This is a genomic window from Pseudomonas sp. DR48, from assembly GCF_019823085.1.
In the GTDB taxonomy this organism is placed as follows: domain Bacteria; phylum Pseudomonadota; class Gammaproteobacteria; order Pseudomonadales; family Pseudomonadaceae; genus Aquipseudomonas.
The window spans coordinates 2,836,499-3,297,871 of sequence record NZ_CP081946.1 but is presented as its reverse complement, the minus strand read 5'-3'; the positions used below and the strand labels follow the sequence as shown (position 1 = coordinate 3,297,871).

Sequence of the window (461,373 nt, the reverse complement as noted above, 5' to 3'; positions counted from 1 at the left end):
GGTCAGGACGATGTGCACACCGACTCGTCACTGGCGGTCAGCAGCGGCTTGCGCGGCAAGTTGCTCGAAGCCCACGGGTTGATTTACGACGACCTGGAAGACGACGAAGTGAGTCAGTGGGTGCACCGGGTCAAACGCCTGTCGGACCTGGGTCTGGAAGAAGAAGCCAGCGAGCTGGAACAAAGCCTGATCGAACTGACTCGCAACGATCCCGAGTTGCAGACCGAATTCCTCAAGTCTTTGACCAAGGATGGCGGGCGTCTGGTGGCGGATCCGGGACCGAATTAAAAGCAAAAAGCTTCGCGAGCAAGCCCGCTCCCACAGTTGACCGAGTTGTTCAGATGAATGCGGTCTAATGTGGGAGCGGGCTTGCTCGCGAAAGCGGCCCGACATTCACAACAGCACCAAAACCTTGCCACTACCGCTCAAACAACTCCATCTGCTCAAACCCGCCCCGCAAATCCTCCAGCCTCACCCCAACGCCCAGCAATCGAACCGGTTTGCCGCCACGATTGAACGCCTGCGTCAGCAGCAACTGATAACTCCCCAAGGTCCGCCCTGCCCCGGCCTGCTCCAGCGTCGTCTGGGTAAAATCATGGAATTTCACTTTGACGAACGGCTTGCCGGGCCGATAGCTGCTATCGATTCGCGCCATACGACCCGCCAGGGTTTCCAGCAGCTCGGGCAGCTTGTCCAGGCAACTCACCAGATCCGGCAAGTCCACGTCATAGGTGTTTTCAACACTGATCGACTGTCGACGACTGTCGTTGTGCACCAGCCGGTCATCGATCCCACGGGCCAGGCTCCAGAGTCGTTCGCCGAAGCTTCCGAATTCACGCACCAGCGCCAACTTGTCCCATTCCCGAAGGTGCGAACAATCGACAATGCCGAGTCGACCCAGCTTGTCGGCAGTCACTTTGCCGACGCCGTGCAGCTTGCTGACTGGCAAACCGCTGACAAAGTCCTCGACCTGATCCGGCGTAATGACGAACAAACCATTGGGCTTCTTCCAGTCACTGGCGATTTTGGCGAGAAACTTGTTCGGCGCCACGCCCGCCGAAACGGTGATATGCAGTTGATTAGAGACGCGACGGCGAATGTCCTGAGCAATACGTGTGGCACTGCCGCCGAAATGCGCACTGTCCGACACGTCAAGGTAGGCTTCATCGAGGGAAAGCGGCTCGATCAGGTCGGTGTAATCGCGAAAAATCGTGTGAATTTCCTTCGATGCTTCTCTATAAGCCTCCATGCGCGGCTTGACGATGGTCAGGTCCGGGCACAGCTTCAAGGCATGCCCGGAGGACATCGCCGAACGCACGCCGTAGGCCCGCGCTTCGTAGTTGCAGGTGGCGATAACCCCACGTCTATCCGCCGAGCCACCCACTGCCAGCGGTTTACCCGCCAGGCGCGGGTCGTCACGCATCTCGATGGCGGCGTAGAAGCAATCACAATCGACGTGGATGATTTTTCGCTGCGTCATATAAAAGCGGTGTTCATGTGAAGAAATGGAGTGTTGCCGAGTCAGACCGGCAGTATCTCACTGGCACCTGTATATAGCACCAGTAGTCTGAATGTTCTTTTCCACACGTAGGAAAAGTGCCGATGAATTTATTTTCTCAATCGAAAAGCATCACCCAATAGAGCTGAAAGCCTTGTGATACCTGCCTTGCGGGCTGATCCAACTGGCCGTTTCAACCGCTAAGCGATTGAACATGCACAGGTTTTTTCCAGATTGAGGTTGACACCCCGGCGTTCCTCTGTAGAATGCCGACACACAGACGCGGGATGGAGCAGTCTGGTAGCTCGTCGGGCTCATAACCCGAAGGTCGTCGGTTCAAATCCGGCTCCCGCAACCAAACATCAAGAAAGGCTACTCGAAAGAGTGGCCTTTTTTGTGCGCGTCTATTTTGTGAATTGAGCGCTTAAATGAACAGAACCTCCTTTCGCGGGTGAAACCAGGAAATCGTTCTGATTCCGAAACTTAAGGCTTGCCAGCGACCGTTCGCCGCTCATTTACGCTTATTTGACCCTTCTGGGGATTAACGGTTGACACCCACGCGTTCGCCTGTAGAATGCCGCCACACAGACGCGGGATGGAGCAGTCTGGTAGCTCGTCGGGCTCATAACCCGAAGGTCGTCGGTTCAAATCCGGCTCCCGCAACCAAACATCAAAAAAGGCTGCTCGAAAGAGTGGCCTTTTTTGTATCTATTGAAAAAGTCCTTTCGCAACAATGACCTGTCACTGTGTAGTGAAGCGTTCCGGATCAACGAAGCTCTGAGACCAGACTATGCTGAATCGCACACAGAACCCTCTACCACTGATGACATGCCATCACCGCTACCCGGTGAGAGGCGTTAATATTTGTGATTATTTTTTTCTACAGGGATTGGTAACTTGGCTCGATACCTCCATCCTGTCGCGCACAATCCAAGAGGTGATTGATGCGCGCCAACTCGTCTGATCCACAAGACACCGTCACAGCGACACAACCGATCAAGGCCGAGCGTTTGCGCTTGCTGGATCTGGTCAGCAAATATCGTCAGCCCATTGGTCTGGCGGTCACTCTGCTGTTGTTCGCTATCGCGCTGATTGCCTGTCGTCATCTGCTGAGCGAGCTCGACCTGTACGCTTTGCACGACTCGATCCTTGAAGTTCCCAAGCCTGCACTGCTTGGGGCACTGGGTGCGACCGTGGCGGGCTTCATTATTCTGCTGGGATATGAATGGTCGGCCAGTCGCTACGCCGGTGTGAAATTGGCGCCGCGCATCCTCGCGCTCGGCGGCTTTACCGCGTTCGCCATCGGCAATGCCATCGGCCTGTCCATGCTCTCGGGTGGCTCGGTGCGCTACCGTTTATATGCGCGTCATGGTCTGGGGGCATCTGACGTCGCTCACATGACCTTGTTCGCCAGCCTCTCGCTGGGTTGCGCCCTGCCACCGCTGGCCGCCCTGGCGACTCTGAGCAACCTTCCTGCCGCTTCTACCGCCCTGGGTCTGTCCGAACTGTTACTGGGGACAATTGCCGCTGCGGTGCTGCTGCTCTTTTCGGTGTTGGCCATCGGCATATACCGCCGTCGACTGCCGGAACAACCCTATCCGGACAACTTGTTGGTCAAGGTCGGCCGGCGCACCTTGCGCCTTCCCGGCCGTCGCCTGACGTTCCTGCAACTGGTCATTACCGCCCTGGACGTGGCTGCCGCCGCCACCGTGCTGTATCTGTTGCTGCCGGAAGCCCCACCGTTCGGCGCCTTCATGCTGGTGTACCTGCTGGCCCTGGCCGCCGGTGTGCTCAGTCATGTACCCGGTGGGGTCGGCGTGTTCGAAGCGATTCTGCTGGCAGCCTTCGCCGACAAACTCGGCGCGGCGCCACTGGCGGCCGCACTGCTGCTGTATCGCTTGATCTACGTGATTCTGCCGCTGCTGGTGGCTTGCCTGATGCTGCTGATCAATGAAGGTCAGCGCCTGTTCCAGACGCGTCAATCATTGCGGGCAGCCTCCGGCCTGGCCGCGCCGATCCTGTCAGTGCTGGTGTTCCTGTCGGGCGTTGTGCTGCTGTTCTCCGGCGTGACTCCGGAAATCGACACCCGCCTGGAACATATCGGCTTTCTGATTCCGCACCGATTGGTCGACGCCTCGCACTTCGGCGCCAGCCTGGTCGGTGTTCTCTGCCTGTTGCTGGCGCAAGGCCTGCGCCGCCGACTGTCGGCTGCATGGATGCTGACCACCATACTTTTGCTGGTGGGCGCCCTGCTCTCCCTGCTTAAAGGCTTCGACTGGGAAGAAGCTTGCCTAATGACCCTCATCGCGAGCCTGCTCGGGGTCTTTCGCCGCTCGTTCTATCGCCCAAGCCGTCTGACCGAACTGCCGTTCTCGCCGCTGTACCTGGTGTCCAGCCTGTGCGTGCTGGGTGCATCGATCTGGCTGCTGCTGTTTGCCTATCAGGACGTTCCGTACAGCCATCAACTCTGGTGGCAGTTCACCCTCGACGCCGACGCCCCGCGCGGCCTGCGCTCGTTGCTCGGCGCGGCGGTGCTGCTGGTGGTGGTGTCCCTGACCTGGCTGCTGCGCACCGCGCGTCCGGTGATCCATCTGCCGACACCGGATGAACTGGACCGCGCGGTAAAAATCCTCATGGCTTCCTCACAACCGGACGGCGGCCTGGCCCTGACCGGTGACAAGGCGCTGCTGTTCCACCCTAACGACCAGGCGTTCCTGATGTACGCCCGCCGTGGGCGCAGCCTGGTGGCCTTGTACGACCCGATCGGCCCGACCCAGCAACGGGCGGAGATGATCTGGCAGTTCCGCGACCTGTGCGACCTCCACCATGCGCGCCCAGTGTTCTATCAAGTGCGCGCCGAGAACCTGCCGTACTACATGGACATCGGCCTGACCGCGATCAAACTGGGCGAAGAAGCCCGGGTCGATCTCAAGCGCTTTGATCTCGAAGCCAAGGGCAAAGAGATGAAAGACCTGCGCTACACCTGGAACCGGGGCACCCGTGATGGCCTGTCGCTGGAGATCTTCGAGCCGGGGCAAGCGCCGATGGACGAGCTCAAAGTGATTTCCGACGCCTGGCTGACCGGCAAGAACGTGCGCGAGAAAGGTTTCTCGCTTGGCCGCTTCAGCGATGACTATCTGAAGCATTTCCGGGTGGCCGTGATTCGTTTCGAAGGGCGCCCGGTGGCGTTCGCCAACCTGCTCGAGACATTCGGCCATGAACTGGCCAGCCTCGACCTGATGCGCGCGCACCCGGACGCCCCCAAGCTGACCATGGAATTCATGATGATCGGCTTGATCCAACATTATAAAAATCATGGATACGCGCGTTTCAGCCTGGGCATGGTGCCGCTTTCGGGGTTGCAACCCCGACGTGGCGCACCTCTGACCCAGCGCCTGGGCTCGATGGTATTCCGCCGTGGTGAGCAGCTCTACAACTTCCAAGGCTTGCGCCGCTTCAAAGACAAATTCCAGCCTGACTGGGAACCCCGTTATATGGCCGTGCCCGCCGGACTCGATCCGCTGGTTGCCTTGGCCGATACTGCTGCCCTGATTGCGGGCGGCTTGACTGGATTGGTGAAACGCTGATGATTCGACGCTCCTTGCGGTACGTACTGGCCACACTGGTAGTGCTGGCCCTGATTCTGGGTGGCGGTTACTGGTACCTCAAACGTCCGGCGCCGGAACCGACCCTCGAACGGCTGGCGCCCGCCGATGGCGCCGCGATCACGCGCGTCATTCCCGGGAAAACGCCACGCGCCCAGGTGTTGGTAGCGGTCAACGACGAACAAAAGCTCAGCGACCAGCAATTGCTGACCTTGAGCCGCACCGCGTCGGCACAGATTGTTCAGGTCATTTTGCCCAAGGACTGCTTGCTGCAAAGTCGCGCATTGCAATCGGGCCTTAGAGAACTCAAAGGCCCGGCGACCCTGGTCAGTGGTATCGGTCCTGGTGCCGTGCTGGCCTGGCGCTGGTTGTCCGAACAGAAGAATGACAAGGCCCAGGCCGTTTCGGTGGACCTGGCCCTGGAAAAACCGGGCTGCACGCACCTGCTCCCTAAAAGTGCTGCTCATGGCCACTGGCTGGTAGCGTGGAACGACAACCCGGATGACACCAGTGCGGGCTTCGTGCGCGACCAACCCAATGCCGAAACCAGCATCAGCGACTACGACATCAACCTGCCACAAGTGCTGAACAACGAACTGCGCAAGATTCTCGTCGGTGGCGACAAAGCCGCTGGCGGCTTGCAGATTCCAGTGGTTGAAGTGCCGGCAGGGCAGGCCAAGGACACCGTCACCCTGTTCCTCTCCGGTGACGGCGGCTGGCGCGACCTGGACCGCGACGTCGCGGGCGAAATGGCCAAGATCGGCTATCCGGTCGTCGGCATCGACACCCTGCGCTACTACTGGCAGCACAAGAGCCCGGAGCAAAGCGCGCTGGACCTCGCCGAACTGATGCAGCACTACCGGCAGAAATGGGGCACCAAGCGCTTCATCCTGACCGGTTATTCGTTTGGCGCCGACGTCCTGCCGGCGATCTACAACCGCTTGGCCGAATCGGAACAGCAGCGCGTCGACGCAATCATCCTGCTCGCCTTCGCCCGCACCGGCAGCTTCGAGATCGAAGTCGAAGGCTGGCTCGGCAACGCCGGCAAAGAAGCCGCAACCGGCCCGGAAATGGCCAAGCTGCCTCCAGAGAAAGTGGTGTGCATCTACGGTGCAGAAGAAGTCGACGAAAGCGGCTGCACCGACAAGACCGCCGTGGGCGAAGCGATGAAACTGCCTGGAGGCCATCACTTCGACGAGAACTACCCGGCGCTGGCACAGCGGTTGGTGGACATCATCGTCAAGCGTCAGGCCAAGGACGGAGCAACGGCTCAGGAGTGATCTGAACCGTCCACAAAAAGCCCCCGCTACCTCAAAGTAACGGGGGCTTTTTCATTCCAGCCAACTCAGCATAATCCTTGTGGGAGCGAGCCTGCTCTTAGTCTTTACTGGCGTACAGTGTCCGCAGGTCGTCGTGACTAACTAACCTGCCCTGATCAAAATCGGTCAAACGCTCCGCTGCCGCCGCTTCAACGCGAAGATCCCCAAGTTCGTTGAGCATTTCCTGATAGGCATCGACATTGATAATGACCGCTGCTGGCTGATTATTTTTGAAAATGACCAAACGCTCAGTGGCACGACTGGAGATCTCCTTGAGTCGAGCTCTGAAGCCCCTGACCATTGCAGCCGACGATATTGCCTGGTCTGCACACGCTAGTGATGTCTTCATATTCATCCCTCTTCCCTCTTCACAATCGTGCAAATTTGAGCACACAGCTCAACGTATCGTTTACTTCTGGTCTCGCAATATCGGATGACGCCCGCAGACCTTGTAGGCAAACTCCGAATCTCGTGTTTGGGCACTTTGCCGCCTTGTTGCGCGTTTCTTCGACGGGATAGTCTCCGGACGTCGCTGACCATTCAGCGATCGGGCTTGGAAACCCGGCGAGCGATTAGCAACAACGTGCCCAACATGACTGCAGACCTTTACGGCTGCGATCTTGTGTCATGGTGGCTGTGCGCGGGACGTCTTCGGACGTGCCGGTTTCCTAGGCTCCCGGTTTCCAACCTGCGCACAGCTGCCACCCTTCGCTTGGAAACGAATGTGGCAGTTCCTCAAGCTTAGGGAATAGACATGACTAAAATTGATGCTTCCGCGATTTCAGAACTGAAAACCATCGGCTTCACCCCACTCATCTACTGCCAGGATGAGGCGTTGTTCAACGTCCGCGCCGGCGTCCCCATCGTCGATGCCTTATCACAAGCCTCCGACCTGCTGTTCCTCGCCAAATCATTTACCGAGGACGCCGCCTATGCAAAAGACACCGACCGCCACGCCTGGGCTGCGCATTACTTGACGGCGATGGGCAAGGCCGTGATTGATGACGTGGTGAAGGTACTGACGCCGCGACCGGCGCGGACGAAGACTGAATCAGAAGAAGAAATGCCCGATAGCAAATAACACCGAAAATCCCCTGTGGGAGCGGGCTTGCTCGCGAAAGCGGTTTCACATTCAACATCGATGCCGCCTGAAAGGTTGCATTCGCGAGCAAGCCCGCTCCCACATTGGTTCTCCCTGCTATCAAGGTTTGCACTCGAGCACAAAAAAGCCCCCGCAACCTTCACGGCAACGGGGGCTTTTTGATGTCGCTTACATCTCGACCTGTGTACCCAGCTCAATCACCCGGTTCAGCGGCAGATTGAAGAAACGCAGGTTGCCGTTGGCGTTCTTGAGCATGAACGCGAACAACGCCTCGCGCCAGCGGGCCATGCCTTCGAGCTTGGAGGCGATGACCGTTTCGCGGCTGAGGAAGTAGGTGGTGCGCATCGGGCTGAAATCCAGGTCTTCGAGGTGACACAGTTTCAGCGCTTGCGGCACGTCCGGTTCGTCGACGAAACCGAAGTGCAGGATCACCCGGAAGAAGCCTTCGCCGTAGGAGTCGACCTCGAAACGCCGCGATGCCGGCACCCGCGGGATGTCTTCGTACACCACCGTCAGCAGCACCACTTGCTCGTGCAGCACCTGGTTATGCAGCAGGTTGTGCAACAACGCGTGGGGTACGGCGTCCGGGCGCGCGGTCAGGAACACGGCGGTGCCCTGGACGCGGTGCGGCGGTTGCACGGCGATACTGCTGATGAAGATTGGCAGCGGCAATCCGCCCTCGTCGAGACGCTCGACCAGCAGTTGCTTGCCGCGCTTCCAGGTGGTCATCAGCACGAACAGCGCAATACCGGCGATCACCGGAAAGGCACCACCCTGAACGATTTTCGGCACGTTGGCGGCGAAGTACAGGCCGTCGACCAACAGGAAACCGATCGACAGCGGCACCGCGAGGATCGGCGGCCACTTCCACAGCAGCAACATCACCGCCGACACCAGCACGGTGGTCATCAGCATCGTACCGGTCACCGCCACGCCGTAGGCCGAGGCCAGGGCGCCGGAAGATTCGAAACCAAGCACCAGCAGGATCACCCCGATCATCAGCGCCCAGTTCACCGCGCCAATGTAGATCTGACCTTGTTCGGCACTGGAGGTGTGCTGGATGTGCATGCGCGGAATGTAACCGAGCTGGATCGCCTGACGGGTCAGGGAGAACGCACCGGAAATCACCGCCTGGGAGGCAATCACCGTGGCCAGGGTCGACAAACCGACCAGCGGAATCAACGCCCAGCTCGGTGCCAACAGGTAGAACGGGTTGCGAGCGGCTTCCGGATCACCCAGCAGCAACGCGCCTTGGCCGAAGTAGTTCAGCACCAGCGCCGGCAATACCAGGATGAACCAGGCACGGGCAATCGGCTTGCGGCCGAAGTGGCCCATGTCGGCGTACAGGGCCTCGGCGCCGGTCAGCGCCAGTACTACTGCGCCAAGAATTGCCACGCCCATGCCCGGGTGATCGAAGAAGAAGCGCACTCCCCAGACCGGGTTTATCGCTTGCAACACTTCCGGGTGCTGGAAGATGCCGTGGACACCCAGGGCACCCAGGACCACAAACCACGTCACCATGATCGGCCCGAACAGAATGCCGATGCGCGCGGTGCCGTGACTCTGGATCAAAAACAGCGCTACGAGCACAATCAACGACAGCGGCACCACCCAATGGTCGATGCCATCGAACGCCAGGCCCAGGCCTTCAATGGCCGAGAGCACGGAAATCGCCGGGGTGATCATGCTGTCGCCATAAAACAGCGCCGCGCCGATCAGTCCGCAGACCACCAGCAAGGTGCGCAGTCTCGGATACCCCGACGCCGCCCGCCGCGCCAGCGCGGTCAAGGCCATGATCCCGCCTTCGCCCTGGTTGTCGGCGCGCAGCACGAACATCATGTACTTGAACGACACAACCCAGATCAGTGACCAGAAAATCAGCGCCAGGATGCCCAGCACGCCGTCATGGTTGACGGGTACGCCATAGCCGCCGGAGAACACTTCCTTGAGGGTGTACAGCGGGCTTGTGCCGATATCGCCGTAAACCACACCCACCGCCGCGACCAGCATGCCGATCGGCTTTGCCGCCGAATGCTCAGCGCTTGCAGCCTGACTACTTGCCTGCCCCATCCAAAACTCCTACTACTCAGACCCGGACTTCTTATAAGAAGCACTATGCTTTGCCGTGCAGCATGCGCTGTTTTACTTAAGGTTACAGACGATTTATTGACTGTAAAAATTCGGTAAAGCGTAACGGCGCGAAGCATAGCGCAGCACTCGTCGTATTTCCCTGCATAAAGCTGGTCAAGTGCGCCTCTCATCGCTAGAATTGCGCACTTTTTGACCAGAGGCGCAACATAGCGCCCGTCTGTCGCCTTGCCGTCTTCGGCTGGAGGCGTCCCAAATACCGAGGTTAGACATGTCCACCACTCCCGCGCCGGCCAATCCAAAAGTTGGCTTCGTATCCCTGGGTTGCCCCAAAGCACTGGTCGACTCCGAGCGCATCCTTACCCAGCTGCGCATGGAAGGCTATGACGTCGTGTCCACCTACGAGGACGCCGATGTCGTGGTGGTCAACACTTGCGGTTTCATCGACTCGGCCAAGGCTGAGTCCCTGGAAGTGATCGGCGAAGCCATCAAGGAAAACGGCAAGGTCATCGTGACCGGCTGCATGGGCGTCGAAGAAGGCAATATTCGCAAGGTACACCCAAGCGTGCTGGCCGTAACCGGTCCGCAGCAGTACGAGCAAGTGGTCAACGCGGTGCATGACGCCGTGCCGCCGCGCCAGGATCACAACCCGCTGATCGACCTGGTGCCGCCGCAAGGGATCAAACTGACCCCGCGCCACTACGCCTACCTGAAGATTTCCGAAGGCTGCAACCACAGCTGCAGCTTCTGCATCATTCCTTCGATGCGCGGCAAACTGGTCAGCCGTCCGGTCGGTGACGTGCTCGACGAAGCCCAGCGCTTGGTCAAGGCTGGCGTCAAAGAGCTGTTGGTGATCTCGCAAGACACCAGCGCCTACGGTGTCGATGTGAAATACCGCACCGGTTTCTGGAACGGCGCGCCGGTGAAAACCCGCATGACCGAACTCTGCGAAGCCCTGAGCACACTCGGCGTCTGGGTTCGCCTGCACTACGTTTACCCGTACCCGCACGTCGACGAGCTGATCCCGCTGATGGCCGCCGGTAAAATCCTGCCGTACCTGGACATCCCGTTCCAGCATGCCAGCCCGAAAGTCCTGAAGGCGATGAAACGCCCGGCCTTCGAAGACAAGACCCTGGCGCGCATCAAGAACTGGCGCGAGATCTGCCCGGACCTGATCATCCGTTCGACCTTCATCGTCGGCTTCCCCGGCGAAACCGAAGAAGACTTCCAGTACCTGCTGGACTGGCTGACCGAAGCGCAGCTGGACCGCGTCGGCTGCTTCCAGTACTCGCCAGTCGAAGGCGCCCCGGCCAACCTGCTGGACGCGGCCATCGTGCCGGACGACGTCAAGCAAGACCGTTGGGACCGCTTCATGGCGCACCAGCAAGCCATCAGCTCGGCGCGCCTGCAACTGCGCATCGGCCGCGAGATCGAAGTGCTGGTCGATGAAGTCGACGAGCAAGGCGCGGTCGGCCGCTGCTTCTTCGATGCCCCGGAAATCGACGGCAACGTGTTCATCGACAACGGCAGCAACCTCAAGCCGGGTGACAAGGTCTGGTGCAAAGTGACCGACGCCGACGAATACGACCTGTGGGCTGAACAGATCTAAACGTAAAAAATACACAGAGCCCCGCTCTTTTCACGAGATGCGGGGCTTTTTTACGTCTATCGTTTTGTGGGAGAAAGGACTCGCACAATCAACGGTAAAAGGGGCAGCCGGCCATGCGCCAACACTCGGTCATCCACACGCCGAAACAGAGCGACTACGAAGAACTCACGCGCGTCTGGGAAGCCTCGGTGCGCGCCACCCATGACTTCCTGCCGAACAGCTACATCGAACTGCTGAGGAACCTGGTGCTGACCCGCTACCTCGACGCAGTGATGCTGATCTGCACCAGGGACACGCGCCAGCGCATCACCGGGTTTGCCGGGGTCGCAGCGGGCAAGATCGAAATGCTCTTCATTGACCCGGCCCATCGCGGCCAGGGTTTGGGCAAGCAGTTGCTGCGCTATGCCATGGAACATTTGAACGCCGATGAGCTGGACGTCAACGAACAGAACCCGCAGGCGCTGGGGTTTTACTTCAAGCAAGGCTTTGAGGTGATCGGTCGTTCGGAACTCGATGGCATGGGCCAGCCCTATCCGTTGTTGCATATGCGCTTGCGCCAGGCGCACCCATTGACGCGCAATGGCTGACACAACATTAAAAGCACATGCGGCAAATGGAGCCGGGATTAACCGGCGCCACGCAGGTACAATGCCCACCCCTTTTTTGTTACGGCCCTGTCATGACTGACCCGATTCGTCTCTCCAAACGCCTCATCGAACTCGTCGGCTGTTCCCGTCGGGAGGCTGAGCTGTTCATCGAGGGCGGCTGGGTCACCGTGGACGGCGAAGTCATCGACGAGCCGCAGTTCAAGGTCGACACCCAGAAAGTCGAGCTCGACCCGGAAGCCAAGGCCACCGCGCCAGAGCCGGTGACTATCCTGTTCAACGTGCCGGCCGGGATGGACGCGGAAACGGCGATGGCCAGCATCAGCGCCGAGACCCTGAGCGAAGAACACCGCTTCAGCAAACGTCCGCTCAAGGGCCACTTCCTGCGGCTGACCGCCAGCACCGACCTGCAAGCCAACGCCAGCGGTCTGCTGGTGTTCACTCAGGACTGGAAGATCTTGCGCAAACTCACTGCCGATTCCGCCAAGATCGAGCAAGAGTATGTGGTCGAGGTTGAAGGCGACATGGTGGCTCACGGCCTCAACCGCCTGAACCACGGTCTGACTTACAAGGGCAAGGAACTGCCGCCGGTCAAGGCCAGCTGGCAGAACGAAAATCGCCTGCGCTTTGCGATGAAGAACCCACAACCGGGCGTGATCGCCCTGTTTTGCCAGGCCGTCGGCCTGAAGGTCGTCGCCATCCGCCGCATCCGCATTGGCGGAGTGTCCATCGGCAAAGTGCCGCTGGGGCAATGGCGCTACCTGTCCGGCAAAGAGAAGTTCTAAGACTTTTCACGCCGCCATACATTTCGGCGCCGCTGTTTATGCGGCGCCCACTGCTGAATATCAGGACTGCACACCATGATCCATAACGACGTACTGCGCAGCGTGCGCTACATGCTCGACATCAGCGACAAGAAAGTCATCGAGATCATCAAGCTCGGCGGCATGGACGTCACCTTGGCAGACCTGCTGACGTACCTGGACAAGAAAGAGGAAGACGAGGAAGGCTTCGTACGCTGCCCGGACGAAGTCATGGCGCATTTCCTCGACGGCCTGGTGATCTTCAAGCGCGGCAAGGACGAAAGCCGTCCGCCGCAACCGATTGAAGTGCCGGTGACCAACAACATCATCCTGAAAAAGCTGCGCGTGGCCTTCGAACTCAAAGAAGACGATATGCACGCCATCCTCAAGGCTTCGGAGTTTCCGGTGTCCAAGCCCGAGCTGAGCGCGCTGTTCCGCAAGGTCGGCCACAGCAATTACCGGGCATGCGGCGACCAGTTGCTGCGCAACTTCCTCAAGGGGCTCACTCTTCGAGTGAGAGCGTAAAGGCAGCCGCAAGCTATAAGCTGCAAGCGGATCGTGTCTGCTTGCAGCTTGCAGCTTGAAACGTGCAGCTGGGCCGAATGGCCCCCCATTCCTCGCAAAAATAGTGGCTCCGCTTCCGGCGGCTGACGACTAGGGTGTAATGACCCTCAGCTCTCAGGACTCGCCATGCACCCGTACTTTTCCCTGCAAGGCCGCACCGCTCTGGTGACCGGCGGCACCCGCGGTATCGGCAAAATGATCGCCAAGGCCTATGTCGAGGCCGGCGCCAGCGTTTATGTGTGCGCCCGTGATGCCGAGGCCTGCCGGCAAACCGCCGATGAGCTGAGCGCCTTCGGGGTGTGTCATGCGATAGCTGCCAATCTGGCTCATGAGGAAGGCGTCCAGCAATTGGCCGCGCACCTGAGTGAGCAGATCGGTCAGCTGGACATTCTGGTGAACAACGCCGGCACCACATGGGGCGCGCCGCTTGAGAGTTACCCGGTCAAGGGCTGGGAGAAAGTCATGCAGCTCAACGTGACGTCGGTGTTCAACTGCATCCAGCAGTTTTTGCCGCTGCTGCGAAAGGCCGGTTCGCCAGCGAATCCGGCACGGATCATCAATATCGGCTCGGTCGCCGGGATCTCGTCCTTTGGTGAAGAGGCGTATGCCTACGGCCCGAGTAAAGCGGCCCTGCATCAACTGTCTCGAATCCTGGCCCGGGAACTGGTGAGCCAGCACATCAACGTCAACGTCATTGCCCCGGGGCGTTTCCCGAGCAAGATGACCCAGCACATTGGCAATGACGAGCAGGCGCTGGCGGACGATACGGCACTGATACCGATGAAGCGCTGGGGCCGGGAGGAAGAAATGGCGGCGCTGGCGATCAGCCTGGCGAGCACGGCAGGGGCGTATATGACCGGGAATATCATTCCGCTGGATGGTGGGTTTAGTCTCTAAATCGGCGGCGCGGCCATCGCGGGCAAGCCACGCTCCCACAGGATTTATGCCGTACACAACATATGTGTTCGCCCCGAACCCTGTGGGAGCGTGGCTTGCCCGCGATGGCGGACTGACAGGCACCACCGATCCTTTGGCCGCTCGGGTTATCATGCCTGCCTCTTACCCGCTTCGACCCCAGACCATGACCTACAGCGTTTCCCCCATCGGCTTCGTGCGCTCCTGTTTCAAGGAGAAATTCGCCATACCGCGCCAGCCGCAACTGGCCCCGGCCGCTCGCGGCGTGCTGGAGCTGGTGGCGCCGTTCGATCAAGGTGACGCGGTGCAAGGTCTTGAGCAGGTCAGCCATGTCTGGCTGTTGTTCCTGTTTCATCAAGCCCTTGAAGAAAAACCACGCCTGAAAGTCCGCCCGCCTCGCCTGGGCGGTAACAAATCCATGGGCGTGTTTGCCACCCGCGCGACACACCGGCCCAATGGCATCGGTCAATCCGTGGTGAAGCTGGACAAGGTGGAAGCCAATCGGCTGTGGATATCGGGAATCGACCTGCTCGACGGCACGCCGATTCTCGACATCAAACCGTATGTGCCTTACGCGGACATTATCGACACGGCCTCCAATAGCATCGCCAGCGCTGCGCCATCGTTGATTCCCGTGCAGTGGACGGACTCAGCGCTGCAACAGGCTCATAGCCATGCTCAGCGCCTTGAAGAGCCTTTGGTGGCACTGATCGAGCAATGCCTGGCGCAAGACCCACGGCCGGCGTACCAGATTCCTGCGCCGGAGCGCGAATATGGGGCGCAATTCTGGGATCTGGATGTGCGCTGGCATTATCCCGAAGCCGGCGTGATCCGCGTCCTGGAAGTCATTCCCGCAAAAACCTGAATGCCAGAAACCACTGTGGGAGCGAGCCTGCTCGCGATAGCGGTGTGTCAGTCGACAGTAATGCTGACTGAGACACCGCTATCGCGAGCAGGCTCGCTCCCACAGGGAAAGCAAAGCCGTCAGGCGTTGTGCTTACTTCTCGACGAACGCACGCTCGATCAGGTAGTCACCCGGCTCGCGCATCCGTGGCGAAACCTTCAAACCGAAGCTGTTCAGCACTTCGCTGGTCTCGTCGAGCATGCTCGGGCTGCCGCACAGCATGGCGCGGTCGTCCTGCGGGTTGATCGGTGGCAGACCGATGTCGCTGAACAGCTTGCCGCTGCGCATCAGGTCGGTCAGGCGACCTTCGTTCTCGAACGGCTCGCGGGTCACGGTCGGGTAGTAGATCAACTTGTCACGCAGCGCTTCGCCGAAGAACTCGTTCTGCGGCAGGTGCTCGGTGATGAACTCGCGGTAAGCGACTTCATTGACGTACCGTACGCCGTGGCACAGGATCACTTTTTCGAAACGCTCGTAGGTTTCCGGGTCCTGGATGACGCTCATGAACGGCGCCAGACCGGTACCGGTGCTGAGCAGGTACAAATGTTTGCCAGGCTTCAAGTCATCCAGCACCAGGGTGCCGGTAGGCTTCTTGCTGATGATGATCTCGTCGCCTTCCTTCAGATGCTGCAACTGGGAAGTCAGCGGGCCATCAGGCACCTTGATGCTGAAGAACTCGAGATGCTCTTCCCAGTTCGGGCTGGCAATCGAGTACGCGCGCATGAGTGGCCGGCCGTTGGGCTGCTGCAGGCCGATCATCACGAACTGACCGTTCTCGAAGCGCAGGCCCGGATCGCGGGTGCACTTGAAGCTGAACAGAGTGTCGTTCCAGTGGTGAACACTGAGGACACGCTCGTGGTTCATGTTGCTCATGTACGTGGGACTCCTGGAGATTTGCCTGCGCCGATGATGTGCGCAATTGCATCGCATTCTAATGGCAGCGACAATATCTGTTAAATGGATTATTAAGATAAGGGTTATCGGTTATATAGATATGCGATTTACTCTCCGTCAACTTCAAGTATTCGTCGCTGTCGCCCAGCAGGAAAGCGTATCCCGTGCCGCGGGCTTGCTCAACCTCTCGCAATCGGCGGCGAGCACCTCGATCACCGAGCTAGAGCGCCAGTCCAGCTGCCAGCTGTTCGACCGCGCCGGCAAACGGCTGAGCCTTAACGCCTTGGGCAAGCAGCTATTGCCACAAGCCGTGGCGCTGCTCGACCAGGCCAAGGAAATCGAAGACTTGCTCAACGGCAAGTCCGGTTTCGGCTCCCTGGCGGTCGGCGCGACCCTGACCATTGGCAATTACCTGGCGACCTTGCTGATCGGCAGCTTCATGCAACGCCATCCCGAAAGCCAGGTGAAGCTACATGTACAAAACACAGCCAATATCGTGCAACAAGTCGCTCACTACGAAATTGATCTGGGTCTAATCGAAGGCGACTGCAGCCACCCGGACATCGAAGTGCAAAGTTGGGTCGAAGATGAGCTGGTGGTGTTTTGTGCGCCTCAGCATCCACTGGCCAAGCGCGGCAAGGCGAGCATGGAGGAGCTGACCCACGAAGCGTGGATCCTGCGCGAGCAAGGCTCTGGCACACGGCTGACCTTCGACCAGGCGATGCGTCACCATCGCAGCACACTCAATATCCGACTCGAGCTGGAACACACCGAAGCGATCAAACGCGCGGTAGAGTCGGGATTGGGGATTGGCTGTATTTCCAGACTGGCACTGCGCGATGCCTTCCGCCGCGGCAGCCTGGTGCCGGTGGAAACGCCAGATCTGGACCTGGCGCGGCAGTTCTACTTCATCTGGCACAAACAGAAATATCAGACCTCGGCGATGCGCGAGTTTCTCGACCTGTGCCGCGCGTTCACCGCCGGGGTGCAACGCAGCGACGAGATCGTCCTGCCTACCATCGCTTAAAGCAGAATCACCGCCCACACCAGCGCGATCATGCTCAACGCCACGAGCTGAGCGGCGCTGCCCATGTCCTTGGCGTTCTTGGACAGCGGGTGCAACTCAAGGGAAATGCGGTCGATGGCCGCTTCCACCGCCGAATTGAGCAATTCGACAATCAACGCCAACAGGCAGACCGCGATCAGCAACGCCTGTTCGACACGGCTGACGTTCAGAAAGAACGAAAGCGGGATCAGGATGGCATTCAGCAGCACCAGTTGCCGAAAAGCCGCTTCGCCGGTGAAGGCTGCGCGCAAACCGTCCAGCGAGTAACCGGAGGCGTTAAGGATACGTTTTAGGCCGGTTTGGCCTTTGAAAGGTGACATAGGGTGGGCAACTGACCAAAAAAAGAGTGGGGAAACTAGATCAACCAAAGTCAAAAAAGCGTGAATAAGCCAATACTCAGTGGCTCGAAATTGACTCAAGTTGTTGCAGAAGCAGCGCGGCCTGGGTGCGGGTACGCACATTCAGCTTACGAAAAATCGCCGTGACATGCGCCTTGATCGTCGCTTCGGAAACGCTCAGCTCGTAAGCAATCTGCTTGTTCAGCAAGCCCTCACAGACCATGGTCAACACCCGGAACTGCTGGGGCGTCAGGCTGGCGAGGCCTTCACTGGCGGCCTTGGCTTCTGCGGAAACACTCACCGCTTCGAACGCTTGAGGCGGCCAGAACACATCGCCGTCGAGCACCGCGCGAACGGCTTTCTGGATGACGCTCAGGTCACTGGACTTGGGAATGAAGCCACTGGCGCCAAATTCGCGGGATTTCACCATGATCGAGGCTTCTTCCTGGGCCGAGACCATGACCACCGGAATCTGCGGGTACTGGCCGCGCAACAACACCAGCCCGGAAAAACCGTAAGCCCCCGGCATGTTGAGGTCCAGCAACACCAGATCCCAATCGGCCTTTTCATCCAGACGGGTTTCCAGCTCGGCAATGCTCGCCACTTCCACCAGACGGACATCCGGGCCTAGGCCAAGGGTCAACGCTTGATGCAGCGCGCTACGAAAAAGAGGATGGTCATCGGCAATCAGGATTTCGTATGTGGCCATTTTTCAAATGATCCTGTTTTTCAAACAACTCCAGGTGCAGCCACGCAGATGCACCAACAGGGCACGTTCAACGCCAATCACATGGCTATTCACGTAAAAATACGGCGTATCAAACGATGGCCGCGCCCCAATCGGCGCCAAGCATGCCCAGCGAAACCGGGGTGGTCAAGATGCATAACCGGTACAGTTCTTTGCAGTATGGGCGACAATCAGGACATGACGGGGACGTCGTTATGAATAAACGGCATCAGCTCGGCGTGGGCCGGTGTGGCAAGGTTCATGTCCAGCTGGTTTTTCGCATCCAGATAATGCTGGCTGAACACGTCGAAATAAGCGTCCAGCGCTGACGCGGCCTCGGTATCACCGGCCAGATCGAGACACAGTGCAGCCACTTCAGCGGTGCACAAATGTTCGCTGCGGGTGGAACGGCGCAGTCGATAGCGTGACAGCTTCTCGGGCAGCAGGCTCAAGATCGGCAAGCGATCAAAATACGGGCTCTTGCGAAAAATCTTGCGGGCTTCGGTCCAGGTGGCGTCCAGCAGAATGAACAGCGGACGCTTGGTGCTATCGGTCTCGACGCTGTTGGTGACGCGTTCGGGTTCAACGTATTCCCCCGGAAAGACCAGATACGGCTGCCATTGCGGATCGGACAACAGCGCCAACAGTTGCTGATCGACTTCCGTACGCGACCAGATGAACGCATGGTTATCGCGCACCACATCGGCAATCAGCCAACCGGTGTTGCTTGGCTTGAACACTTCTTTGTTGGTCATGATCAGGCACACGCCCGAGCGGGCTTCGACCAACGGGCGCCAGGCACACAGGCAATGACTTTCAATCACGCGGCAATCACGGCATCGCGGCGCCCTCCAGCCACGGGCCTGAATCGGCTTGATGCCCTCCTCCTCTCGCTGATCGCGCAAGCGGGCGACGGCGTTTGCGGCAAAGCGCAGGGTGACAGGGTTCATCGCAGGCAACACCGCAGGGGATGGAAAATCGACACGAAAAACACTCGCAAGGGCAAAAAGTCGCGGCAGTTTATCAGAGCAGCCGGTGCAAGCCTGTACCGCCCAGGCCTCCTCCCCTATAATTCTGCGCCACTGAACGCACAGTCATGTGACGGGTCGAATCACCAGTCACTGAACCAGGAGAGTTTCATGCTGCGCCTTATCGTTCCCACCGCTGCCATTTTGCTGGCGTCGTCCTTTAGCGCTCAGGCTGCATCCTTGAGTGAGCAGAATCTCAACAGAGAGCTGCAAAATGTCGCCGTACAAAGCAGTGTTGGCACTCCACGGGCGATCAACGAAGACATTCTTGATCAGGGCTACACCGTTGAAGGCAAGACGCTGATCAATCACTTGAGCGTGCAAAGCAGCCACGCCGAAAAGATGCGTGCAGACCCAAAAGCGGTGTATTTCCAGCTTGGCGCCTCTGTGTGCAACAACCCCTCGTACCGCAAGCTGATGGCCAAGGGCGCAGTCATGCGTTACGACTTCACCGAGGTGAAGACCAACCGCGCCATCGGCTCTGCCAGTTATCAGGAATCGGATTGCCCGAAAGCGACCCCGGCCAAGAAGAAGTAATCATCGGGAATTGGCGCGCCGTTGTTCATCCTCGGCGCGCAGTTCTGCCAACAGCGCTTGCAGATAACGTGAGCGCCGGTCGGCCCCCTCCAGACGCCGACAGCACTCTTCCTCGAGACTCAAATGATTGGTCTCGGCGGATGCCTTCAACAATCGATACAGTTGCGTATCGATCTCCAGAATGACTCTGGCCATCGCTTCCAGCCTCCCTGCACCTCGCCCCTTCGAGCGAAAAATTCCTTGAACTGCATCAACCGATGCGTCGCGCCTTTGACGCAAAGCTGTCGTGTCACGCCTGTAATTTAGTAAATCAGAGCGCCAGACGCTTGGCTTGCGTTCAGACGAACGGTGAAATCACTTTGCAAATCGTCAATAAGCGGTTGCCAGGAAAGACTTTGCGGCGCAATCATCAAGCCAGCGAGAATCTCTGCAAGGGTCTAGATTCAGAGTATTAACGATCATCTTTTGTGGCAGAAAAGGGGCTGCCCGACCTGCGTCTAAATTGTGCGAATGTTTCTTTCTCCAAGGGAACAACAAAGCCTGTATGGAAGGAGAAGTTGAATGCCTTACCAACCGAATGACCTCCTGAGCCGTCATTTTGAAGAAAGCGGCCACGACCTCATCAGCAAGGTCGAAGAACAACTCAACCTGGTTTCACCCAACAGCCCCAACACCCCGATTTACCGCGACATGATCCTGACCGTGCTGCGCATGGCCCAGGAAGATCACAACCGCTGGAATGCCAAGATCACCCTGCAAACCCTGCGCGAACTGGAACATGCTTTTCGGGTGCTCGAGCAGTTTCGGGGACGGCGCAAGGTCACCGTTTTTGGCTCGGCCCGTACACCGATCGAACATCCACTGTATGCCTTGGCCCGAGAACTCGGCGCGGCACTCGCTCGCTCGGACCTGATGGTCATTACCGGTGCAGGAGGCGGCATCATGGCCGCCGCCCACGAAGGTGCGGGCCTTGAACACAGTCTGGGATTCAATATCACCCTGCCCTTCGAGCAGCACGCCAATCCCACTGTCCAGGGCACTGCCAACCTGCTGCCGTTCCACTTTTTCTTTACCCGCAAGTTGTTCTTCGTCAAAGAGGCCGATGCGCTGGTTCTATGCCCCGGTGGTTTTGGCACCCTGGATGAAGCGCTCGAAGTGTTGACGCTGATTCAGACCGGTAAAAGCCCGCTGGTGCCTGTGGTACTGCTGGACTCGCCGGGCGGCACCTTCTGGCAAGGCGCGCTGGACTTCATTCACCATCAACTGGAGGAAAATCGCTACATCCTGCCAACCGATATGAAGCTGGTGAGCCTGGTCTACAGCGCCGAAGAAGCGGTGGAGCAGATCAACCAGTTCTACAGCAACTTCCACTCCAGCCGCTGGCTCAAGCATCAGTTCGTGATTCGCATGAACCATAAGCTCAGCGACCGGGCGCTCGAACACATGCAAGAAGCCTTTGCCGACCTGTGCCTGAGCGATCATTTCCATCAGCACGCTTATAGCGGCGAGGAGCATGACGAACCGCAGTTCAGTCATCTGGCGCGACTGGCCTTCAACTTCAACGCTCGGGATCATGGCCGCCTAAGGGCACTGGTGGATTACATCAACCTGCCGGAAAACTGGGCCCATTCAAAACCCCAGCCGCAACAGCGCACGCGCGAACCATCCAAGGTGACGTGAGGCAAAAAAAACGGCCCGCTATCGAAATAGCGGGCCGTTTTTATTAATCATCCATTCCTCGACCACTGAATAAGCGGCTGATCATTTCCATGGAGTATCCCCGATAACTGAGGAAACGCCCTTGCTTGGCACGTTCCCGGGCGTCTATCGGCAGATGCCCGGCAAATTTGCGCCGCCAGGTATCTTCCAGTTGCTCCTGCCAGCTGATACCGCTTTCGCGCAAAGCGAGTTCAATATCTGCACGCTGCAGGCCGCGTTGGCTGAGTTCTTCACGAATACGCAAAGGGCCATAGCCGGAGCGGGCGCGGTAGGAAACGAAACTTTCGAGGTAACGGGATTCGGAGAGTAGACCCTCTTCCGTCAAACGATCGAGTGCGGTGTCGATCATTTCAGGGAGAGCGCCGCGCTGACGCAACTTACGCGTCAGCTCGACTCGACCGTGCTCGCGTCGCGCGAGCAGGTCCATTGCGGTTCGCCGCACCGCGACGAGTGTATCGAGTACGGCGGTCATCGGATCAATCAGATATCAGCGTCAGCCAGGTCATCAGCAGTCTCTTTGACTGGCGATGCTTTGACGTCCGGCGCAGGGGTCAGCAACTTGTCACGCAGTTGCTTCTCGAGCTTGGCGGCGATTTCCGGATTGTCTGCCAGGAACTTGGCCGAGTTGGCCTTGCCCTGACCGATCTTGGTGCCTTCATAGGCATACCAGGCGCCGGACTTCTCAACGAAACCGTGCAGCACGCCCAGGTCGATCATCTCGCCATTGAGGTAGATGCCCTTGCCGTAGAGAATCTGGAACTCGGCCTGACGGAACGGCGAAGCTACCTTGTTCTTCACGACTTTGACGCGGGTTTCGCTACCGACGACTTCATCACCTTCTTTCACCGCGCCAGTACGACGGATGTCCAGACGTACCGAGGCGTAGAACTTCAGCGCGTTACCACCGGTGGTGGTTTCCGGGCTGCCGAACATCACGCCGATCTTCATACGGATCTGGTTGATGAAGATCACCAGGCAGTTGGCGTTCTTGATGTTACCGGTGATTTTACGCAGCGCCTGGGACATCAGACGGGCTTGCAGGCCCACGTGCATGTCGCCCATTTCGCCTTCGATTTCAGCCTTCGGAACCAGTGCGGCCACGGAGTCGACGATGATCACGTCAACCGCGTTGGAACGCACCAGCATGTCGGTGATTTCCAGGGCCTGCTCGCCGGTGTCCGGTTGGGAGACCAGCAGGTCGTCGACGTTGACGCCCAGTTTGCCGGCGTATTCAGGATCGAGTGCGTGTTCGGCGTCGACGAATGCGCAGGTCGCGCCGGCTTTTTGAGCCTGGGCGATCACCGACAGCGTCAGCGTGGTTTTACCGGAGGATTCAGGACCGTAGATTTCAACGATACGACCTTTTGGCAGACCGCCAATGCCGAGCGCGATGTCCAGCCCCAGAGAGCCAGTGGAGATAGCCGGGATCGCCTGACGGTCCTGATCGCCCATACGCATTACGGCACCCTTGCCGAATTGACGTTCGATCTGACCCAGGGCCGCAGCCAAGGCTTTCTTCTTGTTGTCGTCCATTAAAGTCCTCACGTAATCAATAAGGCCTGACGGCCAACACCTGTATAAGTAGCCAGTATTATTCCACAGCGTTTCAGGATCGCCTACCCCTGATTTGAGATTTCTCCCGCGGCATGGCGCAGCAGCCCCTCTAGCGCGGCCTTAACCGTTTGTCGGCGGACCTCATCGCGGTTACCGGCGAAGTGCTGCTCCTCGCTGAAGACCCGCTCACCAACGCCCCAGGCCAGCCACACGGTGCCCACCGGTTTACTTGGAGAACCGCCATCCGGCCCTGCCACGCCGCTGACCGCCACGGCAAAATGCGCCTGGCTTTTGTCCTGTGCACCGCGGACCATCGCCTCAACCACCTCGCGACTGACCGCACCGACCGTATTGAACAACTCGGTCGGCACATTCAACTGCTGGGTTTTCTGGCGATTGGAGTACGTCACATAGCCGGCCTCGAACCACGCCGAGCTCCCCGGGATACGGGTGATCGCCTCGGCGATGCCGCCGCCGGTGCAGGACTCGGCGGTGGTGACGTGGGCATTGAGAACCTGCATGCGCCTGCCAAGCTCAGCGGCCAGCTGGGTGATTTCTTTCACGGGCTTCTCCTGATCGAGCGGAATGGGAACTACCGTACACGAGCAGATCGCGCTTGCAAGGCGCAGGGTTGATCAAAATGTTAGCGAGTGACGGCTCTGATATAAGCCTGACACGCTTGCAGGGCAATCAATCCGCTGTCACCGGCGTCGGTGATGGCGATAATTCGTTGAGCATGCGCCGGGTCAAGTCGGGCTCGCGCACCTCCATGATCCATGCCGCCGGCGCGGGAGGTGGCTGGCATTGAACAGCCTGAGGCGGCGTCATCGGCATCGAGGAGGACTGACAAGCGCACATCAGCAGTGGCAAGACGATCGCGCAAGCGACCTTGATCACGTTGGGCATCGCTAAGCGCTCGAAAATGGGTTTGTTCACTGTTTGAAAGACGCTGTTCAAGCGCCAGACGCTTGTCCTGCTCGGCCTGTTGCTGCGTTGCCGCAGCCTGCGCCAGCCGATTCAACGCCTCGGCGTGCACGCGAGCCTGTACCGCCAGTTGCCGGCCATACCGCCAATCCTGGAAGTGCCAGGCCAGCGCCGCCGAGCTTGCGGCCAACACAGCCAGAAACACAACAAGCCCAATTGCCCGGCAGGAAACCGGCGTCAGACCGAAGACTGGCATAGCACCGCCCTCGCCCGCGCCCACAACAACAGACGATCCTGCAGGCCGTTAAGCCCACCGTTGATGCGACGAGTGATGCTGTTGAACTGATCGCGGTCGGCCAGTTCGTTGAGGCCATTTTTTTGCCAGAACCACGCGGCGGATTCGGCGGCCCATTGGGGTTTTTCCAGGAGTTCTGGCAGAAACAGCAAACGGTCGTCGCCAAACAGTCCGAGGCTGCATTCACGGTAATTGTCGCGGCCGGTAATCTGGATCAGGCCCCTGCCGCGGTACTTTTGACCGTCACCGTCGGGTGCAGGCGTATTGCCCAAACGGGCGGCCAACGCGCCGGTATCGTATTTGCTCAGATATTGCTCGCTGCCAAGCTCGCGCACGTACTGTAACTGCCCGGATTCATGGCCGACTTGCGCGAGGAAAGCGGCAATGCGTTTCGGGGTGTTGATGTTGAAGCGAGCCATTGCGTTGTTGAGTGCGCAAATGAAAACGCCCGCTTGGGGGCGGCCGTTGGGCATGATGGTTTCCAGCAGTTGTTGCGTAACAGTCATGGTGACCTCCATGGAAAGGATGAAAAGTTGCTCGGCCGCCACCGGCAAAAATCACTTAATGTCCTTAGGACCGAGCGTCCAGGCAGGTCGCCTCGATTGAACAGCGATAGCTGTTCTGACGACTGCCACTGGCCGTAACTTTGTCGATCGACCAACGACCGCGCATGAAATCGGGCCACGTACTGTCCAGCAGCACCAGACCTTCGGCGGACAAACCTGGATTGCCGGGACAGTCGATCTTCACCTTCAATGCTTCACGCATCATCCGGCGCACCTCGCCCTCAGCGGCGGCCCGGGCGTCGTTTGCACTTTGATAGCGTTGACGAAGGGTCTTGAACGGCGCGATGCCGCTTTCCTCGACACGCACTTTCCCGGCGGCTGCATCCCACCAACTGGTCTTGCAGCCCTGGTATTTCGCCCGAGCGGTTTCTTCGAGGGTTGCCGCGATAAAAGCCTCCTCGCCCGGACGATTGTCAGTCGTCACGGAGAGCTTTATGTCCGGCATGACATTGCCCGACAGCGACTTCGCCTGCCCACGTCGCGCCAGCACATACAAATCATTGATCGGCTTGGCGACACCGTCATGGAGAGTGGCCAGGCGGGTCAGAAACCCCATGTCCGTCTCGTTGGACTGGTCGATGTGTTCAATCTGGATCTGCGCCAGTTCAGGGGCGACGCGCGGTGAAAATCCGTGCCTGGACGTCAACTGGCGAAACAGCGTCCCCACGGTGGTCGGACCATGGCTGACGGATCGCCGTTGCTTGAAGCCGGTTTCATCCGCAGCACTGAACGGTGCCGCCGTGGCCACCAGCGTCATACGCAAGGGAAACAGCGTCGGCGTGCGCCGGGTGATCACGAATTCGCCTTTATCAACCAGACCCGATTCCACATAGCCCACTCGCAAGCCGATTTTTCCGCCCAGGCTCGGCAATCCTTCGAGTCCATCCAGATTAATGGTCAGCGTCAGTTGATCGGACTCTATCCCCGCCGCATCGATGTGCTGCCATGAAATCAATCGCTCGTTGAGCAGCGCAGCATTCGCGCCGTAAATCTCCACCGAGGGTGTGAAACCAAGTGACATGCCGCCTCCTTAATCCCAGGCCGAAGCCGGCTTGGGTGCAATGGGTTTTGAGTCCAGCTCGGGCAGGAGCACCCGCACACCCGCCGGCAATACCGGACCATATTCGGCAAGCCCCGGATTGAGGCGCCAAAGCGACTCCTCTGCGGCATCGTCACAGCGCTGAAGCGCCCGGTAGAGCAACAGATTCACCGAATCACCGGCGATACTTCGAACATTACGCATTGGCGAACTCCAACAAATCGATGAACCAATCGACCACCATCGCGGTGCCGTCATCAATCACGTTCGACTGGGTTTCGGACACCGTGATGATCTGCCATAGCCCCCAATTGCGACCGATGCCGTCAACCAACGGCACAGGGACACGCAGCGCCTGCAATGCACGCAACTCATCAAGCCGATCCATGGCCGTCGTGTACATCGATTTGCCCGTTATCTTCAGGGTTTGCAGGCCTTGGCCGGTCTGACTGGAGATGGGTTTGCCGGTGGCAGCGTCGACGCTCTGCCAGCCACCGTCCGCTCCGCGCATCAAGTTGTGGTAAGCGAAGTTTCTGGACAGGCCGAAAATGAAAGTGCCCAACACCATTTGCTGACGCATCAGCTACCTCCATCGGTCAGGGCCGCGTCACTTCGCATGGCGAGTGAGTTGGGCAGGGTCATAAGTCCGAATTGGCCCGTGATCTGTTGCACAACCAGATTCGCCAACTGACTGGCGCTGGCCTGATCCTGGCCATTGATGTAAATGTTCGCCGTCATCGAGTTCTGCTGACTGCTCGTTTGGGCACTAGTCAGGTCTTTGCTGACCTGGTCCGGTGCGGCGAGTTGGTCGGCAGGTGCGGCAAGTTTTTCGCCCAGCCATTCCCCTCCCCAACTGCCTGCCATGCCGCCCAACAAACCACCAATCACTCCACCGACTGCCGTGCCCAGAATGGGCACGACGCTGCCGATCATTGCACCGGCAGCGGCACCGGCATACGTCCCCGCTAGCCCGCCACCTGCGGAGCCCAGCGCCCCGCTGACAGCTTTGGTGTTTCCCTCCTCCAGGCCTTTGACGACATCGTAGCCAGCGCTGAGCAGCCTCAGTGGTGCGATCCGTTTAGTGACCGCCGAACCCATTTTAGCGGCGCTCAGCAAGCGACTTCTTGTCGACATGCGTGGCAGTTTTGGCGCAGGTTTGCTCGAGCTTTTACCCGGAGTTGCGCCTTTTTCTTGACTGGCTCCCAGATTCTTCCTTTTGCCCTTGCGAGCTCGCTCCTTCACGTCAACCGTTGCGTCAGACACCTCGGGAATCGGTCGCGCACCGGCCAGAACCAAAAGCCTGGTCGCCGCGGCGGTGATGGCGGAGGCCATTGCGACCTTGATTTCTGCGCCGCGCGCCACTGCGAGTACTCCGGCTAGCACAAGCAATCCTGCTGTGGTTTTAGGCTGTGCTTCAGCAACGCTACTCAAGCCATCGGCCAAGGCGCCTAGCGATACCATCAAGCCGTCGGTCAACGGTGCGAGAGCATTGCCTCCCGCCGCCAACATCCGGTTGTTACTCGCATCGAGTGCGTTCCACCGCCCTTGAGAGGTTTCTCCCAGCGCTTCGGCGGTTTTCGCGACGGAGCCTGTGAACGTTGGCAGTGCCCCGTCTTTGGTTCTCTCGGACACCAGCAAAAGAGCATTCCGGGCATCTTCCGGCTTCTTCAACAGCTCAAGAATCCCCGTGTTATCGTCGAACAGTGTTTTAGTCAGCGACTGCTGTTCTTTTGGGGATTTGCTGCTCAGAGCTTCAAGTACCTGATTGATCGTTCCGAGGGCGTCAGTGCGCAGGCCGTCCGCTATCATTGCGGGACTGAATTTTGGGTTAAGTTCCGCCCAGGCCTTACGTTGCTCCGGTGAAGCCGTGTCCCCTTTGGCCAACCCGGTGGTGAAGCTCTTCAAAGCCACACCGGCGCCGGCCTTGTCCACACCGCTATTCAAGAACGCTGCAGCGAGGGCCGCTACTTGTTCAGGCAACAAGCCCGAAGCAATGCCAGCTTCACCACTCTGTTGCACGACTGAGCCGATATCGGCTGCATTGACATTCAAACCACTGTTGCCAAGGTGGTTGGTCGCATCTGCCAGATTCTGGCTTTGGACCCGATCCAGCTTCATCGAAGAGCGCCAACCCAGCAGCATCTCGCTGGCGGCCTTGATATCGAGGTTGAATGCCGACGCCATCACCGCGCTATCGCGAGTGAAATTCAGTAATGCCTCCTGTTTTTGGGATGGCTCAAGCCCACGCCCGACCCCCGACTTCGCCGCCGCCAATTCGACCTGAGCCAGTTGAACCACCGTTGCCCCACTCGGGGCGACCTGCTTGTCAGTGGCCATATCTTGAGTGGCTTTCGACAAATTCTGTAACTGGGCATCGTCCAGTTTCAGTACCTGATTAAGCTCGACCATCGCGAACTCTGTCGCCATCGCAGACTTGAGCATGGCTGGCGGGGCTCGCTGGTCGACCTCGGCCTTGAGCTTCGACTTCGCCTCGCTGGGTGACGCAGGGGCCGATGCGTTCGTTTTGAGCAGCGACTGCTGCGACGAAAGGGTGCTGTTCAACGATGCCAAGGTTTCGCGCAGCTTTTCCTGCGCGTCTACCAACAGATGGATGTCGAGGCTCGCTGTGGTGAGTGCCAGGTTCAGGCCTGACAAAGGATCTGCGCTACCAGCAAGCCCCGACATTTTTGATGCACTGCCGAGTTGCGGCAGCTCAATTCGATTTATTTCCGCACCGGGCGGCGAATATTTGCTCTCGGCCATCCCGTTCTACTCCTTTTTCACGCCAAGGCGAGTGATCGCTATGTCGTATCGGCGCAATGCCTTGCCGGCGTCCCATTCCAGAATTTCCGCCTCACTTATCGAGTAAATGAGCGGCACGACATCGAGGATTACTTCGATGTCGCGCTCCGAAAGAAGTCCGCCGGTTTGTTTAAAAAATCGTCGATGCGTACCTGAAGCTGTGTCCAGTCGGGCACGGTCAACAGGTCCAGGTCGGGAAGCATCAAGCCGGTGCAATGGGCGGTGATGAACTCGGCGCGTTCCTTGGCCGTTTTCAGTTTTTTCATCGCCTTGGTGGCGCGCAGGACCGGCATTTCCAGGGTGAGCGAAGTCAGGCTGCGTCCCGCTGCATTGAGCGGTTGCAGCAGTTGCACTTGATCGGGATCGTCCACGGCTACGGCTTCGATATCCGGCTGTAAAAAATATGACGCCGGACGGGTCGACATCTCATGCACGTACTGCGCGATGCTCACGTAGTCCGGGCGTTTGAGCTGGTCGAGTTCCTTGACCGAAAGACCGGTGGCTAATTTGGCCAGTTCGAAAAACTGGTCGTCCTCATCGTCGCCGGCACGGGCCAGGGCCTCTTTCTGTGCGGCGTAGTACAACGGTTTGAGTTGAATCTGTTCGATGGCCGACTGATCGTCGCCGGTGATCGGCGACAACAGGGCATGAACGGGAGGTGTCCAGGACATGAAATGAATTCCTTGGGTGTGCAACCTGTGGGAGCCGGCTCGCTCTCCACAGGGACTGCGTTTAGCTGAGTTGTATTGAGGTAGTGCGAGGGGTTATGTGATCAGCACTGCGCGACGGGCATCACCGATAATATCCACGCCGTTGAGCATGAACTTCTGGGTACGCACGTCGATGTCGATCACCGGAATGCCGTTTTCGAGACGGTTGTAGGTGCGGCAGGAAAGTTCGAGGGTGCTCTTGGGTTTATCGCCCATTTTGAGGACGGCTTCCTCAAGGGATTTCAACTTGCCGCCAACGGTGTGATAGGTGAACCAGGTGTTACCGTCCTGATCCTGGCCAGCTTCACGCACGTTCAGCAGAATGTCGTCGCCCAGCTTCACGCCCAGGGCGAGCATGATCTCTGGTCCGGCACCTTGCAGGATCAACTTGGAGGTCAGCACTTTGCCGCTCTTGGCCATTTCCTCGGCGATGAAGCGTCCGCCGGTCATCGGTTCCATATCGAACTCGATCTTCGGCGGGGTGAACTCTTCCACGGTCGCCGACAACGGCAGGCCTTGCAGGGTGGCCGCGATGGCCTGTCTTACACGGTTGGTAAACATTAGAGAACATCCTCCAGGAACTGCTCGATGATTTCATCGCGGGCGTTGAGTTGATAAACCATGTGTTCGTTTGGCGCGTAACGGCCGAAGTCGATGACGATGAACCATGTGCCGTTTTTGTACTTCTCGACGCTGTTCAATTCCGGGTGCAGGTACACGCTGCCGCCAGGGATGGTTTCGTCGGCGACCAGGGTTTGCAGCCAGTCATTGATGCGCTTGACCTCCTGATCCATGAACGACTTGGTCAGGTTCTTGGCCATGGCTTTCTGGCCGGCCTTCACCAGCTTGCGGCTAATCGCATCTTCAAGGCCGACGTAGCTGATGAACTTGCCGGTGATGGAGCGGTTACCCAGCAGCGAGAAGCCACCGAGGACAGTGCGGGCGTAGTAGCTGATGCCGTAGCGGTTGAGCAGATCGCCTTCGGTGGAGGTGTCGAGAATGTTGTATTCCACGACTCGCGACACGTCTTCGGCGTAGGTCACCTGGTTGCCCGGGCTCTCCCACTGCTTGACCTTGGCAAGCGCGGCAATGGCCAGGCTCGATGGCGACAGGAAGACGTTTTTCTTCGCCGCCTTGGAGTAAACGGCCGGCATGTTGTGCACGACCAGGCAGCGGTCGAAACCGAGGTCTGCACCGCCCAGTTCCTGGCTGTAAGTCACTTGATCAGCGACCGAGGCGTCCTTGCCGTCGAGCACCACCCGCGCCTTGATGCGCTTGCCGAACGAGGCGAACTCGCTGGCCACGGCTTTGGTGCCGGTGAAGCCTGGTGCGCCGATGATGGTCAGGTCTTCCGGCACACCGCTCAGTGCGGCCAGGCCGAGTTTGCGACCGGTCACTGGCTCGATGCCGCCAATCACGTTGTTGATGGTGTCAGCCGGGGCCGCGCCCTCTTCGACGATGACCACGTAGACCGGCACCTTGACCACTTTCAGAATCTGGAACACCGCGTGGAACAAGGTGCCCGATTCAGTGCCGGTCGGATCGAGCAGCGCCTGGGTGGTGAAGCTGTTAATGCGGAACGGGGAGTTACGCGGAATCAGCGGATCGGCCTTCGGCGCGGTGCCGATCAAGCCAATGACGTTGTCACCGAGACCACCCATGGCCTCGGGGGATTCGGAAGCATTGACGGTAATGCCGTTGTGCTCGAAGTTCAAAACCTCAGCCATGGTTATTCAGCCTTCTTGGCAGCGGCCGGTTCGGCCTGGGTGGATGTGGATTTCAGCTCCAGGCGACCGGCACTTAGCAGCGCATTGGCTTCGACGTCGAGCAGGTCGAGCTCCTGGCCAGCGGTCGACCAGTGACCACGCCCGACAGGGAATGGGACGAGGACGGTGTAGGTTTGGCGTTCTGCCATTTTGGGTTTCTCCATAAACGAAAAAGCCCCTTGGTTTTAAGAAGGGGCTGTTGGGTGTAAATAGCGGATAAGAAAACGCCCCGACGGTGCGGGGCGTTTATTCGGTTGCTTCAGCGGCGGACGCCACCCACGGGAATTCTTGCTGGATTTCATTAAACCGCCGCACTCCATTAGCACGGATTACTTCCCAGCCAGGCTCTCCCATCGTCTCCATTCGCTGCGCCTGGGCGAAGAATCGATCCGAACCGGTGATCGGGTTGCCATAAGCCCGAAGGCGCAGAGCTTCGACTTCCTCGCTGGTGTACTCAGGGTGCTGCAACGCGGGAAATGGATCCTTCGAAATTACACCGTCATAACCCTGCTTCCACACACCATCTAACTCTTGGGTAATCCGCATCCAAAGGCTTTCATCAACCTCCACAGCATCCTCAGGAATATCATTCACTCCAAGAATCAGACGGGATTTGAGAACACCCGCCGTATCAAATGTTACGAACTTCATGCCGTATCCCTCAGTACCCAATTGAAAACCAGTAAAAATTGGTAGCTGTTTGCGCAGGCGACCCCGTTACCCCGGAACTAACACCAACAGCCGTGAATCCGGTCTTAGTCGGGAGCGCTGTATACTCGATAACATCAGCTGCGCCACTAACGTTGAACGGCGTAGCTTGAATACCAAAGCAAGCATTCGGGTAGCTCAATGGAAACGGAACAACCGTTGCCCCCAATGGGATCGTGGAATAACCCCATTGAATAATGAAACCTCCCAACCATGTCGGGAAAACCACGTAACCATTTGCGGCCTTGAGAATCTGGAATCCCCAACAAAGTTTTTTCGGCGTCACGATTGTGTTGTCATCGGCACCGGCATCGGTAAACGCTTGAGTTGCGATCTTGGCCGTACCACGATTGATTTCAGTAGCTTGCACAGCCAGCGCCTGCAACGCTGCGACATCGATGTTTCCCTGATTGATCGGCGCGTTCCAGGCCTTGATGCACCACAAGACGGCCAGGTTACGGGGACGCGTTTCTACGGAGGTGCGCGCCACTTTAGAAGCATCAAAATTCACGCCGTGGTAGGCGCCTTTCTGGTTGAGCGGATTTGTGGACGCGCTAAAGTTGCTTAACGTGAACGCGCCACCTGCCGTGGTGATATCGAGAAAGCCGTCAAACGTACCGGTGATGTTCTGTAAGGTATCAACCTGATAACTACCGATTGTTCGACCGCCATCAATACCGCGGCCATGATCCCAGCCGCGCAGAAACTCGCCACGTGACTCAGGCAAACGGAAGTTGCTGGCGCCCTCGCCGCCCGTATTGAAGGTAGGGCCCAGATACGCGTACAAATCCGGGTAAGTCGCGATGCTCTGTACGCTGCCATCAATTTCAAGGAAGCCCGGTGGCACGGTGGTCTTTGGAAAGGCGACCACAGCGCCCACTGGAAGAGCCGAAGCCTGCGCAATCATCGCCTCAATTTCAGCCTTGGTGTACGTGTCCTTGATGCCAAACCCCGCCAAAGTTTCCGGATTCGTCCCCGCCGTGGCACGCCCATACTTATCGACCGTCAGACTCTTGTAAGTACCAGCCTGAATTCCCGTCCTGCCGGCGAGCATTTCAAAGCTCAGCGAAGTAGTGCCCAGCGTTATCGGGCCATTCGTGACCAAGTGCCAAAGAGAATCCGCGTTAGCAGTGCCCTCTTCGACCATTACCGTCAGGCCCGGCGTTACCTTGGCGCTGGTGTTGGCGTCGACCGAACGTACCCACGCGCCGTTAGCCGCGACATAAATACCGTTATCTTTCGCCGCCGTTTGCGCCACCGCCAGCACACGCTGTCCAGACAGCACCGCGACGCCGTCGATTTGCTGCGCACCACTCAATACAATGTTTTCCGTGGTTGCCACACGAACCGATTGCTTGCCGTCGAGCTTGGCCAACTCATCGGCGAGATAACCCATCACCCACGCACGCGTCGCCCTAACAACCGTATCGTCAATCAACAACGTCACCAACGACGCATTACTGGTCTCGAAAATCGAGCGAATGTAAAACTCTTTCCCCGAACCCGACGTCGCCAAAACCGGTTTGAACGATTCCGGGTATTTGACGATGGCGTACAGAATCCCAGTATCTGTCCAGATCCCGGCCTCGCGCACATACCAGCCGCCAACATCCGGTGGGATGGTCACTTCAGCCAGCAACCAGCTCGGATTTTTCTCATCCTGGAACAGTGCATTGAGCGGCCCGCGCCAGACTTCGCGCTTGAGCGCGGTGTCGGTTGCCGCCGGGTTGTAAACTGCACCACCGCCGTCACCGACGGAAATCTGCGACAGCTTGATCGGTGTGCCCGCCGCCTTGCAGGCAGTTTCGTAGGCAATCCCCGCATTGGTAAGCAGGGTGTAATAGTCGGCCATTTAGGACCCCTGAGGATAAATAGTGGAGGTTTCGACGGCGTAGAGCCCGGCCGCCATAAAGACCTGACCTGAGGCTTCGAGCCCTTCGATGACAATCGGATAAATCGTGGCCAGCTCGCCGCACACAGTGGCGGCACCGATGACGTGATGACCGAAGGCGCTCAGGCCTACGGAGATTTTCAAGGTGTCGCGTTCGCTTTTGGCGTCCGCCAGGCGTCGATCAAGACGCGCATCGATTTCTTCGCTGTAAGGCTGTTCGGTAAAAGCCCTGACGGAAAAGCTGTAAGGCTGACCGGGTGGCGATTGCTCGTACCAGGCACGCACGTCGGGTTGCAGCTGCAAACCTTTGGCGGCGTTTTCCAGTGCTTTGCGAGTACCTGCCTGCCGCGCGGTTGCCCAGGCGAGCTCTACCGTTAAACGCTTTTCCGCTTCGGGTGCTTCGGAGCTCCACTCGCTGACACCGCGATCCGCGCCGAGGTACGGCAAGAACGCCAATGGTGTTTCGCCGGGGTTCATCAACGCTGGAAACGGCGGCGTTATGCGCTCAAGTAGTTTGCCGAACGCGAGATCCAGCGCCCTCTCCAGCGGTGAACTGTTGGCCGGGAGCAGACTCGGCCCAGGTGTGTCGTCACTCATAACGTATCCACCTCGACCTCGACCCCCGTGCAAAAGGGCGCCTGGAAAGCTGTCGTCACAATTGGCGCCAGCGGTTCAAGGATTTGCAACTGAACCGCACCGGCGTTGTGCAGCGTGTAGTCGATCCAGCTCGGATCGACTCGCCCTTCGAGGCGATGACAGGAATCGGCATAGGCCTGCAACTGTTGCTGCACGGCGACCTTGGTCAGCCCGGAATCGGGACCGGCGTTGATTTTCGCCACCACACGAATTTTGTAGGTCTTGATTTGCGCGCCCTGGACGGTCACCAGGTCTGTTTCGGGCCGCACATCAGGCCGGGCGAAATGCTGGCGAACGCCGTTGAGCAGATCGCCGGACGGCGTGCCATCGCCCTCACGCGCCAACACAGTGACCATCACTTCGCCAGGCGCGGTGCGACGCCCGTTGCCATCCTTGACCTGCGCGGCATAGCCGTCCGGGTTGAAGGTGTACGTGACCGTCACCACGCCCGCCGCCGCCGTTTCGACCTTCACCGCAGGCCGTTCACCCAGGGTGAAAACTTCCCGGCGATACTGCATCCGTGAACCGGCCGCCGGGGCATGGGGTGCCAGGTAATAACGCAACCGGGCGTCGTCATCGCTTTCAAAAACCGCGGGAACGGGCGGGAACGCCGCCGGATCGCCCGGGTCCAGCAATTGACGCTCAAGCCCCATGTCCGCCAAGCGTGCATCGAGGTTGCTGCCGGTGGCCCACCACGCCAGCATTTGCTTGATCCGGGCGTTGTATTTGCGCTCGTGGGTCTGCAGCCGCACACAAAAGGCCTCGAGGGCCAGTGTCAGCAATTCGCTTTCATTTTCCAGACTGTCCTTGAGCTTCGCCGCGCTCTCGGGAGAACGGGCGCCGACGTATTCAACGACGAAGGTCTTGAACTCTGCGAGCAGGTCCTCAAACGCCTCGACGGTGACGATGGCCGGCTCGGCCAACTGATTCTGGCCGGGGATCAACATACTCATGTCACCACCTCGAAGGTTTGTTGACGGTTTTTCCAGGTGCCGGCGAAGCGCAGCAACAATCCCGCCCCCTGCCGGCTGGCCACAATGACTTGCGGTTGAAAATCGCCGATGCCGTTCTGCTTGTTGTAAAACGCTTGCGCCGCATGGCTCTGGGCAAGCATCAGCACGTCGTCGCCGAGGTTTTGGCCCAAGAGATTCGGGATCAACGAGCCGTACAAAGGACGCTTCTGCCGAGTGCCCAAAGGCGTGGTCAGCGCTCGGGTCGCGCGCTGCACAAATTGCGGCCAGTCATCGACTGATGCGCCGGTGTTTCTATCGATTCCTATCATGGAAAACTCTTTAGGCAGTGCTAATGACTCGACCCTGGTGATCCACCAAGGGGCCGCTCAGGTGCACACCGGATGCGTCGAGCAGTAAACCGCTCGCGCCCAGTTGCAGTTGGATCGCCTCAGGCGTCATGACCAACCGGGCCGGGCCGATGCTCAGTTCGAGCGATTCGCGAGAACCGGTGAAGGTTGTCGGGCCGTTTTGCCAGTGCAGAGCATGACTGGCGTCGTCGTAGCCACTTTCGGTGCCGTCCTGATAGCGGCGTCGCGTCAGCGAAGCCTGCGTTGAGGCCGGCGGAAACTGACCACCATTGAGACCGAACAGTGCAACGGACTGACCGCTGCTATCGCCGCCGCCATGGTTCAGCAGCACGCACTGTTCACCGATGGAGGGAATGCGTGACTCGCTTTGTGCGCCGGCGCTCGGGTTAAAGAATCTGATAGCGGGGCTCAGTAGCTCACCGTGGCGAACCCTGCACGTGTTGCTGGCCGCATCGACTTCCTCGCACACGCCAATCCGGCAGAGACTGTCGGTACGCCGATTCAGGTCTTCAATCTCGGTTTGCATCTGCGCCAGACGTTCGATGATCGGGCCCAAGTGCTGACTGATAAGGACATCGAACATGGATTACCCCTCCAGTGCCTGGTATTGGTCTGGATCGTCGATGTTCGACACCTCCCAGGTACGGGCAAATTTAGGCGTGCCCACGGGGTCGTCCTGCAGCAATGGCCCGAGGTACAAAGTCTGGGTAAATGAAACGGTCCAGGTGTTGTATTCCCGGGCGCCGCTGATGAACGTCGAGGCAATGCCATCAATGTTCAACGGCAGATCGCACTGATCGCCGGGCAGTTTCCAGCGGTTATCAGTGACCAGGTTTTTCAATTCGCTGCCCAGATCGCAGGCTGCCAGGCCGGAAACGGGCGACACGACTTGCAGCGAAACCGTCAGCGCATGAGCAATGCGCCCGTCATTGGCCCGACTGCCCGGCGCATCGTGCTGGAGTACAATCAAAACCCAAGCGAGATTATCTGTGCTGTCGAAATCTTGAGGACTCCCGACATTCAAGCCGGGAAGGGCTATGCGCAACGCCTCGGCAATGGCCGAAAATAGCTGTGAAGGTTTTTCGATGACGACCGGCATTAATGGCCTCCTGTCAGAGTTGAATGTGAGGGTTCGAGATGTCGCCTCACTGTTGATCAGGGCGAGATTCGCGCGGCGGTACTTCGCAAACACCAATCCGCTTGGCCGCCCAGCGCTCATAAAGGCCAATCGCAACGTCCGCCCCGGCCATCGCCGTCAGGCAACCAAACGCGCAGGCAGCCCAGATCGACACGCCGGCGGCGTACAGCAGCATGATTGCCGAGACCCCGCAGATGACGCAGGCCCCGGAACGCAGGGCCAGGCGCCGCAGCAGCGCCCAGCCTCGGGCGCCGTCCTTGTCGGCGCGCCACATTTCGCCGGACACCCCGCCCACCAGGGCGAGGACGATGACAAGCCAGATCGGCATGTCCAGCAACGCTTGTTGCTCGTTTGTCATGTCACGCCTCCTGGGGTGATTGATGAGTGATGTGTTTGTGTTTGAACCGGTGCCGATTGAGAAATCGGCGACAGGTAGGCATTCCAAAAAGCCCGGTATTACTCCGGGCTTTTCAGTAATGCGGTCCTGCTGACCTTTCGGCGCTACTGGCGCGGTACGAGTCCATTCGAATTGTTTTTCCGACCGCGGTCCCTGCCCGCCGGATAACTGCTTCTGGTGCTTTACGCTGCACACCCGGGTCAGTTGCCAACCCTCTGAACCGTTGAGGCCGGTTCATCGCTGCCTTTTTGGTGGAACTAAAGAGCTTCGTTTCGAGCTGCTTTGTTGAGCGGCTTGAGGCAAAGAATATGCATGGATGCATATACAGTCAATGCACAAATGCATTTATTTATGCATTTGAATTGCGCTGATGCATGATAAGCCTGCAAACAAAGGCGCTGATGGCTTTCGGAAGGCGAAAAAAAACCCGCTCGATGGCGGGTTTTATCTGACAGTGATGAGGTTAACGGGCGTACATGCCCCACCAGAAGACGTGACCGAGGATGACGATTTGCTCTTCCTGGATTTCCTGGAAGGTGTAGTCCTCGTCCGGGTGTTCATCGCGATTGAAGCTGCGCAGGCGAATGCCGGTCGGCAGGCGATACAGCTGCTTAACCCGCAACTGGCCGTTGTGGTTGATGGCATAAAGATCGCCGTCGACGATGTCGCCAATCGCGCACTTGCCGGCATTCACCCCGACAGTGGCACCATCGCGCAACACCGGCAGCATACTGTTGCCACGCACCGTCACGCATTTGGCCTGGTCGAACTGCACACCGTTGTGACGCAGACTGCGCTTGCCGAAGCGCAGGCTAGAGCGCTCGCTCTCTTCGATGACGAATCTTCCTGATCCAGCAGCCAATTCAACCTCGCGAAGAAAGGGGACGGACACTTCGTCGTCATCGACGGGCGTATCGTCGTCCCACAGACTTATGTCCTTGAGTTCGGAATGCAATTGATCGCGCCCGGCATTGGCGGTGGTCGCGACATCCGCGCGCCCGCGCAACTGATCGGTGCTCACGGCGAAGTACTCGGCGATTTTCGAGATGTGTTTATCCGAAGGATCGACGATCTTCCCGCTGAGGATCCGCGAGAGCGTGGATTGAGGCACGCCGGTGCGACGGTGAAGCTCCGTGGGGGAGATCCCGTGCTGATCGAGCAGCGCTCTTAAGACGGTAGAAACATTGCGTTTTTGCATAACGCGCATAGTGCTTGATCTTTTTTACGAAGACAAATGCTGTTTTGCATAAATCATGCATAGACAACCGAAAAGACCGGCGAGGCGTTCATGCCTGCGTCGAGCGGACTGCCCATGTTAATCTTGCGCCCATTGCGCAAAAGCCGGCCGATGCCTCTTCCTTTGCCCTACACCTTTGAACGAGTTTTCCTGAATTCCCGATGAATAAAGCCCTCTCCGACCTGTCCTCCCACACGCCAATGATGCAGCAATACTGGCGCCTGAAGAACCAGCACCCCGATCAGCTGATGTTCTATCGCATGGGCGACTTCTACGAGATCTTCTACGAAGACGCGAAGAAGGCCGCCAAGTTGCTGGACATCACCCTGACGGCCCGTGGGCAATCGGCGGGGCAGGCGATTCCGATGTGTGGGATTCCTTACCACGCGGCTGAAGGTTACCTGGCGAAACTGGTCAAGCTGGGCGAATCGGTGGTGATCTGTGAGCAGGTCGGCGACCCGGCCACCAGCAAAGGGCCGGTGGATCGTCAGGTGGTGCGGATCATCACGCCGGGTACGGTCAGTGATGAAGCGCTGCTCGATGAGCGCCGGGACAACCTGATCGCGGCGGTACTGGGTGACGAGCGTCTGTTCGGCCTGGCTGTGCTCGATATCACCAGCGGCAACTTCACCGTGCTGGAGATCAAAGGCTGGGAAAACCTGCTGGCAGAGTTGGAGCGGGTCAATCCGGTGGAGCTGATGATCCCGGATGACTGGCCGAAAGATTTGCCGGCGGAAAAACGTCGTGGGGTTCGTCGCCGTGCGCCGTGGGATTTCGAGCGCGACTCGGCGTTGAAAAGTCTTTGCCAACAGTTCTCCACCCAGGACCTGAAAGGTTTCGGCTGCGAGAACCTGACCCTGGCCATCGGCGCGGCCGGTTGCTTGCTCAGTTACGCCAAGGAAACCCAGCGCACCGCCCTGCCCCACCTTCGTAGCCTGCGCCATGAACGCCTGGATGACACCGTGGTGTTGGACGGCGCGAGCCGCCGCAATCTGGAGCTGGACACCAACCTGGCCGGTGGTCGAGACAATACGCTGCAATCGGTGGTCGATCGCTGCCAGACGGCCATGGGCAGTCGTTTGCTGACTCGCTGGCTGAACCGTCCTCTGCGCGATCTCACTGTATTGCTGGCGCGCCAGACGTCGATCACTTGCCTGCTCGACGGTTACCGTTTCGAAAAACTGCAACCGCAGCTCAAGGAAATCGGCGACATCGAGCGGATTCTGGCGCGGATCGGTTTGCGTAACGCCCGTCCTCGGGACTTGGCGCGTCTGCGCGATGCACTCGGCGCACTGCCAGAGCTGCAAGCGGCGATGACCGAGCTCGAAGCGCCGCACATCATTCAACTGGCGAAGACCACCAGCACCTACCCGGAACTCGCGGCGCTGCTGGAAAAAGCCATCATCGACAATCCACCTGCGGTCATCCGTGACGGCGGTGTGTTGAAAACCGGTTACGACAGCGAACTCGACGATCTGCAATCGCTCAGCGAGAACGCCGGGCAGTTCCTGATTGATCTGGAGGCACGCGAGAAAGCTCGCACCGGTCTGTCGCACTTGAAGGTCGGGTACAACCGCATTCACGGCTACTTCATCGAACTGCCGAGCAAGCAGGCCGAGTCGGCACCGGCCGATTACATTCGCCGCCAGACGCTCAAAGGTGCCGAGCGCTTCATTACGCCGGAACTCAAAGCGTTCGAAGACAAGGCATTGTCGGCAAAAAGCCGTGCGCTGGCCCGCGAGAAGATGCTGTACGAAGCGCTGCTCGAAGACCTTATCGCCCAACTGCCACCGTTGCAGGACACTGCCGCGGCACTGGCCGAACTGGACGTGCTGAGCAACCTGGCTGAGCGCGCGCTGAACCTGGACCTGAACTGCCCGCGCTTCGTTGATGAGCCGTGCATGCGTATCACCCAGGGTCGTCACCCGGTGGTCGAGCAAGTGCTGACCACGCCGTTCGTGGCCAACGACCTGAGCCTCGACGACAACACGCGCATGCTGGTGATTACCGGTCCGAACATGGGCGGTAAATCCACTTACATGCGCCAGACCGCGTTGATCGTGTTGCTGGCGCATATCGGCAGTTTCGTGCCGGCAGCCAGTTGCGAATTGTCCCTGGTGGACCGGATCTTTACCCGGATCGGCTCCAGCGATGACCTGGCCGGTGGACGGTCGACTTTCATGGTCGAAATGAGCGAAACCGCGAACATTCTGCACAACGCCACCGAACGCAGCCTGGTGCTGATGGACGAAGTCGGTCGCGGCACCAGCACCTTCGACGGCCTTTCGCTGGCCTGGGCGGCGGCGGAACGTCTGGCGCATCTGCGCGCTTACACACTGTTCGCCACCCACTACTTCGAGCTGACGGTGCTACCAGAGGCGCAACCACTGGTGGCCAACGTTCACCTCAATGCCACCGAGCACAACGAGCGCATCGTGTTCCTGCACCACGTTCTGCCCGGCCCTGCCAGCCAGAGCTACGGCCTGGCGGTTGCGCAGCTGGCAGGCGTGCCAAGTGAAGTGATTGTGCGCGCTCGTGAGCATTTGGGCCGCCTGGAAGCCACCGCACTGCCCCACGAAGTGCCCAAGCCCGCCAAAGGCAAACCGGCCGCGCCGCAGCAAAGCGATATGTTCGCCAGTCTGCCGCATCCGGTGCTCGATGAACTGGCTAAACTTGATCTGGACGACATGACGCCGCGTCGCGCACTAGAAATGCTCTATACACTAAAGACACGGGTCTAACGCACTTGCCTGCAAGCTGTTAGAATCTCGCGCGGTTTGGGATGCTGCTGGCTAATAGCCTGGCCTGCAGATTATCGCTCCCAAACCTGGCGACCCCAACGTGAAGGGGCTCCGCTGCCGCCGCCTGAGGAGAAAATTAGAATGACCTTCGTCGTCACCGACAACTGCATCAAGTGCAAGTACACCGACTGCGTAGAAGTCTGTCCGGTGGACTGCTTTTACGAAGGCCCGAACTTCCTGGTGATTCACCCGGATGAGTGCATCGACTGCGCACTGTGCGAACCAGAGTGCCCTGCCGTGGCCATCTTCTCTGAAGATGAAGTCCCGGAAGATATGCAGCAATTCATTCAGCTGAACGTTGAGTTGGCCGAAATCTGGCCCAACATCACCGAGAAGAAAGATCCGCTGCCAGACGCTGAAGAGTGGGATGGCAAGAAAGACAAGATTAAAGAACTCGAACGCTGATTTTCCTGCGCGTTCTGGAAAAGGCCCCTCGTGGGCCTTTTTGCTTTTCTGCACGCAAAAAAAGGGGCGGTTTGACCCGCCCACATTTTTTCCCTATTCCCTGTATTCCTTTTCATCGTCCTGATGAATCGCTTCCTGCGATGTCCATTCCCCCCTTCCTTGAAGGGCGTGTCGATCCGTCGACACAATTCAGATACTAGAGAAATCCCTGCCAAGCGCAATTGACCCAGATCGCTAAAATCGACTGTCACATGCTGTTAACACAATAAAATATATATACAAATCAATCAGATAACTTTACTCACGTAGGAATAGAGGCGACTTCCAACCTGTAAAAATAGTGAACACTTACGAAAGAGTAAGCAAAAACTTACAGCGCGATACTACAAAGCAGAGGCGATCACCCTCATCTTCCAGGCAATAAAAAACCCCGAGCCAGTCGGGGCCTTTTATGACCATATAAGCCAATTGCTTATTGAAACAGCGACTCGCTCGACAAGCCGTTCTTCTCAAGAATCTCACGAAGACGCTTGAGGCCTTCCACCTGAATCTGTCTGACCCGTTCCCGGGTCAGGCCAATCTCCAGGCCTACATCTTCAAGTGTGCTGCTCTCGTGGCCACGCAAGCCGAAGCGACGTACCACCACTTCGCGTTGCTTGTCGGTAAGCTCCGAAAGCCATTGATCGATGCTCTGAGACAGGTCGTCGTCCTGCAGCAGTTCACATGGATCGGTTGGACGATCATCGGTAAGGGTGTCCAGCAGGGTTTTATCCGAATCCGGACCCAGCGAGACGTCGACCGAAGAAACCCGCTCGTTCAAGCCGAGCATGCGCTTGACCTCTGCCACTGGTTTTTCCAGCAGGTTGGCGATTTCTTCGGGTGAGGGTTCATGGTCGAGTTTTTGAGTCAGCTCCCGTGCGGCCCGCAGGTACACGTTAAGCTCTTTGACCACATGGATCGGCAACCGGATGGTCCGGGTCTGATTCATGATCGCGCGCTCGATGGTCTGACGAATCCACCAGGTTGCGTAGGTCGAAAAGCGGAAGCCTCGTTCGGGATCGAACTTCTCCACTGCGCGGATCAGACCGAGGTTGCCCTCTTCGATCAGGTCCAGCAGTGAAAGCCCACGATTGACGTAGCGCCGGGCGATTTTCACCACCAGCCGCAGGTTGCTTTCAATCATGCGCTTGCGCCCGGCCGGATCGCCACTTTGCGACAAGCGCGCAAAATGAACTTCTTCTTCCGGAGAGAGCAATGGGGAAAAGCCGATTTCGTTGAGGTACAGCTGCGTGGCATCGAGTGCCCGAGTGTAATCGATGTACTTGTGTTGCTTTAACGAAGCGGAGTGTTTGGATTTGGCACGAACGGAAGGTGGAGCAGCCCCTTCATCATTCGACATCGAATCCGTACCGATGCCGGTCTCCATAAGGAGAACCTCATCGTCGATGTCAAACTCCGGCACTTCTTTACTGAGAGCCATTGTTATAGTCCTTTGGTGAGTTCGACCCCAAGCTCAAGCGGCGCCTTTATCCTTGGCAACGCTGGAGCCTGTCCCCTCTACGTGACGGAACAGGCTGGCAACAAATCAACGGCGTGGCAGGAACTGCAGCGGATCTACAGGTTTACCTTGTCGGCGAATCTCAAAATGCAGCTTCACCCGGTCTGTACCCGTTGACCCCATTTCGGCAATTGTCTGTCCGACTTTGACCTGCTGCCCCTCCCGAACCAACAGCCTGCGGTTATGTCCGTAGGCACTGACGTAGGTGTCGCTGTGTTTGATGATGACTAATTCGCCGTAGCCCCTTAAGCCACTCCCGGCGTATACCACCGTCCCATCAGACGCAGCTAAAACAGGCTGTCCCAAATCTCCGGCGATATCAATTCCTTTATTCAAACTACCGTTTGAGGAGAACTTTCCAATCAGAATGCCATTAGATGGCCATCCCCAGCCGGTCGGGGCCGGGCCGGCTGGAGGCAACGGAGCGGGGGCCGGCTTGGTGGCGACGGACGGTGCAACCACCGCAGAACTGGTCGTCGTGCCGTTAGCCTGACGTCGGATAACCGTGGTTTTCAACGACGACGAAGGCGTTGAATCGGTTGCACTCTCCACCGGGGTCGGGGTTGAACCGGTACGACCATCAAAGCGAATTGTCTGACCCGGATGGATCGTATACGGCGTAGGAATATTGTTCCGTGCGGCGAGGGCTTTGTAGTCCCAGCCGTAGCGAAAAGCGATCGAGAACAGCGTGTCTTTCGGTCGAACGACGTACTGCCCCGTGGTCACTGCCGGACGCTGAGGAACGGCGTTGTTGCGATCGACCACGCGAACATCACTCGTTTTGGAACTGGAGCAACCGACCAGCAAGGTGCTCAAGACGAGGCCAGTCACCAGGCGCTGAAAGCTCTTTGTACCCATACGCTGCGCAATGACTGTGAGACTCACCCGCCGCTCCCTTTGTGGTGGCTGAAAATGTGGATTGCCGTGTTCCGGCACGAAATATCGCAAGTATAACGGGCCCGACAGGCTTTACCTTTAATGAAGCGAAATGGCTTCGCGCACACGTTTGCTGCCTGCCGTTGAATTCCGTTTAACATTTCGATGCCGCTGTAAGACCCGGGCAATCGAAGAGAATTCAGCGCTCCTGAATAAATGCTCAGGCCAGTGGCCCATTGAGCAATGGTACGAAGCGCACCGACCCTAAAACGCGTCGGGAAAAGCCGTTTTCTTCACGAATGATCAGCATCAATTGCTGCACCTCGCCCGAACCGACCGGTATGACCAGTCTTCCGCCCGGCGCCAATTGATCGAGCAATGCCTGTGGCACATCAGTGGCTACCGCCGTGACGATAATGCCGTTATACGGCGCCAGCGCCGGCCAGCCTTCCCAACCGTCACCCCAGCGAAAAACCACGTTGCGCAGGTTCAGCTCGACCAGGCGTTCCTTGGCCCGGTCCTGCAAAACCTTGATGCGCTCCACGGAGAACACCCGCTCGACCAACTGCGACAGTACCGCTGTCTGGTAGCCGGAGCCGGTGCCGATTTCCATCACCTTGTCGAGCGGCCCCGCCTCAAGCAGCAGCTCGCTCATGCGCGCCACCATATAAGGCTGGGAGATGGTCTGGTTGTGTCCGATCGGCAGTGCAGTGTCTTCATAAGCGCGGTGAGCCAGCGCCTCGTCGACGAACAGATGACGCGGTGTACGGCGGATGACTTCGAGCACCTTGGCGTTGGAAACGCCCTCTTCATACAGGCGCTGAATAAGGCGTTCGCGAGTGCGTTGAGAGGTCATCCCGATGCCGCGACGCAAAATATCGTCTTGTTCACGAGCCATTAGCGCAACCCCTCCAGCCAGCCATCGATACTTCTAAAGGCATCATTGAAGGTGCGATCCAGTTGCAACGGCGTGATGGATACATAGCCTTGCATCACCGCATGGAAATCAGTCCCCGGGCCGCCGTCTTCAGCGTCGCCCGCTGCGGCGATCCAGTAACCGGATTTGCCACGCGGATCGACCACCTTCATCGGCGCCGCAGCGCGAGCGCGGTGTCCAAGGCGGGTCAGCTGAATGCCGCGAATGTGATCCAGCGGCAGATTGGGAATGTTCACGTTCAATACCGTGCGCGGCGGCAGATCGAGGTCAGCATGGGCTTCGACCAGTTTGCGCGCAAAGTAAGCGGCTGTGGGAAGGTTCTCCACTTGCCGTGAGACCAACGAAAAGGCGAACGAGGGGCGCTCAAGGAATCGTCCCTCGAGGGCTGCCGCGACGGTGCCGGAATACAACACGTCGTCCCCCAGGTTGGCGCCCAGGTTGATACCGGAAACCACCATGTCCGGCTCGGACTCCAGCAAGCCGTTAAGGCCCAGGTGCACGCAATCGGTAGGTGTGCCGTTCAGGCTGATAAAGCCGTTGGCCAGGGTTTGCGGGTGCAACGGACGGTCGAGCGTCAGCGAGCTGCTGGCGCCGCTTTTGTCCTGGTCCGGGGCGATAACCACGCATTCGGTGTAATTCGCCAACGCAGCATAAAGCGCGGCGAGACCGGGTGCGGCTACCCCATCGTCGTTAGAAATCAGAATACGCATGGGCTGTCCGTCTGCCCCACCGGCACCAGATCAACAAGCTCGCGCACCAATACGGTGGCAAAGCATCCGGCCGGGAGGACGAATTCCAGTTGCAGAATGTCAGGCTCGGGATAATGCCACGTCAACCCACCAATGGGCAGCCGCAGGATGCGACGTTCGTGGCTCATTCCGGCGTTAATCAACCAATCGCGCAGATCCGCTTCGCGCTCGGCGATTGCCTGCTCCAGTACATGGACAGCGCCGGTCGCCGGCGAGTCACCTTCGCCCCATTGAGGACCGGTCGGGTGCAGGTCGAGAATCGCAAGGCGCGGATCGCTGCATTCAGCTTCACCTGCCGGGAAAAAGCTGCGGCTGTCAGTGAAGGCCAACAGATCGCCGACCTGGGCACGCTGCCAACTGCCATCGGCCACGCGCGCCGCCAACACTTGGTTGAACAGAAAACTGCGCGCGGTGGACAACAGGCGCGAGCGCACATTGCGCTGCTCCGGCAAGGCCTTACGAGCAGCCCAGGCGCGGGCATCGACGACGTTACCGCCATCAAAGCCAAAACGCTGGGTGCCGAAATAATTGGGAACGCCTTGTTTGGCGATCAGTTGCAGCCGCGCGTCGATCGCGTCTTTATCACCCGCGAATTGCGTCAGGCGCAAGGTGAAGCCGTTGGCCGAGTGAGCACCGCGTTGCAACTTGCGCTTGTGTCGACCGATCTTGAGGATTTTCAGTGTGTCGTTTTCCGCCGCCGACAGATCAGGATCGGCCTTGCCCGGCAGCTGCACGCTGAACCACTGGCGAGTCAGCGCCTGACGATCCTTCAAGCCCGCGTAGCTGACGGTGCGCAATGGCACACCCGCGGCCTTGGCAATCCGTCGTGCCGCTTCTTCGGTATTCAGGCCACGTTTTTCCACCCAGATCCACAGGTGTTCGCCATCGCCGCTGAGGGGGATGTTGAGCACCTCATCGACCTGGAAATCTTCTGCCGTGGCTTTCAATACCGCGGTGCCGAGGGCATCACCGTAAGCCCGTGGGCCGAGCAATTGCACCTCGTTCATGCGCGCAGCAACAAGGCAACGGAATGCACGGCGATGCCTTCTTCGCGACCGACAAAGCCGAGCTTTTCGGTGGTGGTAGCTTTCACGTTCACTTGATCCAACTCAACTTGAAGATCGGCGGCAATCAGCGCGCGCATCGATTCGATATGCGGGGCCATTTTCGGCGCCTGGGCAACAATGGTGTTATCGACATTGCCGACCTTCCAGCCCTTGGCATGGATCAGTGCGACGACGTGACGCAACAGCACCCGGCTGTCGGCGCCCTTGTACGTCGGGTCGGTGTCCGGGAAGTGCTTGCCGATATCACCCAGCGCAGCCGCGCCAAGCAAGGCATCGCTCAAGGCGTGCAGCAAGACGTCACCGTCGGAGTGAGCGAGCAGCCCGAAGCCGTGTGCAATACGCACACCGCCCAGAGTAATGAAATCGCCTTCAGCGAAACGATGCACATCATAGCCGTGGCCAATACGCATAAAAAAACGCCCCGATTTTTGTCAGGGCGTGATTCTACCTGCTTTGTCAGACATTAGGCGCTTAGCGCACGCCCATGATGCTGCAAGTGGTCGTCAATGAAGCTGGCAATGAAGAAATAGCTGTGGTCGTAGCCCGGTTGCAGGCGCAACGTCAGCGGATGACCGGCCAGCTTGGCCGCCTGCTGCAACGCCTCAGGCTTGAGCTGGGTAGCGAGAAAATCATCACGATCACCTTGGTCGACCAGCAGCGGCAACTTCTCATCGGCCTCGGCGATCAATGCGCAGGCATCCCATTCGCGCCATTTCGAACGGTCTTCGCCCAGATACCGGGAAAAGGCCTTCTGGCCCCACGGGCAATCCATCGGATTGTTGATCGGCGAGAACGCCGATACCGACTGATAGCGCCCCGGGTTGCGCAAGGCGCAGACCAGCGCCCCATGGCCACCCATTGAGTGGCCGCTGATGCCGCGTTTGTCCGAAGCAGGGAAATGAGCTTCGACCAATGCCGGCAATTCCTGCACGACATAGTCATGCATCCGATAGTGCCGCGACCACGGTTCCTGCGTGGCATTCAGGTAAAACCCGGCACCGAGGCCGAAGTCCCAGGCACCCTCCGGATCACCCGGCACATCAGGACCGCGAGGGCTGGTGTCCGGTGCGACAATGATCAGCCCCAGCTCGGCGGCCATGCGCATGGCGCCGGCCTTTTGCATGAAGTTTTCATCGGTGCAGGTCAGGCCGGACAACCAATACAGCACTGGCAGCTTGCCGCCCTGCTCCGCTTGCGGCGGCAGGTACACGGCGAACACCATGTCGCAGCCGAGCACATCGGAGCGGTGCTTATAGCGTTTGTGCCAGCCGCCGAAGCTTTTCTGACAGGAGATATTTTCCAGGCTCATGAGCGACCTCAGAAATGAATGACGCTGCGGATGCTTTTGCCTTCATGCATCAAGTCGAAAGCCTTGTTGATATCTTCCAGGCCCATGGTGTGGGTGATGAAGGTATCCAGCGGGATCTCGCCGGTTTCGGCCATTTCGACGTAGCTTGGCAACTCGGTGCGGCCACGTACGCCACCGAACGCCGAACCGCGCCAGACGCGACCGGTGACCAACTGGAACGGACGGGTCGAAATTTCCTGGCCGGCACCGGCGACGCCGATGATGACCGACTCGCCCCAGCCCTTGTGGCAGCACTCAAGCGCGGCACGCATCAACTGGACGTTGCCGATGCACTCGAAGGAAAAGTCGACACCGCCGTCAGTCATGTCGACGATGACTTCCTGGATTGGACGATCAAAATCTTTCGGGTTCACGCAGTCGGTTGCACCCAGCTGCTTGGCGATTTCGAATTTGGCCGGGTTGATGTCGATGGCGATGATGCGACCGGCCTTGGCCTTGGCCGCACCGATGATGGCTGACAAACCAATGCCGCCGAGGCCGAAAATGGCCACGGTATCACCTGGTTTTACCTTGGCGGTATTGAGGACTGCACCGATGCCGGTGGTGACACCGCAGCCCAGCAGGCAGACTTTTTCCAGTGGCGCTTCTTTAGGAATTTTCGCAACGGAGATTTCCGGCAACACGGTGTACTCGGAAAAGGTCGAGGTGCCCATGTAGTGGAAAATCGGCTGGCCCTTGTAGGAAAAACGCGTGGTGCCATCCGGCATCAGGCCTTTGCCTTGCGTCGCGCGAATCGCCTGGCACAGGTTGGTTTTACCCGACAGGCAGAATTTGCACTGGCGGCATTCCGGGGTGTACAGCGGAATCACATGGTCGCCGACGGCGACAGAGGTCACGCCTTCGCCGATCGCTTCGACCACAGCACCGCCTTCGTGACCGAGGATCGACGGGAAGATGCCTTCCGGGTCAGCGCCCGACAGTGTGTAGGCATCCGTATGACAGACACCGGAGGCCACCACTCGCAACAACACTTCACCGGCCTTGGGCATGGCGACATCGACTTCAACGATCTCAAGGGGTTTCTTGGCCTCGAAGGCTACGGCAGCGCGCGACTTGATCATGTGGATTCTCCAGTGAATAAAAACGAGACAGGGAGTGTAATACACCGCTTGACGGTGAATAATCCGGACAAAAGCAAAACATTATTGCTGTACAGGGATAATCATCGATGTCCGAGAACCGCTGGGAAGGGATAGACGAGTTCGTCGCCGTCGCCGAATGCAGCCAATTCACCGCCGCCGCAGAACGACTCGGGGTCTCGTCCTCACATATCAGTAGACAAATCGTACGCCTCGAAGAGCGACTTCAGACGCGGCTGCTGTACCGCAGCACCCGCCGGGTCACGCTGACCGAAGCCGGGCAAACCTTTCTGCAACATTGCCAGCGTTTGCAGGATGGCCGCGAAGAAGCCTTGCGTGCGGTGGGCGACCTGACCAGCGAACCCAAAGGCATGTTGCGCATGACCTGCGCCGTGGCCTATGGCGAACGCTTCATTGTGCCGCTGGTTACGCGGTACATGGGGCTCTATCCGCAACTCAGTATAGACATTGAACTGAGTAACCGCCCGCTGGACCTGGTGCATGAAGGCCTGGATCTGGCGATCCGTCTCGGTCGCTTGCAGGATTCAAGGTTGGTCGCCACACGCCTGGCACCACGGCGCATGTATCTGTGTGCATCTCCGTCCTACATCGAACGGTATGGTCGCCCACACAGTTTGTCGGAGCTGAGTCGCCACAACTGCCTCATCGGCAGTTCGGACATGTGGCAACTGGAACAGAACGGGCGGGAATTTTCCCAGCGGGTCCAGGGAAACTGGCGCTGCAACAGTGGGCAAGCGGTGCTGGACGCGGCGCTGCAAGGTGTCGGTTTATGCCAGCTGCCCGACTACTACGTGCTGGAGCACTTGAAAAACGGTGAGCTGATTTCGTTGCTGGAAGCCCATCAACCGCCGAACACGGCCGTTTGGGCGCTTTATCCACAGCAGCGGCATCTGTCGCCCAAGGTGCGCAAGCTGGTGGACTATTTGAAAGAGGGGTTGGCGTTGAGGCCGGAGTACCTTGGTTGAAGATCAAAAGATCGCAGCCTCGTTTCACTCGACAGCTCCTACATCGGCAGTAGTTTGTAGGAGCTGTCGAGTGAAACGAGGCTGCGATCTTTTAGCGGCGGTTAACCCAACGCTGACGAAGCCATTCCAGATCTTCAGGGCGCGTGACTTTAAGGTTATCGGACCGGCCTTCAATCAGGCGTGGCGCAAGACCTGCCCACTCCATCGCCGATGCTTCGTCAGTGATGACGGCGTCAGCCACCAGACTGTCAGCCAGTGCCCGATGCAGCGCGCCAAGGCGAAACATCTGCGGTGTATAGGCCTGCCAGATCACGCTGCGATCCACTGTTTCGACGACACGACCGTGCATGTCGACCCGCTTGAGCGTATCGCGGGCAGGCACTGCCAGCAGTCCGCCAACAGGATCGTCTGCTAACTCATGCAGCAATTTATCCAGATCATCACGCGAAAGATTCGGCCGCGCCGCATCGTGCACCAGCACCCAATCGTCATCGTCAGCGCCCAAGGCGTTCAAATGCAGCAACGCATTGAGTACCGACCCGGAACGCTCGTCGCCACCGTCGACACGCTGAATGCGCGAATCGGAGGCACACGCCAGGTTCGGCCAGTAAGGATCATCGACAGCAAGACTGACCACCAGGCCCTTGAGGCAAGGATGATCAAGGAAACAGCCAAGGCTGTGTTCGAGAATAGTGCGCCCGCCCAGTTGCAAGTATTGCTTGGGACGGTCCGCGGCCATACGGGCACCAACGCCCGCGGCAGGAATCACGGCCCAGAAGGCCGGTAACGAGTTGTTCATTGGGCCAACTGGTAAAGGGTTTCGCCGTCCTTGACCATGCCCAACTCATGGCGAGCCCGCTCTTCAACGGTCTCCATGCCTTTTTTCAACTCACTGACTTCGGCGTCCATGACCCGATTGCGCTCCAGCAAGCCTTCGTTCTCAGCGTGTTGATCCGCGATCTGCTGAGTCAGCTCGGCCACTTGCGCCAGACTGCCATTACCCACCCACAGGCGGTATTGCAGGCCAGCCAGCAGCAGGAGCAAGACGAGGAACAACCAATTGGGACTGCGCATCGAATATCGGGTATCCAGTGAAAAAAGACAGCCATGCCAAAACTTTGAAGCATCTGATAGCACGAAGCCTGGAAGAACCAGGCTTGTGCTCTTAAGGCATCAGATTAGTGGCAAATCCATCGCTGTCGCGATATTTCCGACACAATCCTTTGTCTTTTTACCATGTAGCAATTAACCGCGGAACTCGCTGCGGCCGTTGTACTTGGCTTTACCCTGCAACTGCTCTTCGATACGCAGCAGTTGGTTGTACTTGGAAACGCGGTCGGAACGGCACAGGGAGCCGGTCTTGATCTGGCCAGCCGAGGTGCCCACGGCGAGGTCGGCAATGGTCGAATCTTCGGTTTCGCCGGAGCGGTGCGAGATGACGGCAGTGTAACCAGCAGCCTTGGCCATCTGGATGGCTTCCAGGGTTTCGGTCAGGGTGCCGATCTGGTTGAACTTGATCAGGATCGAGTTGGCGATCTTTTTATCGATGCCTTCTTTCAGGATCTTGGTGTTGGTCACGAACAGGTCGTCGCCCACCAGCTGGGTTTTCTCGCCGATCTTGTCGGTGAGGATTTTCCAGCCAGCCCAATCGGACTCGTCCAGGCCATCTTCGATGGAGATGATCGGGTAACGCTCGGTCAGGCCTTTGAGGTAGTCGGCGAAACCTTCAGCGGTGAACACCTGACCTTCGCCGGACAGATTGTATTTACCGTCTTCGTAGAACTCGCTCGCCGCGCAGTCCAGCGCCAGGGTCACGTCGGTGCCCAGCTTGTAACCAGCGTTTGCCACCGCCTCCGAAATCACTTTCAAAGCGTCTTCGTTGGAAGCCAGGTTCGGTGCGAAACCGCCTTCGTCGCCAACTGCAGTGCTCAGGCCACGGGCCTTCAGCACAGCCTTGAGGTGATGGAAAATCTCGGTGCCCATGCGCAGACCTTCCGAGAAAGACTTGGCGCCAACCGGCTGAACCATGAATTCCTGGATGTCGACGTTGTTATCGGCGTGCTCGCCACCGTTGATGATGTTCATCATCGGAACCGGCATCGAGTAGACACCCGGGGTGCCGTTCAGGTTGGCGATGTGCGCGTACAGCGGCAGGTCCTGGTCCTGTGCTGCTGCCTTGGCCGCGGCCAGGGAAACGGCGAGGATCGCGTTGGCGCCCAGGGAGCCTTTGTTTTCAGTACCGTCGAGCTTGATCATCGCGTGATCCAGCGCTTTCTGGTCGCTTGGGTCTGTACCTTTCAACAGGTCGCGGATCGGACCGTTGATGTTGGCGACGGCTTTGAGCACGCCTTTGCCCAGGTAACGGCTCTTGTCGCCATCACGCAGCTCGAGCGCTTCACGCGAGCCAGTGGAAGCACCGGACGGCGCGCAAGCGCTACCGATGATGCCGTTATCGAGAAGCACGTCCGCTTCCACGGTGGGATTGCCACGGGAGTCGAGAACTTCACGACCTTTGATGTCGACGATTTTTGCCATTGTTGTAAACACTCCAAAGTTGACGAAAACGACGCAGCTAGAGGAAATCTTTTACCGTCGGCAAGTGATGTGCAGCGGGCAGACTTGCGGACGATAAGGCTCAGGCCCGAGGGCCTGAGCAACAAATCGTGCGGTACTTTACCGGAGAAATGAGGTTTACGCGGTCTCTACCGTCGGAAAACTCTTCACCAGTTCGTCCAGAGCTTTGAGCTGGGCCAGGAATGGCTCCAGTTTGTCCAGGCGCAAGGCACAAGGGCCATCGCATTTGGCGTTATCCGGATCCGGGTGCGCTTCGAGGAACAGACCGGCCAGGGACTGGCTCATGCCAGCCTTGGCCAGATCGAGGACCTGGGCGCGACGACCGCCAGCGGAATCGGAGCGACCGCCGGGCATTTGCAGCGCGTGGGTCACGTCGAAGAATACCGGGTATTCGAACTGCTTCATGATGCCGAAGCCAAGCATGTCGACGACCAGGTTGTTGTAGCCGAAGCTCGAACCGCGTTCGCAGAGGATCAACTGATCGTTACCCGCTTCCACGCACTTGTTCAGGATGTGTTTCATTTCCTGAGGCGCGAGGAACTGGGCTTTCTTGATGTTGATCACCGCGCCAGTCTTGGCCATCGCGACCACGAGGTCGGTCTGGCGCGACAGGAAGGCCGGCAGCTGGATGATGTCGCAGACTTCAGCGACGACCGCTGCCTGGTAAGGCTCGTGGACGTCGGTGATGATCGGCACGCCGAAGGCTTGCTTGATGTCCTGGAAGATCCGCATGCCCTCTTCCAGGCCGGGGCCACGGTAAGAGGTCACGGAGGAACGGTTGGCCTTGTCGAAGCTGGCCTTGAACACATAAGGGATACCGAGTTTCTCGGTAACCTTTACGTACTCTTCGCAGACCTGCATCGCCATGTCGCGGCTTTCCAGCACGTTCATGCCACCGAACAGCACCATTGGCTTGTCGTTGGCAATCTCGATATCGCCTACACGGATGATCTTCTGCGCCATCGTATTTACGCCTTCTTCTGGTGTTGAACCAAAGCTGCTTTAACGAAACCGCTGAACAACGGGTGACCGTCACGAGGTGTCGAAGTGAACTCAGGGTGGAACTGGCAAGCGACGAACCATGGATGATCCGGTGCTTCAACCACTTCAACCAACGCACCATCGCCGGAACGACCGGAGATTTTCAGACCGGCAGCCATGATCTGCGGCAGCAGGTTGTTGTTCACTTCGTAGCGGTGACGGTGACGCTCGACGATCACGTCCTTGGCGTAGCAATCGTGCACCAGAGAGCCCTTCTCAAGCAGGCAATCCTGTGCGCCAAGGCGCATGGTGCCGCCCAGGTCGGACGATTCGGTACGGGTCTCGACGGCGCCGGTGGCATCTTCCCACTCGGTGATCAGACCCACGACCGGGTGACCGCTGGCACGATCGAACTCGGTGGAGTTCGCGTCTTTCCAGCCCAGCACGTTACGAGCGAACTCGATCACGGCCACTTGCATGCCCAGGCAGATGCCCAGGTACGGAACCTTGTTTTCGCGAGCGTATTGAACGGCAGTGATCTTGCCTTCAACGCCACGCAGACCGAAGCCGCCCGGTACGAGGATCGCGTCAACACCTTCCAGCAGCGCGGTGCCCTGGTTTTCGATGTCTTCGGAATCGATGTAGCGCAGGTTGACCTTGGTACGGTTGCTGATGCCGGCGTGACTCATCGCTTCGATCAGCGACTTGTAGGCGTCCAGCAGCTCCATGTACTTGCCGACCATCGCGATGGTGACTTCGTGTTCCGGGTTCAGCTTGGCGTCAACCACAGCTTCCCACTCGGACAGATCGGCGCTGCCGCATTGCAGGCCGAAACGCTCGACGACGAAATCATCCAGGCCCTGGGAATGCAGGATGCCCGGGATCTTGTAGATGGTGTCGGCGTCTTCCAGCGCGATCACCGCACGTTCTTCAACGTTGGTGAATTGCGCGATCTTGCGACGCGACGAGATGTCGATCGGGTGATCGGAACGGCACACCAGCACGTCTGGCTGCAGGCCGATGGAACGCAGTTCCTTGACCGAATGCTGGGTCGGCTTGGTCTTGGTTTCGCCGGCAGTGGCGATGTACGGCACCAGCGTCAGGTGCATCAGCATCGCGCGCTTGGCACCAACTTCGAAACGCAATTGGCGGATGGCTTCGAGGAACGGTTGAGACTCGATGTCACCTACGGTGCCACCGATTTCGACCATGGCCACGTCGGCATCGCCGGCGCCCTTGATGATCCGGCGCTTGATTTCATCGGTAATGTGCGGGATCACCTGAATGGTGGCGCCCAGATAATCACCACGGCGCTCTTTGCGCAGGACGTGTTCGTAGACACGGCCAGTGGTGAAGTTGTTGTTCTGGGTCATGGTCGTGCGGATGAACCGCTCGTAGTGGCCCAGGTCCAGGTCGGTCTCGGCGCCGTCGTGGGTGACGAACACTTCACCGTGCTGGAACGGGCTCATGGTGCCCGGGTCAACGTTGATGTACGGGTCCAGCTTCAGCATGGTGACCTTAAGTCCCCGCGCCTCCAGGATGGCCGCCAATGAAGCCGAGGCAATGCCTTTCCCCAATGAAGAAACAACACCGCCCGTGACGAATATGTAGCGCGTCATGAAAAACCCTAGAAGTCTGCGTTAAAGCGGTCCGAGCCGCCGGGGAAAGCGAAGGAAGGCCGAAGCCCCCGATCACCTGCATTAATCACAGTGCACCTTTCAAAAAAACCGCCGCGTTGGGACAGACCGGCAGATGAAACACCGGTACGTTGCTCGCTACACATTTTTTGGAATCGCCCAGCAAAGACTGCTTGGTAATCGGCAACTCCTGCAATTCAGGCGAATCCACAGAAGTTGTATCAAGAAGGGAGCGTAGTCTACCGGAAAGCCCCTTTCAGCTCAAACCTTGATCTTCGTGCGGTGGCTGCCAATGCAAATCCCAGCCGTCTTGCACGCTGCCATTCAAGCCCGGCACGCCGGCCACCGCCAGCAATTGCCCGGCGCGAAAGACCAGCGGCAATCTGCCACGGACGAAGGCCGGAACACCTCGTTCGTTGAGCAAACGCTTGAGATCCCGGTGCCCACGTTCGGGCAGGTGCATGACCTCACCTCCTTTACGATAGCGGATTTGCAGCGGGCCATCGGGGCTCAGACCGGTGAACATCACCGTGCCGTTATTCGGCAAATCCAGTGCGGCTGAAGGATCAGTCCACTCGACCGCAGAGGACGGATGGCCAAGCCAGCAGCCCGACAGCCACCAGATCCGCCCGCCGGACCGATGCAGCTCACCCTGCCCCAGCCGCCAGATCGGACACGCATCGCCGGTCGCATCGCGCAAATTTTCCCAACCCGACCAATGGTCGCTATCCGGCATCGGCGTGAGCGCGGCGAGCCAGTGACTCAGGGCATTGCGTTGGCGCGCCGCGGAAAGTGCAGCAAGCGGCGCCAGCTCCAGAGACGGTAAACCCAGCCAATCGAAATCGCTGACAGTGCTGGCGCTGGCCAGGTCGATATTTGCCAGCTCATCGAGCAAGCCCTGTGCTTCGCTCAAGTGCGCAGCGCTGCGCGCCATCGTCGTCACCGCTTGCGGCCAGCGCTCGGTCAGCACCGGAAACACCTGATGCCGCAGGTAATTGCGCGAGAAATGCCGATCCTGATTCGAAGGGTCCTCGATCCAGCTCAGTCGATGCTCGGTCGCGTAAGCCTCAAGCTCGGCGCGCGCCACATCCAGCAATGGACGAACAAGGTGCCCGCGGCCCAGCACGCGCTCGCGAGGCATCCCCGACAAACCTCTCACCCCTGCCCCGCGTAACAACCGGAACAACAGGGTTTCCGCCTGATCGTCACGATGCTGAGCGGTCAGCATCACCTCATTGGCTTGAGTACCCCCCAGGAACGCGCCATATCGCGCATCCCGCGCGACACGCTCGAGACTGGCGCCGTGTTGCACCTGAACATGAACCACCTGTAACGGCACCCCCAGGGCATCACAGACGGATTGGCAATGTTGCGGCCACGCATCAGCCGCAGCCTGAAGGCCGTGATGAACATGGAGGGCGCTCAGCGCCGGCAGGGATTGAGATTTTGCGAGATGGGCGAGCAGGTGCAGCAGGACGGTGGAGTCGAGGCCGCCGGAGAAGGCGATGTGCCAGGCCAGGGCGTTGCGCCAAGGGGCTAGATTCAGCAGCAGCCGGGAAGGCAAATCATTTGAGGGCTGATCCATATCTATCCCTTTGCACAAATCAAATGTGGGAGCGAGCCTGCTCGCGATTGCGGTTTAACGGCCAACTGATTCGTTGAATGTTAAACCCTCATCGCGAGCAGGCTCGCTCCCACATGGGTATTGCGCGCGCGGCTTAGAGACCGTAGCTCATCAGACGCTCGTAACGACGGGCCAGCAGCGCCTCGTTGTCGAACTTCTTCAGCATCGCCAGTTGCGAGCTCAGCTCGGCACGGATCGATGCAGCGGCGGCGGCCGGGTCGCGGTGCGCGCCACCCAGAGGTTCACCGATCACTTTGTCCACGATACCCAGGCCTTTCAGGCGCTCGGCGGTGATGCCCATCGCTTCCGCTGCATCCGGCGCCTTCTCCGCGGTTTTCCACAGAATGGAGGCGCAACCTTCCGGCGAGATCACCGCGTAGGTCGAATACTGCAGCATGTTCAACTGATCGCAAACGCCGATCGCCAGAGCGCCACCGGAACCACCCTCACCGATCACGGTGGCGATGATTGGGGTTTTCAGGCGAGCCATGACGCGCAGGTTCCAGGCAATCGCTTCGCTCTGGTTGCGTTCTTCAGCGTCAATACCTGGATAGGCACCCGGGGTGTCGATGAAGGTCAGGATCGGCATTTTGAAGCGTTCAGCCATTTCCATCAGGCGGCACGCCTTGCGGTAGCCTTCCGGACGCGGCATGCCGAAGTTGCGGCGAACCTTCTCGCGCACTTCACGGCCTTTCTGGTGACCGATGATCATCACCGGCTGATCGTCCAGACGGGCAATGCCGCCCACGATTGCAGCGTCGTCGGAGAAGTGACGGTCGCCGTGCAATTCGTCGAACTCGGTGAAGATGTGTTCGATGTAGTCCAGGGTATATGGACGTTTCGGGTGACGCGCCAGACGTGCGATCTGCCAGCTGGTCAGCTTGCCGAAAATGTCTTCGGTCAGCGTGCTGCTTTTGTCCTGCAGGCGGGAGATCTCATCGCCGATATTCAGCGAATTGTCGTTACCGACCAAGCGCAACTCTTCGATCTTGGCTTGCAGGTCGGCGATCGGCTGTTCGAAATCTAGAAAATTCGGGTTCATAGGCGTCCGTCTTGGGTCGACGTCCAAGTGAGCTTGGGCCGGCCGGTTGTCTATTCGCGCCCTACCTTAAGGGACAGGCGCGTTCAGGTCGAGATTAAAAATTGGGTCGAGATCAGAGCGGCTCCTTTTCGGGAGAGCGGCACCTGACCGTCAACGGTATTGGAGGAAGACGTTGTCTCGCCCGAACTGGTCACGCAGGGCTTGAATCAACGCATCCGCCGGATCGATTCGCCAGGTCTCGCCGAACTGCAGCAAGGCCTTCGCTTCGGGGCTCGTGTACTCCATGGTGATCGGGCACGCACCGCGGTGACGCTTGAACAGCTCACCCAGCCAGCGTAGCTGATCGCCCTTCAAATCCTTGGTCTGCAGCTTCAGGCGCAGGCTTTCAGCAAGATTGGTGCGCGCATCTTCCATGCTCATCACCCGCTTGACCCGCAGGCGCAAGCCGCCGGAAAAGTCGTCGTTGCTGACCTCGCCCTCGACCACCACCATCGCATCGGTCTGCAACAGCGATTGCGCCGAATGGAACGCGTCGGCGAACAGCGAAGCTTCGATTCGTCCGGAGCGATCATCAAGGGTGATGAAGCCCATCTTGTCGCCCTTTTTGTTCTTCATCACCCGCAGGGCGATGATCATCCCCGCGACAGTCTGCGTATCGCGAGCCGGCTTCAGGTCAATGATGCGCTGACGGGCGAAACGGCGGATTTCACCTTCGTATTCGTCGATCGGGTGACCGGTCAGGTACAGGCCCAGGGTGTCTTTCTCCCCTTTCAGGCGTTCCTTGAGCGTCAACTCCTTGGCCTTGCGGTGACTGGCGTAGACGTCGGCGTCTGCCTCGACAAACAGCCCGCCAAACAAGTCGGCATGGCCGCTGTCGTGGGTGCGAGCGGTTTGTTCGGCAGCCTTGATCGCCCCTTCCATCGCGTTCAGCAGGATCGCGCGGTTCTGGTCAATGCTGGCTTGATAGGCTTTGGGTTCGTCGTGGAAGCATGGGCCCAGACGATCCAGTGCACCGCTGCGGATCAAACCGTCCAGGGTGCGCTTGTTGATCCGCTTGAGGTCGACACGGGCGCAGAAATCGAACAGGTCCTTGAACGGCCCGTCCTGACGCGCCTCGGTGATCGCCTCGACCGGCCCTTCACCCACACCCTTGATCGCGCCGAGGCCGTAAATGATGCGGCCTTCGTCGTTCACCGTGAACTTGAACTCCGAGGTATTCACATCCGGCGCGTCGAGACGCAGCTTCATGGTGCGAATTTCTTCGATCAAGGTCACGACCTTGTCGGTGTTGTGCATATCCGCAGAAAGCACCGCGGCCATGAATGGCGCCGGATAGTGCGTTTTCAGCCATGCCGTCTGGTACGACACCAGGCCGTAAGCGGCGGAGTGGGATTTGTTGAAGCCGTAACCGGCGAATTTCTCTACCAGGTCGAAAATGTTACCGGCAAGGTCGGCGTCGATATTGTTGGTCTTGCAACCTTCAATGAAACCGCCGCGCTGCTTGGCCATTTCTTCCGGTTTTTTCTTACCCATGGCTCGACGCAGCATGTCCGCGCCGCCGAGGGTGTAGCCGGCCATGACCTGGGCAATCTGCATCACCTGTTCCTGATACAGGATGATGCCGTAAGTCGGTGCCAGAACCGGCTTGAGGCCTTCGTACTGGTAGTCCGAGTGCGGGTACGCAAGTTCGGCGCGACCGTGCTTACGGTTGATGAAGTCGTCCACCATGCCCGATTGCAACGGGCCCGGACGGAACAGGGCCACCAGTGCGATCAAGTCTTCCAGGCAGTCGGGCTTGAGCTTTTTGATCAGCTCTTTCATGCCGCGCGACTCGAGCTGGAACACCGCAGTGGTTTCAGCTTTTTGCAGCAGTTGATAAGTCGGTTTGTCATCCAGCGGGATGAACGCGATGTCCAGTGGCGGCTCATCCACCTTGGCGCGATCGCGGTTGATGGTTTTGAGTGCCCAGTCGATAACCGTCAGGGTCCGCAGACCCAGGAAGTCGAACTTCACCAGACCGGCAGCCTCAACGTCGTCCTTGTCGAACTGGGTCACCAGGCCGTCACCGGCCTCATCGCAATAAATCGGCGAGAAGTCCGTCAGCTTGGTCGGCGCGATAACCACGCCACCGGCGTGTTTACCGACGTTACGCACCACGCCTTCCAGCTTGCGCGCCATTTCCCAGATTTCGGCGGCTTCTTCATCGACCTTGATGAAGTCACGCAGGATCTCTTCCTGCTCGTAGGCTTTTTCCAGGGTCATGCCGACTTCGAACGGAATCATCTTCGACAGACGATCCGCCAGCCCGTAGGACTTGCCCTGTACCCGCGCCACGTCACGGACCACAGCCTTGGCGGCCATGGAACCGAAGGTGATGATCTGGCTTACCGCGTTGCGACCGTATTTTTCGGCCACGTAATCGATCACCCGGTCACGCCCGTCCATGCAGAAGTCGACGTCGAAGTCGGGCATGGATACCCGTTCCGGGTTAAGGAAACGTTCGAAGAGCAGGTCATATTCAAGCGGGTCGAGGTCGGTAATCTTCTGCACATAGGCCACCAGCGAGCCGGCACCCGACCCCCGGCCAGGACCCACCGGCACGCCATTGCTCTTGGCCCACTGGATGAAGTCCATCACGATCAGGAAGTAACCGGGGAAGCCCATCTGGATGATGATATCCAGTTCGAAATTCAGCCGGTCAACGTAGACCTGACGCTTGGCTTCGTAGTCTTCGGTGGTGTCTTTGGGCAGCAGAACACTGAGGCGTTCTTCCAGACCATCGAACGAAACCTTGCGGAAATACTCGTCGATGGTCATGCCATCAGGGATCGGGAAGTTGGGCAGGAAGTGAGTGCCCAGCTTCACTTCAATGTTGCAGCGCTTGGCGATCTCAACGGTGTTTTCCAGCGCCTCGGGAATGTCGCTGAACAACTCCGCCATTTCTTCGGCGCTTTTGAGGTATTGCTGATCGCTGTAGTTCTTCGAACGCCGCGGATCGTCGAGGGCACGGCCCTCACCGATGCATACGCGGGTTTCGTGAGCGGCAAAGTCTTCCTGCTTGATGAAGCGCACATCGTTGGTCGCCACCAGCGGCGCACCAATCTTCGCGGCCAGGGCTACGGCGCCGTGCAACTGCTCTTCATCGTTGGGGCGATTGGTGCGCTGGATCTCCAGGTAGAAACGATCCGGGAACACCTCCATCCATTCACGCGCCAGTTTTTCTGCTTCAGCGGGGTTGCCACTGAGCATGGCCAGACCGATCTCGCCTTCTTTTGCCGCCGACAGCATGATCAAGCCTTCACTGGCTTCAGCCACCCACTCGCGCTCAATGATGACCGAGCCATTGCGCTGGCCATCGATGAAACCACGGGAGATCAGTTCGGTGAGATTGCGGTAGCCGACGGCGTTCATCGCCAACAGGCTGATCCGGCTCAGGGCATTGTCCGGATCCTTGTTCGACAGCCACAGGTCGGCGCCGCAAATCGGCTTGATGCCGGCGCCCATGGCTGCTTTGTAGAATTTGACCAGGGAACACATGTTGTTCTGGTCGGTAACTGCCACGGCAGGCATGTTCATGCCGACCAGGGTCTTGACCAGCGGTTTGATCCGCACCAGACCGTCGACCAGGGAGTATTCAGTGTGCAGGCGTAGGTGAACGAATGAAGCCGGCATAGTGATCCTGTCCAGTAACGTGAAAACAACAAGGCCCGGATTGTACCGGGCCTTGGCAAAAACATCAGCCTTGCGACTAACTCTCGATCAGGTTTTCACGGGCTTCGTAAGCCAGGCGTACCGGGGCGAACGAGCGACGGTGAATCGGCGTCGGCCCCAATCGGGCCAGCGCTTCCAGATGAACGGGCGTCGGGTAGCCTTTGTGGCCGCCGATCCCGTAACCCGGGTAAATCAGTTCGAACGCCGCCATTTCACGGTCGCGGCTGACCTTGGCCAGAATCGATGCCGCCGCGATGGCCGGCACCTTGCCGTCGCCCTGCACCACCGCTTCGGCGCGCATGGACAGTTTCGGGCAACGGTTGCCATCAATCATCGCCAGCTTCGGCTGAATGTGCAGGCCTTCGATGGCGCGCTGCATGGCCAGCATCGTGGCGTGGAGGATATTCAACTGGTCAATTTCTTCGACTTCGGCCCGGGCGATGCACCAGCTCAGGGCTTTTTCGCAGATCTCGTCGTAGAGCTTTTCGCGACGGGCTTCGGTGAGCTTCTTCGAATCGTTCAAGCCGAGAATCGGCCGATTCGGATCAAGAATCACCGCAGCCGTGACCACGGCACCGCAGAGCGGACCGCGACCGACTTCGTCGACACCGGCAACCAAATCTTCCACTTCAGCGACCAAGTTGAAATCCAGCCCCATCTGCATGCTTGTCTTACTCATTGTACTTGGCCAATCAGTTTCAGCACTGCATCCGCAGCCTGGTTGGAGGCATCCAGACGCAAGGTCCGGTGAATTTCGTCGAAGCCACGCGTCTGCTCTTCGCCGCCGTCGATCAATGGCGAAAGGGTCTTGGCCAACGCTTCGACCGTCGCATCGTCCTGCAACAACTCGGGCACCAACAGACGCTGGGCCAGCAAGTTCGGCAGGGAAACGTAAGGGCTTTTCACCATGCGCTTGAGAATCCAGAACGTCAGCGGCGCCAGTCGATAGGCAACCACCATCGGACGCTTGTACAACAACGCTTCAAGGGTCGCGGTTCCGGAAGCGATCAACACCGCATCGCACGCAGCCAGGGCCAGATGGGATTTGCCGTCAAGCAAGGTCAACGGCAGATCGCGGCCAACCAGCAACGCTTCCAGCTGCGCGCGGCGCTCAGGACTGGCGCACGGCATGACGAACCGAACGCCGGGACGCATCGCACGCAGGCGCTGGGCGGTATCGAGGAACAACGCACCGAGACGGCCGACCTCACCGCCACGGCTGCCCGGCATCAACGCGACCAGCGGCCCGTCCGGCAGACCGAGTTCTGCCCGTGCGGCGGCGCGATCGGCTTGCAGCGGGATGGCGTCGGCGAGCGAATGCCCGACAAATCGCACCGGTACGCCCTTCTCTTCGTAGAATTTGGCTTCGAACGGGAACAGCGTCAGCATCAGGTCGCAACCTTCGCGAATCTTCAGCACCCGCTTCTGCCGCCAGGCCCAGACCGACGGGCTGACGTAATGCACGGTCTTGATCCCGGCCTGACGCAGCTTGAGTTCGATATTGAGGTTGAAATCCGGGGCATCGATACCGATGAACACGTCCGGTTTCTCGGCGATCAGGTCGGCGATCAGCTGCTTGCGACGCTTGAGCAATTCGCGAAGCCGGCCGAGCACTTCCACCAACCCCATGACCGAAAGCCGTTCCATCGGGAAATACGAGACCAGGCCTTCGGCCTGCATCAGCGGACCACCGACACCGATGAATTCCACGGCCGGATGCTGAGCTTTGAGTGCGCGCATGAGACCGGCGCCCAGAATGTCACCGGAAGCCTCACCCGCCACCAGTGCAATACGCAGATTGGCCATGATTAACGAGTGATGCCGCGGGTCGAAGACTGGATGGAATCACGGAACACCGCGACTTCCGGGAACTGATCCGAAGGCTCGGCCAGCTCGGCGAGCGCCTGCTCGACCGTCAGGCCCTGGCGGTAAACCACCTTATAGGCACGACGCAGGGCATGGATCGCGTCTTCGCTGAAACCACGACGGCGCATGCCTTCAAAGTTCATGCTGCGGGCTTCGGCGGGGTTGCCAAACACCGTGACATAGGCGGGAACGTCCTTGCCGATGGCGGTGCCCATGCCGGAAAAGCTGTGGGCGCCAATGTGGCAATACTGGTGAACCAGGGTAAAACCGGACAGGATCGCCCAGTCTTCGACGTGCACATGACCTGCCAACGCGGTGTTGTTGACCAGGATGCAGTGATTGCCAATAACGCTGTCATGACCGATGTGGGCATAGGCCATGATCAGGTTGTGATCACCCAGTGTCGTTTCCGAGCGGTCTTGAATGGTCCCGCGGTGAATCGTCACGCCTTCACGGATGACGTTGTGGTCACCGATGACCAGGCGGGTTTCTTCACCTTTGTATTTCAAATCGGGCGTGTCCTCACCTACCGAAGAAAACTGGTAGATGCGGTTATGCTTACCGATTCGGGTCGGGCCCTTGAGAATTACATGCGGCCCGATCACCGTACCCTCGCCGATTTCCACACCTGCGCCGACGATCGACCAAGGGCCGACCTCAACGTCGTCGGCCAGAATGGCCGTCGGATCGATGATTGCGCGAGGGTCAATCAAACTCATAGTTTGCGTTCCGCGCAGATGATTTCAGCGGAGCAGACTGGCTTGCCATCGACCGAAGCCTGGCACTCGAACTTCCAGATCTGACGCTTGCAGCTGATGAAGCGGGCTTCGAGGATCAACTGATCGCCTGGGGTGACGGGCTGGCGAAAACGCAGCTTGTCGGAACCGACGAAGTAGTAAAGCGTACCGTCGGCGGGCTTCACGTCGAGCATTTTGAAGCCAAGGATACCGGCAGCCTGAGCCATCGCTTCGATGATCAACACGCCTGGCATGATTGGATGCGCAGGAAAGTGACCATTGAAGAACGGTTCGTTGATGCTGACATTCTTGTAGGCGCGAATGCGCTTGCCTTCCACATCCAGTTCCACGACTCGGTCCACCAGCAGGAACGGGTAACGGTGGGGCAGGTATTCGCGAATCTCGTTGATGTCCATCATTTCGGGGGGAAGCCTATGTAAAGATTGGAAGCGCGCGACTGACGCGCGCCCCTCTAGCAAATCAAGGAGGCAGTCTAGCGGCTGTGCACACTTGATATGGAAATGGTATCAGCCATCTGATGAAGCATTACCGTCAGGGGTCACTTCCCCCACACGCTTTTCCAGCTGTCGCAAACGTCGCGCGATGTCGTCGAGCTGACGGATACGGGCCGCGCTTTTGCGCCATTCGGCCGCTGGTTGCATCGCCGTACCGGAAGAGTAGGATCCCTTTTCGGTAATCGAGTGGGTCACCATGGTCATCCCGGTGATAAAAACGTTGTCGCAAATTTCGATATGCCCCACCAGCCCGACACCACCGGCGAGCATGCAGTGCTTGCCGATTTTGGTGCTGCCGGAAATCCCGACGCACGCTGCCATTGCAGTGTGATCACCGACCTGCACGTTGTGGGCGATCTGAATCTGGTTGTCGAGCTTCACGCCATTACCCAGAACGGTATCGGCCAGTGCGCCGCGGTCGATAGCGGTATTCACGCCAATCTCCACGTCATCACCGACCAGAACGCCGCCAATCTGAGCGATTTTCTGCCAGACACCTTTTTCGTTGGCAAAGCCGAAGCCTTCGCCACCGAGCACGGCACCGGACTGAATCACGACCCGTTTGCCGATACGAACGTCGTGGTACAGCGTGACCCGCGGAGCCAGCCAGCCGCCTTCGCCAATTTCGCAACGGGCACCAATGAAGCAATGCGCTCCGATGGTCACACCCGCAGCGATACGCGCCTGGCTTTCGATTACGGCAAAAGCACCGATGCTCGCCGCCGGATCAACCACTGCGTCCGTGGCCACGACGGCTGTCGGGTGAATACCGGCAGGCGCCTTGGGCTTGGGATCGAACAGATGGGAAATTCGCGCGTAGGCCAGATACGGATCAGGCACCACCAGGGCATCACCGACAAAACCTTCTGCGTCAGCGGCCTTCAGCAACAGGGCTGCGGCCCGGCAGTCCACCAGGTATTTACGGTATTGGGGATTTGCGAGAAAGCTCAACTGAGCTGGGCCAGCCTCTTGCAAAGTGGCTAGCCCAGTAATTTCTTTCTCCGGGTCGCCACGTAGCGTGGCGCCAAGGAACTCGGCCAACTGGCCGAGCTTTATAGTCGCTGTCATGGATTACTTCAGCTGATTCATGCGCTCGATAACCTGGCGAGTGATGTCGTACTGAGGTTTGACATCAATCACTGCGCCACGCTCGAAGACCAGGTCAAAAGCACCTTTCTTGATGACTTCTTCCACAGCGCTGTCCAGTTTCGGCTTGAGCTGCTTCAGCATTTCACGGTCGGCAACGGCTTTGGCTTCGTTCAGTTCCTTGGACTGGAACTGGAAGTCACGGGCCTTTTGCTTGAACTCGAGTTCAAGGCGTTCACGCTCGCCTTGCTGCATCTTGTCGCCACCGGCCATCAGACGGTCCTGAATGCCTTTGGCACTGCTTTCCAGCGTCTTGAGCTTGGTCAGTTGCGGGCCAAACTTCTTCTCGGCATCCACAGCGTATTTCTTGGCCGCATCGGATTCCAGCAGCGCCATCTGATAGTTCAGAACGGCGATTTTCATGTCGGCAAAAGCCGGACCTGCTACCAATAAGGTTGCCAGGAGAACCAATTGAGTCAACTTACGCACGATGCACTCCTACAAAATCCATTGTCGTTATCTTGGGTCAGACGCTTAGAACGTCTGGCCGAGGGAGAATTGGAACACTTGAGTCTCGGCATTGCTGTCCGGCTTCTTGACTGGCATCGCCAAGGCGAAGCTCAACGGACCAAGGGCGGTAACCCATGTCACACCGACACCCACCGAACTGGCCATATTGCTCAAGCTGACGTCATTACACTGAGTGTTGGACTTCGAGCCATCGGCGTTAGTGCTCTGCTTGCAAGTCGAATCGAACACGTTACCTACGTCCCAGAATACCGAAGTGCGCAAGGAACGCTGATCTTTCACGAACGGCATCGGGAACAGAACTTCTACCCCACCTTGAATCAGAACGTTACCACCAAACGGCAGTGGCTTCTGGTCCGGGTCGACTGCGGTGCCCGGGTTCACGCCCCGGCTCGGCGTACTACGAGGCCCAAGGGTACTGTCCTTGAAACCACGAACCGAGTTGAAACCACCAGCATAGTAGTTTTCATAGAACGGCAAGCCATCGGTATCACCATAACCATCGCCATAACCCAGCTCGGTATGGAGGCGCATGGTGTAGTTTTCAGACAGCGGCTGGAACAACTGACCACGGTAATCGAGTTTGAAGAACGACAAATCGCTGCCCGGCGTCGTGGCTTCCGCGGTCAAGCTCTGGGAGTGACCACGGGTTGCCAGTACACCTTTGTTCAAGGTGGATTCAGACCAACCGGCCGATGCCTTGAAGTTGAGGTACTGATCACCTTGCTGGTTAACGAAGTCGAAGATTTCGTCGACGGTGTAGAGACCGGTCTTGATCTTGTCTTGTTGCGCAGACAAACCAAACGTCAGACGCGACGTCTCGCTGATCGGATAACCAACGCTGACACCTGCACCCAGGCTGTCTACGGCGTAGCTCGCTACGTTGACATCAAGGTCTTTGTAGTCGGTGGTGCGATAGAACGCGTTGTAACCCAGGCTGACGCCATCGGCAGTCCAGTACGGGTCGACATAACCGAAGTTATAACGGCTTTGGTATTGGCTGCGGGTCAAGCCGATACTGACCTTGTTACCCGTACCCAGGAAGTTGTTCTGGGTGATCGAACCGCCGAGGATCAGACCGGCGCTCTGGGCAAAGCCGACGCTGGCAGTGATCGAACCGGAAGCTTGTTCTTCAACGCTGTAGTTCACGTCAACCTGGTCATCGACGCCCGGTACAGCCGGGGTTTCGACGTTGACTTCCTTGAAGAAGCCCAGGCGTTCAAGACGGGTCTTGGATTGGTCGATCAGGTAGGTCGAAGCCCAGCCGCCTTCCATCTGACGCATTTCGCGGCGCAGCACTTCGTCTTCGGACTTGGTGTTGCCACGGAAGTTGATACGGTTGACGTAAGCACGCTTGCCCGGATCGACAGCGAAAGTGATGTCAACTGTGTGGTCTTCATCGTGAGGCTGAGGCACGCCGCTGACGTTGGCGAAGGTGTAGCCCTCGTTACCCAGACGACGGGTGATCAGTTCGGACGTGGTGGTCATCAGCTTGCGCGAGAACACCTGGCCTTTCTGAACCAGCAACAGCGACTTGACCTGGTCTTCAGGGACTTTCAGGTCGCCGCTCAGCTTGACGTCACGAACGGTGTATTTCTCGCCTTCGTTGACGTTGACAGTGATGTAGACGTGTTTCTTGTCCGGGGTGATGGACACCTGGGTCGAAGCGATATCCATGTTGATATAGCCACGGTCCAGATAGTAGGAGCGCAGACGCTCCAGGTCACCGGAGAGCTTTTCACGAGCGTACTTGTCGTCGTTCTTGAAGAACGACAACCAGTTGGTGGTCTTGAGTTCGAACAGGTCGATCAGGTCCTCATCAGGGAAGACCGTGTTACCCACCACGTTGATGTGCTGGATAGCAGCAACGGTGCCTTCGTTGATATTGACCTTCAGGGCAACGCGGTTACGCGGCTGCGGCACCACTTCGGTGTCGACGGTAGCCGAGTAGCGACCCTGGGCGACATATTGGCGCTGCAGCTCGTTACGAACACCTTCGAGGGTGGCTCGCTGGAAGATCTCGCCTTCGGCCAGGCCGGATTGTTTGAGGCCCTTCATCAGGTCTTCAGTGGAGATCGCCTTGTTACCCTCGATCTCGATACTGGCGACCGATGGACGCTCGACTACAGTGATGACCAGGACGTTGCCTTCACGGCCCAGCTGGATATCTTGAAAGAACCCGGTTTTGAACAGCGCACGAGTGGATTCCACCAGGCGACGATCATCCGCCTGTTCACCGACGTTTAACGGCAAAGCACCAAAGACGCTACCCGCGGAGACCCGCTGGAGGCCATTGACGCGAATATCAGAGATAGTGAAGGACTCGGCGTGAACTTCGGCGATCATCAATACGGTGAGAACCGCAGTTAGCAGCAGACGTTTCATGAAGTCCTTTCTTATTCCAACTGGCAATAAACAAACTGCCGCAAAATGCGGCAGATTCGCAATTCAGCGAAGTGTTACAGACGGCCCAAATCATTGACCAGAGCAAGCAACATCACCCCGACCACTAAACTGATACCGATCTGTATCCCCCAACCCTGCACCCGATCCGACAAGGGACGACCACGCGTCCACTCGATCAGATAAAACAACAAATGCCCCCCATCCAGTACAGGAATAGGCAACAAATTCAGAACCCCCAGGCTAATACTCAGATAAGCAAGGAAATTCAGGAAATCAGCGACGCCCGACTGGGCAGAAGCGCCCGCCACTTTAGCAATGGTTATCGGTCCACTCAAGTTTTTTACCGAGAGCTCACCGAACAACATTTTCTTGAGTGAATCGAGGGTCAGTACGCTCATGGTCCAGGTACGCCGAGCGCCCTCCCCAATCGCGGCCACAGGACCGAAACTGACTTCGCGGATCATCTCTGGTGGCCAATCGACTGCTTTGACCCCGGCGCCCATATAACCGGTGGGTGCCTTGCTCTCGCCGCGAGCGGCCAGAGTCACTGGGACGTCGATTTGAGCACCATCACGGTCGACGCGCAGCATGATTTTGGTATCAGGATGCATACGCACCGTATCCACCACTTGCTGCCAGTCATCGAGGGCCTTGCCATCAAGGCTCAGCAGCCGATCACCGGTTTTCAGGCCCGCTGCCTGCGCCGGTCCTTTCGGATCCAGCTCGGCCAACACCGGCGGCAACGCCGGACGCCAAGGACGAATACCCAACGAGCGGATGGGATCCGGCTCGTCTGCACCCTTGAGCCATTTGTTCAGCATCAGCTCACGAGGCGAATCCGCCGTGGAGCCCTGCTCGTGCACCAACAATTGAAGAGAGCCGCTTTCGCCCAGGCGCCGAACCAGTTGCAGATTCACCGCAGCCCAGCCGGAAGTCGGCTCGCCGTCGATGGCAATGATTTCCTGACCCGCGCTCAAACCGGCCTGCGCGGCAATGCTACCCGACTCGACCGCGCCAATGACCGGACGCACCTGCTGGCTGCCGAGCATGGCCAGCACCCAGAAAAACACCATTGCCAACAGAAAGTTGGCAATCGGGCCAGCCGCCACGATGGCAATGCGCTGCCGGACGGATTTGCGATTGAAAGCTTGATCGAGCTGATCAGCCGGCACTTCGCCTTCGCGCTCGTCGAGCATCTTGACGTAGCCGCCCAGAGGAATGGCAGCCACCACGAACTCGGTGCCTTTCTTGTCGTGCCAGCGCAGCAGTGGAAGGCCAAAACCCACGGAGAAACGCAGCACTTTGACCCCACAGCGACGCGCGACCCAGAAATGGCCGAACTCGTGGAAGGTGACCAGCACGCCCAAGGCTACCAGGGTGCCGACAATCATATAGAGCGCGCTCATCTACTTTCTCCGCAATCCTATCCAGTGCTGCATGGGGCAACGTATTTCAGCACTTATCGCCCGTGACGACTCAACCATTGCCCGGCGAGCTCTCGCGCTTTCGCGTCCGCCGTGAACACTGCCTCGAGATCATTCACCGCCACAACAGGTTCGAGGTTTAACACTTCTTCGATGATACTCGCGATTTCCGGATAGCGAACCCGTCCGTCGAGAAACGCCGCCACAGCCACTTCATTGGCTGCATTAAGCATCGCCGGAGCGCTGTTGCCAGCCTCGGCCGCCTGACGCGCAAGGCGCAGGCAAGGGAAACGCACTTCATCGGGGGCCTGGAAGTCCAGGCGAGCGATGGCGAACAGATCCAGCGGCGCTACACCCGAATCGATCCGCTCAGGCCAGGCCAGGGCATTGGCAATCGGTGTGCGCATGTCGGGGTTGCCCAACTGCGCCAGCACCGAACCATCGATATAGTCGACCAGCGAATGAATCACGCTTTGAGGGTGAATGACGACCTCGACCTGGGATGGCCTGGCATCAAACAACCAGCAGGCTTCGATCAGTTCGAGCCCTTTGTTCATCATGCTGGCCGAATCGACCGAAATCTTGCGCCCCATGGACCAGTTCGGGTGGGCGCACGCTTGCTCAGGGGAAACATGCGCCAGTTCGGCCAACGGCGTCTGTCGGAACGGACCGCCAGAGGCTGTCAGCAGAATCCGACGCACACCGACTGCGCCAAGCCCACGGGCGAAATCCTGCGGCATGCACTGGAAAATCGCGTTGTGTTCACTGTCGATCGGCAGCAGCACCGAACCGCTTTTGCGCACGGCCTGCATGAACAGAGCACCGGACATCACCAGCGCTTCTTTGTTGGCCAGCAGGATCTTCTTGCCAGCCTCGACCGCCGCCAGGGTCGGACGCAAGCCCGCCGCACCGACGATGGCCGCCATGACCGCATCGACCTCGGGATCGGCAGCGACCTGACACAGGCCTTCCTCCCCCACCAGCACGCGGGTCGAAAGACCGGCAGCGCGCAAGTCGTCCTGCAGGGTTCGGGCAGCGTCCGCTTGCGGCACGACGGCAAATCGCGGCGTATGACGCACGCACAAGGCCAGCAACTCACTCAGGCGGGAGAACCCGCTCAAGGCGAAAACCTGATAGCGCTCCGGATGGCGAGCGATCACATCAAGCGTGCTCAGACCAATCGAGCCCGTGGCCCCCAGAACGGTAATCTGCTGTGGGCGGCTCACGGTGCGGCCATCCACAACAGCACGGCGAATACCGGGATCGCGGCCGTCAGGCTGTCGATTCGATCCAGCACGCCGCCGTGCCCTGGCAGCAGATTACTGCTGTCCTTGATCCCCGACTGACGCTTGAACATGCTCTCGGTGAGGTCGCCCACCACCGAGATGAACACAATTACCGCCGCACCCAAAAGACCCAGCAGTATCTGTACGAAACTCCAATCCCGCGCTATGCCAACGATCGCTGCCAACACCAGACTCAGCAGCAAGCCACCGTACACACCTTCCCAGCTCTTGCCGGGACTGACCTGCGGCGCCAGCTTGCGCTTGCCGAAGGCCCGACCGGAGAAATACGCGCCGATATCGGCCCCCCAGACGAGCACCATCACCGCCATGATCAACCAGTTACCCAAAGGCTCCTGCTTGATCTGGACCAGACCTTGCCAGGCCGGCAACAGGATCAACAAACCGATCACCAGTTTGCAGGCGGCACTGGCCCAATGCTCGCTGGAATGCGGGTAAGTCAGCACCAGATACGTCGCAACACCCCACCAAAGCACCGAAGCGCCCAGGACCCAGGGCGCGAGCCCCGGCAGGATGTGCATGATGAACAGGATGAAAGCGACCACGACCGCGTAGGCGATGCGCATCGGCTGGGCGGTGAAGCCTGCCAGGCGAGCCCACTCCCACGCGCCGAGGGTCACGACCAGCCCGATGAACAGCGCAAAGCCTGTGCCTTCGAGCAGGAAAAACCCGCACAAAGCGATCGGCAGCAGGATCAGCGCGGTGATGATTCGTTGTTTAAGCATTAAACGCGGGCCCCAGCCTCGATCTGCTCGCTCGTTTTACCGAAGCGGCGCTGACGAGAAGCGTAATCGGCCAGTGCGTTACGCATGGCTTCGTGTTTGAAGTCCGGCCAGAACAGGTCGGAGAAATACAACTCGGCGTAGGCCAGTTGCCACAGCAGGAAGTTACTGATGCGGTGCTCGCCCCCGGTACGGATGCACAAGTCCGGCAACGGCAAGTCGCCGGTGGCCAGACAGGTCTGCAACAACTCGGGAGTGATGTCCTCCGGACGCAGATGTCCGGCCTGAACCTCGCGCGCCAGACGCTGCGCAGCTTGCGCAATATCCCACTGACCGCCGTAGTTGGCGGCGATCTGCAAGACAAAGCGGTTGGTTCCGGCGGTCATCGCTTCAGCTTCACGCATGGCAGCCTGAAGCTCTGGATGGAAACGCGAGCGATCACCGATGATGCGCAGACTGATGTTGTTGTCGTTGAGGCGCTTGGCCTCGCGACGCAACGCCTTGAAGAACAGATCCATCAAGGCACTGACTTCATCGGCGGGGCGCTGCCAGTTCTCGCTGGAGAACGCGAACAGCGTCAACACCTCGACCTTGGCCTCGGCGCACACCTCAATCACCGCACGAACGGCATCCACGCCCGCTTTATGACCGGCAACACCAGGCATAAAGCGTTTTTTCGCCCAGCGATTGTTCCCATCCATGATGATCGCGACATGGCGCGGCACCGCGGACGGTGCAGTCTGCTTAGTCTTTTCCATGAAAACGAGACCCTTATACGGCCATCAGGTCTTTTTCTTTCTGCGCCAGATTCGCATCGATTTCAGCCACATACTTCTTGGTCAAATCGTCGATCTCGCCAGCTGCACGACGCTCTTCGTCTTCGCTGATTTCCTTTTCCTTGACCAGATCCTTCAACGAGCTGTTTGCATCGCGACGGATGTTGCGCACAGCAACACGGGCATCTTCTGCAACATCACGCGCCTGCTTGGTGAAGCCCTTGCGGGTTTCTTCAGTCAGGGCCGGCATGGAGATCAGCAACAACTCGCCCAGGTTGGTCGGGTTGAGGTTCAGACCAGCGCTACCGATGGCCTTGTCGACGGCGCCCAGCATGTTGCGCTCAAAGGCAACGACTTGCAGGGTACGGGCGTCCTTGACGGTGATGTTCGCCACTTGCTTGATCGGGGTGTCGGAACCGTAATATGGCACCATCACGCCTTCAAGAATGCTTGGGTGCGCCTGGCCGGTACGAATGCGGCCGAAGTTGTGCAGCAGCGACTCGACGGATTTCTTCATACGCTCTTGAGCGTCTTTCTTGATTTCATTGATCATTGTTGGCCTTCCTCGATCAGGGTCCCTTCAGCGCCGCCATGCACGATGTTCAGCAGGGCGCCGGGCTTGTTCATGTTAAAGACGCGCAACGGCATCTTGTGGTCGCGGCACAGGCAAATGGCCGTCAGATCCATCACGCCCAGCTTGCGATCCAGCACTTCATCGTAAGTCAGATGATCGAACTTCTCGGCATGCGGGTCTTTGAATGGATCTGCAGTGTAAACGCCATCGACCTTGGTCGCCTTGAGCACAACGTCGGCGTCGATTTCGATTGCACGCAGGCAGGCTGCCGAATCCGTAGTGAAGAACGGGTTGCCGGTACCGGCCGCGAAAATAACAACTTCCTTGGCGTTCAGGTGACGCATCGCTTTGCGGCGATCATAGTGATCGGTCACACCCACCATGGAAATGGCCGACATCACGATAGCCGAGATATTGGCACGTTCCAGCGCGTCGCGCATGGCCAAGGCGTTCATCACAGTGGCCAGCATGCCCATGTGGTCGCCAGTCACCCGATCCATGCCGGCCGCGCTCAGCGCTGCACCGCGAAACAGGTTGCCGCCGCCAATCACCAGGCCGACCTGAACACCGATACCGACCAGTTGGCCGACTTCAAGTGCCATGCGATCCAGCACCTTGGGATCGATCCCGAACTCTTCGGACCCCATCAGGGCCTCGCCGCTAAGCTTGAGTAGAATGCGTTTATAGCGAGCCTGATAACCACTGCCCTGCTGAGCCATTGCGAATCTCTCCTGCGGCGTATTTTAAAAATTCTTTGCGAGCTGTTTACAGCTGGCGTTCACTCTAGCTTGGCGCTGCTTCAGCGCCATCGGAACATGGCTTTGTAAGCCAGTTCCAAACGGAAACCAATTAAAAATTGGTGCCCCATCTGAAAAGAGGCTGCGCGCGTAAGCGGGCAGCCTCTTCAGGGCGACAGTTGAAAACTGTCTTATTGCTTGGCGGCAGCCAGCTGGGCAGCAACTTCTTCAGCGAAGTTGTCGACCGGCTTCTCGATGCCTTCGCCTACTTTGAAGTAGGTGAAAGAAACGATTTCTGCACCGGCTTTCTTGGCCAGTTCGCCAACCTTGATTTCAGGGTTCTTGACGAACGCCTGCTCAACCAGGCTTGCTTCGGCCAGGAACTTGCTGATACGGCCTTTGACCATGTTCTCAACAATGTTTTCTGGCTTGCCTTTGATTTTTTCTTCGTTCAGCTGCAGGAACACAGCTTTTTCACGCTCGATCGCTTCAGCCGAAACTTCCGAAGGCAGCAGGAACTCAGGGTTGCTGGCCGCTACATGCATGGCGATGTCTTTGGCCAGCTCTACGTTGCCGCCTTTCAGAACAACCGCTACACCGATTTTGTTGCCGTGCAGGTAACCACCAACAACATCACCTTCAACGCGAACCAGGCGACGGATGTTGACGTTTTCGCCAACCTTGCCGACCAGTACCAAGCGAGCAGCTTCTTGAGCTTCGATCAGAGGCTCAACGGTAGTCAGCTTGTCAGCGAATGCTTTTTCAACGCTGGCAGCAACGAATGCCTTGAAGTCATCCTGCAGAGCCAGGAAGTCGGTCTGCGAGTTCACTTCCAGCAGAACAGCGGACTTACCGTCTTCTTTCAGAGCGATAGCGCCTTCAGCAGCAACGTTGCCTGCTTTCTTGGCGGCCTTGATGGCGCCCGAAGCACGCATGTCATCAATGGCTTTCTCGATGTCGCCGCCAGCCTTGGTCAAGGCCTTTTTGCAGTCCATCATGCCTTCGCCAGTACGCTCGCGCAGTTCTTTGACCAACGCTGCAGTAATCTCTGCCATTTCAAAATTCCTCTTGGATAGGTTTTCAACCATTCCACCCGATCGAACGGGCGATCAATTCTTCCCGAAACACCTTTGTAAGTCGCTGCACGTTACAGAAGCTGTAGCTGCGCTACCGACAAACGGTTTTCGAGGTGGCAAAAAGGGGGCCAAGCCCCCTTTTTGCTTACTGAGTCAACGCCTAGGCGCTAATTACTCAGCTGCAGCTGCCGGAGCTTCTTCAGCGAACTGCTCGGTGCCGCCAGCAACGTGGTTGCGACCGCGGATAACAGCGTCAGCCATCGAACCCATGTACAGCTGGATAGCGCGGATTGCGTCATCGTTGCCTGGGATGATGTAGTCAACGCCTTCCGGGCTGCTGTTGGTATCGACTACGCCGATAACCGGGATACCCAGCTTGTTGGCTTCGGTGATCGCGATGCGCTCGTGATCAACGTCGATAACGAACAGTGCGTCTGGCAGACCGCCCATATCCTTGATACCACCCAGGGAACGATCGAGCTTCTCAAGATCGCGAGTGCGCATCAGCGCTTCTTTCTTGGTCAGCTTGGCGAAAGTACCGTCTTCGGCTTGCACTTCAAGGTCACGCAGACGCTTGATGGAAGCACGGATGGTTTTGAAGTTGGTCAGCATGCCGCCCAACCAGCGGTGATCGACGTACGGCGAACCGCAACGTGCTGCTTCTTCAGCAACGATCTTGCCAGCGGAACGCTTGGTGCCGACGAACAGAATCTTGTTTTTGCCCTGGGCCAGGCGTTCTACGAAAGTCAGAGCTTCGTTGAACATTGGCAGGGTTTTTTCAAGGTTGATGATGTGAATCTTGTTACGAGCGCCGAAAATGTACTTACCCATTTTCGGGTTCCAGTAACGGGTCTGGTGACCGAAGTGCACACCGGCCTTCAGCATATCGCGCATGTTGACTTGGGACATGATAGTTCCTTAATAAGTCGGGTTTGGCCTCCACGTATCCCAATGACCAACCAGCAGCATCAGCTGAAGGCACCCAGGTCATCGTGTCGACACGTGTGTGGATTTAAGCCTTTCGGGGTATCCCCGGAAAGCGGCGCATTTTATATCACAGGGCAGCAAAAAACGGAACCCGGATTCTCAATTCGTGACGCGCAGCTTCATGCGCGCCCTTGGAATCGCTCAAGATTGCACCAAACTATAGAGAGAAGCGACGTACAGAGGCTCAGATTTGCACTGATCGTCTGTTAGAATTGCGTTTTTAAGGGTCGCGAAGATCGATCGCGCATTGCCCATTTCGTTTTAACGAGCGCCATCGAGCGCAGAGAGAGCCTGTATGACCGTCACCCTCAAAACTCCCGAGGACATCGCAAAGATGCGTGTCGCCGGCAAACTGGCCGCCGATGTGCTGGAAATGATTGCCGAATACGTCAAGCCGGGCATCACCACTGATGAACTGGACCGCATCTGCCACGACTACATCGTCAACGAGCAGAAAGCCATCCCTGCCCCGCTCAATTACAAAGGCTTCCCCAAGTCGATCTGCACCTCGATCAACCACGTGGTCTGCCACGGCATCCCCAACGACAAGCCGCTCAAGGATGGCGACACGCTGAACATCGATGTCACCGTTATCAAAGACGGCTACCACGGTGACACCAGCCGCATGTTCCACGTCGGCAACGTGCCGGTCTGGGCCGAGCGCCTGTCGCAGGTCACCCAGGAATGCATGTACAAGGCGATCGAACTGGTCAAGCCTGGCTGCCGCCTGGGCGACATCGGCGAAGTCATCCAGAAACACGCTGAAAAGAACGGTTTCTCGGTGGTTCGCGAGTTCTGCGGCCACGGCATCGGCAAAGTTTTCCACGAAGAGCCGCAGATCCTGCACTACGGCCGCGCCGGTACCGGCATGGAGCTCAAGGCGGGCATGACCTTCACCATCGAGCCGATGATCAACCAGGGCAAGGCGGACACCAAGGTACTGGGCGACGGCTGGACCGCGATCACCAAGGACCGCAAGCTCTCCGCGCAGTGGGAACACACCCTGCTGGTAACCGAAACCGGTTACGAGATCTTCACCCTGCGCGCCGACGACACCATCCCGCGCGTTTCGGCCTGATCCGAACCGCGCAGCTTTCAGCTTTATAGACAGGAATGCCAATCGATGCCGCAGGTGGATCCCGAACTCTTCGACCGCGGCCAGTTCCAGGCTGAACTGGCCCTGAAGGCAAGCCCGATCGCGGCCTTCAAGAAGGCGATCCGTCAGGCCCGCGAGGTGCTCGACGGGCGCTTTCGCAGCGGCCGCGACATTCGCCGGTTGATCGAGGATCGCGCCTGGTTCATCGACAACATCCTGCAAAAGGCTTGGGAACAGTTCAACTGGAGCGAAGACGCCGACATCGCGCTGGTCGCGGTCGGCGGCTACGGTCGCGGCGAGTTGCACCCTTATTCCGACATCGACCTGCTGATCCTGCTCGACAGCGCCGATCACGAAATCTTCCGTGATTCCATCGAGCGTTTCCTGACGCTGTTGTGGGACATCGGCCTGGAAGTCGGTCAGAGCGTTCGCTCCGTGGACGAATGCGCCGTTGAGGCCCGCGCCGACCTGACCGTCGTCACCAACCTGATGGAAAGCCGCACCATCTGCGGTCCCGAGCGTTTGCGCCAGCGCATGCTCGACGTCACCAGCACGGCGCACATGTGGCCGAGCAAGGACTTCTTCCTGGCAAAACGCGCCGAGCAAAAGGCTCGTCACCACAAATACAACGACACCGAATACAACCTGGAACCCAACGTCAAAGGCTCGCCCGGCGGCCTGCGCGATATCCAGACGATTCTGTGGGTGGCCCGTCGCGAGTACGGCACTCTGAACCTGCGAGCCCTGGCGGGCGAAGGCTTCCTGGTGGAGAGCGAAAACGCCCTGCTGGCCTCGTCCCAGGAGTTCTTGTGGAAGGTTCGCTACGCGCTGCACATGCTCGCAGGCCGCTCGGAAGACCGCTTGCTGTTCGACCACCAGCGCTCGATCGCCGGGCTGTTGGGGTTCGAGGGCGATGACGCCAAGCACGCCATCGAAAACTTCATGCAACAGTATTACCGGGTGGTCATGAGCATTGCCCAGCTCAGCGACCTGATCATCCAGCACTTCGAAGAAGTCATTCTTGCCCCGGAAGATCAAACGCCACCGCAGCCGATCAACTCGCGATTCCAGCTGCACGACGGTTACATCGAGGCACGCAACGAAAACGTATTCCGCCGCACGCCGTTCGCCATGCTCGAGATTTTCGTGCTGATGGCCCAGCAGCCGGAAATCAAAGGAGTGCGCGCTGACACCATTCGTCTGCTGCGCGAGCATCGTTACCTGATCGACGACGATTTCCGCAACGACATACGCAATACCAGCCTGTTCATCGAGCTGTTCAAGTGCAAGATCGGCATCCACCGCAACCTGCGCCGGATGAACCGTTACGGCATTCTCGGCCGTTATCTGCCGGAGTTCGGCTTCATTGTCGGGCAGATGCAACACGACCTGTTCCACATCTATACGGTCGACGCTCACACCCTGAATCTGATCAAGCACCTGCGTAAATTGCAGTACACGCAGGTGTCGGAAAAATTCCCGCTGGCCAGCAAGCTCATGGGCAAACTGCCCAAGCCCGAGCTGATTTACCTCGCTGGTCTTTACCACGACATCGGCAAAGGCCGGCATGGCGATCACTCGGAAATCGGCGCGGTTGATGCCGAAGCCTTTTGCCAACGCCACCAGCTGCCAGTGTGGGACAGCCGCCTGATCGTCTGGCTGGTGCAGAACCACCTGGTGATGTCGACCACCGCTCAGCGCAAGGATTTGTCCGACCCGCAGGTCATCCATGACTTCGCCCAGATTGTTGGCGACGAAACCCGTCTTGATTACCTGTATGTGCTGACCGTCGCCGACATCAATGCTACCAACCCGACCTTGTGGAATTCCTGGCGTGCCAGCCTGTTGCGCCAGCTCTACACCGAAACCAAGCGTGCCTTGCGCCGTGGCCTGGAAAACCCGGTGGATCGGGAAATGCAGATCCGCCAGACCCAGAGCGCGGCCCTGGACATCCTGGTACGTGGCGGGACCGACCCGGACGATGTCGAACAGCTGTGGTCGCAACTGGGCGACGACTACTTCCTGCGTCATACCGCCGGCGACGTGGCCTGGCACACCGATGCGATCCTCCAGCAACCCGCCGGTGGTGGGCCGTTGGTGCTGATCAAGGAAACCACCCAGCGCGAATTCGAGGGCGGTACGCAGATCTTCATTTATGCCCCCGATCAACACGACTTCTTCGCCGTGACCGTGGCCGCGATGGACCAGCTCAACCTGAACATTCACGACGCCCGGGTCATCACGTCCAGCAGCCAGTTCACCCTCGACACCTACATCGTGCTCGATACCGACGGCGACTCGATCGGCGACAACCCGGCGCGGGTCAAACAGATCCGTGAAGGCCTGACTGAAGCCCTGCGCAACCCCGACGATTACCCGACGATCATCCAGCGCCGCGTACCGCGCCAGCTCAAGCATTTCGCGTTCGCGCCACAGGTGACCATCCACAATGACGCCCAGCGTCCGGTGACCGTGCTGGAACTTAGTGCGCCGGACCGCCCGGGCTTGCTGGCGCGCATTGGCACGATCTTCCTGGAGTTCGATCTGTCGCTGCAAAACGCCAAGATTGCGACCCTTGGCGAGCGCGTGGAAGACGTGTTCTTTATTACCGATGCAAACAACCAGCCGTTGTCCGACCCGCTGCTGTGCACCCGTTTGCAGGATGCAATCGTCGAACAGCTGACCGTCAGTAACGAACCCGAGATCAAGCTGTCACGACTCAGTATCTGAATTAACAAATTTCCCCCTGTGGGAACGCGCCCCTGTGGGAGCTGGCTTGCCTGCGATAGCATCACCTCGGTGCATCTGACACACCGAGGCGCCTGAATCGCGGGCAAGCCCGACTCCCACATAAAGCTCGCTCCCACATTGAACGAGGCCCCGCATGAACAACGCTTTGAACCAGTTGCAGCCCTACCCGTTCGAAAAGCTCCGCGCCCTGCTCGGCAGCGTCACGCCAAACCCGGACAAGCGCGCCATCGCGCTGTCCATTGGCGAGCCGAAGCACCGTTCGCCGAGCTTTGTCGCCGAAGCCCTGGCCAGCAATCTGGATCAGATGGCCGTGTACCCGACCACCCTTGGTATTCCTGCCCTGCGTGAAGCCATTGCTGCCTGGTGCGAACGCCGTTTCAGCGTTCCGAGCGGCTGGCTCGACCCGGCGCGCAACGTGCTGCCGGTCAATGGCACCCGTGAAGCGCTGTTCGCCTTCACCCAGACCGTGGTCAACCGTGGCGACGACGCCCTTGTGGTCAGCCCGAATCCGTTCTATCAGATTTATGAAGGCGCGGCGTTCCTCGCCGGGGCCAAGCCGCACTACCTGCCGTGCCTGGACGAAAACGGTTTCAACCCGGATTTCGATGCCGTATCGCCAGACATCTGGAAACGCTGCCAGATCCTGTTCCTGTGTTCCCCGGGCAACCCGACCGGCGCACTGATTCCGGTCGACACCTTGAAGAAGCTGATCGCCCTGGCCGACGAATACGATTTCGTCATCGCGGCGGACGAGTGCTACAGCGAACTGTACTTCGACGAGCAAACGCCGCCAGCCGGCTTGCTCAGCGCCTGTGTCGAGCTGGGCCGCAAGGATTTCAAGCGTTGCGTGGTGTTTCATAGCCTCTCCAAGCGCTCCAACCTGCCGGGCCTGCGTTCGGGCTTCGTGGCCGGTGATGCCGAGATCCTCAAGGGCTTCCTGCTCTATCGCACCTATCATGGCTGCGCCATGCCGGTTCAGACCCAGTTGGCCAGCGTTGCCGCGTGGAACGACGAAGTGCATGTACGCGCCAATCGTGCGCTGTATCGCGAGAAATACGATGCGGTACTGGAAATCCTCGGTCCGGTGATGGATGTGCAGCGCCCGGATGGCGGCTTCTACCTGTGGCCGAACGTTGAAGGCGACGATGAAGCGTTTTGCCGTGATCTGTTTGTAGAGGAACACGTGACCGTGGTGCCGGGTTCTTACCTGTCTCGCGAAGTTGATGGCCTCAATCCGGGCGCCGGGCGCGTACGCATGGCATTGGTTGCGCCGCTTGCGGAATGTGTGGAAGCGGCCGAGCGGATTCGCGCTTTCATCCAGCGTCACAAGTGATTTAACCCTGCGCCAGCGCTGTTATTTCACCTGGCCCAGGTTCGCTTCGCTTAGATCCAGCTCCCCCAGCACTTCGCGCAATACATCATCACCAATCTGGTGATGACGGCTCAAGCTGTACAGTTCAAGGCGCTGCGCCCGCAGCGCCTTCAAGCGCAATCGTCGCTCCAGCAAGTCCATCTGAAACGCCAGCGCCTGGGCTTCCGCCGAATCGTTGAACACTTCCAGCTGATGCCGATACTCGGACATGATCCGCGCTTTCAGTTCCGCCGCCAGCGCCGCTTCTGCCGCATCCACAGGCTTGGCTTCCTCGATTTCCAGCGCATGGATCGCCGCTTCGGCAGTCTTGCGCCAGGCGTCACGCACTTCGTTACGGCGCTTGTCGTCGGGACTTTTCTCGATGCCGCGCAGCAACAGAGGCAAGGCGATGCACGCGGAGATCAACGACAGCAGAATCACGCTGGCGGCGATGAAGATCAGCAGATCGCGCTCGGGAAACGCATTGCCTTCCAGCAGCAACGGTACCGACAGTATGCCCGCCAGCGTCACGGCTCCGCGTACCCCACCGACCGTCAGCAACCAGCAGGAACGCGCGGTCGGCACTTGTGTCATCTCGCCCCTTCCGCGCCAGCGTCGCAGCAGAACGGACAGGCGCCAGATGCTCTGCACCCAGACGAAGCGCAACACCAGCAGCACCAGAAATATGGCGACCACGTCCAGGCAACGGTAAAGCAGCGTCGGCCACAATGACGTTTCATGGCTGGCCACGGCCTTGATGATGTCCGGCAGTTGCAAGCCCAGCAGCAGGAAGATCAAACCGTTGAAGGCAAACTCCAGCAGCGACCAGACACTGCGATTGAGCAATCGGGTGCTGGTCTGGCGCGGCAGCAGATCGAGCCAGCTCTGCATCATCCCCGCCGCCACGGCGGACAAAATGCCGGATGCGCCGAGACGTTCCGCCACCACATAAGCGGTGAACGGCAGCAGCAACATGAACACCACATGAGTCGCTGGATCATCCCAGCCGCGAGCGATCATCCATGTACGCAATCGTCCCACCAGCCAGCTCAATGCGACGCCAACGGCCAGGCCGCCAACCGCCACCAACACGAAGGTCACGCCGGCGTTGGTCAGCGAGAACACGCCTGTCACCGCTGCCGCCAACGCAAATTTGAACGTCACCAGGCCCGAGGCATCGTTCATCAACGCCTCGCCCTGCAGCATGTGCATCAACGGCGTGGGCAGACGATCCCGGGAGATGGCCGAGACGGCCACGGCATCCGTGGGCGACAGCACCGCCGCCAAGGCAAACGCCACCGGCAATGGAATGCTGGGTAACAACCAGTGAATGAAATAGCCTGCACCGACCACGGTGAACAACACCAACCCCACCGCCAGTGTCAGGATCGGCCCGCGCAGGCGCCAAAGTTCACGCTTGGGCATCCGCCAGCCATCGGAAAACAACAGCGGCGGCAGAAACAGGAAGAGGAACAACTCGGGATCCAGGGCCACATGCAAACCCAGCGTCGGCCAGGCCAGCAACGCACCCGCGCCAATCTGTACCAGTGGCAATGGCAGCGGGATTACCCGTCCGATCAGGCGTGAAACGCTAACCAGCATCAACAGGATCAGGACGGTGTAGGCGGTTTGCATAAAGCGTGGGTTCCCAGGCAATCGACAGCATCGAAGTGCCATATTAGCCGCTTAGACTGCGGGCTGACCGTTGCACTAATGTCGCACGTTCTCATGATCGACATGACATCCCTGTGGGAGCAGGCTCGTGCCCACAGGGTTTTGGGTTTTAACTCAAGGGTCATGGCATAATCCGTCACCTTCAATTTCCAGCACCTGCAAGGGGGGCAATTCCTTGACCGTTTCAAGCAAAACGTTGCACCTTTTCGGCATCAAAGCCTGCGACACCATGAAAAAGGCGCGCACCTGGCTCGATGAACACGCTGTCAGCTATGACTTTCATGATTACAAGACGGTCGGAATCGACCGTGAACACCTGACCCAATGGTGCGACGAGCACGGTTGGCAAGTGGTGTTGAACCGTGCAGGCACGACCTTTCGCAAGCTCGACGACGAACGCAAAGCCGATCTCGACCAGCGCAAGGCCATCGAACTGATGCTCGCACAACCCTCGATGATCAAGCGCCCGGTGCTTGATCTCGGTGACCGAACCCTGATTGGCTTCAAGCCAGATATCTACGCGGCCGCGCTCAAGTAAGCAGCCCGTTCCATTTTGTTAGAGGTATCAACATGTCCACTACTCCGTTCAGCCTGGCCTTTGGTGTCGGCACTCAAAACCGTCAAGGCGCATGGCTGGAAGTGTTTTACGCGCAGCCGCTGCTCAATCCATCGACTGAACTGGTTGCTGCCATCGCGCCGGTCCTGGGTTACACCGAAGGCAATCAGGCCATCGCATTCAGCACAGCCCAGGCTTCGCAACTGGCTGAAGCGCTGAAGAGCGTCGACGCTGCACAAGCCGCGCTGCTGACCCGCCTGGCCGAAAGCCACAAGCCGCTGGTCGCCACGATCCTGGCCGAAGACGCGCAACTGACCTCCACGCCTGAGGCTTACCTCAAGCTGCACCTGCTGTCCCATCGTCTGGTCAAGCCGCATGGCCTGAACCTGGCCGGTGTGTTCCCGCTGCTGCCGAACGTGGCCTGGACCAGCCAGGGCGCGATCGATTTGGCCGAACTGGCCGAGCATCAACTGGAAGCCCGCCTGCGCGGCGAGCTGCTGGAAGTGTTCTCGGTAGACAAGTTCCCGAAAATGACCGACTACGTGGTACCGGCCGGCGTGCGTATCGCTGACGCGGCGCGTATTCGTCTGGGCGCTTACGTGGGTGAAGGCACCACCGTGATGCACGAAGGTTTCGTCAACTTCAACGCCGGCACCGAAGGCCCAGGCATGATCGAAGGCCGTGTGTCGGCTGGCGTGTTCGTTGGCAAGGGTTCGGACTTGGGCGGCGGTTGCTCGACCATGGGCACCCTGTCGGGCGGCGGAAACATCGTGATCAAGGTCGGCGAAGGCTGCCTGATCGGCGCCAACGCCGGTATCGGTATCCCGTTGGGCGACCGCAATACCGTTGAGTCGGGCCTGTACGTGACCGCTGGCACCAAAGTGGCGCTGCTGGACGAAAAAAATCAGCTGGTCAAGGTCGTGAAGGCCCGTGAACTGGCCGGTCAACCTGACCTGCTGTTCCGCCGTAATTCGGAAACCGGCGCTGTGGAATGCAAAACCCACAAATCGGCGATCGAACTGAACGAAGCGCTGCACGCTCACAACTAAGCGTCGAATGACCCACTGTGGGAGCGAGACGACTCGCTCCCACAGGGTTTGGCGTACATCCGCCCATGTTTAACAGGGCCCGATAGCATGTTGATTCGCTCCCCCTGGCGCGCCGATTTCCCGGCCATCGCCGCTCTGCAACGGCAAGACCAGACGTATCTGGACAACGCCGCCACCACGCAAAAACCTCAAGCCCTGCTGGATGCCCTGGCGCATTACTACGCCAATGGCGCGGCCAACGTGCATCGGGCGCAACATTTGCCCGGCGCCCACGCCACCCAGGCGTTCGAGGCCAGCCGCAGCAAGGTCGCCCACTGGTTGAATGCCGGCGACTGCGGGCAAATCATCTTCACCCACGGCGCGACTTCCGCGCTGAACCTCCTGGCTTATGGCCTCGAGCACTTATTCAATCCAGGCGATGAAATTGTCATCAGCGCCCTGGAGCATCACGCCAACCTGCTGCCGTGGCAGCAACTGGCGCACCGTCGCGATTTGAAACTGGTGATTCTGCCTCTGGACGGCGACGGTTTGATTGACCTCGATGCCGCCACGCACTTGATCAATCCACGTACCCGCTTGCTCGCAGTCAGTCAGCTGTCGAACGTGCTCGGCGCCTGGCAACCGTTGCCGGCGTTGCTGGCGATGGCCAAGGCGCATGACGCCTTGACCGTGGTCGACGGTGCTCAAGGCGTGGTTCATGGCCGCCATGACGTGCAGGCGCTGGGTTGCGACTTCTATGTGTTTTCCAGCCACAAGCTGTATGGCCCTGACGGTTTGGGCGTGTTGTTCGGGCGCAATGAAGCGCTGAAACAACTGCGTCACTGGCAGTTCGGCGGCGAAATGGTGATGGATGCGGATTACCAAAGCGCACGCTTTCGCCCTGCCCCGCTGGGTTTCGAGGCCGGTACGCCGCCGATTGCCAGTGTGATTGGCCTGGGGGCGACGCTGGATTATCTGGCGGGGCTCGATCAGGACGCGGTGAGCGCCCATGAAGCGGCGCTGCATGACTATTTATTGAAAGGTCTTGAAGCCCGCAAAGGCATTCGGCTGCTCGGCAAACCGCAGCTGGCACTGGCCAGTTTTGTCGTCGAGGGTGTGCATAACTCTGATCTGGCGCATATGCTCACCGAACAGGGGATCGCCGTTCGTGCCGGTCATCACTGTGCCATGCCGCTGCTGAAAAGCTTTGAACTGGCCGGAGCGATCCGGGTGTCGTTGGCGCTGTACAACGATTCCGAAGACCTGGAACGCTTCTTCGAGGCGCTGGATCAGGCCCTGGAGTTGCTGCGATGAGCCTACCCGCCGAGGCCGTTACAGCGCTGGAAACCTTTCAGAGTGCCGCCAGCTGGGAGCAACGCGCACGATTGCTGATGCAATGGGGCGAGCGCCTGCCGGCGTTGAGCGCTGTGGATAAAGTCGACACCAACCGTGTGCACGGCTGTGAAAGCCAGGTGTGGCTGGTGGGCTCGCTGGAGGACGGTCACTGGCAGTTCGCGGCGAGCAGCGATGCGCGGCTGATTCGCGGGTTGGTGGCGTTGCTGCTGGCGCGGGTCAACGGGTTGTCGGCGGCTGAGCTGCGAGAAGTGGATTTGCCGGAGTGGTTCAATCAGCTGGGGCTTTCGCGGCAACTGTCGCCTTCGCGCAGTAATGGCCTCAATGCGGTGCTACAGCGAATGCGAGAACTCGCCGCCTGACCGATGATCGTTCCCACGTCGAGGCGTCGAACCGTCCGCGTGGGAATGCCTCAACGGACGCTCCGCGTTCGGCTGTTAAAGGGACGCGGAGCGTCCCGGGCTGCATTCCCACGCGGAGCGTGGGAACGATCGATCAAGCCGGTTTCACGCGATCCGAAGGGCGCCGCACACCCGCCACAATCTTATCCACAGCCTTGGTCGCCGCGACCATGCCAAACGTCGCCGTGACCATCATCACCGCGCCAAACCCGCCCGCGCAGTCGAGCTTCACGCCGTCTCCGACAAAACTCTTCTGCAAACAGATGCTGCCGTCAGGTTTCGGGTAGCGCAGTTGTTCGGTGGAAAACACGCACGGCACGCTGTAATGGCGCGTCACGGTGCGGGAGAAGTTGTAGTCGCGGCGCAACGTCGAGCGCACTTTCGAGGCCAGCGGATCGTTGAACGTGCGGTTCAGGTCGCAGACCTGGATCAGCGTCGGGTCGATCTGACCGCCCGCGCCACCGGTGGTGATGATTTGAATCTTGCGGCGCTTGCACCAGGCAATCAGCGCGGCCTTGGCATTCACACTGTCGATGCAGTCGATCACGCAATCGATGTTCGGCGTGATGTACTCGGCCATGGTCTCGCGGGTGACGAAATCGGCCACCGCGTGCACCGTGCAGTCCGGGTTGATCCCGCGCAGACGCTCGGCCATCACCTCGACCTTGGGCTTGCCGACGGTGCTGTCCAGCGCGTGCAACTGACGGTTGGCGTTGCTGACGCAGACGTCGTCCAAGTCAAACAGCGAAATTTCGCCAACGCCGCACCGCGCAACCGCTTCCGCCGCCCAGGAACCGACGCCACCGACGCCGACAATCGCCACATGGGCGGCGCGCAGGCGCTCAAGGCCCTCGATGCCATACAAGCGGGCGATGCCGGCAAACCGCGGATCTTCTGTACTCATGACCATTACCCCAAAAACCGGCGCGCATTATAGGGCTACGCAGCCACAAGTTCTAAGCAACAAGCGACAAGTGTAAGAACTTATGTGAAAGCTGATTGCCCAACGTCAGGCTTTTCCTTGCTTGCTGTACGGTAAGTGAAAGCACGGTGTAGGATGCGCGCCCCTTGGCCAACAGCCGACCGTTCCTTCGTTCCACTGCCTTTGGAACCTGAAATAGCTATGTCATCGCGTAAATTTGGACTCAACCTGGTCGTGGTGCTCGCCATCGCAGCCTTGTTTACTGGCTTCTGGGCGCTGATCAACCGCCCGGTCACCGCCCCCAACTGGCCCGAACAGATCTCCGGTTTTTCGTACTCGCCGTTCCAACAAGGCCAGTACCCACAGAAAGACCAATACCCGACCGACGATGAAATGCGTCGTGACCTGGAGATCATGAGCAAGCTGACGGACAACATCCGTACGTACTCGGTCGACGGCACCCTGCAAGACATTCCCAAACTGGCCGAAGAGTTCGGCTTGCGCGTAACGCTGGGGATCTGGATCAGTCCGGACCAGGAGCGCAACGAACGCGAGATCACCCGCGCGATCGAAATTGCCAACTCGTCTCGCAGCGTGGTTCGCGTGGTAGTCGGTAACGAGGCGATCTTCCGTAAGGAAATCACCGCCAAGGACCTGAGCGTGATCCTCGATCGCGTCCGCGCAGCCGTGAAGGTGCCGGTAACCACGTCCGAGCAGTGGCACGTCTGGGAAGAACACCCGGAACTGGCCAAGCACGTCGACCTGATCGCCGCCCACGTACTGCCCTACTGGGAATTTATCCCGGTGGACAAGGCCGGCCAATTCGTCCTCGACCGCGCCCGCGACCTGAAAAAGATGTTCCCGAAAAAACCGCTGCTGCTCTCGGAGGTTGGCTGGCCGAGCAACGGCCGCATGCGTGGCGGCACCGATGCAAGCCCGGCGGATCAGGCGATCTACCTGCGCACATTGGTTAACAAACTCAATCGCCAGGGCTTCAACTACTTCGTGATCGAAGCGTTTGACCAGCCGTGGAAAGCCAGCGACGAAGGTTCTGTGGGCGCTTATTGGGGCGTGTTCAACGCGGCCCGCCAGCAGAAATTCAACTTCGAAGGCCCGGTGGTCGCGATCCCGCAATGGCGCGTGCTGGCCATCGGTTCGGCGGTGTTGGCCTTGCTGTCCCTGACGCTGCTGATGATCGACGGCTCGGCCCTGCGTCAACGCGGTCGCACCTTCCTGACCTTTATCGCGTTCCTTTGCGGTTCGGTATTGGTGTGGATCGGTTACGACTACAGCCAGCAATACAGCACCTGGTTCAGCCTGACGGTGGGTTTCCTGCTCGCCCTGGGCGCACTCGGGGTCTTTATCGTCCTGCTGACCGAGGCGCATGAACTGGCCGAAGCGGTCTGGACTCACAAGCGTCGGCGCGAATTCCTGCCGGTGGTCGGCGAGTCGAACTACCGACCGAAAGTCTCGATTCACGTGCCGTGCTACAACGAGCCGCCGGAGATGGTCAAACAGACCCTCAACGCCCTGGCCAATCTCGACTATCCGGACTTCGAAGTCCTGATCATCGACAACAACACCAAGGACCCGGCGGTCTGGGAACCTGTTCGCGATTACTGCGAAACCCTCGGCCCGCGCTTCAAGTTCTTCCACGTTGCACCGCTGGCCGGTTTCAAGGGCGGCGCGCTCAACTACCTGATTCCGCACACCGCCAAGGATGCCGAAGTCATCGCGGTGATCGACTCGGACTACTGCGTCGACCCGAACTGGCTCAAGCACATGGTGCCGCACTTCGCCGACCCGAAAATCGCCGTGGTGCAGTCGCCACAGGATTATCGCGACCAGAACGAAAGCACCTTCAAGAAGCTCTGCTACGCGGAATACAAAGGCTTCTTCCACATTGGCATGGTCACCCGCAACGACCGTGACGCGATCATCCAGCACGGCACCATGACCATGACCCGGCGCTCGGTGCTCGAAGAACTCGGCTGGGCCGACTGGTGCATCTGTGAAGATGCCGAGTTGGGTCTGCGCGTGTTCGAGAAAGGTCTGTCGGCGGCGTATTACCACACCAGCTACGGCAAAGGCCTGATGCCCGATACCTTTATCGACTTCAAGAAACAGCGTTTCCGCTGGGCCTATGGTGCGATTCAGATCATCAAGCGTCACACCGCCAGCTTGCTGCGCGGCAAGGGCACCGAGCTGACCCGTGGCCAGCGTTACCACTTCCTCGCGGGCTGGTTGCCGTGGGTCGCGGACGGCATGAACATCTTCTTCACTGTCGGCGCATTGTTGTGGTCGGCGGCGATGATCATCGTGCCGCAGCGGGTCGATCCGCCGTTGCTGATTTTCGCGATCCCGCCATTGGCGCTGTTCGTGTTCAAGGTTGGCAAGATCATCTTCCTCTACCGTCGCGCGGTCGGGGTCAACCTCAAGGATGCATTCTGCGCGGCACTGGCCGGGCTGGCGTTGTCGCACACCATCGCCAAAGCGGTGCTGTACGGCTTCTTCACCAGCAGCATTCCGTTCTTCCGCACACCGAAAAACGCCGATAACCACGGTTTCTGGGTGGCGATTTCGGAAGCGCGTGAAGAGGTGTTCATCATGCTGCTGTTGTGGGGCGCGGCGCTGGGGATCTTCCTGGTGAACGGGTTGCCGAGCAACGACATGCGTTTCTGGGTGACCATGTTGCTGGTGCAATCGCTGCCGTACCTGGCGGCGCTGATCATGGCGTTCCTGTCTTCGCTGCCCAAACCGGCGGTCGAAACAGAGACGGCGCCAGCGGTCTAAATCTTTGCAGATGCACTAAACGGCGGCCAATGGCCGCCGTTTTGCTTTAAGATAACCGCCATTTTGCGGGGCTTGGCGTGATCTCCATCCCTGTGGGAGCCAGCCTGCTGGCGATGGCAATGTAACAATCACAGTTTATGTTGACTGCCACACCGCCATCGCCAGCAGGCTGGCTCCCACATTTAGTCCGCGCCCACATTCATGATCTCCGGAGTTTTCCATGACGGCCCACGCCGACCTTTCGCCGACCCTTCAACTCGCCATCGACCTGATCCGCCGTCCGTCCGTGACCCCGGTCGACGCCGATTGCCAGAAGCAGATGATGCAGCGCCTGGGCGATGCCGGTTTCAAGCTGGAACCGATGCGCATCGAAGATGTGGATAACTTCTGGGCGACCCACGGCAAACACGACGGCCCGGTGCTGTGCTTCGCCGGTCACACCGACGTGGTGCCGACCGGTCCGGTGACCGCCTGGCAGATCGATCCGTTCAATGCGCTGATCGATGAACATGGCATGCTCTGCGGACGTGGCGCCGCGGACATGAAAGGCAGCCTGGCCTCGATGACCGTGGCCGCCGAGCGCTTTGTCGCCGACTACCCGGATCACAAGGGCAAGGTCGCGTTCCTGATCACCAGCGACGAAGAAGGCCCGGCGCACCACGGCACCAAGGCTGTGGTCGAGCGCCTCGCGGCGCGCAAGGAACGTCTGGACTGGTGCATCGTCGGCGAACCGTCGAGCACCACGCTGGTGGGCGATGTGGTCAAGAACGGCCGTCGTGGCTCCCTCGGCGCCAAGCTGACCGTACGCGGTGTGCAAGGTCACGTGGCGTACCCACACCTCGCCAAGAACCCGATCCACCTGGCAGCTCCGGCGCTGGCCGAACTGGCTGCCGAGCACTGGGATCATGGCAACGATTTCTTCCCGCCGACCAGCTTCCAGATCTCCAATGTCAATTCCGGCACCGGCGCGACCAACGTCATCCCGGGCGATCTGGTGGCAGTGTTCAACTTCCGCTTCTCCACCGAATCCACCGTTGAAGGCCTGCAAAAGCGCGTGGCCGACATCCTCGACAAGCATGGCCTGGACTGGCACATCGACTGGGCGCTGTCCGGCCTGCCGTTCCTGACCGAGCCGGGCGCGCTGCTCGATGCCGTGGCCTCGAGCATCAAGGACGTCACCGGTCGCGAAACCAAGGCGTCCACCAGCGGTGGCACCTCCGACGGTCGCTTCATCGCGACCATGGGCACACAAGTGGTTGAACTGGGCCCGGTCAACGCGACCATCCACCAGGTCAACGAACGTGTACTGGCCGCCGACCTCGACGTGCTGACCGAAATCTATTACCAGACCCTGATCAAGTTGCTCGCCTGATGCTCGCCTGCCCGATCTGCAGCGAACCGCTGAACGCGGTGGACAACGGCGTGGCCTGCCCCGCCGGGCACCGTTTCGACCGTGCGCGCCAGGGTTACCTGAACCTGTTGCCGGTGCAGCACAAAAACAGCCGCGATCCTGGGGATAACCTGGCGATGGTCGAAGCGCGCCGCGACTTCTTGAATGCCGGCCATTACGCGCCGGTGGCCAAGCGTCTGGCGGAACTGGCGGCGCAGTACGCGCCGCAGCGCTGGCTCGACATCGGATGTGGCGAGGGTTACTACACCGCGCAAATTGCCGAGGCCTTGCCCAACGCTGACGGTTACGCGCTGGACATCTCCCGGGAAGCAGTCAAACGCGCCTGCAAGCGCAATCCGCAGCTGACCTGGTTGATCGCCAGCATGGCGCGGGTGCCATTGGCGTCCGGCAGTTGCCAGTTCCTGGCCAGCGTCTTCAGCCCGTTGGACTGGGAAGAAGCCAAGCGCTTGCTAAGCCCGGGGGGCGGCTTGATGAAAGTCGGGCCTACCAGCGGTCATCTGATGGAGTTGCGCGAGCGGCTTTACGACGAAGTCCGCGAGTACACCGACGACAAGCACCTGGCCTTGGTGCCCGAAGGCATGACGCTGCAACACAGCGAAACCCTGGCGTTCAAACTGACGCTGGAAAAGGGTCAGGACCGGGCGAACCTTTTGGCTATGACGCCTCACGGCTGGCGCGCCAGTGCCGAACGCCGGGCGGCGGTGATCGAACAGGCCGAGCCGTTCGAGGTCACTGTTTCGATGCGCTACGATTATTTCGTACTTCAATAATTTTTGGTGTCGAGCAAACGCTCGAGGCCGGCTAAATCCGCGAATGGATTTTTCAAGACCGCAGTGAGGACATCCATGCGCCAACCCGATATCGAGATTTACCTTAAAGACGCCGACGTCGACTACAAGGCCATTGCCGCCTGGCTCGGCCAAGCGTTGGGCCCGTGCACCGACTGGGTCCAGAAAGGTCAGACTTACAAGTGCAAGGCCGGCAACGTGCCGGTGACCTGGCTGCCGAAAGCCGTGGGCAAATGGAACAGCCTGTTCCTGGACAGCGATCAAACGCCGTGGGACGACGACATCGCCTGTGCCCGCGCCGCCTTTGCCGCATTGAACGTTGAAGTGCGCTGCGCGCCGGGGACGTGGATCGAGGAAGAAGGTGAAGAAACGGCGGACCGCTGGATGCGCATCAGCGCCGACGGCGAAGAAGAAATCACCTGGAAAACCACTTAAAACCAGCACCGATCTACCAATGTGGGAGCGGGCTTGCTCGCGAATGCGGTGTATCAGTCGACATTTGCGTTGACTGATACACCGCATTCGCGAGCAAGCCCGCTCCCACAGTGGTTTTGGGTGATCTGAGGAATGGGTTTACAACCCCACCACATCCTCAGCCTGCAAGCCCTTCTCGCCGGTCACCACGCCGTATTCAACCTGCTGACCTTCAGCCAGCGAACGATGCCCCTCACCGCGGATCGCGCGGTAATGCACGAACACGTCCACACCGTCCTCGCGTTGAATAAAGCCGTAGCCCTTGGCGTCGTTGAACCACTTCACATTGCCGGTTTCGCGCGTTGCCATGTCAGTACCCCCTTGTTTTTATTTTGATCGGGCGAGTATATGACAGCCGCCGAAACTCTCAACTCAAGTTTACTTAGGCGCTTTTTTGCCGATTTTAAGCGAATACGGCACACTATCGGCCGCCCGAGCAATTGCTCGGTTTTACTCACTCAAGCAGAAGCCGTATGACCCGCTCCCCGTTCCGCCGTCTTGTGTTTGGCACCCTGCGCCGACTGCTGTACCTCTGGGTTCGCTCGGAAACGATCAATCAGTCGTCGTTCACCCTCAACCTCGACCGCAGCCGTCCGGTGTTTTACGTCCTGCAAAACCCTTCGCTGACCGACCTGGCCGTGGTCGACACCGAATGCACCAAGGCAGGCTTGCCTCGCCCGGTACTGCCGGTCTCGGTGGGCAACCTGCTGGAACCCGCCGCGTTCTTTTACCTGACACCGGAGCCCGATTGGCTCGGCCGTCAGGACAAACGCGGCGCGCCTCCGACCTTGACCCGACTGGTCAGCGCCCTGAGCCAGAACGCTGCCGAGGACGCACAGATCATTCCGGTCAGCGTCTTCTGGGGCCAATCGCCGGACAGCGAATCGAGCCCGTGGAAACTGCTGTTCGCCGACAGTTGGGCGGTGACCGGGCGCCTGCGCCGTTTGCTGAGCATCATTGTCCTGGGGCGCAAGACCCGCGTGCAGTTCTCCGCGCCGATTAATCTGCGTGAGCTGATCGATCACAACAAAGGCCACGAGCGCACCGTGCGCATGGCCCAGCGGATCCTGCGGGTCCACTTCCGCAATCTCAAAGCCGCAGTGATCGGGCCGGACATTTCCCACCGTCGCAACCTGGTCAAAGGCCTGCTCAACCAACCGTTGGTCAAACAGGCGATCCTCGAAGAAGCCGAGCGCGAAAACATCTCCCTGGACAAAGCCAAGGCCCAAGCCTTGCGCTATGGCAACGAGATCGCCTCGGACTACACCTACACCGCAATCCGCTTCCTCGAAGTGGTGCTGAGCTGGTTCTGGAACAAGATCTACGACGGCATCAAGGTCAACCACATCGAAGGCGTGCAGAACGTCGCCCAAGGTCACGAAGTGATCTACGTGCCGTGTCACCGCAGCCACATTGACTACTTGCTGCTCTCATACCTGCTGTTCCGCAACGGCCTGACCCCACCGCACGTCGCCGCCGGGATCAACCTCAACATGCCGGTGATCGGCAGCCTGCTGCGTCGCGGCGGTGCGTTCTTCATGCGCCGCACATTCAAGGGCAATCCGCTGTACACCTCGGTGTTCAACGAATACCTGCACACCTTGTTCACCAAGGGTTTCCCGGTCGAATATTTCGTCGAGGGCGGCCGTTCGCGAACCGGGCGCATGCTGCAACCGAAAACCGGGATGCTGGCGATCACCCTGCGCAGCTTCCTGCGTTCGTCGCGCATGCCGATCGTGTTCATTCCGGTGTACATCGGCTACGAACGAGTACTCGAAGGCCGGACTTACCTCGGCGAACTGCGCGGGGCGACCAAGAAGAAAGAATCGATCTTCGACATCTTCAAAGTCATCGGCGCCCTCAAGCAGCGCTTCGGCCAAGTGGCGGTGAACTTCGGTGAGCCGATCAAACTGGCGGAATTCCTCGACAGCGAACAGCCAGACTGGCGCCAACAGGAACTGGGTCCGCAGTTCAAACCGGCGTGGCTCAACGAAACCACCAACCGCCTCGGCGAGAAAGTCGCGCAGCATCTGAACGAAGCGGCGGCGATCAACCCGGTCAACCTCGTGGCGCTGGCCTTGCTGTCCACCAGCCGCCTGGCGCTGGATGATCGCGCCATGGCGCGAGTGCTCGACCTTTATCTGGCGCTGTTGCGCAAAGTCCCTTATTCGCCGCACACCACGTTGCCGGAAGGTGACGGGCGCGCGCTGATCGAGCATGTGAAGGACATGGACCTGCTGTCGGAACAGAGTGATGCCCTGGGCAAAATCCTGTACCTGGGCGAGCAGAACGCCGTCCTCATGACCTACTACCGCAACAACGTGCTACACATCTTCGCCCTGCCGTCGCTATTGGCGAGTTTCTTCCAGAGCGCGTCGCGCATGAGCCGCGAGCAAATCCTGCGCTACGCCCGCGCGCTGTATCCGTATCTGCAATCGGAACTGTTCATTCGTTGGTCGCTGGACGAACTGGATGGCGTGATCGATCAATGGCTGGAAGCGTTCGTCGAACAGGGCCTGCTGCGTTTCGAGAAAGACGTCTACCTGCGTCCGGCGCCAAGCTCGCGACATTTCGTGTTGCTGACCTTACTGTCGAAAAGCATCGCCCAGACCCTGCAGCGCTTCTACATGACGGTTTCGTTGTTGCTCAACAGCGGTCAGAACAGTATCAGCGCCGAAGAACTGGAAGACTTGTGCACCGTCATGGCCCAGCGCCTGTCGATCCTGCATGGCTTGAACGCCCCGGAGTTCTTCGACAAGAGCCTGTTCAGACACTTCATTCAAACGATGCTGGACCTCGATGTGCTCAAGCGTGACGAAGCCGGCAAGTTGAGCTATCACGAACTGCTGGGTGAACTGGCAGAAGGCGCGGCCAAACGGGTGCTGCCAGCGGAGATCCAGCTGTCGATCCGTCAAGTGGCGTTGCACCGCAGTGAAGATGCGGCGGATCAGGCTTAGTTAATCTGCCTGTCACTTCCAGACAACAACTAAAAGAACAACCTTGTTCTTTTAGTTGTGCAGATATGAACTAATACAGCCCCACTTAAACAATCACGATAAGGACATCGCGATGAACACTGCCCAAAATACCGATCAATATGTCACGCTGACGTTTAGTTTACCCGATGACTATTTCCCCCCTGAAGGTGGCGAAGGCGAAACCCGGATAAGCGTCTATACCGCAAACACCAAGCTCCCCATCCGTGTGGCAAAATCAAGCATTCCCGCCTTGCGCAGTGGACGCTGGAATTTCTCTTTTGCACATAAGTATTCCGATATCAGCGTTAAATACCTCATTACAGTAAACATGACTCACAACGGTATTCCACTGCTGATTGACCTGGACTACTTCGTGATCGTCCATGCTGCGCCGCACCGACAAACCGTGCATCTGAGTCCTGTCGGGCGCCTCTACATTCAGGCGCAAACGCCACAGGAAGTTAAGCCTGAACAAGCGGTGACCATTGTGGCGCATGAGCACGACGACACGAATGCGCAACTGACCCGAATACACATCAGCGAACAGATGGCTGAGGCGTTTTATCTGGAATACGATCCGGACACTGTCATCCCCGGAAAACGCTATACCCTGACCGGCATTGAAAACCACTATCTCAATACGATCGAAGTCTATCCTCGTGCCGTAGTATTAAAACCCTTCATGCCGTACTGCTTGACGACAGCGACCCGTGACCACTGATAATTCGCATCGACGCCGTCCGCTAATTTCCTCTTTCGTACAAGGAAGCTGCCATGCTCCGCCCTACCCTTCGCTTTGCCGGCCTCTGCGCAGGCTTGATGATCTCCGCCAGCGCCCTGGCGCTGTCGCTCACTGACCTGTCGCAAAAAGACGCCACCGGTGGCCTCAAGGATGCCCTGACCCAAGGCGCGCAATTGGCCGTCAAACAACTCGGTAAGCCGGGCGGATTCAGCAACAATCCGGACGTGAAAATCGAACTGCCGGGCAAGCTGGGCAAAGTCGCCAGCAAAATGAAGCAATTCGGCATGGGCGATCAGGTCACTGAGCTTGAAACCAGCATGAACAAAGCGGCTGAAACCGCTGTGACCCAGGCGCAGCCGATCCTGGTGGACGCGGTCAAGAAAATGAGCGTCGAGGATGCCAAAGGCATTCTCAGTGGTGGCAACGACTCTGCAACTCAGTACCTGAGCAAGACCAGCCGCGAACAGATCCGCCTGAAATTCCTGCCGATCGTGAAACAAGCCACCGACCAGGTCGGCCTGGCCAAGCAATACAACACGTTTGCCGGCCAGGCAGCGACCATGGGCGTGCTGGATACCAAGAACGCCAATATCGAGGGCTACGTTACCGAGCAGGCGCTGAATGGTTTGTTCAAGATGATCGGCAAACAGGAACAAACCATCCGAGAGAACCCGGCTGCTGCGGCGACGAGTTTGGCGAAGAAGGTGTTTGGTACGCTGTAATCTTCAAACCTGATTTCTGTGGGAACGAGCCTGTTCCCACAGAAGTCAGGTCGTCGACGCAGCCCGTAGAAAGAATACCCATTCACGCCCCATCTTCCTTTTCTCAAACACGTTCAACTCAACCAGTCCGTTTAACGTGGCTGACGCGGCGCCATACGAGCAGTCCAGATTTTCCTTCACGTTGAAGGCCGTAAACTCCTTCGCCATCCCGCTCTTGGCTACGTGGTAAATAGCGCGCTGCTTTTCGGTCAATCGATCGAAAAATCCGGATTCGGTCAGCCAGCGATCAAAAAGCTCCGTATACGCCAGACTTTTCCGATAGGCCTCAGTAAAACCACTGACCGCGCGCAGAATCACTGAACACTGAAAGTCGATGAAATACGTCAGGTCTAAATCATCAGCCTCGGTATTAAGATAAGACCGGCCATACTTCACCGGCGCATTCCTGAGCAAAATGCTGATCGCTATGTAGCGAAACGCCGAAAAATCATTCTTGAACATGAACCAGTAGAACAGCGCTCGCGCGACTCGGCCGTTGCCATCACGAAAAGGATGCTCATAACCCAGAGCGAAATGCAGTGCGATGCCTTTGATCAAAGGATGGACGTAACCCTCGCGTTCGGGATCGTCGTGCGACTGGTTGAGCCAGTTCGCCAGCACTTGTAATCGCGCCTCCAGCCCAGCCGCAGGTGGCGGCGTATGAACGGTGTTGCCTTCACCGTCCTGCACGACCACATCGTCATTGTTTCTGAACGCCCCCGGCGAGTACTGCGCATCGTCGATACCCTCGACACCGACCCGGTGCATTGCCGTCATCAGTTCAGCACTTAACGGCTCGTAGCGCTTTTCCCAAGCGAAGTTCATCATTTTGTAGTTGCCCACGACCATTCGCTCATCCGGAGTGCGCGGCAGGCGTTTGCGCTTGAGCATGTCCTTGGCCACCCGGGTGGTGGTTGCCGCGCCTTCCAGCTGACTGCTGCTGATGGCTTCGTCTTCGATCAGGTCGTTGAGCAGATAACTGAAATGCGCGTGCTCACCAATCTGGCTGGTCATGTACTCCAGCGAAGCCGTGGTGGCTTGTCGGTCGACGGCCGAAATGGTTTTTTGCGCCAAGGGCGTCAGCACAAAGTTGCACCACTGTACTGGCTCGCCAAGTGGAAGAAGACTTGAATACTGTGCGGTCCGGGCCTTCTTCACCAGCGCCCAGCACAGACCCGAATCCATTCCTGGCGCCCAGCGATAGCGTAACTCGTCGAATGGAAGATACCGTCCCTGATCATCCAGCGGTTTGAGCAAGGCGAGGTAGTCAGAGAGGCGCTCTCTATGGGGTGTTTGTGCCAACAGGTCGAATACCCGGTCCGACCTCCCAGTCAGCACCGGTGGCTTTTTCATCATTGATGTCTCAAACACTCATAAAACCGAGTCTTGAGTACAGCACTCAGACCTCGCTGACTCAATATCAGAGAGGTCCGAGATTATCGTAGGAAATCAGACCGGCTCTTTCTTGACCCTGAACCAGGCCGCATACAACGCCGGCAAAAACAGCAGCGTCAGCGCCGTCGCCACGATCAACCCGCCCATGATCGCCACCGCCATCGGCCCGAAGAACACACTGCGCGACAGCGGGATCATTGCCAGCACCGCCGCGAGTGCCGTCAGCACAATGGGCCGGAAGCGCCGCACGGTGGCTTCGATGATTGCCTGCCACGGCTTGAGCCCGGCCGCGATGTCCTGCTCGATCTGGTCGACCAGAATCACCGAGTTGCGCATGATCATGCCGGACAACGCGATGGTCCCAAGCATCGCCACGAAACCGAACGGCTGACGAAACACCATCAGGAACAGCGTCACGCCGATCAAGCCCAGCGGCGCGGTCAGAAACACCATCACCGTGCGTGAGAAACTACGCAGTTGCAGCATCAGCAAGGTCAGCACTACCACGATGAACAACGGCACGCCGGCCTTCACCGAGTTCTGCCCGCGGGCCGAATCTTCCACGGTGCCGCCGACTTCCAGCAAGTAGCCATCAGGCAATTCAGCACGCACCGGATCGAGGGTCGGCAGGATTTGTTGCACCAGGGTCGCCGGTTGTTCCTTGCCATAGATGTCGGCGCGAACGGTCACGTTCGGCAGGCGATTTCGGTGCCAGATGATGCCTTCCTCGAAACCGTACTCAAGGGTCGCAATCTGCGACAGCGCCACGCTGCGGCCGTTGTCGGTCGGCACCGCCAGGCTTGGCAGCAAGGACAGCTCGGTGCGTTCATGCACGGTGCCCCGCAACAGAATCTCGATCAATTCGTTGTCTTCGCGATACTGACTGACGCTGGAACCGGTAAGGGAGCTTTGCAGGAACTTCGACAGGTTCGCCGTGCTCACGCCCAGCGCCCGGGCGCGGTCCTGATCGACGTTCAGATAAACGACTTTGCTCGGCTCTTCCCAGTCCAGATGGACGTTGGCCACGTGCGGATTCTCACGGACCTTGGCCGCGACTTTACGAGCCAATGCCCGGACTTCCTCGATGTGTTCACCGGTCACCCGGAACTGCACCGGATAGCCAACCGGCGGGCCGTTTTCAAGACGCGTGACCCGTGAACGCAGGGCCGGAAATTGTTCGTTGAGGGTTTCGATCAGCCAGGTGCGCAGGGTTTCGCGTTCCTCAATGGTCTTGGCCAGGACCACAAACTGGGCAAAGCTCGCCGCTGGCAGTTGCTGATCCAGCGGCAGGTAAAAGCGTGGCGATCCGGTGCCGACGTAGGCCACGTAGTTATCGATGCCGGCGTGATCCTTCAACAAACCTTCAAGGCGTTTAACCTCGTCGGCGGTGTTGCTCAGTGACGCGCCTTCCGCCAGTTTCAGGTCGACCATCAATTCCAGTCGGCCCGATGCAGGGAAAAACTGTTGCGGCACAAAACGGAACAGCACCACCGACGCGATAAACATCACCACGGTCAGGACGATCACTGTTTTGCGCCGCCGTACGCACCACTCCACCAGGCGCCTGACACGCTGATAGAACGGCGTGCCGTACGGATCGGGTTGATCGGTGCCATGTTTGGCGGCATGAATCTTCGCCAGGTCCGGCAGGAGTTTTTCCCCCAGGTACGGTACAAAAACCACCGCGGCAATCCACGAGGCCAACAGCGCAATGGTCACCACCTGAAAGATCGATCGGGTGTATTCGCCGGTGCCCGATTGCGCGGTGGCAATCGGCAAGAACCCGGCGGCGGTGATCAGCGTGCCGGTGAGCATCGGGAACGCGGTGCTGGTCCAGGCATAACTGGCCGCCTTGATGCGGTCGAAGCCCTGCTCCATTTTGATCGCCATCATTTCCACAGCGATGATCGCATCGTCTACCAGCAAGCCCAACGCCAGCACCAACGCGCCGAGGGATATCTTGTGCAGGCCGATCCCCAGGTAATACATGCAGGCGAAGGTCATCGCCAACACCAGCGGAATCGCCAGCGCCACTACCATACCGGTGCGCACGCCGAGAGAGAAAAAGCTCACCAGCAACACGATCGCCAAGGCTTCCACCAGCACCTGAACGAACTCGCCAACCCCGGTTTTCACCGCGGCAGGCTGATCGGACACCTTGCGTAGCTGCATGCCGGCCGGGAGGTTTTTCTGGATACGGTCGAACTCGGTTTCCAGCGCCTTGCCCAGCACCAGAATATCGCCGCCGTCCTTCATCGCCACGGCCAGACCGATGGCGTTTTCCGCCATGAAACGCATGCGCGGTGCCGGCGGATCGTTGAACCCGCGACGCACGTCAGCGACATCGGAAATGCGGAAGGTGCGATCTCCTACGCGGATAGGGAAGTTCTTGATCTCGTCGACTGTCTGAAAATTCCCCGAAACCCGTAGCTGCAATCGCTCGCTGGTGGTTTCAAAGAACCCGGCCGTGGACACCGCATTCTGCTCTTCGAGCGCTTGCTGTACCGCAGCCAATGGCAATCCGAGGGTCGCGAGCTTGACGTTGGAAAGCTCGATCCAGATCTTCTCATCCTGCAAACCGAGCAGGTCGACCTTGCCGACATCCTTGACCCGTTGCAGCTGGATCTGGATGCGGTCGGCGTAATCCTTGAGCACCGCGTAATCAAAGCCGTCGCCGGTCAGCGCGTAGATATTGCCGAAGGTGGTGCCGAACTCATCGTTGAAAAACGGCCCTTGAATACCGGGCGGCAGGGTCTGGCGAATATCGCTGATCTTCTTGCGAACCTGATACCAGAGGTCCGGTATTTCCACCGAGTGCATGGAGTCACGAGCAACGAAAGTGACCTGGGATTCACCCGGACGGGAGAACGAGACGATGCGTTCGTACTCACCGGTTTCCATCAGCTTCTTTTCAATGCGCTCGGTGACCTGGCGCGAGACTTCCTGCGCGGTGGCGCCTGGCCAGTTGGTCCGAATGACCATGGCTTTGAAGGTGAACGGCGGGTCTTCGCTTTGGCCGAGCTTGGTGTAGGAAAGTGCGCCAACGACCGCCAGCAGGATCATCAGGAACAGTACGATCTGGCGATTACGCAGCGCCCATTCGGAAAGATTGAAACCCATCGGGGATTACTCCTTGTCCGCCAGTTTGACCACGCGGTTGGAGCGATCCACCGGGCGCACCTGCTGCCCGTCATGAAGCACATGGACACCGGCGGCCACCACCCAATCGCTGGCGTTCAGGCCTTCGAGGACCGGCACGGTTTTCTCACCGAATGCGCCAACCCGGACCAGGGCTTTTTTCAGGGTATTGTTGGCGCCGAGCACCCAGACGTAGGTCGCACCGTTTTCTGCGGTGACGGCTGACAGCGGGACCGACAGCGACACCGCCTCGGCGGCCTGGATATACACCCGGGCACTCTGGCCAAGTTCGGCCGGAACCTTGCCGGCGGTAAAGGCAATGCGCGCGGCGAAAGTGCGCGATTTCGGGTCGGCCGCTGGCGACAATTCACGGATGCGCCCGGCGAAACGCTGATCAGGCTGGGTCCAGAGCTCAACCGATACCGGTTGACCGACCTTGAAGCGTCCAAAGCTCTGCTCCGGCAGGCTGATCAACACGTCCCGCTCGCCATCGGTAGCGAGGGTAAACACGGTTTGCCCGGCGGCCACCACTTGCCCGACTTCCACCGCGCGCTTGGCCACCACGCCATCCTGAGGCGCACGCAACACCGCGTAACTGGCCTGATTGGTCGACACGTTGAATTCGGCTTTGATTTGTTTGAGACGCGCTTCACCGGATCGGTAAAGGTTTTCGGCATTGTCGTACTGCGAGCGACTGACCATCTGGCGGTCCATCAGCGTTTTGTAGCGATCACGCTCGGCACGCACCATATTCAGATTGGCCTCGGCGGCGGCGACCTGGGCACGGGTGGCTTCCAGCTGCAGGCGTACGTCCTGTGGATCGAGTTCCGCCAACGGCTGGTCGGCCTTGACCCGCTGCCCCTCTTCGACCAGTCGTCGGCTGACTTTGCCGCCAATGCGAAACGCCAGGTCCGGCTCGTAACGAGCCCGCACTTCCCCCGGATAACTTTCCATTGCCTGGGCCGAAGGCTCCGGCTGCACCACCATTGCCGGGCGAGTGGTGACTTGAGGCGCCTCTTCATGGCCACACGCAGACAATAAAAACGCCAGAGCGACTGGCAACGCGAGGGGCAAGGCATAGCGGAACATGGTGAAGGACCTTTCGCTAATGGTGCTTGGAATAATTATACTTGCCAGTATGTTATTAATAGCAAACTCACCAGTCCAGTATTAAAGCGAAGAATGTCGAACAATCTTTCAGCACCCAATGGTCCGGGCCGCCCCAAGGATCTGGCCAAACGCCAGGCCATCCTCGACGCGGCGAAAACTCTGTTTCTGAGCAAGGGCTACGCCAATACCAGCATGGACGCCGTGGCGGCTGAGGCCGGCGTGTCCAAACTGACGGTCTACAGCCATTTCAACGATAAGGAGACGTTGTTCTCCGCCGCCGTGATGGCCAAGTGCGAAGAGCAGCTGCCGACGCTGTTTTTCGAATTGCCGGATGGCATCGCCGTGGAAACGGTGCTGTTGAATATCGCGCGCGGTTTTCATCAACTGATCAACAGCGATGAATCGGTGAACCTGCATCGGCTGATGATGGCCCTGGGCAGCCAGGACCCGAAACTCTCGCTGATCTTTTTCGAAGCCGGGCCGCAACGCATGCTGCATGGCATGGAGCGGTTGCTGAGCAAGGTTGATCAGAGCGGCGCATTACGCATCGATAAACCGCGCAATGCGGCAGAGCACTTTTTCTGCCTGCTCAAGGGCGCGGCGAATTTTCGCTTGTTGTATGGCTGCGGCGAGCGGTTGACCGGAGATGCGGCCGAGGAACATGTGCGGGAAGTGGTGGGTTTGTTTATGCGGGCTTATCGACCCTAGCGATGATCGTTCCCACGCTCTGCGTGGGAATGCAGCCCGGGACGCTCCGCGTCCCTTCAACAGCAGAACGCGGAGCGTCCGTTGAGGCATTCCCACGCAGAGCGTGGGAACGATCAGTGTTGAATCAGGGCTTGAGCGCTTTCTTCGGGTAAATGTCATACCGGCTCGATTTGCCATCCAGCGCATGGCTCGGTTTCGGCCCTTCAATGCACGGCGCCTTGCGCGGACGCTTGACCACCACCCGATGGCTGGCCAGTGCCAATGCGGCTTCCAGCAGTGCCGGCGCATCCGGGTCATCACCCACCAACGGTCGGAACAGGCGCATTTCCTTCTTCACCAACGCCGTTTTCTCACGGTGCGGAAACATCGGGTCGAGGTAGATCACCTGGGGCGGCTCCCCTTCCCAATTGCGCATCACCTCGATCGAATTGCCCTTGAGCAACTTCATCCGCGCCACGATCGGTGCCACGTCGAAATCTTCCGCGCCACGGGCCAGACCGTCTTCGAGCAACGCACCAATCAGCGGTTGGCGCTCGATCAGGCTCATCTCGCAGCCCAGGCTCGCCAGCACAAACGCATCCTTGCCCAGCCCCGCCGTGGCATCCAGCACCCGTGGACGCACGCCCTGCGCGATGCCAACCGCCTTGGCGATCATCTGCCCGGTGCCTCCGCCGAATAACCGCCGATGCGCGGCGCCACCTTCGACGAAGTCCACCCGCACCGGCCCCGGCGCGTCCGGCCCGAGCTGTTGCAGCTGCAATCCCTGCTCGCCCACCTGCAAGGCAAACTCGCCGTCATCCACTTGCAAAGGCAAGCCCAGGCGTTCGGCCCATTGCTCGGCTTGTGGCTGAAATGCCGGGGCCGAGGCCTCGACATGGATGCGGCAGGCCGCAGGTTGCTCAATCATGGGAAAACACGCTCAAAAAATTAATGATCGGCAAAAACGGCCGATAACAAAACTAACGAGCATTTTGCCAGAGCTGAGCGTCGACCGAGAAAAATGTCAGGCATTCAATCCACATCCGTAGGCTACATCTCGCGTCATGGCGATTATGGTCTGCGAAACTCTCAAGCACTGAGCGGCGTCAGTCACCTGTGGCAGGATTTTTTTGCCCAGGCCCTGGCCGATCAGTCGAGTGATGTGGTGCCGGTTGATCTCGAAAGCCCGGTCGAGCCGACCGTCGGCAGCGAACTGCTGGCGCACATCGTCAGCCAGCGCGAATGCGATGTGAAAGAAACCGAGGTCAAGCCGCCCGAGCCGCTGTTCCTGCCGATTGCCGAGTTCGAAATGGACCTGGCCGAGCCTTTCCCACCGTTTCCACCGGAAGAAATCGTCGCCCAGCAAAAACAGCAAGACTTCGAAAGCGGCTGGGTTCGTCCGATCGTGCTCACCGCCGGCCAGCAAGCCCCGGAAGCCGGCCCGGCGCCACAACCGCGTCCGCTGCACTTGCCAATCGCCGAATTCGAGATGGACCTGCTGGACAAGCCATTCCCGCCGTTCTCGCCCGAAGAACTGGTCGAGCAACAAAAAAACTTCGATTTCGATATCGGCTGGGCTCGCCCGATCGTGCTGCAGAACCTGCGCATCGCCGCCTGACTTTCAATGGCAAGCCGTTAGGCGATGGGCGGCGTTGCAGTCCAGGCTCAACACCACGCTGAGCAGGTCACCACCGAAACAGCACCGTCAGCCTTTGAACAATTGATTGGCCTTCGCATACGGCATGGACCTCGACGTGAACCCGAACGTACCCGACGTCTTGATCTCTTCAGCTGCGCGGAAAAACTCGCCATAGGCAGCCAACGCCAGCGCCGAGCCGACGCTGATGCGTTTTACGCCCATCTCGCGCAACTGCTCGACTGTCAGCTTGAGCCCGCCGGACATCAACACGTTGACCGGTTTCGGTGCCACGGCGCGAACCACCGCCAACACATCCTCAGCACTGCGCAAACCCGGCGCGTACAACACGTCGGCACCGGCCTCGGCGAAGGCCTGCAAGCGGCGAATGGTGTCGGCGAGGTCAGGATTGCCGTGCAGGAAGTTCTCCGCACGAGCGGTCAGCATGAACGGGAAAGACAAGCTGCGCGCCGCGGCCACAGCCGCTTCGATACGCGCCACGGCATGTTCGAAGCAGTAGATCGGCGCCTCTTCGCGACCCGTAGCGTCTTCGATCGAGCCACCGACGGCACCGGCCTCGGCTGCCCGCAAAATGCTCTGTGCGCATTCGGCCGGGTCGTCCGCGAAGCCGTTTTCCAGGTCCACCGCTACTGGCAGATCCGTCGCCGCGACAATCGCCCGAACGTTCGCCAGGGTGTCCTCCAGCGATAATCCGCCATCGGGGCGTGCATTGGAAAAGGCATAACCGGCACTGGTGGTCGCCAGCGCCTCGAAACCCAGGCTGGCGAGCATTTTCGCCGAGCCGGCGTCCCACGGGTTGGGAATGACAAAAGCGCCCTCGCGTTCGTGCAGTGCTTTGAACGCCTGGGCTCGAAGGGTTTGCGCATCCATTGGCAGGCTCCTGAAAAGGGGAACGAATCCGCCTCAGAGCAGGCCAAGTTGCTCGGCGGCGGGTTCTCTGTATAGCTCAGGCAGCGGCGCCAAGCCAGGCAAACGCAGCATCAGTTGTGCGTGGAAACGTTGCGCCAGCCTGGCCGCCAGCAGGTTATCTGCGGTGTGCAGGAAGATGTAGGGCGTACGGCCCTCTTCGATCCACAGGGCGATTTTCTCGACCCACGGCACCAGAAACGGATCGTTGGCTTCAAGCTGCGGATGGCCGATGAAGCGCACCTGCGGGAATTGGGTGAACGCTGCCGGGCGCGGCGGCACGTTGGGCTTTTTCGATTGCGCGTGCAGCACCGAGGGATCGGTTGAGGTGCAACTGAACAACGCGCGCGGATCAAGGCAAATTCGCTCGACGCCACGGTCGCGCAACAGGCGGTTGAGCATTCGCTCGCTGTCCCCTTTGGCGAAAAACTCGCTGTGGCGCACTTCCACGGCCAACGGTCGCTCCACGGCATCGATGAAGGCGGCGAGTTCGGGCAATCGTTGTGGCGTGAAGCTTTTCGATAATTGCAGCCACAACGGCGAAACCCGCTCGCCCAGCGGGCTGAGCAATTGCAGGAAGGTTTCGCTGGCGGTCAGTTGTTCGCGCAGGTCACCGCCGTGGCTGATGTCGCCGGGGAACTTGGCGGTGAAGCGAAAGTGTTCGGGCAGAATCTCGGCCCAACGCTGCACGGTGGTGGCAGCCGGGCTCGCGTAGAAGGTCGTGTTGCCCTCTACGGCGTTAAATACTTGGGAATAAAGATTCAGAAACTCGGCGGGTTTGGCGTCGGGCGGATAAAGAGAGTCGCGCCAGGCGTTTTCACTCCAGGACGGGCAGCCGAGGTAGTAAGGCAGCAGCATCAGATGTAAAGGTCGAGGCCCAGCACACCTGAATCCCAATCGACGAACCCGGCAGTGCTCAGGTAGCTGGCGAGTGCCGTGGCGACGCTTTTGCTCATGGCGCGATGGTAGATCATGTCTTGTTGACGAGCCGGCAGATTGCTCAGGCGTTGCGCGGAAGCTTTGGCAGCACGGGCGGCCAGTTGCTCTTCGGACGGAATCTCCAGCTCGCCGTCGATATCGACGTTGTCGTCATCCGCCACTGGCCCTTTGCGGGGTTTGCGCTTGATGGGGTACGACTGGGAGGAAAGGCCGTCTATACGCATGAGTACATGTCCGGTATCAGTGATGGCAGTTTAGTGGCGCATGACCCACTTCGCAAACCGCCGAGTGATAACTAGAACACATAAAGACAAAAAGGTTTAAAGGCCGAACGATAAATCGACGATTGGCTGAATTGAAACGCTGATTGTAGGCAGAACACTGACCTGTGGGAGCGGGCTTGCTCGCGAAGGCGGTGGGTCAGCCAACATTGATATTGGCTGACCCACCGCCTTCGCGAGCAAGCCCGCTCCCACACGGACCGCGTGGATCAACGCGCCTTGGGCGTCGCCACTTTATCGCGCAGATAAACCGGCTGCGCCTCATCTGCCACAATCGCTTCACCGCGTTCCCAGGCAAACCGCGCCAGCGTCAGCAGGTCTTCGGCGTGAGGCAGCATGCCCGCGTCCTGCCCGGTGAGGTTGACGGCGATGCGCTCGGCATAACCCCAACCAGTGCCCGCGCCAAACCAATCGCCGCTGGCGTCGGCAGGCAAGGCCGCCGCTTCCGGCGCCAGTACCGCTTCCTTGCCGACCAGGCGCATCTCCCCGGCCGTTTCGCGGTAGCAACCCCAATACACCTCATCCATCCGCGCATCGATGGCGGCCGCGACCTGGCTCACGCCGTGTTCGCGGTACGCCCGCTGTGCCAGCACCGCCAGGTTGGACACCGGCAGCACCGGGCGATCCAGCGCAAACGCCAGGCCTTGCACCACGCCAATGGCGATCCGCACGCCGGTGAACGCGCCTGGCCCGCGACCGAATGCAATGGCATCGACCGCTTGCAGCGTGGTCCCGGCATCGGCCAGCAGTTGCTGGATCATCGGCAGCAGCTTCTGCGCATGCAGGCGCGGGATCACCTCGTAATGGCTCGTGACTTTGCCTTCATGCAGCAAGGCAACGGAGCAAGCTTCAGTCGCGGTGTCCAGGGCCAGCAAGGTGCTCATCGATGTATCCGTAAGAGAGGTCAGAAAAAGTGCGCCAGTATAAACAACTACGGCCCGCAAGCGGGCCGTAGAAGATGAAGCGATTCAGACTTTTCAGCTCAGCGCTTCAAGCACCTTGCCGGTGATCGCTTCTACCGAGCCAACGCCTTCGACGTGGCTGTACTTCGGTTTGCCTTGAGCGGCGGACAGCTCCTGGTAAAACTTCACCAGAGGCTCGGTCTGGGCGTGGTAGACCGACAGACGATGACGCACGGTTTCTTCGGTGTCGTCTTTGCGCTGCACCAGCTCGTCACCGGTGATGTCGTCTTTACCGGCAATTTTCGGCGGGTTGTAGACGATGTGGTACACGCGACCGCTGGCCTCGTGAACACGACGGCCAGCGATACGCTGAACGATGTCTTCGTCTTTAACGTCGATTTCCAACACGTGGTCCAGCTCGACGCCGGCTTTCACCAGGGCTTCAGCCTGGGGAATGGTGCGCGGGAAACCGTCGAACAGGAAACCGTTGGCGCAATCGGCCTGGCTAATCCGTTCCTTGACCAGATTGATGATCAGGTCATCGGAAACCAGACCACCGCTGTCCATGACGCTCTTGGCGATCAGGCCCAGCTCGGTGCCGGCCTTGACCGCTGCACGCAGCATGTCGCCAGTGGAGATTTGCGGAATGCCGAATTTCTCGGTGATGAACTTAGCCTGAGTACCTTTACCGGCCCCGGGAGCTCCCAGCAGAATGACGCGCATCGATGTGCTCCTCAATTTTTATATGGATAACGTCAGATTCGCCTCGTGGGGCCAATCTCAAAAATAGGGTCGTGGCCGCCCAAACGGCCAAAGGCTGATCAAGATACACAGCAGGCCCGGACCACACAAGCCGCCGAAAGTCGGAGAAACCCCCGCCCAACGAGACCCTGGGACGGGGTGCCCCAAGTCGCAACCCCATCACTAACTGTCGCCTGGCCGCACGTTTTTGCCCCTCGCCCACAGGCCCTCGACGCTCGCGCCGAGGACCTCGCCCCACGACGAAAACCTTAGCCGGTATTTCGCAAACCGGCGGCAATCCCTGCCACAGACACCAGCAGCGCCTGTTCTACCGGGCTGCCCTGGGCCACGTCCTGTTGCCGCGAGCGCGCCAACAGTTCGGCCTGCAATAGATGAAGCGGGTCGAGGTAGGTGTTGCGCAAGCGGATGAATTCCAGGGTGTCTGGGCTATGTGCCAGTAGCTGAGACTGACCGGTCAACCCAAGGACAACAGCGCATGCCTGCGACAATAGGTCGCGTAAATGCGCACCCAACGGGAGCAAATCCGGCTCGACCAGACGCTCATCGTAGGATCGGGCGATGTCGGCATCGGCTTTGGCCAGGACCATTTCCAACATATCGATGCGCGTGCGAAAGAACGGCCATTGTTCGCGCATCTGCCCCAGCAATTCGCCCTCGCCGCGCTCCAGCGCCTTGCTCAGCGCCGCTTCCCAGCCCAGCCAGGCCGGCAACATCAGGCGCGTCTGCGTCCAGCCGAAGATCCACGGAATGGCGCGCAGGCTTTCGATACCGCCCGCGCGGCGCTTGGCCGGGCGGCTGCCCAGCGGCAAACGGCCCAACTCCTGCTCCGGGGTGGACTGGCGGAAGTACTCGACGAACTGGGGATTTTCCCGCACCACGGCGCGGTAGGCCTTGACCCCGTCCGCAGCCAGTTCGTCCATCAGATGGCGCCAGGCCGGTTCCGGGGGTGGCGGCGGCAACAACGTCGCTTCCAGCACCGCCGCCAGGTACAGATTGAGGTTTTGCTCGGCGATGTCCGGCAGGCCGAATTTGAAACGAATCATTTCCCCCTGCTCGGTGGTGCGGAAACGCCCCGCCACCGAACCCGGTGGTTGCGACAGGATCGCCGCGTGTGCCGGGCCGCCGCCGCGACCCACGGTGCCACCGCGACCGTGGAACAGCAGCAGTTCCACTTGCTGCTCGCGGCAGATATCGACCAGGCGTTCCTGCGCCCGATATTGCGCCCAGGCCGCGGCGGTGGTGCCGGCGTCCTTGGCCGAGTCGGAATAACCGATCATCACTTCCTGCGGCCCTTGCAGGCGCGAGCGATAGCCCGGCAGCAGCAACAGCTTTTCGATCACCGGCCCGGCGTTGTCCAGGTCGGCGAGGGTTTCGAACAGCGGCACCACACGCATCGGCCGCAGCACGCCGGACTCTTTGAGCAGTAGTTGCACTGCCAGTACATCGGAAGCGGCGCCGGCCATGGAGATCACATAAGAGCCGAGGGAAGCGGCCGGTGCGGCAGCGATTTCCCGACAGGTCGCGAGTACTTCTGCGGTGTCGGCCGACGGTTTGAAGTACGCCGGCAGCAGCGGCCGACGGTTATTCAACTCATTCATCAGGAAGGTGATGCGCTCTTCCTCGCTCCAGTCTTCGTAACGACCAAGCCCCAGGTAATCGGTGATTTCCGTCATGGCGGCGGTGTGCCGCGACGAGTCCTGACGCACATCCAGGCGCACCAGGAACAACCCGAACGTCACCGCCCGGCGCAAGCAATCGAGCAAGGGACCGTCAGCAATCACACCCATGCCGCACTCATGCAGCGAGTGGTAGCAAAGCTCCAGCGGATCGAGCAGGTCGCGGTTGTTTTGCAATACATCGGCGGGAGCAGGCGTCGTCGCGGTCAAGGAGGCGTGAGCCCAGTTGCGCGTCGCGCGCAGACGTTCGCGCAATTGTTTGAGTACCGCACGGTAAGGTTCGGCACTGTCGCCGGCCTTGGCTTTCAACGCATCGCTGGCCTGCTGCATCGACAATTCCGCAGCAAGATGATCGACATCGCGCACGTACAAATCGGCCGCCATCCAGCGTGCCAGCAGCAAGACTTCACGGGTCACGGCGGCCGTCACATTCGGGTTGCCGTCGCGGTCGCCGCCCATCCAGGAGGCGAAGCGAATCGGTGCGCCTTCCAGCGGCAGATGCAGGCCGGTGGCGTCATGCAGGGCTTTATCGGCCTTGCGCAAATAGTTGGGAATCGCCTGCCACAGCGAATGCTCGATCACCGCGAAACCCCATTTGGCCTCGTCCACGGGCGTCGGCCGGGTGCGGCGGATTTCTTCGGTGTGCCAGGCCTCGGCGATCAGGCGCTGCAATTTCGACTTGATCTGCTCGCGCTCGGCGGAGGTCAGGTCGCGGTGGTCCTGGGCAGCCAGTTGCGCGGCAATGGCGTCGTATTTCTGGATCAGCGTGCGCCGCGCCACTTCGGTCGGGTGCGCGGTGAGGACCAGTTCGATTTCCAGCCGTCCCAACTGACGGGCCAGGGATTCGGCGCTGTGGCCTTCGGCGCGCAGACGAGCGAGCAATTCCGGCAACACGCGCGCTTCGAACGGTGCGGGTTGCGACTCTTCGCGGCGATGAATCAGCTGATATTGCTCGGCGATATTGGCGAGGTTGAGAAACTGGTTGAACGCTCGGGCTACAGGCAGCAACTCTGCTTCGCTCAATTGGTTGAGACTGGCGCTCAGTTCAGCGTCCATCGAGCCGCGACGGTCAGCTTTGGCGCCTTTGCGAATCTGCTCGATCTTGTCGAGAAAGCCGTCCCCGTACTGGTCACGAATGGTGTTGCCCAACAGCTCACCCAGCAGGTGAACGTCCTCGCGCAAGCGTGCATCAATATCGGTCATCAGCAGTTCTCCAGCAAAAATTCCGGGCGGCCTAGAGCCTAAAGAGTGCCGCTCTAAAGCGGTTCTTACAAGCAATCGACGAAGGGACTTTAAACCTTGGGCGCAGAAGCTAGTCTCAAGTGTAAGCCGCACAACGGCTTCGGCCGGCCTTTGCCGGACACTGACACCGCCTGCCACGAGCAGGAGCGCAATGAGGTTTTTATGAAAATCCGTGAATTGGCTCAGCATTGGGAAGAAAACGCCAAGGGTCGACTGACCGATACCGGTTACAGAATTCATCTGGATGTGGAGGCTGCCGCACGGCTGGCGGCCATTATCGAGATGTACCCCAAACGCCAACCCGAAGAACTGCTTGGCGAGCTGATCGGCGCCGCGCTGGAAGAGCTGGAAAAGAGCTTTCCCTACGTGAAAGGCTCGACCGTGGTAGCCACTGACGAAGAGGGTGATCCGCTGTACGAAGACATTGGTCCGACCCCGCGTTTCCTCGCGCTGTCACGTCGGCACCTGCACGATTTATCGGCCGGTAGCGAGAAGCAGAAACATTGAGTTTTGCGCCGAACATGTGGGAGCACATTTGCTCCCACATGAGTTGTAATCCCCTTCATAAATTGAGTATTCCCAGCCTTGCAAAGGGTCGGGGATACCTCTGCATCTCGCCAAAGTTCCCGACCTAGAGCCTTGTCCGATCGGTCAAAGTTTTTTTCGGCTATTGGCCATCTTTTCTGAACTTTAAAAAAACCACTCGGGTCACACCCATTAACCACGCCTGGGACGGCCGTTTCAAAACACCCCGGAAATTGACGGTTACGGCTCCTTGCCCAGCATGGATTTTTCAGTTTTTCAGGAGTTTTACCAATGGAGTTGAAGACCATGAAGATCAGCACTGCCAAGTCCTCGTTCAATCATTTGCGCAGTCTGAAACTGGCTGCCCTGGCAATCGGCACCAGCTTCGTTCTGGCTGGCTGCGCCGGCAATCCACCGACCGAGCAATTCGCCGTGACGCAATCCGCTGTGAATAGCGCGGTCAGCGCCGGCGGCACCGAGTTCGCGGCTGTGGAAATGAAATCCGCGCAAGACAAGCTCAAACAATCCGAAATCGCCATGCACGACAAAAAGTATGACGAAGCCAGAATTCTGGCTGAACAGGCTGAGTGGGACGCTCGCGTAGCCGAACGCAAAGCCCAGGCGATCAAAGCCGATCAAGCTGTGAAGGACTCTCAGAAAGGCGTTCAGGAACTGCGTCAGGAAAGTCAGCGCACTGTGCAATAAGCGCGCATCCGGACCAAAGACTGAAGCTCTTATCGATAGAAAAGGACGAATGATTATGCGTAAGCAACTGATGATCCCCGCACTCCTGGCCGCAAGTGTTGCACTGGCTGCCTGCTCCACCCCGCCTAACCCGAACCTGGAACAGGCCCGCACCAACTACAGCGGCCTGCAGGCCAATCCGCAGGCGAGCAAAGTGGCGGCACTGGAAACCAAAGACGCCAGCGATTACCTGGACAAGGCCGACAAGGCTTATCAGGACAAGCAAGACCAGGCCAAGGTTGACCAACTGGCTTACCTGACCAATCAGCGTGTTGAAGTGGCCAAGCAGACCATCGCCCTGCGCACCGCTGAAGCCAACCTGAAAAACGCATCGGCCCAACGTGCCCAGGCTCGCCTGGATGCCCGCGATGCGCAGATCAAGCAGTTGCAGGACAGCCTGAACGCCAAGCAAACCGATCGCGGCACCGTGGTGACCTTCGGTGACGTGCTGTTTGCCACCGACCGTGCTGACCTGAAATCCAGCGGTCTGGTGAACATCAACAAACTGGCGCAGTTCCTCTCGGAAAACCCTGATCGCAAAGTGATCGTCGAGGGTTACACCGACAGCACCGGCACCGCTGACCACAACCAGTCGCTGTCCGAACGTCGTGCCGGTTCCGTGCGCATGGCCCTGGTGAAAATGGGCGTTGATCCAGCGCGCATCGTTGCCCAGGGTTATGGCAAGGAATACCCGGTTGCTGAAAATACCAGCACCTCGGGTCGTGCGATGAACCGTCGGGTGGAAGTGACCATTTCCAACGACAACCAGCCAGTGATCCCGCGTTCGGCAGTCAGCTCGAACTAAGCGTCACCCGCTGAAACACAAAAGCCCCGCCTGAGTCGATCAGGCGGGGCTTTTTATGTCTGGCGATCACCAAATCCTGTGGGAGCGGCTTGCTCGCGAAAGCGGTGTGTCAGTCAATGATGATGTCGACTGACCCACCGCTTTCGCGAGCAAGCCCGCTCCCACATTGATCTCTGTTGCAGTCAGACTGGTTACTGCTCAAGTTGCTGAGGCTTTTCCTGGCCCATGCAGCGCACGGCTTTTTTCTGATTGTTGACCAGTACGCCGGTCAGGCCTTTCTGTTCGGTATCAAACATCACCAGCACGCCATCGATGCACTGGGCCACTTGCGCCGCCGGTTCCAGGGAGACCTTGTAGTCTTCGCCGGGCACGGTCTTGAGCATGGTGAAATCGCTGAGCAGCAACGCGTCTTCGGGTTTGGCGAAGTGCAAATAACCGTAGAACCACAAGGCCCCGACGGTGCCGAGGATGCTGCAGATGCCGGTGATGATCAGCGGGATGGCGTTACGTTCTTCACTCATTGCGGACTCTCTGGTGGTTCATCTTCTGAATTCGGGGTGGCCGGGTAATTGGGAACTTCACCCAGGCGGCGCAGGCCGTTGAAATGCTGCGGGTCGTCAAGATAGCGCAGCATGACTTTGCGCCAGACCGGATCGGCGAACGTCTGCACATGACCGCCACGGGTCAGCTGCAGCACTCGCGGCGGCGGCGCAGCTTGATACAGACGGATGCCGTTTGAAAGGGGCACGATCGGATCGTCGATGCTGTGGTAGATCAGTTTTGGCACGCCGTTGAGCTGCGCCGCCGAGTTGATCGCGCTGTCGCCGTCCGGCACCAGCCAGGACAACGGCACCTGGAAAGCCCAGGTCAGCCAGGAGTGGCTCAGGGCGAACTGGCCGATATCGCGATAACTGGCGGGAACGCCGTCCAGGACCAGCGCCTTGAGTTGTTTCTGGCGTTCGGGGTGCTGGACCAGATAGTGCACCGCCATCGAGCCTCCGAGGCTCTGGCCAAGCAGGATCACCGGCTTGCCTTTGACCTCCGGCGCCTGATCGAGCCATTTGAACGCGGCATCGATGTCCTGATAGATCGCCGGCAAGCTCGGCTTCCCTTCGGACAAACCGTAGCCGCGATAGTCCACCAGCAGCACTTGATAGCCTTGTTTGGGCAACCACCAACTCCCACCGAGGTGCATCGGCAGATTGCCGCCGTTGCCGTGCAGATGCAGCACGGTGCCCTTGACCTCGACACCTTTTTTCGCCGGCAGCCACCAAGCGTTCAGCTTGAGGCCATCAGCCGTGGTCAGGGTCACTTCGCGGTAGTCGAGCTTGGCTTTTTCCGGTGTGAACAGCTGGCCGGGTTCGGGGTAGAACAGCAAGGAGCTGCAACCGCTCAAGGTCAGGAGAAGGCAAAGGATGCCGAGGATTCTCATCCGATGAAACCTCGCGAAAATGGAGTGGGAATACATCCCTCTTGTGGGAGCGAGCCTGCTCGCGATAGCGGTGCATCAGGCAACATCAATGTTGAATGATTAGGCGCCATCGCGAGCAGGCTCGCTCCCACAGGGGATCTCGTCATCGTTACAAAATGTTCGAGTAATCCGCTTCGATCCGGTCCAGGCTCAGGTGGTTGAGGAAGTTGGAGAAGCACATCCACGCCGACAGCGCGTTCATATCGCGGAACTGCTCCGGCAAATACTTGGGCGGCACTACCAGCCCTTCATCCACCAACTGACGCAAGGTGCGCATGTCTTCCAGCGTAGTCTTGCCGCAAAACAGCAACGGTATCTGCTCAAGCTTGCCTTTACGCACGGCCAACTGAATGTAGTTGTAAACCATGATAAAGCCCTTGAGGTAGGACAAGTCTTTGGTAAATGGCAGCCCATTGGGCACCGAACCACGGAAAACCCGGCTGGCGTTGCCGTAGCTTTCGGGCATTTCGAAGCCTTGCTCGCGGAAGAATTCGAAGACCTGCAGGAAGTCTGCGCCCTCCTCCACCATGTGAATGGCGCGGGTGCGGTTGGTCAGTTTGCGCAGGCGGCTCGGGTAGGAAGCGAAGGTGATGATTTCCATCAGGATCGCCAGCCCTTCCTGGGTCACCGTCGACGAGGGCGGGCCCTTGGACAGGAACGTGCAGATCGGCTGGTTCAGTCCGTTGAGCGTCGTGCCGACATGCACCAGCCCCTCGTGAACCTCCAGGGCGCGCACGTCTCGTTCGTTGAACATCGCGTCGGTGCGGATCTTGATGTAGTCGGCGCCGGCCGCCGCGTCGGCAACAATGCCATCGGACTCGAACACCCGAATGGTTTCCTCGGCCTCGCCAAACACCTTGCTCAACCGGGTTTGCAGTAATTGCACGGCGTCCTTGGCGGTGAGGATTTTCGGCTCGTCCTTCAGGTCACCCCGGCCATCAATGTTGTTCAGGTAGTCGGAGAGCATCAGGCCAAGGTCGGACAGCGTCGGGTCACCGGCGTGGAACGCGTCGGACGCAGCGCCGTACAACTCTTGTGAAATCAGGCCGAAATCCTCAGTGCCGCGCGCTTCGAGCATGCGCACCACCATCCGGTATTCCTTGCACATGCGACGCATGATCTGGCCGACCGGGTTGAACTGGCCAAGCTGGCGGGTGATGTCGCGTTCGATGTTCTGGAATTCCAGTTTCACTTTGCTGGAATCGAACGACAGCGGCCGGTTGAGGTAATAGTCGCGATCCACGGCCGGCATTTCCTTGCCCTTGGCCTTGAGGAAACCCTTGCGGATGCTGTCATCCCACTTCACCGCATCGAGGACACGAATCGGTGTCTGCGCCAGCACAATGCGATCGGACAAAATGCGTATCGTCTGCTGGTAATCGTCCACCCGAAACTCCTGTAGAAAAACCGTTACGTGCTGGTTTTATTTAACTTTAGCTTTGGCCAGGCGCTGATAGCGCACGGCCTCGACGAACACATCGGAATTGGCCGGATCATCGAGGTAAGCAAAGACCTGGTCCATGCTGTTGTCGATCAATACGCCGTCGCCGTCGTCGGTCTGGAAGCCTTCGCCACTCAGGACTTTTTGTCCGAGGGCCTGGTTGATCTGCTCGAGGTCGAGGTTATAGACCACCAGTTCGTGCTTATCGTTGAGCTCGAAACCCGCAATCGTGAAATGACCGCCGAACTGCGCCGGGACCTTCGCCGACAGGTACCAGCGGCTGCCATGGCGAGTCACGGTGAAGGGATAGGCTTCGCGCTCACTGGGTTTGGCCTTGAAATAGCTGACAGCCTGATAGCGATTGTCGCCCAGGCGCGTCAGCTCCAGATTCATCGGCTCGCCCCAGGCGTTGGTGCTTGTCCATTTGCCGAGCAGACCTTTGGGCGCGGGGTCGCTCGTGGACAGAGGCTCCTTGAAGGTCACCAGACAGCCACTGAGCAGCAGGAACGACAAGGCGATCACTACGACGCGCCAGGCTTTCATTCAACACTCCCTATGAACACACATCGCCCTCAAGTGACCACCAACCTTGTGGGAGCGAGCCTGCTCGCGATGGCGGAGTGTCAGGCAACAGAGATGTTGAATGTCAGACCGTAATCGCGAGCAGGCTCGCTCCCACAGGGATTCGCCTCCACTCAGGAATTACACCGACGCCAACACCAGATGCATGTAGCGGGTCAGGATACCGAGCATTTCGGCTTCGGCCACAGGCTCGGCGTCGTTGAGCAGGCCCTGATATTCCATCCGTCCGATAATGGCCGTCAACACTTTGGCATCCTGTTGTGGCTCACGGGACCCCAATACCTCGAAAAGCTGACACGTTCCCTGCAGCAGAATTTGCTGATGCGAGCGCACCAACAGCGCCAGGCGCGGGTTCAACAGCGCTTCCTGGCGGAAAGCCTGTTCGGCCATCAAGTGTTCGCGTCGGTTGATCAGTTGCCGGTGAACATAGTCCGCCATCAACCGGGCGATGTCGTCCGCCAATTGCGAGCGAGACTCGGGGCTGCCGTCGCCGCTGACCACCATCTCACGCAGCAGGCCTTCATTGTTCACCCACAGCTTGGCCATGAACGCGGCGCTGCGTTCCACGTATTGCGCGAAGGTATCGGTGAGCAAGTCATCGATATCCTTGAAGTAGTAAGTGGTGGCCGACAACGGCACATTGGCCTCGGCCGCCACCGCGCGGTGACGCACAGCCCGCACGCCATCGCGCACGACAATGCGCATTGCCGCATCGAGAATCTCCTGTCGACGCTGCTCGCTGCCCTGTCGGCTGGCCTTGCGGCCTTGGTACTGAACACTTTCGGCGACTGCAGTGGCGACATCCGCTGCACCCTCTTGAGCCATTGCACGGTTCACGACAGGTCTTCCTCACTTATTTCAAAAGTAACCATTTGATACGTTTGTACCAGACAGGCAATAAAAAGCCGCCTGTTTTAGGCGGCTTTTTAAATGAAACGTTTACGCTTGCGGCCGCATGTGCGGGAACAGGATCACGTCGCGGATCGACGGTGAGTTGGTCAACAACATCACCAGGCGGTCGATGCCGATCCCTTCACCGGCCGTTGGCGGCATGCCGTACTCCAGCGCGCGAACGAAGTCGGCGTCGTAGTGCATGGCTTCGTCGTCGCCAGCGTCCTTGTCCGCCACCTGCGCCATGAAGCGCTCGGCCTGGTCTTCCGCGTCGTTCAACTCGGAATAGGCGTTGGCGATTTCACGGCCACCGATGAACAGTTCGAAACGGTCAGTGACGCTTGGGTTTTCGTCGTTACGACGGGCCAGCGGCGAGACTTCGAACGGATACTGGGTAATGAAGTGCGGCTGTTCCAGCTTGTGCTCGACCAGCTCTTCGAAAATCATCACCTGCAACTTGCCCAGGCCTTCGAAGCCCAGCACCTTGGCGCCGGCCTTCTTGGCGATGGCACGAGCCTTCTCGATGTCGGTCAGGTCGTCAGCGGTCAGCTCGGGGTTGTACTTGAGGATCGAGTCGAACACCGACAGACGCACGAACGGTTCGCCGAAATGGAACACCTTGTCGCCGTAAGGCACGTCGGTGCTGCCCAGAACCAGCTGCGCCAACTCGCGGAACAGTTCTTCGGTCAGGTCCATGTTGTCTTCGTAGTCGGCGTAAGCCTGGTAGAACTCCAACATGGTGAATTCAGGGTTGTGACGCGTCGAGACGCCTTCGTTACGGAAGTTGCGGTTGATCTCGAACACTTTCTCGAAGCCGCCGACAACCAGACGCTTGAGGTACAGCTCAGGCGCGATCCGCAGGAACATTTCCATGTCCAGCGCGTTGTGGTGAGTTTCGAATGGCTTGGCCGCAGCGCCGCCAGGAATGGTTTGCAGCATCGGCGTTTCGACTTCGAGGAAGTCGCGCTTCATCAGGAAGCTGCGAATGTGCGCAATCACTTGCGAACGCACGCGGAACGTCTGGCGCACGTCTTCGTTGACGATCAGGTCAACGTAGCGCTGACGGTAGCGTTGTTCGGTGTCGGTCAGGCCGTGGTGCTTGTCCGGCAGCGGGCGCAGCGACTTGGTCAGCAGGCGCACTTCGGTCATTTCAACGTACAGGTCGCCCTTGCCGGAACGGGCCAGGGTGCCAACGGCTGCAATGATGTCGCCCATGTCCCAGGTTTTTACCGCGGCCAGGGTTTCTTCGGACAGGGTTTTACGGTTGACGTAGACCTGGATGCGACCGGTCATGTCCTGGATCACCATGAACGAGCCACGGTTGAGCATGATGCGACCGGCAACCTTGACCGGGATCGCAGCCTCTGCCAGCTCTTCCTTGGTCTTGTCCGCGTACTGTTTCTGCAAGTCTTGGCAGTAGTTGTCGCGGCGGAAGTCGTTGGGGAAGGCATTGCCCTTGGCGCGCTCGGCAGCAAGCTTTTCCTTGCGCAGGGCGATCAGGGAGTTTTCTTCCTGTTGCAGGGCTTGCGGGTCGAGTTCTAGGTCGCTCATGTCTTTAAAAATTCCATCACAGGTTCGTTGCCCCCACCGATGGCGGGGGACTTAGGGTCTTGACTGACGGTTTACAGCCCTTGTTTGAGGCTCGCCACCAGGTATTCGTCGATATCGCCGTCGAGCACCTTGTCGCAGTCACTGCGTTCGATGTTAGTGCGCAAATCCTTGATTCGCGACGCATCGAGCACGTAAGAGCGAATCTGGTGACCCCAGCCGATGTCCGACTTGGTGTCTTCCAGGGCCTGGGAGGCGGCATTGCGTTTCTGCACTTCCTGCTCGTACAAGCGCGCCCGCAACATTTTCATCGCGGTGTCTTTGTTGGCGTGCTGGGAGCGTTCGTTCTGGCAGCTGACCACGGTGTTGGTCGGTACGTGGGTAATCCGTACGGCCGAGTCGGTGGTGTTTACGTGCTGACCACCGGCACCGGAGGAGCGGTAGGTGTCGATGCGCAGGTCCGACGGGTTGATGTCGATTTCGATGTTGTCATCGATTTCCGGCGACACGAACACGGCCGAGAACGAGGTGTGGCGGCGGTTGCCGGAGTCGAACGGGCTCTTGCGCACCAGACGGTGCACGCCGATCTCGGTGCGCAACCAGCCAAAGGCGTATTCGCCCTTGATATGCACCGTGGCGCCCTTGATCCCGGCGACTTCACCGGCCGACAGTTCCATGATGGTGGCGTCGAAACCGCGTTTGTCGGCCCAGCGCAGGTACATGCGCAGCAGGATGTTGGCCCAGTCCTGGGCCTCGGTGCCGCCGGAGCCGGCCTGGATGTCCAGGTAGGCGTTGTTGGCGTCCATTTCACCGCTGAACATGCGACGGAATTCGAGCTTTTCCAGCGACTCGCGCAGGCGCTCGACTTCGGCAGCGACGTCATCGACGGCGGCCTGGTCTTCTTCTTCGGCGGACATCAGCAGCAGGTCTTTGGCGTCGGCCAGGCCTGAATGCATTTCGTCGAGGGTTTCGACGATCTGGGCCAGCAGCGATCGCTCGCGGCCCAGTTCCTGAGCGTACGACGGGTTGTTCCAGACAGACGGATCTTCAAGCTCGCGATTGACTTCAGTCAGACGCTCATGCTTTTGATCGTAGTCAAAGATACCCCCGAATAGTTTCGGAGCGCTCGGACAGGTCCTTGATACTGTTAAGGATCGGGTTGATTTCCATGGCGGGCAGCACTCGTTGGCGAACTTTTTAAAGCCGGCGAGTATAACGTAATCAGGTTGTAACAGCAGCCCGCCTGGCGGCTTTAGGGGCGAATGGTTTGTACCGCACAACCCTGTGGGAGCGAGCCTGCTCGCGAAGGCGGTGTGTCAGGCAACAAAAATGTTGAATGTTGATCCGCCATTGCGAGCAGGCTCGCTCCCACAATTCGAACCAAGTCGATCCTTATTCGATCCCCACCTGATTACGCCCATTGTTCTTGGCCCGATACAGCCCCTTGTCCGCCGCCGAAATCAGTTGCCGGCAATCGCTGCCCGGCTGCGGGATCATGGTCGACAAGCCGATGCTGATCGTCAGGCTTGAGCCTTCGGTGGGGGCAATGTGTGGAATCTTCAGCCCGGCCACGGTCAGGCGCAGTTTTTCCGCCACCAGTCGTGCACCGCCCGGCGTGGTATTGGGCAGCACCAGGGCGAACTCTTCACCCCCATAACGCGCCGGCAGGTCCGAAGGTCGCGCACTGGCATCGCGGATCGCCGTGGCGACTTTGCGCAAGGCTTCGTCGCCTTCCAGGTGGCCAAAGCTATCGTTGTAGGATTTGAAATAGTCAACGTCGATCATCAGTAACGACAGTTGCGTCTGGTCGCGCAACGAACGGCGCCATTCCAGTTCCAGGTATTCATCGAAGTGCCGGCGGTTCGACAGTCCGGTCAAGCCGTCGGAGTTCATCAACCGCTGCAACACCAGATTGGTGTCGAGCAACTGCTGCTGGCTGACCCGCAGCGCGCGGTAAGCCGCGTCGCGCTGCAACAACATCATGTAGGAGCGCGAGTGATAGCGGATACGCGCCACCAGCTCGATGTTGTCCGGCAGCTTGACCAGGTAATCATTAGCCCCGGCGGCAAACGCCGCGCTTTTGATCAGCGGGTCTTCCTTGGTCGACAGGACAATGATCGGAATGTCCTTGGTCGCCGGGTGATTGCGGTACTCGCGCACCAGGCTCAGGCCGTCGAGGCCCGGCATCACCAGGTCCTGCAGAATCACCGTCGGCTTGATGCGGACCGCCTGCGAGATGGCTTGATGCGGGTCGGCGCAGAAGTGGAAGTCGATATTGTCCTCGCTCGACAACCCTCGGCGCACCGCCTCACCGATCATCGCCTGGTCGTCTACCAACAGCACCATGGCGGCGTTTTCGTCGGTTTTGAAGTCGTCGAGCTGTAAGTCAGTCATGTGCAGTCACCTGATTACTACTTGGGCCAGGATCGCTGTGAAAAGCCGTCATTTCGAGAAAACCTCCAGCAATCGGGGCGCTATCTTTTCCAGTGGGCGAATTTCCATCGCCGCCTCGATGGCCGCTGCCGCCTTCGGCATCCCGTACACCGCACTGCTGTTCTGGTCCTGAGCAATTGTCAGGTAACCCTGTTGGCGCATGAGTTTAAGCCCTTGTGCGCCGTCGCGCCCCATTCCGGTGAGCAAAACGCCTACGGCGTCACCGTTCCAGTAATTGGCCACACTCTCGAAAAACACATCGATCGAGGGGCGATAGATCTCGTTGACCGGCTCGGCGGTGTAGGCCAGCGTGCCGTTTTTCAACAAGCGGATATGGTGGTTGGTGCCGGCCAGCAGTACGGTGCCGGCCTGCGGCGGCTCACCTTCCTGGGCCAGGCGGACGTTCAGGCCGCTGGAACGGGCGAGCCACTCGGCCATGCCGGCGGCAAACACCTGGTCGACGTGCTGGACCAGGACAATCGCCGCCGGAAAATCGCGCGGCAAGCCCTTAAGCAACACTTCCAACGCCGCCGGCCCACCAGCGGATGAGCCGATAGCAATCAAGCGCTGACGGGTGGCGGAACCGCGCAGCGGGCCAGGAGCCGATCGCTCCCGATTGCCCTTGTCACCGATAAGCCAGCCAATATTCATGATCTTGCGCAACAACGGGGCCGCCGCCTCTTGCGCATTGCCGGCGCCGAGGGCCGGGGTGTCGACCACGTCCAGCGCGCCATGGCCCATGGCCTCGAACACCCGGTGCACGTTCTGCTGGCGGTCGACCGTGACGATGACGATGGCGCACGGGGTCTGCGCCATGATTTGCCGTGTGGCCTCGACGCCGTCCATGACCGGCATGATCAGGTCCATCAGAATCAGGTCGGGGGTATTCTCGGCGCAACGCTGCACCGCTTCCGCCCCGTTGCTGGCGACCCACACCACCTCGTGCGCCGGTTCAAACGCCAAGGCCCGGCGCAAGGCCTCTACGGCCATGGGCATGTCGTTGACGATGGCTATCTTCATGCCCGCGCTCCTCCGATGAGCTCAACCACCGCATCAAGCAGGGCGTCATCATGAAAACTGGCTTTGGCTAGATAATAGTCAGCTCCGGCGTCCAGACCACGACGCCGGTCTTCTTCTCGGTCCTTATAGGACACCACCATCACCGGCAGAGATTGCAGACGGTTATCCCGGCGCAACAAAGACACCAGTTCGATGCCGTCCATGCGTGGCATGTCAATGTCGGTGATCAGCAGATCGAAATCCTCCGAACGCAAGGCGTTCCAGCCATCCATACCGTCGACCGCAACGGCCACGTCGTATCCACGATTGAGCAACAGCTTGCGCTGCAATTCGCGAACGGTCAGCGAATCGTCAACCACCAGGATCCGTTTGCGCGCCGCCTCGACAGCTTGACTGCCGTGACGGGCAATACGCTCCAGACGCCCGGTGTTGAGCAGTTTGTCCACCGAACGCAACATGTCCTCGACATCGACGATCAGCACCACCGACCCGTCATCCAGCAAGGCGCCGGCGGAAATGTCCTGCACCTTGCCCAGACGCTCATCCAGCGGCAGTACAACCAACGTCCGCTCGCCAATGAACCTTTCGACCGCCACCCCGTAAATCGCATCGCGCTCGCGGATCACCACCACTTTGAGAGTCTGCTGACTGTTTTGGTTCGCCGGTCGCTGCAGCAGTTGACTGGCCGCGACCAGCCCGACGTGCCGACCGTCATGCCAAAAATGCTGGCGCCCCTCGATCTGAACAATGTCCGAAGGCTCCAGGTCGCACATGCGCTCGATGTGCGCCAGCGGAAATGCGTAGGCCTCGTCGCCGACCTCCACCACCAGACTGCGCACCACCGACAACGTCAACGGCACTTCAAGGTGAAAACGGCTGCCCTCGCCCGCCGTCTGCTCCAGCACCACTGCTCCGCGCAACTGACGGACCATGTGCTGAACCGCGTCCAGGCCAACGCCGCGCCCGGACACTTCGGTGACCGTGTCGCGCAGGCTGAAACCCGGCAGGAAGAGGAACGTCAGCAGCTCTTCCTCGCTCAACTGCGCGGCGGTTTCAGCGGGAGATAGCTGACGCTCGATGATGCTGCGCCGGACCTTCTCCAGATCGACGCCGTGACCGTCGTCGCTCAATTCCAGCACCAACAAGCCGGCTTGATGGGAGGCGCGCAGACGAATCAAACCTTCTGGCGGCTTACCGGCCAGCAAGCGTTGCTCGGGAGATTCGATGCCGTGGTCGACGGCGTTGCGCAGCAGATGCGTCAGCGGCGCTTCAAGTTTTTCCAGCACGTCACGGTCGACCTGGGTTTTCTCGCCCTCGATCTCCAGTCGTACCTGCTTGCCAAGACTGCGACCGAGGTCGCGGACCATGCGCGCTTGTCCGCCCAATACGTCAGCGAATGGCCGCATGCGACAGGCCAGCGCGGTGTCGTACAGCACCTGCGCACGCTGACTGGCCTGCCAGGCGAATTCATCCAGCTCGGCGTTTTTTTCCACCAGCAGTTGCTGGGACTCGGCCAGCAGTCGACGGGCATCATCCAAGGCTTCCTGGGCCTGGAGGCTCAAGGAATGCTCCTTGAGGTGGACATTCAGGCTTTCCAGGGCGCGCAGGCCGTTGTTCTGCAGGCGTTTGAGGCGCTGCATCGTGGCCAGGTGCGGCTTGAGACGCTGGGTTTCGACCAGGGATTTGCTCGACAGGTCGAGCAGGCTGTTCAACCGTTCCGCGGTGACCCGCAGCACGCGCTCGCCATTGTCAGTGGTACGTCTGTTCTTGCGCGGCGGATCGACGGGGGCAACAGATGCAGGCTCGACGACCGGAACGAACACCTCGACGGCGGCCGCTTGCGGTTCAGGCGCGGTCATGAACGGTGCGATCGGCGTGCTCATGGGCGCGGCCAGCGCCAGCGGATCCAGCAATGCCGCCATCAGCGCCACGTACACGTCGATTTCCGCCGGGGTGGGCGCCTGGGCCGGCGTCGCAATCCGCATCAGTAAATCGGTGCCTTGCAGCAAGGCGTCAATGTGCTCGGGACGCAGGTACAGGCGCCCTTCCTGCGCACTGACCAGACAATCCTCCATCACATGGGCGACGCTGACCCCGGCATCGACGCCGACAATCCGTGCCGCGCCTTTGAGCGAGTGGGCGGCGCGCATGCACGATTCCAGGTGAGCGGCCTGGGTCGGATCGCGTTCAAGCGCCAGCAGGCCCGCGCTCAACACCTGGGTCTGGGCCTCAGCTTCGAGGCTGAACAATTCCAGCAAAGAGGAATCACGCATTTGCTCGGGGGTCATGCGAGGCTCCGGGTCACGGCGGACAACAGCTGTTCTTCATCCAGCCATCGCAGGCTGCGCCCCTTGAATGGCAACACGCCTCGCGTGTATTTGCCGCTGGCCTGGGTGCCGGACTCCGACGCGGCATCAAGGATGCGCTCGTCGATGGCGTGAATCCCGTCCACTTCATCCACCGGCACCACAACGGGCCCGCCGTGAGCGGCAATGATCAGCATCCTCGGCATCACCCGCGTGCCAGCCGCCACATTGACGATGCCGGTGCCGTCGAGCCCCAGCAATTCCACCAGCGACAAGCACGCGACCAACGCGCCGCGCACGTTCGCCACGCCGAGCAAGGCTCGGGAGCGCTGGTGCGGCAAGGAGTGAATCGCTTGCAGCGGCGCGACTTCCACCAGCGTGCGCGTGGTCAGGCCCAGCCATTCTTCGCCGAGACGAAACATCAACAGCGAGCGGGTTTTCACGTCAGTTTCGACCACTGCCCTGACCTGCTCGAGGTCGTTCTGCTGCAAGGCGTAGCGATCCAGCAAGCGGGTGGCCGCAGCGGAATACACTGCGCAATTGCGGCAGTGAATGTGTTCGATCAGTAGCGGGCAGGACTTGTCACCGTGGATACCGATGCGGTTCCAGCAGTCGTCGATGGCCTGGGCATCTTCGTGGGTGAGGCTCAAGGTGTCGGAGGCGCTCATCGATTACGCTCACTGTCGGCGCGTCCGTTTCTGGCGGCGCGGTCCTGCAATCGTCGGGCACCCGCCGTGTCGCCCAATGACTGCAGCAAGGCAGCCAGGTGCATCAACGCGTCGGGATGTTGCGGTTCGAGGTACAACGCTTTGCGATAAAACCCTTGGGCCTGCAGGACATGACCGGCGACATCGCTGAGCAGCCCCAGCCAGTAAAACACCTGGGCCACGGGTTCATGTTGATCCAGATAGTGTTCACAGGCATCACGTGCTTCGGCACTTTTACCTTCGTTGGCCAGGGCGGCGATGTTCGCCAGCAACGCGGCAGCGTCCGAGGCTTTCGGGGTGACGGTCGGCGGTGTGAGGGTGGTGAACGGACGATTGCGCACCGGCGCGGGTGTCACGCTGCGCACGGGTTGGCGCACCGGCAACGGCGTCGGAACGAAAACAGGCAGCGTCTCCGGCGCCGGCGTGTTTTGGCGACTGAAGGCAAACGACTGCGCAATGCCAATCGAGCGCATGCCAAAACGCCCCAGCAAACTGCCTTCGGCCGGTCCGATAAACAGCACGCCATCGACATGGGTCAGGCGCTTGAGGACTTCAAAGACTTGCTGCTGGGTCGGCTGGTCGAAATAGATCAGCAGGTTTCGGCAAAACACAAAATCATAAGGCGGCTCGCTGGTCAGCAACGCCGGATCGAGCAGGTTGCCGACTTGCAGACGCACCTGTTCCAGCACTCGCTCGCTGAGGCGATAACCGTCGCTTTCCACGGTGAAATGCCGCTCGCGAAACGCGAGGTCATGACCACGAAATGAATTTTTACCGTACAGCGCGCGCTTGGCTTTTTCCACCGACAGCGGACTGACGTCCATGCCTTCGACTTTGAACTGATGCGGCTTTAGCCCGGCATCGAGCAAGGCCATGGCGATCGAATACGGTTCTTCGCCGGTGGAACACGGCAGGCTGAGAATCCGCAGCGCGCGCATGTGATTGATCTCGGCCAACCGCTTGATCGCGAGTTTCGCCAAGGTGGCGAAGGATTCCGGGTAACGGAAAAACCAGGTCTCGGGGACGATCACGGCCTCGATCAACGCCTGCTGCTCGTCTTGCGAACCTTGCAGCGTGTGCCAGTAATCGTCGGCCGTCAGCGCCTGGGACGCGGTGCAGCGCTGGCGCACCGCGCGCTCGATGATCGCCGGGCCCACCGACGTCACGTCCAGGCCAATTCGTTCTTTGAGGAAGTCGAAAAAGCGCTTGTCGCTACTCATGGCCGCTCCTCAAGCAACGCCAGGTCCAGCGGTGGCGAGGGAAATAGCAGCGCACGCACCTGTTCATCAAGCAAATCGGCCACCCGCACCCACTGCATCAAACCCTGCGCGTCTTCACGCACCGGCCCCAGATAAGGTGCCTGGCGATTGTCCAGGCCGTAGGGCTTAAAGTCCGCCGGGTTGCAGCGCAAGGTATCGGTGGCCTGCTCCAGGATCAGCCCGAGCAAGGTCGAAGGCGTCACATCGTCCGGCCGATAGTGCACCAGCACCAAACGCGTGCTGGTGCGGGGCTGCGCCGGTTGGCCGAACGTCAGCGCACTGAGGTCGATCACTGGCACCACTGCGCCGCGATAGGCAAAGACCCCGGCGACCCAGGCGGGCGCTTTGGCAATCGGTTTCAATGGCAGGCGCGGCAACACTTCAGCCACCTCGATCGCCTGCAAGGCAAAACGCTCGCTGGCGATGCGAAACACCAGGAACAACACCTGCTTCGCGGGCATCACCGCGCCACGCTTGAGCGCCAGTTCGCTCATCAGACTTTGAATCGCGAAACGCCGCCACGCAGCCCAATGGCGACCTGGCTCAATTCATCGATCGCGAAACTGGCCTGGCGCAAGGACTCGACGGTCTGGCTGCTGGCATCGCCCAACTGCACCAGCGCGTGGTTGATCTGTTCGGCACCGGTGGCCTGCGCCTGCATGCCTTCGTTGACCATCAACACCCGCGGCGCCAGCGCCTGGACCTGATGGATGATCTGCGACAGCTGCTCGCCGACCTGCTGCACTTCGGACATGCCGCGCCGCACCTCCTCGGAGAACTTGTCCATGCCCATGACCCCGGCCGACACCGCCGACTGAATCTCACGCACCATCTGTTCAATGTCGTACGTGGCGACGGCGGTCTGGTCCGCCAGTCGCCGTACTTCAGTGGCGACCACGGCAAACCCTCGACCGTATTCACCGGCCTTCTCGGCTTCGATGGCGGCGTTCAGGGACAACAGATTGGTCTGGTCAGCGACCTTGACGATGGTCACGACCACCTGATTGATGTTGCCGGCCTTCTCATTGAGGATCGCCAGTTTGGCGTTGACCAGATCCGCCGCCCCCATCACCGCGTGCATGGTCTCTTCCATGCGCGCCAACCCTTGCTGCCCGGAACCGGCCGCCACCGAGGCCTGATCGGCGGCGGTGGAGACTTCGGTCATGGTGCGCACCAGGTCACGGGACGTGGCCGCGATTTCACGGGACGTCGCACCGATTTCAGTGGTGGTGGCGGCGGTTTCCGTGGCGGTGGCTTGCTGTTGTTTCGAGGTGGCGGCGATTTCCGTCACCGAGGTGGTGACTTGTACAGACGAGCGCTGGGCCTGGGACACGAGCGAGGTGAGCTCGGTCATCATGTCGTTGAAGCCGGTTTCCACCGCACCGAATTCGTCTTTGCGTTCCAGGTTGAGGCGGCCACTGAGGTCGCCGGTGCGCATGATTTCAAGGATCTGCACGATCCGGTTCATCGGCGCCATGATCGCGCGCATCAACAGCAATCCGCAGAAGCCCGCCGCCAGAACCGCGACCAACAGGGAAATGCCCATGATGACTTTCGCGGTGACGACGGCGGCATCGATGTTGGCGATGTCCTGGTCGGCCACCACTTTGTTTTCCCGAATGATGTCATTGAGTTTCATGCGACCTGCGGTCCAGGCCGGGGTCAATTGCTCGTTGAACATCTTAATGGCGTCAGCGTCCTGATTACGCTTGCGCAAGTCGAGCACCGCGGCCAGGACCTTGTTGTAATTGTCATAGAGCTTTTCAAATTCGGCGTACTCGACCTTGTCTTCATCCGTGGTGATGGTGCCGCGATAGTTACTCATCTGCTCGTGCAGACGCGCCTCAAAGGTTTTGAAGTCTGCGGCATCTTGAGTGCTGATGCCCTGCCCTTCCCTGAAACCAAGCATTTCCTGGGTCTGGATGAAACTGTCGACCCAGGCACCACGAATCATGGCGCTGTAATACACCCCGGGCAGCGCGTCCTCACGAACACTGGCTTCGCTGGTCTCGATCTTCAGCAACCGGGAATACGAGACGACGACCATCAACAGCATGATGGCGATGATTACCGCAAAGCTCGCCAAGATGCGTTGGCGCAACGTCCAGTTCTTCACAGTCAGTCCTCGGAACAATTCAAATGCTGCGCAGTATAGCCGAGGGCTGTGTTTCATTGATAAGACGGGTGTACACCACGTCTCAACCCGGTGCAAATCGCTGAAAAACCTGTGTGGCCGGGGTCCTTTTCCGCTTACACCCAATTGATTGAATGCACGTTAGAAGAGAGGTTCGACTCGTAGTCAAGCACGTGATGATGGTAATAGCTGCGACTATGCCAATTGGCGAGTTGAGTCCAGGTTGTATGGTTTGCCGGAATGTGGAATACGTAACCACCGCCAACATGAGTGGTCAGAAATAGTGCTCGTAAATATGGGCGAGCATCACATGTCCCGAAGAACGTCACCCAAGTACCTGCCGTCACGTTGCCACCTGAAGGTGCGTAGTTTCCGTTCCATAGGACGTAGGAAATGGTGGGAGCCTTCAACTCAGATAGCACCGTAAAATTAAATGCAGCTGACTCTGGCTGAGGACCAAAAAGAGTCTTGGCAACAAGACGATGTCCTGTCAAACCGAGTCCCACAAGAGTATGAGTCGATATGCCTTTATCGTCAGCAAACTTTGTGCTTACAGCTGAGTTTCCATTCAGAATCTGCACTTCCAGTCCCGGGCTTGAAGTGACAATCACCGTAACGCGAGTATCGGTGGTGTAGCCTCGTTCTTTTATCTCACCTTTGCTGTCCCTCACCGAAGTAATAGCAGGCACCAACAGCGGCAGGGTCGTGACCCTATAACTTTGCAGCGGGAAAGTCACAATCGTCTGTTCGTTTTCGTTGGGATGCAGGTCTACTTTTGCCCGGACCGTCAGTTCGCTGCTGTTTCTGAGCGTCAATAGGTCTTGACGCAGGAGGGGTTTTTTCAATCCTTTTTCAACTTCCGCCTGTGTCAATTCTTTTCCGCTGGCAATCAGGATCGTGACGGAGTTGCCATTGGCGTCAGTTCCACTCGCGTCCAACGTATACGGCTGGCCCTCATCGATAAACGGCCAGCGTGGAACAGCGAGACGGGCATCCCCGATGAACGAACGAGTATCCAGGTCTCGCCCGTTCGCCTCTAGAACTTCAGGTGCCGGAAAGTTCGGGTCCTGCTCGCTGTAGCTTTCTACTGCGATAAGCAATGACTCGGAGAGGGTCTCTTTGCCGTCGCGCAACAGGATCCATGAAAATTCAACTTTAAGTCCAATATTAGCCCTGATGAATCTCGTGTCGAGTTTGAAATTAGCCCGCGAGTTGGTATTGAACGATTTGAATCCGAAGGTCGGTGAACCTGCCCCTGATGCGCCCTTCACTACTAGCTTGGCCAAATCCCCGGGAAGAAAACCGATGAGTTCAACTCGCGCGTTTGCGCCTTCGAGATTTTTCCCGGGACGCAGAACGCCGCCTTCAACCACTTGCACGGTGGGTGCAGGTAAAACGCCCTCTCCACTTTTAAGTACCCGGGCAACAGCTCTATATGAACTGGCAATGACCATGCCTTTTCTGATCAGGTCGCAAGTCATCTTCACTTGGCCGCCCGGGACGACCTTGTTTGCCGATATTTTCAACACATAGGTCGATGGAATTCGATTAACGGGGACCTCGGAGGTATCTGTCACAGGCTGACCGCTGATGGGTGTGCAGATGTAATTTCCACGAATGAAATCGCCTGATTCAAAGAGGCCCTTGAAGGCGTGCACCCGCGCGTGGAGATACCCGGTTTTATTCACTTTGACCGGATCAATGGTCTCGGCATCATCATCCTCATCGTTAGGGTCTTCGATCAGGTCGGGGGCAGCGAACTGCTTTTCTGTTGTATCTACATCAATCTCGTGCGCAATCGACCAGAGCGATCGTTCGGTGTAATTTTCCAACTGATCCTTGACCGTATACAAAATCAAAGACTTTGGATTGTTACCGGCCTCTTCTATCACTTCCTTAGTGACGAATATCTTGATTGGACTGCCGACGACATCAGGCTCATTCGGGTCATCGCTCACCCCGACAACACGCGTGACATCCACTCCATTCCACTTGAGCGTGATGACATCGTGGAGCTTCATAAAGAAGTAAAACACGGTGACCCACACACCAGCTTTCGCTTCTATCGGACCCACTCCGTTGTCGATGATCTCTTTCTGCAGTTCGATACTCAGACCGTCGTGGTAGTTATCGCGCGGGTCGACATCTTTGCCGCCGGGACGATGCAAGCTGTATTCCCCAAAGAGCACAGCCGATTCGCTGACGTTTCCGCTGAGACGTTGCACCTTGTAAGTGAAACGCTGAAGCCCCTCGCGTAACAGGGTTCTGGGCACTAAGTAACTGCGGCGTAACTGGTCATCAATGATAGCCGCGACATCGACCTTCACCCCATCTATGAAGAGTGTTACGTCTGTCACAGGGTTGCCTGGCTGATCAACCGGTGGGTCAACGACAACACGTAGCCTGCCGCTTTCGGTGAGCCTGAGGGGTATGCCGACAAGAGGCTGTCCGGCACCGGGATTTTCGCTTTTAACATCGGATATTGAACCGGGAATCTGCGGAGGAAAATCTTGTAATACGCCGTTATCAATAGTCATCACACGCTCCCTTTTGATAGAAGCCGCTATAGAGCGGCGTTGACAGGGAATATCAGGCCTTAAGGCTGCATGAATGACTACTGTCAGAAATAACAGGTAGGCAGGCGTTTTAGACGAACGGTCGCCGTCGAATGCGCGCCAGGATTGCCCCAGAAATAACAAAACCCGCCACCTTCACGAAAGGCTGGCGGGTTTTGCTATTTCAATAGCGCGAGTCAGGCTGAAGCCTGACGCACCTGCTTCTCCAGTTCAACCTTCAACCCCGGCTCCAGCTTCAGCTGCCGCGCCAGCTCATCGAGATAGGACTTCTCCATGAAGCTCTCTTCATCCACCAGCATCACACTGGCGATGTACATCTCGGCGGCCATTTCCGGCGTGCTGGCAGCGCGGGCGACTTCGGCCGGGTCGAGTGGCTTGCTGAGTTCGGCATGCAGCCACTGCTGTAATTGCTGATCGTTGTCGAGTTTGGTGAATTCGCCTTCGATCAACGCACGTTCGCGGTCATCGACATGGCCGTCGGCTTTGGCGGCGGCCACCAACGCTTTGAGAATTGCCTGACTGTGCAGTTCGACTTGTGCCGCCGGCAAACGATCAAGCGTTTGCGGTTCGGTTTGAGGGGCTGTGCCCTGCTGGGCCTGCCAGTTGCCATACGCCTTGTAGGCAATCACGCCCAATGCCGCGAGGCCGCCGTAAATGGCAACTTTGCCGCCGACTTTGCGGACCTTGTTGTTACCCAGCAAAAGCCCCATGGCGCCTGCCGCCAATGCCCCGCCGCCTGCGCCCGAAAGCAAGCTGCCGAGGCCGCCCGAACCACCGTTGCCACCGAGCAATCCGCCCAGGCCGCCGTTGGACGCCTTGTTCTGTGCGCCGCCAGCCTTGTTCTGCAACAGGTCCTGACCGGACTTTAGGAGTTGATCGAGCAATCCACGCGTATTCATTTTGCCGCCTCCACGAAACGGGTTAACCGGACACTTGAGGCCATCAGCCTAGATCGAAAGTGCCCCGCCTCTCCCGGCGAGAGTGCTTCTGGATGTTGCCTTGTCAAAACTGGCTATCGATTAAAAAGATATACACTCGATTAAATCTATAAAAACCGCCCACCGGGTATTGCCCATGATGACCCTGCGTCAAATCCGCCATTTCATCGCTGTGGCCGAGACCGGCTCGATCTCTGCCGCTGCGCAAACCGCATTCATTTCCCAGTCGACATTGACGTTGGCGATCCAGCAACTGGAAGAGGAGATCGGCGTCAGCCTGTTTAACCGACACGCCAAAGGCATGAGCCTGACCCACCAAGGGCATCAGTTCCTGCGCCAGGCACACCTGATTCTGGCCACCGTGGACAACGCCAAACGCAGCCTGCAACAGAGCACCGATCAGGTCGCGGGCCAATTGATCATCGGCGTGACCAGCCTGGTGGCCGGTTATTACCTCGCGGATTTGCTCACCCGCTTCCAGCGCGCCTACCCCAACGTCGAAATCCGCGTGATGGAAGACGAGCGGCCATACATCGAGCATTTGCTGGTCAGCGGTGAGATCGATGTTGGTGTGTTGATCCTCTCCAACCTCGAAGACCGTCATGCCTTGCAGACTGAAGTGCTCACCCACTCACCTCATCGGCTATGGCTGCCGGCCCAGCATCCATTGCTGGAACACGACAGCATCAACCTCGCCGATGTGGCCCGCGAGCCGCTGATTCAGCTGAACGTCGATGAAATGGACCGCAATGCCCAACGCATGTGGTCCGCCGCCTCGCTGCAGCCACGCATCACCCTGAGAACCGCCTCGACGGAGGCCGTGCGAAGTCTGGTGGCAGCCGGCCTGGGTGTGTCGATCCAGCCCGACATGACCTACCGCCCCTGGTCGCTGGAGGGCGACATCATCGAAGCGCGGCCGATTGCCGACCTGAGCCAGACCCTTGACGTCGGTCTGGCGTGGCGTCGCGGCACCGCGCGGCCGGCGTTGGTAGACCCGTTCCTGACGGTCGCCCGCGAGCAGCCCCACGGCGGACGCAAGCCATCTATTTAATCGAACGCCACCTTCAGTATTTAGAATTTGTCGACCTCGGGCCCGCGCACTAGTCTTGATACATCTATAAGACGGCCGCGCCCCAGTCACAGGGAGCAGCATGGCCACACAAGAAAAGAGAACCCGAAAAATGGCTGGCGCGCAGACCCCGTTGTTCACCGCGTTGTTGATCGATGGCGAATTGGTCGCAGGCCAGGGTTTTGTCGAGCCGATCCTCAACCCGGCCACCGGTGAAGTGCTGACGCACATTGCCGAAGCCAGCACCGAGCAAGTCGAAGCCGCGATCCTTGCCGCCCATCGTGCATTTGCCGGTTGGTCGCGGACTACACCGCAGCAGCGTTCGAACCTGTTGCTGGACATTGCCAACGCCATCGAAAAACAAGCCGACCTCCTCGCCCGCCTCGAATCCCTGAACTGTGGCAAGCCGTTGCACCTGGCCCGTCAGGATGATTTGAGCGCGACGGTCGACGTGTTCCGCTTCTTCGCCGGTGCCGTGCGCTGCCAGACCGGCCAGCTCAGCGGCGAGTATCTGCCGGGCTACACCAGCATGGTCCGTCGCGATCCGATTGGTGTGGTCGCATCGATTGCGCCATGGAACTACCCGATCATGATGGCCGCGTGGAAAATCGCCCCGGCCCTCGCCGCTGGCAACACGCTGGTGTTCAAACCTTCGGAACACACGCCGCTGTCGATTCTGGCCCTGGCGCCCGCGCTGGCCGAAATCCTGCCGCGCGGGGTGATCAACATTGTCTGCGGCGGCGGTGAAGGTGTTGGCAGCCATTTGGTCAGTCATCCCAAAGTACGCATGGTCTCCTTGACCGGCGATATCGTCACCGGGCAGAAAATCCTCCAGGCCGCTGCAAAAACCCTTAAACGCACCCACCTTGAACTCGGCGGCAAAGCGCCGGTGATCGTCTGCAACGATGCGGACATTCAGGCAGTGGTCGAAGGCGTGCGCACTTACGGCTATTACAACGCCGGCCAGGATTGCACTGCCGCGTGCCGGATTTATGCACAAGCCGGGATTCACGACCGCCTGGTGGCCGAACTCGGCGCGGCGGTCAGCAGCCTGCGCTTTGCCGGCAAACGCGATGCCGACAACGAGATCGGTCCGCTGATCAGCACCCGCCAGCGCGACCGCGTGGCCAGTTTTGTCGAACGCGCCCTCGGCCAACCGCACATTGAACGGGTGACCGGCGCGGCGGTGCATTCCGGTGCCGGCTTCTATTACCAGCCCACCCTGCTCGCCGGTTGCAAACAGAGCGATGAAATCGTCCAGCGCGAGGTGTTCGGGCCGGTGGTCACCGTGACCCGTTTCGACGAACTCGAACAAGCGGTGGACTGGGCCAACGACTCCGAATACGGCCTCGCCTCCTCCATCTGGACCCAGAACCTGGACAAGGCGATGCAGGTCGCGGCGCGCTTGCAGTACGGCTGCACCTGGATCAACAGCCATTTCATGCTGGTCAGCGAAATGCCCCACGGCGGCCTGAAGCGTTCGGGCTACGGCAAAGACTTATCCAGCGATTCGCTCCAGGACTACAGCGTGGTGCGGCACATCATGGCGCGCCACGGACAGCATCTCTGACTACGCTAATAACAAGCCGCTAACGGCACGCTTCACCACGTTCACAACTGCCCCGACCATAATTAAAGAAGAGGGAAATCCCATGTTCGTGCACAAGACCGCACTGTTCAGTGCAATCACCACCGCGCTGCTGGCCAGCGCCAGTCTGCAGGCCGCCGAACCGCTGAAGGCGGTCGGTGCCGGCGAAGGTCAGCTGGATATCGTGGCATGGCCCGGCTACATCGAACGTGGCGAAAGCGACAAGGCTTACGACTGGGTGACCGGTTTCGAGAAAGAAACCGGCTGCAAGGTCAATGTGAAAACCGCGGCGACTTCCGATGAGATGGTCAGCCTGATGGCCAAGGGTGGCTACGACCTGGTGACCGCCTCGGGCGACGCCTCGTTGCGGTTGATCGTCGGCAAGCGTGTGCAGCCGATCAATACGGCGTTGATTCCGAACTGGAAGAACATCGATCCGCGTCTGAAAGATGCGCCTTGGTACGTGGTTAATAAGCAGACCTATGGCACCCCTTACCAGTGGGGCCCGAACGTGTTGATGTACAACACCAATGTGTTCAAGACCGCGCCGGACAGCTGGAGCGTGGTGTTCGAAGAGCAAACCCTGCCTGACGGCAAGTCCAACAAGGGACGCGTGCAAGCCTACGACGGCCCGATCTACATCGCCGATGCGGCGCTCTATCTCAAATCGAAACGTCCGGAACTGGGCATCAAAAACCCGTACGAGTTGAACGAAGAACAGTACAAGGCCGCGCTGGATCTGCTTCGCAAACAACAACCCTTGATCCACCGCTACTGGCACGACGCAACCGTCCAGATGAGTGACGTAAAAAACGAAGGCGTGGTGGCGTCCAGTACCTGGGGCTACATGGTCAATGGCCTGGTTGCAGACAAGCAACCGGTTGCCTCTGTCATTCCCAAGGAAGGTGCGACGGGCTGGGTGGACACCACCATGATGCACGTCGAAGCCAAGCATCCGAATTGCGCTTACAAGTGGATGGACTGGTCGCTGCAACCAAAAGTGCAAGGCGATGTATCGGCGTGGTTCGGCGCGCTGCCAGCCGTGCCTGAAGGCTGCAAAGCCAGTGAACTGCTGGGCGCAGAGGGCTGTGCATCCAACGGTTACGCTCAGTTCAACAACCTGGCCTTCTGGAAAACCCCGCAGGCCGAAGGCGGCAAGTTCGTACCGTACAGCCGCTGGACCCAGGACTACATCGCGATCATGGGCGGCCGCTAAGCCCTCATCGCGAGCAGGCTCACTCCCACATGTAAACGCATTCCAATGTGGGAGCGAGCCTGCTCGCGATGCTTTTAAAGATTCAGATTTTCGGAGTTCCGCAACATGACACTTGCAGTCCAGTTCACCAACGTTTCCCGTCTATTCGGCGAAGTGAAAGCCGTAGACCGGGTTTCCATCGACATCCAGGACGGCGAGTTTTTTTCCATGCTGGGCCCTTCCGGCTCCGGCAAAACCACCTGCTTGCGCCTGATCGCCGGGTTTGAACAACCGAGCGCAGGTTCCATCCGAATCCACGGCGAAGAGGCCGCTGGATTGCCGCCGTATGAGCGTGACGTCAACACGGTGTTTCAGGATTACGCCCTGTTCCCGCACATGAACGTGCTCGACAACGTCGCCTACGGTTTGAAAGTCAAAGGCGTTGGCAAAGCCGAACGCCAGAAACGCGCCGAGGAAGCCCTCGACATGGTTGCCCTCGGCGGCTACGGCGAGCGTAAACCGGTGCAACTGTCCGGCGGTCAGCGCCAGCGTGTGGCACTGGCCCGCGCCCTGGTCAATCGCCCCCGCGTGCTGCTGCTCGATGAGCCATTGGGCGCGCTCGATTTGAAGTTGCGCGAACAAATGCAGAGCGAACTGAAAAAGCTGCAACGCCAACTGGGCATCACCTTCATCTTCGTCACCCACGACCAGACCGAAGCGCTGTCGATGTCAGACCGCGTGGCCGTGTTCAACAAGGGCCGCATTGAACAGGTCGACACACCGCGCAACCTGTACATGAAGCCGGCGACCACCTTCGTCGCGGAATTCGTCGGCACCTCGAACGTGATTCGCGGTGATCTGGCGAAGCAATTGAGCGGCAATCCACAGCCGTTTTCGATTCGCCCGGAACACGTGCGTTTCGCCGAAGGGCCGCTGGCCAGTCACGAGATCGAAGTCAGCGGCGTGCTGCATGACATTCAGTACCAAGGCAGCGCCACGCGCTATGAACTGAAGCTGGAAAACGGCCAGACCCTCAATATCAGTCAGGCCAACGTGCAGTGGCTGGACGTCAGCGCCCAGCACCAGACCGGGCAGCGCATCAATGCTCGCTGGGCGCGCGAAGCGATGATCCCACTGCACGACACCGTTGTCGGCGGGGTGTGAGATGACCAGCGTGGCTATCCCTCAAACCCCGGCCAGCGGCTCGCCGTTGCGCAGGTTTTCCAACCTGCTGTATCGCCGGCCGAACTTTTACCTGTCGCTGCTGCTGGTGCCGCCGCTGCTATGGTTCGGCGCGATCTACCTCGGTTCGCTTTTGGTGCTGCTGTGGCAGGGTTTCTATACCTTCGATGACTTCACCATGACGGTCTCGCCAGAACTGACCCTGGCGAATTTCACCGCACTGTTCCAGCCGTCAAACTTCGACATCATTCTGCGCACCTTGAGCATGGCGATTGTCGTGTCCATCGCCAGCGCCATCGTCGCGTTCCCGATCGCCTATTACATGGCGCGTTACACCACGGGCAAGACCAAAGCGTTTTTCTACATCGCGGTCATGATGCCGATGTGGGCCAGTTACATCGTCAAGGCGTATGCCTGGACGTTGCTGCTGGCCAAGGGTGGCGTGGCGCAGTGGTTCGTTCAACACCTCGGACTGGAGCCGGTATTGCAGTTCGTGCTGGGCATACCGGGCGTGGGCGGTAGCACCTTGTCGACCTCGCACCTGGGTCGTTTCATGGTGTTCGTCTACATCTGGCTACCGTTCATGATCCTGCCAATCCAGGCGTCGCTGGAACGCTTGCCGCCGTCGCTGCTGCAAGCGTCTGCCGACCTCGGCGCGAAACCGCGCCAGACCTTCATGCAGGTGATTCTGCCGTTGTCGATTCCGGGCATTGCCGCCGGTTCGATCTTTACCTTTTCCTTGACCCTGGGCGACTTCATCGTGCCGCAACTGGTGGGCCCGCCGGGTTACTTCGTCGGCAGCATGGTGTATGCCCAGCAAGGCGCGATCGGCAACATGCCGATGGCCGCGGCCTTCACGTTGGTGCCGATCGTGTTGATCGCCATCTACCTGACCATCGTCAAACGACTGGGGGCCTTCGATGCGCTCTGATGTGAAAAAACAAAAACCTGAAAAGCAGGGGGAGCAAGCTTCGCTGGGCCTGCGGATCGCAGCATGGGGCGGGTTGGTGTTTCTGCACTTTCCGATCCTGATCATCTTCATGTACGCCTTCAACACCGAAGACGCGGCCTTCAGTTTTCCGCCCAAGGGTTTCACCCTGAAGTGGATCGGCGTGGCGTTCGCGCGGCCGGACGTACTGGAAGCAATCAAGTTGTCGCTGCAGATCGCCTCTGTCGCAACCTTGATTGCCCTGGTGCTCGGCACCCTCGCCTCGGCTGCGTTGTACCGGCGTGATTTCTTCGGCAAGCAAGGCATCTCGCTGATGCTGATCCTGCCGATTGCGTTGCCCGGGATCATTACCGGGATCGCGTTGCTGGCGACCTTCAAGACATTGGGCATCGAGCCCGGGATGTTCACCATCATCGTCGGTCACGCGACCTTCTGCGTGGTGATCGTCTACAACAACGTCATCGCCCGCCTGCGCCGCACGTCCCACAGTCTGATCGAAGCATCGATGGACCTCGGCGCCGATGGCTGGCAGACCTTTCGCTACATCGTCCTGCCGAACCTCGGCTCGGCGCTGCTGGCCGGGGGCATGCTCGCGTTTGCGCTGTCGTTCGACGAAATCATCGTCACCACCTTCACTGCCGGCCATGAACGCACCCTGCCGCTGTGGCTGCTCAACCAGCTCAGCCGCCCAAGGGATGTGCCGGTAACCAACGTCGTCGCGATGCTGGTGATGATGGTGACCATGCTGCCGATTCTCGGCGCCTATTACCTGACCCGTGGCGGTGAAAGCGTGGCGGGCAGTGGCGGTAAGTAAACAACTCACAGACAACAATTATCCCTGTGGGAGCGGGCTTGCCCGCGATGACTGACTGACATTCGACACATGTGTCGACTGTAAAACCGCTATCGCGGGCAAGCCCGCTCCCACAGGGCCTGGTTTCCACAGAAGAACAACAACAGTTTTGAAGAGGACAATGCCATGCAAACCAAACTCTTGATCAACGGCCAACTGATCGACGGCGAAGGCCCCGCCCAACCCGTCTTCAACCCGGCGCTGGGCCGTGTGCTGGTGGAAATCAACGAAGCCAGCGAAGCCCAGGTCGATGCCGCCGTGCGCGCCGCCGACAGCGCCTTCGAAAGTTGGTCGCAAACCACCCCGAAAGAGCGCTCGCTGCTGCTGCTCAAACTCGCCGACGCCATCGAAGCCCACGGTGAAGAGCTGGCCAAGCTGGAGTCGGACAACTGCGGCAAGCCTTACAGCGCAGCGCTCAATGACGAGATCCCGGCGATTGCCGACGTGTTCCGTTTCTTCGCCGGGGCCAGTCGCTGCATGAGCGGTTCGGCAGGCGGCGAATACCTGCCGGGCCACACCTCGATGATCCGCCGCGACCCGGTCGGGGTGATCGCCTCGATTGCGCCGTGGAACTACCCGCTGATGATGGTCGCGTGGAAAATCGCCCCAGCCTTGGCCGCCGGTAATACCGTGGTGCTCAAGCCGTCGGAACAAACCCCGCTGACCGCGTTGCGCCTGGCCGAACTGGCGTCGGAAATTTTCCCGGCCGGCGTGCTTAACCTGGTGCTTGGTCGTGGTCCTACCGTCGGTAGCCCACTGGTCACCCATCCGAAGGTGCGCATGGTCTCGCTCACCGGCTCGATTGCCACGGGTTCGAACATCATTTCCAGCACCGCCGACAGCGTCAAACGCATGCACATGGAACTGGGCGGCAAGGCTCCGGTGATCATCTTCGACGACGCCGACATCGACGCCGCCGTGGAAGGCATACGCACCTTCGGCTTCTACAACGCCGGCCAGGACTGCACCGCCGCCTGCCGCATCTACGCGCAGAAAGGCATCTACGACAAGTTCGTCGAGAAGCTTGGCGCGGCGGTCAGCAGCATCAAGTACGGTTTGCAGGATGATCCGTCGACCGAGTTGGGTCCGCTGATCACTGCGCAACATCGCGACCGCGTGGCCGGCTTCGTCGAGCGCGCCGTGGCTCAGCCGCATATTCGTTTGATCACTGGCGGCAAGGCTGTCGACGGCAACGGTTTTTTCTTCGAGCCGACAGTGCTGGCCGACGCGCAGCAGGACGACGAGATCGTACGCCGCGAAGTATTCGGGCCCGTGGTTTCGGTGACCAAATTTACCGATGAAGCGCAGGTATTGGGTTGGGCCAACGATTCGGACTACGGCTTGGCGTCGTCGGTCTGGACCTCGGATGTCGGCCGCGCACATCGCCTCTCGGCACGCCTGCAATACGGCTGCACCTGGGTGAATACGCACTTCATGCTGGTCAGTGAAATGCCCCATGGCGGTCAGAAACTGTCCGGTTACGGGAAGGACATGTCGATGTACGGGCTGGAGGACTACACCGTCGTTCGGCATGTGATGTTCAAGCACTAAACGCATCGCGGGCAGGGTCACTACCGTACCTGTGGGAGCGAGCCTGCTCGCGATGGCAACACCGCAATATCAAGGAAGAAACCGGCACAAGCAGCACCAGGTTCCACGCCAAAGAAGCCAAAACAATAACCACCGATCCGGGCAGCGCCTTACGGCCCCGCCACGGTTTCGGACATCCGAAATCTGCCGATTTTCCGGAGCTTACACACCATGAGTGCACTACCCGAACTCTCCGCAGCCGTCGCCGACAGCGATGCCGAGCAGCTACGCAAACTGGGTTACACCTCCAACTTCAATCGCAGCATGAGCCTGTGGGAAAACTTCGCACTGGGCTTCACTTACCTCTCCCCGGTCGTCGGGGTGTATACCCTCTTCGGCCTGTGCCTGGCCGCCGGTGGGCCACCGATGTTCTGGGCCTATTTGCTGGTCGGTTGCGGCCAATTGCTGGTGTGCCTGATCTTCGGTGAAGTGGTTTCGCAATTCCCGATTTCCGGTGGCGTCTACCCATGGGCTCGCCGTTTAGTGGGCAAACGCTGGGCGTGGATGGTCGGCTGGATCTACTCCATCGCCCTGTGCGTGACCATTGCCGCCGTTGCCGTCGGTGCCGGTCCTTACCTGGCCGCGATGATGGGCTTTGAGCCAAGCAACAACACCAACATCGTCATCGCGCTGTTCCTGACGTTGTTCGCCACCCTGGTCAACCTCAGCGGCACCAAAGTACTCGCGCGAATCGCCATGTTCGGCTTCATCTGCGAGCTGGTTGGCGCAGTGATCGTTGGCGTTTACCTGCTGATCTTTGAGCGTCACCAGTCGATCAGCGTGCTGTTCAACACTTTCGATATCAGCGTTGATGGCTCGTATCTGCCAGCCTTCCTCACCGCCTCGCTGGCGGGGATGTTCCTGTACTACGGCTTCGAGGCCTGCGGCGATGTCGCCGAAGAAACCCCGAATCCGAGCAAGCAGATTCCAGTGGCCATGCGCATGACCATCTACATCGGCGGCATCGCGGCGATGTTCGCCTGCCTGGCGCTGATCCTCGCCGTACCGGACATGCAAGCTGTGATCAACGGCACCGACAAGGACCCGGTCACCACCATCCTCAACAATGCGTTCGGCCCGGTCGGTTCGAAAGTGGTGATGGGCGTGGTGATGATTTCGTTTATCTCCTGCGTTATTAGCCTGCAAGCGGCGGCGAGTCGTCTGCTCTACTCCTACGCTCGCGACGAAATGGTCATCGGCAGTTCACTGCTCAAGAAGATTTCTCCTACGACCCAGGTTCCGGTGGCGGCACTGTTCGTCTCCGGCGTCCTGCCGGCGCTGATCATTATCCTGGGCTTCTTCCTGCAAGATGCCGTGGCAACCATCGTCAGCTTCGCAGCCATCGGCATCTACCTGGCATTCCAGATGATCGTTCTCGCGGCGCTGTATGCGCGCCTGAAAGGCTGGAAACCCAGCGGCAAATTCACCCTCGGCGCCTGGGGCTGGGTGGTCAACATCGGCGCGCTGGTCTATGGCGTCGGCGCGATCATCAACATGGCCTGGCCGCGCACGCCGGATGCTGCGTGGTACATCAACTACGCGATGGTGTTGAGTACCGCGATCGTTATCGGGTTGGGGTTGATCTACATGTGGATTGCCAAACCGTATGACCACGGGAAGGCGCCTGCGGGGGATGCATGGAAGGTTAGTCGGTAATTGAGTTTCGCCCTGGTGTTGGTTGCAGCACCGGGGCGAGCTGTGGGGACGTTAAATCGACTGAGGTACTGAAAGGGCTTCGAACTCATTCATTAGCAGATGAATTTCAGTACTGGGATTGGGCTCGCCGCTCTTAGCAGCATCGCTGAGCACTCGAGGGGCAAGTGTTCTTGCTGTATTGAAAGGCGCTCCCTTTAACAGATCAAAATGACTGACATTTTCACCCTTCTCATACCCTTCCATCAGAAGCTGAGACCTAAGACTCTTGGCCACGAGTTCACCCGGTGATTTTCCACCCACAGCAGCGAACGGTTTCCTGTTATAGCCAAAGTGCAGCAGTAACCAAAATTCGAAACAGGGAAAAGACGCTATCACTTTTATCTTGGGATGTGGCTTCGCCAAGTCGATCGCCCGATTGAAGCAAAAGTGAGTATCGCGGTCCAAGGCGCAAAAAACCTTGTCGAAAGCCTTTTGCCGTGCAATGGCTCTTTCAACAATTCCGCTTGGATGAGTCACGCCACAATGGGCAACTTCAACCTGAGCATTGGCTCGAAAGTGAAATGCCGCATCCTCCAGGTATCGCTTTCCTGACTTGCTGTCCTCACAAAGAACGAGCACCTTGGGTTGCTGCTTAAATCGCGATTTTTTTCGATCAAATAACCGTACCGAGCGCCCCATGATCACCTCCTCTTGATCAGCGGCAAACCACGATAACGGCCTTCGAAGTAGCGCCTTTCAACATCCTCGCCCTCGCGCCCTTCAAAGTCGTGAACGGAGAAAAGGCACGTTGCGCCGTTGGTATCACGTTCAGTGATCCAGAACTGATCGCGCCGTAGTGTTCGAGCGTTCATTAGATGCGTATCGTGAGTCGTAAAGATCAGCTGAGTGTTCAGCCCGCTGTCCAAATGTTTTTCAATCAAATCGGCGACTATGGTTGGGTGAAGGCTACTGTCCAGTTCATCGACAGACAGTATTCCGCTACCGTCGGTGTGATTGATCATGAACCAGGGCAGCCAAAATCCGATCAGGTTTTTCGTACCCCCGGACTCCTCTGAAAAATCAAACTCCGCTCGCCCCAAATGACTCGTGTGAGTCAGGGTTATCTTGTCTTTTTGCGCTGCGGCAAAGAACTCTTTAAGCGTCAGTTTTTTACTGACCGGTAAAACGTCCGCATCCGTATTGAGCTGAATTTGCGAGACTGGAATATCAACGGCCTTCAGAAAGTCTCTCAAGTCGCTCGTGTAGTCGGATGCCATTTGAAGAAACCTGATCGATGCCGCCGACAACCCCATCAAATTGTTCTGCTCAATAACGAGAAGACCGGACTGAAACCAGGCAAATGGCTGTCGCAGTTGCGTCAGCTCTTCGCTGCTGTTCGCGATGGCTTGCGCAATGAACAACATCTTGGGGCTGGTTAAACGCCTCCAGGCATTGTGAACCTCTTTGCCTCCCTCAAGGTTTGAGCCAAATACATACTCCTCGCCTTCCTTACTCAAAAAACGCCGATATAACAGTGTTTCCTTCCCTTTCGGGTATGAAACGAGGTGCTCCTCAAGTATTCGTTGTGCCGTCATGCGCAACACAAACCGATATCGAAGTGAGCCTTGAATAAAGTTGTATTCGAAACAGCTCGGCTCGTCATGAAGTTGCGGATCAAACCGAAACGGTGAGACAGGTAGCGGTTCATCATTTGACGTTGGCGGTGAAGCCAGCAGCGTCCCCATGACGCCCATCGCCCTGATCAGCGAAGATTTACCCGATGCATTCGGCCCATATATCGCAGCCACCTTCAGCAAATCCGGCAGCTTCTCTCCATTTGCCACCGACTTGAAAATGTTGCGCTTTTTGCTCAAGCGCGGTGTAGCAGCCATTGACAGGGTTTGCCTGTCACGGAAGGAGCGATAATTGGAAACTGAAAACTCAATCAACATGTAGCAAACCTGCAGTTCGTTCCTGAATACGGAAAAAACTATAGGAAAAACCAAGGCTGCAACGCTGCTTCACTGCACTTCAAGCAAAAACAGGAAATTCCTACAGATCGAGCCTTCCTATAAAGGCTCCAATTCCTACAACACGCGGCGCCAGAGTAGACTTGGCGCCGCGAGCGCCTGAACGATAGGCTTTACCTCGTCGTTGCCAAATCAGCGACCCGGGGTCGAAGCCGGAAAAAATCAAAACGGTGCTTACTCGCGCCCCCATAGAACTGAAGCTGTTTACGCATTCAGTTCTGCTTTATGGCGGGCCGTGTGGCGCGGGCCTTTCGGCTTCCGTTTTGATTGGAAGTGTCCCGACTTCGAACGCCACTCGGTCCGCCACCCAACCTGTCGAAGGGTTGGTGGCGACTTTCTCAATCAAAACGGAAGTCAGCCTCATGCATAAGTACGTTCAAAACACCTTCTCATTAAGCCGTCTCCTCGGAGGCAGGCCATGACCCATCCTCATTTCACCCCTACCGTCTTCACCCGCCACAACCGCTTCCTACACGCTTTCATGCAAGACAACCAAGCCTGGTTCTGTGTCCAGGATCTCGGTCGCCTCATAGGCCGTCCGCTGGACCAACGCCTCACCCTGAAACTCGATCCCGATCAACGACGATACGTCTGGTTGCTGAAGGACGGCAAAACCGGCGAATCGCTGATGGTCAGCGAATCGGGAATGTATGCCCTGTTGGTCCACCATTTCGTCCCGGAAAACCGAAATCTGCGTCAGTGGCTGAGCAATGAAGTCATACCCACGCTGCGCGAGGCGAAAGCGACGCCTGTGGATAACATTCCAAGCCTGAGTTCATTGCAGTGGGCCGGCATATCGGTGCCGCTGCTGCATTGGCAGCATCAGGCCTGGATCAAGTGGCGGGACATGCCTGATCTGATGCAGGCACAGCGACCGTTCACGATCGTGGGCACCTGTATGTGAACGCATTGAAAAAATGAAAAAGGGGCGGACTTCACAGTCCGCCCCTTTGGCTTGGCGCTCAAAACCGCGAAACAGTCCGCATCGCATCCACCAGATACCGCATCGCAATTCGGTCGCTCTCCGACAGCTCCCGATACCTTTCCAACAATTTCATTTCGTCCGTGCTGAGCCGGCGCCTTCGCCGCTCGGTCGTCAGGCAAGGAAAAATTCCCAGCAATTGGGTGATGCCTTGTACTTTCGTCATGGACGATGTCCTTCTATAAGCCCGAGAAAACTTCAAAAACCGCATCGCCCTCTCCTTTTTGTTTGTCGCCGGCCTGAAGGGCAGAAACCGGTCATGAACACAGAATAGGAACATTCGCGGCGCTGAAAAGCGGTTTTTAGAGTAATTAGTCAAAAAAAGCAGAAATGCCCTATGAATCAGAAAGTACTGTGGGAAAACTTCACCGACATCTCTTGTTTCATTGCCGTGTGTCCAAAGTGCTACCAATCATTTTTTCTCGGTAACCGAACCGTTTAAGCTATTTGTTATCTGTGTAGAGTCCGTTGCGTTTGGCCGAAGGCATGTCCGAACCGATATTTTTGATCCAGCACGTGCCAGGAACGGCGCGGGATTGTTCACGACAGGTTGTACTTATGCATCGCAGGAATTTGCTCAAAGCGTCCATGGCCATTGCGGCTTACACCGGTTTATCGGCCTCTGGCCTGATGGCCGCGCGTGCCTGGGCAAGCAATGGCACCGCTGATGGCGACGCCCAGGCGTTCGATTTCGAGGCGCTGAAGATCCAGGCCAAGCAACTCGCCGGCAACCGCTATCAGGACACCAAGCAAGTTCTGCCGCCGACACTGGCGACCATGACGCCACAGAATTTCAATGCGATCCGCTACGACGGCAACCACTCGTTGTGGAAAGACTTGAACGGTCAGCTGGACGTGCAGTTTTTCCACGTCGGCATGGGTTTCAAGCAACCGGTGCGCATGTACAGCGTCGATCCCAAGACGCGGCAGGCCCGTGAAGTGCATTTCCGCCCTTCCCTGTTCAACTACGAAAAAACCACGGTCGACACCAAGCAGCTCACGGGCGATCTGGGGTTTTCCGGGTTCAAGTTGTTCAAGGCACCGGAACTGGACCGCCACGATGTGCTGTCCTTCCTCGGCGCCAGCTATTTCCGTGCGGTAGATGCCACGGGCCAGTACGGTCTGTCGGCCCGCGGGCTGGCGGTCGATACCTACGCCAAGAAGCGTGAGGAATTCCCGGACTTCACCAAGTTCTGGTTCGAGACGCCGGACAAGGACAGCACCCGCTTCGTGGTCTATGCCCTGCTGGATTCGCCGAGTGCCACCGGCGCGTACCGTTTTGACATTGATTGCCAGGCCAGCCAGGTGGTCATGGGCATCGACGCGCACATCAATGCGCGGACCGCCATCGAACAATTGGGCATCGCACCGATGACCAGTATGTTCAGCTGCGGCACCCACGAGCGCCGCATGTGCGACACCATTCACCCGCAGATCCACGATTCGGATCGCCTGGCGATGTGGCGTGGCAACGGCGAGTGGATCTGCCGTCCGCTGAACAACCCGGCGACCCTGCAATTCAACGCCTTCGCCGACACCGACCCGAAAGGTTTCGGCCTGGTGCAGACCGATCACGAGTTCGCCAGCTACCAAGACACCGTCGACTGGTACAGCAAGCGTCCGAGCCTGTGGGTAGAACCTACGACGGCGTGGGGCGAAGGCTCTATCGATCTGTTGGAAATTCCTACAACCGGCGAAACCCTGGACAACATCGTCGCGTTCTGGACCCCGAAAAAACCGGTCGCAGCCGGTGACTCCCTGAACTACGGCTACAAGCTCTACTGGAGCGCGTTGCCGCCGGTCGGCACACCGCTGGCGCGGGTCAATGCGACTCGTTCGGGCATGGGCGGCTTCATCGAGGGCTGGGCGCCGGGCGAGCATTACCCAGAGGTCTGGGCGCGCCGGTTTGCCGTGGACTTCACAGGCGGCGGTCTGGACCGCTTGCCGGAGGGCGCGGGGATCGAGCCGGTGGTGACGTGCTCCAACGGCGAGGTCAAGGACTTCAATGTGCTGCAGCTCGATGACATCAAGGGTTACCGGATCACTTTCGACTGGTACCCGACCAATGACAGCGTGGCGCCGGTGGAACTGCGGTTGTTCATCCGCACCAATGACCGCACGTTGAGTGAGACCTGGTTGTACCAGTACTTCCCGCCGGCACCGGATAAGCGTAAGTACAGCTGATAGTAAAAGGTTGTCTGGGCTGGCCCTTTCGCGAGCAAGCCCGCTCCCACAGGTGATCTTCGTTGGATACAAAATCTGTGTCTTATGAAAATCCAGTGTGGGAGCGAGCCTGCTCGCGATGAGGCCAGCCCTAGCGCTGAATATCCCTTTCGCAAAAAAAAAGCCCCGATCAACTCGATCGGGGCTTTTTTGCTTTTTACGGCATCACCTCAGTCACGCAAATCAGACTCATGAATCGGCTGATCGCGATGCGTCGCCCGCTGATACTGCGCCGGCCAGGTGGCCTTGCGGCCACCCAGGTCATCATCGGCATGCAGCGGCCAGTACGGGTCGCGCAGCAGCTCACGCGCGAGGAAGATGATGTCGGCCTGACAGGTGCGCAGAATGTGCTCGGCCTGCGCAGGCTCGGTAATCATTCCTACCGTGCCGGTGGCAATGCCTGACTCCTTGCGCACCCGTTCGGCGAAGCGGGTCTGATAACCAGGTCCTGTAGGAATCTCGGCATTGGCCGCTGTGCCACCGGACGACACATCGATCAAGTCCACGCCCAGATCCTTGAGACGACGCGCCAGCTCGACGGTCTCATCCGGATTCCAGCCGTCTTCCACCCAGTCGGTGGCCGACACCCGCACGAACAACGGCAGTTCTTCAGGCCACACCGCACGCACTGCTTCGGTAACTTGCAGCACCAGACGGATCCGGTTCTCGAACGAGCCGCCATACTGGTCGCGCCGCTGATTGCTCAGCGGCGAAAGAAACTGATGCAACAGGTAACCGTGGGCAGCGTGGATTTCGACAACTTTGAAACCGGCGGTCAACGCCCGCTTGGCCGAGGCGACAAAGGCCTGGATGACCTCAGCAATCTGGCTGTCATCAAGTTGTTTGGGCGGTGTGTGCTGCGGGTCGAAAGCAATCGGTGAAGGACCGACCGGGACCCAGCCACCGTCGTCGGGTTTGACGCTGCCATGCTTGCCGAGCCACGGCCGATGGGTGCTGGCCTTGCGTCCGGCGTGCGCCAATTGAATACCGGCCACCGCGCCTTGAGCGGTGATGAAGCGGGTGATGCGTTGCAACGGTTCGATTTGATCATCGTTCCATAGACCGAGGTCTTCGGCGGTGATGCGCCCGTCGGCCGTGACCGCCGTGGCTTCGGTGAATACCAGCCCGGCACCGCCGACAGCGCGGCTGCCGAGGTGGACCAGGTGCCAGTCATTGGCCAGTCCATCGACGCTGGAGTACTGGCACATTGGCGATACCGCGATGCGGTTGAGCAGGGTCAATTGACGAAGGGTATAGGGTTCAAGCAGCAGACTCATGGGGCACCTCTCGAATCAGTGGGCAGGCTCCAGGGTTCTGTTTGAAAAGTCGACGAGTGACAGGAAAAAGGTAGAGCACCCGCCCCCGCGGGCAAAAAATTCGACAAGACGTCACAAGGATTATCAAGCAGTGCTTAGAGCCTAGTCGACATCGCGGGATGAGGGAGGGTTCCGGGGATATTTGGCGTCAGGTAGATCGCTATCGCGGGTAACCCCGCTTCCACAGGGTTTGCCCGCGACGAACTCAACGAGGTTCAATATGGGCAATCATCAATTGCACCGTCTCGTTCCCACGAAACTCGTTAAGGTCGAGTTTGTACGCCAGCTCTACCCACTTGATGGTCGGATTCGGCCAGATATCACGGTCGATACCGAACGCAATGCCATCCAGTTTCACCGAGCCGCATTCGCTTTTCAGCACCACTTTGAGGTGCCGCTCGCCGACAACGCGCTGCTCGACCAACTGAAACACGCCATGAAACAACGGTTCCGGAAAGTGCTGCCCCCAAGGCCCGGCATGGCGCAAGGCGCGGGCCAGTTCGAGGTGGAATTCTTCGACCGCCAACACCCCGTCCGACAGCAGCCGTCCGGTCAGGTCTTCTTCGCGCAATTGCCTGCGCACTTCGGCGTCGAAGGCCTCGGCGAACAACGGAAAATTCGCTTCCGGCAACGTCAAGCCGGCCGCCATCGCATGGCCGCCGTATTTGCTGATCAGGTTTGGATGCTGCGCCGCCACCACGCTCAGGGCGTCGCGAATATGGAAACCCTGGACCGAACGTCCCGAGCCCTTGAGCAAGCCATCGCCTGCATCGGCAAAGGCAATCGTCGGACGGAAATAGCGTTCTTTCATACGCGAGGCGAGGATTCCGATGACACCTTGGTGCCACTCTGGATCGAACAGGCACAAGCCGAACGGCATCGACTCGACCGGCAGGTCCTTGAGCTGAGCCAGCGCTTCACGCTGCATGCCCTGCTCGATGGATTTGCGGTCCTGGTTCATGCCGTCGAGCTGCACGGCCATTTCCCGGGCCAATCCTGCGTCGTCGGTGAGCAGGCATTCGATGCCAAGGCTCATGTCATCCAGGCGCCCCGCCGCATTCAGGCGCGGGCCGACAATGAAGCCCAGATCAGTCGAGGTGATCCGCGCAGGCTCACGCTTGGCGACTTCGAGGATCGCTTTGATCCCCGGACGCGCTCGCCCGGCACGAATGCGCTCCAGGCCCTGGTGCACCAGAATCCGGTTGTTGGCATCCAGCGGCACCACGTCGGCGACGCTGCCGAGCGCCACCAGGTCCAGCAATTCTCCGATGTTCGGCTGCGGCTTGCTGTCGTACCAGCCGAGGCTGCGTAAACGCGCGCGCAGCGCCATCAACACATAGAAAATCACCCCGACGCCGGCCAGTGCCTTGCTTGGGAACCCGCAACCCGGCTGGTTCGGATTGACGATGGCATCGGCCAGCGGCAGCTCATCGCCCGGTAAGTGGTGGTCGGTGACCAAGACTTTGAGCCCGGCCTTTTTCGCCGCCGCGACGCCTTCAACACTGGAAATGCCGTTGTCCACGGTGATGAGCAACTGTGGCGTGCGCGTCAGCGCGACTTCGACGATTTCCGGGGTCAGGCCGTAGCCGTATTCGAACCGGTTCGGCACCAGGTAGTCGACATGCGCCGCGCCCAGCAGGCGCAACCCCAACACGCCCACGGTGCTGGCGGTGGCGCCATCGGCGTCAAAGTCGCCGACGATCAGAATTCGCTGACGCTGTTCCAGCGCCACGACCAGCAAATCCACCGCTGCATCGATGCCTTTAAGCTGCTGGAACGGGATCAGACGCGCCAGGCTCTTGTCCAGTTCAGCCTCCGACTGCACGCCACGCGCCGCGTACAAGCGGGTCAGCAGCGGCGGCAGATCACCGAGGAATGGCAGGGTGTCGGGCAACAGGCGAGGTTCGATGCGCATGGGGTGACAGGTGCTTCTCTTGAATACGTAGGATAAAACCGGACAAAGCGGTCCAGCGACGAATAATCAGCCGCGTTCGCCGCTCAGCCATTGCAATTGGACTTCGTGCTGACCACGGTCGTCGGTGACGAAAATAGTCCCTTCGCTGATCATCACGTCCCACTTGATAACGCGCGGCATGTCTTTAGCCAGGGTTACCAGCACGTCTTGCGGCACGGCGGCGATGTGCACGTTTTTCAGGTTCTTGATCGCCGGGATCACTTTGGTTTCCCAGACACGCAAGCTGCCGTAGGCCAGCAGGCTGGTGCGCTCGGTGCGGCGCGAGCACCAGGTCAGGCGATCGGCGTCTGGCTGACCGACTTCGATCCAGTGCAGGACACGGTCATCCAGGCTTTTTTCCCACAGGGCTGGTTCATCCACGTCTGACAGACCGCGACCGAACGACAGCTGCTCGTTGTACCAGAAGGCGTAGGCCAGCAGCCGCACGGTCATGCGCTCTTCGGTTTCCGAAGGGTGACGGGCAATGGTCTGCTTCACAGACTCGTAAATGCTGCGGTCGAGGTCGGTGAGGTTCAGTTCAAACTTGTAGGTCGTGGACGGCTGGGCCATGAACGGGCTTCTTGATACGAGGAAAGGCGGCAAGTCTAACCGATGCGGTAGGCAATCAACGAATTGAAGGCGATCAACCTTGCTTGTCTGACGTTGGGCTATGTTAAAAGGCTATATCCCTTTACCGTTTGTCCTACAGGTTCCAGCATGCCGTTCACCGCCAAACCGCTTTCAGGTCTTAAAGTCATCGAATTGGGCACCTTGATCGCCGGGCCTTTTGCCTCGCGCATCTGCGGTGAGTTTGGCGCCGAGGTGATCAAGATCGAGTCTCCCGACGGCGGTGATCCGTTGCGCAAATGGCGCAAGCTGTATGAAGGCACCTCGTTGTGGTGGTTTGTCCAGGCACGCAACAAGAAGTCGCTGACGCTGAACCTGAAACACCCGGACGGTCTGGCGATTCTGAAAAAGCTGCTGAGCGAAGCGGACATCCTCATCGAGAATTTTCGCCCTGGCGTCTTGGAAAAACTCGGCCTGGGCTGGGAAGTCTTGCACGCGCTGAACCCGAAACTGGTGATGGTGCGGCTCTCGGGCTTCGGCCAGACCGGGCCGATGAAAGACCAGCCGGGTTTTGGCGCCGTCGGCGAATCCATGGGCGGTCTGCGCTACATCACCGGTTTCGAAGACCGGCCACCGGTGCGCACCGGGATTTCCATCGGTGACTCGATTGCCGCGCTGTGGGGCGTCATTGGCGCGCTGATGGCGCTGCGTCATCGCGAGGTTAACGGTGGCGAGGGCCAAGTGGTCGACGTTGCGCTGTATGAAGCGATCTTTGCCATGATGGAAAGCATGGTCCCGGAGTTTGACGTCTTCGGTTTTATCCGTGAGCGCACCGGCAACATCATGCCGGGCATCACGCCCTCCTCGATCCACACCAGCGCCGACGGCAAACATGTGCAGATCGGCGCCAATGGCGATGCAATCTTCAAGCGTTTCATGCTGATCATCGGTCGCGAAGACCTGGCCAATGACCCGGTGCTGGCCAGCAATGACGGGCGCGACAGTCGTCGTGACGAGATTTATGGCGTGATCGATCGCTGGGTCAATTCGCTGCCGCTGGACACGGTACTTGCCCAGTTGAATCAGGCCGATGTGCCGGCGAGCCGGATCTTCAGCGCCGAAGACATGTTCAGCGATCCGCAATACCTGGCCCGGGAAATGTTCCTCCAGGCCAAGCTGCCGGATGGCAAAGACTTCAAGATGCCGGGAATCGTGCCGAAACTCTCAGAGACACCCGGCACATCGGAATGGGTCGGGCCGCAGTTGGGCGAACACAATGCGCAGGTACTGAACGATCTTGGTTATGACAAGGAACAGATCGCAAAGCTGCGTGAAGACGGGGCGATCTAAGCTGAAGCGCCTGCTTTCATCAGCCAGTCACAACACCCGCCACTGGTGCGCAGTGGCGGCTGTGGGGCTATCGGCCGGGTTGGCATCTCCGGTCTGGGCACAGCCTAAAGAGACGCTGATCTGGTTGCTGCGCGATTTGCCGCCAACGATGATCCTTGAAGGACCAAAAAAAGGTCAGGGGATTATCGATCACATGTTGCCGCTGTTGATCGCCGGCTTGCCGCAATACGAGCACACGCTGATGCGGGTCAATCGCGCCCGGGCCATGCAAATGCTCCACGAAGAATCGTTTACCTGCGACCCCTCCCTGGTCTGGACCAAGGAGCGGGAACAGTGGATTACGTTCTCGATTCCGGCCTTCCGTGCCGTGAGCAACGGGCTTGTCGTGCGCATGGAAGATCGATCGGTGCTTGAGCCGTTCTTGATCGACGGAGAAGTCGATCTGGCGGCGCTGCTGGTCAATGGGCAAAAGAAAGTCGGCGTGGTGGCCGAGCGCAGTTACGGTGAGGTGCTCGACACATTGCTCAAACAGGCACCGGACGGTGCCCTGACGCCTCACTACGGCAACGATGCCCTGAGCAGTCTGTTGCAGATGCAGCGTCTGGGACGATTGCAGGTGGTGCTGGGTTACTGGCCAGAAATCCGCTACCTGGCCCAACAAGCGAACATCGCCGATGACGAGCTGGCGTTTTATCCGATCAAGGGTACGGGCAAGTACCTGTCCGGGCACATCGGTTGCTCCAGTACACCCCAGGGCCGACAGGCTATCAGCGAAATAAATCAGCTGTTGCGCACCTTGCCTCACGAGGGACTGGACCGGTTGTATGCCGACTGGCTCGATCCGCCAAGGCGTAAGGATTACCTGGAAGAAACCAAGGCGTTTTTCGAGCATCAAGCCGGGCAGTGACAAATCGCAGGCAAAAGAAACCCCGAGAAGTGGGGAGACGACTCGGGGTTAAACGTGGCCTACATAAAGACCAGTGGCAGCAAGCTACAAGCACCGGAGCACAATGCTTGATCCTGCTGTTACATGCTCTGACTGACGTGGGCGCAGGAAGGTTCCCACAAAAACGCAATTCAATTGCGGCGGGCCAGGATCTTGTCCTGAGCCGCATTGCGCAACGCCGCAATCACACAGGGCTCCAGCCGCCCTTCGGCAATCAGCAGATCGCGGTGCAAACCATCGACCACATCGGTCAGCTGGCGTTTATCGGCCAGCTGGGCCTGGTTGAACAGCCGTTCGACCATGATCGCGCCGGTCGTACTCTTCAGCGTCACCAGGCATTCGCCATGCGCGCCCGAGGGAGTCAGCGTGACCTGATACGGGCTCAGCGCCTCACCAAGCAATAGACTGATACTTTCCATCTCGATCACCACTCAATAGTCCGAAAACAAAGTGCCTGGGGCCTGTCTACAATAAGTGACCACTGGCCCGAGAAGAAAGTTCTGAATTCCAGCTCCAGGCGCAACAGCGTCTCTGGTCGAAAGAGCATGCACGCCAAAGATGACAGAGCAAAAACAGCGCGTCACATTGATGTTGTGCGCCGACCGATATCGGTCCATCCCCCGAGCAACCCGCGCAATTGGCCGTCGGCACCATAGAACGGCACCGTCCATTGGTAAATATCCCGGACCCCGTTGTTGAACATCAATTGACGCTCACTGAAGCGCGGCTTTCGCGTCTCAAGCTGAGCCATGAACTCGGCGTGCAACAGCGCTGCGGTTGCCTTGGGCAAGACATCGAGTTCAATCAGCTGCCTTCCCTGAATCTGATCGAAACGGGTACCGAGCCCCTCCTCGTAACTCTTGTTGCACATGATCAAACGTCCTTCCAGATCACGCACGAACATCGGATCGGGCATGGCGTCCATCAAGGCATGCTGGAAAGACAGTTGATCACCGAGGCTTTTTTCCGCGTCGGCACGCTGGTTGATCAACGCCGCGAGTCGGCGATTCCAGAGCAAGGAAAGCAGGCCGAACAGGCTGATGACGAACATGCCCCAACAGAACCATTGAGATATCTGCGGCCAGCGAGAGGTCGGCTCGACGGGGGCTACCCCTCTAAGCCATTTCAGGCGAATGGCACGCAGTTCTGCCGCAGGAAAAGCCTCAAGCGCCTTGTTGAGAATACTCAACAACAGCGGCTGACCTTGGCGTACCGCAAGGTGATCAGCCTCCCACTTACCCTCCACCGCACGCCCGACCTTCAGTTGCCCCAAGGGATAGAGCTGCGCACCGATTTCATTTTCGATGGTGGCGTAGGCGTCACCGCTTTCAACCAGCGCCCTGGCTTCGGCGTAGGTTTTGACCGCGCGCAATTCGATCGTCGGGTAGTCGCGGCGAATAGTGCTTTCGAGTGCGTGACGAGTGGGTAACACCAGCACTTTTTCCGCCAACTGATCCAGGGAACGCACAACAGGCGCATCAGCCCGCCCGACAAATACCCACCCGGCGCCACCGAAGGCATGGCTGAAATCCAGAAACGTCTTGCGATCGTCATTCATTGCAAGCGTGGTACTCATGTCCGCTTCGCCACTCTCCAGACGCCCGAGCAATTGATCGGTGGAAAACGACTCTTCGTGTACAAACTGCAAGCCTGTCATGGCCGTGATGTGATTGAGCAAATCGTTGTTCAGACCACTCCATCGACCGTGCTCATCCTTGAACAGATACAACGGATACTGCACCGATGCGACAACGACTCGCGGGTGCTCGGCGAGCCATGCCAATTCATCGGCATCCAGCTCGATGGTTGCACCGACTCTCGCGCCCTTGGGCTCGGCAGTCGTCAGTTGCGCTGCCGCCGCCCCATGAGCAACGCCCAGGACAGCGATCAAAAACATCCAGCACGCGGCTGGTTTGAACCCTCTGAAAAACAGCATTGCCACTTCCTTCGCGATCAGATCGCCCGTCCTTCCTGGGGCGAAAACCCGACAAGTGTGGCATGCAGAAATGAGAAAGCCCGTCAGGAGACGGGCTTCAAAATGTGACAGCGTTTGCCGGTTACAGAGGCTTGCCGCGGTTGCCATGCTGACTGACAAAGGCCTGCACGGCTTTCAGATCGTTCGGCAACACGGTGCAACGCTCATCTCGCTCAAACAAATCAGAAAGATGTGCAGGTAGCTCAAGCGCTTTTCCTACACCGGCTTTCTCCACTGCATCCGGGAATTTGACCGGATGGGCGGTGCCCAGGATCACCATCGGAATATCCAGGCTGCGGCGGCATTCGCGCGCTGCTTTCACGCCGATGGCGGTGTGCGGATCCAGCAACTCACCGGTTTGCTCGTAGACTTCGGCGATGGTTTCGCAGGTTTGCGCGTCGTCCACGGCCAGCGAGTCGAACAACTTGCGAGCTTCAGTCCAGCGTTCCTGTTCGACGCTGAAACCGCCACCCTGTTTGAAAGTATCCATCAGGCCGGCAATGGCTGCGCCGTTGCGACCGTGCAGGTCGAACAGCAGGCGTTCGAAGTTCGACGACACCATGATGTCCATCGACGGCGACAGCGTGGCGTGCAGGGTTTCCTTGACGTACTGGTTGCCGCTCATGAAGCGGTGCAGGATGTCGTTGCGGTTGGTGGCGACGATCAACTGGTTGATCGGCAGGCCCATGTTGCGCGCCAGGTAACCGGCGAAGATGTCGCCGAAGTTGCCGGTCGGCACCGAGAACGACACCGAGCGCGCCGGGCCGCCCAACTGCAGGGCTGCGTGGAAGTAGTAAACGATCTGGGCCATGATTCGCGCCCAGTTGATCGAGTTCACCGCCACCAGACGCGTGCCTTTGAGGAAGCTCTGGTCGGCGAAGCTGTTCTTGACCATTTCCTGGCAGTCATCGAAGTTGCCTTCGATGGCGATGTTGTGGATGTTCTCGCCGAAGATGGTGGTCATCTGGCGACGCTGCACTTCGGACACGCGGTTGTGCGGGTGCAGGATGAAAATGTCGACGTTTTCGCAGTGCTTGCAGCCTTCGATGGCGGCCGAACCGGTATCGCCGGAGGTAGCGCCAACGATCACTACGCGCTCGCCGCGTTTAGCCAGCACGTAGTCGAGCAAGCGACCGAGCAGTTGCAGGGCGAAGTCCTTGAACGCGAGGGTCGGGCCGTGGAACAGCTCCAGCACCCATTCATTGCCGTTCAGCTGACGCAGCGGTGCGATGGCGTTGTGCGAGAACACGCCGTAGGTTTCTTCAAGAATCTTTTTGAAATCGGCATCGGGAATGCTGCCGGTCACGAACGGGCGCATCACCCGGAAGGCCAGCTCGTGATACGGGAGGCCGGCCCAGGAAGCGATTTCTTCCTGGGTGAAGCGTGGCAGGTTTTCCGGCACGTACAGGCCGCCGTCGGTGGCCAGACCGGCCAGCAGGACGTCTTCGAAATTCAGGGCCGGTGCCTGGCCGCGGGTACTGATATAGCGCATAAGAGCAAACCTTCGGTTTTGGCTTCAAGCCGCAAGCTAAAAACTACAAGTGAACAGCGCTTTGCTCTCACTTGCAGCTTAAAGCCTGAAGCTTGCAGCTGCTGTTAATTCAGGTGTTCGACGCGGATCCGTACAACCGGACCGACCACACCCGTCAGGGCTTCCAGAGCGGCGATCGCATCGTTCATGCGCTGTTCCAGCACACGGTGCGTCAGCAGGATCATCGGCACCAATCCGTCATGCTCTTCGACTTCTTTCTGCATGATCGATTCGATGTTGATGCCGCGCTCCGACAGGATGCTCGCCACTTGGGCCAATACGCCCGGATGGTCCTTGGCCTGGATGCGCAGGTAGTACGAGCTTTCGCAGGCTTCGATCGGCAGAATCGGGTGCGCGGACAGCGAATCCGGCTGGAAGGCCAGGTGCGGCACGCGGTTTTCCGGGTCGGAGGTCATGGCGCGAACCACGTCCACCAGGTCGGCGATCACCGACGAAGCCGTTGGCTCCATGCCAGCGCCAGCGCCGTAGAACAGCGTCGAACCGGCGGCGTCACCGTTGACCATCACCGCGTTCATCACGCCGTTGACGTTGGCGATCAGGCGATCAGCCGGGATCAGCGTCGGGTGTACGCGCAGTTCGATGCCCGCTGCCGTGCTGCGAGCGACACCGAGGTGCTTGATGCGATAGCCCAGCGCTTCGGCGTAGTTCACGTCAGCGGTGGTCAGCTTGGTGATGCCTTCGGTGTAAGCCTTGTCGAACTGCAGCGGGATGCCAAAGGCGATGGACGCCAGGATCGTCAGCTTGTGGGCTGCATCGATGCCTTCAACGTCGAAAGTCGGATCGGCTTCGGCGTAACCCAGGGCCTGCGCCTCGGCGAGTACGTCTTCGAAGGTGCGACCCTTCTCGCGCATCTCGGTGAGGATGAAGTTGCCGGTGCCGTTGATGATCCCGGCGACCCAGTTGATACGGTTGGCGGACAGGCCTTCACGGATCGCCTTGATCACCGGAATGCCGCCAGCAACAGCCGCTTCGAACGCCACGATCACGCCTTTCTCGCGAGCCTTGGCGAAAATTTCATTACCGTGAACGGCGATCAGTGCCTTGTTCGCGGTGACCACATGCTTGCCATTCTCGATGGCCTTGAGTACCAGCTCGCGGGCAACGGTGTAGCCGCCCATCAGCTCTATGACGATGTCGATCTCAGGGTTCGTGGCCACTTCGAAGACATCGTTGGTAATCGCAATACCGGTCGTTTGGAACTGAGGCTTTGGCGTGCGCATGGCAATTTGTGCCACTTCGATCCCACGCCCGGCACGACGAGCAATTTCCTCGGCGTTACGCTGAAGTACGTTGAAGGTACCGCCACCGACGGTCCCTAACCCACAGATGCCTACTTTGACCGGTTTCACTGTGAACTCCCCATAAAACGGCCGACTCAAGGCCGGCCGTGAAAACAGCCGCACGTTCGCGACTCTCTATTAATGACCCGGTAAATGTTGCTGCCGGGCCATGATCGTCAAGGGCTGGCCATGACGATGCGAATTTACTTCGCGCCCAGCGCCAGTTTGGCGACTTGTGGCGCAGGCTGGTAGCCCGGAATGACCTGACCGTCAGCCAAAACGATGGCCGGTGTGCCGTTCACGCCAATCGACTGACCGAGGGCAAACTGCTTGGAAACCGGGTTATCGCACTTGGCGGCCTTGATTTCCTTGCCATCGACCATTTTGTCCATGGCGGCTTTCTTGTCTTTCGAGCACCAGACCGCTTGCAGCTGTTCGTCACCCGGCGAGCCCAGGCCCTGGCGCGGGAACGCGACGTAACGCACTTCGATGCCGCGCTTGTTCAGCTCGGGCACTTCGGCGTGCAGTTTGTGGCAATACGGGCACGTGGTGTCGGTGAACACGGTGATATGCGATTTGGTTTCGCCGATCGCCGGGTAGACCACGGTTTCAGCGACCGGAATCTCATTGATCAGTTTCGAGACGCCCAGGCGTTCGGTCTTCTCGGTCAGGTTGACCGGCTTGCCGTCCTTGAGCTGGAACATATAGCCCTGAACCACATATTGGCCGTCGGCGCTGGCGTAAAGCACGCGGCTGCCTTTGAGTTTGACTTCATACAGACCTGGTAGCGGACTGGCGGTGATGGTTTCGACAGGCACATCGAGCTGGAGGTTTTCCAGGCTCTTACGGATGGCTTTGTCGGCCGCGTCATCGGCGACGGCAAAGGTACTGACCAACGCAATGGCTGCGGCGGCGAAAATATGGGTCAGACGCATGAGAACTCCTGAAGGCGGACAAATGGGACGATCAGAACGCCCGTGCCGAAACACCGGGTCATAATCGCCCATCGTGCAAACCGGCAAAGCCTACCACATAAGGCCCGCGTGGCCGAATGCGCCTGACGCAAGACATAGAGGGAGACTTAGACCCTTGTGGGAGCGGGCTTGCCCGCGAAGAGGCCGTAACATTCGAAGAAGATGTTGACTGTTACATCGCCTTCGCGGGCAAGCCCGCTCCCACAGGGATGACATTCAGCCGCGCGGGTGGTGCTTGGCGTGCAGGTCTTGCAGGCGTGCGCGGGCAACGTGAGTGTAGATCTGGGTGGTCGACAGATCGCTGTGGCCGAGCAGCATTTGCACCACGCGCAGGTCGGCGCCGTGGTTGAGCAAGTGCGTGGCGAAAGCGTGACGCAGGGTATGCGGCGACAGCGACTTGCCGATCCCGGCGACCTTGGCCTGGTGCTTGATGCGATGCCAGAAGGTCTGGCGGGTCATCTGCTCACCCCGCAGGCTGGGGAACAGCACATCACTTGGCCGCCCACCGAGCAACTCACCACGGGCATCGCGCATGTAACGCTCGACCCAGACAATCGCCTCCTCACCCATCGGCACCAGTCGTTCCTTGCTGCCCTTGCCCATCACGCGCAATACGCCCTGGCGCAGGTTGACCTGTTCCAGTGTCAGGCTGATCAGCTCCGTCACCCGCAAGCCGCAGGCGTAAAGCACCTCAAGCATGGCGCGATCACGCTGGCCGATGGCTTCGCTCAAGTCCGGCGCCTTCAACAGCGCTTCCACATCCGCTTCCGACAACGATTTGGGCAACGGCCTACCGAGTTGCGGCATGTCGACACGCAACGTCGGGTCAACTGCGATCAGCTTTTCCCGCAGCAGATAGCGATAGAAGCCACGCACGCCGGAGAGAAAACGCGCGGTGGATCGGGGTTTGTAGTTTTGCTCCAGACGCCAGGCCAGGTGATCGAGGATCAGTTCGCGACCGGCGTTGATCAGCTCGAGGCCTTTTTCCTGCAACCAGCCATTGAACAAAGCCAGGTCGCTGCGATAGGCATCGCGGGTATTGTCGGAAAGACCTTTTTCCAGCCAGAGGACATCAAGGAATTGGTCTATCAGAGGGTGATCGATGGCGGGCATAAAGGCTCAGGCAAGACAAGTAACGATGGGACAGTCTTTCATAGCCCGCCCAGCTGCGGAACCATTGCACGCATAAATCGCAGGCAACAAAAAAGCAGCCCGTAGGCTGCTTTTTTCTGCATCGGAAGCTGGACTTAAGCCAGTTTTTCCTTGATGCGAGCTGCTTTACCGGACAGGTCACGCAGGTAGTACAGCTTGGCTTTACGTACGTCACCGCGACGTTTAACGGCCATGCTGTCGATTTGCGGGCTGTAGGTCTGGAAAGTACGCTCTACGCCAACACCGTTGGAGATTTTACGAACGGTGAAAGCACTGTTTACGCCGCGGTTACGCTTGGCGATAACAACACCTTCGAACGCTTGCAGACGCGAACGGTCGCCTTCCTTCACTTTCACCTGAACGACAATAGTGTCGCCCGGGGCAAAGGTAGGGATCTCTTTGGTCATCTGCTCTGCTTCGAGTGCAAGGATGATTTTGTTAGTCATGCTGTGCTCCTAAGGTAAATCGTCGGATCTACCATCGATACGTTGTTAACTATCGTCCCGCTCGCGGATGTATTCCTCGAGCAGCTTCTTCTCTTCTCCAGAAAGCGAGCGGCTTTCCAGAAGATCGGCGCGTCGTTCAAAGGTCCTACCAAGGGACTGCTGTAAACGCCAACGCCGGATATGCGCGTGATTGCCACTTAGCAATACGTCGGGAACACGCTGATCCGCATACACCTCCGGTCGGGTGTAGTGCGGGCAATCCAGCAAACCATCCGTAAAGGAATCTTCCTCGGCGGAGTCCGCATGCCCTAAAGCTCCAGGCAGCAGTCGTGTAACCGCATCGATCAGGACCATCGCCGGCAGCTCGCCGCCAGACAGTACATAGTCGCCAATCGACCACTCTTCATCGACATGAGCTTCAATAAAACGCTCGTCAATGCCTTCATAACGACCGGCAATCAGGATCAATGCATCCAGATTCGCCAACTCGCGTACCGCCGACTGATTCAGTTGACGGCCTTGGGGGGACAGGTAAATCACCTTCGCCGCCTCCCCGGCTGCTGCCTTGGCCTGAACCAGAGCGTCTTCCAGGGGCTTGATCTTCATCACCATGCCCGGGCCACCGCCAAATGGGCGATCGTCCACAGTGTGATGTCGATCCGTCGTGTAGTCTCGCGGATTCCAACAGGTGAGCTGCAAGAGCCCCTGTTTCACCGCACGACTGGTGATGCCGTACTCGCTGATGGCGGAGAACATCTCGGGAAACAAACTGATCACTTCTACGCGCAAGTTAGCCACGCTTAGAAGTCCGCGTCCCAATCCACCTTCATCTCGCCTGCGGCAAGGTCGACGGCCAACACGCATTGCTCCGTATAGGGCAACAGGCGTTCGCGATCATCCAGGCTGCCAGCGCAAGGCTTGACCACCATTACATCATTGGCGCCGGTTTCCAGAAGGTGGTCGATTTTCCCGAGCAGTTGCCCGAGTTGATCAATAACCTTCAGACCTTCCAGCTGGTACCAGTAGTACTCGCCGTCGGTCAATTCAGGGAACAGGTTGCGCGGCACGCAGATCTCATAACCGGCCAGAAGACGAGCTTCTTCACGATCATCAAGACCCTTGAGCTTTGCGACCAGGAACTTGTCGTTCCCACGTCCGCTGACCAGCTCGACCTGTTTGACATTGCCTTCGCGCTTGAGCGTCCAGGTTTTGTACTGCAACAGGTTTTCAGTCGGATCAGTAAAGGAATAAACCTTCACTTCGCCGCGAACGCCATGAACAGAATAAATCTTGCCGATAACGATCAAATCATCAGCAACAGCTGGCGTCGCGTTCATATTGCTCAGGCCGCAGCCTTAGAAGCGTCCTTCAACAACTGAGCAACGCGCTCAGAAGGCTGTGCACCAACGCTCAGCCAGTAGGCTACGCGCTCTTGGTTCACGGACAGACGGACTTCTTGACCACGAGCAACAGGGTTGAAGAAACCAACCTGTTCCTTGTGCGAACCGTCGCGCGGGTTGCGGCTGTCGGTTACGGTCAAGTGGTAAAACGGGCGCTTTTTGGAGCCGCCAAGGGCAAGACGGATTGTTAGCATGTGAACATCGTTCCTGTAGTCGGTGCTGCAAATCTAAAGGCACAGCGGGCATAGGTGCCCGAAAGGCCGCATATTCTAAGGAATATCCGGACTTTTGCAAATGACTTTTTCCGGCGGCCTATCGGACGCCATCCAGATTTGCTATAGAGCCGTCGTTGAAAACGGCCAGTCAGCTCCCGCCAAGTGCGGGTTTGCTGGAGATCCCACTTCCGTGTGGGGTGCGCAAGAGCAAGCCCTTGCGCGAATTCTTTACATTTTCGGCATGCCGCCGCCGGGCAACATACCGCCCATGCCGCGCATCATTTTGGCCATCCCGCCTTTGGCGGAGAATTTCTTCATCATCTTCTGCATCTGCTTGTGTTGCTTGATCAAGCGACCGATGTCCTGCACCTGAGTGCCCGAACCCATGGCGATCCGGCGCTTGCGCGAACCGCTGATCAGCTCAGGGTCGCGGCGCTCGGCCGGGGTCATGGAGTTGATGATGGCTTCCATCTGTTTGAATTGTTTCTCTGCCGCGCCCTGGGCGTTGCCCATTTGCGCCAGGTTCACACCGCCGATGTTCGGCAGCTTGTCCATGAGGCCGCCAAGGCCGCCCATGTTCTTCATCTGTTGCAGCTGATCGCGGAAGTCTTCGAGGTCGAAGCCCTTGCCCTTCTTCAGCTTCTTGGCCAGTTTGTCGGCCTTGTCCTTGTCGAGAGTCGCTTCGGCCTGTTCGATCAGGCTGAGCACGTCGCCCATGCCGAGGATGCGCGAAGCAATACGCTCAGGGTGGAACGGCTCGAGCGCTTCGCTCTTCTCGCCCATACCGATGAACTTGATCGGCTTGCCGGTAATGGCACGAACCGACAATGCGGCACCACCACGGGCGTCGCCGTCGACCTTGGTCAGAATCACACCGGTCAGTGGCAGCGCATCGCCAAAGGCCTTGGCCGTGTTGGCGGCGTCCTGGCCGGTCATGGCGTCGACCACGAACAGCGTTTCGACCGGGTTGATCGCGGCGTGCAGCGCCTTGATTTCGCCCATCATCTCTTCGTCGATGTGCAGACGACCGGCGGTATCGACGATGACCACATCAATAAACTTAAGCTTTGCTTCTTTTATAGCCGCTTGCGCGATGTCGACCGGCTTCTGGCTCAGGTCGGACGGGAAGAAGGTAACGCCGACTTCACCCGCGAGCATTTCCAGCTGTTTGATCGCCGCCGGACGGTAAACGTCCGCCGACACGACCATGACCGACTTCTTCTTGCGCTCTTTAAGGAAGCGCGCGAGTTTGCCGGCGGTGGTGGTTTTACCCGCGCCCTGCAAACCGGCCATCAGCACGACGGCAGGCGGAACGGCGCTCAGGTTCAAATCTTCGTTGGCCGCGCCCATCAGGCTTTCGAGTTCGGCCTGGACGATCTTTACGAAGGCCTGGCCCGGCGTCAGGCTGCGCGACACCTCGGTGCCGACGGCACGTTCCTTGACCGAATTGACGAAGTCTTTGACCACCGGCAAGGCGACATCGGCCTCGAGCAACGCCATGCGCACTTCACGCAGGGTGTCTTTGATGTTGTCCTCGGTCAGCTTGGCTTTGCCGGTGACATGGCGCAGCGTCTGCGAGAGACGGTCGGTTAAGTTTTCAAACATTGCGCGATCCTTTCAGGCCCTGTGTAGACCGGGATAATGGCGGCCCAGACCGGAATAAACATGTGCTCGGCGAGCCTGCGGCGTGGGCAGGTCGCGGATTATAGCGAAGACTGCGTCTGGCGGACACCTCGCACTTTCGTGCTGCGGGGGTTCTATGCCAAACTCAGCGCCTTTCGGGCTTGCCTAACAGGATTTATGCTCCCCTTGTCACCCAGTTTGCTCACTACCCTCGCCGCCGCCTGCTTATATGCCGCTGCGACCCTCTATCAAGGCACTCGCCTGGCCACTGGCGCCAAGGCGAACAAGCGTCTGCTGGTCACGCTCGGCGTTCTGGCCGTGCTGGCTCACAGCGCCAGCCTGTTTACCCACCTGTTGACGCCAATTGGCCTGGGCCTGGACTTTTTCAGTGCCGCCAGCCTGATTGCCGCGGCGGTCATCGCCTTGACCCTGCTGGCCTGCTCGCGAATCCCGGTGGAAAACCTGCTTGTATTGCTGTTCCCGCTCGGTGCCGCCACGGCACTGCTGGCACAGTTCGCCCCTGCGGGCACGGTGCAGATCATCGACGAAGAGCCCGGCATTCTTGCGCATATCCTCTTGTCGATCCTCGCTTACGGCATGTTCACCATCGCCGTCTTCCAGGCGTTGCTGTTGCTGGTGCAAGATCACCAGCTCAAACATAAGCATCCGTCCGGCCTGATCAAGAACTTCCCGCCGCTGCAAACCATGGAAAGCCTGCTGTTCGGTTTCCTCTGGGCTGGCTGGACCCTGCTGTCGCTGTCGCTGATTTCAGGCTGGCTGTTCGTCGAGAACCTGTTCGCCCAGCATCTGGTGCACAAGACCTTGCTGGCCTGCCTGGCCTGGATCGTCTTCAGTGTTCTACTGTGGGGCCGTAACCGTCTCGGCTGGCGCGGACACAAGGCCATTCGCTGGACCCTCGCCGGTTTCTGCCTGCTAATGCTGGCGTATTTCGGTAGCAAACTGGTCCGTGAATACATTTTGCACATCTGACGGGCGGCAATAATGGACGACTTGCCCATAGGGCCGATGCTCGCGGTATTGGCCCTGCTGATTTTGTGGTCTGGGTTGTTTACCGCCATCGAAACAGCACAACAACACTTGCTGGCCCAGCGCACCGCCTCGCGCTCGAGCGACAAACCGGTGGCGAAGCTGAGCTTCCCGATCAATAGCCTGATTTTGTGCAATACGCTGTGCCGTGCGCTAGTCATGGTCATCAGTACATTGCTGGCGATCTTCACCTGGGCGCAAAACGGCCCCTGGATTGCCTGCGCGGTCGCCGGTGCCGTGCTTCTGGTGTTCGCCGACTACCTGCCGCGCACCCTGGCCGTGCGCTATCCGGACGCCATCCTCGCCTTGGGCAACACGTTGCTCGGCGCGCCGTTGAAAATCATCTACCCGGCCGCCTGGCTGCTAAATGCCCTCGCCCAGTTGCTGATGCGGCCGTTTGCCCGCAAACCCAAAGTCGTGCAGCAGAGCGAAGACGAGTCGCCGAACGAACGGCACGACAACCACGAGCAGCCCGTCTGCCGCCCACACCCGCTCGCGGGCATCCACGCGCTCGACAACATCACGGTCAACGACATCCTGGTGCCGCGCAGTGACGTCGACGGGATCAACCTCGACGACCCGATTGAAGAAATCATCGAACAGCTGCGCAATAACAAGCGCACGCGCCTTCCGGTGTTCCACAGCGACATCAACCAGGTCGAAGCGGTGCTGAACACCCGACAGATCCGGCACTTGCTACCCGATGGCAGCCTGACATTCGAGGCGCTGCTGGCCGCCAGTCACGAACCGTACTTCGTGCCTGAAAGCACGCCGCTGCAACTGCAACTGCTGAATTTCCACAAGCAGCAGCGGCGCCTGGGCATGGTGGTCGACGAATACGGCGAAGTGCTGGGCATCGTGACGCTTGAAGACATCCTTGAAGAAATCGTCGGTGAGTTCGAGAGCCAGCACAGCCTGGACAACCCGCACATCCATCCGCAGCCTGACGGGCGACTAGTGATCGAAGGCGCGGCGTCGATTCGCGAACTGAACAAGACCCTGGGCTGGCACCTGCCCAGCGACGGCCCGAAAACCCTCAACGGTTTGGTCACCGAAGCGCTGGAGACGATTCCCGACAGTGCGGTATGCCTGAAAATCGGGCGCTATCGCCTCGAGATTCTTGAGACCGAGGACAACCGCGTCACGCGCGTACTCATCTGGCATACCAGTTCGGTTCCGGCACTCCCTCAGGTCTGACGCAATCCCGTTGTTCAAGGCCCGGAACCTGTGGCAGCGCCCTTGCACCCCAAGCCCCTTGTTGAATCGTTAGCCGCCTTCCTATAATCGAGCCGCTTACCCAAGCCTCGCCCTACCCCCGTGCTACCCGCACACCGCTCCAAACCCACATCCCTGGGTGTTCGACCATAATAATTCGCTCCACTGGAGCATGACTGTCAGGGATCATCGCATGACGACCAGCACCGTTTTCAGCGACACCACGCCTGCGCAACCGACCAACTCCGCCACCCGCGTAGCGACGGCGAGTTTTATCGGCACTGCCATCGAGTTTTACGACTTCTACGTCTACGCCACAGCCGCCGCGCTGGTGATCGGTCCGGTGTTCTTTCCGCAGACTTCCGGCACCGCGCAGATGCTCTCGGCGTTCCTCACCTTTGGTATCGCTTTTCTGGCCCGACCGCTGGGTTCGGCCCTGTTCGGTCACTTCGGCGACCGTATCGGGCGCAAATCGACACTGGTTGCCTCCCTCCTGTTAATGGGCGTGTGCACCACATTAATCGGCGTATTGCCGGGTTACGACAGCATTGGCGCCTGGGCGCCGATCCTGTTGTGTGTCCTGCGTTTTGGCCAAGGCCTTGGGCTCGGTGGCGAATGGGGTGGCGCAGCGTTGCTGGCGACGGAGAACGCGCCCAAGGGCAAACGTGCCTGGTTCGGCATGTTTCCGCAGCTCGGCCCTTCCATCGGCTTTCTGGCCGCCAACGGCCTGTTCCTGACATTGGCCATGACCTTGAATGACGAGCAGTTCCGCTCGTGGGGCTGGCGGATTCCGTTCCTGCTCAGCGCCGTGCTGGTGATGGTTGGCTTGTACGTACGCCTCAAGCTCCACGAGACGCCGGTGTTCGCCAACGCCATGGCCCGTCAGGAACGAGTGAAGATCCCGCTGATCGAGCTGTTCAGCCAATACTGGGCACCGATGCTGTTGGGTGCCGGTTCGATGGTGGTGTGCTACGCGCTGTTCTACATCTCGACGGTGTTTTCGTTGAGTTATGGCGTGTCGACGCTGGGTTACACGCGCGAAACCTTCCTTGCCCTGCTGTGCTTCGCCGTCCTGTTCATGGCGGCGGCAACACCGTTATCGGCCTGGGCCAGTGATCGTTACGGGCGCAAGCCGGTACTGATCATAGGCGGCGTGCTGGCGATTCTGTCCGGATTTCTGATGGAACCGCTGCTGACTCAGGGGGCGACCTGGGGCGTTGCGCTGTTCCTGTGCATCGAGCTGTTTCTGATGGGCGTGACGTTCGCGCCAATGGGCGCGCTGCTGCCGGAGCTGTTTCCAACCCACGTTCGCTACACCGGCGCATCGGCGGCCTACAACCTGGGCGGCATCGTTGGAGCCTCGGCGGCGCCGTTCTTCGCACAGAAACTGGTGGCAATGGGCGGTTTGAGTTATGTCGGCGGGTATGTGTCGGGGGCGGCGGTGCTGAGTTTGATTGCTGTGCTGTGCCTGAAGGAAACGCGAAATAACGACCTGAATCGGGTGGCCTAAAGCAAAAGCAAAAGCAAAAGCTTCGCGAGCAAGCCCGCTCCCACATGGGACCTGGGGTGTACACACAATATGTGGACAACCAAGAACCCTGTGGGAGCGGGCTTGCCCGCGAAAGGCGCGCCTCGTTTACAGCTCGACGACGACAGCCTGAGCAGCACGGGTCGCTTTGGCACGAGCGGCCTCAATCGACTCATCCCGCGCCAACGCCACGCCCATCCGGCGCTGACCGTTCACTTCAGGCTTGCCGAACAGGCGCAACGCCGTATCCGGCTCGCTCAATGCAGCCCCCAGATTGGCAAAAGCTGTCTGGGTCGATTGCCCCTCCACCAGAATCACCGCCGAAGCCGAAGGCCCGAACTGACGGACCAATGGAATCGGCAGGCCGAGTATTGCCCGTGCGTGCAGCGCGAACTGCGACAGATCCTGAGAAATCAACGTCACCAGACCGGTGTCATGCGGACGCGGCGATACTTCGCTGAACCACACCTGATCGCCTTTTATGAACAGCTCGACACCAAACAGACCGCGACCGCCCAAGGCTTCGGTGACCGCTTTGGCAACGCGCTCGGATTCTGCCAGGGCAATCGGGCTCATGGCTTGTGGCTGCCAGGATTCCTGATAGTCGCCCTTCTCCTGACGATGGCCGACTGGCGCACAGAACGTCGTGCCGCCAATGTGACGCACGGTCAGCAGCGTAATTTCGTAATCAAAATCGATGAAGCCTTCGATGATCACGCGGCCTTTCCCGGCACGACCGCCTTCCTGCGCGTAATCCCAAGCGGTTTTCACGTCATCGGCGCTGCGCAGCAGGCTTTGGCCTTTACCCGACGAACTCATCACCGGCTTGACCACGCACGGGAAGCCCAGGTCCTCGACGGCCTTGCTGTAATCCTCGAAGGTGTCGGCGAAGTGATAAGGCGAGGTCGGCAGGTCCAGCTCTTCGGCGGCCAGGCGACGGATGCCTTCGCGGTTCATGGTCAGCTGTGCGGCACGCGCGGTCGGGATCACGGTGAAGCCTTCGGCTTCCAGTTCCACGAGGGTCGCGGTGGCGATGGCTTCGATTTCCGGCACGATGAAGTGCGGCTTCTCGGCTTCGATGACCGCACGCAGGGCGGCGCCGTCGAGCATGTTGATCACGTGGCTGCGATGCGCAACCTGCATGGCCGGCGCATTGGCGTAGCGATCCACGGCGATCACTTCAACGCCCAGGCGTTGCAGCTCGATCACCACTTCCTTGCCCAACTCACCACAGCCACACAGCAATACGCGGGTCGCAGTTGGCGACAATGGAGTTCCGATACGGGTCATCTCAGGTCCTCAAGAAGCGGATCATCGAGGGATGCAGCAACGTGCGCGCGTCCCCAAAGCGCGGCATTTTACATGAACCGCAGGGTTTGGCTTCAGCTGACGACGGCCTGTTTGCGCAGGCGCCAGGCCATGATCAGCCACACGGCGGTGACACCGGCGAACTTGGAGCCCATGGCGGTGAGGATCACGCCCGGTGTGAACGCGTCGATCATGCCGAAGAAGATGAAGGTATCGAGGGGAATGCTCAGGGCCGAACTTATCCACAGGCGATCGTGCAAGGGCCGCTTGGTGACGCTGAATACCAGCCAGTCAATGCACTCGGACACCGCGAACGCCGTGGCGCTGGCCAAGGCAATGGACGGATCGGACGTGACGTAGGACAGGACCAGGGCAGCGAGCATTGCGGCGATGGCGCCGTGGCCGAAGCGTGTTTGCACCATATCGCGCAAGACAAACACCAACCCGCCCCAGGCCGACCAGATGATGTCCAGGTGCGGGGCGGTGGAAAAGGCGTAGTTGATCAGCACAACGCTGCTGATGTAGGCGATCAGGAAGAACATGGGGACGTGGGATACCTGTCAATTTGGCGCACAGAGTAGCGTAGGAGCTGAGGAGTGCAACGAGGCTGCGATCTTTTGATCTTGTCTTTTAAGAAACCAAGTCAAAAGATCGCAGCCTCGTTGCACTCGACAGCTCCTACACAGCTGCTACACAGCGCCTACAGGTCAGGCGTTTTGCCCAGCATCCAGAGCAGGCCGCTGGATTTGGCCCGCTCATGACACAACCCCAGCACCTTGCGGCGCTCTTCATTATCCATCCGGCTCCAACGGGTGATTTCCTCCACCGTGCGCTGGCACCCGGTGCAAATATCATCCTCGTCCAGCGCACAAATATTCACGCAGGGCGACAGGACCGGTCGTTCAGTGGCGCTCATTCGTCCTGCTCGACCAGATCGCGGGCATAACGCTGCGAGTTGTGCACATAGTGCGCGGCACTGGCCTCCAGCATCTTTTTCTGCGGCTCGGTCAGTTCTCGAACCACCTTGCCCGGCGAGCCCATGACCAGCGAGCCGTCCGGAATCTCCTTGCCCTCTCCGATCAGCGAGTTGGCGCCGATGATGCAGTTCTTGCCGATCTTCGCGCCGTTGAGAATCACCGCGTTGATGCCGATCAGGCTGTAGTCGCCCACGGTGCAGCCGTGAAGCATGGCGTTGTGGCCGATGGTCACGCCGGTACCGATGGTCAGCGGGTAGCCCATGTCGGTGTGCATCACCGTGCCGTCCTGGACGTTGCTGTTCTTGCCGATCAGGATCAGCTCGTTGTCGCCACGCAGCACGGCGTTGAACCAGACGTTGGCACCCTCTTCCAGTTTGACCTTGCCCACCAGCACGGCATTGGGCGCAACCCAACTCAGCGGATGGGTTTCGACGCGGGCATCGCCCAGGCGGTATTTCATCTTGTTTTCCTCAAGGCTCAGGCAGCCGCGTTTCTCGCCATACGAACGATGGCTTCAACTATTGATAAAACTTTTGGGTGGGTGGTGCAGGCTGATGTCAGCGTCATAAAGCAGGTTGATCAACTCGACGATCATGATCGCGGTCAGGCCCCAGATCTTGTACTCGCCGTAACGATAACTCGGCACGTACCAACTGCGCCCCTGGTAATCGATGCGGTGAGTGTGTTCCCGGGGATCTTCGCGGAAGAACTCCAGAGGCACACTGAACACCGCTGCGATTTCGGCATCGTTGGCCAGGTATTCGACAAAGTCCGGAATGACGCCGACATACGGTGTGACCTTGATGCCATGCAGGGAAATCAACGGGCTTAACGGGCCAATGACTTCGACCAGCCCTGGCGGTAGACCGATTTCTTCTTCGGCTTCGCGCAGCGCGGTGAAAATCAGGTCGGGATCTTCGGGATCGCGACGACCACCGGGAAAGGCCACTTCACCGCCATGGGTCGAGAGCCCGCTGGCGCGCAGGGTCAGAACCAGTTCCGGTTCGTCACTGCGAGTGATGGGCACCAATACCGCGGCCTCGGGGAAACGCTTGTCGGTTTCCAGTGTGCGTGGGATGTGGTTGCTTACTCGATGCAGTAGCTCGTCCAGCATGAGACTTCTCGACTTGTTAGCTACCTTGCATCATGCACCAATCGAACCTGTCGCCCAACCCCATAACCGCTGCATGTCGCTAAACGACAACTTGCCGACAGACACCGACGCACGCCAAGATAGGCGCAGCATTCAGGAACCCAAGCATGAAATTTTGCAGTCAGTGCGGCAACCCGGTCACCCAGCGCATTCCCGAAGGCGATTCGCGCCTGCGTTTTGTCTGCGACAACTGTCAGACGATTCACTATCAAAACCCCAACATCGTCGCCGGATGTGTGGCGACCTGGGGCTCGAAAGTGTTGCTGTGCCGACGCGCCATCGAGCCTCGGCTCGGTTACTGGACCCTGCCCGCCGGGTTCATGGAGAACGGTGAAACCATCGAGCAGGCGGCTATTCGCGAAACGGCCGAAGAGGCCTGCGCCCGGGTGCGCAACCTGAGCATCTATACGTTGATCGATGTACCGCACATCAGTCAGGTGCATGTATTCTTTCGCGCCGAACTGGTGGACCTGGATTTTTCCGCGGGTCCCGAGAGCCTGGAGGTGCAGCTTTTCGACGAAGCCGACATCCCGTGGTCCGAGCTGGCTTTCCGCACGGTGGGCCGTACCCTAGAATGCTTCTTCGCTGACCGGCGGACCGAGGTCTACCCTGTGCGGTCCGAATCGATCCCGCCGCTTGCTCAGCCTGCCAACACCTAAAGCTCCTGGCTCCAAAATCACCTATAACTAACTAAATAGTCGCGACACCTTTCAGGGATATCGTTTCAATGCGCTGGTTGCTTGCCGTGTTTTGTTTGACTTTCGTTGCCCTGTCACAGGCTTCCGTAGCGGAGACCCTGAACGGCAGAGTCATCGAGAAAGTTCTGGTTTTGAAATCCGCCCATCAATTGCAGCTGATCAACGACGGCAAGCCGATCAAGACCTATCGCATCTCCCTGGGCAAAAGCCCCAGGGGGCCGAAGCTGATGGAAGGCGACAAGCGCACGCCTGAAGGTTTCTATTGGCTGGACTGGCGCAAGGTCAGCGACAAATTCAATCTGGCGATGCACATTTCCTACCCGAACATCAGCGACTCTGCCCGCGCCCGGCGTGAAGGCGTCGCGCCGGGGAGCATGATCATGATCCATGGCACACCAGACACCGAAGACACCCCCGAAGACCTGTTCCACACGCTGGACTGGACCGACGGCTGCATCGCCATGCGCAACATGGACATGCGCGAAGTCTGGGGCCTGGTGCCCGATGGCACGATGATCGAGATTCGCCCGTAACGACGACCTTCCGTCGCCCCTCGAAAAAAAAAAAAAAAAATTCAAAAGATCGCAGCCCGCATCAGCGCCTGACGGGGAGGATACCAATTCTCCCTCCAGGCGCTGCCGTAGGCTGCGATCTTTGCATTCAAAATCCCCACCGCTAATACCACTTAAAACCTCACCGCCTCCAGCTTGTCCGGCAGGCCATGCTTTGCGGTGCCTGCAGCAAAGTACTGGCATTGACATGGTATTCAAGTGGTATTAATTTTCGGCCATTCGCGGGAAACAACACTCCAATATCCGCATCGGACATCCCAACATGAATGACCTCCAGGCCTTACGCCCCGACGACACACAGCCAACGCCGCTGTACTTGCAACTGGCGCGCAATCTGGAAATGGCGATCCACGCTGGCCAGTGGAAAGCCGAACAGGCCATGCCGTCAGAGCGCAATCTCAGCGAAGTGCTGGGCATTTCGCGGGTCACCGCGCGCAAAGCGCTGGAAGTGCTGTTCGAGCAAGGCCTGATCCGCCGCAATCAAGGCTCCGGCACGTTCATCACGCCACGCCTCGAACAACCGCTGTCGCGCCTTTCCGGGTTCAGCGAGATGCTGCGCCTCAAGGGCTTCGTCCCCGGTTCGCAATGGCTGGAGCGCGAAATCACCCCGCCGACCCACGAAGAACTGATCCGCCTCGGTCTTTCACCGAACGACAAGGTCGCGCGGCTCAAACGCCTGCGCAAAGCCGACGACACCGTCATGGCGATCGAGATGAGCACCCTGCCCGCCTCGATCATTCCCAAACCACAAGCGGTGGGCGACTCCCTTTACGAATACCTCGACGGCATCGGCAAGCCGATCGTCCGCGCCCTGCAACATATCCAGGCGATCAACGCCTCGGACGAATTCGCCGCCCTGGTCGGCATCGCCCCCGGCACCGCCATGCTGCTGATGACCCGGGTCGGCTACCTGGAGGACAACACGCCAATTGAAGTCACCGACACCTATTGCCGCAACGACTACTACGACTTTGTCGCAGAGCTTCGCAGATAAAGAGCTTCGTAGATAAAAGGCTGCGCCACCAAAAGGCTTTGCCGCTCATCGAGCAACGAGAACCGATCATGTCCGAAGACAACATCCTCACCGCCCACGGCTGGGTTCGCGGCCGGCTGATTCACGAACAGGGCAAGGTCGTGTCCATTGAAGGCGTGCCGTGCGATCCGGCCGACAACGACTTGCCCTACCTGCTGCCCGGTTTCATCGACCTGCACGTTCACGGCGGTGGCGGAAAAGACATCATGGAAGGCGCCAGCGCCTTCGAAACCATCAGCAAAACCCACGTACGTTTCGGCACCACCGCGCTGCTGGCCACCACCATGACCGCGCCAAGCGAAGAGATTTCCAGCGTGCTCAAGGCCATCGGCGAGTTTTCCGAGCAACGGCCCAAAGGCTGCGCCCGCGTGCTTGGCGTGCACCTGGAAGGTCCCTACATCAACCCCGGAAAACTCGGCGCCCAACCGAATTTCGCCCACACCGCGCTGATGGCCGAAGTCGAAGAATATTTGGCCCTGGCACCGATCCGGGTGATCACCATTGCCCCGGAAATCGCCGGCCACGACGCCTTGATCCGCGACCTCAGTGCGCGCGGTATCCGCATGCAAATCGGCCACACCCTCGGCAGTTATGAGGAAGGCGTTGCCGCGCTGGCGGCCGGCGCCAGCAGTTTCACCCACCTCTACAACGCCATGAGTCCGTTGCACCACCGCGAGCCGGGCATCGTCGGCGCCGCACTGGCTCACGCCAAGTACGCCGAACTGATCCCGGACTTGCTGCACGTGCATCCCGGCGCCATCCGCGTCGCCCTGCGCGCCATTCCCTGCCTGTATTGCGTCACCGACTCCACCGCCGCCGCCGGCATGCCGGACGGTGAATACAAGCTCGGCAGCCACACGGTCACCAAGTGCCTGGGTGGCGTGCGCTTGCCCGATGGCACGCTGGCCGGCAGCACGCTGACCATGGATCAGGCGCTGCGCAATCTGGTGAAAGTCGGGTTATCGGTCGCCGAAGCCTCGCAACGTCTTTCGCAATTCCCCGCCGACTACCTCGGCCTCCAGGAACGTGGCCGCCTTGCGCCAGGCAGCTGGGCCGACAGCGTGCGGCTGGATCGCTCACTCACACTGACCGCCGTCATGGTCGAAGGAGAAGACATTGACTTCAAAAATGCTTGAAGAGGCGCTGTCCTCGTTCGAGGCCGTGCAAGCCCAACTGGAACAACTCGACCCGCAGATGATCGAGATCGCCGCACGCCTGCGTCGCCAGCCACCACAAGTGGTGATGACGGTCGCTCGCGGGAGCTCCGATCATGCCGCCAGTTACTTCGCCTACCTGACCATGCAGCAATTGGGATTTCCGGTGGCGTCGTTGCCGATGTCGGTGGTAACCATGCTGCAAGCGCCGTTGAAGGTCAGCGGCCAGGTGGCCTTCGCCTTTTCGCAATCCGGGCAAAGCCCCGATCTGGTGAACAGCCTGCGTTTGCTGCGCAAGCGTGGCGCCCTGAGCATCTCGATGGTCAACGCCGAGAGTTCACCGCTGGAAGCCGCCTGTGAATTCAGCTTGCCGCTGCTGGCCGGCACCGAAAGCAGCGTCGCCGCCACCAAGAGTTTTATCGCCACCCTCAGCGCCAGTGCCCGGTTGATCGCTCATTGGAAAGACGACATGGAGTTGCTGGAGGCCGGCAATGCCTTGCCCGAAGGTTTGCGCGAGGCGGCGAAACAGGACTGGAGCCTGGCCATCGACGCCCTGCGCGATTGCCAACGCTTGATGGTCATCGGTCGCGGCGCCGGTTTCGCCATCGCCCAGGAGGCAGCACTGAAGTTCAAGGAAACCTCGGCGATTCAGGCCGAAGCCTTCAGCAGCGCCGAGGTCCGTCACGGGCCGATGGCATTGATCGATGAAAACTACCCGTTGCTGATCTTCGCCCCACGCGGTGCCGAGCAGGCTGGTTTGCTGAGCCTCGCCGCCGACATGCGCCAGCGCGGCGCTCGGGTTCTGCTCGCTGCACCGGATGACATTGCCGAACGCGACCTCACCCTGACCCGCGCAGAACACCCGGCCCTTGATCCGATTCTGGCGATCCAGAGTTTCTACGTCATGGCCGCCGGTTTAGCGGTGGCCCGCGGCCTGGACCCGGACCAGCCGCGTCATTTGAGCAAAGTGACGCGCACGCACTAACTCGAAGGCCGAACGAGCAACCCTGTAGGAGCTGTCGAGTGAAACGAGGCTGCGATCTTTTGATTTTAGATTTTAAAAAACAAGATCCAAAGATCGCAGCCTCGTTTCACTCGACAGCTCCTACAGGGGCGAGTTGATCCGAACCGTAGTTTTTCTGATGAGACCGAGCCATGCACAACAATAATAAAGAGCTGACCCTCAGCGCCCCGCTCAGCGGCCCGGTGCTGACGCTCGCCAAAGTTCCGGACCCGGTGTTCGCCAGCGGCGCCATGGGCGACGGGATCGCCATCGACCCGCTCAACGACACGCTTCATGCACCGTGCGCGGGAGTGGTGGTGCATGTTGCTCGTACCGGACACGCCGTCACCTTGCGCGCCGACAACGGTGCCGAATTGCTGCTGCACCTGGGCCTGGACACGGTCGAATTGCAAGGTGAAGGGTTCTCGATGCTGGTCAAGGAAGGCGCGCGCGTCAGCAATGGTCAGCCGCTGTTGCGCTACGACCTGGACAAGGTGGCGCAGCAGTGTAAAAGCCTGGTCAGCCTGATGATCCTGACCAACAGCCAGGACTTTCAGGCGCGGCCCATTACGCTGAAGTCGGTAAAGGTCGGCGAGCCGTTGCTGCACATCATTCGTCGCCAGGGCTCGGGGGCGCAGGCCGAAGTGGAGCTTTTAGGGGAAGAACATGTCGGCCACGTTCGCGTCGCCCACCGTGGTGGCCTGCACGCTCGGCCCGCAGCACTGATTCGCCAGACCGCTCAAGGCTTCAAAAGCACATCGCAGCTGCATTTCGCTGGCAAATCGGCGACCTGTAACAGCCTGATCGGGCTAATGGGCCTGGCCATCGGCGAGCAGGACGACGTTCAGGTCAGTTGCCAGGGCCCGGATGCCGAAGCGGCGCTGCAAGCATTGCTGATCGCGTTATCCACCGCGCTGGCCGAGGACAACCACGCCGCCGCGCCAGCCCCTATGACCCGCCACCATCGAACGGCCGAAGCGGGCGTACTGCACGGTGTTTGTGCAGCACCCGGTCTGGTGGCCGGGCCGTTGTTTCGCTTGAGCGCCATCAGCCTGCCGGTGGATGCCGGGCACCACGATCCGGCGCAACAACTGCAGGCGCTCGATGCCGCGCTGAACGTGGTGCGCAGCGAAATCGACCACACCCTCTCTCAAGCCAAAAAGCACAGGAACACGGACGAAGAAGCGATCTTCGCCGCGCACCTTGCCTTGCTTGAAGACCCGGCGCTGCTGGACACGGCGCAAGCTTCCATCGAACAGGGCACAGCGGCGACCCACGCCTGGAGCCAATCGATCGACACTCAATGCGAGGTTCTCCAGCGACTCGGCAGCCCGTTACTGGCCGAACGCGCCAACGATCTGCGCGACCTCAAGCAACGCGCGTTGCGCGCCTTGCTCGGCGAAGCCTGGCACTACGATGTACCGGCCGGCGCCATCGTCGCCGCCCATGAGCTGACGCCGTCGGACTTGCTGCAACTGAGCCAGCAAGGCGTCGCCGGGTTGTGCATGGCCGAGGGTGGCGCGACGTCTCACGTGGCGATTCTTGCGCGGGGCAAAGGCCTGCCGTGTCTGGTTGCGCTGGGGTCGGCGCTGCTGGATCAGGAACAAAGCCAAGCAGTGGTGCTGGATGCCGATGGCGGGCGACTCGAACTGATGCCAACCACCGAACGCCTGACCGAAGTGCACCAAGCGCAACTCGAGCATCAGCAACGCCGCGCGCTCCAGCAGTCTCAAGCGCACACCCCGGCACTGACGCGCGATGGCGTGCACATCGAAGTCGCCGCCAATGTCGCCTCCAGCGCCGAAGCGGCCGATGCGCTGGCCAATGGCGCCGATGGCGTGGGCCTGCTGCGCACCGAATTTCTTTTTGTGGACCGCCACACCGCGCCGGATGAACAGGAGCAATGCCTCGCCTATCAAGCCGTCCTCGACGCCATGGGCGACAAGTCGGTGATCATCCGCACCATCGACGTTGGCGGCGACAAGCAACTCGATTACCTGCCATTGCCGGTCGAGGCCAACCCGGTGCTCGGCCTGCGCGGTATTCGCCTGGCTCAGCTGCGTCCGGAAATTCTCGACCAGCAACTGCGCGCACTGCTGCACACCCGCCCGCTGTCGCGTTGCCGAATCCTGCTGCCGATGGTCACTGAGGTCGATGAATTGCTGCACATCCGTCAGCGTCTCGATGCCCTGTGCATTGAACTCGGCATCAGTGATCGCCCGGAACTGGGCGTGATGATCGAAGTCCCGGCCGCCGCATTGCTCGCCGAGCAACTGGCAGAGCATGCGGACTTCCTGTCCATCGGCACCAACGATTTATCCCAGTACACCCTGGCCATGGACCGCGACCACGCCGGCCTCGCCTCCCGCGTCGATGCGATGCACCCGGCCCTGTTGCGGCTGATTGCCCAGACCTGTGCCGGTGCGGCGGTGCATGACCGTTGGGTCGGCGTCTGCGGCGCGCTGGCCTCCGATCCGCTGGCCACGCCGGTACTGATCGGCCTGGGCGTCAGCGAACTGTCGGTAAGCCCGGTGCAGATCGGCGAAATCAAAGACCGTGTACGCCACCTCGACGCCGCGCAATGCCGGCGTATCAGCCACGACCTGCTCAAGCTGAGCAGCGCCGGCGCGGTGCGTCACGCCTGTCACCAGCATTGGCCTCTGAGCTGAACAACTACAACAGCTCTAAAACAAAAAGAACGCAGGGAGAACCGCCATGTACCAATACTTCATCGAAGGCCTGCAACGCCTCGGCCGCGCACTGATGCTACCCATCGCGATCCTGCCGATTGCAGGGTTACTGCTGCGCCTGGGCGACACTGACCTGCTGAACATCGCGATCATCCACGACGCCGGCCAGGTCATCTTTGCCAACCTGGCGATGATCTTCGCCATCGGCATCGCAGTCGGCTTCGCCAAGGACAACAACGGCACCGCAGGCCTCGCGGGCGTGATTGGTTACCTGGTAATGATCTCCACCCTCAAGGTGCTGGATGCAAGCATCAACATGGGCATGCTCGCCGGGATCGTCAGCGGCTTGATGGCCGGCGCGCTGTACAACCGCTTCAAGGACATCAAGTTGCCGGAGTACCTGGCCTTCTTCGGCGGCCGGCGCTTCGTGCCGATCGTCACCGGATTCGCCGCCGTCGGCCTGGGCGTGGTGTTCGGTTTCATCTGGCCGCCGATCCAGCACGGGATCAACGACTTCGGTACGTTGATGATGGAGAGCGGCAGTTTTGGCGCCTTCGTCTTCGGCGTGTTCAACCGCCTGTTGATCGTCACCGGCCTGCACCACATCCTCAACAACATGGCGTGGTTCGTCTTCGGCAACTTCACCGACCCGACCACAGGCGCCATCGTCACCGGCGACCTCTCGCGCTACTTCGCCGGCGACCCGAAGGGCGGCCAGTTCATGACCGGGATGTTCCCGATGATGATCTTCGGCCTCCCCGCCGCTTGCCTAGCGATGTACCGCAACGCCCTGCCGGAACGGCGCAAGGTCATGGGCGGGATCTTCCTGTCGATGGCATTGACCTCCTTCTTGACCGGCGTCACCGAGCCCATCGAATTCGCCTTCATGTTCCTCGCACCGCTGCTGTATCTGGTGCATGCGCTGTTGACGGGATTGTCGATGGCAATCACCAACGCGCTGAACATCCATTTGGGCTTCACCTTTTCCGGCGGCTTCATCGACATGATTCTCGGCTGGGGCAAATCCACCAACGGCTGGTTGGTCGTGCCAGTCGGATTGGCGTATGCGGTGATCTACTACGCGGTGTTCGATTTCTGCATTCGCCGCTTCAACCTCAGGACACCGGGACGCGAAGAAGTGCCCACAGGTGACAAAGTCGTGATCGCCGAAAACGAACGCGCCGGGGCTTACATCAAGGCGCTGGGCGGCGCGCAAAACCTAATAACCGTAGGGGCATGCACGACACGGTTGCGACTGGACATGGTGGATCGCAACAAGGCAAACGATGCGGAACTGAAAGCCCTGGGGGCGATGGCGGTTGTGCGTCCAGGCAAGGGCGGAAGCCTGCAAGTAGTGGTCGGGCCGATGGCGGACAGCATCGCCGATGAAATTCGACTGGCGATGCCTGCGTTGGGACGCGCACTCGTCTCCTCCCCTCCTGCCGTTATCGACGCGCCAGAACCAGAAACAGTGACGCATTCAGAAACGCAGAAATGGCTGAAGGCATTGGGTGGCGGCGAAAACGTATTACAAATGGATTGCATCGCCATGACCCGGATCCGGCTGCAACTGGCGGATGGCAAGGCATTGTCGGAATGTGATTTGAAGGCTCTGGGGTGCCAGGGCGTCAGCCAGCTCGACGGAGGGGTTTGGCATTTATTGATTGGTGAAAAGGCACAGAGTTTGAGTGAAGCGCTGGAAGTGCTGGTCAATCGCAGTGAAGTGAGTGCCAAGGTATAGAGGTTTGGCGACTGGGGGGCAGTCATCGCGAGCAAGCTCGCTCCCACAAGGGAATGGGGTGAATCTGAGAGAGATTGGTCGGCTGGCGGGCCGCCATCGCTGGCAGGCCAGCTCCCACAATGGACCGGTGTCTACCCCGACCGCTCTACACCACTCAATTAGGCCGAGCGGTAGCTCGCCTGCTTTTGATCTTGATCCACCCGCCCCTTCGGCAGGCTGAGTGGAGGCGTTCATCTGGGGGGCAGGCGCGCAGCGCCGTTCGACGAAGTCGAACACATCGAGAGGAGGTCGTCGCGAAGCAGACCGGAGGCGATGCCCCCAGATGAATGCCGGAGCGAAGGAACACCGAGCCCTAGCGAGGGGCCGGACGCTCGGGGCGAGCGTTTTTTTGCTTACTTTTTTTAGGCGCTTGTAAAAAAAGTGAGTCGCCGTAAGGGCGAAACCCTAGGTAGCCGTTACCGCAGCAACGGATATGTACACCTGATGGATATGTACACCTGAAAGAAAATGGTCGGCTGCCAGGCCGCTTTCGCGAGCAAGCCCGCTCCCACAGTTTTGATCTCCAAACCAACATCAAATCCCAGCCAATAAAAAACCCGCTGAACGCAAATTCAGCGGGTTTCTCATTTCAGCAGCAGGCAGATCAAAAATCCTCCAACCGCCACACCTCATAAGCCGGCGTCTCATAGGGATGGCTCTGCTTCAGAGCCATTACCACAGAACGAATCAACTCATCCGCCACCACAAGCTCAACCTTCCATTCCTCAACCCGCTCGACCTGCCCCGCCTCCCCAATGAACGGCTGACTGCCATCCAACGGCCGAAACTGACCCAGACCCAACACCTGCCAAGCGCAATGATCATAAGCCCCGATCCGCCCACCACCCGCAGCGAACACAGCACTCTTGACCTGCTCCACATGACTGGCCGGAACAAAAAAACCGAGCTTGTACACAGCGCTTAGTTCACCCAGACGCGAGCATTACGGAACATACGCATCCAAGGAGCGTCCTCGTTCCAGTCTTCCGAACGCCACGAGTTCTGCACCGCGCGGAACACACGCTCCGGGTGCGGCATCATGATCGTCACGCGACCGTCGCGACTGGTCAAACCGGTGATCCCGCGCGGCGAACCGTTCGGGTTGGCCGGATACTTTTCGGTGACCTTGCCGTGGTTGTCGACAAAACGCATCGCCACACAACCCGACAGATCAGCTTCCAGCAACGCTTCTTCACTGGCGAACTCGGCATGACCTTCACCGTGAGCGATAGCGATCGGCATGCGCGAACCGGCCATGCCCTGCAGGAAGATCGAATTCGACTCCTGAACCTGAACCATCGCCACGCGCGCTTCGAACTGCTCGGAACGGTTGCGCACGAAGTGCGGCCAGAACTCGCTGCCCGGGATCAGCTCGTGCAGGTTGGACATCATCTGGCAACCGTTGCACACGCCGAGGGTGAAGCTGTCGTTACGTTCGAAGAAACCCTGGAACGCATCGCGAGCACGGCTGTTGAACAGCGCCGACTTGGCCCAGCCCTCACCGGCACCGAGTACGTCGCCGTAGGAGAAACCACCGCAAGCGACCAGACCCTTGAACTCGTTCAGGTCGACACGGCCAGCCAGAATGTCACTCATGTGCACGTCGATTGCGTTGAAACCGGCACGGTCGAACGCAGCCGCCATTTCCACCTGACCGTTGACGCCCTGCTCACGCAGCACGGCAACCTGTGGACGGATGCCTTTCTTGATGTAAGGCGCAGCGACGTCCTGGTTGACATCGAAGCTGAGTTTGACGCTCAGGCCCGGATTGTCTTCTTCCAGCAACACGTCGAACTCTTGTTCGGCGCAGTCGGCGTTGTCACGCAGACGCTGAATCTGGTAGCTGGTTTCAGCCCACTGACGTTGCAGCAGACGACGCTGACCTTCAAACACGGTTTCGCCGTTGAAGGTGATGTTGATCTGGCCATTATTGATTGGCTGACCGATCACCGACACGCACTCGCCCAAACCGGCAGCGCTGAACTGCGCGAGGATGTCCGGGGTCGCGTCCTGACGAACCTGGATCACGGCGCCCAGCTCTTCGTTGAACAGGATCGCGGCGATATCGGCGGAAGTTTCTGCCAGACCGTCGAGGTTCAGGCTCAGGCCGCAATGGCCGGCGAAGGCCATTTCCACGGTTGTGGTCAGCAGACCACCGTCGGAACGGTCGTGGTACGCCAGCAGGTGACCGTCGGCGTTGAGGCCCTGGATCACCGCGAAGAACGCCTTGAGGTCTTCGGCATCATCGACGTCCGGCGCTTGCGAGCCGAGCTTGCCGTGAACCTGAGCAAGGATCGAGGCGCCCATGCGGTTCTGGCCACGGCCCAGATCGATCAGGATCAGGTCGGTGGTGCCCTTGTCCATGCGCAGTTCCGGGGTCAGGGTCTGACGGATGTCAGCCACTGGCGCGAAACCGGTCACGATCAGGGACATCGGCGAGGTTACGGTCTTGTCGACGCCTTCGTCGTTCCAGCGCGTGGCCATGGACATCGAGTCCTTGCCCACCGGAATGGTGATGCCCAAGTCAGGGCACAGTTCCATGCCGACCGCTTTCACGGTGTCGTACAGACGCGCGTCTTCACCCGGGTGACCGGCTGCGGACATCCAGTTCGCCGACAGTTTGATGTCGGAGATCTTGTTGATGCGCGAGGCGGCAATGTTGGTCAGGGTTTCGCCGATGGCCATGCGGCCCGACGCCGGAGCGTCCAGCAGTGCCAGCGGAGTACGCTCGCCCATCGCCATGGCTTCACCGGTGTAGACGTCGAAGCTGGTGGCGGTGACGGCAACGTCGGCCACCGGAACCTGCCACGGGCCGACCATTTGGTCACGGGCCACGAGGCCGGTGATGGTGCGGTCGCCGATGGTGATCAGGAAGCTTTTGCTCGCGACGGCCGGGTGATGCAGAACGCGCTCGACGCAGTTTGCAATGTCCAGAGTCGATGGATCGAAATCGTCGCCCAGTTCGTTTTCGCGAACGGCCGAACGGTGCATGCGCGGGGCTTTGCCCAGCAGCACTTCGAGCGGCATGTCCACCGGGCTGTTGCCGAAGTGACTGTCGGTGACCGTCAGTTGCGGCTCGGCAGTGGCTTCGCCGACCACGGCAAACGGGCAACGCTCACGTTCGCAGATGGCCTGGAAGCGTTCGAAGTCGGCCGGGCCGACCGCCAGAACGTAGCGTTCCTGGGATTCGTTACTCCAGATTTCGTGCGGAGCCATGCCCGGCTCGTCGTTTGGAATGTTGCGCAGTTCGAAGCGACCGCCGCGGTTGCCATCGTTGACCAGTTCCGGGAAGGCGTTGGACAGACCGCCCGCGCCGACGTCGTGGATGAAGCTGATCGGGTTCTTGTCACCCAATTGCCAGCAACGGTCGATGACTTCCTGGCAACGGCGTTCCATCTCAGGGTTTTCACGCTGAACCGAAGCGAAGTCCAGGTCTGCCGAACTGGTGCCGGTGGCCATGGAGGAAGCCGCGCCGCCGCCCAGACCGATCAGCATCGCCGGGCCGCCGAGGACGATCAGCTTGGAGCCGACGGTGATCTCGCCTTTCTGCACGTGTTCGGCACGGATGTTACCCATGCCGCCAGCCAGCATGATCGGCTTGTGGTAACCGCGAACCTCGTCGCCACGCGGGGTGGTGATCGACTGTTCGAAGGTACGGAAGTAACCGGTCAGCGCCGGACGACCAAATTCATTGTTGAACGCGGCGCCACCCAGTGGGCCTTCGATCATGATGTCCAGCGCGGTAACGATGCGCTCAGGCTTGCCGTACGGCACTTCCCACGGCTGTTCAAAGCCCGGGATCTGCAGGTTGGACACAGTGAAACCGGTCAGGCCGGCTTTCGGCTTGGCACCGCGACCGGTCGCGCCTTCGTCACGGATCTCGCCACCGGAACCGGTGGATGCGCCCGGGAACGGGGCAATCGCGGTCGGGTGGTTGTGGGTTTCGACTTTCATCAGGATGTGCACCGGTTCCTGCACCGCGCCGTACTGGCGGGTTTCAGGGTCCGGGAAGAAACGGCCGGCGACGTTACCGACGATCACCGAAGCGTTGTCCTTGTAAGCCGACAGAACGCCTTCGCTGTGCATCACGTAGGTGTTCTTGATCATGCCGAACAGGCTTTTTTCCTGGCTCTGACCGTCGATATCCCAACTGGCGTTGAAGATCTTGTGGCGGCAGTGCTCGGAGTTCGCCTGGGCGAACATCATCAGTTCGATGTCATGCGGATTGCGCTTCAAGCCAATGAAGGCGTTGACCAGGTAATCGATCTCGTCTTCGGCCAGGGCCAGGCCCAGCTCGGTGTTGGCTTTTTCCAGCGCGGCGCGGCCGCCACCGAGCACGTCGATCGCGGTCAGCGGCTTCGGCGTGGCGTGGCTGAAGAGGCCGGCGGCCTGCTCGAGGTTGCCAAGGACGATCTGGGTCATGCGGTCATGCAGCGCATCCGAGATCAGCTGCGCCTGGGCGTCGCTGAACTGACCGGCAACGTAGAACGCGATGCCGCGCTCCAGGCGCTGGATCTTGGTCAGGCCGCAATTGCGAGCGATGTCGCTGGCCTTGCTGGACCACGGCGAAATGGTGCCGAAACGCGGCAACACCAGGAACAGACGACCGGTTGGCTCTTGTACCGGAACACTTGGGCCGTACTTCAGAAGGCGCGCGAGCACCTGCTGTTCGTCGCCGGTCAGGACGCCGGTAACTTCGGCGAAGTGAGCGAATTCAGCATACAAGCCGCTGACAGCCGGGACCTTCTGGCTCAGTTGCTCAAGGAGTTTGCTGTGGCGAAAGGCAGAAAGGGCAGGAGCGCCGCGCAGGATCAACATCTTCGGGACAGCCTCGGGAAGGGGTGTGCTTTGAGGCCGTGCATTCTAGCCTAAACCGCCCGCGACATCACCCGAAACGGTACGCACGGCTGCACCCGAACGTCGGGCCGGGTATTCAGACCTGAATTCGGAGGCTGGCAACGGATATTTTTGCTGTCACAAAAAACGCTTCAAGCCCATTCCTGTGGGCTCCAAGCAGGTTTTTCACCCCCTATCAGACAAGCCCTTCGCTGTCGAGATATGGCGCTCGTGGTCCTTTGCGTATACTGCGCAAATGTTTTCCCCAACGGCTTTGCGTCCGCGGTACGCCAAATGGCTGATCGCAACCGGACTCTTCCTGATGCTCAGTGGCTGTGTTGATAAACCCAACACGCTGGAGCGCGTAAAGGAGGATGGCGTGCTGCGGGTCATTACCCGAAACAGCCCCGCCACCTACTTTCAGGATCGCAACGGTGAAACCGGCTTCGAATACGAGCTGGTGAAGCGCTTCGCCGACGATCTGGGGGTGAAACTCAAGATCGAGACCGCCGACAATCTCGACGACCTGTTCAGCCAGGTGGGCAAGCCCAACGGCCCGGTGCTCGCTGCTGCCGGCCTGGTCAGCAGCGAAGAACGTAAAAAGCAGGTGCGGTTTTCACACCCTTATCTGGAAGTCACCCCACAGGTCATCTACCGCAACGGCCAATCGCGGCCGACCGACGCGGGCGACCTGGTCGGCAAGAAGATCATGGTGCTCAAGGGCAGCACCCACGCCGAGCAACTGGCCGAGCTGAAAAAGAAATTCCCCGGCATTGAATACGAAGAGTCCGACGCGGTTGAAGTCGTCGACCTGCTGCGCATGGTGGACGAAGGTCAGATCGACCTGACCCTGGTCGACTCCAACGAAGTGGCGATGAACCAGGTCTACTTCCCCAATGTGCGCGTGGCCTTCGACCTCGGTGACGCCAGCAATCAGAGCTGGGCCGTGGCCGTCGGCGATGACAACAGCCTGCTCAACGAAATCAACGCCTACCTCGACAAGGTGAAGGAAAACGGCACCCTGCAACGTCTCAAGGACCGTTACTACGGACATGTCGACGTTCTTGGCTACATGGGCGCCACCACCTTCGCCCAGCACTTGCAGCAGCGGTTGCCCAAATACGAGCAGCACTTCAAGGCTTATGCCAAGAAAGAGAAAGTCGACTGGCGTCTGCTGGCGGCAATCGGTTATCAGGAATCCTTATGGCAAGCGGCGGTCACGTCCAAGACCGGCGTGCGCGGGCTGATGATGCTGACCCAGAACACGGCGCAAGCCATGGGCGTGTCCAATCGCCTCGACCCCAAACAAAGCATCATGGGTGGCGCAAAATACCTGAGTTACATGAAGGATCAGCTGGATGATTCGATCCAGGAACCGGATCGCACCTGGTTCGCGCTAGCGGCCTACAACGTCGGCAGCGGTCACCTGGATGACGCCCGCAAACTGGCGGCCAAGGAAGGACTGAATCCGGACAAGTGGCTGGACGTGAAGAAGATCCTGCCGCGCCTGTCTGAGAAAAAGTGGTACAGCAAGACGCGTTACGGCTACGCCCGGGGCGGCGAACCGGTGCACTTCGTGGCGAACATCCGTCGCTACTACGACATCCTGACGTGGGTCACGCAGCCGCAGCTTGAAGGCAATCAGGTGGCCGAGGGCAACCTGCACGTGCCTGGGGTCGACAAGACCAAGCCAAATGTGGAAAACCCACCGCTTTAAAGCCTCACACCCATCAAAACTGTGGGAGCGGGCTTGCTCGCGAAGGCGGTGCATCAGTCAACATTGATGTCGATTGACACACCGCCTTCGCGAGCAAGCCCGCTCCCACATTTGGTTTTGTGTTTGGCTTTTAGGCTTTTGCGGCAGCCAGGATCAGAGCTTTCATTTCCGATACTGCCGACTTGAAGCCAACAAACAACGCATGAGCCACCAGCGCATGGCCGATGTTCAATTCGTTGATGCCCTTGATCGCGGCCACCGCTTCAACGTTGTGATAGTGCAGGCCGTGACCGGCGTTGACGATCAAACCCTGGGCCAAACCAAAGGCCACACCGTCAGCGACCCGCTTGAGCTCTTCAGCCACTTCGGTGGGCGTCTCGGCATCGGCGTAACGGCCGGTGTGCAATTCGATGGCAGGCGCGCCGACCCGACGTGACGCTTCGATCTGCCGCTCGTCCGCGTCGATGAACAGCGACACTTCACAACCGATCTTCGCCAACCGATCCACCGCCGCCTTGATCCGCGCTTCCTGCCCGGCGACGTCCAGACCACCTTCGGTGGTCAGTTCCTGACGGGTTTCCGGGACCAGGCAAATGTGCGCCGGGCGAATACGCTCGGCGAACGCCATCATTTCCTCGGTGACGCCCATTTCGAAATTCATGCGGGTTTGCAGCACGTCCTTGAGCAGCAACACATCGCGCTCCTGGATATGTCGACGATCTTCACGCAAATGCACGGTGATGCCGTCAGCGCCCGCCTCTTCCGCGTCCAGTGCGGCCTTGACCGGGTCCGGATAGCGAGTGCCCCGGGCCTGACGCAGGGTGGCAACGTGGTCGATGTTCACGCCAAGAAGAATGCGATTGCTGTTGGTCACGGAAGCGCTCCTGAAGAGGGGAAAGTTCGGTGCACAGCATACAGGGAGAATTTACGGCTTTCGAAACAACTCTCTGGAAACCAGCGGTCGACCGCCCAGATGCACGGCAAGGGCCTGACGCATCAGGCGCTTGGCAGCGGATAACGCACCCGGTGCCGACCAGTCGGCGTCGGCCATGGCCAACAGCTCGGTGCCGTTGAACAGACCGGGCTGGAGCAAGTAGACCTGCTCCAGGCCGGCGTCCACTTGCAGACGGTAGAGGCCGTCCGGGGCGATGGACTCGCCGTGGATGTCAGTGTTCAGCGCAAAGCCGTAACCGAGGTCATCCAACAGGCGCCATTCGAAGGAGCGCAGCAACGGCTCCAGCGGACGTCCTTCGGCCAGGGCCAGCAGAGTCGCGGCGTAGTGATCGAACACCGCGGGATGCGGGTCTTCGGAGGGCAACAGGCGAATCAACAGCTCATTAAGATAGAGACCGCTGAACAGCGCCTCGCCATTGAGCCAGGTGGAAACACCGGCACTTTCCATGCGCCCGACATTCTTCAACTCACCACGACCGCGGAATTCGACTTCCAGTGGCACGAACGGCCGCGCCAACGTTCCAGCCTTGCCCCGCGCGCTACGCAACACCGCCCGCAGCCGACCTTGCGGCGTGAGGAAGTCCACCAGTGCACTGGTTTCGCGGTAGGCGCGGGAGTGGAGGACGTAGGCCGGCTGGCCGAGGGGCTGGGACATAGAGTTCTCAATGACAGAGCACAGTTTTACAAACACCCTGAAACCAATGTGGGAGCGGGCTTGCTCGCGAATACGGTGTGACAGTCAACATTAATGCTGAATGTTACATCGTCTTCGCGGGCAAGCCCGCTCCCACAGGTTTTCCGGTGTATCTGGAACCGGGTGTTACAGGTCGCCATAACCCAGCGAACGCAAGGCTCGCTCGTCGTCGGACCAGCCGCCTTTCACTTTGACCCAAAGGTTGAGCATGATCTTGGAGTCGAACAGCAGCTCCATGTCCTTGCGCGCCTCGGTGCCGATGCGCTTGATGCGCTCGCCCTTGTCGCCAATGATGATTTTCTTCTGGCCGTCACGTTCGACGAGGATCAGCGCATGGATGTGCAGGGTTTTGCCCTGCTGCTTGAACTCTTCGATTTCCACGGTGATCTGGTACGGCAGCTCGGCGCCCATCTGGCGCATGATTTTCTCGCGCACCAGTTCAGCGGCGAGGAAGCGGCTGCTACGGTCGGTGATCTGATCTTCCGGGAAGAAGTGATCGTTTTCCGGCAAGTAACCGGCAATCACGCGTTCCAGGGTTTCCAGGTTATGCCCGTGCTGGGCCGAAATCGGCATGATCTGCGCGTTCGGCAGCTGTTCCTGCAACCAGGTCAGGTGCGGCATCAGCTCGGCTTTGTCTTCGATACGGTCGGTCTTGTTCAGCGCCACGATCAGCGGGCCGGTCACGTACTGGACGCGTTCGAGGACCATCTGGTCTTCATCGGTCCACTTGGTGCGATCAACCACGAAGATCACCACGTCGACGTCTTTCAACGCCGCCGAAGCGGTCTTGTTCATGTAGCGGTTCAGGGCCTTTTCGCCGCCCTTGTGCATGCCCGGGGTGTCGACGTAGATCGCCTGCACGGCGCCTTCGGTCTTGATGCCCAGCATGTTGTGGCGGGTGGTTTGCGGCTTGCGCGAGGTGATCGCCAGCTTCTGACCCAGAATGTGGTTCAGCAGCGTGGACTTGCCCACGTTCGGACGGCCGACGATGGCAACATAGCCACAGCGTGTTGCGGTTGAATCAGTCATGGCCATTCTCCACGCCCAGGGCAATCAGTGCTGCAGCGGCCGCTACCTGTTCGGCAATACGACGACTCACACCCTGACCTCGGCTTTTTTCATTCAGTAAGGTGATTTCACATTCGACGAAGAACGTCCTGCAATGCGGCTCACCCTGGATATCTACCACTTCGTAACGCGGCAGCTCACAACCACGCGATTGCAGGAATTCCTGCAGGCGGGTCTTTGGATCTTTGTTGGTGTCGACCAGCGTCAGGCCTTCGAACTCACCGGCCAGCCAGGCGAGAACGCGCTCGCGCGCCATGTCCATGCCGGCGTCCAGGTAGATCGCACCAATCAAGGCTTCCAGGGCATCAGCCAGAATTGACTCGCGACGGAAACCGCCGCTTTTCAACTCACCCGAGCCCAGGCGCAGGTAGTCGCCGAGGTCGAAACCGCGGGCCAGTACGGCCAGCGTCTCACCTTTCACCAGGCGGGCGCGCAACCGCGACAACTGGCCTTCGCGGGCCAGCGGGAAGCGATCGAACAGCGCCTCGCCGGCAACGAAGTTGAGGATGGCATCACCGAGGAATTCCAGGCGTTCGTTGTTGCGCCCGGCAAAGCTGCGGTGGGTCAGGGCCAGGACCATCAGTTCCTGATCCTTGAAGGTGTAGCCGAGCTGACGCTCTAGACGGCTTAAAGAAACGCTCACGGTTTACCCACGCTGAGTTCGTGGCTGGATTCCACTGCCTTGGCTGAAAGACGGCGCAGGCTTGGGACAATTAACGCTGTGTTCAAAAATAACGTCCTGAATATCATTGTTTTCATGCTTCTGCCGCCGATTGTGCCGACTCCAGAAATGCATTCGGCGCTGTGTTCAACAGCGCCGTTGTGATTACTTGATCAGGCCAACCCGCGAAAAATTCGGCAGGTGACTGAGTTTGGGTTCCGGCCAGCTCATCCAGACTGCGAAGGCCTTGCCGACGATATTCTTGTCGGGAACCATGCCCAGCAGATCCTTGGGAATGCTCGGATCATCCCAATAGCGACTGTCGTTTGAGTTGTCGCGGTTGTCGCCCATCATGAAGTAGTGCCCGGCAGGCACGGTCCAGGTATGGTCCGGCGTCGCGCGATAGCGGCTCATTTCCTTGCGGATCAGGTGCTCGGCGGCGCCGAGTTTTTCCTTGTAGAGCTCGGCACTGCCCAGCGTGCCCGGCTCGGAGCCGACCAGTTGCTCGGCGATCGATTCACCGTTGACGAACAGATGCTTGTCGGCGGTGTAGCGAATCTGGTCACCCGGCAGGCCGACTACACGCTTGATGTAGTTGACGTTCGGATCGCTCGGATAGCGGAACACCATCACATCGCCACGCTGCGGATTACCCACTTCGATGACTTTCGTGTCGATCACCGGCAGGCGGATACCGTACGAAAACTTGCTCACCAAAATGAAGTCGCCGACGTCCAGGGTCGGTTTCATCGAGCCGGACGGAATCTGGAACGGTTCCACCAGGAACGAACGCAGCACCAGCACGATGAACAGCACCGGAAAGAACGACTTGCCGTATTCGACCAGCAGCGGCTCTTTGTTCAGTTTCTCGACGACCACCCCATCAGGCTGGCTGACGCTGCCCTGATAGGAGGCAATGGCGGCACGCCGACGCGGCGCCAGGAAAAGCAGATCGAGCAACGCCAACAGGCCGCAGACGAACACGGCGATGACCAGCAACAGCGGGAAATTTAGTGACATAGGACCTAACTATCCAACCTGAGCACTGCAAGGAAGGCTTCTTGTGGAATTTCCACGTTGCCGACTTGCTTCATGCGTTTCTTACCGGCCTTTTGCTTTTCCAACAGCTTGCGCTTGCGGCTGACGTCGCCGCCGTAGCATTTGGCCAATACGTTCTTTCTGAGTGCCTTGACAGAGGTTCGCGCAATGATCTGCCCGCCAATGGCGGCCTGGATCGCGACGTCGAACATCTGGCGCGGAATCAGTTCTTTCATCTTCTCGGTCAACTGGCGACCTTTGTAGTGCGCATTGTCACGGTGCACGATCAGCGCCAGGGCGTCGACCTTGTCACCGTTGATCAGCACATCCAGTTTCACCAGACTAGCCGATTGGTAACGATCAAAATGGTAGTCCAGCGAAGCATAGCCGCGACTGGTGGACTTCAGACGGTCGAAGAAGTCCAGGACCACTTCGTTCATCGGAATATCGTAGGTCACCTGGACCTGGGAGCCGAGGAACAGCATGTCGTGCTGCACGCCACGCTTCTCGATGCACAGGGTAATGACGTTGCCCAAGTGCTCTTGCGGCACAAGAATATTGGCCCGCACGATCGGTTCACGCATGTCTTCGATCGAAGACACGTCCGGGAGCTTCGACGGGTTATCGACGTAAATCGTTTCACCGGTTTTCAGCAACAGCTCGAAAATTACCGTCGGCGCCGTGGTGATCAGGTCCAGGTCGTACTCGCGCTCAAGGCGCTCCTGGATGATTTCCATGTGCAGCATGCCGAGGAACCCGCAACGGAAGCCGAAGCCCAGGGCGTCGGAGCTTTCCGGGGTGTACTGCAGGGACGAGTCGTTGAGCGTGAGCTTTTGCAGGGCTTCACGGAAATCTTCGAAGTCGTCGGAACTGACCGGAAACAGACCGGCGTAAACCTGCGGCTGAATGCGTTTGAAGCCTGGCAGCACGTCTACATCAGGCGTCGAGCTCAAGGTCAGGGTGTCACCGACCGGCGCACCGTGAATGTCCTTGATGCCGGCGATGATGAAGCCCACTTCGCCGGCTTTCAGGTCAACGGTGGCAGTGTGTTTCGGGTTGAAGACACCGACGCTGTCCACCAGGTGGATCTTACCGGTGGACTTCACCAGGATCTTGTCGCCCTTCTTCACCCGACCGTGACGCACGCGAACCAGGGAAACAACGCCCAGGTAGTTGTCGAACCAGGAGTCGATGATCAACGCTTGGAGCGGATCTTCGTAGTTGCCGGTCGGCGCAGGAATGGTGTGAACCAGGCGCTCGAGCACTTCGTCGACGCCCAGGCCGGTCTTGGCACTGCACTCGACCGCGTCGGTGGCGTCGATGCCGATGATTTTTTCGATTTCTTCTTTTACGCGGTCCGGATCGGCCTGAGGCAGGTCGATCTTGTTCAGCACCGGCATGACTTCAAGGCCCTGCTCGATGGCCGTGTAGCAGTTGGCAACGGACTGAGCTTCAACACCCTGGCCGGCGTCAACTACCAGCAACGCACCTTCACACGCCGCCAGCGACCGGCTGACTTCGTAGGTAAAGTCAACGTGGCCGGGGGTGTCAATGAAGTTCAGCTGGTATTTGATGCCATCACGGGCGGTGTAATAAAGGGTGACGCTATGGGCCTTGATGGTGATCCCGCGTTCACGTTCCAGGTCCATGGAGTCCAGTACCTGGGCTTCCATTTCGCGCTCGGCAAGGCCGCCGCACATCTGGATGAAGCGATCGGCCAGCGTCGACTTGCCATGGTCAATGTGGGCGATGATGGAGAAATTGCGGATATGACTCAAATCACTCACGGATCAACACTCAAAAAGGCTGCAGGCATAGCCCGCCGAAAAATAGCCGGGAATTGTACCTGATCCTCGGCGCAAGCGTCACGTTCGCAGGTCAGACGGCGCTTACAAAAACGCCCCGGTCTTGCGACCGAGGCGTTTTTCTTGCCTGCAGGATCAGGAAAAACCCCGGATCAGCCAGCCCGACGCAACAAAAAGATACCGGCCAGGGCACAGATACCCGTAGGGACCAGCACCGCGAGCAGCGGTGAGAAACCGAACACCAGGCTTGAAGGCCCCAGCAAGTCCTGAGCGATGCGGAAGCTAAAGCCCACCAGCACGCCCGTGAAGACTCGCTGACCGAGGGTCACCGAACGCAGCGGACCAAAGATAAAGGAAATGGCCATCAGTACCAGCGCGGCGGTCACCAATGGCTGCAACACCTTGACCCAAAACGCCAGCCAGTAACGACCGTTGCTCAACCCCTGGTCAGCCAGGTAATGGATATAACCCCACAACCCGGAAATCGACAGCGCTTCGGGCACCATCACCACCGTGCTCAACAATTGCGGGCTCAGAGCAATTTCCCAGCGCTCTACCGGCACTGTGACCACTTCGGTGCTCTTGTCATGGAACAGCGTGGTGGTGACATCGGTAAGCTGCCAGTGATCCTTGTCGAACTCTGCACGCTTGGCGAAGCTTGAAGACAGCATGTGGCGTTGATCGTCGAAACGATAACGGGTCACGCCATACAGCAGGCCATTGGGCTGTACGGAGTTGACGTGAATGAACTCCTCCCCCTGGCGGTGCCACAGGCCATGCTTGGCGCTTTGCGCATCACCACTGCCCTGGGCCAACGAGCGATTGGCCTGCGCGGTCACTTCAGTAGCCGGCGCGATGTATTCGCCGATCAGCACACCCACCACCATCAAGACCAGCATCGGCTTCATGACTGCCCAGACGATCCGGCCGGTCGACACACCGGCGGCGCGCATGATGGTCAGCTCACTGTGGCTGGCCAGGCTGCCAAGGCCGATCAGACAGCCGATCAGCGCCGCCATCGGCAGCATGTCGTAAAGACGCCGAGGTGCCGTCAGCAAGACGTAGCTGAGCACGTCCATCAAGGTGTAAGTGTCGCTGACCTCACTCATCTCATCGATGAAGGCAAACAGCGTCGCCAGCCCGAGAATGATCCCCAGTACCGCGAGGATGGCTACGAATACGCTGCTACCGATGTAGCGATCGAGCTTAACCACGGGCCACCTCCAGCGCGCTGCGGCGACTTGCCATCTTCAAGCGCAGCGGCTCCCAGTAGAGCAGACCCAGGCCAATGATCAGGAAAAGCCCGTGAACCCACCACAACCCCAGCGCAGCCGGGGTCTTGCCCTTGTCGAGGGCACCGCGAGCGGCAATCAGGATACTCAGGTAAGCCATATAAAGAAGAATCGCCGGCAGCAGCTTGAGGAAACGGCCCTGACGCGGGTTGACCCGCGACAGCGGCACCGCCATCAGGCTCACGATGAATACCAGTAGCGGCAGGGACAGACGCCACTGCAGTTCGGCACGAAGGCGCAGGTCGTCGCTGCCGATCAGGGAACTGGTGGTCATGGCGTCACGGTCAGTGACTTCGTCGCTGACGTCCGGCTTGGGCAGCAAGACGCCGTACTCGTCGTACTTGATGGCCCGATAGTCAGCCTGCCCCGGGTTACCGTCGTAGCGATAGCCGTTGTCGAGAATCAGGTAGCGGTTGCCGTCAGGGCGGATTTCCTGGCGGCCTTTTTCGGCCACCAGCACGGTAATCCCGCGATCCTTCTCATCGGAACTGGCGTTCTTTTGCGAAATGAATACCCCACCCAGATTGATGCGGTCATCCGACAGCTGCTCGGTGTAGGTCACCCGGGTGCCGTCGCGCAGAGCCTGGAATCGCCCGGGCTCCAGGGTATCGAACTCGGTCAGCGCGTCCTGCTTGTTCAACAGCAACTGGAACTGATTGGCACCTTGTGGCGCCAGGCTCAGACTCAGCCAGGCCACGACCAGCGCCACCAGCGTTGCCGGAAACAGGGTCATGACCAACAGACGCTGCTGGCTCATGCCGGTGGCCGCCAACACGGTCATTTCGCTTTCGAGGTACAGGCGACCGTAGGCCAGCAGGATCCCGAGAAAAAGGCCCAGCGGCAGGATCAGCTGCAGAAAGCCAGGCAGGCGAAAACCCATGATCAGGAACAGCGAGCCCGGATCCAGGAGGCCGGAAGCCGCCTGGGCAAGGTATTTGATGAAGCGACCGCTCATGATGATGACCAACAGCACGGCGCTGACGGCGCTCAAGGTCAACAGGACTTCGCGGGACAGATAACGGAAGACAATCAAACCAGACACTCCAGGGTTGTCAGGCTAAGGCGGCCAAACAAGCAAACGTATCAGACAGCCCGCAAGGCTGGGCCGCCGAAAAAGTTGGCGCATTATCCTGTGATTGGGTGCGCCTGTCACTGCGCACGCTCAAGCAGGCGGTTAATGCGTTGAAGATCGTACGGCCGAGGGTTGTCAGGCGCAGGGAGCGAGGTTCAAACTGCGGCCTTTGTCGCGGGCCGTGACCTGCGTCTTTCTATTTATAAGCAAGCGTCTGTGCGCCGCCATTTTGCCCGCGCACGTTGACCATTAATTCAGGGACCCGGACATGGAACTGGTTGTAAAAAGCGTTAGCCCAGAAACGTTGAAGACCGCCACTCTGGTGGTCGCCGTCGGCGAAGACCGCAAGCTCGGCGCCGTTGCAAAACAACTCGACGACCTGAGCGGCGGCGCCATCAGCGCTGTACTCAAGCGTGGCGATCTGGCTGGCAAAGTTGGCCAGAGCCTGTTGCTGCACAGCTTGCCCAACCTGAAAGCCGAGCGCGTTTTGCTGGTGGGCGTGGGCAAGGACGAAGAACTGGGCGACCGCCCGTTCCGTAAAATCGTCGCAGGCCTCCTTAATACCCTCAAAGGCCTGGGCGGCAGCGATGCGGTGCTGGCCCTGGACGAAATCGTGGTCAAAGGCCGCGACAGCTACGGCAAGACCCGCCTGCTGGCCGAAACCCTGGTGGACGGCGAATACACCTTCGATCAGTTCAAGAGCCAGAAAGCCGAGCCGCGCGCCCTGAAGAAAATCACCTTGGTGACCATCAAGGCAGCACAGGCTGAAGTCGAACGCGCCGTGGCACACGCTACCGCCATCGCCAACGGCATGGCCTTCACCCGCAACCTTGGCAACCTGCCACCGAACATCTGCCACCCGACGTTCCTCGGCGAACAGGCCAAGAGCCTGGGCAAAGAGTTCAAAGGCCTGAAAGTCGAAGTCCTCGATGAGAAGAAGATCAAGGACCTGGGCATGGGCTCGTTCTACGCCGTCGGCCAGGGCAGCGCCCAGCCACCGCGCTTGATCGTCATGCAATACAACGGCGGCAAGAAATCCGAGCAGCCATACGCACTGGTCGGCAAGGGCATCACCTTTGACACTGGCGGCATCAGCCTGAAACCGGGCGCCGGCATGGATGAGATGAAGTACGACATGGGCGGCGCAGCCAGCGTGTTCGGCACCCTGCGTGCCGTGCTCGAACTGAAACTGCCGATCAACCTGGTCTGCATCCTGGCGTGCGCCGAGAACATGCCGAGCGGCAACGCTTCGCGCCCGGGCGACATCGTCACCACCATGAGCGGCCAGACCGTGGAGATCCTCAACACTGACGCCGAAGGCCGCCTGGTGCTGTGCGACGCCCTGACCTACTCCGAGCGCTTCAAGCCGCAAGCCGTGATCGACATCGCGACCCTGACCGGCGCTTGCGTCGTCGCGCTGGGCGCTCACACGTCCGGCCTGCTGGGCAACAACGACGAACTGATCGGCCAACTGCTGAGCGCCGGCAAGACTGCCGACGACCGCGCCTGGCAATTGCCGCTGTTCGATGAGTATCAAGAACAGCTGGACAGCCCGTTCGCCGACATCGCCAACATTGGCGGCCCGAAAGCCGGCACCATCACCGCAGCCTGCTTCCTGTCACGTTTCACCAAGAACCTGAACTGGGCACACCTGGACATCGCCGGCACCGCATGGACCAGCGGCGGCAAGGACAAGGGCGCCACTGGCCGTCCGGTTCCCCTGCTGACCCAATACCTGCTGGACCGCGCCAAAGCCTGAAACCGATGACCCTGGGCGGCGTCACTTTCCGGTGACGCCGCCTGAGGCTCAGGAACCGCAATGACCAAAGTCGACTTTTATATCCTGCCCAGCGCCGACCCGTCGGCGCGGCTGGATTTCGCCTGCAAGCTCACCGAAAAGGCCTGGCGCATGGGCCACCGCATCTACCTGCATTGCAGCGATGCCGCCCAGCGTGATGACCTCGATGCACGGTTGTGGGCCTTCAAGGGCGAAAGCTTTGTGCCCCACGGCCCCGCCGAAAGCGAACCGGATAGCTCTATTGTCCTGGGCCTGGGCGATGACTGCGGTCCGCATCAGGACCTGCTGGTCAACCTTGACCTGAAAGTGCCGGCCTTTGCCAACAAATTCGCCCGTGTGGCGGAAGTGGTGGTGGAAGATCCGACGATTCGAGCAGCTGCGCGGGAGAGTTTCCGTTTCTACCGTGAACAGGGCTATCCTCTGCAAGATCACCGTTTACAGCGACTCTGAGCATTCCGATGGACACTCCGAAACCGCAACAAAAGTCCACGCACCTGTTGGACGACCTTGAGTCGATCCGCCAACTGCTTGGCGACGACAACCTGCAACCACCGCTGCTGACCGACACGGTCATCGACGGCGACCAGGAACAGATTCCCATGTTGTTCGAGCCTGCCGGCCCTGCGCCGCAGCCGGTCGCACCGACACCACCGCCGGCCCCGGCCGCAGCACCGCCGACGGCTGCCAGCAAAGGCCCTGACGCATTGCTGCACCTGGACAGCGAACTGCGTGCCGCTGCGCTATTGATCATGCAAGACGTGATCGACGACTTCGCCCCGCACATCGAAACCGAGATCAAGCGTCGGCTTGATGCGCGGATGGAACGGCTGCTCGCCGCAGCTACAAGCGGCAAGCTTTAAGCCGCAAGCAAGGCAAAAGCCAAGCCAGCCACACCCTTCTTGCAGCTTGTGGCTGGTAGCTTGCCGCTGCCCCCGAGGCTATACTTCCCGGCTTTTCCTGAATAAATGCCAATAGGGTCCCGCCGCGCATGGATAAGACCTACCAGCCGCACGCCATTGAAACTTCCTGGTACAACACCTGGGAGTCTGAGAACTACTTCGCCCCGCAAGGCGCGGGCGAGTCCTACACCATCATGATCCCGCCGCCGAACGTCACCGGCAGCCTGCACATGGGTCACGGCTTCAACAACGCGATCATGGACGCACTGATCCGTTTCCGTCGCATGCAGGGTCGCAACACCCTGTGGCAGCCGGGCACCGACCACGCCGGTATCGCCACGCAGATGCTGGTGGAGCGTCAACTTGAAGCCCAGGGCCAGAATCGTCACGACCTGGGCCGCGAGAAATTCCTTGAGAAGGTCTGGGAATGGAAGGATCAGTCCGGCGGCAATATCAGCCGTCAGATCCGTCGCCTCGGCTCATCCGTGGACTGGAGCCGTGAGCGCTTCACCATGGACGACGGCCTCTCGGAAGCCGTGAAAGAAGCCTTCGTTCGTTTGCACGAAGATGGCCTGATCTACCGCGGCAAGCGCCTGGTCAACTGGGACACCAAGTTGCACACGGCGATTTCCGACCTCGAAGTGGAAAACCACGACGAGAAAGGTTTCCTGTGGAACCTGAAATACCCGCTGGCCGACGGCGCCAAGACCGCTGAAGGCAAGGATTACCTGATCGTCGCGACCACTCGCCCGGAAACCATGCTCGGCGACGCCGCCGTTGCCGTGAACCCGAACGATGAACGCTACAAAGCCCTGATCGGCAAGTTTGTCGAGCTGCCGCTGGTCGGCCGCCGCATCCCGATCATCGCCGACGATTACTGCGATCCCGAGTTCGGCACCGGCTGCGTGAAAATCACCCCGGCCCACGATTTCAACGACTACGAAGTCGGCAAGCGCCATAACCTGCCGCTGCTGAACATCTTCGACAAGAACGCCCACGTCCTGCCGGCCGCCCAGGTGTTCAACCTCGACGGTAAGCTGAACGAAAGCATCGACGGCAAGCTGCCGGCCGAATTCGCCGGCCTGGACCGCTTCGAAGCCCGCAAGCAGATCGTTGCGGCGTTCGACGCCGCCGGCCTGCTGGTCAGCGTCGACGATCACGCCCTGAAAGTCCCGAAAGGCGACCGTTCCGGCACCATCATCGAGCCTTGGCTGACCGACCAGTGGTACGTGTCGACCAAGCCATTGGCCGAGCCTGCAATTGCGGCCGTTGAGGACGGACGCATCCAGTTCGTGCCAAAGCAGTACGAAAACATGTACTTCTCGTGGATGCGCGACATCCAGGACTGGTGCATCAGCCGTCAGCTGTGGTGGGGCCACCGGATCCCGGCCTGGTACGACGAGTCGGGCAAAGTCTACGTCGGTCGCGACGAAGCCGAAGTACGCGCGAAGAACAACCTTGGCCCGGACGTCGCGCTGCAACAGGACAACGACGTTCTCGACACCTGGTTCAGTTCGGGGCTGTGGACGTTCTCCACGCTTGGCTGGCCGGAGCAGACTGAATTCCTGAAAAAATTCCACTCCACCGACGTGCTGGTCACCGGCTTCGACATCATCTTCTTCTGGGTCGCCCGGATGATCATGCTCACCATGCATTTGGTGAAAAACGAAGACGGCATGCCTCAGGTTCCGTTCAAGACCGTTTATGTTCACGGTCTGGTGCGTGATGGCCAAGGCCAGAAAATGTCCAAGTCCAAGGGCAACGTCCTGGACCCGCTGGATATCATCGACGGCATCGAGCTGGAAGAGCTGGTGCAGAAACGCACCTCCGGCATGATGCAGCCGAAACTGGCGAAGAAGATCGAGAAGCAGACCCGCGACGAGTTCGCCGACGGCATCGCCAGCTATGGCACCGACGCCCTGCGTTTCACCTTCTGCTCGCTGGCCTCCACCGGCCGCGACATCAAGTTCGACATGGGCCGCGTCGAAGGCTATCGCAACTTCTGCAACAAGATCTGGAACGCCGCGCGTTATGTTCTGGACAAGGGCGAAGACTGCGGCCAGAACGGCGAGGCGTATGAGCTGTCCCTGGCGGATCGCTGGATCATTTCGCAGCTGCAACGCACCGAAGCCGAAGTGACCCGTCAACTCGACCAGTTCCGCTTCGACCTGGCGGCGCAAGCCTTGTACGAGTTCATCTGGAACCAGTATTGCGACTGGTACCTGGAGCTCTCCAAGCCTGTGCTGTGGGACGAAAACGCCCCGGTAGAGCGTCAGCGTGGCACTCGTCGCACGCTGGTTCGGGTGCTGGAAGTCGCGTTGCGCCTTGCGCACCCGTTCATGCCATTCATCACCGAAGAAATCTGGCAGCGCCTCGCGCCGCTGGCTGGTATCGAAGGCAAGACGATCATGCTGCAACCTTGGCCTGTGGCCAATGAAGCGCGCATCGACCCGGCGGCCGAAGACGACATCGAATGGCTCAAGGGCCTGATGCTCGGCACACGTAACATTCGTGGCGAAATGAACATCGGCCCGGGCAAGCCCCTGACCCTGTTCCTGAGAAACGTCAGTGCCGAAGATCAGCGTCGCCTCACCGAGAACGATGCCCTGCTGAAGAAACTGGCCAAGCTCGAATCGATCACTGTACTGGCTGCCGGCGAAGAAGCACCGTTGTCCGCCACCGCACTGGTTGGCGAGATGGAAGTGCTGGTGCCGATGGCCGGCCTGATCGACAAAGACGCCGAACTGGCACGCCTGGACAAGGAAATCCTGCGTCTGCAAGGCGAAGTGCAACGCGTGGGCGGCAAGCTGTCCAACGCCGCGTTCGTTGACAAGGCCCCGGCCGAAGTCATCGACAAGGAACGCGCCAAACTGGCTGAAGCCGAACAGGCCTTGGGCAAGTTGGCCGAGCAACATGCGCGGATTGCCAGCCTGTAACGGCACATCGCGATAAAAAAGGGAGGCCAAGTGGCCTCCCTTTTTCATGCCCGCCACATTATCCCAAACACCATAAATCCCTTGTGGGAGCGGGCTTGCCCGCGATGGCAAACGCTCAGTCAACGTTGATGTCGACTGACACACCGCCTTCGCGAGCAAGCCCGCTCCCACACTTGATCGGCGCTGCCCGCACTTTTGTCATCAATACTGAGCCGATGTGGGACAATACCCGCCACTTTTAGCCATACCCGAATCGACCACGCCCATGAACGCCCCCCGCACACCAAAACCTGCGCGCAAGAAGCCTGTCACCGCCACACCGGCCAAAGCCGTGGAACCGCGTGAAAAGGCCAGCCTGCACCCGCGCAATCGCCACCAGGGTCGCTATGACTTCCCGGCGCTGATCAAAACCACGCCGGAACTGGCGAAGTTCGTGATCATCAACCCGTACGGCAAGGAAAGCATCGACTTCGCCAGCCCAGACGCGGTGCGTGTGTTCAACCGGGCGTTGCTCAAGTCGTTTTATGGCATCGCCCATTGGGACATCCCGGCCGATTACCTGTGCCCACCGGTTCCAGGCCGTGCCGACTATGTGCACTTCCTTGCCGACTTGCTGGCCAGTGTCAACGACGGCGAAATCCCTCGCGGCGCGCCGGTCAAGGTCCTGGACATCGGCATGGGCGCTAACTGCGTCTATCCGCTGATCGGCTACAGCGACTACCGCTGGCACTTCCTCGGCTCGGAGATCGACCCGACAGCCGTCGCCGCCGCCAAAGCCATCGTGCAATCCAACGGTTTGAACAAAGCCATCCAGTTGCGCCAGCAAAGTAATCCCAAGCACATTTTGCTGGGCCTGCTTGAACCCGGCGAACGCTTTGACCTGACCATGTGCAACCCGCCGTTCCACGCCTCGATGGACGAAGCGACCAAAGGCAGCGAGCGTAAATGGCGCGCGCTGGGCCGCGCCGACCCGAAACGCAAACTGCCGGTGCTGAATTTTGGTGGCCAATCGGCAGAACTGTGGTGTGAGGGTGGCGAAGCACGCTTTGTTACGCAGTTGATCGCCGAAAGCGCGCACTTCCAGCACAAAGTGCTGTGGTTCAGCACCCTGGTGTCGAAGGCCTCAAACCTACCAGCCATCCAGACTGCGCTGAAGAAGGCCGGCGTGCTGGAAAGCCAGGTTGTGGAAATGTCCCAGGGCCAGAAGCAAAGCCGCTTTGTCGCGTGGACGTTCCAGACCAAGTCCGAGCAGCAAGTGTGGCGTGAGCGCTGGGTTAAAAAAAGCTGAGTAACTGACCGCAGCAGATCAACCGTGGGAGCGGGCTTGCTCGCGAATGCGGTGTGTCAGTCGACATCAATGATGACTGACACACCGCATTCGCGAGCAAGCCCGCTCCCACATTGGTTTACGTGTTTCGGGCCAATCGCCGAATTTCAGACACAAAAAAACCGTGCCCGGATTGCTCCGGAGCACGGTTTTTTTTAACAAGTCTTACTTGTTAACAGCGTCGGTCAGGCCTTTGGCCACAACCAGCTTGATAACTTTTTTTGCAGCGATTTCGATGGCAGCGCCAGTCGAAGGGTTACGGCCGGTACGGGCAGGACGCTCAGTCACTTTCAGTTTGCCGATACCTGGCAAAGTGATTTCGCCGCCGTTTTCCAGCTGATCGGCAACGATTTGGCCCAGTTGGTCCAGAGCGTTACGCGCGGTGGTTTTTGGCGCGTCGATAGCTTCAGCGATGTCGGCGATCAGTTGGTCTTTAGTAAGAGCCATGTAGTGTTCCTTCCCTATCAAATTCATATGGATTGCAGAGTGCAGTGTCAGCCATCGAGCCCGATCTTCTGGATCTGGCACCCTCGGCCAATAACCACGGGATCGGGGTTATAGATACCGAAATCAGGGTTTGGTTCGACCTGACAAATGCTGAATGCACGCTTAACGCAGTGACTTCGCGTAAGACGGGGCAAAACTAGCACAGAGACGGGGAAATATCCGCCTCTAGCTACCCATTTGGTCAGCTTTATTGCTCTAAAACAGTAAAAAACTGCATAAGCGCCGCTGGACACCCGGGAATTGCCCTTCGCGCCGCGCCAAAACCAGTGGTTGCGGTACACTTGGCACTTTTTGGGGAGCACGCCCTCCTCTCTTCAATCAGCCGAGAAGCCCATGCCGATCCGTCATTGCATCGTCCACCTGATCGACAAAAAACCCGACGGCACACCTGCAGTTCTCCATGCTCGCGATTCGGAGCTGGCCGAGTCGAGCGCCATCGAGAACATGCTTGCCGACCTCAACGAAAGCTATAACGCCAAACAAGGCAAGGCCTGGGGTTTCTTCCACGCCGAATCCGGCGCGCACCCGTTCAGCGGCTGGCTGAAGGAATACTTCGAGGGCGGCAAGGATTTCACCGCCTTCAGTCGGGTGGCGGTCGAGCATCTGCAAAAGCTGATGGAAGAGTCGAACCTCTCTGTGGGCGGCCACGTGCTGTTTGCGCACTACCAACAGGGCATGACCGACTATCTGGCGATCGCCCTGCTGCACCACAGTGAAGGCGTTGCAGTGACCGATCAGCTGGACGTGACGCCGTCCCGGCACCTCGACCTGGGCCAGTTGCACCTGGCGGCACGGATCAACGTGTCCGAGTGGCAGAACAACAAGCAGTCCAAGCAGTACATTTCGTTCATCAAAGGCAAGAACGGGAAAAAGGTTTCAGAGTATTTCCGGGACTTTATCGGGTGCCAGGAAGGGGTCGACGGCCCCGGTGAAACCCGCACACTGCTCAAGGCGTTCAGCGATTTCGTCGAAAGCGAAGATTTGCCCGAAGAGTCGGCTCGCGAAAAGACCAAGACCCTGGTCGATTACGCCAGCAGCCAGGCCAAGCTCGGCGAGCCCATGGGCCTGGAAGAGCTCTCGGAATTGATCGATGAAGAACGTCCGAAGGCCTTCTACGATCACATCCGCAACAAGGATTACGGCCTGTCCCCGGAGATCCCGGCGGATAAGCGCACCCTGAACCAGTTCCGTCGCTTCACCGGGCGCGCTGAAGGCTTGTCTATCAGCTTCGAAGCGCACTTGCTGGGCTCGAAGATCGAATACGACGAAGAAGCCGGCACGCTGATCATCAAAGGCTTGCCGACGCAGTTGACCGACCAGCTCAAGCGACGCAACTGATGTTGGGCGGCGTGCTGAAGAAGTTCCTGCTGATCCTGCTGGTGGTCGTGGTCTATCAGAACTGGGGCAAGATCGAGCGGGTGTTCCATCCTTCGCAGGTGGTGTCCGAGCAGACCCAGGCCAAGGCCAACATCGTGCTCTACGCCACCGACTGGTGTGGCTACTGCAAATTGACCCGGCGTTTTCTCGATCAGAAAGGCATTCCGTACAAGGAATTCGACATCGAGAAGGACGCCGAGGCACGCAAGGCCTATGAAGCGCTCGGCGGGCGCGGGATTCCGCTGATCGATGTGAATGGCACGTTGATTCGCGGCTATGACCCGGACGAAATTCTCGCCGCACTGAAATAAACACAAAACCCTGTGGGAGCGGGCTTGCTCGCGAAAGCGGTCTATCAATCAACATCAATGTTGAATGTAATGGCCTCTTCGCGAGCAAGCCCGCTCCCACATTGATTCGTCAGTGTTTTTCGATGCGGAAGCCAAAACGCGGAAAGTGCACATGCACCACGCCGCAGCGCTCGTCTTCACGGCGCACAATCAATTCCTCGCGGCCCGCAAACAATAGCTCTCCCGCCACCGGGTCAACGCCGTAATCGGTTGCGGCGATCACTACGTGTTGCCCCACCTCAAAACCATTCGGCTCATCAAATTGCTCATCCGGCAACGCAGCTGGCGTGGCATCGCGCGCCACGGCCAATGCTTCCTCGGAAGTCATCTCGCTAAACGCGCCGTGCCCGAACCCCATCACACGTCCGAACCACGCCGACACCGCTGGATACGCATCAACCAAGGGTGCTGTCACGTGCGTGGCTTTGAGGAACCACAATGGATGAGCGAGGGCAAAGTCAGCAATCGACGGCTCGCCAAACAGGAAGTCGCCTTCCTCGCGCTGAAGTTGCTGCTCCAGACGCCCCATGAGGGTTGGCCATTGGTGTCTGGCTTGCTCAGCGGACAACCGTGTGGCGCTACCGCCGCTGAACAGTCCGGCGCGATCGGCAATGAACGCCTTGATTGCCTCCGGCGGTAAATGGCCGAAGCGCACGGCGACCGATTCCGGCTGAAACACCAGGCTGACTGCGTGCTGGAAGATCACCGAATCGGCCCAAGCAGCGAAGCTCGCGGCAATCATTTCCTGGCCTTCGGGAAAGAACGCCGGCAAGGCTTTTTGCTGCTCCAGTCGACGGGCGATCAACGAAGTGTCGCAATAAATATCCGCGCCAACCTGTAGCACCGGCGTCTTGCGGTAGCCACCGGTCAGTGCGGTCAGATCGGGTTTCGGCATCACCGGCGAGATCTTTACCGACCGCCAGGACAGGCCTTTGAAGCCCAGCAACAAGCGCGCCTTTTCAGCAAAAGGGGACGTCGGGTAATTGTGAAGAATCAGCTCGGACATGCTCGGCTCCGCCGCACGGATAGGGAATCCGCAGCTTAGCGCGCAATCGGCAGGCAGCCTACAGATCTGCCTGATGGGAACTTATCAGTCAGGTTGATAAGCCCGCTGCAGCGCTCGCGACCAGGCATTCCTTGGCGCTTTTCTTGAGCTTTTTGATCAAGCGCTCCTGACGCAGCGCTTCGCTTTTGTCGCGGCAGACCTCGGTGTAAACCAGGGCCACGGCAGGGCTGGAGAGGAAGAATCGTGCCCCTTTGCCACGTTGATGGGTCGCGAATCGACGCACGGGATCATCGCTGATCCCGCAGTAGAGCGAACCATTGGCGGCGCGAACGAGGTAGACGAACCAGGGTTTGTTCACCGGCGCATCGGCATCGACAGGGATTTCGCTGAGGGTGTTCACGTGACGATCAAGGCTTGAAGGGAATAAGGCGCAATCTTATCAGCGACTGGCCTGAAATGCCTTCAGCCCCTTCAAGGCTTGAGCGCGAACGGCGTTTCTCACCGCAGGCGTCCAGCCCAGCAGCAACCCCTTGAACCCCAGCGCTTGCCGGGACCAGGCCCACATATCGAAGCTGTCGTGGTGTTCGCAGATCTTGCCGTCGCGAAAAACGAAGCGTGCCTGAATGTCGTTGACCACGATGTTGCCGGTCTGGCTGAACAGGTACGTCGCCACCCAATGCGCGCCGCCGGTGCGTTCATCGGCGCGCACGTTATCAAAGGTCAGCGAAAAATCTTTCGCCCGGGTGGTGAGCATGCGCCACATGTCACCGGCATCACGACCGCGAAGCTCGCCGAACGCCGGATCACTGAACACCACGTCATCGGTATAGCAGGCGCTCATGGCCTCGGCATCCAGCCGCTGGAAGGCTTGGTAGAAACGGGTGATCAGTGCGCTGTGGGCATCACTCATGGGCAAGCTCCGAACGTTTGCGGGATTGCCTGCACGATAATCAACAAATGCGCAGAACACTATCGGCATTCGTGGGCCGAATACCGACAGTGCACGCAGGTCAGACTCTTTCGCTTTCGACCTGAACGTACAACGAGCGCCCGGCACCGAGGCCGGCGACGATTGCGCCGAGGCCGATGACGCCGAAGATCCAGCCCAACGCCGTCCAGCCGCCAGTCCAGTCATGCACGATACCGACCGCGAATGGGCCCATCGATGCCAAGGTGTAGCCGAAGCCCTGAGCCATGCTCGACAGGTTGGCCGCGACGTGAGAATCCCGTGAGCGCAGCACAATCAGGGTCAGCGCCAGGCTGAACGTACCGCCCTGCCCCAGACCGAGCAGAATCGCCCAGCCCCACAGGCCTTCGATCGGTGCGTAGAGACAACCGAACAGACCACCGAGCGTCAGCAGCATGACCACCACAATCGCCAGCCGTTGATCTTTTCCGCGTGTCGCCAGCCAAGGCGCCGCCAGTGAACTGGCCAGCTGGATGATGACCGAACCCGACAACACCAGGCCCGCCTGCGTCGGAGTCAGGCCGCGACCGATCAGGATCGACGGTAACCAGCCGAACACGATGTAGGCCAGTGACGATTGCAGGCCCATGTAAAGCGTCACTTGCCAGGCCAACGGATCACGCAACAGCCCGCGGACCCGATACGCAACGTTGTGTGAACCGTGTTTTTGACCCACTTGCGGCAGCCAGAAAATCGCCGCGACCAACGCGGGCACCACCCAGAATCCGAGACCCAAGGCCCAGCTCTTGTCGAAATGCTCACTCAACGGCACCGTCGCGCCTGCCGCCATTGCAGCGCCCAGGCACAGCGCCATGGTGTAGACACCGGTCATGGTCCCGGCCTGTTTCGGGAAATCGCGCTTGACGATGCCCGGCAACAAAACGCCAATGACACCGATGCTGGCGCCCGCTAAGACACTGCCGGCAAACAGGCCGATTTCACCGAACGAACTGCGCAGGATGATCCCGCCGGCCAGCATCAACAGAATCCCCAACACCACTCGTTCGGCGCCAAAACGCCGCGCGAGCACGGGTGCCAGTGGTGCAAACAAGCCAAGACACAGCACAGGCAACGTCGTCAGCAAACCGGCCTGGGCCGCCGATAGACCGAGGGTCTTAGAGACCTCGCTGAGCATCGGCGCCATGCTCGACAGCGCCGGACGCAGGTTCAGCGCCACCAGAATCAACCCCAGCAGCAACAGCCACGGACGACGCAGGATCGGGTGACTTTGCTGGACCGCTTCGTCATCGGCCTCGCAGTCGATCAGCAGCTCTTCGAGCTCCGCGGTGCGCTTGGGCGCAGGAATGTTGCTGTTGCGGCTGGACATGGGATTCTCGGTTTCAAGGTTCATTGATCAACTGCCTCGACAAGGCTTTGGCCCGTTCCGGGTCGCGTTGTTCGACCGCATCAAGCAGTTCGATATGAAGGTCGAACACCTCTTGGCGTCGAGGCGTGATGTTCAGTGTCTGGCGCAACTGCGCGCCGATGATGCTGGAGAAATAGCGATACAGCTCGCTGAGGGCCGGGTTGTGCGCGGCGTCCACCAGGAGGCGGTGAAACACCAGGTCGCAGACGATGTAGCTGTCGAGATCGCCGTGGTAGTGGCTGCCACTGACGCCCAATGCTTCACGCAACGCCACCAGGTCTTCGTCGGTTCTGCGTAGCGCTGCGAGCCCGATGGCTTCGACTTCGAGGATGTGCCGAGTTTCACGGGCCTGTTCATGGGAGCAGCGGGACAAGGCTTTCAGGGTATCGAGTGGATCGACCACTGCCCGCAGGTAGCTGCCGTCGCCTTGGCGGATTTCGATCAAACCGGAAAACGCCAACACGCGCATGGCTTCCCGCACGGTGTTGCGGCTGATGCCCAATTCGGCGGATAGCTCTGGCTCGGTGGGCAAGCGTTGGCCGACCTGCCAAATGCCTTCATTGATGCGTCGGCGCAGTAGGTCGAGCGCTTGATCGACCAGGGATCGCTTAACTAATGGTGAAATGTCTGACATGGGATTCGCCCTTTCATCCAATCATAGGATGAATTTTTTGACATGTTAGTCAGCTTCGTTTGGGACGGCAACCGACTGTGGTCAAAAAGCGGAATTGGGGTGTGATGCTGTTGGGGTTGGGGACATATCCGTTTTTGGGGTAACGGCGGCTATTGGTTCCGCCCTGACGGCGGGTTACTTGGAAGAGCGCCAAGTAACCAAGCGCTTGCGCCCCTGACGTACGGTGCCTCGCTGTGGCTCGGCATTCCCTCACTCCGGTCCTGCTCCGTGGGCCCGCCGCCATCGGCCATCCATGGCCGGGGGCGGCTAACCCGGCATCCATGCCGGGTTGCCCACTACGCAGAACCTGCGTTCGGCCTTCCGACGGAGCAGATCAAGATCAAGATCAAAAGCGGAAGGCGAGCTAACGCTCGACCTGATGAGTGGTGAGGAGCAACAGCGGTACGCCGATTTGCTTTATGTGGGAGTGAGCCTGCTCGCGATGCCGTTGATCTTGCTGTTTTGATCGTTCCCACGCTCCGCGTGGGAATGCCGCCGGGGACGCTCTGCGTTCCGCTGTCGACACCAGACTTGAGTCTTGCGCAAGGTGACGCGGAGCGTCACGGGATGCATTCCCACGCAGAGCGTGGGAACGATCAGGGTCAGGACGCGCAAGCGTTGAGCAAACAGGTCGGCCCGCAGGCCGCCTCGTTTTGCTTTGGCGGTGCACGCCCCATCGAGAGGCCGAGCGCAGGTTCTGCGCAGTGGGCACCGCGGCAGGGATGCCGCGGTAGCCGCCCCCGGCCATGGATGGCCGATGGCGGCGGGCCCACGGAGCAGGACCGGAGCAAGGGTATGCCGAGCCCTAGCGAGGCACCGAACGTCAGGGGCAAGAGCCCTTGGTTACTTGGGGCTTTTCCAAGTGACCCGCCGTCAGGGCGGAACCAATAGCCGCCGTTACCCCAAAAACGGATATGTACCCAACAACCCGTAAAAAACCCGGCGCGAAGCCGGGTTTGTTTAACCAGTCAACTGAGCATCAATGCAGAATCTGGCTCAAGAACAACTTAGTCCGCTCATTCTGCGGATTGTCGAAGAAGTCGTTCGGCGCAGCCTGTTCAACGATTTCGCCCTTGTCCATGAAGATCACGCGGTTAGCCACGGTGCGGGCAAAGCCCATTTCGTGGGTCACGCAGAGCATGGTCATGCCGTCTTCGGCCAGGCCGATCATGGTGTCGAGCACCTCTTTCACCATTTCGGGGTCGAGTGCCGAAGTCGGTTCATCGAACAGCATGATTTTCGGCTTCATGCACAGCGCACGGGCAATCGCCACACGCTGTTGCTGACCACCGGACAGTTGCCCCGGGAATTTATGCGCCTGCTCCGGAATGCGTACGCGCTCCAGGTAATGCATGGCGATTTCTTCGGCCTGACGCTTGGGCATCTTGCGCACCCACATCGGCGCCAGGGTGCAGTTTTGCAGGATGGTCAGGTGCGGAAACAGGTTGAAATGCTGGAACACCATGCCGACTTCACGGCGGATCGCTTCGATCTGCTTGAGGTCGTTGGTCAGCTCCACACCATCGACCACGATGCGGCCCTGCTGGTGTTCTTCCAGACGATTGAGGCAACGAATGGTCGTGGACTTGCCCGAACCCGAAGGGCCGCACAACACGATACGCTCGCCCTGCTTGACGTTCAGGTTGATGTCTTTCAACACGTGGAACTGGCCGTACCACTTGTTCACGCCCTGCATCTGGATAATGCCTTCAGGGCTCACAGGCTTTTTGATCGCTTCACTCATGACAAAACTCCTAACGCTTGTGGCCAGTGTCCAGCTTGCGTTCCAAATGCATGGAATAGCGGGACATACCAAAACAGAAAATCCAGAACACCAGGGCCGCGAACACATAGCCTTCAGTGGCCATGCCCAACCATTTCGGGTCGGCGGCGGCTTGTTTGACGCTGTTGAGCAGGTCGAACAGGCCGATGATGATCACCAGGCTTGTGTCCTTGAACAGCGCAATGAAGGTGTTGACGATGCCCGGGATCACCAGCTTCAGGGCTTGCGGCAGAATCACCAGGCCCATGCTGCGCCAGTAACCGAGGCCCATCGCTGCAGCCGCTTCGTACTGACCTTTGGGAATCGCTTGCAGGCCACCACGCACCACTTCGGCGACGTAGGCCGACTGGAACAGGATCACGCCGATCAGCGCCCGCAGCAGTTTGTCGAAGTTCATGCCTTCGGGCAGGAACAGCGGCAGCATCACCGAGGACATGAACAGCACCGTGATCAACGGCACGCCGCGCCAGAACTCGATGAAGGTCACGCAGACCACTCGAATCGCCGGCATGTTCGAACGACGGCCAAGGGCCAGGACGATCCCCAGTGGCAAAGCACCGGCAATACCGACGGTGGCGATCACCAGAGTCAGCATCAAGCCGCCCCATTGGCTGGTCGCGACGTTGGTCAAACCAAAGATGCCGCCATGCAACAGGAAGTAGGCAATGATCGGGTACAGCACCAGGAAGCTCAGCCCGTACACCGCTTTACGGTGAAAACGCGAGATGAACAGGGGTGCGATGCCGATGACCGCCAGCCACACGGTCAGGTCCACGCGCCAGCGCAGTTCCGGCGGGTAATAGCCGTACATGAACTGGCCGAAGCGCTGCTCGATGAACACCCAGCAGGCGCCCTCCTTCGTGCAGTCGGCGCGAGTGGTGCCGACCCAGTTGGCATCCAGGATCGCCCAATGCAGGATCGGCGGAACCACCAGGTAAATCAGATAGAACGCGAACAGGGTCAGCAGCGTGTTGAGCCAGCTGGAGAACATGTTCGCGCGCATCCACGCCACCGGCCCGAAGACTTTGCTCGGTGGCGGCATATCAGGCTTGAAAGTATGAGTACTCATGCGCTTTTCCTTACCGCTCGATCAGCGCAATGCGCTTGTTGTACCAGTTCATCAGCAGGGAAATGCTGATACTGATCGCCAGGTACACGCTCATGGTGATGGCAATGACTTCGATCGCCTGCCCGGTCTGGTTCAGCACCGTGCCGGCAAACAACGACACCATCTCCGGGTAACCGATACCGGCCGCCAGCGAAGAGTTCTTCGCCAGGTTCAGGTATTGGCTGGTCAGCGGCGGGATGATCACGCGCAGGGCTTGCGGGATGATCACCTTGCGCAGGGTCGGGCCGTTGCGCAAACCCAGTGAGTGCGCCGCTTCAGTCTGGCCGTGGCTGACCGACTTGATGCCCGAACGCACGATCTCGGCGATGAACGCCGCGGTGTACACCGTCAGGGCCAGGGTCAGCGCCAGCAGTTCCGGGATCAACACCCAGCCACCGACAAAGTTGAAGCCTTGCAGCTTGGGCATTTCCCAGTGCAGTGGCGCGCCGAAGATCAGCGCGCACAGCGTCGGGATCGCCAGAAACAGCGCCAGACCGACCCAGAATTTATGGAACGGTACGCCGGTTGCTTCGAAGCGCTTGGTGGCCCAGCGGCTCATCAGCACGATGGCGACAATGGCCACGACGACGCTGGCCACAAACGGCCAGAAACCGTCCGCCACCAACGCCGCGGGCATGTTCAGGCCACGGCTGCTGACGAAGAAGGTGTCACCGAAGTTGTGGCTGTTGCGCGGCCCCGGCATGGTCAGGAACACCGCGAAGTACCAGAACAGGATTTGCAGCAGCGGCGGAATATTGCGGAAGACTTCCACATAGACCGTCGCCAGCTTGTTTATGATCCAGTTCTTCGACAACCGTGAAACGCCAACGATGAACCCGAGGATCGTCGCCAGGATCACGCCGATAAAGGTCACCAGCAGCGTGTTGAGCAGGCCGATGACAAACACTCGGGCATAGGTGTCCGATTCGGTGTAGTCGATCAGGTGTTGAGCGATGCCGAAACCGGCACTGCGCTCCAAAAAGCTGAAACCGGAAGTAATGCCCCGGTGTTGAAGGTTGGTCTGCGTGTTGTCGAACAGATACCAGCCCATCGAGACCACCGCCACAACGGTGATGATCTGAAACAGCCACGCACGCACTTTGGGATCGCTGAGGCTGAGCCTCTGCTTTGGTGCGCCGATTGAATTTTGCATGAAGTGCCCCGGATGTAATGGAACAGAACATCACCCGGTGGTTGGCCCACCGGGTGATAGAACCATCAGCGCACTGGTGGTGCGTATTGAATGCCGCCGTTGTTCCACAGAGCGTTCAGCCCGCGGTCGATTTCCAGCGGAGTGCTCTTGCCCAGGTTTCTGTCGAACACTTCGCCGTAGTTACCGACTTGCTTGACGATTTGCACGACCCAGTCTTTCTTCACTTTCAGGTCTTTGCCGTATTCGCCGTCAGTGCCCAGCAGACGAGCAACGTCAGGGTTTTTAGTGGCTTTGGCTTCGGCTTCGACGTTCTTCGAAGTGATGCCGGCTTCTTCAGCGTTGAGCATGGCGTAGCCAGTCCAGCGCACGATGGCCAGCCACTCGTCGTCGCCATTACGCACGACCGGGCCCAGTGGTTCCTTGGAAATGGTTTCCGGCAGAACGACGTAGTCCTTCGGCGACGCCAGCTTGCTGCGCTGGGCGAACAGTTGGGATTTGTCGGAGGTCAGTACGTCGCAACGACCGGATTCCAGCGACTTGGCGCTTTCGTCGGAGGTGTCGAAGGTGATCGGGGTGTACTTCAGACCGTTACCACGGAAGTAGTCGGAAACGTTCAGCTCAGTGGTGGTACCGGCCTGGATGCAGATGGTTGCACCGTCCAGTTCCTTGGCACTTTTGACGCCCAGTTTGTTGTTTACCAGGAAGCCGATGCCGTCATAGTAAGTGATGAAGCCTGGAAACTTCAGGCCCATACCCGCATCACGGGAGCTGGTCATGGTGGTGTTGCGCGACAGGATGTCGATTTCGCCAGACTGCAGCGCGGTGAAGCGCTCCTTGGCGTTCAACTGACTGAACTTGACCTTGGTCGCGTCGCCGAAAACGGCAGCGGCCACAGCGCGGCAGAAGTCTGCGTCGATCCCCAGAATCTTGCCGGTAGCGTCTGGAACGGAGAAGCCCGGCAGACCATCACTGACACCGCACTGTACGAAGCCTTTTTTCTGCACTGCATCCAGGGTTGCACCCGCCTGAGCGAACCCACTGACACCAAGCACTGCAGCAGCAGTCACGATAGCCAGGGTGGATTTCAACATCTTCATTCAAACCTCCAGTTTTGCTCTTGTTGTGTCGGAGCTTGAGTCCAGTCGCACCCTTATGAGGCGTAATTGACCCGTGTTGGTTTTTTTTGGGGTCAACCGACGTAGGACCTGCGCTATGAGTCTAGTAGGAGAAAATCCACATAATGGACCACTCACTTCTCACCAATCGGCCGAACGGGCGGTAGCCCTTTCACGTTCGCGAAGCCCGTAGCGGCCACTGGCGAACATCCATCACCGGATTTTTTGCTATCCCACCACTAACAATGGCCTGATAGTGTTACCGACAGGCGTGGGATTTTTAGTACAGGCTTCCCATAGCAAAGCCCGTACCAGACCGCTCGCTTAAGCGATTCAGCGACAGGTCAATAGCAAAACTTGTAGCCTTGCGACATCTTCGTAACTGATCAACCCAACGCGCACTCACATCTCGCACTCAATGAGAGCGCATGCACACTATTGGAGCAGCCATGACCGAGCCCTTGATTCTTCAACCCGTCAAGCCCGCAGACGCCTGCGTAATCTGGCTGCACGGCCTGGGCGCCGACCGCTACGACTTCCTGCCGGTGGCCGAAGCGCTGCAGGAAAACTTGCTGAGCACCCGTTTTGTTCTGCCTCAGGCACCGACCCGCGCGGTCACCATTAATGGTGGCTACGAAATGCCCAGCTGGTACGACATATTGGCCATGAGCCCGGCACGCGCGATCAGTCGCGAGCAGCTGGAGGAGTCTGCGCAACGGGTCATCGATTTGATTGAAGAGCAGAAGGCCAGCGGAATAGACGCTTCGCGGATCTTTCTCGCCGGTTTTTCCCAGGGCGGTGCAGTGGCATTTCACGCAGCCTTCCTGAAATGGCAGGGACCGTTGGGCGGCGTACTGGCGCTCTCGACGTATGCGCCGACCTTCAGCGATGAACTGGAGCTTTCGGCCAGCCAGCAGCGCATTCCCGTGCTGTCCTTGCACGGCCAGTACGATGACGTGGTGCAAAACTCCATGGGTCGCACCGCCTACGAGTATTTAAAGCAGCATGGTGTCACCGTGACATGGCAGGAATACCCAATGGGTCACGAAGTGTTACCCGAAGAAATTCGCGACATAGGCGTCTGGCTTGCCGAGCGCTTGCGTTAACCCTTGACGTTAAAAACCGCCCATTGATCATCCCACTACGCCGCGCCCGATTCTTGCATTACACTGGCCGGCGTACATTCCTTAACCAATTGATGAGATGACCGTGCTCAAAGCACTCAAAAAAATGTTCGGTAAGAGCGAGGCTGAGCAGCTCGCGCCAGTCTCCAGCGCTCCGTCTCACATCCCCAGCCACCGCACCGACGGTATTCAGCCTGGCCGGACCGCAACCGTAGCGGCACCGAAAAACGAGCCGATGACCACACCGGCCACCCCATCCGCCCCGGCCATTGCCTCTGAACAGCCGGGCAGCGAAGCCCAGAAACCTGCGAAACCACGTCGCGAACCCAAGCCAAAGGCGCCGGTTATCCCGTGGAAACTCGAAGACTTCGCCGTCGAACCCCTGGAAGGTAAAACCCGCTTCCACGATTTCAAACTCGCCCCGGAACTGATGCACGCCATCCAGGACCTGGGCTTCCCGTACTGCACGCCGATCCAGGCGCAGGTGCTCGGCTTTACCCTCGCGGGCAAAGACGCCATCGGTCGCGCCCAGACCGGCACCGGCAAAACCGCTGCGTTCCTGATCTCGATCATCACTCAGTTGCTGGAAACCCCGCCACCCAAAGAACGCTACATGGGTGAGCCCCGCGCGTTGATCATCGCGCCCACCCGGGAACTGGTGGTGCAGATTGCCAAGGACGCCGCCGACCTGACCAAGTACACCGGCCTCAACGTCATGACGTTTGTTGGTGGCATGGACTTCGACAAGCAGCTCAAGCACCTCGAAGCCCGCCATTGCGACATCCTCGTGGCCACGCCGGGCCGTCTGCTCGACTTCAACCAGCGCGGCGACGTGCATCTGGACATGGTCGAAGTGATGGTGCTGGACGAAGCGGACCGGATGCTCGACATGGGTTTCATCCCGCAAGTGCGTCAGATCATTCGCCAGACGCCACCGAAGAACGAGCGTCAGACGCTGCTGTTCTCCGCGACGTTCACCGAAGACGTGATGAACCTGGCCAAGCAATGGACCACCGATCCGTCGATCGTCGAGATCGAGTCGCAGAACGTGGCCAGCGAAAACGTCGAGCAACATATCTACGCCGTGGCCGGCGCCGACAAATACAAACTCCTCTACAACCTGGTCAACGACAACGGTTGGGAGCGGGTGATGGTCTTCGCCAACCGCAAGGATGAAGTGCGGCGCATCGAAGAACGCCTGGTACGTGACGGCGTCAACGCCGCGCAACTGTCTGGCGATGTGCCGCAGCACAAGCGCATCAAGACCCTGGAAGGTTTCCGCGAAGGCAAGATCCGCGTCCTGGTCGCCACCGATGTCGCCGGTCGCGGCATCCATATCGATGGCATCAGCCACGTGATCAACTTCACGCTGCCGGAAGTCCCGGACGATTACGTGCACCGCATCGGTCGTACCGGTCGCGCAGGTGCTGATGGCGTGTCCATCAGTTTTGCCGGTGAAGATGACTCCTACCAGCTACCGTCCATCGAGGCGTTGCTGGGTCGCAAAATCAGCTGTGAAACGCCGCCGACGCATCTACTGCGGGCGGTTGAGCGTAAGCGCCCATAACACGGGCCTTTACCGAAAGAGGCGCAGCCGGAAACGGACTGCGCTTTTTTTTCGCCTCGATGTTGCTCAAGACAACTAAAAGTCCATAATGGACAAATTAGTTTACTTTAGCCCGGAGCCGACCATGTCCAGTACGCCCTACGTGATCAACCAATCCCAGGCCCGCGAGCTGTTGGCGCAGGTGGACGTGCCGAAGATCCTGCGCAAACTGTTTCGCGACCTGGCCGCCGGGCAAGCCGTGCAACCAGCTCAGCAACTGGTGGAATTTCCCCAAGGCGCCGGTGATTTCATCAACTACCTGGGCGTGTTGGCCGAAGACGGCGTTTATGGGGTCAAGACTTCGCCTTACATCGTCCGCGAGCAGGGCCCGCTGGTGACTGCATGGACGTTGTTGATGTCGATGCAGACCGGTCAACCGCTGCTACTGTGCGATGCCGGCGAGCTGACCACCGCTCGCACAGCCGCAACGACCGCCGTCGCCATCGACGCACTCGCCCCACCGCAAGCACAACGCCTGGCGATTATCGGCAGCGGCAAAGTGGCTCAGGCACACCTGCATTACGTCAAGGATCTGCGCGAATGGCAGAGCATCAGCCTCTATTCGCCAGGCTTGAGCGAACTGGATTGCGAGGCACTGGCACAGCTCAAAAACCTCGATCCACGCCTCACGCTTGTCGACAGTCGTGAAGCCGCCATTCATGACGCCGATGTGATCATGCTCTGCACCTCGTCCGCAGGTCCGGTGATCGACCCGGCAAGCCTGAGCAAACCGGCGCTGATCACGTCCATCAGCACCAATGCACCGCGCGCCCATGAAGTGCCGCCGCAGAGCCTCAATGACATGCATGTGTTCTGCGACTATCGCCTGACCACCCCAGGCTCGGCGGGTGAAATGCTGATCGCAGGCGAACAGCATGGCTGGGACAAACGCTCGATCATCGGCGACTTGCCCGATCTGCTCAGTGAAAAAGTGCAACGGCCTGACTACGATCGCCATGTGTTCTTCCGCTCCATCGGCCTGGGCCTGGAAGACATCGCGCTGGCGAATGCCATTTACCGTTTGCAGCCTTAACACCCTCCCTGTGGGAGCGGGCTTGCCCGCGATTCAGGCGCCGCGGGCTGTCAGGCACAACGGCGGTGATGCAATCGCGGGCAAGCCCGGCTCCCACAGGGTTCCTCTTTATCATTGGCATTTACGCCCCACAGGAGACGTTCATGAGCCAGGCAGACTTCATCATCATCGGCGGCGGGATTGCCGGTGCTTCCACCGGTTTCTGGTTGTCGCAGCACGCCCGCGTCATTGTGCTCGAACGCGAATCCCATCCGGCCTATCACTCCACCGGACGCTCTGCCGCGCTGTACACCGCAGCCTATGGCACGCCGCAGGTGCGGGCGCTGACCCAGGCCAGTCGCGAGTTTTTCGACGCCCCGCCGACCGGCTTCTGCGAACACCCGCTGCTGACCCCGCGCGGCGAAATGACCGTGGACTTCACCGGCGATCCGGCCGAACTGAACAATCAATATCTGAGCGCCAAAGCCACGGTGCCGGAGATGCAACTGCTCAACGCCGACGAAGCCTGCGCTCGCCTGCCGATCCTGCGCCGGGAAAAAGTCCACGGTGCCATTTACGACCCGACCGCCAGCGACATCGATACCGATGCCCTGCACCAGGGGTATCTGCGCGGCATCCGTCGCAACAAAGGCGAAGTCCACACCGACAGCGAAGTGCTGGGTCTGAGCCGTGATGCCGCAGGCCTGTGGCAGGTTCAAACCAACGGCGCGACCTTCAGCGCGCCGATTATCATCAATGCCGCAGGTGCGTGGGCCGACAAGATCGGTGAACTGGCCGGCGCCAAACCGCTGGGCCTGCAACCGAAACGGCGCGCGGCGTTCATTTTCGCCGGTCCCGAGGGCGTGGACATCCACCATTGGCCGATGCTGGTCAGCCTCGATGAATCCTTCTACATGAAGCCCGACGCCGGGATGTTCCTCGGCTCGCCGGCCAATGCCGACCCGGTCGAACCCCACGACGTGCAGCCTGAAGAGCTGGACATCGCCATGGGCATCTATCAGATCGAAGAAGCCACCACCTTGACCATCCGCCGCCCGACCCGCACCTGGGCCGGCCTGCGAAGCTTCGTCAGCGATGGCGATCTGATCAGCGGCTTCGATCCGCAAGTACCGGGGCTGTTCTGGGTCGCGGCACAAGGCGGTTATGGCATCCAGACTTCACCGGCCATGGGCCAGGCCAGCGCGGCGCTGGTACGCGGCGAAGCCTTGCCCGAGCAGCTCGCTCGTTTCGGCCTGAATGCCCAGATGCTATCCCCCGCTCGCCTGGGCTGATCTGGTCCTCAGGTGACGTGTCGACATGATTACGGCACACTTCCAGCGCCCTTTTTATAGGGCGCTGACGCTGCCTGGAGCTCCACTGTATGAATGCACCTGAAAAAGACCCGGCCCTGGACAACTACCGCGCGATCGCCGACGCCATCGCCACCCTGTTCTTTCCCCATGCCGAGGTGGTGCTGCACGACCTGCGCACGCAAAAGATCGACTACATCGCCAACAACCTGTCCAAGCGGGAAGTCGGCGATGACGCGGCGCTGGAAGACATGCTCAGCGACGATATCAGCGAACGAAACATCGGGCCGTACGAGAAGCTCAATTGGGATGGTCAGAAGATTCGCAGCCTGAGCAGCGTGCTGCGCGACAGCGAAGGTCATCCGCTGGCGGTGCTGTGCATCAATCTGAATATTTCGCTGTTCGAAAACGCGAAGGCGGCGCTGGATTTGTTCCTGTCGCCAAGCAAGCTGATCCCGCAACCGGACTCACTGTTTCGCGATGACTGGCAGGAGCGGATCAATACGTTCCTGCACGCCTGGCTGCGCGAACGTCAGCTGAGCCTGAACCTGCTGACACGCGACCACAAACGCGAACTGGTGCTGGCACTGCACGCCGAAGGGGCCTTCAAGGGGAAAAGCGCATCGAACTATGTGGCCAATGTGCTGAACATGGGGCGGGCGACTGTTTACAAGCATTTGAAGGAATTGAAGGGCTGAGATTTTTGTTCGCTGATCGGGCCCCATCGCGAGCAAGCTCGCTCCCACATTAGTCCTGCTACACCGGTCCATTGTGGGAGCGAGCTTGCTCGCGATAGCTATCGATCAGTCGCCGTAGATGTCGGACTTGAAGTACTTCTCGGAAATCTTCTGGTATTCACCACTCGCGCGGATGCCATCGATGGCAGTGTTCAGCTCACTGACCAACTCGGTATTGCCCTTGCGCACCGCAATCCCGGCGCCCTCGCCCACATACTTCGGATCCTTGAGCTCCGGGCCGACAAAGGCATAGCCCTTGCCACGCGGCATCGACAGAAAGTCGCTCAACGGAATGGTGTCGGCAAAAATGGCGTCGAGGCGACCCGCTGCCAGGTCCATGTAGATTTCTTCGTTGTTACCGTAGCGCTTGACGTTGATGCCCTTCGGTTCGAAAACCTCGGTCGCGTAACGGTCGGTGGTGGTTGCGCGCTGAACGCCTACAGTCTTGCCTTTGAGGCTGGCGTATTGGTCATCGACAACCGCGCCGTCCTTCATCACCAGGCGCGATGAAGTGAAGTAGTACTTGTGGGTGAAATCCACCGACTTCTTGCGGTCTTCGTTGATGGTCATGGACGACAGCGCCATGTCGATTTTCTTCACTTTCAGCGAGGGAATCAGGCCGTCGAACTCGCCTTCGACCCACACGCATTTGACCTTCATCTGCGCGCACAGCGCGTTACCGATGTCATAGTCGAAACCCACGATCTCGCCTTTGTCGGTTTTGGAGGCAAATGGCGGATAGGCGGCTTCGATGCCGATGCGCAGGGTTTTGTCAGCGGCGAACACAGAGCTGCACGCCAACAGACTCAGCGCCAGACCGGTGATGAGGGGGAATTTCTTCATGTTCGTTCTCTCGCGGGTTGTTGTTGGTTTGGCAAGACAGAAGAAAGAGCAGAAACGGGAAACGCCTTTTTTGTACTTATAATTCCATACTGGACTTTTATGTATATTCCGTCAATCAGCCGAACAGGATTGACCTTGGCCGATGGTCGGGTGGTGAATCCGCGAGGAATGGGGTGTCGGATGGCCTCTTCGCGGGCAAGCCCGCTCCCACAGGTTACTTCTGTGAATACAGTCATTGTGTACAACAGGGATCATTGTGGGAGCGGGCTTGCCCGCGAAGACTTACTCAAGAACACCGCGGGAATTAAGGCTTCCAGCGATCCGCTGCCGCATGATCGCTGTCACGCCCCTCAACCCAACGCGGGCCATCGCTGGTGTTTTCTTTCTTCCAGAACGGCGCGCGGGTTTTCAGGTAGTCCATGACAAAGGCGCAGGCATCGAACGCGGCCTGGCGGTGGGCGCTGGCGGCGCCGACGAAGACGATTGGCTCGCCCGGCTCCAGGGCGCCGATCCGGTGCAGCACTTCAAGCTTGAGCAACGGCCAACGCTGCTCGGCCTCAAGGGCAATCTTGGCGAGTGCCTTTTCGGTCATGCCCGGGTAGTGCTCAAGGAACATCCCGGCCACGTCGAGCCCGTCATTGAAGTCGCGCACGTAACCGACAAAACTCACCACCGCGCCGACGCCGACATTGGCGGCGTGCATCGCGTTGACTTCAACACCCGGATCGAATGCCGTGGACTGCACGCGAATTGCCATGATCAGCCCCCGGTCACGGTCGGAAAGAACGCCACTTCATCACCGTCAGCCACCGGTTCATCAAGCTGACAGAGGTCCTCGTTACGGGCGCACATCAGGTTCTGCTCGCTCAGCACCTCGGCACCGTCACGCTGGGCCAGCAATGCGCGCACATCGTCGACCGTGGCGAAATCGCCTTCAACGCTCAACGAATCCACGCCGAGCGCTTCGCGGTAACGGGCAAAAAACTTCACGGTGAGGTTCATGGCTGATCCGCCTGAAAATGGCCGCTCTTGCCGCCGAGTTTTTCCAGCAGTCGCACGCTCTCGATGGTCATGCCCCGGTCGACGGCCTTGCACATGTCGTAGATCGTCAGTGCGGCGATGCTGGCAGCGGTCAGCGCTTCCATCTCGACGCCGGTCTGCCCGGACAACTTGCAGCGCGCGACGATGCGCACAGTGTCGTCGCCTTCGGCACTGAGCTCGACTTTGACGCCGGTCAGCATCAGGGGATGGCACAAGGGAATCAGATCGCTGGTTTTCTTCGCGGCCTGGATGCCGGCGATGCGCGCCACGGCGAACACATCGCCCTTGGGATGACCGCCGCTGACGATCATTTTCAGGGTTGCGGGCAGCATGCGCACCAGCGCTTGGGCCGTCGCTTCACGGAACGTCACGGCTTTTTCAGTGACGTCGACCATGTTGGCGCGACCTTGGGAATCGAGATGAGTCAGCACTAGGCCTCCTTGAGGCAGCAGCAAGCGGCAAGCAACAAGCGGCAAGTTAAAAGCGCGTTAGCTGCGGGTATGGAATGAAGCATTTAAGCAGCCAAAAGCCGCAGGCTTCAAGCGCTAAGTGAGGTTCACTTGGTTCGCTTGAAACTTGCGGCTTACAGCTTAAAGCTTGCAGCTCAGAGGTGTGACTCTGCGTATTCGGCCAGAATCGAACGAGGCACCCCTTGCAGGGTGATGTGGACACCGTTGGGGAAGTCTTTGAAGCGTTCGGTCAGGTACGTCAGCCCGGAACTGGTCGCGGACAGGTAAGGGGTGTCGATTTGCGCCAGGTTGCCCAGGCACACCACTTTGGAACCGGCGCCAGCACGGGTGATGATGGTTTTCATCTGGTGCGGCGTCAGGTTCTGGCATTCATCGATCAATATCAGGCTTTGCTGGAAGCTGCGACCTCGAATGTAGTTGAGGGATTTGAACTGCAACGGCACTTTGCTGAGGATGTAATCGACGCTGCCATGGGTGTTTTCATCGTCCATGTGCAAGGCTTCGAGGTTATCGGTGATGGCGCCCAGCCAGGGCTCCATTTTTTCCGCTTCGGTGCCGGGCAGGAAACCGATCTCCTGGTCCAGGCCCTGCACGCTACGGGTCGCGATGATCCGGCGGTAGCGCTTGCTGACCATGGTCTGCTCGATCGCCGCCGCCAGGGCCAGGATGGTTTTACCGGAACCTGCTGCGCCGGTCAGGTTGACCAAGTGGATATCCGGATCCAGCAAGGCATACAGCGCCAGGCTTTGATAGATGTCACGCGGTTTCAGCCCCCAGGCTTCCTGGTGCAACAGGGGTTCCTGATGCAGGTCGAGAATCAGCAGGCGGTCTTCCTCGATCTCCTTGATCCAGCCGACAAACCCCTGTTCGTCGATGATGAATTCATTGACATGCACGGCCGGCAGGTTGTCGATCAGTTGCACCTGATGCCAGGTGCGACCGTGGTCCTGACGGGTTTCGACATTCTTCACACGATCCCAGAAGGAGCCGTCCATGGTGTGATAACCATTGGGCAGCAGCGATACGTCATCGACCAATTGGTCAGTGCTGTAGTCCTCGGCCGCGATCCCGCACGCGCGGGCCTTGAGGCGCATGTTGATGTCTTTGGTGACCAGCACCACGGGCAGCTTGGGCTCGCGTGCATGCAGGTCAATCAACTGGTTGATGATGATGTTGTCGTTCAGGTGTTCCGGAAGAATGATATTTGGCTCTGCACGCTTGCTCATCAGAATTGACAGCAAACCCTTGGGCCCACTTTTTCCACGCTGGATCGGCACACCCAGTTCGACGTCTTCAGGGCTGGCATCGCCCAGCGTCTTGTCGATCAGGCGAATCGCCTGACGGCATTCCGCAGCCACGCTGTGATGCCCGCTCTTGAGCTTGTCCAGCTCTTCAAGCACGGTCATCGGGATGGCAACGTGGTGTTCTTCGAAGTTAAGCAGGGCGTTTGGATCGTGAATCAATACGTTGGTATCGAGTACATAAAGGATTGGCTGGTTGGAGGAAGAACTACGTCCGTGATCATCCATACTCGGTCACCTTTGTGGGAGCCATTCGACGCAATACCTTGACAGTGCTGCGCCTCGAAGTGACTGCCGAATTCACCTGCGAGGACTCAAGTGAACTGCACACAAATGGGGGTCTTGGAAGACGCCACCTGTCTGCAGGTTTCGGCGGTCTGTCTTCGTAATACTCCAAAACCCATGACAGAAAAAAGTACTTTGACGTTTTTTTGAAGTTTATTTTTCAGAGTGACCAATAGCACTAGGCGGATGGCCATCACCCCGTTAAAGTCGGAAGTCCGCCTGCACCGAAATCCGCTGAAAAATCACCCCTCCCAACCTTCACCCTCAATGATTACGGGCTTTTTCGCGTTCAGCGAAAGGCGTCCTGACAGTCCTCCCAACCGATCCCGCTTTGCGCCGTTTGCGTGATGAGCCAGGGCATCGCCGTTTTCACCGCATCCTGCTTCACATTGAAATTAATCACGCCGTGTCGCCACAACAGCATCAGCGTCAACACGCGTTGCGCGCTCGCGCTGCCCTTGAGCTTGCCAGCGCCGTCCTGGGCATCGATGTCCCATAAGGCCACCTGCAAGCCCTGAGCCTTGAAGAAGCTTTCCGCGTCAGAGCGTCGCTGTCCGTCGGGTGGGCGGAACAGCGGCACATAGTTTTCCGGCAGCTTGCTTTTGACCAGTTCGACGCTGCGACGCACGGAATCCTGCCAGTCCTGCCAATGGCTGTGGGAGCGAAACTCCCAACCTTGCACACCGATGCACTGCGTGGAGTACGTCGCTTGCAGACTGGCCACCGAGCGCTCGGCCAGACGCGCCTGAATATCCTTGCCCAGCACGAAGAACGTACCGGTCATGTTCGCCTTGCGCAGGTATTGCGCCACCCAGTCGGTATTGTCTGGCGTGGCATTGGCGGCACTGTCGAACGTCAGCAAAAACAGGCGGTCATGCATCTCGTCGCCATTGCGCTCATAGTCGCCAAAACGATCGACTTCGCTGCTGACCTGTGGGAACAGCGCGGCCTTGCGCAACTGTTCGTCAAGGTACTGGGCATGGAACAACCGGCTCGGCTCGGACCACTTGATGTAATAGCTGTCATCGCTGACCTGAAATTTCGCCGCTTGCTGGCGCAGGGTGTCCAGGTCTTCGACCAGGAAACAGAACGAGGCATCCTGATCGCAACTGCGCTGGGCAAAGTTGTAGTTGGCGAGCAGGCGCTGCCACAGGCGTTCGCGCAGGTTATTGACCGATTCGAGGTTGATCTTGCGCAGCCCCAGGCGCTGGGCCAGCGCTGGCTCATCCAGCGATTCACTGGCCAACAGTACGCGCGCAAACATGAGGATCTCAGCCCGCGAAGCGACATCGAACAGCGTCGGGTTATTGAGCTGTTCAGGCCAGGTACTGCGATCAAGTGTCGCCACGTCGCCCGGTGCCGCCATGGCGCCGAAACTCAAGAGCCAGGCCGAGAATAGAAAAACGATACGCAATGGGATGTCTCCATAACAAAACCCGCGCGGCACTATAGCTGATCCGGCCCACATTCCCGCAGCAGCACCGAACCACTGTGGGAGCGGGCTTGCTCGCGAAAGCGGTGTGTCAGTTAACATCAATGGTGAATATTCAATCGCATTCGCGAGCAAGCCCGCTCCCACAGGTATTGTGGATACTCGCCGATCATCACCTATGGACGTGATAGCTGGAGTCAACCGGCCCAACCCCCTAGAATCGCCCCCACGATTAAAGGAGACGACTTCATGCTGATGGTGATTTCCCCCGCCAAGACCCTCGATTACGAAACACCGCCGGCCACCCAGCGTTTCACCCAACCGCAATACCTCGATCACTCCCAGGAGCTGATTTTGCAATTGCGCGACCTGACGCCCGCGCAGATCAGCGAGTTGATGCACGTCTCCGACAAGATCGGTGGGCTCAACGCAGCGCGTTTCGGCAGCTGGACCCCGGCCTTCACCCCGGACAACGCCAAACAGGCATTGCTGGCCTTCAAGGGTGACGTTTACACCGGGTTGAACGCACAAACCTTCAGCGAAGCCGATTTCGATTACGCGCAACAGCATTTGCGCATGCTGTCCGGCCTCTACGGCCTCCTGCGTCCGCTGGACCTGATGCAACCGTATCGCCTGGAAATGGGCACCAAACTGGCGAATGCCCGTGGCAAGGACTTGTATGCCTTCTGGGGCACGCGGATCAGCGAATGGCTGAACGAAGCCCTGGCCGATCAGGGCGATGACGTGCTGCTCAACCTGGCCTCCAACGAGTACTTCTCGGCGGTCAAGCGCAGCGCCCTGAGCGCGCGCATCGTCAATACCGAGTTCAAGGACTGGAAGAACGGCCAATACAAGATCATCAGCTTCTACGCGAAGAAGGCGCGCGGCATGATGAGCCGTTTCGTTATCGAAGAGCGGATCAACGATCCAGCAGACCTGAAAGAGTTTGATATTGAAGGTTATCGGTACAGCGCCGAACAGTCTAAACCGGACAATCTGGTATTCCTGCGTAACCACACTTCAGAGTAAGTTCTTGATCGGTGTGCGACTTACCAAACAGTCGCGCACCGATGCTTGATCGTCTAACAATCCCCCGCCTATTCGTCGACCTCTTGACGCCAAAAAAACAACACTTCCTTTTCTAACTTTTGTTTCACTCGACTTCCGTGATTTTTTTCAGTAGTGGCACTGAAATTTTTTTTCAGTAGTGGCACAAAACTACCAATGCAAGAAATAGCCAATATATAAAGGGCCAAACCGCCAGTGCTATCAGTGTGAAAGCAGTGCCATCTTTATCAATATTTCAAGAAATTTCAAAAATCGCGATGCTCGGACAGGAACTATGTCCAAATGCGTAGCTCATACCACCGGTACAGATTATCTCAATGTGTGTACGAGATAACTTACACAGGGAACAGACCCACGCAGCAAAAGTTGTCACATTAACTTCTGCAGGCTGATCTCTGATTTGAGCAACCTATTTAAGGACAGGAGATACGCCTATGACTATCCCCTTTCAAGGCCAAGGCTGAGCCCCTATAAACGTGCTCGCCTGAGCACTCAAACGCTTGATCTACGGGCCTCACAGCCTGGCATTGAGCGCGCAAGACCTTTGCATATTGTCTTCTGACTGGAAGACCTGCTGCATAACAGGGCACATCAAAATAATAAGGCCTAGTTGCGCACATTTTGAGTGCTCTTATTTAGACACTCGGAACTTTGTATGCCTGCACGCGGCATTGTGGCGCCTATAAGCCGCACTTGCGCGTGCACTATGACCGCTGAACACCATTAACTCCGGCCATGTAATGGCTTGATAAAACACTGAGGTAATTGCGATGCGCATCAGCATATTTGGTTTGGGTTACGTCGGCGCAGTCTGTGCCGGTTGCCTGTCTGCACGGGGCCATGACGTCATTGGCGTCGATGTTGCCAAAGACAAAATCGATATGATCAACGCTGGCAAATCGCCAATCGTTGAACCGGGTCTGGGCGAACTTCTGCAGAAGGGTATCGCGACAGGCAAACTGCGTGGCACGACCAACTTCGCCGAAGCGATTCGTGACACCGACCTGTCGATGATCTGCGTCGGTACGCCGAGCAAGAAGAACGGCGACCTGGAACTGAACTACATCGAAGCCGTGTGCCGCGAGATCGGTTTTGTCCTGCGTGACAAGACCACCCGCCACACCATCGTGGTTCGCAGCACCGTTCTGCCGGGCACTGTCGCAAACGTTGTCATCCCGATCCTCGAAGACTGCTCCGGCAAGAAAGCCGGTGTCGATTTCGGTGTCGCCGTGAACCCTGAGTTCCTGCGTGAAAGCACCGCGATCGCCGACTACGACCTGCCGCCAATGACCGTTATCGGCGAGTTCGACAAAGCGTCGGGCGACGTTCTGCAATCGCTGTACGAAGAGCTCGACGCACCGATCATCCGCAAGGACATCGCTGTCGCCGAGATGATCAAGTACACCTGCAACGTGTGGCACGCCACCAAGGTGACCTTCGCCAACGAGATCGGCAACATCGCCAAGGCGTGTGGCGTCGACGGTCGCGAAGTGATGGAAGTGGTCTGCCAGGACAAAACCCTGAACCTGTCGCAGTACTACATGCGCCCAGGCTTCGCGTTCGGGGGCTCGTGCCTGCCAAAAGACGTTCGCGCCCTGACCTACCGCGCCGGTGCCCTGGACGTGGAATCGCCGCTGCTCAACTCGCTGATGCGCAGTAACGAGTCCCAGGTGCAGAACGCCTTCGACATCGTTTCCAGCCACGACAAACGCAAAGTCGCCCTGCTCGGCTTGAGCTTCAAGGCCGGCACCGATGACCTGCGCGAAAGCCCGCTGGTCGATCTGGCGGAAATGCTGATCGGCAAGGGTTACGACCTGAGCATCTACGACAGCAACGTCGAATACGCCCGTGTCCACGGCGCGAACAAGGACTACATCGAGTCGAAGATCCCTCACGTCTCGTCCTTGCTCAACTCGGACTTCGACGACGTGATCGCCAACTCCGACGTGATCATCCTTGGTAACCGTGACGAGAAATTCCGCGCCCTGGCGCAGGAAGCTCCAGCCGGCAAGCAAGTGGTCGACCTGGTCGGTTTCATGTCCAAAGCCACCAGCGTGAGTGGCCGGACTGAAGGCATCTGCTGGTAACAAGCGGTATCGGGAGGGTTTGCGGCGCTCGACGAGACTGCAAACCCTCCCGGCTTTTTCGCCTGCCTTAACCCCATCGGGCCACCCCACAGGCTCGCCCGAGATAGAGACGGATGCAGATTATGCACAGGCTAAAGCACGGCCTACTTCAGGCCGCCGGTTGGCTGTTTTACCTAAGTTTACTGATGGGCATCGCCATGGTGTTGCCTACGTCCACGTTCGACTCCGAGTCGAAGGACTTCATCTTCCTGATCGGCTTCATCGGGATCTGGCGTTACTCGATGGGTGCCACGCACTTTTTGCGCGGGATGCTGTTTCTGTACGTGGTTTACCCGCACCTGCGGCGCAAAGTGCGCAAGCTGGGCGCAGCGGCAAACCCGTCTCATGTCTATTTGATGGTGACCAGTTTTCGCATCGACGCGCTGACCACGGCGCAGGTGTACAGCTCGGTGATCCGCGAAGCGATTGACTGCGGCCTGCCCGCCACCATGGTCTGCTCCATCGTCGAAATGTCCGATGAGCTGTTGGTGAAAAGCCTTTGGGCCCGGATGAATCCACCGGCTCGGGTCAAGCTCGATTTCGTGCGCATTCCCGGCACCGGCAAACGCGATGGCCTGGCCTACGGTTTCCGCGCCATCTCCCGCCACTTGCCGGACGACCGCGCTGTAGTGGCCGTGATCGATGGCGACACCGTGCTCGCCCCCGGCGTCGTACTCAAGACCGTGCCGTGGTTCCAGCTGTTCGGCAACGTCGGCGGCCTGACCACCAACGAGTTCTGCGAAGTGCGTGGCGGCTACGTCATGGCCGAATGGCACAAACTGCGATTCGCCCAGCGCCACATCAACATGTGCTCGATGGCCCTGTCCAAACGCGTACTGACGATGACCGGCCGGATGTCGGTATTTCGCGCGACGGTCGTTACCGACCCGGACTTCATCGCCGACGTGGAAAGCGACTCGCTGCAACACTGGCGCCTGGGCCGCTTCAAGTTCTTGACCGGTGATGACAAGTCGAGCTGGTTCAGCTTGATGCGTCTGGGCTACGACACGTTCTACGTGCCGGATGCCGCGATCCACACCGTGGAACACCCGCCGGAAAAAAGCTTCATCAAGGCCAGTCGCAAATTGATGTTCCGCTGGTACGGCAACAACCTGCGCCAGAACTCCCGCGCCTTGGGCCTGGGTATGAAACGTCTCGGCCTGTTCACCTCGGTGGTGCTGTTCGATCAGCGCGTGTCGATGTGGACCTCGCTGCTGGGCCTGACGGTGGCGATCATTGCCAGCTTCAAGTACGGCACCGCGTTCATCCTCGTTTACCTGCTGTGGATCGGCATTACGCGCCTGATCCTGACCCTGCTGCTGTCCTGCTCCGGTCACCGGATCGGCCCGGCCTACCCGGCCATTCTCTATTACAACCAGATCGTCGGCGCACTGGTGAAGATCTACGTGTTCTTCCGCCTCGACCAACAATCCTGGACCCGCCAGGACACCAAATTGACCCGTGATCTCGCCAGCTTTCAACGTTGGTTCAACACCTGGTCGTCTCGGACCATGACCTTCTCCGCCGGCAGCATTTTTGTTGCCGTGCTGCTGATGATGGTCTGACCGCCCCCTTATTGAATTAACCAGGAAATCGCCCCTATGAATACCGCCGTCAACGCCAACGTAGTGCATGAGTCAGAAGCCCAGCGCCAACACGCCCGAGTGAAAATTCCGGCCAAGCTGCGCTTCTTCGGTCCTGACCGGACCCCGATGGAAGCTCGAGTGATCGACCTCTCCGCTGGCGGCCTGGCCTTCAACGCCGGTCAGCTGCCACTGAAGATCGGCGACGTGTACAAGGCTCGCCTGCAATTCGTCATCGACAACCTCGGCCTGGCCATGGACGTGGAGCTGCAAGTGCGCTCCATCGACCGCCCGACCGGTCGTGTCGGTTGCCAGTTCCAGAACCTGGAACCGCAAGACATCTCGACCCTGCGCCACCTGATCACCTCTCACCTGGCCGGCGACATCGTCAGCATGGGTGAAGTGCTGGCGACCCTGCAGCGCGATAACTTCACCAAGGCGCGCAAGGTCAAGGATGGCGGCCACGGCATGACCGCGTTCGGTCGTCTGCGTGCAGTGACCTTCAGCCTGGCGATTTTCCTCGTCGGTCTGGCAGCGTTCGGTTTCATCTTCAAGTCGGTGTATGGCATGTACTTCATCAGCCACGCACAGGCAGGCCTTGTCAGCGTGCAGGGCATGAACATCACCATGCCGCGTGACGGCACTGTGCAAAGCCTGATCAAGGCTGACGGCGTTGCTGCCAAAGGCGCGCCACTGGCGACCTTCAGCACCAGCATGCTCGACGTACTCAAAGGCCATCTGGACGAAGACCAGCTGCAACCGGCCAAGGTTGAAGAGCTGTTCGGCAAGCAAATGACCGGCACCCTGACCTCGCCGTGCGATTGCACCGTGGCGCAACAAATGGTCGCCAACGGTCAGTACGCCAGCAAAGGCGACGTGATCTTCCAACTGGTGCCGCGTAACAGCGAAGCCAACGTAGAAGCCCGCTTCTCCTATCGCCAGTTCGGCGACGTGCTGCCAGGCAGCTCGGTGCGCTTCCAGATCGCCGGCGAAAACAAGTCCCGCACCGGCAAGATCGTCAGCAGCACCAGCCTGAAAAGCGCCGACCTGTCGTCCGACATTCGCGTCCTGATTCAGCCTGACGAGCCGCTGGACAGCAAGTTCGCCGGTCGCCCGGTTGAAGTGAACAGCGATCGTGGCCCGAACCTGAACTGGCTGATCGACAAAGCCATGGCTTCCGGTCTTTAAGCAGAGGACATGCCCGTGACTAGCCCACTCAGAATCCTGCCGGTCCCGCTGACCCTGGCCATGGCAATTGCCCTGGCCGGTTGCGCCGGCCTGCCCGACCAGCGTCTGGCCAATGAAGCCCTCAAGCGCGGCGACACCGCGCTGGCGCAGCAGAACTACAAGCAACTGGCAGACCTGGGCTATAGCGAAGCACAGGTTGGCCTCGCCGATATTCAGGTCGACAGCCATGACCCGGCGCAGATCAAGTTGGCCGAGGCGACTTATCGCGCCGCGGCCGATGTCTCGCCGCGGGCCCAGGCTCGCCTCGGCCGCCTGCTGGTGGCCAAACCCGGTTCCACCGAAGCCGAACAGCACGAAGCCGAAGGCCTGTTGAAAAAAGCTTCGGCCAATGGCGAAGGCAATACGCTGATCCCGCTGGCCATGCTGTACCTGCAATACCCGCACAGTTTCCCGAACGTCAACGCACAAAAGCAGATCAGCCAATGGCGCGCCGAAGGCAAGCCGGAAGCGGGTCTGGCCCAAGTGCTGCTCTATCGCACCCAAGGCACTTACGACCAGCACCTGGCCGAAGTCGAAAGCATCTGCAAAGCCGCGTTGAACACCACTGACATCTGCTACGTCGAACTGGCCACCGTTTACCAGAAACAGGCCAAGCCAGAGAAGCAAGCCGAGCTGATCAAGCAGATGCAAGCGGCTCATGCCCACGGCACCGTTTCCGCTCAGCGCGTCGACAGCGTCGCTCGCGTGCTCGGCGATGCAACCCTGGGCAAGACCGATGAAAAAACCGCTCAGTCGCTACTCGAAGGCATCGCTCCGGGCTACCCCGCTTCCTGGGTCAGTCTCGCGCAATTGCTTTACGACTTCCCGGAACTGGGCGACGTCGACACGATGATGAAGTACCTGAACAACGGCCGCGCGGCCGACCAGCCGCGTGCCGAATTGCTGCTCGGCAAATTGTATTACGAAGGCAAATGGGTCCCGGCCGACGCCAAAGTCGCCGAAGACCATTTCCAGAAAGCCGTCGGCAAAGAAGTGGCCGCCGATTACTACCTCGGCCAGATCTACCGTCGTGGCTACCTGGGCAAGGTCTATTCGCAAAAAGCGCTGGACCACCTGCTCAAGGCTGCGCGTAACGGCCAGAACAGCGCCGATTTCGCCATTGCCCAATTGTTCTCCCAAGGCCGAGGCACCAAGCCTAACCCGCTTAACGCCTATGTCTTCAGCCAATTGGCCAAGGCTCAGGACACCCCGCAAGCCACCGAGCTTGCAACAACACTTGAAGCCCAACTGCCGCCTGCCCAGCTCGCCGAGGCCCAACGCCTGTTGAAACAAGAACAGGCCGTTCGGGGTTCCTTGAGTCAGAACACGCTGGAAATGCATGCCCTGCAAGAAGAAGACGGCGAGGAATCCCTATGAAGTTGAATCCATTCATGAAGGCCGGCATCGGCCTCACGTTCGCGCTGATCTGGTCTTGCCCGACACTGGCCGCGATCACTGAAACCAAAAACTTCGGTCTCGAAGTGAAAGTTACCGGTCAGTCCGAAGCCGACAGCGACCTCGGCACCCAGAGCGGCGGCGACGTCAACGGCGTCGGCCTCGACCTTCGTCCATGGATCTATGGCGAGAGCGGCGCGTGGAGCGCCTATGCCATGGGCCAGGCCGTGACCGCCACCGACATCATCGAGACGGACACCTTGCAAGGGACCGCCAGCGACGGCACCACGCCGACCACTAGCGATGATCGGAAAACCAAGAAAAACTACTTGGCGATGCGTGAATTCTGGGTCGGCTACAGCGGCCTCACGCCGTATCCCGGCGAGATGCTCAAGCTCGGCCGTCAACGCCTGCACAACGCCGACGGCGAATGGCGCGACACCAACATCGAAGCCCTGAACTGGACCTTCGACACCACCCTGTTGCGCGCCAACATGGGTGTCGCCGAACGCTTCAGCGAGTACCGCACCGACCTCACGGAGCTGGCTCCAAAAGACAAGGATCGCCTGCACGTCTACGCCGATGCCGAGTATCAATGGACACCGGGCAACTGGGCGGGCGTTCGCGCTCATCACACCCACGATGACGGCAAGCTCGACTACCCGCAGCCGGGCGTTCCCACCGATTCGCTGGACAAGAAACAGAACGGTGATATCACCTGGCTGGGCCTCACCGCTGACAGTGACGCCTACAACTGGCGCAACACCAACACTGTCAATTACTGGGGCAGCATCACCGGCATGAGCGGCGACACCGACACGGTCAACCCGCTGAACGCCAACGGCACGCCTCCGACCGAAGCCAAACGCGGTCAAGACCTCAATGGCTGGGCCACGGATGTCGGCGTGCGTCTGCGCCTCGATCCGCAATGGCAAGTCGGTGCCGCCTATGCCCGCGCCAGCGCCGAGTACGAACAGAACGGCCTGGAAAGCAACCGCTCGAACTACACCGGTACCCGCTCGCGGGTTCACCGTTTCGGCGAAGCCTTCCGTGGCGAGATGCAGAACATGCAGACCGCAACCCTGTTTGGTTCGTGGATGCTCAACGACGAATACGACGCCAGCTTGATCTACCACAAATTCTGGCGCGTCGACGGCAACAAGCCGGTTGGCAGCAACGGCATCAATGCGGTCGAGAACAACACCGACGACCCGACCGGCGCGATTCTTTCCACCACGTCCCTGCCACTGAACGATGGTGAAAAAGACCTCGGTCAGGAGATGGACCTGGTCGTCACCAAGTACTTCAAGCAAGGCCTGCTGCCTGCCGCGTTGAGCCAGTCGATCGATGAGCCGTCGGCCCTCGTGCGCTTCCGTGGCGGCGTGTTCAAGCCGGGCGATGCCTATGGCAAAGAAGTCGATTCGTACATGCACCGCGCATTCATCGACGTGATCTGGCGCTTCTGATGCAAACCGCGAAGGGAGTGCCCGACATGAACAGTGCAAAGCGAGGTTCGCTGACGCTACTGGCCGGCGCAATGCTGCTGGCCAGCGCCGCAGCCTTCGCCACCGTCGAACCGGTGGTGAAACCGGCCACAACGGCCAAAGGTCTGCAACAGGCCAGGACCTACACCGTCACCAGCGCGCCGACCGCGCCGCTGGAGCTGGCCAAACCGACACTGCCGGACACTTCCGGCTACACCGCCGAAGCGATTGCCAAGAAAATCGTGCGCACCAAGGCCGGCAAGATCAGCGTGCGCCGGATGATGCAGGAAGACAGCCTCAAGGACTTCATCGGTGGCGACAACAAGATGGCCGAGTGGGTGGTGCGTCAGCACGGCATCCCGCAGGCGATCTTTATCGACGACGGCTACATGAACCTCAAGGACCTGGCGAAGAAGCTGCCTAAACAGTACTTCAACGAAACGTCGCCGGGCGTGTTCCTGGCGAAATTGCCGATCGTGGTTGGCCGTCATGGCATCCTCGAAATCGACAAACAGACCCAGGAGTTGCGCCTGTCCCAAGAGGCCGGTTCGTTCCTGGTCAACGACGGCCAGCTGTTTGTGCGCGACACCAAAATCACTGGGTGGCGCGAGAAGGACAATGGTCCGGCGACGTTCAATTCGCCCAAGGAATTCCGTCCGTTCCTGCTGTCCTGGGGCGGCACCGAGACCTACATCGCCAACAGCAAGATCGCCAGTTTCGGTTACGCCAACAGTAAGTCCTACGGCGTGAGTATTTCCCAGTACACGCCGAACATGGCCAAGGTGCTCAAGCGTCCCGAGCCGACTGGCTGGATCGTCGGTTCCGAGTTCTCGGACATGTGGTACGGCTTCTACTGCTATGAAACCCGCGACTTCGTGGTCAAGGGCAACACGTACAAGGACAACATCGTCTACGGCATTGACCCGCATGACCGTTCCCACGGTCTGATCATTGCCGACAACACGGTGTACGGCACGAAGAAGAAGCACGGGATCATCATTTCCCGTGAGGTCAACGACAGCTTCATCTTCAACAACCGCAGCTACGACAACAAGCTCTCGGGCCTGGTGATCGACCGTAACAGCGTCAACAACCTGATCGCCTACAACGAGATCTACAAGAACCACACAGACGGCATCACCCTCTACGAGAGTGCCGACAATCTGCTGTGGGGCAACAAGGTGATCAGCAACCGTCGCCACGGCATCCGGGTTCGTAACAGCGTGAACATCCGCCTCTACGAAAACCTGTCGATGGCCAACGGCCTGACCGGTGTCTACGGCCACATCAAAGACCTGAGCGACACCGACCGCGACATCAAGCTCGATCCGTTCGACGCCCAGGTGTCGCTGATCGTGGTCGGCGGCGAACTGGCCGGCAACGGCAGTGGCCCGCTGTCCATCGACTCGCCGCTGAGCGTCGAGTTGTATCGCGTGTCCATGCTCGCACCGACCAAAACCAGCGGCATCAGCTTCAGCGGGATTCTCGGCGAGCGTCAGGATGAAATTCTCGACCTGCTGGTGCGCCAGCAGAAAGCCGTGCTGATCGACCCTGTCGAACGCCAGACTGAAATGCGGGACTGAGGATAATTTTATGCACCCACACTTGATCAAATTACTCAGCCTGTCGGCCCTGACCGCCGGCATTCTCGCGGCCAGCGGCGGTGTTCGCGCCGACGACGCCCAGGCACCGAAATTCAGCGCCGAACCGTGCTGCAACCTGTGCCCTGAAGCTCACGACGCCAAGAACTACACCACGCGTTACCAGCAGAACTTCACCACGCTGGTGCAGGCGCAGGGCGATTGGTTGTTTCGTACGCAAGAAGACTTGCGCACCGAATTCGACACCTCCCCCGCTGGCTACAAACGCATGAAAGAACTGCACGATGCGTTCAAGAGCAAAGGCGTGGAGCTCGTTGTTGTTTATCAACCCACTCGTGGCTTGGTGAACCGCAACAAACTGAACCCGGAAGAAAAAGCCAAATACGATTTCGACAAGGCGCTGAAAAACTACAAGACCATGCTGGGGCGTTTCGCCGCCATGGGCTACGTGGTGCCGGACCTGTCGCCGCTGACCAACGAATCGCTGCCTGACACCCTGCCCGCCCACGACTTCTACTTCCGCGGCGACCAGCACTGGACGCCGTATGGCGCTCAGCGCACGGCAAAAATCGTCGGCGAGAAAATCAAGCAAATGCCTGAATTTGCGGGCATTCCAAAACGCGAATTCGAGAGCCACAGGTCGGGTCGCATGGGCAAGACCGGAACGTTACACAACATGGCCGGTCAACTCTGTGGCACTAGCTACGCGATCCAGTACATGGATCAATTCACCACCGAGCCAAAGGGTGAAGCAGCGGATGGCGACCTGTTCGGCGACTCCGGAAATCCGGAGATCACCCTGGTCGGCACCAGCCACAGTGGCAAGAACTACAACTTCGCCGGTTTCCTCGAAGAGGCCATCGGCGCCGACATCCTCAACGTCGCGTTCCCCGGCGGAGGCCTGGAAGGTTCGATGCTGCAGTACCTGGGCAGCGAAGAGTTCCAGACCAAGCCACCGAAGATTCTGATCTGGGAATTCTCGCCGCTCTATCGCCTCGACCAGGAAACCATCTACCGCCAGATGATGGCGCTGCTGGACAACGGTTGCGAAGGAAAGGATGCACAGATGACCGCCAGCACCACATTGAAACCAGGCAAGAACGAATTGTTGGTCAACAGCACGAACCTGAACCTGCAAAACAGTGGTCACCAGGTCGATATCCGTTTCGCCGATACATCGGTGAAAAAGCTGCAAGCCACCCTCTGGTACATGAACGGTCGCCACGAGGACATCAAGATCGAAAAACCGGAAACCTCCGACACCGACGGGCGTTTCGCCTTTGAGTTGCGCACGGACGATGACTGGGCCTCGCAGAATCTGCTGGCCATCGAAGTCCAGGGCCCTGAAGCAGGTACCGCGCCACAGAAAGTCGAAACGAAAATCTGCAAACGCAACGTGTTCCCTGGCACTGGGCAGCGTACCGCTCAGGTTGGGCAATGAGGTCCATATGCAAACCCGAACTTTGAAAAAATTACTCGCGCCGTCCCTGCTGACACTGGCGATGTTTGCCGGCGCCACTCAGGCCGCCGCGCCGCTGCGTCCGCCACAGGGTTACTTCGCGCCGATTGAAAAAGTCAAAACCGGCGACAAGAGCGAAGGTTGTGATGCCATGCCGACGCCGTACACCGGCTCGCTGCAATTTCGCAGCAAGTACGAAGGCTCCGACAAGGCTCGTTCGACCCTGAACGAGGTCTCGGAAAAAGCCTTCCGCGACAGCACCGCCGACATCACCAAACTGGAGCGCGGCACCAGCAAGCGCGTGATGCAGTTCATGCGTGACGGTCGCCCGGAACAGCTCGAATGCACCCTGAATTGGCTGACGTCCTGGGCCAAGGCCGACGCGTTGATGTCCAAGGACTTCAACCACACCGGCAAATCCATGCGCAAGTGGGCGTTGGGCAGCATGGCGTCTGCGTACATTCGCCTGAAGTTCTCCGACTCGCATCCGTTGGAGACTCATCAGCAAGAGTCGCAGTTGATCGAGGCCTGGTTCAGCAAAATGGCCGATCAAGTGGTCAGCGACTGGGACAACCTGCCGCTGGAACAAACCAACAATCACTCGTACTGGGCTGCCTGGTCGGTGATGGCAACTTCGGTCGCCACCAACCGCCGCGACCTGTTCGACTGGGCGGTGAAGGAATACAAGGTCGGCGCCAATCAAGTCGACGCCCAGGGTTTCCTGCCCAACGAACTCAAGCGCCAGCAACGCGCCCTCGCCTACCACAACTACGCCTTGCCGCCGCTGGCGATGATCGCCAGTTTCGCCCAGGTCAACGGTGTGGACTTGCGTCAGGAAAACAACGGCGCATTGAAACGACTGGGTGATCAAGTGCTGGCCGGGGTTAAAGACCCGGAGATCTTCGAGAAGAAGAACGGCAAGGAACAGGACATGACCGATCTCAAGATCGACTCGAAATTTGCCTGGCTCGAACCGTTCTGCACGCTCTACACCTGCCCGGCCGATGTGCTGGAACAGAAGCACAAAATGCAGCCGTTCAAGACCTTCCGCCTTGGGGGTGACCTGACCAAGGTCTTCGACCCGGCCAACGAAAAAGGCAACAAGGGCTCCTAGAGCCGAACGCAAATCCCCTGTGGGAGCGAGCTTGCTCGCGAATGCGGTCTGACATTCAACATTGTTGTCGACTGACACACCGCATTCGCGAGCAATCCCGCTCCCACAGGGTCAGTGCAAGACATGAATTTTGTTTGATGTGTCCCCCAGGTTTTCACTGGGGGGTTTGGGGGGGCTGCGGCCCTTGACTGTTGGTTAAACACGGAGAGACCGGGATGGTATTTTCATCCAACGTATTCCTGTTTTTGTTCTTGCCGATCTTTCTCGGCTTGTACTATTTGAGCGGAATACGCTATCGCAACCTGCTGCTGCTGATCGCCAGCTATGTGTTCTATGCCTGGTGGCGCGTGGACTTTCTTGCGCTGTTCGCCGCCGTCACGCTGTGGAACTACTGGATCGGCCTCAAAGTCGGTGCCGCGGGCGTTCGGACCAAACCGGCCCAACGCTGGCTGCTGCTCGGCGTGGCAGTCGACTTGTGCATCCTGGGCTACTTCAAGTACGCCAACTTCGGCGTCGACAGCATCAACGCGATGATGACTTCGGTCGGTCTGTCGCCTTTCATCCTGACCCACGTGCTGTTGCCGATCGGGATCTCGTTCTACATCTTCGAGTCCATCAGCTACATCATCGACGTTTACCGTGGCGACACTCCGGCCACTCGCAACCTGATCGACTTTGCCGCCTTCGTGGCGATCTTCCCGCACCTGATCGCCGGCCCGGTCTTGCGTTTCCGCGACCTCGCCGACCAGTTCAACAACCGCACGCACACCCTCGACAAGTTCTCCGAGGGTTGCACGCGGTTCATGCAGGGTTTCATCAAGAAGGTCTTCATCGCCGACACCCTCGCGGTGGTGGCTGACCATTGCTTCGCCTTGCAACACCCGACCACGGGCGATGCCTGGCTCGGCGCGCTGGCTTACACCGCGCAGCTGTATTTCGACTTCTCCGGTTACAGCGACATGGCCATCGGCCTGGGCTTGATGATGGGTTTCCGCTTCATGGAAAACTTCAAGCAGCCGTACATCAGCCAGTCGATCACCGAATTCTGGCGTCGCTGGCACATCAGCCTGTCCACCTGGCTGCGTGACTACCTGTACATCACGCTGGGCGGCAATCGCAAAGGCACGCTGATGACCTATCGCAACCTGTTCCTGACCATGCTGCTTGGTGGTCTGTGGCACGGCGCGAACATCACCTACATCGTCTGGGGTGCGTGGCACGGCATGTGGCTGGCGATCGAGAAGGCCCTGGGCCTGAACACTTCGCCGCGCAGCATCAACCCGATCCGCTGGGCGCTGACCTTCCTGCTCGTGGTGATGGGCTGGGTGATCTTCCGCTCGGAAAACCTGCACGTTGCCGGTCGCATGTACGGCGCAATGTTCAGCTTCGGCGAATGGTCGCTGTCGGAACTCAACCAGGCCAGCCTCACCGGCCTGCAAGTCGCAACCCTGGTGGTGGCGTACGTGACCCTGGCGTTCTTCGGCATCCGTGATTTCTACACCAACCGGCCGCCAGAGAAGACCAAACCTGTTGTGAACGTCGAGGCCGACGGCCCGGCCACCGCAACACCTGGAATGATCAAAGCGGCACCGGGCGAGAACCCGGCGAGCATCCACGAGCCTGGCTACACCGTCGGTGTTGAAGCGACTGTGCAACCGGCCTACTGGACCGCGGACTGGTCACGCTACGTGATGCGCACGCTGGTACTGGTGCTGTTCATCGCTTCGATTTTCAAACTCTCGGCGCAAAGCTTCTCGCCGTTCCTTTACTTCCAGTTCTGAGGGATCTGACCATGACCCGCTCATTACGCATCCTCTACATCGCCCTGTTCCTGCTGATTCTGCTGGTGCTGGGCGTGTGGTCCACGCGCAGCTTCTTCGGCTTCAATACGTCGGCCGAAACCACAGTGCTCAACGGTCGCTGGACCAAAGCCGTCGAGACTCACTACGACGCCGAATTCCCGATCAAGCGTCTTGGCACCAACCTCTGGGCCGCACTGGATTTCAAACTGTTCAACGAAGGTCGTCCGGGTGTTGTGCTCGGCCGCGATCAGTGGTTGTACAGCGATGAAGAATTCAACCCGATCGTCAACGAAGAGTTGAACCTGCAAGGCAACTACGCACTCGTAGAAGGCGTGCGCCAGGAACTGAAAGCCAAGGGCGTGAAACTGGTGATGGCGATTGTGCCAGCCAAGACTCGCCTGTACCCGGAACACCTGGGTGAAGTGAAGCCTTCGAGCATTCACGCCAACCTCTATGAAGACTTCCACGCTCGCGTGGCAGCCGACAAGATCCTGGCGCCCGACCTCTATGGCCCGATGCTCAAGGCCAAGCTGGACGGTCAGCAAGTGTTCCTGCGCACCGACACCCACTGGACCCCGCAAGGCGCGCAAATCGCCGCCGAGGCGCTGGCCAAAACGATTACCGAAAAAGCCCCGCTCAGCGGCGAGCCGCAAGACTTCGTGACGACACCTGCGGAGAACGTGACACACAAGGGCGACCTGCGCTTGTTCCTGCCACTGGACCCGTTGTTCGAAAACATGATGCCGGCGCAAGAACCGCTGCAAAAGCGCAACACCGTTGCGGTTGATGCTCAGCCTGCCGGCGACGACGCGTTGTTTGCCAACACCGACGTGCCGGTGGCCCTGATCGGCACCAGCTACAGCGCCAACCCTAACTGGAACTTCGTCGGTGCGCTGAAACAAGCGCTGCACAGCGACGTGGTCAATTACGCCGAAGACGGCCACGGCCCGATTCTGCCGATGCTCAGCTATCTGAAAAGCGACGCTTTCAAGAACAGCCCGCCTCAGGTGCTGATCTGGGAGTTTCCTGAACGTTATCTGCCTGTGAACAACGAAATTGGTGACGCCGACCCGCAGTGGGTCGCAGAGCTCAAAGAAGCTGGCGTTCGCCAACAAAACGTAGCTGCAAACACTAAATCCGAGACGCCCGACCGGGCGCAAAACTGAAAGAGAGGTACACCATGACTTTCACTACTACTCCTCGCCGTCTCGCCAAGACCTTCGCACTTGTGGCTGGCATGAGCGTGTTGTCGATGTCCGCCTTCGCTGGTGACGCCGCACTCTACGGCCCGACTGCACCGAAAGGTTCGAGCTTCGTACGTGTCTATAACGCCGGTAATGCTGAAGTCAGCGCCACCGTCGGCACCACCAACCTGAGCGATGTTGCGCCGCTGTCCAGCAGCGACTTCAGCTTCATGCCGGGCGGCGACTACAGCGCCAAGGTCGGCAGCCAGACCCTGCCGGTGAAACTGGCCGGCGATCACTATTACACCCTGGTCAACAACGCCAGCGGCGCACCACAACTGATCGAAGAACCGCCGTTCAAGAACAAGCAGAAATCCCTGGTTCGCGTGCAGAACCTGAGCGACAAGGCCCTGACCCTGAAAACTGCCGACGGCAAGACCGAAGTGGTTCCCTCCGTTGCGGCCAAGAGCCGTGGCGAGCGTGAAATCAACCCGGTGAAAGTCAGCCTGGCGCTGTATGACGGCGCGACCAAAGTCGGCGACGTGAAGCCGGTTGCCCTGGAACGCGGTGAAGCCGCCGTGCTGTACGTCACCGGCAGCGGCAGCAGCCTGTCGCCAGTCTGGGTAAAACGCCCGGTCTCGACGCGCTGATTAATTTTCTGACTTGACGCTCCCCCTGTAGGAGCCGGGCTTGCCCGCGATGCAGACACCTCGGTTCAACAGATACACCGAGGCGATGCCATCGCAGGCAAGCCAGCTCCCACAAGGACCGAGGAGTCAATTCGGACACGGAATAAGAACAAGAGTGAAACGACAGAACGCAGTAGCTCTGACCCATACGATTTTCAAGGAGTAACAACATGATTCCAGTGATCTTGTCCGGTGGTAGTGGCTCACGTCTTTGGCCGCTTTCCCGTAAACAGTTCCCCAAGCAATTTCTGGCCCTGACCGGCGAGCACACGCTGTTCCAGCAAACCCTGGAACGCCTGGTATTCGAAGGCATGGACACCCCGATCGTGGTCTGCAACAAGGACCACCGCTTCATCGTCAACGAGCAACTGGCCAACCGCAAGCTGGAAACCCAGCGCATCCTGATGGAACCGTTTGGTCGCAACACTGCGCCGGCCGTGGCCCTGACCGCGATGATGCTGATCAATGAAGGCCGTGACGAGTTGATGCTGGTGCTGCCGGCCGACCACGTGCTGGAAGACCAGAAAGCCCTGCAACGCGCCCTGGCCCTGGCCACTGTCGCTGCCGAAAACGGCGAAATGGTGCTGTTCGGCGTACCGGCCACCAAACCGGAAACCGGTTACGGCTACATCAAGTCGACCAATGATTCGCTGCTGCCGGAAGGCGTCAGCCGTGTCTCGCATTTCGTCGAAAAACCAGACGTCAAACGCGCCACTGAATTCGTCCAGTCCGGCGGCTACTTCTGGAACAGCGGCATGTTCCTGTTCCGCGCCAGCCGCTTCCTGGAAGAATTGAAAAAACACGATCCGGACATCTACGACACCTGCCTGCTGACCCTTGAGCGCAGCGAACAGGATGCCGACACCATCACCATCGACGAAGCCACCTTCGCCTGCTGCCCGGACAATTCCATCGACTACTCGGTGATGGAAAAAACCCAGCGCGCCTGCGTCGTGCCACTGACCGCTGGCTGGAGCGATGTCGGTTGCTGGGCGTCGCTGTGGGAAGTGAATGAAAAAGATGCCAACGGCAACGTCACCAAAGGCGACGTGGTCATCCAGGACAGCAAAAACTGCATGATCCACGGCAATGGCAAACTGGTGTCGGTGATCGGCCTGGACAACATCGTCGTCGTCGAAACCAAGGACGCCATGATGATCGCCCACAAGGACTCGGTCCAAGGCGTGAAACAAATGGTCAACACCCTCAACGCGCAGGGCCGTAGCGAAACCCAGAACCACTGCGAAGTCTATCGTCCGTGGGGCTCCTACGATTCGGTGGACATGGGCGGCCGCTTCCAGGTCAAGCACATTTCGGTGAAACCGGGCGCATGCCTGTCGCTGCAAATGCACCACCACCGCGCCGAACACTGGATCGTGGTCAGCGGCACGGCTGAAGTGACCTGCGACGACAACGTGTTCCTGCTTTGCGAAAACCAGTCGACCTACATCCCGATCGCTTCGGTTCACCGTCTGCGCAACCCGGGCAAGATTCCACTCGAGATCATCGAAGTGCAATCGGGCAGCTATCTGGGTGAAGACGATATCGAGCGCTTTGAAGATATCTACGGTCGTTCCACCCCGGTCGAACGCGGCGTGTCGGTGAAAACCATCGCGCAGTAAACACCAGGCAAATTAAAAGCCCCCGTCCAGTCCGCTGCGAATCCCCATCCGCAGCGGGTTGGTCGGGGGCTTTTTTTATCCCGTCCATCTAGCGCCTGATCTCGAGGCAATCGCGGCTGACCTTGGGTTAACTGCCCGAGTGGTGATTTTTACTACCTTGCTGGTCTTGTTTATCGTATTCAACGATTTGAGGGTCAGAAAGTTGCCCACGCCTCGTACACTCGAGACATCTTTGGACACGACCCCGGCGTCCGCGGCTATTTTGAGTTCGTTTGCCTTCAGCTGGGAGGCAGGGTTTGCCACCAAAAACTCCACCTTGGCCTCCGTGTCATTACTGGCAGCCCCCTTGTCCATCGTTGTGGAAATCGCCGCGATTGCGTAAATATGCCGGGCTCCCGGTGCCTTGAGCTTGTCTTCTTTCCTCAAAATCGCAAAGAACCTGTTCTCGACAACTTTTTGCGGGTTGGCACTTCCAGGGGCCGACTCGATGATCCGGGTTTTCTGAAAACCCGACTCCGCCCACGCCACCATCTCTGACGATATTGTTTCTCCTAGCTCAAAATTCATTTGGGGCTCTCCGGACTTGGCGTCCGTAAACATCCTCGATGCATGTTTGAACCCCCGTTTGTACTCCTTCAAGCTGCGTATAAGCTCATCCTTGCCAACGGAGTATTCAACGTCGACACCCACTTCCACGGCTTTAAATCCGGAGCTGGGTTTAAACGTTTCGGTTTTACTGTCAAAGACCGCGACTTTTGCCGACATCGCCTTGGCCTTCAATCCCAGTCGCTGAAACCTGCCAATGTCGATCTCGTAGTCCCCCACTACGTCATGTTGCAGGCCGGATGAATCAATGAACGTCATTGGGTTGTTAATGACCATCGCATAAAAATTCAGACCATCGACATCACCGGCAGGATCGGGATTGAGCCAGCGCTGCAACCACGGGATGTAATAACGCAGGCCGTAGTAATAAAGCCCCGTCGCATCCCGCTCCTTACCCGAATAACGAATGGTCTTATAGTCGACGGCCGAACCGGTAAACCATGCAGTTTCGCCAAAGGGATAGAACACTTCCTGGCTGATGATGCGTGCGTCGTCGGCCAATTCCACCGTGCAAGACTTCAGGTGATCGACCAGGCTGTACCGGTATTGATCGTTGACCCCGGACGGTGGGTCGCTTTCCCAGTGCAATACCCGAACCGTATTGAGTCCGGCCAGCGCGGTGATGACGTGGAGCACTTCTCCAGTGCCACTGTCAGTGCGCATTTCCAGCTCCGGCAGGTAACGCACTTCGGATTTCACGGTTCGGGCATTGGTCTGCCATGAACGAATCTTGCGCACTCGCTGGCCGCCGGTATCGTAGAAATAACATTCACAGTCATTACGTCCGGATTCACGTTCCACGGGGTTGACCGAGTGCAATTGATTGCGCAGGTCCCACGTCAACAACCGTCCCTGATCCAGCTCCAGCAAGTTGCCCTTGGCATCGAATGCCGCGGCGATTTCATTTTCGGTCGGCGGCACCCCGTTGCGGTATGGCAAGCAACGATTGCTGTACCGGGCAGCTCTTAGCTGGCGCCCCGGGCTTTGTGCGCCGACGTGTTTTACCTCCAGCAAGTTGCCGCCGTCGTCATAGCTGTAGGTCTGGCGGTAGGTACTGAGCGCCGCGGGATCGTTGCGCCCCACCGAGGCCGGCCCTTGATTGGCGGCGCCCGCCTCCCAGCCAATCGCAACGATTAATTGATACAAACTGTCATACCAGTATCGACTAACGGGTTCGATGCGTTGATTGTTGAAATAACGCACCGGCAACGCTTTGTCTTCGATACTCAACACATTGCCCATGCGGTCATAGGCGTAGAGCAGATGTTGCAACTCACCGGTACGCTCGCTGTGCGCCCGCCGGGTCATCAAGCGACCACTCTTGGCGCAGTACGTCAGCGTTGTTTGTACGCCGTTGCCTGCCACTTCTCCTGTGATCTGCCCCTCGGCGTTGTACTCGATTTCACTGACCAGTGTGTGCCCGGTCGGTTTGCCTGAGTGCTTAAGGACGCTGTGGTGCAATCGCCCATCAAGGGTGAAGCCAAAGGTCTGACGGTTCTGCCTGGCATCGACTGATTCCAGTACATTACCCAGCGGATCGAACCGCCACGTGGAAACGGCACCATCGCCGGGCTCCAACACACTGTTGCGATCAGCAATCGGCTCCGGCCAATCAGGGGCAGCGGCCGCTAAAGTGAAGTGTTGAGCCTGCCTTGTGCACTGGCCAGTGATTGCGAACGACTCAAACAGCACGGTCCCGCCCGGGCTATCCTGGCGAATCAATTCCCCGCATTGGTTATGATCCTGAGCCCCCGGTTCGGCACGCCCATACTCCATGCGTTCAGCACAACGTCGTGGTTCGGTCGCCAGGTGTTCGAACACCGCCACGGGCCGAAGCAGGTCGTCATATTCAACCTCGCGTCGTATCCCGCGACTGTCCCAGCTGAACAGCACCTGATCGGCCAGGCCAAACAGACTGACTGTGGAGCCGGCATCGACACTGTTCGTGCAAACGGGATGGCCGAGCAGCGAATGCACTGTGGTGATGTTGGCGGGGACTGCGGGGTCGTCTTCGTGCAACGCCCACAGCCGAGGGTCCCACTGCCTTATCGGGAAACCCGCGGCATCGTGGAGCGTGCGATTAAATCGCGCCTGAGCGGCGATGCCTTCAACCTCACGCCAATATTCAACCGAACAGACGGGCAATCCTCGCGGATCGAAGACAAACACTTTGGGTGTGTTGTAGTGCATTCCCATCGTCATGGCCGGCATGCCCTGAATGTCCTTTTTTGCCAATGGCCATCTAATCGTGGCGGTGACTGCCTGGCTACTGTCAGTAAATTACAGTGGCCACCAATGATGATCGCGGCTGCCCTTGAATGTCTTTTCCCGCAGTTAGTTGGGCGGGGGTCTTTTTTGTCCCGCCGAATTACTGCCTGGCGGTGACTACCTTTTTGTTCATGGTGTTTCTGACCTTGGTACGCTCGAACACATTTACAGAAGACTTTGTCGCGCCAAAAAAACCTCGCCGGGTCGGGGCATACTTTCCGATGGTCGCTGCACCTTGAAGAGTTTGATAATGAATGTCCCACGCCTTTGTTTTTCGGTCGTACCTCATAAAGGCGAACCCGGTTGTCTCTGTGATCACACTGTTATTTTCATCAACATCAAATCCATAATCGGGAAATTCCATCGATGCGCTGAGCCCCAGTCCGTGCTCAGCGGAAGGTAACGTGTTGTATTGCGCATCTTCTTTTGAACCCTCTACGTGCCTCACCCGCAATACATTGTCATTGAGCTGATCGACCGTCAGCGAACAACCACTGAAACCCGGTGTAAAAACAAATTCAGGGTCCGTGCCTTGGGGATGGACAGGTATGTCTACATACCCTCCCTGCGCAGCCCAAAAGCCGGAGACTGCGCTGGACTGTTCAGGAATTTCACCGGCAGCGATATCGACAACCTTGAGGGCATTGAACTCACCCACCGCCGCGCCGGAATACGTCATCCGCTGCATTGAAAATATAAAACTGGCGCCACCTTCTTTATTCGCCAGTTGCGAACTGACCTGCGGTGAATAAGCGACTTTCGTTGACATCAGCAAGTCTGTGTTAACCCCCACATGGCTAAATTCAGGAATCGACAATGCCTTGAGGATATCCGCTGACTGCCCCGTGAATGGCACCATGTGGATAGGTTTTCCCGCATCAACGGGCTTGGCACCCGGCACTTCGCGCTCATTACCCGCGGCGATGACCGGTGCCCGTAAGCCGTTACTCAAGGGCTTTTTCGAAATGGCTCCACTGTCATCAATCAAGCTGACCGGGTTGTTTCGGGTCATCCAATACAGATTCAGTCCATCCACATTCCCCGCGGGGTCCGGATTCAGCCAACGGAACAACCACGGCACGTAGTACCGAAAACCGTAGTAACAAAGCCCCGTCGCATCCCGCTCCTTACCCGAATAGCGGATGGTTTTATAGTCGACGCCGATGACGTCCGAACGGGCAAACCATGCCGTTTCACCGAAGGGATAGAACACTTCCTGGCTGATGATGCGTGCGTCGTCGGCCAGTTCCAGGGTGCAGGACTTCAGGTGATCGACCAGGTTGTACCGGTATTGATCATTGACCCCGGACGGTGGGTCGGTTTCCCAGTGCAATACCCGAACCGTATTGAGTCCGGCCTGCGCGGTGATGACGTGCAGCACTTCTCCAGTACCACTGTCAGTGCGCAGTTCCAGCTCCGGCAGGTAACGCACCTCGGCTTTCACGGTTCGGGCATTGGTCTGCAATGAACGAATCTTGCGCACTCGCTGGCCGCCGGTATCGTAGAAATAACATTCACAGTCATTACGCCCGGATCTACGTTCCACAGGGCTGACCGACTGCAATTGATTGCGCAGGTCCCACGTCAAGAACCGCCCCTGATCCAGCTCCAGCAAGTTGCCCTTGGCATCGAATGCCGCGGCGATTTCATTTTCGGTCGGCGGCACCCCGTTGCGGTATGGCAAGCAACGATTGCTGTACCGGGCAGCCTTAAGTTCGCGCCCAGGACTTTGGGCCCCCACATGCGTTAACTTCAGCAAATTGCCGCTTTCGTCATGGCTGAAGGTTTGGTGGTAGTTACCGAGCGCTGCAGGATCGTTACGGTCGACTGAGGCCGGCCCTTGATTGGCGGCGCCCGCCTCCCAGCCAATCGCCGCGATCAATTGATACAAACTGTCATACCAGTATCGACTAACGGGTTCGATGCGTTGATTGTTGAAATAACGCACCGGCAACGCCTTGTCTTCGATACTCAGCACATTGCCCATGCAGTCATAGTCATAGAGCAGATGTTGCAACTCATCGGTACGCTCGCTGTGCGCCCGCCGCGTCATCAAGTGACCACTCTCGGCGCAATACGTAAGTGTTGTTTGTACGTCGTTGCCCGCCACTTCTCGCGTGACTTGTCCGTCGGCGTTGTACTCGATCTCGCGGACCAGCGTTTGCCACGTGAGCTTGCCGGCCAGTTTGAGTTCGCTCTGACGCAACCGACCATCACGGGTGAAGTCAAACCTCTGGGTGTTCTGCCGGGCATCGACCCTTTCCAGCACCTCACCGTGCGGCCCGTAACGCCACGTCGAGATTGCGCCCTCACCTGGTTCCAATAACGCCTCACGCTCGGCAATCGGCTCGGGCCAATCAGGGGCAACGGCCGCTAAAGTGAAGTGTTGAGCCTGCCTTGTGCACTGGCCAGTGATTGCGAACGACTCAAACAGCACGGTCCCGCCCGGGCTATCCTGGCGAATCAATTCCCCGCATTGGTTATGATCCTGAGCCCCCGGTTCGGCACGCCCATACTCCATGCGTTCAGCACAACGTCGTGGTTCGGTCGCCAGGTGTTCGAACACCGCCACGGGCCGAATCAGGTCGTCGTATTCAACCTCGCGTCGTATCCCGCGGCTGTCCCAGCTGAACAGCACCTGATCGGCCAGGCCAAACAGACTGACTGTGGAGCCGGCATCGACACTGTTCGTGCAAACGGGATGGCCGAGCAGCGAATGCACTGTGGTGATGTTGGCGGGGACTGCGGGGTCGTCTTCGTGCAACGCCCACAGCCGAGGGTCCCACTGTTTTATCGGGAAACCCGCGGCATCGTGGAGCGTGCGATTAAATCGCGCCTGAGCGGCGATGCCTTCAACCTCACGCCAATATTCAACCGAACAGACGGGCAATCCTCGCGGATCGAAGACAAACACTTTGGGTGTGTTGTAGTGCATTCCCATCGTCGTGGCCGGCATGCCCTGAATGTCCTTTTTTGCCAATGGCCATCTAATCGTCGCGGTGATGGCCTGGCTACTGTCAGAAATTACAGTAGCGACCAGCGGTACACGCCCTTGAACCGCGAATGTCCATTCCCGCGGCCCTTCGGTAGGATGGTGGTCATGAGTTCAAGGAGCGTTAAAACATGTTCATCGGCGTCTTGCTGGTCATTACCTGGCTGATCCTGTTGCTGCGCTATCCGGCCAAAGCGTTGCCGGTCTCTGTGGCGGCCGCCATTGGCCTGGGCCTGGTGGCTACGTGGGTAATCTGGATGGACAACCGCGAGGTCAAGCAACTGGCGCGTCTTGAACTGCGCATTACCTACTCCCCCGAGCAATGCCCGGCCGACCGCCCCCTGCTACTGAAAATGAACAACGGCAACGACGTGCCGCTCACCGAGTTGCGCTGGCGCATCGCCGCGTACGCGCCGGGCGATACGGTCAACCTGGCCGACAATCAATACGCCGCCCCACGCTATCGCGGCCCTGGCGAACTGCAGGCTGGCGCCAATTGGGAAGACTGTTTGCCATTGCCGCCACTGCGTCCCGGTTATCGCCCGCAAACCCTGGAGTTTCGCGCCGAACATCTGCAAGGTAGTTTCTCAGACTAATCTTCCCTTTTTTCTATTGCACAAGGACCGCGCCATGCCTGTTGCGTTGATTACCGGTTGTTCCAGCGGCATTGGCCGCGCCCTGGCCGATGTGTTCAAGAGTGCCGGATATGAAGTCTGGGCCAGTGCGCGCAAGGCTGATGACGTCGCGGCGCTGGCCGCCGCGGGTTTCACGGCGGTGCAACTGGACGTCAACGACGCCGCCGCGCTTGAACAATTGAGCGAGCAGATCAATCAGCAACGTGGCGGCCTTGACGTGCTGATCAACAACGCCGGTTACGGCGCCATGGGCCCCTTGCTCGACGGCGGTGTGCCGGCGATGCAGCGGCAGTTCGAAACCAACGTCTTTGCCATTGTCGGCGTAACCCGTGCGATGTTCCCGGTGCTGCGCCGCGCCAAAGGCCTGGTGGTAAACATCGGCAGCGTTTCCGGGGTGTTGGTCACGCCGTTCGCCGGCGCGTATTGCGCCTCGAAAGCGGCGGTGCATGCATTGAGCGATGCGTTGCGCATGGAACTGGCGCCGTTCGGGGTTCGCGTGATGGAGGTCCAGCCGGGCGCCATCGAATCCAGTTTCGCCAAGAATGCCGGCCATGAAGCGGAACAATTGATCACCGAACAATCGCCGTGGTTTCCACTGCGTGAAGGCATTCGCGCACGCGCCAAGGCCTCTCAGGACAAGCCGACGCCGGCCAGGGAATTTGCCGAGGGTCTGCTCAAGGCCGTGCAACAAAGCAACCCGCCGCGCCTGATTCGCCTGGGCAATGGCAGCCGGGCGTTGCCGCTGTTGGCCGGGTTGTTGCCCAAAGGGTTGTTGCAGGCGGGGTTGATGAAGCGGTTTGGGTTGAAGGGGCAACTTTAAATCGGGTCGACGCTATCGCGGGCAAGCCCGCTCCCACAGGTTTCGCGGCGCTCTCCGTGGGAGGGCTGGCCCGCGAAGACGTCAAACCAGACGCAGCAAAATGACTGGAAAAAACATGACCGACTACAGCGAATATTTTGACGAAGTCATCCAGGCCCACATCGCTATCGAAAAATGGTTGGCCCTGGAACTGGACGAGTCTGTGCTTGAACAACTGCTGGCGCGTTTTTCGCCGCAATTTTCCATGGTCTCGCCGTTGGGCCGGGTGCTGGATTTCGAGGCATTGAGCGAGTTGTTCATGCTGGCGGGCGGCAGGAAACTCGGGTTCAGGATTGAGCTCGGCGAACTGCGCGGCATTGCGCTTTATGACGGTGGCGCGGTGGTGAGTTATCGCGAGCAGCAGACCGATGCAACCGGCCTGCATTCTGATCGACGCTCGACGGTGGTGTTCGAGAAACAGGCCGACGGCAAAGTGCTTTGGCGGCATTTGCATGAGACGTTTTGCAAGGGCTAAGTCCGCGTCGCGCCCATCGCGAGCAGGCTCGCTCCCACAGGGGATTTGTGGTGTTCGCAGAATCCACGTCCGGCTCGATCAATGTGGGAGCGAGCCTGCTCGCGATTGCGGCGACGCGGTCCAACGTCTAGTTAACCACCACCGTGCACGTAATCCCGGCCGCCAACAGCACCCCTTCAGGCACTTCATCAATGTGAATCCGCACCGGCACTCGCTGCGCCAGGCGCACCCAGTTGAACGTCGGATTCACATCGGCAATCAGCTCGCGACTTTCCGGGTTATCGCGGTCATAAATACCGCGCGAAATGCTCTCCACATGCCCCTTCAACACTTCGCCGCTCATCAACTGCATGTCGGCCTTGTCGCCCACCCGCACATGCGGCAGTTTGGTTTCTTCGAAGAAGCCATACACCCAGAACGAGTTCATATCGACCACGGCCATTTTCGCTTCGCCGATGCGCGCGTAATCGCCGCGATGCACGTTCAGGTTGGTGACGTAACCGTCCACCGCCGCGCGGACTTCGGTGCGTTTGAGGTTCAGTTCGGCCGCTTCAAGTTGTGCCTGGGCTTGCTGGTAATCGGCCAGCGCCGAGTCGGCGATGTTGCTGGCGTCGTCGCGGTTTTCCTTGGAAATCACCAAGGCGTCCATGTCGGCGCGGCGATGGGCGTTGACCTTGCGCATCTCCCACGTCGACTTGCGTGAGGCCACCAGCGCCTGCGCTTGTTTGACTGCGATGCGGTAATGCTCGGGGTCGATCTGCATCAGCAAATCACCCTTCTTCACCTGTTGGTTGTCGCGCACCGGCACGTCCACGACTTCACCGGTGACGTCGGCGGCAACGTTGATGATGTCGGCGCGCACCCGACCGTCGCGGGTCCACGGCGTGTTCATGTAATGCACCCACAGGGTCCGGCCGATCCATAGCGCGAGGGCCAGTACCAGCAGGGTGGCGAGCAGGCTGAAAAGCTTTTTCATCAGGGCCTTCTTCAATGATAAAAAGTCAGTGATAGACAGTCAGCGCCAGGGCGCCGAACAGACAGGTAAACAAACTCAGGCGCAACAGCGCCGGGTGCCAGAAGAAGCGGTACAGGTCGAACCCGGACAGGAACCGGTCCAGCGCCCAGGCCAGCGCCGCGGCGATGAAAAACATCAACGTCATGGTCGGCATGTACACGCCGTGGAAGGCGATTTCACGAGGCATGTTCAAGTCCTTGGAGCTTGGCGACGGCGCTGGCCTTCAGGTAGCCGGCGAGCGGTGATTGCGGGTCGAGCAGCGAGGTGCGGATGAAGTGCAGATAGCTCTTCACCCGACGCAAGGCCGAGGTGTCGAAGTGCGGGGCGAACGGCTCATCGGTGGTTTGCACGCGGTTGATCGCATGGTCGACCGCGATCAATCCGCGCTCCAGATTGCTCTGGCTCGGTTGCAGAAACAGCCGCACCAGCGAGCGTCCCATCACGCGGATCGCCTGACGCCACGGCTGGGATTCGGCATAGGCCGGGTGCACCGGCAGAATCGCCTGCTCCTTGCGCAACTCGATGATCGCGTGACCGACCTCCAGCACCACGAACATCCAGCGCAGCAGGTTTCGTTGCACCTGCGGTTGTCCCGCCGCGAAACCGTAGGCCTGGTGCAACAAGTCCCGCGTACCGCTTTCAAAACCCGACGCCAAACCCTTGAGTTTGCCGCTGATGGCGTACACCACTTGCCCGCGCAGGTCCTGCTCCAGGCGCCGCCACAACCAGCGGCTGTTGGGCGGAAGGATGATCGCCCCGGCCGCCGCGCACACCAGCATGCCCATCACCATGGCGATGTAGTCGTTGATGAACGCGTAAGGGTTGTAGACCGTGAGATTGTCCGGCACCGAACCAGTGCTGAAGAAGATCAGCAAACCGAGACCGACACCAACGTATTGCGGCCGTGAAGTGAGGAACGCCCCGAGCACGATCACCGGCGCGAGCATCACGCATAGCAGTGGAAAACCATCGATCAACGGGAAGATGAAAAACATCTCGAAGAAGCCGATCAGCGCCCCGAGAAATGTTCCGCACGCCATTTGAAACGCCATGCGCTTGGGGTTCGGCGTGGCCGCAGACAGGCCCACGGTGGCCGCGGCGATCAGGGTCATGGTCGCCCCGCTCGGCCACGCCGTCGCCACCCAATAGCTGCCCAGCACCACCAGAATGAACGCCGCGCGAATGCCCGCCGCGGCCGAGGCCATCCAGTTGGTTTTCGGAGTGAACGGCTCGTCCCATTGCTCCCGCGCATGGCTGTGATCGGCCAGCGAGGCGTGGGTCTGTGCATAACTGTGCAACTCATCGACGAAGCGATAGAGCAGCTCATACGCGGTGTGGAAATCGAGTTGCTCGGCGTCGCTCGGCTTGCTCTCCTGAAACGTCGCCCGCAGGCGGCGAACCCGGGCCGGCAGGTTTTCCTTGTAGGTCGCCAAGGCGTTCGTCAAACGTGCGGCATCGGGGCTGGTCAAGGCGCGACCGCTAAAGCCATCGAGCAACTCGGCCAGGTCCTGCAGTCCCGGTTTGATCGCCGCGACCACATGATCCGCGTCACTGCTGCGCAAGCGTTCGAGCAACTGATGCAAGGCGTTGAACCGCGTGGTGATGCCCATGAATTCGCTGTTCAGGCGACTGAGCCGGCCGTTGCGCCGACGCATGTGCGGGTCCTCGAACACGGTGACGCTGCGCAGCCCTTCAAGCCCGACGGCCTCGGCGATAAAGCGCACGTTGCTCGCCTCAAAAGCCTCCGGTTTGCTGCGACCGCGCAAGCCGTCGGTGACGAACAAGGCGAACACACCGAAGCGTTGATACAAGGCGTTGCGCATCGCCGCGCTGGCGGTTTGCGGCAGGATCGCGGCGCTGACCACAGTGGCGCAGAGAATCCCCAGAGAGATTTCCAGCACCCGCCAGACCGCTGCCATGAACGCGCCATCCGGGTGCGCCAATGCCGGCAGACCGACCATTGCGGCGGTGTACCCGGCCAGCACAAAACCATAGGCGCGAAAGTTGCGATACCGCGCAGCGCCGGCCGTGCAGATGCCGACCCAGATCGCCAGCGAGCCGAGGAACAGTTCAGTGTTCTGCGCAAACAGGGCAATCAGCGCAACCATCACCGCCGACCCGATCAGGGTGCCAAGGAAGCGATAGAAACTCTTGGCGAACACCTGACCGCTTTGCGGCTGCATGACGATGAACACGGTGATCATCGCCGTGCGCGGCTGCGGCAATTCCAGGCGCATGGCCAGCCACAGCGTCAGGAATGCGGCGAACAACACCTTGAAAATGTACACCCAGGTCACGCCGTCGCTGCGTGCCCAGTCGAACAAACCCCGGCGCCATTCAAGGGAGTACAGCCAGCGCAAAGGTGCGGGCAAGGGAGTCATGAAATCCTGCTCACTGTAATTCAGTCAGGTAGAGAACCTGTGGGAGCCAGCCTGCTGGCGATGGCGGTGCGTCAGTCAATGCTGATGTCACCTGACACACCGCCATCGCCAGCAGGCTGGCTCCCACAGGTTTTGTGTTCACTTGAGAAGCTTCGGGGTTTTGGGAGCAACGGTCTGGCTGTCTTTGGGTACATCGTCGCCCGCACCAAGCCCTCCACCCAGCGCCGTCACCAGTTCAGCATGGGCGCTCAGCCGCGCGGCCTGCACCTGCTGCTGGACTTGCTGCTGCTTGAACAACAAGGTCTGGGCGTTGAGCACGTTGAGGTAATCGGTGAGCCCGCGTTGATAGGCGATCATCGCGATGTCGTAGGTCTTCTGCGCCATCGCCACCGACTCGGCGGCGAAGGCTTGCTGTTTGTCCATGGATTCGCGACGGATCAACTGGTCCGAGATGTTTTTTAGCGCATTGACCAGGGTCTGGTTGTACTTGGCGACGGCGATGTCAAACCCCGCCGAGGCTTCACCCAGTTCCGAACGCAAGCGGCCGCCATCAAAAATCGGCAGCGAGATCGCCGGGCCGACGCTGTAGCTGAGTTTCTTGCCGGTCAAAAACTCCAGCGCCCCGCCACCGGTGGCCATGTAGCCAAGGCTGCCGACCAGATCGACGTTGGGATAAAAACCGGCGTGAGCGACGTCAATTCCACGCGCCTGAGCCGCCACTTGCCAGCGACTGGCGACCACGTCCGGGCGTTGCCCGAGCAATTGCGCGGGCAATGACGACGGCAGTTTCAGCGGCGCGGCCAACGACAGCGTCGGGCGTTGCAACTGCGCGCCCTCCCCCGGCCCCTTGCCCGCCAGCGCGGCGAGTTGATTGCGACTCAGGGCGATTTCTTCCTCCAGGGCGTCAATCTGGCGGTGGGTTTCCGGCAGCGGCGCCTGCGCCTGACTCACCTCGAAATGAGTGCCAATGCCGCCATTCAAGCGTTTCTGCGCCAGGTCGAGGATTTGCTCTTGCTGTTTCAGGGTGGCCTCGACGATGTCCCGCTGCGCGTAGTGCAACGAGAGTTCGATGTAGGCGCGCACGATGTTGTTCTGCAATTCAAGCTGGGCCAGGCGCGCTTCGGCGGCGCTCATGTGCGCCATGTCCACCGCGCGCTCGGTGGTGTTGCTTTCGCGACCCCAGAGGTCAAGGGCATAGCTGAAGCCCAGCGCGGCGTTGTTGTCCCAGGTCGTGGTGTCGGCCAACTCGCCCGGCCCGTAGAACTGATCGGTGGGCCAGTGGTGGCGCTTGAGCGTCGAGTCGCCATTGATCTGCAATGATTTGGCAGACTCGGCGACACCCGCCATGGCCTTGGCCTGACGCACACGAGCGGCGGCCATGGCCATGCTCGGGCTGCCTTGCACGGCGAGGTCGATCCAGCGGTTGAGTTGCGAGTCGCCATAGGCCTGCCACCATCGGGCAGTGGGCCAGTGAGCGTCCTGCGCGGCGCTCTGGATAGCTTCGTCGGTGGCCAGTGAATTGGCCTCCAGTGCCTTGCCCTGTGGGGCAATACCTCCGGTTCCGATGCAGCCGCTGATGGTCAGGGTTAAAGCCAAAACACTGAGCGTCTGAAGCGCTCTGCTGATGCGACGCGGCACTGCTGCGATTTCCTGAGGTGAGATTTGATCCCCTGTAGGAGCTGTCGAGTGCAACGAGGCTGCGATCTTTTGATCCTGTCTTTAAAAAACAAAGTCAAAAGATCGCAGCCTCGTTGCACTCGACAGCTCCTACAGAGGTAGCGCAATTCTAGGGGTGGGCTTTGTTGGCGATAAGCTGGGAATCCTGTGAATCTTTGTTACCGTTAACGCGATAATCCGTTGGTCGGGGTCACCGCCCCAGTAACTTCGTGTCACAATTTGCCATCGCACCCGAGAGCACCCCATGGACACTTTGCAAAACATGCGCGCCTTCAGTTACGTGGCCGAGGCCGGCAGCTTCACCGCCGCGGCCGTGCAACTGGACACCACCACGGCCAACGTTTCGCGCGCGGTCTCCAATCTGGAAGCCCATCTGCAAACCCGCCTGCTCAACCGCACCACCCGCCGCATCGCGCTGACCGAGGCCGGCAAGCGCTACCTGTTGCGCTGCGAGCAGATCCTGGCCTACGTCGAAGAAGCCGAAGCCGAAGCCAGCGACGCCCACGCCCGCCCGGCCGGGCAGCTCAAAGTGCACACCATGACCGGCATCGGCCAGCACTTCGTGATCGACGCCATCGCCCGCTACCGCAAGACCCATCCCGACGTGACCTTCGACTTGACCATGGCCAACCGCGTGCCGGATTTGCTCGACGAAGGCTACGACGTGTCCATCGTGCTCGCCAGCGAACTGCCCGACTCGGGTTTCGTGTCCCAGCGCCTGGGCATCACCTACAGCATCGTCTGCGCCTCACCGGCGTACGTGAAAGCCAACGGCTGCGCACAAAAGCCCAGCGACTTGCTCAATCACATGTGCTTGCGACTGGTGAGCCCGGTGATCCCGCTGGAGAAATGGACCTTCGACGGACCTGAAGGCCAGGAGATGGTCACGATTAACAGCTCACCGTTTCTGGTGAACTCGGCCGACGCCATGAAAACGGCCATCACCAGCGGCATGGGGGTTGGCGTGTTGCCGGTGTATGCGGCGATTGAAGGCCTGCGCAACGGCACACTGGTGCGGGTGATGCCGAACTACCGGTCACAGGAATTGAATCTGTACGCGATCTACCCATCGCGGCAGTACCTGGATGCGAAGATCAAAACCTGGGTCGAATATCTGCGGGGTTCGTTGCCGGAAATCCTGGCGGCACATCAAGCGGAACTGTCGGCGTATGAATTGAGTGGGACGCTGGGTGGGGCCCGGCTGGCGAACTGATCTCACGGTCCTACAGACGCGGTGAATTTGCGGGATGTTTCCGACGAACTCTGTCGGTTGTTGGGTCAGACGGGAAATCGGTAGGCTTTGCGGGTCGCTGGCTTTTCAGCGATCGGGTCTGGAAAACCCGAATAAGGATCACGGCACATGACATAATGCGGCGCTTTTTCAGCTCCGCAATTTGAGTTATGGCGGCTGTGCGTGGGAGACCTTCGGGTCTGCCGGGTTTGATCCTTTCTCGGTTTTTCCAGTCCGCGTACAGCTGCCACCTCTTCGTCTGGAAAACGAAAAAGTGGCAGCTCCTCGACTCTAAGGATCTTTGCCAATGATTAAAGAAACTCCAAATCCCCCGGAAGCCGACGACGTCTCCCCCTACGAATCCGCCGACTCCAAAAAATTCAACGACGCCGCCGAACGCGCACTGGATCACTACCTCAAACCCGCCGCCCTCAAATCACCGGCCAACCGCAAACCAAGCACCATGTTCCTGATTGCGCCGGAGATCAAAGACGAAGACCTGTTGGCCCACACCTGTGAATCGTTGGCCCAGGCCAGCGTGATGGCGAGTGATTTTGCGGGGTATCTGGAAGGCCCGCATCGACATACAGCGATGGCGATTCAGCAGATAGTGATGCTGGCCGAGCTGGCGGTGAACCGGATGCTGGATAACGTGGCCGTACCAAAATCTACGCCACACAGCTGATCCCCTGTGGGAGCGAGCCTGCTCGCGATGGCGGTCCGACATTCAGCATTGATGCTGGCCGACACACCGCCATCGCTGGCAGGCCAGCTCCCACAATAGATCGGCATATACGCTTCGCTCCTCACCACTCAACAGGCCGAGCGGTAGCTCGCCTGCAGCTTTTGATATTGATCCGCCCGCCCCATCGGAACGCGGAGCGTCCCTGGCTGCATTCCCACGCGGAGCGTAGGGAACGATCAGCGAGGTAGCAGCAGGAGGCTGGTCGGCTGTCAGGCCGCCATCGCCGGCAGGCCAGCTCCCACAATAGATCGGCATATACGCTTCGCTCCTCACCACTTAACAGGCCGAGCGGTAGCTCGCCTGCAGCTTTTGATATTGATCCGCCCGCCCCATCGGAACGCGGAGCGTCCCTGGCTGCATTCCCACGCGGAGCGTAGGGAACGATCAGTGAGGTAGCAGCAGGAGGCTGGTCGGCTGTCAGGCCGCCATCGCTGCGATGCGGCGGCCCGACAGGCCAGCTCCCACAATACATCGGCGTACCCGCTTCGCTCCCCACCACTCAACAGGCCGAGCGGTAGCTCGCCTGCAGCTCTTGATCTTGATCCACTCGCCCCATCGGAACGCGGAGCGTCCCTGGCTGCATTCCCACGCGGAGCGTAGGGAACGATCAGTGAGGTAGCAGCAAGAGACTGGTCGGCTGTCAGGCCGCCATCGCCGGCAGGCCAGCTCCCACAATAGATCGGCGTACCCGCTTCGCTCTACACCACTCAACAGGCCGAGCGGTAGCTCGCCTGCAGCTCTTGATCTTGATCTGGCTTTTGATCTACCCGCCCCTTCGGCAGGCTGAGTGGAGGCGTTCATCTGGGGGGCAGGCGCGTAGCGCCGTTCGACGAAGTCGAACACATCGAGAGGAGGTCGAAGCGAAGCCGACCGGAGGCGATGCCCCCAGATGAATGCCGGAGCGAAGGAACACCGAGCCTAAGCGAGGGGCCGAACGCCGGGGCGAGCGTTTTTTTGCTTACTTTTTTTAGGCGCTTGTAAAAAAAGTGAGTCGCCGTCAGGGCGAAACCCTAGGTGGCCGTTACCGCAGAAATGGATATGTACACCTGAAAGAAAATGGTCAGCTGTCAGGCCGCCATCGCTGGCAGGCCAGCTCCCACAGGGTTCGGTATACACCTGAAAGAAAATGGTCGGCTGCCAGGCCACCATCGCGAGCAAGCCCGCTCCCACAGTTGGGCCGGGTACATCCAAGAGAACATGGTCGGCCCAAAGGCCGCCACGTAACCAAGCCCAACCACTCGCACAAAAGCGAAGAACAATGCTAGCGTGCCAGGCATTCAAAAAGCCCCGACGAGCCCCCTCATGAAAAAGACCGTCCTAGCCTTCAGCCGCGTCACCCCCGAAATGGTCGAGCGCCTAAAACAAGACTTCAACGTCATCGTCCCCAACCCGAAAGACGGCGACATCAACGCCCAATTCAACGAAGCCCTGCCCCACGCCCATGGCCTGATCGGCGTCGGCCGCAAACTCGGACGCGAACAACTCCAAAACGCCGCCAAACTCGAAGTCGTCTCCAGCGTCTCCGTCGGCTACGACAACTACGACGTCGCCTACTTCAACGAACGCGGCATCATGCTCACCAACACCCCCGACGTCCTCACCGAAAGCACCGCCGACCTCGCCTTCGCCCTGCTCATGAGCAGCGCCCGCCGCGTCGCCGAACTGGACGCCTGGACCAAGGCCGGCCAATGGCAAGCCACCGTCGGCGCGCCGTTGTTCGGCACCGATGTACACGGCAAAACCCTCGGCATCGTCGGCATGGGCAACATCGGCGCCGCCATCGCCCGTCGCGGTCGACTGGGCTTCAACATGCCGATTATCTACAGCGGCAACAGCCGCAAGACCGAACTGGAACAAGAACTCGGCGCCCAATTCCGCACACTCGACCAACTCCTGGCCGAAGCCGATTTCGTCTGCCTGGTCGTCCCGCTCAGCGAAAAAACCCGGCACTTGATCAGCCACCGCGAACTGGCACTGATGAAACCCAGCGCCATCCTGGTCAACATCGCCCGCGGCCCGGTCGTGGATGAACCCGCCCTGATCGAAGCGCTGCAAAATAACCGGATTCGCGGTGCCGGCCTCGACGTCTACGAAAAAGAACCATTGGCCGAGTCGCCATTGTTCCAACTGAAAAACGCCGTGACATTGCCGCACATCGGCTCCGCCACCCACGAAACCCGCGAAGCCATGGCCAACCGCGCCCTGGACAACCTGCGCAGCGCCTTGCTGGGCGAGCGACCGCAAGATCTGGTCAACCCGCAAGTCTGGAAAGGCTGATTAAAACGGGCAGACGTTTTCAAGCGTCTGCCCATCAAATCAAGCCAACTTGCCATTCCCCTGCACCATCGGCGCCTTGGGTTTACGAAACACCAGCACGTTGCCCAACATCACTAGCACCAGCCCTACCAATGCCGGCGCGGTCCATTGATAGCCTTCGGCAAACGCTGACACATTCAGCGCCACGATAGGGAAAAGCACGGTGCAATACGCCGCACGCTCCGGCCCCATGCGCCCGACCAGTGTCAGGTAAGCGGTGAAACCGATCACCGAGCCCGGGATCACCAGGTACAGCAGCGAACCGACATACCGCGCGCTCCATTCGATGTCGAACGGGATACCTTTGACCAGACACCATATCGACAACATCGCCGCGCCATAGGCCATGCCCCAGGCGTTGGTGGTCAGCGGTTTCAGACCGGCCTTCTGCTGCAAACTCGACAGCATGTTGCCGGCCGAGAAACACAGGGTTCCGAGCAATGCCAGGCCCAGCCCGAGCAAAGTTTCCGGGCTGGCGGTATGTCCGGCCAGCTCAGGCCAGAACAACAGCCCCAACCCGAACAACCCCAGCGCCCCGCCCATCAATACGTTACGGGCGATTTTCTGACCGAAAAACACCCGCGCATTCAAGGCGTTCCACAGGGTGGCGGTGGAAAAAACCACGGCGACCAGGCCGCTGGGAATCCACTGGCTGGCGGTCAGGAAGCACATGAAGTTGACGCAGAACAGGCACAAGCCCTGCGCCAGGCAGATCAGGTGTCCGCGACGGTTCATCACTTGCAGGCGACGACTGAGCAGCAACATCACGAACAGCACCAGCGCCGCAAGGCCAAAGCGATAGACGATCGACACCGGAATCGCCACCACCCCCAGCTGCCATTTCAAGGCAATCCAGGTGGTGCCCCAGATCAGCACGGTCAGCAAGTACAACGACAGGTTCATGGCAAACACTCCTCAATTGGCGTTCAGTGTCCTGCGCCACACCTTTTCGCACTTGCATAAACTTGCGCTTTTGTCGGCCCGGAGGCTGGCACGGCAAGGCCTACGGAGTAGGATGCAAGGCGTTGGAGAGAAGCGATCATGCCCGCATTGGAATCCCTGCAAGTCTTTCAAGCTCTTAACCGCTCGCCCAATGCTCGCCTTGAGCACAGCGCCGAGCTCGGTGACGGCATGGCTGCAGCCTTGTGGAGCAACCATCACGATGCCCAGGACTATGAGGCGCCGAGCCATCACACCTTGTCCTGTTACATCGCCGGCGGCACCGGTACGTTTCGCCGCGACCAGCCCGGCACTAAAGGCGGCCCGGACAAGCTGTGCATTCTGCCGGCCGAGCATCAATCGGGCTGGGTGATCAATGGCGACATTCGCCTGGCCCACGTGTATTTCAGCCCCGAACAATTCGCCCTCGGCTGCGTCACGCTGCTGGACCGCGAACCGCGCGAACTGCAATTGCGCGAAGCCACTTTCCTCGACGATCCGCTGCAAGCCCGGCGTTTTCGGCACATGCTCACCCTCAACTGGGACGAACCCGGCGAACGCCTGCTCACCAGCAGCCTGGCCCATGAAATGCTCAGCCACGTCTTGCTCGGTCAGGTCGGCATGCGCGAGGGGTTGCGGCTCAAGGGTGGATTGGCGGCGCATCAGCGGCGGCAGTTGGTGGAGTTCATCGACACTCAATTGGCCGAGGCCATCAGCCTGGGACAATTGGCGGCGTTGTGCGCGTTGTCCGAATACCACTTTGCGCGGATGTTCCGAGAGAGCTTTGGCTTGCCGCCGCATCAGTATGTATTGGCGCGCAGGCTGAGCCGGGCGCGGGAGTTGTTGCGTTCAACGTCGCAGCCGCTGGGGGAGATTGCACTGGCGTGCGGGTTTGCCAGTGCGAGTCATTTCACCAATCGGTTTCGGCAGGCTCTGGGCGGGACGCCTGGGGAGTACCGGCAGGCGTTTTTGCGGTAATCCTGAAATTTGCAGTGAATGTCAGGCCGCCATCGCGGGCAAGCCCGCTCCCACATGGGATCTGTGGCGCTCATAAATCCTGTGGGAGCGAGCCTGCTCGCGATGAACGATGACGCGGTCTTCGATCAGAACTCCAGCGTGCTGGACAGTGAGATCTGCCGCGAATCCCCCATCGACACAAAGAACCGGCTCGCCGCAGACGTGTAGTAAGTGCGATCAAACAGGTTCTTCACGTTGAGCTGAAACTTGACCTTCTGCCCTTCGACCTTGGTGTCGTAGGTGGCGAACGCGTCGGCCACGGTGTAGCTCGGCAGGTCGAAATCGTTGACTGCGTTACCCGCTCGCTCGCCGACATAACGCGCACCCGCGCCGACCCGCAACTGATCACCGCCCACAATCGTTCCGAAGTCATAGACCGCCGACAGCGAGCCGCTGTTCTTGGCGACGTTTTGCAATTGCTTGCCCTTGTAGAGCGGGTCTTCAGTGACTTCGGCGTCGGTGTAGGCATAGCTGCCGATCATGCTCCAGCGATCACTGAGCTGGCCGCTCACATCCACTTCCAGGCCACGGGAACGCACTTCACCGGCGGCGCTGTAAATCGTCACCGGGCCTTCGGAGTTGGCCACCAGCACGTTGCGTTTCTTGATATCGAACAGCGCGATGTCGCCGGTGATGCGCCCTGGCATGTCGAGCTTGGCCCCGATTTCCCAGGACTTGGCTTCTTCCGGCGCGATGCTGCCATCGAGCACGGTGCTGCTGCCGCTCAACGGTGCGATGGTCGAGTTGGGTTTGAACGATTCGGTGTAGCTGCCGTAGAACGACAGTTCATCGGTGAAGCGATAGACCAGGCCGGCACGCGGCACCCACTTCTGCCCGTTGCCGTCGGTGTTGGCCTGGAACGGCACGCCTTTGCCGGCGTACTGGTCGTATTCCTGGAAGCGCCCGCCAGCCACCAGAATCCATTGATCCGTCAGGTGGATCGAGTCCTGCAGCAAGATCGAGTCGCTGCGCAGTTGATCGGTCTGCGCGCTGTCGGCCGGGCTGACAGTGGTCCCGGCGACTTCGCGGCCATAGACCGGGTTGACGTAGCTGAAGGTGCTCAGGCTTTTCTGGCGGATCAGGTCTTCGCGGTAGATCTTGCGGTATTCGTCATCGATGCCGACCACCACGTCATGTCGCAAGCCCAGCACATTGACGTTGCCTTCAAGGCTGGCGGTGGTGAAACGGTCGGTGCTGATCGCATTCTGCGTGCCGTCCATGCTGCGGGTCAGCGTGCCTTTGTTGGTGTCGATGGCCGTGATGCGCACCTGGCTGGCGTCGTAGGTTTCACGGTTCCAGCTGTAACCGAAGTGGGCCTTCCAGTTGTCATTGAGTTCGTGGTCGGCTTCGAAGTGGTACAAGTCCGAACGGCCTTCCATGTTGTTGAACGGCTCGTCCAGGCGCTCGTTGCGCGAGATGTCCAACGGGTGGTTGGTGCGCGGATCGATGACGGTGCCACGGTCGAACGGGGTCAGGAACTCGCGGTGTTCGTAGGCGAACAACAGCGTGGTGCTCTCGCCGAACCAGGCCAGTGACGGCGCCACCAGCGTCTCGCGGTGGGTGCCGAAATTGCGCCAGTAGTCTTCGTCTTCATGGTCCAGCACCATGCGGTAAGCAAGGCCGGAAGTGCCGAGTGCGCCGGTGCTGTCGAGGCCGCCACCGCTGCCGTTCTTGCCATCGCCGTAGGTCGAACCGCGCAAGTTCAGGGCGTTGTATTGCTCAAGCTCGGGTTTCTTGCTGACCATGTTGACCACGCCGCCCGGGTCTTGAATGCCATACAGCAGCGAGGCCGGGCCCTTGAGTACTTCGACGCGGTCGACGCTCGCGTTCATGCCACGGCCCTGCACGATCGGCATGCCGTCGCGCATGATCGAGCCGTTGCGGTTGTCGCCGAAACCGCGGGTCATCACAGAATCCTGGGTACTCGCCAGCGTGTTGCCCTGGGTGATGCCGCTGACGTTGGCCAGGGCATCATCGAGATTGCGTGGCGCCTGATCACGAATGACCTGGGCCGGGATCACGTTGACGGTCTGGGGGATTTCCTGGAGCAAGGCCGATGAGCGCATCACCGAACTGGTCGGCGGCGGTTGGTAGCTGGTGGATTGATCGGCCACCGAGGTGATGGTCGTCGCGCCCAGATTCAACGTGCCAGCGGTGGGCAGCGGTTCCAGTACGAAGGTGTGGGCATCGGTACGGCGAAAGGTCAAACCCGAACCGCTGAGCAAACGCTGCATGGCCTGCTCGGCGCTCAAAGGGCCATTGATCGCCGGAGCGGTGAGACCGTAAGGCGCTTCATCGGTATAGACGACGCTGATGCCGGTGAGGCGGCTGAAATCGCTCAGGGCCTGAGGCAGCGGTTTGGCGGCGATGGCGAAGCTGAACGGCGTGCGCTGCGGCGAGCCGGTAGCCTCAGCGGCCGACGCGATGCTCAACGGCAGCAACGCCAACGCCGAAAAGCTCAGTGCGGAGGCACCCAACCATTGTTTGACCGAACCCGATTTTGCCCTGGACTTCATTGCTCAATGACCTGTGTAGAACCTACGGAATGCGAATGACTCGCAGTTTCAGTCACTACACGGATGGGGCTCGGGTTTACCTCATCAAAATGTTGAAAATAATTTTTTGCCTGGGAAGAAGTGGTGTCTGGTCTGCCGTCATCGCGGGCAAGCCCGCTCCCACAGGAGATCAGAGTTGAGCCACATTTTTTGTGATCACCACACATCTCTGTGGGAGCCGGGCTTGCCCGCGATGAGGCCAGCCGCCTCAGCGCAAAATAATCAGATGCCCCATCAACTTGGTCTGCTCAAACCCCACTACCCCCTGCAACGAACTCAACACCGCTTGCGGGTCCTTGCTCGGAAAACTGCCACTGACCCGCCGCGCCGCCAGCTCATCGTTGAGCAACACGATCTGCCCCGGGTAATAACGCTGCAGATCCTGCACCACCTCGGCCAGCGTGGCCTTGTAATAATTGAGCCAGCCCTGACGCCAGGCCAGCTGCGCTTCGCTGTCGACGGCGTGCAGTTTTTCCGCCGAGCCCTCGCCGTACGCCACTTGCTGGCCGGCGGTCAGGATTTGCTGCTCGGCTTGTTTGTCCGCAGTCACGCCGACCCGCCCAGACAGCACTGTGACCCGCGCGCCGTGCGGTTGCAGGCGCACTTCAAACTGCGTGCCCAACACCCGCGCCTGACCCTTTTCGGCGTCGACCACAAACGGATCGCCGGTGTGCGTCACGCTGAAAAACCCGGCACCGCGGCGCAATTGAACGTGGCGCTCACCGCGACTGAAATCCACCGCGATGGCGCTGTCGGCATCCAGCGTGACTTGCGACTGATCGGCTAATGTCACGGTTTTGATTTGCCCCGGTGCCGAGACATAGTCGGCGCCCAGATCATCGATCCATCGCAACGGCTGCCATCCAACGCCGAAACCGATCATCAGCAACAGACACGCCGCCACGGCCAGCGCCCCCGACCAACGCAGCACGCTGTGGCGGCGAGAAGAATTGATGGCATTGAGGTAACCCTGCAAGGCGAACGCTTCTTCATCGGCCAGGGTTCGTGCCGGCCCCTCACTGAGTTCCCACAGCACTTGCGCCTGAGCATAGGCCTCGGCATGCGCAGGATCGGCCTGCAGCCAATGACTGAACGTGAGCTGGTCGCCGCTGCTGGGCTGGTCGTGCAACAGGCGCAGCCAGGCCAGCGCGGCCTGCTCTTGCGCGGGCGTCGGGGTGACGCGGTCGAATGGGTTCACGGTGCTTTCCCTGGCGTGCGCGTTGGCGGTTCCCTCAGGCTGGCCTTGCAGGCCTCGAGGGCGCGCATCATGTGTTTTTCCACGGCGCTTTGGGACAGGCCCATGGCCGTGGCGATCTCGGCGTATTTACGACCGTGGATGCGGTTGAGCAGAAAGATGTGCCGGGTGCGCTCAGGCAGCGCGCGCAACGCTGCTTCGACATGACGCAAATCGTTGCCCGCCTCCAGGGCGGCTTGCGGCTCACTGCCCTGGCTGTCTGGCGGGTCCGGCGCCCAGCCTTCGTTGACCCTTACGCGCGTGCCTTCGCTGCGCAAATGATCGATAGCGATGTTGCCGGCACAACGCAGCAGGTAAGTGCTGAGCTCCTCGACTTGCACCAAAGGTCGACGCCAGAAGCGCAGGAACAAGTCCTGCACCAGATCAGCGGCAGTCGCCTGGCAGCCGACACGCCGGTTCACCAGTGCTTCCATTTGCGAGCGCTGGGACAGGAACACCTGAAGAAAATGCGCGCGGGCACCCCGGTGTTCATCGTCGCGCAATTCCGGGGGGCTGGTGATCATCGGCTTGGCAACTGCGTCAGCGCCGCAACGCCACAGCCGCCCAGCATCCGGCAAGTGACAGCCAGTCGGTAGGAAACGGAGAGCGTGCTGATGTTGCCTTTCATGCGTCGACCTGGAAACGGTGAGGCCGCGTGAACGTCACACGGTCAACAAGGCCGCAATACTAATGATAAAAATTCTCATACGCAAAAACTGATTCAGTTGCCGGATGCCGTCCTGCGTCGCCAGGTGTTGAGCAGCCTCTCTGATCGTTCTCGGACACAAACAAAAACGGGCCTGCATAAGCAGACCCGTTTGTCAGTGGAAAGGTAGAAAGTGACTCAGAACTCAGCCGTTTTGTGCAGCCTGTTCGTTTTCGAGAAACTCATCTTCCAGCAGCGCATCGGCTGTGGTTTTCTCGAATGGCACAACAGCGGCACGTGGTTTGCCCCGCAGTTTGCCGAACAGGTGATCCAGTGCATGTTCAAGTTTTTCGGCCGCACCGTCGATTGCTTGCTCCAGGGTGTCGGCTTTATGAGTGACAGAAATCGGTTGGTGGCCTTTTGGCCGCGCTTCCAGCTGGCAGCGCAAATCGTGTGGACCGGGCTTGTCGCCGTTCTCGTCCCGCAGATGAACCTCGACGCGGGTCAGGTTCTCTTCATATCGTTCGAGCGTGCTCTCAATGGTAGTACGTACCCACTCCTCCAGTCGGATGCTGCTTTGAATATGGTTATCACTGTTGACTTGGATTTGCATAGTTCATCCCTTATTTCAGCTAGCTCGCGAGAGGCCGTTCGGCTAGCCCTTGGGCGTCATCACCGTGACCTCTTGGTTACACAATCGGTCTGCTCGCCGAACATTTCAACCCCTAAAAAAAGATAAATCCGGATTCGCAGAAAAAGCCGGACAAGGAGCAAAAGCGCTGTTAAGGTCGGGAGTTGGCTCGCACCGCTCGTTTGTCATAATTGCTCACATCTGCCGCTCCGCCAGTGGATGCAAGCTGCGAAAAACCGCCGCCTCTTCTACCAGCCAGTCATGTACCGCACGCACGCCCGGATGGCTCAGCGCCCCCGGCGCATAGAGCAACACGTAGCGCTTGTGATTGGGCACCGCCAGGCCAAACGGCACAATCAATGTCCCCCGCTCCAGCTCATCGTTGAGCAAAGTTCTTCGCGCAATCGCCACGCCCATGCCGGCAATCGCCGCTTCGATGGTCAGGTGATTGCGATTGAAGGTGTGGCCGCGCCGCACGTCCGCGCCCTCGAAACCGATGGCGTTGAGGTAAAACTCCCATTCCGCGTACTCGTAACTGCCGCGCCAGGCGGTGATGTCGTGCAACAGCGGAAAGTGCACCAGATCCGCCGGACCGTGCAGCGGCGGCCGGCCACGCAACAGGCTCGGGGCACAGACCGGAAAGATCTGCTCGTCGAGCAAGGTTGTGGATAACAAGCCCGGGTAGCTGCCGTCATTCAGATCGATGGCCAGGTCGAAATCCCCCTCGTGCAGCGGCACGCTGCTGTCCTCGGCCACCAGGCGCAATTGAATGTCCGGAAAGCGCTGCTGCAAGCGCGGCAATCGCGGTGTCAGCCATTTGCTCAGGAACGACGGAATCGAACGCAGCCGCAGAATTCCGCTGATCATTCCCGCGTCCAGTCGTCGCAATTCCGCATCGATGCTGCCGTAAGCCTCATTGACCGTGATGGCCAGTCGCTGGCCTTCTGCGCTCAACTCCACACCCCGAGCGCGACGGTGAAACAGTCGAAATCCCAGCCGCTCTTCCAGTTGGCGAATTTGCTGACTGACCGCACCCGGCGTGATGTGCAGCTCTTCGGCGCAACGGGTGAACGACAAGTGCCGCGCGGCACAGGAAAACACGTGCAGCCAGACGTAAGTCTGGGCGTGCAATTGGCGACTCATTGTTTAGTCCTGCTAAAGGCTGTCTTAGGAAGTTTCGTTGGTCACGTCGGACCGAGGGAGGCAGTATCGCCGACATTGCGCTTGTCCTACAAAACATGGCAGCGATTCCTCTTCCATTGCTTGTATAGGCTTTAGCATGGCTATCAGTGTTTTCGATCTCTTCAAAGTCGGCATAGGTCCGTCCAGCTCCCACACCGTCGGCCCGATGCGTGCCGCGGCGACCTTCGCCCAGGCACTGATTGACCAGCATTTGCTGGACGCCGTACGTCGGGTAGAAATCCGCCTCTACGGTTCGTTGTCGGCCACAGGCGTCGGTCACGCCACCGACCGCGCCTGCATCATGGGCCTGATGGGCGAATGGCCGGACAGCATCGATCCGACCACCATCGAAAGCCGAGTCCAGGCCCTGCGCGAAACCGGCGAACTGTCTCTGGCCGGCAAAACCACCATTGCCTTCAACTGGCAACGCGATCTGCTGCTGCTCGACGAGAGCCTGCCTTATCACCCCAACGCCATGTCCCTGACAGCCTTCGGTGAAAACGGCGAGTTGTCGGAGCAAACGTACTACTCGATTGGTGGCGGTTTCATCATTGAAGCGGCTGAAGCCGAGTCCGGTATCGCGCCGACCAGCGACGTGGTGCTGCCATACGATTTTTCCAGTGCCGCCGAACTGCTCAAGCTCTGCAATCAGCACGGGCTGCGGGTTTCAGAACTGATGATGGCCAACGAACTGGCCTGGCGCAGCGAAACGGAAATTCGTCAGGGCCTGCTGCACATCTGGTCGGTGATGCGCGAGTGCGTCGAGCAAGGCCTGCGTCACGAAGGCATCCTGCCCGGCGGTCTGAATGTTCCGCGCCGCGCGGCGAAATTGCACCGCAGCCTGCTGGAAATCGGCAAGCCCAATGTCATCACCTCCACCCTGTCGGCCATGGAATGGGTCAACCTGTTTGCCCTCGCCGTGAACGAAGAAAACGCGGCCGGCGGACGAATGGTGACTGCACCTACCAACGGTGCGGCCGGGATCATTCCGGCGGTGCTGCACTACTACATGAAATTCAACCCGGATGCGTCGGACGACGACGTCGTGGCGTTCTTTTTGGGCGCGGCGGCCGTCGGCATTCTCTGCAAGAAAAACGCATCCATCTCCGGCGCCGAAGTCGGCTGTCAGGGCGAGGTCGGTTCCGCCTGCGCGATGGCCGCCGCCGGTCTGGCCGATGTGCTCGGCGCCACGCCGGAACAACTGGAAAACGCCGCCGAAATCGGCCTGGAACACAACCTCGGCCTGACCTGCGATCCGGTCGGCGGGCTGGTCCAGGTGCCGTGCATCGAGCGCAACGCGATTGCCGCCGTGAAAGCCATCAACGCCACGCAAATGGCCCTGCGCGGCGACGGCAAACACTTCATTTCCCTGGACCGGGTCATCCGCACCATGCGCGATACCGGCGCCGACATGCATGACAAATACAAAGAGACTTCACGGGGCGGCCTGGCGGTGAGCTGGGTGGAGTGCTGAGGAGCATTCCCTGCCGCAACACGTGAGCCCGAGCAAGAATAATAACGAGGCCAATACCGATGACCGATGTACGTACACCTGCTGCCGATAATCCCGCTGTAGACCTGACACGCCATACCGAAATTGCCCACAAGGGCTGGAGTAAACACGACACCACCTGGATGCTCGGCCTCTACGGCACGGCGATTGGTGCAGGCACGCTGTTCCTGCCGATCAACGCCGGCGTGGGCGGTTTCTGGCCGCTGCTGATTCTGGCCGTGCTGGCATTTCCGATGACCTACTTTGCTCACCGAGGCCTGACCCGCTTCGTGCTGTCTGGTCGCTCCGGTGACATCACCGAAGTGGTGGAAGAACACTTCGGCATCGGCGCCGGAAAACTGATCACGCTCCTGTATTTCTTCGCGATCTTCCCGATCCTGCTGGTGTACAGCGTGGCGCTGACCAACACCCTGAGCAGCTTCATGGAGCATCAGTTGCACATTGCCCCGCCACCCCGGGCGATCCTGTCGCTGGTGCTGATTCTCGGCCTGATGGCTATCGTCCGTTGCGGCCAGGGCGTGATCGTCAAATGCATGAGCGTGCTGGTTTACCCGTTCGTCGCGGCGTTGCTGCTGCTCGGCCTCAGCCTGATTCCGAACTGGAACGGGGCATTCTTCGCCACCGCCAGCGAAGGCATGCCGCTACCGCTGTTCTTCAAGACGCTGTGGCTGGCGATCCCGGTGATGGTGTTCTCGTTCAATCATTCGCCGATCATCTCTGCCTTCGCCGTCGATCAGAAACAGCGATATGGCGAGCAGGCTGAGCGCAAGAGCAGCGGCATCCTCGCCATCGCCCACGCGATGATGGTGGTGACGGTGATGTTCTTCTGCTTCAGCTGCGTGCTGGCGCTGTCCCCGGCGGACCTCGCGGCGGCCAAGGCGCAGAACATTTCGATCCTGTCGTACCTGGCCAACCACTTCCAGACCCCGGTCATCGCTTATGCCGCGCCGTTGATTGCGCTGGTGGCGATCACCAAATCCTTCCTCGGCCATTACATCGGCGCCAGCGAAGGCTTTCAGGGCCTGATCGTGAAAAGCCTGCGCGGCCGTGGCCGGGTGATGTCATCCAGTTGGCTGAACCGCATCACCGCGCTGTTCATGATCCTCAGCTGCTGGGCCGTGGCCACGTTCAACCCGAGCATCCTGGGCATGATCGAAACCCTCGGCGGGCCAATCATCGCGTGCCTGCTGTTCCTGATGCCGATGTACGCCATCCGCCGCGTGCCGGCCTTGCGCCAGTACTCGGGGCAGGCATCGAATGTGTTCGTGGTGCTGATCGGTTTGATTGCACTGTCAGCGATCATCTACTCGTTCATGCCCTGAAACGGGCAGGCAAAAAGAAGGCGGGCCTCAGTGCCCGCCTGTTTTTTGCCGGGTTTATTGTTCGACAATTTTTCCGGCATGCCCCTTGCTACATCACCTGCGAGGCAAAAGGATTTTTGAAACCTCGGCGAGCAATCTGCCAATGGTCTGGTGGGGCGAACCAACCCGATCATGGCCGGTCAACTACTGCACGTTCAATCAGGCGGTGACGCATCATGGACAACCCCTTTCAGCTCATTACCGATGCCTTTGCGCCGGACTATCAGATCAATCTGAGCATTCAAGGTCTGGACGGCAGCATCATGCTGACCCTTTCCAATAGCGGTCGTGTGGTCGCCAAACGGATGATCAGCGCCGAACAACGCAATGATCCCAAGCGCCTCAAGCGCCTGGTGCAAAGCATTCAGTTCGGCATCGCTATCGAACAGGGTCACAGCGCCATGACCATCCTCGAAGCCATGACCGACGGCGACAATCGCAACCTGCCGCCGCCCTCGGTTAAAGGCCAGGCTCGCCCGGCCAGCAGGCTTTAGAGCTCGCCCTTCTCGACTTCGGGATGTTCACTGGACCCCGCACCAATCTTGCGCTGCGGGTGTTCGATCTTCACTGAAGGGAACTGCGACGACGCGTAGCGCACCACCAGAATCGAGAACGCCAGCAGCAAAATTCCGCCACACAGGTAGATGATGCCGATGTCCGGCGGATTGTGGTGTGAGACGTTGGAGATCAACAGTCGCGTGAGCGCCGTGATCGCCACGTAGATCAGGAAACGCACCGGCATGTGGTTGGTCTTGAAGTAAATCCCGACCATCGCCCCCAGTTCCAGGTAGATGAACAGCAGCAAGATGTCATCGATCTTGATGTGCCCTGCCTCGATCATCCCCAAAAATTCCATCACCGCCGCCCATGCGGTCACGGCACCAATGGCGAACAGCGCCATGTAATGGAAGGTCTCGACGAACAGGTTGCCCAGCGACTCGGCAAGTTGATGCACGTTCTGCCGCAGGTTCTCGGCCCAGTTGATTTTCACGATGATGCTTCCTTAGGTCGGTTCGACCGGATAATGCAAGTTGGACGTGACGGTTGTTCTGCATGCAGAAAAAAGGCCAGGGGCACCTGCGACATGATGGCGATGTGCTCCGGCACGCGCTCCGTGGCGTTTGGTCGCACCCGCTCCCTGATTTCGGTCTACATTAAAAAGCCACTACCCAAAGCGCAGGGATTCGCTTATCCTTTTCGCTGTATATAAATACAGTGGTCGAAACAGACAACTAATGTGAAGGCATGTGAGGTGGTGAATGGCCGTCGAAGTGGTATACCGCAGCAGCCGAGATCTGGAGCGCTTGTTCATGGATAAAGCCGAAGCTGACCGTCATGACAAAATGCTCGAACTGGCCGAATTGCTGGCTGAAGTGTTGCAAAAAGCCGTTCCGTCCCTGAGCGAGCAGCAAGTGGAAGAAGCCGGCATCTACATGGCGAAGAATCGCGATGTGTTTGCCAAAGCGTTCAAGAGCCAGCCGGACGCCCTGTCCGAACTGCTGAACGCACCGGCTGAAGTGGTTGAAAAGGCTGCACCGGTTGAAGCGCCTGCACCGGTTGAAGCAGAGGAAGCTGCCCCCGCCAAGCCCGCCAAAGCGGCCAAAGCAACGAAGTAAGCAACGCCCGAATTGAATAGGCCCTGAGTCAAATGGCTCAGGGCCTTTTTCATGTCCGCAAAAAATCAGGCCTCGGGTTGCTCCAGGGCATCGACCAACGCCTTGAAGAACCGCGCCGCCTCACCGCCGGTCACCACGCGATGATCGAAGGTCAGCGACAGCGGCAGCACCGGATGCACCACTACCGCGCCATCGACGGCTACCGGCTCGTCGCGAATCGCGCCAGCGGCGAGGATTGCCACTTGGGGCGGCACCACCACCGGGTTGGCATAGCGGCCGAACAAAGTGCCGAAATTCGACAGGGTCAGGGTGGCGCCCATCATTTCCTTGGGCGGAATCGAGCGTGCCTGCACGTCGGCGCGCAAACGCATGACACCTTCTTTCAAGTCCGCCGCCGAGCGTTGGCCAACATCGCGTAGCACCGGCACAAACAAACCGTCCGGGGTGTCGACGGCGATGCCCAGGTCAAGCCGTTCGTGTTGTTTAAGCGACAGGGTCTTGCCGTCGAACGCGCTGTTGAGCACCGGTTCCACCGCGCAAGCTACCGCCATGGCCTTGGCCAGTCGAATCAACGGCTCTCGCGCCTGGCCCCAACGATGCAGGTCTGCGTCACCAAAAATCGTCACCGGCACCACTTCGGCGTGGGAGCGGGCCATGTTCAGTGCCATGCTGCGACGTACGCCGCGCAGTTTCTCGCCGCCGAACCGTTCACGATCGTTCTGGGCTGCGCTTTCCACGTCGCTGCGGATGATCAGCCCATCGTTGCCGGAACCTTTCAACCCGCTCAGTTCCACGCCCAGTTGTTGGGCCAGTTGACGCACGGCCGGTGTGGCACGAATCGCCAAGTGCTCTCGGGTCGAAGGTGCCGCGCCGATAAAAAAAGAATCCTCCTGACTGCTGCCGCCGCCCTCGAGCCGCCCGACCACGGTGCCCGCGTCCGCCTCGCCTTCGTAACCGAGCAGCGGTTCACCGACGTGAATGATGTCGCCCTCGCCCCCATAAAGTTTCGCCACCACGCCGTCATAGGGCGCAGGAATTTCCACAAGGGCCTTGGCGGTTTCCACCGACACCAGCAGTTGATCGGTCTTGACGGTGTCGCCAACGCTGACATGCCAGCGGACAATCTCCGCTTCCTGCAAGCCTTCGCCCAGATCCGGCAGTTTGAAATATTTCATCGCGGCCTCCTAGGGTCAGGCGTCTCTTTAGAAGTGGTGCAGCAGGACGTTGTCGCAGGCCAGTAGAACGTCGTCGACGTTGGGCATGTACAGCGACTCCAGCCGGTACAACGGCGGCGGAATGTCCGGCGCGGTGACGCGCTGGATCGGTGCCTGCAATTCAAGCAACGCGCGCTCATACAGGCTCGCGGCGATTTCCGCGCCGACGCCACAGGAGCGCGGTGCTTCGTGGACGATCACGCAACGACCGGTCTTGCGCACCGAGGCTTCCAGGGTGTCGAGGTCCAGCGGTTTGATGCTGGCAACGTCAATTACCTCCGCCGAGACGCCCCGCTCGGCCAGTGCCGTCGCGGCTTGCAGGGTTTCCATGACGCTGGCGCCCCAGCTGATGAGGGTGATGTCGCTGCCTTCACGCAGGGTGAAACAGCTGTCCAGCGGCAAGCGTTTGCCATCGTCCACCAGGGTTTGCGGGTTCATCCGATAGAGCCGGGTCGGCTCCAGAAACACCACCGGGTCCGGGTTGTCGATGGCCGCCAGCAGCAAGCCATAGGCCCGGGCCGGTGACGAGGGAATGACCACCCGCAGCCCCGGAATGTGCGCGAACAATGCTTCGGTGCTTTCGCTGTGATGCTCCGGCGCGCGAATCCCGGCGCCCATCGGTGTGCGCATGACCATCGGGCAGGTGATCCGCCCGCGCGTGCGATTGCGCATGCGGCTGGCGTGGGACACCAGGTGCTCCATGGCGGCGTAGATGAAGCCCATGAACTGAATTTCCACCACCGGTTTCAAGCCTTGCGCCGCCATGCCGATCACCAGTCCACCGAGCATGGTTTCGGCCAGCGGTGAGTCGATCACCCGCTTGAAACCGAAGCTGTCGCGCAGCCCTTGGGTGGCGCGAAACACGCCACCGTTGACCCCGACGTCCTCGCCCAGAACGATGACGTTTTCGTCTTCGCTCATGGCCTGGTGCAGGGCCAGATTCACCGCTTCCAGCAACGTGAACTTGCCGTTACTCATGGCCCGGACCTCCTGCCCGACGCGCCGCCCGCTCCAGCAGCCAGTCACGCTGCTCGGCCAAGGCATCAGGCCAGGTTGCGTAGACGTGATCCAGTATCGATTCAGGGGCCTGAATACCCGCCGCTTCAAAGTTATCTACAGCGCGCTGCACCCGCTCCTGGCATTCGCTGATCAATGCCTGCTCCCGGCTTTCGTCCCACACACCTTGCCCGACCATGAAACGCTGCAGGCGTTTGACCGGTTCTTCGAGCCAGGCGTGCCTGACCTCGTCCGCCGACCGGTAGCGCGTGGCATCGTCCGCGGTGGTGTGATCGCCCAGGCGATAACTCACGCATTCGAGCAACACCGGGCCTTTGCCGTGGCGCGCGCGTTCGAGGGCCGCTTGCACCCGGTCGTAAACGGCGAGCAAGTCATTGCCGTCGACCTGTTCACCGTGGAACCCGGCACCGATGGCTTTCTGCGCCAGGGTCGGGGCGCCGCATTGAATCCGTCGCGGAACCGAGATCGCCCATTGATTGTTGTTGACCACGAACACCACGGGCAACTGCCAGGCGCCAGCGACATTGAGGGCTTCGAGAAAATCGCCTTTGCTGGTCGCGCCGTCGCCGCACGTGGTGACCGCGACCCGATGCTCGCCACGGATCTTGAAAGCGCTGGCGACGCCGCAGGCATGCAGGGCTTGCGTGGCGATGGGCACACAAATCGGAAAGTCCTCGGCCACTGCCGGTTCAGCGAAATCGCTGCCGCGTTCATCGCCGCCCCAGTACAGCAGGATTTCTTCCATGCGCACCCCGCGCATCAATTGCACGGCGGTGTCGCGGTAGTACGGCACCAGCACGTCTTCGGCGTGCATCACGCTGCCGATCGCCACGCCGATGGCTTCCTGGCCCAAGGTCGGCGCATAGGTGCCGATGCGCCCGGTGCGTTGCAGGGCGACGGCTTTCTGATCGAAGAGGCGGGTCAGGACCATTTGCCGATAGAGGCGCGTCAGCAAATTGAAATCGTCGGCCCAGGCTGGAAGTTCGCCGAGCAACTGGCCGTCAGGGGATAAAAACCGGGTGTAGGGCAGCTCAACCTTGTGAAGCATCACAGGGCTCCTGGCACGCGGGGTCGGCGTGCGGTTAACCGGCCCGACGCTTGTGGCGCCGGGCCTGTGGAGCAAGTTTGCCGGGTAGGCTCTCGCCCCTTTATCGATACAAGACTTTCTCCGCCAACTCGTCCGCCACCCGCGCTGGTGAGCGTTTTTCCGCCTGCGCATGGGCGAAGACTTCGGTGAGCCGTGAGGCGATTTTCGACAGGTGCGCGGTAATGGTCGTGAGCTGCTCACCCCGGTGCTTGAGCGACACGTAGATCAGCCCGCCGGAATTGATCACGTAATCCGGGGCATACAAAATGCCGCGCCGCTCCAGTTGATCGGCAACCTCCAGATGCGTCAGCTGATTGTTTGCCGAACCTGCCACCGCCGAGCAGCGCAGTTGCGTCACGCTGTGACTGTTAAGCACGCCGCCCAGGCCGCAGGGCGCAAGAATGTCGCAGGGTGTGCTGAGCAGCGCGTCGTTGGCGATCGGGTGCGCGCCCAATTGCTCCATCGCCAGTTGCACCTTGCCGTGATCGATGTCGCTGACCAACAGTTCGGCGCCGGCGGCGTGCAGTTGTTCCGCCAGGGCATAACCGACGTTGCCCAAGCCCTGGATGGCCACGCGCAAGCCTTCGAGGTTGTCGCTGCCCAGGCGGGCCATCGCGGTGGCACGAATACCGGTGAATACGCCCATCGCAGCGTGAGGCGCAGGGTCGCCCGCCGAGGTGGTGCTGGTGACGTGTTGGGTCTGTTGAGCGATGCAATCCATGTCCGCCACCGAGGTGCCGCTGTCGATGGCGGTGATATAGCGACCATCGAGTTCATTGACGCAACGTCCAAACGCTTCGAACAACGCAGCGCGGCTTTCCACATGGGCGGGGCGAATGATGACGGCTACCCCGCCGCCCTGAGCCAGGCCAGCCAGCGCGGCCTTGTAACTCATGCCTTGGGCAAGGCGAATGGCATCCTCGACCGCTGACTCGTCGCTGGGATAGGCAAGGTAACGACATCCGCCCAGGGCAGGCCCCAGACGTCTGTTATGAATGGCAATGACCGCCTTCAACCCGGTGACCGGGTCGACGCTCAGATGCAGCGATTCAAGGCGAGTGCTTTGCATGAGAGCGAACATCGTAAGGCTCCCGAATCACTTCTTGTAGTCGCCCCAGTATAGGCTTGCGCCCAAAAATTGCAGAAGCGCACCGGAATAAGCAGCGCTGCGATACAGCGCTTTCAGACATAACTTCAAGCTGCCTGTGTACAGCACTGGACGAATGCCGGAGACGGGGCTAAAACGAGGCATTGCCCGGAGATTTAGATGACGCCCCGCCAATGTTTCTTTGCTTGTCTGCAACGATCACCGCCCGCGCTGTTCGAGGCGGCGCTGTGGATGGCGGCCGAGCACGACAAGGCGCTGAACCCGGAAAAGGTCCTGGCAGACTTCAACGACCTGCAGCAGCGGGTCAGCTATGGCTTGCCGATGTTACCTGTGAGCGAACTGGCCCAGCCGCTGCTTCGGCGGATGAATGACCTGGGGTTCGCCCAAGACGACTTCACGCCGCTACGCCCGCAGGTGGCGTTGATTCATAAGGTGCTGGAATTGCGGCGCGGCCAGCCGTTGTCTTTGGGACTGATCGCCCTGGAATTGGCCAGACGCCTGGAGATTCCTTTGGTCGGGGTCAATTTCCCCGGGCATTTCCTGTTGCGGGTGCCGGGCGCCGATCATTTGCTGGACCCGTGTGGCGGGCGTCGGTTGTACCCCAACGATTGCCGTGAACTGCTGCAACGCCAGTACGGACCGAACATGCAACTCGGCGCCGACCACTTGCTCACCGCCGACCCGGTGCAGATGCTGCAGCGCCTGTCGCGTAACTTGCGCCAGTTGCACCTCTCCCACGATGACTACATCGGCGCCTTGATCGACGCCGAGCGAGTGCTCGAACTGGGCAACGCCAACGCCTCCGATTACCTGGCCCGGGCCAGCCTCTACCAACGCCTGGATTGTCCGAACGCCGAGCGCTTTGACCTGGAGCATGCGTTGCTGCTCAGTGATGACCCGATCCAGCGGCTTCGCCTGACTGAACGGCTGGGGCATCTACCGCCCAACGCAATCGTCCATTAAACGCAGATCCATTGTGGGAGCGAGCTTGCTCGCGATGGCGGTAGTAAATCCAACATCAATGTGTGAGTCAGACCGCTATCGCGAGCAAGCTCGCTCCCACATCGTAATGCTGTTCACTTAAGAACGTTTTGGGGTTGCGGGTTGCGGGTTGCGGGTTGGGTACATATCCGTTGCTGCGGTAACGGATATGCCCCCCAACCCAAACCCAAAAACGGTCTTAAGTGAACAGCATTAGCTCCCACATCGGGGCTTTAAGGGGTATCCGGCTGGTTGGCCGGGTGAGCTTTCATGAACGCCGGATGCGTCGCCGCCAGCGCCGCCACTCGGCGAATCCGTGGATAAGCTTCAAGTGAAATATTGAAGCGCTCGGCCGCATACAGTTGCGGGATCAGGTAAACGTCCGCCAGCCCCGGCTGATCGCCAAGGCAAAACCCCGCGTCCCCAATCAATTGCTCCACCGCCGCCAGCCCCTGGCTGATCCAATGGCCGATCCACTCCACCACCTGCGGCTCATCGTGTCCCAATTGCCGCAGCTTATTGAGCACGCTGACGTTGTGCAGCGGATGCACGTCGCAACCGATCAACGCCGCCACACCGCGCTCATGAGCGCGGGCAGCGAGGTCTTTGGACAGCAGCGGCACCTGTGGATAACGTTCCTCCAGGTATTCGATGATGGCGGGTGACTGGATCAGCAGTTCGCCCTCATCCGTGCGCAAGGCCGGCACGCGGCCTTGCGGGTTGATGGCCAGGTACGGCGGCTGACGATGCTCGCCGCCTGGCGGTGCGATCAGGTTGATCGGCAGCGCCTGATAGTCCAGGCCCTTGAGCGCCAACGCAATGCGCACCCGGTAAGACGAGGTCGAACGGTAGTAGGTATAGAGTTCCATGACCCGATCCTCTCAGCGCGCCGCCACGACTTTGCCACGGCATTCGCCGAAGCCGATGGACGCAAAACCGTCGCGGCTGCAACGGGCGCGCAGGATGATTTCGTCACCGTCTTCAAGGAATTTACGTACCTCGCCCGAGGCCAGCTCGATCGGCTTCTTCCCGCCTTCGGTGATTTCCAGCAGGCTGCCGAACTGACCGTTCTGCGGCCCCGACAACGTGCCCGAACCGAACAGGTCACCGGCCTGCAACTGGCAGCCATTGACGCTGTGGTGCGCGACCATTTGCGCCACGGTCCAGTACATGTGTTGGGTGTTACTCAAGGTCAGGCGATGGGCGGGCAGTTTTTGCTCGCGCAGGCCTTCGGTCAGCAGCAGCACTTCCAGTTCGATATCGAATGCGCCCGTGGCTTGATCACGCTTGTCGAACAGATACGGCAGCGGCTGCGGGTCGCCTTCAGGGCGCGCAGGCTGAGCGCGGCGGAATGGCTCCAGCGCTTCGGCCGTCACGACCCAAGGCGAGATGCTGGTGATGAAACTCTTCGACAGGAACGGGCCCAGCGGCTGGTATTCCCAGGCCTGGATGTCGCGCGCCGACCAGTCGTTGAGCAGGCAGAAACCGGCGATATGGTCAGCGGCATCACCGATGGCGATCGACTCGCCCATCTCGTTGCCCGGGCCGATCCAGATGCCCAGTTCCAGTTCGTAGTCCAGGCGTGCGCACGGGCCAAACGTCGGCTCGGTCTGACCGGCTGGCAAGGTCTGGCCCTTCGGACGGCGAACGTCGGTGCCGGACGGGCGAATGGTCGAGGCACGGCCGTGATAACCGATCGGCACGTATTTGTAGTTGGGCAGCAACGGATTGTCGGGGCGGAACAGCTTGCCGACGTTTTGCGCGTGCTCGATACCGACGTAGAAGTCGGTGTAGTCATTGATCTTCGCCGGCAGGTGCATCGTGCAATTCGCCGCCAGAGGCAAGAGTTTGACACCCTGGGCTTCGATCTTGCCCCGCAGCGTACTGCCCTCGGCGAACAGTTCCAGCAGACGTTCGCGCAGCGCGACGCGAGCCTCGCGGCCAAGTTCGAAAAACCCATTGAGCTGACCGCCACGGGTGGCTTCGACAGCGGTACGAGCGGCGCCATCGAACAGGCCCGCGTCCAGTGCCGCTTCCAGATCAAGGATATGCTCGCCAATGGCCACGCCGCTGCGCGGTGCCGAACCGTTCACGCTGAACACACCCAACGGCAGGTTTTGCAGCGGGAAATCGGTGTGGCCGTTGGCGGAGGCAACCCAGCTACGAGTGATGGAAGTCTGAGTCATGGGTTATCTCCGGGTCGGGTCGAAAGTGGCGGGCAGCGAAGCCCAGCAGGCATCGTAATTAGGTTGCAGTTGCGGACACTCAAGGGCGAACCGGCTCGGGCGCAGCACTTGGCTGGTCTCGAACATGAAGGCCATGGTGTTGTCGATTTTTGTGGGTGCAAGTTCAGCGTTGACCGCTTTGGTGCAGGTCTCACCGTCCGGGCCGTGCGCGCTCATGCAGCTGTGCAACGACGCGCCGCCGGGCACGAAACCTTCGGCCTTGGCGTCGTATTCGCCTTTGATCAGGCCCATGAATTCGTTCATCAGGTTGCGGTGGAACCATGGTGGACGGAAGGTTTTCTCGGCGACCATCCAGCGCGGCGGGAAGATCACGAAGTCCAGATTGGCCAGGCCGTGGACGCTGGTCGGCGAAGTCAGGACGGTGAAAATCGACGGGTCCGGGTGATCGAAGCTGACCGTGCCGATGGTGTTGAAACGACGCAGGTCATATTTGTACGGCACGTTGTTGCCGTGCCAGGCGACCACGTTCAGCGGTGAATGATCAAGCTCGCAGTCCCACAACTGGCCGAGGAATTTCTGCACCAGGGTGGTCGGTTGCTTGAGGTTTTCGTAATGCGCGACCGGCGTCAGGAAGTCCCGGGCATTGGCCAGGCCGTTGCTGCCGATGGGTCCCAGGTCCGGCAGGCGCAGCGGCGCGCCGTGGTTTTCGGCGATGTAACCGCGAGCCTGCGGGTCGAGCAGCTCCACGCGAAATTTCAACCCGCGCGGCAGCACGGCGATTTCTAGTGGCTCCAGTTCCAGCACGCCCAGTTCGGTGGCGATGCGCAGGCGTCCCAGTTCCGGCACCAGCAGCAGTTCGCCGTCAGCGTTGAAAAACACCCGCTCCATCGAACGGTTAGCGCGGTAGTTATAGATGCTGATCCCGGCCGGTTTGTCCGCGCCCGAGTTGGCGGCCATGCTCACCAGCCCATCGATGAAATCGGTCGGCTCGCTCGGGATGTCCAACGGGTTCCAGCGCAGGCGATTGGGGGTTACTTCACCCAACGGGCCGCCGGCCAGTTGCCGATCCAGTTTGACGAATGCCGGGTGATTGGCCGACGGCTGAATCCGATACATCCACGTGCGCCGCGCTTCGCTGCGAGCCATGGTGAACGCTGTGCCGGAGAACAGCTCGGTGTAGAGGCCGTAAGGGGCTTTTTGCGGGGAGTTCTGGCCGACAGGCAGTGCGCCGGGCAATGCTTCACTGCTGAATTCGTTGCCAAAGCCTGACTGGTAAGCCAGCGCTGGCGCCGTTGAATCGAGGTTCATGGAGCCTCCTGAACAGGGAGTAGGCAATGGCCTGTCACTCTGTTGCAGAGGTCTCGGCACGCCCGGGTTATTTTTATCGTAATTCGATTACGCATAACGTAATTTGATTGGTATTGACCGTCAAGCTATAAAGACGCCCATTCATCCCCGGATCAGACCGCCTTCATGGAAACGCCGCGCAACAACGATAAACAGAAAGTCCGCTCGGCCGAGGTCGGTACCGACATCCTCAAGGCGCTGGCCGAGTTGTCACCTTCGACCTCGTTGTCGCGTCTGGCCGAACACGTGCAGATGCCGGCAAGTAAGGTTCATCGTTACTTGCAGGCCTTGATTGCCAGCGGTTTTGCCGAGCAGAACACGGCCACCAACCATTACGGACTCGGCCGTGAAGCACTGCGCGTAGGCCTTGCCGCACTCAACAGTATGGACGTGCTGAAAGTCGGCGCCCTGCCCCTGGCCGAGTTGCGCGATGAACTGAACGAAACCTGTTTTTTGGCGGTGTGGGGCAATCAGGGTGCGACCGTAGTGCACATCGAACCGGCCGTGCGCGCGGTGACGGTAGTGACGCAATTGGGCTCGGTGCTGCCGCTGCTTAGCTCATCCACTGGCCTGGTGTTTGGCGCTTATCTGCCGAAACGGGAAACCGTGGACTTGCGTGACCAGGAACTGCGCAACGCCACCGACCATGCCCTGGCGGACGATCAGATCTATGCGGCGTTATGCGAACAGATCCGCAAACGCGGCCTGCATCATGTGCATGGTTTGCTCATGCCGGGGGTCGATGCGTTGTCGGCACCGGTGTTCAATGCTGTCGGGAATGTGGCGGCGGTCATGACTATTGTCGGCCCGGCGTCGTTGTTTCACGCCGATGAAAACGGCCCGGCGGCGCAGCGATTGCTGGCGGCGACGCGGGCCGTTAGTTGGCGGATGGGGTTCGAGCCCCCTCCCGCAGCGAGTCCATTCAAGGATTGACCGGCAGTCAGATCAACTTACCGTGGTTTTGCTGCTCGATAAGCCGACCTCGGACAGGACGTCCTCAACAATCTCTTTTAGCACTTCGTGAGGGACGTCTCGGCCCATGGCCTGGGAAACCAAGCCTGCAACTGTCTTCGCATCCCCGGCAAGACTGATCAGTGTTTTCTGGGTGGCGGTGACTGCTTGCTTGCCAAACTCCTTGTATTTGCCATAGCCCAATGAAGCCAGATCAATCAGTGCATCCTTGAAATGAGTGACGGCCTTGTCTTTGTTTCCATCGTGATAAGCCTGTGCACCCTCCAAGATGTTCTTAGTGATTTGAATCGCGGCAACCGCCAGCCCAAGGGGAGGAATAACCAGGCTGATGACTTGCGCGGCCTGGATCACGGCATTGTAGGCCAGGCCTGTAATGATCTCGGCAAGACTGGTGGTTTGCGCACCCACATCCCTGATAACGCGCCGTACGCTGTCATCGTAAGACCTGGCGAAATCCCGGACGCGGCTGTTGTGTTCCAAATCAGGCGGCGGCACGCTGCGAGTCGACGCTTCCAATTCGTCGAAGTATTTGCTGACGGCGAGTCGATCAGTGTAGTGGACTCGCGTTACGTAATACTCCCTCAAGCCCTTGATACGCACCGATGAAACAAAATGGCCTAGCGGGCGAAACCACGTTCCGTCTGGCGCTTGCGGCGTATACAACCAATCCTCGTTTGTTTTCCCGTTCATAAGCCGGAATACATAGACCCCTTCCACCGGACGTCGTCGACCAAGGTGAAACTGGTAAACACTGTTTTCCATCGCTGGGTAATCGCCCAATGGATCGCGCGTTTGCGAATGCTTGAGGGAACTGATGGAGTTCTGCAAGCCATTGAGTTGTTCAAAGGTCATTCGCTGTTGAAAGTATTCAGACAACGCAGCCCGGTTCATTTCCGCGAACTGACGCTGGCGATGGACATCGCGCCTGAACGTGTAGCTCAACTCGGTGGGATCAAGATAAACCGAGTTCAGCATTGCAATGTACTTCTCACCTGGACGCAACGTCCGGGACCACTGGGCAAGGTGCACGATAGTGAGTTTTTTGAGCGAGGGATGCCCAGGTTCAAGTCGATACCTTGGGTAAAGATCGGGTGACGCATTTTCTCTTTCAACTGGATAAAAGACTTTTTCACTGGCAACAACAGAAGTGAGTGTGGCTTTTTCCGAAGGACTGAACTCAATCATAATGAGATCGGGATCAACGGATGCGTGCTCGCCTTGGGACTTTAATGCCTGCTCGAGGGTGTATTTTATTAAGTCATAAGCAAACTGCTGATACGAAATGAACGTATGATCTCGAGCTTCGACGGTATAAAGCGCCTTCAGTTCGGTATTGAGCCGAGCAAACTGCTCACGCCAAAAGACAGGCGCATTACGATAGTTTGCCGGGGCCAACTCAGCTGCCTCGATGGTGTCCCAGCGAATCTGTTCAGACACTACACCGAATAGAGGCTGCCCCGGTTTTGGAGATATAAACTCGCGTAACTTTACATCGTCGTCTTTCCAGAAGCGCTTATTCACCGCAAGCTCACGGAAAAACAGATGAGCGGAGTCTCGATAGCGGACACTCACCTGATCATCAATAAACGCTGGAGACTTGCTTGCCCAATCGCCTACGGCATTTCCCATTGCGACGACGTTATCGAAACTGTGCCAGACCTTTCCACCGGGAGCGCCGGGCGCATATAGAATATTTCGACCTTGCGGATTCCCCCGCTCACTGATAACAAACAGGTCTTTCATCGTGGCTGCCGAGCCCGGTAAAATCACTCCGCGTAAAAACAGCGCCGGATCGCCTTGCAGGTATCGCAGAATCCAACGATCATCCAGACGTTCGAAATAGCGTTCGACGTTGGCGCAAAAAAGCGTGAACTCTATCTGTCGAGCCAAATGCTCTTGCATCGCCTCATTGATTGCTGCGGATGCACCGGAAGCCATCATGATCGTAAAGTCAGAACGAATATCTGTCGAAGAGAGCCAGCGTTGAAGGCCGGAACTTGTCAGCCCCGGAAAGACAGTTCCCGAGAAATCCAATTGTTGCAGCGTTGAGACTTGCAATCCAAAAATAGCAAATTCGGTCAACGTCCTCTTGTCTTCTTGCGCAATCTCCCGACCACCCACGCTGAACTTATGCAGGGACGTCACTACAGTCTGATCAGGCTCACACTCGACACCCGCCGAACTTTGTGCCCATGAACGAATACGATGACGTGCATAAGCTTTCAATGAAACTCGTGGCCCCATCGTTTCATTCAACTTGCTTTCACTTTCTACCAAGGCTGACTCAAGGCCCAGAAAACGCTGAACATTTTGTTCACCATAATTTTCACGCCAATAGTCCAGTCGCAACTGCCTCTGACTTGGTAATTCCTTACTTACACTCATCAAAACAATCCTTGTTGATAACGATAATGGCAACACGCCAATTATTCGACCAACAAAAACTAACTTTATTTTCTAAAATTCAAAACCCACAACATCATTCTTGTTATGTAAGTTACGACTCTTCACCCACACGAAAAGACCCGGTTATTTTTAAAAACAATAAAAAGCAAATCCGCACTACAACCAGCCAACCTCCTTTTCAATCAAGCACCCCCAGCTTCTTGGCCTTTGCAACTGCCTGAGTCCTACGCTCCACACCTAACTTTCCATGAATACGCCGAGAATGAGTTTTGACTGTATGTAACGAAATAAACAGCTGCTCTGCAATCTGCTGATTGGAATTGCCCATGGCAATCAACTTGAGCACTTCAACTTCACGCTGACTGAGTGGGTTTACTTCACTAGCGAGCACTGTGTTTTCAAGACAGAAGCCGGAAACGCCCAACGTTGATAGAAGGTCGGGCTGACGCAGTTGCAACTCGCAGAACGCTTGTCGGAGACCGCAACGATCAACCAGGTTCAAGCCCCTTTGCAAAAACTCTCTGGCCCTGACGCAATCACCGCTCAGCCATGCAACTTCAGCCCCCGCGAACAGCAATTCGACTTCCAGCGCCAACATGGCCGACCGTTGCGACTGTTCAAGCAGCGGGGCGAGTTGACTCATCGGGTCCTTGGCCTGGTGCAGATAAACCTGCGCCAATACCAGCAAGTATTCATTCCGTGCAATCAACATTAATGTTGCCGGTGGAGCCTGTCGCGCCAACGGACTACGGTAGTGGCGTAGCACCCGGCTAAGCGCTTCATGGGCCAGTTCGGGGCGCCCCTGCTGTAGCCAGAGTTGACTGCTGACCTGCAACAGCGCACCGCGATAAACGGTGTCGGGAATCTGCCGTTGCTGCATCAAGCGTTCGGCATCGCGCAGATGAACAAACGCTTGAGCATAGTCACGCTTATTGGCTGCTAACTGCGCCAATCCAAGGAAGCCATAAAGCACCCGTTTGTCATGGTTGCGCAGGCAGATCTGCAGCCCTGTTTCGAAATACTCCGAAGCCACGGCATCCAGGCCCTGAGTCAAACTCAACCGGCCACGATGCAAGGCAATCCGCCCCAGTAAAGGCTCGGCTCTTCGATGCTGCCGGGTGAGCAGGCCATGGATGTTGGCGAGCACACTTTCGGCACGTTGAGGGGCCCCGCGTTGCTCCAGCAATTGCGCGTGATCGAGTTCCAGCAGCCCTTCGAATACCAGCGAGCCTTGTGCTCGCGCCAGGCACAACGCATCGCGGTTGATGGCCTGCGCGACATCGAGCTCACCGCGCAGCAAGGCCTGTTGCGTCAAACCCGACAGGCACATCAAGCGCACGGGCCATAGGTCAGGACCGAGTACGCTCAGTGCATCGACAAAGTGCGCTCGCGATCCCTCCATATGCCCCTGCAAATGCAGTAGCCAGCCTTGCTGGGCCTGCCAGCGCGCAATCAATTGCCGCTGAAGGAATGCCGAAGGCTGAGGAGTGAATCGAGACAGATGCTCGATGCAATCAGCGGCTTGCCCGAATCGACCGGCAAACAACAAGGCAGCGGTGATCAGCCCGACCAGTTGCGATGACCCGAGCATCAGCTCTTCGCCCTGTTGTTCATGCAAATGCAACAGCAGCACGACCGTCTGTTCCTCGAACAGGTGCTCGAAACTGAAATGCTGCAACAGGCTGACCGCGACCTCGAACTCTTCAGCCAGCAAGGCATGTTCGAAGGCCGCTTTCCAATCGAGTTCGGCCGCAAACCACTGGCAGGCACGACGATGCCATGAGCGCCCTGCCGGCCATTGTTCAGCGCGCATCAATTGCGTGAGCGGTGGGAAAATCTGCAACCAGTCGTCCGTATCCCTCCAGGGCTCGATAAAACACCCTAACTCTTGCAACGTTTTCAAAAACTGCGCACCTTCACCCGCCCCAAACAGGTGATCGCACAGGCGTGCATTGAATCGCGGAAAATGCGCGAGCACCCGCCAGACTTCCGCCAGCTCCGGGGTCAGGCTGGTGAACAGTTCGTGTTCGAGGTAATCGAGTAACGTGTCCGGTCGGCTGTGCTGCGGATCGTTGCGCGACCAGTCGCATTTTTGCAGCAGCGCAACACGCACACCGGCGCACCAGCCGCCACTGCGCTGGATGATTTTGCTGGCAGCGGTGCTGGCATCGACCGGTGTCAGGTGACGCAACAGCGAAGCGATTTCCGTTTGATTGAAGGCCAGCGTGGCGCGCTCGCATTCGTACAACTCGTCATCGAGCAGCAATCGTGGCCAGTTGCATTGCGGGCGACGTCGACCGCCCAGCCACCAGGTCAGCATCGGACTGCTGACGGCCAGCATGCGGTCCAACAGGTGATCGAGTTCCGGGTTCGGAACGCGGCAATAGTCATCGACAAACAGCCAGGTCGGCGCCTGCAATCGAGCCAACGCACCGAGCACGTCCGACTCTTGCGCAGACGCCAGCCCCAATGTCTGCGCCAGACGCTGGCAAAATTCCGCGGTACTCAATGCCACGCCTGACAGCGGCAGCCAACACACCCGACACTGGGGCGGGGCCTGTAGCAGGCAATCAGTGAGCAGCGCGGTCTTGCCGCTGCCGGCGGGCGCGCAGAGTAATTTCACTCGTGCTGCCGAAGTCAGCAAAGGCTCGGTCAATCGATCACGCGACAGGTGATGCGAAGACAGACGGGGCAGAAATCCAGGACGGTCCAGACACGGGGTCATGGCGGTCATTGCGGCGTGCCTATTTATAATTGTCCGACAACCCTAGCCCTCTGAAGCCCGCTTGTTGAGAAGTATTCAGGGCGCTGATTGGCAGCCATAAAAAAGGCGACCCATGGGTCGCCTTTTGCATTGCCAGTGAATCAAGTCACTTACCGGACGCCCTCCGCCCTTAGTGCCGATGGCGTGTAATCGGCAGACTTGGCCTCAAAGCCGAACTCGAAACTGTGTTTCTCTTCGTTCTTCATCCCCAGCGCAATGTAGCGACCGGCGATGATGTCGTAGAGCGCTTCGAGCGTGTAGGCCGGAGTCTGGTGATCGTAGTAATACTGGGCGTGACCTTCGGCCACTCGCCACAGCTGGCCACGACCGTCGTAGTGGTCGGCCAGCGCGACTTGCCAGCTGTCTTCGTCGAGGTACATGTGGCGCTTGGCGTAGATGTGTCGCTCGCTCGGCTTCACTGTGCCGATCACTTCCCAGACACGGTGCAATTCATAGCGGGTCAGGTCCTGGTTGATGTGGCCAGCCTTGACGATGTCGTCGTACTTGAGGCTCGGCGAGTCGAGTTTGTAACTGTTGTACGGGATGTACATTTCCTTCTTGCCGACCAGTTTCCAGTCGTAACGATCCGGTGCGCCAGAGAACATGTCGAAGTTATCGGAGGTGCGCAGACCATCGGCGGCGGTGCCCGGCCCGTCGTAGGCCACTTGCGGCGCGCGACGCACACGACGTTGTCCGGCGTTGTAGATCCAGGCCAGCCGCGGCTCTTTCACCTGATCGAGGGTTTCGTGCACCAGCAGCACGTTACCGGCCAGACGCGCCGGCGCGGTCACCGACTGCTTGAAGAAGGTCAGCACGTTCGCGGCCTTTTCCGGGTCCAGGTCTTTCATCAGTTGCGGAACGGCGATCTCTTCTTCGAAGCGGATCGGCGTGTAGCTGCCGTTGGTCTGCGGCGTCACCTGAGTGATGATGCGGCGCAGGTTGCCACCGTGATAACGGGTGATGTGGTTCCACAACACTTCCACGCCAGTCTTCGGAATCGGAAACGCGTAGTAGCGGTTTCCGGTGAAATTGGCCAGGCCGTTACCGTCGTTGATGCTGTTCACGTTCAGCGCACTGCGTTTGGCCGATTCGTAGATTTCCGGCGGCACGGCCACGGTGCGGTGAGTCGGGTAGACCGGGATCTTGTAGGTTTCCGGGTAGCGCTTGAACATCGCCACCTGACCTTCCGAAAGTTTGTCCTTGTACTTGTCGACGTTGGCTGGAGTGATCACGAACAGCGGTTTTTCGCTGGCGAAAGGGTCAGCCAGGAAGCCCTTGCTGTCGACAGCGCCCGCGTTTTTCGGGATACCACCGGTCCACGCCGGGATCGAGCCATCAGCGTTACCAGCCTTCTCGGCACCCAGCGGGGTGAGCGTGGCGCCGAGTTTGTTCGCTTCTTCGGGCGATACCGCCGCCATCACGTTGGCAGCCAGCAGGCTCAAGGCCAGGGCGCCGCATTGCAGAATCATCTTGCGCATTGAATTCATCCTTCTCAGCCAAATCAGAAGTTCACGCCGAAGCTCAGTGCCAGGAAGTCACGGTCTTCCAGGGTGTTGTAGTTACCGCCGAAGAAATCGGTGTAACTCAGGCTCGCGGTATAGGTGTTGCGGTAGTCGGCATCGACGCCGACGCTGACCGCCTTGGCGCCTTCGTTGAACAGTCCGTTGGGGCCATAGCCCGCGACGTCATGCGACCAGGACAGGTTGGGTTTGAGGTTGACGCCGGCAAAGACGTCGGCATAGTCGAGAATCGCCCGGGCGCGGTAGCCCCAGGAGGTCGAGGTAACGAAGCCTTCGGTATCGCCGCCAAAACCGTACTGGCCGTAGACCGAGTCGCGGCCGTAACGCAGACGGCTACGCGGTTCCAGACCACCGACGTGAACCACTGCCGCCTCGCCCACCAGCGTCAAGCGCTGAGCGCCCAATACCTGATCGAAGAACTGAGTGAGGGTGCTCTGGATCTGCGTGACTTCCTTGCGGCGATAGCCTTTGTTGTCAGCGCCAGGAGTAGTGGCAATCGGTGAAGCGGCTCCGCCAGCAATCGGGTTAACCATGGCCAGGGTCAGGTCGTTGGTGTTGACCTGCACCGGAGCATTCGGGCGATAGCTGATCTCGCCGCTCCACGCTGTGCCGGTAGGCAAGGTGGTGGAGAAACTCGCGCCGTAGAGACGAATGTCTTCCGGGTATTCGAGGTAGTACTGACCGCGTCCGAGCATCACGCTTTGCGCCAGCCCCGCACCGCTGCCCGGCGCCAGACGGTTGGCCACACTCACCATGCCCGGCAGGCTGGCCAGCGTCGACAGGCCGGCGGTGGTGGTGCCGACAGTCGGTGTGCGGCTGTGGTAGTTCATGAAGTACAGGCCGTACTCGGTGTCATCACCGAGCCAGCGCAACGCCGTGCCCCACTGCCCGGAATCCCGCGCATCGCGGTCGCCACCACGGGGAACGACCACGCCTTCGCGGGTTACCTGGATCGGTTGACCGAAGGCCGATGCCAAAGGCGCCAACGGGGCAATCGCCGGACTGCCGACGGTGTAGTTGTTGTTGCAACCGTCCGCCACTACGTCGTTGCCGAAGAAGGTGCCGCAGTTGTCGACGACGGTCTGGTCCCACTCCAGTTGATAGAAACCTTCCACCGAGAGCTGATCGGTCAGACCCTGGGAGGCGAACAGCATGTTGACCGGAATCAGCCCTTCCTTGATCTCGGCGCCCGGGCGACGGAACGCGGAGACGTCGATCGGGTTGATGCTGTTGATCGAGTTGCCGATGAAGGTACTTTCACCCCAACTGACCACCTGCTTGCCCGCGCGCACGGTGCCCGGCAAATCGGCGATGGAATAGTTGTGATAAACGAAGGCATCGAGAAGCTCCGCCCCGGAAGACTTGGCGCCTTCCTTGCGGCCACTGTCACTGATCTGCTTGAACTCGCGGTCTTCATCCTTGAGCTCGAAGTCGTACCAATACTTGCCACGGACGAACACGCCGGTATCGCCATATTTCAGTTCGAGGTCGTGCAGGCCCTTGAAGATCTTGGAGAAGGTTTCGCCCTTCTTGAAGTTCAGCCGGCCGTCGTCACCGGTCGAAGACTGACCGGTCCCGCCGTTGACAGTGCCCACCAACGACTTATCAGCATCGCGCATGCCCCAACTCGCGCCGACGGACAGCGAGGAGTCAAACGATCCCTCGATTTCGCCAATGTTGAATGAAACAGCCTGCGCCTGGGCACAGCAACCCAAGGCAACCGCAGCAGCCAGCGCTTGCGGCGTGAAGATGGCGCGCATTGTTGTTTTTGTCATGCGTCTTCCCCGGTGAGTGACAGAAGGCCCCACCCTACTGCCGCACGTTGGGAGCGATAAGCGCACCAAGGAGGTATTCGCGGTGTACCTCTTAAGTATGAATGCCCGGATGGAGCGCGGGTTTGCGCGGTGTATGGATGGGCTGGATGGAGGGTTATCAGCCAGATGCATGAACGAGGGCTGATGCTGGCTATTGCCGACGGTTGCGCTCGACTGCGACTACAGGGGGAATGGCGTGGCGGGAACCGGGACTGTTGCTCAGGCTGCAACACTGCATGTCGCGAATCGCTATTTTTCCTTAGGGCTCAACGGCTTATTCTTGCCGGGCTTTCAAGGTGAACCGCCAGAAAGCACAAAGCGATGAGGTGTGATCAATCCACATCATCGCTGACAGAATCCAGATGAATCGATGCTTATCGATTGATCGCCCTGAGTACACTGACGTTGATTTGTAGCTCCTTGATCCAACGTCTTGCTTTGGCCGCTGCGTTTGCAGCGGCCTTTTTTATGGGCGATGGTTTTGTAGCGAGGGGAACAAGCGGGGGCATGGCAGGGCTCTGAAAAGCCCTGCGCAACACATCAACGTCAGATCGAATACTTCTGCAAATTCGCCATCATTTCCTTCAGCGCCTCGATGTTGTCCTTCGGATGCGCGGCGCCTTCGAAATCACAAATCTGCTGCCAATGCGCCGCCACATCCTCCGGCGAGAACCCCTCCCGTGGATCAAACCCGGCGCCCAGGCTCCGCTCCCAACGCACTTTGCCCATCCAGCCGCCGCCGACTTCAAACAGCCCGGAAGTCTCCTGGCAGGTTTCGCTGGCCAGGTACACCACCAACGGGCTCACCAGTTCCGGTTTGAGTTGCTCGAACACTTGCGGCGGAATCAGGCCTTCGGTCATGCGCGTGCCGCCGGTTGGCGCGATGGCGTTGACCAGGATGTTGTTCTTGCGACCTTCGATGGCGAGTGTGCGAGTCAGGCCGTAGAGGCCGAGTTTGGCCATGCCGTAGTTGGACTGGCCGAAGTTGCCATAGATGCCCGAGGTCGAGGCGGTGAAGATCACGCGGCCATAGTTTTGCTCGCGCATGTGCGGCCAGGCGGCGCGGGTGACTTTGTAGGCGCCTTCGACGTGGACGCGGTAAACCAGGTCCCAATCGGCGTCGTCCATTTTGTGGAAGGTCTTGTCGCGCAGGATCCCGGCGTTGTTGACCACCACATCGATGCGGCCGAAGGCGTCGAGGGCGTGCTGGACGATTTTGTCACCATCGGTGACGGAGTCGTGGTTGGCCTCGGCGATGCCGCCAGCCTCGCGAATTTCTGCCACGACGCGGTCTGCTGCCGAAGCGTTGGCGCCTTCACCTTGCGCCGAGCCGCCGAGATCGTTGACCAGCACTCTGGCGCCGTGTTTGGCAAACAGCAGGGCGTGCGCACGGCCCAGGCCGCCGCCTGCACCGGTGACGATCACGACTTTATCTTCGAAGCGCACAGACTCATTCATGGGGAAAACTCCAGCAGGCCAAGGACAATAAGCCCGAGTGTCAGGCACGGCGCTGCTGGTCACAATGAACAAGGGTGGGGCTGAATGGTGCTCGATAAGGCTGGGGGATAATCAGGAACAAGCCACCTTGAGCGGCGGTGAAACCAGCCGATCACGAAACTCGAGGTAATGTTTGAGCACCAGTGCCGGGGCCTCGGATTGCGGGTAATGGCCAATGTCAGGCAACAGGACGGTGTCCGGGTCGGGGATCAGTTCCCGATAGCGCTTGACCATGTGCGCACCGGAAATGGGATCGACCTCACCGTCAATCACTCGCAGCGGCACTTCACCGCGCTGCATGGCGCCGACCCAGCGCTCGCGCTGGACCCGCCGTTCGGGAATGTAGGCGATGAGTTTGTGCATGATCCGTGGGCCGTGATTGCTGTCAATCAAGCTCCAGAAGTCATCCATTTCACTTTCGCTGGGGGATGTTCTCGGACCGAATATCTGCCGGAAATTCTTCACCAGTCCGTCGCGGGTAAAGGCTCGTCCGATCATCCAGCCCAAGGGGCTGAGCAAGAGTTTTTGCATCAACACCGGACGATGGGTTTCAGGAAACAGGCCACCGTTGAGGAACACACAACTGGCGATCTCCACGCGGGTCTCGTAATGCCGCGCCAACAACTCCTGGGCCACGCTGTCGCCATAATCATGGGCCAACAGGTGCACCGGCCGTTCGACATTCAAGTGCGCGAGCAAGGCCTGCTGCAGATCGGCCTGCTCCAGCAAACTGTATTCATGGTTGGTCGGTTTGGCGGAGTCACCGAAGCCGAGCATGTCGCAGGCAATCACTCGATAGCGCTGCGCCAGAGGCTGCCACAGGTAATGCCAGTCCCAACTGGCTGTCGGGAAGCCATGAATGAGCAACAGCGGCTCACCCTGCCCGGCTGTCCAGTAACGAATGGTCTGCCCACGAAACACAAACGTCTGGCCGCGTTTACGCCAGACACACAGGGGGATCTCGGCGAGTTGCATTAGAGTTTATAACCCGGGTCTTGTTGATCGAGTTTGCGCAGCAGCGCCGGCCAGGCCAGCGCGCCGCCCATCCCTTGAGCACTTTTGGTAACGCCGGCGATCATCGCCTTGGCGCCCGCCAGAATCTGCGGTTCGATGGCGATCAGTTCAGCGCCACCGCCCTGCGCCAAAACCTGGATATCGCAGGCGCGCTGGAAGGTGAACATCATCAGGAATGTATCGGCGATGGTGCTGCCACAGGTCAGCAGACCGTGGTTATGCAGCATCAGGAAGTTGTTTTGGCCAAGGTCGGCTTGCAGGCGCGCCTTCTCTTCATGGTTCAGCGCAACGCCTTCGTAAGCGTGGTACGCCAGGCTGGACAGCACAAACAACGACTGCTGACTGATCGGCAGAATGCCCTGTTTTTGCGCCGATACCGCAACGCCCGACGCCGTGTGGGTGTGCAGCACGCAGACCACATCGTGACGCACTTCATGCACGGCGCTGTGAATGGTGTAACCGGCCGGGTTGATTTCGTAAGGGCTGTCCATCAGCTTGTTCCCGGCCTGATCGACCTTGACCAGGCTTGAGGCGGTGATCTCGTGAAACATCAGCCCGAACGGGTTGATCAGGAAATCTTCGGTCCCCGGCACCTTGGCCGAGATGTGCGTAAAGATCAGATCATCCCAGCCATGCGCGGCAACCAGACGGTAGCAGGCAGCCAGATCCACGCGGGTCTGCCATTCGGCGGCACTGACCTGGTTTTTCACATTGTTGGGTGATTGGACGGGGGCAACATTCAAGGCAAGGACTCCTGTTCTTATTGTTCTACTGTCGTCTCAAGAGTCTAGTCAGCCCTTGGACCTCGCGTAGTTGCATTGGCAGCCAGCTTGATGGCCTAACGAGTCAGTTCAGGCCAACATCTGGATCCATGTCAAAGGACCGCCGCCAGTAACGGGGCGCAAAACAAATTCAGCAGCCCCGTCAGCACCATCACAAGTCCCGCCACCGAGCCTTCTTCACCGCCGACTTCATGGGCCCGGCTGACGCCAGCGCCGTGGGCGCCAACGCCAAACAGCGCGCCCCGTGCCAAGGCACTGCGCAGCGGCAGCCACTTGAGCAATATGCCGCCAAGCATCGCTCCGAACACGCCGGTGAACATCACGAATACCGCCGTCAGTTCAGGAACACCGCCGAGCTCATGAGCCAGGGGCATGGCAAACGGCGTGGTGATTGAGCGTGGCACCAGTGACAGGGTCACGGAACTGTCCAGCGCCAGCGCCTTGGCCAGACCGAACGAGGTGCCGATGGACGCCGCACTGCCCGCCAGCATGCCAAGCAGCAACGCCGACCAATGCCGCATCAGCATTTGCCGCTGCTGCCAGATCGGCACGGCAAACGCGACAGTCACCGGTCCCAGCACCCACATCAGCCAATGGGTGTCGCTCGAATATTCGGCATACGCGGTGTGCAGCGGCACCGCGAGCGCCAACAGCAGCGCAGGCACCAGAATCAGCGGCGACAACAGATATCGACCGGTGCGCCGATAGATCCAGCGGCTGAACACATAGGCCAGCAGCGTGAAGGCCAGCCAGAACATCGGCATCAGCTCAAGCTTCATGGGGCCTCCTCAACCGCACCACCGCTTCCACGGTAAACGCCGTCACGAGCATCACCATCAGCGTACTCATGCCGATCACCAGCAGAATCCGCCAGCCGTCATCGCGCATCAGGCCGCCATAATCGAGCAGGCTCATCAGCGCCGGAATAAAGAACAACAGCATCTCCGCCATTAATAAACCTGCGCCCATTTGCAACGTCGCCGGCTTGACCCAGCCAATGGCGAAGGCCAGCAACAGCAATGCCATGCCAATGACGCCACCCGGGATCGGCCAGGTAAACCATGTGGCGATTGCGCAGCCGAGCAGATAAATGCCGAGCAGCACGGCCAGTTCAGTCACCAGTCGGGCCAGTTTTTTCAGGGTTGATGCATGCATGATGTGGTTCCTCTCAAGGGCTCATTTTACGGAGCGCGCTTCCATCACCGAAACGAATTGTTAGACTCGACATCATTCCAATCTGGAATCAGGCCCATGGAATTCAAACAGCTACGCAGCTTCGTCGAAGTGATGCGCCAAGGGGGGTTCACGCAAGCCGCCAAAACCCTGCACCTCAGCCAGTCCGCGGTGAGCAAGCAAGTCGCGCAACTGGAACAGAGCCTGGGCACCCCGCTGCTCGAGCGGCTGGGTTCGCAGTTGCGCCTGACCGCCGCCGGCAGCGTGGTCCTGCAACGGGCCGAAGGCATGCTTCGGCTGCGCAACGAATTGCTCAGCGAACTGGATGATTTAAGCCAACTGGCCCGTGGGGAGCTGCGTCTGGGTCTGCCGCTACTGGGCAGCGACGCGCTGTTTGCCGAGTTGTTTGCCGAGTACCGGCGGCGCTACCCGAATATCAGCATTCAGCTGCTTGAGGGCGGCAGCCTGAACATCGAACAGGCGGTATTGAGCGGTGAGCTGGAGCTCGGCGGCAGTCTTTTGCCGAAGGATCCGCAGTTTGCCTTCCAACCCTTCTGCGATGAACCGCTGGACGCATTGCTACCGGCCGATCATCCGCTTGCGGCAAAGAACGTGATTGGATTGGAGGAACTGGCCGACACCCCGTTTCTGTTGTATCAGCGCAGCTTCGTGCTCAACGACCGATTGCTCCAGGCCTGCCATCAATTGGGGTTTACGCCCAAGGAAGGCGGGCGCAGCGGTCAGGCGGATTTTCTGGCGGCGTTGGTGGCCGCAGGTCAAGGCGTGGTGTTGTTGCCCAGCGTGGTGGCGCGCGGGCTGGTGCGGCCAGGCGTGGTGCGCCTGACCTTGAAAGCCCCGAGCTATCTGCGCTGGGACATCGCCTTTATCTGGCGTCAGGGTGCGTACCTGTCCAAAGCCGCGCAAGCCTGGCTCGCCCTGTTGCGCGAGCGGCCGGTCAGCCCCGCAGCGCGCTGACGAAATCAGCCAGCCAAGGCTCGGCGTCGGTTTCCGGGGTGACGCTTTCACTGGCGTCCAGACGCAGCATCGGCAGCACTTCGCGTAGGCCAAGCTCACTGAACAATTCGCGCATCTGCTCGCCGCCACCGCAGAAAGTATCGCCATAACTCGCATCGCCCAGGCCGATGACTGCACCGGGCAAACCGCGCCAGGCGGCAGGCAACTGGTCACGGATCATTGAGTACAAGGGTTGCAGGTTGTCCGGCAACTCGCCCATGCCGGTGGTCGAGGTCACCGCCAAAAACGCCTGTGGGCCGAAAGCCTGGACATCGGCGAGCGTTGCACGCGGGTTGTGCCAAGTCTCGAAACCCGCGGCATTCAAAATAGTCGCGGCATGGCGGGCAACCTCTTCAGCCGTGCCGTACACCGAGCCGGAAATGATGGCAACTTTCATCAATCGATCCTGAAGCAGAGTAAAAACACAGATATTAACAGCACAGGCTCGTTTGATCTTTTAGAATGCAAATCCATATCAATACGGAAAGGACTCTCCGATGATCAACGCTCATCTGCTGCAAATGGTGATCAACGCCTCCAATGACGGCATCGTGATTGCCGAAAAGGAAGGCGACCAGGACACCATCCTGATTTACGTGAACCCTGCGTTCGAACGCCTTACGGGTTACACAAGCGAAGAAATCCTCTACCAGGATTGCCGCTTCCTGCAGTCGGGTGACCGGGATCAAGACGCCCTGGCAACGATTCGCGAGGCACTGAGCAGTGGCGGATCCTGCCGGGTGACTCTGAGAAACTACCGCAAGGACGGCACGCCGTTCTGGAACGAACTGTCCCTTTCTACAATGAAAAATCCGGGCGACGGACAGACTTACTTTGTCGGCGTGCAGAAAGATGTCACCACTCAGGTCAAGGCACAGCAACGGGTTACGCAGTTGGAAGCGCAAGTGGCACAGTTGCAGGCCGAACTTGCCGCGCTAAAAAGCGACGAACGGTAAAAACAAAACGGCGAATTAAGTGTCATTAACTACAATCACCGATGAATTTGTATCTTTTTCTTTCGAGCAAGCCATGCAGCGCGACGCACTCCTGACCCAGGATGAGCTGGATTTTATCCAGACCATGCAACACAACCCGCAGCTCAATGTGCGGGATGCGACGTCGAGTCTGCTCGTTAATGGTGGTTCGCAAATCCGTGATTTGCTCACGCGCCTCGCGGCACATGAGCAGGTCACCATCCAGGCCAACTTCGAAAACCAGCAAATGACCTTTCCACTGCACTTGGTGGAAGACGAGTTTCATGCGCTGCATTTACGCCTGGGAGTGCCGAGTATTTATGAGGACGGGCCGATGGTCCGACCTTGGCGCCTTTCACTCGAAGAGCCTGTAGCGCTTGAAAATGCCAAGGGCCAACCCGGAACAATGTGGGTGCACGAAATATCGTTCAAAGGGGTGTTGCTGGAGGTCCGCAACAAGACCAAGCCGCCCAAGCACTTTGCATTGTGGTTCAGCCCTTCAGGTTATGAGCGCATCGCGTTGCGTGGCACCTTCGAACGTGAAACCGAACAAGGGTTTTACGCTTTCGAACTAAGCCAGACCGACAAGGACGAGACCGAGCGCCTGCGCCAGTACATCCTTCAACAGCATCGTCTGACACACCCTGCGCTGCACATCTGAAACTCAGGTATCCAGGTTTCCTGCCAGGAACTGTTTCAAGCGCTGGCGCATCACCGTCCCCTCATTCCCCAGACATCCAATCGACGACCCGGCCAGGCTTTCCTGTGCCAGGTCCGACGCATCGCCAGCCAGCAATAGCTGACAGTCCAGACTGATAGCCAGCCGGTTCAAACGTCGAGGCAACTCGGCTGCCGGCGCATGATTGGACACCAGTACCAGTGCCTTGGGTTTGATCCGCTGGCAAACCAGGGCCAACTCGTCGAATGGCTGGCCGATAGCCAACAACTGAATCGCCGAATCGACACTGCACAGGTACAACGCAGTGATCAGAACTTCCAGCTCACGGGCTTGATCAGCCAAGGCACAGACAATGATCTGCCGCGGTTGCATCACACGCACCAGCAGCAATCGTTGCAACACTCTGGAGCGCAGAAACCCGTCGAGAAAAAGCCATTCACTGGCTTGCCCGAACGTTTCATGGCGTTGAAGCAAATGTTTCCAGACCACCAGCAAAATGTCCTGGAATACGACCGTCAGGGGATAGCTGGAAAAAATCTGCCCATAGACATGCTCCAGTTGCACCTCGTCAAAGGCTGTGACCGCTGCCTGGACTTGCTGCTGCCACTGGATGTAGTCGGCCTGAACAAGATCGCTGGGGATAAGGTGCGACAAGACCTGAAGAGGCTCGCTCTTGGCCAATATCTTGCCAACCTTGCTGACAGCAACGCCGCGATCGATCCAGCCAAGGATGCTGCGGACCTTCTCGATATCGGCCATCGAGTACAGCCGATGCCCGCTTTCGGTGCGCGTGGGCTGGATCAAGCCGTACCGTCGCTCCCATGCGCGCAACGTGACCGGGTTTATCCCCGTCAGGCGCGCCACCTCACGAATAGGAAAGAGATCTTCCCGCTGAAGGGAAAGATCCGCCTGTGAGGCAGAGCCAACGTCAGTCAGTACAGGCATTGATAGGCGACGTCCGTGTTTAAATTGGATCCCATTCTAACTCTCCTGCCCTGTCACTATTCAACTCATTAATAAACGACGAATGCCGTTGGTGTCATCCACACAATCAGGAATAATCCTTGCTTGTCTCAAGACGCAGCCCATCACCCCGGCGCTGCGCCTGGCGAAACTCCTATCCGGAGGGCCGCATTGTCATACGGAGATACACAATGTCTACTTCCCCCGTCACCTTGATGGTTGCACGCCGCGTCGCCGAGGGACGTTATCAGGACCTGATGGTCTGGTTGCGCGAAGGCGAACAACTGGCGACTGACTTTCCCGGTTACCTCGGTTCTGGCGTGCTCGCTCCGCCACCCGACGATAACGAATTCCAGATCATTTTCCGCTTTGCCAACGAACACACCCTGCACGCCTGGGAGCATTCTGCTTCGCGCACTGCATGGCTGGCCCGAGGCAGCGATCTGTTTGCGCACCCTAAAGAGCATCGCGTCAGCGGCATCGAAGGCTGGTTCGGCGCAGTCGGCCAACGCCCGCCTCGCTGGAAACAGGCGGTGGCGATCTGGCTGGCGTTCTTCCCGGTGTCATTGCTGTTCAACTTTGTGCTGGGGCCATTGCTTGGCGAACTGAGCCTGCTGCCTCGGGTGCTGATCAGCACCTTGTGCCTGACGCCGCTGATGGTCTACTTCTTCATTCCACTGTCCACCCGACTGCTGGCCAACTGGCTGAACAGCACACCGGCACGTCCATTGCCGGCCAAGCTGCCCGCCACTCAAAACCCCTGACCGCCTGCTCCTGCAAAGGCACGTAGGTGTACAACTCCCGTCGCTGGTATAGTTTTGCTCTCACCGCGACGCGAGCCGTTCATGACCTCTTCCGCAGCTCCGATCCTCATCACCGGTGCCGGCCAGCGTGTCGGCCTGCACTGCGCACAGCGGTTGCTCGAAGATGGCCATCCGGTAATCTTCAGCTACCGCAGCGAACGCCCCGGCGTGCAGGCACTACGCGACTTGGGCGCGATCGCGGTGTTCGCCGACTTTTCCAGCACTGTGGGAATCCACGCGTTCATCAGCGAATTGAAAACCCACACCGACGTCCTTCGCGCGATCGTTCATAACGCTTCCGAATGGCTCGCCGAAACCCCGGACACCGAAGCAGAAGCATTCACCCGCATGTTCAGCGTGCACATGCTGGCGCCTTACCTGATCAATCTGCACTGTGCTGACTTGCTTCATCGCTCAAGCCCGGCCGACATCGTGCACATCAGCGATGACGTGACCCGCAAGGGCAGCAGCAAACATATCGGCTACTGCGCCAGCAAAGCCGGCCTCGATAGCCTCACCTTGTCCTTCGCCGCGAAATACGCGCCGACAATCAAGGTCAACGGCATTGCGCCAGCCCTGCTAATGTTCAATCCCGACGATGACGCGGCGTACCGCGCCAAGGCGCTGGCCAAATCCGCGCTGGGCATCGAGCCCGGCGGCGAGGTGATCTACCAGAGCCTGCGATATTTGCTCGACAACCCTTATGTCACCGGCACGACCCTGACCGTCAACGGCGGGCGGCACATCAAATAAGCGGCCCCGCGAGGATGTTCCATGACGTTATCCCTGCACCACAATGCCCTGTCTCAGAGCTATCGCGAGATTCTCATCGGCCTCGGTGAAAACCCCGACCGCGAAGGACTGCAAGACACCCCGGCTCGCGCGGCCAAGGCCATGCAGTACCTCTGCCATGGCTATGAGCAAAGTGTCGAAGAGATCGTCAACGGCGCGCTGTTCGCGTCCGACAACGATGAAATGATCATCGTCGACAACATCGAGTTGTACTCGCTCTGCGAACATCACATGCTGCCCTTCATCGGCAAGGCGCATGTGGCTTATATTCCGACCGGCAAGGTGCTGGGCCTGTCGAAGATTGCGCGACTGGTGGACATGTTCGCCCGTCGCCTGCAAATCCAGGAAAACCTCACCCGGCAAATCGCCGAAGCGGTGCAACAAGTGACCGGCGCGGCAGGCGTCGCGGTGGTCATCGAAGCCAAGCACATGTGCATGATGATGCGCGGCGTCGAGAAGCAGAATTCGACCATGAACACCTCGGTGATGCTCGGCGCCTTCCGCGAGTCGAGCAACACCCGCCAGGAGTTCCTGCAATTGATTGGACGGAGCAAGTAGCAATGCCACAACTTCAACCAGGAACGGCACGCATCCGGGTCAAGGACCTGTGCCTGCGGACCTTCATCGGCATCAACGAAGACGAAATCCTCAACAAGCAGGATGTGCTGATCAACCTGACCATTCTTTACGCCGCTCAGGAAGCGGTACGTGACAACGACATCGATCACGCGCTCAATTACCGGACCATCACCAAGGCGATCATCGCCCATGTGGAGGGTAATCGCTTTGCGCTGCTCGAACGCCTGACCCAGGAAATCCTCGATCTGGTCATGGTCAACGAATCGGTGCTGTATGCCGAGGTCGAAGTCGACAAGCCGCACGCCTTGCGATTCGCCGAATCGGTGTCGATCACGCTGGCGGCGAGCCGCTAAGCTTCAAGCGGTAAGCTTCAAGCGGTAAGCTAACAGCCAACGCAATCCACTTGCAGCTTGGAGCCTGCCGCTCAAAGCTGTCTCGCAGAGACCCCCATGAACGATCAACAACGCCTGGAACTTGAAGCCGCCGCCTTTCGCCGGCTGGTCGCGCACCTGGACAGCCGCAAGGATGTGCAGAACATCGACCTGATGAACCTTTCCGGTTTTTGCCGCAACTGCCTCTCCAAGTGGTACAAGGCGGCCGCCGACGAACGGCAGATCGAGGTCAGCCTCGATGACGCCCGCGAAGTCGTTTACGGCATGCCGTACGCAGAATGGAAAGCCAAATACCAGCAAGAAGCCAGCGCCGACCAACAGGCGGCGTTTGCCAAAGGAAAACCCAATGAGTGATTTGAACACCCTGCGCGCCAGCCTCAAGAGCGGCGAACACGCTTTCGCCGACACCCTGGCGTTCATCGCCGCCGGCTACGATTACCAGCCACAGGCGTTCAACAACGGCGGCGTGGAAAACGCTGCCGGGCAGAACGAAGGTTCGTGCAAGACCCTGGGTTTGGCGCTGCTGGAAGGCTTGAGCGATGAAGAAGCGCTGTTGGCGTTTGGCGAGCATTACCGTTCGGTGGTGGCCACGCCTGAAGGCAGCGACCACGGCAATATCCGCGCGTTGATTGCCCATGGATTGGCCGGTGTGAAGTTTGCGCAGCAACCACTGACTCGCCGCTGATTGAAAAAAACAAAAGATCGCAGCCTCGTTTCACTCGACAGCTCCTACACGGAAACACGATCCCAGTAGGAGCTGTCGAGTGAAACGAGGCTGCGATCTTTTGATCTTCCCCACTACATCCCGACTTTTAATATTGACCCGGCGACTTTATTTCGTTTGCCGGGCACCACTGCTCGCGGCTTAGATAAAAAGAAGCATCCCTTCTTCTGAGTCAGGTATCCATGAGCAGCGAAACCATCAGCCAGTCGATCAACGTCGTTCACCCCGTCACGCTCAGCCACGGCAAAAACGCCGAAGTCTGGGACACCGATGGCAAACGCTACATCGACTTCGTCGGCGGCATCGGCGTACTCAACCTCGGCCATTGCCACCCGCGTATCGTCGAGGCCATCCGCGAACAAGCCACGCGTCTGACCCACTACGCGTTCAACGCCGCCCCCCATGTGCCCTACCTCGAATTGATGGATCGTCTGACGGCGTTCATTCCTGTGGACTACGCTGTCAGTGGCATGCTCACCAACAGCGGCGCAGAAGCGGCGGAGAACGCCCTGAAGATCGTCCGCGGTGCGACCGGTCGCACAGCCGTCATTGCCTTCGATGGCGCCTTTCACGGCCGCACGCTCGCTACCCTCAACCTCAATGGCAAAGTCGCACCGTACAAACAGAAAGTCGGCGTGCTGCCAGGCCCGGTGTATCACCTGCCCTTCCCGAGCAAGGACAACGGCGTAACCTGCGCCGAAACGTTGAAGGCCATGGATCGATTGTTCAGCGTCGAAATCGACGTCGAAGATGTGGCCTGTTTCATCGTCGAACCGGTTCAGGGCGAGGCGGGTTTCCTGGCGATGGACGTGGAATTCGCTCAAGCGCTGCGCAGGTTCTGCGATGAAAAAAATATTCTGTTGATCGCCGATGAAATCCAGTCTGGCTTCGGCCGCACCGGCGAGCGTTTTGCGTTTTCGCGATTGGGCATCGAGCCGGACCTGATCCTGCTGGGCAAAAGCATCGCCGGCGGCGTTCCACTGGGTGCCGTGGTCGGGCGCAAGGCGCTGCTGGACACCTTGCCCAAAGGCGGACTCGGCGGCACCTATTCAGGCAACCCCATCGCCTGCGCCGCCGGGTTGGCGACGCTGGATGAAATGACGGATGCGAACCTGCAAGCATGGGGTACGCAACAGGAAGAAGCGATTGTCAGTCGCTACGAAGCCTGGCGTGCCAGCAAGCTGTCGCCGTACCTGGGCCGCTTGACCGGCGTCGGTGCGATGCGTGGTATCGAGCTGATCAACACCGACGGCAAACCGGCCTCGGCGCAGCTCACCCAGTTGCTGGCGTTGGCGCGCGATGCGGGTCTGCTGCTGATGCCGAGCGGCAAGTCGCGACACATCATTCGCCTGCTGGCGCCGTTGACCACCGAGGCCGCCGTGCTGGAGGAAGGGCTGGACATTCTCGAGGCCTGCCTGGCGAAACTCTCCTGAACAATGCGATTTCCGGGACTGACGTAGCGAATTATGTTCGCTTGTTGTCCCGGAATCGGCGTCGTAATACTGACCAAAGACCTGAATCCGAACAGTAACAAAGCACTTCGCCTGACCCTTCGGATTAGCCAAACACCCCTTTACCTAGCGAGAACATCACCACCGACAAGCTGAGGCAGACATGTATCACGACAATATAATTTATAAGAAAAAGTCCAACGATCCTCAATTCCTGCTCGGCGTAGCCGTGGTGCTGTTCCTCGGCTCCTACCTGATGAACCTGGGCAACAGCGCCCTTAGCCATTTTCTGCAACCGCTGCTGGGCAATGCGCCCGACAGCCTGACCGCACGCAACATCGCCATCGGGCTGGGCATCGCCGCACTGGGCACACTGAATTTCCACGTCCTCGGACGCCTGAAGTTCAAGGTGCAGACGACGGTGGTGTGGATCGAGCTGCTGATCCTGTTCCTGGCCTTCTTCGACACCTTCGACCTCTCCTACAGTTTCATCCTCGACAAGATCGGTTTCCTGATCATTCAGGGTGCCGCGACCACGCTTTACATTTCCGCCATCGCGATTGTGCTGGCCTTCGTGCTGGCGCTGATCGGCGCGGTGGCCAAGCTGTCGAACAACGGCCTGGCCAACGCCCTCGCCTCGTTCTACACCTCGTTCTTTCGCGGCGTTCCGCTGCTCATCCAGATCTACCTGATCTATCTCGGTCTGCCGCAACTGGGCTACGTGGTCGACGCGGTGCCGGCCGGCATCCTCGCGCTGTCCCTGTGCTACGGCGCCTACATGACCGAGATTTTCCGTGCCGGTATCCAGAGCATTCCAGTCGGCCAGTGGGAGGCCTCTCGGGCGTTGAACATAAGCCCGTTCAAGACCCTGAGCCGGGTCATCATGCCGCAGGCCTTGCGCGTGATCATTCCACCCACCGGCAACCAGTTCATCGCCATGCTCAAGGACAGTTCGCTGGTGTCGGTTATCGGTGTCTGGGAGCTGATGTACCTGGCCAAGACCCAGGGCCGCGCGGACTTCCGTCACCTGGAAATGCTGATCACCGCCGCGATGATTTACTGGGCCCTGTCATTCATTCTGGAACGGGTTCAGGCGCGAATCGAAAAACGGGTCAACCGATCCGTGGCAAGGGGTTGATGCGTGATGACTCGAACCAATACCGCTGAACAACTCGACCTGGCGCCTGTTGCTCAGGTCAGCCCTTCTATGATTTCCATCACCGGCCTGAACAAGTGGTACGGCAACTTTCACGCCCTGCGCGACGTCGACCTGAATGTCGCCACCGGTGAAATCCTGGTGGTGTGCGGCCCGTCGGGCTCGGGCAAATCGACGATGATTCGCTGCATCAACCACCTGGAGAATTTTCAGAAAGGCCACATACAGGTCAACGGCATCACCCTCACCAGCGAAGCCGAAAGCGTCAGCGCCGTGCGCAGCGAAATCGGCATGGTTTTCCAGAGCTTCAACCTGTTCCCGCACTTGAGCGTAATGGACAACCTGACACTGGCCCCGCAGCTGGTTCAGGGCGTGTCTTCGGTCGAGGCGAAAAAACGGGCGCAGGTCTATCTGGAACGCGTGCGGATTGCCGAGCACGCCCACAAATATCCGTCACAACTGTCCGGCGGTCAGCAGCAGCGCGTGGCGATTGCCCGTGCGCTGTGCATGAATCCAAAAGTGATGCTGTTCGATGAGCCGACCTCCGCGCTGGACCCGGAGATGGTCCACGAAGTGCTGGACGTGATGGGCGAACTGGCCACCGATGGCATGACCATGATTTGCGTGACCCACGAGATGGGTTTTGCCAGCAAGGTCGCCGACCGCGTGCTGTTCATGGACCAGGGGCAGGTGATCGAACAAGCCACCCCGGCCGAGTTTTTCAACAACCCGCAGACCGAACGCGCGCAGAAATTCCTGTCGCAAATCATCGGTCACTGAGAAGCGCTTTACCCCGTATAACAATAACGAGAAGTGGAGATGGACATGCTCAGTAAAAAACCCGCAATCACCCTCGCAGCTGCCCTGTCACTGTTGTTCGTCGGCGCCGCGAACGCCGGAGCCGTTCTGGACAAGATCGAAAGCAGCAAGACGTTGACCGTCGCCACCTCGGCGACCTGGCCTCCGCAGGGGTTCATCAACGACAAGAATGAAATCGACGGATTTGATATCGACGTGTCCAAGGAGATCGCCAAGCGTCTGGGCGTCGAAGCCAAGTTCATCACACCCGATTGGGACGTGATTACCGCAGGCAAGTGGAACGGTCGCTGGGACGTGTCGGTCGGCTCGATGACCGCGACCAAAAGTCGTGCGCGGATTCTCGACTTCCCGGGCACCTATTACTACGTGCCCTATGTGTTCGCCGTGCACAACAAATCCACGGTCACCGATCACAAAGCGCTGAATGGCAAAACCATCGGCGTCGAAGGCGGCACAACCTCAGAGGACTACTTCAGTCAGGCGCTGGCCATCGAAACCACCGACGTGCCGCCGGTCGTTTACGACGTAAAAACCGAAAAAATGAAGACCTACGCCGGTTCGGTCGGACCGCTGGACGATCTGCGTCTGGGCGACGGCGCCCGACTGGACGCCATCCTCACGCAACGCAGCACGCTGGATGCGGCCGTCAAGAAAGGCTACCCGCTGCGGGCCGTCGACAATGCCGTGGTGTTCTACGAACCACTGGCCGTTGCCACCGACAAGGGTGACCCGGAGCTGAAGGCGAAGCTGAGTCAAATCATCGGCGAAATGCACAAGGACGGTACGCTGACCAAGCTCTCGGACAAGTGGTACGGCGTCGACTACTCGACTATCAAGTAACGCCTGAACCCTGTGGGAGTGAGCCTGCTCGCGAAGATGCCGGGTCAGCTTGCATTGATGTTGTATGTGCCGGCGCTTTCGCGAGCAGGCTCGCTCCCACAATGGCAACTTATCAAGGATCGACCATGTCCTTCCCCAACACCTGGTATTCCCAAACCTCGCTGCCCCGCGCAGCCAGGTCCGAGTTGAACACTGACAAAACCTGCGACGTCTGCATCATTGGCGCTGGCATCGCCGGCCTTACCGCGGCCCTTGAACTGACCCGGCGCGGCAAGCGCGTGATCATTCTCGAAGCCCATCAGGTGGCTTGGGGAGCGTCCGGTCGCAATGGCGGCGTGGTCTCGCCGGGTTGGGCCGAAGGGTCTGGAGCGATCCGCAAGAAACTGGGCCTTGCGCACGCCAAAGCGTTGTTTCAAATGTCGGTCGAAGGCGTAGAGATTGTTCGCCGAAACATCAGCGAACTGTCCTTGAGCGGCTGCGCGCCGTCCGCCGGCACGATCCGGGTCAAGCGCTACGACGACAGTGCGGGTGTGAAAAATCATATCGACACGATGCGCCGTGACTTCGGCTACGAACTCAACTTCCTCGACACCGCTCAGGTGCGAGAACGGGCACACACCCTGCGCTACTTCCAGGGTGTCGAAGACCCGAACGCCATGCACTTTCATCCGTTGAATTATTGCCTGGGCCTGGCCCTTGCGATTGAAACCGCGGGGGGGCGTATTTTTGAACATTCAAAAATGCTCGCCTGGCGTCGCGAAGGGGCCAATAAAATCGTCCAGACCGCCCACGGCAGTGTGCGCTGTCAGGACCTGGTGTTCTGCGCTGGCGGCTACGGCGGTCCGGAACTGCAAAAACTCAGCCGCGCCTACCTGCCGATCGCCACTTACGTGGTGTTGACTGAGCACTTGGGCGATTCGATCAAAGACGTGCTCGATTGCGCTGCGGCATTCTCCGATGACCGTCGCGCATCGGATTATTACCGCATCGTAGAAGGCGATCGCCTACTGTGGGGCGGACGCATCACCACCCGCAATGAACAGAATGAAAAAGCCCTGGCCGCGATGCTGAAGGCGGATATGGTCTCGGTTTATCCGCAACTGGCCGCGGTCAATATCGAACTGGCCTGGTCGGGTCTGATGGGTTATTCCACCAACAAAATGCCCAACCTGGGACTGCTGGAACCCGGTGTGTGGGCCTGTACCTCATTCGGTGGTCACGGGCTGAATACCGGCTCGATTGGCGGTCGGGTGATCGCTGAGGCCGTGTGCGGGGAAAGCGTGCGATATGAGTTGTTCAAGCCGTACTTGCTGGACTGGAACGGCGGGCCGTTCGGGCGGGTTGCGGCCAATGCGATCTATCAGTCGTTGAAGGTCATGGACTTCGTGCAAGAGCGGTTTCGCGGCTGATCGCAATTTCCGCAACCCCTGTTAACCCTGTGGGAGCTAGCCTGCTAGCGATGGTGTGTCAGCTACATCGATGTGACTGACACACCATCGCTAGCAGGCTAGCTCCCACAAGGGTTTATGTTGACCGCTCTTTCTGTGGGCACAAAAAAACCGGCCGAAGCCGGTTTTTTCATTTCAACGATTTCAGAACTTGACGTTCTGCAGATCGTCCAGGTAACGCTCGGCGTCCAGTGCCGCCATGCAACCGGCACCAGCGGAGGTGATGGCCTGGCGGTAAACGTGGTCAGCCACGTCACCGGCGGCGAAGATACCTTCGAGGTTGGTTGCGGTAGCGTTGCCGTCACGGCCGCCCTGCACTACCAGATAGCCGTCTTTCAACGTCAGCTGACCTTCAAACAACGAGGTGTTCGGGGTGTGGCCGATGGCGATGAACACGCCGTCGACTTTCAGCTCGTCGAAGCTGCCGTCGTTGTTCTTCAGGCGGGCACCGGTCACGCCCATGTTGTCGCCCAGCACTTCGTCCAGGTTGGAGTTGAGCTTGAGGATGATCTTGCCTTCGGCCACTCGTGCGTTCAGCTTGTCGATCAGGATCTTCTCGGCGCGGAAGGTTTCGCGGCGGTGGATCAGGGTCACGGTGCTGGCGATGTTGGCCAGGTACAGCGCCTCTTCGACAGCGGTGTTGCCGCCACCGACCACAGCCACCGGTTTGTTGCGGTAGAAGAAACCGTCGCACGTTGCGCAGGCCGAAACGCCTTTGCCCATGAACGCTTCTTCCGACGGCAGGCCCAGGTAACGGGCGCTGGCGCCGGTCGCGATGATCAGGGCGTCGCAGGTGTACGTCGCGCTGTCGCCGATAAGGGTGTACGGCTTGGAGGCGAAGTCCACGGCATTGATGTGATCGAACACGATCTCGGTTTCAAAGCGCTCGGCGTGCTCTTTCATGCGTTCCATCAGCGCCGGGCCGGTCAGGCCGTGGACATCGCCCGGCCAGTTGTCGACTTCGGTGGTGGTGGTCAGTTGACCGCCGGCTTGCATGCCAGTGATCAGCAATGGCTTGAGGTTGGCACGGGCGGCATAGACCGCGGCGCTGTAACCGGCAGGGCCGGAACCGAGAATAATCACTCGCGAATGACGGACTTCAGACATGACCTGCTCCTGTTGACCGGCCCGAAACACCTGGCGCGGAACGCCGGATTGCCGGCGGGAATAAAAAAGGACCGTTGAAAGCACTTGGGGAAGGCTTGAACTCGACAGTCCTGTAAAAAGAATGGGTGCAGCGTATCGAGGGGGCGAAGATTAAGGAAATACGGTTTAACAATCCAGCTCATAGGCGGTCTCTATCCGGTCACGATGGATTTATAGGCGCCTTTGTTACAGTTAATGTCGATGTCGCTGCCGCGCTTTCGCCCGTCAGGCAAAGCCGGTAAGGTCGGCGCGTTTACCCCTTGCTCGGAGCCCGTTATGCCCGCCCCCGTTCTGTCCGGCCCGCAATACCTGCGCGAAGGCCTCAAGCTGGTCCTGAGCCCCAGCCTGCGTTTGTTCGTTTTGTTGCCCCTGGCAATCAACCTGGTGCTGTTCGTCGGATTGATCTATCTGGCCGGCCACCAATTCAGCCTGTGGGTCGATACGCTGATGCCGTCGCTGCCCGACTGGCTGAGTTTTCTCAGTTACATCCTCTGGCCGATTTTTGTCGTGCTGGTGGTGCTGATGGTGTTCTTTACCTTCACGATGCTCGCCAACGTCATCGCCGCGCCGTTCAACGGCTTCCTGGCGGAAAAAGTCGAAGTGGTGGTGCGCGGCACCGACGACTTCCCGACCTTCAGCTGGGGCGAACTGATTGCCATGATCCCCCGCACCCTGTCCCGGGAAATGCGCAAGCTCGGCTATTTCCTGCCACGAGCGATCGGGCTGTTCATCCTCTCCTTCATCCCCGTGGTGAACATCATCGCCGCGCCGCTGTGGCTGCTGTTCGGGGTATGGATGATGGCGATCCAGTACATCGACTACCCGGCGGATAACCACAAACTGGGCTGGAACGAGATGCTCGCCTGGCTGCGGCAGAAACGCTGGCAGAGCATGAGTTTCGGCGGGATCGTTTATCTGGTGCTGCTGATTCCGGTGGTCAACATTTTGATGATGCCGGCAGCTGTGGCCGGAGCGACCCTGTTTTGGGTGCGTGAGCGTGGCGCTGACGCGCTGGAAAAAAGCGTCGCCTGAACATCTCTAGCGTTCGCGGTTTTGTATAACCGGCTATTGCTGACAGTAGCCAATATCAGGAATGACATCTCCAATAGATGATGAGGTCCACCTGCATGAATTCTCATGCGTTCAAGGAAGAGACGTGACCTCATTTCATGGAGATGTTGTTCAATGCGATCCCCCGCCAGCCCACCCCTCTCATCTGCCGCGAAGGCAATCCCCCCGAATGCAAACACGCCAAGCGAACGCTTTGCATGGACTGGCCTGAGTCCGGCGGTACGGCATGCCCAGCCTGTTGCCGGCGCCGCCTGCACCCTTAACGACAGCACACGTATTCTCATCGACGATGAGCGCATCCGCCCATTGGCAACACGATTGGCATTCGGGGTTGCCGTTGCCGCCGGTCTCAGCCAACCACCCGCTGTAATGCTCGCGTCAGGCAGTCCGCAACAGAGTCGCGGTGATGTCCTGTTGAATCTGTCTGCGCCAGATACTGCGCAAGTGCCAATACCCGCCAAAGGTCTGAACGAGGCCTACCGCATCGATATTGCCGATGCCATTCGCGTCACCGCGAAAACCCTGGAAGCCATGGCCCGGGCGTTGACGACCTTGCATAAAGCGGTACGGGTTTGCGCCACACTTGCCCCCGGCGTGGTCATTGACGCCCCCGCTTATGCCGAGCGCTCTGTTCTGCTGGATGTCGGGCGCAAGTATTACAGCCCGGAATGGATCAAAAACCTGCTGCGCGAGATGGCGTGGAACCAGCTCAATACGCTGTATCTTCACCTCACTGACAATGAGGGTGTGCGGATCGTCTTTCCTTCTCACCCAGACCTGTCCAGTGCGGATGCCTGGAGCACAGCGGAGCTCAAAGAGATACTCGACACCGCCGCTTCGTACCACATCAACGTCATTCCCGGGATTGAATCGCCTGGGCATATGAAATTCATACTGCGCAACAAGCCCGAATTTCAACTGCAGCTGAGCGATGGCACCGTTGTGCCCAAAGCGCTGGATTTCAGCATTCCGGCCGCACGCCGCTTCGTCAAAGAACTCCTCAAGGACGTGTTCGACCTGTTTCCAGACTGCACCCATGTCAATCTGGAAGCCGACGAGTATTTCCTCGCTCCGATCAGCTCCGACAACACGCCACAACTGGCTGAGTACGCACGGCAGGCCTCGGGAAAGCCCGGCGCCCGATCGCGCGATGGCGTCCGACAATTCGTCAATGAGCTGGCGGGTTTCCTGCGCGAGCACGGCAAGACTGCACGTATGTGGAACGACGCTGTCGTTCAGGACAATCAACTGATCCAGGTCGATACAGCCGTTGAAATACTTTGCTGGAGTATCTGGGGCAGTGTTCGCAGTGAGAAAAACGTACAAGCGCTGATCGACGCCGGGTACAGCGTGCTCAATGCCCACGGCGACTTTTACTTTGTCATCCGATCCGGCTGGAGCAATCTGGTGGATCGCAAGCATTCGCCTTATGGACTTTACGATTTCTGGCGCCCCAACCATTTCATGGACAACGCCGGGCAAAGCGTGACGATCATCGATTCAAACCACCCGGCGATGAAGGGCGCAGGCATACAAGTCTGGGCCGATGAGCCCGATCACCTGTCAGCCGAGAAAATTTGGTCGCATCTGATTCCATGGATGCAACCGACGGGGCAGCGCTTGTGGGGATTACTGCACGCGGCCAACACGATGAAGGAGGTAAAACCGATAACCCGTTCGGTTGCCTTCGCTCCCCCGGAACGGTAATGACTGGCGCTATCTGCCGCCCCTAATGACTTCATCGTCATAAATCCATCATCAAAGCGCCACAATGACGACATGGCCTCAGCCGACACTGAGGTCATGACGACAGCTCTGCATATCACTCTGATCACCGAAACCTTCCCACCGGAAATCAACGGCGTGGCCAATACCCTTGGCCGCTTGTGCGATGGTTTGCGCGCGCGCGGCCATCAAGTGGAGCTGGTGCGACCTCGTCAGGGTGGCGACCTGCTGGCGGCCAGCGACGACGGGTTGCTGCTGTGTCGGGGCTGGCCGCTGCCGGGTTATCCCGGATTGCAATGGGGTCAGTCGTCGATGCACAAGTTGCTCAGGCGCTGGAAGCGGCATCGCCCGGACGTGCTCTACATCGCCACGGAAGGACCGCTGGGATTGTCGGCGTTGCGTGCGGCGCGGCGCTTGGGGATCTCCGTGGTCAGCGGCTTTCACACCAATTTCCAGCAGTACTCCAGCCAGTATGGGCTCGGCTTGCTCACTCGCCTGCTGACCCATTACCTGCGCTGGTTTCACAATCGCTCGACACTGACACTGGTGCCGAGTGTCAGCCAGCGACTGGAACTGGAACGCCGGCATTTCGAGCGCCTGGCGCTGCTCTCTCGTGGGGTCGACAGCCAACTGTTTCATCCCTCCAAAAGACTGACGTCACTGCGCGAACAGTGGGGATTGGGCGAGGATGATATTGCCGTCGTTCACGTAGGACGTTTGGCCCAGGAGAAAAACCTAGGCCTGCTCAAGCGCTGTTTCGACGCGCTGAAAGCCACTTATCCACAGCGCACGTTGAAAATGATTGTGGTCGGCGACGGACCACAGCGAGCGATTCTGGAGCAGGAACTGCCTGAAGCGATTTTCTGCGGCTCACAACGCGGTGAAGCGTTGGCCAGCCATTACGCATCGGGAGACGTGTTCCTGTTTCCGAGCATGACCGAAACTTTCGGCAACGTGGTGCTTGAGGCCCTGGCCTCGGGATTGGGTGTGGTGGCTTACGATCAGGCGGCCGCGGCACAGCATATTCGTCATGGCTACAACGGCGTGCTGGCGATGCCCGGGGATGAGGAGGCGTTCTGCGATGCGCTGTGCTGGTTGCTGGAAGAAAGGGAAACCTTGCGCTGCGTGCGCCTGAATGCGCGCCAGCATGCAAGTCGCCAGGGTTGGGCGGCGATTATCGATCAGTTCGAGGGGCAGTTGCGGGGGGCTTGTGTGCGGGAGTTGGTGGTGCCGAATGCATCGACTGTCCCCTGAGCTTTCGTTGACTTTAAGTCAGTCATCGCGAGCAAGCTCGCTCCCACAGGTTTTGTGATCGACACAGAACCACTGTGGGAGCGAGCTTGCTCGCGAAGGGGCCCTTCCAGTCGCCGCTTAAACCAAGGTCATCAACGCCTCACGGCTGAAGGGCAGGATGTCTTCCTCACGCCCGTCACGTACTTTCTGTGCCCAGTCCGGGTCCACCAGCAGCGCACGCCCTACCGCCACCAGGTCGAACTCGTCGTTGTTCAGGCGCTCCAGGAGTTTTTCCAGGCTGGCCGGCTGCGCGATCTTGTCGGTGTTGACCATGAACTGCAGGAACTCGCCATCCAGGCCCACGCTGCCCACGGTGATGGTCGGCTTGCCAGTGAGTTTACGCGTCCAGCCGGCCAGGTTCAGCTCGGAGCCATCGAACTCCGGCTCCCAGAAACGGCGCGTCGAGCAGTGGAAAATATCCACGCCGGCGTCGGACAACGGCTTGAGGAACTCGCCCAACGCTTCCGGGGTTTGTACCAGGCGCGCGGTGTAATCCTGCTGCTTCCACTGCGAAAAACGGAAGATGATCGGGAAGCCTTCGCCGACTGCGGCACGCACCGCCTGGATCAGCTCAATGGCAAAACGCGAACGGCCAGCCAGGTCGCCGCCGTATTCGTCGGTGCGCTGGTTGCTGCCTTCCCAGAAGAACTGGTCCACGAGGTAGCCGTGGGCACCGTGGATCTCAATGCCGTCCATGCCAATGCTCTGGGCATCTTTGGCGGCCTGGGCGAATGCGGCGATCACGTCCTGGATATCTTGCTTGGTCATGCCGTGAACCACGACCTGACCGTCCTTCAATTTTTCCGACGGGCCGTAACCCGGCACGCTGGCGTCCGGCTCGGTGCCGATGCGACGCACGCTGCCGACATGCCACAGCTGTGGAACGATCTTGCCGCCCTCGGCGTGGACCGCATCGACCACTTTCTTCCAGCCGGCCAGTGCAGCGTCACCATAGAAATGCGGCACGTTCGGGTAGCCATTGGATGCCTTGTGGCCGACGGTGGTGCCTTCGGTGATGATCAGGCCTACGCCGGCAGCGGCGCGACGACGGTAGTATTCGATGACTTTGGAGTTGGGCACGCCGCCCGGCGAAAACGAGCGGGTCATCGGCGCCATAACGACGCGGGTCGGCAATTCGAGGGTGCCGAGATGGAACGGTTTGAACAGGGCTTTGACTGGCATGGGGCACTCCACGAAAACACTATCGACGGGACATGAATTTTATGACGGCGATAATATGCGTAGATGCAGGCGATGCACAGCACTATTGATCTGGGTGATTAAGGGTCAAAAGGCAGGCATAAAAAAATCGCAGCTCGAAGGCTGCGATTTCTTTTTGCGACTCAGCTCAGCGCTTTTTCAATCGCATGAACGATCGTCGGATCATCCGGCGCCGTGCGTGGCGAGAAGCGGGCCAACACACGCCCGTCCTTGCCCAGCAGGAATTTCTCGAAGTTCCAGGTGATGTCTCCCGGAAACTCCGCGCCCTCACCCGCCAACAGACGGTACAGCTGATGACGATCGTGCCCGTTGACTTCCAGCTTGCTGGACAACGGAAAGGTCACGCCATAGTTGAGGCTGCAGAATTCCTGAATCTCCTGCTCAGTGCCCGGTTCCTGCCCGGCAAACTGGTTGCACGGCAGGCCCAGCACACTGAAACCCTTGTCCTTGAATTGCTGGTAGAGGTTTTCCAGTGCCGCGTACTGTGGGGTCAAACCACATTTGGAGGCAACGTTGACCACCAGCACGACACGCCCCTTGAAAGGCGCCAGAGGTAGCTCCTGACCATCCAGGGCTGTCAATTTAAGGTCGTGAAAAGCACTCATGACGAACTCCAAATTCCCGTGTTCTACTCGAAACAGCCACTTGGCGATGTCACCAAGGACAGCCGCGGACTAAAAAGGCGCCCTCGGGCGCCTCTCCAGTTCTCTGAGCTTAGCGCAGAAAATCAGTGGTGATGGCCACCTTCGCCATGGACGTGACCATGCGCGATTTCTTCCTGGCTGGCATCACGGATGTCGATGATCTTGACCTGGAAATTCAGGCGCTGACCGGCCAACGGATGGTTGCCGTCGACGGTGACTTCGTCGCCGTCCAGATCACGGATGGTAACAATCTGCATCTGGCCATCTGGAGCGGAAGCGTGGAACTGCATGCCCACTTCCAGTTCGTCGACACCTTCGAACATGCTGCGGCTCAGGGTGCTGACCAGTTCGGCAGCGTATTCGCCGTAGGCATCTTCAGGTTCAACGGCAACTTTAAGCTCGTCGCCGACTGCTTTGCCTTCCAGAGCCTTTTCCAGGCCCGGAATGATGTTACCTGCGCCTTGCAGGTAAACCAGCGGCGCGCCGCCGGCGGAGCTGTCGATGACCTCACCAGCGTCGTTGGTCAGGGTATAGTCGATGGAGACAGCCTTATTGGCGGCGATCAGCATGGGGCGAGACCTTTTGCATAAGAATGAAGAAAGACCAAGTTTAGCGAAGCAATCGCCCGAAAGCGAACACAACCCGGACAGACGGAACGCGGCGAAAGGTTCAAAGGTCACAGGCTTTCATCAGGATGAGGACGGACATTGGGTTGCCGAGCTTTCCTGCGGCCACACTCAACACTTGCGTCACCAGCCACCGTGGCAATCTCGCGCCTGGGTCCTGGACCCCGCGCAACGTATTGAAAAAATAGGCCAGCCCTTTGATTGTGGTTGGTGCGCACAAGGCTCGGTTAGCGATAACCTTGACCACTGAATTTCGGTAGATCGTCAGCCATAGATGATCACCTTTGCCATGCTCCCTCAGAGAATTCGCATGCAAACTTTTTTTATCGCGCCCACCGATTTTGGTGTGGGTCTGACCTCCATCAGCCTCGGGCTGGTGCGCACCCTTGAGCGCGCCGGCCTCAAGGTCGGTTTTTTCAAACCGATTGCCCAGCCCCACCCGGGCGACACCGGACCTGAGCGTTCCACCGAACTGGTGGCGCGCACGCACGGTTTGAAGCCGCCTCAACCGCTGGGCCTGGCCCACGTCGAGCGCATGCTGGGCGACGGTCAACTGGATGAGTTGCTCGAAGAAATCATCACCCTTTATCAGCAAGCGGCCATTGGCAAGGATGTGCTGGTCGTCGAAGGCATGGTGCCGACCCGCAGCGCCAGTTATGCCGCCCGGGTCAATCTGCACCTGGCCAAGAGCCTCGATGCCGACGTGATTCTGGTCTCCGCGCCGGAAAGCGAAGCCCTGACCGAACTCTCCGGCCGCGTGGAGTTGCAGGCGCAATTGTTTGGCGGGCCGAAAGACCCGAAAGTCCTCGGAGTGATCCTCAACAAGGTCAAGACCGACGAAAGCATGGAGGCCTTCGCCTCGCGCCTCAAGGAACACTCGCCGTTGCTGCGCAGCGGTGATTTCCGCCTGCTCGGCTGCATCCCGTTCCAGCCGGAACTGAACGCACCGCGCACCCGCGACGTCGCTGACCTGATGGGCGCGCAAATCCTCAATGCCGGCGATTACGAAACCCGGCGCATGACCAAAATCATTATCTGTGCGCGCACCATGCGCAACACTGTGGAGCTGCTCAAGCCCGGCGTGCTGGTGGTGACTCCTGGCGATCGTGACGACATTATCCTTGCGGTCAGCCTCGCGGCGATGAACGGCGTGCCCTTGGCCGGCCTGTTGCTGACCAGCGACACCCTGCCCGACCCACGCATCATGGACCTGTGCCGTGGCGCGCTGCAGGCTGGCCTGCCGGTGCTGTCGGTGAGCACGGGCTCCTACGACACCGCCAACCAGTTGAACGGCTTGAACAAGGAAATCCCGATCGACGACCGCGAGCGCGCGGAAATCATCACCGATTTCGTCGCCAGCCACCTCGACGCCAACTGGCTGCACCAACGTTGCGGCACGCCACGGGAAATGCGCCTGTCGCCCGCGGTGTTCCGTTATCAATTGATCCAGCGCGCCCAGGCCGCCAACAAACGCATCGTCCTGCCCGAAGGCAGCGAGCCGCTGACCGTGCAAGCGGCGGCGATCTGTCAGGCGCGCGGCATTGCCCGTTGTGTGTTGCTGGCCAAACCGGAAGACGTCGAGGCTGTGGCTCGCGCACAAGGCATCGAGTTGCCGCCGGGACTCGAGATTCTCGACCCGGACCTGATCCGCGAACGCTACGTCGAGCCGATGGTGGCGCTGCGCAAAAGCAAAAGCCTCAACGCGCCGATGGCCGAGCAGCAACTTGAAGACACCGTGGTGATTGGCACCATGATGCTGGCGCTGGATGAAGTCGATGGCCTGGTGTCCGGGGTCATTCACTCCACCGCCAACACCATACGCCCGGCCCTGCAGCTGATTAAAACGGCGCCGGGCTGCACGCTGGTGTCTTCGGTGTTCTTCATGCTGTTTCCCGAAGAAGTGCTGGTCTACGGCGACTGCGTGATGAACCCGCACCCGAGCGCCAGCGAACTGGCCGAGATTGCCTTGCAAAGCGCTGACTCGGCGGCAGCGTTCGGCATCACGCCGCGCGTGGCGATGATCAGCTACTCCAGCGGAGAATCGGCCAGCGGTGAAGAAGTCGAGAAAGTTCGTGAAGCCACGCTGCTCGCCCACGAGCAACAAAACTCGCTGCTGATCGACGGCCCATTGCAATACGACGCCGCCGCCAACGAAACCGTGGCCCGGCAACTGGCGCCGAACAGCCAGGTCGCCGGTCGCGCCACGGTGTTCGTGTTCCCGGACCTGAACACCGGCAACACCACGCACAAAGCCGTGCAACGTAGCGCTGACTGCGTGAGCCTGGGGCCGATGCTGCAAGGCCTGCGCAAACCGGTGAACGATCTGCCGCGCGGCGCGCAAGTCGACGACATCGTCTACACCATCGCGTTGACCGCGATTCAAGCTGCCAACCGACCTTTGGATCTTTAAATGCTGGATTTTCTACCTGCACCCGTGCGCGGCGTGATTGCCTCGCTGCTGTTGGCTTTGAACACGATTCTGCTTTGCTCGTTTCTGTTCCTCGTGGCGATTTTCAAAGTGCTGCCGTTTGCCCTCACCCAGCGGTTCACCCGCTGGCTGATGAGCCATACCCATGAAGCCTGGATCAGCAACAACAAAGCCTGGATGAACCTGGTCTGCCGCACCCGCTGGCACCTCAGCGGCCTGCAAGGCCTGGACTATCAGCACTCCTACCTGATCACCAGCAACCACCAGAGCTGGGTCGACATCATGGTCCTGCAATACGTGCTCAACCGGCGTATCCAGCCGCTGAAGTTCTTTCTCAAACAAGAGCTGATCTGGGTGCCGGTGATTGGCCTGGCCTGGTGGACCCTGGGCTTTCCGTTCATGAAGCGCTACTCCAAGGCCTACCTGGAAAAGCACCCGGAGAAGAAAGGCAAAGACCTGGAAACCACCCGCAAGACCTGCGACAAGTTCCGCAGCAATCCGGTGGGGATTTTCAACTTCGTCGAAGGCACGCGCTTCACCAAGGGCAAACATGCCCAACAGAAGTCGCCGTTCAAATACCTGCTAAAACCCAAGGCCGGTGGCATTGCGTTTGTGCTGGATGCGATGGGTGAGCAACTGGAATCGATCGTCAACGTGACGATTCACTACCCGGGCGGGCGTCCGGGGTATTGGGATTTGCTCTGCGGGAACGTGAAAGATGTGGTGGTGCACTTTCAGGAATTGAAGATTCCGCCGCAGTTCATCGGTAAGAACTACGACCAGGATGGCGAGTACCGGTTGCAGTTTCAGGGGTGGATCAATCAGATGTGGGATGACAAGGACGCGTTGCTGGAGCAGATGCACCGCGAGTATCCCGCCAAACACTGATCCCCTGTGGGAGCGGGCTCGCTCGCGAAAGCGGTCTGGCATTCAACATTGATGTCGACTGATACACCGCTTTCGCGAGCAAGCCCGCTCCCACGTTTGGAAATCACCAGACACAAAAAACCCGCCGAGGATTGCTCATCGGCGGGTTTTTTATTGGAGCGGCGAAGGCTTAGATCGCGCCGCGTTTACGCAGCAGATCCAGCACTTGCTTGACGCTTTCTTCCAGCGACAGCGACTGGGTGTCGACCACGAGGTCGGCGTCCAGCGGCACGTCGTACGGGAAGGAATCGCCCGGGATGTTATCCCCGGCCGCCGCGTACAGGCCCTGCGGGTCACGCTCGGCACAGACTGTCGGCGAGGCCTGGACGTAGACCGTCAGCAGACGCTCCTTGCCGATCAGCTCCCTGGCTTGCTCACGACCTTCGGCACTCGGTGCAACGAACGCTGCCAGCGTCAGCAGACCGGCTTCGTTGAACTGACGCGCAACGTGCGCCGCACGACGCCAGTTCTCGGTACGACCGGCGCGATCCTGTGGCAGACCTTTGTTCAGGTCGTGACGCAGGTTCTGGCCATCGAGTACGAACACTGCACGGCCCATGTCGAACAGCTTGCGTTCAACCGCATAGGCCAGGGTGCTTTTGCCCGCGCCCGACAAGCCGCTGAACAGCACGGTGGCCGGTTGCTGGCCGAAGCGCTGGGCGCGTTCTTCGGTGGCGACGTGGGCCAGTTTGCCGTGGTGCGTGCTGCTGCCATGCGCCGACGGCTGGGCGATGATCATGCCGGCCGCGACGGTGCCATTGGTCAAGCGATCGATAACGATGAACGAACCGGTGGTGCGGTTGCTCGCGTAACCGTCCAGCGCGATGGCGGCGTCGAGGCTGACCTTGACCCGGCCGATCTCGTTCAGGTTCAGCGAACTGGCCGGACCTTCTTCCAACGTGTTCACGTCAACGCGGTTGACGATGCTGGTGATCGAACCCGGCACGTAGGACGTGGCGCGCTTGATGTCGTATTTCTTGCCCGGCAGCATCGGTTCTTCAGCCATCCACACCAGCATGGCGTCGAAGGCGTCAGTCACTTGCGGCTGGTTGTCGGCGTGCACCAGCAAGTCGCCGCGAGAGATGTCGATCTCGTCTTCCATGGTCAGCGTTACCGCTTGGCCAGGACCGGCGTGTTCCAGTTCACCTTCGAAGGTGACGATGGATTTTACGCGACTGCTCTTGCCCGACGGCAGCACAACGACTTCGTCGCCCTTGTGCACGACGCCGCTGGCCAGGGTGCCGGCGAAACCACGGAAGTTCAGGTTTGGACGGTTAACGTACTGCACCGGGAAACGCAGGTCGGTGTAGTTGCGGTCGTTGGCGATCTCGACGGTCTCGAGAATTTCCATCAGCGACTGGCCGGTGTACCACGGCGAGCGCTCGGACTTGTTCACCACGTTGTCGCCCTTGAGCGCCGACATCGGCACGAAGGCCATGGTGGTCGGCTTGAAGGCGATGCCTTCGGCGAACTTCAGATAATCGGCCTTGATCGACTCGAAGACGGTTTCGTCGAAGCCGTTCAGGTCCATCTTGTTGATGGCGACCACGATGTGCTTGATGCCCAGCAACGAGGCAATGAAGCTGTGGCGACGGGTCTGGGTCTGCACGCCGTAACGGGCGTCGACCAGGATGATCGCCAGGTCACAGGTAGACGCACCGGTGGCCATGTTGCGGGTGTACTGCTCATGGCCCGGGGTGTCGGCGATGATGAATTTGCGCTTGGCGGTGGAGAAGTAGCGGTAAGCGACATCGATGGTGATGCCCTGCTCACGCTCGGCCTGCAGGCCGTCGACCAGCAACGCCAGGTCGATGTCTTCGCCGGTGGTACCGACTTTTTTCGAGTCGCGGGTGATGGCTTCCAGGTGATCTTCGTAGATCATCTTGGAGTCGTGCAGCAGGCGCCCGATCAGGGTGCTCTTGCCGTCGTCGACGTTGCCACAGGTCAGAAAGCGCAGCATTTCCTTGCGTTCGTGCTGGCCCAGGTAGGCGAGGATGTCCTCGCTGATCAAATCAGATACGTGACTCATTGCATTCGAGCTCCAAGCTGTAAGCTTCAAGCGGCAAGCTTGTCGGCGTACAGCTACTCAGAAATTTTGTTGATCAAGCCGCATAGCATTCTTGAAAGCTCGCGGGTTTCTTTAATCCAATCGTCAGCCAGAGGATCAGCGATGTAGGCAATATCACGGCCGATGAGGATCTGAGTCCGTAACTCACCACATGAAGCTTTTGCCACCCAAAGAAAATGTATTTTTTCCTTGGCACCACAACGCTCCATCCCTTCAGCAATGTTAGAGGGCACCGAAAGTGCAGAACGGGTAATTTGATCCTTGAAACCAAAGTCGCCGCATCCCGCAAACTCTCTATAGATCCTTACCGCCAAACATTTGCTTCTCTGCCAGACAATCAGCTTCTCGAAATCCATTGCGAGTCATCCGTCACGGCTCGCAGCAACCGGCCACAAGCGCCAAACCACAACGTTACGCATACCGCCCTTAACTTGCAGCTTGCCGCTTGTAACTCAAAGCTTAGAAATACCCCTGACGTTTCTTTTCTTCCATCGAGCCGGCGCCATCGTGATCGATGACCCGGCCCTGGCGTTCGGAAGTTCGCGTCAGGAGCATTTCCTGAATGATGTCGGTCAGGCTGGTGGCCTCGGACTCGACCGCACCGGTCAGCGGGTAGTCGCCGAGCGTACGGAAGCGGACCTTCTTCTTGACGATGCGCGCCTTGTCTTCATCGCTCAGGTGATTGAGCAGGCGTTCGTCGTCGATCATGATCCAGGTGCCATTCATCTCGATGACGTCGCGCTCGGCGGCGAAATACAGCGGCACGATCGGGATGCCTTCGAGGTAGATGTACTGCCAGATGTCCAGTTCGGTCCAGTTCGACAACGGGAACACACGAATGGATTCGCCCTTGTTGACGTTGCCGTTGTAGACGTTCCACAGCTCCGGGCGCTGGTTTTTCGGATCCCAGCGGTGCTTGGTGTCGCGGAAGGAATACACGCGCTCTTTGGCACGGGATTTCTCTTCGTCGCGACGGGCACCGCCGAAAGCGGCATCGAAACCATACTTGTCGAGGGCTTGTTTCAGGCCTTCGGTTTTCATGATATCGGTGTGCTTGGCACTGCCGTGGGTCAGCGGGTTGATGCCCTGCGCGACGCCATCGGGGTTCACGTGCACGATCAGGTCCAGGCCGAGTTCTTCGACCATGCGGTCGCGGAACGCGTACATTTCCTTGAACTTCCACCGGGTGTCGACGTGCATCACCGGGAACGGCAGTTTGCCCGGGAAAAATGCCTTGCGCGCAAGGTGCAGCATCACGGCGGAATCTTTACCGACGGAGTACAGCATCACCGGGTTATCGAACTCGGCGGCGACCTCGCGGATGATGTGGATGCTTTCGGCCTCCAGCTGTTTCAGATGCGTCAGTTTGTCGACCATGGCTACTCACGAAAACGATCTTATGGACGGCCAGCGGGCCGTGTTCGAGCGGGGAATCCTAGCACAGCGACCTCTTCTAATCAGGACGCCGACTAGATCGAAAGGGTATATGAATATACCCCCTCGTTTGGGCACTGAAGACCAATGTGGTGTTGATCAGATCGGATTCGGGCAATCGATGAAGATGTGCTCCAGCGCAAAGCGTCGCGCCAGGTATTCACCCAGGGCCTGAACGCCGTAGCGCTCGGTCGCATGGTGGCCGGCGGCGATGAAGCTGATGTCGTTCTCCCGGGCGCTGTGGAAAGTTTGCTCGGACGCTTCACCACTGAGGTACAGATCGACGCCGGCCAAAACCGCCTGGTCGATGTAACCCTGACCACCACCGGTGCACCAGCCAACCCGACGGATCATCTCGCTGCCTTCAATCAACAGCGGCTCGCGCCCCATGACTTCCTGCACACGGCGGGCGAAATCCCGGGGTGTCATCGGTTCGCTCAACGAGCCGACCAGGCCGACGACTTTGAGGTTGTCCGGATCCAGCGGACCTTCGACCGTGATGTCGAGCTGACGCGCCAGTTGCACGTTGTTGCCGACGTCCGGATGCAGATCCAGTGGCAAGTGATAGGACAACAGGCTGATGTCGTGCTTGAGCAGGGTTTTCAACCGACGCTGCTTCATCCCGGTGATGCACGGGTTCTCGCCTTTCCAGAAATAGCCGTGATGCACCAGCACCAGATCGGCGTGCGCCTCGACGGCAGCATCCAGCAATGCCTGGCTGGCGGTGACGCCACTGACAATGCGCATCACTTGCGGCCGGCCTTCGACCTGCAACCCGTTGGGGCAGTAATCGGCGATCCTGGCACTGTTAAGGTAACGGTCGGCTTCTTCGACCAGGGTGCTCAGAGCGACGGCCATAAAAGACTCCTAAATATCCCGTTCAGAGGCGCGCTGCGCCTCGTATAATGCGCAACATTATGGGCGGTCTCATACCGCCTGCAACCTTTCAGGACGTGCTTAATGCTCAAGGCGCTGCGTTTTTTCGGCTGGCCGCTGTTGGCCGGCGTGCTTATCGCTCTGTTGATAATTCAGCGTTACCCGCAGTGGGTCGGGCTTCCAAGCCTCGACGTGAACTTGCAGCAAGCCCCGCAAACCACCATGACGCAACAGGGACCGGTGTCCTATGCCGATGCCGTGACCATCGCCGCGCCGTCGGTGGTCAACCTGTACACCACCAAAGTCATCAACAAACCCAACCATCCGCTGTTCGAGGATCCGCAGTTCCGTCGCTTCTTCGGCGACAATTCGCCCAAGCAGAAGCGCATGGAGTCGAGCCTCGGTTCAGGCGTGATCATGAGCCCGGAAGGTTACCTGCTGACCAACAACCACGTGACCAGCGGCGCCGACCAGATCGTGGTCGCGCTCAAGGATGGCCGTGAAACCCTGGCCCGAGTGATCGGCAGCGACCCGGAAACCGACCTCGCGGTCCTGAAGATCGACCTGAAAAACCTGCCGTCGATTACCGTCGGCCGCTCCGACAACATTCGCATCGGTGACGTCGCCCTGGCTATCGGCAACCCGTTCGGCGTCGGCCAGACCGTGACCATGGGCATCATCAGCGCCACCGGGCGTAATCAGCTGGGCCTGAACAACTACGAAGACTTCATCCAGACCGACGCGGCGATCAACCCCGGCAACTCCGGGGGTGCGCTGGTCGATGCCAACGGCAACCTGACCGGCATCAACACGGCGATTTTTTCCAAGTCCGGTGGCTCCCAAGGTATTGGTTTTGCGATCCCGATCAAACTGGCCATGGAAGTGATGAAGTCGATCATCGAGCACGGCCAGGTGATTCGTGGCTGGCTGGGTATCGAAGTACAACCTTTGAGTCAGGAACTGGCGGAGTCGTTTGGTCTGTCGGGACGTCCGGGCATCGTGGTGGCGGGGATTTTCCGTGACGGTCCGGCACAGAAGGCCGGCCTGCAATTGGGCGACGTGATCCTCAGTATCGACGGTGAACCGGCCGGCGATGGCCGCCGTTCGATGAACCAGGTGGCGCGGATCAAGCCCACTGACAAGGTCACGATCCAGGTGATGCGCAATGGCAAAGAGTTGAATCTCACCGCTGAAATCGGTTTGCGTCCGCCACCGGCGCCGGTCAAAGAGAAAGAAGAAGAGTAAACAGCCCCTCCTGATGATCGTTCCCACGCTCCGCGTGGGAATGCATCCCGTGACGCTCCGCGTCACAGTGGACGCAGAGCGTCCATGGCGGCATTCCCACGCAGAGCGTGGGAACGATCAGTCTGAGGTGTATTTCAGAGGTCGCCGAGGCCGTCGATCAGTGCCTGGTTCTGCTCAGGCGTACCAATCGAAATCCGCAGGAACTGGGCAATCCGCTCCTGCTTGAAGTGCCGAACGATCACACCCTGCTCACGCAGCTTCGCTGCCACGCCAGCCGCGTCGTGCTTGGGATGACGCGCGAAGATGAAGTTTGCCGCCGACGGCAACACTTCAAAGCCCTTCCCTTCCAATTGCGCAACGACCCACTGACGATTCTCGATGACCAATCGGCAGGTCTTGTCGAAATACTCGCGATCATCAAAAGCGGCGGCTGCACCGACATTCGCCAAGCGATCCAACGGATAAGAGTTGAAGCTGTTCTTGATCCGCTCCAGCGCCTCGATCAGGTCCGGATGCCCCACCGCCAGGCCAACACGCAGGCCGGCCAGCGAACGGGACTTGGACAAGGTCTGGGTCACCAACAGGTTCGGATAACGGTCCACCAGGCCGATCGCCGTCTCGCCGCCAAAATCGATGTAAGCCTCATCCACCACCACGACTGAATCCGGGCTGGCCTTGAGGATTTGCTCGACCGCGTCCAGCGCCAGCAGGCAACCGGTTGGCGCATTCGGGTTGGGGAAAATGATCCCGCCGTTTGGCTTGGCGTAGTCCGCCGGGTTGATCCGGAACTGCTCATCCAGCGGCACCGCGTCGAACTTGATGCCGTACAGGCCGCAGTAAACCGGATAGAAGCTGTAGCTGATGTCCGGGAACAACAGCGGCTTATCGTGCTGCAGCAAGCCGTGGAAAACGTGCGCCAGGACTTCATCGGAACCGTTGCCGAGGAACACCTGATTGCTCTGTACGCCGTAATACCGGGCAACGGCTTGCTTGAGCACGTCGCTGTTCGGGTCCGGGTACAAACGCAGGTTGTCATTGAGCTCGGTCTGCATCGCCGCCAAGGCTTTGGGCGATGGGCCGTACGGGTTTTCGTTGGTGTTGAGCTTGACCAGCTTCGTCAGCTTCGGCTGCTCGCCCGGCACGTAAGGCACCAGATCCTTGACGAACGGGCTCCAGAATTTACTCATCTCAGTTGTCCTTTTGTTCGTCAACGATGCGGTATTCGGCGCTGCGCGCGTGAGCGGTCAGCGATTCGCCACGGGCCAGCACCGAAGCGGTCTTGCCCAGTTCGGATGCGCCCTGCTCGGAGCAGAAGATGATCGACGAGCGCTTCTGGAAGTCGTAAACGCCGAGCGGCGAGGAGAACCGCGCGGTGCCGGAGGTCGGCAGCACGTGGTTGGGACCTGCGCAGTAATCGCCCAAGGCTTCAGACGTGTGACGCCCCATGAAAATCGCGCCTGCGTGACGGATCTGCGGCAACCAGGCCTGCGGATCGGCGACCGACAATTCCAGGTGCTCCGGCGCAATACGGTTGGCCACCTCGATGGCTTGCTCCATGTCGCGAACCTTGATCAATGCCCCACGGCCATTGATCGAGGTTTCGATGATCTCGGCGCGCTCCATGGTTGGCAGCAGTTTGGCGATGCTGGCGGCGACCTTGTCGAGAAACTCGGCGTCCGGGCTGACCAGAATCGCCTGGGCGTCTTCGTCGTGCTCGGCCTGTGAGAACAGGTCCATGGCGATCCAGTCCGGATCGGTGTGACCGTCGCACACTACAAGGATTTCCGATGGGCCGGCGATCATGTCGATACCGACCTGGCCGAACACGTGGCGTTTGGCGGTGGCGACATAGATGTTGCCCGGGCCGACCACTTTGTCGACTTTCGGCACGCTTTCGGTGCCGTAGGCCAGCGCGGCAACCGCTTGCGCGCCGCCGATGGTGAACACGCGGTCGACGCCGGCGATGCAGGCTGCCGCCAGCACCAGTTCGTTGATTTCACCACGCGGGGTCGGCACCACCATGACCACTTCGGTCACGCCAGCCACTTTGGCTGGAATCGCGTTCATCAGCACGGAAGACGGGTACGACGCCTTGCCGCCCGGCACATACAGGCCGGCGCGGTCCAGAGGCGTAACCTTCTGGCCCAGCACCGTGCCGTCGGCTTCGGTGTAGGTCCAGGATTCCTGCTTTTGTTTTTCGTGGTAGCTGCGTACGCGGGCGGCGGCTTTTTCCAGGGCTTCGCGCTGGGGCACGGTGATCCGTGTCAGCGCCAGTTCCAGGCGTTCGCGCGGCAGGATCAGGTCCGCCATGGAGGCAACGTCAAGGCCGTCGAACTGCCGGGTAAAGTCCACCAGCGCCGCGTCGCCACGTTCACGCACGGCTTTGATGATGTCCAGCACTCGCTGATTGACCGAGTCGTCAGACACACTTTCCCAGCTCAGCAGATGATCCAGATGATGTGCGAAATCCGGGTCAGCAGCGTTGAGTCGGCGAATTGCAGTCGGTGCGGTCATAGCGAGAGCCTCATAGGATTGGCAAAAACTCAGGCGCCCGAAGCTACCATCGATCCGCTTGGGCACCTGAGAATTCTGGCTATGAGGCGGATAGACGGGCGCGACTTAACGTCGCGCAGGTGAATCAGCCGCGGTGTCGAGACTCCACTGCCTTGCGCAGGGTGTCGATCAACGCCTGGATACGGGCGTGTTGCATCTTCATCGAAGCTTTGTTGACGATCAGCCGGGAGCTGATGTCGGCAATGAAATCCTGGGGCTCCAGGCCGTTGGCCCGAAGCGTGTTGCCGGTGTCGACCACGTCGATGATCTTGTCGGCCAGACCGATCAGCGGTGCCAGTTCCATCGAGCCGTAGAGCTTGATGATATCGACCTGACGACCCTGTTCGGCGTAGTAGCGCTTGGCAACGTTGACGAACTTGGTCGCCACCCGCAGACGGCCCTTGGGCTCGACATCACCGACACGGCCGGCAGTCATCAGCTTGCACAGGGCAATTCGCAGGTCCAGAGGCTCGTACAAACCCTGGCCGCCATATTCCATCAGCACATCTTTACCGGCGACGCCCAGGTCCGCGGCACCGTGCTCGACATACGTCGGCACATCGGTGGCGCGCACGATCAGCAGGCGCACATCGGCCTGAGTCGTGGGAATGATCAGCTTGCGGCTCTTGTCCGGATTCTCGGTCGGCACGATGCCCGCTTCAGCCAGAAGCGGCAGGGTGTCGTCAAGGATGCGGCCCTTGGACAGTGCGATGGTCAACATGGGAAACGTCAGTCCTTATCAGGCTACTGATGCCCGGTCGCAAATGGCGCCGGACACACTTCGAGGGCTTTCTCGTAATGAAAAGACACCCTCGACTTGAAAGAAACCAATGGGCGCGTCCTTGCGCCCTGCAGCAGAAACTAGCCCGGTACGCGGCGGATCTTGGCGCCGAGCATTTGCAGTTTCTCTTCGATGCACTCGTAACCACGGTCGATGTGGTAGATGCGGTCGATCAGGGTGTCACCTTCGGCGATCAGGGCCGAGATCACCAGGCTGGCCGATGCACGCAGGTCGGTGGCCATTACTGGCGCGCCTTTGAGCTTCTCGGTACCGGTAACGATGGCAGTGTTGCCTTCGACCTGGATCTTGGCGCCCATGCGGTGCAGTTCGTACACGTGCATGAAGCGGTTTTCGAAGATCGTCTCGATCACGGCACCGGTGCCTTCGGCAATGGCGTTGAGGGAGATGAACTGCGCCTGCATGTCAGTCGGGAACGCCGGGTATGGGGCGGTACGCACGTTGACAGCCTTTGGCCGCTTGCCGTGCATGTTCAGCTCGATCCAGTCTTCGCCGCAGGTGATTTCGGCACCCGATTCGCGAAGTTTTTCCAGAACGGCTTCAAGGATGGTCGGATCGGTATCCTTGACCTTCACACGACCGCCCGTCACAGCGGCCGCCACCAGGTAGGTGCCGGTTTCGATACGGTCAGGCATCACTTTATAAGTGGTCGGGTGCAGACGCTCGACGCCATCGATGATGATGGTGTCAGTGCCGGCGCCAGTGATCTTGGCACCCATGGCGATCAGGAAGTTCGCCAGGTCGATGACTTCAGGTTCGCGAGCGGCGTTCTGCAACACGCTGCGGCCCTTGGCCAGAGCGGCCGCCATCATGATGTTTTCGGTACCGGTCACGCTCACGGTATCGAAGAAGAAGTGCGCGCCGCGCAAGCCACCTTCAGGCGCCTTGGCCTTGATGTAGCCGCCTTCGACGTCGATGACCGCGCCCATCGCTTCAAGACCGCGAATGTGCAGGTCAACCGGACGCGAGCCGATGGCGCAACCGCCAGGCAGTGCGACTTCGGCTTCACCGAAACGCGCTACCATCGGGCCCAGCACCAGGATCGACGCACGCATGGTTTTCACCAGTTCGTACGGAGCGATCAGGGTCTTGATGGTGCGCGGGTCGATTTCGACGCTGAGCTTCTCGTCGATCACAGGCTCGATGCCCATGCGACCGAACAGCTCGATCATGGTGGTGATGTCGTGCAGGTGCGGCAGGTTGGCCACGGTCACCGGGCCATCGCACAGCAGCGTGGCAGCCAGGATCGGCAGGGCAGAGTTCTTTGCCCCGGAGATGCGGATTTCGCCATCAAGACGAACGCCACCGGTAATAATCAATTTATCCATAAGAATCTCGACGCCCTTGGGCTCAGGTGCGCTCGGCCCAGGCCGCGCTGCTGAAAAATTTCATAGTGACCGCATGGATGCTGCCATCGGCGATCCATGGGTTCAAATGGGCATAGATGCTCTGCTGACGCTTGACCGGGCTCAGTGCCGCCAGTTCATCGCTAATCACGTTCAGCTGAAAGTTGCAGCCTTCGCCTTCAACTTCCACCTGGATTCCTGGCAGCTTTCCTTCAAGGAAGCTCTTAACTTCTACGGCCTGCATGCTCAACCTCAATCGGCGCCCTGTGCGCGCGGGTCGGACATCATACAAAAAAGCCCCGCGCCTGCGAACCCCGCTAAGCAGGACTCTGACGGGGGGCTTCTTTATAGATGTGGATTAGGGATGCGCCAACAGCTCGGTCAATTCGCTGACCTGAGCGATTTCGCGCATGTCTTCAGGCATCCCGCGGATGCTCAGCTTCTTGCCGGCCGCCTCTGCATCGCGTATGAAGCACAGCAGCAGGGACAAGCCCACGCTGCTGGACTTCAATACCGCCGAACAATCGACCACCAGGGTGTCGGCCTTGCTGGCCTTGATCAGCGCCTCCCCCTGCTTGCGCAGGCCGGGGCCGGTCCGGTAATCCAGCATCCCGCTAAGCCGCAGCTCGCCGGTTTCGCTCATGCGAATGGCCGACACACTCATTGGGCAGACTTCTCGGAAGCATCGGCGGTTTTTTCCTTGGCCTTGGCCACTTCCCCGGCCCAACCATTGATGGTCTTGTCCAGGTCGTTGCCATTGCGCTGCATCGCATCCGCGAATTGATCGCGGAACAGCTTGCCGATATTGATACCGTTGATGATCACGTTACGCAGCTTCCACTCGCCATTGATCTTCTCGAGTGTGTACGACACGGGATAGATCGCCCCGTTGTTGCCTTTTACGGTCATGCCAACGCTGGTGCGATCACCCGACTCATCCTTGGCAGGATCGACGGTGATGCCCTGGTTGTTGTATTCGAGCAGGGCATTGCCATAGAACTGGAACAGGCCCCGCTTGAAGTTTTCTTCAAAGGTCTTCATCTGCGCAGGCGTGGCTTTGCGCGAGTACTTGACCGTCATGATGCTTTTGGAGATGCCCTCGGCATCCACCACAGGACCGACGATGGTGTTCAACGCCGTGTAAAAATCCTGCGGATCCTTTTTGTACTTCTCTTTGTTGGCCGACAGGTCGGCCAGCATCCGGTTCGTGGTGTCCTGAACCAGTTCGTGCGCGGAAGGCGCTGCCACGGCGTTAGCCATCAACGGCAGGGCCGCCAGTATTACCAACAGGCCACGTCGCAAGGTAGAGATCATTCAAAAGCTCCTCATTTGGCGTCTTTGCTAACGGTATTGAGCAGGAATTTACCGATCAGGTCCTCGAGTACCAGCGACGACTGGGTGTCGTGGATTATCCCACCGTCCTTGAGCAAGGCGGATTCGCCGCCCACGCTGATACCGATGTATTTTTCGCCCAACAGGCCAGCAGTCAGGATAGATGCAGTGGAGTCAGTCGGTAGATTATCTACACGTTTTTCCACCTGCATGGTCACCCGACCAGTGAAACTGTCGCGATCCAGATCGATAGCCGTGACCTTGCCGATGGTCACACCGGCCATGGTCACTTTAGCTCTGACCGTCAAACCGGCGATATTGTCGAAGTAAGCATAAAGTTTATAGGTGTCTGTTGTAGCGCTCGGGGACAGGCCACTCACCCGCAACGCCAGCAACAGCAAAGCCAGGATGCCAGCCAGCAAGAAAAGGCCGACACCGATTTCCAGGGTGCGGTTTTGCATCAGAAATCTCCAAACATCAAGGCGGTCAGAATAAAGTCCAGGCCGAGTACAGCCAAAGAGGCATACACCACGGTCTTGGTAGTGGCACGACTGATCCCCTCGGATGTGGGCTCGCAGTCATAGCCTTGGAATACGGCAATCCAGGTCACGACAAAGGCAAAGACGATGCTTTTGATGATGCCGTTGAGCACATCGTCAGTGAACGTCACGCTGTTTTGCATGTTGGACCAGTAGGAACCTTCATACACACCCAGCCAGTCGACTGCCACCCAGGAACCGCCCCAGATACCCACCACGCTGAAAATCATCGCCAGCACCGGCAGGGAAATGAAGCCGGCCCACAGGCGTGGGGCAACGATGTACTTGAGCGGGTCGACACCAATCATTTCCAGACTGGACAACTGTTCGGTGGATTTCATGTTGCCGATTTCGGCAGTCAACGCGGAACCGGCGCGCCCGGCGAACAGCAATGCCGTGACCACGGGGCCCAGCTCACGCAACAGCGTCAGCGCAACCATCTGGCCGACCGCCTGCTCGGAACCATAACTGGACAGGATGTTGAAGCCTTGCAGCGCCAGCACCATGCCGATGAATACCCCGGAGACCACGATGATCACCAGGGACATCACGCCCACCGAATGCAGTTGCTTGATCAGCAGGCCAAAACCGCCGCCGATGCCACCACGACCGAGCAAGGCATGAAACAGGAAAATCGCCGAACGACCGAACACCGCCAGCGCATCAATGGCGGAATGGCCGAACCGGCGCACGCGTTCTATCAGTGAAATCTTGCGCATCAACGCTTCCCCAGAAGATCTGCGCGGTAATCCGTCGCTGGAAAGTGGTATGCGACCGGACCGTCGGGATCACCTGTCATGAATTGACGAATGCGCGGTTCCTGCGAATTCATCAACTCTTCGGGAGTGCCCTGCCCCAATACTTGCCCGTCACCCACTACATAAATGTAATCGGCGATGCTCGCGGTCTCGGCCAGATCGTGAGACACCACGATACTGGTAATGCCCAGCGCATCGTTGAGCAAACGGATCAGGCGCACCAGCACGCCCATGGCGATTGGGTCCTGGCCGACAAAAGGCTCGTCATACATGAGGATCTGCGGATCGAGGGCAATCGCCCGCGCCAGCGCGACACGACGCTTCATGCCGCCGGACAACTCGTCAGGCATCAGGTCGATTGCGCCACGCAAGCCCACGGCCTGCAATTTGAGCAGAACGATGTCGCGGATCATTTCTTCCGGCAGCTCGGTGTGGACGCGCAGCGGAAAGGCGACGTTCTCGAACACATCGAGGTCGGTGAACAGCGCGCCGCTCTGAAACAGCACGCCCATGTGTTTACGCGCATCGAACAAATCGCTGCGCGACAGCTTTGGCAGGTTCTGGCCGTTGACCCAGACTTCGCCCTTGGTGGGACGCAACTGTGCGCCCATCAAGCGCAACAGCGTGGTCTTGCCACACCCGGAAGGCCCCATGATGCCGGTGACCTTGCCGCGCGGGATACGGATATCGACGTTATTGAAAATGCTGCGCGCACCGCGCTTGAAGGTCAGTCCCTTCAGCTCGACCGCGTAGGCGTTATCGGCACTCATCTAAACTCCTTGCGATGCAGCCTCTCACTCGGACGCCTGGCTCTCTGACGAAAGCACATACCTCCCCGGGCAGGCCGAACTGGCGGCGAACTATATCACTGCAAAGGGCAAGCGCCCAAGGCCCAAGCCGGGGCATGTTCAGCAAGATGACAGGCAAAAAACCTTGTTCGACGAGTATTTGGTAACCGGGAACAACAAAGCATGACGAACTTGCGTGAGGGTTTCGATCATTACCGCTATAATCGCCGCCTTTTCATCAGGCTATACGATTTCTGACATGAGCCAATCCAGCGACCTGATTCAATCCGCCCAACGCACCATCCGCCTCGAGCTGGAAGCCGTACAAGGCTTGCTGCCCCATATCGACGCAGATTTCGTACGCGCTTGCGAGATGATTCTGGCCAGCAAAGGCCGCGTGGTCGTGGTCGGCATGGGCAAGTCGGGACATATCGGCAACAAGATTGCCGCCACACTGGCCAGCACCGGCACCACGGCCTTTTTCGTGCACCCGGCCGAAGCCAGTCATGGCGACATGGGCATGATTACGCGTGACGACATCATCCTGGCCCTGTCGAACTCCGGCTCCACCAATGAAATCGTTACCCTGCTGCCCTTGATCAAACGCCTGGGCATCAAATTGATCAGCCTCACCGGCAACCCCGATTCGCCGCTGGCCAAGGCTGCCGAGGTCAACCTCAACGTTCACGTCGAGCACGAAGCCTGCCCGCTGAACCTGGCACCGACCTCTTCAACCACCGCTGCACTGGTCATGGGCGATGCCCTGGCCGTCGCGCTGCTGGAAGCCCGCGGCTTTACCGCTGAAGATTTCGCCTTTTCACACCCGGGTGGCGCGTTGGGCAGACGCCTGTTGTTGAAAGTCGAAAACGTCATGCACGCCGGACAAGAGCTGCCGCAGGTCCAGCGCGGCACCCTGCTAAAGGACGCGCTGATGGAAATGACCCGCAAGGGCCTCGGCATGACCGTGATCCTGGAAGCCGATGGCAAACTCGCCGGCATCTTCACGGACGGTGATTTGCGTCGCACCCTGGACCGCAGCATCGACATCCACAGCGCCACCATCGATCAGGTCATGACCGCACACGGCAAAACCGCCCGCGCCGAAATGCTTGCGGCCGAAGCCCTGAAAATCATGGAAGACCATAAGATCAACGCGCTGGTCGTGGTCGACAGCGACGACCGGCCGGTCGGCGCCTTGAACATGCACGACTTGCTGCGTGCAGGAGTAATGTAATGAGCACGGACCTGCTGCAACGCGGCAAACAGATCAAACTCGCGGTGTTCGACGTCGACGGCGTGCTGACCGACGGACGGTTGTACTTCCTTGAAGACGGTAGCGAATTCAAGACGTTCAACACCCTCGACGGCCAAGGCATCAAGATGTTGATGGCAGCCGGCGTGCAGACCGCTATCATCAGCGGCCGCAAGACCCCGGTGGTCGAACGTCGGGCGAAGAACCTCGGCATTCCACACCTTTATCAGGGGCGCGAAGACAAACTGGTGGTGCTGGACGAACTTCTGGCCCAACTCAACCTAAGCTATGAACAAGTTGCCTATTTGGGTGACGACTTGCCAGACCTGCCGGTGATTCGCCGCGTTGGCCTGGGCATGGCGGTGGCCAATGCCGCCAGCTTCGTACGTGAAAACGCCCATGGCATTACCCTGGCCCGCGGTGGCGAGGGTGCCGCTCGTGAATTCTGCGAATTGATCCTGCTCGCCCAGGGCCGCCTTGATGCGGCCAACGCCGCGTACCTGTGAGCCCATTATGTTGAGCAAAAAGATTCGTAACATGCTGTTGTTCAGTTGCATCGCGGCGCTGTTCGCCGCGGTCGGCTACTGGAACATCAGCCCGGAACGCTTCCTCGATAAGGCCGTAGCCAAGGTCGACGAAAGCGCCATTGACTATTACGCCACCAACGCCCACAGCGTGCAGTACCTGCCGGACGGCAAATTGCAGTACGAAATGACGTCCGACAAGGTTGAACACCTGAAAGCGACCGAGGTGACGTTGCTGACCAACCCCGACCTGAACATGTTTCGCGGCACCCAGTTTCCGTGGCACGTCCAGAGCGAGCGAGGAGAAGTCAATCCCGACGGCACTCAGGTCGAACTGATTGATTCAGTGCGCATCACGCGTTTCGACGAGAAAAACCGCAAGACCCTGATTACCACCACCCGTATGACTGTGTTCCCCAAGGAGCAATATGCGCAGACCGATCAACCCGTTAGAATCGACGGCGCTGGCGGTGTATCGACAGGCAACGGAATGAAAGCGTACTTGAAAGAAAGCAGGATACACCTGCTATCGAACGTAAGAGGACAGTATGAGGCTCGTTAAAACTCTCCCTATTTTGCTCAGTCTGGGCGCAGCACTGGGAAGCGTGAGCGCCTGGGCTCTGCCGAACGATCAAGAGCAGCCTATCCGCATTCAGGCCGACGATGCCCAACTGGACGACAAGAATGGCGTTGCCACCTATAAAGGTGACGTGATCATCACCCAGGGCTCGATGATCGTTAAAGGCAACACCGTGACCATCACCCGCACGCCGACCGGTGAAATTGACGTGGTGACCTCGGTGGGCAACCTCGCCTACTTCGAACAATTGCAGACCGCCGGCGATACCAAGCCTGTTCAGGGCTGGGGCATCACCATCCAGTACCACGCCGCGCAAAACCGCATCGTCCTGATCGATAAGGCAAAAGTCATCGACAAGGACAACAACATCACTCAAGGCGAGAAAATCGTCTACGACACCGTCAAAAAGCTTGCGAGCGCCGGTCGCGCCACAGGCAACAAGGTCACCGAAGCGCGCCCACGCATCGACATGGTGATCCAGCCCAAGCCGAAAAACGACGCGAAAAAGGCTCCATAATGGCAACTCTGAAAGCTCAGCATCTGGCCAAGAGCTACAAGAGCCGCCAGGTCGTGCGTGACGTCAGCCTGTCAATCGACAGCGGTCAGATCGTCGGCCTGCTGGGCCCTAACGGCGCCGGCAAGACCACCTGCTTCTATATGATTGTCGGCCTGGTGCAGGCCGATCAGGGTCGTGTGCTGATCGATGACCTGGACGTCAGCCACCAGCCAATGCACGGTCGTGCAAAGGCCGGTATCGGCTATCTTCCGCAAGAAGCGTCGATTTTTCGCAAACTGTCGGTGGCCGACAACATCATGGCCATCCTCGAGACCCGCAAGGAGCTCGACAAGGACGGTCGTCGCAAGGAACTGGAAAGCCTGCTGCAGGAATTCCATATCAGCCACATCCGTGACAACCTCGGCATGAGCCTGTCCGGTGGTGAGCGCCGCCGCGTGGAAATCGCACGCGCCCTGGCCACCAACCCGAAATTCATCCTGCTCGACGAACCATTCGCCGGTGTGGACCCGATTTCGGTGGGCGACATCAAACAGATCATCTACCACCTCAAGGCCAAAGGCATTGGCGTGTTGATCACTGACCACAACGTCCGTGAGACCCTTGATATCTGCGAAACCGCCTACATCGTTAACGATGGACAGCTCATTGCCGAAGGCGACTCCGCCACAATCCTGGCCAATGACCTGGTGAAAGAAGTCTATCTGGGCCATGAGTTCCGCCTGTAAGCACTGAGGTGTCTGGCTGGTCGCCCGAGCGCTTGTCTCGATAAAAAATCAACATTTTTTTATTGTTACGGCGCTCTAGGCAAACGCTGCAGTTTCGGGCATATAATTTGCTTATGTTTGGCGCTCCGGCGCCCTGTAGTGGATGGCGCATGTGCGCCGGCGAATAAGGTGTTTAGCCCCTGCCATGAAACCATCGCTAGTCTTGAGAATGGGCCAGCAGCTGACGATGACACCGCAGCTGCAACAGGCCATCCGCCTGCTCCAATTGTCGACCCTGGACCTGCAACAGGAAATCCAGGAGGCTCTGGAGTCCAATCCGATGCTCGAACGCCAGGAAGAAGGCGACGACTTCGATAACGCCGACCCCTTGGCCGACAAAGCCGAACAACAACCCAACGCCGATGTTTCAGAGCCCTCCTACCAGGAAACCGCCCCGACGGTGGACAACCTGGAGGAAGGTGACTGGAATGAGCGCATTCCCAACGAGCTGCCCGTCGATACGGCATGGGAAGACGTTTACCAGACCAGCGCCAGCAGCCTGCCGAGCAGCGATGACGACGAGTGGGATTTCACTACCCGTACATCGGCCGGTGAAAGCCTGCAAAGCCATTTGCTGTGGCAGCTGAACCTGGCACCGATGTCCGACACCGATCGCTTGATCGCCGTGACCCTGATCGATTGCATCAACAATCAGGGCTACCTGGACGAAACCCTCGAGGAAATCCTCGAAGCCTTCGATCCGGAACTGGACATCGAACTGGACGAAATCGAAGCCGTCCTGCATCGCATCCAGCAATTCGAACCGGCCGGTATCGGCGCCCGCAACCTGGGCGAATGCCTGCTGCTGCAACTGCGCCAGCTGCCAGCCAAGACACCTTGGCTGGCGGAAGCCAAGCGCCTGGTCACCGACTACATCGATCTGCTCGGTAGCCGCGACTACAGCCAGCTGATGCGCCGCATGAAGCTCAAGGAAGATGAACTGCGCCAGGTGATCGAACTGGTGCAGAGCCTCAACCCGCGTCCGGGCTCGCAGATCGAGTCGAGCGAAGCCGAATACGTCGTCCCTGACGTGATCGTGCGCAAGGACAACGAGCGCTGGCTGGTCGAGCTGAATCAGGAATCGGTGCCACGGCTGCGGGTCAACGCCCAATATGCCGGTTTCGTGCGCCGCGCCGACACCAGCGCCGACAACACTTTCATGCGCAATCAGTTGCAGGAAGCACGCTGGTTCATCAAGAGCCTGCAAAGCCGCAACGAAACCCTGATGAAAGTGGCCACCCAGATCGTCGAGCATCAGCGCGGCTTCCTGGAGTACGGCGACGAAGCGATGAAACCGCTGGTCCTGCACGACATTGCCGAGGCAGTGGGCATGCACGAGTCGACCATTTCACGGGTGACCACACAGAAATTCATGCATACCCCTCGGGGCATTTATGAACTGAAATACTTTTTTTCCAGCCACGTCAGCACCTCCGAAGGCGGCGAATGCTCGTCCACGGCGATCCGCGCAATCATCAAAAAACTGGTTGCGGCGGAAAATCAGAAAAAGCCGTTGAGTGACAGCAAGATCGCTGGTTTACTGGAGGCACAAGGCATTCAGGTGGCTCGCCGCACCGTCGCCAAGTACCGCGAATCCCTCGGGATCGCGCCTTCGAGCGAACGCAAGCGGTTGATGTAGAGCCACGCCACAGCGTTCCAGTGGTAGATCATCTGGTCTACCGCTTTATGCACTGGCAACGAAGGAGAAGCTGTATGCAAGTCAACATCAGTGGACACCAACTGGAAGTGACCGAACCTCTGCGCGCCTACATCGGCGAAAAACTCGAACGATTAGAGAGGCATTTCGACAAGATCACCAACGTGCAGGTCACGATGTGCGTCGAAAAGCTGAAGCAGAAAATCGAAGCCACGTTGCATATTCCCGGCAATGAAGTGGTCGCCAACGCGGAACATACCGATATGTACGCGGCGATCGACTTACTGACCGACAAGCTCGATAAACAACTCAAAAAGCATAAGGAAAAGACCCAAAGCCTGCTCCAGGGCGCTACCGGTCGTTAACACTCCCAACCCATGATCCGACTTGAAAACATCCTGACCCCCGGCCGTTCTCTCGTGAACGTGCCGGGCGGCAGTAAAAAGAAAGCCCTTGAGCAAATTGCCACCCTGATCGCCCGGGAAGTGCCGGATCTGGAGATGCAAGATGTCTTCGAGGCTTTGATTGCCCGTGAAAAACTCGGTTCGACCGGTTTTGGCAACGGCATCGCCATCCCTCACTGTCGCATCAAGGGCTGCGAAGCGCCCATCAGTGCCCTGATACACCTTGAAGCCCCCATCGATTTCGACGCCATCGACGGCGCCCCGGTTGACCTGCTGTTCGTGCTGCTGGTCCCGCAGGCCGCTACCGATGCGCACCTGGAGCTACTGCGCCAGATCGCCAGCATGCTCGATCGCAAGGAAGTGCGCGAAAAACTGCGCAGCGCCCCGAGTAATGAAGCCTTGTATCAGGTCGTCCTGAGCGAGCAAAACGGTCATTAATCATGCGCTTGATCATTGTCAGTGGCCGTTCCGGCTCAGGTAAAAGTACCGCACTCGATGTTCTCGAGGACAACGGCTACTACTGCATCGACAACCTGCCCGCCGGCTTGCTGCCGGAACTCGCCGAGCGCGCGCTGATTCATACCGAGCTCGCACAACCGCTGGTCGCGGTATCCATCGATGCCCGCAACCTGCCCAGTCATCTGTCGCGATTTCCGGAACTACTGGAAGAAGTGCGCAGCCGGCACATCAAATGCGATGTGCTGTACCTGGACGCCGACGAAGAAACACTGCTCAAACGGTTTTCGGAAACCCGCCGTCGCCACCCGCTCAGTACCGCCCACCGTTCGTTGGCCGAGGCGATTCAGGACGAGACCAGTTTGCTGGGGCCGATTGCCGACCTGGCCGACCTCAAAGTCAACACCACCAACCTGAACCTGTATCAGTTGCGCGATACCATCAAGTTGCGCCTGCTGAACCAGCCGGACAGCGGCACTGCGTTCCTGGTGGAGTCGTTCGGATTCAAGCGAGGCATGCCAGTCGACGCAGACCTTGTGTTCGACGTGCGCTGCCTGCCCAACCCTTACTGGAAGCCGGAGTTGCGCGAGCTGTCCGGGCTTGATCAACCGGTGGCCGAGTACCTGGCGGCGCAACCGGACGTCGAAGAGATGTTCCAGGACATTTCCTCCTACCTGCTAAAATGGCTGCCGCGCTTCGCTGCGAGCAACCGTGCTTATGTCACCATTGCCATTGGCTGCACCGGCGGGCATCACCGCTCCGTCTACCTGACCGAACGTCTGGGCCAGGTTCTGCAACAATCCCTGAAGAACGTCCAGGTCCGCCACCGCGACCTCAGCTAAAGGATTCACATCGCGATGCCTGCTCTGGAAATCGAAATCATCAACAAGCTGGGCCTGCATGCCCGCGCTTCGGCAAAATTCGTTGGCGTTGCGGGTCAATTCAAGGATTGCACAATCAGAGTTGGACGCACGCCAGAATCCACCGTCGACGGCAAAAGCATCATGGCCATGATGATGCTCGCTGCTGGCAAGGGCACGAAGATCCACCTCAACACTGAAGGCGAGCAGGCACAGGAAGCGCTGGATGCCCTGGTGCAGTTGATCAACAACTACTTCGACGAAGGCGAATAACCGCCCCCTTTATGTAGCAGTTCGCTCCCACGGGGGCGGTGCAAGATGCAATAAAAAAGGCGCGCCACCCAATCGGGTGGCGCGCCTTTTTTGCGCTGCGATAAGCGTTAGCTACCGGCCACGGTCATCCGCTCGATCAACACCGAGCCTGTACGAATGTTGCTACGCAGCTCCAGGTCATTACCCACCGCGACGATCTGCTTGAACATGTCGCGCATGTTGCCGGCAATGGTCACTTCCTGAACCGCGAACTGGATTTCGCCGTTCTCGACCCAATAACCGGCCGCGCCACGGGAATAATCGCCCGTGACCATGTTCAGGCCCTGCCCCATCAACTCGGTGACCAGCAAGCCACGCCCCATACGGCGCAGCAACGCTGCCTGATCTTCGTCGCCATGGGTGACGAACAGGTTGTGTACGCCGCCTGCGTTGGCGGTACTTGGCATACCCAGCTTACGGCCGGAATAGGTGCCAAGGATGTACGACACCAATTCGCCCTTTTCGACGAACGGCTTGGCATAGGTCGCCAAGCCATCACCGTCGAACGCCGAACTGCCCATGGCGCGCATCAAATGCGGACGTTCATCGATGGTCAGCCATTCCGGGAACAGCTTCTGCCCCAAGGTGCCTTCAAGGAACGACGATTTGCGATACAGGCTACCGCCGGAAATCGCCGACAGGAAACTACCGAACAAACCACCGGCCAGTTCAGCGGAAAACAGCACCGGCACTTCGCAAGTCGGCACCGGACGCGCGCCCAGGCGGCTCGCCGCCCGTTGAGCGGCACGCTGGCCGATGCTCTCCGGACTGGCCAGCAAGTTGCCCTGACGGTTCACGTCATACCAGTAATCGCGCTGCATCTGGCCATCGGCCTCGGCGATCATGACGCAGCTCAGGCTGTGACGAGTCGACGCGTAGCCGCCGATAAACCCGTGGCTGTTGCCGTAAACACGGCAGCCTTGATGGGTGCTGAGGGTCGTGCCGTCAGCATTCTTGATCCGGCTATCGGCCGCAAACGCCGCCGCCTCACAGGTCAGCGCCTGCTCGATGGCCTGCTCCGGGGTAATGTCCCATTGGTGGAACAGGTCGAAATCCGGCAGATCCCGGGCCATCAACGCGGCATCAGCCAGGCCCGACGCTTCGTCTTCCGAGGTGTGCTTGGCGATGGCCAACGCCGCAGCGACGGTTTCGCGAATGGCTTCCGGGCCACTGGCCGATGTACTGGCCGAGCCTTTGCGCTGACCGACGTACAAGGTGATGCCAAAGCCCTGATCGCGGTTGAATTCGACGGTTTCGACTTCGCGCTGACGCACCGAAGTGGACAGGCCCTGCTCCAGCGACACCGCCACTTCACAGGCACTGGCACCCTGGCGCTTGGCTTCAGCGATGATCTGCTCGACTTGTTCTTGCAGTGCCGGCAACGCTTGTGGGCCGACGCTTTCAACTGCACTCATGCTGTTCTCCACTCAAATTCTGCTTTCGGCTAGGGCCTTCGAGCGACCGGGCCGGACAAGCGGCCCCCGACTGGTTATCATGGCGGCGTTTCTTTGCGGACGGCCACCATGGTTGATTCTTACGACGACTCCCTCGATACGGGAGAAAAAAGCAAATCCCAGGTCAAACGCGAGCTTCATGCTCTGGTTGACCTCGGCGAGCGCCTTACAACGCTCAAGCCTGACTTGCTGGCAAAACTGCCGTTGACCGACGCTATGCGTCGGGCTCTGGCCGATGCGCCCAAGCACACCGCGAATATCGCGCGTAAACGGCACCTTATGTTCATCGGCAAACTGATGCGCGATCAGGACACTGACGCCATTCTGACCTTGCTCGATCAACTCGATGCCTCCACCCGGCAGTACAACGAACGTTTCCATGGTCTGGAACGCTGGCGCGATCGCTTGATCGCGGGCGACGATGCAGTCCTGGAGAAGTTCGTGCTCGACTACCCGGAGGCTGATCGTCAGCAGTTGCGCTCCCTGATCCGTCAGGCCCAGCACGAACTGGCGACCAACAAGCCACCGGCATCGAGCCGTAAAATCTTCAAGTACATCCGTGAGCTGGACGAGACTCAACGCGGCCTGCGTTGATGCTCGAATCGGGTGAGTCGCCAAGCGGCTCACCCGAAGCTCCATCCTGTTTACGATCCTGTGCCACCCACAGTGATCGCATCGATTTTCAGCGTTGGCTGGCCGACACCCACCGGCACCGACTGCCCATCCTTGCCACACGTCCCCACTCCGCTGTCCAGCGCCAGATCATTGCCGACCATCGACACCTTGCTCATGGCTTCCGGACCGTTGCCGATCAATGTCGCGCCTTTGACCGGGGCGGTAATCTTGCCGTCTTCGATCAGGTACGCCTCGCTGGTGGAGAACACAAACTTGCCGCTGGTGATGTCTACCTGACCACCGCCGAGGTTGGCGCAGTAGATGCCGCGTTTTACCGAGGCAATGATTTCCGCCGGGTCGCTTTCGCCCGCCAGCATGTAGGTGTTGGTCATGCGCGGCATCGGCAAGTGTGCGTAGGATTCACGGCGACCGTTACCGGTGCGGGCAACGCCCATCAGGCGTGCGTTGAGCTTGTCCTGCATGTAGCCCTTGAGTACGCCGTTCTCGATCAGCGTGGTGCACTCGGTCGGGGTGCCCTCGTCGTCGACGCTCAGGGAGCCGCGGCGGCCCGCCAACGTACCGTCATCGACGATGGTGCAGAGCTTGGACGCAACCATCTCGCCCATGCGCCCGCTGTAGGCGGAACTGCCCTTGCGGTTGAAGTCGCCTTCCAGGCCGTGACCGACCGCTTCGTGCAGCAGCACGCCGGACCAACCCGAACCCAACACCACCGGCAACGTACCGGCCGGCGCCGGGATCGCTTCAAGGTTGACCAGCGCCTGACGCAACGCTTCACGGGCGTAACCCATGGCGCGGTCATCGCTGAGGAAATAACGGTAATCGGTGCGACCGCCACCGCCATGACCACCGCGCTCGCGGCGACCGTTCTGCTCGACGATCACGCTGACGTTAAAGCGCACCAATGGCCGTACATCTGCCGCCAGACTACCGTCCGTCGAAGCCACGAGGATTCGCTCCCAGACGCCGGCCATGCTCACGGTGACTTGCTGAATACGCGGGTCGAGGGCGCGTGTCGCGACGTCGATGCGTTTAAGCAACTCGACTTTCTCGGCGCGCGTCATCACTTCCAAAGGATTGTCCGGCCCGTATAACTGGGCGACATCGGCCGTGGTGAACGCCTGCACCGTGCCATTCTGCCCGGCGCGCGAGATCGAGCGCGCAGCACGTGCCGCCGCGCCCAGGGCTTCCAGCGTGATCGCATTGCTGTAGGCAAACCCGGTTTTTTCACCCGATTGCGCACGAACGCCGACGCCCTGATCGAGGTTGAAGCTGCCTTCCTTGACGATCCCGTCTTCCAGCGCCCAGGACTCGGAAATCTGCCCCTGGAAATACAGGTCGGCGGCATCGATGCCCGGGCCGGCCAGATCGCCGAGCACACCTTGCAGGCTTTCGATGGTTACGCCGCCGGGCGCCAGGAGGTGTTCACTGACTGAGGACAACAACTCGCTCATATGCTTTACGCCTTAAATTCATCGTTCTGAGGCAGGTCGCTGGGCGCCCTGCGAGAAAAAGCGCCGGTGACTGGACACCGGCATCCGCGCCCTGATGGACGCCTGTTCGCTGCTATCGCGTTCGGCCAGCAGCACGGCCTCGCCTTGATCCTGTTGCGCCAGCACGCGGCCCCACGGGTCGATGATCGCGGCATGGCCAAAGGTTTCTCGCGGCCCCGGATGCGTCCCACCCTGAGCGGCTGCGAGTATGTAACATTGAGTCTCGATGGCCCGCGCGCGAATCAGCACGTCCCAGTGCGCCGCGCCGGTCACCGCCGTAAAAGCCGATGGCGCGGTAATCAGCTGCGCGCCGCCAGCCCGTAATTCGCTATACAGCTCCGGGAAACGCAGGTCATAACACACCGTCAGGCCGACCCGGCCGACGGGTGTATCGGCTAACACCACGCCGCTGCCATGAGCATAGTCATCGGACTCGCGATAACGCCCGCGATTGTCCGCAACGTCCACGTCGAACAGGTGCAGCTTGTCGTAACGCGCCACTGTCTCGCCCTGGTCGTTCACTAAGAGCGAGCAGGCATGCACCTTGGCCGTCGGTTGATCCATCGGCGGCAACGGCAATGTGCCGGCCACTATCCATAACTTGAGGTCGCGGGCGGTCTGTTTCAACCACGGCAGGATCGGGCCTTCACCCAAGGCCTCGGCGCGACCAATGTCGGCAATGTCGCGACGGCCCATGGCCGCGAAGTTTTCTGGCAGCACCGCAAGCTGCGCACCGCCGGCTGCCGCCTGCTCGAGCAGATGACGGGCCCGGGCAAGATTGGCCAGCACATCGCTCTGGCTGACCATTTGAATCACCGCAAAAGACATGGCCTTTTCCTGATCTGGAATCAACACATACCTGTAGGGGTTGTCGAGTGAAACGAGGCTGCGATCTTTTGATTTTGCTTTTTAACATCAAAGATCAAAAGATCGCAGTCTCGTTTCACTCGACAGCTCCTACAGGGGACTTACGGCCATGCTACTCCATCGGCCTGAAGCGTGGCGCTGTCAAAAAGGTTTGTCGTAGGTGATTTTCGGCTCTTTCCACGGTCCTTTGACCGTGTATTTCACGCTGGCGAAACGGGCCACCCGGTCTCCGATCAACTTGTCGATCAGGAACAGCGCGCCGCCAACCGCCGGTGCGCCGACGATCAACGCGGCAATCGGCAGATTGTTGGTCACCGGCAACGTCACCATCAATTTGGCATCGATCTGGTCACCGACCAGGTTCAGCGTGCCGTTGAGCTCAACATTGCTCGAAGGTCCGGTCATCTGGATGGGCTCCTTGGTCACGTAAACGCCGTTGGTCGCAACCAGCAGGCCTTTGACCCGGTCATAACTCAGGCCTTTGCCAAACAAGTCGGAGAAGTCCAGGCGCAGACGGCGACCGATGGAGTTGAAGTTGAGCAGGCCGAAAACCCGCAGGGCCTGGGCACCGCCCTCGACTTCAACGAACTGGCCTTTGCTCAGCGATGCATCCAGGGTGCCGGAGAAACGCTTGCTCGCCAGCCAGGCTGGGGAGCCCGGCCAGCGACCATCCACGTCCATACGAAACTCTTCGCTGGTGACGCTCGGCGCAAAGCCCCAGCCTTTGAGTACATCGGCAAGGTTCTTGCCGCTGATTCGTCCCTTGAACCAACTGCTGGAACTCCCCGGTATCCCTTCCCAGCCACCATTGCCCTGCAACAGAATGCCCTTGAGCCCCAAGTCCAGGGTATTGAGCGCGATGCCTCTGGCGGTCGGACGGATTTTCAGATACCAGGCACCGACCAGGTCTTGCCCCTGGAATAGCTGATTGATGGTGATATCCAGTGCAGGGATCTTGGTCGGGTCTACGGAGGCCAGCGGATCCGGCGAATTCTCGTCGGCCAGCACTTTAGGATCCGGCGCCGGCAAGCGCACGGTTTGCAGATTGATCGCAATCGGCGCGCCCTGCGCATCCGGGATGCTCGCGTTGCCCTTGACCTGCTGACTGTCGAGCTGCAGGGCCCACGCGGCGGGTTTGCGGTTCAACTGCACCGACGCCTGATCGAGCGTGGTGCCGATGCCGCTCAGCTTGCCAACCTTGAAGTCCGCGCTGCTGAGCAGTTGCTTGGCACTGCCGCCCGGGTCCTGGCCGGCGTACTTGTCCGCCAAATCTTTCCAGGGGCCGACATCCAGTTCCGACAGCACGCCACGCACTCGAAGGCCTTTGGCGCCAGGCAGGACAGCAGCGCCGCCGCCGAGGAACAACTCACCGCGACCATCGGCAAAATTGCCGGGCGGCGCGGCGAACGTGAAGTTTGCCAACTCACCATAGTCGACCCAATAGCGCCGCTCCTGTCCCTGCAGGGTCATGCGGAACGTGGTGTCGCGTCCGGCTTCGGCAGTCATGCCGAACGGTGCCGGCAAATCGATAGCCACGCCTTTGAGACTGGAATTGACCATCAACTGGCTGTCAGGCCCGTCGAGGTTCAGTTGCAACTGATACGGGATCAAACCGGATGCCGGCAGTGGTTGGGTCACGTTCAACCAGTCCGTGAGTTTCTTGACCTCTACCTGACCAGATGCGCTGACACGGGTCTTGATATAACCCGGGCTGCCATCGGCAAAAATCTGCGCGGTGACCGGCCTGTCGAAGGCCCGAGCAGTAATGTTCTGTCCGCTCAACCCCTTGGTGCTGTCAAAACGGAAATCGCCTTTGAGTTGCGTCAACTCCAGCGCAGGCTCGGCCAGCTTCAAGCGGGCCTTGGCTGTCTTGAAGTCGACGAGAATTTTCGGCTGTTCGCCTTTTACCAAGGGAATGTCCAGTTTCAACTTGCCTTGCAGATCGCCCTCGCCTTCCCATCCGGCAAAGGTGTCAGCCGTGCCGATCGGTGCTTCCTGAAGAATCTTCAGGCCATCGCCCAATCCGCCGGCGAAACCGCCGTCGAGAAACAGGTGAACGCTTTGCCCGGCCGGCACATGGGGAATATTGACGTAGATGTCGCTGACCTGGGTGTTGAGCAACTGGCCCTTGCTGGCTAGGATCCGCACACCGCTGTCTTCGACAAACACATCACCGCTCACCTTGCTGACATGTGGCCAGCCTGGCTGAAACGCCAGTTCGGCGTCATGCACCTTGAAGAACAGGCTGATGCTGCGGGCGGTGTCTTCGGCGCCATGGTTCAGCGAGCCTTGATACTGGAAGAAACCCTGGTCTACCGCACCTTTGAGAATCGCTGTGCGCAGCCATTCGTCCAGTGCCGGGCTGAGCATGGTCGGCAGGTATTTGGCGGTGTAGCGACCGTCGCCATCCACCAGGCCAACCCGCAGGTCCATGTAGTCTTCCTGGGTATGGTCGAAATGCAGGCGGATCAGGAAGTCACCGGCAATCTTGCCCTCTTCGCCCAGCACCTTGAGGTACGGCGCGATCAGGGTGAAGCCATCTTTGTCGAGCTTCCAGGTCAGCCGGGCATTGGCCTGGATGTATTGCCATGGCTTGGCAAAGATCGGGTCAAGGTGCAGGACAAAGTCCTTGCTGTCCATCCGCAGTTCGCCCTGACCGAGGTCGCCGCTGATGCTGCCGCTGACATTTCGCGCCGCCGGAGCACCGTGATAGGCGTCGAAGCCGACCTGGTCGAGGTTGGCGGCAAAGCTGAACTTGCTGTCGTCGGTGGCATTGGGCCGCAGATCGATCAGCACGTTGCGTAGACCACCGGTGACCTTGAGTCGCTCGATCGCGGTGGCAACACCTTCCGGTAGCGGCCCCAAGGCATTTATCAGCGGCGTGAGCGGGGTGAGATCGAGGCGGTCGGCTTGCAAGTGCCAGACTTCGTCAGCCTTATCGGTCGCGATGCTCTGGCGCAGTTGCAGGTGCGATTCCCAGCGGCTCGCGCCAAGGTTCATGGCCAGGGAATCCAACGTCACCAGCATGCCTTCGGAGCTGCGCTGGAAATAGCCGTTGAGCGCCAGGTTGTTGATCTGGATCGGCTTGCGTTCGGCGTAGGCGCCCTTGAGCTGTGGCGCGTTCAAGCGAATGGCAGCGCTTTGCAGCTCGCCCTTGCCCCAGGTCACCCAGAGTTCGCCACCGGCCTTGATCTCGGAGAAATTCCATTGCCGGGTCAGGCTCCCGGGCAGCCATTTCGACCAGTCGCTTTGCGGCAGGCTCAGGTACGCCTCGGCTTCGCCATCCTTCCATTCGCTGGCGCGAATACGGGTGCGCACACTCATGGCCAACGGTTGGCCATCGGGCAGGGTCAAACGGGCGTCGAGTCGCTGGCGGGACACGCCGGTTTTCAGGTTCAGGCCCACGTAGGTCAGGGTCAGCGGCGGCTGATCCAGTGGCAGCAACGTCACCTGGCTGTCGATCACTGACAATTGCGCGACCATTTGCATGCGATTGAGCAATTGCTCAGGGTCGAGCGGCTGGTCCTGTTGCACCGGCAGACCTTCCAGCGCCCATTTCCCGTCCAGGCCTTCCTTGAGGCTGATCTTCAGGCCATTGAGTTCCAGATGAGCGATGCGTACTTCGCGCGCGAGCAAGCTTTCCCAAACGTCCGGCACCGCCCGCACCTGATCCAGACGCAGGGCATTGGAGCCCTCGCCGACCGTGACATCGTGCGCCAGGAGGATCGGCGCGAACCCGCTCCAGTTGCCTTCCAGCTTACCGATCTGCAGCGGCATGCCAAGGGCGGCGCTGGCTTTGGTTTCGACGTCGGCTCGATATTCGGCCACCAGAGGCGTCAACTCCCGGCCGAGGCTGACGTATAACGCCATCAACACCAATACCAACGCGCACAGGCCAAGACCCCAGCGGGTCAGTGCGGCCAAAATGCGTGTCAGACGTTCCATGTCAGTTGGCTCCCATGGCAAAAATGCTGCAAAAAGCTGAGGCCAGCCGATTTAGTGAGGTTGAAACACAACGATTCAGAGCAGCACCACGTCGTATTGTTCCTGGGAATACATGGTTTCCACCTGAAACCGGATGGTCCGCCCGATAAATCCTTCCAGTTCGGCGACATTGCCCGACTCCTCGTCGAGCAAACGATCGACGACTTTCTGGTTCGCCAATACACGATAGCCTTCCGCTTGATAGGCGCGTGCCTCACGGAGGATTTCGCGAAAAATTTCATAACAGACCGTTTCCGGCGTCTTCAATTTGCCGCGTCCCTGACAGCTGCTGCACGGTTCGCAGAGCACTTGCTCAAGACTTTCGCGGGTGCGCTTGCGGGTCATCTGCACCAGGCCCAACTCGGTGATACCGATGATGTTGGTCTTGGCGTGATCGCGCTCAAGTTGCTTCTCGAGGGTACGCAAGACCTGGCGCTGGTGCTCTTCGTCTTCCATGTCGATGAAGTCGATGATGATGATTCCGCCCAGATTGCGCAGGCGCAGTTGGCGTGCGATGGCGGTCGCGGCTTCGAGGTTGGTCTTGAAAATGGTTTCTTCGAGGTTGCGATGCCCCACGAACGCGCCGGTGTTGACGTCGATGGTGCTCATGGCTTCGGCCGGATCGACCACCAGATAACCGCCGGACTTGAGCGGCACTTTGCGTTCGAGGGCCTTCTGGATTTCGTCTTCGACGCCGTACAGGTCGAAGATGGGCCGCTCGCCCGGGTAATGCTCCAGGCGATCAGCGATCTCCGGCATCAATTCGGCGACGAACTGCGTGGTTTTCTGGAAGGTTTCCCGGGAATCGATACGGATCTTCTCGATCTTCGGGCTCACCAGGTCACGCAAGGTGCGCAACGCCAGGCCGAGGTCTTCGTAGATCACACTCGGCGCGCTGATGGTCTTGATCTGTTCGTTGATCTGATCCCAGAGACGGCGCAGGTAGCGAATGTCCATCAGGATTTCATCGGCGCCCGCCCCTTCGGCGGCCGTGCGCAGGATGAAACCGCCCGCCTCCTTGATGCCTTCTTTGTCCACGCAATCGGTGACCACTTGCTTGAGGCGTTCGCGCTCCGCTTCGTCCTCGATCTTCAGCGAAATGCCGACGTGGGCCGTGCGCGGCATGTACACCAGGTAGCGCGATGGAATCGATAACTGAGTGGTCAGGCGCGCGCCCTTGGAACCGATCGGGTCCTTGGTGACTTGCACCACCAGGCTCTGGCCTTCATGGACCAACGCGCTGATGCTTTCTACCGCGGGCCCTTCACGCAAGGAAATTTCCGAGGCATGAATAAACGCGGCGCGGTCCAGTCCGATATCGACGAATGCGGCCTGCATGCCCGGTAACACCCGCACGACCTTGCCTTTATAGATATTGCCGACGATCCCGCGCTTTTGCGTGCGCTCGACGTGGACCTCTTGCAGAACACCGTTTTCGACCACCGCCACGCGCGATTCCATCGGCGTGATGTTGATCAGGATCTCTTCACTCATGGCAGGGTCTCGTTCAGGCATGTTCACGATAATGGCCGCATCTTGTCAGAACGACGCTCAGCGCGCGTTAAGGGTTTGCCAACAGGGTATGCCGAAATGGCCCAGCAGCTCGCAGGTTTCGCACAGCGGCAACCCGACCACAGCCGAGTAGCTGCCATTGAGCCCGGCGACAAACACCGCGCCCAGTCCTTGAATCCCATAGCCGCCAGCCTTGTCCCGGGGTTCGCCGCTGGCCCAATAGGCCGCTGCTTCTTCGCGACTGATGTCGCGAAAGCGCACCAGGCTGCGCACAACCCGAGACTCACAGCGTTCGCCGTCGAGCACCGCAATGGCGGTCAATACTTCGTGTTCCTGACCGGCCAACAACATAAGCATGGCGCACGCATCGGCTTCGTCCACCGGTTTGCCAAGAATTTTCCCGTCGAGTACCACGGCGGTGTCGGCACCCAGTACGCAAAAATCTTCACCTGACGCGAGCGTGCCGCGCCCGGCTTCGGCCTTGCCACGCGCGAGGCGTTCGACATAAGCCGACGGGGATTCATGTTTTAGAGGGGTTTCATCGATGTCCGCACTGATGGCGGAGAACGGCACGCCGATCTGCGTGAGCAGCTCACGCCGACGCGGCGAGCCTGAGGCGAGGTATAACTTCATCAAGACATCTCCCTTGTCTACTGCCAATACGGGCCAATGCCTGACCGAATCAAGTAATTTTGTAGCGTCGACGCAACCCGCGCAAACCGTAGCTGACCCAAGGCCAGAGCAAGGCACTGACCAGTGCCGGCAAGACCAGCGCCAGCGTCGGCTGGCGGTTGCCGGTCAAGGCGCTCAACCACAGCTGAACAAGCTGGGCGAGGCCGAAGATCACCAGGATCACCAGGCTCTGTTGCCACATCGGGAACATGCGCAGTCGCTGTTGCAGCGACAGCACCAGAAAGGTGATCAGTGTCAGGATTAACGCGTTCTGACCCAGTAATGTGCCGTAGAGCACGTCTTCAGCCAGACCCAGGCACCACGCGGTGACCATGCCGACTTTTTGCGGCATGGTCAGCGCCCAGAAGGCCAGCAGCAAGGCCAGCCACAAGGGACGCAGGATTTCCATGAATTGTGGCAGCGGCGAAACGCTGAGCAGCATGCCGATGGCGAAGGTCAGCCAGACGATCCAGCCGTTTCGCGATGCAGTCGCACCGACCATTATTCTCGTCCCCCAGTAGAGGCTGGCGCGGAGGCAGGCGGCTTGGCAGCAGGCTTCACGGCAGCGGGTTGAGTCGCAGGCGGTTTGGTGGCCGCCGGCTGCGTGGCGGGAGGCTTGGCGGCCGAGTGTCGGGTGGTCGCGGGCTTGGCCGGGGTTGCCGCAGCCGGTGCAGCTGCCGGAACAGCCGGATTAGCCGGAGCCGCCACGGGTGCAGCTGCCGGTGTCGGCACCAGGGCAGGCTTCGATACGGTGGCCGGGAAGATCGGCCCGCCGCCGTGTTGATCCAGGGCTTCCTGAGCCTGTGCGGCTTCATTGGCGCGCTCTTCAGCGGTACGACCGTCGCTGAACACCAGCAGCAGGTAACGACTGCGGTTCAGGGCGGCGGTCGGCACGGCGCGCACGATGGCAAAGGGCTGGCCGGAATCGTGGATCACTTCCTTGACCGTTGCCACCGGGTAACCGGCCGGGAAACGCTGGCCCAAGCCTGAGCTGACCAGCAGATCGCCTTCCTTGATGTCTGCCGTATCGGCCACGTGGCGAAGTTCGAGGCGTTCCGGGTTACCGGTGCCACTGGCAATCGCGCGCAGCCCATTGCGGTTTACCTGCACCGGAATGCTGTGCGTGGTGTCGGTCAGCAGCAGCACGCGAGAGGTGTAAGGCATCAGTTCAACCACCTGCCCCATCAGGCCGCGGGCATCGAGCACCGGCTGACCGAGGATCACACCGTCGCGCTCACCTTTATTGATGATGATGCGATGGGTGAAAGGATTGGGGTCCATGCCGATCAACTCGGCCACTTCGACCTTCTCGTTGACCAGCGCGGAGGAATTGAGCAACTCGCGCAGCCGAACGTTCTGCTCGGTGAGGGCCGCCAGCTTTTGCATGCGCCCCTGCAACAACAGGTTTTCGGTCTTGAGTTTTTCGTTTTCGGCGACGAGTTCGGTACGGCTGCCAAATTGGCTGGCCACACCCTGCCATAGCCGCTGCGGCAGGTCGGTGATCCAGTAAGACTGCATCAGCACCAGCGACATTTGGCTACGCACTGGCTTGAGCAGTGTGAATCGGGCATCGACCACCATCAGGGCGACCGAAAGCACGACCAGCACTAATACGCGCACGCCCAGTGAGGGGCCCTTGGTGAAAAGCGGTTTAATAAGCCGCTCCTCCCAGGCAAATTGTTTCTTTATTCATACGGCATCAAACCGGCCTGGATGCAGAGTGACAGAAGATAAACGCCAACAGGCAGCACTGCAAAGTGCCGCCTGCGCGCTCAACAGCATAGATGCGATCCGGCGACTTACTCGCTGGAAAGCAGGTCCATGGTGTGCTTGTCCATCATCTCCAACGCACGACCACCGCCGCGAGCCACACAGGTCAGCGGGTCTTCGGCGACAATCACCGGCAGACCTGTTTCCTGGGCCAGCAACTTGTCGAGGTCACGCAGCAAGGCGCCACCACCGGTCAGTACCAGGCCACGCTCGGCGATATCGGACGCCAGTTCCGGAGGCGATTGCTCCAGGGCACTTTTGACCGCCTGAACGATGGTTGCCAGAGACTCTTGCAGAGCTTCCAGCACTTCATTGGAGTTCAGGGTGAAAGCGCGTGGAACGCCTTCGGCCAGGTTACGGCCGCGAACGTCGACTTCACGCACTTCGCCGCCCGGGTAGGCCGTACCGATTTCCTGCTTGATGCGCTCGGCAGTGGATTCGCCGATCAGGCTGCCGTAGTTACGACGCACGTAGGTGATGATCGCTTCGTCGAAGCGGTCGCCGCCAACCCGCACGGATTCGGCGTAAACCACACCGTTCAGGGAGATCAGTGCGATTTCAGTGGTACCACCACCGATATCGACGACCATCGAACCGCGCGCTTCTTCAACCGGCAGGCCGGCACCGATCGCAGCAGCCATCGGCTCTTCGATCAGGAACACTTCACGGGCACCGGCACCAAGGGCCGATTCACGGATGGCACGACGCTCAACCTGGGTGGATTTGCACGGAACGCAGATCAACACACGAGGGCTTGGCTGCAGAAAGCTGTTTTCGTGAACCTTGTTGATAAAGTATTGCAGCATCTTTTCGCAGACGCTGAAGTCGGCAATCACGCCATCCTTCATCGGACGAATGGCAGCAATGTTGCCCGGCGTTCGGCCGAGCATGCGCTTGGCTTCGGTGCCGACAGCAACGACACTTTTCTGGTTACCGTGTGTCCGAATAGCCACAACCGATGGCTCATTCAGGACGATACCGCGCTCGCGCACGTAAATAAGGGTGTTGGCAGTGCCCAGGTCAATGGAAAGATCGCTGGAAAACATGCCACGCAGTTTCTTGAACATGGGAAAGGGACCCTAGGCAACGCGTGGGTAAAAAAGTGCGGCAAACTCTAACAACGACAGGGATTTTGGGCAAGGCGCCAATATGTTAAATTGGCCGCTTTTCTGTGCACCAACCCCCACAATCGCGGCCTTATGACCGTAGAAATGCGGTAGTGTTCCGACAATCTAACACACGGACGACGTCCGTTCTGTTTTCCACTGGAGATTCCCATGGCGCTTGAACGCTCCGACGTGGAAAAAATCGCTCATCTGGCCTGCCTTGGCCTTAATGATGCCGATCTTCCACATATTACTTCGGCCCTGAACAGCATTCTCGGGCTGGTCGACGAAATGCAGGCGGTCAATACCGACGGTATCGAGCCGCTCGCCCACCCACTGGAAGCCAGCCAGCGCCTGCGTGCAGACGTCGTGACCGAGACCAATCATCGCGAGGCCTACCAGTCCATCGCACCAGCGGTCGAAAACGGCCTGTACCTGGTTCCGAAAGTCATCGACTAAAGGGAAAGAGCCTGCAATGCATCAAATGACTCTGGCCGAGATCGCCCGCGGTCTCGCCGATAAAAAGTTTTCTTCCGAAGAGCTGACCAAAAACCTGCTGGCGCGTATCGCCCAGCTCGATCCTCAGCTCAACAGCTTCATCACCCTCACCGAAGACCTGGCGCTCCAGCAGGCGAAAGCCGCTGACGCACGCCGTGCCAACGGTGAGACCGGTGCCCTGCTTGGCGCGCCGATTGCGCACAAAGACCTGTTCTGCACCCAGGGCATCCGCACCAGCTGCGGCTCGAAGATGCTCGACAACTTCAAGGCGCCGTACGACGCCACGGTCGTCGCCAAGCTGGCCGCTGCCGGGGCCGTGACCCTGGGCAAGACCAACATGGACGAATTCGCCATGGGTTCGGCCAACGAGTCGAGCTACTACGGCCCGGTTAAAAACCCGTGGAACCTGGAACACGTTCCGGGCGGTTCGTCCGGCGGTTCGGCGGCGGCGGTTGCCGCGCGCCTGCTGCCAGCGGCCACCGGCACCGATACCGGCGGCTCGATCCGCCAGCCCGCGGCACTGACCAACCTCACCGGCCTGAAACCGACGTACGGTCGCGTTTCGCGCTGGGGCATGATCGCCTATGCGTCCAGCCTCGATCAGGGCGGCCCTCTGGCCCGCACCGCCGAAGACTGCGCGATCCTGCTGCAAGGCATGGCCGGTTTTGACCCGCAGGATTCCACCAGCATCGACGAGCCCGTGCCTGATTACAGCGCCAGCCTCAACGGATCGCTGCAAGGCCTGCGCATCGGCGTGCCGAAGGAATATTTCGGCGCCGGTCTCGACCCACGCATCGCCGACCTGGTCATGGCCAGCGTCGAAGCACTGAAAAAACTCGGTGCCGTGGTCAAGGAAATCAGCCTGCCGAACATGCAGCACGCGATTCCCGCGTACTACGTGATCGCTCCGGCGGAAGCGTCTTCCAACCTGTCGCGTTTCGACGGCGTGCGTTTCGGCCATCGCTGCGAAAACCCGAAAGACCTGATCGACCTGTACAAACGCTCCCGTGGCGAAGGCTTCGGCCCGGAAGTGCAGCGCCGGATCATGGTCGGCGCCTACGCGCTGTCGGCCGGTTACTACGATGCCTACTACCTTAAGGCGCAGAAGATCCGTCGCCTGATCAAGAACGACTTCATGGCTGCCTTCAATGAGGTCGACATCATCCTCGGCCCAACCACGCCGAACCCGGCCTGGAAGCTTGGCGCCAAGAACAGCGACCCGGTCGCGGCGTACCTGGAAGACGTGTACACCATCACCGCCAACCTCGCTGGCCTGCCGGGCTTGTCCATGCCCGCCGGTTTTGTCGATGGTCTGCCGGTCGGCGTGCAATTGCTCGCCCCGTATTTCCAGGAAGGCCGCTTGCTCAACGTTGCGCATCAGTACCAGTTGAACACTGACTGGCACACTCGCACCCCAACCGGCTTCTGAGGAGAAACACATGCAATGGGAAGTCGTGATCGGGCTGGAGATTCATACCCAGCTCACCACCCGGTCGAAAATCTTTTCCGGTAGTTCCACCACTTTCGGTTCCGAGCCGAACACCCAGGCCAGCCTGGTAGACCTGGGCATGCCCGGCGTTCTGCCGGTGCTGAACCAGGAAGCGGTGCGCATGGCGGTGATGTTCGGCCTGGCCATCGATGCCGAAATCGGCCAGCACAACGTGTTCGCCCGTAAAAACTATTTCTACCCGGACCTGCCCAAGGGCTACCAGATCAGCCAGATGGAGTTGCCGATCGTCGGCAAGGGCCACCTGGACATCGCCATGGAAGACGGCACGATCAAACGTGTCGGCGTTACCCGTGCGCACCTGGAAGAGGACGCCGGTAAAAGCCTGCACGAAGAATTCAACGGTGCCACCGGCATCGACCTGAACCGTGCCGGCACGCCGTTGCTGGAAATCGTTTCCGAGCCGGACATGCGCAGCGCCAAGGAAGCCGTGGCCTACGTCAAGACGATCCACGCGCTGGTGCGTTACCTGGGCATCTGCGACGGCAACATGGCCGAAGGCTCGCTGCGTTGCGACTGCAACGTGTCGATCCGTCCAAAAGGTCAGGTTGAGTTCGGCACGCGCTGCGAGATCAAGAACGTCAACTCGTTCCGCTTTATCGAGAAGGCGATCAACAGTGAAGTTCGCCGTCAGATCGAGCTGATCGAAGACGGCGGCAAAGTGATCCAGCAGACCCGCCTGTACGATCCGAACAAGGACGAAACCCGTCCGATGCGCAGCAAGGAGGAAGCCAACGACTACCGTTACTTCCCCGATCCGGACCTGCTGCCCGTGGTCATCGAAGACTCGTTCCTCAATGACGTGCGCGCCACCCTGCCGGAATTGCCACCGCAGAAACGCGAGCGCTTCCAGGCGCAGTTCGGCCTGTCGGTTTATGACGCCAGCGTCCTGGCCACCAGCCGCGAGCAAGCCGATTACTTCGAGAAAGTCGTGGGCATCAGCGGCGACGCCAAGCTGGCCGCCAACTGGGTCATGGTTGAACTGGGCAGCCTGCTGAACAAGCAAGGCGTGGAAATCGACCAGTCGCCGGTCTCGGCCGAGCAACTGGGCGGCATGCTGCTGCGCATCAAGGACAACACCATCTCCGGCAAAATCGCCAAAGTGGTGTTTGAAGCGATGGCCAACGGCGAAGGCAGCGCGGACGAGATCATCGACAAGCGTGGCTTGAAGCAAGTGACTGACAGCGGCGCGATCTCGGCGGTGCTGGACGAAATGCTCGCGGCCAACGCCGAGCAGGTCGAGCAATACCGCGCGGCAGACGAAGCCAAACGCGGCAAGATGTTCGGCTTCTTCGTCGGCCAGGCCATGAAAGCCTCCAAAGGCAAGGCCAACCCGCAACAGGTCAACGAGCTGCTCAAAAGCAAGCTCGAAGGCTAACCGGAATGGAGCCAGCTCTAACTACTGGCTCTATTCCCTGTGGGAGCGGGCTTGCTCGCGAATGCGGTTCGGCACTCAATTCAAGGTTGACTGTCAGAATGCATTCGCGAGCAAGCCCGCTCCCACATTTGTTTCAGGGAAATCTTTGAATGAAGCGTCTGCTCAGTGCCTGCGCCCTGCTCTCCCTGCTGGCCGGTTGCGCCAGCAACGACATCATCGATCCGCACGGCTACGACAAGACCGGCATGGCTTCGTATTACGGCGTTAAACATCAAGGCAAACGCACCGCCAGCGGTGAGCGTTTCAACAAGAATTCCCTGACCGCCGCCCATCGCCAGTTGCCGTTCGGCACGCGGGTGAAGGTCACCAATCTGAATAACGACAAGTCCTGCGTGGTCCGCATCAACGATCGCGGGCCGCATGCCCGTGGGCGCCTGATCGACGTGTCACATGCTGCGGCCGAGCGGTTGGGCATGCTCGGCAGTGGCACCGCGCGCGTTCGCGTGCAAGCCCTCGACGATTAACAGCCGGAGCCCAAAACCATTTTCGGACTTGATGACTTACCCCTGATCAGCCTGATTGAATTGTTCGCTGGCCTGCTGTTGCTGATCGCCGGCGCCGAACTGATGGTGCGCGGCGCTGTGCGCCTGGCGGCGCGCCTGCATGTACGGCCGCTGATTATCGGGCTGACCATCGTCGCCCTCGGCAGCAGCGCGCCGCAAATGGCGGTCAGCCTGCAAGCCACCCTGGCGCAAAACGCCGACATCGCCGTCGGCAGCGTGATTGGCAGCTGCATCTTCAACATCCTGGTCACCCTGGGCCTTTCGGCGTTGATCATTCCGCTACGGGTTTCGCGGCAGCTGGTGCGTCTGGATATTCCGCTGATGATCGGCGCCAGCCTGCTGGTGTTCGTACTGGCCTGGAACAAAGAGCTGGATCGTGTGGACGGCTTGATTCTGTTGGCCGCGCTGGTGTTGTACCTGGGCTTGTTGCTGCGCCAGTCGCAGCATTCGGCTCGCCCGCCCTCACACGACGAAACACCGAAGGCACCGTGGGTCAGCAGCGTGCTGATGATCATCGTCGGACTGGCCATGCTGGTGTATGCCGCTCACTTGTTGCTGGGCGCCGCCGTGGCGGTCGCCACCGACCTGGGGCTGTCGGAACGAATCATCGGCCTGACCATTGTCGCCATCAGCACTTCACTGCCAGAGCTGGCCACCTCATTGATCGCCGCGCTGCGCGGTCAGCGCGATATTGCCGTGGGCAACGTCATCGGCAGCAACCTGTTCAACCTTCTGGGCGTGCTCGGTTTGACGGCGCTTGTTGCGCCTTCGCCGCTGTCTGTTTCGCCCAACGCCCTGGATTTTGACTTGCCGGTGATGCTCGGCGTCGCAGTGCTGTGCCTGCCGCTGTTCTACACCGGCTACCGGGTGACCCGCGCCGAAGGCTTGCTGTTTCTGGGGCTGTACCTCGCTTACGGCTTGCACGTGGTGTCATTCACCACCGGCATGCCGCTGGCCGGCAAACTCGAACACCTGATGCTGTTTTTCGTCCTGCCGGCGCTGGTGGCGTATCTGCTGTTTACGTCGCTGCGCGCCTGGCGTCGCCAACACCACAAGAGGGAAATGCCGTGACCGACAACAAAAAGCCTGGCGTTGAAGTCCGCCGCCAAGTGATGGGCGACGCCTTCGTCGACCGCGCACTGGGCAATGCCACCGAGTTCACCCAGCCGCTGCAGGATTTCGTCAATGAACATGCGTGGGGCAGCGTGTGGAATCGCGAAGGCCTGCCGTTGAAAACCCGCAGCCTGATCACCCTCGCCGCGCTGACCGCATTGAAGTGCCCGCAGGAATTGAAAGGTCACGTGCGTGGCGCGCTGAACAACGGTTGCACCGTGGAAGAGATTCGCGAGGCGCTGCTGCATTGCGCGGTGTATGCCGGTGTGCCGGCGGCGATCGATGCGTTTCGGGCGGCGCAGGAAGTGATTGACACTTACCAGAAGCCGGATTGAGTCATCGGCATTTGTGGTGACTGTTCGGGCGTCTTCGCGAGCAAGCCCGCTCCCACATTTTGGAATGCATTCCCCTGTGGGAGCGGGCTTGCCCGCGAAGAGGCCCAAAAAAACACCTAAGATTCTGAACTAGATCCACCCGCCCCACTGCAACAAAAAGATCCCGATATTGGTGGTAATCGCCGCCATCAACGTCGTAATGACGATGATCGCCGCCGCCAGCTCATGATTGCCATTGGCCTGACGGGCCATGACGAAACTGGCCGCAGCAGTCGGGCTGCCGAAATACAGAAACAGAATCCCCAACTCCGCCCCGCGAAAACCCCATAGCCATGCCCCCAGCGTTGCCAGCACCGGCAGGCCGATCATCTTCACCAGGCTGGAGCTGAGCGCCATCGTGCCGCTCTTGCGCATTGCCGCCAGCGACAACGTGCCGCCGATGCAGATCAGCGCCAACGGCAAAGTAGTCTGCGCCAGGTACTGACCGGAGGTTTCCAGCCACCCCGGCAAGCCGATCTTGAAATAAGCAAATGGCGCCGCCGCAAACACGCTGATGATCAGCGGGTTGATCATCACGCTTTTAAAGATGCTCCACGGATCGGACTTGATCACCGGGCTGTAGACCGCGAGCACGATGGTCGAGAGTGTGTTGTAAAACAGGATCACCAGCGCCGCGAGAATCGCCCCGAGGGAAATGCCGTAAGAGCCGTACATGCTCGCCGCCAGTGCGAGGCCGATGACGCCGTTGTTGCCGCGAAACGCGCCTTGGGTGTAGATCCCCCGGTCTTCGCGCGGGCACTTCCAGATCGCCCAGCCCCAGGCAATGGCGAAACTCACCAGGGTGGCGAGCGCGAAGTAGATCAGCAGCGCCGGTTGTAGCGCGGCGTGCAGGTCGGCATGCAGGATGCCCAGAAACAGCAACGCCGGCATGGTGACGTTGAACACCAGGGCTGACGCAGTGTGGATAAAGTTGTCGTTGATCCAGTTGATGCGCTTGAGCAGCACACCCAGAAACAGCATGGCAAACACCGGCGCGGTGATGTTCAGGGTTTCGAGGAAGATAGCCAGCATGCCGGGGGAACCTTGGGTGGGCGTCGTTAGGGGGCTAATGATAAGCCACCAAGTCCTCTGGCGTCTGTTAGACCGCTATCGCGAGCAAGCCCGCTCCCACATTTGATCGAGTTGCACACAAATTTTGTGTCCACCGCAGATCCACTGTGGGAGCGGGCTTGCTCGCGAAGCAGGCGACTCGGTATCAGGTAATTGGCGCCGGGTTAAACAAGGTGATGTCGTTATGCAGTTTGTGCTGCTCGGCCCACGTCTGCTTTTTCCCGCTCGCCACGTCCAGGTAGTAGTGGAACAACTCCCAACCGAGGTCTTCAATCGAGGCCCGTCCGGTAGCAATCCGCCCGGCATCGATGTCAATCAGGTCCGGCCAGCGCTGCGCCAGTTCCGTGCGCGTCGAGACCTTCACCACCGGCGCCATCGCCAGGCCATATGGCGTGCCGCGCCCAGTGGTGAACACATGCAGGTTCATCCCGGCCGCCAGTTGCAACGTCCCGCAGACAAAATCACTGGCCGGGGTCGCGCAGAAAATCAGCCCTTTGCGCTTGAAGCGTTCGCCAGGACCAAGCACGCCGTTAATCGCGCTGCTGCCGGATTTGACGATCGAGCCCAAGGACTTTTCGACAATGTTCGACAACCCGCCTTTCTTGTTGCCCGGTGTGGTGTTGGCGCTGCGATCCGCTTCGCCCTTGGCCAGGTAACGGTCGTACCAGTCCATTTCCCGCACCAGTTCCTCGGCGACTTCCTTGGTTTCGGCGCGGGATGTCAGCAGGTAAATCGCGTCGCGCACTTCGGTGACTTCGGAAAACATCACCGTCGCACCGGCACGCAGCAGCAGGTCCGAGGCAAAACCCAAGGCCGGGTTGGCGGTGATGCCGGAAAAAGCATCGCTGCCGCCGCACTGCATGCCCAGAATCAGCTCGGACGCCGGCACGGTTTCCCGGCGACGCTGATCAAGCTTCTTCAAGCGGATCTCGGCCAACGCCATGATCTGCTCGATCATCTCGGTGAAACCGTGACTGGAATCCTGCAAGCGATACAACCACGGATCGCTCAGGTCCACCGAGCTGTCGTTCTCGTGCATCACCTGCCCGGCCTGCAACTTCTCGCAACCGAGACTGATGACCAAGGCTTCGCCGCCCAGGTTCGGGTTACGCGCCAGGTTACGCACGGTACGGATCGGGATGTAGGCGTCGGTGGCGGTGATGGCCACGCCACAACCGTAACTGTGGGTCAGCGCCACCACGTCATCGACGTTCGGATAGAGTGGCAGCAACTCTTCCTTGATGCGCTTGACCGCATGGTCGAGCACGCCGGTCACACACTGAACCGTGGTGGTGATCCCCAGAATGTTGCGCGTGCCGACGGTGCCGTCGGCATTGCGATAACCCTCGAACGTGAAACCTTCCAGCGGTGCCTGCGCGGCCGGCACATCGGTGGACAGCGGCAGGCTGTCCAGCGGTGGCGCGGTGGGCATGCGCAGTTGATCTTCCTTGACCCAGCTGCCGCGTGGAATCGGCTGCAGCGCATAGCCGATGGTCTGGCCGTAACGAATGACCTGGCCACCCTCGGGAATATCTTCCAGGGTGACTTTGTGGCTCTGCGGGACGAAGTCCACTGTCACCAGGCCATCGGGAAACTCGGTGCCGGCCGGCACGCCCTGGTCATTGACCACGATCACGACATTGTCCCGCTCGTGCAGGCGGATGTAGCGCGGCGAGTCGGAATGTTCAATCAACTGCATGACGCCGCTCCTCAGGAATGCGCTTGAGATAATTTGTTGTTGGTTTCAGGGCCGCTGACTGGCGGCTCCTTGAGCACCACACGCTTGATCGGACCAACGATCACCAGGTAGCTGAACACTGCGACCAGTGCGTTGCAACCGACAAACACCAAGGCCCATTTGAACGAACCGGTGGAGCTGATGATGTAGCCAATCACGATCGGCGTGGTGATGGACGCGATGTTGCCGAACATGTTGAACAGGCCGCCACTCAAACCGGCGATCTGTTTCGGCGAGGTGTCGGACACCACCGCCCAGCCCAATGCGCCAACGCCTTTACCGAAGAACGCCAGGGCCATGAAGCCGACCACCATCCATTCGATGTCGACATAGTTGCAGGCCACGATGCTGCTGGAAACCAGCAAACCGGCAATGATCGGCGCCTTGCGGGCGAAGGTCAGGGAATGGCCCTTGCGCAGCAGGTAGTCGGAAATCACCCCGCCGAGCACGCCACCGATGAAGCCGCAGATCGCCGGCAACGAAGCGATGAAACCTGCCTTGAGAATGGTCATGCCACGTTCCTGCACCAGGTACACCGGGAACCAGGTCAGGAAGAAGTAGGTGATACCGTTGATGCAGTATTGGCCCAGGTAAACGCCGAGCATCATGCGGTTGGTCAGCAACTGGCGAATGTAGTCCCACTTCGGCCCGTCGGTTTTCTTGCCTTTGCCTTTGTCCTGGTCCATGTCGACCATGCCGCCGTTGTCGGCGATGTGCTTGAACTCGGCTTCGTTGATCATCGGGTGCTGACGCGGGCTGTGGATAACTTTCAGCCAGATCAGCGAGAACACGATGCCGATGCCGCCCATCACCACAAACACGTGCTGCCAGCCGAAGCTGTAGACGATCCAGCCCATCAGCGGCGCGAACAACACGGTCGCAAAGTATTGTGCCGAGTTGAAGATCGCCGAAGCAGTGCCGCGTTCAGCCGTCGGGAACCAGGCTGCCACGATGCGCGCGTTACCGGGGAAGGATGGCGCTTCAGCCAGACCCACCAGGAAGCGCAGCATGAACAGCGCAACGATTGCCGTGGACATGCCGAACTCACCGACATAACCCTGCAGCACGGTGAACAGCGACCAGGTGAAGATGCTCAGTGCGTAGACTTTTTTCGAACCGAATCGGTCCAGCAGCCAGCCACCGGGAATTTGCCCGGCCACGTAGGCCCAACCGAATGCAGAGAAGATATAACCGAGAGTGACCGCGTCGATGCCGAGGTCTTTTTGCAGGCTGGAGCCCGCGATGGCGATAGTGGCCCGGTCGGCGTAGTTGATCGTGGTCACCAGGAAAAGCATGAGCAGAATCAAATAGCGGACGTGGGTCGGCTTGGTCGCTTGCATGTAGATGTACTCCCACTGATTATTTTTATGCGGGTAATAACAATGTTGTTTTTGTGGGAGCTGGCCTGCCAGCGATGCGGACACCTCGGTGTGTCAGTCACACCGCGGCGATGCCATCGCTGGCAGGCCAGCTCCCACAGGTATTGCGGTGGATCAGGAACCGACGTAGGCAGTCTTCACGACCGTGTAGAACTCTTGCGCGTAGCGACCTTGCTCGCGGGAACCATAGGATGAACCTTTACGCCCACCGAATGGAACGTGGTAATCCACGCCCGCCGTCGGCAGGTTGACCATCACCATCCCGGCCTGGGAGTGGCGTTTGAAGTGGTTGGCGTACTTCAGCGATGTGGTGGCGATACCCGCCGACAAGCCGAATTCGGTGTCGTTGGCCATGGCCAGTGCCGCGTCGTAATCCGCCACGCGAACCACGTTGGCGACCGGGCCGAAGATTTCTTCGCGGCTGATGCGCATCGCGGCTTCGCTGTCGGCAAACAGCGTCGGCGCGAGGTAGTAGCCTTCGGTGTCGCAGGTCACCAGACCGCCGCCGCTGACCAGACGTGCACCTTCGGACTGGCCGATGTCAATGTACTTCATGTCCTGTTCAAGCTGAGCCTGGGAAACCACCGGACCGATGTCGGTGCCGGCTTTCAGCGCGTGACCAACCTTGATCGACTTCATGCGCTCAGCCACGGCTTCGACGAACTTGTCGTGAATCCCGGCAGTAACGATGAAACGACTCGAAGCCGTGCAGCGCTGACCGGTGGAGTAGAACGCACTCTGCACCGACAACTCGACCGCTTGCTTGAGGTCGGCGTCGTCGAGAATGATCTGCGGGTTCTTGCCGCCCATTTCCAGCTGAACCTTGGCCTGGCGCGAGACGCAACTGACCGCGATCTGACGACCGACACCGACCGAACCGGTGAAGCTGATGCCGTCGACTTTAGGGCTCTGCACCAGCGCATCGCCAACCACTCGACCGCTGCCCATCACCAGGTTGAACACGCCGGCCGGGAAGCCTGCGCGGGAGATGATTTCGGCCAGCGCCCACGCGCAACCTGGCACCAGATCGGCCGGTTTGAGCACGACGCAGTTGCCGTAGGCCAGGGCCGGAGCGATTTTCCACGCCGGGATCGCAATCGGGAAGTTCCACGGCGTGATCAGACCGACCACACCCAGCGCTTCGCGGGTGACTTCAACGTTGACGCCCGGGCGCACCGACGGCAGGTAATCACCGGACAAACGCAGGGTTTCACCGGCGAAGAACTTGAAGATGTTGCCGGCGCGGGTCACTTCACCGATGGCTTCCGGCAGGGTCTTGCCCTCTTCCCGGGCCAGCAGCGTGCCGAGCTCTTCGCGACGGGCGAGGATTTCAGTGCCGACTTTATCCAGCGAGTCATGGCGAGCCTGAATGCCGGAAGTCGACCAGGCCGGGAACGCGGCGCGAGCGGCGTCGATGGCCGCATGGACCTGGGCCAGATCGGCCTTGGCGTAGTTGCCGATGGTGTCAGTCAGTTCGGACGGGTTGATGTTGGCGCAGTAATCGCTGCCTGCCACCCATTCACCGTTGATGTAGTTATCAAAACGCTTTGAATCTGCCACGAGATGTTCTCCTCACGCAAAAGGCCGCTGATCACTCAGCGGCCTTGTTTAATCGGGTGTGTTATTGCGCACCTTGCTTGTCGATCAGCGCGGCGAGCATTTCGTACTCTTCGCCGGTCAGGTCGGTCAGCGGCGCACGCACAGGACCTGCGTCATAGCCGGCAATTTTTGCCCCGGCCTTGACGATGCTCACTGCGTAACCGGCTTTGCGGTTACGGATGTCCAGGTAAGGCAGGAAGAAGTCGTCGATGATCTTGCCGACAGTGGCGTGATCTTCGCGGGCAATCGCGTGGTAGAAATCCATCGCGGTTTTCGGGATGAAGTTGAACACCGCCGACGAGTAAACCGGCACACCCAAGGCCTTGTAGGCCGCTGCGTACACTTCGGCGGTCGGCAAACCACCCAGGTAGCTGAAGCGATCACCGAGGCGGCGACGGATCGAAACCATCAACTCGATATCGCCCAGGCCGTCCTTGTAACCGATCAGGTTCGGGCAGCGCTCAGCCAGACGTTCCAGCAGCGGAGCGGTCAGGCGGCAGACGTTGCGGTTGTAAACCACCACACCGATTTTTACCGATTTGCACACGGCTTCAACGTGGGCGGCAACACCGTCCTGGCTGGCTTCGGTCAGGTAGTGCGGCAGCAGCAACAGGCCTTTGGCGCCCAGACGCTCGGCTTCCTGTGCGTATTCGATGGCTTGACGGGTCGAACCACCTACACCGGCCAGGATCGGCACGCTGGTTTCGCAGGTGTCGACGGCAGTCTTGATGATTTCCGAATATTCGCTGGCCGCCAGAGAGAAGAACTCACCGGTGCCGCCCGCGGCGAACAACGCCGTGGCGCCGTATGGGGCCAGCCATTCGAGACGCTTGATGTAGCCAGCGCGATGGAAATCGCCCTGGGCATTGAAATCGGTTACCGGGAAAGACAGCAGGCCGGAAGAGAGGATGGACTTCAGTTCTTGTGGATTCATTATTCGAACACCCTGGGTAGCGACGTATGTTTGTGTGAGAAACCGTTCAGCTTTCGCCGAGTTGTAGGTCATCGTACAACTTAAATAATAACCGTCAACTGCATTTCATCGCGAACCTCACATTTTGAGTCGGAAAGGTATTTTCTTGACGTAGGAAATTTCTCTTCTATGATCCAATTAACTGTATATACATACAGTTAATTGGATCTATACCGACGACATATCAAGGAGCTAGAAATGTCAGGTCTGCACATACAACCGCAGGAAAACCCCAAGCAGGTCATTGTGAACCTGGATGATCTTTTTACCGAACAGGGCATCGCCATCGCCGATGGGGATTCGCTGGTTTTGCATCTCGGTGAACACAAAGACATACCCCAGACTTCCAGCCCGCCACCCGGCAAGGCCTTGAAAAACAGGCCGCAATTGAGGTTCGAGGGCGGCGAACACACGGCCATCGGTGACAGCACACTGCTGCGTTTCATCAAGGACGCGCCTGCTATCCCCGCTTCTCAGGTTGAACTGCATTTACCCAATGGGTTGGCGCTCACCTATGGCCAGATCGTTGCGCTGAGCGCTGATTTTTATGGCATCCCCGATCAACCCGTCAGCGAAGGCGCCAGTGCTGCCGAGCGTATCCAGCGATTCAACAACGCGTTCAGCTCGCTCGCTGTATTGCCGGCATCCAATGCCGAAGCCAAGTTGATTCTCGGCGTCATGCAGAAGGAAATCGCCGCGGTGAAACAGGCGATCAAGGACGGCAAACAACCCCATGAGGCCTACGACGCCCTCGGTGATACGTTGTCCGAAGAGTGGAACAGAATCACCGGCGGCGGCAGTTTTGTCTCGGCACTGTTTCCGTTGGGACGCTACCTGAAACTGGCCGCCAACAACGCCGACCACTTTGGCGAATGGGCGCTATTGGCCTATATCGCCGGGCATGCAGCAGCCCTGCAGCAAGCGGTAAAAGCGCACAACAGCGGCGATGAAAAGCAGCTGGAACTGGCCTACGCGATGAACGCGTTTGCCGATCACTACCTGACCGACCTGTTTTCCGCTGGCCACTTGCGCGTGCCCCGCAAGCAACTGGCAGCGGTGGTGACACCGAGTGACCTGGGCTCGTTGATTACCCGCTTCATGCACGACGAAGACAGCAAGTTCGGCCTCAATGTACGCAACGGCAACGGTGCGCAATGGCGCGCCTATGGTGACAAACGCTACTTCGACGATATCGACAGCGCCAATCGCGTCCCGGTGAATCAAGCGGTTCAGGTGTCGGCGGATGAAGTGTTCGCGGCGTATCTCAGCGGCGTTGCACCATCGCCCGGCAGTTTCGGCGCGCTGAAGAATCTGCCGGATCTGCAGGCAGTACTGAACCTGACGGGCAATTTTTCACCGCTGTTCAGGATGGAGGGCAACAAGGTGTTGCGCAGAAAGGACGTCAACAACTTGAACGACACCGCCACGGTCGATGACTGGTGGGGCTGGAGCACTTACTTGCTGCTCAAGGACTACAAACCAACGGGCAATGTGGCCTGATAAGGAGATCAACGATGACGATTAAATTGAAACTGGCATTGGCTTCGGGGCAATCGATGAAGGGGGCGCCGTTGGAGTTGTTGGCCAAGGGAGTGGCGATTGCCCGGGGTGTGGTTGATGAGCATGGGCAGGTGGCATTTGATGCCAAGGCCGGGGCTTCCGAGTGGGCCGTGAGGGTGGATCGTTCGATTCTCAAGACCGGCTGATCCGCCGCACCTGATCGTTCCCACGCTCTGCGTGGGAATGCAGTCAGGGACGCTCTGCGTCCCAAAGCGTGACGCGGAGCGTCACAAGAGGCATTCCCACGCAGAGCGTGGGAACGATCTCAATTGCCCAGTCTGGCAATTACCCCCGCTGCGCCTCAGCCTCTTCATGCGCATGGCGCAGTCGTTCGCGGCTGTTGGTCAGGTGCAAACGCATCGCCGCCCGCGCCGCATCCGAATCCTGGCGCGCAATGGCGTCGTAAATCTCTTCGTGCTCACGGCTCAGGCGATTCATGTAGTGCTGCTGATCGTCATGGGCCAGCCGCGCGGAATTGAGGCGGGTACGCGGAATAATGCTGGTGCCCAGGTGGGTCATGATGTCGGTGAAGTAGCGATTACCGGTCGACAGGGCGATTTGCAGGTGAAACTGAAAATCCGACGCCACGGCATCGCTGGCATGGGAGACGCTTTCGTTCAATGCATCCAGAGCCGCTCGCATCAATGCCAACTGCTCGGGCGTGCGACGTTGTGCGGCAAGGCCGGCGGATTCCACTTCCAGGCTGATCCGCAGCTCCAGAATAGCCAGTACGTCACGCAGCGTGACCACGGTGGCCGGGTCGATACGGAAACCGCTCGGGCTCGGTGTGTCGAGCACGAAGGTGCCGATGCCGTGACGGGTTTCCACCTGTCCGGCGGCCTGCAAGCGGGAAATCGCCTCGCGAACCACGGTGCGGCTGACGCCATGGGCATCCATGATTGCCGACTCGGTGGGCAATTTGTCGCCACGTTTGAGGTGGCCGTCGCGGATCTGCTCGGACAGCACCGTCACCAATTCCTGTGCGAGGCTGCGGCGCTTGCGAGGGAGGCGGGGTGCGTCGATCGGGTTTTCCATGGTGAACGTCTTTCTCGAAAAATTCGGCTGAAACCGCATCATAGCTCAACACGGTTGTACGATCACCGTCAGCATCCACTATCCCCTGTGGTAGCGAGCTTGGTCGCGATGGCGGAGTGTCAGACACCTTTAATGTTGGATGTCATGCCGTCATCGCGAGCAAGCTCGCTCCCACAGGGATTTGTGGTGGTTATGCGGTTACTGTTTGGTCCACCAAATGGCCGTTCTCGATTCGCACATGCCTTGGATGGAAGCGCTTCAGACTGCTGCGATGGCCGACGCTGAGGATACTCAGCCCCGGAATCTCATCGATCAAGGCCTGATACAACGACCCTTCATCCTCTTCGTCCATCGCCGAGGTGGCTTCGTCCATGTACAGCCACTTCGGTGCAAACAGCAGCGCGCGGGCGAAGGCCAACCGTTGCTGCTCGCCCGGCGACAACATGCGCTGCCAGTGATTGGCTTCGTCCAGACGCGCAACGAGGTGCGGCAAGCGGCAGGTTTCCAGCACGTGCACGTAACGCTCATGCGGATACGTATCGCCGGCCTGTGGATAACTCAGCGCTTCGCGGAGCGTACCAATAGGCAGATAAGGTTTTTGCGGCAAGAACAGATAACGCGAGGTCGGCAGACGAATACTGCCGTGACCGGCGGGCCACAGATGCCCCATCGCTCGCAGCAAGGTCGATTTGCCGCTGCCGGAACGCCCGCTGAGCATCACGCGCTCGCCCTCCTCCACCGTCATCTCGGCGTTGGTCAGCAAGTGGCGACCGTCAGCCAGATCGAGACCGAGGTTGTGCACGCGCAATGCCGTACCCGCGTTCTGCACGTCGATGGCTGGCGCACGTTCTTCGTTGTCAGCCATGGCCTGGCGGAAACTCAGCAGACGATCACAGGTGGCGCGCCACTCGGCGAGGTCCTGATACGCACTGATGAACCAACTGAAGTTTTCCTGCACATTGCCGAACGCGGAGTTGATTTGCATCAGCTCACCGAGTTCGATCTTGCCGGCAAAGTAACGCGGCGCCGCAACCATGAACGGGAAGATGATTGCGATCTGAGCATAACCGGACGTGAAGAAAGTCAGGCGCTTGGACACTTTCATGATGTCCCAGAAGTTGTGCCAGACCAGACCGAAGCGACTGCTCAGTCGGCGGTTTTCGTTGGGCTCGCCGTTGTACAACGCGATGCTCTCGGCATTCTCGCGGACCCGCACCATGGAGAAACGCAAGTCGGCTTCGTAACGTTGTTGGTTGTTGTTGAGGCCGATCAAACGACGACCGATCACATGCGTCAGCCAGCTGCCGACGGCGGCGTAAACCAGTGCACACCAGAACATGTAGCCGGGGATCGTGAAGCCAAACACTTCGATGCTGCCCGACACGCCCCACAAAATGATCGAAAACGACACCAGGCTGACGATGTTGCGTATCAGCCCGAGGCCCAGGCCCAAGGTGTTGGTGGTGAATTTATTGAGGTCTTCGGAAATCCGCTGGTCCGGGTTATCGGTGTAGCCGCCCTGCTCCAGCTGGTAGTAATTCTTGTTACCCAGCCAACGGGCGAAGTGTTTTTCGGTGAGCCAGGCTCGCCAGCGAATGGTCAGCATCTGGGTCAGATAAAGCCGGTACACCGCGCCCAGGATCGCCACCGCCGCAATGCCGCAGAAATACAGAATCAGCTGCCAGAAGGCTGCTTCGTCCTTCTTTTGCAGGGCGTTATAGAAATCCTTGTACCAACTGTTGATCCACACCGAAATCGCCACGCTGAACAGCGACAGCGCAATCACGGCGATCAGCAACGTCCAGGCTTTGCCCTTCTCTTCGCTGCGCCAGTAAGGCGTGGTCATCGCCCAGACTTTGCGAAAAAACTGCCCGCGCACAGCATCGTTGACCGCGGAATATTCAGCGTTCTGATTCATGGATAAGGCTCAATAAAGAAAAGAACACACACGAACCGATCATAGATGATCGGTTCGGGTTACTGCGAGCGCAGGCGATGATCGTTCAGCGCCCGTTCAGCGGCGCACCGGACGCTTTTGCAGTTTGCGCTGCAGCGTGCGGCGGTGCATACCCAGGGCGCGGGCAGTGGCGGAGATGTTGCCTTCGTGCTCGGTCAACACGCGCTGGATGTGTTCCCACTGCAGGCGGTCCACCGACATCGGGTTTTCCGGCACCAGGGTGTCGAGGTCGGCATGCTCGGAGAGCAGCGCAGCCAGCACGTCGTCGGCGTCCGCCGGTTTGCACAGGTAATTGCAGGCGCCGCGCTTGATCGCCTCGACGGCGGTGGCGATGCTGGAGTAACCAGTGAGGATCACCACGCGCATCTCGGGGTCGAGTTCGAGCAGTTTGGGCAGCAGCACCAGACCCGAGTCGCCGTCCATTTTCAGGTCCAGCGCGGCGTAATCCGGGATGTCGGCCTGGGCAATGGTCAGGCCTTCTTCGGCGGAACCGGCGGTGCTGACGCGAAAACCACGGCGGGCCATGGCGCGGGCCATTACGCGGGTGAAGGTTGCATCGTCGTCCACCAGCAGCAAATGCGGCAGTTCTTCGCCTTCAACTTGGATCTCGTCACTCATGTTCGTCTCCTCGGGCGACACGGGGCAGGCGCAGCTCGGTGAGCGTGCCGCCTTCCTCATGACTGTAGAGTTTCACTGAGCCGCCGGCGCGTGTCACGCTGGCCTTGCTCAAAAACAGGCCCAGGCCGAAACCTTTGCCCTTGGTGGTAAAAAACGGTTTGCCGATCTGTTCGGCGATGGCCAGTGGCACACCGGCGCCGTGGTCGCGAATGCTGATGGTCAGGTCTTCGGCATTCCAGTCCAGCGTAACTTGCAGCCCTTCGGGACAGGCATCGGCGGCGTTGTTGAGCAAATTCAGCAGGGCTTGCGTCAGGTCTGGCGGCGGCGCCATGCGCGGCACGGCGCCCTGGCCCAGGCGCTGAAAGCGGTAACTGGCTTCCGGGCGCATCAGGTGCCAGCGATTCAGCGCCTCATCGAGCCAGTCGGTCACGTCCTGCATTTCCACCGCCAGGCGGCGATTGGCTTCCGCCGCTCGGACCAGCTGCTGCAAGGTTTCCTTGCACAACTTGACCTGGTCCTGCAGCACGCTCAAATCGTCCTGCAACAGCGGGTCTGGATGGTCCTGACGCATTTCCTTGAGCAGCACGCTCATGGTCGCCAGTGGCGTGCCCAGTTCATGGGCGGCGCCGGCAGCCTGGGTCGCAACGGCCAGCAACTGTTGGTCACGCAGGCCTTCTTCACGACGAATGGCGCGCAGTTCTTCCTGACGACGCAGTTCTTCGGCCATGCGCGCAGCAAAGAAGGTGATCACGGCTGCGGCGAGGGCAAAACTCAGCCACATGCCGTATATCTGCAGGTTTTCCCGGGCGATCGGGAACGTTTCCAGCGGATAGAACCGCGCCAGCAGCAAGGTATAAAGCGCCAGGGCGATACCGGACAGCACCACCGAATAGCGCCACGGCAACGTCACGGCGGCGATGGTCAGCGGCACCAGGTAATAAGAGACGAACGGGTTGGTCGAGCCACCGGAGAAATACAGCAAGGCACTGTGGATAAACAGATCGCAGGCCAGTTGCAGGGCATATTCGAGCTCGGTCACCGGCCACGAAGTACGCAGGCGAACCGCCGTGAATGCGCACAACAGCATCGAGCAGCCGAGGGTCATCGCCAATTGCACCCACGGCAACGGCAGCAGATCGAACCAGTAGGCCAGGCCCACGGAGCCGGCCTGAGCGGCGAGCACCAACGTGCGGATGATCGTCAGCCGCCAGAGGTTCTGGCGAGTTGCGGAAGTGATTTGTACGGGGGCGAGCATGAGCTCTCCTGATGAGCGCTCCAGGCGGATCGCACGGAGTATAACCAAGCACGGGGGCTGGCAGGCAAAAGTGCGGCAAACAGCCACATGGCAAAAAGGGTTGTGGCGTCTATAAGGCAGCCATCGCGGGCAAGCCCGCTCCCACAGGTTCACCGCCGTACTTGTGGGAGCGGGCTTGCCCGCGATGGGTCGCGGAGCTGCCACCTGCCTTTCATCTGTATAGAAGTTGTAACTGTGCGAACCGGATCATTACCGCTAGAGTCTGATGGTTTCACGCAGGCCCGGACTTTAACCCCTGCGCATCGCCCAAGGAGTTTTCATGCACAGTTTCCGCCGCAGCGCCGCCCTTCTTGCCCTCAGTGCCGGCACCGTTGCCAGCCTCCCGGCCCTGGCCGCCGACGAACTTCATTACAACCAGATTTCCCTGCGCGCCGAAGTCAGTCAGGAAGTGCCCCGCGACCTGATGATCGTGACGCTCTACACCGAAGATCAAAACACCGACCCGGCCAAACTCGCCGCCGACGTCAGCACCACCATGAACAAGGCGCTGGCCCAGGCCAAAGCGGTCAAGGAAATCACCCTGCGCCAGGGCAGCCGCAACAGCTACCCGATCTACGACACCAAGGGCCAGAAAATCACCGGCTGGCGTGAACGCGCCGAACTGCGCCTGGAAAGCTCGGACTTTGCCGCCCTGTCGAAGCTGACTGGCGAACTGCTGACCGACCTGAAAATGGGCGGCATGGACTTCGCCATCGCCACACCAACACGCAAAGCCAGCGAAGACGCGCTGCTCAAAGATGCTGTCACCGCCTTCAAGGCCCGCGCCCAACTGGCCACTGACGCGCTGGGCGGCAAGAGCTACAAAATCGTCAACCTGAACCTCAACAGCAACGGTTATCCACAGCCCTTCATGCGCGGCCCGATGATGATGAAAGCGGCGAGCATGGACAGCGCACCGGTGACGCCAGAAGTTGAGGCGGGCACAAGTCAGGTCAGCATGACCGCGGATGGCGCGATTGAAGTGTTGATGCCTTGATTGGATGATTTGTCTAGAAAAACGGCGATCATTGACGTGATCGCCGTTTTTTATTGCCTGCCAAAAGCCCGGCTGAAGCAGCAAGTGCTGTTGAGTCCGGCGCCATCGATGAACGATAACGCGGTCTCTGATCAGCCCTGCGGATCGACGTTATCCAGCGCCCGATTCACTGCCAACTCCGCCAGCATGATGATCTGCTGAATCGCCAACACCGTATTGCGCTGCGGACCGATCAGGTTTGTGGCGAAATCGCTGGCCATGACACTCGCGGAAGCCAGGGACTCGCAGGCTTGGGCCAACAGGCTTTCGGTATCCATGTTCGGAGCGACCAGGAACATGGTGCTCGGACGCCGGGAGGTGGCCGTGTATTGATTCGGGGGATCGAGGTAGTAGTCGAGGGCGCGTTTTATGGCTTCGCGGTCTTTGAGTAAAGTCTCGGAGGGTAAATCTTGAGCTTCGGATGTGGTGGGTGGATCGGGGATTAACTTATCCATGGAAAAACTCCTACTTGAAATGGGAGCCATCCAATGTCGTTTCCACACGACAAATAGGTGGCGGCTGCACGCAGGGTGGAAATACCGGTTAGTAGGACCCGGCCAGACCGAAGCCTGCCCACGCACAGCCGCCAGGACGCAGTTTGCAGACGAACGAAGACGTCGGCAACGAATACGATGGTTCAGCTATGCGGCTACTAAGAGATCCAGGTTTCCACGCCTGGTCGCTGAAACTGCAGCGACAGCCGAAGGTTAGAAGGACTGCTTCCTACCCGGCAACCTGAAAAATGCGTGGGAAAGCTCTGTGTTTCTTACACATCGTTCAACACAAAAATGGAACGCGGAGCGTCCCTGGCTGCATTCCCACGCGGAGCGTAGGGAACGATCAAGGGGCGGCAGGAAGAGACTGGTCGCTGGCAGGCCGCCATCGCGGGCAAGCTCTCCCCCACAGAAAAAAACGGGATGCAGTCAAAGATCACACCCTTTGTCAGTTCCTACCCACCGCCAAAAACCCAAAAACCGGCCCACTATGCCCAGATAGAGGGGTTCCCCTCAAAAAAGGATATTTCCGCCCTCCCCGCCAACAACGCTACCCTCAGGAAAATATCGTTACTCAAATCCCGGGGACTCCATGGAAAGAACCACCGTCAAACCACTCCTGCTCGCTCTCGCCCTCGCAACAACCGCCCCATTGGCCCAAGCCGCCACCACTCTGGTCTACTGCTCCGAAGCCAGCCCTGCCGGTTTCGACCCCAGCCAATACACCAGCGGTACCGATTTCGATGCCTCGGCCGAAACCGTTTTCAACCGCCTCACCCAATTCAAACGTGGCGGCACCGAAGTCGAACCCGGTCTGGCAACAAAATGGGAGGTATCCACGGACGGCCTCACCTACACCTTTTTCCTGCGCGATGGAGTGAAGTTCCACAACACCGACTACTTCACCCCGACCCGGGACTTCAACGCTGACGACGTGCTTTTCACCTTCCAGCGCCTGCTCGATCCGGAAAACGTTTTCCGAAAAGCCTACCCCGCCGAGTCGCCATACTTCACCGACATGGACCTGAACAAAACGATCAAGAGCGTCGACAAAATCGACGACCACACCGTGCGTTTCACCCTGAACAACATCGACGCTGCCTTCATCCAAAACCTCGCCATGAGCTTCGCCTCAGTGCAATCCGCCGAGTACGGCGCGCAGCTGTTAAAAGAAGGCAAAGCGGCGGACATTAACCAGAAACCCGTCGGCACCGGCCCGTTCGTGTTCAAGCGCTATCAAAAGGACTCGCAGATCCGCTACGCCGCCAACAAGTCGTACTGGAAACCCGAGGACGTAAAAATAGACAATTTGGTGTTCTCGATAACCCCCGACGCCGCCGTACGCTTGCAGAAACTCAAGGCCGGCGAATGCCAGGTCAGCGGTTACCCACGCCCAGCAGACATCGAAGTCATGGAGAAAGACCCGAATCTCACCGTGCTCAAACAAGCCGGGTTCAACCTTGGTTTCCTGGCCTACAACGTGACCCACCCACCGCTGGACCAGCTCAAGGTCCGTCAGGCGCTGGACATGGCTATCGATAAACCCGCGATCATCAAGGCCGTCTACCAAAGTGCCGGCCAACTGGCGCAGAACGCCCTGCCTCCGGCCCAATGGTCGTATGACCCGAGCATCAAGGACGCGCCTCACGACCCGACGAAAGCGAAGGCGCTACTAAAAGAAGCAGGGGTTGCACCCGGTACGACTATTAATTTGTGGGCCATGACCGTGCAGCGCGCATCGAACCCGAACGCCCGGATGTCGGCGCAGATGATCCAGCAGGATTGGGAGAAAATCGGGATCAAAGCCAACATCGTCAGCTATGAATGGGGCGAGTACATCAAGCGCGCCAAGAGCGGCGAACACGACGCGATGATTTACGGTTGGACCGGCGACAACGGCGACCCCGACAACTGGCTCGGCGTGCTCTATAGCTGCGCCGCTGTGAAAGGTAGCAACTACGCCAAGTGGTGCGACCCGGCGTACGACAAATTGATTCAGCAAGCCAAAGTGTCCACTGACAAACAGCAACGGGTCAATTTGTACCAACAGGCACAACAAATCCTTAAACAACAAGTACCTATCACACCCATTGCGAACTCAACGGTGTTCCAGCCGATACGCAAGGAAGTCACCGACTTCAAAATCAGTCCGTTCGGTCTCACACCCTTCTATGGTGTGGGTATAAATAAGTAACACCGAGCTCTAATCGGGTGCACCAGGCGCGCAGACTGCCCTTTGTCGGTGCGCCTGACGCACCGAAAAAACCCCGCGCAAACGGTCAAATGAACATGAATTTATACATATGCGACATTAAGGTACGTTCGTGCCACTGTTTAACACCTGTGGTCGCCCGAGATCTTGCAATGGGTATGGCCCCTGCATAAGTATCCGCAGGCACGACTCACGAGGTCGTCCTCTAATTCCAAAAATGACAACAAATCATGAGGCCAACATGCTTAAACACGCGGTCATTCCGTTTTTAGTCGGCGCAAGCTTGTTAGCTAGCGCACCATTCGCCCAAGCAGCGACTAACCTGGTGTTCTGCTCCGAAGGGAGCCCGGCCGGTTTCGATCCAGGTCAGTACACCACCGGAACCGACTTCGACGCCTCTGCAGAAACCATGTTCAACCGTTTGACCCAGTTCGAACGTGGCGGCACCGCTGTCATTCCAGGTCTGGCGACCAGCTGGGACATTTCCCCGGACGGCCTGACATACACCTTCCACCTGCGTGAAGGCGTCAAGTTCCACACCACCCCGTACTTCAAGCCCACTCGTGAGTTCAACGCCGACGACGTGCTGTTCACCTTTAATCGCATGATTAACAAGGATGACCCGTTCCGTAAGGCGTACCCGACCGAATTCCCGTACTTCACCGACATGGGGATGGATACCAACATCACCAAGATCGATAAAGTCGACGACAAAACCGTCAAGTTCACCCTGAAGGAAGTTGACGCCGCGTTCATCCAGAACATGGCCATGAGCTTCGCTTCCGTGCAATCCGCCGAGTACGCTGCCCAGCTGCTCAAGGAAGGCAAAGCCGCCGACATCAACCAGAAGCCGGTCGGCACTGGTCCGTTCGTGTTCAAGAGCTACCAGAAAGACTCCAACATCCGCTACACCGGGAACAAGGACTACTGGAAGCCTGACGACGTCAAGATCGACAACCTGATCTTCGCCATTACCACCGACCCGTCGGTGCGTATTCAGAAGCTGAAGAAGAACGAGTGCCAGATCACTCTGTTCCCACGTCCGGCCGACCTGAAGGCGCTGCAAGAAGACAAGACCCTGAAAGTGCCTAACCAGGCTGGTTTCAACCTGGGTTACATCGCTTACAACGTGATGGACAAGATCAAGGGCAGCGATCAGCCAAACCCGATGGCCCAACTGAAAGTGCGTCAGGCACTGGACATGGCCGTCAACAAGCAGCAGATCATCGATTCCGTTTACCAGGGCGCTGGCCAACTGGCCGTCAACGCCATGCCGCCGACCCAGTGGTCCTACGACACCACCATCAAGGACGCGCCGTACAACCCTGAGAAAGCCAAAGAGCTGCTCAAGGAAGCCGGCATCAAGGAAGGCACCGAGATCAACCTGTGGGCGATGCCGGTTCAGCGTCCGTACAACCCGAACGCCAAGCTGATGGCTGAAATGCTGCAGTCCGACTGGGCCAAGATCGGTATCAAGGCCAAGATCGTGACCTACGAGTGGGGCGAGTACATCAAGCGCTCCAAAGGCGGCGAAAACGGCGCGATGCTGATTGGCTGGAGCGGCGACAACGGTGACCCGGACAACTGGCTGAACGTGCTGTTCGGCTGTGATTCGCTGCAAGGCAACAACTTCTCCAAATGGTGCGACAAGAAGTTCGACGGCATCGTTAAAGAAGCCAAGCGCACAACCGACCAGGCCAAGCGCACCGAACTGTACAAACAGGCGCAACACGTCCTCAAAGATGCTGTGCCAATGACACCTATCGCTCACTCGACGGTGTTCCAACCCATGCGCGACAACGTGCAGGACTTCAAGATCAGCCCGTTTGGCTTGAACTCCTTCTACGGCGTCAGCGTCAGCAAGTAAGGTTTGGCCGCGGCGACGTCTTTGACGTCGCCGCTGCTTTATCTGCCGAGAAAGTAGGAAAAAACCTACATCCACTTCCGCTGCGTAGTACAGCAGTGGTGTCGGATGCGTCGCCTTTTCCCACGAGTCTTTAGGACTCTACGCATTTACTGCCGGAACCACGGTACATACCGTCGGGATCCGACCAGTTCATGTGTGGACTCTCGGTTCTTGCTGCACATGATGGTTTGAGATCAATGATGCCTCCACGTCCCAGGACGGGACGGCGGCTCATTGTCAAAACACTAAACAAGAGGGAGCGTCATGCGCCATACCTTGGTTTTATCCGCATTGCTGGGCACCGGCCTGTTGGCCGCCACTTCCATCAGCCAGGCCGCCAACAACAGCCTGGTGTTCTGCTCCGAAGGCAGCCCTGCTGGCTTCGATACCGCGCAGTACACGACCGCGACGGATAACGATGCCGCCGAGCCGCTGTACAACCGATTGGCAGAGTTTGAAAAAGGCGCCACCAACGTCGTACCAGGCCTGGCAACGAGCTGGGATATTTCCGAGGACGGCCTCAAGTACACCTTTCACCTGCGCGAAGGGGTGAAGTTCCACACCACCCAATACTTCACGCCAACCCGTGATTTCAACGCCGATGACGTGCTGTTCACGTTTAATCGCATGCTGGATCCACAGCAACCTTTCCGTAAGGCTTATCCGACCGAGTTCCCGTACTTCAACGGGATGAGCCTGAACAAGAACATCGCCAAGGTCGAAAAGACCGGGCCGCTGACCGTGGTCATGACGCTCAACAGCGTCGACGCCGCGTTCATCCAGAACATTGCCATGAGCTTCGCCGCCATTCTGTCCGCCGAATACGCCGACAAGCTGCTGGCCGAAGGCAAGCCCAGCGACATCAACCAGAAGCCGATCGGCACCGGCCCGTTCGCCTTCAAGAGCTACCAGAAAGATTCCAACATTCGTTACACCGCCAACAAGCAGTACTGGGACCCGAGCCGGGTCAAGCTCGACAACCTGATTTTCGCCATCAACACCGACGCCTCGGTGCGCGTGCAGAAGCTCAAGGCCAATGAGTGCCAGATCACCCTGAGCCCGCGCCCCGCCGATGTGGCCGCGCTGAAGAACGACCCGAAACTCAAGCTCATCGAGAAGCCCGGCTTCAACCTCGGCTACATCGCCTATAACGTCCGCCACAAGCCCTTCGACCAGCTCGAAGTGCGCCAGGCTCTGGACATGGCCGTGAACAAACAAAGCATCCTCAACGCCGTGTATCAAGGCGCCGGCCAACTGGCGGTCAATGCCATGCCGCCGACCCAATGGTCTTACGACGACACGATCAAAGACGTCGCCTACAACCCGGAAAAAGCCAAGGAACTGCTCAGGGCTGCCGGCGTGAAGGAAGGCACCGAAATCACCCTGTGGGCGATGCCGGTTCAGCGTCCTTACAACCCCAACGCCAAGTTGATGGCAGAGATGCTCCAGGCTGACTGGGCGAAAATCGGCCTCAAGGTGAAGATCGTCAGCTACGAATGGGGGGAGTACATCAAGCGCACCAAGAATGGCGAACACGACATCAGCCTGATCGGATGGACCGGCGACAATGGGGACCCGGACAACTGGTTGGGCACGCTTTACAGCTGCGACGCCATTGGCGGCAACAACTACTCGATGTGGTGTGACCCCACTTACGACAAGTTCATCAAGCAGGCCAAGGTCGTCACTGACCGTGACCAGCGCACCGAGCTCTACAAACAGGCGCAGCACTACCTCAAGCAACAAGTGCCGATCACGCCTATCGCCCATTCGACGGTCAACCAGCCGTTGAGCGCCAAAATCGAGGGATTCAAGGTGAGTCCTTTCGGTCGCAACGTGTTCTCGGGTGTCAGTATCGACCAATAACCGATTAGCCAGAAACGCTGGGGGCGCTGTGCGCCCTCAAGCAAGCGTATTGCCGTAATTCGCCAATCCGGCCTGCAGCAAACGTTTGCGATGCCTTGAATGAGTTCTAAAACCAAATAGCCGGATCACCCAAAAAGACCGGCATTAAAAAAAGAAAGTAAGGAGCTTCACCCATGAAACTGAGCAGCACCGCGTTATTGGCCCTGGCCATCAGCAGCGTAACCGCCACGGCTTACGCAGAAACCCAAAGCCAGGAATTCACCCCGGTTACGGTCAACACCAAAAGTGCTCAAGCCGATGCAACCGGTTTTGTCGCAGGCAGCACGGTTACTGGCAGCACGCGTAACTGGTACGCCAACGAACAACTGAAACGTGGTGGCAAGTTCACGTACCGCAAAGACGGTGTAGCGACCCCGACTGATCGTCGGATCAACTGGGTCCAGGGGACCATCGTCAAATACAACTCCGGCTTCACCGAAGGCACCGTGGGTTTCAGCACTGAAGTGGCGGCCTACAACGCCGTCGCACTGGAGCGCGATCGCAAAGACCTGGCGTCCAACAACGGTGGCGCACCGGGCTCGCGTCCAGGCGCGGGCAACAACCGTACCCTGACCAAAGAAGGCGGCGACGCCCAAGGTCAATGGAGCAAAATCGGCCTGGCCAACATCAAGGCCCGTGTCTCCAACACCACCCTGACCGCCGGCCGCATGAACTTCAGCAGCCCGCAGGTCGACGTCATCGGCAACCGTCCGCTGCCTTCGAGCTTCGAAGGTGTGGCGATCCACAGCGAAGAGCTGAACAACCTGGCTTTCGACATCGGGACCTTTGACCGCGTTTCGCCGCGTACCGAAGAAAGCCTGAGCAAGTTCCGCTCCGAATACCAAAACATTACTGCTGAAACCGATCACGTTAATACCGCAGGCCTCACCTATACCCCTTTCGCCAGCCTGACCACCAGCCTGTGGGCGACCCAGGCCGAAGACTACTGGAACCAGTACTACTTCGGCGCCAGCCACGTGTTGGGTGACAGTTCGGTACTGAGCCTGACCACCGGCCTGAACTACTACAAAACCGTCGACCAAGGTAAAAAGCTGCTGGGCGAAATCGACAACCAAGCCGGCTCCCTGTCGTTCGGCCTGACTCACCAGGCTCACAGCCTGACTTTCTCGTACCAGGAAATTAACGGTAACGAGTACTTCGACTACCTGCACGAAACCAACGGCATCTACCTGGCCAACTCCCTGCTGTCGGACTTCAACGGCCCGAACGAGAAATCCTTCCAGATCGCCTACGGCCTGAACATGGCTGAATACGGCGTTCCAGGCCTGAAGTTCAACATCTACCAGGCTCGCGGCTGGGGCATCGACGGTACTCACTACACCGGTACTGCGTACGACGTTAAGAACATGGACGGCGAAACCCACTACGAATACGGCATCGGTTCTACGTACGCCATTCAGAGCGGCCCACTCAAAGCCACCACTGTTCGCGCGACCTATACCGCACACCGTGCCAGCCAAAACCAGGGTGATGGCAGCATCAACGAGTTCCGTCTCGTGACCACCATCCCGTTCAACATTCTGTAATGCACCTGCCGAACGGCTGATTCAGTGATGAGTTGGCCGTTCGGCTTTTGTCCTTTAACCGATTGCAGAGGGTTCTTGATGAAAATGCTTCCCCTACGTGCGGCCATCGCCGCCGCGTTGCTGAGTGTCGCTGTTGGCGTCTCGGCCAAACCCCTGGTGGTCTGCACCGAAGCCAGCCCTGAAGGCTTCGATATGGTCCAGTACACGACTGCAGTCACCGCCGATGCGGTGGCCGAGACCATCTTCAATCGTCTGGCGGACTTCAAGCCCGGCACCACTGAAGTAATTCCGGCACTGGCCGACTCCTGGGACATCAGCGAGGACGGTCTGAGCTATACGTTCCACCTGCGCAAAGGCGTCAAGTTCCACACCACCGATTACTTCAAGCCGACCCGCGACATGAATGCCGACGATGTGGTCTGGAGCTTCCAGCGTCAGCTGGACCCGAATCACCCGTGGCACAAACTGTCGAGCGTGGGCTTCCCGTACTTTGAAAGCATGGGCTTCAAGGAACTGCTCAAAAGCGTCGAGAAAGTGGACGACAACACCGTCAAGTTCACGCTGACCCGTCGTGAAGCGCCATTCCTGGCCGACATCGCCATGGCCTTCTCCTCGATCTACTCCGCCGAGTACGCCGACCAGTTGCTCAAGGCCAACAAGACCGGCGACCTGAACAACAAGCCAGTCGGCACCGGCCCGTTCGTGTTCCAGCGCTACAACAAGGATGCCCAGGTTCGCTTCAAGGCCAACCCGGACTACTTCCGTGGCAAGCCGCCAGCCGAAGCGTTGATCCTGGCGATCGCCACCGACAACAACGTGCGTCTGCAAAAGCTCAAGGCCAACGAGTGCCAGGTCGCGCTGTATCCGAAACCGGATGACATCCCGAGCATCAAGAAAGACGAAAAACTGAAAGTCGATGAAATGAACGCGATGACCGTTTCCTACATCGCCATGAACACCTCGCACAAATACATGAGTGATGTGCGCGTGCGTAAAGCCATCGACATCGCCTTCGACAAGGCCGCTTATGTCAATGCGCTGTTCGGCAAAGGCAACGCCACGGTCGCGGTCAACCCGTACCCGGACACGTTGCTGGGCTACAACCACGACCTGAAGAACCCGCCTCGTGACCTGGACAAGGCTCGCGCCTTGCTCAAGGAAGCCGGCGTACCGGAAGGCACCACGTTCACCCTGTTCACCCGTAACGGTGGCGGCCCGACCAACCCTAACCCGATGCTCGGCGCGCAGATGATGCAGGCCGACCTGGCCAAGGTCGGGATCAAGATCGATATTCGCGTCATGGAATGGGGCGAAATGCTCAAGCGCGCCAAAAACGGCGAGCACGACATGGTTTCTGCAGGATGGGCGGGCGACAACGGCGACCCGGATAACTTCCTGACGCCTATGCTCAGTTGCGAAGCGGCCAAGAACGGCGAAAACTACGCACGCTGGTGCAATGACAAATTCCAGACGCTGATTGATCAGGCAAGGGCTAAAGTGAACCCGACGGAACGTGCAGCGCTCTACGAACAGGCCCAGGTGGTTTTCAACCAGGACCAGCCATGGATCAGCATGGCGCACACCCGTATGTTCACCGCAATGCGCAACAACGTAGAGGGCTATCACATTAGCCCCCTCACCACTAATAACTTCGCCACCACCCAGGTGAAGTAGATAAGAAACTACCGGCATTCCTGACCCAGGAATGCCGGGCACGCCTAACCGGCTGATGAGGTAGCACACAAGATGTTTAGTTTTATTGCCCGCCGATTGGGGTTATTGATCCCCACGTTCTTCGGCATCACCTTGCTGACTTTCGCGTTGATTCGCATGATTCCTGGCGACCCCGTGGAAGTAATGATGGGCGAACGTCGAGTCGACCCCGAAATGCATGCTCAGGCAATGGAACGCCTAGGTCTGAACAAACCGCTGTATGCCCAGTACCTGGATTACATCGGCAAACTGGCCCACGGCGATCTCGGCGAGTCCCTGCGGACCCGTGAAAGCGTCTGGACCGAGTTCACCTCTCTCTTCCCCGCGACCCTGGAACTGTCCATGGCCGCCCTGTTGTTCGCCGGCGTCCTGGGCCTGTTGGCCGGGGTGATCGCGGCACTCAAGCGAGGATCCCTGTTCGACCATGGGGTGATGGGCATCTCCCTGGCGGGATATTCGATGCCGATCTTCTGGTGGGGCCTGATCCTGATCATGTTCTTCTCGGTGTCCCTGGGCTGGACCCCGGTGTCCGGGCGGATCGACCTGCTCTACGACATCGAGCCGCGTACCGGCTTCATGCTCATCGACACGTTGCTGGCCGATGACGTCGGTGCCTTCTTCGATGCCCTGCACCACCTGATCCTGCCGGCCATCGTGCTCGGCACCATCCCGCTGGCCGTTATCGCGCGGATGACCCGTTCTTCGATGCTCGAAGTGCTGCGCGAAGACTACATCCGTACTGCCCGCGCCAAAGGCCTGTCGCCGGCGCGCGTGGTGTTCGTGCATGGCCTGCGCAACGCACTGATCCCGGTACTCACCGTGGTCGGCCTGCAAGTCGGCACATTGCTGGCCGGTGCGGTCCTGACCGAAACCATCTTCTCGTGGCCCGGCATCGGCAAATGGCTGATCGAAGCCATTGGCGCACGGGACTACCCAGTCGTGCAGAACGGCATCCTGTTAATCGCCTGCCTGGTGATTCTGGTCAACTTCGTGGTGGACATCCTCTACGGCTTTGCCAACCCACGCATTCGTCACCAGCGCTGAGATCATTATGACCATGACCACTTCAATTCCAGCGGTAGCAGTCGATCAAAGCCTGCTGTATCCGTCCCCGTACAAAGAATTCTGGCAAGCGTTTTCCAAGAACAAAGGCGCCGTCGCCGGCCTGCTGTTCATGCTGCTGGTGATTTTCTGCGCAATCTTCGCGCCTTGGGTTTCCCCGCATAACCCGAGTGAGCAGTACCGCGACTTCCTGCTGACTCCGCCGGCCTGGCTGGAAGGTGGGCAGATCCAGTTCCTGCTCGGCACCGATGAACTGGGTCGCGACCTGCTGTCGCGGCTGATCAACGGTTCGCGCCTGTCCCTGCTGATCGGCTTGTCGTCGGTGGTGATGTCGCTGATTCCGGGCATCCTGCTGGGTCTGTTCGCCGGGTTCTTCCCACGCGTGCTCGGCCCGACCATCATGCGCCTGATGGACATCATGCTGGCCCTGCCGTCCCTGCTGCTGGCCGTGGCGATTGTCGCCATCCTCGGCCCTGGCCTGATCAACACCATCATTGCCATCGCCGTGGTTTCGTTGCCGTCCTACGTTCGTCTGACCCGCGCCGCGGTGATGGGCGAATTGAACCGCGACTACGTGACCGCCGCGCGCCTTGCCGGTGCCGGTCTGCCACGCCTGATGTTCGTCACCGTGCTGCCCAACTGCATGGCGCCGCTGATCGTTCAGGCCACCTTGAGCTTTTCCTCGGCGATTCTCGATGCCGCCGCACTGGGCTTCCTCGGCCTTGGCGTACAACCGCCAACCCCTGAGTGGGGCACCATGCTGGCTTCGGCTCGCGACTACATCGAACGCGCCTGGTGGGTGGTAAGCCTGCCGGGTCTGACCATTTTGCTCAGCGTGCTGGCAATCAACTTGATGGGCGACGGTCTGCGCGATGCGCTGGACCCGAAACTCAAGAACGCCGCCTGAGGAGATTCAAATGTCACTGTTAGAAATCAAGAATCTCAACGTTCGCTTTGGCGACAAGAACGCCGTTCCGGTGGTCGACGGGCTCGACATTACCGTGGACAAGGGAGAAGTCCTGGCCATCGTGGGCGAGTCGGGTTCCGGTAAATCCGTGACCATGATGGCGCTGATGGGCCTGATCGAGCATCCGGGGATCGTCACCGCCGACGCGCTGAATTTCGACGGCAAGGACATGCTCAAGCTCAGCAACCGTCAGCGTCGGCAAATCGTCGGCAAAGACCTGGCCATGGTCTTCCAGGACCCGATGACCGCACTGAACCCGAGCTACACCGTCGGTTTCCAGATCGAAGAAGTGCTGCGCCTGCACCTGAAAATGTCCGGCAAGCAAGCACGCGCACGGGCCATCGAACTGCTGGAAAAAGTTGAAATCCCGGGCGCCGCCAGCCGTATGGATGCCTACCCGCATCAACTGTCCGGCGGGATGAGCCAGCGTGTTGCGATCGCCATGGCAATCGCCGGCGAGCCGAAGCTGCTGATCGCCGACGAACCGACCACGGCGCTCGACGTGACCATCCAGGCCCAAATCATGGACCTCCTGCTGGCGTTGCAGAAAGAGCAGAACATGGGCCTGGTGCTGATCACTCACGACCTCGCGGTCGTGGCCGAAACCGCTCAGCGCGTGTGCGTGATGTACGCAGGCCAAGCAGTGGAAGTCGGTCAGGTGCCTCAGCTGTTCGACATTCCGGCTCACCCGTACAGCGAAGCGCTGCTCAAGGCGATTCCGGAGCACAGCCTGGGCGCCACACGCCTGGCCACGCTGCCGGGCATCGTTCCCGGTCGTTATGACCGTCCGCAGGGTTGCCTGCTGTCGCCGCGTTGCCCGTACGTGCAGGAATCCTGCCGTCAGCAACGCCCAACCCTTGACCCGAAAAGCAACAGCCTTGCCCGCTGCTTCTACCCGCTGAATCAGGAGGTGGCGTAATGGCCGTCGTACTTACCGCCCGCGACCTGACCCGTCACTACGAAGTGTCCCGTGGCCTGTTCAAGGGCCATGCGACCGTGCGCGCCCTGAACGGTGTGTCGTTTGAACTCGAAGCCGGCAAGACCCTCGCTGTCGTTGGCGAATCGGGCTGCGGCAAATCCACCCTGGCCCGTGCCCTGACTCTGATCGAGGAGCCGTCCTCCGGCTCCCTGAAAATTGCCGGGCAAGAAGTCGCCGGTGCCGACAAGGCTCAACGCAAGCAACTGCGCAAAGACGTGCAGATGGTGTTCCAGAGCCCATACGCTTCGTTGAACCCGCGGCAGAAAGTCGGTGACCAGCTCGGCGAGCCGCTGCTGATCAACACCAACCTTTCCGCCGCCGAGCGTCGCGAGAAAGTGCAGGCGATGATGAAGCAGGTGGGCTTGCGACCTGAGCACTACCAGCGTTATCCGCACATGTTCTCCGGCGGTCAGCGTCAGCGGATCGCGCTGGCCCGGGCGATGATGTTGCAGCCAAAAGTGCTGGTGGCGGATGAGCCGACGTCGGCGCTGGACGTGTCGATCCAGGCCCAGGTGCTGAACCTGTTCATGGATTTGCAGCAAGAGTTCAACACCGCCTACGTGTTCATTTCGCACAACCTGGCGGTGGTGCAACACGTTGCCGATGACGTGATGGTGATGTACCTCGGTCGCCCGGTGGAAATGGGTCCGAAGAACGACATCTACGAGCGTCCTCTGCACCCGTACACCCAGGCGTTGCTGTCGGCCACCCCGACCATTCACCCGGACCCGAACAAGCCGAAAATCAAGATCGTCGGCGAGTTGCCCAACCCGTTGAACCCGCCGTCGGGTTGCGCTTTCCACAAGCGCTGCCCGTACGCGACCGAGCGCTGCAGCACTGAAGAGCCGGCCCTGCGCCTGCTCGACAGCCGCCAGGTGGCGTGCCACTACGCCGAGCAATTCCTCGACGGCGCGGCATAACAAACTGTGGGGGCGAGCCTGCTCGCTCCCACAGGAATAGATGACCTGTTCAGTAACCCCTTCTGCTTCGATTGCGCATCAATCGGGGCAGAAGGGGTTTTCTTTTGCCCGCGATTTACTTGCTAGGTCTGACCGTCGTCCTCTTCGTCACTGTCAGGCTCGTCCGTGGTCGAATCGTCATCGCCTTTGCTTCCGCCTTGATCCTCATCGCCCGGTTCCGATTCAGATTTGGCAATCATCTGGCCAGCGTGCATCGCCTGCCCGCTCGAAGCGTGTTCTCCCTGATCCGTGCACTGCGCCCAAGCTGCAGACATGCTCACGGACAGCATCACCAAAACCTTTAGCAACAACACAATGCGTCGAAAAATGCTCATAGCCGAATCCATCCTTTCTTGAGGTAAAGCATGGTTGCCTGTCGGAGCGCTGATTGAAATCTAGTCTTGATCGGCGCAGTTCTCCAGATAGGACGCTAATGAATAGACGGAATGCCGTTGGTGGGAAGACTGGTTTTGAATAAGGGTAATGCCGAAAAGATCAAAAGATCGCAGCCTCGTTTCACTCGACAGCTCCTACAGGAGACGCATTTCAATGTAGGAGCTGTCGAGTGAAACGAGGCTGCGATCTTTTGACCCATAAAAAAAGGCGAAGCCCGAAAGCTTCGCCTTTGCTCTGACCGACCATCTAACGCTTAGTGATGCTCGCGCGTCGCACGGAATTTCACATCCGGCCAGCGCTCTTCCATCAGCGCCAGGTTGACCCGTGTCGGCGCCAGGTAGGTCAGGTGACCGCCGCCGTCGACCGCCAGGTTTTCCACGGCCTTGACCCTGAATTCCTCAAACTTCTTCTTGTCGTCGCAATCGATCCAGCGCGCGGAATACACGGTGATCGGCTCGTAGGAGCACTCGACCTTGTATTCCTCTTTCAAGCGGCTCGCGACCACATCGAACTGCAGCACACCCACGGCACCGAGGATGATGTCGTTGCTGCGCTCGGGGAAGAACACCTGGGTCGCGCCCTCTTCCGCCAATTGCTGCAAACCCTGGCGCAGTTGCTTGGATTTCAGCGGGTCACGCAGACGCACGCGACGGAACAGCTCCGGAGCGAAGTGCGGAATACCGGTAAAACCTAGCACTTCGCCTTCGGTGAAGGTGTCGCCGATCTGGATGGTGCCGTGGTTGTGCAAACCGATGATGTCGCCGGCAAACGCCTCTTCCAGTTGCTCACGCTCGGAGGAGAAGAAGGTCAGGGCGTCGCCGATCCGCACGTCCTTGCCGGTGCGCACGTGGCGCATCTTCATGCCCTTTTCGTACTTGCCAGAGCAGATACGCATGAAGGCGATACGGTCGCGGTGTTTAGGGTCCATGTTCGCCTGGATCTTGAACACGAAGCCGGCGAATTTCTCTTCAACCGGCTCCACGGTGCGCTCGTTGGCGACACGGGCCAGCGGTTTCGGCGCCCAGTTGACCACGGCGTCGAGCACGTGATCGACACCGAAGTTGCCCAAGGCCGTACCGAAGAACACCGGGGTCAGTTGGCCGTCGAGGAATTCCTGCTGGTTGAACTCGTGGCAGGCGCCCTGCACCAGTTCCAGCTGATCGACGAAACGATCGTATTCGTCGCCCAAATGTGCGCGAGCTTCATCGGAGTCGAGCTTCTCGATGATTTTCACATCGGTGCGCTCGTGGCCGTGACCGGCGGTGTACACGATGATGTAGTCGTCGGCGAGGTGATACACGCCCTTGAAATCGCGGTAGCAACCGATCGGCCAGGTGATCGGCGCAGCCTTGATCTTCAGGACCGCTTCGATCTCGTCGAGCAGTTCGATCGGGTCGCGGATGTCGCGGTCGAGTTTGTTGATGAAGCTGACGATCGGCGTGTCACGCAGACGGCAAACGTCCATCAGCGCGATGGTCCGTGGCTCTACACCCTTACCGCCGTCGAGAACCATCAAGGCCGAGTCCACCGCCGTCAGTGTGCGGTAGGTATCTTCGGAGAAGTCTTCGTGGCCCGGGGTGTCGAGCAGGTTGATCATGTGGTCGCGATACGGGAACTGCATGACCGACGTGGTAATGGAAATACCCCGTTGTTTTTCCATTTCCATCCAGTCGGAGGTGGCATGGCGGTCGGACTTGCGAGACTTCACCGTGCCCGCAATCGCAATCGCCTTGCCCATCAGCAAGAGCTTCTCGGTGATGGTGGTTTTACCGGCATCGGGGTGGGAAATAATGGCGAAAGTGCGGCGTTTCGCGACTTCGGCGGCCTGTTTGGTCATGGGAAATCGCCTGGCAGGTGATTCAAAAAAGGGCGGCGAGTATAGCGCAAACCGGCATCGACGGACCACCGTTCGCCCTGTCGCCAACGGCGATTGACGGCTCCCTGAAGGATCAACGGTGGCTAAATGCTGCTAAATATGGAACCTTTTAAAAGGTGGAGGCGTCCACTCCCCTGTTACAGCACTCGTAGCAGGGTTTGAAAAATCTGCAAGTTAGCCTGACGAGGCTGCGCTTATGGCTCGATTCATGTCCCTTTGCGGATATAGAACGCGCTGCTTTTCGCGAACGTTGTTTTTCCCGGCAGCCAGGAATGGCATGCCACACGGGACTGCGTTCGCCGACCAAGAAAAAAAGGAGTCCGCCTGTGGCTATTCGCTATGGCAAGGGGCTTATTGGAGGTGCGGTTGTCGTCGCACTCCTGGCCCTGCTGGTCCACTGGATTGGCATTAACACGATCGAACATTACCGCGACGATTTGTTGTTTTACCTGCAAGCTCATCTGATTCTCGTCCTTGTCTCCATGCTGGCCGCCCTTGTCGTGGGCATACCCGCCGGTATCTTCCTCAGCCGCCCGACCATGGTGGACCGTGCTGAACGCTTCATGCAGATCTTCAACATCGGCAACACTGTGCCGCCTCTCGCCGTACTCGCTATCGCCCTGGGAATTCTGGGCATCGGCAGCGGTCCCGCGATCTTCGCCCTGTTCCTCGCCTCGCTGTTGCCGATCGTGCGCAACACCTATGAAGGCCTGAAAAACGTCCAGGGTTCACTCAAAGAAGCGGCGGTCGGTATCGGCATGACACCGACTCAGGTGCTGTGGCGGGTCGAATTGCCCAACGCCGTGCCGATCATCATTGGTGGCGTACGCGTGGCCCTGGCGATCAACGTCGGGACGGCACCGCTGGCGTTCCTGATTGGCGCCAACAGCCTGGGCAGCCTGATTTTCCCTGGCATCGCCCTGAACAATCAGCCGCAACTGCTGCTCGGCGCGGCCTGCACCGCCTTGCTGGCCTTGCTGCTCGACGGTCTGGTGACACTCGCCAGCCGCCTCTGGCTCGAACGCGGCCTACGCCCGTCTTAAGCCTCGGCAAAGGAATTTTTATGAAAAGACTGACCTTAATAATGGGCTGCGTTCTGCTGTTCGCAGGATTCGCCCAAGCCGCTGAAAAACCGGTAATCCGCATCGGCGCCCGGGTGTTCACCGAACAGACCCTGCTGGCCGAAATCACCTCTCAATACCTGCGCACCAAGGGTTATGACACTCAAGTCACCGGCGGTCTGGGCAGCAACCTGGCCCGTAGCGCCCACGAAAGTGGTCAGCTGGATCTGATGTGGGAATACACCGGCGTCTCGCTGGTGGCATACAACCACATCACGGACAAGCTAGACAGCGCTCAGTCCTACGCCAAGGTGAAAGAACTCGACGCGAAAAAAGGCCTGGTCTGGCTTACGCCGTCGAAGTTCAGCAACACCTACGCCCTGGCGCTGCCGGAAAAAACCGCAAAGGCTTATCCGCAGATCAACACCATCAGCGAGCTGAACACGGTGTTGCAGGCTGAGGCGAAGACCAATCACCTGGTGGCGCTCGACACCGAGTTCGCCAACCGTTCCGACGGACTGGACGGCATGGTCGAACTCTACGGCATGAACCTGACCCGCAAGAACATCCGCCAGATGGACGCGGGGCTGGTCTACACCGCATTGCGCAACAGCCAAGTGTTTGCCGGCTTGGTCTACACCACCGACGGTCGTTTGAACGCTTTCAAGCTCAAGCTGCTCGAAGACGACAAGCACTATTTCCCGGATTACACCGCCGCTCCCGTGGTGCGTCAGGACTACCTCGACGCCCATCCGCAACTGGCGCAAGAGATCAAGCCGCTGGCTGAACTGTTCGACGACGCCACCATGCGCCAGCTCAACGCGCGGGTCGATGTCGATCACGAAAGCCCTTCATCCGTTGCCGCAGATTTCCTGCGCCAGCACCCTATCAACTGAGGAGGAAAAGCCATGGAATTTTTGAACGCCTTTTCCCATCTCGACTGGCCGCTGGTGCTGCACCTGACCTGGCAGCACATCACCCTGGTCGGCATTGCGGTGACGCTGGCGATTCTGGTTGGCGTGCCGCTGGGTGTGCTGATGACACGCTTCCCGACCCTCGCCGGACCGCTGCAAGCCAGCGCCACGGTGTTGCTGACAGTGCCGTCGATTGCCCTGTTCGGCCTGCTGCTGCCGTTCTATTCAAAGTTCGGCCAGGGCCTGGGCCCGATGCCGGCGATCACGGCGGTGTTTCTGTATTCGCTGCTGCCGATCATGCGTAACACCTACCTGGCGCTGACCGGCGTCGACCCTGGCATTCGCGAAGCCGCCCGCGGTATCGGCATGACCTTCGGCCAGCGTCTGCGCATGGTCGAACTGCCAATCGCGGTGCCGGTGATCCTCGCTGGCGTGCGCACCGCCGTGGTCATGAACATTGGTGTCATGACCATCGCAGCGACCATCGGCGCCGGTGGCCTCGGTGTACTCATTCTCGCTTCAATCAGCCGCAGCGACATGTCGATGCTGATCGTCGGCGCCGTGCTGGTCAGTCTCCTGGCCATCTTCGCCGACCTGCTTCTGCAATGGCTGCAACGCACGCTGACTCCAAAAGGACTGCTCAAATGATCGAACTTCAAAACCTCAGCAAGACCTTCCAAAGCAACGGCAAAGACGTAAAAGCCGTGGACTCGGTAAGCCTGACCGTCAATGAAGGCGAAATCTGTGTGTTCCTCGGGCCATCGGGCTGCGGCAAAAGCACCACGCTGAAGATGATCAACCGCCTGATCAAGCCGACCTCCGGCAAGATCCTGATCAACGGCGAAGACACCACCGATCTCGACGCGGTGACCCTGCGCCGCAACATCGGCTATGTGATCCAGCAGATCGGTCTGTTCCCGAACATGACCATTGAGGAAAACATCACCATCGTTCCTCGTCTTCTCGGCTGGGACAAACAGAAATGCCACGACCGCGCCCGCGAGTTGATGAGCATGATCAAGCTCGAGCCGAAGCAGTACCTGAATCGCTACCCGCGTGAGTTGTCGGGTGGCCAGCAGCAGCGGATCGGCGTGATTCGTGCGCTGGCGGCCGATGCCCCGTTGTTGTTGATGGACGAACCGTTTGGCGCGGTCGACCCGATCAACCGCGAGATGATCCAGAATGAGTTCTTCGAGATGCAACGGGCCCTGAACAAGACCGTGATCATGGTCAGCCACGACATCGACGAAGCGATCAAGCTGGGCGACAAGATTGCGATCTTCCGCGCCGGCAAGCTGTTGCAGATCGATCACCCGGACACCCTGCTCGCCCACCCGGCGGATGACTTTGTCAGCAACTTCGTTGGCCAGGACAGCACCCTCAAGCGCCTGTTGCTGGTGAAAGCCGAAGACGCGGCGGACAACGCGCCGTCGGTCAGCCCGCAAACGCCTGTGGCCGAAGCGCTGGAGTTGATGGATGAACTGGACCGTCGTTATGTGGTGGTCACCGACGGTGAGAACAAGGCGCTCGGTTATGTACGACGTCGCGACCTGCACCGTCAGACCGGGACCTGTGCGCAATACTTGCGCGAGTTCAATGCCACGGCGGCATTCGACGAACATTTGCGCATCCTGCTGTCGCGCATGTACGAGTTCAATCGCTCGTGGTTGCCGGTGATGGATGCCGAGCGCGTGTTCCTTGGTGAAGTGACGCAGGAATCGATTGCCGAGTATCTGAGCTCCGGCAAATCCCGAGGCGGCAAGACCAGCATTGTTTCGCCGGCCGAGACTGCGTTGGCCTGACAGACGCCATCGCGGGCAAGCCCGCTCCCACACTGGTCCGCGGTCATCCACAAAATTGTGAGCTGACATAGATCCAATGTGGGAGCGGGCTTGCCCGCGATTGGGGGCACCACAAATCCTCCTGATGCACCGCAAATCTCCCTGCCAGGGGAACATCACACTGTCATGCAGGTCGGTTACATCAGTAACTGTCGAGGACCGCACGACGGAAGCGTGCAAAAACGCGACATTTTTAGTTGATCTCAAGCCCCTCACGCCCTAAAGTTCGCGCCGAACGTCCATGCTGGAAACGATCCATCCGGCTCAAGTACTGACGACGAGACAGCAAGGCCAAGGGAAGCACCGCTCCCCATGGCCTTTTTGCTTTCGGCGACATGCCTTGGGAAGTAGGCGAACCAAAGTGGGGATACGGAGGACGTTCATTTGCACCCATTGATTACTAACGTTTGCCAGTAGGAGCTCCCAAGTATGTCGATCAACGTCGAAGACTATTTCGCGCGCGATACCTTCAACAAAATGAAGGCCTTCGCCGATAAACAAGAAACCCCGTTCGTGGTGATCGACACCGCGATGATCAGCCAGGCCTATGACGACCTGCGCGCCGGTTTCGAATTCGCCAAGGTCTATTACGCGGTCAAGGCCAACCCGGCCGTCGAAATCATCGACCTGCTCAAAGAGAAAGGCTCGAACTTCGACATCGCCTCGATCTACGAGCTCGACAAAGTGATGAACCAGGGCGTAGGCCCGGATCGCATCAGCTACGGCAACACCATCAAGAAATCCAAGGACATCCGCTACTTCTACGATAAGGGCGTGCGTCTGTATGCCACCGACTCCGAAGCCGACCTGCGCAACATCGCCAAGGCTGCGCCGGGTTCGAAAGTCTACGTGCGCATCCTCACCGAAGGCTCGACCACCGCTGACTGGCCTCTGTCGCGTAAATTCGGCTGCCAGACCGACATGGCCATGGACCTGCTGATCCTCGCTCGCGACCTGGGCCTGGTGCCTTACGGCATCTCGTTCCACGTCGGCTCGCAACAGCGCGACATCAGCGTCTGGGACGCAGCGATCGCCAAGGTCAAAGTGATCTTCGAGCGCCTGAAGGAAGAAGACGGCATCCACCTGAAGCTGATCAACATGGGCGGCGGCTTCCCGGCCAACTACATCACCCGCACCAACAGCCTGGAAACCTACGCTGAAGAAATCATCCGTTTCCTCAAGGAAGACTTCGGTGACGACTTGCCGGAAATCATCCTGGAACCAGGCCGTTCGCTGATCGCCAACGCTGGCATCCTGGTCAGTGAAGTGGTGCTGGTCGCCCGTAAATCCCGTACTGCTGTAGAGCGATGGGTGTACACGGATGTGGGCAAGTTCTCCGGCCTGATCGAAACCATGGACGAAGCCATCAAGTTCCCGATCTGGACCGAGAAGAAAGGCGAGATGGAAGAAGTGGTCATCGCCGGCCCGACCTGCGACAGCGCCGACATCATGTACGAAAACTACAAGTACGGTTTGCCGCTGAACCTGGCGATCGGTGATCGTTTGTACTGGTTGTCGACCGGTGCCTACACCACCAGCTACAGCGCGGTTGAATTCAATGGCTTCCCGCCGTTGAAATCGTTTTACGTGTAAGCGCAAAACACAGAAATCAAAAAGCCCATGACGTGTCATGGGCTTTTTTATGTCCGACTGATCGTTCCCACGCTTCGCGTGGGAATGCAGCCCAGGACGCTCCGCGTCCAGTCAAAGCCGAACGCAGAGCGTCCGTTGAGGCATTCCCACGCAGAGCGTGGGAACGATCTTTGACGTGTCATGGGCTTTTTTGTGCCTGCGTTACAGCGGTGTCAGTTGCCGCTCAAGCTCGATAACACGGTGGGCATATTCGGGTGCCAGCGTGCGAAATTGAGGATTCTCTGCGTTTGCCAGGCTCTTGCTCGCCACTCGCAGGAAATTCAGATTTCCACCAGCCAATGCCTTACGCAACCAGATCAGCGCCTCTTCGGCACTCCCCGCCTCGGCCAGCACAGCGGCATAACTGAACTGCCCACGAAAATCGCCGCCAACTGCCGAGCGTCGATACCAGTCACGCGCAGCTTGCGGATCCGCCGGACAGACCCGTCCTTCTTCCAGATACCGCCCCAACAGGTTCATCGACTTCGCATGGCCCAGTTCGGCGGCGAGGCGATAAAGATGCAGCGCTTGCGCCTGATCCTCCATCACCCCACGCCCCGTCGCCAGCAGGTTGGCGTAGTTGTACATCGCCCAATCCAGCCCGGCGTCGGCGGCCATTCGATAATGCCCCGCGGCAACCGATGCATCAGCGGCACAACCCCAGCCATGTTCATGACAACGACCGAGCATGTTGCGCGCCATCAAGTGGCCGCGCTGGGCGGCAATCTCGAACCAGCGCAACGCCAGCGGTTGATCCTGCGCGATGCCCTGCCCGTCCAGCAGGATCTGTCCGAGCAGCGCCTGAGCTTCGAGTACGTTTTCACGGGCGGCGATCAGAATCGCCTGGGCTGCGCGTGCGGGGCTTTCCTCGAGCATGGCTTTGAGACGATCACCGTCGAGGACTTCCTCGCGGCGCAATTGGAAACTCATACGTCGACCCAGCGGCGCAACAAGTTGTGATAAGTGCCGGTGAGGCGAATCAGTGAAGGATGATCCGGCATGTCCTTCGTCAGTTGCTGGATCGCGCCATCCATCTCGAACAGCAAGGCGCGCTGGCTGTCTTCCCGCACCAGGCTTTGGGTCCAGAAGAAAGAGGCGTAGCGCGTGCCGCGCGTCACGGCATTGACCTTGTGCAGGCTGGTGCCGGGATACAGGACCATGTCACCGGCCGGCAACTTCACGCGCTGGGTGCCGAAGGTGTCCTGGATTTCCAGTTCACCGCCGTCGTAATCCTCAGGCTCGCTGAAAAACAACGTGGCAGACAGATCGGTGCGCACGCGCTCGATGCTGTTTTTCGGCTGGCGCACCGCGTTATCGATATGGAAGTCGAAACTGCCACCGGCCGTGTAACAGTTCAGCAATGGTGGGAAGACTTTGTGCGGTAACGCGGCGGACATGAACAGCGGATTCTTCCACAGCCGCTCAAGCAGCGCCGCGCCCACCTCCTTGGCCAGTGGATGACCTTCGGGCAACTGCAGATTGTGCTTGGCCTTGGCCGACTGGTAGCCGGCGGTGATTTTGCCGTCGGCCCAGTCCGCCTGCTCCAGAGCCTCGCGGATGCGCTGCACTTCTTCTTTCGCGAACACGCCGGGAATGTGCAGCAGCATGGGATGGCACCTGAGAACAAAGAGGCGTCAATGGTATTGATTCTTATTGCCCGTGTAAAACCCCATGACGAACGAGCCCGCCAAAACCGTAAGGTCAAAGTGTAAAGAATGTAAATTCGATGCAAATAGTAACGTTTCGCAATTGATACAAATACTTGTTTACCCTATATTCCGCGGCCTCAAATCCTTGGGAGGGGAATTCACATGTCACGCCAACAATCACAATTACCGGTCAGTTCACCGCGTTTGCTCGCGTCAGCAATTGGCGTGGCGATCACTGCCGGCTCTGCGGGCCACATGGTTTTCGCGGCTGAACAAACCAACGAAAAAGCACCGGGCAATTCGATTTCCCTTGGCGCCACCGCCATCACTGGCGAAGCCCAGGATGCGACTTCCTACAACGTCGAAAAAGCCTCCTCGCCCAAGTACACCGCACCGCTGGTGGACACGCCGCGTTCGGTCACCGTTATCCCGCAACAAGTCCTCAAGGACACCGGCGCACTCAATATGCAGGACGCGCTGCGCACCGTTCCGGGCATCACCTTCGGTGCCGGTGAAGGTGGCAACCCACAAGGCGACCGTCCGTTCATTCGCGGTTTCGACGCCCAGGGCGATACTTATCTCGATGGCGTGCGCGACACCGGCTCGCAAAGCCGCGAGATCTTCGCGGTCGAGTCGATCGAAGTCAGCAAAGGCCCGAACTCGGCCATTGGCGGCCGTGGAGCGGCGGGTGGCAGCATCAACCTGGTGAGCAAGAAGGCGCATCTGGGCGACTCGTTCGACGGCGGATTTACCTGGGGTTCGGACCAGACCCAGCGTTACACGATGGACGGCAACTACCAGTTCAGCGATAGCGCCGCTGGCCGTCTGAACCTGATGAGCCACGAAAGCAACGTCGCCGGCCGTGACAAAGTCGATTACGACCGCTGGGGCGTCGCGCCGTCGCTGGTGTTCGGCCTGGGCACCGACACCCGGGTCAACCTCGATTACTACCACCTGGAAAGCAACGACACGCCAGACTCGGGCATTCCTTACACCATTCCTGTCGCAGGTTCGGCCGCCCGTACCAAATCGAACCCGGACAAGCCTTTTGCCGGCGGTAACGACAGCAATTTCTATGGCCTGGATCGCGATTTCCGCAAGGGCCGCACCGACACGGCGACCTTCGCCATCGAGCACGACCTCAACGACGCGCTGACCGTCAAAAACACCTTGCGCCATGGCACCAGCATGCAGGATTACATCCTGACCCAGCCGGACGACAGCAAGGGCAACGTCAACAACGGCAGCGTCTGGCGTCGGGCCAACACCCGCGTCAGCAACACCGAGACCACTACCAACCAGACGGATCTGTTCGGTGACGTCTACATCGCCGGGTTCAAGAACAGCTTCGCCACCGGTATCGAGTTGAGCCACGAGGAAAGCCGCAAGTCCTCGTACAACGTCAACACCGACACCACGCCGGCCACGGCGGCTGTGACAACCAACTGCAGTCCGGCGCTCATCGGTGCACCGAGCGGCTACAACTGCACGTCGCTGTCCAACCCGACCCCGAACGACCCATGGAACGGTGCAATCTCACGCAACTACGCCGGTACCGACACCAAAGCCAACACTTATGCGTTGTATGTGTTCGACACCCTGGAATTGTCCGAGCAGTGGCTGGTGAACATGGGTCTGCGTTACGACCATTTCGACACCGACTACAAAACCTTCAACGGCTCCAGCGTGACCACGTCCAAGGGCGATGACACCAGCGAGTTCGTGACCGGTCAGTTCGGCGTGGTCTACAAGCCCGCAGAAAACGGCAGCATCTATGCGTCCTATGCCACCTCCGCCACGCCACCGGGCAACACCCTGGGCGAAGGTCAGGAAGGCAACCCGCTGGGCGGCACGCCGGACCGCAACGGCAACTTGCTGAAAAGCGACATGGAACCGGAAACCACCAAGAACTACGAAATCGGTACCAAGTGGGATCTGTTGAACGATCGTCTGTCGCTGACCGCCGATATCTTCCGCACCGAGAAAGACAACGCCCGCGTTCAAGTCGACACCACGTCCTATGAAAACGCCGGCAAAACCCGCGTTCAGGGCGTCGAACTGTCGGCCAGCGGCAAGATCACCGACAAATGGCAAGTGTTCGCCGGTTACGCCTACATGGACAGCGAGCAAGTCGATGGCGGCCCGCTGGGCGCAGTCAACGATGGCAACGAACTGCCTAACACGCCGAAAAACAGCGCCAGCCTGTGGACCACTTATCAGGTCACACCGAAGCTGACGATCGGCGGCGGTGCGTTCTACGTCGACGATGTATTCGGCAGCGTGGCCAACACCACCATGGTTGATTCCTATGTTCGTTACGACGCGATGGCCGCCTACAAGCTGAGCAAAAACATCGACCTGCAACTGAACGTGCAAAACCTGACCGACGAAACCTATTACGACAAAGCCTTCTCGACCCACTTCGCCAATCAGGCGGCGGGCCGTACGGCATTGCTGAGTACTAACTTCCACTTCTAAAAAATTTGGGAGCGAGCCTGCTCGCGATGAGGGCGCCACATTCACCATTTGTGTTGGCTGACCCACCGCATTCGCGAGCAGGCTCGCTCCCACAAGGAGTGGCTGGCAATTAAAGGTCAGGCCCCGTTCATCTATATGACCGGGGCTTTTGTACGTAAAAAAGAATGCTTCTCGACCACCCACGGCATAATGCGCGCCGTGATGACAATTATCGAACGAACAAGGCGAGCGAAGTGTTGAAGAAAACCCTGTTCCAGTTGCACTGGTTTTTCGGCATCAGTGCCGGGCTGGTCCTGGCCCTGATGGGCATCACCGGGGCGACGGTATCGTTTCAGGATGAAATCCTGAGCGTGCTGAACCCTTCTGTGTTGCAGGTCGAGAAGCAGGTTGCCGGCGTGCTGCCCCCAGTCGAACTGGTCGAGCGCATCGAAGCCGCTTCCGGTAAAAAAGTCGCCATGCTCAGTGTCGAGACCGACAGCGGCACCGCAGCCAAGGTGTTCTTCACCCCTCCGCCCGGCGAACGCCGTGGCGAGATGCGTTATTTCGACCCGTATACCGCCGAGTTCATGGGCGATGCCACCGGGCAAGGCTTCTTCGGCTTCATGCTGCAACTGCACCGCTTTCTCGCCATGGGCGATACCGGTCGGCAAATCACCGGCGCGTGCACGCTGATCCTGGTGTTCTTCTGCCTCTCGGGCCTGTACCTGCGCTGGCCACGCCAGTGGAAAAACTGGCGTACCTGGCTAACCCTCGACTGGAAGAAAAAGGGCCGCAGCTTCAACTGGGACCTGCACTCGGTGGCCGGTACGTGGTGCATGGTGTTTTACCTGTTGGCGGCGCTGACCGGATTGTCTTGGTCCTATGAGTGGTACAACAAAGGCCTGACCCGACTGCTTTCCGACGCCCCGCAAAACGAGCGCATGCGCGGCGGGCGTGGTCCTGCGCCAAGCGGTCCGGCGCCGACCGCCGATTACGCGTTGATGTGGAGCAGCATCTACAGCGCTGCCGGTCCGGCACTCAGTGCCTATAACATCCGCATGCCGCCAGTGGCCGGGCAACCCGCCACCGTGTTCTACCTGTTGAAGACCTCGCCGCACAATCGCGCGTTGAACCAGATCACCCTTGATCCGGCCTCTGGCGTGGTCAAACGGATTGAGCGTTACAGCGACAAGAGCCTCAAGGCGCAACTGCTGACCAGCATTTACGCGCTGCATGTGGGCAGCTATTTCGGCATTGTCGGGCGGATCATCATGACAATCAGCGCGCTGACCATGCCGCTGTTTTTCATCACCGGCTGGTTGCTGTACCTCGACCGTCGGCGCAAGAAAAAACAAATCAACGATGCCCGCAAAGGCTTCGCGCAAACCGGCAGCAATACGCCGGCCTGGTTGATCGGCTTCGCCAGCCAAAGCGGGTTTGCCGAGCAGCTGGCGTGGCAAACCGCCGGGCAGTTGCAGGCGGCCGGCGTACCGGTGAAAGTCCAGCCGCTGGCGAATGTCAGCGAACAGGATTTGCGTGAGTCCAGCAATGCATTGTTCGTGGTCAGCACGTTCGGCGACGGCGAAGCACCGGACAGTGCCCGCGGTTTCGAACGCAAAGTGCTGGGCCGGGCGCCGAGCCTGGAGAGCCTGAACTACGCGGTACTGGGCCTGGGTGATCGCCAGTATCAACACTTCTGCGGCTTCGCCCGACGCCTGCATACCTGGCTGGGCGAACAGGGCGGCAAGACCTTGTTCGCGCCGGTGGAAGTCGACAGCGGCGATCCGTACGCCCTGCGTCACTGGCAACAACAGCTGGGTCTGCTGACCGGACAAACACCGGCCGACACCTGGCAGGCACCGAGCTACGACAACTGGACCCTGACTCGCCGCGAATTGATGAACCCGGACAGCAGCGGCTCGCCGGTGTACTTGCTGGGCCTTGCCGCCCCGACCACCAGCAGCTGGCTGGCCGGTGACCTGGTGGAAGTGCTGCCACGCAACAGTTCATGGGCGATCGAGCATTTCCTTGATGGCCTGGGCATCGAAGGCCGGGCCACGGTGACCTACGATGGCCTGACACAACCTCTGGAGCAGGCCCTGGCGAGTCGCCAATTGCCCGAGAACCGAGCGCATCTGGTCGGCCTGCACGCCCAGGCGCTGTTGGACGCCCTGGTGCCATTGGCCATGCGCGAATACTCCATCGCCTCGATAGCGGCGGACGGCGTGCTGGAACTGATCGTGCGTCAGGAAGTGCATCCCGACGGCAGCCTGGGCGTCGCTTCCGGCTGGCTGACCGAGCATGCGCCAGTGGGCAGCACCCTCAGTATGCGGGTGCGACGTAACAGCGGTTTCCATTTACCGACCGAGCCGGTGCCGATGATTTTGCTGGGCAACGGCACCGGTCTCGCCGGGCTGCGCAGCTTGTTGAAAGCGCGGATTGCCGATGGACAACAACGCCATTGGCTGTTGTTTGGCGAGCGCAACCGCGAACACGATTACCTGTGTCGCGATGAGCTCGAAGAGTGGCTGATCTCGGGGGACATCGAGCGACTGGACCTGGCGTTTTCGCGGGATCAGGCCGAGAAGATCTACGTGCAGGATCGTCTGCGCGAGTCCGCCGAAACGTTGAAGCAATGGCTGGATGAAGGTGCGGTGATCTACATCTGTGGCAGCCTGCAAGGCATGGCTTCAGGGGTGGATCACGTGCTCAACGAAACGCTCGGCATTGAAGAAGTCGACCGGCTGATAGAACAAGGCCGTTACCGCCGTGACGTGTACTGACCCAACACTATCCCTGTGGGAGCGAGCTTGCTCGCGATGACGGCTTAACATTCAATAAATACAGCGGCTGTTACACCGCCATCGCGAGCAGGCTCACTCCCACAGGAGTCTGGGTCTGCTCGCGATTTTTTTCAGACTGGCTGCAACTTCTGCTCAAACACCCCAACCCCATCCAGATCCCGCAACACCACACTCATCTCCCCCGTCTGCCCGTCGATATTCACCTCGCCAAAAAACTGAAACCCGGCAAACGGCGAAGTGTTCTGCGCGGGTGGGGCTTTCTCGAAGACCACCTCGGGGCCAAAGGTTTTATCCAGCGGATTGGGCCCGAAACTCCCTGCATTCAATGGCCCGGCGACAAACTCCCAGAACGGTTCGAAGTCCTGAAAAGCAGCGCGGTCCGGGTGGTAATGATGCGCGGCGCAGTAATGCACATCTGCGGTCAGGAACACAAAATTGCGCACCTGTTGCGCCCGCAAGAAACCCAACAACTCGGCGATTTCCAGTTCACGTCCCTGGGCCGGGCCGGGATCGCCGTTGGCCACCGCTTCCCAGCGCGTCACACCGGGGCTGACTTCGCCGTCCGGCACGCCTAGGCCGACCGGCATGTCGGCGGCAATCACTTTCCATTGCGCGGTGGAGCCTTTCAACGAAGCCTTCAACCAGTCCAGTTGATCGCGACCGAGAAAGGGTTTTTCGCCGCCGAGGTTATCGTCATTGGCCCCTCGATAACTGCGCATGTCCAGCACGAACACATCCAGCAACGGCCCATAGCTGAGCTTGCGATAAATTCGTCCGCCGCCGTCGGCGCTCTGCCGGCGCATCGGTGCATATTCCAGCCAGGCTTGCCGCGCACGGCCCACCAGGCTGTGGATATCCTTGCTTTGGTAGCGCCCGTCGAGTTGTTTGCCCGGCGACCAGTTATTCACCACTTCATGGTCGTCCCACTGCCAGATCTGCGGTACTTCGGCGTTGAAGCGACGGATGTTTTCGTCCATCAGGTTGTAGCGGTAATTGCCACGATATTCATCGAGGGTTTCGGCGACTTTGCTCTTGGCTTCGCTGGTGATATTGCGCCACACACGGCCGCTTTCCGTGGTCAGTTGTGCTGGCACCGGGCCGTCGGCGTAGATGGTGTCGCCGCTGTGGATAAAGAAGTCCGGCAGGCGCAGGCGCATGGCTTCGTAGATGCGCATGCCGCCAATGTCGGGGTTGATGCCGAAGCCTTGGCCGACGGTGTCGCCGCTCCAGACAAAACGGATATCGCGACGGGCTTGCGGCACGCTGCGCAAGTGGCCGAACCAGGGTTCGCTGGCGGCGCCACTCTGGGCATCTTCGAAGGACACGCGATAGAAAATCGCCTGATCGGCGGGCAAGCCGGTGAGCTCCACGCGAGCGGTGAAATCGCTGCGCGCATCGGCCACTGGCGAGACGAGTCGGCGGGGGTTGCCGAACAGGCTGCGGGTGTCCCATTCCACTACCATCCGCGCCGGACGGTCGCTGCGACTCCAGATCATCGCCCGGTCGCCCAGCAAGTCGCCGGACTGCACGCCGTCGGTGAGTTGCGGACGATCCTGGACTGACGCGATCACTGCCGGCGCCAGACCAGGAAGCAACAGGCCGGCGCCGACGGCCTGGATGACGCGGCGGCGGCCAAGATCGAATTCGCTCATGGTGTTCTCCCTGAAAAGGAAAACTTAAACACGCGCGCGTGACGCTGATGTGAAAACGCAATTCCTGTGGGAGCGAGCCTGCTCGCGATTGCGGTGTAACAGTCACCATTTCTGCTGGATGTTAAATCGTCATCGCGAGCAGGCTCACTCCCACAGGGTTGTGTGTCAGGCGTTGACGGGCTCTATTGCCAGCTCGACAACTTCCGGCCGCTTGAGCAGCGCGTACGCCACCGCCGTCAGCAGACTGCCAGCCACAATCGCCAGCAAATACAGCAGCGCATGGTTGATCGCATTCGGGATCGCCAACACAAACAAGCCACCGTGCGGCGCCATCAGTTTGCAGCCGAAATACATCGACAACGCACCGGTCAGCGCACCACCGGCAATGCTCGCCGGAATCACCCGCAGCGGGTCCTTGGCGGCAAACGGAATTGCCCCTTCGGAAATAAAGCACAGCCCCAATACCAGCGCCGCTTTACCTGCCTCGCGCTCGGTTTGGGCAAACTTGCGACGCGCAATGAACGTGGCGATGCCCAGGCCAATCGGCGGCACCATACCAGCGGCCATCGTCGCGGCCATCGGCGCATAACTCTGCGACGCCAGAAGCCCGACCGAGAACGCGTAAGCCGCTTTGTTGATCGGCCCGCCCAGGTCGACGCACATCATGCCGCCCAGCAACACACCCAGCAGAATCGCGTTGGTGGTGCCCATGCTGTCGAGGAAGTGCGTGAGCGCTTCGAGCATGCCCGCCACCGGTTTGCCGACCACGTAGATCATCACCAGACCGGTGAACAGGCTCGCCAGCAACGGGATGATCAGGATCGGTTTCAGCGCCTCAAGACTTTGCGGCAAGCGCGCATATCGATTGATCGCCTGCGCCGCGTAACCGGCGATGAAACCGGCAATGATCCCGCCGATGAAACCGGCACCGAGGGTGCTCGCCAGCAAGCCGCCAATCATCCCCGGCGCCAGGCCCGGACGGTCGGCGATCGAGTAGGCGATGTAACCCGCCAGCAGCGGCACCATCAGCTTGAACGCGGTCTCGCCGCCGATCTGCATCAGCGCCGCCGCCAATGTGCCCGGTTCCTTGAACGCAGTGATGCCGAACACAAAGGACAAGGCGATCATCAAGCCGCCCGCCACCACCATCGGCAACATGAACGACACACCGGTCAGCAAGTGTTTGTAGACGCCGGACTTCTCTTGCTTGGCCGGGCCTTGTGCGCCGCTTGCAGCAGTTTCCTGCTTGCCTTCGGCCAGGGCTTTTTTCAGTGTCGCTTCAGCTTGCTTGAGAGCAATACCCGTGCCGCAGCGGTAAATCTTCTTGCCGGCGAAACGCTCGGTGGCGACTTCGATATCGCAGGCCAGCAACACCACATCGGCATCGGCAATCGCGGCGGCGCTTAATGGATTGCGCGCACCGACCGAGCCCTGGGTTTCGATTTGCAGTTCGTAACCCAGGCGTTTGGCCGCTTGCTGCAAGGCTTCGGCGGCCATGAACGTGTGCGCGACGCCGGTCGGGCAGGCTGTGATCGCCACCAGTCGCGGCGCGTTTTGCACAACGGCAACCGGCTCTGCGACGGCTTCGGGAGCGACGTAAACCTGAGCCTCTTCGGCACCTCGGCGCAGCACCGCTTCGACATCCTGCAGCGCCTGGGCCGGCGTGCTCTGGAAAACGCGCTTGCCGACGAATCGGGACATGTCGACCGGGGCGCTGGTGACCAGCAATACCCACTCGGCGCCCTCGATCGTGGCCGCCGACAATTGGCGTTCCGGGTGCGCCGCATCGTTGACTTCAACGCAGGTGCTCCAGCCCTGACGCTGGGCCGCCGCATCGAGCAAGCGGGCGCACAGCACACTGGTGACCATGCCGTTCGGACAGGCCGTAACAATGGCTAACTTCATGACAAACCCTCTTATTGTTCTGTCAGGGGGCGCACGCGCACACCCTGTTCGAGCTGCGCCAATTGCGCGGCGTCGTTGATGCCGAAACCGATCTGGGTGACCGCCATCGCCGCAATCGCCGTGGCCGTGCGCAGGGTCTGTTCGGGCGTATCGGCGCTGAGCAAACCGTGAAGCATGCCGGCCAATAACGAATCGCCCGCGCCCACCGTACTGGCAACGCTGACCTTGGGCGGCGTGGCGTGCATCGCCGAACCGACGCTGAACCAGTTCACGCCATCGGCACCGTGGGAGATCACCACATGCTCGATGCCTTGAGCGTGCAAACGGCTCGCCGCTTCGGCTTGGGCAGTAACCGAAACCACCTCGCAACCCAGCACTTCGGCCAGCTCTTCGGTGTTCGGCTTGATCAGCCAGGGACCGGCCTTGAGCGCGGCACGCAAGGCTTCGCCACTGGTGTCGAGGGCGACTTTCAAGCCAAGGTTTTTCAACCGTGAAATCAACGCCTGCAGCCACGCGGGACTGATGCCTTGAGGCAGGCTGCCGGCGACGACAACGACTTCATGGCCCGGCGCAATCTGCTCGAGTCGATCGAGCAAAGCTTGTTGCGCGGCCTCATCCACCATCGGCCCGGGACCGTTGATATCAGTGATGCGCCCATCGCTTTCTGCCAGTTTGATGTTGCTGCGTGTCTCGCCGGGAACACGGATAAACGCGTCGACAAAACCACGTTTGGCGAACAGGGTTTCGAACGCTTGCAGGTTCTCTTCACCGAGGAAACCGCTGACGGTGAGCTGATGCCCAAGGTCCGCCAGCACCTGCGCCACGTTCACGCCTTTGCCGGCGGCGTGGGTGTGCATCTCGTCACTGCGATTGACCTGACCTGGAGCCAGCAGCGGCAACTGGACGGTGAGGTCCAGCGCCGGATTGAGGGTCAGGGTTAGAATCTTGGCCATTACAGGGCCTCCACTAATGCGCGAACTTCATTCGCGCTGCCCACGGCCAAGGCCTGCTGGGCGAGAATTCGGGTCTGGGCCAGGCTGAGCTCGCGCACGCGCGCCTTGACCTCGGCGATGCTGCGGCCCGACACGCTGAGTTCATCCACACCCAGACCGACCAGCACCGGCACCGCCAGCGGATCAGCCGCCAACTCGCCGCACACGCCAACCCATTTGCCGTGGGCATGGGCGGCGCGCACGGTGATGTCGATCAGTTGCAGCACCGCCGGGTGCAACCCGTCAGCCTGGGCCGACAAGGTTGGATGACCACGGTCGATGGCCAGGGTGTATTGGGTCAGGTCATTGGTGCCGACGCTGAAAAAGTCGACCTCTTTGGCCAGCACCGGCGCCAACAATGCAGCCGACGGCACTTCAATCATGATCCCCAATTGCAGGTCTGCAACCGGAATTTCCAGACGCAGGCGTTCGGTCATGTCCCGAGCCTGGCGCCACTCATCGACGCTGCCGACCATCGGGAACATGATCCGCAGCGGACGGTTGTCGGCGGCACGCAACAGGGCGCGCAATTGCGCTTCCATGATCTGCGGGCGCTGCAGGGTCAGACGAATGCCGCGCACGCCGAGGAACGGGTTTTCTTCTTTGGCAATCGGCCAATACGGCAGCGGTTTGTCGCCACCGACATCAAGGGTGCGCACCACCAGCGGACGACCGGCCAGGCCATCGAGGACACGACGGTATTCGACTTCCTGAGTCGCTTCGTCCGGCGCTTGCGAATGGGCCATGAAAATCAGTTCGGTGCGCAGCAAGCCGATGCCTTCGGCGCCCTGCTCCACCGCGCTGGTGACACCGGCGCTCTCGCCGATGTTGGCGAACACTTCGACCGCGTGGCCATCGGTGGTCAACGCCGGTTGATGGCGTTGCTCGGCGGCGGCCTTGAGACGTTGTTCGCGGGTATCGCGTTCCTGCGTGGCGCGCTGCAAGGTGGCGGCGTCGGCATCGACGTGCAAGCGACCGCGCTGGCCATCGATCAGCAACGGCGTGCCCGGCGCCAGCAGGAGCACCGCCGCACCAGCACCGACCAGCGCTGGAATACCCAGCGCCCGGGCAACGATCGCACTGTGCGCGGTGGCGCCGCCACGGGCGGTAAGAATGCCGGCGACTCGCGTCGGATCGAGACGCGCCACGTCGGACGGACCGACTTCATCCATCACCAGAATGTACGGTTGCTCTGGCTCGCTCGGGGTTTCGATGCCGCTAAGTTGCGCCAGCACACGACGGCCGATGTCGCGCAAGTCCGCCGCGCGTTCGGCGAGCAGCGCGTCCTGCAAGGATTCCTGTTGTTTGGCCGCTGCTTCAATCACCGCCATCCACGCCGCTTCGGCGCTTTCGCCTTGCTTGAGACGGGTGTCGACTTCATCGGTCAGTTCCGGATCGTCGAGCATTTCCTGGTGGGTAATAAAAATCTCGCGAATGGCCTTCGATTTGCTGCGTTCGATCAACCCTTCGATGTCGCGACGCACGTCGGCCAGCGCCTGTTTGAGACGCTCGCGCTCGATGGCGGCAGACTCACCGCGCAGCGGGTATTCGATGGTTTGCAGCACTTGGATATGTGCCGGACCGATGGCAATTCCCGGCGCAGCGGCGATGGCCTGAATCAGACTGCCGGATTTCGGTGCAAGCAGCACTTCGGCGACATCGGCAAATATTTCACGCTGCTGACTGACCGCCGGCAACGGCTCGACTTCTTCCCCGAGACCTTCCTCGATGGCCGCCAACAGGGCTGGCAACGCGTCGGCGGCGATGCTCGGTTCGGCGACGAATTCAAGCACCTGACCACGACGGGCGCCAAGGCTGAGCAGCTTGCTCAAGCTCTTCACCGACACGGCGCTGTCCTGCCCTTCGACGATGCGTACGCGGATTTCACCTTCGAAACTTTTCGCCAGTTGCGCAAGGATCTTCGCCGGGCGTGCATGCAAGCCATGGGCGTTGGCCAGGGCGATACGAGCGCTTGGCCAATCCGCCGGCAACTCACCGCCCAGCACTTCAAGCACCGCGCGGCTGCTGGTGGCGCGGCCCAATTCGTGGCCGCGACCTTCGATCAGCAACGCACACAGGCGTTCGAGCAGGGCTTGATGCGCCTCGCCGAGGCTGGCCAGGCAAAACAGGCCGCTGAGCGGCTGGCCGAGGTAACGCATCGGCTTGTCCGGGGTGACGAAGGCCAGGCCGGGGCGCTTCACGGTTTGTTCGCTGTGCAACCACCACAAACCATCGCCCAAGGGCAGCGCTTCGACTTGCTGCAAGACGCCGGCGAACCCGTTGCTCACACAATCCGCCTGGCGCAGCAAACGCGCACCGCGCCAGACCAGTTCTTCGAAATCATCGGCGGAAACACCGAGGCCGATCATCTGTGCATCCAGCGCCAGCTCCTGCGGCGCACCTTGCAACAGTTTCAGCAAGGCTTCGGCGGTGCTGGCGCGCCGCAGGGCCTGACCCAGATCGGTCTCGCCCAGGGCGCGTGTCAGCAGTTGCAGCAAACGCAGGTGTTCGTCTGACTTGGCGGCAATACCAATCGCCAGGTAAACAATCTGACCATCGCCCCAGTCCACGCCGTCGGGGAACTGCATCAGGCGCACGCCGGTGGAAAACACCTGATCGCGGGTATCCGGGGTACCGTGGGGGATGGCAATACCTTGACCGAGAAAGGTCGAACCCTGGGCTTCGCGCGCCTGCAAACCGGCGAGATAACCCTCGGCAACCAATCCATCGGCAACCAGATGTTGGGCCAGCAAGTGCAACGCTGCGGACTTATCCACAGCCGATTGGCCCATGGAAATCTGCTCTATGGTGAGCTCGAGCATGCTTTCTCCTTTTTGGCGCCTGTGGGCGCCAGGTATTGTTTTGAATGATTCAGCTTAGGCGCTTGGTCATGACTTTTGGCGGTTTCGCGGCAGAACCGTCCAAATGCACCTATAACGTAGAAAATACGCTTGCTGAATCGTTTAATCTAGAATGATTGGCACGTTACTCGATAATGTCTCATCCTTGAAGTCCAACTTGTCGGATACGTTGCGACAATGGTCACCTGTCCGAATCGGGTAGGATTGTCAAAAATGTCGGGCGAAAAACAAGGAAACCCCCGAGTTGAAACTCAGTGATATCGCACAATTGGCCGGTGTGTCCGTTACCACCGCCAGTTACGTCATCAATGGCAAGGCCGAACAGCAACGCATCAGCAGCGCCACCGTAGAGCGCGTGCGTGCCGTCGTTGAACAACATGGTTTTACGCCCAATCCCCAGGCGGCCGGGCTGCGCAGCCGGCACACACGCACTTTGGGCTTCATTCTGCCGGATCTGGAAAACCCCAGTTACGCACGAATTGCCAAATTGCTCGAGCAAGGCGCCCGGGCTCGCGGCTATCAATTGCTGATCGCCAGTTCCGACGATGCGCCGGACAGCGAGCGTCAATTGCTCAAACTGTTCCGCGCTCGGCGCTGCGATGCGCTGATCGTTGCCAGCTGCCTGCCGGCCGGAGATGACAGCTACCGTCAGCTGCAAGCCAAAGGCATTCCGATCATTGCCATCGACCGGGTGATGGAACCCGAGCATTTCTGTTCGGTGATCAGCGATGACCGCGAGGCCAGCCTGCAATTGACCCGCAGCCTGCTCGATCCGCTGCCCAAGCAAATTGCGTTGATTGGCGCGCGTCCAGAGCTGAGCATCAGTCAGGAACGGGCTGCTGGATTCAAAGAGGCGTTGGCCGGGTTCAAGGGCGAAGTGCTGATTGAGCACGGCGAGTCGTTCAGCCGCGAATGCGGCAAACAGTTGATGGAAGAATTGCTGCAGCGCCTGGGCCATTTGCCGGATGCGCTGGTGACCACGTCCTACGTGCTGCTTCAAGGCGTGTTCGATGCCTTGCACGATTTCCCGCTCAAGACCCGCCCGCTGCGCCTGGGCACCTTCGGCGATACGCAGCTGCTGGACTTCCTGCCACTGCCGGTCAATGCCATGGCCCAGCAGCACCAACTGATCGCCGACAAAGCCCTGGCGCTCGCGCTGGCCGCCATCGAGCAGTCCGATTACCAACCCGGCGTGCAGGCCATTGCGCGGACCTTCAAGCAACGTATTCGCCAGGATTGAACCGTGGAGCTGATCGACAGCCACACTCATCTGGACTTTCCGGACTTTGACGAAGACCGTGCGGCGCTGCTGACCGAAAGCCGCACCCTCGGGGTGCGGCGGATGGTGGTGCTGGGGGTATTTCAGGGTAACTGGCAACGGGTTTGGGATCTGGTGCAAAGCGATCCTGACCTGTATGCGGCGTTCGGCTTGCACCCGGTGTATCTGGACGATCATCGCCCTGAAGATTTAGCTGCGCTCGGTGATTGGCTGACCCGGCTCGCCGGTCATCGGCAATTGTGCGCTGTGGGCGAAATCGGCCTGGATTACTTCATCGAAACCCTGGATCGCGAGCGCCAGCAGGCGTTGTTCGAAGCACAGTTGCAACTGGCGGCGGACTTCAATCTTCCGGCGCTGATTCATGTGCGACGCAGCCATGCGGCAGTAGTTGCCACGCTCAAGCGGTTCAAGCTCAAACGCGCAGGGATCATTCACGCGTTCGCCGGTAGCAAGGAAGAAGCCCGCGAGTACATCAAGCTGGGGTTCAAGCTTGGCCTCGGTGGTGCCGCCACCTGGCCTCAAGCGTTGCGCATGCACCGCGTGCTCGCCGAGTTGCCGCTGGATTCAGTGGTTCTGGAGACCGATTCCCCGGACATGGCGCCAGTCATGTTTCCCGGTCAACGCAACACCCCCGCGCACCTGCCGGCAATCTGCTCGGCACTGGCGCACATCATGGCGATCAGTCCCGAACAATTGGCCGAGACGAGCACGGCCAATGCCTGTGCGCTGTTCAACTGGTAATCAGTCGGCGTGAGCCTTGGCGGCTTCCAGAATCAGCGTCATGTGTTGCTTGTGCCGAGCGTATTGCACGACACCGAAATAGATCAGAATCGCAATCAGTGAAAAATTCAGCTGTTCGACCACGCTGATCAACCTGATCCACTCCATCACCAATGCCACCAGCAACGCGGTGCACACGGTCACCAACGTGCTAGCCCGCAACATGGCCAGGGAGTCGATGGATTTCAAGCGCTTGATCTGGTGCGGGTCGCTCAATTTCAACGCTTTATGGCAGTGGGCACAGGCGAACGACTCGTTGATCGCGATAGCGTTGAGCTGCCAGGGTTCGAGCACAAGCGTGGTTTCACAGTGGGCGCAGCGCCCCTGGATTCCAATTGTTGCAGATGACATCACCGAGCCTCCTCAGGGCGGGTCAGAGTGGTTGATCTTCCTTCATTGAAGACTAAAAAAAGAGAACTCGCAGGAAATCAGGAAGTTGCCGACCTGATTTGGGAAAAAATACGACAGACGCCACTCAAAAAAGGTGGGACAAGGCTGCTCCCACCGTTGATGTTCGGCACGGCATCACACCCGGAACGCGCTGATCAATTGCTTGAGTTCCACCACCTGAGCCGACAACGCGCGACTGGCATCCTCCGTCTGGTGCGCGCCTTCAGCGGTGCGCTCACCGGCCCGGTTGATCTCGACGATGTTCTGGTCAATATCATGAGCAACGGCTGTCTGCTGCTCTACCGCCGCGGCGATCTGCTGGTTCTGGTCGACGATCATGCCGACGGCGCCAAGAATGTTTTCCAGCGCCTGCTGGACTTTTTCCGACTGCCCGACCGTGCCGCCGGCCATTTGGTGGCTGATGCCCATGGCTTTCACCGCAGCGCCGACACCGCTGTGCAGCTTGGCGATCATCTGCTCGATTTCCTCGGTCGATTGCTGGGTTCGCTTGGCCAGGGTTCGCACCTCATCGGCCACCACCGCAAAGCCACGGCCCTGCTCGCCGGCCCGTGCCGCTTCGATAGCGGCGTTGAGGGCCAGAAGGTTGGTCTGTTCGGCAATGCTCTTGATCACTTCCAGCACGCGGCTGATGGACTGACTGTCGCTGGCCAGTTGATTGACCACCTGCACCGACTGGTCGATCTCGCTGGCCAGCTGCGCGATGCTGCCCTGTTGGGACTCCACCAGCCCGCGACCGCTGATGGTCTCGTCGTTGACGCTGTGGGCGCTGCTGACCGCGGCGGCGGCACTGCGCGCCACCTCAAGCGAGGTCGCCGACATCTGGTTCATGGCGGTGGCGACCTGCTCGATCTGCGAGCGCTGCCCTGCCACGGCCTGATTGCTTCGGGCAGAGACACTTTCGACCTGCCCGGCCTGACGCTCGACCTCATTGACGGTTTGTCCTACGCGCTCGATCAGGTCATGGATTTTTTTCACCGTGCCGTTGAACACCTCGCCCAATTCGCCGAGTTCATCGCGACTTTCTGCACGAAACGTGACGGTCATATCGCCCGCCGCCACTTTGTCCAATGTCGCCCCAAGCCGTTTGAGGGTGGTGCGGGTCGAGGCGTAGAAGCCGCCGTACAGGTAAAAAATCAGCACAAACACCACCGTCAACGCCACGGCCTGCATCACCATGTGGGTGCGGTTCTGCTCCAGTCGCTGCTGCAACTGAGCGCCGAGAAACTTCAGGGTGGCTTCATCGAGTTGGTAGGTCTTGTCCATCAGGCCTGTGACCTGATCGTAAAAGCCCTGCCATGGCGCATCGAGCGTATCGGCCATCACCACCTGCTCTTCGAACAGTTCACTGGCCTTTTTCAGCGACGCCTTGCTGCTATCGGCCAAGGCCGCCAGAGTTTCGCGCGCGGCCTTGCTGGAGCCCATGGCGTCCTGCAACTTCAAACTGTATTCGCCCTGGAGCTTTTCGATCTGCGCCAGCAACTCATCGAATCGTGTGCTCGACGACGAATTGAGAAAGCCCTGCCCCAGCGAATAGGAACCCATCGCACGGCCATCGCCCAAGATCTGGGTAACCGGTGGGGTGACGTTGGTAATGAGTTCGCTCAGTTGCCGCATGTCGCTCTGAGTGTCGCGGCCCAGTCCGGCCTGACTGGCAATGATCTGACTGAAAATCTGCGCGCTGCCCAGCAACTTTCCGATCATTCCGCTTTTGCTTTGCAGGGAGCTTTCCGCTTGCTGGGCTTTGAACGCGGCAATCATTTCGTCGCGCTTGGCATCGAAAATCGCGATCTGCTCCGCATCGGTGGTCATCGCCGTCATGCCCTGCAAACGGGTCAGCACGCTTTGTCCCAGGGTGCTGATCTGCGATTCGACGTTGCCGGCTTTGCCAGACTGGCCAAGGGTGACGTTGATCTGCACCAGGTTGTTCAGGGTTTCCAGGTCCCGTCGCAGGGTCAGGCTGCTGCCCAGCAGATCGAGGCTCTGCAGTTCCACCTGTGTGCCCTGGAACTCGCGATAAGAATCGCGCACCAGATAGAAGTTGGTCACCAGCATCGGCACGAGGAATAACACACTGATCAGGCTGAACTTCATACCGAAGCTCAGGCGATTCATCAGCGCGACGGCGGGATAGAGCAAGCTCTTCACTGGAAGTCTCCCTTTGAATTCTTATTTTTATTGGCAGGCGCAGCGCTACGGCAGATAGCCACTATTGAGCGCTATGCCTGTATAGCTCAAATCGGAGAGAGGTTTTGTAACTTAAGGTTAACGGGGGGCGGGCGTACCCGTAGCCGTTGACGCAGTTTGCGCCAACGATTACGGGTATCGGTGTGTCAGGGAAGGACCGTCCACAATGCAAAACCGGCGTACCAGAGCACCGCCGCTCGCAGCAGCAATTCCCAGATCCGGTCCAGGCTGTTGATGCCGTCCGGTCCGACGACTGGCGCAGGGATTTCACCGGCGACCAGTCCGACTTTCTCAATCAACTGGGCAGCGCTGATGTTCCAGTTCAGCAGTTCGTGCAACATCACCCGGCTTACGGCGACAAAGTTGCCGACCAGCGCGAAACTGGCCGCCAGCAGGCGCACAGGCACCCAGTCAAAGGCGTGACGCAACTGGCCCGCGCGCTCAACCACGGCCGGGTTCTGTCCGTGCTCTTCGGCCAGCGCCAGTAGTCGGTAGCTGAGCGCTGCAACCGGACCCAGCAGGAAATACCAAAAGATCACGGCGAAAAAGCTCTGATAAGCCTCCCACAGCAAATGGCCCTGGACCTGTTCAAGCAATTGCTCGCCACTGTCGGCGCAAATATCCAGGTCGCGTTTCGCCACATGGGCGGCCGCTTGCAGGTCTTCCCGGCGCCAGGCATCGCGAAACGGCCCGAGGCCGGCCAGCAAATCGCCACGCCCCAGACTGTAAATCACCACCAGCAGGTGCACCGGCAATGCCAGCAACCCGTAAGCCACCGGATCCAGCACCACCAACACCAAACCCAGCAGCGCCACGGGCAGCAGCACCAGCACTCCCAGGATCAGCCATGGCCGATCGATCAGTCGCGGATTGACTTCAAGCTTGTTCAGTTCATGTATCCAGCCGCCATCACGTTGAACCCGATGGCGCAGGGCCGAGAACTTCTCGATCCAGACGGCCAGCAGCAGCACCAGAAAACTCATTGTTGTTCCTCTTTTGCCAGGGCGGCGCGATAGCGTGCCCAGTCGAACGCGGGTCCCGGATCCGTTTTGCGGCCCGGGGCGATGTCACTATGGCCACAGATGCGCTGTGCAGTGATGGCCGGGAAAGCGCTTTGCAGCTGGCGGGTCAGCGCCGTCAACGCTTGATACTGAGCATCGGTGAACGGCAGATCATCCGTGCCTTCCAGCTCAATCCCCAGGGAAAAATCATTACAGGTTTCCCGTCCCTCGAAAATCGACACACCGGCGTGCCAGGCGCGCTCAAGACAGGAGACAAACTGAGTGACAGTGCCGTCACGTTCAATCAGAAAGTGCGCAGACACCCGCAGGTCGGCAATCCCTTCAAAGTATGGGTGCTCCGTGACATCCAGGCGATTCTGGAAAAATTCCTGCACCTTGCCAGTCAGAAACTGCGCAGGCGGCAGGCTGATGTTGTGGATCACCAGCAGGGAAATTTCGCCCGTGGGGCGCGCATTGAAATTGGGCGAGGGGCACAAGCGCACGCCCTGACACCAACCGCTCGCGGGGTCCAACTGCATACAGGTTCCTTCAACGACGACTGTGTGGCCCCCAGTATGCCGCGATAGACCCTTGGGGCGCGATCACTTGCCGCGATTGAGGCGCCGCAGGTTGCCAAGCACCGACTCCAGGGCCCGGTCGAACAGCAAGGTGTCATCCAGCGCCCGGACCGCGCCGCGACGAAACTCCAGGGCCAGGCCGATGCGACTGCGCTCCAGCACTTTCATCCCGGTGCGATCGACGAAAATATATTTTGCGGTGGCTTCGATAATTGCTGCCAGCTTGCAACGCAGGGTGTTTTCCTCGTCCTCCTGAAATTCGACCCAGGCGCCCAGACGCAATTGATCGACCTGAAGCAAGCCAGGATCGTCCGCCGGCAAGCGCACCGACACGCTATCGACCGGTCCTTCGTCAGCGCTGCGCAGTACGATTTCTTCCAGCACCTGGACCATCACTGGCGCCTCGACAGGCTGTTCGACGGCGTGCCCCGGAATTTCAAACAACTGAAGATGCAAGGTTTCCAGCTCACTGAAAAACTCACTGGTGGCGAACGGATCGAATGCCGAGGCGCTCAGCCCGTCGCGCAGGGACTTCAGCAACCCTGGCACCAGTGCCAACAACCGCATACCCGCATCAGGATCAACATGACGCTGCACGCTCCAGATCAATTGCTCCATGGTCTGCACATCGGCGTGCCACTCCGTGGAGTGTTCGCCGTGTTTGAGGCAGGTCAACAACAGCACTTTGCTCCAGGCTTGATGGACGAAGGCCACCACTGCCTGGGGCAGCACTTTGCCCAATAACGCCTGATTAAGCGCCCGCTCGACATGCTGGCGCGCCAATTCAGTCTTGGCGCGGCCTTCTTCGGCGTCACGGGTGCGCTGCTCCAGCAGCTCACTGCGTCGGCGCTCGTCGCTGGTAAAGGCGAGAAAATCCGCCAGCAGTTCGGAAAAAATGGCCGGGTCGTCGACAAAATCGTTCAACAGGCGCTGCACGACCTGCTCGATGCGCCGGTACAGGCTGTCTCGCTCATGGTCATCGCACTCACCCCAGCCCATGGCGGCTGCAGCGATTTCGTTGAGCAAACGCCGGGCCGGATGACTGGTGCGGCTGAAGAAGCTCTTGTCGAGCACCGCGACTTTGAGCATCGGGATTTGCAGACGGCCAATCAACGCCTTGAGGGTATCCGGCAGGTTGCGGTCATCGAGGATGCATTCAAAGAGCATGGCGATCAGGTTGATCACGTCTTCGTCGGCACCGTCGACCACGCGCGACTTGCCACTCTTGACGCTGACCCGGGTCAGCAGTTGTTCGAGCTGGTTACGCAAATCGAAATCGTCCTGCATCGTCAGCGCCGGCACGTATTGCTGCAAGTGCGAGAGCAGGCGCATCAGGTCGCGGGTAGAAATGGGTTGTGTCTGGGCACTGACTTCCAGGGTCGGCGCCACGCTGCCGCGCACGTGCAGCAGTAACTCCTGCAGCGCAGCGAAGACTTCCTGCACGCCCTCATCGAGCAGCGTGCTGCCTGGATGTTCGCTGGCCTCCGCCGTCTCGGCATAGGCACTGGCCGTCGCAAGATCGGTGAAACGACGCATGGGGGCGGGCTTGAGGTCAGGCAAAACACCGGTCGCGATGAGCAACTGATTCGCTTCGGCATACAGCTGATCAGCGCTGCTGAGCACATAGCGATCGAACAGCTTGAGGATGATCAGCTTGACCTTGATTTCCACCCCGAGGTCGCGCCCGGCCTGCAAGAAATACTCACAGAGCATCGCCGGCCCCAACGGGTTGCGCTGATCGTCCAGGTCGTTGCCCAGCAACGCGCTGAGCCGGGCCGTCAGTTGGTCGAGGGCGAAACCGTCGCGGTTCAGCACTTTGCCGACCATGGCCTCCACCGCGATGCTGCGCTCAAGCTCGTCACTGGGTAATGCATCGGTGTCGAGCGCCAATGCCTGAGGCAAGGCCGGCCGGCTGCTGTCGTACTGAGAGAGGCTGACGAATGCCGCAAAGAATTGCTCGAGAAAACCGCGCTCAATGCTTTTTCGCTTGAGACGCAAGTCGCGCATGGCTTCGAAAAAGAGGTTCTGTTCAACATCGCTGCGCGCCCGATCGGCCATTTCGAATAGCGTATCGTCGGCGTTATCGAACAGTTCCTGTAAACCATGCCGTAACTGTTGAGTGGCCTTGTCGCGCACCTGAAGCAGAATCACAGGCAGGCGGGCGAGTGGCGATTGTGTCGCCTGATCGGTAGCCGCCTTGCGCAAAGGCACTACATTCCCGTCGTTGTGCATCCAAGCCTCCAGAAACGGTGATTCTTCGAATAGTCGTAAACCCAACAGCACGTCAAAGCCATGACGTCAAAAGCAAGGCGGATTATCAGCAAAAGACGTCCGGTGTACCAGCAGACTCTATGCTTGCCATTGAATTAGACGCTTCTGGAAGACGCCGCCGTTGTGCCAATGACTCAAATGAATCGACCAAATGCAGGTTTGCAAGCAACGAGACGCCTCTGATGCCTTGGGTTGCTTCGCGCCATAGCCCTATAATCGGGCCACTTTGTTTGTGGAGCCCGTTATGCCGAATCTACGTCTCGCCGACTTGACCGCCGAAATCGAAGCCAACGTGCGCCGTGCGTTGCTCGAAGACATCGGCAGCGGCGACATCACCGCGCAGCTGATCCCCGCCGAACGCCTGGCCAAAGCGACCATCATCACCCGCGACGCCGCTGTCATCGCCGGCACGGCCTGGGTCGATGCGGTTTTCCGGCAACTGGACCCTCGGGTTGCGGTGCACTGGCAGGTGCGCGACGGCGAGCGGGTCAAGCCCAATCAAGCGCTGTTTCATCTGGAAGGCCCGGCACGCTCGCTGTTGACCGGAGAACGCTGTGCGTTGAACTTCCTGCAATTGCTTTCGGGCGTGGCCACGCGCGCGCAGTACCTGGCGGATTTTGTTGCCAATACTCAGGTGAAGTTGCTCGACACTCGCAAAACCCTGCCTGGCCTGCGCCTGGCGCAAAAGTACGCCGTAACCTGCGGCGGTTGCCACAATCACCGCATCGGCCTCTACGACGCCTTCCTGATCAAGGAAAACCATATCGCGGCCAGTGGTGGCATCCTCGAGGCCATCAACGCCGCCCACAAGATTGCCCCCGGCAAGCCGGTCGAGATTGAAGTGGAAAGCCTGGAAGAATTGAAAGAAGCCCTGGCAGCAGGTGCTGACATCATCATGCTTGACGAGCTGAGCCTGGACGACATGCGCGAGGCGGTGCGCCTGAACGGCGGCAAGGCGAAACTGGAGGCCAGCGGCGGTATCAACGAAAGCACGTTGCTGCCGATTGCCGAAACCGGGGTGGATTACATTTCGATCGGTGCGATGACCAAGGATGTGAAGGCTGTCGATCTGTCGATGCGGCTCAGCCTCTGAGCAGCTACGAGCGACAAGCTTCAAGCTTCAAGCAGTTCTGCTTTGACTTGAAGCTTGCCGCTTGAAACTTGGAGCGGCCTTTAAACCACCAGATTGTTCATCTCGCAGTACTCTTCCCATTCGACGCCCAGGACCTCGGCCGCCTCTTTGTGCAGTACAAGGCGCGCGGCCTCGAACTCTTCCGGGGTCGACGTGTACTTGAGCGTCAGTTCCCACGGCTGCAAGCCCTGGGATTCCGCCTCATCCTCGAACGCCCACTGGATCTGGTCTTTCTGATCGTCGGCTGGCAGGTCCTTGATCTCTTCGGCTAGCTGGGGCGATTCCAGCAAGTACTTTTTCAGTGCTTCTTCGTGTCTGGCTTCTTGGGTCAATTCTTTAACGGTCATGTCGTTCTCGCTGATCTGGGGAATGGAAGATGGATCTGGATCATCAAGGATCTCTCTGACGCAAAAAACCGTTTGAAGCCCGGTTTGTCTGGCCTTCAGAACCATTCGGGGATCATCTGAAAACTGCAAGGTGGTACGTGTACAGAGTCCGAATATAGGACGTTTGTTCGACGATTTATACGGACTTTTACATCAAATCAACAAAAAAACCGTCGAGCAGACTTTCTGTAAATTTTCCCGAGCTACCCAGGAACAAGATTCAAAAGGTAAAGTCATAGCGATGTGCCATCTAGGCACTTCACAAGGAACCCGGTGATGCGTAATTTTCCAAAGCTTCCGTCCACCCTGTTTGCAACCGGCATGGCCACCCTGCTTCTTGGCAGCCTGGCACTGCCCAATACAGCTCAGGCCGGTCTGGAATACAAATCCGACAGCGCTTCTTCTTCCGACAAATTCCTCGCCTATCACTACAATTACGGCACATACGTGATGGTCAAATCCGATGTCAGTACGGATGACGTGGTAGGCCTGCAACGCGTCGTCAAAACCAATACAGCTGATATGGAAGCGCTGAAAAAAACCGTCAGTGAACAGGCGCGACTCATTGAAGAACTCAAGCGCAACAACGGATCGAGTTCCAACACCAACGCCAGCGAAATGGACAAACTCAAGCGTACGATCAGCGAGCAGAACACCGGACTGGTGAACCTCGCCAAAGCCGTGGACGAACTCAAACGCAACAGCAACGCGAACTCCAGCAGCTCCAGCTCCCATTCCAGCGAAGTCAGCGACCTCAAGCGCACGGTCAGCGAACAGGAGAACAGCCTGAAGAAGCTTGCCAGTCAGATGGATGATCTCAAACGCAGCAGCGGATCGAACGCCAGTTCAAGCTCCAGTTCAAGCTCGAGCGAAGTCAGCGACCTCAAGCGCACGGTCGGCGAACAGGAGAACAGCCTGAAGAAGCTTGCCAGTCAGATGGATGATCTCAAACGCAGCAGCGGATCGAATGCCAGTTCAAGCTCCAGTTCCGGCGAAGTGAACGACCTTAAGCGCTCGGTCAACGAACAGCAAAACGACTTGAAAAGGCTTGCCAGCCAGGTGGAAGACCTCAAGCGCAGCGCCGGATCGAGTTCCAGTTCAAGCTCCAGTGACCTGTCCAGTCTGAAGCGAGACGTCAGCTCCCAGAACAGTCAGATGGATCAGCTCAAACGGGCCGTGGATGATCTGAGCAGAAAGGTGAAATAAAAGGGGATGGTGCCCGAGACAGGAATCGAACCTGCGACCTTCGCGTTACGAGTGCGCTGCTCTACCGGCTGAGCTACACGGGCGGTGGGCTAAACCTAGCACCGGGTTTAAGCCTCAGCAACTTCATGCGCTGTTTCGCAGACAAAAAAATGCCCCGCAGCTTTCACTGCGGGGCATTTTTCATAACGTTGAAGCGGTCAAGCCTGGGAGTTGATTAAACGCCCGATGCCTTGGCTGCTGCTACGTCTTTGATGGACAGCTTGATACGGCCGCGGTTGTCCACGTCCAGTACCAGTACTTCCACTTCCTGGCCTTCTTTCAGGATGTCGGTCACTTTCTCTACGCGAGCATCGCTCAGCATCGAGATGTGAACCAGACCGTCCTTGCCTGGCAGGATGTTGACGAATGCGCCGAAGTCGACGATGCGCTCAACCTTACCCACGTAGATCTTGCCGATTTCAGCTTCTGCAGTGATGCCCAGAACGCGCTGGCGTGCAGCTTCAGCAGCTTCCTTGGTTTCGCCGAAGATCTTGATCGAGCCGTCGTCTTCGATGTCGATCGAAGCCTTGGTCTCTTCACAGATCGCACGAATGGTCGCGCCGCCTTTACCGATAACATCACGGATTTTGTCGGTGTCGATTTTCATCGCGATCATGGTCGGAGCGTTTTCCGACAGTTCGGTACGCGACTGGCCAATGATCTGGTTCATCTGACCGAGGATGTTCAGGCGCGCTTCCAGGGCTTGGCCCAGAGCGATCTCCATGATTTCTTCGGTGATGCCTTTGATCTTGATGTCCATCTGCAGCGCGGTCACACCTTTGGCGGTACCGGCTACTTTGAAGTCCATGTCGCCCAGGTGGTCTTCGTCACCCAGGATGTCGGTCAGGACAGCGAATTTCTCGCCTTCCTTAACCAGACCCATGGCGATACCGGCAACAGGTGCCTTCATCGGAACGCCAGCGTCCATCAGAGCCAGGGAAGCGCCGCAGACCGAAGCCATCGAGCTCGAACCGTTGGACTCGGTGATTTCCGACACAACACGGATGGTGTACGGGAACACGTCGGCAGCAGGCAGCATGGCCTGAACCGAACGACGAGCCAGACGACCGTGACCGATTTCACGACGACCAGCGCCACCCATGCGACCACACTCACCTACCGAGAACGGAGGGAAGTTGTAGTGCAGCATGAACGGGTCTTTTTTCTCGCCTTCCAGGGTGTCCAGCAGTTGTGCGTCACGGGCGGTGCCCAGAGTTGCAACGACCAGCGCCTGGGTTTCGCCGCGGGTAAACAGTGCCGAACCGTGGGTCTTTGGCAGAACACCGACTTCGATGTTCAGCGGACGTACGGTCTTGGTGTCGCGGCCGTCGATACGTGGCTTGCCGTTAACGATGTTTTCGCGAACGGTGCGGTATTCGATTTCGCCGAAAGCAGCTTTGACTTCACTGGACGAAGGCTGGCCTTCTTCACCGGACAGCTTGGCAACCACCTGGTCTTTCAGTTCGCCCAGACGAGCATAACGGTCGGCCTTGACGGTAATGGTGTAAGCCTGGGAGATCGCTTCGCCGAACTCGGCACGGATAGCGCCCAGCAGTGCGGTGGCTTCTGGCTGTGGAGCCCAGGTCCAGGTCGGCTTGGCAGCTTCGGCAGCCAGTTCTTTGACAGCGTTGATCACAACCTGGAACTCGTCGTGAGCAAACAGTACCGCGCCCAGCATCTGGTCTTCGGTCAGCTCTTTGGCTTCCGATTCAACCATCAACACGGCTTCCGACGTACCGGCAACGACCATGTCCAGGCTCGATGCTTTCAGTTGTTCGTAAGTCGGGTTCAGCAGGTAGCCGGTGCTTTCGTGGAACGCAACGCGGGCAGCGCCGATCGGACCATCGAAAGGAATGCCGGAGATAGCCAGGGCAGCCGAGGTACCGATCATCGCAGCGATGTCCGGATCGGTCTTCTTGCTGGTGGAAACGACGGTGCAGACAACCTGCACTTCGTTCATGAAGCCTTCTGGGAACAGCGGACGGATCGGACGGTCGATCAGTCGGGAAGTCAGGGTTTCTTTCTCGGAAGGACGGCCTTCGCGCTTGAAGAAACCGCCAGGGATCTTACCGGCAGCGTAAGTCTTTTCCTGGTAGTGAACGGACAGAGGGAAAAAGCCCTTGCCTGGATCGGCTTGCTTGGCGCCGACCACAGTCACCAATACGCTGACGTCGTCGTCAACGGTGACCAATACTGCGCCGGAGGCCTGACGGGCGATACGGCCAGTCTCGAGGGTAACGGTCGACTGACCGAACTGGAATTTTTTGATTACCGGGTTCACGGTGTCCTACCTTCTTTTGTGGCTCTTGGGGAACTTGTCTTCTTGCGAAATTCTTGGGCAATGTCGGGAATCGGCCCAACGCCTGTCCAGGGTAAAACGACTATCCAGATAAAACTTGAGGCTGGGAGCCTGCCATGCGCCAGCGGGAAACCCGCTGACGCACGACAGACAACCAACCTCTAGCGCAATCGCTTATTAGCGACGCAGACCCAGGCGACCGATCAGAGCCTGATAACGACCCAGATCCTTGCCTTTCAGGTAGTCCAGCAGCTTACGACGCTGGTTAACCATGCGGATCAGACCACGACGGGAGTGGTGATCTTTACCGTTGGCCTTGAAGTGACCTTGCAGCTTGTTGATGTTGTGGGTCAGCAGTGCAACTTGCACTTCTGGCGAACCAGTGTCACCAACAGCTTGCTGGTAGTCAGCTACGATTTGGGCTTTTTCTTGAACGTCGAGAGCCATGAGGCAATCCTTTTATCAGGAAACTGTTTCAAAGAAACAGCTTCAACAGGCCAGGGACAAATCCCTGTATCTAAAAATGAGTAGTGACCGTGCCTGTTGACAGCCACCCTCGTCCGGTCATTCTGACCGAATCAGTCGACGTGGCGCGATGCGCCCGTCTTCGCTCACTTCACCGATACCGATGAAGCGACCATTGTGATCCTGTACCCGTACCATGCCGAACTTCGGTGCATCCGGGGCACGTACCGGTTGGCCGTTGAGCCAGTAGAACGTGCTGTGCTCCGAGAACTGCAATAGCGGCCAATCCAGCAGGCCACTGTCCGATGGCATCAGGAAGCGGTCGACCGCTTCGTTGCCGCCTTCGGCGTGTACGGCTTCCAACTCTTCAAGCGTGACCGTCTGCGCCAGCGTGAAAGGCCCGGCCTGGGTACGTCGCAATTCAGCTACGTAAGCGCCACAACCGAGTTGCTCACCGATATCCTCCACCAGGGTGCGAATATAGGTGCCTTTGCTGCAATCCACCGCGAGCCGCGCAGTATCACCCTCAAAGGCCAGCAATTCCAAGCGCGCAATAGTAACAGAACGCGGTTCGCGCTCCACTACTTCGCCTGCACGGGCCAACTTGTAGAGCGGCTGGCCATCACGCTTGAGTGCCGAGTACATCGGCGGTATCTGACTGATTTGCCCACGAAATTTCGGCAGTACGGCTTCGACATCGGCGCGACCAACGGTCACCGGACGCTCCTGCAAAACTTCACCCTCGGCATCCGCCGTGGTGGTGGTCTTGCCCAGTTGCGCCAGGGTTTCGTAACCCTTGTCCGAATCGAGAAGGTATTGCGAAAACTTGGTGGCCTCTCCGAAGCACAGCGGCAACACGCCGGTGGCCAGCGGATCGAGACTGCCGGTATGCCCGGCCTTCTCGGCGTTCAGCAACCAGCGGACCTTCTGCAACGCGGCGTTGGAGGTAAACCCCAGCGGCTTGTCGAGCAGAATGATGCCGCTGACATTACGACGGATACGTTTGACCTGAGCCACCGATTACTCCTTGGTGTCTTCGGCTTCAGCCGCAACCGGGTGCTGGTTGTCTTCAGCCACCGCACGCTCGATCAGGGCCGACAGGTGCGCACCACGCACGACGCTTTCGTCGTAGTGGAAGTGCAACTGAGGAACGCTGCGCAACTTCATTTCGCGGGCCAACTGCATACGCAGGAAACCAGCGGCGGAGTTGAGCACCTTGATGCTTTGCGCGATGTCTTCGGCGTTGTCCTGCCCCATTACAGTGATGAAGATCTTGGCGTGACCGACGTCACGGCTGACTTCAACAGCGGTAATGGTGACCAGGCCGACGCGCGGGTCTTTGACTTCACGACGGATCAGCTGTGCCAGCTCACGCTGCATCTGATCGCCGATACGTTGGGTACGGCTGTATTCTTTTGCCATGTCTTGTTACCTGTTACTGCCCCACGGCGAAACCCGAAGGGTCTGAAAGCGGCAAACGCCCGGCCTGACAAAAGCCAGACCGGGCGTTGCGTTTAGAGTCCTGACGCTGTGCCGCGCATCTGCATGCAGCGGCTCATCGTGGCCCTTGAAGTGCGCGAGTTAGAGGCTGCGAGCAACCTGAACCTTCTCGAAGACTTCGATCTTGTCACCGACTTTGACGTCGTTGTAGCTCTTAACGCCGATACCGCATTCCATGCCGGCACGTACTTCGGAAGCGTCATCCTTGAAGCGGCGCAGGGATTCCAGCTCGCCTTCGAAGATAACGATGTCTTCACGCAGTACACGGATTGGACGGTTACGGTGAACAACACCTTCGATAACCATGCAACCGGCGATCGCGCCAAACTTCGGCGAACGGAACACGTCACGCACTTCAGCGATACCCAGGATGTTCTCGCGAACATCGCTGCCCAGCATACCGGTGAGGGCTTTCTTGACGTCTTCGATGATGTCGTAGATCACGTTGTAGTAACGCATATCCAGACCTTCCTGCTCGACGATCTTGCGAGCGCCAGCATCGGCACGCACGTTGAAGCCAAACAGTACAGCGTTGGAGGCCAGTGCCAGGTTGGCGTCGGATTCGGTGATACCACCGACACCGCCACCGACAACACGCACTTGCACTTCGTCGTTACCCAGGCCGTTCAAGGCACCGTTCAACGCTTCCAGCGAACCACGGACGTCGGATTTGAGGACGATGTTGAGCGTCTTCTTCTCTGCCTGACCCATGTTCTCGAAGATGTTTTCCAGCTTGCCGGCGTGAGCGCGAGCCAGTTTGACTTCGCGGAACTTGCCTTGACGGAACAGAGCCACTTCACGGGCTTTCTTCTCGTCCGACAGCACGCTCATCTCGTCGCCAGCGTCCGGGGTACCGTCCAGGCCGAGGATCTCGACAGGGATGGAAGGACCGGCTTCCTTGATTGGCTTGCCGTTCTCGTCGAGCATGGCACGTACACGGCCATAGTTCGAACCGACCAGCACCATGTCGCCTTGACGCAGGGTACCGTCTTGAACCAGAACGGTTGCAACCGGGCCACGACCTTTGTCGAGACGCGATTCAACCACGACGCCACGGCCAGGTGCCGAAGGTGTCGCTTTCAGTTCCAGAACTTCAGCCTGCAGCAGGACAGCTTCGAGCAACTCGTCCACGCCCGTACCGACTTTCGCCGAAACCGATACGAACGGGGTGTCGCCGCCCCACTCTTCCGAGGTCACACCGTGAACCGACAGTTCGCTACGGATGCGATCGAGATCGGCGCCCGGCTTGTCGATTTTGTTCACAGCGACTACCAGCGGAACACCTGCAGCCTTGGCGTGCTGAACAGCTTCAATGGTCTGCGGCATCACGCCGTCGTCCGCTGCAACTACCAGGATCACGATGTCGGTCGCCTTGGCACCACGGGCACGCATTGCGGTAAACGCGGCGTGACCAGGGGTGTCGAGGAAGGTGACCATGCCGCGTTCGGTTTCAACGTGGTACGCACCGATGTGCTGGGTGATACCGCCGGCTTCGCCAGCAGCTACCTTGGCACGACGGATATAGTCGAGCAGCGACGTCTTACCGTGGTCAACGTGGCCCATTACGGTCACGACTGGTGCACGGGAGAACGTCTCACCTTCAAACTTCAGGGACTCGGCCAGGGAATCTTCCAGGGCGGTGTCGCTGACCAGGGTCACTTTGTGGCCCAGTTCCTCGGCTACCAGTTGAGCAGTTTCCTGATCAAGCACCTGGTTGATGGTCGCTGGAGTACCCAGTTTGAACATGAACTTGATGATTTCAGCAGCCTTGACCGACATCTGCTGAGCGAGATCGCCAACAGTGATGGTCTCGCCGATCTGCACATCACGCACGACAGGGCCGGTTGGGCTCTGGAAACCGTGAGCGTTGCGTTTCTTCAGCTTGGCCTTGCCGCGACCACCACGACGGAAGCCATCGCTTTCTTCGTCGGTGGTACGTGGAGCAACACGCGGAGCAGGCGCTTTTTCCTTGACCGAAGCACGATGCGGAGCGTTTTTGCGCTCACCATCGCCACTGCCACGACGATTGTTATCGTCGGCACGTGGTTTGTCCGGACGGCGCTGTTCGTTCTGCTTGTTGCGAACGTCGGCAGACGGCGCTGGAGCAGCAGCCACAACCGGTGCGCTTTCACGTACTGGTTCGGCGACTGCAGCAGGTGCTGCAACAGCGTCATTAGTAGCGGATTGCGCAGCAGCTGGCTGGCGACGTGCTTCTTCTTCGGCGCGACGCTTGGCTTCTTCTTCAGCCTTCTGACGTGCAGCATTTTCTACTGCGCGACGTTCTTCCAGTTCGCGTTTGCGCTCGGCTTCGATTTCTTCCGGGCTGCGCTGTACGAAAACTTTCTTTTTACGCACTTCAACACTGATGCTTTTGCTGCCAGCAACACGCAGGGTGCTGGTGGTTTTACGCTGCAGTGTAATCTTGCGTGGTTCTTCCACTTTCGCCTTGTGGCTGCTTTTCAAGTGAGTCAGCAAAGATTGCTTCTCACTGTCAGTCACATGTTCTTCGGCGGCGGTGTGCGGCAGACCTGCCTCACGCATCTGCTGCAACAGGCGCTCTACCGGTGTTTTGACCTCATCGGCCAGTTGTTTCACCGTGACTTGCGTCATGCACTTCTCTCCTCAGGCCGCGCCTAATTACTCGAACCAGTGGGCTCGGGCGGCCATGATCAACTTGCCGGCACGATCTTCGTCAATGCCGTCGATGTCGAGCAGATCGTCAATAGACTGCTCGGCCAGGTCTTCGCGGGTAATTACGCCGCGCACCGCCAGTTCCATCGCCAAATCCTTGTCCATACCCTCAAGCGAGAGCAGGTCTTCGGCCGGATGGGCGTCTGCCAGCTTTTCCTCAGTAGCGATGGCTTTGGTCAACAAACGATCCTTGGCGCGAGCGCGAAGCTCGTTGACGGTTTCTTCGTCAAAGCCGTCGATGTTGAGCATTTCTTCCAACGGTACGTAGGCAATCTCTTCCAGGCTGGTGAAGCCTTCATCTACCAGCACCTGTGCCAGGTCTTCATCGACTTCCAGCTCGTCAATGAAATTGCGCAGGATGTCGCCGGTTTCTGCTTGCTGCTTAGCCTGGATGTCCGATTCGGTCATCACGTTCAGGGTCCAGCCAGTCAGCTGGCTAGCCAGACGCACGTTCTGACCACCACGACCGATGGCCTGAGCCAGATTGTCTGCGCCAACGGCGATGTCCATTGCATGGGCATCTTCGTCAACGATAATTGCCGCCACTTCAGCCGGCGACATTGCATTGATCACAAACTGAGCCGGGTTGTCGTCCCACAGGACGATGTCCACACGCTCACCGCCCAACTCACCCGACACTGCCTGGACGCGCGAACCGCGCATACCGATGCAAGCGCCTTGCGGGTCAATGCGTTTGTCCTTGGAGCGGACCGCGATCTTGGCGCGCGAACCCGGATCACGGGACGCAGCCATTACTTCGATCAGGCCCTCAGCAATTTCCGGCACTTCGATGCGGAACAACTCGATCAGCATTTCCGGCGCGGTACGCGACAGGATCAGCTGCGGGCCGCGGTTCTCGGTGCGGATTTCCTTGAGCAGCGCACGCAAACGCACGCCAACCCGGAAAGTTTCGCGAGAGATGATGTCTTCACGAGCCAGCAACGCTTCAGCGTTGTTGCCCAGGTCGACGATCACGTTGTCGCGGGTGACTTTTTTCACGGTGCCGGAGATGATTTCCCCCAGGCGCTCGCGATAGGCATCAACGACTTGAGCGCGCTCGGCTTCGCGCACTTTCTGCACGATGACTTGCTTGGCAGTCTGTGCAGCGATGCGGCCGAACTCGATGGATTCGATTTTTTCTTCGACTACATCACCAACCTTGGCGCCAGGATGCGTTTCGGCAACCTTGCTCGGCCAGGTTTCGATGGCCGGATCGTCCAGGTCGGCTTCTTCGACGACCGTCCAGCGACGGAAAGTCTCGTAAGCGCCGGTGTGGCGATTGATTTCCACACGCAGATCGACTTCGTCCTCAAAACGCTTTTTGGTAGCAGTGGCCAGAGCCAGCTCCAGCGCTTCAAAAATTACGTTTGCCGGTACGCCCTTTTCATTGGATACCGACTCAACAACCAGCAGTACTTCTTTGCTCATCGTACGCCTCGCCTTTCGCAAGCCATTGGATCCGCGGGATCCGCGTCTCAGTCAAAACTGGGAATAATGTTGGCCTTGTCGATCATATCGATCGGCAACAGGAACTCATGGTCTTCTACCTGCACCACGACGTCCTGCTCTTCTACACCGCGCAGAAGGCCCTGAAAGTTGCGTCGTCCTTCAAAGGGCGAGCGCAGCTTGATCTTCACTTGTTCACCGGCAAATTTTGCAAACTGCTCAATAGTGAACAGCGGGCGTTCCATGCCAGGCGAGGAAACTTCAAGGGTGTATTCAACGGCGATTGGATCTTCAACATCCAGGACACCGCTGATCTGACGGCTGACGATGGCACAATCGTCCACCAGCACGCCGCCTTCCTTATCAATATAAACGCGCAACATTGAGTGGCGACCTTGAGCCGAAAACTCAATACCCCAGCATTCATAGCCTAGGGCCACGACCACCGGGGCCAACAAGGCCTGCAACTCTTCTAGCTTGCTCGACACCTGAACCCCCTCGTGCATGTATGTGCATGCTATGCAAAATAAAAAAATGGGCGAAACGCCCATCCTTGAAACGCCGTCGAACAGCGGCGTAGAAAGTGTCCAGCTAACAAAAAGCCCCTTAAAAGGGGCTCCTTAAACTGGTTGCGGGGGCCGGATTTGAACCGACGACCTTCGGGTTATGAGCCCGACGAGCTACCAGACTGCTCCACCCCGCGACAAAGCTGGGGCGGAAGTATACGACCGATCCCTGACAGGGTCAATGTAACCTTCCACCTACAAGAAAGCCCGCAACAGCGGGCTCTCCTGATAATTGGTACCGAGAAGGGGACTCGAACCCCTACACCCTATGGGCACAACCACCTCAAGGTTGCGTGTCTACCAATTCCACCACCTCGGCAATACTACGTTTGAAACCCTTCTTACTTCTGCTCTTGAGCTGGAGGTACGTCAGTCGCTGGAGTAGCCGACTTTTGCTCTTGAAGCACCGGGACATCATCAGAAGCCGGTTGTTGCTGCTTAGGAACTTCCAACACTGCTGGGTTTGGCAAACCTACTTGAGTCAGCTGGTGAGCTTTCTCTTTAGCAAAGTAACCTAACCCTAAGCTGGTTATGAAGAAACCGGCGGCAAGTATAGCAGTAAACTTACTAAGAAAGGTAGAGGAACCTTGGCTTCCGAACACAGTATTTGAAGCACCTGCTCCGAAAGACGCGCCAGCATCCGCACCTTTACCCTGCTGCAGCAATACCAGAGCAACTACGCCCAATGCACCCAGCAGATGAAAAACGACTACGACTGTTTCCAGCATTTTTTCAGTTTCCCGCGGCGCGACAAATCGCACCGAACTCATCTGCATTCAGGGAAGCTCCACCAATGAGCCCCCCATCGATATCCGGCATGCCGAACAGTTCGACCGCATTGGCCGCCTTCACGCTGCCGCCGTATAGAAGCCGCACACCTTGTGCGATTTCAGAATTCTCTGCCGCCAACTGAGCGCGAATGGCTGCGTGCACATCCTGCGCCTGTTGCGGCGAAGCAGTCAGCCCGGTGCCAATGGCCCAGACCGGCTCGTAAGCAATTACTGCATTAGCAAAGGCACCGACACCCAGTTCCTCTATGATACTGCCAAGCTGACGCCCGACAACCTCAAGAGTTTTCCCGGCTTCACGCTGCTCAAGGGTTTCCCCTATGCACAACACCGGAATCAAGCCACATGCCTGTGCCGCTGCGAACTTGCGATTCAGCATGCCGTCCTGCTCGCCCATAATCTGGCGGCGCTCGGAATGCCCGACAAGCACCAGGGAACACCCTGCATCTACCAACTGACTCGGCGCAATCTCACCGGTCAACGCACCTTGCATGGATTCCACCGCAGAGTTCTGCGCGCCGACCAAAATCGACTGTCCCTTCAAACCATCAATCACTTGATTGATATGCAAGCAAGGCGGGAATACCGCTACATCAACACCGCTCGGCAAGGCCAGATGACGAAGGCCATTGATCAGCTCAGCGACGCTGGCGCGGGTACCGTGCATCTTCCAGTTACCAGCTACCATAGGGCGACGCATGCTGTACCTCGTCGGTCAAAGTGGGCGCAGATGTTACCCAACACAATCATGGCTGGCAAGCCGAATTCAGGCAGAAACTTCAGTAACCAGTTTTGCCAGCTCTTCGGCGTAACCACGAACCTGTGTTTCGTCCTCGCCTTCGACCATCACCCGCACCAACGGCTCCGTCCCGGACTTGCGCAACAGCACACGCCCGCGACCCGCCATCGCCTGGGTAACACGATCACTGGCCTCCTTGACCGCTGGGTGGTCGAGCGGGCTCGCGCCCCCGCCGAACCGGACATTGATCAGCACCTGAGGGCACTTGCGCAACGCCTGACGAGACTGAGCAAGACCTTCCGAACGAGACTTAAGCGCCATCAGCACCTGCAATGCAGCGATGATCGCATCACCCGTCGTGGTGTGATTGAAGCAGACGATATGACCCGAGTTCTCACCGCCGACCAGCCAGTTACGCTCCAGCAAGTCAGCGATTACATAGCGGTCGCCGACGTTGGCGCGCACAAAAGGAATCGACAGGTCAGCCAGGGCAAGCTCCAGCCCCAGGTTACTCATCAACGTACCGACCACGCCGCCTTGCAGCTTGTCACGCTCATGCAGATCGCGGGCGATGATGTACAGCAACTCATCACCGTCAACAACGGCACCCGTGTGATCGACCATCAGGACACGATCACCGTCGCCGTCGAAGGCGATACCCAGATCAGCATGCTCGGCCAATACGGCAGCCTGTAATTGGCCCATATGGGTCGAGCCGCAATTTTCATTGATGTTCAGGCCGTTAGGCTGAGCGGATAGCACAACGACTTCGGCACCCAACTCACGGAACACACTTGGTGCAACCTTGTAGGTCGCACCGTGGGCGCAGTCGACCACGATTTTCAGGCCAGCGAAGCTGGTGCCGGTCGGAACGCTGCTTTTGCAGAATTCGATGTAGCGACCAGAGGCATCGTTGATTCGCGACACTTTACCGATCTTGCTCGACTCAACCACGGTCATCGGGGTATCGAGCAACTCTTCGATCATCAACTCGACTTCATCCGGCAGCTTGGTGCCTTTGCCAGAGAAGAACTTGATACCGTTGTCATCATGAGGATTGTGCGAGGCACTGATCACGATGCCGGCTTCCGCATGGAAGGTACGTGTCAGGTACGCGATTGCCGGAGTCGGCATCGGGCCCAGCAACATCACATCAGCACCAGCCGATGTCAGACCGGCTTCGAGCGCGGACTCAAACATGTAACCGGAAATCCGGGTGTCCTTGCCGACCAGCACCTTGCAGGCGCCCATCTTGCGGAACGCCATGCCCGCTGCCCAGCCGAGCTTGAGCATGAAGTCAGGAGTAATCGGGTATTCGCCGACCCGACCACGGATACCGTCGGTGCCAAAGTATTTTTTGCTCATAAGTGCTCCATCATTCTTATTCGGCTGATTCCACTGCGGCGATCATCCGGACCACGTCCACTGTTTCGGCTACATCATGGACGCGCAATATACGCGCACCCTTGGCCGAAGCCAGCGCCGCGAGCGCCAGACCACCAAACAGACGCTCTCCAACCGGGCGATTCAAGGCCAGGCCTATCATGCTCTTTCGCGAAACCCCGACCAACAGGGGCCGCCCCAAGGCATGCAGGGCTTCCATATGTTTGAACAAGCTTAGATTGTGCTGCAATGTTTTCGCGAACCCGAAGCCTGGATCAAGAATAATCCGCTCGGCCGGAATGCCCACCGCCGCGCACTGGGCCATACGCTCAGCGAGAAACTCGCCGACCTCCCGGGTGACATCAAGGTAGTGCGGATCGTTCTGCATGTCGCCAGGCTCACCGAGCATATGCATCAGGCAGACAGGCAGCCCGGTGGCGGCGGCAGCATCCAGGGCGCCGTCTCGACGCAGCGACCGCACGTCATTGATCAAGCCCGCTCCCAGCCGCGCCGTTTCGCGCATGACCGCAGGCGTGGATGTATCGACCGAAATAATCACGTCCAGTTCACGGCTGATGCGCTCAACGACAGGCGCTACGCGCTCCAGCTCTTCAAGCGGCGAAACAGCCCTTGCACCAGGCCTTGTCGATTCGCCACCGACGTCAATCAACGTCGCGCCGGCCGCCACCATCGCTTCGGCATGGCGCAGGGCCGTATCGAGCTGACTGTATCGGCCGCCATCGGAAAAGGAATCGGGGGTGACATTGAGAATGCCCATGACATGCGTCTGGGCCAAATCAAGAACCCGGTTGCCGCAAGGCAACCGGGTCGAGGACTGAACAGAAGTCATTTCAAACCTTATACGTCAGCAGCCGGGCCGCCGATCGGTGTTTCCGGACGCGGATCCTGCACTGCCGGAGGCGTGCCGGAAGTACCGGTTCCACCCGACCAGTCACGAGGTTCGCGCGGTGTACGACCAGCCATGATGTCGTCGATTTGATCGGCATCGATCGTTTCGTACTTCATCAGGGCATCGGCCATCGCGTCGAGCTTGTCGCGGTTGTCCGTAAGGATTTGCTTGGCCGTGCCGTAGCACTGGTCAATGATGCTGCGCACTTCGGAGTCGATCAGCTTGGCCGTCTCACCGGAGAAGCTTGCACTCTGACCACCGCCGCCGCGACCGAGGAACACTTCGCCCTCTTCTTCGGCGTACATCAATGGACCGAGTTTTTCCGACAGACCCCACTTGGTGACCATGTTCCGGGCAATCTGGCTGGCTCGCATGATGTCGTTGGACGCGCCGGTGGTCACACCGTCGAAGCCCAAGGTCATTTCTTCAGCGATACGGCCACCGTACAGCGAGCAGATCTGGCTGATCAGCGCTCGTTTGGAGAGGCTGTAGCGATCTTCTTCCGGCAGGAACATCGTCACACCCAGCGCACGACCGCGCGGGATGATCGAGACCTTGTAAACCGGATCGTGCTCAGGCACGACACGCCCCACAATGGCATGGCCTGCTTCGTGATAGGCGGTGTTCTGTTTTTCTTTCTCGGACATGACCATGGATTTGCGCTCGGCGCCCATCATGATCTTGTCCTTGGCCAGCTCGAACTCTTTCATTTCAACGATGCGCTTGCCGGTACGGGCAGCGAACAACGATGCCTCGTTCACCAGGTTAGCCAGGTCGGCACCGGAGAAGCCAGGCGTACCACGAGCAATCACGGCCGGAGCGACGTCGTCACCCATTGGCACTTTGCGCATGTGAACCTTGAGAATCTGCTCGCGACCACGAATATCCGGCAGACCGACCACGACCTGACGGTCGAAACGACCCGGACGCAGCAACGCAGGGTCCAGTACGTCCGGACGGTTGGTTGCGGCGATGACGATGATGCCGTCATTCATTTCAAAGCCGTCCATCTCTACCAGCAACTGGTTGAGAGTCTGCTCGCGTTCGTCGTGACCACCACCCATGCCGGCACCACGATGGCGACCAACGGCGTCGATTTCATCGATGAAGATGATGCACGGCGCGTGCTTCTTGGCTTGTTCGAACATGTCGCGAACACGGCTGGCACCCACACCGACGAACATTTCGACGAAATCGGAACCGGAGATGGTGAAGAAAGGCACCTTGGCCTCGCCGGCAATCGCCTTGGCGAGCAGGGTCTTACCCGTACCTGGAGGGCCAACCATCAGAACACCGCGCGGAATGCGGCCGCCCAGACGCTGGAACTTGCCCGGATCACGCAGGAATTCAACCAGCTCGCCGACTTCTTCCTTGGCTTCGTCGCAACCGGCGACGTCAGCCAGTGTGGTTTTCACCTGATCTTCGGAGAGCAGGCGCGCCTTGCTCTTGCCGAAGCTCATCGGCCCGCCCTTGCCACCGGCACCGCCCTGCATCTGCCTCATGAAGAACATGAAGACGGCGATGATCACCAGGATCGGGAAGCTCGCGACCAGGAGTTGAGTCCAGATGCTTTGCTGCTCAGGCTGCTTGCCTTCGACCACGACGTGGTTATCCACGAGGTCGCCGATCAGACCGTTGTCCTGAATAGCAGGACGAATGGTCTTGAAGCTGTCGCCGTCGTTGCGTTTACCGGTAATCACATAGCCGTCAACGGCTACGCGCTCGACCTTGCCATCCTTGACCTGCTGGATGAAGTCGGAATAGTTGAGGGTCTGCGGCTCGTTAGGGCTGGAGAAGTTGTTCATCACCGTCACCAGGACAGCCGCGATGATCAACCACAGGATCAGATTCTTTGCCATATCGTTCAATTAACTACCCTCTGAAGCAAGCTCCGCTAATGGCGCGTGCTTCGCATGATATTCACCGGCCTAACTTACTACATTACCTACGGCTCTGGCAGGCGCCGTCTGTAACCCTTTGTGAAACACTTTCTACACAATATTCGTTAAAGCTCACGGGGCAAAATACGAAAAACCTATCGCCCCGCCAAAAAACCTCGTTTTACTCACTACGCCCGCGGTAACCCCAGGCCAGCATGTATTGCTCGCGGGAACTGCCACGAGAAGAGTCTGGCTTGATCATCTGGATCTTGTCGAATTTCCGACGAGCATCCTTCAGGTACACATCAAACCCTTCGCCCTGAAAAATCTTGATCACGAAATTACCACCCGGCTTGAGTATCCGTTCCGCCAAATCAAGCGCCAGCTCGCAAAGAAACATGGCTTTCGGCATATCCACTTCAGGCGTACCACTCATATTGGGGGCCATATCGGAAATCACAAGGTCCACCTGCGAATTACCGACGGCTTCAAGGATCTGCGCGAGCACTTTGTCCTCGGTGAAGTCACCCTGGATGAAAGTCACGTCTGGAATGCTGTCCATTTCCAGAATGTCCGAGGCGATCAGACGCCCCTCACCACCGATCAGACGGCTAGTCACCTGCGACCACCCCCCAGGCGCTGCGCCCAGGTCGACAACGGTCATGCCGGGACGGATCAACTTGTATTTCTCCTGGACCTCCAGAAGCTTGTAACTCGCACGCGAGCGGTAACCATCCTTCTGCGCCTGCTTCACATAGGGATCATTGACATGTCTTTGCAACCACTTAAGGCTTGTCTTGGAACGGGCCACGGGCCACCTCGAAAATAAAACGGGTCGTGATTAACTGGGCGGTCCCGGACTCGCTCGGGTAAACTGGCCGCCGCTTTTTACAAGATCAGACGCAGGGGTCAGATTATGCCGCTCACTCAAGAGCAGAAGAAACAGTACAAATCCATTGGCCACCATCTGAAACCAGTTTTGATTGTGGCTGACAACGGTTTGACTGAAGGTGTGTTAGCCGAACTTGAACGCGCGCTGGCGGATCACGAGCTGATCAAAATCAAGCTCAACATCCTCGATCGCGAATCGCGCCTGGCGTCCATTGCAGAACTCTGCAAGGTCGGCAAAGCGGATCTGGTTCAGGTCATTGGCAAGATGGCACTGATTTATCGCAAGAACTTCAGCGTCAACAAGCAGCTGTCGAACGTCCATCGCTTCAAATGATGGCAAGGGTCAAGGGTGTGCTTCGCGCACCCTGCCACTCCACCCAGGCACCGGTTGTAACACCAGTACCAGCCCGGAAAAACCCAGAGCAAGATAGCTGAACACCTGCCAGCGCATGGCGTCCGGCCAGCCAATATGAGCTGCGACGAACATCGCACATGCAAACAGCGCCATCAGCAGCAGTTGCCCGCGAATATCGCACCATAGACTGACAAGGCCCTCGGCCTGAACCAGCACCAAAGCCTGAAAAACCAAGCACGCTGCGGCGAATTCCACCACCAGCGCATTCAGCATGCCTGCAATTTCGTCGATCAGCAGCGGTGCCAGGCCAATCTGACCCAGCACCGGCAGCAGACCGATGTGTAACAGCCACAGGCCACCGACCCACAACATCTGAGCCAGTTGCCAAAGCATGGCGCCTGCACGGAGCGGGCGCCTGCGTTCAGATGTGGCGGACTTCGACAATCTCGTACTCGATAACGCCACCAGGCGTTTTCACGGCAACCACATCACCCTCTTCCTTGGCAATCAAGGCGCGGGCCAATGGCGAACCTACCGAAATCTTGCCCAGTTTGAAGTCAGCCTCATCCTCACCCACGATGTGGTAAGTGACGCTTTCATCAGTCTCGACATTGGCGATTTCTACGGTGGTGCCGAAAATCACCTTGCCGGTGTGAGGAATGGTCGTGACATCAATGATCACTGCGTTCTGCATGCGACCTTCGATATCACGGATCCGCGCCTCGACCATACCCTGCTGCTCGCGGGCAGCATGGTATTCGGCGTTTTCCTTCAAGTCACCCAACTCGCGGGCCGTACCGATGTCCTGGCTAAGCTTCGGACGGACGACCTTGGTCAGGTGAGCGTGCTCTTCTTCCAGGGCTTTGGCGCCCTGAACGGTCATTGGGTACTTGGTTATGCTCATGCCTTCAACCCTGCGTGTAGATCCTGCAAGCGGCGCACAGTCTTCTCGGGACCGAACTTCAGCGCTTCGCAGATAGCTTCGCCAGCAGCAATGGTAGTGGTGCAATAAATCTTGTGCTGCAAGGCATTACGACGAATGGAGTACGAATCAGCGATCGACTGACGGCCTTCGGTAGTGTTGATGATCAAGGTGACTTCGTCATTCTTGATCATGTCCACCACGTGCGGACGACCTTCGGTCACCTTGTTCACACGACGCACTTTCAGGCCTGCGGCTTCGATCAGCTTGGCAGTCCCGGCAGTGGCGACCACTTCGAAGCCCAAGTTGATCAGATCACGGGCCACGCCTGCAACCAGCGGCTTATCGTCGTCACGCACGCTGATGAACGCGGTACCGCCGGTCGGCAGCACTTCGCTGGCGCCCATTTGAGCTTTGGCAAACGCCTCACCGAAGGTGTCGCCCACGCCCATCACTTCACCGGTGGACTTCATCTCTGGGCCCAGGATCGGGTCCACACCAGGGAATTTGGCAAATGGGAACACTGCCTCTTTCACGCTGTAGAAGTTCGGGATGATTTCTTTGGTGAAGCCGATTTCCTTCAGGGTTTTACCGGCCATGACGCGTGCCGCGATCATCGCCAGGGAAACACCGATGCACTTGGAGACGAACGGCACGGTACGGGAAGCGCGCGGGTTGACTTCGATGACGTAGATGTCTTCGCCTTGCAGCGCCAACTGTACGTTCATCAGGCCGACCACGCCCAGCTCCAGGGCCATTTTCTTGACCTGTTCGCGCATCTCGTCCTGGATGTGGGCAGGCAGCGAGTACGGCGGCAGGGAGCACGCGGAGTCACCAGAGTGAACGCCCGCTTGTTCGATGTGCTGCATGATCGCGCCGATCACCACGTCGGTGCCGTCGCAGACCGCGTCCACGTCCATTTCGATGGCGCAGTTGAGGAAGTGGTCGAGCAGCACCGGGCTGTCGTTGGACACTTTCACCGCGTCACGCAGGTAGCGCTTGAGTTCTTCTTCTTCGTAGACGATTTCCATTGCGCGACCGCCCAGAACATAGGACGGACGAACCACCAGCGGGTAACCGATCTTGGCGGCGGCACGAATCGCTTCGTCTTCGCTACGCACGGTGGCGTTTGGCGGCTGACGCAGGTTCAGACGCTCAACCATCTGCTGGAAGCGCTCACGGTCTTCGGCACGGTCGATGGCGTCAGGGCTGGTGCCGATGATCGGTACGCCGGCTTCTTCCAGGGCACGCGCCAGTTTCAGCGGGGTTTGGCCGCCGTACTGAACGATCACGCCTTTAGGCTTCTCGACCCGGCAGATTTCCAGCACGTCTTCCAGGGTTACTGGTTCGAAGTACAGGCGATCGGAGGTGTCGTAGTCGGTGGAAACGGTTTCCGGGTTGCAGTTGACCATGATGGTCTCGTAACCGTCTTCGCGCAGCGCCAATGCCGCGTGTACGCAGCAATAGTCGAACTCGATACCCTGGCCAATACGGTTAGGACCGCCGCCGAGGATCATGATCTTGTCGCGGCCCGACGGCGCTGCTTCGCACTCTTCCTCGTAAGTCGAGTACATGTAGGCGGTGTCGGTAGCGAACTCGGCCGCGCAAGTGTCAACGCGCTTGTAGACCGGGAAGATTTCCAGCTTGTGACGGTGGCGACGCAGGGCCTTCTCGGTCACGCCCAGCAGCTTGGCCAGACGCATGTCGGAGAAGCCTTTGCGCTTGAGGCGGAACATCAAGTCGCGGTCGATGCTGGCCAGACCCAGGGTCTTGACCTTCTCTTCTTCCTTGATCAGATCTTCGATCTGCACCAGGAACCACGGGTCGATCATGTTCATGCCGAAGATGTCTTCGACGGACAGGCCGGCGCGGAAGGCGTCAGCCACGTACCAGATACGCTCGGCACCCGGCACGGTCAGTTCGCGCTTGAGGATGCTCATGCTTTCCGGGTTGCTCAGGTCGAGCTTCTCGTCCAGACCGCAAACACCCACTTCCAGACCGCGCAGGGCTTTCTGCAAGGATTCCTGGAAGGTCCGGCCGATGGCCATGACTTCACCAACCGACTTCATTTGAGTGGTCAGGCGTGCGTCGGCTTTCGGGAATTTTTCAAAGGCGAAACGTGGCAGCTTGGTCACGACGTAGTCGATGGACGGCTCGAAGGACGCAGGAGTAGCGCCGCCGGTGATTTCGTTCTGCAATTCGTCCAGGGTGTAGCCGATCGCCAGCTTGGCAGCGATACGCGCAATCGGGAAACCAGTGGCTTTCGAGGCCAGCGCCGAGGAACGGGATACCCGCGGGTTCATCTCGATCACGACCATACGGCCAGTGTCCGGGCAGATGCCGAACTGGACGTTGGAGCCGCCGGTTTCCACGCCGATTTCACGCAGTACCGCCAGGGAGGCGTTACGCATGATCTGGTATTCCTTGTCCGTCAGGGTCTGCGCAGGAGCAACAGTGATCGAGTCACCGGTGTGCACGCCCATCGGGTCAAAGTTTTCGATGGAGCAGACGATGATGCAGTTGTCCTTCTTATCGCGGACAACCTCCATCTCGTATTCTTTCCAGCCGATCAGGGATTCGTCGATCAGCAGCTCTTTGGTCGGCGACAAGTCGAGACCACGGGCGCAGATTTCTTCGAACTCTTCACGGTTGTAAGCGATACCGCCACCGGTGCCGCCCATGGTGAAGGACGGACGGATGATGCACGGGAAGCCGAGCTTCTCGAGTACCGCGTTGGCCTCTTCCATGCTGTGGGCGATACCCGAACGCGGGCAGTCCAGGCCGATGGATTTCATCGCCTTGTCGAAGCGCGAACGGTCTTCAGCCTTGTCGATGGTGTCAGCGTTGGCGCCGATCATCTCTACGCCGAACTTCTCCAGAACGCCTTCGCGCTCCAGGTCCAGTGCGCAGTTCAGTGCGGTCTGGCCGCCCATGGTTGGCAGCAGCGCGTCCGGACGCTCTTTCTCGATGATCTTGGCAACGGTCTGCCATTTGATCGGCTCGATGTACGTGGCGTCAGCCATGTCCGGGTCGGTCATGATGGTCGCCGGGTTGGAGTTCACCAGGATGACGCGGTAACCCTCCTCGCGCAGGGCTTTACAGGCCTGGGCGCCGGAGTAGTCGAATTCGCAAGCCTGGCCGATCACGATCGGGCCAGCGCCGAGAATCAGGATGCTTTTAATGTCTGTACGTTTTGGCATGGGTTTGTCACTCAAATCCGCAGGTCAGTCGGCAAGCCGTCTTGTTCAATCTTTGAAGCCTTGAGGGGGCCACCGGTTCTCGGGACCGCCCCTCAAGCTTTGCTCATCAAGGCGAGCGATTAGCGTCGCTTGGCCATTTCGTTGATGAAGCGATCAAACAGTGGTGCTACGTCGTTCGGGCCAGGGCTGGCTTCAGGGTGACCCTGGAAGCTGAAAGCGCTCTTGTCGGTACGCTCGATACCTTGCAGGGTGCCGTCGAACAGCGATTTGTGGATCGCGCGAACGTTGGCTGGCAGGGTCGTTTCGTCTACCGCAAAACCGTGGTTCTGGCTGGTGATCATCACGACGCCGGTGTCCAGGTCCTGGACCGGGTGGTTGGCACCGTGGTGGCCGTGACCCATTTTCAGGGTCTTGGCGCCGGAGGCCAGAGCCAGCAGTTGGTGACCGAGGCAGATGCCGAACACCGGAATCTCGGTTTCCAGCACATCCTTGATCGCCTGGATCGCGTAGTCGCAAGGCTCCGGATCACCAGGACCGTTGGACAGGAACACGCCGTCCGGCTTCATCGCCAGAACGTCGGCGGCTGGCGTCTGAGCCGGCACTACGGTCACACGGCAACCGCGCTCGACCAGCATGCGCAGGATGTTCAGCTTGACGCCGTAGTCGTAGGCAACCACGTGGTACGGCAGCTCGGAGGCTTCGATGGTCGCGTGGCTGTCGGTCTTCAGGTCCCAGACAGTCGAGCGCCACTCGTATTTCTCTTTGGTGCTGACGACTTTCGCCAGGTCCATGCCCTTCAGGCCAGGGAAGCCCTGAGCTGCGGCGATGGCGGCTTCTTCGGAGATGTTGTCACCGGCCATGATGCAGCCGTCCTGCGCGCCTTTCTCACGCAGGATGCGCGTCAGGCGGCGGGTGTCGATACCGGCGATTGCCACAACGTTGTTGGCTTTCAGGTAGTCGGACAGGGACATCGTGTTACGCCAGTTGCTCGCAACCAGTGGCAGGTCACGGATGACCAGGCCAGCAGACCAGACGCGGTCGGACTCGGCATCTTCCGGCGTGGTGCCGGTGTTGCCGATGTGCGGGTAAGTCAGGGTAACGATTTGTTGGGCGTAGGAAGGATCGGTAAGGATTTCCTGATAGCCGGTCATGGCGGTGTTGAACACCACCTCACCAACGGTTTGACCGTCGGCTCCAATGGCTTCGCCGCGAAAAATGCTGCCATCAGCAAGGGCGAGTATGGCTGGCTTAGTCAAGAAGACCTCCCGTAAATAAAGCCTGAAAGGGCGATCGCAGGTTGTAAAAAAGCGGAGTGACGTATGGACACGTCACCCCGCTTCTTCACCGAATAATTCTGCGCGCTTTTAGTGGACACACTAAAGCTGTAGCTTACAGAAAAAGGCTTTTTTGGTCTACCGCCAATGAGCCTTAAAGGCCGGAGAATGCGACAGGACGTCGCTGGGCGGAATAAAACCGGGCTCAAACGCTGGGTTTGAACCCGATTTCGGGCGCATCTTAACGCAGGTCGAGCACGTCTTGCATGTCATAAAGACCCGGCTCACGACCGTCCAGCCACAACGCAGCACGCACCGCGCCCTTGGCGAAGGTCATGCGACTGGATGCCTTGTGGGTGATCTCGAGGCGCTCGCCTTCACAGGCAAACAGCACCGTATGATCGCCAACCACATCACCGCCGCGCACCGTGGCAAAACCGATGGTCTCGCGCTCACGCGCACCGGTGTGGCCTTCACGCCCGTAGACCGCGACCTTCTGCAGATCACGATCCAGCGCACTGGCAATCACTTCACCCATGCGCAGGGCAGTGCCTGATGGCGCATCGATCTTGTGCCGGTGATGGGCCTCGATGATTTCAATGTCCGCATCATCGCCCAACACGCGAGCAGCCATGTCGAGCAGCTTCAGCGACAGGTTTACACCGACGCTGAAATTGGCCGCGAAGACGATCGGAATATCCTTGCCCGCGTCGACCAGCAACTGCTTTTGCGCAGCGTCCAGACCGGTCGTGCCGATCACCATGGCTTTGCCTGCCTTGCGGCAGAACGCCAGGTTTTTCAGCATGACTTCCGGAAGCGTGAAGTCGATCAACACATCGAATTCTTCAGCCACGGATTCCACATGACCGGACAGCGGCACGCCGATACGCCCCAATGAGGCCAGCTCACCGGCGTCCACGCCAATCAGCGTGCTGCCAGGGCGCACGATGGCTGCCGTCAGACCGGTCAGCGGTGCCCTTTGCTGCACCGCCTCGACCAGAATCTTGCCCATGCGGCCAGCCGCACCCATCACAGCAATACGTCGCATGCTCACTCCTTACAAATCGCCGAAGAAGCGCTTCACGCCTTCAAACCAACCGGTGGTTTTCGGCGAATGGCTGTTGTCGTCCGCCAGCGAACTGCGGAACTCTTCCAGCAACTCGCGCTGACGACGACCCAGATTGACCGGGGTTTCGACCGCCACACGGCACATCAAGTCACCGGCACCGCCACCACGCACCGGCGCAACGCCCTTACCGCGAACACGGAACTGCTTGCCGGTCTGAGTCCCTTCAGGGATTTTCAGTTTGACGCGACCATCAAGGGTCGGAATCTCCAGCTCGCCGCCCAATGCCGCATCGACAAAGCTGATCGGCACTTCGCAGAACAGATGCTTGCCATCACGCTGGAAGATCGCGTGCTCGCGCACATTGATCACCACGTAAAGGTCGCCAGTCGGGCCGCCCTGCGCACCCGCCTCGCCTTCGCCGGAAAGACGAATGCGATCACCGGTATCGACGCCCGCCGGCACTTTCACCGAAAGGGTTTTGTATTCTTCGACACGGCCTTCGCCGTTGCACGAACTGCACGGATCGGAAATGATCTTGCCTTGGCCGTGGCAACGCGGACAGGTTTGCTGCACCGAGAAGAAGCCTTGCTGCATGCGCACCTGACCAATGCCGCCGCAGGTCGGGCAAGTGACAGGCGAGGAGCCTTTCTTGGCGCCCGAGCCATCGCACGGCTTGCAGTTGACCAGTGTCGGAACGCGGATATTGACGGTCGTGCCGCGCACCGCCTCTTCCAGGTTCAGCTCCAGGGTGTAGCGCAAGTCGCTGCCGCGCTGGGCGCCGCCACGGGCACCGCCACGACCGCCACCGAAGAAGTCACTGAAGACATCGCCAAAGATGTCGGAGAAGTTCTGACCGCCAAAGCCGGCACCGCCGCCACCCATGCTTGGGTCGACGCCGGCATGACCGTATTGGTCGTATGCCGCGCGCTTGCTCGAATCGGACAGCACCTCATAGGCCTCGTTGGCCTCTTTGAACATATCTTCCGACGCTTTGTCATCGGGATTACGGTCCGGGTGGTGCTTCATTGCCAGGCGGCGGTAGGCCTTTTTCAGGTCTGCTTCGCTTGAGCCACGCTCAACACCCAATACTTCGTAATAGTCACGCTTTGCCATAAGTCTTTGCACTCTTAAGGACGTTCGGCAAACCTCTCCTGAGCCTCGCCAAACTCGTTGAGCCCCAATACAGGCCCGGACCCAACTCACGTCAATTCAACGATCCTGGTCTTTGATTCAATGCGGCACTTTCGGCTCGAGAAGCAGGAGCATTCCCGACCCTACCGCCAGCATCCGAACGTTGTCGCATGCTGTAAAAATTCGCTAACTCCAGACACGCCAACGCGGGAGCAAGCTCCCGCGCGGCGACATCCTACCAGTCACCGCCAGAAGGCAGTCAACCGGGCGACCAACAACTTACTTGTGGTCTTTTACTTCTTCGAACTCAGCATCAACGACGTCGTCCGCTTTTTGAGCTTTTTCGTCGTGCGGTGCAGCGCCTTCAGCAGGCTGAGCCTGTTCGGCATACATCTTCTGCGCCACTGGAGCGGAGACTTTCGACAGCTCTTCAACCTTGGCGTCGATGGCAGCCTTGTCGTCGCCTTTGATGGCGGCTTCCAGGGCAACCACTGCCGCTTCGATTGCAGTCTTCTCTTCAGCGCTCACTTTATCGCCAGCGTCAGCGACCATTTTGCGTGTCGAGTGAACCAGCGCATCACCCTGGTTGCGAGCAGTTGCCAGCTCTTCGAACTGACGATCCGCATCGACGTTGGCTTCAGCGTCGCGAATCATTTGCTGAATTTCTTCCTCGGACAGACCGGAGTTGGCCTTGATCACGATCGACTGGGTCTTGCCGGTAGCCTTGTCTTTGGCGCCTACGTGCAGGATGCCGTTGGCATCGATGTCGAAGGTCACTTCAATTTGTGGCACACCGCGTGGCGCTGGTGGAATCTCGGCCAGGTCGAACTTGCCCAGGGACTTGTTCTGAGCGGCTTGCTTACGCTCGCCTTGCAGCACGTGAATGGTCACAGCGCCCTGGTTGTCGTCGGCAGTCGAGAACACTTGCGATTTCTTGGTAGGAATCGTGGTGTTTTTCTCGATCAGCGCGGTCATCACGCCACCCATGGTTTCGATACCCAGGGTCAGCGGGCTGACGTCGAGCAGCAGAACGTCTTTCACGTCGCCGGCCAATACCGCGCCCTGGATAGCAGCACCCATGGCAACAGCTTCATCCGGGTTCACGTCTTTACGTGCATCTTTACCGAAGAATTCGGTCACCAGCTTCTGAACCAGTGGCATACGGGTCTGACCGCCTACCAGGATCACGTCGTTGATGGCGCCAACGTCGATACCGGAGTCTTTCAGAGCGATACGGCAAGGTTCGATGGTGCGTTGAACCAGGTCTTCTACCAGCGCTTCGAGCTTGGCGCGGGAGATTTTCACGTTCAAGTGCTTAGGACCGGTGGCGTCTGCAGTGATGTACGGCAGGTTCACGTCGGTCGACATGCTCGAGGACAGTTCGATCTTGGCTTTTTCAGCGGCTTCTTTCAGGCGCTGCATGGCCAGCGGGTCACCTTTGAGGTTCATGCCGCTTTCTTTCTTGAATTCGTCAACGAGGTAGTCGATCAGACGAATATCAAAGTCTTCACCGCCCAGGAACGTATCGCCGTTGGTGGCCAATACTTCGAACTGGTGCTCGCCATCGACTTCAGCGATTTCGATCACGGAAACGTCGAAAGTACCGCCGCCCAAGTCGTAAACGATCACGGTGTGATCGCCTTTCGCCTTGTCCATACCGTAAGCCAGAGCAGCTGCGGTTGGTTCGTTGATGATACGTTTTACGTCCAGGCCCGCGATGCGGCCGGCGTCTTTGGTAGCCTGACGCTGGCTGTCGTTGAAGTAGGCCGGAACGGTGATCACCGCTTCGGTCACTGGCTCGCCGAGGTAGTCTTCGGCGGTCTTCTTCATTTTCTTCAGAATTTCAGCCGAGATTTGCGGCGGCGACATTTTCTGGCCGTTCACTTCAACCCAGGCGTCACCGTTGTCGGCCTTGGCGATTTTGTACGGGACCATCTTGATGTCTTTCTGTACGACTTCTTCGTCGAACTTACGGCCGATCAGACGCTTCACCGCATACAGGGTGTTGTGCGGATTGGTCACAGCCTGACGCTTGGCCGACTGGCCCACGAGGATTTCGCCATCGTTGGCGTACGCAATGATCGACGGCGTGGTACGCGCGCCTTCAGCGTTTTCAATAACTTTGGCTACGCCGTTTTCCAGCACGGAGACGCAGGAGTTGGTAGTCCCCAGGTCGATACCGATAATTTTGCCCATGTTCACTCTCCCGAAACTTTGGATTTGGTTGCCGCAGCAGTGGTGGCTAACTGCGGTAGCACTTAAACGCTTGACTTATAAATGGGGGCCTTGCGGCTAATTTCAAGCCTGCTCGTCAATAGAAGGCGAAACTGGCGCAGGCGCTTTGCTCACCACGACCATGGCCGGGCGCAGCAGGCGGCCATTGAGCTGGTAACCCTTCTGGAAGACTTTGAGCACGCTGTTCGGCTCGACGTCGGCGCTTTCCTGCATGGCCATTGCCTGATGCTGAACGGCATTGAACGGTTCGCCATGCGGATCGATCGCTTCCAGGTGATAACGCTTCAGGGTGTCCTGAAACATTTTCAGCGTCAGCTCGATCCCTTCGCGCATTGGACGGATACTTTCATCGTCCGGGCTGGACAACTCCAGACCACGCTCCAGGCTGTCAACGATCGGCAACAAGTCGCTGGCGAATTTCTCCAGGGCAAACTTGTGAGCCTTTTCAACATCCTGCTCAGCGCGGCGGCGGACGTTCTGCAGATCAGCCGCTACACGCAAAGCCTGATCATGAGCACCCGCCAATTGCTCTTCGAGCACTTGTACACGAGCCGCCAGTTCATCACCCGAATCCTGGGCAGCCTGATCGGCGTCTAGATTTTGCGTATCCACTGTCTGTTCGTCAGCCATAGAATTCTCCTTTCAATAACGTCCGCGAGCTCAACTCACGCTTCTGTCCCGGTATATGGGGCCGCAAAAATGAGCTTCAAGGGCTGGGTTGTGATTAACCCTACAAAAAACGCTGCATTGCGATTACCCGATGCGCCAGGCATTTCGTCAGATCGAGCAAATCGAGCCAAGAGAGGGCATTGTCAGCCACAAATAAAACACTGTATAAATAACCAGACCTAAAGCCTGGGAGCGGCCTTTATGCTGGTGCACCTGTCCGTACATAACTACGCCATCGTTGAACACCTCGATCTCGAACTCGATCGTGGGATGAGCGTGATCACCGGTGAAACCGGTGCCGGCAAGTCGATCATGCTCGACGCCCTGGGCCTGACGCTGGGCGACCGTGCCGACAGCGGCGTGGTCCGTCCCGGTGCCGACAAGGCCGACATCCTGGCAACCTTTGACCTGGTCGACATCCCCGAAGCCAGCGCGTGGCTCGCCGAACGCGACCTCGAAAGTGACGGCCCGTGCATCCTGCGCCGGGTGATTACCGCCGAAGGACGCTCGCGAGGCTACATCAACGGCACGCCCTGCCCACTCGGCGATCTCAAAGCACTGGGCGAATTGCTGATCGACATCCACAGCCAGCACGAACACCAGTCACTGCTCAAGACCGACACTCACCGCCGCCTGCTGGACGAGTACGCCGGCGCCACCGACCTTGCCCGCCAGGTGCAACTGGCGGCTCAACGCTGGCGCCAGACCCGCCAGGAACTGGAGCGTCTCTCCAATTCCGGCGACGAGCAGCGCGCTCGCCATCAATTGCTCAGCTATCAGCTTGAAGAGCTGGAGAACCTGGGCCTCGGTGAAAACGAGCTGGAGCAACTAGAACAGGAACACAAGAACCTCACCAACGCGGAAACCCTGCTGGGCATCTGCCGGCAAGTGGTCGAACAATGCAGCGAAAGTGATTCCGGAAATGTCCTGAACGCGCTGACCGCCAGCCTCAATCGCCTGTCGAGCGTCAACAACTCGATCGGCGCACTGGGCGAAGCCAGCAGCCTGCTGACCAGCGCACAGATTCAGGTAGAAGAAGCCGTCGGCGAGCTGAACCGCTTCCTTGATAACTTCGACGCCGACCCTGCACGCCTTCAATACCTGGAAGAACGTCTCGACGCGATCTACACCATGGCGCGCAAGCACCGCATCCAGCCGACCGAGGTCGCGGAGATGCAGCAACGCTTGCTGGATGAAATCGAAACCCTGAACGCCAATGACGAGTCCATCGAACGCCTGAGCGATGAACTGGCGTCTTATGCCCGTCATTATCAGGAGAAGGCTCGGGAACTGAGCGACTTGCGTCACCAGGCGTCGAACAGCCTGGCCAGCGCCGTCGAGCAGGAAATCCAGCGACTGGGCATGCCCGGCGGACGTTTTACCATTGAGCTTCGCCCCAACAGCAGCGATGAACTGTTGCCCAACGGGCTTGAACAGGTCGAACTGCTTGTTAGCGCCAACCCCGGCCAGCCATTAAAAGCCTTGGCGAAAGTAGCGTCGGGCGGCGAGCTGTCGCGGATCAGCCTCGCGATTCAAGTGATCACTGCTCAGACCTCGCGAGTACCGACGCTGGTGTTCGACGAAGTGGACGTGGGCATCGGTGGCCCGACTGCTGAAATCGTCGGCCAGTTGCTGCGCCGGCTCGGGGAGCGCGGACAAGTGTTGACCGTGACTCACTTGCCGCAAGTGGCCGCTCAGGGTCATCAACATCTATTCGTGCACAAGGTGCGCGGCGAAGATGCCACTCACACGGCGGTTTCCAAGCTGAGCAAAAATGATCGCGTCGAAGAAGTGGCGCGAATGCTGGGAGGTATCGACCTGACCAAGGAATCCCTGGCCCACGCGAAAAAAATGGTCGTTACCGCAAAAATCTAAGAACGGCAGAAAGCACGAAGGCGACCCTGGGGTCGCCTTCGCTCGTTTCGCGAACGTGAAATTCGCGCGACTTGCTTACTTTTTCTTACGTACGTACAGCACCAGATTGTGATCAACCATCTCGAAGCCATACTTGTCGACGATGGCTTTCTGCAGGCGCTCGATTTCTTCGTCGAAGAATTCGATCACTTCGCTGGTTTCGACGTTGACCATATGGTCGTGATGCTTGCCGTCATCCAGCTCGAAGACCGCATGGCCTCCGTCGAAGTTGTGCCGCACCACAAGGCCAGCTGCCTCGAACTGAGTCAATACACGGTAAACCGTGGCCAGACCGACGTCCTCACCAGCCTCCATCAGCGCCTTGTAAACATCTTCGGCACTCATGTGGCGTTGCTCGGCGGAATCGAGCATTTGCAGAATCTTGACCCTTGGCAGGGTCACTTTGAGGCCGGCTTTGCGTAGTTCGCTATTTTCAACCATGGTCAGCTTTCTCGCGATGCTGCTTCGCAGCTTCTCTTAATGCGGGTATGATCGGCGTTTACGTTGTCCCAGCCAAGATAGTGGAAGTCGCCCACCGATGCAAAACACCAAGCTCTTGCTAACCAGTTTCACCTTTGTGGGACTGCTCGCACTCGCCGGTTGTTCATTCCCCGGGGTTTACAAAATCGACATCCAGCAGGGCAATGTCGTCACGCAGGACATGATAGACCAGTTACGCCCGGGAATGACCCGCAAGCAAGTACGGTTTATCATGGGCAACCCTCTGCTGACCGACACGTTCCATGCCGATCGCTGGGATTACCTGTATAGCCTGCAACCCGGTGGCGGTGAACGCCAACAGGAACGCATTAGCGTTATCTTCAACCCAAATGACCAGCTTGTCAGCCTCTCCGGCGATTTCATGCCGGGCGTGAGCCGCGACGAAGCCATTCTCGGCAAGGACAGCACCACGAACGTGGCCGCTCCTGTAGAAAATACCGAGAAGCCGAAACCGGAAAAACCGGTCAAGCCAGGTTCGTTGCTGGATCAGATTCAGAAGGACGTCGACGGTGTAGAAACCGTTCCAGTCCCGAGCCCAGAACCGCTGGACACCACGCCGCAATAATTTGCGACGCAATAAAAAACCCGGAAATTCCGGGTTTTTTATTGCCTAGCATTCAGTGAATTACTGATTTCGGGCTTTAGCCTCGGCGGCCTTGGCGGCGCGTAACCGGCGAACTTCCTTCGGATCAGCCAACAAGGGCCGGTAGATTTCGATGCGATCCCCAGCCTGAACTGACCGAGTGTCCGGATCAGCGATCACTTTGCCGAAGATTCCCACCGGGCAATCGGCCAAGCTCAACTCTGGAAAGGCCTCACCGATACCTGACTTCAGCAACGCCGCGCGCACTGTCGTTCCGACAGGCACCGCCACCGAGAGAAGCGCCTGTCGATCAACGGCGGCATAGACCACCTCGACATCAACCATCGACTCAACCATGCATTTGTTTGGCGCGCTGGCAGAACGCGTCCACCAGCGTATTCGCGGCCTGATTGAACAGTGGCCCCAACGTCGCGCGCACGATCGGCCCGGCGTAATCGAACGACAGGTCCAGGCTGATCTTGCAGGCCTTTTCGCCCAAGGGCTTGAACACCCAGATACCGTGTAACTGAGTGAAAGGACCTTCCTCGAGGTTCATCTCGATGGAATGGCCGGGCACCAACGTGTTTCGTGTAACGAAATGCTGACTCAAGCCACCCTTGGCCACGCCTACGCTGGCGCGCATGTGTTCAAGGCTGCTTTCCAGCACTTCGGCGGTCGAGCACCACGGCAGAAATTCCGGGTAACGCGCTACATCGTTGACCAGGTCATAAAGCGCTTGTGCCGGATAGGGCAGCAGCGCCGAACGTTGAATGTGTGTCGTCATGTCAGCGTCACTTCCACAGCTGTGCGGCAAACACTACGAGAATGCCGATGGGCGCCACATAGCGCATCAAGAACAAGGACAGGGCGAACAACGCCGGGCTGCGGATCGACAATTCGTCGCGTACCGCTTCACGCCCCATCACCCAGCCTGCAAACACCACGAAACACAAACCACCGAGTGGCAACATGATCCGCGAGGTGAAGAAGTCGATCACGCCGAAGAAGTCCAGGCCGCCGGCCGCTCCCCATTGATAGAGGTGGAACATCCCCCCTTCGTTCACGAAAAACTTGGCTTCTTTCCAGATGTTGAAGGAAAACACCGTGCCCAGGCCGACAAACCAGCAGGTAAATGCCAGCCAAAAGGTCACCCAGGCGCGACTCACCTTCGTGCGTTCAACCAGATAAGCCACCATGGGTTCAAGCAGGGAAATCGCCGAACTCCAGGCCGCCACCGCAACCAGTACGAAGAACACTACGCCCATCAACTGGCCGAACGCTACGTTACCGAACGCAAATGGCAGGCTGACGAACATCAAGCCAGGGCCTTCACTCGGGTTCAGGCCCGCGGCAAACACAATCGGAAACAATGCCAGGCCAGCCACCAGAGAAACAAAGGTGTCGAGCAGTGCCACGCCGACCACGGTGCCGGAGATCGACGAATGCTTGGGCATGTAGGCGCCGTAGATCATGATCGAACCGACGCCCACGCTCAGGGAGAAGAAGGCGTGCCCCATGGCGGGCAACAAGCCGTCGAGCACTTTTTCCGGGTGGAAGTCGAACATGAAATGCACGCCTTCCATGAAATGGCCCGTGGTCATGCTGTAGCCCAGCAGCACCAGAATCATTACAAAGAGCAGCGGCATCATGATCCGCAGACTGCGCTCAAGCCCCGCAACCACGCCTTTGGCGATGACGACCGCCGACAGCAGCATGAATATCGTGTGCCAAAGGGTCAGGCGCCAAGGGTCGGCGATCACGCCGCCAAAGTACGCGCCGACCTGATCAGGCGTAACCCCCTGGAAGTCGCCACGGCCCATGTCGATGATGTAATCCAGCGACCAGCCGCCCACCACACTATAGAAAGACAGGATCAGCAACGCCGTGACCATCCCGGCGAACGCGCCCCAGGACCACTTGCCCGAATGCCCGGCTTCCTGCGCCAGAACCTTCAGGGCGTTGGCCGGACTCTGCCGCGCGCGGCGGCCGATCAGGGTTTCGGCGAGCATGACCGGCACACCGATCAGCGCGATACAGGCCAGGAACATGAGCACGAAGGCACCGCCGCCGTAGACGCCAACCATGTACGGGAATTTCCAGATACTACCCAGGCCCACGGCCGAACCGGTCGCGGCGAGTATGAAGACCCAGCGGCTAGCCCAACTGCCGTGGACAGAAACCTTGTCTGTCGACATCGTTATCACGCCCAAGCGTTCAAAAAAGAGGCCGCATTGTCCGGGATTCAATCAACCTGCTCAAGCACGTAGCGATACCGTAGCCGACTCGCTTGCAACTCCCTATAATGCCGCCCCTATGGCTAAACAGAAGAAACACCCAACAGGGACCATCGCGCAAAACAAAAAGGCGCGACACGATTACTTCATCGAGCATAAGTTCGAGGCTGGTCTGGTCCTGGCCGGCTGGGAAGTAAAGAGTCTGCGGGCAAGCAAGCTGCAACTGGTCGACAGTTACGTGCTGCTCAAGGATGGCGAAGCCTGGTTGCTCGGCAGTCACATCACACCGTTGATGACCGCCAGCACCCACGTCATCGCCGACCCGACCCGCACCCGAAAATTGCTGCTCAACCGCCGCGAGCTGGAAAAGCTGGCCGCCGCCGTGCAGCAAAAAGGTTATGCCTGCGTGTGCCTGTCCTGGTACTGGAGCAAGCACATGGTCAAGTGCGAGATCGCACTGGGCAAGGGCAAGAAGGAATACGACAAGCGTGATACCGAACGCGAGCGCGACGCCGGTCGTGAATTGCAGCGTGCGGTGCGCAACAAGGGCAAGGAAGACTGATTCTTTCGCCTTGAGAACGCTCTCGTCGGATACCTGATCGTTCCCACGCTCCGCGTGGGCATGCATCCCGTGACGCTCCGCGTCACAAAGCGGACGCAGAGCGTCCATTGCTGCATTCCCACGCAGAGCGTGGGAACGATCACTCCACTGACTACATCCCCTTGCGCCGCTCCGCCCGAGCCATGCGCTGTACTTCCTGACGCACCTCTTCCAGCACTTCCTGCACATACAGGATGTGTCGGCTGGAGATTTCCCGCGCCTGCTCCGCCCGTCCTTCGATAATCGCCAGGTACAACTCCCGGTGCTGAGTGATCAGCATGTCGCGGGTTTCCGTGCGCTGCTTGTACATGCCACCGATGTTGGTCACTACGTTGCGCCGGAGCAGATCAAACAGCCCGCGAATGGTGTGCAGCAGCACCGCGTTATGGCTGGCTTCGGCAATGGCCAGGTGAAATTTTGCGTCCGCCGCGCCCTCCTCCGCCCGGCTCACCTCGTCGTGACGCGTGTAGCAGTCCTGCAATTCGTTGAAGGCCGCCGTCAGTCGCTCGCGATCCACATCGGTGGCGCGCAATGCCGCGTAATAGGCGCAGGACGCTTCCAGCGTATGGCGAAACTCCAGCAGATCTCGCTGAGCTTCGGGATTGCTTTCCAGCAGATGCAGCAGCGGATCGCTGAAGGTCGACCCCAGCGACTCCACCACATAATTGCCGCCACCCTGACGACTGACCAGCAAGCCCTTTGCCGCCAGTTTCTGAATCGCCTCGCGCAGCGAAGGGCGTGACACGCCGAACTGCTCGGCCAACGCGCGCTCGGCCGGCAAGCGTTCACCGGATTTCAACGTGCCTTCGAGAATCATCCCCTCGAGCCGCTCGACAATATCGTCAGACAAACGGCGCTGACGAATCTGATCAAACCCCATAACTCAATTCTCCACGGTCCCGACGGCTCGCCGGGCTCTCTATTCTGGCCTATCGGCGCTGTGCCAGCACCTACCAGACGGCATTTGTTAAGACAGATCAAGCACACGGCCATGGGCTTATTCGACAAAAGTTTTAGGGCGGCAAATTGACACACCGCCTCCAACGCTTTTACCCTAGCCAACAGCGATTGTAAATTGGTATTACCAATTATCCAAGAACGCTGACCAGTGCCTGACCAACAACAATTAGGGGCCACCCCATATGCAAACCTGGCAACAGCTCTATACCCCGCTCGGCAGCCTCGGCGTCTCTGCGCTCGCGGCCGTTATTCCCATCGTGTTTTTCTTTTTGGCATTGGCCGTGTTCCGGCTCAAAGGGCACGTGGCGGGCAGCATCACGCTGGCCTTGTCCATCGCCGTCGCCATCTTCGCTTTCAAGATGCCGGTCGACATGGCCTTCGCCGCCGCAGGCTATGGCTTTGCCTACGGACTGTGGCCCATTGCGTGGATCATCGTCGCGGCGGTGTTCCTCTACAAACTGACGGTCAAGAGTGGCCAGTTCGAAGTGATCCGCAGCTCCGTGCTGTCGATCACCGATGACCAGCGCTTGCAGGTTCTGTTGATCGGCTTCTGCTTCGGCGCGTTCCTGGAAGGGGCCGCCGGTTTCGGTGCTCCGGTCGCGATTACCGCCGCCCTGCTGGTAGGGCTGGGCTTCAACCCGCTGTACGCAGCCGGCCTGTGCCTGATCGCCAACACCGCGCCAGTCGCTTTCGGTGCCTTGGGTATTCCGATCATCGTCGCCGGGCAAGTGACCGGCATCGACGCGTTCAAGATCGGCGCCATGACCGGCCGCCAGCTGCCGCTGTTGTCGCTGTTCGTGCCGTTCTGGCTGGTGTTCATGATGGACGGCATGCGTGGCGTGCGGGAAACCTGGCCGGCCGCGCTGGTGGCGGGTCTGAGCTTTGCCATCACCCAATACTTCACGTCGAACTTCATCGGCCCCGAGTTGCCGGACATCACCTCGGCGCTGGTCAGCCTGATTTCCCTGACGCTGTTCCTGAAAGTCTGGCAGCCAAAACGCGCCGCAGGCCAACATATCGCCGGTGCCGTCTCGGCCTCCGTGGTGACGGCCAGCGCTGGCGGTTTCGGCCAGCCACGCACCACCGTGGCTTCGCCTTTCAGCTTCGGTGAAATTTTCAAAGCCTGGTCGCCGTTCCTGATCCTCACCGTTCTGGTCACCATCTGGACCCTCAAACCGTTCAAGGCAATGTTTGCCGCCGGCGGCTCGATGTACAGCTGGGTGTTCAACTTCGCCATCCCGCACCTGGACCAAATGGTGATCAAGGTCGCGCCGATCGTGACGGCACCGACCGCCATTCCAGCGGTGTTCAAACTCGATCCGATTTCCGCGACCGGCACGGCGATTTTCTTCTCCGCGCTGATCTCGATGCTGGTGCTGAAGATCAATATCAAAACTGGTCTGACCACTTTGAGAGAGACCTTCTACGAGCTGCGCTGGCCGATTCTGTCGATCGGTATGGTGTTGGCCTTTGCCTTCGTCACCAACTACTCAGGCATGTCGTCGACCATGGCCCTGGTACTGGCCGGCACCGGCGCCGCGTTCCCGTTCTTCTCGCCGTTCCTTGGCTGGCTGGGCGTATTCCTGACCGGTTCCGATACCTCGTCCAACGCGCTGTTCAGTTCGTTGCAAGCGACCACCGCACACCAGATCGGCGTCAACGATGTGCTGCTGGTGGCGGCCAACACCAGTGGTGGCGTGACCGGCAAGATGATCTCGCCGCAATCGATCGCCGTGGCCTGCGCCGCGACCGGTCTGGTGGGCAAGGAATCGGACCTGTTCCGCTTCACCCTCAAGCACAGCCTTTTCTTCGCAACCATCGTCGGCTTGATCACCCTGGCTCAGGCCTACTGGTTCACCGGCATGCTGGTGCACTAAGACCTGCACGGCAAAACGCAAAAACCGACGCCGGACCACGACTCCGGCGTCAGCAATTCACCACCCGGTCTGTAAGGCTGCTGAAAGCTTGCCTCTCTATATTCAGCAGCCTCAGCGGACGGATAACCGGGCCCACCCGGAGACACGCCTGATGAGCGAGCTTTTTTACAACGCCGTGCCGAACGCGACTCGTGTCGCCCCGCCACTGCCCGAGCCTCGGCAATACCCCAGCGAAAAACCGTCCCGGGTCTACCTGTTCGGGACTTGCGTGGTGGATTTGTTCTACCCCGAAGCCGGGATGGACGCGATTCACTTGCTGGAGCGCGAAGGCATTCGTGTCGAGTACCCGCAAGGGCAAAGCTGCTGCGGACAACCGGCCTACACCTCCGGTTACACCGAGCAGGCCCGGACCGTGGCGCGCTCGCAACTGGCGTTGTTCGCCGGGGATTATCCGGTGGTGGTGCCTTCAGGTTCTTGTGCCGGGATGTTGCGCGAACACTATGCCGACTTGTTCAAGGACGAGCCGCAGACGTTGAAACAGGTTCAGGCGCTGGCCGCCCGGACTTACGAGTTGGCCGAGTTCCTGTTGTTTGTCTGCAAGGTGCAGCTCAAGGACAGCGGCAAACCGGTGAAAGTAGCGTTGCACACGTCGTGCTCGGCGCGCCGTGAAATGAACACCCACCTGCACGGTCGCGAGTTGTTGGCGCAATTGAGCAACGTGGAGCGGGTCAATCACGATCACGAAAGCGAATGTTGTGGCTTCGGCGGGACGTTCAGCGTCCGTATGCCAGACATTTCCGGCGCGATGGTGGCTGACAAGACCCGGTCGTTGAAGGAATCCGGCGCACACAAGGTACTGAGTGCCGATTGCGGTTGCCTGATGAACATCAACGGCTCGCTGGAGAAACAGCAGGAAGCGTTGCGCGGCCAACACCTGGCCAGTTTCCTCTGGCAGCGAACCGGAGGTGCTCAATGAACGCCTCTGCGATTATTCCTACGGTTGCCGTGGAAGAAGATTTTCGCGTCCGGGCTCACAAGGCTTTGGACGACAAGCAATTGCGAAACAACTTTCGCACTGCGATGGATTCCCTGATGACCAAACGGGCAGCGTCCTTCAGCGATGCCCACGAAAGAGAACATTTGCGCGCGCTGGGCAATGCTGTCCGCGCCCGTGCGTTATCCAGGTTGCCCGACCTGCTCGAGCAGCTTGAACAGAACCTGACCCGCAACGGTGTGACAGTGCACTGGGCGGAAACGGTGGACGAAGCCAATGGCATCGTCCTCTCGATCATCCGCGCTCACGAGGGGCGGCAAGTGATCAAGGGCAAATCGATGGTCAGCGAAGAGATGGAGATGAATCACTTCCTCGCTGAACAGGGCATTGAATGCCTGGAATCGGACATGGGCGAGTACATCGTCCAGCTCGACCACGAGAAGCCTTCACACATTATTATGCCGGCGATCCACAAGAACGCCGGTCAGGTCGCGTCCTTGTTCCACGACAAACTTGGCGTGGAATACACCAAGGACGTTGACCAACTCATTCAGATCGGTCGCAAAGTCTTGCGGCAGAAATTCTTCGAAGCGGACATCGGCGTCTCCGGCGTCAACTTCGCCGTGGCCGAAACCGGCACCCTGCTGCTGGTGGAAAACGAAGGCAACGGTCGCATGACCACCACCGTGCCGCCGGTTCACATCGCCGTCACCGGCATCGAAAAAGTCGTGGAAAACCTGCGCGATGTGGTGCCGCTGTTGTCGCTGCTGACCCGCTCGGCCCTCGGCCAGCCGATCACCACCTACGTCAACATGATCTCCGGCCCGCGCAAGGCACATGAACTCGACGGCCCCCAGGAAGTACATCTGGTGCTGCTCGACAACGGTCGTAGCCAGGCTTTCGCCGACAGCGAATTGCGCCAGACCCTGAACTGCATCCGCTGCGGCGCGTGTATGAATCATTGCCCGGTCTACACTCGAATCGGTGGCCACGCCTACGGCGAGGTTTACCCGGGACCTATCGGAAAAATCATCACCCCGCACATGGTTGGCCTGGCGAAAGTCCCGGACCACCCAAGCGCGTCGTCGCTGTGTGGCGCTTGCGGCGAAGTCTGCCCGGTAAAAATTCCTATCCCTGCATTGCTGCGGCGCCTACGCGAAGAGAACGTCAAAGCCCCGGACAGCCCGCATCAAGTCATGCGCGGCCAGGGCAGCAAGTATTCACGCAAGGAACGCTTTATCTGGAACGCCTGGGCCAAACTCAACAGCTCGCCAACGCTGTATCGTTTGTTCGGCTTCTTTGCCACGCGCCTGCGTGCGCTCGCGCCTAGCAACGTTGGCCCGTGGACGCAAAACCACAGCGCGCCGAAACCCGCCGCCCGCTCACTGCATGACATGGCTCGCGAGCATTTGGCCAAACAGGGAGATCGTTGATGAGCGCCAAGCAAAACATCCTCGCCAAGTTGCGCAATAGTCTGACCGGCACCACGCCGGTGCCCGACGATTTCGACGTCGAACTGGTGACAGCGCCCTACACCTACACCGCCGAGCAACGCATCCCGCAACTGCGCAAATTGATGGAAGCGGTGCACACCGAAATCCACCTGACGTCCGGTGAAGGCTGGCCTGCGTTGCTTGCTCAGTTGTTGCGGGATCGTCAATTGCCGAGCCTGTTGATCGCACCGACGACGCCTCACGGCCAACGTGTCACTCAGCACTGGGCGAAAAATCAGGAGCTGCCGACGCTCAAGTCCTACGACCGCCCGGTTGAAGAATGGAAAACCGAGCTGTTCAACGACACACCGGCCAGCCTGACCACCACCCTCGGCGCCATCGCCGCCACGGGCAGCCTGATTCTCTGGCCGACGCGCGAAGAGCCACGCCTGATGAGCCTGGTGCCACCGGTGCATTTCGCCCTGCTCAAGGCCAGCGAAATCCGCGATAACTTCTATCAGGTGCAACAGGAATTCGAATGGGCCCAAGGCATGCCGACCAATGCGTTGCTGGTATCCGGCCCGTCGAAAACCGCGGACATCGAGCAAGTCCTGGCCTATGGCGCACATGGTCCCAAAGACCTGGTGGTTTTGATTCTGGAGGACCAATGAGTCTACCGGCGGCTTTCCTGCGAGATGCGCAGCAACTGATCCCTCAGGCACGGCGTTTCGACGACCCGCTGTCGACTTTGGCCTTCGGCACCGACGCCAGTTTCTATCGGCTGATTCCGAAACTGGTGATCCGCGTCGAGTCCGAAGACGAAGTGGTGGCGCTGTTGAAACTGGCCCAGCGCGATCACGTCCCCGTGACCTTCCGCGCCGCCGGTACCAGCCTGTCCGGCCAGGCCATCAGCGATTCGGTGTTGATCGTACTGGGGGATAACTGGAACGGTCGCGAGATTCGTGACCAAGGCATGCAAATCCGCCTGCAACCGGGCGTGATCGGCGCGCAGGCCAACGCGTGGCTGGCCCCGTTCGGCCGCAAGATCGGCCCGGACCCGGCGTCGATCAACGCCTGCAAAATCGGCGGCATCGTCGCCAACAACGCCAGCGGCATGTGCTGCGGCACGGCGCAAAACACTTACCACACGCTGGCCGGTATTCGTCTGGTGCTCGCCGATGGCAGCCGTCTCGATACAGAAGATGCAGCGAGTGTTGCCGCGTTTCGCCAAAGTCATGCCGCCCTGTTGGACCGCCTGG

The 461,373-nt window shown here is 59.2% G+C and carries 410 protein-coding genes, 5 tRNA genes and 2 pseudogenes (2 of these 417 only partly in view); 168 read left to right on the top strand and 249 right to left on the bottom strand.

Annotated features, from left to right (window positions below; genetic code table 11):
* On the top strand, positions 1 to 288 hold the end of the coding sequence (locus K5K95_RS14835) for a hypothetical protein (RefSeq protein WP_222590021.1). Its footprint begins 666 nt before the window's first position; the window shows 288 of its 954 coding nt (coding positions 667-954); its start codon lies off the left edge, out of view; the stop codon is at positions 286 to 288.
* 130 nt (positions 289 to 418) lie between these two features.
* Here K5K95_RS14835 and dinB read toward each other — a convergent pair whose 3' ends face one another.
* Positions 419 to 1,480 (bottom strand): DNA polymerase IV, encoded by a 1,062-nt coding sequence (gene dinB / locus K5K95_RS14830; RefSeq protein ID WP_222590020.1) that lies wholly within the window; start codon positions 1,478 to 1,480, stop codon positions 419 to 421.
* Positions 1,481 to 1,779: 299 nt separating this feature from the next.
* On the opposite strand from dinB, the gene K5K95_RS14825 reads away from it, so the two are divergent.
* The 4 genes from K5K95_RS14825 (at position 1,780) to K5K95_RS14810 (ending at position 6,383) form a co-directional block, all read left to right on the top strand.
* Positions 1,780 to 1,856: transfer RNA gene (locus K5K95_RS14825), tRNA-Met, on the top strand.
* A 231-nt stretch (positions 1,857 to 2,087) separates the two neighbouring features.
* Positions 2,088 to 2,164: transfer RNA gene (locus K5K95_RS14820), tRNA-Met, on the top strand.
* Between the two features lie 278 nt (positions 2,165 to 2,442).
* Positions 2,443 to 5,085 carry a bifunctional lysylphosphatidylglycerol flippase/synthetase MprF gene (mprF, locus tag K5K95_RS14815; protein ID WP_222590019.1) on the top strand — a complete coding sequence of 881 codons (2,643 nt, stop codon included), beginning with the start codon at positions 2,443 to 2,445 and terminating at the stop codon, positions 5,083 to 5,085.
* Positions 5,085 to 6,383 carry a virulence factor family protein gene (locus K5K95_RS14810; protein ID WP_222590018.1) on the top strand — a complete coding sequence of 433 codons (1,299 nt, stop codon included), beginning with the start codon at positions 5,085 to 5,087 and terminating at the stop codon, positions 6,381 to 6,383. Before mprF ends, K5K95_RS14810 begins: the two co-directional genes overlap by 1 nt.
* Positions 6,384 to 6,480: 97 nt before the next feature.
* Here K5K95_RS14810 and K5K95_RS14805 read toward each other — a convergent pair whose 3' ends face one another.
* Entirely contained in the window at positions 6,481 to 6,771 is a 291-nt protein-coding gene (locus K5K95_RS14805; protein WP_261398179.1) for a type II toxin-antitoxin system Phd/YefM family antitoxin, read from the bottom strand.
* A 405-nt stretch (positions 6,772 to 7,176) separates the two neighbouring features.
* On the opposite strand from K5K95_RS14805, the gene K5K95_RS14800 reads away from it, so the two are divergent.
* A complete protein-coding gene (locus K5K95_RS14800) occupies positions 7,177 to 7,503 on the top strand; it encodes a DUF3077 domain-containing protein (RefSeq protein WP_222590017.1) in 327 nt (108 codons plus the stop codon).
* Positions 7,504 to 7,692: 189 nt separating this feature from the next.
* On the opposite strand, the gene K5K95_RS14795 is transcribed toward K5K95_RS14800, so the two are convergent.
* Positions 7,693 to 9,594 carry a potassium transporter Kup gene (locus K5K95_RS14795; protein WP_222590016.1) on the bottom strand — a complete coding sequence of 634 codons (1,902 nt, stop codon included), beginning with the start codon at positions 9,592 to 9,594 and terminating at the stop codon, positions 7,693 to 7,695.
* A gap of 289 nt (positions 9,595 to 9,883) precedes the next feature.
* Between K5K95_RS14795 and rimO the strand changes: the two genes are divergently transcribed.
* The 6 genes from rimO (at position 9,884) to tsaA (ending at position 14,973) form a co-directional block, all read left to right on the top strand.
* Positions 9,884 to 11,221, top strand: coding sequence for a 30S ribosomal protein S12 methylthiotransferase RimO (gene rimO / locus K5K95_RS14790; protein ID WP_059181533.1), 1,338 nt, complete (start codon positions 9,884 to 9,886; stop codon positions 11,219 to 11,221).
* A 113-nt stretch (positions 11,222 to 11,334) separates the two neighbouring features.
* Positions 11,335 to 11,808 (top strand): GNAT family N-acetyltransferase, encoded by a 474-nt coding sequence (locus tag K5K95_RS14785; RefSeq protein WP_222590015.1) that lies wholly within the window; start codon positions 11,335 to 11,337, stop codon positions 11,806 to 11,808.
* Between the two features lie 92 nt (positions 11,809 to 11,900).
* Positions 11,901 to 12,611 carry an rRNA pseudouridine synthase gene (locus tag K5K95_RS14780; protein ID WP_208671566.1) on the top strand — a complete coding sequence of 237 codons (711 nt, stop codon included), beginning with the start codon at positions 11,901 to 11,903 and terminating at the stop codon, positions 12,609 to 12,611.
* A gap of 75 nt (positions 12,612 to 12,686) precedes the next feature.
* Positions 12,687 to 13,154: a DUF1456 family protein gene (locus tag K5K95_RS14775; protein WP_090187687.1), complete on the top strand. Its 468-nt coding sequence runs from the start codon at positions 12,687 to 12,689 to the stop codon at positions 13,152 to 13,154.
* 165 nt (positions 13,155 to 13,319) lie between these two features.
* Entirely contained in the window at positions 13,320 to 14,090 is a 771-nt protein-coding gene (locus K5K95_RS14770; RefSeq protein ID WP_222590014.1) for an SDR family oxidoreductase, read from the top strand.
* 184 nt (positions 14,091 to 14,274) lie between these two features.
* Positions 14,275 to 14,973 (top strand): tRNA (N6-threonylcarbamoyladenosine(37)-N6)-methyltransferase TrmO, encoded by a 699-nt coding sequence (tsaA, locus tag K5K95_RS14765; protein ID WP_222590346.1) that lies wholly within the window; start codon positions 14,275 to 14,277, stop codon positions 14,971 to 14,973.
* Between the two features lie 132 nt (positions 14,974 to 15,105).
* On the opposite strand, the gene fpr is transcribed toward tsaA, so the two are convergent.
* Positions 15,106 to 15,885, bottom strand: coding sequence for a ferredoxin-NADP reductase (fpr, locus tag K5K95_RS14760; protein WP_003443014.1), 780 nt, complete (start codon positions 15,883 to 15,885; stop codon positions 15,106 to 15,108).
* A 121-nt stretch (positions 15,886 to 16,006) separates the two neighbouring features.
* On the opposite strand from fpr, the gene K5K95_RS14755 reads away from it, so the two are divergent.
* Positions 16,007 to 16,933 (top strand): LysR family transcriptional regulator, encoded by a 927-nt coding sequence (locus K5K95_RS14755; RefSeq protein WP_222590013.1) that lies wholly within the window; start codon positions 16,007 to 16,009, stop codon positions 16,931 to 16,933.
* Here K5K95_RS14755 and K5K95_RS14750 read toward each other — a convergent pair.
* The 3 genes from K5K95_RS14750 to K5K95_RS14740 all read right to left on the bottom strand — a co-directional run bounded on the left by K5K95_RS14750 (position 16,930) and on the right by K5K95_RS14740 (position 18,987).
* A complete protein-coding gene (locus K5K95_RS14750; protein WP_019580981.1) occupies positions 16,930 to 17,292 on the bottom strand; it encodes a diacylglycerol kinase in 363 nt (120 codons plus the stop codon). The two genes, K5K95_RS14755 and K5K95_RS14750, sit on opposite strands and share 4 nt — an antisense overlap.
* Before the next feature lie 76 nt (positions 17,293 to 17,368).
* On the bottom strand, positions 17,369 to 18,019 hold the full coding sequence (erdR, locus tag K5K95_RS14745; RefSeq protein ID WP_052966391.1) for a response regulator transcription factor ErdR: 651 nt from the start codon (positions 18,017 to 18,019) through the stop codon (positions 17,369 to 17,371).
* A gap of 209 nt (positions 18,020 to 18,228) precedes the next feature.
* A complete protein-coding gene (locus K5K95_RS14740; protein WP_222590012.1) occupies positions 18,229 to 18,987 on the bottom strand; it encodes a tRNA-uridine aminocarboxypropyltransferase in 759 nt (252 codons plus the stop codon).
* Between the two features lie 189 nt (positions 18,988 to 19,176).
* Between K5K95_RS14740 and K5K95_RS14735 the strand changes: the two genes are divergently transcribed.
* Positions 19,177 to 19,602: a PA3611 family quorum-sensing-regulated virulence factor gene (locus tag K5K95_RS14735; RefSeq protein WP_222590011.1), complete on the top strand. Its 426-nt coding sequence runs from the start codon at positions 19,177 to 19,179 to the stop codon at positions 19,600 to 19,602.
* On the opposite strand, the gene K5K95_RS14730 is transcribed toward K5K95_RS14735, so the two are convergent.
* Positions 19,603 to 19,797 carry a hypothetical protein gene (locus K5K95_RS14730; RefSeq protein ID WP_090187710.1) on the bottom strand — a complete coding sequence of 65 codons (195 nt, stop codon included), beginning with the start codon at positions 19,795 to 19,797 and terminating at the stop codon, positions 19,603 to 19,605.
* 366 nt (positions 19,798 to 20,163) lie between these two features.
* Here K5K95_RS14730 and K5K95_RS14725 point away from each other — a divergent pair, with 366 nt between their 5' ends.
* Positions 20,164 to 21,282, top strand: coding sequence for a TIGR00730 family Rossman fold protein (locus tag K5K95_RS14725; RefSeq protein WP_222590010.1), 1,119 nt, complete (start codon positions 20,164 to 20,166; stop codon positions 21,280 to 21,282).
* A gap of 43 nt (positions 21,283 to 21,325) precedes the next feature.
* Here the strand turns inward: K5K95_RS14725 and recX are convergent, their stop codons facing one another.
* The 22 genes from recX to K5K95_RS14615 form a co-directional block, all read right to left on the bottom strand.
* Positions 21,326 to 21,793 carry a recombination regulator RecX gene (gene recX / locus K5K95_RS14720; protein ID WP_222590009.1) on the bottom strand — a complete coding sequence of 156 codons (468 nt, stop codon included), beginning with the start codon at positions 21,791 to 21,793 and terminating at the stop codon, positions 21,326 to 21,328.
* An 8-nt stretch (positions 21,794 to 21,801) separates the two neighbouring features.
* On the bottom strand, positions 21,802 to 22,854 hold the full coding sequence (gene recA / locus K5K95_RS14715; protein ID WP_007907270.1) for a recombinase RecA: 1,053 nt from the start codon (positions 22,852 to 22,854) through the stop codon (positions 21,802 to 21,804).
* A gap of 83 nt (positions 22,855 to 22,937) precedes the next feature.
* The gene (locus tag K5K95_RS14710; RefSeq protein WP_222590008.1) at positions 22,938 to 23,438 is read right to left on the bottom strand and encodes a CinA family protein; all 501 of its coding nucleotides are present in this window, start codon (positions 23,436 to 23,438) and stop codon (positions 22,938 to 22,940) included.
* Between the two features lie 80 nt (positions 23,439 to 23,518).
* The gene (locus K5K95_RS14705) at positions 23,519 to 24,055 is read right to left on the bottom strand and encodes a lysis system i-spanin subunit Rz (RefSeq protein WP_222590007.1); all 537 of its coding nucleotides are present in this window, start codon (positions 24,053 to 24,055) and stop codon (positions 23,519 to 23,521) included.
* On the bottom strand, positions 24,037 to 24,600 hold the full coding sequence (locus K5K95_RS14700) for a glycoside hydrolase family 19 protein (RefSeq protein WP_222590006.1): 564 nt from the start codon (positions 24,598 to 24,600) through the stop codon (positions 24,037 to 24,039). Before K5K95_RS14700 ends, K5K95_RS14705 begins: the two co-directional genes overlap by 19 nt.
* A gap of 64 nt (positions 24,601 to 24,664) precedes the next feature.
* Positions 24,665 to 25,681, bottom strand: coding sequence for a contractile injection system protein, VgrG/Pvc8 family (locus K5K95_RS14695; RefSeq protein ID WP_222590005.1), 1,017 nt, complete (start codon positions 25,679 to 25,681; stop codon positions 24,665 to 24,667).
* A gap of 9 nt (positions 25,682 to 25,690) precedes the next feature.
* Entirely contained in the window at positions 25,691 to 25,903 is a 213-nt protein-coding gene (locus tag K5K95_RS14690) for a tail protein X (protein ID WP_222590004.1), read from the bottom strand.
* Positions 25,896 to 26,279, bottom strand: a complete 384-nt coding sequence (locus tag K5K95_RS14685; RefSeq protein ID WP_222590003.1) for a phage tail protein — start codon at positions 26,277 to 26,279, stop codon at positions 25,896 to 25,898. Before K5K95_RS14685 ends, K5K95_RS14690 begins: the two co-directional genes overlap by 8 nt.
* The gene (locus K5K95_RS14680) at positions 26,279 to 28,462 is read right to left on the bottom strand and encodes a phage tail tape measure protein (protein WP_222590002.1); all 2,184 of its coding nucleotides are present in this window, start codon (positions 28,460 to 28,462) and stop codon (positions 26,279 to 26,281) included. The genes K5K95_RS14685 and K5K95_RS14680 overlap by 1 nt, the downstream gene beginning before the upstream one ends.
* A gap of 128 nt (positions 28,463 to 28,590) precedes the next feature.
* Positions 28,591 to 29,172, bottom strand: coding sequence for a phage tail assembly protein (locus K5K95_RS14675; protein WP_222590001.1), 582 nt, complete (start codon positions 29,170 to 29,172; stop codon positions 28,591 to 28,593).
* A 93-nt stretch (positions 29,173 to 29,265) separates the two neighbouring features.
* Positions 29,266 to 29,772, bottom strand: coding sequence for a phage major tail tube protein (locus K5K95_RS14670; protein ID WP_222590000.1), 507 nt, complete (start codon positions 29,770 to 29,772; stop codon positions 29,266 to 29,268).
* Positions 29,772 to 30,938 (bottom strand): phage tail protein, encoded by a 1,167-nt coding sequence (locus K5K95_RS14665; RefSeq protein WP_222589999.1) that lies wholly within the window; start codon positions 30,936 to 30,938, stop codon positions 29,772 to 29,774. Before K5K95_RS14665 ends, K5K95_RS14670 begins: the two co-directional genes overlap by 1 nt.
* Before the next feature lie 2 nt (positions 30,939 to 30,940).
* Positions 30,941 to 31,126, bottom strand: coding sequence for a hypothetical protein (locus tag K5K95_RS14660; protein WP_222589998.1), 186 nt, complete (start codon positions 31,124 to 31,126; stop codon positions 30,941 to 30,943).
* Between the two features lie 97 nt (positions 31,127 to 31,223).
* Positions 31,224 to 31,628, bottom strand: coding sequence for a hypothetical protein (locus K5K95_RS14655; RefSeq protein ID WP_222589997.1), 405 nt, complete (start codon positions 31,626 to 31,628; stop codon positions 31,224 to 31,226).
* A 10-nt stretch (positions 31,629 to 31,638) separates the two neighbouring features.
* On the bottom strand, positions 31,639 to 33,537 hold the full coding sequence (locus tag K5K95_RS14650; protein ID WP_222589996.1) for a phage tail protein: 1,899 nt from the start codon (positions 33,535 to 33,537) through the stop codon (positions 31,639 to 31,641).
* Positions 33,538 to 34,173: a phage tail protein I gene (locus K5K95_RS14645; RefSeq protein WP_222589995.1), complete on the bottom strand. Its 636-nt coding sequence runs from the start codon at positions 34,171 to 34,173 to the stop codon at positions 33,538 to 33,540. It lies immediately after the preceding gene.
* Positions 34,170 to 35,165, bottom strand: a complete 996-nt coding sequence (locus tag K5K95_RS14640) for a baseplate J/gp47 family protein (RefSeq protein WP_222589994.1) — start codon at positions 35,163 to 35,165, stop codon at positions 34,170 to 34,172. The genes K5K95_RS14645 and K5K95_RS14640 overlap by 4 nt, the downstream gene beginning before the upstream one ends.
* Positions 35,162 to 35,494 (bottom strand): phage baseplate protein, encoded by a 333-nt coding sequence (locus tag K5K95_RS14635; RefSeq protein WP_222589993.1) that lies wholly within the window; start codon positions 35,492 to 35,494, stop codon positions 35,162 to 35,164. The genes K5K95_RS14640 and K5K95_RS14635 overlap by 4 nt, the downstream gene beginning before the upstream one ends.
* Positions 35,495 to 35,504: 10 nt before the next feature.
* Positions 35,505 to 36,116, bottom strand: coding sequence for a phage baseplate assembly protein V (locus tag K5K95_RS14630; RefSeq protein WP_222589992.1), 612 nt, complete (start codon positions 36,114 to 36,116; stop codon positions 35,505 to 35,507).
* Positions 36,117 to 36,119: 3 nt separating this feature from the next.
* The gene (locus tag K5K95_RS14625) at positions 36,120 to 36,632 is read right to left on the bottom strand and encodes a hypothetical protein (protein ID WP_222589991.1); all 513 of its coding nucleotides are present in this window, start codon (positions 36,630 to 36,632) and stop codon (positions 36,120 to 36,122) included.
* A 46-nt stretch (positions 36,633 to 36,678) separates the two neighbouring features.
* On the bottom strand, positions 36,679 to 37,029 hold the full coding sequence (locus K5K95_RS14620; protein ID WP_222589990.1) for a phage holin family protein: 351 nt from the start codon (positions 37,027 to 37,029) through the stop codon (positions 36,679 to 36,681).
* Positions 37,030 to 37,531: 502 nt separating this feature from the next.
* Complete coding sequence (locus tag K5K95_RS14615) at positions 37,532 to 38,266, bottom strand: helix-turn-helix transcriptional regulator (protein WP_222590345.1); 735 nt, start codon at positions 38,264 to 38,266, stop codon at positions 37,532 to 37,534.
* Positions 38,267 to 38,466: 200 nt separating this feature from the next.
* On the opposite strand from K5K95_RS14615, the gene mutS reads away from it, so the two are divergent.
* Positions 38,467 to 41,046 carry a DNA mismatch repair protein MutS gene (mutS, locus tag K5K95_RS14610; RefSeq protein WP_222589989.1) on the top strand — a complete coding sequence of 860 codons (2,580 nt, stop codon included), beginning with the start codon at positions 38,467 to 38,469 and terminating at the stop codon, positions 41,044 to 41,046.
* A 141-nt stretch (positions 41,047 to 41,187) separates the two neighbouring features.
* Positions 41,188 to 41,511 (top strand): ferredoxin FdxA, encoded by a 324-nt coding sequence (fdxA, locus tag K5K95_RS14605; protein WP_208669789.1) that lies wholly within the window; start codon positions 41,188 to 41,190, stop codon positions 41,509 to 41,511.
* A 472-nt stretch (positions 41,512 to 41,983) separates the two neighbouring features.
* Here fdxA and rpoS read toward each other — a convergent pair whose 3' ends face one another.
* The 8 genes from rpoS to K5K95_RS14565 all read right to left on the bottom strand — a co-directional run bounded on the left by rpoS (position 41,984) and on the right by K5K95_RS14565 (position 49,128).
* The gene (gene rpoS / locus K5K95_RS14600; protein ID WP_056856224.1) at positions 41,984 to 42,991 is read right to left on the bottom strand and encodes an RNA polymerase sigma factor RpoS; all 1,008 of its coding nucleotides are present in this window, start codon (positions 42,989 to 42,991) and stop codon (positions 41,984 to 41,986) included.
* Positions 42,992 to 43,096: 105 nt separating this feature from the next.
* Positions 43,097 to 43,954: a peptidoglycan DD-metalloendopeptidase family protein gene (locus K5K95_RS14595; protein ID WP_222589988.1), complete on the bottom strand. Its 858-nt coding sequence runs from the start codon at positions 43,952 to 43,954 to the stop codon at positions 43,097 to 43,099.
* A 211-nt stretch (positions 43,955 to 44,165) separates the two neighbouring features.
* Positions 44,166 to 44,801, bottom strand: a complete 636-nt coding sequence (locus tag K5K95_RS14590) for a protein-L-isoaspartate(D-aspartate) O-methyltransferase (RefSeq protein WP_197678969.1) — start codon at positions 44,799 to 44,801, stop codon at positions 44,166 to 44,168.
* A gap of 41 nt (positions 44,802 to 44,842) precedes the next feature.
* Positions 44,843 to 45,592 (bottom strand): 5'/3'-nucleotidase SurE, encoded by a 750-nt coding sequence (gene surE, locus K5K95_RS14585; RefSeq protein WP_222589987.1) that lies wholly within the window; start codon positions 45,590 to 45,592, stop codon positions 44,843 to 44,845.
* Positions 45,580 to 46,638: a tRNA pseudouridine(13) synthase TruD gene (gene truD / locus K5K95_RS14580; RefSeq protein WP_222589986.1), complete on the bottom strand. Its 1,059-nt coding sequence runs from the start codon at positions 46,636 to 46,638 to the stop codon at positions 45,580 to 45,582. The genes surE and truD overlap by 13 nt, the downstream gene beginning before the upstream one ends.
* Positions 46,635 to 47,108 carry a 2-C-methyl-D-erythritol 2,4-cyclodiphosphate synthase gene (gene ispF / locus K5K95_RS14575; protein ID WP_008154023.1) on the bottom strand — a complete coding sequence of 158 codons (474 nt, stop codon included), beginning with the start codon at positions 47,106 to 47,108 and terminating at the stop codon, positions 46,635 to 46,637. The genes truD and ispF overlap by 4 nt, the downstream gene beginning before the upstream one ends.
* A gap of 53 nt (positions 47,109 to 47,161) precedes the next feature.
* A complete protein-coding gene (gene fghA / locus K5K95_RS14570; protein ID WP_222589985.1) occupies positions 47,162 to 48,007 on the bottom strand; it encodes an S-formylglutathione hydrolase in 846 nt (281 codons plus the stop codon).
* An 8-nt stretch (positions 48,008 to 48,015) separates the two neighbouring features.
* On the bottom strand, positions 48,016 to 49,128 hold the full coding sequence (locus K5K95_RS14565) for an S-(hydroxymethyl)glutathione dehydrogenase/class III alcohol dehydrogenase (protein WP_222589984.1): 1,113 nt from the start codon (positions 49,126 to 49,128) through the stop codon (positions 48,016 to 48,018).
* A 107-nt stretch (positions 49,129 to 49,235) separates the two neighbouring features.
* Between K5K95_RS14565 and K5K95_RS14560 the strand changes: the two genes are divergently transcribed.
* The gene (locus K5K95_RS14560) at positions 49,236 to 50,132 is read left to right on the top strand and encodes a LysR substrate-binding domain-containing protein (RefSeq protein WP_222589983.1); all 897 of its coding nucleotides are present in this window, start codon (positions 49,236 to 49,238) and stop codon (positions 50,130 to 50,132) included.
* 91 nt (positions 50,133 to 50,223) lie between these two features.
* Here K5K95_RS14560 and ispD read toward each other — a convergent pair whose 3' ends face one another.
* From ispD to rpsB, 23 genes are all read right to left on the bottom strand, one after another.
* Positions 50,224 to 50,931 (bottom strand): 2-C-methyl-D-erythritol 4-phosphate cytidylyltransferase, encoded by a 708-nt coding sequence (ispD, locus tag K5K95_RS14555; protein ID WP_222589982.1) that lies wholly within the window; start codon positions 50,929 to 50,931, stop codon positions 50,224 to 50,226.
* Complete coding sequence (gene ftsB, locus K5K95_RS14550; RefSeq protein WP_008028992.1) at positions 50,928 to 51,206, bottom strand: cell division protein FtsB; 279 nt, start codon at positions 51,204 to 51,206, stop codon at positions 50,928 to 50,930. Before ftsB ends, ispD begins: the two co-directional genes overlap by 4 nt.
* 171 nt (positions 51,207 to 51,377) lie before the next feature.
* Positions 51,378 to 52,667 (bottom strand): phosphopyruvate hydratase, encoded by a 1,290-nt coding sequence (gene eno / locus K5K95_RS14545; RefSeq protein WP_090187791.1) that lies wholly within the window; start codon positions 52,665 to 52,667, stop codon positions 51,378 to 51,380.
* A 156-nt stretch (positions 52,668 to 52,823) separates the two neighbouring features.
* Positions 52,824 to 53,669 (bottom strand): 3-deoxy-8-phosphooctulonate synthase, encoded by an 846-nt coding sequence (gene kdsA, locus K5K95_RS14540; protein ID WP_222589981.1) that lies wholly within the window; start codon positions 53,667 to 53,669, stop codon positions 52,824 to 52,826.
* 5 nt (positions 53,670 to 53,674) lie between these two features.
* Positions 53,675 to 55,306, bottom strand: a complete 1,632-nt coding sequence (locus tag K5K95_RS14535; RefSeq protein WP_222589980.1) for a CTP synthase — start codon at positions 55,304 to 55,306, stop codon at positions 53,675 to 53,677.
* 274 nt (positions 55,307 to 55,580) lie between these two features.
* Positions 55,581 to 56,909, bottom strand: coding sequence for a tRNA lysidine(34) synthetase TilS (tilS, locus tag K5K95_RS14530; protein WP_222589979.1), 1,329 nt, complete (start codon positions 56,907 to 56,909; stop codon positions 55,581 to 55,583).
* A 133-nt stretch (positions 56,910 to 57,042) separates the two neighbouring features.
* Complete coding sequence (locus K5K95_RS14525; RefSeq protein WP_010462799.1) at positions 57,043 to 57,990, bottom strand: acetyl-CoA carboxylase carboxyltransferase subunit alpha; 948 nt, start codon at positions 57,988 to 57,990, stop codon at positions 57,043 to 57,045.
* Between the two features lie 150 nt (positions 57,991 to 58,140).
* A complete protein-coding gene (dnaE, locus tag K5K95_RS14520) occupies positions 58,141 to 61,662 on the bottom strand; it encodes a DNA polymerase III subunit alpha (RefSeq protein ID WP_222589978.1) in 3,522 nt (1,173 codons plus the stop codon).
* A gap of 76 nt (positions 61,663 to 61,738) precedes the next feature.
* On the bottom strand, positions 61,739 to 62,365 hold the full coding sequence (rnhB, locus tag K5K95_RS14515) for a ribonuclease HII (protein ID WP_222590344.1): 627 nt from the start codon (positions 62,363 to 62,365) through the stop codon (positions 61,739 to 61,741).
* An 11-nt stretch (positions 62,366 to 62,376) separates the two neighbouring features.
* Positions 62,377 to 63,507: a lipid-A-disaccharide synthase gene (gene lpxB, locus K5K95_RS14510; RefSeq protein ID WP_222589977.1), complete on the bottom strand. Its 1,131-nt coding sequence runs from the start codon at positions 63,505 to 63,507 to the stop codon at positions 62,377 to 62,379.
* Between the two features lie 2 nt (positions 63,508 to 63,509).
* Positions 63,510 to 64,286, bottom strand: coding sequence for an acyl-ACP--UDP-N-acetylglucosamine O-acyltransferase (gene lpxA, locus K5K95_RS14505; RefSeq protein ID WP_090187807.1), 777 nt, complete (start codon positions 64,284 to 64,286; stop codon positions 63,510 to 63,512).
* On the bottom strand, positions 64,283 to 64,723 hold the full coding sequence (fabZ, locus tag K5K95_RS14500) for a 3-hydroxyacyl-ACP dehydratase FabZ (protein ID WP_017336708.1): 441 nt from the start codon (positions 64,721 to 64,723) through the stop codon (positions 64,283 to 64,285). The genes lpxA and fabZ overlap by 4 nt, the downstream gene beginning before the upstream one ends.
* Before the next feature lie 108 nt (positions 64,724 to 64,831).
* Entirely contained in the window at positions 64,832 to 65,887 is a 1,056-nt protein-coding gene (gene lpxD, locus K5K95_RS14495) for a UDP-3-O-(3-hydroxymyristoyl)glucosamine N-acyltransferase (RefSeq protein WP_222589976.1), read from the bottom strand.
* A gap of 3 nt (positions 65,888 to 65,890) precedes the next feature.
* Positions 65,891 to 66,394 (bottom strand): OmpH family outer membrane protein, encoded by a 504-nt coding sequence (locus K5K95_RS14490; protein WP_007949341.1) that lies wholly within the window; start codon positions 66,392 to 66,394, stop codon positions 65,891 to 65,893.
* 45 nt (positions 66,395 to 66,439) lie between these two features.
* On the bottom strand, positions 66,440 to 68,818 hold the full coding sequence (bamA, locus tag K5K95_RS14485; RefSeq protein WP_222589975.1) for an outer membrane protein assembly factor BamA: 2,379 nt from the start codon (positions 68,816 to 68,818) through the stop codon (positions 66,440 to 66,442).
* A gap of 74 nt (positions 68,819 to 68,892) precedes the next feature.
* The gene (gene rseP, locus K5K95_RS14480) at positions 68,893 to 70,245 is read right to left on the bottom strand and encodes a sigma E protease regulator RseP (RefSeq protein WP_222589974.1); all 1,353 of its coding nucleotides are present in this window, start codon (positions 70,243 to 70,245) and stop codon (positions 68,893 to 68,895) included.
* 53 nt (positions 70,246 to 70,298) lie between these two features.
* Positions 70,299 to 71,489 carry a 1-deoxy-D-xylulose-5-phosphate reductoisomerase gene (gene ispC, locus K5K95_RS14475; RefSeq protein WP_222589973.1) on the bottom strand — a complete coding sequence of 397 codons (1,191 nt, stop codon included), beginning with the start codon at positions 71,487 to 71,489 and terminating at the stop codon, positions 70,299 to 70,301.
* Positions 71,486 to 72,292 (bottom strand): phosphatidate cytidylyltransferase, encoded by an 807-nt coding sequence (locus K5K95_RS14470; protein ID WP_222589972.1) that lies wholly within the window; start codon positions 72,290 to 72,292, stop codon positions 71,486 to 71,488. The genes ispC and K5K95_RS14470 overlap by 4 nt, the downstream gene beginning before the upstream one ends.
* Positions 72,292 to 73,047, bottom strand: coding sequence for a polyprenyl diphosphate synthase (uppS, locus tag K5K95_RS14465; protein ID WP_222589971.1), 756 nt, complete (start codon positions 73,045 to 73,047; stop codon positions 72,292 to 72,294). The genes K5K95_RS14470 and uppS overlap by 1 nt, the downstream gene beginning before the upstream one ends.
* Before the next feature lie 13 nt (positions 73,048 to 73,060).
* The gene (gene frr, locus K5K95_RS14460) at positions 73,061 to 73,618 is read right to left on the bottom strand and encodes a ribosome recycling factor (protein WP_090187830.1); all 558 of its coding nucleotides are present in this window, start codon (positions 73,616 to 73,618) and stop codon (positions 73,061 to 73,063) included.
* On the bottom strand, positions 73,615 to 74,358 hold the full coding sequence (gene pyrH, locus K5K95_RS14455) for a UMP kinase (RefSeq protein WP_003172271.1): 744 nt from the start codon (positions 74,356 to 74,358) through the stop codon (positions 73,615 to 73,617). The genes frr and pyrH overlap by 4 nt, the downstream gene beginning before the upstream one ends.
* Positions 74,359 to 74,567: 209 nt before the next feature.
* Positions 74,568 to 75,431 carry a translation elongation factor Ts gene (tsf, locus tag K5K95_RS14450; protein WP_181079258.1) on the bottom strand — a complete coding sequence of 288 codons (864 nt, stop codon included), beginning with the start codon at positions 75,429 to 75,431 and terminating at the stop codon, positions 74,568 to 74,570.
* Positions 75,432 to 75,623: 192 nt separating this feature from the next.
* Entirely contained in the window at positions 75,624 to 76,361 is a 738-nt protein-coding gene (gene rpsB / locus K5K95_RS14445; RefSeq protein ID WP_090187835.1) for a 30S ribosomal protein S2, read from the bottom strand.
* Positions 76,362 to 76,734: 373 nt separating this feature from the next.
* On the opposite strand from rpsB, the gene map reads away from it, so the two are divergent.
* The 3 genes from map to dapC all read left to right on the top strand — a co-directional run bounded on the left by map (position 76,735) and on the right by dapC (position 81,619).
* Positions 76,735 to 77,517, top strand: coding sequence for a type I methionyl aminopeptidase (gene map, locus K5K95_RS14440; protein WP_222589970.1), 783 nt, complete (start codon positions 76,735 to 76,737; stop codon positions 77,515 to 77,517).
* Between the two features lie 45 nt (positions 77,518 to 77,562).
* A complete protein-coding gene (locus K5K95_RS14435; RefSeq protein ID WP_222589969.1) occupies positions 77,563 to 80,265 on the top strand; it encodes a [protein-PII] uridylyltransferase in 2,703 nt (900 codons plus the stop codon).
* 154 nt (positions 80,266 to 80,419) lie between these two features.
* Entirely contained in the window at positions 80,420 to 81,619 is a 1,200-nt protein-coding gene (dapC, locus tag K5K95_RS14430; protein WP_222589968.1) for a succinyldiaminopimelate transaminase, read from the top strand.
* A 21-nt stretch (positions 81,620 to 81,640) separates the two neighbouring features.
* On the opposite strand, the gene K5K95_RS14425 is transcribed toward dapC, so the two are convergent.
* Positions 81,641 to 83,272, bottom strand: a complete 1,632-nt coding sequence (locus K5K95_RS14425) for a Na+/H+ antiporter (RefSeq protein ID WP_222589967.1) — start codon at positions 83,270 to 83,272, stop codon at positions 81,641 to 81,643.
* 268 nt (positions 83,273 to 83,540) lie between these two features.
* On the opposite strand from K5K95_RS14425, the gene K5K95_RS14420 reads away from it, so the two are divergent.
* The 4 genes from K5K95_RS14420 (at position 83,541) to K5K95_RS14405 (ending at position 86,610) form a co-directional block, all read left to right on the top strand.
* Positions 83,541 to 83,849: an arsenate reductase gene (locus tag K5K95_RS14420; protein WP_261398178.1), complete on the top strand. Its 309-nt coding sequence runs from the start codon at positions 83,541 to 83,543 to the stop codon at positions 83,847 to 83,849.
* A 32-nt stretch (positions 83,850 to 83,881) separates the two neighbouring features.
* Complete coding sequence (gene dapD / locus K5K95_RS14415; RefSeq protein ID WP_222589965.1) at positions 83,882 to 84,916, top strand: 2,3,4,5-tetrahydropyridine-2,6-dicarboxylate N-succinyltransferase; 1,035 nt, start codon at positions 83,882 to 83,884, stop codon at positions 84,914 to 84,916.
* Between the two features lie 87 nt (positions 84,917 to 85,003).
* Positions 85,004 to 86,209, top strand: a complete 1,206-nt coding sequence (locus K5K95_RS14410) for an aminotransferase class V-fold PLP-dependent enzyme (RefSeq protein ID WP_222589964.1) — start codon at positions 85,004 to 85,006, stop codon at positions 86,207 to 86,209.
* On the top strand, positions 86,206 to 86,610 hold the full coding sequence (locus K5K95_RS14405; protein ID WP_222589963.1) for a SufE family protein: 405 nt from the start codon (positions 86,206 to 86,208) through the stop codon (positions 86,608 to 86,610). The genes K5K95_RS14410 and K5K95_RS14405 overlap by 4 nt, the downstream gene beginning before the upstream one ends.
* 133 nt (positions 86,611 to 86,743) lie before the next feature.
* Here K5K95_RS14405 and tcdA read toward each other — a convergent pair whose 3' ends face one another.
* Positions 86,744 to 87,559 (bottom strand): tRNA cyclic N6-threonylcarbamoyladenosine(37) synthase TcdA, encoded by an 816-nt coding sequence (gene tcdA / locus K5K95_RS14400; protein WP_409999716.1) that lies wholly within the window; start codon positions 87,557 to 87,559, stop codon positions 86,744 to 86,746.
* A 213-nt stretch (positions 87,560 to 87,772) separates the two neighbouring features.
* Between tcdA and K5K95_RS14395 the strand changes: the two genes are divergently transcribed.
* The 4 genes from K5K95_RS14395 (at position 87,773) to K5K95_RS14380 (ending at position 92,998) form a co-directional block, all read left to right on the top strand.
* On the top strand, positions 87,773 to 90,364 hold the full coding sequence (locus tag K5K95_RS14395; protein WP_222589961.1) for a glycosyltransferase: 2,592 nt from the start codon (positions 87,773 to 87,775) through the stop codon (positions 90,362 to 90,364).
* 220 nt (positions 90,365 to 90,584) lie between these two features.
* Positions 90,585 to 91,736 carry a succinyl-diaminopimelate desuccinylase gene (gene dapE, locus K5K95_RS14390; RefSeq protein WP_222589960.1) on the top strand — a complete coding sequence of 384 codons (1,152 nt, stop codon included), beginning with the start codon at positions 90,585 to 90,587 and terminating at the stop codon, positions 91,734 to 91,736.
* Entirely contained in the window at positions 91,736 to 92,545 is an 810-nt protein-coding gene (locus K5K95_RS14385) for a putative RNA methyltransferase (protein WP_222589959.1), read from the top strand. Before dapE ends, K5K95_RS14385 begins: the two co-directional genes overlap by 1 nt.
* A 75-nt stretch (positions 92,546 to 92,620) precedes the next feature.
* On the top strand, positions 92,621 to 92,998 hold the full coding sequence (locus K5K95_RS14380) for a hypothetical protein (protein WP_222589958.1): 378 nt from the start codon (positions 92,621 to 92,623) through the stop codon (positions 92,996 to 92,998).
* 138 nt (positions 92,999 to 93,136) lie between these two features.
* On the opposite strand, the gene K5K95_RS14375 is transcribed toward K5K95_RS14380, so the two are convergent.
* Positions 93,137 to 93,346: a cold-shock protein gene (locus K5K95_RS14375; protein WP_008146705.1), complete on the bottom strand. Its 210-nt coding sequence runs from the start codon at positions 93,344 to 93,346 to the stop codon at positions 93,137 to 93,139.
* 164 nt (positions 93,347 to 93,510) lie between these two features.
* On the opposite strand from K5K95_RS14375, the gene plsB reads away from it, so the two are divergent.
* The 3 genes from plsB (at position 93,511) to K5K95_RS14360 (ending at position 97,479) form a co-directional block, all read left to right on the top strand.
* Positions 93,511 to 95,994, top strand: coding sequence for a glycerol-3-phosphate 1-O-acyltransferase PlsB (plsB, locus tag K5K95_RS14370; RefSeq protein ID WP_222589957.1), 2,484 nt, complete (start codon positions 93,511 to 93,513; stop codon positions 95,992 to 95,994).
* Positions 95,995 to 96,106: 112 nt separating this feature from the next.
* Positions 96,107 to 96,736, top strand: coding sequence for a hypothetical protein (locus K5K95_RS14365; RefSeq protein ID WP_222589956.1), 630 nt, complete (start codon positions 96,107 to 96,109; stop codon positions 96,734 to 96,736).
* Positions 96,737 to 96,789: 53 nt separating this feature from the next.
* Positions 96,790 to 97,479: a DUF4197 domain-containing protein gene (locus K5K95_RS14360; protein ID WP_222589955.1), complete on the top strand. Its 690-nt coding sequence runs from the start codon at positions 96,790 to 96,792 to the stop codon at positions 97,477 to 97,479.
* A gap of 45 nt (positions 97,480 to 97,524) precedes the next feature.
* On the opposite strand, the gene K5K95_RS14355 is transcribed toward K5K95_RS14360, so the two are convergent.
* The 3 genes from K5K95_RS14355 to K5K95_RS14345 form a co-directional block, all read right to left on the bottom strand.
* Complete coding sequence (locus K5K95_RS14355; RefSeq protein WP_222590343.1) at positions 97,525 to 98,871, bottom strand: Fic family protein; 1,347 nt, start codon at positions 98,869 to 98,871, stop codon at positions 97,525 to 97,527.
* Between the two features lie 96 nt (positions 98,872 to 98,967).
* On the bottom strand, positions 98,968 to 102,033 hold the full coding sequence (locus K5K95_RS14350; protein WP_222589954.1) for an efflux RND transporter permease subunit: 3,066 nt from the start codon (positions 102,031 to 102,033) through the stop codon (positions 98,968 to 98,970).
* Positions 102,034 to 102,039: 6 nt separating this feature from the next.
* Positions 102,040 to 103,140 carry an efflux RND transporter periplasmic adaptor subunit gene (locus K5K95_RS14345; RefSeq protein ID WP_222589953.1) on the bottom strand — a complete coding sequence of 367 codons (1,101 nt, stop codon included), beginning with the start codon at positions 103,138 to 103,140 and terminating at the stop codon, positions 102,040 to 102,042.
* Between the two features lie 93 nt (positions 103,141 to 103,233).
* Here K5K95_RS14345 and K5K95_RS14340 point away from each other — a divergent pair, with 93 nt between their 5' ends.
* Entirely contained in the window at positions 103,234 to 103,869 is a 636-nt protein-coding gene (locus tag K5K95_RS14340) for a TetR/AcrR family transcriptional regulator (protein WP_222589952.1), read from the top strand.
* A gap of 124 nt (positions 103,870 to 103,993) precedes the next feature.
* Here K5K95_RS14340 and K5K95_RS14335 read toward each other — a convergent pair whose 3' ends face one another.
* On the bottom strand, positions 103,994 to 104,776 hold the full coding sequence (locus K5K95_RS14335; protein ID WP_390899694.1) for a class I SAM-dependent methyltransferase: 783 nt from the start codon (positions 104,774 to 104,776) through the stop codon (positions 103,994 to 103,996).
* 93 nt (positions 104,777 to 104,869) lie between these two features.
* Here K5K95_RS14335 and K5K95_RS14330 point away from each other — a divergent pair, with 93 nt between their 5' ends.
* Positions 104,870 to 105,466 carry an energy transducer TonB gene (locus K5K95_RS14330; protein ID WP_222589951.1) on the top strand — a complete coding sequence of 199 codons (597 nt, stop codon included), beginning with the start codon at positions 104,870 to 104,872 and terminating at the stop codon, positions 105,464 to 105,466.
* Positions 105,467 to 105,553: 87 nt separating this feature from the next.
* Here K5K95_RS14330 and K5K95_RS14325 read toward each other — a convergent pair whose 3' ends face one another.
* From K5K95_RS14325 to ppc, 6 genes are all read right to left on the bottom strand, one after another.
* Positions 105,554 to 106,375, bottom strand: a complete 822-nt coding sequence (locus tag K5K95_RS14325; RefSeq protein WP_222589950.1) for an oxaloacetate decarboxylase — start codon at positions 106,373 to 106,375, stop codon at positions 105,554 to 105,556.
* Between the two features lie 33 nt (positions 106,376 to 106,408).
* Positions 106,409 to 107,269: a DUF72 domain-containing protein gene (locus K5K95_RS14320; RefSeq protein WP_222589949.1), complete on the bottom strand. Its 861-nt coding sequence runs from the start codon at positions 107,267 to 107,269 to the stop codon at positions 106,409 to 106,411.
* Positions 107,269 to 107,574: a hypothetical protein gene (locus K5K95_RS14315; protein ID WP_222589948.1), complete on the bottom strand. Its 306-nt coding sequence runs from the start codon at positions 107,572 to 107,574 to the stop codon at positions 107,269 to 107,271. The genes K5K95_RS14320 and K5K95_RS14315 overlap by 1 nt, the downstream gene beginning before the upstream one ends.
* Positions 107,575 to 107,840: 266 nt before the next feature.
* Positions 107,841 to 108,515 carry a tRNA (adenosine(37)-N6)-threonylcarbamoyltransferase complex dimerization subunit type 1 TsaB gene (gene tsaB, locus K5K95_RS14310; RefSeq protein WP_090187910.1) on the bottom strand — a complete coding sequence of 225 codons (675 nt, stop codon included), beginning with the start codon at positions 108,513 to 108,515 and terminating at the stop codon, positions 107,841 to 107,843.
* A 93-nt stretch (positions 108,516 to 108,608) separates the two neighbouring features.
* Entirely contained in the window at positions 108,609 to 109,256 is a 648-nt protein-coding gene (gene adk, locus K5K95_RS14305) for an adenylate kinase (protein ID WP_027924949.1), read from the bottom strand.
* A 287-nt stretch (positions 109,257 to 109,543) separates the two neighbouring features.
* Positions 109,544 to 112,174: a phosphoenolpyruvate carboxylase gene (gene ppc, locus K5K95_RS14300; RefSeq protein ID WP_222589947.1), complete on the bottom strand. Its 2,631-nt coding sequence runs from the start codon at positions 112,172 to 112,174 to the stop codon at positions 109,544 to 109,546.
* A gap of 201 nt (positions 112,175 to 112,375) precedes the next feature.
* On the opposite strand from ppc, the gene K5K95_RS14295 reads away from it, so the two are divergent.
* The 3 genes from K5K95_RS14295 to K5K95_RS14285 all read left to right on the top strand — a co-directional run bounded on the left by K5K95_RS14295 (position 112,376) and on the right by K5K95_RS14285 (position 114,287).
* Positions 112,376 to 112,720, top strand: a complete 345-nt coding sequence (locus K5K95_RS14295) for a pilin assembly protein (protein ID WP_222589946.1) — start codon at positions 112,376 to 112,378, stop codon at positions 112,718 to 112,720.
* A 309-nt stretch (positions 112,721 to 113,029) separates the two neighbouring features.
* Positions 113,030 to 113,443: a DUF4398 domain-containing protein gene (locus tag K5K95_RS14290; protein ID WP_222589945.1), complete on the top strand. Its 414-nt coding sequence runs from the start codon at positions 113,030 to 113,032 to the stop codon at positions 113,441 to 113,443.
* Positions 113,444 to 113,498: 55 nt separating this feature from the next.
* Complete coding sequence (locus tag K5K95_RS14285) at positions 113,499 to 114,287, top strand: OmpA family protein (RefSeq protein WP_222589944.1); 789 nt, start codon at positions 113,499 to 113,501, stop codon at positions 114,285 to 114,287.
* A gap of 191 nt (positions 114,288 to 114,478) precedes the next feature.
* Here K5K95_RS14285 and K5K95_RS14280 read toward each other — a convergent pair whose 3' ends face one another.
* From K5K95_RS14280 to K5K95_RS14205, 16 genes are all read right to left on the bottom strand, one after another.
* Complete coding sequence (locus K5K95_RS14280; RefSeq protein ID WP_222589943.1) at positions 114,479 to 114,808, bottom strand: hypothetical protein; 330 nt, start codon at positions 114,806 to 114,808, stop codon at positions 114,479 to 114,481.
* Positions 114,805 to 115,719, bottom strand: coding sequence for an alpha/beta hydrolase (locus tag K5K95_RS14275; protein WP_222589942.1), 915 nt, complete (start codon positions 115,717 to 115,719; stop codon positions 114,805 to 114,807). Before K5K95_RS14275 ends, K5K95_RS14280 begins: the two co-directional genes overlap by 4 nt.
* A gap of 148 nt (positions 115,720 to 115,867) precedes the next feature.
* Positions 115,868 to 117,145, bottom strand: coding sequence for a flavohemoglobin expression-modulating QEGLA motif protein (locus tag K5K95_RS14270; protein WP_222589941.1), 1,278 nt, complete (start codon positions 117,143 to 117,145; stop codon positions 115,868 to 115,870).
* A 36-nt stretch (positions 117,146 to 117,181) separates the two neighbouring features.
* Positions 117,182 to 117,742, bottom strand: a complete 561-nt coding sequence (locus K5K95_RS14265) for a hypothetical protein (RefSeq protein WP_222589940.1) — start codon at positions 117,740 to 117,742, stop codon at positions 117,182 to 117,184.
* A gap of 159 nt (positions 117,743 to 117,901) precedes the next feature.
* On the bottom strand, positions 117,902 to 118,618 hold the full coding sequence (locus K5K95_RS14260) for a TetR/AcrR family transcriptional regulator (RefSeq protein WP_222589939.1): 717 nt from the start codon (positions 118,616 to 118,618) through the stop codon (positions 117,902 to 117,904).
* Positions 118,619 to 118,720: 102 nt separating this feature from the next.
* Positions 118,721 to 120,223 carry a lysine--tRNA ligase gene (lysS, locus tag K5K95_RS14255; protein WP_222589938.1) on the bottom strand — a complete coding sequence of 501 codons (1,503 nt, stop codon included), beginning with the start codon at positions 120,221 to 120,223 and terminating at the stop codon, positions 118,721 to 118,723.
* A gap of 71 nt (positions 120,224 to 120,294) precedes the next feature.
* Positions 120,295 to 121,390, bottom strand: a protein-coding gene (gene prfB / locus K5K95_RS14250; protein ID WP_095920368.1) for a peptide chain release factor 2 whose coding sequence is annotated in 2 segments (ribosomal slippage) — positions 120,295 to 121,317 and positions 121,319 to 121,390 — 1,095 coding nt in all. Because the reading frame shifts where the segments join, the coding sequence is not laid out codon by codon here.
* Positions 121,391 to 121,612: 222 nt separating this feature from the next.
* On the bottom strand, positions 121,613 to 122,614 hold the full coding sequence (locus tag K5K95_RS14245; RefSeq protein WP_222589937.1) for a diguanylate cyclase domain-containing protein: 1,002 nt from the start codon (positions 122,612 to 122,614) through the stop codon (positions 121,613 to 121,615).
* A gap of 48 nt (positions 122,615 to 122,662) precedes the next feature.
* Entirely contained in the window at positions 122,663 to 123,673 is a 1,011-nt protein-coding gene (locus K5K95_RS14240; RefSeq protein ID WP_222589936.1) for a chemotaxis response regulator protein-glutamate methylesterase, read from the bottom strand.
* Positions 123,670 to 125,961, bottom strand: a complete 2,292-nt coding sequence (locus K5K95_RS14235) for a hybrid sensor histidine kinase/response regulator (protein ID WP_222589935.1) — start codon at positions 125,959 to 125,961, stop codon at positions 123,670 to 123,672. Before K5K95_RS14235 ends, K5K95_RS14240 begins: the two co-directional genes overlap by 4 nt.
* On the bottom strand, positions 125,958 to 126,647 hold the full coding sequence (locus K5K95_RS14230; protein ID WP_222589934.1) for a chemotaxis protein CheW: 690 nt from the start codon (positions 126,645 to 126,647) through the stop codon (positions 125,958 to 125,960). Before K5K95_RS14230 ends, K5K95_RS14235 begins: the two co-directional genes overlap by 4 nt.
* Positions 126,644 to 127,906, bottom strand: coding sequence for a CheR family methyltransferase (locus K5K95_RS14225; RefSeq protein WP_222589933.1), 1,263 nt, complete (start codon positions 127,904 to 127,906; stop codon positions 126,644 to 126,646). Before K5K95_RS14225 ends, K5K95_RS14230 begins: the two co-directional genes overlap by 4 nt.
* Entirely contained in the window at positions 127,903 to 128,439 is a 537-nt protein-coding gene (locus K5K95_RS14220; protein ID WP_222589932.1) for a chemotaxis protein CheW, read from the bottom strand. The genes K5K95_RS14225 and K5K95_RS14220 overlap by 4 nt, the downstream gene beginning before the upstream one ends.
* Positions 128,439 to 130,061, bottom strand: coding sequence for a methyl-accepting chemotaxis protein (locus K5K95_RS14215; RefSeq protein ID WP_222589931.1), 1,623 nt, complete (start codon positions 130,059 to 130,061; stop codon positions 128,439 to 128,441). Before K5K95_RS14215 ends, K5K95_RS14220 begins: the two co-directional genes overlap by 1 nt.
* Before the next feature lie 134 nt (positions 130,062 to 130,195).
* Positions 130,196 to 132,616 carry a hypothetical protein gene (locus K5K95_RS14210; RefSeq protein WP_222589930.1) on the bottom strand — a complete coding sequence of 807 codons (2,421 nt, stop codon included), beginning with the start codon at positions 132,614 to 132,616 and terminating at the stop codon, positions 130,196 to 130,198.
* Between the two features lie 215 nt (positions 132,617 to 132,831).
* Positions 132,832 to 133,554: a tellurite resistance TerB family protein gene (locus tag K5K95_RS14205; protein WP_222589929.1), complete on the bottom strand. Its 723-nt coding sequence runs from the start codon at positions 133,552 to 133,554 to the stop codon at positions 132,832 to 132,834.
* Positions 133,555 to 133,729: 175 nt separating this feature from the next.
* On the opposite strand from K5K95_RS14205, the gene K5K95_RS14200 reads away from it, so the two are divergent.
* The 8 genes from K5K95_RS14200 to K5K95_RS14165 all read left to right on the top strand — a co-directional run bounded on the left by K5K95_RS14200 (position 133,730) and on the right by K5K95_RS14165 (position 143,675).
* On the top strand, positions 133,730 to 134,644 hold the full coding sequence (locus K5K95_RS14200; protein WP_090187962.1) for a LysR family transcriptional regulator: 915 nt from the start codon (positions 133,730 to 133,732) through the stop codon (positions 134,642 to 134,644).
* Positions 134,645 to 134,744: 100 nt separating this feature from the next.
* Positions 134,745 to 136,232 (top strand): gamma-aminobutyraldehyde dehydrogenase, encoded by a 1,488-nt coding sequence (locus tag K5K95_RS14195; RefSeq protein WP_090187964.1) that lies wholly within the window; start codon positions 134,745 to 134,747, stop codon positions 136,230 to 136,232.
* Between the two features lie 82 nt (positions 136,233 to 136,314).
* Complete coding sequence (ydcS, locus tag K5K95_RS14190; RefSeq protein WP_222589928.1) at positions 136,315 to 137,466, top strand: putative ABC transporter substrate-binding protein YdcS; 1,152 nt, start codon at positions 136,315 to 136,317, stop codon at positions 137,464 to 137,466.
* A 105-nt stretch (positions 137,467 to 137,571) separates the two neighbouring features.
* Positions 137,572 to 138,609, top strand: coding sequence for an ABC transporter ATP-binding protein (locus K5K95_RS14185; protein ID WP_090187970.1), 1,038 nt, complete (start codon positions 137,572 to 137,574; stop codon positions 138,607 to 138,609).
* 1 nt (position 138,610) lies between these two features.
* Positions 138,611 to 139,558: an ABC transporter permease gene (locus K5K95_RS14180; protein WP_222589927.1), complete on the top strand. Its 948-nt coding sequence runs from the start codon at positions 138,611 to 138,613 to the stop codon at positions 139,556 to 139,558.
* Entirely contained in the window at positions 139,548 to 140,390 is an 843-nt protein-coding gene (locus K5K95_RS14175; protein WP_222589926.1) for an ABC transporter permease, read from the top strand. The genes K5K95_RS14180 and K5K95_RS14175 overlap by 11 nt, the downstream gene beginning before the upstream one ends.
* Positions 140,391 to 140,555: 165 nt before the next feature.
* Positions 140,556 to 141,980 (top strand): gamma-aminobutyraldehyde dehydrogenase, encoded by a 1,425-nt coding sequence (locus K5K95_RS14170; protein ID WP_222589925.1) that lies wholly within the window; start codon positions 140,556 to 140,558, stop codon positions 141,978 to 141,980.
* Positions 141,981 to 142,190: 210 nt separating this feature from the next.
* On the top strand, positions 142,191 to 143,675 hold the full coding sequence (locus tag K5K95_RS14165; protein WP_222589924.1) for an APC family permease: 1,485 nt from the start codon (positions 142,191 to 142,193) through the stop codon (positions 143,673 to 143,675).
* A gap of 51 nt (positions 143,676 to 143,726) precedes the next feature.
* Here K5K95_RS14165 and K5K95_RS14160 read toward each other — a convergent pair whose 3' ends face one another.
* Together K5K95_RS14160 and K5K95_RS14155 are read right to left on the bottom strand one after the other, a co-directional pair.
* Complete coding sequence (locus K5K95_RS14160) at positions 143,727 to 144,353, bottom strand: RloB family protein (protein ID WP_222589923.1); 627 nt, start codon at positions 144,351 to 144,353, stop codon at positions 143,727 to 143,729.
* A 2-nt stretch (positions 144,354 to 144,355) separates the two neighbouring features.
* Complete coding sequence (locus K5K95_RS14155) at positions 144,356 to 145,606, bottom strand: AAA family ATPase (RefSeq protein WP_222589922.1); 1,251 nt, start codon at positions 145,604 to 145,606, stop codon at positions 144,356 to 144,358.
* A gap of 496 nt (positions 145,607 to 146,102) precedes the next feature.
* Between K5K95_RS14155 and K5K95_RS14150 the strand changes: the two genes are divergently transcribed.
* Positions 146,103 to 146,588, top strand: coding sequence for a Bro-N domain-containing protein (locus K5K95_RS14150; RefSeq protein WP_222589921.1), 486 nt, complete (start codon positions 146,103 to 146,105; stop codon positions 146,586 to 146,588).
* Between the two features lie 58 nt (positions 146,589 to 146,646).
* On the opposite strand, the gene K5K95_RS14145 is transcribed toward K5K95_RS14150, so the two are convergent.
* Positions 146,647 to 146,832 carry a hypothetical protein gene (locus K5K95_RS14145; RefSeq protein WP_222589920.1) on the bottom strand — a complete coding sequence of 62 codons (186 nt, stop codon included), beginning with the start codon at positions 146,830 to 146,832 and terminating at the stop codon, positions 146,647 to 146,649.
* 392 nt (positions 146,833 to 147,224) lie between these two features.
* Here K5K95_RS14145 and K5K95_RS14140 point away from each other — a divergent pair, with 392 nt between their 5' ends.
* Entirely contained in the window at positions 147,225 to 148,850 is a 1,626-nt protein-coding gene (locus K5K95_RS14140) for a glucan biosynthesis protein D (RefSeq protein ID WP_222589919.1), read from the top strand.
* A gap of 209 nt (positions 148,851 to 149,059) precedes the next feature.
* On the opposite strand, the gene K5K95_RS14135 is transcribed toward K5K95_RS14140, so the two are convergent.
* The 3 genes from K5K95_RS14135 to K5K95_RS14125 form a co-directional block, all read right to left on the bottom strand.
* Positions 149,060 to 150,166, bottom strand: coding sequence for an NADH:flavin oxidoreductase/NADH oxidase (locus K5K95_RS14135; RefSeq protein ID WP_222589918.1), 1,107 nt, complete (start codon positions 150,164 to 150,166; stop codon positions 149,060 to 149,062).
* A gap of 244 nt (positions 150,167 to 150,410) precedes the next feature.
* On the bottom strand, positions 150,411 to 152,120 hold the full coding sequence (recJ, locus tag K5K95_RS14130) for a single-stranded-DNA-specific exonuclease RecJ (RefSeq protein ID WP_222589917.1): 1,710 nt from the start codon (positions 152,118 to 152,120) through the stop codon (positions 150,411 to 150,413).
* Positions 152,121 to 152,186: 66 nt separating this feature from the next.
* The gene (locus K5K95_RS14125; RefSeq protein WP_222589916.1) at positions 152,187 to 152,729 is read right to left on the bottom strand and encodes a YaeQ family protein; all 543 of its coding nucleotides are present in this window, start codon (positions 152,727 to 152,729) and stop codon (positions 152,187 to 152,189) included.
* A 147-nt stretch (positions 152,730 to 152,876) separates the two neighbouring features.
* Between K5K95_RS14125 and K5K95_RS14120 the strand changes: the two genes are divergently transcribed.
* A complete protein-coding gene (locus tag K5K95_RS14120; protein WP_222589915.1) occupies positions 152,877 to 154,076 on the top strand; it encodes a CaiB/BaiF CoA transferase family protein in 1,200 nt (399 codons plus the stop codon).
* Entirely contained in the window at positions 154,057 to 154,983 is a 927-nt protein-coding gene (locus K5K95_RS14115) for a TIGR02285 family protein (protein WP_261398177.1), read from the top strand. Before K5K95_RS14120 ends, K5K95_RS14115 begins: the two co-directional genes overlap by 20 nt.
* Positions 154,984 to 155,153: 170 nt before the next feature.
* Here the strand turns inward: K5K95_RS14115 and K5K95_RS14110 are convergent, their stop codons facing one another.
* From K5K95_RS14110 to ffh, 11 genes are all read right to left on the bottom strand, one after another.
* On the bottom strand, positions 155,154 to 155,441 hold the full coding sequence (locus tag K5K95_RS14110) for a DUF3509 domain-containing protein (protein ID WP_222589913.1): 288 nt from the start codon (positions 155,439 to 155,441) through the stop codon (positions 155,154 to 155,156).
* A 161-nt stretch (positions 155,442 to 155,602) separates the two neighbouring features.
* Positions 155,603 to 156,958 (bottom strand): transporter substrate-binding domain-containing protein, encoded by a 1,356-nt coding sequence (locus K5K95_RS14105; RefSeq protein WP_222589912.1) that lies wholly within the window; start codon positions 156,956 to 156,958, stop codon positions 155,603 to 155,605.
* Positions 156,959 to 157,079: 121 nt separating this feature from the next.
* Positions 157,080 to 158,489, bottom strand: coding sequence for a threonine synthase (gene thrC, locus K5K95_RS14100; RefSeq protein WP_090188006.1), 1,410 nt, complete (start codon positions 158,487 to 158,489; stop codon positions 157,080 to 157,082).
* A 104-nt stretch (positions 158,490 to 158,593) separates the two neighbouring features.
* Positions 158,594 to 159,898 (bottom strand): homoserine dehydrogenase, encoded by a 1,305-nt coding sequence (locus K5K95_RS14095; RefSeq protein WP_222589911.1) that lies wholly within the window; start codon positions 159,896 to 159,898, stop codon positions 158,594 to 158,596.
* Positions 159,899 to 160,032: 134 nt separating this feature from the next.
* Positions 160,033 to 160,764: a bifunctional protein-disulfide isomerase/oxidoreductase DsbC gene (gene dsbC, locus K5K95_RS14090; RefSeq protein WP_222589910.1), complete on the bottom strand. Its 732-nt coding sequence runs from the start codon at positions 160,762 to 160,764 to the stop codon at positions 160,033 to 160,035.
* 255 nt (positions 160,765 to 161,019) lie between these two features.
* Positions 161,020 to 161,916 (bottom strand): site-specific tyrosine recombinase XerD, encoded by an 897-nt coding sequence (xerD, locus tag K5K95_RS14085; protein WP_090188011.1) that lies wholly within the window; start codon positions 161,914 to 161,916, stop codon positions 161,020 to 161,022.
* A gap of 134 nt (positions 161,917 to 162,050) precedes the next feature.
* Positions 162,051 to 162,401: a 50S ribosomal protein L19 gene (gene rplS, locus K5K95_RS14080; protein ID WP_003175895.1), complete on the bottom strand. Its 351-nt coding sequence runs from the start codon at positions 162,399 to 162,401 to the stop codon at positions 162,051 to 162,053.
* 45 nt (positions 162,402 to 162,446) lie between these two features.
* Complete coding sequence (gene trmD, locus K5K95_RS14075; protein ID WP_231997134.1) at positions 162,447 to 163,157, bottom strand: tRNA (guanosine(37)-N1)-methyltransferase TrmD; 711 nt, start codon at positions 163,155 to 163,157, stop codon at positions 162,447 to 162,449.
* Positions 163,158 to 163,201: 44 nt separating this feature from the next.
* Positions 163,202 to 163,738 (bottom strand): ribosome maturation factor RimM, encoded by a 537-nt coding sequence (gene rimM / locus K5K95_RS14070; protein ID WP_007944873.1) that lies wholly within the window; start codon positions 163,736 to 163,738, stop codon positions 163,202 to 163,204.
* 5 nt (positions 163,739 to 163,743) lie between these two features.
* Positions 163,744 to 163,995 carry a 30S ribosomal protein S16 gene (gene rpsP, locus K5K95_RS14065; RefSeq protein ID WP_010463010.1) on the bottom strand — a complete coding sequence of 84 codons (252 nt, stop codon included), beginning with the start codon at positions 163,993 to 163,995 and terminating at the stop codon, positions 163,744 to 163,746.
* A 249-nt stretch (positions 163,996 to 164,244) separates the two neighbouring features.
* Complete coding sequence (gene ffh, locus K5K95_RS14060; RefSeq protein ID WP_003209589.1) at positions 164,245 to 165,621, bottom strand: signal recognition particle protein; 1,377 nt, start codon at positions 165,619 to 165,621, stop codon at positions 164,245 to 164,247.
* Between the two features lie 195 nt (positions 165,622 to 165,816).
* Between ffh and K5K95_RS14055 the strand changes: the two genes are divergently transcribed.
* From K5K95_RS14055 to K5K95_RS14045, 3 genes are all read left to right on the top strand, one after another.
* Entirely contained in the window at positions 165,817 to 166,629 is an 813-nt protein-coding gene (locus K5K95_RS14055) for an inner membrane protein YpjD (RefSeq protein ID WP_222589909.1), read from the top strand.
* A gap of 12 nt (positions 166,630 to 166,641) precedes the next feature.
* Positions 166,642 to 167,883, top strand: coding sequence for an HlyC/CorC family transporter (locus K5K95_RS14050; RefSeq protein WP_222589908.1), 1,242 nt, complete (start codon positions 166,642 to 166,644; stop codon positions 167,881 to 167,883).
* A gap of 211 nt (positions 167,884 to 168,094) precedes the next feature.
* Positions 168,095 to 169,411, top strand: coding sequence for an MFS transporter (locus tag K5K95_RS14045; RefSeq protein WP_222589907.1), 1,317 nt, complete (start codon positions 168,095 to 168,097; stop codon positions 169,409 to 169,411).
* Positions 169,412 to 169,537: 126 nt separating this feature from the next.
* Here K5K95_RS14045 and purT read toward each other — a convergent pair whose 3' ends face one another.
* The 5 genes from purT to K5K95_RS14020 form a co-directional block, all read right to left on the bottom strand.
* Entirely contained in the window at positions 169,538 to 170,719 is a 1,182-nt protein-coding gene (gene purT / locus K5K95_RS14040) for a formate-dependent phosphoribosylglycinamide formyltransferase (RefSeq protein WP_222589906.1), read from the bottom strand.
* Positions 170,720 to 170,811: 92 nt separating this feature from the next.
* On the bottom strand, positions 170,812 to 171,279 hold the full coding sequence (locus K5K95_RS14035) for a preQ0 transporter (protein WP_222589905.1): 468 nt from the start codon (positions 171,277 to 171,279) through the stop codon (positions 170,812 to 170,814).
* A 158-nt stretch (positions 171,280 to 171,437) separates the two neighbouring features.
* Positions 171,438 to 171,653 (bottom strand): DUF1289 domain-containing protein, encoded by a 216-nt coding sequence (locus K5K95_RS14030; RefSeq protein WP_222589904.1) that lies wholly within the window; start codon positions 171,651 to 171,653, stop codon positions 171,438 to 171,440.
* Positions 171,650 to 172,174 carry a gamma carbonic anhydrase family protein gene (locus K5K95_RS14025; RefSeq protein ID WP_222589903.1) on the bottom strand — a complete coding sequence of 175 codons (525 nt, stop codon included), beginning with the start codon at positions 172,172 to 172,174 and terminating at the stop codon, positions 171,650 to 171,652. The genes K5K95_RS14030 and K5K95_RS14025 overlap by 4 nt, the downstream gene beginning before the upstream one ends.
* Before the next feature lie 54 nt (positions 172,175 to 172,228).
* Positions 172,229 to 172,828, bottom strand: a complete 600-nt coding sequence (locus K5K95_RS14020) for a CoA pyrophosphatase (protein ID WP_090188037.1) — start codon at positions 172,826 to 172,828, stop codon at positions 172,229 to 172,231.
* Positions 172,829 to 172,974: 146 nt separating this feature from the next.
* On the opposite strand from K5K95_RS14020, the gene K5K95_RS14015 reads away from it, so the two are divergent.
* The 7 genes from K5K95_RS14015 to nagE all read left to right on the top strand — a co-directional run bounded on the left by K5K95_RS14015 (position 172,975) and on the right by nagE (position 181,758).
* Positions 172,975 to 173,526 carry an NUDIX hydrolase gene (locus K5K95_RS14015; protein WP_222589902.1) on the top strand — a complete coding sequence of 184 codons (552 nt, stop codon included), beginning with the start codon at positions 172,975 to 172,977 and terminating at the stop codon, positions 173,524 to 173,526.
* A 68-nt stretch (positions 173,527 to 173,594) separates the two neighbouring features.
* Positions 173,595 to 174,098, top strand: a complete 504-nt coding sequence (locus K5K95_RS14010; protein WP_222589901.1) for a murein L,D-transpeptidase family protein — start codon at positions 173,595 to 173,597, stop codon at positions 174,096 to 174,098.
* Between the two features lie 301 nt (positions 174,099 to 174,399).
* Positions 174,400 to 175,131 carry a GntR family transcriptional regulator gene (locus K5K95_RS14005; protein ID WP_222589900.1) on the top strand — a complete coding sequence of 244 codons (732 nt, stop codon included), beginning with the start codon at positions 174,400 to 174,402 and terminating at the stop codon, positions 175,129 to 175,131.
* 68 nt (positions 175,132 to 175,199) lie between these two features.
* Complete coding sequence (gene nagA / locus K5K95_RS14000; protein WP_222589899.1) at positions 175,200 to 176,306, top strand: N-acetylglucosamine-6-phosphate deacetylase; 1,107 nt, start codon at positions 175,200 to 175,202, stop codon at positions 176,304 to 176,306.
* Positions 176,287 to 177,309: an SIS domain-containing protein gene (locus K5K95_RS13995; RefSeq protein ID WP_222589898.1), complete on the top strand. Its 1,023-nt coding sequence runs from the start codon at positions 176,287 to 176,289 to the stop codon at positions 177,307 to 177,309. The genes nagA and K5K95_RS13995 overlap by 20 nt, the downstream gene beginning before the upstream one ends.
* Before the next feature lie 170 nt (positions 177,310 to 177,479).
* Positions 177,480 to 179,996, top strand: coding sequence for a phosphoenolpyruvate--protein phosphotransferase (ptsP, locus tag K5K95_RS13990; RefSeq protein ID WP_222589897.1), 2,517 nt, complete (start codon positions 177,480 to 177,482; stop codon positions 179,994 to 179,996).
* Between the two features lie 46 nt (positions 179,997 to 180,042).
* Positions 180,043 to 181,758 carry an N-acetylglucosamine-specific PTS transporter subunit IIBC gene (gene nagE / locus K5K95_RS13985; protein WP_222589896.1) on the top strand — a complete coding sequence of 572 codons (1,716 nt, stop codon included), beginning with the start codon at positions 180,043 to 180,045 and terminating at the stop codon, positions 181,756 to 181,758.
* A gap of 643 nt (positions 181,759 to 182,401) precedes the next feature.
* Here nagE and K5K95_RS13980 read toward each other — a convergent pair.
* Positions 182,402 to 182,713: a YqfO family protein gene (locus K5K95_RS13980; RefSeq protein WP_222589895.1), complete on the bottom strand. Its 312-nt coding sequence runs from the start codon at positions 182,711 to 182,713 to the stop codon at positions 182,402 to 182,404.
* A 5-nt stretch (positions 182,714 to 182,718) separates the two neighbouring features.
* Complete coding sequence (gene purL, locus K5K95_RS13975) at positions 182,719 to 186,615, bottom strand: phosphoribosylformylglycinamidine synthase (RefSeq protein WP_222589894.1); 3,897 nt, start codon at positions 186,613 to 186,615, stop codon at positions 182,719 to 182,721.
* Positions 186,616 to 186,889: 274 nt separating this feature from the next.
* Between purL and mltF the strand changes: the two genes are divergently transcribed.
* A complete protein-coding gene (gene mltF / locus K5K95_RS13970; protein WP_222589893.1) occupies positions 186,890 to 188,350 on the top strand; it encodes a membrane-bound lytic murein transglycosylase MltF in 1,461 nt (486 codons plus the stop codon).
* A 130-nt stretch (positions 188,351 to 188,480) separates the two neighbouring features.
* Here mltF and pdxJ read toward each other — a convergent pair whose 3' ends face one another.
* The 8 genes from pdxJ to lptF all read right to left on the bottom strand — a co-directional run bounded on the left by pdxJ (position 188,481) and on the right by lptF (position 196,895).
* Positions 188,481 to 189,224: a pyridoxine 5'-phosphate synthase gene (gene pdxJ, locus K5K95_RS13965; protein WP_222589892.1), complete on the bottom strand. Its 744-nt coding sequence runs from the start codon at positions 189,222 to 189,224 to the stop codon at positions 188,481 to 188,483.
* A 51-nt stretch (positions 189,225 to 189,275) separates the two neighbouring features.
* Positions 189,276 to 189,959: a DNA repair protein RecO gene (gene recO / locus K5K95_RS13960; RefSeq protein ID WP_222589891.1), complete on the bottom strand. Its 684-nt coding sequence runs from the start codon at positions 189,957 to 189,959 to the stop codon at positions 189,276 to 189,278.
* 165 nt (positions 189,960 to 190,124) lie between these two features.
* On the bottom strand, positions 190,125 to 191,027 hold the full coding sequence (era, locus tag K5K95_RS13955) for a GTPase Era (RefSeq protein WP_008151577.1): 903 nt from the start codon (positions 191,025 to 191,027) through the stop codon (positions 190,125 to 190,127).
* Positions 191,020 to 191,709 (bottom strand): ribonuclease III, encoded by a 690-nt coding sequence (gene rnc, locus K5K95_RS13950; protein ID WP_059403405.1) that lies wholly within the window; start codon positions 191,707 to 191,709, stop codon positions 191,020 to 191,022. The genes era and rnc overlap by 8 nt, the downstream gene beginning before the upstream one ends.
* A gap of 183 nt (positions 191,710 to 191,892) precedes the next feature.
* Positions 191,893 to 192,747: a signal peptidase I gene (gene lepB, locus K5K95_RS13945; RefSeq protein ID WP_222589890.1), complete on the bottom strand. Its 855-nt coding sequence runs from the start codon at positions 192,745 to 192,747 to the stop codon at positions 191,893 to 191,895.
* A 5-nt stretch (positions 192,748 to 192,752) separates the two neighbouring features.
* Complete coding sequence (lepA, locus tag K5K95_RS13940) at positions 192,753 to 194,552, bottom strand: translation elongation factor 4 (protein WP_090188076.1); 1,800 nt, start codon at positions 194,550 to 194,552, stop codon at positions 192,753 to 192,755.
* Between the two features lie 170 nt (positions 194,553 to 194,722).
* Complete coding sequence (gene lptG, locus K5K95_RS13935; protein ID WP_222589889.1) at positions 194,723 to 195,784, bottom strand: LPS export ABC transporter permease LptG; 1,062 nt, start codon at positions 195,782 to 195,784, stop codon at positions 194,723 to 194,725.
* Complete coding sequence (lptF, locus tag K5K95_RS13930; RefSeq protein ID WP_222589888.1) at positions 195,777 to 196,895, bottom strand: LPS export ABC transporter permease LptF; 1,119 nt, start codon at positions 196,893 to 196,895, stop codon at positions 195,777 to 195,779. Before lptF ends, lptG begins: the two co-directional genes overlap by 8 nt.
* Positions 196,896 to 197,202: 307 nt before the next feature.
* Here lptF and K5K95_RS13925 point away from each other — a divergent pair, with 307 nt between their 5' ends.
* From K5K95_RS13925 to rlmF, 5 genes are all read left to right on the top strand, one after another.
* A complete protein-coding gene (locus K5K95_RS13925) occupies positions 197,203 to 198,693 on the top strand; it encodes a leucyl aminopeptidase (RefSeq protein WP_222589887.1) in 1,491 nt (496 codons plus the stop codon).
* 60 nt (positions 198,694 to 198,753) lie between these two features.
* Positions 198,754 to 199,182, top strand: coding sequence for a DNA polymerase III subunit chi (locus K5K95_RS13920; RefSeq protein ID WP_222589886.1), 429 nt, complete (start codon positions 198,754 to 198,756; stop codon positions 199,180 to 199,182).
* 8 nt (positions 199,183 to 199,190) lie between these two features.
* Complete coding sequence (locus K5K95_RS13915) at positions 199,191 to 199,592, top strand: DNA polymerase III subunit chi (RefSeq protein WP_222589885.1); 402 nt, start codon at positions 199,191 to 199,193, stop codon at positions 199,590 to 199,592.
* A 128-nt stretch (positions 199,593 to 199,720) separates the two neighbouring features.
* Positions 199,721 to 202,567 carry a valine--tRNA ligase gene (locus tag K5K95_RS13910; RefSeq protein WP_222589884.1) on the top strand — a complete coding sequence of 949 codons (2,847 nt, stop codon included), beginning with the start codon at positions 199,721 to 199,723 and terminating at the stop codon, positions 202,565 to 202,567.
* 265 nt (positions 202,568 to 202,832) lie between these two features.
* On the top strand, positions 202,833 to 203,855 hold the full coding sequence (gene rlmF / locus K5K95_RS13905; protein ID WP_222589883.1) for a 23S rRNA (adenine(1618)-N(6))-methyltransferase RlmF: 1,023 nt from the start codon (positions 202,833 to 202,835) through the stop codon (positions 203,853 to 203,855).
* Between the two features lie 204 nt (positions 203,856 to 204,059).
* On the opposite strand, the gene K5K95_RS13900 is transcribed toward rlmF, so the two are convergent.
* A complete protein-coding gene (locus K5K95_RS13900) occupies positions 204,060 to 204,341 on the bottom strand; it encodes an HU family DNA-binding protein (protein WP_007905514.1) in 282 nt (93 codons plus the stop codon).
* Between the two features lie 393 nt (positions 204,342 to 204,734).
* Here K5K95_RS13900 and yejK point away from each other — a divergent pair, with 393 nt between their 5' ends.
* Positions 204,735 to 205,739 (top strand): nucleoid-associated protein YejK, encoded by a 1,005-nt coding sequence (gene yejK, locus K5K95_RS13895; protein ID WP_007944833.1) that lies wholly within the window; start codon positions 204,735 to 204,737, stop codon positions 205,737 to 205,739.
* The gene (locus tag K5K95_RS13890) at positions 205,739 to 206,089 is read left to right on the top strand and encodes a glutaredoxin family protein (RefSeq protein WP_222589882.1); all 351 of its coding nucleotides are present in this window, start codon (positions 205,739 to 205,741) and stop codon (positions 206,087 to 206,089) included. Before yejK ends, K5K95_RS13890 begins: the two co-directional genes overlap by 1 nt.
* 109 nt (positions 206,090 to 206,198) lie before the next feature.
* Here K5K95_RS13890 and K5K95_RS13885 read toward each other — a convergent pair whose 3' ends face one another.
* The 9 genes from K5K95_RS13885 to K5K95_RS13845 form a co-directional block, all read right to left on the bottom strand.
* Positions 206,199 to 207,134 (bottom strand): glutathione S-transferase family protein, encoded by a 936-nt coding sequence (locus K5K95_RS13885; RefSeq protein ID WP_222589881.1) that lies wholly within the window; start codon positions 207,132 to 207,134, stop codon positions 206,199 to 206,201.
* A gap of 88 nt (positions 207,135 to 207,222) precedes the next feature.
* Positions 207,223 to 207,534, bottom strand: coding sequence for a GIY-YIG nuclease family protein (locus K5K95_RS13880; RefSeq protein WP_222589880.1), 312 nt, complete (start codon positions 207,532 to 207,534; stop codon positions 207,223 to 207,225).
* Positions 207,535 to 207,573: 39 nt separating this feature from the next.
* Positions 207,574 to 208,044 carry a nuclear transport factor 2 family protein gene (locus K5K95_RS13875; protein WP_208669886.1) on the bottom strand — a complete coding sequence of 157 codons (471 nt, stop codon included), beginning with the start codon at positions 208,042 to 208,044 and terminating at the stop codon, positions 207,574 to 207,576.
* A 100-nt stretch (positions 208,045 to 208,144) separates the two neighbouring features.
* A complete protein-coding gene (locus tag K5K95_RS13870) occupies positions 208,145 to 209,452 on the bottom strand; it encodes a CynX/NimT family MFS transporter (protein WP_222589879.1) in 1,308 nt (435 codons plus the stop codon).
* A complete protein-coding gene (locus tag K5K95_RS13865) occupies positions 209,442 to 210,101 on the bottom strand; it encodes a FadR/GntR family transcriptional regulator (protein ID WP_222589878.1) in 660 nt (219 codons plus the stop codon). The genes K5K95_RS13870 and K5K95_RS13865 overlap by 11 nt, the downstream gene beginning before the upstream one ends.
* A gap of 1,018 nt (positions 210,102 to 211,119) precedes the next feature.
* Positions 211,120 to 211,884 (bottom strand): amino acid ABC transporter ATP-binding protein, encoded by a 765-nt coding sequence (locus tag K5K95_RS13860; protein ID WP_090188113.1) that lies wholly within the window; start codon positions 211,882 to 211,884, stop codon positions 211,120 to 211,122.
* 10 nt (positions 211,885 to 211,894) lie between these two features.
* Positions 211,895 to 212,992 carry an amino acid ABC transporter permease gene (locus tag K5K95_RS13855; protein ID WP_090188116.1) on the bottom strand — a complete coding sequence of 366 codons (1,098 nt, stop codon included), beginning with the start codon at positions 212,990 to 212,992 and terminating at the stop codon, positions 211,895 to 211,897.
* 10 nt (positions 212,993 to 213,002) lie between these two features.
* A complete protein-coding gene (locus K5K95_RS13850) occupies positions 213,003 to 214,184 on the bottom strand; it encodes an amino acid ABC transporter permease (protein WP_222589877.1) in 1,182 nt (393 codons plus the stop codon).
* 65 nt (positions 214,185 to 214,249) lie between these two features.
* Positions 214,250 to 215,281: an amino acid ABC transporter substrate-binding protein gene (locus tag K5K95_RS13845; RefSeq protein WP_090188122.1), complete on the bottom strand. Its 1,032-nt coding sequence runs from the start codon at positions 215,279 to 215,281 to the stop codon at positions 214,250 to 214,252.
* A gap of 467 nt (positions 215,282 to 215,748) precedes the next feature.
* Between K5K95_RS13845 and K5K95_RS13840 the strand changes: the two genes are divergently transcribed.
* The 5 genes from K5K95_RS13840 (at position 215,749) to K5K95_RS13820 (ending at position 221,049) form a co-directional block, all read left to right on the top strand.
* A complete protein-coding gene (locus tag K5K95_RS13840; protein ID WP_222590342.1) occupies positions 215,749 to 216,405 on the top strand; it encodes an alpha/beta hydrolase in 657 nt (218 codons plus the stop codon).
* A 97-nt stretch (positions 216,406 to 216,502) separates the two neighbouring features.
* A complete protein-coding gene (gene rhlB / locus K5K95_RS13835) occupies positions 216,503 to 217,990 on the top strand; it encodes an ATP-dependent RNA helicase RhlB (RefSeq protein ID WP_222589876.1) in 1,488 nt (495 codons plus the stop codon).
* 124 nt (positions 217,991 to 218,114) lie between these two features.
* Positions 218,115 to 219,062 (top strand): ornithine cyclodeaminase family protein, encoded by a 948-nt coding sequence (locus tag K5K95_RS13830; protein WP_222589875.1) that lies wholly within the window; start codon positions 218,115 to 218,117, stop codon positions 219,060 to 219,062.
* A 143-nt stretch (positions 219,063 to 219,205) separates the two neighbouring features.
* Entirely contained in the window at positions 219,206 to 220,333 is a 1,128-nt protein-coding gene (locus tag K5K95_RS13825; protein WP_222589874.1) for an NAD(P)/FAD-dependent oxidoreductase, read from the top strand.
* 89 nt (positions 220,334 to 220,422) lie between these two features.
* Positions 220,423 to 221,049 carry a transcriptional regulator gene (locus tag K5K95_RS13820; RefSeq protein ID WP_222589873.1) on the top strand — a complete coding sequence of 209 codons (627 nt, stop codon included), beginning with the start codon at positions 220,423 to 220,425 and terminating at the stop codon, positions 221,047 to 221,049.
* A gap of 105 nt (positions 221,050 to 221,154) precedes the next feature.
* Here the strand turns inward: K5K95_RS13820 and K5K95_RS13815 are convergent, their stop codons facing one another.
* From K5K95_RS13815 to K5K95_RS13790, 6 genes are all read right to left on the bottom strand, one after another.
* Positions 221,155 to 221,931, bottom strand: coding sequence for an ABC transporter substrate-binding protein (locus K5K95_RS13815; RefSeq protein ID WP_222589872.1), 777 nt, complete (start codon positions 221,929 to 221,931; stop codon positions 221,155 to 221,157).
* A 304-nt stretch (positions 221,932 to 222,235) separates the two neighbouring features.
* Entirely contained in the window at positions 222,236 to 222,688 is a 453-nt protein-coding gene (moaE, locus tag K5K95_RS13810; protein ID WP_222589871.1) for a molybdopterin synthase catalytic subunit MoaE, read from the bottom strand.
* A 2-nt stretch (positions 222,689 to 222,690) separates the two neighbouring features.
* Complete coding sequence (gene moaD / locus K5K95_RS13805) at positions 222,691 to 222,933, bottom strand: molybdopterin converting factor subunit 1 (protein ID WP_222589870.1); 243 nt, start codon at positions 222,931 to 222,933, stop codon at positions 222,691 to 222,693.
* The gene (gene moaC / locus K5K95_RS13800) at positions 222,930 to 223,403 is read right to left on the bottom strand and encodes a cyclic pyranopterin monophosphate synthase MoaC (protein WP_222589869.1); all 474 of its coding nucleotides are present in this window, start codon (positions 223,401 to 223,403) and stop codon (positions 222,930 to 222,932) included. Before moaC ends, moaD begins: the two co-directional genes overlap by 4 nt.
* Positions 223,404 to 223,576: 173 nt before the next feature.
* Entirely contained in the window at positions 223,577 to 224,971 is a 1,395-nt protein-coding gene (locus K5K95_RS13795) for a PhoH family protein (RefSeq protein WP_222589868.1), read from the bottom strand.
* 346 nt (positions 224,972 to 225,317) lie between these two features.
* Entirely contained in the window at positions 225,318 to 226,442 is a 1,125-nt protein-coding gene (locus tag K5K95_RS13790; RefSeq protein WP_222589867.1) for a polysaccharide deacetylase family protein, read from the bottom strand.
* A gap of 267 nt (positions 226,443 to 226,709) precedes the next feature.
* Between K5K95_RS13790 and yaaA the strand changes: the two genes are divergently transcribed.
* The 13 genes from yaaA (at position 226,710) to K5K95_RS13725 (ending at position 244,814) form a co-directional block, all read left to right on the top strand.
* A complete protein-coding gene (gene yaaA, locus K5K95_RS13785; protein WP_222589866.1) occupies positions 226,710 to 227,489 on the top strand; it encodes a peroxide stress protein YaaA in 780 nt (259 codons plus the stop codon).
* An 809-nt stretch (positions 227,490 to 228,298) separates the two neighbouring features.
* The gene (locus K5K95_RS13780; RefSeq protein WP_222589865.1) at positions 228,299 to 229,615 is read left to right on the top strand and encodes a nucleotide sugar dehydrogenase; all 1,317 of its coding nucleotides are present in this window, start codon (positions 228,299 to 228,301) and stop codon (positions 229,613 to 229,615) included.
* A gap of 122 nt (positions 229,616 to 229,737) precedes the next feature.
* Positions 229,738 to 231,219: a mannuronan synthase gene (gene alg8 / locus K5K95_RS13775; protein ID WP_390899696.1), complete on the top strand. Its 1,482-nt coding sequence runs from the start codon at positions 229,738 to 229,740 to the stop codon at positions 231,217 to 231,219.
* A gap of 36 nt (positions 231,220 to 231,255) precedes the next feature.
* Positions 231,256 to 232,425 (top strand): alginate biosynthesis protein Alg44, encoded by a 1,170-nt coding sequence (locus K5K95_RS13770; RefSeq protein ID WP_090188165.1) that lies wholly within the window; start codon positions 231,256 to 231,258, stop codon positions 232,423 to 232,425.
* A gap of 9 nt (positions 232,426 to 232,434) precedes the next feature.
* On the top strand, positions 232,435 to 233,841 hold the full coding sequence (gene algK, locus K5K95_RS13765; protein ID WP_222589864.1) for an alginate biosynthesis TPR repeat lipoprotein AlgK: 1,407 nt from the start codon (positions 232,435 to 232,437) through the stop codon (positions 233,839 to 233,841).
* Entirely contained in the window at positions 233,838 to 235,325 is a 1,488-nt protein-coding gene (locus tag K5K95_RS13760; protein WP_222589863.1) for an alginate export family protein, read from the top strand. Before algK ends, K5K95_RS13760 begins: the two co-directional genes overlap by 4 nt.
* A gap of 26 nt (positions 235,326 to 235,351) precedes the next feature.
* Positions 235,352 to 236,926: a mannuronan 5-epimerase AlgG gene (gene algG / locus K5K95_RS13755; protein ID WP_222589862.1), complete on the top strand. Its 1,575-nt coding sequence runs from the start codon at positions 235,352 to 235,354 to the stop codon at positions 236,924 to 236,926.
* A gap of 10 nt (positions 236,927 to 236,936) precedes the next feature.
* A complete protein-coding gene (locus K5K95_RS13750; protein WP_222589861.1) occupies positions 236,937 to 238,385 on the top strand; it encodes an alginate O-acetyltransferase in 1,449 nt (482 codons plus the stop codon).
* A 7-nt stretch (positions 238,386 to 238,392) separates the two neighbouring features.
* Positions 238,393 to 239,517: a mannuronate-specific alginate lyase gene (locus K5K95_RS13745; protein ID WP_222589860.1), complete on the top strand. Its 1,125-nt coding sequence runs from the start codon at positions 238,393 to 238,395 to the stop codon at positions 239,515 to 239,517.
* Positions 239,518 to 239,732: 215 nt separating this feature from the next.
* Positions 239,733 to 241,298, top strand: a complete 1,566-nt coding sequence (locus K5K95_RS13740; protein WP_090188182.1) for an MBOAT family O-acyltransferase — start codon at positions 239,733 to 239,735, stop codon at positions 241,296 to 241,298.
* 11 nt (positions 241,299 to 241,309) lie between these two features.
* A complete protein-coding gene (locus K5K95_RS13735; protein ID WP_222589859.1) occupies positions 241,310 to 242,485 on the top strand; it encodes an alginate O-acetyltransferase in 1,176 nt (391 codons plus the stop codon).
* Between the two features lie 14 nt (positions 242,486 to 242,499).
* A complete protein-coding gene (locus K5K95_RS13730) occupies positions 242,500 to 243,153 on the top strand; it encodes an alginate O-acetyltransferase AlgF (protein WP_208669916.1) in 654 nt (217 codons plus the stop codon).
* A gap of 209 nt (positions 243,154 to 243,362) precedes the next feature.
* A complete protein-coding gene (locus K5K95_RS13725; RefSeq protein WP_222589858.1) occupies positions 243,363 to 244,814 on the top strand; it encodes a mannose-1-phosphate guanylyltransferase/mannose-6-phosphate isomerase in 1,452 nt (483 codons plus the stop codon).
* 75 nt (positions 244,815 to 244,889) lie between these two features.
* On the opposite strand, the gene K5K95_RS13720 is transcribed toward K5K95_RS13725, so the two are convergent.
* Together K5K95_RS13720 and K5K95_RS13715 are read right to left on the bottom strand one after the other, a co-directional pair.
* Positions 244,890 to 247,631 carry an RHS repeat domain-containing protein gene (locus K5K95_RS13720; RefSeq protein WP_261398154.1) on the bottom strand — a complete coding sequence of 914 codons (2,742 nt, stop codon included), beginning with the start codon at positions 247,629 to 247,631 and terminating at the stop codon, positions 244,890 to 244,892.
* A 157-nt stretch (positions 247,632 to 247,788) separates the two neighbouring features.
* On the bottom strand, positions 247,789 to 250,644 hold the full coding sequence (locus K5K95_RS13715) for an RHS repeat domain-containing protein (protein ID WP_261398153.1): 2,856 nt from the start codon (positions 250,642 to 250,644) through the stop codon (positions 247,789 to 247,791).
* A 167-nt stretch (positions 250,645 to 250,811) separates the two neighbouring features.
* Here K5K95_RS13715 and K5K95_RS13710 point away from each other — a divergent pair, with 167 nt between their 5' ends.
* From K5K95_RS13710 to K5K95_RS13700, 3 genes are all read left to right on the top strand, one after another.
* Entirely contained in the window at positions 250,812 to 251,276 is a 465-nt protein-coding gene (locus K5K95_RS13710) for a multidrug transporter (protein ID WP_222589857.1), read from the top strand.
* 34 nt (positions 251,277 to 251,310) lie between these two features.
* Positions 251,311 to 252,135 (top strand): SDR family oxidoreductase, encoded by an 825-nt coding sequence (locus K5K95_RS13705; protein ID WP_222589856.1) that lies wholly within the window; start codon positions 251,311 to 251,313, stop codon positions 252,133 to 252,135.
* A 115-nt stretch (positions 252,136 to 252,250) separates the two neighbouring features.
* Positions 252,251 to 252,649, top strand: coding sequence for a DUF4440 domain-containing protein (locus K5K95_RS13700; RefSeq protein ID WP_222589855.1), 399 nt, complete (start codon positions 252,251 to 252,253; stop codon positions 252,647 to 252,649).
* Between the two features lie 127 nt (positions 252,650 to 252,776).
* Here the strand turns inward: K5K95_RS13700 and K5K95_RS13695 are convergent, their stop codons facing one another.
* The 4 genes from K5K95_RS13695 to K5K95_RS13680 all read right to left on the bottom strand — a co-directional run bounded on the left by K5K95_RS13695 (position 252,777) and on the right by K5K95_RS13680 (position 257,683).
* Positions 252,777 to 253,625 (bottom strand): HlyD family secretion protein, encoded by an 849-nt coding sequence (locus K5K95_RS13695; protein ID WP_222589854.1) that lies wholly within the window; start codon positions 253,623 to 253,625, stop codon positions 252,777 to 252,779.
* Positions 253,626 to 253,650: 25 nt separating this feature from the next.
* Positions 253,651 to 253,851: a DUF1656 domain-containing protein gene (locus tag K5K95_RS13690; protein ID WP_008153498.1), complete on the bottom strand. Its 201-nt coding sequence runs from the start codon at positions 253,849 to 253,851 to the stop codon at positions 253,651 to 253,653.
* Positions 253,841 to 256,045: an FUSC family protein gene (locus K5K95_RS13685; protein ID WP_222589853.1), complete on the bottom strand. Its 2,205-nt coding sequence runs from the start codon at positions 256,043 to 256,045 to the stop codon at positions 253,841 to 253,843. Before K5K95_RS13685 ends, K5K95_RS13690 begins: the two co-directional genes overlap by 11 nt.
* Positions 256,046 to 256,183: 138 nt before the next feature.
* Complete coding sequence (locus tag K5K95_RS13680) at positions 256,184 to 257,683, bottom strand: efflux transporter outer membrane subunit (protein WP_222589852.1); 1,500 nt, start codon at positions 257,681 to 257,683, stop codon at positions 256,184 to 256,186.
* A 283-nt stretch (positions 257,684 to 257,966) separates the two neighbouring features.
* Between K5K95_RS13680 and K5K95_RS13675 the strand changes: the two genes are divergently transcribed.
* From K5K95_RS13675 to K5K95_RS13665, 3 genes are all read left to right on the top strand, one after another.
* Entirely contained in the window at positions 257,967 to 258,935 is a 969-nt protein-coding gene (locus tag K5K95_RS13675) for a LysR family transcriptional regulator (RefSeq protein WP_222589851.1), read from the top strand.
* 325 nt (positions 258,936 to 259,260) lie between these two features.
* Entirely contained in the window at positions 259,261 to 259,638 is a 378-nt protein-coding gene (locus K5K95_RS13670) for a DUF6124 family protein (protein ID WP_222589850.1), read from the top strand.
* A gap of 1,362 nt (positions 259,639 to 261,000) precedes the next feature.
* A complete protein-coding gene (locus tag K5K95_RS13665) occupies positions 261,001 to 261,975 on the top strand; it encodes a 2-hydroxyacid dehydrogenase (protein ID WP_222589849.1) in 975 nt (324 codons plus the stop codon).
* A gap of 39 nt (positions 261,976 to 262,014) precedes the next feature.
* Here K5K95_RS13665 and K5K95_RS13660 read toward each other — a convergent pair whose 3' ends face one another.
* Positions 262,015 to 262,917: a DMT family transporter gene (locus tag K5K95_RS13660; RefSeq protein WP_222589848.1), complete on the bottom strand. Its 903-nt coding sequence runs from the start codon at positions 262,915 to 262,917 to the stop codon at positions 262,015 to 262,017.
* Between the two features lie 138 nt (positions 262,918 to 263,055).
* On the opposite strand from K5K95_RS13660, the gene K5K95_RS13655 reads away from it, so the two are divergent.
* Entirely contained in the window at positions 263,056 to 263,931 is an 876-nt protein-coding gene (locus K5K95_RS13655; RefSeq protein WP_222589847.1) for a helix-turn-helix domain-containing protein, read from the top strand.
* 125 nt (positions 263,932 to 264,056) lie between these two features.
* Here the strand turns inward: K5K95_RS13655 and K5K95_RS13650 are convergent, their stop codons facing one another.
* The 5 genes from K5K95_RS13650 to K5K95_RS13630 all read right to left on the bottom strand — a co-directional run bounded on the left by K5K95_RS13650 (position 264,057) and on the right by K5K95_RS13630 (position 270,179).
* Positions 264,057 to 266,486 carry a TonB-dependent siderophore receptor gene (locus tag K5K95_RS13650; RefSeq protein ID WP_222589846.1) on the bottom strand — a complete coding sequence of 810 codons (2,430 nt, stop codon included), beginning with the start codon at positions 266,484 to 266,486 and terminating at the stop codon, positions 264,057 to 264,059.
* 247 nt (positions 266,487 to 266,733) lie between these two features.
* Positions 266,734 to 267,723 carry a FecR family protein gene (locus K5K95_RS13645; RefSeq protein WP_222589845.1) on the bottom strand — a complete coding sequence of 330 codons (990 nt, stop codon included), beginning with the start codon at positions 267,721 to 267,723 and terminating at the stop codon, positions 266,734 to 266,736.
* The gene (locus K5K95_RS13640) at positions 267,720 to 268,283 is read right to left on the bottom strand and encodes an RNA polymerase sigma factor (protein ID WP_222589844.1); all 564 of its coding nucleotides are present in this window, start codon (positions 268,281 to 268,283) and stop codon (positions 267,720 to 267,722) included. Before K5K95_RS13640 ends, K5K95_RS13645 begins: the two co-directional genes overlap by 4 nt.
* Positions 268,284 to 268,610: 327 nt before the next feature.
* Positions 268,611 to 269,018: an HPF/RaiA family ribosome-associated protein gene (locus tag K5K95_RS13635; protein ID WP_222589843.1), complete on the bottom strand. Its 408-nt coding sequence runs from the start codon at positions 269,016 to 269,018 to the stop codon at positions 268,611 to 268,613.
* A gap of 213 nt (positions 269,019 to 269,231) precedes the next feature.
* Positions 269,232 to 270,179 (bottom strand): LysR substrate-binding domain-containing protein, encoded by a 948-nt coding sequence (locus K5K95_RS13630; protein WP_090188243.1) that lies wholly within the window; start codon positions 270,177 to 270,179, stop codon positions 269,232 to 269,234.
* Between the two features lie 136 nt (positions 270,180 to 270,315).
* On the opposite strand from K5K95_RS13630, the gene K5K95_RS13625 reads away from it, so the two are divergent.
* The 3 genes from K5K95_RS13625 to K5K95_RS13615 all read left to right on the top strand — a co-directional run bounded on the left by K5K95_RS13625 (position 270,316) and on the right by K5K95_RS13615 (position 273,586).
* The gene (locus K5K95_RS13625) at positions 270,316 to 271,692 is read left to right on the top strand and encodes an L-serine ammonia-lyase (RefSeq protein WP_222589842.1); all 1,377 of its coding nucleotides are present in this window, start codon (positions 270,316 to 270,318) and stop codon (positions 271,690 to 271,692) included.
* 59 nt (positions 271,693 to 271,751) lie between these two features.
* Positions 271,752 to 273,053, top strand: coding sequence for a serine/threonine transporter (locus K5K95_RS13620; RefSeq protein ID WP_222589841.1), 1,302 nt, complete (start codon positions 271,752 to 271,754; stop codon positions 273,051 to 273,053).
* A gap of 215 nt (positions 273,054 to 273,268) precedes the next feature.
* On the top strand, positions 273,269 to 273,586 hold the full coding sequence (locus K5K95_RS13615) for a DUF3509 domain-containing protein (RefSeq protein ID WP_090188252.1): 318 nt from the start codon (positions 273,269 to 273,271) through the stop codon (positions 273,584 to 273,586).
* Here K5K95_RS13615 and K5K95_RS13610 read toward each other — a convergent pair.
* The gene (locus tag K5K95_RS13610) at positions 273,583 to 274,083 is read right to left on the bottom strand and encodes a phosphate-starvation-inducible protein PsiE (RefSeq protein ID WP_222589840.1); all 501 of its coding nucleotides are present in this window, start codon (positions 274,081 to 274,083) and stop codon (positions 273,583 to 273,585) included. The two genes, K5K95_RS13615 and K5K95_RS13610, sit on opposite strands and share 4 nt — an antisense overlap.
* A 268-nt stretch (positions 274,084 to 274,351) precedes the next feature.
* Here K5K95_RS13610 and K5K95_RS13605 point away from each other — a divergent pair.
* Positions 274,352 to 274,606, top strand: a pseudogene (locus K5K95_RS13605) (YebG family protein); the annotation flags it as partial.
* A 167-nt stretch (positions 274,607 to 274,773) separates the two neighbouring features.
* Here K5K95_RS13605 and K5K95_RS13600 read toward each other — a convergent pair.
* The 4 genes from K5K95_RS13600 to K5K95_RS13585 all read right to left on the bottom strand — a co-directional run bounded on the left by K5K95_RS13600 (position 274,774) and on the right by K5K95_RS13585 (position 279,107).
* Positions 274,774 to 275,883 carry a dihydrolipoamide acetyltransferase family protein gene (locus K5K95_RS13600; RefSeq protein WP_222589838.1) on the bottom strand — a complete coding sequence of 370 codons (1,110 nt, stop codon included), beginning with the start codon at positions 275,881 to 275,883 and terminating at the stop codon, positions 274,774 to 274,776.
* Positions 275,884 to 275,910: 27 nt separating this feature from the next.
* Positions 275,911 to 276,900: an alpha-ketoacid dehydrogenase subunit beta gene (locus K5K95_RS13595; protein ID WP_222589837.1), complete on the bottom strand. Its 990-nt coding sequence runs from the start codon at positions 276,898 to 276,900 to the stop codon at positions 275,911 to 275,913.
* A complete protein-coding gene (pdhA, locus tag K5K95_RS13590) occupies positions 276,893 to 277,987 on the bottom strand; it encodes a pyruvate dehydrogenase (acetyl-transferring) E1 component subunit alpha (RefSeq protein ID WP_222589836.1) in 1,095 nt (364 codons plus the stop codon). The genes K5K95_RS13595 and pdhA overlap by 8 nt, the downstream gene beginning before the upstream one ends.
* A 100-nt stretch (positions 277,988 to 278,087) precedes the next feature.
* Positions 278,088 to 279,107, bottom strand: a complete 1,020-nt coding sequence (locus K5K95_RS13585; RefSeq protein ID WP_222589835.1) for a Glu/Leu/Phe/Val dehydrogenase family protein — start codon at positions 279,105 to 279,107, stop codon at positions 278,088 to 278,090.
* A gap of 186 nt (positions 279,108 to 279,293) precedes the next feature.
* On the opposite strand from K5K95_RS13585, the gene K5K95_RS13580 reads away from it, so the two are divergent.
* Positions 279,294 to 280,097 (top strand): SirB1 family protein, encoded by an 804-nt coding sequence (locus tag K5K95_RS13580; RefSeq protein WP_222589834.1) that lies wholly within the window; start codon positions 279,294 to 279,296, stop codon positions 280,095 to 280,097.
* A 251-nt stretch (positions 280,098 to 280,348) separates the two neighbouring features.
* Here the strand turns inward: K5K95_RS13580 and maiA are convergent, their stop codons facing one another.
* From maiA to hmgA, 3 genes are read right to left on the bottom strand one after another with little or no spacing between them, the layout of a single operon-like run.
* Positions 280,349 to 280,984: a maleylacetoacetate isomerase gene (gene maiA, locus K5K95_RS13575; protein ID WP_222589833.1), complete on the bottom strand. Its 636-nt coding sequence runs from the start codon at positions 280,982 to 280,984 to the stop codon at positions 280,349 to 280,351.
* A 12-nt stretch (positions 280,985 to 280,996) separates the two neighbouring features.
* A complete protein-coding gene (gene fahA, locus K5K95_RS13570) occupies positions 280,997 to 282,301 on the bottom strand; it encodes a fumarylacetoacetase (RefSeq protein WP_222589832.1) in 1,305 nt (434 codons plus the stop codon).
* Positions 282,302 to 282,304: 3 nt separating this feature from the next.
* On the bottom strand, positions 282,305 to 283,609 hold the full coding sequence (hmgA, locus tag K5K95_RS13565; protein ID WP_222589831.1) for a homogentisate 1,2-dioxygenase: 1,305 nt from the start codon (positions 283,607 to 283,609) through the stop codon (positions 282,305 to 282,307).
* A 165-nt stretch (positions 283,610 to 283,774) separates the two neighbouring features.
* On the opposite strand from hmgA, the gene K5K95_RS13560 reads away from it, so the two are divergent.
* The gene (locus tag K5K95_RS13560; RefSeq protein ID WP_222589830.1) at positions 283,775 to 284,581 is read left to right on the top strand and encodes an IclR family transcriptional regulator; all 807 of its coding nucleotides are present in this window, start codon (positions 283,775 to 283,777) and stop codon (positions 284,579 to 284,581) included.
* 12 nt (positions 284,582 to 284,593) lie between these two features.
* Here K5K95_RS13560 and K5K95_RS13555 read toward each other — a convergent pair whose 3' ends face one another.
* From K5K95_RS13555 to K5K95_RS13515, 9 genes are all read right to left on the bottom strand, one after another.
* Positions 284,594 to 287,005, bottom strand: a complete 2,412-nt coding sequence (locus tag K5K95_RS13555) for a dermonecrotic toxin domain-containing protein (protein WP_222589829.1) — start codon at positions 287,003 to 287,005, stop codon at positions 284,594 to 284,596.
* A gap of 199 nt (positions 287,006 to 287,204) precedes the next feature.
* Positions 287,205 to 289,760: a LuxR C-terminal-related transcriptional regulator gene (locus tag K5K95_RS13550; protein WP_222589828.1), complete on the bottom strand. Its 2,556-nt coding sequence runs from the start codon at positions 289,758 to 289,760 to the stop codon at positions 287,205 to 287,207.
* A 140-nt stretch (positions 289,761 to 289,900) separates the two neighbouring features.
* Positions 289,901 to 291,268 (bottom strand): DUF1329 domain-containing protein, encoded by a 1,368-nt coding sequence (locus K5K95_RS13545; protein WP_222589827.1) that lies wholly within the window; start codon positions 291,266 to 291,268, stop codon positions 289,901 to 289,903.
* A gap of 23 nt (positions 291,269 to 291,291) precedes the next feature.
* Positions 291,292 to 293,085 carry a DUF1302 domain-containing protein gene (locus tag K5K95_RS13540; RefSeq protein ID WP_222589826.1) on the bottom strand — a complete coding sequence of 598 codons (1,794 nt, stop codon included), beginning with the start codon at positions 293,083 to 293,085 and terminating at the stop codon, positions 291,292 to 291,294.
* 585 nt (positions 293,086 to 293,670) lie between these two features.
* Positions 293,671 to 294,582 carry an SDR family oxidoreductase gene (locus tag K5K95_RS13535; RefSeq protein WP_222589825.1) on the bottom strand — a complete coding sequence of 304 codons (912 nt, stop codon included), beginning with the start codon at positions 294,580 to 294,582 and terminating at the stop codon, positions 293,671 to 293,673.
* Positions 294,583 to 294,693: 111 nt separating this feature from the next.
* Entirely contained in the window at positions 294,694 to 295,596 is a 903-nt protein-coding gene (locus K5K95_RS13530) for an alpha/beta fold hydrolase (protein ID WP_222589824.1), read from the bottom strand.
* Positions 295,596 to 296,378, bottom strand: coding sequence for a class II aldolase/adducin family protein (locus tag K5K95_RS13525; RefSeq protein WP_222589823.1), 783 nt, complete (start codon positions 296,376 to 296,378; stop codon positions 295,596 to 295,598). The genes K5K95_RS13530 and K5K95_RS13525 overlap by 1 nt, the downstream gene beginning before the upstream one ends.
* A 131-nt stretch (positions 296,379 to 296,509) precedes the next feature.
* The gene (locus K5K95_RS13520; RefSeq protein WP_222589822.1) at positions 296,510 to 297,196 is read right to left on the bottom strand and encodes an LrgB family protein; all 687 of its coding nucleotides are present in this window, start codon (positions 297,194 to 297,196) and stop codon (positions 296,510 to 296,512) included.
* Positions 297,186 to 297,572 (bottom strand): CidA/LrgA family protein, encoded by a 387-nt coding sequence (locus K5K95_RS13515; protein WP_222589821.1) that lies wholly within the window; start codon positions 297,570 to 297,572, stop codon positions 297,186 to 297,188. The genes K5K95_RS13520 and K5K95_RS13515 overlap by 11 nt, the downstream gene beginning before the upstream one ends.
* Positions 297,573 to 297,668: 96 nt before the next feature.
* Here K5K95_RS13515 and K5K95_RS13510 point away from each other — a divergent pair, with 96 nt between their 5' ends.
* Positions 297,669 to 298,565 carry a LysR family transcriptional regulator gene (locus K5K95_RS13510; protein WP_222589820.1) on the top strand — a complete coding sequence of 299 codons (897 nt, stop codon included), beginning with the start codon at positions 297,669 to 297,671 and terminating at the stop codon, positions 298,563 to 298,565.
* On the opposite strand, the gene K5K95_RS13505 is transcribed toward K5K95_RS13510, so the two are convergent.
* Complete coding sequence (locus K5K95_RS13505) at positions 298,546 to 299,001, bottom strand: flavodoxin (protein WP_222589819.1); 456 nt, start codon at positions 298,999 to 299,001, stop codon at positions 298,546 to 298,548. The two genes, K5K95_RS13510 and K5K95_RS13505, sit on opposite strands and share 20 nt — an antisense overlap.
* 100 nt (positions 299,002 to 299,101) lie before the next feature.
* Between K5K95_RS13505 and K5K95_RS13500 the strand changes: the two are divergent.
* Positions 299,102 to 299,579: pseudogene (locus tag K5K95_RS13500) on the top strand (PAS domain-containing protein).
* Between the two features lie 54 nt (positions 299,580 to 299,633).
* A complete protein-coding gene (locus tag K5K95_RS13495) occupies positions 299,634 to 300,239 on the top strand; it encodes a hypothetical protein (protein ID WP_222589818.1) in 606 nt (201 codons plus the stop codon).
* 3 nt (positions 300,240 to 300,242) lie between these two features.
* On the opposite strand, the gene K5K95_RS13490 is transcribed toward K5K95_RS13495, so the two are convergent.
* The gene (locus K5K95_RS13490; RefSeq protein WP_222589817.1) at positions 300,243 to 301,202 is read right to left on the bottom strand and encodes a MerR family transcriptional regulator; all 960 of its coding nucleotides are present in this window, start codon (positions 301,200 to 301,202) and stop codon (positions 300,243 to 300,245) included.
* 209 nt (positions 301,203 to 301,411) lie between these two features.
* Here K5K95_RS13490 and K5K95_RS13485 point away from each other — a divergent pair, with 209 nt between their 5' ends.
* The 11 genes from K5K95_RS13485 to K5K95_RS13435 all read left to right on the top strand — a co-directional run bounded on the left by K5K95_RS13485 (position 301,412) and on the right by K5K95_RS13435 (position 310,185).
* The gene (locus K5K95_RS13485) at positions 301,412 to 301,984 is read left to right on the top strand and encodes an antibiotic biosynthesis monooxygenase (protein ID WP_222589816.1); all 573 of its coding nucleotides are present in this window, start codon (positions 301,412 to 301,414) and stop codon (positions 301,982 to 301,984) included.
* A gap of 81 nt (positions 301,985 to 302,065) precedes the next feature.
* Complete coding sequence (gene folM / locus K5K95_RS13480) at positions 302,066 to 302,776, top strand: dihydromonapterin reductase (protein ID WP_222589815.1); 711 nt, start codon at positions 302,066 to 302,068, stop codon at positions 302,774 to 302,776.
* A gap of 21 nt (positions 302,777 to 302,797) precedes the next feature.
* Positions 302,798 to 303,373 (top strand): GTP cyclohydrolase I FolE, encoded by a 576-nt coding sequence (gene folE, locus K5K95_RS13475; protein ID WP_222589814.1) that lies wholly within the window; start codon positions 302,798 to 302,800, stop codon positions 303,371 to 303,373.
* 2 nt (positions 303,374 to 303,375) lie between these two features.
* Positions 303,376 to 303,747: a dihydroneopterin triphosphate 2'-epimerase gene (gene folX, locus K5K95_RS13470; RefSeq protein ID WP_046045886.1), complete on the top strand. Its 372-nt coding sequence runs from the start codon at positions 303,376 to 303,378 to the stop codon at positions 303,745 to 303,747.
* Between the two features lie 96 nt (positions 303,748 to 303,843).
* The gene (locus K5K95_RS13465) at positions 303,844 to 304,140 is read left to right on the top strand and encodes a DUF1244 domain-containing protein (RefSeq protein ID WP_222589813.1); all 297 of its coding nucleotides are present in this window, start codon (positions 303,844 to 303,846) and stop codon (positions 304,138 to 304,140) included.
* Positions 304,133 to 304,471 carry a HopJ type III effector protein gene (locus K5K95_RS13460; RefSeq protein WP_222589812.1) on the top strand — a complete coding sequence of 113 codons (339 nt, stop codon included), beginning with the start codon at positions 304,133 to 304,135 and terminating at the stop codon, positions 304,469 to 304,471. The genes K5K95_RS13465 and K5K95_RS13460 overlap by 8 nt, the downstream gene beginning before the upstream one ends.
* Positions 304,472 to 304,692: 221 nt before the next feature.
* A complete protein-coding gene (locus K5K95_RS13455) occupies positions 304,693 to 305,943 on the top strand; it encodes an aspartate aminotransferase family protein (RefSeq protein WP_222589811.1) in 1,251 nt (416 codons plus the stop codon).
* Positions 305,944 to 306,124: 181 nt separating this feature from the next.
* Positions 306,125 to 307,099 (top strand): amino acid ABC transporter permease, encoded by a 975-nt coding sequence (locus K5K95_RS13450; protein WP_033057925.1) that lies wholly within the window; start codon positions 306,125 to 306,127, stop codon positions 307,097 to 307,099.
* Between the two features lie 69 nt (positions 307,100 to 307,168).
* On the top strand, positions 307,169 to 307,897 hold the full coding sequence (locus K5K95_RS13445; protein ID WP_222590340.1) for an amino acid ABC transporter ATP-binding protein: 729 nt from the start codon (positions 307,169 to 307,171) through the stop codon (positions 307,895 to 307,897).
* A gap of 45 nt (positions 307,898 to 307,942) precedes the next feature.
* Positions 307,943 to 308,776 carry a transporter substrate-binding domain-containing protein gene (locus tag K5K95_RS13440; protein ID WP_405046063.1) on the top strand — a complete coding sequence of 278 codons (834 nt, stop codon included), beginning with the start codon at positions 307,943 to 307,945 and terminating at the stop codon, positions 308,774 to 308,776.
* A 125-nt stretch (positions 308,777 to 308,901) separates the two neighbouring features.
* Positions 308,902 to 310,185: an NAD(P)/FAD-dependent oxidoreductase gene (locus K5K95_RS13435; RefSeq protein WP_222589809.1), complete on the top strand. Its 1,284-nt coding sequence runs from the start codon at positions 308,902 to 308,904 to the stop codon at positions 310,183 to 310,185.
* A gap of 183 nt (positions 310,186 to 310,368) precedes the next feature.
* On the opposite strand, the gene trxB is transcribed toward K5K95_RS13435, so the two are convergent.
* Positions 310,369 to 311,331: a thioredoxin-disulfide reductase gene (gene trxB / locus K5K95_RS13430; protein WP_222589808.1), complete on the bottom strand. Its 963-nt coding sequence runs from the start codon at positions 311,329 to 311,331 to the stop codon at positions 310,369 to 310,371.
* Between the two features lie 315 nt (positions 311,332 to 311,646).
* Here trxB and cysZ point away from each other — a divergent pair, with 315 nt between their 5' ends.
* The 3 genes from cysZ to K5K95_RS13415 all read left to right on the top strand — a co-directional run bounded on the left by cysZ (position 311,647) and on the right by K5K95_RS13415 (position 315,420).
* The gene (gene cysZ / locus K5K95_RS13425; protein WP_222589807.1) at positions 311,647 to 312,402 is read left to right on the top strand and encodes a sulfate transporter CysZ; all 756 of its coding nucleotides are present in this window, start codon (positions 311,647 to 311,649) and stop codon (positions 312,400 to 312,402) included.
* A gap of 105 nt (positions 312,403 to 312,507) precedes the next feature.
* Positions 312,508 to 314,148, top strand: a complete 1,641-nt coding sequence (locus K5K95_RS13420; RefSeq protein ID WP_261398152.1) for a family 20 glycosylhydrolase — start codon at positions 312,508 to 312,510, stop codon at positions 314,146 to 314,148.
* A gap of 72 nt (positions 314,149 to 314,220) precedes the next feature.
* Entirely contained in the window at positions 314,221 to 315,420 is a 1,200-nt protein-coding gene (locus K5K95_RS13415; protein WP_222589806.1) for a glycosyltransferase family 4 protein, read from the top strand.
* Between the two features lie 117 nt (positions 315,421 to 315,537).
* On the opposite strand, the gene K5K95_RS13410 is transcribed toward K5K95_RS13415, so the two are convergent.
* From K5K95_RS13410 to K5K95_RS13400, 3 genes are all read right to left on the bottom strand, one after another.
* Positions 315,538 to 316,641, bottom strand: coding sequence for an NADH:flavin oxidoreductase (locus K5K95_RS13410; protein WP_222589805.1), 1,104 nt, complete (start codon positions 316,639 to 316,641; stop codon positions 315,538 to 315,540).
* Between the two features lie 161 nt (positions 316,642 to 316,802).
* Positions 316,803 to 317,285 carry a glutathione peroxidase gene (locus tag K5K95_RS13405; RefSeq protein WP_208669973.1) on the bottom strand — a complete coding sequence of 161 codons (483 nt, stop codon included), beginning with the start codon at positions 317,283 to 317,285 and terminating at the stop codon, positions 316,803 to 316,805.
* A gap of 122 nt (positions 317,286 to 317,407) precedes the next feature.
* Positions 317,408 to 317,893: a peptidylprolyl isomerase gene (locus tag K5K95_RS13400; protein WP_208669974.1), complete on the bottom strand. Its 486-nt coding sequence runs from the start codon at positions 317,891 to 317,893 to the stop codon at positions 317,408 to 317,410.
* Between K5K95_RS13400 and K5K95_RS13395 the strand changes: the two genes are divergently transcribed.
* The 3 genes from K5K95_RS13395 to K5K95_RS13385 are packed head-to-tail and all read left to right on the top strand — an operon-like array spanning position 317,862 to position 321,266.
* A complete protein-coding gene (locus K5K95_RS13395) occupies positions 317,862 to 318,200 on the top strand; it encodes a DUF3565 domain-containing protein (RefSeq protein WP_222589804.1) in 339 nt (112 codons plus the stop codon). The genes K5K95_RS13400 and K5K95_RS13395 overlap by 32 nt on opposite strands.
* Positions 318,201 to 318,260: 60 nt before the next feature.
* Complete coding sequence (pta, locus tag K5K95_RS13390; protein ID WP_090175429.1) at positions 318,261 to 320,360, top strand: phosphate acetyltransferase; 2,100 nt, start codon at positions 318,261 to 318,263, stop codon at positions 320,358 to 320,360.
* Positions 320,361 to 321,266, top strand: a complete 906-nt coding sequence (locus K5K95_RS13385; protein ID WP_222589803.1) for an acyltransferase — start codon at positions 320,361 to 320,363, stop codon at positions 321,264 to 321,266.
* Between the two features lie 169 nt (positions 321,267 to 321,435).
* Here the strand turns inward: K5K95_RS13385 and cysN are convergent, their stop codons facing one another.
* The 4 genes from cysN to K5K95_RS13365 all read right to left on the bottom strand — a co-directional run bounded on the left by cysN (position 321,436) and on the right by K5K95_RS13365 (position 325,665).
* A complete protein-coding gene (gene cysN, locus K5K95_RS13380) occupies positions 321,436 to 323,334 on the bottom strand; it encodes a sulfate adenylyltransferase subunit CysN (RefSeq protein ID WP_222589802.1) in 1,899 nt (632 codons plus the stop codon).
* A 53-nt stretch (positions 323,335 to 323,387) separates the two neighbouring features.
* Positions 323,388 to 323,729, bottom strand: coding sequence for a four helix bundle protein (locus tag K5K95_RS13375; protein WP_222589801.1), 342 nt, complete (start codon positions 323,727 to 323,729; stop codon positions 323,388 to 323,390).
* Positions 323,730 to 323,832: 103 nt separating this feature from the next.
* Positions 323,833 to 324,750, bottom strand: a complete 918-nt coding sequence (gene cysD, locus K5K95_RS13370) for a sulfate adenylyltransferase subunit CysD (RefSeq protein WP_090175435.1) — start codon at positions 324,748 to 324,750, stop codon at positions 323,833 to 323,835.
* Positions 324,751 to 324,906: 156 nt separating this feature from the next.
* Entirely contained in the window at positions 324,907 to 325,665 is a 759-nt protein-coding gene (locus K5K95_RS13365; protein WP_222589800.1) for a Nif3-like dinuclear metal center hexameric protein, read from the bottom strand.
* Between the two features lie 102 nt (positions 325,666 to 325,767).
* Here K5K95_RS13365 and algW point away from each other — a divergent pair, with 102 nt between their 5' ends.
* Positions 325,768 to 326,928 (top strand): Do family serine endopeptidase AlgW, encoded by a 1,161-nt coding sequence (gene algW / locus K5K95_RS13360; protein WP_222589799.1) that lies wholly within the window; start codon positions 325,768 to 325,770, stop codon positions 326,926 to 326,928.
* A gap of 134 nt (positions 326,929 to 327,062) precedes the next feature.
* On the opposite strand, the gene hisC is transcribed toward algW, so the two are convergent.
* The 10 genes from hisC to K5K95_RS13310 form a co-directional block, all read right to left on the bottom strand.
* Positions 327,063 to 328,115, bottom strand: coding sequence for a histidinol-phosphate transaminase (hisC, locus tag K5K95_RS13355; protein ID WP_222589798.1), 1,053 nt, complete (start codon positions 328,113 to 328,115; stop codon positions 327,063 to 327,065).
* A gap of 1 nt (position 328,116) precedes the next feature.
* A complete protein-coding gene (hisD, locus tag K5K95_RS13350) occupies positions 328,117 to 329,442 on the bottom strand; it encodes a histidinol dehydrogenase (RefSeq protein WP_222589797.1) in 1,326 nt (441 codons plus the stop codon).
* 124 nt (positions 329,443 to 329,566) lie between these two features.
* The gene (gene hisG, locus K5K95_RS13345) at positions 329,567 to 330,202 is read right to left on the bottom strand and encodes an ATP phosphoribosyltransferase (RefSeq protein ID WP_007901570.1); all 636 of its coding nucleotides are present in this window, start codon (positions 330,200 to 330,202) and stop codon (positions 329,567 to 329,569) included.
* Between the two features lie 140 nt (positions 330,203 to 330,342).
* Complete coding sequence (murA, locus tag K5K95_RS13340; protein ID WP_222589796.1) at positions 330,343 to 331,608, bottom strand: UDP-N-acetylglucosamine 1-carboxyvinyltransferase; 1,266 nt, start codon at positions 331,606 to 331,608, stop codon at positions 330,343 to 330,345.
* A 22-nt stretch (positions 331,609 to 331,630) separates the two neighbouring features.
* A complete protein-coding gene (locus K5K95_RS13335; RefSeq protein ID WP_008070578.1) occupies positions 331,631 to 331,870 on the bottom strand; it encodes a BolA family protein in 240 nt (79 codons plus the stop codon).
* 114 nt (positions 331,871 to 331,984) lie between these two features.
* Positions 331,985 to 332,290 carry a lipid asymmetry maintenance protein MlaB gene (locus K5K95_RS13330; protein WP_222589795.1) on the bottom strand — a complete coding sequence of 102 codons (306 nt, stop codon included), beginning with the start codon at positions 332,288 to 332,290 and terminating at the stop codon, positions 331,985 to 331,987.
* Positions 332,287 to 332,940, bottom strand: coding sequence for a phospholipid-binding protein MlaC (locus K5K95_RS13325; protein WP_222589794.1), 654 nt, complete (start codon positions 332,938 to 332,940; stop codon positions 332,287 to 332,289). The genes K5K95_RS13330 and K5K95_RS13325 overlap by 4 nt, the downstream gene beginning before the upstream one ends.
* An 11-nt stretch (positions 332,941 to 332,951) precedes the next feature.
* Positions 332,952 to 333,419, bottom strand: coding sequence for an outer membrane lipid asymmetry maintenance protein MlaD (mlaD, locus tag K5K95_RS13320; RefSeq protein WP_222589793.1), 468 nt, complete (start codon positions 333,417 to 333,419; stop codon positions 332,952 to 332,954).
* The gene (gene mlaE / locus K5K95_RS13315; protein WP_090175460.1) at positions 333,419 to 334,216 is read right to left on the bottom strand and encodes a lipid asymmetry maintenance ABC transporter permease subunit MlaE; all 798 of its coding nucleotides are present in this window, start codon (positions 334,214 to 334,216) and stop codon (positions 333,419 to 333,421) included. Before mlaE ends, mlaD begins: the two co-directional genes overlap by 1 nt.
* Positions 334,216 to 335,025 (bottom strand): ATP-binding cassette domain-containing protein, encoded by an 810-nt coding sequence (locus tag K5K95_RS13310; protein WP_017336546.1) that lies wholly within the window; start codon positions 335,023 to 335,025, stop codon positions 334,216 to 334,218. The genes mlaE and K5K95_RS13310 overlap by 1 nt, the downstream gene beginning before the upstream one ends.
* Positions 335,026 to 335,302: 277 nt before the next feature.
* Here K5K95_RS13310 and K5K95_RS13305 point away from each other — a divergent pair, with 277 nt between their 5' ends.
* The 10 genes from K5K95_RS13305 (at position 335,303) to K5K95_RS13260 (ending at position 342,330) form a co-directional block, all read left to right on the top strand.
* The gene (locus K5K95_RS13305; RefSeq protein WP_222589792.1) at positions 335,303 to 336,277 is read left to right on the top strand and encodes a KpsF/GutQ family sugar-phosphate isomerase; all 975 of its coding nucleotides are present in this window, start codon (positions 335,303 to 335,305) and stop codon (positions 336,275 to 336,277) included.
* Positions 336,277 to 336,801, top strand: a complete 525-nt coding sequence (locus tag K5K95_RS13300; RefSeq protein ID WP_090175466.1) for a KdsC family phosphatase — start codon at positions 336,277 to 336,279, stop codon at positions 336,799 to 336,801. The genes K5K95_RS13305 and K5K95_RS13300 overlap by 1 nt, the downstream gene beginning before the upstream one ends.
* A 7-nt stretch (positions 336,802 to 336,808) precedes the next feature.
* The gene (lptC, locus tag K5K95_RS13295) at positions 336,809 to 337,381 is read left to right on the top strand and encodes an LPS export ABC transporter periplasmic protein LptC (protein ID WP_222589791.1); all 573 of its coding nucleotides are present in this window, start codon (positions 336,809 to 336,811) and stop codon (positions 337,379 to 337,381) included.
* Entirely contained in the window at positions 337,368 to 337,916 is a 549-nt protein-coding gene (lptA, locus tag K5K95_RS13290) for a lipopolysaccharide transport periplasmic protein LptA (RefSeq protein WP_222589790.1), read from the top strand. Before lptC ends, lptA begins: the two co-directional genes overlap by 14 nt.
* Positions 337,916 to 338,641, top strand: coding sequence for an LPS export ABC transporter ATP-binding protein (gene lptB, locus K5K95_RS13285; RefSeq protein ID WP_090175473.1), 726 nt, complete (start codon positions 337,916 to 337,918; stop codon positions 338,639 to 338,641). Before lptA ends, lptB begins: the two co-directional genes overlap by 1 nt.
* Before the next feature lie 184 nt (positions 338,642 to 338,825).
* Positions 338,826 to 340,319, top strand: a complete 1,494-nt coding sequence (locus K5K95_RS13280) for an RNA polymerase factor sigma-54 (protein ID WP_090175476.1) — start codon at positions 338,826 to 338,828, stop codon at positions 340,317 to 340,319.
* 74 nt (positions 340,320 to 340,393) lie between these two features.
* Positions 340,394 to 340,702 carry a ribosome hibernation-promoting factor, HPF/YfiA family gene (hpf, locus tag K5K95_RS13275; RefSeq protein ID WP_095190855.1) on the top strand — a complete coding sequence of 103 codons (309 nt, stop codon included), beginning with the start codon at positions 340,394 to 340,396 and terminating at the stop codon, positions 340,700 to 340,702.
* A 12-nt stretch (positions 340,703 to 340,714) separates the two neighbouring features.
* The gene (gene ptsN, locus K5K95_RS13270; protein WP_222589789.1) at positions 340,715 to 341,179 is read left to right on the top strand and encodes a PTS IIA-like nitrogen regulatory protein PtsN; all 465 of its coding nucleotides are present in this window, start codon (positions 340,715 to 340,717) and stop codon (positions 341,177 to 341,179) included.
* A gap of 2 nt (positions 341,180 to 341,181) precedes the next feature.
* On the top strand, positions 341,182 to 342,039 hold the full coding sequence (rapZ, locus tag K5K95_RS13265; RefSeq protein ID WP_090175484.1) for an RNase adapter RapZ: 858 nt from the start codon (positions 341,182 to 341,184) through the stop codon (positions 342,037 to 342,039).
* A gap of 15 nt (positions 342,040 to 342,054) precedes the next feature.
* Positions 342,055 to 342,330, top strand: a complete 276-nt coding sequence (locus tag K5K95_RS13260; RefSeq protein ID WP_222589788.1) for an HPr family phosphocarrier protein — start codon at positions 342,055 to 342,057, stop codon at positions 342,328 to 342,330.
* 107 nt (positions 342,331 to 342,437) lie between these two features.
* On the opposite strand, the gene pmbA is transcribed toward K5K95_RS13260, so the two are convergent.
* The gene (gene pmbA, locus K5K95_RS13255) at positions 342,438 to 343,784 is read right to left on the bottom strand and encodes a metalloprotease PmbA (protein ID WP_222589787.1); all 1,347 of its coding nucleotides are present in this window, start codon (positions 343,782 to 343,784) and stop codon (positions 342,438 to 342,440) included.
* A gap of 108 nt (positions 343,785 to 343,892) precedes the next feature.
* Between pmbA and yjgA the strand changes: the two genes are divergently transcribed.
* A complete protein-coding gene (yjgA, locus tag K5K95_RS13250) occupies positions 343,893 to 344,417 on the top strand; it encodes a ribosome biogenesis factor YjgA (RefSeq protein WP_007901505.1) in 525 nt (174 codons plus the stop codon).
* A 50-nt stretch (positions 344,418 to 344,467) separates the two neighbouring features.
* Here the strand turns inward: yjgA and tldD are convergent, their stop codons facing one another.
* From tldD to mreB, 8 genes are all read right to left on the bottom strand, one after another.
* A complete protein-coding gene (gene tldD / locus K5K95_RS13245; protein ID WP_222589786.1) occupies positions 344,468 to 345,910 on the bottom strand; it encodes a metalloprotease TldD in 1,443 nt (480 codons plus the stop codon).
* 18 nt (positions 345,911 to 345,928) lie between these two features.
* Complete coding sequence (locus tag K5K95_RS13240) at positions 345,929 to 346,777, bottom strand: carbon-nitrogen hydrolase family protein (protein ID WP_222589785.1); 849 nt, start codon at positions 346,775 to 346,777, stop codon at positions 345,929 to 345,931.
* Positions 346,778 to 346,957: 180 nt separating this feature from the next.
* A complete protein-coding gene (locus tag K5K95_RS13235) occupies positions 346,958 to 350,761 on the bottom strand; it encodes a YhdP family protein (protein ID WP_222589784.1) in 3,804 nt (1,267 codons plus the stop codon).
* Between the two features lie 75 nt (positions 350,762 to 350,836).
* Positions 350,837 to 352,294 carry a ribonuclease G gene (rng, locus tag K5K95_RS13230; protein ID WP_090175503.1) on the bottom strand — a complete coding sequence of 486 codons (1,458 nt, stop codon included), beginning with the start codon at positions 352,292 to 352,294 and terminating at the stop codon, positions 350,837 to 350,839.
* A gap of 57 nt (positions 352,295 to 352,351) precedes the next feature.
* On the bottom strand, positions 352,352 to 352,948 hold the full coding sequence (locus K5K95_RS13225) for a Maf family protein (protein ID WP_222589783.1): 597 nt from the start codon (positions 352,946 to 352,948) through the stop codon (positions 352,352 to 352,354).
* Between the two features lie 46 nt (positions 352,949 to 352,994).
* Positions 352,995 to 353,486 (bottom strand): rod shape-determining protein MreD, encoded by a 492-nt coding sequence (mreD, locus tag K5K95_RS13220; RefSeq protein WP_222589782.1) that lies wholly within the window; start codon positions 353,484 to 353,486, stop codon positions 352,995 to 352,997.
* Entirely contained in the window at positions 353,486 to 354,592 is a 1,107-nt protein-coding gene (mreC, locus tag K5K95_RS13215; RefSeq protein ID WP_409999730.1) for a rod shape-determining protein MreC, read from the bottom strand. The genes mreD and mreC overlap by 1 nt, the downstream gene beginning before the upstream one ends.
* A 191-nt stretch (positions 354,593 to 354,783) precedes the next feature.
* Complete coding sequence (gene mreB / locus K5K95_RS13210) at positions 354,784 to 355,821, bottom strand: rod shape-determining protein MreB (protein ID WP_002555108.1); 1,038 nt, start codon at positions 355,819 to 355,821, stop codon at positions 354,784 to 354,786.
* A 210-nt stretch (positions 355,822 to 356,031) separates the two neighbouring features.
* On the opposite strand from mreB, the gene gatC reads away from it, so the two are divergent.
* The 6 genes from gatC to K5K95_RS13180 all read left to right on the top strand — a co-directional run bounded on the left by gatC (position 356,032) and on the right by K5K95_RS13180 (position 361,254).
* Complete coding sequence (gene gatC / locus K5K95_RS13205) at positions 356,032 to 356,319, top strand: Asp-tRNA(Asn)/Glu-tRNA(Gln) amidotransferase subunit GatC (RefSeq protein WP_007901429.1); 288 nt, start codon at positions 356,032 to 356,034, stop codon at positions 356,317 to 356,319.
* A 16-nt stretch (positions 356,320 to 356,335) separates the two neighbouring features.
* Positions 356,336 to 357,787, top strand: coding sequence for an Asp-tRNA(Asn)/Glu-tRNA(Gln) amidotransferase subunit GatA (gene gatA, locus K5K95_RS13200; protein WP_222589781.1), 1,452 nt, complete (start codon positions 356,336 to 356,338; stop codon positions 357,785 to 357,787).
* A 10-nt stretch (positions 357,788 to 357,797) separates the two neighbouring features.
* Positions 357,798 to 359,243 (top strand): Asp-tRNA(Asn)/Glu-tRNA(Gln) amidotransferase subunit GatB, encoded by a 1,446-nt coding sequence (gene gatB / locus K5K95_RS13195; protein WP_222589780.1) that lies wholly within the window; start codon positions 357,798 to 357,800, stop codon positions 359,241 to 359,243.
* Positions 359,244 to 359,392: 149 nt separating this feature from the next.
* Entirely contained in the window at positions 359,393 to 359,767 is a 375-nt protein-coding gene (locus K5K95_RS13190; RefSeq protein ID WP_222589779.1) for a septal ring lytic transglycosylase RlpA family protein, read from the top strand.
* 51 nt (positions 359,768 to 359,818) lie between these two features.
* The gene (locus K5K95_RS13185) at positions 359,819 to 360,877 is read left to right on the top strand and encodes a calcium/sodium antiporter (protein ID WP_222590337.1); all 1,059 of its coding nucleotides are present in this window, start codon (positions 359,819 to 359,821) and stop codon (positions 360,875 to 360,877) included.
* Between the two features lie 41 nt (positions 360,878 to 360,918).
* On the top strand, positions 360,919 to 361,254 hold the full coding sequence (locus K5K95_RS13180; protein WP_409999729.1) for a carboxymuconolactone decarboxylase family protein: 336 nt from the start codon (positions 360,919 to 360,921) through the stop codon (positions 361,252 to 361,254).
* A gap of 129 nt (positions 361,255 to 361,383) precedes the next feature.
* Here the strand turns inward: K5K95_RS13180 and K5K95_RS13175 are convergent, their stop codons facing one another.
* The 5 genes from K5K95_RS13175 to kdgD form a co-directional block, all read right to left on the bottom strand.
* Entirely contained in the window at positions 361,384 to 362,325 is a 942-nt protein-coding gene (locus K5K95_RS13175; protein ID WP_222589777.1) for an AEC family transporter, read from the bottom strand.
* A 184-nt stretch (positions 362,326 to 362,509) separates the two neighbouring features.
* The gene (garD, locus tag K5K95_RS13170; RefSeq protein WP_222589776.1) at positions 362,510 to 364,063 is read right to left on the bottom strand and encodes a galactarate dehydratase; all 1,554 of its coding nucleotides are present in this window, start codon (positions 364,061 to 364,063) and stop codon (positions 362,510 to 362,512) included.
* An 11-nt stretch (positions 364,064 to 364,074) separates the two neighbouring features.
* A complete protein-coding gene (locus K5K95_RS13165; protein WP_222589775.1) occupies positions 364,075 to 365,442 on the bottom strand; it encodes an MFS transporter in 1,368 nt (455 codons plus the stop codon).
* 153 nt (positions 365,443 to 365,595) lie between these two features.
* The gene (locus tag K5K95_RS13160) at positions 365,596 to 367,041 is read right to left on the bottom strand and encodes an aldehyde dehydrogenase family protein (RefSeq protein WP_222589774.1); all 1,446 of its coding nucleotides are present in this window, start codon (positions 367,039 to 367,041) and stop codon (positions 365,596 to 365,598) included.
* Between the two features lie 61 nt (positions 367,042 to 367,102).
* Positions 367,103 to 368,014: a 5-dehydro-4-deoxyglucarate dehydratase gene (gene kdgD / locus K5K95_RS13155; protein ID WP_109627960.1), complete on the bottom strand. Its 912-nt coding sequence runs from the start codon at positions 368,012 to 368,014 to the stop codon at positions 367,103 to 367,105.
* Positions 368,015 to 368,251: 237 nt separating this feature from the next.
* Here kdgD and K5K95_RS13150 point away from each other — a divergent pair, with 237 nt between their 5' ends.
* The gene (locus tag K5K95_RS13150) at positions 368,252 to 369,553 is read left to right on the top strand and encodes a phospholipase (RefSeq protein ID WP_222589773.1); all 1,302 of its coding nucleotides are present in this window, start codon (positions 368,252 to 368,254) and stop codon (positions 369,551 to 369,553) included.
* Positions 369,554 to 369,567: 14 nt separating this feature from the next.
* A complete protein-coding gene (locus K5K95_RS13145) occupies positions 369,568 to 369,759 on the top strand; it encodes a hypothetical protein (protein WP_222589772.1) in 192 nt (63 codons plus the stop codon).
* Between the two features lie 139 nt (positions 369,760 to 369,898).
* Here the strand turns inward: K5K95_RS13145 and K5K95_RS13140 are convergent, their stop codons facing one another.
* The 4 genes from K5K95_RS13140 to K5K95_RS13125 form a co-directional block, all read right to left on the bottom strand.
* Positions 369,899 to 370,648, bottom strand: a complete 750-nt coding sequence (locus K5K95_RS13140; RefSeq protein WP_222589771.1) for a FadR/GntR family transcriptional regulator — start codon at positions 370,646 to 370,648, stop codon at positions 369,899 to 369,901.
* Between the two features lie 190 nt (positions 370,649 to 370,838).
* A complete protein-coding gene (locus tag K5K95_RS13135) occupies positions 370,839 to 372,566 on the bottom strand; it encodes an ABC transporter ATP-binding protein/permease (protein ID WP_222589770.1) in 1,728 nt (575 codons plus the stop codon).
* Between the two features lie 96 nt (positions 372,567 to 372,662).
* Positions 372,663 to 373,223: a response regulator transcription factor gene (locus K5K95_RS13130; protein ID WP_007901386.1), complete on the bottom strand. Its 561-nt coding sequence runs from the start codon at positions 373,221 to 373,223 to the stop codon at positions 372,663 to 372,665.
* A complete protein-coding gene (locus K5K95_RS13125) occupies positions 373,216 to 374,478 on the bottom strand; it encodes an ATP-binding protein (RefSeq protein WP_222589769.1) in 1,263 nt (420 codons plus the stop codon). Before K5K95_RS13125 ends, K5K95_RS13130 begins: the two co-directional genes overlap by 8 nt.
* 319 nt (positions 374,479 to 374,797) lie before the next feature.
* Between K5K95_RS13125 and K5K95_RS13120 the strand changes: the two genes are divergently transcribed.
* A complete protein-coding gene (locus tag K5K95_RS13120) occupies positions 374,798 to 375,514 on the top strand; it encodes an SIMPL domain-containing protein (RefSeq protein ID WP_222589768.1) in 717 nt (238 codons plus the stop codon).
* A gap of 131 nt (positions 375,515 to 375,645) precedes the next feature.
* On the opposite strand, the gene K5K95_RS13115 is transcribed toward K5K95_RS13120, so the two are convergent.
* Positions 375,646 to 376,008, bottom strand: a complete 363-nt coding sequence (locus tag K5K95_RS13115; protein WP_222589767.1) for a DUF6124 family protein — start codon at positions 376,006 to 376,008, stop codon at positions 375,646 to 375,648.
* Positions 376,009 to 376,639: 631 nt separating this feature from the next.
* On the opposite strand from K5K95_RS13115, the gene K5K95_RS13110 reads away from it, so the two are divergent.
* From K5K95_RS13110 to K5K95_RS13070, 9 genes are all read left to right on the top strand, one after another.
* Positions 376,640 to 378,241 (top strand): ABC transporter substrate-binding protein, encoded by a 1,602-nt coding sequence (locus K5K95_RS13110; protein ID WP_222589766.1) that lies wholly within the window; start codon positions 376,640 to 376,642, stop codon positions 378,239 to 378,241.
* A gap of 259 nt (positions 378,242 to 378,500) precedes the next feature.
* Positions 378,501 to 380,126 carry an ABC transporter substrate-binding protein gene (locus K5K95_RS13105; RefSeq protein WP_222589765.1) on the top strand — a complete coding sequence of 542 codons (1,626 nt, stop codon included), beginning with the start codon at positions 378,501 to 378,503 and terminating at the stop codon, positions 380,124 to 380,126.
* Between the two features lie 303 nt (positions 380,127 to 380,429).
* On the top strand, positions 380,430 to 382,031 hold the full coding sequence (locus K5K95_RS13100) for an ABC transporter substrate-binding protein (RefSeq protein ID WP_222589764.1): 1,602 nt from the start codon (positions 380,430 to 380,432) through the stop codon (positions 382,029 to 382,031).
* Between the two features lie 173 nt (positions 382,032 to 382,204).
* Entirely contained in the window at positions 382,205 to 383,617 is a 1,413-nt protein-coding gene (locus K5K95_RS13095) for an OprD family outer membrane porin (protein ID WP_222589763.1), read from the top strand.
* Between the two features lie 78 nt (positions 383,618 to 383,695).
* Positions 383,696 to 385,291, top strand: coding sequence for an ABC transporter substrate-binding protein (locus K5K95_RS13090; protein ID WP_222589762.1), 1,596 nt, complete (start codon positions 383,696 to 383,698; stop codon positions 385,289 to 385,291).
* A gap of 72 nt (positions 385,292 to 385,363) precedes the next feature.
* Complete coding sequence (locus K5K95_RS13085; protein WP_208670005.1) at positions 385,364 to 386,374, top strand: ABC transporter permease subunit; 1,011 nt, start codon at positions 385,364 to 385,366, stop codon at positions 386,372 to 386,374.
* A gap of 13 nt (positions 386,375 to 386,387) precedes the next feature.
* On the top strand, positions 386,388 to 387,299 hold the full coding sequence (locus tag K5K95_RS13080; protein WP_090188310.1) for an ABC transporter permease subunit: 912 nt from the start codon (positions 386,388 to 386,390) through the stop codon (positions 387,297 to 387,299).
* 10 nt (positions 387,300 to 387,309) lie between these two features.
* Positions 387,310 to 388,278 (top strand): ABC transporter ATP-binding protein, encoded by a 969-nt coding sequence (locus K5K95_RS13075; RefSeq protein ID WP_090175571.1) that lies wholly within the window; start codon positions 387,310 to 387,312, stop codon positions 388,276 to 388,278.
* Entirely contained in the window at positions 388,278 to 389,258 is a 981-nt protein-coding gene (locus K5K95_RS13070; RefSeq protein ID WP_222589761.1) for a peptide ABC transporter ATP-binding protein, read from the top strand. Before K5K95_RS13075 ends, K5K95_RS13070 begins: the two co-directional genes overlap by 1 nt.
* Positions 389,259 to 389,380: 122 nt before the next feature.
* On the opposite strand, the gene K5K95_RS13065 is transcribed toward K5K95_RS13070, so the two are convergent.
* Both K5K95_RS13065 and K5K95_RS13060 read right to left on the bottom strand, forming a co-directional pair.
* Positions 389,381 to 389,632 carry a hypothetical protein gene (locus tag K5K95_RS13065; RefSeq protein WP_222589760.1) on the bottom strand — a complete coding sequence of 84 codons (252 nt, stop codon included), beginning with the start codon at positions 389,630 to 389,632 and terminating at the stop codon, positions 389,381 to 389,383.
* 314 nt (positions 389,633 to 389,946) lie between these two features.
* On the bottom strand, positions 389,947 to 391,530 hold the full coding sequence (locus K5K95_RS13060) for a peptide chain release factor 3 (RefSeq protein WP_007900384.1): 1,584 nt from the start codon (positions 391,528 to 391,530) through the stop codon (positions 389,947 to 389,949).
* Between the two features lie 365 nt (positions 391,531 to 391,895).
* Between K5K95_RS13060 and K5K95_RS13055 the strand changes: the two genes are divergently transcribed.
* The 5 genes from K5K95_RS13055 to K5K95_RS13035 all read left to right on the top strand — a co-directional run bounded on the left by K5K95_RS13055 (position 391,896) and on the right by K5K95_RS13035 (position 396,978).
* A complete protein-coding gene (locus tag K5K95_RS13055) occupies positions 391,896 to 392,612 on the top strand; it encodes an ABC transporter permease (RefSeq protein WP_090175580.1) in 717 nt (238 codons plus the stop codon).
* Between the two features lie 20 nt (positions 392,613 to 392,632).
* Positions 392,633 to 393,526, top strand: coding sequence for a glycine betaine ABC transporter substrate-binding protein (locus K5K95_RS13050; protein ID WP_222589759.1), 894 nt, complete (start codon positions 392,633 to 392,635; stop codon positions 393,524 to 393,526).
* Between the two features lie 12 nt (positions 393,527 to 393,538).
* Positions 393,539 to 394,192 carry an ABC transporter permease gene (locus K5K95_RS13045; protein ID WP_090175586.1) on the top strand — a complete coding sequence of 218 codons (654 nt, stop codon included), beginning with the start codon at positions 393,539 to 393,541 and terminating at the stop codon, positions 394,190 to 394,192.
* Positions 394,189 to 395,346 (top strand): betaine/proline/choline family ABC transporter ATP-binding protein, encoded by a 1,158-nt coding sequence (locus K5K95_RS13040; RefSeq protein WP_090175589.1) that lies wholly within the window; start codon positions 394,189 to 394,191, stop codon positions 395,344 to 395,346. Before K5K95_RS13045 ends, K5K95_RS13040 begins: the two co-directional genes overlap by 4 nt.
* Before the next feature lie 468 nt (positions 395,347 to 395,814).
* On the top strand, positions 395,815 to 396,978 hold the full coding sequence (locus K5K95_RS13035; protein WP_007942814.1) for a type III PLP-dependent enzyme: 1,164 nt from the start codon (positions 395,815 to 395,817) through the stop codon (positions 396,976 to 396,978).
* Positions 396,979 to 397,179: 201 nt separating this feature from the next.
* On the opposite strand, the gene K5K95_RS13030 is transcribed toward K5K95_RS13035, so the two are convergent.
* Together K5K95_RS13030 and K5K95_RS13025 are read right to left on the bottom strand one after the other, a co-directional pair.
* Positions 397,180 to 397,947 carry a tetratricopeptide repeat protein gene (locus tag K5K95_RS13030; RefSeq protein WP_222589758.1) on the bottom strand — a complete coding sequence of 256 codons (768 nt, stop codon included), beginning with the start codon at positions 397,945 to 397,947 and terminating at the stop codon, positions 397,180 to 397,182.
* Positions 397,944 to 398,624: a Fe2+-dependent dioxygenase gene (locus tag K5K95_RS13025; RefSeq protein WP_222589757.1), complete on the bottom strand. Its 681-nt coding sequence runs from the start codon at positions 398,622 to 398,624 to the stop codon at positions 397,944 to 397,946. Before K5K95_RS13025 ends, K5K95_RS13030 begins: the two co-directional genes overlap by 4 nt.
* 204 nt (positions 398,625 to 398,828) lie before the next feature.
* Between K5K95_RS13025 and K5K95_RS13020 the strand changes: the two genes are divergently transcribed.
* Both K5K95_RS13020 and K5K95_RS13015 read left to right on the top strand, forming a co-directional pair.
* Complete coding sequence (locus K5K95_RS13020) at positions 398,829 to 401,144, top strand: TonB-dependent receptor (protein ID WP_222589756.1); 2,316 nt, start codon at positions 398,829 to 398,831, stop codon at positions 401,142 to 401,144.
* Positions 401,145 to 401,377: 233 nt separating this feature from the next.
* Positions 401,378 to 403,906 (top strand): PepSY domain-containing protein, encoded by a 2,529-nt coding sequence (locus K5K95_RS13015; protein ID WP_222589755.1) that lies wholly within the window; start codon positions 401,378 to 401,380, stop codon positions 403,904 to 403,906.
* 131 nt (positions 403,907 to 404,037) lie between these two features.
* Here K5K95_RS13015 and K5K95_RS13010 read toward each other — a convergent pair whose 3' ends face one another.
* The 4 genes from K5K95_RS13010 to ptsP (K5K95_RS12995) form a co-directional block, all read right to left on the bottom strand.
* Positions 404,038 to 405,579, bottom strand: a complete 1,542-nt coding sequence (locus tag K5K95_RS13010) for an alkaline phosphatase D family protein (RefSeq protein WP_222589754.1) — start codon at positions 405,577 to 405,579, stop codon at positions 404,038 to 404,040.
* Between the two features lie 165 nt (positions 405,580 to 405,744).
* Positions 405,745 to 407,484, bottom strand: coding sequence for a PTS fructose-like transporter subunit IIB (locus K5K95_RS13005; protein ID WP_222589753.1), 1,740 nt, complete (start codon positions 407,482 to 407,484; stop codon positions 405,745 to 405,747).
* Positions 407,485 to 407,495: 11 nt separating this feature from the next.
* Positions 407,496 to 408,437 carry a 1-phosphofructokinase gene (gene pfkB, locus K5K95_RS13000; RefSeq protein ID WP_222589752.1) on the bottom strand — a complete coding sequence of 314 codons (942 nt, stop codon included), beginning with the start codon at positions 408,435 to 408,437 and terminating at the stop codon, positions 407,496 to 407,498.
* Positions 408,437 to 411,298: a phosphoenolpyruvate--protein phosphotransferase gene (gene ptsP, locus K5K95_RS12995; RefSeq protein WP_222589751.1), complete on the bottom strand. Its 2,862-nt coding sequence runs from the start codon at positions 411,296 to 411,298 to the stop codon at positions 408,437 to 408,439. The genes pfkB and ptsP (K5K95_RS12995) overlap by 1 nt, the downstream gene beginning before the upstream one ends.
* 283 nt (positions 411,299 to 411,581) lie before the next feature.
* On the opposite strand from ptsP (K5K95_RS12995), the gene cra reads away from it, so the two are divergent.
* Complete coding sequence (gene cra / locus K5K95_RS12990) at positions 411,582 to 412,577, top strand: catabolite repressor/activator (protein ID WP_222589750.1); 996 nt, start codon at positions 411,582 to 411,584, stop codon at positions 412,575 to 412,577.
* 3 nt (positions 412,578 to 412,580) lie between these two features.
* Positions 412,581 to 413,357: a TatD family hydrolase gene (locus K5K95_RS12985; RefSeq protein WP_222589749.1), complete on the top strand. Its 777-nt coding sequence runs from the start codon at positions 412,581 to 412,583 to the stop codon at positions 413,355 to 413,357.
* Here K5K95_RS12985 and K5K95_RS12980 read toward each other — a convergent pair whose 3' ends face one another.
* The 5 genes from K5K95_RS12980 to K5K95_RS12960 form a co-directional block, all read right to left on the bottom strand.
* The gene (locus K5K95_RS12980; protein ID WP_222589748.1) at positions 413,358 to 413,747 is read right to left on the bottom strand and encodes a hypothetical protein; all 390 of its coding nucleotides are present in this window, start codon (positions 413,745 to 413,747) and stop codon (positions 413,358 to 413,360) included.
* Between the two features lie 174 nt (positions 413,748 to 413,921).
* Entirely contained in the window at positions 413,922 to 414,626 is a 705-nt protein-coding gene (locus K5K95_RS33610) for a methyl-accepting chemotaxis protein (protein ID WP_409999728.1), read from the bottom strand.
* 1,511 nt (positions 414,627 to 416,137) lie between these two features.
* Positions 416,138 to 416,974 carry a regulatory signaling modulator protein AmpE gene (gene ampE / locus K5K95_RS12970; RefSeq protein WP_222589746.1) on the bottom strand — a complete coding sequence of 279 codons (837 nt, stop codon included), beginning with the start codon at positions 416,972 to 416,974 and terminating at the stop codon, positions 416,138 to 416,140.
* On the bottom strand, positions 416,971 to 417,531 hold the full coding sequence (ampD, locus tag K5K95_RS12965; protein ID WP_090175627.1) for a 1,6-anhydro-N-acetylmuramyl-L-alanine amidase AmpD: 561 nt from the start codon (positions 417,529 to 417,531) through the stop codon (positions 416,971 to 416,973). The genes ampE and ampD overlap by 4 nt, the downstream gene beginning before the upstream one ends.
* A 63-nt stretch (positions 417,532 to 417,594) precedes the next feature.
* Positions 417,595 to 419,802, bottom strand: a complete 2,208-nt coding sequence (locus tag K5K95_RS12960; RefSeq protein WP_222589745.1) for a DUF1631 domain-containing protein — start codon at positions 419,800 to 419,802, stop codon at positions 417,595 to 417,597.
* Positions 419,803 to 420,085: 283 nt separating this feature from the next.
* On the opposite strand from K5K95_RS12960, the gene nadC reads away from it, so the two are divergent.
* The gene (gene nadC / locus K5K95_RS12955) at positions 420,086 to 420,934 is read left to right on the top strand and encodes a carboxylating nicotinate-nucleotide diphosphorylase (RefSeq protein ID WP_222589744.1); all 849 of its coding nucleotides are present in this window, start codon (positions 420,086 to 420,088) and stop codon (positions 420,932 to 420,934) included.
* An 80-nt stretch (positions 420,935 to 421,014) separates the two neighbouring features.
* Here nadC and K5K95_RS12950 read toward each other — a convergent pair whose 3' ends face one another.
* On the bottom strand, positions 421,015 to 421,320 hold the full coding sequence (locus K5K95_RS12950) for a DUF6388 family protein (protein WP_077747454.1): 306 nt from the start codon (positions 421,318 to 421,320) through the stop codon (positions 421,015 to 421,017).
* A gap of 315 nt (positions 421,321 to 421,635) precedes the next feature.
* On the opposite strand from K5K95_RS12950, the gene K5K95_RS12945 reads away from it, so the two are divergent.
* On the top strand, positions 421,636 to 422,565 hold the full coding sequence (locus tag K5K95_RS12945) for a hypothetical protein (RefSeq protein WP_222589743.1): 930 nt from the start codon (positions 421,636 to 421,638) through the stop codon (positions 422,563 to 422,565).
* A 7-nt stretch (positions 422,566 to 422,572) separates the two neighbouring features.
* Here K5K95_RS12945 and K5K95_RS12940 read toward each other — a convergent pair.
* The 16 genes from K5K95_RS12940 to rlmE all read right to left on the bottom strand — a co-directional run bounded on the left by K5K95_RS12940 (position 422,573) and on the right by rlmE (position 438,082).
* Positions 422,573 to 422,648 (bottom strand) — tRNA-Thr (locus K5K95_RS12940).
* A 131-nt stretch (positions 422,649 to 422,779) separates the two neighbouring features.
* A complete protein-coding gene (gene pnp / locus K5K95_RS12935) occupies positions 422,780 to 424,885 on the bottom strand; it encodes a polyribonucleotide nucleotidyltransferase (RefSeq protein ID WP_222589742.1) in 2,106 nt (701 codons plus the stop codon).
* Positions 424,886 to 425,080: 195 nt separating this feature from the next.
* Entirely contained in the window at positions 425,081 to 425,350 is a 270-nt protein-coding gene (rpsO, locus tag K5K95_RS12930; protein WP_003176135.1) for a 30S ribosomal protein S15, read from the bottom strand.
* Between the two features lie 117 nt (positions 425,351 to 425,467).
* Complete coding sequence (truB, locus tag K5K95_RS12925) at positions 425,468 to 426,385, bottom strand: tRNA pseudouridine(55) synthase TruB (RefSeq protein WP_208670029.1); 918 nt, start codon at positions 426,383 to 426,385, stop codon at positions 425,468 to 425,470.
* Positions 426,386 to 426,388: 3 nt separating this feature from the next.
* Positions 426,389 to 426,790, bottom strand: coding sequence for a 30S ribosome-binding factor RbfA (rbfA, locus tag K5K95_RS12920; protein WP_008149016.1), 402 nt, complete (start codon positions 426,788 to 426,790; stop codon positions 426,389 to 426,391).
* A gap of 159 nt (positions 426,791 to 426,949) precedes the next feature.
* Entirely contained in the window at positions 426,950 to 429,478 is a 2,529-nt protein-coding gene (gene infB / locus K5K95_RS12915) for a translation initiation factor IF-2 (protein ID WP_222589741.1), read from the bottom strand.
* Positions 429,479 to 429,505: 27 nt separating this feature from the next.
* Entirely contained in the window at positions 429,506 to 430,987 is a 1,482-nt protein-coding gene (gene nusA, locus K5K95_RS12910; protein ID WP_222589740.1) for a transcription termination factor NusA, read from the bottom strand.
* Positions 430,988 to 431,034: 47 nt separating this feature from the next.
* The gene (rimP, locus tag K5K95_RS12905; RefSeq protein ID WP_010463487.1) at positions 431,035 to 431,493 is read right to left on the bottom strand and encodes a ribosome maturation factor RimP; all 459 of its coding nucleotides are present in this window, start codon (positions 431,491 to 431,493) and stop codon (positions 431,035 to 431,037) included.
* A 138-nt stretch (positions 431,494 to 431,631) separates the two neighbouring features.
* Positions 431,632 to 431,708, bottom strand: a tRNA-Met gene (locus K5K95_RS12900).
* A 96-nt stretch (positions 431,709 to 431,804) separates the two neighbouring features.
* A tRNA-Leu gene (locus K5K95_RS12895) sits at positions 431,805 to 431,890 on the bottom strand.
* A gap of 22 nt (positions 431,891 to 431,912) precedes the next feature.
* Positions 431,913 to 432,299, bottom strand: a complete 387-nt coding sequence (secG, locus tag K5K95_RS12890; protein WP_090175639.1) for a preprotein translocase subunit SecG — start codon at positions 432,297 to 432,299, stop codon at positions 431,913 to 431,915.
* Between the two features lie 4 nt (positions 432,300 to 432,303).
* Complete coding sequence (gene tpiA / locus K5K95_RS12885; protein ID WP_222589739.1) at positions 432,304 to 433,059, bottom strand: triose-phosphate isomerase; 756 nt, start codon at positions 433,057 to 433,059, stop codon at positions 432,304 to 432,306.
* Between the two features lie 66 nt (positions 433,060 to 433,125).
* Positions 433,126 to 434,463, bottom strand: a complete 1,338-nt coding sequence (gene glmM, locus K5K95_RS12880; RefSeq protein WP_222589738.1) for a phosphoglucosamine mutase — start codon at positions 434,461 to 434,463, stop codon at positions 433,126 to 433,128.
* 16 nt (positions 434,464 to 434,479) lie between these two features.
* Entirely contained in the window at positions 434,480 to 435,331 is an 852-nt protein-coding gene (gene folP, locus K5K95_RS12875; RefSeq protein ID WP_222589737.1) for a dihydropteroate synthase, read from the bottom strand.
* Between the two features lie 8 nt (positions 435,332 to 435,339).
* A complete protein-coding gene (gene ftsH / locus K5K95_RS12870; RefSeq protein ID WP_017336469.1) occupies positions 435,340 to 437,250 on the bottom strand; it encodes an ATP-dependent zinc metalloprotease FtsH in 1,911 nt (636 codons plus the stop codon).
* Positions 437,251 to 437,452: 202 nt separating this feature from the next.
* Positions 437,453 to 438,082, bottom strand: coding sequence for a 23S rRNA (uridine(2552)-2'-O)-methyltransferase RlmE (rlmE, locus tag K5K95_RS12865; protein ID WP_208670033.1), 630 nt, complete (start codon positions 438,080 to 438,082; stop codon positions 437,453 to 437,455).
* A 105-nt stretch (positions 438,083 to 438,187) separates the two neighbouring features.
* Between rlmE and K5K95_RS12860 the strand changes: the two genes are divergently transcribed.
* Entirely contained in the window at positions 438,188 to 438,496 is a 309-nt protein-coding gene (locus tag K5K95_RS12860) for a YhbY family RNA-binding protein (protein ID WP_007942889.1), read from the top strand.
* A 9-nt stretch (positions 438,497 to 438,505) separates the two neighbouring features.
* Here the strand turns inward: K5K95_RS12860 and K5K95_RS12855 are convergent, their stop codons facing one another.
* The 8 genes from K5K95_RS12855 to grpE all read right to left on the bottom strand — a co-directional run bounded on the left by K5K95_RS12855 (position 438,506) and on the right by grpE (position 448,978).
* Entirely contained in the window at positions 438,506 to 438,910 is a 405-nt protein-coding gene (locus K5K95_RS12855; RefSeq protein WP_222590336.1) for an MFS transporter, read from the bottom strand.
* Positions 438,911 to 438,938: 28 nt separating this feature from the next.
* The gene (greA, locus tag K5K95_RS12850) at positions 438,939 to 439,415 is read right to left on the bottom strand and encodes a transcription elongation factor GreA (RefSeq protein ID WP_033058235.1); all 477 of its coding nucleotides are present in this window, start codon (positions 439,413 to 439,415) and stop codon (positions 438,939 to 438,941) included.
* Between the two features lie 2 nt (positions 439,416 to 439,417).
* Positions 439,418 to 442,639: a carbamoyl-phosphate synthase large subunit gene (gene carB, locus K5K95_RS12845; RefSeq protein WP_090175657.1), complete on the bottom strand. Its 3,222-nt coding sequence runs from the start codon at positions 442,637 to 442,639 to the stop codon at positions 439,418 to 439,420.
* 119 nt (positions 442,640 to 442,758) lie between these two features.
* On the bottom strand, positions 442,759 to 443,895 hold the full coding sequence (carA, locus tag K5K95_RS12840; RefSeq protein WP_222589736.1) for a glutamine-hydrolyzing carbamoyl-phosphate synthase small subunit: 1,137 nt from the start codon (positions 443,893 to 443,895) through the stop codon (positions 442,759 to 442,761).
* Between the two features lie 259 nt (positions 443,896 to 444,154).
* Positions 444,155 to 444,961: a 4-hydroxy-tetrahydrodipicolinate reductase gene (gene dapB / locus K5K95_RS12835; protein ID WP_090175663.1), complete on the bottom strand. Its 807-nt coding sequence runs from the start codon at positions 444,959 to 444,961 to the stop codon at positions 444,155 to 444,157.
* Between the two features lie 9 nt (positions 444,962 to 444,970).
* On the bottom strand, positions 444,971 to 446,095 hold the full coding sequence (gene dnaJ / locus K5K95_RS12830; RefSeq protein WP_222589735.1) for a molecular chaperone DnaJ: 1,125 nt from the start codon (positions 446,093 to 446,095) through the stop codon (positions 444,971 to 444,973).
* A gap of 297 nt (positions 446,096 to 446,392) precedes the next feature.
* Positions 446,393 to 448,309: a molecular chaperone DnaK gene (gene dnaK, locus K5K95_RS12825; RefSeq protein ID WP_222589734.1), complete on the bottom strand. Its 1,917-nt coding sequence runs from the start codon at positions 448,307 to 448,309 to the stop codon at positions 446,393 to 446,395.
* A 102-nt stretch (positions 448,310 to 448,411) separates the two neighbouring features.
* A complete protein-coding gene (gene grpE, locus K5K95_RS12820; protein ID WP_090175671.1) occupies positions 448,412 to 448,978 on the bottom strand; it encodes a nucleotide exchange factor GrpE in 567 nt (188 codons plus the stop codon).
* 240 nt (positions 448,979 to 449,218) lie between these two features.
* On the opposite strand from grpE, the gene recN reads away from it, so the two are divergent.
* A complete protein-coding gene (recN, locus tag K5K95_RS12815; RefSeq protein WP_208670039.1) occupies positions 449,219 to 450,892 on the top strand; it encodes a DNA repair protein RecN in 1,674 nt (557 codons plus the stop codon).
* Between the two features lie 75 nt (positions 450,893 to 450,967).
* Here the strand turns inward: recN and fur are convergent, their stop codons facing one another.
* Positions 450,968 to 451,372 carry a ferric iron uptake transcriptional regulator gene (gene fur, locus K5K95_RS12810; RefSeq protein WP_003197684.1) on the bottom strand — a complete coding sequence of 135 codons (405 nt, stop codon included), beginning with the start codon at positions 451,370 to 451,372 and terminating at the stop codon, positions 450,968 to 450,970.
* A gap of 97 nt (positions 451,373 to 451,469) precedes the next feature.
* Here fur and K5K95_RS12805 point away from each other — a divergent pair, with 97 nt between their 5' ends.
* Positions 451,470 to 451,997, top strand: coding sequence for an outer membrane protein assembly factor BamE (locus tag K5K95_RS12805; protein ID WP_222589733.1), 528 nt, complete (start codon positions 451,470 to 451,472; stop codon positions 451,995 to 451,997).
* Between the two features lie 60 nt (positions 451,998 to 452,057).
* Here the strand turns inward: K5K95_RS12805 and K5K95_RS12800 are convergent, their stop codons facing one another.
* Genes K5K95_RS12800 through K5K95_RS12790 form a run of 3 tightly spaced genes read right to left on the bottom strand, consistent with a single transcriptional unit; the run spans position 452,058 to position 454,210 of the window.
* Positions 452,058 to 452,372 (bottom strand): RnfH family protein, encoded by a 315-nt coding sequence (locus tag K5K95_RS12800; RefSeq protein ID WP_222589732.1) that lies wholly within the window; start codon positions 452,370 to 452,372, stop codon positions 452,058 to 452,060.
* The gene (locus tag K5K95_RS12795; protein ID WP_222589731.1) at positions 452,365 to 452,799 is read right to left on the bottom strand and encodes a type II toxin-antitoxin system RatA family toxin; all 435 of its coding nucleotides are present in this window, start codon (positions 452,797 to 452,799) and stop codon (positions 452,365 to 452,367) included. The genes K5K95_RS12800 and K5K95_RS12795 overlap by 8 nt, the downstream gene beginning before the upstream one ends.
* A 7-nt stretch (positions 452,800 to 452,806) precedes the next feature.
* Entirely contained in the window at positions 452,807 to 454,210 is a 1,404-nt protein-coding gene (locus K5K95_RS12790) for a sodium-dependent transporter (RefSeq protein WP_222589730.1), read from the bottom strand.
* Positions 454,211 to 454,328: 118 nt separating this feature from the next.
* Between K5K95_RS12790 and smpB the strand changes: the two genes are divergently transcribed.
* Complete coding sequence (smpB, locus tag K5K95_RS12785) at positions 454,329 to 454,811, top strand: SsrA-binding protein SmpB (protein WP_007900551.1); 483 nt, start codon at positions 454,329 to 454,331, stop codon at positions 454,809 to 454,811.
* A 151-nt stretch (positions 454,812 to 454,962) separates the two neighbouring features.
* Here the strand turns inward: smpB and K5K95_RS12780 are convergent, their stop codons facing one another.
* Positions 454,963 to 455,730, bottom strand: coding sequence for a GntR family transcriptional regulator (locus K5K95_RS12780; protein WP_222589729.1), 768 nt, complete (start codon positions 455,728 to 455,730; stop codon positions 454,963 to 454,965).
* Between the two features lie 262 nt (positions 455,731 to 455,992).
* On the opposite strand from K5K95_RS12780, the gene K5K95_RS12775 reads away from it, so the two are divergent.
* From K5K95_RS12775 to K5K95_RS12755, 5 genes are all read left to right on the top strand, one after another.
* Positions 455,993 to 457,687 carry a lactate permease LctP family transporter gene (locus K5K95_RS12775; RefSeq protein ID WP_222589728.1) on the top strand — a complete coding sequence of 565 codons (1,695 nt, stop codon included), beginning with the start codon at positions 455,993 to 455,995 and terminating at the stop codon, positions 457,685 to 457,687.
* 151 nt (positions 457,688 to 457,838) lie between these two features.
* Entirely contained in the window at positions 457,839 to 458,663 is an 825-nt protein-coding gene (locus K5K95_RS12770) for a (Fe-S)-binding protein (RefSeq protein WP_090175688.1), read from the top strand.
* Positions 458,660 to 460,114 carry a LutB/LldF family L-lactate oxidation iron-sulfur protein gene (locus K5K95_RS12765; RefSeq protein WP_222589727.1) on the top strand — a complete coding sequence of 485 codons (1,455 nt, stop codon included), beginning with the start codon at positions 458,660 to 458,662 and terminating at the stop codon, positions 460,112 to 460,114. Before K5K95_RS12770 ends, K5K95_RS12765 begins: the two co-directional genes overlap by 4 nt.
* Positions 460,114 to 460,785, top strand: coding sequence for a lactate utilization protein C (locus K5K95_RS12760; protein WP_222589726.1), 672 nt, complete (start codon positions 460,114 to 460,116; stop codon positions 460,783 to 460,785). Before K5K95_RS12765 ends, K5K95_RS12760 begins: the two co-directional genes overlap by 1 nt.
* Positions 460,782 to 461,373: the 5' portion of an FAD-binding and (Fe-S)-binding domain-containing protein gene (locus K5K95_RS12755; protein ID WP_222589725.1), read on the top strand. The gene runs 2,228 nt beyond the window's last position; the window shows 592 of its 2,820 coding nt (coding positions 1-592); the start codon lies at positions 460,782 to 460,784; the stop codon falls past the right edge of the window. Before K5K95_RS12760 ends, K5K95_RS12755 begins: the two co-directional genes overlap by 4 nt.

What these genes read in the sequence shown, in the direction of transcription:
- dinB (WP_222590020.1), bottom strand. Translation starts at nt 1,480, where the DNA reads ATGACGCAGCGAAAAATCATCCACGTCGATTGTGATTGCTTCTACGCC.
- mprF (WP_222590019.1), top strand. Translation starts at nt 2,443, where the DNA reads ATGCGCGCCAACTCGTCTGATCCACAAGACACCGTCACAGCGACACAA.
- K5K95_RS14810 (WP_222590018.1), top strand. Translation starts at nt 5,085, where the DNA reads ATGATTCGACGCTCCTTGCGGTACGTACTGGCCACACTGGTAGTGCTG.
- K5K95_RS14805 (WP_261398179.1), bottom strand. Translation starts at nt 6,771, where the DNA reads ATGAAGACATCACTAGCGTGTGCAGACCAGGCAATATCGTCGGCTGCA.
- K5K95_RS14800 (WP_222590017.1), top strand. Translation starts at nt 7,177, where the DNA reads ATGACTAAAATTGATGCTTCCGCGATTTCAGAACTGAAAACCATCGGC.
- K5K95_RS14795 (WP_222590016.1), bottom strand. Translation starts at nt 9,594, where the DNA reads ATGGGGCAGGCAAGTAGTCAGGCTGCAAGCGCTGAGCATTCGGCGGCA.
- rimO (WP_059181533.1), top strand. Translation starts at nt 9,884, where the DNA reads ATGTCCACCACTCCCGCGCCGGCCAATCCAAAAGTTGGCTTCGTATCC.
- K5K95_RS14785 (WP_222590015.1), top strand. Translation starts at nt 11,335, where the DNA reads ATGCGCCAACACTCGGTCATCCACACGCCGAAACAGAGCGACTACGAA.
- K5K95_RS14780 (WP_208671566.1), top strand. Translation starts at nt 11,901, where the DNA reads ATGACTGACCCGATTCGTCTCTCCAAACGCCTCATCGAACTCGTCGGC.
- K5K95_RS14775 (WP_090187687.1), top strand. Translation starts at nt 12,687, where the DNA reads ATGATCCATAACGACGTACTGCGCAGCGTGCGCTACATGCTCGACATC.
- K5K95_RS14770 (WP_222590014.1), top strand. Translation starts at nt 13,320, where the DNA reads ATGCACCCGTACTTTTCCCTGCAAGGCCGCACCGCTCTGGTGACCGGC.
- tsaA (WP_222590346.1), top strand. Translation starts at nt 14,275, where the DNA reads ATGACCTACAGCGTTTCCCCCATCGGCTTCGTGCGCTCCTGTTTCAAG.
- fpr (WP_003443014.1), bottom strand. Translation starts at nt 15,885, where the DNA reads ATGAGCAACATGAACCACGAGCGTGTCCTCAGTGTTCACCACTGGAAC.
- K5K95_RS14755 (WP_222590013.1), top strand. Translation starts at nt 16,007, where the DNA reads ATGCGATTTACTCTCCGTCAACTTCAAGTATTCGTCGCTGTCGCCCAG.
- K5K95_RS14750 (WP_019580981.1), bottom strand. Translation starts at nt 17,292, where the DNA reads ATGTCACCTTTCAAAGGCCAAACCGGCCTAAAACGTATCCTTAACGCC.
- erdR (WP_052966391.1), bottom strand. Translation starts at nt 18,019, where the DNA reads ATGGCCACATACGAAATCCTGATTGCCGATGACCATCCTCTTTTTCGT.
- K5K95_RS14740 (WP_222590012.1), bottom strand. Translation starts at nt 18,987, where the DNA reads ATGAACCCTGTCACCCTGCGCTTTGCCGCAAACGCCGTCGCCCGCTTG.
- K5K95_RS14735 (WP_222590011.1), top strand. Translation starts at nt 19,177, where the DNA reads ATGCTGCGCCTTATCGTTCCCACCGCTGCCATTTTGCTGGCGTCGTCC.
- K5K95_RS14730 (WP_090187710.1), bottom strand. Translation starts at nt 19,797, where the DNA reads ATGGCCAGAGTCATTCTGGAGATCGATACGCAACTGTATCGATTGTTG.
- K5K95_RS14725 (WP_222590010.1), top strand. Translation starts at nt 20,164, where the DNA reads ATGCCTTACCAACCGAATGACCTCCTGAGCCGTCATTTTGAAGAAAGC.
- recX (WP_222590009.1), bottom strand. Translation starts at nt 21,793, where the DNA reads ATGACCGCCGTACTCGATACACTCGTCGCGGTGCGGCGAACCGCAATG.
- recA (WP_007907270.1), bottom strand. Translation starts at nt 22,854, where the DNA reads ATGGACGACAACAAGAAGAAAGCCTTGGCTGCGGCCCTGGGTCAGATC.
- K5K95_RS14705 (WP_222590007.1), bottom strand. Translation starts at nt 24,055, where the DNA reads ATGCCAGTCTTCGGTCTGACGCCGGTTTCCTGCCGGGCAATTGGGCTT.
- K5K95_RS14700 (WP_222590006.1), bottom strand. Translation starts at nt 24,600, where the DNA reads ATGACTGTTACGCAACAACTGCTGGAAACCATCATGCCCAACGGCCGC.
- K5K95_RS14695 (WP_222590005.1), bottom strand. Translation starts at nt 25,681, where the DNA reads ATGTCACTTGGTTTCACACCCTCGGTGGAGATTTACGGCGCGAATGCT.
- K5K95_RS14690 (WP_222590004.1), bottom strand. Translation starts at nt 25,903, where the DNA reads ATGCGTAATGTTCGAAGTATCGCCGGTGATTCGGTGAATCTGTTGCTC.
- K5K95_RS14685 (WP_222590003.1), bottom strand. Translation starts at nt 26,279, where the DNA reads ATGCGTCAGCAAATGGTGTTGGGCACTTTCATTTTCGGCCTGTCCAGA.
- K5K95_RS14680 (WP_222590002.1), bottom strand. Translation starts at nt 28,462, where the DNA reads ATGGCCGAGAGCAAATATTCGCCGCCCGGTGCGGAAATAAATCGAATT.
- K5K95_RS14675 (WP_222590001.1), bottom strand. Translation starts at nt 29,172, where the DNA reads ATGTCCTGGACACCTCCCGTTCATGCCCTGTTGTCGCCGATCACCGGC.
- K5K95_RS14670 (WP_222590000.1), bottom strand. Translation starts at nt 29,772, where the DNA reads ATGTTTACCAACCGTGTAAGACAGGCCATCGCGGCCACCCTGCAAGGC.
- K5K95_RS14665 (WP_222589999.1), bottom strand. Translation starts at nt 30,938, where the DNA reads ATGGCTGAGGTTTTGAACTTCGAGCACAACGGCATTACCGTCAATGCT.
- K5K95_RS14660 (WP_222589998.1), bottom strand. Translation starts at nt 31,126, where the DNA reads ATGGCAGAACGCCAAACCTACACCGTCCTCGTCCCATTCCCTGTCGGG.
- K5K95_RS14655 (WP_222589997.1), bottom strand. Translation starts at nt 31,628, where the DNA reads ATGAAGTTCGTAACATTTGATACGGCGGGTGTTCTCAAATCCCGTCTG.
- K5K95_RS14650 (WP_222589996.1), bottom strand. Translation starts at nt 33,537, where the DNA reads ATGGCCGACTATTACACCCTGCTTACCAATGCGGGGATTGCCTACGAA.
- K5K95_RS14645 (WP_222589995.1), bottom strand. Translation starts at nt 34,173, where the DNA reads ATGAGTGACGACACACCTGGGCCGAGTCTGCTCCCGGCCAACAGTTCA.
- K5K95_RS14640 (WP_222589994.1), bottom strand. Translation starts at nt 35,165, where the DNA reads ATGAGTATGTTGATCCCCGGCCAGAATCAGTTGGCCGAGCCGGCCATC.
- K5K95_RS14635 (WP_222589993.1), bottom strand. Translation starts at nt 35,494, where the DNA reads ATGATAGGAATCGATAGAAACACCGGCGCATCAGTCGATGACTGGCCG.
- K5K95_RS14630 (WP_222589992.1), bottom strand. Translation starts at nt 36,116, where the DNA reads ATGTTCGATGTCCTTATCAGTCAGCACTTGGGCCCGATCATCGAACGT.
- K5K95_RS14625 (WP_222589991.1), bottom strand. Translation starts at nt 36,632, where the DNA reads ATGCCGGTCGTCATCGAAAAACCTTCACAGCTATTTTCGGCCATTGCC.
- K5K95_RS14620 (WP_222589990.1), bottom strand. Translation starts at nt 37,029, where the DNA reads ATGACAAACGAGCAACAAGCGTTGCTGGACATGCCGATCTGGCTTGTC.
- K5K95_RS14615 (WP_222590345.1), bottom strand. Translation starts at nt 38,266, where the DNA reads ATGCAAAAACGCAATGTTTCTACCGTCTTAAGAGCGCTGCTCGATCAG.
- mutS (WP_222589989.1), top strand. Translation starts at nt 38,467, where the DNA reads ATGAATAAAGCCCTCTCCGACCTGTCCTCCCACACGCCAATGATGCAG.
- fdxA (WP_208669789.1), top strand. Translation starts at nt 41,188, where the DNA reads ATGACCTTCGTCGTCACCGACAACTGCATCAAGTGCAAGTACACCGAC.
- rpoS (WP_056856224.1), bottom strand. Translation starts at nt 42,991, where the DNA reads ATGGCTCTCAGTAAAGAAGTGCCGGAGTTTGACATCGACGATGAGGTT.
- K5K95_RS14590 (WP_197678969.1), bottom strand. Translation starts at nt 44,801, where the DNA reads ATGACCTCTCAACGCACTCGCGAACGCCTTATTCAGCGCCTGTATGAA.
- surE (WP_222589987.1), bottom strand. Translation starts at nt 45,592, where the DNA reads ATGCGTATTCTGATTTCTAACGACGATGGGGTAGCCGCACCCGGTCTC.
- truD (WP_222589986.1), bottom strand. Translation starts at nt 46,638, where the DNA reads ATGAACGAGGTGCAATTGCTCGGCCCACGGGCTTACGGTGATGCCCTC.
- ispF (WP_008154023.1), bottom strand. Translation starts at nt 47,108, where the DNA reads ATGCGTATTGGCCACGGCTATGATGTGCATCGTTTCGCTGAAGGCGAT.
- fghA (WP_222589985.1), bottom strand. Translation starts at nt 48,007, where the DNA reads ATGAGCCTGGAAAATATCTCCTGTCAGAAAAGCTTCGGCGGCTGGCAC.
- K5K95_RS14565 (WP_222589984.1), bottom strand. Translation starts at nt 49,128, where the DNA reads ATGATCAAGTCGCGCGCTGCCGTAGCCTTCGAGGCCAAGAAACCCCTT.
- K5K95_RS14560 (WP_222589983.1), top strand. Translation starts at nt 49,236, where the DNA reads ATGTCCGAGAACCGCTGGGAAGGGATAGACGAGTTCGTCGCCGTCGCC.
- ispD (WP_222589982.1), bottom strand. Translation starts at nt 50,931, where the DNA reads ATGAACAACTCGTTACCGGCCTTCTGGGCCGTGATTCCTGCCGCGGGC.
- ftsB (WP_008028992.1), bottom strand. Translation starts at nt 51,206, where the DNA reads ATGCGCAGTCCCAATTGGTTGTTCCTCGTCTTGCTCCTGCTGCTGGCT.
- eno (WP_090187791.1), bottom strand. Translation starts at nt 52,667, where the DNA reads ATGGCAAAAATCGTCGACATCAAAGGTCGTGAAGTTCTCGACTCCCGT.
- kdsA (WP_222589981.1), bottom strand. Translation starts at nt 53,669, where the DNA reads ATGGCGCAGAAGATCATCCGTGTAGGCGATATCGAGATTGCCAACGAC.
- K5K95_RS14535 (WP_222589980.1), bottom strand. Translation starts at nt 55,306, where the DNA reads ATGACGCGCTACATATTCGTCACGGGCGGTGTTGTTTCTTCATTGGGG.
- tilS (WP_222589979.1), bottom strand. Translation starts at nt 56,909, where the DNA reads ATGGATCAGCCCTCAAATGATTTGCCTTCCCGGCTGCTGCTGAATCTA.
- K5K95_RS14525 (WP_010462799.1), bottom strand. Translation starts at nt 57,990, where the DNA reads ATGAACCCGAATTTTCTAGATTTCGAACAGCCGATCGCCGACCTGCAA.
- dnaE (WP_222589978.1), bottom strand. Translation starts at nt 61,662, where the DNA reads ATGCCGGCTTCATTCGTTCACCTACGCCTGCACACTGAATACTCCCTG.
- rnhB (WP_222590344.1), bottom strand. Translation starts at nt 62,365, where the DNA reads ATGCAGATGGGGCTGGATTTCAACTTGGTCGCTGAAGTGGAAGATTTG.
- lpxB (WP_222589977.1), bottom strand. Translation starts at nt 63,507, where the DNA reads ATGGCCAATCTGCGTATTGCACTGGTGGCGGGTGAGGCTTCCGGTGAC.
- lpxA (WP_090187807.1), bottom strand. Translation starts at nt 64,286, where the DNA reads ATGAGTTTGATTGACCCTCGCGCAATCATCGATCCGACGGCCATTCTG.
- fabZ (WP_017336708.1), bottom strand. Translation starts at nt 64,723, where the DNA reads ATGATGGACATCAACGAGATTCGCGAATACCTGCCCCACCGTTACCCG.
- lpxD (WP_222589976.1), bottom strand. Translation starts at nt 65,887, where the DNA reads ATGACAGCGACTATAAAGCTCGGCCAGTTGGCCGAGTTCCTTGGCGCC.
- bamA (WP_222589975.1), bottom strand. Translation starts at nt 68,818, where the DNA reads ATGAAACGTCTGCTGCTAACTGCGGTTCTCACCGTATTGATGATCGCC.
- rseP (WP_222589974.1), bottom strand. Translation starts at nt 70,245, where the DNA reads ATGAGCGCGCTCTATATGATTGTCGGCACCCTGGTAGCCTTGGGCGTG.
- K5K95_RS14470 (WP_222589972.1), bottom strand. Translation starts at nt 72,292, where the DNA reads ATGCTTAAACAACGAATCATCACCGCGCTGATCCTGCTGCCGATCGCT.
- uppS (WP_222589971.1), bottom strand. Translation starts at nt 73,047, where the DNA reads ATGGAAAAGACTAAGCAGACTGCACCGTCCGCGGTGCCGCGCCATGTC.
- frr (WP_090187830.1), bottom strand. Translation starts at nt 73,618, where the DNA reads ATGATCAATGAAATCAAGAAAGACGCTCAAGAGCGTATGAAGAAATCC.
- pyrH (WP_003172271.1), bottom strand. Translation starts at nt 74,358, where the DNA reads ATGGCTCAGCAGGGCAGTGGTTATCAGGCTCGCTATAAACGCATTCTA.
- tsf (WP_181079258.1), bottom strand. Translation starts at nt 75,431, where the DNA reads ATGGCAGAGATTACTGCAGCGTTGGTCAAAGAACTGCGCGAGCGTACT.
- rpsB (WP_090187835.1), bottom strand. Translation starts at nt 76,361, where the DNA reads ATGTCCCAAGTCAACATGCGCGATATGCTGAAGGCCGGTGTGCACTTC.
- map (WP_222589970.1), top strand. Translation starts at nt 76,735, where the DNA reads ATGACCGTCACCCTCAAAACTCCCGAGGACATCGCAAAGATGCGTGTC.
- K5K95_RS14435 (WP_222589969.1), top strand. Translation starts at nt 77,563, where the DNA reads ATGCCGCAGGTGGATCCCGAACTCTTCGACCGCGGCCAGTTCCAGGCT.
- dapC (WP_222589968.1), top strand. Translation starts at nt 80,420, where the DNA reads ATGAACAACGCTTTGAACCAGTTGCAGCCCTACCCGTTCGAAAAGCTC.
- K5K95_RS14425 (WP_222589967.1), bottom strand. Translation starts at nt 83,272, where the DNA reads ATGCAAACCGCCTACACCGTCCTGATCCTGTTGATGCTGGTTAGCGTT.
- K5K95_RS14420 (WP_261398178.1), top strand. Translation starts at nt 83,541, where the DNA reads ATGAAAAAGGCGCGCACCTGGCTCGATGAACACGCTGTCAGCTATGAC.
- dapD (WP_222589965.1), top strand. Translation starts at nt 83,882, where the DNA reads ATGTCCACTACTCCGTTCAGCCTGGCCTTTGGTGTCGGCACTCAAAAC.
- K5K95_RS14410 (WP_222589964.1), top strand. Translation starts at nt 85,004, where the DNA reads ATGTTGATTCGCTCCCCCTGGCGCGCCGATTTCCCGGCCATCGCCGCT.
- K5K95_RS14405 (WP_222589963.1), top strand. Translation starts at nt 86,206, where the DNA reads ATGAGCCTACCCGCCGAGGCCGTTACAGCGCTGGAAACCTTTCAGAGT.
- tcdA (WP_409999716.1), bottom strand. Translation starts at nt 87,559, where the DNA reads ATGGTCATGAGTACAGAAGATCCGCGGTTTGCCGGCATCGCCCGCTTG.
- K5K95_RS14395 (WP_222589961.1), top strand. Translation starts at nt 87,773, where the DNA reads ATGTCATCGCGTAAATTTGGACTCAACCTGGTCGTGGTGCTCGCCATC.
- dapE (WP_222589960.1), top strand. Translation starts at nt 90,585, where the DNA reads ATGACGGCCCACGCCGACCTTTCGCCGACCCTTCAACTCGCCATCGAC.
- K5K95_RS14385 (WP_222589959.1), top strand. Translation starts at nt 91,736, where the DNA reads ATGCTCGCCTGCCCGATCTGCAGCGAACCGCTGAACGCGGTGGACAAC.
- K5K95_RS14380 (WP_222589958.1), top strand. Translation starts at nt 92,621, where the DNA reads ATGCGCCAACCCGATATCGAGATTTACCTTAAAGACGCCGACGTCGAC.
- K5K95_RS14375 (WP_008146705.1), bottom strand. Translation starts at nt 93,346, where the DNA reads ATGGCAACGCGCGAAACCGGCAATGTGAAGTGGTTCAACGACGCCAAG.
- plsB (WP_222589957.1), top strand. Translation starts at nt 93,511, where the DNA reads ATGACCCGCTCCCCGTTCCGCCGTCTTGTGTTTGGCACCCTGCGCCGA.
- K5K95_RS14365 (WP_222589956.1), top strand. Translation starts at nt 96,107, where the DNA reads ATGAACACTGCCCAAAATACCGATCAATATGTCACGCTGACGTTTAGT.
- K5K95_RS14360 (WP_222589955.1), top strand. Translation starts at nt 96,790, where the DNA reads ATGCTCCGCCCTACCCTTCGCTTTGCCGGCCTCTGCGCAGGCTTGATG.
- K5K95_RS14355 (WP_222590343.1), bottom strand. Translation starts at nt 98,871, where the DNA reads ATGAAAAAGCCACCGGTGCTGACTGGGAGGTCGGACCGGGTATTCGAC.
- K5K95_RS14350 (WP_222589954.1), bottom strand. Translation starts at nt 102,033, where the DNA reads ATGGGTTTCAATCTTTCCGAATGGGCGCTGCGTAATCGCCAGATCGTA.
- K5K95_RS14345 (WP_222589953.1), bottom strand. Translation starts at nt 103,140, where the DNA reads ATGTTCCGCTATGCCTTGCCCCTCGCGTTGCCAGTCGCTCTGGCGTTT.
- K5K95_RS14340 (WP_222589952.1), top strand. Translation starts at nt 103,234, where the DNA reads ATGTCGAACAATCTTTCAGCACCCAATGGTCCGGGCCGCCCCAAGGAT.
- K5K95_RS14335 (WP_390899694.1), bottom strand. Translation starts at nt 104,776, where the DNA reads ATGATTGAGCAACCTGCGGCCTGCCGCATCCATGTCGAGGCCTCGGCC.
- K5K95_RS14330 (WP_222589951.1), top strand. Translation starts at nt 104,870, where the DNA reads ATGTCAGGCATTCAATCCACATCCGTAGGCTACATCTCGCGTCATGGC.
- K5K95_RS14325 (WP_222589950.1), bottom strand. Translation starts at nt 106,375, where the DNA reads ATGGATGCGCAAACCCTTCGAGCCCAGGCGTTCAAAGCACTGCACGAA.
- K5K95_RS14320 (WP_222589949.1), bottom strand. Translation starts at nt 107,269, where the DNA reads ATGCTGCTGCCTTACTACCTCGGCTGCCCGTCCTGGAGTGAAAACGCC.
- K5K95_RS14315 (WP_222589948.1), bottom strand. Translation starts at nt 107,574, where the DNA reads ATGCGTATAGACGGCCTTTCCTCCCAGTCGTACCCCATCAAGCGCAAA.
- tsaB (WP_090187910.1), bottom strand. Translation starts at nt 108,515, where the DNA reads ATGAGCACCTTGCTGGCCCTGGACACCGCGACTGAAGCTTGCTCCGTT.
- adk (WP_027924949.1), bottom strand. Translation starts at nt 109,256, where the DNA reads ATGCGCGTCATTCTGCTGGGAGCTCCCGGGGCCGGTAAAGGTACTCAG.
- ppc (WP_222589947.1), bottom strand. Translation starts at nt 112,174, where the DNA reads ATGACCGATATTGATGCACGCTTGCGCGAGGACGTTCACCTGCTGGGT.
- K5K95_RS14295 (WP_222589946.1), top strand. Translation starts at nt 112,376, where the DNA reads ATGAAAATCCGTGAATTGGCTCAGCATTGGGAAGAAAACGCCAAGGGT.
- K5K95_RS14290 (WP_222589945.1), top strand. Translation starts at nt 113,030, where the DNA reads ATGGAGTTGAAGACCATGAAGATCAGCACTGCCAAGTCCTCGTTCAAT.
- K5K95_RS14285 (WP_222589944.1), top strand. Translation starts at nt 113,499, where the DNA reads ATGCGTAAGCAACTGATGATCCCCGCACTCCTGGCCGCAAGTGTTGCA.
- K5K95_RS14280 (WP_222589943.1), bottom strand. Translation starts at nt 114,808, where the DNA reads ATGAGTGAAGAACGTAACGCCATCCCGCTGATCATCACCGGCATCTGC.
- K5K95_RS14275 (WP_222589942.1), bottom strand. Translation starts at nt 115,719, where the DNA reads ATGAGAATCCTCGGCATCCTTTGCCTTCTCCTGACCTTGAGCGGTTGC.
- K5K95_RS14265 (WP_222589940.1), bottom strand. Translation starts at nt 117,742, where the DNA reads ATGAAAGCCTGGCGCGTCGTAGTGATCGCCTTGTCGTTCCTGCTGCTC.
- lysS (WP_222589938.1), bottom strand. Translation starts at nt 120,223, where the DNA reads ATGAGCGACCTAGAACTCGACCCGCAAGCCCTGCAACAGGAAGAAAAC.
- K5K95_RS14245 (WP_222589937.1), bottom strand. Translation starts at nt 122,614, where the DNA reads ATGACTGACTTACAGCTCGACGACTTCAAAACCGACGAAAACGCCGCC.
- K5K95_RS14240 (WP_222589936.1), bottom strand. Translation starts at nt 123,673, where the DNA reads ATGAAGATAGCCATCGTCAACGACATGCCCATGGCCGTAGAGGCCTTG.
- K5K95_RS14235 (WP_222589935.1), bottom strand. Translation starts at nt 125,961, where the DNA reads ATGACCCCCGAGCAAATGCGTGATTCCTCTTTGCTGGAATTGTTCAGC.
- K5K95_RS14230 (WP_222589934.1), bottom strand. Translation starts at nt 126,647, where the DNA reads ATGAGCGCCTCCGACACCTTGAGCCTCACCCACGAAGATGCCCAGGCC.
- K5K95_RS14225 (WP_222589933.1), bottom strand. Translation starts at nt 127,906, where the DNA reads ATGAGTAGCGACAAGCGCTTTTTCGACTTCCTCAAAGAACGAATTGGC.
- K5K95_RS14220 (WP_222589932.1), bottom strand. Translation starts at nt 128,439, where the DNA reads ATGAGCGAACTGGCGCTCAAGCGTGGCGCGGTGATGCCCGCGAAGCAG.
- K5K95_RS14210 (WP_222589930.1), bottom strand. Translation starts at nt 132,616, where the DNA reads ATGACTATTGATAACGGCGTATTACAAGATTTTCCTCCGCAGATTCCC.
- K5K95_RS14205 (WP_222589929.1), bottom strand. Translation starts at nt 133,554, where the DNA reads ATGAATACGCGTGGATTGCTCGATCAACTCCTAAAGTCCGGTCAGGAC.
- K5K95_RS14200 (WP_090187962.1), top strand. Translation starts at nt 133,730, where the DNA reads ATGATGACCCTGCGTCAAATCCGCCATTTCATCGCTGTGGCCGAGACC.
- K5K95_RS14195 (WP_090187964.1), top strand. Translation starts at nt 134,745, where the DNA reads ATGGCCACACAAGAAAAGAGAACCCGAAAAATGGCTGGCGCGCAGACC.
- ydcS (WP_222589928.1), top strand. Translation starts at nt 136,315, where the DNA reads ATGTTCGTGCACAAGACCGCACTGTTCAGTGCAATCACCACCGCGCTG.
- K5K95_RS14185 (WP_090187970.1), top strand. Translation starts at nt 137,572, where the DNA reads ATGACACTTGCAGTCCAGTTCACCAACGTTTCCCGTCTATTCGGCGAA.
- K5K95_RS14180 (WP_222589927.1), top strand. Translation starts at nt 138,611, where the DNA reads ATGACCAGCGTGGCTATCCCTCAAACCCCGGCCAGCGGCTCGCCGTTG.
- K5K95_RS14175 (WP_222589926.1), top strand. Translation starts at nt 139,548, where the DNA reads ATGCGCTCTGATGTGAAAAAACAAAAACCTGAAAAGCAGGGGGAGCAA.
- K5K95_RS14170 (WP_222589925.1), top strand. Translation starts at nt 140,556, where the DNA reads ATGCAAACCAAACTCTTGATCAACGGCCAACTGATCGACGGCGAAGGC.
- K5K95_RS14165 (WP_222589924.1), top strand. Translation starts at nt 142,191, where the DNA reads ATGAGTGCACTACCCGAACTCTCCGCAGCCGTCGCCGACAGCGATGCC.
- K5K95_RS14160 (WP_222589923.1), bottom strand. Translation starts at nt 144,353, where the DNA reads ATGGGGCGCTCGGTACGGTTATTTGATCGAAAAAAATCGCGATTTAAG.
- K5K95_RS14155 (WP_222589922.1), bottom strand. Translation starts at nt 145,606, where the DNA reads ATGTTGATTGAGTTTTCAGTTTCCAATTATCGCTCCTTCCGTGACAGG.
- K5K95_RS14150 (WP_222589921.1), top strand. Translation starts at nt 146,103, where the DNA reads ATGACCCATCCTCATTTCACCCCTACCGTCTTCACCCGCCACAACCGC.
- K5K95_RS14145 (WP_222589920.1), bottom strand. Translation starts at nt 146,832, where the DNA reads ATGACGAAAGTACAAGGCATCACCCAATTGCTGGGAATTTTTCCTTGC.
- K5K95_RS14140 (WP_222589919.1), top strand. Translation starts at nt 147,225, where the DNA reads ATGCATCGCAGGAATTTGCTCAAAGCGTCCATGGCCATTGCGGCTTAC.
- K5K95_RS14135 (WP_222589918.1), bottom strand. Translation starts at nt 150,166, where the DNA reads ATGAGTCTGCTGCTTGAACCCTATACCCTTCGTCAATTGACCCTGCTC.
- recJ (WP_222589917.1), bottom strand. Translation starts at nt 152,120, where the DNA reads ATGCGCATCGAACCTCGCCTGTTGCCCGACACCCTGCCATTCCTCGGT.
- K5K95_RS14125 (WP_222589916.1), bottom strand. Translation starts at nt 152,729, where the DNA reads ATGGCCCAGCCGTCCACGACCTACAAGTTTGAACTGAACCTCACCGAC.
- K5K95_RS14120 (WP_222589915.1), top strand. Translation starts at nt 152,877, where the DNA reads ATGCCGTTCACCGCCAAACCGCTTTCAGGTCTTAAAGTCATCGAATTG.
- K5K95_RS14110 (WP_222589913.1), bottom strand. Translation starts at nt 155,441, where the DNA reads ATGGAAAGTATCAGTCTATTGCTTGGTGAGGCGCTGAGCCCGTATCAG.
- K5K95_RS14105 (WP_222589912.1), bottom strand. Translation starts at nt 156,958, where the DNA reads ATGCTGTTTTTCAGAGGGTTCAAACCAGCCGCGTGCTGGATGTTTTTG.
- thrC (WP_090188006.1), bottom strand. Translation starts at nt 158,489, where the DNA reads ATGCGCTATATCAGTACCCGCGGCCAGGCACCGGCCCTGAATTTCGAA.
- dsbC (WP_222589910.1), bottom strand. Translation starts at nt 160,764, where the DNA reads ATGCGTCTGACCCATATTTTCGCCGCCGCAGCCATTGCGTTGGTCAGT.
- xerD (WP_090188011.1), bottom strand. Translation starts at nt 161,916, where the DNA reads ATGCCCGCCATCGATCACCCTCTGATAGACCAATTCCTTGATGTCCTC.
- rplS (WP_003175895.1), bottom strand. Translation starts at nt 162,401, where the DNA reads ATGACTAACAAAATCATCCTTGCACTCGAAGCAGAGCAGATGACCAAA.
- trmD (WP_231997134.1), bottom strand. Translation starts at nt 163,157, where the DNA reads ATGTTCTCCGCCATCAGCGAGTACGGCATCACCAGTCGTGCGGTGAAA.
- rimM (WP_007944873.1), bottom strand. Translation starts at nt 163,738, where the DNA reads ATGAACGCGACGCCAGCTGTTGCTGATGATTTGATCGTTATCGGCAAG.
- rpsP (WP_010463010.1), bottom strand. Translation starts at nt 163,995, where the DNA reads ATGCTAACAATCCGTCTTGCCCTTGGCGGCTCCAAAAAGCGCCCGTTT.
- ffh (WP_003209589.1), bottom strand. Translation starts at nt 165,621, where the DNA reads ATGTTTGAAAACTTAACCGACCGTCTCTCGCAGACGCTGCGCCATGTC.
- K5K95_RS14055 (WP_222589909.1), top strand. Translation starts at nt 165,817, where the DNA reads ATGCTCCCCTTGTCACCCAGTTTGCTCACTACCCTCGCCGCCGCCTGC.
- K5K95_RS14050 (WP_222589908.1), top strand. Translation starts at nt 166,642, where the DNA reads ATGGACGACTTGCCCATAGGGCCGATGCTCGCGGTATTGGCCCTGCTG.
- K5K95_RS14045 (WP_222589907.1), top strand. Translation starts at nt 168,095, where the DNA reads ATGACGACCAGCACCGTTTTCAGCGACACCACGCCTGCGCAACCGACC.
- purT (WP_222589906.1), bottom strand. Translation starts at nt 170,719, where the DNA reads ATGACCCGTATCGGAACTCCATTGTCGCCAACTGCGACCCGCGTATTG.
- K5K95_RS14035 (WP_222589905.1), bottom strand. Translation starts at nt 171,279, where the DNA reads ATGTTCTTCCTGATCGCCTACATCAGCAGCGTTGTGCTGATCAACTAC.
- K5K95_RS14030 (WP_222589904.1), bottom strand. Translation starts at nt 171,653, where the DNA reads ATGAGCGCCACTGAACGACCGGTCCTGTCGCCCTGCGTGAATATTTGT.
- K5K95_RS14025 (WP_222589903.1), bottom strand. Translation starts at nt 172,174, where the DNA reads ATGAAATACCGCCTGGGCGATGCCCGCGTCGAAACCCATCCGCTGAGT.
- K5K95_RS14020 (WP_090188037.1), bottom strand. Translation starts at nt 172,828, where the DNA reads ATGCTGGACGAGCTACTGCATCGAGTAAGCAACCACATCCCACGCACA.
- K5K95_RS14015 (WP_222589902.1), top strand. Translation starts at nt 172,975, where the DNA reads ATGAAATTTTGCAGTCAGTGCGGCAACCCGGTCACCCAGCGCATTCCC.
- K5K95_RS14010 (WP_222589901.1), top strand. Translation starts at nt 173,595, where the DNA reads ATGCGCTGGTTGCTTGCCGTGTTTTGTTTGACTTTCGTTGCCCTGTCA.
- K5K95_RS14005 (WP_222589900.1), top strand. Translation starts at nt 174,400, where the DNA reads ATGAATGACCTCCAGGCCTTACGCCCCGACGACACACAGCCAACGCCG.
- nagA (WP_222589899.1), top strand. Translation starts at nt 175,200, where the DNA reads ATGTCCGAAGACAACATCCTCACCGCCCACGGCTGGGTTCGCGGCCGG.
- ptsP (WP_222589897.1), top strand. Translation starts at nt 177,480, where the DNA reads ATGCACAACAATAATAAAGAGCTGACCCTCAGCGCCCCGCTCAGCGGC.
- nagE (WP_222589896.1), top strand. Translation starts at nt 180,043, where the DNA reads ATGTACCAATACTTCATCGAAGGCCTGCAACGCCTCGGCCGCGCACTG.
- purL (WP_222589894.1), bottom strand. Translation starts at nt 186,615, where the DNA reads ATGTTGATCCTGCGCGGCGCTCCTGCCCTTTCTGCCTTTCGCCACAGC.
- mltF (WP_222589893.1), top strand. Translation starts at nt 186,890, where the DNA reads ATGTTTTCCCCAACGGCTTTGCGTCCGCGGTACGCCAAATGGCTGATC.
- recO (WP_222589891.1), bottom strand. Translation starts at nt 189,959, where the DNA reads ATGTCCCAGCCCCTCGGCCAGCCGGCCTACGTCCTCCACTCCCGCGCC.
- era (WP_008151577.1), bottom strand. Translation starts at nt 191,027, where the DNA reads ATGACTGATTCAACCGCAACACGCTGTGGCTATGTTGCCATCGTCGGC.
- lepB (WP_222589890.1), bottom strand. Translation starts at nt 192,747, where the DNA reads ATGTCACTAAATTTCCCGCTGTTGCTGGTCATCGCCGTGTTCGTCTGC.
- K5K95_RS13925 (WP_222589887.1), top strand. Translation starts at nt 197,203, where the DNA reads ATGGAACTGGTTGTAAAAAGCGTTAGCCCAGAAACGTTGAAGACCGCC.
- K5K95_RS13920 (WP_222589886.1), top strand. Translation starts at nt 198,754, where the DNA reads ATGACCAAAGTCGACTTTTATATCCTGCCCAGCGCCGACCCGTCGGCG.
- K5K95_RS13915 (WP_222589885.1), top strand. Translation starts at nt 199,191, where the DNA reads ATGGACACTCCGAAACCGCAACAAAAGTCCACGCACCTGTTGGACGAC.
- K5K95_RS13910 (WP_222589884.1), top strand. Translation starts at nt 199,721, where the DNA reads ATGGATAAGACCTACCAGCCGCACGCCATTGAAACTTCCTGGTACAAC.
- rlmF (WP_222589883.1), top strand. Translation starts at nt 202,833, where the DNA reads ATGAACGCCCCCCGCACACCAAAACCTGCGCGCAAGAAGCCTGTCACC.
- K5K95_RS13900 (WP_007905514.1), bottom strand. Translation starts at nt 204,341, where the DNA reads ATGGCTCTTACTAAAGACCAACTGATCGCCGACATCGCTGAAGCTATC.
- yejK (WP_007944833.1), top strand. Translation starts at nt 204,735, where the DNA reads ATGCCGATCCGTCATTGCATCGTCCACCTGATCGACAAAAAACCCGAC.
- K5K95_RS13890 (WP_222589882.1), top strand. Translation starts at nt 205,739, where the DNA reads ATGTTGGGCGGCGTGCTGAAGAAGTTCCTGCTGATCCTGCTGGTGGTC.
- K5K95_RS13885 (WP_222589881.1), bottom strand. Translation starts at nt 207,134, where the DNA reads ATGTCCGAGCTGATTCTTCACAATTACCCGACGTCCCCTTTTGCTGAA.
- K5K95_RS13875 (WP_208669886.1), bottom strand. Translation starts at nt 208,044, where the DNA reads ATGAGTGATGCCCACAGCGCACTGATCACCCGTTTCTACCAAGCCTTC.
- K5K95_RS13870 (WP_222589879.1), bottom strand. Translation starts at nt 209,452, where the DNA reads ATGAACCTTGAAACCGAGAATCCCATGTCCAGCCGCAACAGCAACATT.
- K5K95_RS13865 (WP_222589878.1), bottom strand. Translation starts at nt 210,101, where the DNA reads ATGTCAGACATTTCACCATTAGTTAAGCGATCCCTGGTCGATCAAGCG.
- K5K95_RS13860 (WP_090188113.1), bottom strand. Translation starts at nt 211,884, where the DNA reads ATGAGTGAAGCGATCAAAAAGCCTGTGAGCCCTGAAGGCATTATCCAG.
- K5K95_RS13855 (WP_090188116.1), bottom strand. Translation starts at nt 212,992, where the DNA reads ATGAGTACTCATACTTTCAAGCCTGATATGCCGCCACCGAGCAAAGTC.
- K5K95_RS13850 (WP_222589877.1), bottom strand. Translation starts at nt 214,184, where the DNA reads ATGCAAAATTCAATCGGCGCACCAAAGCAGAGGCTCAGCCTCAGCGAT.
- K5K95_RS13845 (WP_090188122.1), bottom strand. Translation starts at nt 215,281, where the DNA reads ATGAAGATGTTGAAATCCACCCTGGCTATCGTGACTGCTGCTGCAGTG.
- K5K95_RS13840 (WP_222590342.1), top strand. Translation starts at nt 215,749, where the DNA reads ATGACCGAGCCCTTGATTCTTCAACCCGTCAAGCCCGCAGACGCCTGC.
- rhlB (WP_222589876.1), top strand. Translation starts at nt 216,503, where the DNA reads ATGACCGTGCTCAAAGCACTCAAAAAAATGTTCGGTAAGAGCGAGGCT.
- K5K95_RS13830 (WP_222589875.1), top strand. Translation starts at nt 218,115, where the DNA reads ATGTCCAGTACGCCCTACGTGATCAACCAATCCCAGGCCCGCGAGCTG.
- K5K95_RS13825 (WP_222589874.1), top strand. Translation starts at nt 219,206, where the DNA reads ATGAGCCAGGCAGACTTCATCATCATCGGCGGCGGGATTGCCGGTGCT.
- K5K95_RS13820 (WP_222589873.1), top strand. Translation starts at nt 220,423, where the DNA reads ATGAATGCACCTGAAAAAGACCCGGCCCTGGACAACTACCGCGCGATC.
- K5K95_RS13815 (WP_222589872.1), bottom strand. Translation starts at nt 221,931, where the DNA reads ATGAAGAAATTCCCCCTCATCACCGGTCTGGCGCTGAGTCTGTTGGCG.
- moaE (WP_222589871.1), bottom strand. Translation starts at nt 222,688, where the DNA reads ATGGCAATTCGCGTGCAGTCCACGGCATTCGATCCGGGTGTTGAAGTC.
- moaD (WP_222589870.1), bottom strand. Translation starts at nt 222,933, where the DNA reads ATGAACCTCACCGTGAAGTTTTTTGCCCGTTACCGCGAAGCGCTCGGC.
- K5K95_RS13795 (WP_222589868.1), bottom strand. Translation starts at nt 224,971, where the DNA reads ATGGATGATCACGGACGTAGTTCTTCCTCCAACCAGCCAATCCTTTAT.
- yaaA (WP_222589866.1), top strand. Translation starts at nt 226,710, where the DNA reads ATGCTGATGGTGATTTCCCCCGCCAAGACCCTCGATTACGAAACACCG.
- K5K95_RS13780 (WP_222589865.1), top strand. Translation starts at nt 228,299, where the DNA reads ATGCGCATCAGCATATTTGGTTTGGGTTACGTCGGCGCAGTCTGTGCC.
- alg8 (WP_390899696.1), top strand. Translation starts at nt 229,738, where the DNA reads ATGCACAGGCTAAAGCACGGCCTACTTCAGGCCGCCGGTTGGCTGTTT.
- K5K95_RS13770 (WP_090188165.1), top strand. Translation starts at nt 231,256, where the DNA reads ATGAATACCGCCGTCAACGCCAACGTAGTGCATGAGTCAGAAGCCCAG.
- algK (WP_222589864.1), top strand. Translation starts at nt 232,435, where the DNA reads ATGCCCGTGACTAGCCCACTCAGAATCCTGCCGGTCCCGCTGACCCTG.
- K5K95_RS13760 (WP_222589863.1), top strand. Translation starts at nt 233,838, where the DNA reads ATGAAGTTGAATCCATTCATGAAGGCCGGCATCGGCCTCACGTTCGCG.
- algG (WP_222589862.1), top strand. Translation starts at nt 235,352, where the DNA reads ATGAACAGTGCAAAGCGAGGTTCGCTGACGCTACTGGCCGGCGCAATG.
- K5K95_RS13750 (WP_222589861.1), top strand. Translation starts at nt 236,937, where the DNA reads ATGCACCCACACTTGATCAAATTACTCAGCCTGTCGGCCCTGACCGCC.
- K5K95_RS13745 (WP_222589860.1), top strand. Translation starts at nt 238,393, where the DNA reads ATGCAAACCCGAACTTTGAAAAAATTACTCGCGCCGTCCCTGCTGACA.
- K5K95_RS13740 (WP_090188182.1), top strand. Translation starts at nt 239,733, where the DNA reads ATGGTATTTTCATCCAACGTATTCCTGTTTTTGTTCTTGCCGATCTTT.
- K5K95_RS13735 (WP_222589859.1), top strand. Translation starts at nt 241,310, where the DNA reads ATGACCCGCTCATTACGCATCCTCTACATCGCCCTGTTCCTGCTGATT.
- K5K95_RS13730 (WP_208669916.1), top strand. Translation starts at nt 242,500, where the DNA reads ATGACTTTCACTACTACTCCTCGCCGTCTCGCCAAGACCTTCGCACTT.
- K5K95_RS13725 (WP_222589858.1), top strand. Translation starts at nt 243,363, where the DNA reads ATGATTCCAGTGATCTTGTCCGGTGGTAGTGGCTCACGTCTTTGGCCG.
- K5K95_RS13720 (WP_261398154.1), bottom strand. Translation starts at nt 247,631, where the DNA reads ATGCCGGCCATGACGATGGGAATGCACTACAACACACCCAAAGTGTTT.
- K5K95_RS13715 (WP_261398153.1), bottom strand. Translation starts at nt 250,644, where the DNA reads ATGCCGGCCACGACGATGGGAATGCACTACAACACACCCAAAGTGTTT.
- K5K95_RS13710 (WP_222589857.1), top strand. Translation starts at nt 250,812, where the DNA reads ATGTTCATCGGCGTCTTGCTGGTCATTACCTGGCTGATCCTGTTGCTG.
- K5K95_RS13705 (WP_222589856.1), top strand. Translation starts at nt 251,311, where the DNA reads ATGCCTGTTGCGTTGATTACCGGTTGTTCCAGCGGCATTGGCCGCGCC.
- K5K95_RS13700 (WP_222589855.1), top strand. Translation starts at nt 252,251, where the DNA reads ATGACCGACTACAGCGAATATTTTGACGAAGTCATCCAGGCCCACATC.
- K5K95_RS13695 (WP_222589854.1), bottom strand. Translation starts at nt 253,625, where the DNA reads ATGAAAAAGCTTTTCAGCCTGCTCGCCACCCTGCTGGTACTGGCCCTC.
- K5K95_RS13690 (WP_008153498.1), bottom strand. Translation starts at nt 253,851, where the DNA reads ATGCCTCGTGAAATCGCCTTCCACGGCGTGTACATGCCGACCATGACG.
- K5K95_RS13685 (WP_222589853.1), bottom strand. Translation starts at nt 256,045, where the DNA reads ATGACTCCCTTGCCCGCACCTTTGCGCTGGCTGTACTCCCTTGAATGG.
- K5K95_RS13675 (WP_222589851.1), top strand. Translation starts at nt 257,967, where the DNA reads ATGGACACTTTGCAAAACATGCGCGCCTTCAGTTACGTGGCCGAGGCC.
- K5K95_RS13670 (WP_222589850.1), top strand. Translation starts at nt 259,261, where the DNA reads ATGATTAAAGAAACTCCAAATCCCCCGGAAGCCGACGACGTCTCCCCC.
- K5K95_RS13665 (WP_222589849.1), top strand. Translation starts at nt 261,001, where the DNA reads ATGAAAAAGACCGTCCTAGCCTTCAGCCGCGTCACCCCCGAAATGGTC.
- K5K95_RS13660 (WP_222589848.1), bottom strand. Translation starts at nt 262,917, where the DNA reads ATGAACCTGTCGTTGTACTTGCTGACCGTGCTGATCTGGGGCACCACC.
- K5K95_RS13655 (WP_222589847.1), top strand. Translation starts at nt 263,056, where the DNA reads ATGCCCGCATTGGAATCCCTGCAAGTCTTTCAAGCTCTTAACCGCTCG.
- K5K95_RS13650 (WP_222589846.1), bottom strand. Translation starts at nt 266,486, where the DNA reads ATGAAGTCCAGGGCAAAATCGGGTTCGGTCAAACAATGGTTGGGTGCC.
- K5K95_RS13640 (WP_222589844.1), bottom strand. Translation starts at nt 268,283, where the DNA reads ATGATCACCAGCCCCCCGGAATTGCGCGACGATGAACACCGGGGTGCC.
- K5K95_RS13635 (WP_222589843.1), bottom strand. Translation starts at nt 269,018, where the DNA reads ATGCAAATCCAAGTCAACAGTGATAACCATATTCAAAGCAGCATCCGA.
- K5K95_RS13630 (WP_090188243.1), bottom strand. Translation starts at nt 270,179, where the DNA reads ATGAGTCGCCAATTGCACGCCCAGACTTACGTCTGGCTGCACGTGTTT.
- K5K95_RS13625 (WP_222589842.1), top strand. Translation starts at nt 270,316, where the DNA reads ATGGCTATCAGTGTTTTCGATCTCTTCAAAGTCGGCATAGGTCCGTCC.
- K5K95_RS13620 (WP_222589841.1), top strand. Translation starts at nt 271,752, where the DNA reads ATGACCGATGTACGTACACCTGCTGCCGATAATCCCGCTGTAGACCTG.
- K5K95_RS13615 (WP_090188252.1), top strand. Translation starts at nt 273,269, where the DNA reads ATGGACAACCCCTTTCAGCTCATTACCGATGCCTTTGCGCCGGACTAT.
- K5K95_RS13600 (WP_222589838.1), bottom strand. Translation starts at nt 275,883, where the DNA reads ATGAAATATTTCAAACTGCCGGATCTGGGCGAAGGCTTGCAGGAAGCG.
- K5K95_RS13595 (WP_222589837.1), bottom strand. Translation starts at nt 276,900, where the DNA reads ATGAGTAACGGCAAGTTCACGTTGCTGGAAGCGGTGAATCTGGCCCTG.
- pdhA (WP_222589836.1), bottom strand. Translation starts at nt 277,987, where the DNA reads ATGCTTCACAAGGTTGAGCTGCCCTACACCCGGTTTTTATCCCCTGAC.
- K5K95_RS13585 (WP_222589835.1), bottom strand. Translation starts at nt 279,107, where the DNA reads ATGTTCGCTCTCATGCAAAGCACTCGCCTTGAATCGCTGCATCTGAGC.
- K5K95_RS13580 (WP_222589834.1), top strand. Translation starts at nt 279,294, where the DNA reads ATGACGCCCCGCCAATGTTTCTTTGCTTGTCTGCAACGATCACCGCCC.
- maiA (WP_222589833.1), bottom strand. Translation starts at nt 280,984, where the DNA reads ATGGAACTCTATACCTACTACCGTTCGACCTCGTCTTACCGGGTGCGC.
- fahA (WP_222589832.1), bottom strand. Translation starts at nt 282,301, where the DNA reads ATGACTCAGACTTCCATCACTCGTAGCTGGGTTGCCTCCGCCAACGGC.
- hmgA (WP_222589831.1), bottom strand. Translation starts at nt 283,609, where the DNA reads ATGAACCTCGATTCAACGGCGCCAGCGCTGGCTTACCAGTCAGGCTTT.
- K5K95_RS13560 (WP_222589830.1), top strand. Translation starts at nt 283,775, where the DNA reads ATGGAAACGCCGCGCAACAACGATAAACAGAAAGTCCGCTCGGCCGAG.
- K5K95_RS13555 (WP_222589829.1), bottom strand. Translation starts at nt 287,005, where the DNA reads ATGAGTGTAAGTAAGGAATTACCAAGTCAGAGGCAGTTGCGACTGGAC.
- K5K95_RS13550 (WP_222589828.1), bottom strand. Translation starts at nt 289,760, where the DNA reads ATGACCGCCATGACCCCGTGTCTGGACCGTCCTGGATTTCTGCCCCGT.
- K5K95_RS13545 (WP_222589827.1), bottom strand. Translation starts at nt 291,268, where the DNA reads ATGCGCAAGATGATTCTGCAATGCGGCGCCCTGGCCTTGAGCCTGCTG.
- K5K95_RS13540 (WP_222589826.1), bottom strand. Translation starts at nt 293,085, where the DNA reads ATGACAAAAACAACAATGCGCGCCATCTTCACGCCGCAAGCGCTGGCT.
- K5K95_RS13535 (WP_222589825.1), bottom strand. Translation starts at nt 294,582, where the DNA reads ATGAATGAGTCTGTGCGCTTCGAAGATAAAGTCGTGATCGTCACCGGT.
- K5K95_RS13530 (WP_222589824.1), bottom strand. Translation starts at nt 295,596, where the DNA reads ATGCAACTCGCCGAGATCCCCCTGTGTGTCTGGCGTAAACGCGGCCAG.
- K5K95_RS13520 (WP_222589822.1), bottom strand. Translation starts at nt 297,196, where the DNA reads ATGAAGCTTGAGCTGATGCCGATGTTCTGGCTGGCCTTCACGCTGCTG.
- K5K95_RS13515 (WP_222589821.1), bottom strand. Translation starts at nt 297,572, where the DNA reads ATGCATGCATCAACCCTGAAAAAACTGGCCCGACTGGTGACTGAACTG.
- K5K95_RS13510 (WP_222589820.1), top strand. Translation starts at nt 297,669, where the DNA reads ATGGAATTCAAACAGCTACGCAGCTTCGTCGAAGTGATGCGCCAAGGG.
- K5K95_RS13505 (WP_222589819.1), bottom strand. Translation starts at nt 299,001, where the DNA reads ATGAAAGTTGCCATCATTTCCGGCTCGGTGTACGGCACGGCTGAAGAG.
- K5K95_RS13495 (WP_222589818.1), top strand. Translation starts at nt 299,634, where the DNA reads ATGCAGCGCGACGCACTCCTGACCCAGGATGAGCTGGATTTTATCCAG.
- K5K95_RS13490 (WP_222589817.1), bottom strand. Translation starts at nt 301,202, where the DNA reads ATGCCTGTACTGACTGACGTTGGCTCTGCCTCACAGGCGGATCTTTCC.
- K5K95_RS13485 (WP_222589816.1), top strand. Translation starts at nt 301,412, where the DNA reads ATGTCTACTTCCCCCGTCACCTTGATGGTTGCACGCCGCGTCGCCGAG.
- folM (WP_222589815.1), top strand. Translation starts at nt 302,066, where the DNA reads ATGACCTCTTCCGCAGCTCCGATCCTCATCACCGGTGCCGGCCAGCGT.
- folE (WP_222589814.1), top strand. Translation starts at nt 302,798, where the DNA reads ATGACGTTATCCCTGCACCACAATGCCCTGTCTCAGAGCTATCGCGAG.
- folX (WP_046045886.1), top strand. Translation starts at nt 303,376, where the DNA reads ATGCCACAACTTCAACCAGGAACGGCACGCATCCGGGTCAAGGACCTG.
- K5K95_RS13465 (WP_222589813.1), top strand. Translation starts at nt 303,844, where the DNA reads ATGAACGATCAACAACGCCTGGAACTTGAAGCCGCCGCCTTTCGCCGG.
- K5K95_RS13460 (WP_222589812.1), top strand. Translation starts at nt 304,133, where the DNA reads ATGAGTGATTTGAACACCCTGCGCGCCAGCCTCAAGAGCGGCGAACAC.
- K5K95_RS13455 (WP_222589811.1), top strand. Translation starts at nt 304,693, where the DNA reads ATGAGCAGCGAAACCATCAGCCAGTCGATCAACGTCGTTCACCCCGTC.
- K5K95_RS13450 (WP_033057925.1), top strand. Translation starts at nt 306,125, where the DNA reads ATGTATCACGACAATATAATTTATAAGAAAAAGTCCAACGATCCTCAA.
- K5K95_RS13445 (WP_222590340.1), top strand. Translation starts at nt 307,169, where the DNA reads ATGATTTCCATCACCGGCCTGAACAAGTGGTACGGCAACTTTCACGCC.
- K5K95_RS13440 (WP_405046063.1), top strand. Translation starts at nt 307,943, where the DNA reads ATGCTCAGTAAAAAACCCGCAATCACCCTCGCAGCTGCCCTGTCACTG.
- K5K95_RS13435 (WP_222589809.1), top strand. Translation starts at nt 308,902, where the DNA reads ATGTCCTTCCCCAACACCTGGTATTCCCAAACCTCGCTGCCCCGCGCA.
- trxB (WP_222589808.1), bottom strand. Translation starts at nt 311,331, where the DNA reads ATGTCTGAAGTCCGTCATTCGCGAGTGATTATTCTCGGTTCCGGCCCT.
- cysZ (WP_222589807.1), top strand. Translation starts at nt 311,647, where the DNA reads ATGCCCGCCCCCGTTCTGTCCGGCCCGCAATACCTGCGCGAAGGCCTC.
- K5K95_RS13420 (WP_261398152.1), top strand. Translation starts at nt 312,508, where the DNA reads ATGCGTTCAAGGAAGAGACGTGACCTCATTTCATGGAGATGTTGTTCA.
- K5K95_RS13415 (WP_222589806.1), top strand. Translation starts at nt 314,221, where the DNA reads ATGGCCTCAGCCGACACTGAGGTCATGACGACAGCTCTGCATATCACT.
- K5K95_RS13410 (WP_222589805.1), bottom strand. Translation starts at nt 316,641, where the DNA reads ATGCCAGTCAAAGCCCTGTTCAAACCGTTCCATCTCGGCACCCTCGAA.
- K5K95_RS13405 (WP_208669973.1), bottom strand. Translation starts at nt 317,285, where the DNA reads ATGAGTGCTTTTCACGACCTTAAATTGACAGCCCTGGATGGTCAGGAG.
- K5K95_RS13395 (WP_222589804.1), top strand. Translation starts at nt 317,862, where the DNA reads ATGGAGACAGCCTTATTGGCGGCGATCAGCATGGGGCGAGACCTTTTG.
- K5K95_RS13400 (WP_208669974.1), bottom strand. Translation starts at nt 317,893, where the DNA reads ATGCTGATCGCCGCCAATAAGGCTGTCTCCATCGACTATACCCTGACC.
- pta (WP_090175429.1), top strand. Translation starts at nt 318,261, where the DNA reads ATGCAAACTTTTTTTATCGCGCCCACCGATTTTGGTGTGGGTCTGACC.
- K5K95_RS13385 (WP_222589803.1), top strand. Translation starts at nt 320,361, where the DNA reads ATGCTGGATTTTCTACCTGCACCCGTGCGCGGCGTGATTGCCTCGCTG.
- cysN (WP_222589802.1), bottom strand. Translation starts at nt 323,334, where the DNA reads ATGAGTCACGTATCTGATTTGATCAGCGAGGACATCCTCGCCTACCTG.
- K5K95_RS13375 (WP_222589801.1), bottom strand. Translation starts at nt 323,729, where the DNA reads ATGGATTTCGAGAAGCTGATTGTCTGGCAGAGAAGCAAATGTTTGGCG.
- cysD (WP_090175435.1), bottom strand. Translation starts at nt 324,750, where the DNA reads ATGGTCGACAAACTGACGCATCTGAAACAGCTGGAGGCCGAAAGCATC.
- K5K95_RS13365 (WP_222589800.1), bottom strand. Translation starts at nt 325,665, where the DNA reads ATGGCCGTCGCTCTGAGCACCCTGGTCGAAGAAGCCGACCGTTACCTT.
- algW (WP_222589799.1), top strand. Translation starts at nt 325,768, where the DNA reads ATGCTCAAGGCGCTGCGTTTTTTCGGCTGGCCGCTGTTGGCCGGCGTG.
- hisC (WP_222589798.1), bottom strand. Translation starts at nt 328,115, where the DNA reads ATGAGTAAATTCTGGAGCCCGTTCGTCAAGGATCTGGTGCCTTACGTG.
- hisD (WP_222589797.1), bottom strand. Translation starts at nt 329,442, where the DNA reads ATGACCGCACCGACTGCAATTCGCCGACTCAACGCTGCTGACCCGGAT.
- hisG (WP_007901570.1), bottom strand. Translation starts at nt 330,202, where the DNA reads ATGTTGACCATCGCACTGTCCAAGGGCCGCATCCTTGACGACACCCTG.
- murA (WP_222589796.1), bottom strand. Translation starts at nt 331,608, where the DNA reads ATGGATAAATTGATTATTACCGGTGGCGTTCGTCTTGATGGCGAAATC.
- K5K95_RS13335 (WP_008070578.1), bottom strand. Translation starts at nt 331,870, where the DNA reads ATGCAGGCCGTAGAAGTTAAGAGCTTCCTTGAAGGAAAGCTGCCAGGA.
- K5K95_RS13330 (WP_222589795.1), bottom strand. Translation starts at nt 332,290, where the DNA reads ATGAGTGTGTCGGCCATTCGCATGAGCGAAACCGGCGAGCTGCGGCTT.
- K5K95_RS13325 (WP_222589794.1), bottom strand. Translation starts at nt 332,940, where the DNA reads ATGATCTCTACCTTGCGACGTGGCCTGTTGGTAATACTGGCGGCCCTG.
- mlaD (WP_222589793.1), bottom strand. Translation starts at nt 333,419, where the DNA reads ATGCAAAACCGCACCCTGGAAATCGGTGTCGGCCTTTTCTTGCTGGCT.
- mlaE (WP_090175460.1), bottom strand. Translation starts at nt 334,216, where the DNA reads ATGCGCAAGATTTCACTGATAGAACGCGTGCGCCGGTTCGGCCATTCC.
- K5K95_RS13310 (WP_017336546.1), bottom strand. Translation starts at nt 335,025, where the DNA reads ATGAGTGCCGATAACGCCTACGCGGTCGAGCTGAAGGGACTGACCTTC.
- K5K95_RS13305 (WP_222589792.1), top strand. Translation starts at nt 335,303, where the DNA reads ATGAGCCAATCCAGCGACCTGATTCAATCCGCCCAACGCACCATCCGC.
- K5K95_RS13300 (WP_090175466.1), top strand. Translation starts at nt 336,277, where the DNA reads ATGAGCACGGACCTGCTGCAACGCGGCAAACAGATCAAACTCGCGGTG.
- lptC (WP_222589791.1), top strand. Translation starts at nt 336,809, where the DNA reads ATGTTGAGCAAAAAGATTCGTAACATGCTGTTGTTCAGTTGCATCGCG.
- lptA (WP_222589790.1), top strand. Translation starts at nt 337,368, where the DNA reads ATGAGGCTCGTTAAAACTCTCCCTATTTTGCTCAGTCTGGGCGCAGCA.
- lptB (WP_090175473.1), top strand. Translation starts at nt 337,916, where the DNA reads ATGGCAACTCTGAAAGCTCAGCATCTGGCCAAGAGCTACAAGAGCCGC.
- K5K95_RS13280 (WP_090175476.1), top strand. Translation starts at nt 338,826, where the DNA reads ATGAAACCATCGCTAGTCTTGAGAATGGGCCAGCAGCTGACGATGACA.
- hpf (WP_095190855.1), top strand. Translation starts at nt 340,394, where the DNA reads ATGCAAGTCAACATCAGTGGACACCAACTGGAAGTGACCGAACCTCTG.
- ptsN (WP_222589789.1), top strand. Translation starts at nt 340,715, where the DNA reads ATGATCCGACTTGAAAACATCCTGACCCCCGGCCGTTCTCTCGTGAAC.
- rapZ (WP_090175484.1), top strand. Translation starts at nt 341,182, where the DNA reads ATGCGCTTGATCATTGTCAGTGGCCGTTCCGGCTCAGGTAAAAGTACC.
- K5K95_RS13260 (WP_222589788.1), top strand. Translation starts at nt 342,055, where the DNA reads ATGCCTGCTCTGGAAATCGAAATCATCAACAAGCTGGGCCTGCATGCC.
- pmbA (WP_222589787.1), bottom strand. Translation starts at nt 343,784, where the DNA reads ATGAGTGCAGTTGAAAGCGTCGGCCCACAAGCGTTGCCGGCACTGCAA.
- yjgA (WP_007901505.1), top strand. Translation starts at nt 343,893, where the DNA reads ATGGTTGATTCTTACGACGACTCCCTCGATACGGGAGAAAAAAGCAAA.
- tldD (WP_222589786.1), bottom strand. Translation starts at nt 345,910, where the DNA reads ATGAGCGAGTTGTTGTCCTCAGTCAGTGAACACCTCCTGGCGCCCGGC.
- K5K95_RS13240 (WP_222589785.1), bottom strand. Translation starts at nt 346,777, where the DNA reads ATGTCTTTTGCGGTGATTCAAATGGTCAGCCAGAGCGATGTGCTGGCC.
- K5K95_RS13235 (WP_222589784.1), bottom strand. Translation starts at nt 350,761, where the DNA reads ATGGAACGTCTGACACGCATTTTGGCCGCACTGACCCGCTGGGGTCTT.
- rng (WP_090175503.1), bottom strand. Translation starts at nt 352,294, where the DNA reads ATGAGTGAAGAGATCCTGATCAACATCACGCCGATGGAATCGCGCGTG.
- mreD (WP_222589782.1), bottom strand. Translation starts at nt 353,486, where the DNA reads ATGGTCGGTGCGACTGCATCGCGAAACGGCTGGATCGTCTGGCTGACC.
- mreB (WP_002555108.1), bottom strand. Translation starts at nt 355,821, where the DNA reads ATGTTCAAGAAACTGCGTGGCATGTTTTCCAGCGATCTTTCCATTGAC.
- gatC (WP_007901429.1), top strand. Translation starts at nt 356,032, where the DNA reads ATGGCGCTTGAACGCTCCGACGTGGAAAAAATCGCTCATCTGGCCTGC.
- gatA (WP_222589781.1), top strand. Translation starts at nt 356,336, where the DNA reads ATGCATCAAATGACTCTGGCCGAGATCGCCCGCGGTCTCGCCGATAAA.
- gatB (WP_222589780.1), top strand. Translation starts at nt 357,798, where the DNA reads ATGCAATGGGAAGTCGTGATCGGGCTGGAGATTCATACCCAGCTCACC.
- K5K95_RS13190 (WP_222589779.1), top strand. Translation starts at nt 359,393, where the DNA reads ATGAAGCGTCTGCTCAGTGCCTGCGCCCTGCTCTCCCTGCTGGCCGGT.
- K5K95_RS13180 (WP_409999729.1), top strand. Translation starts at nt 360,919, where the DNA reads ATGGGCGACGCCTTCGTCGACCGCGCACTGGGCAATGCCACCGAGTTC.
- K5K95_RS13175 (WP_222589777.1), bottom strand. Translation starts at nt 362,325, where the DNA reads ATGCTGGCTATCTTCCTCGAAACCCTGAACATCACCGCGCCGGTGTTT.
- garD (WP_222589776.1), bottom strand. Translation starts at nt 364,063, where the DNA reads ATGCAGTTGATTGAACATTCCGACTCGCCGCGCTACATCCGCCTGCAC.
- K5K95_RS13165 (WP_222589775.1), bottom strand. Translation starts at nt 365,442, where the DNA reads ATGCAAGCGACCAAGCCGACCCACGTCCGCTATTTGATTCTGCTCATG.
- kdgD (WP_109627960.1), bottom strand. Translation starts at nt 368,014, where the DNA reads ATGAATCCACAAGAACTGAAGTCCATCCTCTCTTCCGGCCTGCTGTCT.
- K5K95_RS13150 (WP_222589773.1), top strand. Translation starts at nt 368,252, where the DNA reads ATGTCAGGTCTGCACATACAACCGCAGGAAAACCCCAAGCAGGTCATT.
- K5K95_RS13145 (WP_222589772.1), top strand. Translation starts at nt 369,568, where the DNA reads ATGACGATTAAATTGAAACTGGCATTGGCTTCGGGGCAATCGATGAAG.
- K5K95_RS13140 (WP_222589771.1), bottom strand. Translation starts at nt 370,648, where the DNA reads ATGGAAAACCCGATCGACGCACCCCGCCTCCCTCGCAAGCGCCGCAGC.
- K5K95_RS13135 (WP_222589770.1), bottom strand. Translation starts at nt 372,566, where the DNA reads ATGAATCAGAACGCTGAATATTCCGCGGTCAACGATGCTGTGCGCGGG.
- K5K95_RS13130 (WP_007901386.1), bottom strand. Translation starts at nt 373,223, where the DNA reads ATGAGTGACGAGATCCAAGTTGAAGGCGAAGAACTGCCGCATTTGCTG.
- K5K95_RS13125 (WP_222589769.1), bottom strand. Translation starts at nt 374,478, where the DNA reads ATGCTCGCCCCCGTACAAATCACTTCCGCAACTCGCCAGAACCTCTGG.
- K5K95_RS13120 (WP_222589768.1), top strand. Translation starts at nt 374,798, where the DNA reads ATGCACAGTTTCCGCCGCAGCGCCGCCCTTCTTGCCCTCAGTGCCGGC.
- K5K95_RS13115 (WP_222589767.1), bottom strand. Translation starts at nt 376,008, where the DNA reads ATGGATAAGTTAATCCCCGATCCACCCACCACATCCGAAGCTCAAGAT.
- K5K95_RS13110 (WP_222589766.1), top strand. Translation starts at nt 376,640, where the DNA reads ATGGAAAGAACCACCGTCAAACCACTCCTGCTCGCTCTCGCCCTCGCA.
- K5K95_RS13105 (WP_222589765.1), top strand. Translation starts at nt 378,501, where the DNA reads ATGCTTAAACACGCGGTCATTCCGTTTTTAGTCGGCGCAAGCTTGTTA.
- K5K95_RS13100 (WP_222589764.1), top strand. Translation starts at nt 380,430, where the DNA reads ATGCGCCATACCTTGGTTTTATCCGCATTGCTGGGCACCGGCCTGTTG.
- K5K95_RS13095 (WP_222589763.1), top strand. Translation starts at nt 382,205, where the DNA reads ATGAAACTGAGCAGCACCGCGTTATTGGCCCTGGCCATCAGCAGCGTA.
- K5K95_RS13090 (WP_222589762.1), top strand. Translation starts at nt 383,696, where the DNA reads ATGAAAATGCTTCCCCTACGTGCGGCCATCGCCGCCGCGTTGCTGAGT.
- K5K95_RS13085 (WP_208670005.1), top strand. Translation starts at nt 385,364, where the DNA reads ATGTTTAGTTTTATTGCCCGCCGATTGGGGTTATTGATCCCCACGTTC.
- K5K95_RS13080 (WP_090188310.1), top strand. Translation starts at nt 386,388, where the DNA reads ATGACCACTTCAATTCCAGCGGTAGCAGTCGATCAAAGCCTGCTGTAT.
- K5K95_RS13075 (WP_090175571.1), top strand. Translation starts at nt 387,310, where the DNA reads ATGTCACTGTTAGAAATCAAGAATCTCAACGTTCGCTTTGGCGACAAG.
- K5K95_RS13070 (WP_222589761.1), top strand. Translation starts at nt 388,278, where the DNA reads ATGGCCGTCGTACTTACCGCCCGCGACCTGACCCGTCACTACGAAGTG.
- K5K95_RS13065 (WP_222589760.1), bottom strand. Translation starts at nt 389,632, where the DNA reads ATGAGCATTTTTCGACGCATTGTGTTGTTGCTAAAGGTTTTGGTGATG.
- K5K95_RS13060 (WP_007900384.1), bottom strand. Translation starts at nt 391,530, where the DNA reads ATGACCAAACAGGCCGCCGAAGTCGCGAAACGCCGCACTTTCGCCATT.
- K5K95_RS13050 (WP_222589759.1), top strand. Translation starts at nt 392,633, where the DNA reads ATGAAAAGACTGACCTTAATAATGGGCTGCGTTCTGCTGTTCGCAGGA.
- K5K95_RS13045 (WP_090175586.1), top strand. Translation starts at nt 393,539, where the DNA reads ATGGAATTTTTGAACGCCTTTTCCCATCTCGACTGGCCGCTGGTGCTG.
- K5K95_RS13040 (WP_090175589.1), top strand. Translation starts at nt 394,189, where the DNA reads ATGATCGAACTTCAAAACCTCAGCAAGACCTTCCAAAGCAACGGCAAA.
- K5K95_RS13035 (WP_007942814.1), top strand. Translation starts at nt 395,815, where the DNA reads ATGTCGATCAACGTCGAAGACTATTTCGCGCGCGATACCTTCAACAAA.
- K5K95_RS13030 (WP_222589758.1), bottom strand. Translation starts at nt 397,947, where the DNA reads ATGAGTTTCCAATTGCGCCGCGAGGAAGTCCTCGACGGTGATCGTCTC.
- K5K95_RS13025 (WP_222589757.1), bottom strand. Translation starts at nt 398,624, where the DNA reads ATGCTGCTGCACATTCCCGGCGTGTTCGCGAAAGAAGAAGTGCAGCGC.
- K5K95_RS13020 (WP_222589756.1), top strand. Translation starts at nt 398,829, where the DNA reads ATGTCACGCCAACAATCACAATTACCGGTCAGTTCACCGCGTTTGCTC.
- K5K95_RS13010 (WP_222589754.1), bottom strand. Translation starts at nt 405,579, where the DNA reads ATGAGCGAATTCGATCTTGGCCGCCGCCGCGTCATCCAGGCCGTCGGC.
- K5K95_RS13005 (WP_222589753.1), bottom strand. Translation starts at nt 407,484, where the DNA reads ATGAAGTTAGCCATTGTTACGGCCTGTCCGAACGGCATGGTCACCAGT.
- pfkB (WP_222589752.1), bottom strand. Translation starts at nt 408,437, where the DNA reads ATGGCCAAGATTCTAACCCTGACCCTCAATCCGGCGCTGGACCTCACC.
- ptsP (WP_222589751.1), bottom strand. Translation starts at nt 411,298, where the DNA reads ATGCTCGAGCTCACCATAGAGCAGATTTCCATGGGCCAATCGGCTGTG.
- K5K95_RS12980 (WP_222589748.1), bottom strand. Translation starts at nt 413,747, where the DNA reads ATGTCATCTGCAACAATTGGAATCCAGGGGCGCTGCGCCCACTGTGAA.
- K5K95_RS33610 (WP_409999728.1), bottom strand. Translation starts at nt 414,626, where the DNA reads ATGTCGGCGACCTCGCTTGAGGTGGCGCGCAGTGCCGCCGCCGCGGTC.
- ampE (WP_222589746.1), bottom strand. Translation starts at nt 416,974, where the DNA reads ATGAGTTTTCTGGTGCTGCTGCTGGCCGTCTGGATCGAGAAGTTCTCG.
- ampD (WP_090175627.1), bottom strand. Translation starts at nt 417,531, where the DNA reads ATGCAGTTGGACCCCGCGAGCGGTTGGTGTCAGGGCGTGCGCTTGTGC.
- K5K95_RS12960 (WP_222589745.1), bottom strand. Translation starts at nt 419,802, where the DNA reads ATGCACAACGACGGGAATGTAGTGCCTTTGCGCAAGGCGGCTACCGAT.
- nadC (WP_222589744.1), top strand. Translation starts at nt 420,086, where the DNA reads ATGCCGAATCTACGTCTCGCCGACTTGACCGCCGAAATCGAAGCCAAC.
- K5K95_RS12950 (WP_077747454.1), bottom strand. Translation starts at nt 421,320, where the DNA reads ATGACCGTTAAAGAATTGACCCAAGAAGCCAGACACGAAGAAGCACTG.
- K5K95_RS12945 (WP_222589743.1), top strand. Translation starts at nt 421,636, where the DNA reads ATGCGTAATTTTCCAAAGCTTCCGTCCACCCTGTTTGCAACCGGCATG.
- rpsO (WP_003176135.1), bottom strand. Translation starts at nt 425,350, where the DNA reads ATGGCTCTCGACGTTCAAGAAAAAGCCCAAATCGTAGCTGACTACCAG.
- rbfA (WP_008149016.1), bottom strand. Translation starts at nt 426,790, where the DNA reads ATGGCAAAAGAATACAGCCGTACCCAACGTATCGGCGATCAGATGCAG.
- infB (WP_222589741.1), bottom strand. Translation starts at nt 429,478, where the DNA reads ATGACGCAAGTCACGGTGAAACAACTGGCCGATGAGGTCAAAACACCG.
- nusA (WP_222589740.1), bottom strand. Translation starts at nt 430,987, where the DNA reads ATGAGCAAAGAAGTACTGCTGGTTGTTGAGTCGGTATCCAATGAAAAG.
- secG (WP_090175639.1), bottom strand. Translation starts at nt 432,299, where the DNA reads ATGCTGGAAACAGTCGTAGTCGTTTTTCATCTGCTGGGTGCATTGGGC.
- tpiA (WP_222589739.1), bottom strand. Translation starts at nt 433,059, where the DNA reads ATGCGTCGCCCTATGGTAGCTGGTAACTGGAAGATGCACGGTACCCGC.
- glmM (WP_222589738.1), bottom strand. Translation starts at nt 434,463, where the DNA reads ATGAGCAAAAAATACTTTGGCACCGACGGTATCCGTGGTCGGGTCGGC.
- folP (WP_222589737.1), bottom strand. Translation starts at nt 435,331, where the DNA reads ATGACTTCTGTTCAGTCCTCGACCCGGTTGCCTTGCGGCAACCGGGTT.
- ftsH (WP_017336469.1), bottom strand. Translation starts at nt 437,250, where the DNA reads ATGGCAAAGAATCTGATCCTGTGGTTGATCATCGCGGCTGTCCTGGTG.
- K5K95_RS12860 (WP_007942889.1), top strand. Translation starts at nt 438,188, where the DNA reads ATGCCGCTCACTCAAGAGCAGAAGAAACAGTACAAATCCATTGGCCAC.
- K5K95_RS12855 (WP_222590336.1), bottom strand. Translation starts at nt 438,910, where the DNA reads ATGCTTTGGCAACTGGCTCAGATGTTGTGGGTCGGTGGCCTGTGGCTG.
- carB (WP_090175657.1), bottom strand. Translation starts at nt 442,639, where the DNA reads ATGCCAAAACGTACAGACATTAAAAGCATCCTGATTCTCGGCGCTGGC.
- dapB (WP_090175663.1), bottom strand. Translation starts at nt 444,961, where the DNA reads ATGCGACGTATTGCTGTGATGGGTGCGGCTGGCCGCATGGGCAAGATT.
- dnaJ (WP_222589735.1), bottom strand. Translation starts at nt 446,095, where the DNA reads ATGGCAAAGCGTGACTATTACGAAGTATTGGGTGTTGAGCGTGGCTCA.
- dnaK (WP_222589734.1), bottom strand. Translation starts at nt 448,309, where the DNA reads ATGGGCAAAATTATCGGTATCGACCTGGGGACTACCAACTCCTGCGTC.
- grpE (WP_090175671.1), bottom strand. Translation starts at nt 448,978, where the DNA reads ATGGCTGACGAACAGACAGTGGATACGCAAAATCTAGACGCCGATCAG.
- recN (WP_208670039.1), top strand. Translation starts at nt 449,219, where the DNA reads ATGCTGGTGCACCTGTCCGTACATAACTACGCCATCGTTGAACACCTC.
- fur (WP_003197684.1), bottom strand. Translation starts at nt 451,372, where the DNA reads ATGGTTGAAAATAGCGAACTACGCAAAGCCGGCCTCAAAGTGACCCTG.
- K5K95_RS12805 (WP_222589733.1), top strand. Translation starts at nt 451,470, where the DNA reads ATGCAAAACACCAAGCTCTTGCTAACCAGTTTCACCTTTGTGGGACTG.
- K5K95_RS12800 (WP_222589732.1), bottom strand. Translation starts at nt 452,372, where the DNA reads ATGGTTGAGTCGATGGTTGATGTCGAGGTGGTCTATGCCGCCGTTGAT.
- K5K95_RS12795 (WP_222589731.1), bottom strand. Translation starts at nt 452,799, where the DNA reads ATGACGACACACATTCAACGTTCGGCGCTGCTGCCCTATCCGGCACAA.
- K5K95_RS12790 (WP_222589730.1), bottom strand. Translation starts at nt 454,210, where the DNA reads ATGTCGACAGACAAGGTTTCTGTCCACGGCAGTTGGGCTAGCCGCTGG.
- smpB (WP_007900551.1), top strand. Translation starts at nt 454,329, where the DNA reads ATGGCTAAACAGAAGAAACACCCAACAGGGACCATCGCGCAAAACAAA.
- K5K95_RS12780 (WP_222589729.1), bottom strand. Translation starts at nt 455,730, where the DNA reads ATGGGGTTTGATCAGATTCGTCAGCGCCGTTTGTCTGACGATATTGTC.
- K5K95_RS12775 (WP_222589728.1), top strand. Translation starts at nt 455,993, where the DNA reads ATGCAAACCTGGCAACAGCTCTATACCCCGCTCGGCAGCCTCGGCGTC.
- K5K95_RS12770 (WP_090175688.1), top strand. Translation starts at nt 457,839, where the DNA reads ATGAGCGAGCTTTTTTACAACGCCGTGCCGAACGCGACTCGTGTCGCC.
- K5K95_RS12765 (WP_222589727.1), top strand. Translation starts at nt 458,660, where the DNA reads ATGAACGCCTCTGCGATTATTCCTACGGTTGCCGTGGAAGAAGATTTT.
- K5K95_RS12760 (WP_222589726.1), top strand. Translation starts at nt 460,114, where the DNA reads ATGAGCGCCAAGCAAAACATCCTCGCCAAGTTGCGCAATAGTCTGACC.